This is a genomic window from Zoogloea sp. JDB1, from assembly GCF_056724025.1.
Map to the genome: position 1 here is coordinate 3,960,251 of NZ_CM161496.1, position 453,946 is coordinate 4,414,196.

Consider the following 453,946-nt stretch of genomic DNA (forward strand, 5'->3'; position numbering starts at 1 on the left):
GTACCCGGCGTGGCGCCATAAAAATCGTCCAGCAGGGCCGGACGACTACGGAAATCAATGATCTTCTGGGTCATGGTTCGATAGTTAAGCAGACGAGCATACGCATCGGCCGGCACGCTTTCGAACAGGCAAGGGCCTGTCCCACGCGAGGCTGAATGCGCTGATACAGGGTTGCGTCGACGAGCCGGTACTCACCAGCGGCGTCGACGAGCGATACGTGAGCGTGTGTGCTTCAGGCTGCGCGGGCGTTCTCCGGCGTGGCGGCAGGCCGCCGGCTGATGCCTTCGAACGGTCCGCCGGTCACCGCCTCCGCGGCCTGTGCCAGATGGGCCTTGCCCGGCAACAGCGGGAAAACGAGTTCGGCGAAGCGATAGGCCTCTTCCAGATGCGGATAGCCCGACAGCACGAAGCTCTCGATCCCGAGATCCGCATATTCGAGCAGGCGCGCCGCTACGGTCTGCGGATCGCCCACCAGGGCCGTACCGGCGCCACCGCGCACCAGCCCGACGCCGGCCCACAGGTTGGGGCTCACCTCGAGCTTGTCCCGGTTGCCGCCGTGCAGGGCCGTCATCCGCTGCTGGCCGACGGAGTCATAGGCCGCGTAGTCCTTCAGGCTGGCCGCGATGGTCTCGTCGTCCACATGGCTGATCAGCTGCTCTGCCGCCGCCCAGGCCTCCTCGTTGGTTTCACGCACGATCACGTGCAAACGCACACCGAACTTGACCGTCCGGCCGTGCTTGGCCGCCTTGGCGCGGACGTCGGCGATCTTCTCGGCCACCGCCGCAGGCGGTTCGCCCCAGCTCAGGTAGGCATCGACATGCTTGCCGGCCAGCTCGTGGGCGGCCGGCGAGGAGCCGCCGAAATACACGGGCGGAGTGGGTTTCTGGATCGGCAGGAATTTCTGGCGGGCGTTCTCGACCTTGTGGTACTTGCCTTCGAAATCCACGGTTTCGCCCGACAGCAGTTTGCGCCAGATGGTGAGGAATTCATCGGCCTCCTCGTAGCGCTGGTCGTGATCGAGAAAGATGCCGTCGCCGGCCAGCTCGGCTGCGTTGCCGCCGGCAACCACGTTGATCATCAGACGGCCATTGGTCGCCCGATCCAGGCTGGCGGCAATCCGGGCGGTGGTGGTCGGCAGGGCCGCAGCGGTCCGCACGGCGACCAGGAATTTCAGGCGCTCGGTCAGTGGCGCCAGCGTGGCTGCCGTGATCCACGGATCTTCGCAGCCGCTGCCGACCGGAATCAGGATGCCGTCGTAGCCGAGGTTGTCGGCCGCGACCGCCACCTGCTGCAGATATTTGTGGGTCACCGGGCGGGCACCCTTTGTCGTGCCCAGATAGCGTGTGTCGCCGCCCGAAGGCAGGAACCAGAGAAAGTCGAGGCTCAAGGTCGTACTCCAGGAAATAGGTCGTTGTCGGTGCTGCGCAGTGCCGCCAAGTTATCCGCAGCCCTATTTCCGGGGAACCAATTTATTTTAATTAGCTTAGTCAGAACCGGATATAACAGGTTCTGACACGTCACAACTAAATCTAATAAGCTAATTCGGAAAAATTGGTTCGGATGCAATGAGGCCGTCCCGATAATGGATGAAAGCCGAATCGCCATTGCCGGTGATTCTTCAATTGATTCATTTCGAGGACCGCCCGATGAACCGTTTCAAATCCGCCCGTCGTCACGCTCTGGGTCTCCTTCTGGGCCTGGGCCTGCTGCCCGCCTTCCATGGCGCACAAGCCGCCGAACCCGAGGTGCTGCGTCTCGGCTACCAGAAATACGGCACCCTTGTGCTGCTCAAGGCCCAGGGCTCCCTGGAAAAGCGCCTGGCCCCGCTGGGCGTTTCCGTGAAATGGGTCGAGTTCCCCTCCGGGCCGGCCCTGCTCGAAGCCCTGAATGTCGGCGCCATCGATTTCGGCCAGGCCGGAGAAACACCGCCTATCTTTGCGCAAGCTGCCGGCGCCAATCTCGTCTATGTGGGTAACGAGCCTCCCGAACCCGCCGGCGAAGCCATCGTGGTGACGAAGGATTCCCCGCTCAAGACCGTCGCCGAACTGAAGGGCAAGAAAATTGCGCTCAACAAGGGCTCCAATGTCCATTACCTGCTGGTCAGGGTGCTGGAAAAAGCCGGGCTGCAATACAAGGACGTGGAAACCATCTTTCTGCCCCCGGCCGATGCCCGTGCCGCCTTCGAGCGCGGCAGTGTCGATGCGTGGGTGATCTGGGACCCCTTCCTCGCCGCCGCCGAAAAGCAGATCGGTGCGCGGGTACTGGCCGACGGCAAGGGTGCGGTGAACAACCACGCCTTCTTCCTGGCTTCCCGCCCCTATGCCGAAAAGCACGGCCCGATCCTCACCGCGCTGCTGGACGAACTGGCCAAGAGCGACCAGTGGGCCAGCCAGAACCGCAAGGAAGTCGCCCGCCAGATCGCCCCCCTGCTCGGCCTGGACGTGGCCACCACCGAACTCGCCGTCAATCGCCAGAACTTCGGCGTCAAGCCGATCAGCGACACGGTCGCCGCCGAACAGCAGCGCATTGCCGATACCTTCCATCAGCTGAAGCTGATTCCCAAGCCCGTCCTGGTGAAGGACGCACTGCTGCCCAAGCGCTGAGGCGCACGCCCGCGGACCGACGATCATGAGCACGCACACCGAAAGCCGGCTCTTCAGCCGCGCCGCGCCCTGGCTTCTGCCCGTCCTGCTGCTCGCCGCCTGGCAGACGGCGAGCAGCCAGGGCTGGCTATCCACCCGCATCCTGCCCGCACCGTGGGATGTGTTGAAGGCCTTCGTCACGCTGTCGGAGTCGGGGGAGCTGTGGAACCACATGCGGATCAGCACCTTGCGGGCCCTGTCCGGATTTGCGCTGGGCGGCGGCCTGGGCTTGCTGCTCGGGCTGCTCACCGGCAGCCTGCGTAGCGCCGAAACGCTGCTCGACTCCACATTGCAGATGATCCGCAACATTCCGCCGCTGGCATTGATCCCGCTGGTGATCCTGTGGTTCGGCATCGACGAGGCTGCCAAGCTGTTCCTGGTTTCCCTGGGCGTGTTCTTCCCGATCTACACCAACACCTTCCACGGCATCCACTCGGTGGACAAGGGGCTCATCGAGATGGGGCGCAGCTACGGTCTGTCCCGCTGGCAGCTGTATCGGGAAGTCATCCTGCCCGGCGCCCTCCCGTCGATCCTGGTCGGCGTGCGCTTTTCCCTCGGCTTCATGTGGGTGATCCTGATCGTCGCCGAAACCATCTCGGCCCAGTCCGGTATCGGCTACATGACCATGAATGCCCGCGAGTTCCTGCAGACCGACGTGGTGCTGGTCGGCATCCTGCTATACGCCCTGCTCGGCAAGCTCGCCGACATGCTCGCCCGCGGACTGGAACGCACCAGCCTGCGCTGGCATCCCCGCTATCAGACCCAACACTGAATGAGCGCCATGACCTATCAAGCCCCAACCCTTCCCGCCCTGAAGGCAGTCGCCCCGCAAGGCGGACAGTCCGTCACCATCCGCGGCCTGGAAAAGACCTATGGCGAGCGCAAGGTGTTGCAGCGCCTCGATCTGGGTATCGAGGCCGGCGAGTTCGTGGCCATCGTCGGCCGCAGCGGCTGCGGCAAGAGCACGCTGCTGCGCATCCTCTCCGGCCTGGAATCGCCCACCGCCGGCAGCGTAAGCCTGGACGACGACAAGGCCAATGCCCATGGCGACGTGCGCTTCATGTTCCAGGAGCCCCGGCTGCTGCCGTGGAAATCCGTCATCGCCAACGTGGCCCTCGGGCTCGACAGGCATGCCCGCCCCCAGGCGGAAGAGGCCCTGCGCCACGTCGGCCTTGGAGAACGTGCCGGCGACTGGCCGTCCTCCTTGTCCGGCGGCCAGAAACAGCGGGTGGCGCTGGCCCGCGCCCTGGTCCATGAACCCTCGCTGCTCCTGCTCGACGAGCCCCTCGGGGCCCTCGACGCATTGACGCGCATCGAGATGCAACGCCTCATCGAATCCCTGTGGCAACGCCAGCGCTTTACCGCCGTGCTGGTCACCCACGACGTGGCCGAAGCCGTGGCGCTGGCCGACCGGGTCATCCTGCTCGAGGACGGCCGGGTCGCCCTGGACGAACGGATCGACCTGCCACGCCCGCGCCACCGGGGCGACCCGGCCTTCGCGGCACAGGAGGAAAGGATCCTCGAGCGGGTACTCGGTTCGGAGACGTTTCAACAGGATGCCACCAGCGGCCGCGAAAGCGCGGCCGAGGCCCCCAAACGCCACCTGAGCAGGGTTGCCTGATGAACGGATCCGCACTGAATCCCCGCACACCGCTCGCGCCGCCCGTCCCCCTCTACGAGCAGGTTCGCGAAAGCGTCCGCGGCAACATCCTCAACGGCACGCTGCAGCACCACGCCCGCATTCCGTCCGAAAAGGAGCTGATGACCCTCTTCGGCGTAAGCCGGATCACCGTCCGCCAGGCCCTGGGCGACCTGGAACGGGACGGCATGATCTTCCGCATTCCCGGCAAGGGCTCCTACGTCGCCAAGCCCGAGGAGAAGGCGACCCAGGAATTGGCCCGCCTGCAGGGCTTCGCCGAAGCCATGGCGGAACAAGGCTACTCCGCGCGCAACCGGGTCGTGGGCCTGACCAACCTACCGGCCGACGCACGCATTGCCGATCGCCTGCGCATCCCCGTCGGCGCCCCCGTCACCGAGATCCGCCGCGTGCGCTATCTGGACGACAAGCCGATCTCCTTCGACATCACCTACGTCAAGGAAGAGCTCGGCCGCAGCTTGGCCCGTGAGGACCTCGCCGGCCGGGACCTGTTCCTGATTCTGGAAAAGGACTACGGCCTCCCCCTCGGCCATGCGGAGCAGTCCATCCAGGCGCTGGTCGCCGACGACACGCTGGCGGCCTATCTGGACGTACAAACCGGTTCGCCGGTCCTCCACATCGAGCGGCTGGCGTTCACGCGGGACGGAACGCCTGTCGAATTCGACTATGTGTATTACCGCGGCGACGCCTTCCGCTACCGGCTCCGCATCGACCGGGAACGGCGCTAGATCAGGCGCAGCCCCGCCGGCAAGGCCTCGCCGAAGCTGAGGCGGCTTTCGGCCTCGTCCAGCCGGACGACTTCCCGCAGCATCGTGATCCAGCCCTGCGGTGCGCGGATCGCGGTGAGGCGGCGGATCACCTCTTCGCGCAGCTCATCGGGCAGATCCCGACTGCGGTCGCCGGTCAGGCGGGCGATCTGCGCGGCCGCAAAACCGGCCTGCGGCAGCGCCTTCCAGTCGAGGGCCAGCACGGCCGCCAGCCACTCGGCGCCAATCTCGGGGGGGACCACCTGGTGCGCGCTGCCGTACAGCGACGCGCGAGCGCCGACGCGGCCGAGCGCCCAGCACGCCTGCGCCCTTTCGGCCGGACGCTGCAGACGCTCCATGAGCCACTTGCCGACCTCGATGCGGTGCATCACCGGCACCCCCTCCAGCACCGCCGCCAGACGCACCATATCCTCATAGCTGGCCTGCAGCGGCGCACGGGCACGCCCCTCGGCGGCGGGCTCCAGATGGCCGGCCAGCACCTCCAGCACCTGCAATTGCGCAGCCTCGGGCAGTCCGCCCGCCACGCGGCGCCACAGAGTCCACCAGGCGCTCCAGTTGCGGCCCTCGTTCACGTACTGGATACCCTCGCCGAACAGCGCCCACAGCCGCTCGATACGCCACTCGTCGAGGGCCGCGCCGAGCCCCGGGCGCAGGCAGTAGCCCGCCAGGTTCAGCCACACCCGCTCGTGCTCCGCAGAACGGCGCCGGCGCCGGGCACGCTCGACGAGGGCGTCGAAGAGAGGGCGCAGCAGCGCCGTGTCCCATTCATCCCGCGGGCCGAGCAACCGTTCGAGGCGGATACGCAGCTGGCGCCCCCCTCTCGGGTCGGCATCCTTGCCCTGGCTACCGAAGACCGCGTCGATGAGCGCGATGGCCTCGGCGAGACCTGGAGCAGCCGGCGGAGGGACTTCGGTGGCCTCGCCGCGCAACGCAAAGTCCAGCTTCCAGCGTGGGCGGTCCTCGCCGGTGCCGACACAGTTCATCTCCAGAGTGCCAACCTCTGTCATCGTGGCGGCCAGGCTCACGACCACGCTGCTCTGGCGACTGCCCTGCGACGCGGGCAGCAGCGCGGCAACGGGGGGCAGGTGAATGAAATCCGCCTGGTCCGGATCGACCAGATCGCCGGCCTGCCAGGGACTGTCGCCGCTGGTGGAGACAAGGTGGAAACGCACCGGCCGGCCCAGTTGCAGCGCAAAACGGCGGTCCGGCAATACAACTTCGCGGCCGGATTCCGTACCCCGCGGCAGCACGCAGATCGCGCTCCGCCGCCCGTCCTCCTCCAGCACCAGGAAATAGCTGCGTGCCGAACCGCCACCGATGGCCGGTCCCAGGCCGGTGCGCGCCTCTCGCACCAGAGCGAAGGCGACGGCACCGCGCGCCACTGCCACATCGGGGGCGTCGTTGTGCAGTACACGCGGCGCACTGCCGCGCCAGGCGGTGAGCACGTCCACCAGCCGTCGGCTCAGCGCGTCCGCGCGGAACACGCCACCATTGAGCAATACGGTATCCGGCACCGGGAGCTCACCAGCGGGCAGCGCATCCGGCCCCAGGGCCGCTCGTGCCGCACTCGCATGGCGCTGCAGGAAGGCCGCGAGATGACGGGTGATCGCCGGATCGGCTGGATATGGCAGGCCGAATTCGACGATCGCCGCCCGGCGCCGCTGCGGCGTTTCGTCGGAGCCGCCGACGGGCAGAAAGCCATCGACGACCAGCGCCTCGACCTCCGCGCGGGTCAGCACGACGGAGCGCGCTGCGCCGATCAGCCGGGAGCCCTCGCCGAGCAGGGTCACACTGAGTTGCTCCGGCCCGTCGGCCGCCAGCAATTGTTCCTTGGCTGTCCGGCAGCGCTGCACCAGCTGCGCAAAGCGCGCCGCCGACAGGCGCTCGGTGCCTCCCAGGCGACGCTCGGCAAGATGAGCGAGGGCCAGGTCCATGTTGTCGCCGCCGAGCATCAGATGGTCGCCGACGCCGATGCGGGTCAGCCGCGGCACGCCGCCCTCCCCGCTCTGCCCAACCTCCACCTGGACCAGGGTGAGGTCGGTAGTGCCGCCGCCTACGTCGCAGACCAGCACCAGGCGCGACCCGGCGAGTTCACTGGCGAGTTGCTCCCGGTGACGGAACAACCAGTCATGAAAGGCTGCCTGGGGCTCTTCGACAAGCCGTAGCTGCGGCAGGCCGGCCAGCCGCGCGGCCTCAACGGTAAAGGCGCGGGCACCTTCGTCGAAGGATGCCGGCACCGTGAGCACGATGTCCTGGGCCGCCAGCGGGGCATCCGGAAAACGCGCATCCCAGGCGGCGCGCACATGGGCGAGATAGCTGGCGCTGGCGGCCACCGGGGACACACGCGGCACATCATCGCCGGCCCCCCACGGCAGGATGGGCGCACTGCGGTCGACGCCCGCGTGGGACAGCCAGCTCTTGGCACTGGCCACCAGGCGCCCCGGCACCTGGGCGCCCAGATCGCGGGCATAACTGCCGATGATCGCCGGCAGGCCCTCATCCCCGTCCGGCGCCACCTGCCATGGCAGGCTCAGCGAAGCCGTATCCAGCTCGCCGGGCGCCGGGTGGTAGCGCAGCGAGGGCAGCAGCGGCCGGGCCGCAACCTCGCCGCGGCCGACGAACTGCTCGATGGCCAGCAACTCGATGCGGGTCTCGCCCGGCGCCGCGTAGGCAACGACCGTATTGCTGGTACCGAGGTCGATACCGACGGTGTAGCGGCTCACGGCCTCCCGCTCAGACGCCACCTTCACCGCGCACGTCGAACTGCACTTTCCAGCGCTCATGGCCACCGACTGGCAACGCCTCGAGCTCCAGCGTGCCGGTTTCGGTGATGCGGGCATGCAGTTTCACCCGCACGACCTCGCCGGGCACGCGGCCTTCGGCGGGCAGCGTGGCCTCGATCTCCTCCAGCTCCTGCAATTCGTCCGCTGCCCAAAAGTCCAGCGTGCTGCCGACCTGGTCCTGGCGTCGCACGGAGGAACCGAAGAAGCGGAAGCGCACCGGCTCGCCGACGACCAGGCCGAACTCCTGCTCCGGCAGCGCCGCGTCGGTGCCCTCCTCCATGCCGAAGGGGGCCAGGCACAAGGCCTGTACCGGCGGCTCCATGCCGGGGATTGCCGGCATCGCCGACTCCACCGCCACGTAATAGGCCCGCGCCGTGCCGCCGCGGATACGCACGCCACGCCCGCGCCGGACATAGCCGTAATAGGCGGCACCGCGCGCCACGGCCAGATCGAGGTCGGCCCCGCCGAGCAGGCGGGCGGGCGCCGCGCCTTCCGCAGCCAGCCAGCCGTTGAGGATGTCCAGCACGCGGTCGGCGATGAGCCCGGACTTGAGCACACCACCATTGAAGAGCACCGCGGTCGGGTGCAGGAAGCTCGCGTTGGCCGTCGGCGCATCGGCGAAACCTTCCAGCTCGGCCGTCGCGTCGAGCTGGCGGCCGAGGAAGGCGGCCAGATGGCGCGTGATCGCCGCATCCTGCGCATAGGGCAGGCCCAGCTGGGTCAGCGCGCCACGGGCCCGCGTCTGCGGCCGGTCGGTGGCCGCAACCTGCGGGAAGAAGCCGTTGATCAGGCTGGCCGTCAGTTCGTCACGGGTGAGCTCGGTGCGGATCGAACCGCCAATCAGCCTCGAACCGCGGCTCGGCACGACGATGGGCACGCTTGCCACCGTGGAGTCGGACAGCAGCGTCTCCTTTGCCCCGCGGCAGGCATGAGCCAGCGCCCGCGTCTGCCAGGGGTCGAGCTGGGAGCCCTGGGCGGCAAGCTTGCGTGCGACGCCGTAGGCCAGCGCCAGGTCCATGTTGTCGCCGCCGAGCAGGATGTGCTCGCCCACCGCCACCCGGTGCAGTTCCAGGTTGCCTTCGTGCTCCAGCACGGCGATCAGCGACAGGTCGGTGGTGCCACCGCCCACGTCCACCACCAGGATCAGGTCGCCCTTGCGCACTTCCTTGCGCCATTGCCCGCCGCTCTTCTGAATCCAGCTGTAGAGCGCGGCCTGCGGCTCCTCGAGGAGCGTCATCGGGCCATAGCCTGCTGCCTGCGCCGCCTCGGCAGTGAGCTCGCGGGCCGCCGGGTCGAAAGACGCCGGGATCGTGACAGTCACATCCTGCTCGGCGAAGGGCGCCTCCGGATGGGCCAGGTTCCAGGCGTCGCGCAGATGGGACAGGTAGCGGATCGAGGCGGTGAGCGGCGAAATGCGCGGCACGTCGGCGGAGGCCTCGGCCGGCAGGATCGCCGCCCGGCGGTCCACGCCCGCGTGGCACAGCCAGCTCTTCGCGCTCGACACCAGACGGATCGGCGTGGCGGCGCCGCGGCTGCGCGCAAACTCACCAACCGCGAAGTCCTGGCTGCGCGACCACGGCAGATGGAGATCGCCGTCGGCGAGTTCGTCGGCGTGGGGCAGATAGAGGAAGGACGGCAGCAGCGGGCGTTCATCCACCGTGCCCGGACCGCTGAGCTGCGGAATCGCCAGCACCTGCTGCACGGCCTTCTCGCCGTCACTGGCCTCAATGTCCACGTAGGACAGCGCACAGTGGGTCGTGCCCAGATCGATGCCGATCGTGTAGCGGGCGCTCACAGCTCCACCTCTGCCTGGGCGATGATGGACGTATCGTGGCCGTCGGCCAGGCTGGGCAGGCGGCTCTCGGTGACCCGCCAGCCCCGGTGGCTGAGGCTGCCGGTGAAGGGAGGACGGCCCGCGACATTGCCGGTCAGGCGCACCGCAGCGGCATCGAAGCCTTCGGCCAGCGTGATGCGGCTGCCCTCGCTCTCCTTGCGCACCGGCTCGACCCGGAAGTGCTCGTTCAACACCTTGCGGCAGCCTTCATGCACGACCCGCGCGGCGGCACCGATATCGGCATCGGAATACGCGGCGATATCCTCCTGCACAAAGTCGATGAGGCGCGCATCCCGCTGCAGCAGGCCCAGGAGCTGCTGTGCCGCCTCGTGAGGGGCACGTTGCAGCACCGCGGGGGCCACCGGCGCGGCGGGCGCAACCGGAGCTACGGGAGCAACAGGCGCCGGCTGCGGGGCATGACCATGGCCATCCCGCAGGCCGACGATCCGTGCGGCGAATTCGGGATCGGTCAGTATCGACAGGAAGCTGCCGCAGGCCAGCGCGATGCGACGCGGGAAGGAAAGCGGGGTTTGAGACATGGGAGCACCAGACGGTTGATTTTGTCGCGTCGCAATATAACTCACTCGGGGCCGACGAACGATTCTTCCTCAGCGCCTGGCGCTTCCGCCCCGGTTTGGCTAGCTTTACAGCAGCACCATGCTTTGGCCGTGGTGCGTCCGCAAGGAGTCCGGCATGTCACCCACACGTCCCTCCCCGACCGTCGTCGCGGTGCGCCCCGACAGCGAAGTCCTCACCAGCCAGCGGCTACCCTATTTTGTAGGTATTTCCGGCGCCACGGCCGGCAGTGGCGGCCTGTCCATGCATCTGGTGGTGATTCCGCCGGGCGGCATGTCGGCGCCCCACCTGCACCGCGGCCACGAGACGGCGATCTACGTCCTCGCCGGGCGCGTCGAGACACGCTACGGCCCAGGGCTGCGCGACAGCGTGATCAGCTGCGCCGGCGACTTCCTGTTCATTCCGCCGGACGTGCCCCATCAGGCCATCAACCTCAGCAAGGATGAACCGGCCCGCGCAATCGTCGCCCGCAACGATCCGGCCGAGCAGGACAAGGTCGAGCCTTACGACCCGGCAGAAGCGGCCCCGGCAGAAGCGCCTTGATGGGCCACGGCGAGGGGCCTCAGCCGATCGTCGTAATCCGCGAGGCTCGGAAACTGTAGCGGCACGTCGCTTTCAATTGAGCAGAGGCGGGCCTTCCAGTCGTCCATGATCCCGTTGCGCGCCTCGTCGCTGATGTAGGGAATATGCCAGCCGACGAAGGGCGGCAGCACCTGCAGCCCCGCGTAGCCCAGCGTGCCCTGCAGCAGATGGCGCAGCATGCCGTCCAGCGGGCCGTGGATGCCTTCTGCCCCGAACATGTGTTCCTGGCCGCCCAGCGTGAGGCCGACGAGGGCACGGCGGCCGACCAGCCCGCCGCGGTCGTACACACGCTTGCCGCCATAGACCTGGCCCGACACGAAGACCCGGTCGATCCAGCCCTTCAGCATGGCCGGCGTCGAGAACCAGAAGACCGGGAAGACCAGCACCAGCAAGTCGCACCACAGCAGCTTGTCAAGCTCGGCCTGAATGTCCGCGCTGAGGGTGCCGTTGCCGGCGCCGTGGCGTTGTTCGAGGGCATAGACGCAGTACTCCGGGTTGGCGCGCGCGCCAAAGTCCGCCGCCGAGGCCACCGGCTGGAAGCCCATCGCGTACAGGTCTGACACCTGCACCTCGTGGCCCTGGCGCTGGAATTCCTTGACGGCCGTCGACTTCATCGCCGTGCAGAAGGACTTCGGCTCGGGGTGGGCGTGAACGATGAACACTTTCATGAACGGGCTCCGTTTCTGATCGGTCGGTGGTGATGAATGCGGACGCAGTTTAGAAACCGGACCCCAGTGTGTAGAGTGGCGAAACTGACTATTTCTGTGCGACATCCGCCACTCCATGATCCGTGCCGCCATCCTTGCCTTCGACCAATGCCACGCCTCCAGCGTCGGCGGCTTTGCCGACATCCTGCAGGTCGCCAACGCCCATCTGGTACGCCGGCAAGGCGCGGCAGCGGAACAGTTCGCATGGCAGTTCGTGTCGATTTCGGATCAGCCGGTCGTGGCGAGCAATGGGTTGCCACTGGCAACCCGCAGGCTGGAGCCCGGTGAGCACTACGACCTCGTCTTAGTGCCCAGCCTGCACTACGGCGGGCGGCAGGCCTTTGAGCAGATCCTCGCCGCCCAGGCCGATACCTGCGCCTGGCTGGTCGGCCAGTGGCAGGCCGGCGCATGGATCGCCGCCAACTGCACCGGCACCTTCGTCCTGGCTCAGACCGGCCTGCTCGACGGCAAGGCCGCAACCACCACCTGGTGGCTGGAGCAGCAATTCCGTGCCCGCTACCCGCAGGTGGACCTGCACCTGCGCTCGGTGCTGACCGAAACGGAGCGGCTGATCTGTGCTGGTGCCTCGGCCTCCTACCTGCTTCAGGCCATCCGCGTCATCGAGCGTTTCGTCGGGCCGGCCATTGCTTCGCAGGTGGCCCGCAGCATGCTGATCGACGTCAGCCAGACCAGCCAGGTGCCCTACCTGCCGCTACTGGCCGAACGGCCCCACGCCGATTCGCTGGTGGAGCGTGCGCAGCAGTGGCTGCAGCGCCACATGACGCAGGAACTCCGCATTTCGGCGCTTGCCGCTGCACTGGCGGTCAGCGACCGCACGCTGATCCGGCGCTTCAAGGCCGCCCTGCAGCAAACGCCGTTGGCCTACCTGCAGGATCTCCGCCTCGAAGCCGCCCGCGCCCTGCTCGAAACCGGCGACCTGAGCGTGGACCTCATCGCCGGCGAAGTCGGCTACACCGATACCAGTTCGTTCTCGCGCCTGTTCCGGCAACGCATCGGCATGAGCCCCGGCGCCTACCGCAACCGTTTCCAGATCAACGCAGCACCGTGATGGCTGGCCGCAGCGGAGCCCACGCAACCGAACACGGTTCGTGCTGCCAGGTGTGCGATAGGGCGCATTCCCCGACGGTGTGCAGATACTCATATCGGTGATACTGGTTTCCCGTTTGCCCAGCCGATCCATCGCCCACGCCACCATCCGTATGCCGTCAGCCCAAGGCGCCCTGCCCAGGTTTTCCAGCCACATCTGGCTGACGCTCGGCCTGTTCGTCGTGATGGTGATGACCTTCCTGGTCTACGTGCGCGCCGAGAAGCAGATCGATCACGCCAACGAACTGCGCCACCAGTCCTCTCTGCTCGCCGAGGAACTGCGCCAGTCGTCCGACGACCTGACGCGCATGGTGCGGACCTACATCGTCACCGGCGATCCCCTGTTCAAGGCCCACTACCAGGAGATCCTCGACATCCGCAACGGCCGCCGCGCCCGCCCGGTGGACTACCAGCACATCTATTGGGACCTGGCCCTCGCCGACGACTACCGCCCGCGCCCCGCCGCTGCCGCTGCTGACACTGATGCAGCGGGCCGGCTTCACCGCGGACGAATTCGCCAAGCTGCGCGAAGCCAAGGCCAATTCCGACGCGCTGACGCGTACCGAGTTCGCCGCCATGGCCCTCGTCGAGGCCCGTAGCCCGGACTTCGCGGCCCGGCGCGCAGAGGCCATCCTCATGCTGCACGACGCCGCCTACCACCGCGCCAAGGCCGACATCATGGCGCCCATCGGCGAATTCGAAGCCGTGATGGACCGGCGCACGCTGGACGACGTGCACGCTGCCGAGGCCATCCACATTCGTTCCGCCTTCGGGCTGATGTTCGCGCTGCTCGTCGCGCTGGCCTACAGCGTCCACCGCCGCCAGAAGAAGATCCTGGGCGGATCGGTGCTCGACATCTATGCCGCCATCGCCGACCTTGGCCGGAACGACCAGTCCACCGCCATTCCCCACGTGGAAGGGACGGAAGGCAGCGTTCTCGACCGACTCGCCGACACCCAGGACCGCCTGCTCCAGCTCAGCGCGGAGCACTCCGATTCGGTTCGCGAACAACTGCGCCTCAACCGGGCCCTGCGCCTGCTGAGCGATTGCAACCAGGCCGATCACGCGACGACCCCGATCCTGGCCATGACCGCCAACGCCTTCAACGAAGACCGCCAGCGCTGCCTCGAAGCCGGCATGAACGACCACCTCGGCAAACCCGTCGAACCCACCGCCCTGTTCGCCACGGTACTCCGCTGGCTGTCGACGCCGCGGCGTTGAGGCGGCGAGCCCTGCCCTTCAGCGGCGGACATCAGGATGCCCAGCGCGGAGAAGCACCTGTAGCCCTTCGCGGGCCGCACCACCCCCACCGAATAGAACCCGTTCCCCTGCGATTTGAACCTTTCCTCGCCGGACTTGAACTTCAGCTCCGCGGCATTGAACTCGAGATGCATGGACTTGAACTGTCGGAGCCGCGATTTGAACTCGCGGCCCTCGGATCTGAACCTTCGGGGCTGGGACATGAACATTCGATGCCCAGAGTTGAACCGGTTCAAGTCCGGGCTGAACTGGTTCAACTCCGAAATGAACCGGTTTGACGCAAAGATGAACTCACGATGCTCGGAACATCGTGAGTTCAGATGCGGGAAGCGAGAAATGGACCGAGACGTCCAGCCATGTCAATTATGACGGCTGCAGATCAGTTCTCCTGGCAGGATGCCGCATGATGAAATCATTCGTCAGCTCGACCAGCCACCGAATCAACAAAATTTCATCATCATTTTTATAAAGTTATTTGGTATATTCGCCTGCCAGATAGCAAGCGTATGTACGATGAGACCGATTCATAGGAAACAGGTCGGCTGCCATCAGCCTGAAAGGCTGGCTGAATACCAGATGTGCCCCCCGCAGAGATGAACCATCGGCCCTGCTGGAAAGGTTGAGGAGAACCCGTGAAGCTCTTTTTATTTCTGCTCGCGCTGATTATTTCTACGGGCTTGCCGACATACGCTGCAGCGGAGCAGCCGGCTCAGTATGTGACGCAAATCCTGGAGCCCACCGGCGGCAAGATACTGCGTCCGGTCGACTGGTTCTACTCGGAGCATCATGAGGGAGCCAGCTATACCTGGACCATCTCAAAGGAAGATTCGCGCACCGGTGGGCCATATACGACCGGCGTAAAAATTCAGGCATTCATGGGTGTGAAAGCCATTACCGGCAAGAGCGCCAAAGAATTTATCCTCAACTTTGCGGACGCAAAAAAGAAATCCGTCGAGAAGATTGTCTCAACGTGTGGCGAGAGTATTCAGGGGCTACTTACCCGGATCTGCCTGGAAACCGTAGAGGGACCATACCGGGTCATGTACTCCATGTTCTGGGGTAACGACAACCTGGATCTCGCAATCGTCTCGATATCCGGCACCACCAGAGCACTTTGGGAGACTTATTCGCCAGTCTTCCAGGAAATGTCTGCGATTGAACTGATCGACATGAAACGGTTCAAGCAATCCAATGCGCCGCAAAACCCACTCGATGCAGTATCGGTTTACCTGATTCCCCTCGACGACTTCCCGGAGGACCTTGCCTCGTTGCTGGCCAAGCGGCTTCAACAAGACTTCAATATCCGCGTCAAGGCCTCCCTCCAACTACCCCCGCTCAATCTGACCACGCTACCCGGTACCAATCAATACGTTCTGGAAGATATCCTGTCACTGGGAGCCTCTGCGTCTGCCTCGCTTCCGGAAGCATCGCCAAGCACCTATCGAATATTCCTGACCCTCCGGGATATCAATTCGCGATCGGCGAATTTCCGCTTTCAGTTTTCGGCCCACAACAAGGGCTTGAACAGTTCGGTTATTTCATTGGCACGGCTCCTTGACTACAACAAGGATCAGGCCATGCTTACAGAGCGCGCGTCGACCCGATTATTGAAAATGACGAAACGCGCCATCGGCGAGATGCGATTCGGGTGGCCACGCTCAACCGATCGATCCGACCTCATGTACTCGCCGATCATGAGTCTTGACGATCTCGACAGGCTTGGGCTTGAACACAAGACCGGATCAACTACCGACAAGGCTCTGGCTGTGGAGAGCTACCGAATGCTTGGCGTCACGATGCTGCAGCCCGATCTCGTTCTATCCCAGCGCATATCGGACCCGAAAGTATTGGCAGACTACATTTCCCTGCTCAGCAATACGCTTGGGGAAAACGTGAAATCGCATTCCCCGGCCTCCCCTGCCGGCGGGCACATCGTCGTCGGAATTCGGCCTGGGAAGAAGTCGAAAGTCTGGCTTGCCCTGGAACCCTCTTTGCCAAGGCCTCTTGCGAACAAACTCATCACTGCCGCGCAGTTGCTTCCCCCACCGCAGGTCAAGGGCGGCACCGTTGTGCTCGGCATCAAGGCGAGTTTCTGGGGGGGAGCGGCAGAAGGGATCCAGCCTTATCCTGCTCAGTGGCGCACAATTGCGAAAAAATCCTCGCAGCCTATTGAAGCTGGGAGGCTTGCCGACCTGGCCTGGGGAACGGCCAACGACACCAGATCTCACCATTAGCAGGTTGATGCGGCCCCTGGGGAACGACCGATCCTCCGCCTGTCGTAGCCGTATCCCCTGAAGCCCAGGCACAGCCATGCATCAGTCCAAGCATCGTCGAGCTCGTTTGAGCGCCGTCAGGCCGCAACCTTAGGGAAGGAAAACCGGATCGCGCGGCGGCCAAGCGGGCTTTCGAGGCGATGATGCAGATGGGCACGATCGACATCGCGGCGATCGAGGCGGCACGGCACGGCTGGACCTCCTCCTTGCCGCAACGGGCACCCGGCAGCCCCCGCCTCGACGGCTATCGGGTTGCCGAACGCACGCACTCCATGATCCACGCACAGTGAATCCCGTGGAACCAGACGTAATCCGCGCACGCAAAAGCACCAATCCAAGACGCGGCAACGACGAGCAGATCGCAGCGCCCGCTCTTCCACCAATTGAGGGAATGGCGGCAACACAGCCACGGCACACCGAGGGGGTTGGGCCAATCGGCCAACAGGTGCATCAACCCGCCGATGGCAAAGCCCAGGCCCAGCGGCGCCGGCGTGCTTTTGCCGAGTTGCTCATAGGAATAGAAAAGGAGCGCGATCCAGGCCAGGCCCCAATGCGTCAGGGTCCGGTGGGTGATCCATAAACGGCGCGACCTAGACCACCAGGCCACTTCCAGCCAGTCGGGTGCGGTGCTGCCGATAAAGCCCATCAAAAAGCTCAACGCGCTCCACATCTGATATGGGCCACCCGCGCCGGCGTGGGCGACCACCGCAGCCGCGATTACCGCTGCGGCCCAACCTGTGGCGTGATGCGCTTTGTTTGAAGCCATTGCTCGACGACGTGCATTTCCCGCAAGGGAAAATTGGGGGGTCGTATAGTGGCAGAGTATTGAATAAAAATACAGTTCTGAGCAGTATCGGCATCTTATTGACTGGCAGCCATGCCGGCGCCCAGCGCGTCAGGGAGCGAGCCTTGCGCAAGCAGCCTCGCTCCCCTATAAGAAATGCATGAGCGTCCTTGGGGAGGTTGCCATGAACTCGTGCAAGGTGCGGCGTTGGATCCCGGCAACTCTGTGCAAGGCCATCTTGTGCTTGGCCATCGGTGTGGCCGGCATATCTGCAGCACAGGCGCAACAGCAGACGCCGCCAAAGGCGGCGGAGCTACGGATGTATAAGCCCATCGATGCCAGCAAATTGACGGTCGAGAAGCATGAGGCTTTCAAGGCCAATGTGTTCAGGGGCGTCAGCTTGTCGCCCGAGCAACAGATGACCGTGATCGGGAATCTGGGAAGCCTGGGGTGCACCCCGACGAAAATCATGCAGCAAACCTTGCCGACGCCGCCGGGTCTGACCACCGGGGACGCGTGCCGGAGCAACTATGCCGGTACGCCGCAAGAATTGCGGGCATTGCGCAAGGTGCTCACAGAGCTGATCCGCAGGAACAACGCCGCCGACCTTGCCCCTTTCGAGGCGGGCATTCCGAAGGACTGCCCTTACAAGGAGCTGTATTACTACCTGGACCTGCTGGCCCAGGTCACGGGAGGGGCGTGAGCATGTCGGTGGCGATACGAATGCTCGCTGGTGCATGCTTGTGCTCGGTACTGGTCGGCAACCCGACGACCACCTTGGGGGCGGTCATCGACATCAGTGGTACTGCAAAGAAATACGCGGTCGGGGCTCAGGAAACGAGCACACCGACAATGCCCCAAACCCTGGTGGAACTGGACCAGAAGGACCAGGCGGCCCACATCCAATGGCAACGGGACTACGAGAGGCGCGGCTGGGAATGGCATCTGTTCTCCACGCAACTCCTGTTCTGCATCGTGATGGGTATCGTCGCTTTCGGACTGTGGATCACCTACCTGCAGTTCAAGCGCGACTACACGGGCCGAGCGCATGCCAAAAAGGCGAAAGCTGCCAATGCACAGGCTGGGCAGGCGCCGGCCGCCGAATCCACCAGCGAAGAATCTGCCCCACCCACAACAACGAATTCGACCCTCAAGATCGGGCCCGCAGGCATGGAGATGACGTCGCAGATCGTAGGCCTGCTGGTGCTGGCGCTGTCGGTGGCTTTCTTTTACTTCTATGTAAAAGAGGTCTATCCCATGCGCGAGATCGAACGCGACAAGGTGACGCCTTCCGCATCCACCACCGCGGAACAGTAGAGGACATCGACGAGTCCCTGAATCCCTCCAACACAAGCTCACGCCCTTCCCTCACAATCTCCCGCTTTCAATCTCAAGCGGTAGTCATGCAAGTCATCATCGTAGGCGCCGGCAAGCTGGCGAAGGAGCTGCTCGGCTCGCTGGAGCTGGACACGCGCTACCAGGTCGTTTCGTGGGAAGAACGGGCTTCGGGCGATGGGCAGGCCATCGTGGTCCATGCGGGGTCGGGGCGGGAGTTGGCGGAGGTGAGTGCGTTCTGTGCAGACACGGGGTCGCCGCTGATCGAGCTGTCCACCGGGTCGGACGTCGAGGGCGGCGAGTTCGGGTTTCCGGTGGTGTTGTGCCCCAACACGAACATCCTGATGCTCAAGTTCATGGCGATGCTGGAGGCGTCGGGGCCGCTGTTCCACGGCTACAAGATCGAGCTGGTGGAATCCCACCAGGCATCGAAGACGTCGGTGCCGGGCACGGCGGTGAGCATGGCCCATGCGCTCGGACTGGCGCCGGAGGCGATCCAGTCCGTCCGCAAGCCGTCGGTACAGCACGACACGCTGCACATCCCCGAGAACCAACTCGCCCGCCATGCCTTCCACCGCATCCGCATCGAGGATGGCGCGTGCAGCGTGCAGATGGAGACACGCGTCTATGGGGATACGCCTTACGCCAGCGGCGTGGCGCGCATCGTCGAGGCGGTGCATGCGCATCGGCTGGAGAACCGGGTTTATCCGGTGATGGAGTTCATCACCAAGGGCTGGCTATAGGTGCTTACGGGGATCGCATCACGGCGTTGGGGACGCCGGCCGAAGCGACGTGTGTCGCCAAATCAGGTACCTGGATGCAGAAGAAGTTTGCCCGGTCATTCCACGCCCGCACGGTTCTACCGTCCCTGTTGAAGCATGGAGTATTCGGGTCCAGGCTGAGGCAGTGCAGCACTTCATAGCGACAGCCCATCTTGGGATGAGACGCTCCCTGACAACGCGGGATGCATACGGACGCCTGCGATGAAAAAAGGGGAGCACGATGTGGAAAGCACTGCTGGCCATCACTGCCGCGCTGATCATAGCGGGTTGCGACGACTCCACACCATCAAACCCGACCCACACTGCAACGGCAGCGCCCCAGAAGATGAGGGTTGCCTACACCTACCAACCGCAAAGCACGTTGATCCATGTGGCGGCCGCACGGCGCTATTTCGCTGAAGAGGATCTGGATGTGCAGTTGCAGCAGCATACCCATGGCAAGGCGGCACTGCAGTCGGTTCTGGATGGACAAGCCGACATTGCTACCGTGGCGGAAACGCCGGTGATGTTCAGCATCCTCAGCGGCTCCAGGATCTTCATCCTTGCCAATATCGAGTCGAGCACCCTCAACAACGCCATCGTCGCCAACATGGACGCCGGCATCAAGACGGCGGAAGACCTGAAGGGAAAGCGCATCGGCTACACCGCCGGCACCACCTCCGAATTTTTCCTCGATTCGATGCTCACCGCCAAAGGTCTGGGCAAAGGCGACATACGGGCCGTGGCGCTGAAGCCCGATGAAATGCAACAGGCGATGCTGAACCGGCAAGTCGATGCGGTTTCGACGTGGAACTATCCCCTCACCCAGATCAAGCATCAGTTGGGCACCAGCGGCGTGGTGTTCTATGACCGACAGATCTACACCGAGACTTTCAATATCGCGGCCAAGCAGGACTTCGTAGGCCAGCACGCCGAAGCAGTCAAACGCTTCCTCCGCGCGCTGATCAAGGCAGAGGAGTTTGTCGAGAAATACCCGGCGGACGCGCAGAACATCGTCGCCGCAGCGGCAAAGATCGACACGCAGCTGGTTCGGGAGGTCTGGGACGCCTTCAATTACAAGGTCGTCCTCGACCAGACGCTGCTGCTGACCTTGGAAGATGAAACCCGCTGGGCGCTGAAGAACAAGCTCACCGAACAATCGGACATGCCGGACTATGCGAGCTACGTCTATCTGGACGGACTCCTGGCAGTGAAGCCGGATGCAGTTTTCATCCACAAGTAGGGTCCCATGAGCGTTTCTGCCAAATTAAGGATCCTCTCTGCCCTTGCTGCCGTGGCGCTGCTGGCATTAGGCGGAATTCTTGTTGGTGCATTTCGTGAGTTCAATTTCGCCAAAAGCAATGCGAGGCTGGCCAATGCGCTCAGCGACAACTATTTCCAGCGGGCCACGTTTCGAGACCAGTATTTCCTGTTCCGCGAGGATCACCTGCGGGCCTCATGGGAAAAGAAGAAACGGATCGCCGACGCATTGCTGGACGAGGCTACCGACAAGTTTACGCGGGACAAGGAGAAGCGGCTCCTGGCTCAGTTGCGCAGGAATGCAGACGACGCAACGCAGCTGTTCCATCGGATCGTGCAGAACACGGATGCCATGAAAGCCCCGGGTGCCAACACGCTCATCCTCGATGAGTTCGACAGGCGGCTGTACAGCCAGCTGTTGATGAAGGCCAACGGTCAGCAGAATGCAGCGCTGGCCCTGCAGAACGCGACTGACGAGCGCGTCGAAGCGACCTACCGACGCTTGTCCATCACGGTGATTCTGTTTGCCTTCACGCTCGGCATCGGCTCCATCCTGATCACCCTTTATCTGAGCAAACTATTGCGGGAACGCCTGCTGCCCTTGCACGACGGCGCGCAGAAGATCGCCGACGGGAACCTGGAATACCGGATCGAGGATAGCGGCAGCGATGAGTTTTCCAATCTGGCCCGGTCGTTCAACGGCATGGCCATCAAGATCGGGGCGATGCAGCTGGACCTCGCCAACCGCGCCGAAGCGGCTGAGGCCGCCAATCGTTCCAAGAGCGCCTTTCTCGCCAACATGAGTCATGAGCTGCGGACCCCCATGAACGGCATCATGGGCATGATCGAGCTTGCGACGCACCGCGCCACCGATCCGAAACAGCTCGGCTGGCTCAACAACAGCAAGACATCGGCCAGACACCTGCTGTCGATCATCAACGACATTCTCGATTTCTCGAAGATCGAGGCCGGCAAGCTCACGCTGTCGGAAGACGAGCTGGATGTCCGCGTCCTGCCCTTCAATGTCTGCTCAATGGTCGCCGAGGCGGCCGACGCCAAAGGACTCCAACTCAAGACTGACGTGGCGAGCCTGCCGGCCCGATTGCTGGGTGACTCGACTCGCCTGACTCAGGCGCTGCTCAACCTGGTCGGCAATGCCGTCAAGTTCACCAGAACGGGTTCCGTCACCGTACGCACCCTCCAGGAACACGAGGACGGCGACAGCGTCGTGCTCCGTTTCGAAGTCATCGATACGGGTATCGGCATCTCCCGGGAGACGATGAGTCGATTGTTTACTCCGTTTGAGCAGGCTGACGCATCCACAGTCCGCAGTTTTGGCGGCACGGGCCTCGGTCTGGCGATCACCCGGCGGCTGGCCCAACTGATGGGCGGAGACGCTGGCGTGGAGAGCGTTGTGGATGAAGGCAGCACCTTCTGGCTTACCGTGCGCCTGCGGAAGACGGACGGCGACAGCCCCATATCCGTAGCGACTTCGGAGGCTGCGATGGCCAAGCAGTTGCGGGAGCTCCATGCCGGCACGCGGATATTGGTGGTCGAGGATAACGAAGTGAACCAGATGGTCGCCCAAGCGATGCTCGAAGAGATCGGCCTGGTGTGCGACTTTGCTGACGATGGCGAGATTGCCGTGGCGAAGATTCGCGATGCCCAGCCAGGAACATACGCTTTGGTACTGATGGACATGCAAATGCCCAGGATGGATGGGGTAAGCGCAACAAAGTTCATCCGCCAGCTCGAGGGCGGAAGGGAAATCCCCATCGTCGCCATGACCGCCAATGCATTCAGCGATGATGAGGCGCGGTGCATGGCGGCCGGAATGAATGATTTCGTATCAAAGCCCGTAGCCCCGGACAAGCTCTACGGCGCGCTGCTGAAATGGCTGGCGGTAGTTCCCAGCTGCCGGAGAGCTGGGTCTATCCGGTGAAGGCGTTCATCACGAAGGGCTGATTGTGAGTGCTGCCCTGCCCGCCCTGCAGAGCCGGCTGGATCAAGGGCCCGGAGTCCCGCGACCCAGCCGGAGAAGGCTCAATACGCGTTATCGATCGGCGTCCGCAGCAGCGGCATCGCCGGTAAAGAACGACTCATTCTTGCGGGACACCACCTTGTAGGTTTCGTCCTGGAACAGCCCCTGCACCGTGCTCATCGTCCCTGCCTGGAGGTTGTAGATGGTCACCGGCTTGGCCAGCACCGCCGGCACGGCAGGCACGAAGAAGGTGGGAACGACAGAGGTTCGCCACAGCTTGCCCTCCGAGTCATAGCCGTCCATCAGCACCAGCAGCCAGGTATCCTCGTCGAAGTAGTACTTGCGCTTGGGTACCGCGTGGCGCTTGCCGGAGACGACGGTGGCCTCCACTTCCCAGACGCGGTGCAGCTCCCACCGGAGCTTGTTCGAGTTCAGATGGAATTTGTCGAAGGCTTCGGATTCCTTTGCCGTGACGAGTTCGTTGTTGTTGTACGGGATATACATCTCCCGCTTGCCTACGAGCTTCCACTCGAAACGGTCCGGGTGCCCCATGAAGCCCATGACCTCGTCGAAGTAATTGGCACCCGACGAGACGAAGTCCGGCGTGTCGTAGGCCACTGTAGGCGCCCGGCGGACGCGACGTTGCCCGACGAGATACTGCCAGGCCTGACGCGGGAGCTTGGCGTTGATGCTGTCGCGCAGAACCAGGGATTCACCCGCCTTGAACGGGGGCGCGGTGGTGTTGAAGCGCTGCAGGAAATACTCCCCTGTCCAGTTCTTTGCCGAGCCGTCCTTGTAGTAATAGGGATGCTGGAAGAAGTTATCGGTGCGCGTGGCCATCGTCCGCGCACCGTTCGAGGTCCCGACGATGTTCTTTGAGCCGAATTCGACAGACTCGGGTTCGATGCGGAGGATATAGTTCCAGATCACCTCGATACCGGTCTTGGGAATCGGGAACGGAATGCCGCCGAAGCAGCCTTCCACCGACATCCCTGCGTCTATCGTCTTGCAGCCGGTGGCGTTCCTGGCCGTTCCATCGTAGACGTACTGCGGCGCGACGGCCGTCCGGTGGGTGGGGAAGACATTGACGTGATAACTGTCCGGGTATTTCTTCAGCAGCGCCATGGTGCCTTCGGAAAGCTTGCCCGCGTATTGAGCCATGTTCGATGCAGAGATCTGTACAGCGGGCTTTTCTCCCGGAAACAGATTGACCGGAATGTCGCCGACCCGGGGGCCACTGACCTTGCTGCTCCCGCCGCCGCTCCAGGCAGGGATGCTGCCGTCCTTGTTGCCGGCCTTTTCGCCGCCAAGGGGCGTCAGCGTCGTCTTGAGCTGGGCCGCCTCATCCGCCGAAACGGAGGCGACGGCCAGTTGAAACGGGAACAGTGCGCTGGCTACGGCCAGACAAATCATTGTTTTGCTCTTCATGTTGGGATTCCTCTTTTGGCGGGGATGGGATCAGAAGCTGCGCTGAACCGACAGCGACACGAAATCGCGATCACCATGAAAGTTCTGATAGGAATTGAGGCCGGTCGCCGTGGCGACGGAACCCGCGGAGCCCACGTAATGGGTGTAGTTGAGCCCCAGCTGCCAAGCCTTCTGGTAGACCGCCTTGGCCCCGATGCTCACGCTGCCGCCATGCTCTGCCGGGAACAGCACGCCGTTGACCGACGAGCGCCCCCACAGGCCGTAACTCACGCCAACCGGCAATTGCAGATCCGTCTCAGGCAAGACCTGGAAATACTCCGGCGTGAAGACGAGCTGCAGCGCCCCCGCATCCCGCGTTGCATTGGGGTCGAGCGCCTCGGGGTTGTCGGTGACACGCAGCCGGCGATTGAAGGCGAACTCGCCGATAAAGGACGCGCCGTCCCACAAGGCATTGGCACCCAGCACACTGATTGCCGACAGATTCAGATGCAGTGTGTCGCCTTTCGGGAAACGGGCATTCCGGTCGCCATCTGCAGCGGGATCGTTGATCGGAAAGACAAAGCTGCCCGCTGCAACCAGCGGCATATTGGTCCGGTACGACATTTCCCCCGCCACATTGGTCTCGCCGACGAGGGTGCTGAAGCTCCCACCCACCGTGCGGATGTTCCGCCCATAGACCATGACGTAATCCTGCGGCACGACGCCGCCGGCCCCGGCATTGAAGCGGGCATAGAACTGGGGCAGCTTCTCGTGGAAGGTCGCCGCGTAAAGCCCGAACTCGCTGTCGCCGGCCTTGAAGCGAAGCTGCATGCCCCCCTGCCCCGAATTGCCGGGCTCGATGTCCTTTCCGCGCCTGGCAGGCCCGTAGGGGGTGTAGAGGATTTCTCCACCATCATCCACAAAGTCGGCAAAGCTGAAATAGCTGCCTGCCGCCGGCAGACGCGACTTGCGCCATTCGGGCTGGACGTAGGCGCCAAAGATCACGTCGGGCGTGATCTGGAGCTGCACCGAGACCTGGCCAACGGGCCGGGCCACCTCCTTGAACTGGGAGTTCGGCACGGACAGCGCACGGGCGAGATCCAGCGGCGTCTGGGCACCGGCGATGCCGTTGTTGCCGAAGAAAAGGCTCTCCCCATAAAGCTGTGTGAAACGCCCGGCCTTGACGTTGAGGTTCATCTCCCCCAGCGATTTCTTCGTATAGACGAAGGCGTCCAGCAGTTCGGCGTTGCGTCCCTGGGCAATACGAGTGTGCTTGTTGAATTCGTCGTAGGGCCCGGTCTGGTTCAGGCCGGGGGCATCGGCGGCGCTACGGTCGTTGTGGTGTTGATAGACATCGTCGTACCACCCCGCCGCGCTGATCCGGAAACCGCTGTCGCGCTTATAGCGCACCCCCAGTTCGGAGAGGATATCGACCCGGTTCGAGATGAGCCCCCGCCCGAAATTGCGGTCACCGTCATTCGTATTGACCTGCGGCGTCAATCCGGCGGTACCCGCCGGCGCAACGCTCGAATTGACGCTACGCACGCGCCAGGCCGTGCTGTATTTGAATGTGTTATCCCAAGAAATGGCGAGGTCCGGGGAGTCCGTTTCGATATTGAAGGACAATGCCGGAGCGGACAGGGCCATGCCCGCGGAGGCACAGGCGACCGCCCTTGCCATGAGCTTCATTCGCATGATCACCTTCCCCGCTTAGGCGTGCTCAAGGGCTTGGGAGCTGGACGCGCCCCCTTCGAGAGACGCGACCTCATCGGCGATCACGCTGCGCAAGATCCGGCGGGCCCGTACCGCCCCCACGTCGCTGGTGAGCAGAACCGGGTTCAGGCTCATCAGATCAGCGTTGCCGATCGCCACGTACTGCGCATCGACATAGGGACCGTCCTCGTCCACGAAGGCGTCGTGCATGCCCTTGACCTTGGCGGCGTTGTACTCGGCGTCCTCGACGAGGTGGTTTCTCCGGGTCGCAAAGAAGTAGTGGGTCGTGCCGTCCGTTTCGGGGGTCGTGGTGTGCAGGTCGTACTGCCCCACGCAATGCTCGAGATCCAGGGCCCCGTCGTCCTGGGTGGCGCCGATCTGCAACTGGACCGTGGACGGCGCCATGAATATCACTTCGACAAAATGCCGCGCTTCGGCCATAGGCTCCGGCAGGAACTGGTTCAGGATGAAGATCGGCGGGGTCTGCTTCCATTCCCAGCGGGTCGAAACCGTGCTGTTCGTCTCCCTGATCTGTGGCACCTGGGGCGTCAGTTGCCCGCGGGTCGAGATGATCTCCCCGTGCAGGTGATCGACGTGGCTTAGATCCATTACGTTATCTGTGATCAGCTCGTAATAGGTCTTCCGGTGCATGTAGGTGTAACCCACACCGTTGGGATGCCCTTCGGTCAGCGGGCCGACGTCCGGCAGTTTCGATTCGTCGGCGGGCTCGTCGCCCATCCAGATCCAGATGAAGCCGTAACGCTCGCTCAGCGGAAAGGTGCGGACACGCGCCGCACGGGGGATATGGCCGTTGCCATGGGGGTTGCGATTGCAGGCACCGCTGCAATCGAACTTCAGGCCGTGGTACTTGCAGACCACGTCATCACCGCTGCGCACCCCCATGCTGAGCGGCACGAAGCGGTGGGGGCAGCGATCCAGCAGCGCCACCGGGCTTCCGCCCTGCGTGCGGTAGATCAGCACAGGCGTATTCAGGAGCTTGCGGGCAAACAGGTCTTCCGGCCCCACCTCCGATGACAGGGCCGCTACATACCACGCGTTCTTGAGATACGTGACGCTTCGTGTTGTCTCCATTTTTTTCTCCAGGTGTGAATCCCGGGCGACAGGCCCGGTAATGACATGTGGCGATGAGGCCGCCACGTTTACAAATCGATGAGCAGGCTCGGCGTGTGCGCGCGCGAGCAGCACGGGGTGAAGCAGCGATTGCCGTCCCGTTCGGCCGCGCTGAGGAAGACGTCCCGATGGTCCGGCACGCCATCCAGAACCGGCAGGACGCAGGACCCGCAGATACCCTGCTCGCAGGACAGGGGAACGTCGACGCCGTGATCGAGCAGCGCCTGCGCGGCCGTCGTCTGCGCGCCGACTCGGACCGTGATGCCACGGCGGGCCAGGATGAGCTCGAACTCGCCGCTGCCCGTCAGCGGCGCGGCGGATGCCGAGAAATGTTCGAAATGGACCCGGGCATCGCCCCAGCCCGCCTGATTGGCCGCATCGCGGACGTGGCGGATGAAGCCCTCCGGACCACAGACATACAGATGCGCAGCGTCGTCACGTCCGGAGAGAATCTGGCGGGCCTCGAAGCGGATTTGATCCGGCTCGCTGTCGTAATAAAAGCCGACCAGTCTGGACCAGGGGGACTGCGCCAGGAAGTCCCGGTACGCGGCACGCTCGGGGCTGCGGGCGCAATAGTGGAGCTCGAAGTCGCGGCCCTGGCGGTGTAGTTCGTCCGCCATCGCCAGGATCGGAGTAATGCCGATGCCGCCCGCAAATAGAATGGAGGTGGACGCCGGAACCAGCGGAAACAGATTGCGCGGGTGGCTGATGCCCAGCGTATCGCCGGGCTTGATGTCCCGGTGCACACACGCCGATCCGCCCCGCCCTGCCGGATCGCGAAGAATGGCCACTTCATAGCTGCCGGAGCCGGCATCGGCCCTGCATAAGGAATATTGACGGACCATGCCGTTGGGCAGCGTGATGTCGATGTGCGCCCCCGCCGAGTAGGAAGGCAGCGGCCCGCCATCGACGGGTGCCAGGACAAGACTCAGAACATCTACTGCGGCTTCGCGCGTTTCGAGCACGCGTACAGCGAGCATGGGTTGAGGACTCAACACAGCTGGGGTCTCCTTTGGGATGAAAGTACGTGGGCCACTTCGGGCTCTTGCCTCTCACTTCGCAAACCCCATGCCACAGCATGAAAATCACTTCAGCTTATTGATTAATAAATATTTTTACTTTTATGTCGATGCGGCGCTAAAATTTAATTTTCTGAAAACAAAAATATCTAATTTCGTAAAACAGAAATTACCTGTTTTCGGAATATCGGAGACTCCGCTACATGCCCCATCGAGCAGCTGCCCACCTGCGCTTCATTCCCCACGAGATCGATGACAAGGAGATCTCCAGGCACGTCAAGTTCGACCCGGACAGCGGCCAGATTCTGGTGCTGGATCAGCGCATGCTGCTGATCCACGGCTTCACCCTGGCGGCCTTGCGGCGGGAATTGATGGAGCGCCTCGGTGGCGAGAGCACCCGCGAGCTGTTCACCCGCCTGGGCTACCAGCAAGGCGCAGAGGACGCCCGCCGCCTCCACGCGGCCGAGGACGGGCAGATGGAAAGGACCCTCGCCTACGGCACCCGCTTGCGCGAGATGGAAGGCTTCGTGCGGAACCAGGCCGTCGATCGGGTCCAGTTCAACCAGGAAACCGGGGATTTCTGGAGTGACTACTACTGGGAGTCATCCTGGGAGGCCGAGATACACCGCGCCCAGTTCGGCATCAGCGGCGCACCTGCGTGCTGGATGATGGTCGGCTACGCCACCGGTTTTACAACGGCGCTGATGGGGCGCCCTATCCTGTGGCGCGAGGTTGAGTGCGTGGCGATGGGACACGCCCGCTGCCGGGTCGTGGGTCAGCCCCTGGAGGAATGCGAAGACGCGGAATCCCACCTGAGCTTCCTGCAGGTCGAACACTTCATCTCCACCCCCAGGCGGCGTAGCGCAAAACCTGTTTCCCCAAACCCGCAGAAGGACACCCCTCAGCAACTGCCCGACCTGATCGGTGCGTCGCACAGCTTCAACGAGGTGGCCTACCTGATCAAACGCGTCGCCCCGACCGACGCCACCGTCCTGCTGACGGGCGAGAGCGGCGTCGGCAAGGAGCGCTTCTCCAAGGCTCTGCACGTCCTCGGCCCAAGAGCGGAGAACCCCTTCATCTCCATCAACTGTGCAGCGATTCCCCAGGAACTGGTGGAGGCCGAATTGTTCGGTGTGGAAAAAGGCGCCTTCACCGGCGCCACCGTGTCACGCCCGGGGCGCTTCGAGCGGGCGAGCGGCGGAACGCTGTTTCTCGACGAGATCAGCAGCCTGCCCCTGCATGCGCAGGGAAAACTGCTGCGCGTGATTCAGGAAGGAGAACTCGAACGGGTCGGCGACACCCAGGTCCGCCGGATCGATGTGCGCATCATCGCCGCCACCAACCGCGATCTGCGTAGCGAAGTAGAGGCAGGCCGATTCCGCGAAGACCTCTTTTTCCGGCTGAACGTATTCCCGGTCAAGATTCCCCCTCTGAGGGAACGCCGTGAGGACATTCCGCTGCTGGTGGACACCTTCGTCAAACGCTATTCGGTCAGGTTTGGCAAAACCATCGCCGGCCTCACCCAAAGCGCCGGCGAAAAGCTGTGGGCCTACCACTGGCCGGGCAACATCCGGGAACTGGAGAACATCATCGAGCGCGCGGTTATCCTCGCGGAGAACAACGGGAGCATCGACGTGGAGCATCTCTTCTCCGGCGGCGAGCAGGTGCCCGAGACCGCCCCGCCCCCCTTTCCTTCGGCAAGCGTCACGCTTCCACAAGCCGGCCCTGGAGCATCCCTTTCGGTCCATCAGGCCATCGAACGGATTCTGGACGCGAACATGGCACTTGAAGAAATCGAATCCCTGACGATCGCCGAGGCGCTGCGCCGTACCGACGGAAACCTGTCCGCAGCGGCTCGCCTGCTCAAACTACGGCGTGGCCAGCTGCAGTACCGGGTGGATAAGAGGGCTGGCGAAGGGTGAAGATTCAGCCGTGCTCAGCCAGGAATCATCCCGGCGCACACATCCTGAGTGTGGGTAACGGAAGCAGGTGCGGCTTTGCTGCGCGGCGCGGTAGCCGCCCTGGTCAGCATGAGATCTCCCGCGGTGAATGCGCGTTCGACCAGCGTTGCCAGATGCAGCGAGAAATCCTGAACGCTGGTCTTGCCCTTGACGTGCAGCAGCAGTTGCGTGACCCCGTCCGTTGTCAGGCCCGCGACGACACCTTCGGCATTGATGCGGTAGCTCACGGAGATGCAGCGCGGCCCGGGGATGAGGACTTCGACGCAGGCCACGCCGTCTCGCTCCCCCACCGGGAAATGGAATGCCACGGACTTTGCCTGAAAGACGTATCCCGATGCGGGCGTAATGGCCCCCCCACGCACATAAGCCGGCAATTCCCTGGCCCCAGCGCGACACCGGCAAGAAACCACCACGGGCGCAGGCGTCGGCAACTGGCGCACGGCACGCTGCGCGGCTTCGAACGCATCGTATGCGTGCGCCAAGCGGGCGGGCCGATCAAGACGCGGAGCGGAAACAGAGAAGACTTGCAGGGTGAGTACCTTTTTTTGCGTTTGATTTGTGAGCCTAACTCAGAAACATTTCAGCAAGATGTTCGCAGCTATGCCGCTAGGCTTGCCTGACGGTGTCGTAAAGGCAGTCAGGCAATGCTCATCGCACAAAGTTCCAAGCCTGGATTCCGACATTCCGCTGCTTGCCCGCGTGCCTCCGTCTTCATCATCTGCCAGCGCCAGAACCTGAACCTCCGCGCGAAATCGTCGGGCGGCCCGTTCCCCGACGTCGACCGCCTCCGGGGGCAGTGTTCTGGCCAGGTGGTCTGCATCGTCGCGCCCCGATGCAACGGCGTACATGAACTGAGCGGCCAGCTGTGCGGCGTCGGGGGGCAGCCTGGGGCCTACAGCGATGGCGTCATCCCATTCGCCACGCCGCAGGGCTGCACGCAACCACGCCGGCGTGAGCGGCAGGCCTTGCTGCAGCTCTCCTTGGGCTTCTTCCATCGCGCCCTGCTCATAGAGGGCGATGACACAGGCCGTCTCGCCCTCGTTAAGAGAAGGCAGCGATTGCATAACCGGTTGGCTGCCCCCACAGGAAACCCAGGCAACCGGCCCATCCGGGAAATCCGGCGCGAGGGGAAGCTGGAGCGAGGCACGCAGATTCAACAGCACCGGGACCGCCAAATACTCGGTCGACTGGATCTGCGTCAATGAGCGGGTCTGAAGCGTAGCGGCGGACAACGAAGGTACCCCCAACACGGTGTTTTTGTTGGGGTCAGATGTTGTGCCGATTGGAAGCCGACGAAAATGGAGCAATTACTTGACTTTGCCAAATTCAGCAAAATCCAAACAGAGGCAGGACCAAGGCGGAAGGCCGTGCAGCGCCTTCCGCCGGAGACGCACGTGTGCGACGACATGCACGATCGGGATGATCAACTCCGGATACGGAAACGCCCAACCAGGCCAACCAGATTCGTCGCCTGTTGACGCAGCACGACCGACGCCCGGGAGCAGGTTTCGGCATCACCGCTGTTGCGATTGGTTACGCTATCGATCTCACCGAGACCGATCGACACTTCGGAAAAGCCAGAAGCCTGTTCCTGCGAGGCTCGCGAGATTTCGGACAGCAGGTTGGAAACCTCTGTCGTCGCGTTGACGATCTCACCCAGCGCAGTGGCCGTCGTATCGGCGATGGCCGCGCCACGACGAGTCTTTTCGGCAGAGCCGGAAATCAGGCTGGACGCGCGCTTGGCCGCCTCCGCGCTACGCGTCGCCAGGTTGCGTACCTCGTCGGCGACAACCGCAAAACCGCGCCCGTGTTCTCCGGCGCGGGCGGCTTCGATGGCGGCATTCAGCGCCAGCAGATTGGTCTGCGTCGTGATCTCGTCGATGACGCGGATGATCTCGTTGATGCTGACGCCGGCCTGTTCGATCTCGCCCATTGCCGCGATCATTTCGCCCATGTGCGTGCTGGCAGTCACCGCCGAAGATTGCGCAGCCTTGGAAAGGCTGTCCGCCTGGCCCGCATTGTCGGCGTTGTCCCGCGTTGTGGAGGTCAACTGCTGCATCGCGGCCCCTATCTCAGTCACCGATGACGCGGACCGGGCGGCGCCCGTCGACAGTTCATTGCTGAGATTCGAAACCTGCTCGGCATTGGCGGTGATCTCCCGCGCCCCGTTCTGCAATTGCCCGACGACATCGTTCAGGTTGTCCAGCATCCGCTGCAAGGCCATGCCCAACTGGTCCCGGTCGGAAGCAAGGTCGATCCGGAGATTCAGATCGCCCTGAGAGATTCGTTCGGCGATATCGGCCCGGGCCTGCAAACGTGCTGCCATGTCATTGAGGGCCACGCCCAGACGGCCGACTTCGTCGTCGGAGCGACTCTCGACGCGGCTGGAAAAATCCCCCTGGCGAATAGTGTTGGCCAGTTGTTCGGCCTCACGAACAGGGCGGGCCAGAGAGGCGGCAGCGAACCACAGGAAAGTCGTGCCCCCCACCGCCGCCAGCAGGCCAACCAGCACCTGCCACCCCGTATACGCCCGGGCTTGGGCCGCGAGGTTGTTGTCCAGCGCATAGGCTTCCGCCAGCACCACGTCCTTGCTGACCCGGATCAACACCGCCCACGGCTTGCCGGTACGCCCGAGCTGGATCGGCGCCATCGCCGTGATCAGACCCGTGCTCTCATCGAGGCGCGCATCCGCTTTGCCCGTCTTGATATCGTCCAGCACGGCCGCGATGTCCTTGCCAGGCAGCAACTCCTGCAAGGGCTTGCCGATCATCTCGGGCTTTTCGCTGTCGGCAACGATCAGGCCCATGTTGCTGACAATCAGCACTTCGCCTTTGCCGCTGAACAGCCCACGATCCGCCTGCTGGGACAACTCCTGGACGAAGTTCAGGTTGTAGTCGGTTCCGGCCACACCAACGAACTTGCCATTGACCATGATCGGCACCGACAACGTGGTCAGCCAGACCTGGGTACCCTGGACGATATAGGGAAAGGGATCGAGCACGCTTTCCGTATTGGTGTCCCGCGGGCCGATATACCAGCCTCCTTTCAGGACACCGTTCGGATGCTTGTCCATGGTGTCGTATTCGACCAATGGCTGAACGGCGATATTCCCTTTGGCGTCCCGATTCCAATAGGGCGTGAAACGCCCGGTCCTTTCATTATTACCAGCCTGGCCGGTACGGAACTGCTCATCGTGGCCGTCCAGCGCATTCGGCTCCCAGCAAGAGTATGTGCCGTTGAAATCGGGATTGTTCTTCAGCACGTTCAACAGCACGGCGTTGATCTGATTACGCCCCAGGCTCAAACCGTTTTCTTTTTTTCCCAATTCGAAGACATGGGCCATGGTCCGCGCCGCATCCAGCGCCACGTCGAATTTAGCCTGAATGATACCGGCCTGGGTTCCGGCAACCCCTTTCAGACTGGCAAGCGTGTTCTCCTTTACCAGACCGCTGACCCGTTCGCTGACCAGTTGCTGGGTGTCACTTGACGAATACACGCCGAAGCCAACCGTGGATATCACCGAAACGACCAGACACGCTCCGGCAACCGCAGAAATACGATGCTGAATCGATTTGAACTTGATGGCCATACTTTCCCCTTTGATGCTCCCCTGTACAACGCCATTTCGAAAGTGTCATGGATTTCAGCGGAGCTGCTCCATAACCAGACATTTCTTATGCTCTCGAGCTATTTCGAATAGCTTCAGGCTTATTGTGCAAAGTTGATGCCATGTCAGGCCGGCCATTTGGCAGCGTCAATGGCGGTGTCCCTGATGGTGCGCATCGGGAAAATGGGCGTGGTCATGGACCATTGGTTCATGGCGATGCCGATGGGTATGCCGAGTACCAGGGGGAACCGGCGTATCGTGCACGTGTTGATGGTGGGCATCGTGGATGTGTTCGTGGGAATGTTCCATCGCCTCGTGGGCGTGGATGTGTTCATGCCTTTCGGTCAGATGCAGCCAGATACCGAGCGCCATCAGGGCGCCGGCAGCAAGGAGCGGCAGAGTAACTGGCTCCCCACCCAGTACGGCAAGGACAGCCCCAAAAAACGGGGCGACGGAGAAATACGCGCCAGCCCGGGCGACCCCCAGATGACGCATGCCGATAACGAAAAGAACGAGGCTGATGCCGTAAGCCAGCAACCCCACCACCAAGGCTGCTGAAACTGACCACAGATCCGGCATTCTTGCGCCCAACAATAGCCCCAACCCCAGGTTGACGCTGCCCGCCACGGAGCCCTTGACGGCGGCAATCCAGGTCGCGTCGGCCAGTGCCACCTTGCGCGTCAGATTGTTGTCGACGGCCCAGCACAGGCAGGCTCCAAGAACGGCCAGCGCAGGTAAGGCTCCCGAAAATCGCGCATCACCCGGCCAACTCAGAATGATGGCACCGCCGGCAATCGCAAGCATGCCGAGGGCGATGCGCCGGTCGAAGTTCTCCTTAAAGACCACCCAGGCGAGCAGAGCGGTCAGCACGCCTTCGGCATTGAGCAGCAGCGCGGCCCCCGATGCCGGCATGCCGGTCAGCCCATACATCAGCAGGACCGGCCCGATGCCCCCTCCGGTCAGCACCGCGGCGGCAAACCAGCCGGCTTCCGTCTGCTGGAGTCCGACAGGCTGTGCATGGATCACCAGGCGGTACAAGCTCAAACCGACTCCCGAGCCCAAGTACAACAGCCCCGCAAGCATCCAGGGGCTGGCAGCCTGAAGCAGCCACTTGGCAATGGGTGCGCTGGCGCCAAACAGCAATGCCGCGACGAGTGCGGCAGCAACGCCCGGACTGAAGCGAGAACTCATAGAGGTGGGAACGAACGTAATGGGCAGATTGTGACACGCACTCAAAGCTCGAACATTATGTGTCCCCAAGAACGAATTTGTAGAAATTTCTACAAAAACGTAGAGTTCGATAATGAGCGTATGGATCGCACTCATCACCAGCCTGCCCACCGGAAACGCCACCGCCCGCATGCGGGCCTGGCGCAACCTAAAGGCATCGGGTGCCGCCGTCCTGCGGGATGGGGTCTATCTGATGCCGGAACGCGAGGATTGCCGGGACGCGCTGGACACCGTCGCGACGGATATTCGAGCGGCAGAAGGAACTGCGCTGCTCGTTCGCCTTGAAGAGCCCGACGACGGCAACTTCATCGCCTTGTTCGACCGCAGCACCGACTTCGCCGCACTGCTTGGAGACATCGCGGCTGCACGAAACGGCCTGAGTCCGGACATGGCGAACGACGCCCTGAAGCAGGCCCGCAAGCTGCGCAAGACTTTCGGCAACCTGGCGGCCATCGACTTCTTCCCCGGCGAAGCCCAGAAGCAGGCCGATGAAGCCCTGCAAGAGCTCGAACGACGGGCGGCCTGGGCCCTGTCTCCGGACGAGCCGCATGCTGCCGAGCACCCCATCACCCGCTTGAACATTCAGGACTACCAAGGCCGTCTGTGGGCGACACGCCAGCGGCCATGGGTCGACAGATTGGCCAGCGCCTGGCTGATCCTCCGTTTCATCGACCCGCAGGCCACCATCCTGTGGCTGCCGTCGCCCGGCGACTGCCCGGCCGATGCGCTGGGATTCGACTTCGACGGCGCCACTTTCACCCATGTGGGCGCCCGGGTGAGCTTCGAGGTCCTGCTCGTCAGCTTCGGCCTCGAAACCCCTGCCCTGCTACGCCTCGGCGCCCTGGTGCATTTCCTGGACATCGGCGGCGTGCAGCCACCCGAGGCAGCTGGCATCGAAAGCGCCCTGGCCGGCCTGCGCGACAACATCCGCGATGACGATCAACTCCTCGGGCTCGCCGGCCACCTCTTTGACGGTCTCCTGGCCTCCTTCGAAAAAGATCCGAAACCATGAACACACCCCCGGCAGCCAAACCCGCATCCTTCGACGGAGCACCCACCCAGGTCAGCTTCTGGCAGGCCTTCCTGTTCTGGCTGAAGCTCGGCTTCATCAGCTTCGGCGGCCCTGCGGGGCAGATTGCCATCATGCACCAGGAACTGGTGGAGCGCCGGCGCTGGATTTCGGAACGACGCTTCCTGCATGCGCTCAATTACTGCATGGTGCTCCCCGGCCCGGAAGCGCAGCAGTTGGCCACCTACATCGGCTGGCTGATGCACAGAACCTGGGGCGGCATCGTGGCCGGCTCACTTTTTGTACTGCCATCCCTGTTCATTCTCATCGGCCTGTCGTGGGTATATATCGCCTTCGGCGAGATACCGCTGGTGGCCGGCCTGTTCTACGGCATCAAACCGGCAGTCACCGCCATCGTCATGCAGGCGGCGCACCGCATCGGCTCCCGCGCCCTCAAGAACAAAGTGCTGTGGGCCATTGCCGCCGCGTCGTTTGCGGCCATCTTCGCGCTCAACGTGCCCTTCCCCGCCATCGTGGCCGCGGCGGCAGCGGTCGGCTACTTCGGCGGCCGCATCGCGCCCGACAAATTCACGACCGGCGGCGCACACGGCAAGACCGACAAATCCTTCGGCCAGGCACTCATCGACGACGACACGCCGACGCCCGAGCATGCACGTTTCAGCTGGAGGAAGCTGGCGAACGTCGCCATGGTGGGCAGCCTGTTATGGCTGCTGCCGATGGGCCTGCTCACGGCCACCTACGGCTGGAGCCATACGCTGACGCAGATGGGCTGGTTCTTCACCAAGGCCGCCATGCTGACCTTCGGCGGCGCCTACGCCGTGCTGCCTTACGTGTTTCAGGGCGCCGTCGGCCACTACGGCTGGCTGACGGCGCCACAGATGATCGACGGGCTCGCCCTCGGCGAGACGACACCGGGGCCGCTGATCATGGTCGTCACTTTCGTCGGCTTCGTCGGTGGCTACATGAAGGCGGTGTTCGGCCCGAACAGCCTGTTTCTGGCCGGTGCCATCGCTGCCACGCTGGTCACCTGGTTCACCTTCCTGCCGTCCTTCGCGTTCATCCTGATGGGCGGGCCCTTCATCGAAACAACCCACAACGACCTTAAATTCACGGCGCCGCTGACGGCGATCACCGCCGCGGTGGTGGGCGTCATCCTCAACCTGGCGCTGTTCTTCGGCTACCACGTGCTGTGGCCGAAAGGTTTCGAAGGCGAGTTCGAGTGGATGTCGGCACTCGTCGCCCTCGGGGCCACCATCGCGCTGTTCCGCTTCAAGGCGAACGTGATTCATGTCATTGCCGGGTGCGCGCTCATCGGCCTCCTGCTGAAAACGCTGCTGTGAGCTTGAGGCCTGGATGGCACGGCACTCAGGTCAGATCGAAACGATCCAGGTTCATTACCTTGTTCCAGGCCGCCACAAAGTCACGCACGAACTTGCCCTGTGCGTCACTCTGGGCGTACACCTCGGTCAGCGCCCGCAGCTGTGAGTTGGAGCCGAAGACCAGGTCGACGCGCGTGCCTGTCCATTTGACTTCACCGGTCTTGCGGTCACGGCCCTCGAAGGTGTCGACAGCTTCGGACGCCGGCCTCCACTCGGTGCCCATGTCCACCAGATTGACGAAGAAATCGTTCGTCAGCAGCCCTTCCCGCGCGGTGAAGACGCCATGTCTGGCGCCGCCCACGTTGGCGCCGAGCACGCGCAGGCCGCCGACCAGCACGGTCATTTCCGGCGCGCTGAGTTTCAGCAACTGGGCTTTGTCCACCAGCAAGGTTTCCGACGGCACACGGAAGGCCTGCTTCTGATAGTTGCGGAAACCATCGGCCTGCGGCTCCAGTACCGCAAAGGACTCTGCATCGGTCTGTTCCGCCAGCGCGTCGCCGCGGCCTGGAGTGAACGGCACCTCGATGGAATGCCCAGCAGCCTTGGCAGCGCTCTCGACGGCCGCACAACCGCCCAGCACGATCAGGTCGGCAAGGGAGACCCTCTTGCCGCCGCCCTGCGCACCGTTGAAGCCCTGCTGGATTTCCTCCAGCGTCGCCAGCACCTGGGCGAGCTTCGCCGGTTCATTCACTTCCCAATCCTTCTGTGGGGCTAGGCGGATGCGGGCGCCGTTGGCGCCACCGCGCTTATCGGAGCCACGGAAGGTGGATGCGGAGGCCCAGGCCGTGGACACAAGCTCGGAAATGGACAAGCCCGATGCCAGTACCTTCGCCTTCAGAGCGGCGATATCGGCCGCATCGACGAGCGGGTGACCGACTGCCGGGAGCGGGTCCTGCCAGATCAGGTCTTCGGCGGGCACTTCCGGACCAAGGTAGCGCACCTTCGGCCCCATGTCGCGGTGCGTGAGCTTGAACCAGGCGCGCGCAAAGGCCTCGGCAAAAGCCTGCGGGTCCTTGTGGTAGCGGCGGGCAATCGGCTCGTAGATCGGGTCGAAGCGTAGGGACAAGTCGGCGGTGGTCATCATCGGCCGGTGCTTGATCGACGGGTCGTGGGCATCCGGGATCAGATCCTCATCCTTGACGTCCTTGGCCAGCCATTGCGAGGCACCCGCCGGACTCTTGACGAGTTCCCACTCATAGCCGAACAGCGTATCGAAATAACCGTTGTCCCAGGTGGTGGGATTGGGCTTCCAGGCGCCCTCGATGCCACTGGTAGTCGTGTTGATGCCCTTGCCGCTGCCAAGGCTGTTCTTCCAGCCAAGGCCCATCTGTTCGAGCGGCGCGCCTTCCGGCTCGGGCCCAACGAGTTTCGGATCGCCGGCACCGTGGGCCTTGCCGAAGGTATGACCGCCCGCCACCAGCGCAACGGTCTCCTCATCGTTCATGGCCATGCGGGCGAAGGTCTCGCGCACGTCGCGGCCGGAGGCGACCGGGTCAGGATTGCCGTTGGGGCCTTCCGGATTCACATAGATGAGACCCATCTGGACCGCGGCCAGCGGGTTGGCGAGATCGCGCTCGCCACTGTAGCGCTTGTCGCCCAGCCATTCGGTCTCCGGCCCCCAGTAGATATCCTCTTCCGGCTGCCAGACGTCCACACGGCCTCCGCCAAAGCCGAAGGTCTTGAAGCCCATGGACTCGAGCGCCACGTTGCCGGCCAGGATGATCAGATCGGCCCACGACAGCGCGTTGCCGTATTTCTGCTTGACCGGCCACAGCAGGCGGCGGGCCTTGTCCAGATTGCCATTGTCCGGCCAGCTATTGACCGGCGCGAAGCGCTGATTGCCGGTGCCACCACCGCCCCGCCCGTCGGCAGTACGGTAGGTGCCGGCGCTGTGCCAGGCCATGCGAATGAACAGCCCGCCGTAGTGGCCCCAGTCCGCCGGCCACCAGTCCTGCGAGTCGGTCATCAGCGCGGTCAGGTCCTGCTTGACCGCATTAAGGTCGAGTTTGCCGAAGGCTTCGGCGTAGTTGAAGCCCGGGTCCATCGGGTTCGAGGCCGGGGCGTGCTGATGCAGGATGCCCAGGTTGAGTTGCTTCGGCCACCAATCCCGGTTGGAACGCACTCCTGCGGTCGCCGGGGCGCCGTGCATGCCGGAAAACGGGCACTTTTGTTGTTCGCTCATGATTGTCTCCTCCTCGTCGAAACATTCAAAGGACTTGCAGAACGACAAACACGTTCCGCTTGATGGACAGCTTAGCAGCGGCCCATGGAGATACCATTTGCTTTGCCTTATCCCGGCGATATCCTGCGCCTATCCTCGCAGTGAAGGCCGCGAAAGCGTGATCCGGCGCGCCTCAGCAGCACTCCGCGCCGGTTTCGGGGTGGATGCTCTTGCCCTCGGGGTCGCCATACAGGCGCTGGATATCGTCAATGCTCGACAGACAGGCCAGGAAACTGCGCACCACGTCGGGATCGAAGTGAGTGCCGCTACTGGCCACAATGTGGCCGATGGCCTCCTCCTTGGACCAAGCCTGCTTGTAGGGGCGCTTCGAGATCAAGGCATCGTAAACGTCGCAAATTGCCGCAATGCGCCCCTCCAGCGGAATCTCGCTGCCGCGCAGGCCAATGGGATAGCCAGATCCATCCCACTTCTCGTGGTGCGTCAGTGCAATCCGCCGCGCCATCCCGATCACCTCGGCAGGATGCTCCGGGATGATGTCGCCACCGATCTCCGGGTGCTGGCGCATTACGTCCATCTCGTCGGAGGTCAGCCGGCCCGGCTTCAGCAGGATGCTGTCGGGGACGCCGATCTTGCCCACGTCGTGCAGCGGGCTCGCCACGCGCAGCATCTCGGCCCAACGTTCATCCTTGCCATAAGACAGCGCAACAGCCTCGCACATCCGGCTCATGCGGACGATATGCTCGCCGGTTTCATTGTCTCGGTATTCACCCGCGCGGGCGAGGCTCATGTTCAATTGGTGAGCCATCTCCTCCACGTGGGAGAGCATGGTGTCGTAATAGACGTAGGTGGCGAGCCCCATATCCATGAAAACCACATTGGTCACCGCGTTCATGTAACGCAGGCGCGTCTCGCGGCTGTCGGGTATCGCAGCCTGAACGATACCGGTCAGCTCGCTGAGCACGATGGCGTAGGCACCCATGTAGAGCCGCAGGTCCACGCCAAGCTGATGGTGGGTGCGGCCGATGCGCCGGGCCGCCGATAGATAATCGTCGTCGAAATTACCGGCGAAGACATGCTTTAGCCAGTGATCCTTCTGGCTGCGCCGCGCCCTGACGAGCGTATCCTCATTGCCGAAAGCCCGCGCCGACACACTGCTGGCTTTCAGCCTCGCATACAGCACATCCAGGATTTGATCGATATTGGCCTCGATGAGCGGGAGAAATTCCTTGAGGGTATCCAGCACATCCCCGTCGATCGACAGGAATTCGCACCACTGATCCAGCTTCATTTGCATCGATTAAGCCCACGCAGACCCGCTTATCCAAAAAACGAAAAAATGAAAATTTTATATCGTCAGGGACAGATTCTAATCGCCGTCAGAACACCGGTCGGTTGATAAAAATCAAACGGTGAGGACCCCAAATCCACTACCAAGCCCCATTCCGTTAAATAATTCTCGCTGTGCTTTTCTCCCCAGCAAAATGCACAGAGAGAAGATCCGCGCCAGACAATGCTCGCAGGCTCATCATTATGACAAGAAAAACTGTCTGGCAACGCCCGGCATGCAGAAAGACTCACCTATTGTGAATACGCTCCCCCAATAGCCATGGATGCGGCCTCCCCAACAGCAAATCAGCAAGCACCGAAATGCGCAAACCATGGCCCGCCCAGGTGGATCTCCATGCTAATCTCGCACCGGCTGAAGTAAGGTAAGCGCATGCTCGCGCCCCGACCGAAAACCACATCAAGGCGTGAGAGGCCAGGAAGTACCATGGGTGAAAAGGTTCGTATTGCGATCGTCGATGACAATTCTCCGCAACGCTTCATTCTGAGCAAACTGTTGGGCAATGACTACGCGGTCGAGACCTTCGAAAACGGCGATGCCTTTCTCGCCAGCACTGACGCTTTTGCGGTCGTGCTGCTCGACATCGGCATGCCCGGCCTGGACGGCTACGATACCTGCAGGGCGTTGCGCAAACGGCACGGCAGCGACGCAACGACCGTCATCTTCGTATCCGCCCACGACACCGCGGACGACCGGATTGCAGCCTACGAGGCCGGCGGCGACGATTACATACTGAAGCCGGTTGCGGCCCATGAGTTGCGCCACAAGCTGCACAACATCGTCGCCGGCCAGAAAGCGATCCATGCCCTCGCCCGCCAATCGAGCACCGCAAAAGTCCTGTTCCAGAAAGCCTTCAGCAGGGTCGGAGATCTGAGCACCGTGGTGGACGCCCTGCGCAAGCTCGCAACACTGGGTAGCCATGAAGCCGTTGCCGAGTTGTTCATCCGTATTCTCGGGGCTTGGGATCTGAACGGCGCAGTACGAGTGATCGGCCACGACGGCCCGCTGGATCGCACGACCGATGGCCCGCTGTCACCGCTGGCGGCCTCCGTGCTCGCCACCCGGCGCGACTCGGAACACCTCTTTGAGTTCGGCAGCCGTGCGCTCGTCACCTACCCGCACATCGCCATCCTGATTCATAACCTGCCGACCGACGAGCCTGAACGACGATCAGGCCTGTGCGAACATCTATCTACACTGGCGGAATGCGCCGATCTGCGCCTTCATGACATCGAGGCCCTGAATGGTCAGCCCCTCGAGGCGAACGATGGTCTCCCAAAACTGGCTGAATTCGGCCGTATATTCACGCAGATCGCAGAGCAAAGTCGCGACAATCTGTCCCAAGGGCAGCACCTGCTTGTCGAACCACTGGAAAATCTCGAACGCGCGCTGGACGGCATGAGCCTGACGGACATCCAGCGAGCCTATCTGGACGATTTGTTCCGGGCCGCCCAGGATGATTTTCATCGATATTTCGATCGGGCCACCGACATCGACCTGGAATTCCGGGAAGTCGTGGGGCGCCTGCTGAAGCAGGCAGGCAACAGGGGCTGACCGGCACCTCGAAGGCCGAAAATCGCAGCGGGCGTGGCATCGCACTACTGACCGCAGCCACCAAAATATAGAAAGAACATCCTCCCGTGACACCCGGCAGGGAAACCCTTATCCCATAGCGGGTATATTCATCATGCTCCGGGCGAGCAGGGACAAGCCGGGCTCGCTTGCGCATTCCCAGTAAGGCATATCCCGAATTGTGTCCCATTGCACTACCTCCCAGCATTCACCGGGAATACTATTGGCAGAAAGAAAAGCCGGTCGATTTTTCTCGGATGAATCCAGGAGCCCAGAATCAGTTCCATTTATTTCATTTCGAAAGACCCCGAGAGCATTGGTGAAATAGACAGGCGCTATCTTCTCATCCAGTTCCTGTCCATTTTTCTGCCGGTAGCGCTGATCGTCATCGGGGGCGCCTGGCTGTTGGGACGCTCTTCGGAGCAGGCCGCGGTCACGCCGATCCTTGCCCACGAACAAGAGCATGTATCGGCCGCCCGCCGTCGCCTGGAGGACGACCTCGCTTTTCCCCTGGACCATATCCGCAGTCTGGTGACGGAGACCTCGGTCCGCAATGCCTACCTGTCCCCGTCCAGAGAGACACTCGCAGCAATGCAGGAAGCTTTCATCACGCTGCTGTCGCGCAACCCGGGCTACAGCTCCGTTCGCTGGATTGACCAGGACGGCCAGGAGCGGGTTCGCGTCGACTGGAACGGCGTCGACGGAAGACCCCTGCCGCGAACCCAGCTCCAGAACAAGCGCGACCGCTACTTCTTCAAGGACATCATGGGGATGCGGGACAACCTGGTCTACATCTCCCCCCTCGACCTGTTGATGGAAGGCGCTCACATCGTCGAGCCCTACACACCGACGCTCAGGGTCGGGCAGCGCGTGTTCGACGAGCACGGTAAGGTCCGTGGCTTCCTGCTGATCAATCTTGCCGCACGTAACAACATCGAGACGTTCATCAAGAGCGCAGCTCCGCTCGCCTCCCGCTTGCAGTTGCTCAATAAGGAGGCTATTGGCTGCGAAGCACCGATCCAACGGAGGAATGGGGCTTCGTGCTGAAGCACCCCCACACCTTCGGCACTCGCTATCCCGAGGCCTGGCAGGCCGTCACTGCCGCAGACAAAGGGCAGCAACGCATCGCGGACGATATCTGGACGTGGTCCACCATCGAATTGTCGAAAAGCTACAAGGGCCGCGTCGAAACCCGCAATATCTGGACAGTGATCAGCCGCCTGCCGGACGAGAGCCTCGCTCAGGTGCGCTGGAACGTCTGGTCGCAAATCTCGGTCGGCACCCTCCTCCTCCTGACCCTGTTTGCAGCCGGATGTCGCAGACTGGTCATCTCGAACACCCAGCGTAACGCACTTCACAACGCCGAGCAGATCACCCGTGAAGAAGCCCGGGCCACCCAACTGCTCTACCAGGCTCAGCAGAACTTCCAGGTCGTCTTCGAAGCCAACTCCAACGGCCTCGCGGTGGTGGATGCAAACGGCAGGATCGTCATGGCCAACCGGGAGTTGAGCCGGATATTCGGCTATGCCCATGAGGAATTGATCGGACACCCTCTCAGTCTCCTGATACCGGATGAAAGCCGCGACGTGCATGCATCCTTTCTTGCCGCCTATTTTCGCCACCCGTTCAACCGCAAGATGGGCAAGGGCGATGCCCTTTACGGCAAGCGCAAGAATGCCAGCCTGTTTCCCATTGAAGTCGGTCTGAGTCACTTTCGCGACAACAACCAGGATTTCGCGCTGGCCAATGTGGCCGACTTCACCGAACGCAACCGCGCGGAAGAACTCGAGAAATTCCGCGGTAGCGCACTACAGCTCTTTGTCGAGGGGGCTCCGCTGGAGCAGATCCTTAATGCAATGGTGCTCGGCATCGAGAAGATCGATCCGACCGCCCTGTGCAGCATCCTGCTGATCGGCCCGGGCGGCGGACAGATGCTGCACGCTGCCGTATCCAATCTGCCCACGTTCTACATTAAGACCATTGACGGCATGCCCATCGCCCCCGGTGAAGGCGCCTGCGGCACAGCGGCCCATTCAGGCCAGCGGGTGGTCGTCGAAGATATCCAGACCCACCCGTTCTGGGGCAAATACCGGGTCGTTGCCGCCCAGGCCGGGCTCGCCTCATGCTGGTCGGAACCCATCAAGGATTCGAACCACCAGGTGCTTGGTACGCTGGCCATTTACCACCGTACACAGTCCCTACCGACCGATAACGACATCAAGCTTATCAGCCATGTCGCTACACTGGTTTCCCTGGCGATCGAACGTAAATACGCCGAACTGACGTTGGCCAACTACCGGGACCACCTGGAGAATCTGGTCGAGGAGCGCTCCCGCACCATAAAGAAGCTCAACCAGCAGCTCGAAAGACGGGTTGAGGAAGCCGAGGACGCCAATCGGGCGAAAAGCACCTTCCTCGCCAATATGTCCCATGAGATACGCACCCCGCTGAACGTGATCATCGGCTTCTCTCAACTGCTCAAGAAGCCCATGGCGGGAACCACACACGCAGTCCGGCTCGACGAGATCATCTCTGCGGGGCATCACCTGCTGGCAATCATCAACGACATCCTAGACCTGTCCAAGATCGACGCGGAACAGATACGCCTTCAGAGCCTACCGTTCCGCGTCCCGACGGTCATTGATCACGTCCACAGCATGCTCACCATGCAGGCGGAGGAGAAAGGCCTCAAGCTGTGCATGGAAGTCGGCGATCGCCTGAACGACACTGTCGTCATCGGCGACGCCATGCGGCTTGGACAGATCCTCATCAACTTCATCAACAATGCCATCAAGTTCAGCGACCGGGGAAATATCGTCATTCGCACCCGGCTTGGAGCGCTTCACGATGACATGGTTGAAGTGAGTTTCGAGGTGGAGGACGAGGGTATCGGCATTTCCGATGAACAGCAGACACGCCTCTTCCAGGCCTTCAGCCAGGCAGACGCATCCACATCACGCAAGTACGGTGGAACCGGGCTGGGACTGGTCATCTCGCGCAAGCTCGCGATGCTGATGGGAGGCGACGCGGGAGTGCGCAGCCAGCCCGGCGTGGGCAGCACATTCTGGTTTACGGTCCGGCTATCCCTCGGAGCCCCGGACATGTTGCTCCAGAGCTCCGGGCCGGAGGCGAACGATGCGCCAATACGCACCAACGCACGGGTTCTCCTCGTGGAAGACAACGAACTCAACCAGGATGTGGCCCAGGAAATCCTCGCCGAGTCCGGACTCACTGCTGACATCGCCAACCATGGCGCGGAAGCAGTTGAAATGGTCCGGCTCAAAGCCTACGACCTCATCCTGATGGACATGCAGATGCCCGTCATGGACGGACTGGAGGCCACCCGGCGTATTCGGGCACTGCCGGGTTACGAGACCATCCCGATCATCGCGATGACGGCCAACGCCTTCGAAGAAGACCGCAATCGCTGCAAGGACGCTGGCATGAGCGACTTCGTCTCCAAGCCCGTCGAACCTCCCTTACTTTACCGAACCCTGCTCCACTGGCTGGGCACCGACACCACCATGTCCTCTTCTCCAGACTCCCCTCGCGCAGTAACACCCGCTGAACCCCCTGCCTCGCCCGCTGCAACCAACGAGCCGTCGGCTACCCAGGGACTGGCCGTCATTGCCGTCGAGCGTGGCGCCTTGATGTGGGGAAGCACGGAAAAACACCACCGCTTCCTGCAGAAATTCGTCGACCAGTTCGGCGACTTTGCAACGCGCCTGGACGCGGCGGCAAGCGACACCGACCGGGCCGCGCTCGTACACAAGCTCAGGGGGGCGGCCGCCAACATCGGCCTGGAATGGCTGGCGGATACGGCCCGCACCCTCGAACTGCAGCTCAAGCAGGGGCAGGATTGCGGCGCGACTCTCGAAGCGTTCAGGGAGGCACTGTCCGCGACGCTGGCGCGCATCACGGCCACAGGGGCCGGTGACGAGGCCGCGCCGAGTCATCCACAGTCGACGCCTGCCGTCCTGCAGCCCCTCTTCGAACAAATACGCGTGGCGCTGCAGAGGGACACGCCGGACGATGTGGAACCCCTCCTCGTGCAACTCAAGGCTCAAGTCCCCGAGGAGCCATTGAAGGCACTCACCGACGCTGTGTCCCGCTACGACTTCCGCGGCGCCGAACGAGCACTTTCCGCACTGGCCCAGGCTTGTGGCCTAATCGACGGAGGCCGGTAATGGCAGTCGGCCCGATCCTCGTCGTCGACGACGAACCCCTGAACCTGGACGCCATTCGCGAGGCCCTCAAGGCCAGCTATCGGCTGGTGTTCGCCACCAGCGGCAGCGACGCGCTTATCGCCGCCCGCCGGCACACGCCGTCCCTGATCCTGCTCGACATCCAGATGCCTGGCATGGACGGCTACGAGGTCTGTCAACAACTGAAGGCAGATCCTCAGACCGCTGCCATCCCGATCGTCTTCGTGACCAGCCTGTCGGAAACCCCGGACGAAACGTACGGCTTCCAGGTCGGCGCGGTGGACTACCTCACCAAGCCCATCCACCCGGCGATCGTCCAGGCGCGTGTCGCAAACCAGCTCAACCTGGTGCGAGCCTCCGAACTCGAACAGAGCCATCGGGACGCCATCAGCATGCTCGGCGAAGCCGGGCACTTTAACGATACCGACACCGGCCTGCACATCTGGCGGATGGCGGCCTACGCCCGCGCCATCGCCGCGGCCGCGGGCTGGAGCGATGAGGCCTGCGCGCTGCTGGAACTCGCCGCCCCGATGCACGACACCGGCAAGATCGGCATCCCCGGAACTGTGCTGCGCAAACCCGGCAAACTCGATGCGGATGAATGGGTCGTCATGCGCACCCACACCACCATCGGTCACGAGATCCTCAGCAAGAGCAAGGCACCGGTTTTTCAACTGGCGGCCGAGCTCGCCCTGCGCCACCACGAGAAATGGGACGGCAGCGGCTACCCGGATGGTCTCGCCGGCAGCGCCATTCCCGAATCGGCGCGCATCGTCGCGCTGGCGGACGTTTTCGATGCGCTGACGATGAAACGGCCATACAAGGATGCCTGGCCCGTGGAACGCGTGATAAGGTTCGTCGAAGAAAACTCGGGAACCCATTTCGAGCCACGCCTGATAGAGATATTTACCGCAATCCTCCCGCAGCTTCTGCAAATCAAGGAGACCTGGGACGCACGGGAGAACGCCACGGAAACGCAAACATGAGTGAGGACCTGTTCGACACCGACAGCACACCCCGGGCGCGGGTGATGATCGTCGACGACGACGAAATTTCCGCCAGCCTGCTCGAGAGCCTGCTGGAGGACGAATTCGAGACCTGTACCCTGTCATCAGGTGAAGCCTGCCTCGACCATGTGATCCGCTTCGGCCCCGATGTGGTGTTACTTGATATCCAGATGGACGGCATCGACGGCTACGAGACCTGCCGGCGCCTGCATGCGCTGGAAGAATGGTCCTCCGCCACCGAACAGCCGGTGGTCATCTTCTTCTCCGGCCACGACACCCTGGAGGAACGTCTCAAAGCCTATGAATCGGGTGGCGACGACTTCATCGCCAAGCCGCCGGCGCCGGAGGAGGTATTGAGCAAGGTCCGCGCACTGGTCACGCTGGTGGCCGAGCGCAAGCGCGTGCAGTCCGAAAAGGATTCCATGCAGAAGATGGCCATGTCCTTTCTCACCAATCTGGGTGAGAGCGGCGTGGCGCTGCATTTCCTGCGCAGCGGCCTGGCCTGCACGAATATGGCCGACCTGGCGCGCCTGACGATTGCCGCCCTGCGCGACTACGACCTGGATGCCAACGTGCAACTCGGCGCCCCTGGACGGGCCAAGACTTTCGTCCCGTCAGGGACCGCGACACCGCTGGAGGAATCGGTATTCGAGCAGGTTCGCAAGATGGAACGCATCTTCCAGTTCCGCCGCAAGATCGTCATCAACTACCCGTACGTCTCCATCCTCGTCAATAACTTCCCGATTGAGGACGAAGAGCGCTGCGGGCGCCTGCGCGACCATCTGGCGATCATCGCCGAAGGCTGCGAGGCGAGCATGTTGGCACTTCTGCGCGATACCGAGATACGAACCCGGACGGCCCTGCTGCAGGACACTGCCGCCGGCGTGGAGCACGCCATCGTCACCCTGCGCGAGCAGTACCGGGCCTTGCAGGCGGAAACCCGCCTGAGCCTGCATGACCTCAACCAGTTCTTCGCCAAGGAACTGATGTACCTCGGCCTGTCGGACGTCCAGGAAGAGCAGATGCTGGCCATTCTGTCCCGTGGGATCGAGCAGACGATGACGGCCTTCGACAAGGGGCTGGATTTCGACTCCCAGTTGGGCAGCCTGCTGGCCAACATCCGCGGGGGCGATTCCGCCTCGGACCCGTCCCCCCTTTGAAACTGAGCCCTGCGGACGATCCGTCCGCAGGGCTTGGCCCGCCTTAGAACACGTGGTTCACACCGAGCATATAGCCGCTCGGGTCGTAGCCCGGCTTGGCCACCGTGCCGACCAGGTTGCCGCCGTCCGTCAGGCTGTAGCTGGCGTTGGTCTTGTTGAGCACCTTGCCCCAGGTGCCGTACAGCGTCGTGCTGTCCTGCAGCTTGTACGCGTAGGCAAGCCCCAGCAGGTTGGCGTCGCGGTTCTTGATCGACTTGTCGTCGAGCTGGCTGTAGCTCACGAAGGCCTTGCCACGCCACACCGGGATGCCGGCACTGACGCTCCAGCCTTCGGCCTTCGACAGCGTGGCCGTCACGTTCTCGTAGTTGCCGCCACTGATCCGGCCGGCCACATAGTTGCCATACAACGTGGCGAAGCCCAGGTTGTAGCTGCCGCCGACCTGCCAGCCGCGGCGCTTCGCCAAGCCGGTTTCCTGCGGGCCGGTCGCCGGGGCGACGTAGCTGGCGTTGTCTACGTTCCACGCCGTCACCGTGGCGTTGAGCGGGCCGCCGCTGTAGTACAGGGCCAGGTCGCCGCCGCGGCCGGCCTTGTCGGTGGTCACCGTCGTCGAACCGGCAGCGACCGGCGTCACCATGTTCACGTTGTTCTCGCTACCGCTGCTCAGCGTCAGTTGGCCGGAGAAGCCGGCGACCTTCGGCGAGGCATAGACGAGGGAATTGTTGAGGCGCGTCGGCATGCCGCCGATCACCGGCAGCAAGCCAGCGGAGGAGCCGAAGAAACCGGCGCCCATTGCCGCCGACATCACCGAGGAGGTGTAGGAACCAGCGTACTGGCGGCCCGCCGTCACGGAGCCAAAGCGGGTCGAGAGGCCAGCGTAGATCTGCCGCGAGAAGATCTGGCTGCCGTTGCTGGTCTGCCCGCCGCTGGACACCGCGGTGTTGTTGATGCCCGGCGTGATCGCGCCGGTGCCGACCGAGCCGGTGTCGAACAGCAGGCCGGCTTCCATCAGGTACACCGCCTTGATCTCGTCGCCGAGTTCCTTCTCACCCTTGAAGCCGATCCGCGAGGAGGACATGCCGCCGGAGCCGATGGTGGACTTCTGGCCGAAGCCGCTGTTCACCGTGGACGCGCTGACATCCGCCACGCCGTAGATCGTCAGCGTGCCGGACGGGCCGGTCGGCACACCCATCTGCAGGCCGGCACCGCGGGCCGGGCCGCCGGTCTGGATTTCGGTCTTCTTCTGCTCCTCCTGGTTCTTCATCAGCTGCTGGATCAGCTCGCGCTGTTCGGCCAGCTCGCGCTTGAGCGCGTCGATCTCGCTCTCGGCAAAGGCCGGCGCGGCGGCGCCAGTGCCAAAGGCGGCCAGCAAGAGCAGGCTCAGCGGGCGACGGAGGGTAGCGGGCGTGTTGTTCTGCATGGTCAGTCTCTTCCTTGGTCCGGTGATTAGCCGGGATGGGTTGGCCCCTCTGTGGGGGCTGCATGTCGAGCCGGCAGCAATCGCTACCGGCCCGGTGTTGCTCAGTGACGCGTGCTCGCTCAGGCCCGCATCTGCAGCGGCTGGGCGTTGCGGAAGGCCTCCAGGCGTTCGGCCTGCAGGGCCTTGGCGGCGGCCACGTTCTTCTCCTTCACGTGGCCGTAGCCGCGGATCTCGTCGGGCACGCTGGCCAGGTCCACCGCCGCCGCGTGATTGGCGGCGTCGAGCCGGGCGAGGATGTCGTCGAGCAGCACGATGTAGTCCTCAACGGCCTGACGTTCCTCGCGGCGCTCGGCGCTCTTGCCAAAGATGTCCAGAGCGCCGCCGCGCAGGCTCTTGAAGCGGGACAGCAGGCGGAAGGCCTTCTGCATCCAGGGGCCGTAGACCTTCTTCTGCAGCTCGCCGGTCTTCGGGTCGCGGTCGGCCAGGAGCGGCGGCGCCAGGTGGTACTTCAGCGTGTAGCCGTGCTTGAACTGGGCGTCGAGCTGGGCCAGGAAGGCCGGATCGCTGTGCAGGCGGGCCACCTCGTACTCGTCCTTGTAGGCCATCAGCTTGTAGAGGTAGCGGGCGGCCGCCTCGGCGAGCGCGGTCTGGCCCGGCAGCAGGCGCGATTCGGCACCGCGCACCTTCTTCACCACATCGGCGTAGCGCTTGGCGTAGGCCTCGTCCTGGTAGGCGATCAGCTCGGGGATGCGCACTTCGAGCAGGCGCTTGAGCTCGCCCTGGGCGCCCACCGTGTCGAGGATGACGCGGGCCGTCGGCGTCAGGGCCGGGACGGCACGCAGGGCGATCACCGGGGCATTGCCGCGGGCCACCTCGGCCTCGACGAAGGCCCGATCCACCACCGCCATGCGGCCCCACTTGAAGGCAGCAAGGCTCGTCTCCACGCCGACGCCGGACTGGCGGATCGCCGTTTCGATGGACTCCGCGGCCAGCGGCAGCGTGCCGGCCTGATAGGCCACGCCGACCATGAACAGGTTGGTCGCCATGCTGTCGCCGAACAGGCCCTCGGCCAGCGCCTGCCCGTCGAGGAAGACGTTGTCGGCCTTACGGGTGACGCGGTTCAGACCCGCGGTCAGCCCGGTCACCGCCGGGAAATGCACGTGGCGGTCGGAGACCATGTGGCCGGTCGGCGTCTCGGTGGTGGACACGATGGCGATCGTGCGCTCCGGGTGGCACTTGTCCAGATTCTTCGGATCCGTCGCGTTGAGGATGTCGAAACCCAGGTAAAGATCGGCGCTGCCGTCGGAGATCTTGTTGGCGCCGGCAAAGGGCTGCGCGCTGACCTTGATGTCCGAGATCACCGCCCCGCCCTTCTGGGCCAGGCCGGTCTGGTCGAGGCCGACCACGTGCTTGCCTTCCATCCGTGCGGCGTTGGCGAGGGTCGCCACGACGGTCACTGAGCCGGTGCCGCCGATGCCCATCACATGCACGCCGAAGTCGCCGGTGATCTTGAACTCGGGCTGCGGAAGCTCCCGCTCCAGGGCCGGGATGCGGCCCTTCTTCTTTTTCTTCGGCGCGTCGCCAGCGGCCGGCTCGGGGTTCGGCGTGACCGTCACGAAGGACGGGCAGAAGCCCTTCACGCAGGAGAAATCCTTGTTGCAGGACGACTGGTGGATGCGTGTCTTGCGGCCGAACTCCGTCTCGACCGGCTCCACGCTCATGCAGTTGGACTTCTCACCGCAGTCGCCGCAGCCTTCGCAAACGCGCTCGTTGATGATGGTGACTTCCGCCGGCTCGGCAGCCTTGCCGCGGCTGCGGGCACGGCGCAGCTCGGCGGCGCATTCCTGGTCGTGCAGCAGCACGGTGGTGCCCGGCGTGGCGGCCAGCTCGCGCTGGGCCTCGTCGAGGCGGTCGCGATGCCACACTTCGGTGTGGCCGGGCAGCTGGATGCCGGAGTAATTGGCTGGCTCATCGGTGGTCACGATCACCCGGCGCACGCCATTGGCGAGCAGGTCGGAGACCATCGCCACGACCGGGTGGGCGCCCATGATCTCCTGGCCGCCGGTCATCGAGGTGTGCGCATTGACCAGCAGCTTGAAGGTGATGTTCACACCGGTGGACGCCGCGTACCGGATCGCGAGGCTGCCGGAGTGGGCGTAGGTACCGTCGCCCATGTTCTGGAAGATGTGCTCGGTGCCGGTGAAGGGCGCCATGCCGATCCACTGGGCGCCTTCGCCGCCCATGTGGGTGCCCATCACCACGTTGCGGTCCATCCACATGGCCATGGTGTGGCAGCCGATGCCGGCCGACACGATGCTGCCTTCCGGCGCCACCGTGGAGCTGTTGTGCGGGCAGCCGGAGCAGTACCAGGCGGTACGGTTCATGGTCGGCAGCTTGTTACGCGCATGGATCTCGTCGAGGCGCTTGATCCAGGCTTCTGCCGATTCGATGCGCGCCTTGCGGGACAGGCGCTTGAGCAGCGCGCGGGCGATCACGTCGGACTCGAACTCGCCGTAGTGCGGCAGCAGCTCCTGGCCCTCGTCGTCGAACTTGCCGACGATGCGCGGCGCGTTGGCGCGGCCGTAGAGCACTTCCTTGGCGAACATCTCGAGGAAGGGACGCTTCTCCTCGATGACGAAGATCTCTTCCAGACCCTCGGCGAACTCGCGCACGATGGTCGGTTCCATCGGGAACAGCATGCCCATCTTGAGGATGCGGATGCCGTAGCGGCGCAGGGCCTCGTCGTCCAGGCCCATCTCGAGGAAGGCCTGGCGCACGTCGTTGTAGGTCTTGCCGGCGGTGACGATGCCGAGCCAGGCGTCCTTGTTGTCGAAGACGATGTTGTTGAGCTTGTTGGCGCGAGCGTAGCGGCGTGCCACTTCGAGGCGACGGGTGTACAGGGACTGCTCCATCTCCAGCGCCTCGACACGCACGTTCATCCCCAGGTTCATGTTGGGGAAGAACGGCTTGCCGTCGAAGTTGAGATCGGGCGTCACGAAGTCGAGGCGCGCCGGGTCCACGTTGGCCGTGCCGCTGCCGTCCGCCACGTTGGTGACGATCTTCATGCCGATCCACAGGCCGGACAGGCGGGACATGTTGTAGCCGTGCAGACCCAGGTCGAGGATCTCCTGCACGTTGCCGGGGAACAGGGACGGGATGCCCACGTGGTAGAGCATCGGCTCCGACTGGCTGCACAGGGACGAGCTCTTGCAGCTCGGGTCGTCGCCGGCAATCGCCAGCACGCCGCCGTTCTTGCCGATGCCGGTGTAGTTGGCGTGCTTCAGCGCGTCGCCGCTGCGGTCCACGCCGGGCGCCTTGCCGTACCACATGCCGGTGACGCCATCGAACTTGGGCTTGCCGACGGTGTGCATCATCTGCGTGCCCCACACGGCGGTGGCGGCCAGATCCTCGTTGAGACCGTCGACGAAATGAATGTGGTTGTCGAGGAGCAGCTTCTGCTGCTTGATCAGCGCGGCGTCGAGCATGCCGACCGGCGAACCCCGGTAGCCCGAGATGAACATGCCGGTCTTGAGGCCGCGGCGGGCGTCGGTGCGCACCTGGTCCAGGCTGAGGCGCACCAGCGCGTCGATGCCGCCCAGGTGGATCGTCCCCTCTTCGCGGGTGAAGATGTTCGAAAGGTCTTGCTTGGATGACATGGAAAAGTCCTCTTCCGGTCGCGCCGCCCTCCTCTCTCCATTTCTGCAGGCCGAACGGAAGCCGGCCTCGCTCGCAAGGAGCGTCGCCAGCCGCCGGCATGGGCCGGAATTCAGGAATGGAGGATCAGGTGCAGCGATTTGCTGCCCGGCGGACTCCACGCCGCCGGGCACTGCGGCACTGCTTTAGACGAAGCGCATCGAGACGGAGCCGAGATCCTGGAAGCGCACGTTCACGTGGTCGCCCGGATTCACCGTAATGGCTTCGGTGACGCCGCCGGTCATGATGAAGGTGCCGGCCGGGATCTCCTGGCCGCGGGCGCCCAGGTGGTTGGCGAGCATCGCCACGGCGGTCAGCGGGTGGCCCAGCACTGCGGCGCCGGCGGCCATCGCCTTGATCTCGCCGTTGATCTCCATCACCACGCCGAGGGTGCGCAGGTCGAGGCCTTCCAGGTCGCGCATGGTGTTACCGACCACGAAGCGGGACGACGAGGTGTTGTCGGCGATAACGCTCTTCAGGTCGAACTTGAAGTCGCGGTAGCGGGAGTCGATGACTTCCACCGCCGGCAGCACGAAGTCCACCGCCGCCATCACGGCGCCCACGTGGCAACCGGGGCCCTTCAGCTGGGCCTTGGTGACGATGCAGATCTCGGCCTCGACCTTCGGGTGGATCAGCTCGGCGTGCTTGATGTCGCCGCCGTCCGGGCGGGCCATGTAGTCGGCGACGAAGCCGAACACCGGCACGTCGACACCCATCTGCTTCATCTTGGCGAAGGACGTCAGGCCGCACTTGAGGCCGGCGACCTTGTTGCCGCGGGCTTCCTTGCGGCGGCGGATCTCGTCCTGGATCGCGTAGGCGTCGTCCCAGTCCATATCCGGATGGTCGTCGGTGATTTTGGTGACGTCGCGGGCCTGCAGCTCGGCGCTTTCCAGGTGCTCGGCGAGGGAGAGGATGGTGGCGTGATCGAGTTTCATGGGGGTGTGCTTTCGGAAATCAGATGAAACGGACCGACGTGCCGCCCAGGCCGCCGACGCTGCAGGTAAGGCTGTCGCCGGCCTTGACCGGAACGAGCGGGGATTGGGAGCCGGACAGGATCACCTCGCCGGCCTTCAGCGCGATGCCCAGGCGGCCGAGGGTGTTGGCCAGCCACACCACGGCATTGACCGGCGAGCCCTGCACGGCGGCGCCGGTGGAGGTGCTGATGATCTCGCCGTTCTTCTCGAGGACCATGCCGGCCAGCGCCAGGTCCAGGTCGCGCGGGCTCTTGCGCACGCCACCGAGCACCAGTACGCCGCAGGAGGCGTTGTCGGCGACGGTGTCCTGGATCTTGATCTTCCAGTCGCGGATGCGGGAATCGACGATCTCAAAGCACGGCACCACACATTCAGTGGCGCGCAGCACGTCGGCCGCGGTAACTCCAGGACCCTGCAGGTCGCGCTTGAGGATGAAGGCCACTTCGGCCTCGGCCTTGGGGGCGATCATGGAATCCACCGGGATCGCCTCGCCCTCGTTGTAGATCATGCCGGAGGTCATCTGACCGAAGTCCGGCTGGTCAACCTTGAGCATGTCCATCACCACCTTGCTGGTGACGCCGATCTTCTTGCCGATGATGGTCTCGCCGGCGTCCAGACGGCGCTGGATCATGCGCAGCTGGATCTGGTAGGCGTCTTCGATGGTGATCTCGGGTTCGCGGTCGGTCAGCGGGTCCACCGCGGTGCGGGTGATCAGTGCGTTGTAGAGCTCGTCACCGTATTGCTCGATCTTGTTCTGGTTCATGGAAGGCTTCCGTCAGTCTGTTGGGTATGGGTGCCGGCCCCGGAGGGAGGGGGCCAGGGCCGGCGGGCGCACCATGGGGGCAGTGCGCCGTGGGAGCGGAGTCTGGTCAGTACTTGATCATCACGTTGCGCAGCTCGGTGTAGAACTCCAGCGAGTGCAGGCCGCCTTCACGGCCGATGCCGGACTGCTTGGAGCCGCCGAAAGGCGTGCGCAGGTCGCGCAGGAACCAGCTGTTGATCCAGCACAGGCCAACTTCGATCTGCGTGGCCAGGCGGCTGGCGCGGCTGATGTCCTGGGTGTAGATGGAGGTCGCGAGGCCGTACTTGGTGTCGTTGGCCATGCGCACCGCTTCTTCTTCGGTGTCGAAGGGCTGGATGTGGCAGCACGGTCCGAAGATCTCCTCACGCACGACGGAGGCGGTTTCCGGCAGGCCGGTCCAGATGGTCGGCTCGACCCAGCAGCCGTCCTTCAGCTCGTCCGGCATCAGCGGCACGCCGCCGCCGGTGACGATGGTGGCGCCTTCGGCCTTGGCCTTCTCGTAGTAGGACAGCACCTTCTTCTGGTGCACCTTGCTGACCAGCGGGCCGATCTTGGTGTCCGCGTCGAAGGGAAGGCCCGGCTTCATCGCCTCGGCCTTGGCCTTCAGCGCATTCACGAACTTGTCGAAGATCGGGCGCTCGACATACACGCGCTCGGTGCCCAGGCAGACCTGGCCGCAGTTCTCGAAGACCGAGCGGGTGACGGTGTTCACCGCGTTCTCGAAATCGCAGTCGGCGAACACCACGGCGGCATTCTTGCCGCCCAGTTCCAGCGACACCGGGCGGATGCCGTCGGCGCCGGCCTTCATGATGGCGGTGCCGGTCTTGGTCTCGCCGGTGAAGGTGATGCCGTTCACGTCCGGGTGGGCAGTCAGCAGCGCGCCGGCGGAATCCACGCCGTAGCCATTGACCACGTTGTACACACCGGCGGGCACGCCGACCTTGTTCATCACCTCGCCCAGCAGGGTCGCGGTGGCGGGGGTGACTTCGGAAGGCTTGACGACCACGGTGTTGCCGCAGGCCAGCGCCGGGCCGACCTTCCAGGTCATCAGCAGCAGCGGCAGGTTCCACGGGCTGATCACCGCGATTACGCCGCGCGGCGTGCGCACGCCGTAGCTGCGGGCGGTCTTTCCGTCGGGGGTGCGCATCTCGAAGGACTCGGTGGAGACGTTCTTGATGGTGTCGGTGAAGATCTGGAAGTTGGCCGCGCCACGGGGAATGTCGATGTGGGACGCCAGATGGGCCGGCTTGCCGGTGTCGGCGATCTCGGCCTGCAGGAAGTCATCGAAGCGGTTGTTGATCTCGGCGACGATGCCATCGAGCATCTTGCAGCGCTCGACCACCGACAGCTTGCCCCAGGGGCCGTGCAACGCGGCCTTCGCGGCGGCCACGGCGGCATCCACTTCGGCCTTGCCGGCCTCATGGACCAGGCCGATCAGGGAGTTGTCCACCGGGTTGCGGTTTTCGTAGGTCTTGCCGCTGACGTTGGTGACGTACTCGCCGTTGATGAAGTTCTTGAATTCTTTCATGTCTTTCTCACTGTCTGAGGTCTCGTAGGCCCGGCTGGTCACGGCACCTGGGCGGGCACGGCCCGACGGGAGCTGGACACTTCTTCCGGATAGATCGCTCGGCGGGGGCGCTGTTCTCTGCCTCGGTCGATCGATTGAGTCTAGTTTAGCGAGATTTTATTGAAATCTCGATATTTTTTTATTCTGTTGTTATCCCATGACGACTCCCTCGCGGGCGCCGCCATGGGTAGTGCGCAGATCAGGTGAACACGCTCAGGAAAGCCTCGTTGAGCTTGCGGTCGTGATAGAAGATCGCAGGCCCGAGGGTTTCGTCGTACCAGGTGATGGCCGGCTTGTCCGGGTAGGCAATGTAGCCGCCGGAGAACACCTCGTTGCGGTTGCCGGAGGGATCGAAGAAGTAGATCGTCTCGCCGCGGGTGATGCCGTGGCGGGTCGGCCCGATGTCGATCGAAGTGTGCGTACGGGACAGCACGTCACCGGCGTGGAGCACCTTTTCCCAGCTGCCCAGCTCGAAGGACACGTGGTGCAGCTTGCCCTTCACCGGCTGGCGGATGAAGGCCACGTCGTGGGCCTTGTTGGCGCAGGTCAGGAAAGTGCCGATCATGAAGTCCGGCTGGTTCTTCAGCACCACCTTCTCGGTGATGTAGAAACCGAGCACCTCGGTGAACACCTTCACCGTGCCGTCCAGGTCGTCGCCGTACAGCAAGCAGTGGTCGAAGCGCGACGGGGAGATGCCGACCAGGCCGTCGGGCCACGGGTTCGGGTTGATGTTGGGGCCGTCGGTGCCGCAGTTGTTGCCGATCTGCTCTTTTTCGGCGAACAGCTCCATCACGTGGCCGGTGGGCACCGTGAAGCGGAAGCGCTTGCCGGTCTTGGGATGCTCGCCCGCCTCAATCCAGCCGAGGTCGGAGCACAGGCCGCAGGCTTCCAGGTCGGCGGCCAGCTTGTGGAGGGTGGCGACGGAGTCCACCTTCCAGCCCATGTAGTCCATGCCCGCGTTGTCCGCCTCGCGCAGCACGATGCTGTGGTGGTCGTGCTCGTCCCAGGCCTTGAGGAACACGCGGCCCTGGGCATCGCGCTCCACTTCGATCAGCCCCAGCACGTCCTTGTAGTGCTTGAGCGCGGGTTCCAGCTCCAGCACACGCAGGGAAATGTGGCCGGGGCGCAATACGCCGGTGATTGCCATTTGATTTGTCTCCTGGTTGGGTTGTGGGTTCGGCCCTGCTCCGCTCAGTGGTGGGCGGATGCGGAACGACCGTGGTTGATCATGGAAACGGCCAGCGTGGCGATCACCGCGGGGACCGCGATGGCCATGAAGTTGTGCTGCAGCGGGAGGGACATGCCGACCAGGGTGCCGATGACGATCGGCGCCAGGATCGCGCCGCTGCGGCCAACGCCGGACGCCCAGCCGATGCCGGTGGAGCGCACCGCCATCGGGTAGTACTGGCCGACATAGGCGTAGGTGAGGATCTGCGTGCCGATGGTGGAGGCGCCGGCCAGGCCGACCAGCAGGTACAGCACTTCGGTCGGGACCTTGTAGCCGAGCAGCGTGATGGACACTGCCGCCAGGGCGTAGAAACCGACCAGCACGTGCTTGATGTGGAAGCGGTCGGCCAGCCAGCCGCCGCCGATGGCCCCGATCATCGCGCCGAAGTTGAGCACCAGCACGAAGGTCAGCGCCGAACCGAGGCTGTAGCCGGCGCCGGCCATCAGCTTGGCGAGCCAGGAGCTGAGGGCATACACCATGAACAGGCACATGAAGAAGGCCACCCAGAACATCGTGGTGCTGAAGCCGCGGCCATCCTGGAAGAGCTTGCCGATCGGCGCACCGTGGGCGTGGTGGGCATGGGGCAGCACGAACTCGTCACCGGCGGCCGGCACGTAGGACGGCTCGATGCGCGGCAGGATGCGCTTCACCTCTTCGGCACGGCCATGCTTGACCAGAAAGGCCATCGACTCCGGCAGGGACTTGAGGATCAGCGGGATCAGCAGCACCGGCAGGCCGGCGGCGATGAACACCGATTGCCAGCCGTAGCTCTCGATCAGCCCCTTGCCGAGCAGCGCCGCCAGCATGCCGCCCACCGAGTAGCCGCTGAACATCAGCGTCACCAGCGTGCTGCGCATCTTGCGCGGCGAGTACTCGGTCATCTGGGCGACCACGTTGGGCATCACTCCGCCGATACCCAGCCCCGCCAGGAAGCGGGTGATGCTGAAGCTGACGGGGTCGCTGGCGAAACCTGCCGCGGCAGTAAACACGCTGAACAACAGCATGCAGATCGCGATGGCCCAGCGGCGGCCGATCTTGTCGGCGATGGTGCCGAGGAAGATCGCGCCGAACATCATGCCGAACAGCGCCGAGCTGACCATGAAGCCGGCGTTGGTCGGGGAAACGCCCATCTCCTTCATGATCGACGGCAGCGCGATGCCGGCCACCGCCAGGTCGTAACCGTCGAAGATGATGATGAGGGCGCACCAGAACAGCACGAGGCCATGAAAGCCGCCAAAACGTGCGTGATCGGTGAGCTTGTGTACGTCGATCTGTGCCATGTTGTCTCGCTTATTTAGTTGTTATGAAAAATGGGGAGGGACGAAGCTGCCGGCGTCAGCCGAGGTCGCCACCACCGACCGGCACGACCAGACCGGTGATGTAGGAGGACTCGTCGGAAGCCAGGAAGAGGATCGGGGCCACCTGCTCGTCGATCGTGCCGTAGCGGTGCATCAGGCTCGAATCGATGGTCTGGTCGATGACGCCCTGGTACCAGCGCTGCTCCTGCTCGGTCGGCTGGGCCTGGTTGCGCGGGATGCGGCGCGGCGGTGCCTCGGTGCCGCCGGGGGCGGTGGCGTTGATGCGGATGCCGTCCTTGGTGTGCTCCATGGCGATGGAGGCGGTCAGCGCATTGACGCCGCCCTTGGCTGCGGAATACGGCACGCGATGCACGCCACGGGTGGCGATGGACGACACATTGACGATGACGCCCTTCTTCTGCGCCAGCATCGGCGGCAGCACGGCACGGCAGCACCACAGGGTCGGGAACAGGGAGCGGCGGATCTCCGCCTCGATCTGCGCCTCTTCGTAATGCTCGAAGGGCTTGGCCCAGATCGTGCCGCCGACGTTGTTGATCAGCACATCGACGCGCCCGAAGCGGGTCAGCGCCTCGGCCACCACTGACTCGGCGCCGGCGAAGGTTTCCAGATCGGCCTGGAAGGCAGCAGCCTTGCCGCCGGCCTGGGTAATCTCGGCGACGACCTCGTCCACCAGCGGCGAGCGATCCACCGCCAGCACTGCACCACCTTCGGCAGCCACATTCAGGGCCACGCCGCGGCCGATGCCCTGGGCCGCGCCGGTTACGATGACGACTTTGTCGGTAAAGCGATCGGCCCGGCTCATGCTGCTGCTCCTTCGCTGGAGGCGGAGAACTTCTCGAAGTAGAAGTTGGCCGGGGTCACAGCGGCACTCGTCATCCATTTACGTACGCCTTCGACCATCGGAGGGGGGCCGCAGACGTACACATCGACATTGCCGTCGTTCAGATTGGCAGGCGTCAGGTGATCGGTGACGTAGCCCAGGCGCGGATGGCCGCTGACCGAGTCCACCACACAGGTGACGTAGTCGAAATTGGGCATCGCCGCCTTCAGAGCCTCGAGCGTGTCCAGTTCGACGAGGTCGTCGTTGGTATTGACGCCATAGGCCAGCAGAATAGGCTGGCTGGTCGGGTTGTCCTGCAGCCAGCGCAGCATGGACAGGAAGGGCGCCAGGCCGGTGCCGCCGGCGAGCATCAGGATCGGACGCTGCGCCGGGCGCAGGTAGAAGCTGCCGTAGGGGCCGGTGAAGGTCATCGCGTCGCCGGTATTGGCCTTGCTGCGCATGAAAGTGCTCATCAAGCCGTTCGGGACGTCGCGGATCAGGAAGGACAGCGCGTTGCTGTTAGGCGCGGAGCTGAAGGAATAGGCACGGGTTTCCTGGGTGCCCGGCACGTTCAGATTGACGTATTGGCCTGGCAGGAAGGACAGCGGCTTGTCGGCCTGCAGCGCGAACGACACAGTGGTCGCGGAGTCGCGGTCGATCTTCGACAGCTTGCCGCCGTGGGTAGCCACCTCGGTCTTGCAGGCGGCGGACGAGGCCGGCACGCGGATCACGCAGTCGGATTCCGGGCGCATCTGGCAGGTCAGGATGAAGCCCTGCGCAGCCTCGTCGTCGGTCAGGGCGTCCTCGATGTACACGCCCTGGGTGTAGCGGCCACTTTCGCAGTGGCACTTGCAGGTGCCGCAGGCGCCGTCGCGGCAATCCAGCGGAATGTTGATCTTGGCCCGGTAGGCGGCATCCGCCACCAGCTCGTCGGCTTCGCAGGGAATGATGCGGGTAACCCCGTCTTCGAACTGCAGCGCAATGTTGTAGGTCATGGTGAGCGCCCCTCTGTCGTGGAGTAAAACAAGGGCCCGCCCTCCGGCGGGCCCGGTACATCAGATGTGGTAGATGTCCAGCACGTGGTGGATGTGGTCGTTCTTGAGGACCACGTACTTGCGCTTGATCAGCGGCTTCGGACCAGTCACGTCGAGGGTGTATTCGGACGTACCGAAGTAGGTGTCGACGATCTGGTAGCGGTAGCTATGGGTGGTCCAGTTGAAGCGCAGCCTGATCGTGCTGTCGTCCTGCGAGAGGATCTCCAGGTTGTTGATCGCGTGGCCGGTGCGGGTGTCCGGAATGGTCGCGCTCGAGCGTTCGGTCTCGATGCGGAACACACGGTCTTCCAGGCCCTGCTTGTTGGCGTAGTAGATCAGCGAGACTTCGTTCTGCGGATTGGTGGTCAGCGTGCCGTCGTCATCCCAGGACGGCATCCAGAAATCCACGTCATCGGCGTAAAAGGCCAGCCAGTCGTTCCAGCGGCGTTCGTCGAGGGCACGGGCTTCCTGGTACAGGTAGGTTTGAATGGCTTCGTAGGACAGCATCACTTGTCTCCGTTGTTTTCTTCAGCGTGGATGGCTTTCTTCATGGCTTCGACCCAGTACTTGTGCTGCACGGTGTACAGGCCTTCGTCTTCGGTCTTGACGCCGGACAGTTCCGGCTTGAGGCCGATCGCCTTGGCGTTGTCGTCGGCGCCCTCGACCCAGTGCACCGAACCGCGGGTCATGTCGTTCCACTTCACGGCGCGGGCGTTGAAGCCCTGCTGGCAGGAGCGGAACTCTTCCAGGTCGTCCGGGGTGGCCATGCCGGTGGCGTTGAAGAAGTCCTCGTACTGGCGCAGGCGGCGGGCACGGGCTTCGGGCGCTTCGCCCTTGGGGGCGATGCAGTAGATGGTGGCTTCGGTCTTATCGACGGAGATCGGGCGCAGCACGCGGATCTGCGAGCTGAACTGGTCCATCAGGTACACGTTGGGATACAGGCACAGGTTGCGGGACTTGCTGAGCATCCAGTCGGCCTTGGCTTCGCCGAACTTCTCGACCCACTCATCGCGCTTGGCCCACAGCGGGCGGTCTTCCGGGTTGGCCCAGTTGGTCCACAACACCAGGTGGCCATGTTTGAAGGAATAGGAACCGCCGCCCTTGCGCGCCCAACCGCCGGCGCTCATGGCCTTGATGGTGTCGACCTTGCCGTCGGTGGTACGGCGCCCTTGCGTGGCGGCGTAGTTCCAGTGGGTGGCGGTAACGTGGTAGCCATCGGCGCCGTTTTCGGCCTGCAGCTTCCAGTTGGCGTCGAAGACGTAGGAGCCGGAACCACGCAGCACTTCAATGCCTTCCGGTGCCTGATCCACGATCATGTCGATGATCTTGGCCGCTTCGCCCAGGTGCTCGACCAGCGGCTTGACGTCCGGGTTGATGCTGCCGAACAGGAAGCCACGGTAGTTCTCAAAAGCGCCCAGCTTGACGAGGTCGTGGCTGCCGTTGCAGTTGAAGCTCTCGGGATAGCCGGCGTCCGGGGTCTGGTCCTTCACCTTCAGCAGCTTGCCGGCGTTGTTGAAGGTCCAGCCATGGAACGGGCAGGTGAAGCTCGACTTGTTACCCTTCTTGTGACGGGCCAGTTGGGCGCCGCGGTGCGTGCAGGTGTTGAGCAGCGCGTTCAGATTGCCGGTCTTGTCGCGGGTCAGCACCACCGGCTGACGGCCGACGTAGACGGTCATGTAGTCATTGACGTTGGCGATCTGGCTCTCGTGGGCGAGATAGACCCAGTTGCCCTCGAAGACGTACTTCATCTCGAGCTCGAACCATTCCTCATCGGTGAAGGCAGAGCGATCCAGGCGGTAGATGTGATTGACGGGATCTTCTTCAAGCAAGGCATCGAGCTTGTCGAGACGGGTCTGGGTGTCGTGGCGGATCTGGGTCACGCTGGTCTCCTATTCGCGGTCTGAATCAAAAATCGCCCACGGGCGCTGGTGCAAAACGATTTCTTCGGGCCGAGCCCTGCCCTGCCGCCGACCTGGCAGGTCAACACGCACGAGGGGCAAAAAAGGGCTGCGGTAAAGGCGCCGCCAGATGGCGGCCGGGGGGCGACCGCCTAGGGCGGATCGCGGGGGGAAAGCATCTGCGGCATGGTTCTCGTCTCCATTCGTGGCCTGCTTGTCTGCAAGGCTCTGTCCTGTTCGCCGGACTCCGGATTTGCTCAATTCGTTGGTCGATCGAGCATTCCGTTGAATCAGGCCTTACGGGAGACTTGATAGCGAAAGACGTGCCAGATCCTGAGTCGAGTCATTTGACATAATCCGTGCAACCCAGATCTGGCGCGGGATTTATGTCAATTCTCGAGATTTTTTGGGGAGGCACAGGTATGCTTCGCCAGGCATCGAAGCACCTCAGTAAATGAATCAAATGCTTTAATCCACCCATTAATAATGCACTGCACAATGAATCAATGCATTCACGCCCCTGTCGGCGGCGGGGTCATTCAGAGTTGTTCCCCACCCGCCAACCGGCGTATCTTCGGTATTGCTGACATCGAATCGGCTTCAGGCACGCCACGTGCTACTACCCGCGGCTCTGATTCAGACCTATAAGCATTGAGGAGGGAGACACAATGCACGCCAGAACCCGCAATGCCCGGGAGGTTCGTCCGTGAAATCGGCCAGCCGTCCCCCCGTGATTCCGCAAGGCCATCTGCCGGTCGTGCCGCCCGAACAGGTGGACACCGACAAGCCGCACTTCCCCGAGGTCAACGACCTGATGGGGCGCCTGCACTTCTCCACCAGCGACGGCCGCATCTGGCTGGACGACCAGCGCATGCTGCTGGTCCACGCCAAGGCGCTGGGCATGCTGCGCCGGGACATGATCGAACTGCTGGGCCTCGACGTGGCCCGCGGCTTCATGACCCGCATGGGCTACTACGCCGGCGTCGCCGACGCGCAGCTGGCCCGCAAGGTGCGCCCCAAGACCTCGATCCATGACATGTTCGTGGTCGGCCCGCAGATGCACTGCCTGGAAGGCATCGGTGTGTCGGAAGCGGTGCGCATCGAGTGCGACGTGGAGCGCGGCATCCATTACGGTGAGTTCATCTGGACCAGCCCCGTCGAGGACGAGGAGCACATCCGCCACTTCTCCATCGGCACCGAACCGGCCTGCTGGATGCAGATCGGCTACGCGTCGGGCTTCTCGTCCGAGTTCATGGGTCGCCAGGTGCTCTACCGGGAAGTGGAATGCCAGTCGATGGGCCATCCGGTATGCCGCATCATCGGCAAGCTGGTGGAGGAATGGGGCCCCGAAGCCGCCGAAGACCTGCGCTACATGATGCCGGAGACACTGCAGTTGGGCGTACCGCCGAATGTGGTGCGGCCGGCCTGCTCCATTGGCCAGCCCGGTGCGGAACAGATACCGACCGACATGCCGGTGGGTATGTCTCCGAGCTTCAACTCGGTGATGCACCTGGTCCGCCGCGTCGCGCCAACCCAGGCCACCGTGCTGTTCCTCGGCGAGAGCGGCGTTGGCAAGGAAGTCTTCTCGCGCACCCTGCACCGCCTCAGCTCCCGCGCTGACAAGCCCTTCGTTGCGGTTAACTGTGCGGCGATCCCGGAACAGCTGATCGAATCCGAACTGTTCGGTGTCGAGCGCGGCGCCTACACTGGTGCGCTGCAGAGCCGCCTGGGCCGCTTCGAGCGGGCCGACGGCGGCACTCTGTTCCTCGATGAGATCGGCACCCTCAGCGCCAGTGCCCAGGGCAAGCTGCTGCGCGCCCTGCAGGAAGGCGAGATCGAACGCCTCGGCGACTCCCAGACCCGCAAGGTAGACGTGCGCGTCATCGCCGCAACCAACGTGGACCTGCGCGACGAGGTGAAGGCCGGGCGCTTCCGCGAGGATCTGTTCTTTCGCCTCAATGTCTTCCCGGTGCGCATCACACCGCTGCGCGAGCGCCGCGAGGACATCCCGCTGCTGATGACGCACTTCCTGTCCAAGTTCAACGCCCGCCACAGCCGCCGCCTGACCGGGTTCACGCAGCGGGCGGTGGACGCCATGCTGTCCTACAACTGGCCGGGCAACATCCGCGAGATGGAGAACGTCATCGAGCGCGGCGTGATCCTCGCCCCGGAGGGCGGCGCCATCGACGCCCCCCACCTGTTCACCAGCGGCGAGCGCTTCACCGAGCAGCGCTTCACGATCAACAAGGACGGCAAGCTGGTGGCCATGGACCCGTCAGTGTTCATCACCGAGCTGACCCAGGACCGGGAAGTCGAGCGGGTCAGCCGGCGCGTCAGCAACCTGTTGCTCGACGACCACGACGACTGCGACAAGGTGTCGCTGGACGAGATCGAAACCCTGCTCCTCAAGCGTGCCATCGAGCGGGCCCAGGGTAACGTGGCCGCCGCCGCGCGCCTGCTCGGCATCACCCGGCCGCAGATGGTCTATCGGCTGAAGAGTCGCGGCATCATCAACGAAGGCGAGTAATCCCACCTGCGGCGCGCTCCGCCCGGGAGGCGCCGCTGCAAGCCTGCTGCCGGGCCCTACTCGACTCGGGTCAGCACATGCAGGATCTCACGCTGGGCTGGCCCCAGCACCTCAGCCAGGCTCACCGTATCGAGGGACTTGAAGAAGGCCTCCAGCGCGACGTCGAACACCCCCTTCAAGCGGCAGCGCGAGGTCAACAGGCAGCGGCTGCCTTCGGTGAAACATTCCACCAGCGCCAGATCCACCTCCATCTTGCGCACCACTTCGCCAATCCTGATCTCTGCCGGCGACCGGGCGAGGCGTAGCCCACCGCCCTTGCCGCGGATCCCGTCGACAAAGCCGTTGCGGATCAGCTGATTGACGACCTTCATCAGGTGACTGCGGGAGATTTCGAAGCGCTCGGAGATCTCCTGGATCGTCGGCAAGCGATGCTCGTTGGACGCCAGGAAAATCAGAACGCGCAGGGCGTAATCGGTGTGCTGGGTGATGTGCATGGCCGGCGATCAACTCTGAAACACGCCCGTTCCGGGCATCGATTGCTCGGATTATAGGGGATTCCCTTAAAGATTCATTTTCGTTGACTCTTTTAAAGATGCATTTTAGAGTCAACTTAAATCCTGCACCCAACAACCACGGAGAGACCCGATGAAGCCCCAGCGCAACACGTCCCCGGAACACCCGACACTGGAGCAGGCCTGCGCCGTGATGCGGCGCGCCTACAAGCTCGGCTGGATCAGCACCCGCGACGGCAACATCTCGGTGGCGATGACCGACGGGCGCGGCTTTCTCATGTCGGCCAGCGGTGTCATCAAACACGCGCTGGTGCCGACCCAGTTCGTCTTCATCCCGGCCGACGGCGTATCGGCGGTCGATGCCTATCCCCGTCCGTCCGGCGAACTGGAACTCCATCGCCGCCTGCAGATGTTGCTCGGTGGCCGCAAGCTGACTGTGCTCCACCTGCACCCGACCCACATCGTCGCTGCGCTGTACGCCGGCCACCGCCTCACTGAGTTGTCGGCCGGCTTCCCCGAAGTCACCCGCTATACCCGCGTCGGCCCTGACGTGCCGGCCTTGGCCGCCACCAGCGTGGAACTGGCCGAAGCCTGCGAAGCCGCATTCCAGCCTGCACTGGGCCCGGCGCCGCATATCGTCGGCCTTGATCGCCATGGCGTCGTAGCCGTCGGCCGGACCCCGTGGGAGGCCTTCGAGCACGTGGAACGACTGGAGCACATCTGCCGTATCGCGCTGACCGCCGGCCAGCCGGCCACGGCCATCCATGCCGAGCAGACCCACGCTTACTGATTTCCCTTAACGGGGGCGAACCCCATCGCCCCCTGCAGTTCGACAAAACAATCCCAACAGAGAGGATCCCTTCCCCATGCTGTCCACCACCGCCCGCCCGCTCATCGAGGCGACCGTCCCCGTTCTGTTGGCCAACGGCGAAGCGATCACGCGCCATTTTTATGCTCGCATGTTCAGCCACCACCCGGAGCTGAAGAACCTCTTCAACATGGGTAACCAGGCCAGCGGCAACCAGGCCCAGGCGCTGGCTGGCGCCGTGTATGCATTTGCGAAGCACATGGACAAGCCGGAAATCATCGGCCCCGTGCTCGACCGGATCGCCCACAAGCACGTCAGCCTGGGCATCACGCCGGCGCAGTACACCATCGTCGGCCGCCACCTCATGGCCTCCCTCGGCGAAGTGCTCGGCGCCGCAATCACCCCGGAAATCGCCGCCGCCTGGGACGAGGTCTACTGGCTGATGGCCACCGAGCTGGTAGCCCGCGAAGCCCGCCTGTACCAAGAACGCGACTGGCAGGCCGGTCAGACATGGCCAGTGATGGACGTCGCCCACAAGGAAGTCACCAGTGCCGATACCGTGGCCCTGACGCTGAAGCCCCGCGACGGCGTGGCACTACCGGACTTCGTGCCCGGCCAGTACCTGAGCGTGGCATTGCCGATTCCCGAAGCCGGGCTGACCCAGGTGCGCCAGTACAGCCTGTCCGACGCGCCTGGCAAAGATGGTTGGCGGATCACCGTCAAGCGCGTCGCCGAGGGTGACACCGCCCCGGCCGGCGCGGTATCGAGCCGCATCCACAGCACGATCGAGGTCGGCGACCAGATCCGCGTCGGCCCGCCGGCTGGCGATTTCCGCCTACATGATGACACCCGTCCGGTCGCTCTGATCAGCGCTGGCGTCGGCATCACGCCCATGGTCTCGATGCTGCGCCACCTGTCCGCAACGCAGCCCGAGCGGTCGGTGCTGTTCGCCTACGCCACTGCGGCTGCCGACCGCTATCCCCATCGCGACGAGGTGGAAGCCTGCGTCGACACGCTGGAAGATGCCCGCTACCACCTGTGGCTGGAAGATGCCGGTTCCGACCAACACGCCCAACCCGGCCGCATGAATCTGGAGTCGATTGATCTGCCCGCCGACGGCGACTTCTACCTGTGCGGTCCGCTGCCCTTCATGCAGGAGCAGCGCCGCCAGTTGCTCGGTCAGGGAGTGTCCCGCGAGCGGATCCACTACGAAGTCTTCGGACCCGACCTGTTCGCCGAACTGCAGTAAGTCCCCATGTGACGGGTCCGGCCAGCGCGTGCCGGACCCACCGCAGGCTCAGGACGCCTGGCGCGCCGGCCATTCCAGCCGGTGCAGCACCAGGTAGGCGAAGGAGCCGATGACCACGCCCCAGAAGGCGGAGCCGAGGCCCAGAAAGCTCATCCCCGACGCGGTTGCCAGGAAGGTGATGATCGACGCCTCCCGATGGTCCGCCTCGTTGATCGCGCCCATGATGTTGGCGGTGATCGCGCCGATCAGCGCCAGGCCGGCCAGCATTGCGACGAACTCCTTCGGCAGCACCGCGAACAGGGACACGATGGTCGCACCGCAGCAACCGCCGATCAGGTAGAACACCCCGTTGGAAATCCCCGCTACGTAGCGCTTGGCCGGATCGTCGTGGGCGTCCTTGCCGGTGCACAGCGCCGCGGTGATCGCCGCAATGACGATGGTGATGCCGCCGAAGAAGGCCACGATCAGGGATGCGATGCTGGTGACCGCCAGGATCGGCCGCGCTGGCGTCGAATAGCCCGAACTGCGCAGAATCGCCATGCCCGGCAGGAACTGTCCGGTGATGCTGACCAGCACCAGCGGCAAGGCCAGGCTCAGCGTCGAACTCCCGCTCCACTCCGGCCGAATGAAGGTCGGCGTGGCGAAACTCAGCTGCACCTTGCTCAGATCCGCCCCGCCGATGGCCACGGCCAGCGCGACGCCGAGTAGCAGCACCAACACCATGCAGTAGCGCGGCAGCAGGCGCTTGAGGATCACGTAGGAGGCCACCATGCTGAAGGTCAGCAGTGGCATCGAGCCGGCCGACTTGAACGCGTTGCTGCCGAACTGGAACAGGATGCCGGCCATCATGCCGGCGGCGATGCCCTTCGGCACGTGCTTCAGCAGCCGGTCGAAATAGCCTGTGATACCAATCACGAAGATCACCGCCGCGGCGCTGATGTAGGCGCCCACCGCCTCGTTGAGGGACAGGCCGGGGAACAGCGTCACCAGCAACGCCGTGCCCGGCGCCGACCACGCGGTGACGACCGGCACCTTCAGCGCCCAGCTCAGGAAGATCCCCGACAGCGCGGCGCCGATGGACACTGCCCACACCCACGAGGAAATCATCTCCGGCGACACATGGGCGGACTGGGCGGCCTGGAAGAAGATGATCATCGGCCCCGAATAGGAGATCAGCACCGCCAGGAAGCCCGCCGTGACGGACGAGACCGACCAGTCCTTGCTCAGCATGCTTTTCTCTGCGTCTTGGGAAGATTGATCCACGTCGGCGTCGCCGCCGCGCCAGCCCCGCAACACGCGTTCAGTCATGGCCGGCCACCCCGCGCGGCCGGTACTGGGCTTCGAGACGGGCCACTTCCTCCGCCGTCAGCTCAAGCGAGATGCCGGCCAGCGCGTCCTGCAGGTGATGGGGCTTGGATGCGCCGATGATGGGCGCCGTGATGCCGGCCCGGCTCGCTACCCAGGCAATCGCCACCTGCGCGGCAGGCACGCCGCGCTCCTGTGCGACCGCCTCCACTGCCGCGACGATGGAGTCCTCGGTGACCTGCTGGTCGTACCAGGCGTGGGCCAGGTTGTCGGTATTCGCTCGCGTGGTCTGCGTCTTGCGCGAGCCGGCCAGCAGGCCACGGGCCAGCGGCGACCAAGGCGTGACGGCGATACCCTCCTCCCGGCACAGGGGCAGCATCTCGCGCTCCTCTTCCCGGTAGATCAGGTTGTAGTGGTTCTGCATCGACACGAAGCGGGCCAGGCCGTGGCGCTCCTGGAAACTGAGCATCTTCATGAACTGCCACGCATACATGGACGAGGCACCGATGTAGCGCGCCTTGCCGGCCCGGACGATGTCGTCCAGGGCCTGCAGCGTCTCCTCGACGGGTGTCTCCGGATCGAAACGATGGACGATGTAGAGGTCCACGTAGTCAGTTCCGAGCCGCTTCAGGGACGCATCAATGCTGGCCATGATGTGCTTGCGCGACAGGCCGCGGTCATTCGGCCGCTGGCTCATCGGGTAGAAGACCTTGGTGGCGATCACCATGTCGTCCCGCGACGCGAAATCCCGCAGCGCGCGTCCGAGGATCTCCTCGCTGGCGCCGAGGGAATACATGTCGGCGGTGTCGAAGAAGTTGATGCCCGCGTCGAGCGCCTGGCGGATGAAGCCGCGGCCGGCCTCCTCATCGAGCACCCATTCGCGCCAGCTCGACTTGCCGTAAGTCATGCAGCCCAGGCACAGGGGCGACACCTTGAGGCCGGTGGAGCCGAATCGTACGTAATCCATGCCATGTCTCCTGTTGATGCAATGCGGATCTTGAGGAGGATTATGAGTATTGGCGATGGATTGATAAATGTGCAGTAAACGGCAACACTATTTGCTTTAAACAAACAATCAACCCGCCGTGGACCACCTGCAAGCCATGCGGCTGTACACCCGCATCGTCGAACTGGGTAGTTTCAGTCGCGCCTCGGAACAACTCGACCTGCCGCGGGCATCCGCCACGCAGATCATCAAGCAACTCGAAGCCCACCTCGGTACGCGCCTCTTGCTGCGCACGACCCGTCAGGTCCGCCCGACCCTCGACGGCGACGCCTATTACCAGCGCTGCGTGGCGATACTGGCCGACATCGACGACATGGAAGCCTCCTTCTCCCAAGCCGCCCGCGACCCGCGCGGCCGCCTGAAGGTGGACATGTCCGGCTCCCTGTGCAGATTGGTGCTGATGCCCTCGCTGCCAGAGTTCTGCGCCCGTTATCCGCTGATCAGCCTGGAGATCAGCGTCAGCGACCGGCAGATCGACCTGGTACGGGAAGGGGTGGACTGCGTGCTGCGCATCGGCGAACTGCGCGACTCGAACCTGGTCGCCCGGCCGCTCGGGCGCCTCGAACAGCTCAGCTGCGCCAGCGCCGACTACCTCGCCCGCCATGGCACACCGCGCACGCTGGACGATCTCGAGGCCCACCGAATGGTGGACTACCTGTCCGCCTCGTCCGGCAAGTCCATCCCGCTGGAGTTCACCGAAGGCGCAGCTGTCGTGACCCGCAGCCTGCCTTCCACGGTAGCCGTCAATAACGGCGACGCCTACGTGGCAGCCTGCGAGGCCGGCTTCGGCATCGTCCAGATGCCCCATTACCACGTAACCCGCCAACTTGCTGCCGGTACGTTGGTGGAAGTTCTCCCCAATCATCCTCCACCGTCCCTTCCATTGACCGTCCTTTACCCGCAGAACCGCCAGTTGTCTCCCCGAGTCCGTGTTTTCATCGAGTGGCTGCAGAGTTTGTTTGCAGTGCAGCGAACACGCGCCCCTCAATGATCGTGAAGTTTGTTACGGCTCGTTACATGTATATATTGCGCCGCAACATCAATTTCATTAGTATGAAACCTGTCTCCTCCACCCTCCTCCTTTGGTGTGGATTTAAGCCCGAGCAACCTCCCCGGTTTCTCGGGCTTCTTTTCGTCTGGAGTCAAATATTTTCGCAGCGAACAAAAATCTCTAGACGACTGGTCTAATCCGATCTAGGATTCACCTCCATGAAGCAGCCTTACGCCGATACCCGCCAGCACATCCTCGACACCGCCAGCCATCTGATCGCGGCGAAGGGCTTTTCCTGCGTGGGTCTCAACGAGGTGCTGCAGTCGGCGGAGGTACCGAAGGGCTCCTTCTACCACTACTTCAAGTCCAAAGAGCAGTTCGGCCAAGCTCTGCTGGAAGACTTCTTCACCCGCTACCTGAGCTTCATCGACACCCTGTTCGCCAACTCCGAACTCCCGGCTCGCGAGCGCCTGCTGAGCTACTGGCAGCAATGGCGGGACACCCAGTGCGAGGGCTGCGACGAGCAGAAGTGCATGGTGGTCAAGCTCAGCGCGGAGGTCGCCGACCTGTCCGAGGCCATGCGCCTCACCCTGCGCGACGGCACCGAGCGCATCATCAGCCGCCTGGCGGACTGCATCGCTGCCGGCTCAGCCGATGGCTCCCTGCCTACCCTCGACCCGCTCGATACTGCACGTACGCTGTACCAACTGTGGCTAGGCGCCAGCCTGCTGGCCAAGCTGCATCGCACCGAATGCCCCCTCGAACACGCGATGGGCGCGACAAGAAAGATCCTGTCCCTTTGAACCTTTGTGCAGGTTGCCACTCCGAGACATCATTTACCTAAAAACTAGACGACTGGTCTATTCATACAAAAGGAATATCCATGCTGAACTTCGATTACTTCAATCCGACCCGCATCGTGTTTGGCGAAGGCAGCATTGCCCGCCTTGATGAACTGGTCCCCTCTGACGCCCGCGTGCTGGTGCTGTACGGCGGTGGCAGCGCCGAGCGCAACGGCACCCTGGCCGAGGTGGAAAGCGCCCTGCCCGGCCGTATCGTCAAGCGTTTTGGCGGCATCGAGCCCAATCCGGCCTACGAAACACTGATGGAAGCCGTCGCGCTGATCCGCGCCGAAAAGCTGGATTTCCTGCTGGCCGTCGGCGGCGGCTCGGTGATCGACGGCACCAAGTTCGTCGCCGCCGCCGTCAATTACAGCGCCAGCGACGACCCTTGGCATATCCTCGAAACCTTCGGCGCCCACATCGCAAATGCCTTGCCGATGGGCGCCGTACTGACGCTGCCCGCCACTGGCTCCGAGATGAACAACTTCTCGGTGGTCAGCCGCAAGTCCCTGCACGCCAAACTCCCCTTCGCCAGTCCCCACGTATTCCCGCAGTTCTCGGTCCTCGATCCGGTCAAGACCTACACACTGCCGGCCCGCCAGATCGCCAACGGTGCGGTGGACGCCTTCGTGCACGTGGTCGAGCAGTACCTGACCTACCCAGCCAACGCACCAGTGCAGGACCGCTACGCCGAAGGCCTGCTGCAGACCCTCATCGAAGTCGGCCCCCAGGCCCTGGCCACGCCGCAGGATTACGACGTCCGTGCCAACCTGATGTGGGCCGCCACCCAGGCCCTCAACGGCCTGATCGGTGCCGGCGTGCCGCAGGACTGGGCGACCCACATGATCGGCCACGAGATCACCGCCATGTTCGGCCTCGACCACGCCCAGACCCTCGCCGCCGTTCTGCCGGCCATGCTCGAGCTGCGCCGCGAGGCCAAGCGCGACAAGCTGCTGCAATACGCCGCCCGCGTGTGGAACATTCATTCCGGCGGAGCCGATGAGCGCATCGATACGGCCATCGCCCAGACCCGCGCCTTCTTCGAATCCCTCGGCGTGAAGACCCGCCTTGGCGACTACGGCATCGGCGCCGACGCCGTGCCGCGCCTCGTCGCGCAACTGGAAGCCCATGGCATGACTGCTCTCGGCGAACGCCAGGACGTGGACCTGGCCCTCAGCCGCCGCGTGCTCGAAGCCGCCCTCTGATTCCCCCTCCGACGCCCCCTCAAGCAAGCCCCTCAACGACAAGGAACCCGACCATGACGACCCTTTTCGACCCCATCCGCATCGGCGACATCGAACTCGCCAATCGCATCGTGATGGCACCGCTGACCCGCAATCGCGCCACCGGTGGCGTGCCCAACGAGCTGATGGTGGAGTACTACCGCCAGCGCGCCAGCGCCGGCCTGATCGTCACCGAAGCCAGCCCGATCAGCCCGATGGCCCACGGCTACCTCGACACCCCGGGCATCTACACGCCGGAACAGGTCGCCGGCTGGCGCAAGGTGACCGATGCGGTGCACGCCGCCGGCGGCCGCATCGTGATCCAGCTGTGGCACGTGGGCCGCATCTCCCACACCTCCCTGCTGCCCGACGGCGCCGCGCCGGTGTCTTCCACCGTCCGCCGCGCCGAAACCGTGACCTTCACCCGCGAGGGCTTCGTGCCGGTGTCCACGCCCCGCGCGCTACGCGACGACGAGCTGCCGGGCATCGTCGCCGACTACCGCCACGCCGCCCACTGCGCCGTCGAAGCCGGCTTCGACGGCGTCGAGATCCATGCCGCCAACACCTACCTGCTCGACCAGTTCCTGCGCGACAGCGTAAACGACCGCAGCGGCCCCTACGGCGGCAGCATCCCCAACCGGGCGCGCCTGCTGCTCGAAGTGGTCGACGCGATCAGCGCGGAGATCGGCGCCGCCCGCACCGGCATCCGCCTCAGCCCGCTGATGACCTTCGGCGGCAGCTCGCCGGTGGACAGCAACCCGCAAGCCCTCTACGACTACCTGGTCGCCGAACTGGCGCCGAAGGGCCTGGCCTTCCTGCACATCATCGAGGGCGAAACCGGCGGCGCGCGCGCGCCCGAAGGCGCCCCGGCCTTCGACTACGCCGCCCTGCGCCGCGCCTTCGGCGGCCCGTGGATGGTCAATAACGGCTTCACGCGCAGCAGCGCCTTCGAGGCCGTTGCCAACGGCGACGCCGACCTGATCGCCTACGGCAAAGCCTTCATCAGCAACCCCGACCTGGTCCGCCGCCTGAAGGAAGACGCGCCGCTGAACGAGCTGCGCGCGGACAAGCTGTATGGAGGCGGCGCCGAGGGCTACACGGACTATCCCACGCTGACCAGCTGATCTGTCGCTCCCACGACTTCGCCGGTCTCACCGCTCTGGTTGAGGCCGGCGATGTCATTGGCGGATCCCCGATCTCTTCCAATGGAGCGCTTGCGGGACATGCTGGCCATGCTGCCGGCAGCGTAGCGCCTAGTAGGCGCTTGCCCCTTAATCCTTCAGGCTGCTGAGCAGCTTGGCCTGATCCCTGAAGCCCCCTTGCACCTGGTTCAGGGAGAATTCCAGCCGCAGCACGTTCTCGGCGAACTTGGCGCGCTCCGTATCCATCTCGACGGTGTTGCCGTCCACCGCGCCCTGACCGGGCACCTGGTATTTGAGGGCCAGCGCCTGGGCCATGCGTTCGGTGCGGCCGGGCAGATGCCCCCCGGTGGTGGAGGTCATCTTGAGCTGTGCTACCGGCGGCGTCAGCGCCGCTTGCAGCGCATCGTGCAGGTCCACGTCGCGGGCCTTGAAGTTGGGTGTGTCGGCGTTGGCGATGTTGGAAGCAATCACCTGCTGGCGCTCCGACAAGACGTTGAGCACCCGCTCGTCGTAATCGTCGTCGGTACTGCCCGGCGGCGGCAAAGCCATGTGGTGGGAATCCGTGCGCAGGCCATTCACCGTGGTCCGCTTGATGTTCTGGGACACCAGTTCGGAAAACGAAGAACCCGGCTCGCTGCTGCCCGCCATCTCCTTGCCGGTGATGGGCGTGGCATTGGGCTGCAGCAGGCTCAGCGACGCGGCAGGATTGGTCAGCGTGCTCATAGCGTCACCTTAACACTGCCGCCCCCAATCCAATCTGTGGTGCTGAAGGCTTTTTCACCCCCAATCCTGCACCTGTGTGCGCCGTCGGTGGTCGAAAGCAAGGCTTCCGACCACCGGCTTTCACAATACAAGTACTTCCTTTAGCCTCAGAACACGTGGTTCACACCGAGCATGTAGCCGTTGGGGTCGTAGCCCGGCTTGGCCACGGTGCCGACCAGGTTGCCGCCATCGGTCAGGCTGTAGCTGGCGTTGGCCTTGTTGAGCACCTTGCCCCAGGTGCCGTACAGCGTCGTGCTGTCCTGCAGCTTGTACGCGTAGGCAAGCCCCAGCAGGTTGGCGTCGCGGTTCTTGATCGACTTGTCGTCGAGCTGGCTGTAGCTCACGAAGGCCTTGCCGCGCCACATCGGGATGCCGGCGCTGACGCTCCAGCCTTCGGCTTTGGAGAGGGTCGCCGTCACGTTCTCGTAATTGCCGCCGCTGATGCGGCCATACACGTAGTTGCCGTACAGGGTCGCAAAGCCCAGGTTGTAACTACCGCCCACCTGCCAACCGCGCCGCTTGGCGAGGCCGGTTTCCTGCGGGCCGCTGGCCGGGGCGACGTAGCTGCCGTTATCGAGGTTCCAGGCGGTAAAGGTCGCATTCACCGGGCCACCCGCGTAGTACAGCGCCAAGTCACCGCCGCGGCCGGCCTTGTCGGTGGTGACCGTCGTTGCGCCCGCCGCCGTCGGGGTCACCATGTTCACGTTGTTCTCGCTGCCGCTGCTCAGGGTCAGCTGGCCGGAGAAACCGGCGACCTTCGGCGAGGCATACACCAGCGAGTTGTTGAGCCGCGTCGGCATGCCACCGATCACCGGCAAGAAGCCAGCAGACGAGCCGAAGAAACCCGCCCCCATCGCCGCCGACATCACCGATGAGGTGTAGGAGCCGGCGTACTGGCGACCAGCGGTGACGGTGCCGAAGCGGGTCGAGAGGCCGGCGTAGATCTGCCGCGAGAATATCTGGCTGCCGTTGCTGGTTTGCCCGCCGCTGGACACCGCGGTGTTGTTGATGCCCGGCGTGATGGCGCCGGTGCCAACGGAACCGGTGTCGAACAAAATCCCCGCTTCCATCAGGTAGACCGCCTTCACCTCGTCGCCCAGCTCCTTCTCGCCCTTGAAGCCCAGGCGGGAAGACGTCATGCCGCCGGAGCCGATCGTCGATTTCTGGCCATAACCGCTATTCACCGTGGACGCGCTGACATCCGCCACGCCGTAGATCGTCAAAGTGCCGGACGGGCCGGTCGGCACGCCCATCTGCAGGCCGGCACCGCGGGCCGGGCCACCGGTCTGGATCTCGGTCTTTTTCTGTTCTTCCTGGTTCTTCATCAGCTGCTGGATCAGCTGGCGTTGTTCGGCCAGCTCGCGCCTGAGCGCGTCGATTTCGCTTTCGGCGAAGGCCGGCGCGGCGGCGCCGGAGCCGAATGCGACCAGCAAGAGCAGACTCAGCGGACGGCGGGCGATGGAACGCGGGGCGATGGATGATTGCTTCATGGGTACTCCTCCCTTTTTATGGATCGATGTCCGTGCTTCTTATGGCTTTGGTGCCCGTCCAGACGGACGGGTGAGCTGTGTCGGCTGGGTGACGATGGCGTTTTCAGGGCGCAGCAGTCCTCCTCTCCCTTAGCGGAGAAAAATGGGGTTCAACGGGATTGAAGCGGGCGCGGCTGGCTGGCTGGTCCGGGCTGGCGACGGGAACGGCAGGCCGGCCCCGCCGCCGGATCAGGCCCTCAGCGCTCGTCGAAACTCACCAGCAGATGCTCGCTGGTGACGCGGGACTGGCAGGTGAGCACGAAGCCGGCCGCCACCTCGGCGGGGTCGAGGGTGAAGTTCTTGTCCATCGTCACCTGCCCCTCCACCACCTTAGCCCGGCAGGTGCAGCACACGCCGGCCTTGCAGGAGAAGGGCAGATCGAGGCCGGCGTGCAGGGCCACGTCGAGCACGTGTTCGTCGGGGCTGATCATCAGCTCGTGGCGCTTGCCGTCGAGCACCACCGCCAGCGGAATGGTCCGCTCTGCGGCGCAAACCTCGGCGGTCTTGCTGCGCGTCCCCACCGGATGGGCGCCCGGCGGCAGGCCGACGGTGAAGCGCTCGGTACGCACCCGGTCAGAGGGAACGCCGGCCTCGACCAGGGCCGTCTCGGTGGTGGAGATCATCTCGTCCGGCCCGCAGATGAAGACTTCGTCCATCGACGCCACAGGCAGCAGCGCGGCGATGATGGCGCGCACCTTGTCGCCGTCGATGCGCCCCTGCAGCAGGTCCACCTCCTGGGCCTGGCGGGACAGCACGTGAATCAGCGTGAGGCGGTCCCGGTAGCGGTCCTTGAGATCCTGCAGGGCCTCGTTGAACATCACCGAGGACATGCGCCGGTTGCCATACACCAGCGTGAACTTGCTGTCCGGCTGCTCTTCCAGCGTGGACGCGGCGATGGACAGGATCGGCGTGATGCCCGAGCCGGCGGCGAAGCCCACCCGGTGGATGGCGCGCTTCTTCTTCACCGTGAAGCGGCCATCCGGCGGCATCACCTGGAGGGTGTCACCGGCCTTCAGCGCCTGGGCCGCCCAGTTGGAGAACAGCCCGCCCTCCACCGGCCGGATACCTACCTCCAGCTCGCCGCGGCGGGCCAGCCGGCTGCGCGGGCTGCTGATGGAATAGTTGCGGCGCACGTCCTGCCCGTCGATGGTGGCGCGCAGGGTAAGGAACTGGCCCGGCTCGAAGGCGAAGTCGTCCTTGGCGTCGTCGGGGATGGCGAAGGTGATCGCCACCGCGCCGGCCGCCTCGGGGCTGACGCGCTTGACGGCGAGATCGTGGAAACGGAGTGCTGTCATGATGTTTTAAGCTCCGGAAGCCTGGCTAGGTCGGGCCCGTGAAGAAATCGTGGCGAGCAGGCCTGAGCTTGCGATGAGGCGCAGCGCCGTACGTGATGCACAGCGCGCACCGGAGTCGCAGGATCGGGACGCGCAGCAGATTCATTCATGGGCGTCAGTAGGGCTTGAAGTAATCAAAGGGCTCCTGGCAGTCGAGGCACTTGTAGAGCGCCTTGCAGGCCGTGGAGCCGAACTGGGACGAGACGACGGTGTGGGTCGAGCCGCAGTGCGGGCAGGCTACCGGTTCCGGCGGCGGGCGCCGGCGCACGAACTGCACGACGCTCTCCGCCGGCCGCGTACCACTTGGCGGGGCGATGCCGTAGGCGCGCAGCTTTTCCTTCGCCGCGTCGCTCATCCAGTCGGTGGTCCATGCCGGGGCCAGGCGGGTGACGACCCGGGCCGGGATGCCAGCCTTCTCCAGGCAGGCCCTCACGTCGTCCTCGATCTGCCCCATCGCCGGGCAGCCGGTGTAGGTGGGCGTGATGACCACCTCGACGCCGTCCGCCGTTGCCGTCACGTCCCGCAGGATGCCCAGCTCGCGCAGGGACACCACCGGGATCTCCGGGTCGGTCAGCGGGTCCAGCGTCGCCCAGGTCTGCTCCACCAGCGTGCTCATCGCCCTGCCCTCACCAGGTGGCGCCCGGATGGGCGCGGGCCAGGCCCTGCATCTCGCCGAGCAGGTAGCCCAGGTGCTCCGAGTGGCGGCCCAGCTTGCCTTCCGGCACGTAGCCGCGCACGGTCGGACGGCTCAGCGTGGCTTCCGCCAGGGTCTCGTCCACCAGCGCATTCCAGTCCGCCCGCAGGCTGGCCACATCCACACCGACACCGCTGGCGACGGCTTCCGTCTCCGCCGGACTCGGCAGCCAGAACTCCTCCGTGTAGCGGAACAGGTGGTCCACCGCCGCCTGGGCACGGGCGTGGGATTCGTCAGTGCCGTCGCCGAGGCGCAGCACCCAGTCGGCGGCATGGTGCAGGTGGTAGCGGGCCTCCTTCAGCGACTTGGCGGCGATGGCGGCCAGATCGGCATCGGCGGAGCGCGTCAGGGCATCCCACACCAGCACCATCAGCGCACCGTAGAAGAAGTTGCGCACGATGGTGACGGCGTAGTCCCGGTCCGACGCGGCGTAGCCGACCAACGGCCCATGGTGGGGCAGCTCCAGCAGCGTGTAGTTGCGGAAGCCGGTCTCGTCGCGGAAGTACGCCAGGCTGTCTTCGCTGGCACCGCCGCCCATCCGCGCGGCGGCCAGCTGGTACAGCAGGCGTGCCTGTCCGATGTGGTCCAGGCTCACGTTGGCCAGCGCGATGTCCTCTTCGAGGATCGGCCCGTGGCCGCACCATTCGGCGTTGCGCTGGCCGAGCACCACGGCGTTGTCCGCCAGGTGCAACAGGTAGTCGACAGGCGCGTTCATCACATGTGCCCCACTTCGTCCGGGATCGCGTAGAAGGTCGGATGGCGGTAGATCTTGTCGGCGGCCGGGTCGAACAGTTCGCCCTTGTCGTCCGGGTTGCTGGCGGTGATCGCCGCGGACGGCACCACCCAGATGCTCACGCCCTCCTGGCGGCGGGTATAGACGTCGCGGGCCATGTGCAGCGCCTGGGCCGCGTCGGCCGCGTGCAGGCTGCCGCAGTGCTTGTGTTCGAGGCCCTGCTTGCTGCGGACGAAGACTTCCCACAGGGGCCATTCCTTGAGTGCCGGGGTGTTCATGCTGCCTCCTTGTTCGTGCGTTCCTGTTGTTTGCGGGCGTGGGCCAGGGCGGCGTCGCGCACCCACTGCCCGTCCCGATGGGCCTTCACACGGGTCGCCAGGCGTTCCCGGTTGCAGGGGCCGTCGCCCTCCACGGTGGCCCAGAATTCGGCCCAGTCGATCTGGCCATAGTCGTAGTGCTGGCGGTCCTCGTTCCACTTGAGGTCCGGGTCCGGCAGCGTGACGCCGAGCACCTCGGCCTGAGGCACGGTGGCATCCACGAACTTCTGGCGCAGTTCGTCGTTGCCGATACGCTTGATGCCCCAGCGCTGGCCTTGGGCGCTGTGGGGGCTGTCGGCGTCCGGCGGCCCGAACATCGCCAGGCACTTCCACCACCAGCGGTTCACCGCGTCCTGCACCATCGCCTTCTGGGCGTCTGTGCCCTTCATCATCACCAGCAGCGCTTCGTAGCCCTGGCGCTGGTGGAAGGATTCCTCCTTGCACACGCGCACCATGGCTCGTGCGTAAGGGCCGTAGGAGCAGCGGCACAGGGGGATCTGGTTCATGATCGCGGCGCCGTCCACCAGCCAGCCGATCACCCCCACGTCGGCCCAGCTGAGGGTCGGGTAGTTGAAGATCGAGCTGTACTTGGCCTTGCCGCTGTGCAGCGCGTCGAGCATCTGGTCGCGGCTGGTGCCCAGCGTCTCCGCGGCTGAGTAGAGGTACAGCCCGTGGCCGCCCTCGTCCTGCACCTTGGCGATCAGGATGGCCTTGCGCTTGAGGCTGGGGGCGCGGGAAATCCAGTTGCCTTCCGGCAGCATGCCGACGATCTCGCTGTGGGCGTGCTGGCTGATCTGGCGCACCAGGGTCTTGCGGTAGGCCTCGGGCATCCAGTCCTGGGGCTCGATGCGGCCGTCGGCGTCGATGCGCGCCTCGAAGGCGGCGTCCTGCGCGTCGGGGGTCCGCGAGACGCCCGCCGGTTTGGTGGCGGCGTCGGGTATGTCCATTGCCTGGGTATACATCTGTTCTCTCCTTTACACGGGCCGGTCGGCGCGAGGCTCGCCGGCCCTGGTCTTCAGGGCTTGTCGGGTCCGGCCATCCAGGCCGGGGGACGCTTCTGCAGGAAGGCCGCGAAGCCTTCCCGCGCCTCTTCGGTCGTGCGCTGGCGGGCGATGCGTTGCGCAGTCTCCTCGGCCGTCGCTGCGTCGAGGGGGCGGCCGGCGACTGCCGCAATCAGGGCCTTGGCGGCCCCTTGCGCCAGCGGCCCGCCGGCCAGTAGCGCATCCACCAGGCGGCCGACCGCATCGTCGAGCCGCTCGGTGGGGACCACCTCGTGCACCAGGCCGATGGCCTTGGCCTCGGCGGCCGCAATCCGCTCGGCGGTCTGGAAGTAACGCAGCGTCTGGCGCGGGCCGATGGCCCGCAGCACGTAAGGGCTGATGACCGCCGGGATGATTCCGAACTTCACCTCCGACGTGGAAAACACCGCGTCGTCGGCCGCCACCGCCATGTCGCAGGCCGCCGCCAGGCCAGTGCCGCCGCCCAGCGCCGCGCCCTGCACGCGGGCGATGGTCGGCTTGGACAGCCCGGCCAGCGCCTGCAGCATGGCGGCGAAGCGGCGCGCATCGGCAAGGTTGTCGGCTTCGCCGCGGGTGGCGGCACGCTGCATCCAGTTGAGGTCGGCCCCGGCCGAGAAATGGCGTCCGCGGCCGGCCAGCACCACCACGCGGACGCCAGCATCGGCGTCCAGCTCGACGCAGGCCGCGGCGAGTTCATCGATCAACTGCTCGTCGAAGGCGTTGAACACCTCCGGGCGATTCATCCACAGCGTCGCCAGCGAGCCCCGGCGCTCGATCTGGAGATGCGTGTAAGTGGCGCTCATGACGTGGCCCTCCTTCGTCATCGCTCAGTTGCTCAGCGTCCAGTCGCCGTTGCGCACTTCGAGCATGCGGAACGAGGACAGATCCAGGCCCATGTGGTCACTGGCGGACATGCTGACCTTGCCGCTGGTGCCCACGTAGCCGCGGGTTGCCTCGAGGGCGTCGCGGACCTTGGCCTTATCGGTGGCGCCGGCCCGCTTGATGGCCTCGACGGCGAGCATCAGGCCGTCGTAGGCATAGCCGCCGAAGGTGGACACGTCCTGCTTGTAGCGATCCCGGAAGGCCTTGTCGTAGGCCACGACCACCGGCTTCTGCGGATCGCTGGCGGGCAGCTTGTCCGGCACCAGCTGGGCCGGCGACGGCAGGCGGACGCCCTCCGCGGCCGGGCCGGCGAGCTTCAGAAACTCGTCCGAGGCCACGCCGTGGGACTGGTACAGCGGCAGCGCGATACCGAGCTGACGGTAGTTGCGGGTCACGATGGCCGGCCCCTGACCGAGGCCGAACACGAAGATCGCCTGCACGCCGGGGGCCGCCTTGAGCTTGGTGAGCTGCGGACTCATGTCCGTATCCTTGGGCCCGTAGGTCTCGCTGGCCACCAGGCTGATGCCATACCTGGCGACCACCAGCTCGGCCTCCTTCTTGCCGGATTGGCCGAAGCCGCTGGTCTCGGAGAGCAGCGCAACCCGCGCGATGCCGCGCTTCTTCATGTCCTCGAAGACCTTCTCGGCGGCCATGCGGTCGGTGTGCGGGGTCTTGAAGACGAACTTCTTCACCGGCTCGACGATGACGACCGCGCCGGCCAGGGAGATGAAGGGCGTGCCGGACTTCTCGGCCAGCGGCACCATCGCCATCGTCGCGCCGGTGGTGGTGCCGCCAATCAGCAGGTCCACCTTGTCGTCGTCCAGCAGGCGCTTGGCGAAGCCGTTGGCCTTGTTGGCGTCGCTGCCGTCGTCGTAATGGACCAGTTGCAGCGGCCTGCCGAGCACGCCGCCCTTCCTGTTGATGTCCTCCACATAGAGCTGCAACGTCTTCAGCTCCGGGTCGCCGAGGAAGGCGGCAGGGCCGGTGACCGACAGCACGGAGCCGATGCGGATCGGCTCGGCGGCCTGGGCCGCCAGGCTCGCCAGTGCCACCACCGCGCCGGCGGCGAATTTCCTGAAGATCTTATTCATGGGGTGTCTCCTCCTTCTCCTGCTTATGGTTGTCAGATGCGTTCGATGACCATCGCGATGCCCTGCCCGACCCCGATGCACATGGTGCACAGGGCGTAGCGGCCGCCGCGGCGCTGCAGTTCGTAGAGGGCGGCGGTCACCAGGCGGGCGCCGCTCATGCCCAGCGGGTGGCCCATCGCGATGGCGCCGCCGTTGGGATTGACCCGCGCCTCGTCGTCCGCCAGCCCCAGCTCGCGCAGCACCGCCAGGGACTGGGCGGCGAAGGCTTCGTTGAGTTCGATGAGGTCCATCTGGTCGAGGCGCAGGCCGGTCTGGGCCAGCACCTTGCGCACCGCCGGCACCGGCCCGATGCCCATGACCCGCGGCGCCACGCCGGCGGTGGCCATGCCGACCACCCGCGCCCGCGGCGTCAGACCGTGGCGGGCCGCCGCCGCGCCGGACGCCAGCAGCAGCGCGCAGGCGCCGTCATTGACGCCGGACGCGTTGCCGGCGGTGACGCTCAGCTCGGGGCCATTGACCCCCTTCAGACGGGCTAGAGACTCCAGCGTGGTGTCGGGGCGCGGATGCTCGTCGGCGGCGAACAACAGCGGCTCGCCCTTCCTGCGCGGGATCTCCACCGGCACCAGCTCGTCGGCAAAGCGCCCCGCCTCGTGGGCGGCGGCCCAGCGCTGCTGGGAGCGCAGCGCGAAGGCGTCCTGGTCGGCGCGGGAGATGACGAAATCGGCCGCCACGTTATCGGCGGTCTGCGGCATCGAGTCGGTGCCGTACAGCCGCTGCATCAGCGGATTGACGAAGCGCCAGCCGATGGTGGTGTCGTGGATCGCGGCCTGACGGGAGAAGGCCGCATCGGCCTTGCCCATCACGAAGGGCGCGCGGGACATGCTCTCGACGCCGCCGGCGATCATCAGCGCGGCTTCGCCGGCCTTGATCGAGCGCGCCGCCAGGCCGACCGCATCGAGGCCGGAGCCGCACAGGCGGTTGACCGTCGTACCTGGCACGTCGATGGGCAGCCCGGCCAGCAGGCCGGACATGCGCGCCACGTTGCGGTTGTCCTCGCCGGCCTGGTTGGCGCAGCCGTAGATGATGTCGTCCACCGCCGCCCAGTCCACACCGGGGTTGCGGCGCATCAGGGCCTTGAGGGGCACGGCGCCCAGGTCGTCGGGCCGCACGGCCGCCAGGGTGCCGCCGTAGCGGCCGATAGGGGTGCGGATCGCGTCGCAGATGAAGGCTTCGTTCATGTTGTCGGTCTCCTTCACTGCAGCTTTGGGCGCTGGTCGATAACGCGGCGGGCCTTGCCGGTCTGGGTGCGCGGAATAGTGTCGAAGTCCATCACGTGCACGCGGGTCGAGATGCCGATGATGGTCTTGATGTGGTGGGCCACACTGCGGCTGATCTCCTCGATGGCGCCGCGGCCGACCTTGCCGGTCAGCTCCCGCTGCAGCTCGCAGCGCACCTCCACGTTGTCCAGGTGGCCGTCGCGGGTCAGCACGATCTGGTAATTGCCGGTCAGGCGCGGCTCGCGCAGGATCTGCTCCTCGATCTGGGTCGGGAAGACATTCACGCCGCGCACGATCAGCATGTCGTCGGAACGCCCGACGATCTTGTCCATGCGCCGGAAGGAGCGCGAGGTCGGCTTGAGCAGGCGGGTCAGGTCGCGGGTGCGGTAGCGGATGACCGGGAAACCCTCCTTGGTCAGCGAGGTGAACACCAGTTCACCCTGCTCCCCGTCCGGCAGTACCTCGCCGGTTTCCGGGTCGATGATCTCCGGATAGAAATGGTCCTCCCAAATCACCGGGCCGTCCTTGCTCTCGATGCATTCGCAGGCCACGCCGGGGCCCATGACCTCGGTCAGGCCGTAGATGTCCACCGCGTCGAGCCCCAGCTTGCGCTCGATCTCGGCGCGCATGCCCTGCCCCCACGGCTCGGCGCCGAAGATGCCGACCTTGAGGGAGATCTCCTCCGGCGGGATGCCCAGGCGCTCGAACTCCTCGGCGATCACCAGCGAATAGGACGGGGTGACCATGATGATGTCCGGCCGGAAATCGAGGATCTGCTGGACCTGCTTTTCGGTCTGGCCACCGGACATCGGCACCACGGTGCAGCCGAGGCGCTCGACGCCGTAGTGCGCGCCGAGGCCACCGGTGAACATCCCGTAGCCGTAGGCCACATGGACCATGTCGCCGGGCCGGCCGCCGGCCGCGCGGATGGAGCGGGCGACCAGGTTGGCCCAGTTGTTCAGGTCGTTCCCGGTGTAGCCGACCACCACCGGCTTGCCGGTGGTGCCGCTGGAGGCGTGCAGGCGGCGGATCTGCTTGACCGGCACCGCGAACAGCCCGAAGGGGTAGTTGTCGCGCAGGTCCGACTTGGTCATGAAGGGGAAGCGGCCGAGGTCGGCCAGGGACTTCAGGTCGTCCGGGTGGACGCCCTTCTCGATGCATTTGCGGCGGTACGGCTCCACGTTGTCGTAGGTGTGGCGCACGGACCACTTGAGGCGCTCCAGCTGGAGCGCGGCGATCTCGTCGCGGCTGGCGGTCTCGATCGGGTCGAGCTCGCCGGGTTGGGGCAACTTGGCGGTCACGGGGTGTCTCTCCTCATCCTTTGTTGTCGATCACGTCGCCGGAAATCCGGTAGCTCTTGCCCCGGAACAGGGCGAGGGTCCGGCCCTCGCCGTCGCGCACGGTGACGTCGTAGACGCCGGTGCGGCCGGAGGCAGACTGTTCGACGGCCTCAGCCTGCAGCGTGTCGCCTTCCCGCCCAGGGGCGAGGAAGTCGATATGACACGCGGAGGCGACCGTATTTTTGTTGTAACTGTTGCAGGCGTAGGCGAAAGCGCTGTCGGCCAACGTGAAGATCAGACCGCCGTGGCAGATGCGGTGGCCGTTGAGCATGTCCTCGCGCACCGGCATGGAGATCCGTGCGTAGCCGGGGCGGATCGCCTCGATGCGCATGCCGAGGGCCTGGGTGGCCCGGTCGCGGGACCACATGCTGTCGGCGACGGCCTCGGCCAACGCCTGGGCATCGTCGGAGGTGCGTTCAGTCATGGATCTTCCTTCCGGCCAGCACCCGCTGCTGGATCAGCGGCGAGACCCGGTAGCGGTCTTCGCCGTAGAACTGGGCCAGATTGGCGAGCACTGCGCAGATTGCCGGCAGGCCGGCCAGATCGGCCCAGGCCAGCGGGCCACGGGGATAATTGACGCCGAGACGCATCGCCGCATCGGCGCCGGCCGCGTCGCAGACGCCCTGGTTCACCGCGTCCGCCGCTTCGTTGGCGAGCATTGCGACCGTCCGCATCACCGCCAGCCCCGGCACGTCGCCGAGGCGCGAGACGACGAAGCCCGCCGCCTGCAGCAGGCCTATGGCCGCCCCCAGCGCCGGCGCCCAGCAATTGACCGCAGCGCCGACCGCAATGCGCGTCGCGTTGCGGTAGTCCAGCGCGAGGTCGATCAGCACCAGGTTGGAGATACCGGTTTCCGCCGCCCGCCGGGTCGCGGTGCGGCCGTCGGTGACGAAGACCACCGCCTCGCCGACCGCCGCAATACGCTCGTCGCCAGCCGCGCCCCAGGTGTAGCCGACACCGCGCTCGTGGAGGCGGTCGGCCAGCGCCAGCGCCGCCGGGGATTCTCCGTACAGGGTGATCGCGCCCGGCACGGTCTGGGCGACGGCCTCCTTCGGCTGCGGCCGTTCGGCGCCGTCCCGGTAGTCGTAGAAGCCACGGCCCGTCTTGCGCCCGAGGAAGCCGGCATCCACCAGCTCCTGCTGGATCAGCGATGGCGTGAAGCGCGGGTCGTTATAGAAGGCCGACCACACGGAGCGGGTCACCGCGAAGTTCACGTCGTGGCCGATCAAGTCCATCAGCTCGAAGGGCCCCATGCGGAAGCCGCCGGCGTCCCGCAACAGCGCGTCGAGGGTGGCGCAGTCGGCGCCGCCTTCGCCGAGGATGCGCAGCGCTTCGGCGTAGTACGGCCGGGCGACCCGGTTGACGATGAAACCGGGCGTCGAGCGGGCGTGCACCGGCGTCTTGCCCCAGGCCGCGGCGGTGGCGAACAGGGTTTCGGCGACGGCCGCATCGGTGGCCAGGCCGGAGACGATCTCCACCAGCGCCATCAGCGGCGCCGGGTTGAAGAAATGCAGGCCGGCCAGGCGCTCCGGCCGCTGCAGCGCCGAACCGATGGCGGTCACCGAGATGGACGAGGTGTTGGTGCCGAACAGGCAGTCCGCCGCCACGATGTCTTCCAGGCTGCGGAACAGGCCCTGCTTGGCGCCCAGGTCCTCGACGATGGCCTCGATCACCAGCGCGGCGTCAGCCAGTTCAGCCACGGCTTCTACGGCGATCAGGCGCGCGCCGGCGGCGCCGGCCGCCTCCACGCTGAGGCGGCCCTTGTCGGCGAGCCGTGCGAACTGGGCGCAGATCGCCGACACGGCCTGGGCCGCTGCGCCGGGCCGCTTGTCCACCAGCTTGACGACATGCCCGGCAGCGGCGGCCACCTGGGCGATGCCGGCGCCCATCGCACCGGAACCGACCACGGCGACGACGGCAGAGGGGTTCAAGGCAGCGCTCACGCTCATTCCCCCGTGAACTTCGGCGTGCGCTTTTCCATGAAGGCGGCCACACCCTCGGCGTAGTCCGCGCTCCAGCCCAGTTCGCGCATGAAGCCGCCCTCGAAGGAGAGCTGCTGTTCCAGCGTATGGCCGGGCGCCGCGTGCAGGGCCTGGCGGGTGCGCACCAGCGCCTTGGTGGGCATCGCGGCGAGCTGGGCGGCAAGGCCGTCCACGCGGGCGGCGAACTCCGCGTCGTCGTAGGCGGCCCAGATCAGCCCCCAGTCGGCGGCCTTGTCGGCCGGCAGCTTCTCGGCCAGCAGCGCCAGTCCCATCGCCCGCGCCATACCGACTCGCTGGGGCAGGAACCAGGTGCCGCCGGTGTCGGGCACCAGACCGATCTTGCTGAAGGCCTGCAGGAAGGACGCCGAGCGGGCCGCCACCACCAGGTCGCAGGCCAGCGCCACGCTGGCGCCGGCGCCGGCGGCGATGCCATTCACCGCGGCGATGGTCGGCACACGCAGGTTCTGCAGGCGCAGCACCAGCGGCTTGTAATTGCGCTCGACGACATTGCCGATGTCGGGCATCGCCCCGTCGGCTGTCCTGGCCATGTCCGGGTCGGCCAGATCCTGGCCGGCGCAGAAGGCACGCCCCGCGCCGCTGAGGACCAGCACGCGCACGGCCTTGTCGGCCTGCAGCGCGTCGAGGGCATGCCGCAACTCGGCGTGCATCTCGCCGGTGAAGCTGTTGAGCTTGTCCGGCCGGTTGAGGGTCAGGCGAGCAACGCCCTCCTCCACCGTGTAGAGGATGTTCCGGTATTCCATGTCGGGGCTCCTTCAGGCGTGGTAGCGGCGCTGCACCACGCGGAAGCGGTTGGCGACGAAGGCCGAGTCGGCGTAGGCCGCGTTGGCCGCCGGGTTGCCGCCGGTGCCGTGGTAGTCGGAGAAGGCCGCCGACTGATTGACGAACACGCCGCCGCTCAGGTTGATGGACAGGGCGACCTTGCTGCGCCAGGTGGCTTTGGTCATCGCGTCGAGCACCGCCTGACGCGTCGAATAGACGCCGACCGTCAGCGCGCCGTGGGTGGCGACGACCCGCTCGGACAGCGCGATGGCCGCCGCCGTGTCGGCCGTCTTGACGATGAAGCTGATCGGCCCGAAGCGCTCTTCCATATAGCGCCGCTCGTCGGCCGCGTCGCAGGCCAGCAGCACCGGCGTGCGCACGCGGGCGGCCGGGAAGTCCGGGTTCTCCAGCGTCTTCGAGGCCAGCACGACCTGCCCCAGCTCGCCGCTGTCGGCCAGCGCGATGCGTTCGAGGGTGTCGGAGGACTGGATCGCGCCGAGCACCGCGTGGGCGACTTCCGGCTTGGACAGGAAGCGCTCGACGGCGCGGGCCAGGTCTGCACACACCTCGTCGTAAGTCTTGTGGCCTTCGTCGGTGTCGATGCCGCCAGCCGGGACGAAGATCGCCTGGGAGGTGGTGCACATCTGCCCTGAGTACAGGGACAGCGTGAAAGCCAGGTTGCCGAGCGTCGCCTTATAGGCGTCCGTCGAGTCGATGACGATGTTGTTCACACCGGCCAGCTCCGCATACACCTGGGCCTGGCGGCAGTTGTCGATGAGCCATTGGCCGAACACGTTGCTGCCGGTGAAATCCACCGACTTGATCGCAGGATGGGTCGCCAGCGCCTGGGTAGTGGCGCGCTTGTCGGTGACGCACAGGCTGACCAGGTCGGGGTCGAGGCCGTTCTCGGCCAGCACGGCGCGGATCGCGCGCACGGTGATGGCGGCGGGCAGGATCGCGTTGCTGTGCGGCTTGACGATCACCCCGTTGCCGGTAGCCAGCGCGGCGAACAGGCCCGGATAAGTATTCCAGGTCGGGAAGGTGCCGCAGCCGATCACCAGCGCCACGCCACGCCCGACGATCTCGAAGTGCTTCTTCATCACCAGCGGCGGGTTCTTGCCTTGGGGCTTTTCCCAATGGGCCTCGGCCGGGACGAAGCTCTGCTCGCGCCAGGCGTAGGCGAGCGCTTCGAGGCCGCGGTCCTGCGCATGGGGCGCGCCGGCCTGGAAGGCCATCATCCAGCCCTGCCCGGTGGTCTGCATCACCGCGTGGGCGATCTCGAAGCTCTGCTTGTTGAGGCGGTCGAGAATCTCCAGACAGATGCCGGTCCGGCCCTCGGCGCCGACCGCCTGCCATTCGGTCATGGCGGCCTGTGCGGCCTCGATCAGCGCTTCCGGCGTGCACACCGGGTAAGTCGTGCCCAGGTCGATACCGTAGGGTGAGGTCTCGCCGCCGTGCCAGCCGGTCTGGCCGGGCTGCCCCAGCTCGAAGCACTGCCCCTTGTGGGCCTCGAACGCGCGGCGGCCGTCTTCAGGCGCGGTTTCGCCGTACAGCTTGGGACTGGGCATTTCCGGGTAGGCCGACCAATAGCCCCGGGTGGCGATGGCTGCCAGGGCGCCATCGAGCGTACTGCGATGCTTCTCGAAGAGGGGGTGCGTCATCTTGTGTCTCCGTCGGGTTTGTTCTCCTGATCTAAACGTTACAAATTGAACTGATATAAGTCAATGCTAGGTATCGAATTTTTCTGCTAGAAAGATTCTGAGTTACGTTAAACAGAACTGGTTTCTCTGTTTATTTTTCTTTTATAACATATATTTAGCGAATTTCTTCGACAATCAAAGCCGGCATCTCGTGCAACAAAGCGATTCAATCCGTGCTCATCTTGAGATTTATTTGATACATTTTTATTGACCAAAATTATTTTTATGTATCACCATTAACCCCGCACACCGGATGGTCTTGCCGACCGGGCGCAAACACACCAATCAAACAGGAGGAGCACGATGAGCAATCACAAGGAACGGTTCGCCGACAAGATGGAATTTCCACCGGCCACCCCGCAGCCCAACGTCTATCCGCTGTCATGGCACAGCCATACGAAGAAGTTGCAGGAAGTATGGAAAGCCTCGCTGCGCGAGAACTGGGACCCGGAAAAGCTGCCGTGGGACACGCTGGATCTGGACAGCTACAGCTGGGAGGAGCGCGAAGCCATCGCCTACTGGTGGAGCCTGCTGTCGGTGTTCGACGCCTCCGCACCGCCGGTTTTTGCCGAGGCATTGGTCAAGACCTACGAGGTCCATGAGGAAGACCCGGTGCGCAAGTGCTTCTTCTCGGTGACCCGCGACGAGCAGAACCACGAAATCATGTGCGGGCTGGCGATCACCCGCCTGCTCGGCCACCCGGACCCGCTCACCTACACGCCGAAGACCGAACTCGGCAAACGCCTGCAGAAGAACGTGCACTGGCTGTATTTCAACGGCAGCCGCTACTGGAGCGGCTACAAGCAGGCGGTTCCCAAGTACGACCTCGCCGTGCTGTTCAGCTCATTCCTGATGGGCGAGATCGCCGCCGCCACCATCTTCAAACAGATGTACGAGAACTCCCGCGAGGCGGTGTTCAAAGAGGGCTTCCGCAACATCGGCCGCGACGAAGGCCGCCACATGGCGATCTGCATGGCGGTGATGGAGCGCGACTACCCCGGCCTGGCCCCCGAGACGCGGGCCGTCGTCACCAAGCAGATCCGCGCCGGCTACCTGTTCCTGTCCGCAGTGCTGTTCGAGCCGCCGATGGAGTTCTGGGACCTGCCCGCCGACTTCATCGCCAACCAGCGGGAGGCGGAGGAAGTGGCCCGCGCCGCCGGCTTCGGCATCCCCACCTATGAGGCCAAGCTGCAGAACTGGAAGAGCGCCATGCTCAACCTGAAGGGCGTGCTCGACCGCTACGACATCCCCTTCCCCGCCATTCCCGAGGTCGGGATCTCCGGGCAGGAGATCAGCGACATCGAGATGGAAGACATCATCCCGGTGTTCTGACGGAGAGGCCGCCATGTCCCGCATCATCATGCAAGCATCCGGCCGCTCGGTGGACTGCGCCTACGGCGACACCGTGCTGATGGCCCTCGAAAAGGCCGGCTACGCGCTGCCCAACAACTGCCGCGCCGGCGCCTGTGGCGAATGCAAGGTCAAGGTCGTATCCGGCCAGTTCGATCAGGGCATGGTCCTGGACATGGCCCTCTCCGCCGACGAGCGTCGGCAGGGCTACGGCCTGATGTGCATGGCCAAGCCCCTGTCCGACGAGTTGGCCATCGACTGGGGCAGCGAAGACGCCCGCCCCAAGCTGTTCCCGCCGCGGGAAGATGCGCTTTTCGTTGTCACCGACAAGCACTTGGTCGCTGAACGGGTTGTCGAGCTGCGCCTGCGCCCGGTGGGGCAGCCGATCCGCTACTGGCCCGGCCAGTATGTGACCCTTGGCAACCCGCGCGCCGGCATCCCGGCCCGCGCCTATTCCATCGCCGGCGCGCCGCGTCCGGACGGGGAGATCGTGCTGCAGGTCGCCCGCGCCGACGGTGGCCTGACCAGCGCGTGGGTTCACGACACGCTGGCGGTCGGCGACAGCGTCAAGCTGTCCGGCGCCCACGGTACCTTCATCGGCGATCCGGGCGTGGACACGCCGGTGCTGTGCCTCGCCGCCGGCACCGGCCTCGCGCCGATCCTGGCCCTCACCGAGGCAGCGCTGCGGCGCGGCTTCCGCCGTCCGGTCACGATTCTGTGCTCGGCGCGCACTGAAGCCGACCTGTACGGCCGCGGGCTGATGGTCTGGTGGCGCACCAAGCACCGCAATTTCGATTACGCCTTCACGCTCACCCGCGAAAAACGCGCCGACTACCTGCACGGCCGCATCGACACGGTGCTGCCTGCACGTTTTCCGGACCTGTCGCGGCATACGGTCTTCGCCGCCGGCAGCCCAGCCTTCGTGGACAGCTGTGTCTCTACTGCACGCGCGCTGGGCGCAGCGCCGGAGCGGATCCACAGCGAAGGTTTCTTCGCGCAACAACAGGCGATGGAAGTAGACCTGGCCCCGCTGCTCGCTCTCTGAGTTCCGCGGCCCGGTCTTGCCCGGCGGGCCGCGCTACCCAGACCGGGAGGGAGTCGCTACACTCCCGGGCTTCGCCGCCGATCCACCGCTCCGTCCCGTGCTCCCCCCGATCCAGCAACGCCTCGAAGATTTTCGCCAGCAGGGCCGCGTGCAGGCTGGCTCCCTGATCATCTCCGTATTCGGCGATGCGGTTCTGCCACGGGGTGGCCGCATCTGGCTGGGCAGCCTGATCCGCCTGCTCGAACCCATCGAGCTCAACGAGCGGCTGATCCGCACCTCGGTGTTCCGGCTCGCCAAGGAAGAATGGCTGCGCACCGAACCTTCAGGCCGGCGCACCGACTACCTGCTGACGCCGTCCGGGCAGCGGCGCTTCGAAGAAGCCTCGCGCCACATCTACGCCTCCAACGCGCCTCTGTGGGACCGCCGCTGGCGTCTGATCCTGACGGTCGGCGAACTGACACCGAAGGAGCGCGACCATCTGCGCCGCGCGCTGTTCTGGCAGGGCTTCGGGGCCCTCGGTGGAGATTGCTTCGTGCACCCCGGCGCGGACCTGCCCACCGCCTTCGACGCGCTGATCGCCGAAGGACTGGGCGATGTGCTCGGCAAGCTCAAGCCACTGGTGGCGGCCGACGCCCAGCTCGGCGGCTCGGCCAACGATCACGAGATGGTGCACGGTGCCTGGAACCTGCAGGAGCTGGCCGACATGTACGCCGGCTTCGCCGCCCGCTACCAGCCGGTGCTCGGCCAGCTGCGGGACGGTCAGGACGCGGTGGACGACGAAAGCGCCTTCCTGCTGCGCGTGCTGCTGATCCACGACTACCGGCGCCTGCTGCTGCGCGACCCGGAGCTGCCCGACGTTCTGCTGCCCACCGGCTGGCCGGGGCAACAGGCGCGCATGCTGTGCCGGGAGATCTACCGCCGCCTGCTGACGCCGTCCGAGCGCCACCTGGACCGGCACTTTCAGCTGGCCGACGGCCACACGCCGGAAGCCTCGCCGGCCCTGCTCGAACGCTTCCGCCAGGCCGACCCACTGGCCTGAGCTAACCCCTGGGTGCGCAGCCCGCCCACGGCTGGATCTTGCTCTTGTCATGCAACTCCCCGGCGCGTCTAATACGCGGCTTTTTCATTGGAAGGGCCGCAAACAATGTACTCCTCCACCTTCATCTTCGCGGCGAAGCCTTTCGACGCGGAATTCCACCGTCTCGACGATGCCATCGCCAGCGCCGCCCGGACGATTCCGGGCTACCTCGGCGAGACCACCTGGGAAAATCCGCAAACCGGCCTCGTCTCCAATGTGTACTACTGGGACAGCCTGGAGGCCCTGCAATCCCTGGTCACCCACCCCCTTCACCTGGAAGCCAAAGAGAAGCAGGCACGCTGGCTCGACGGCTACCAGGTCATCGTCTCCCAGGTTCTGCGCACCTATGGAGACGGCCGCCTGGGCGGATTGCCCGGGCCTTTCTGACGGGCCCGTTCACTATTCCTTCTGCCGCAGGGCCACCAGCGGCACCACGTCTGGGATGTGGATGCGCGGGCGGTCCGGCTCGACGGCTGTCAGCGGCGTGGTCTCCACCAGCGTTGCCAGGCAGCGGCGGGTCAGGTCCTGGTAGGTGGCGGTGCCTTCACCCTTCCAGCGGATCTCTTCTTCAGTCAGCGCCCGCACGACCTTGGCCGGCATACCGGCCACCAGCATCCGCGGCGGGATCTCCATGCCGGCCTTGACGAAGGCCGAAGCTGCGACGATGGCCTCTTCACCGATCACCGCGTTGTCCATGATCACCGCGTTCATGCCCACCAGCGCATTGCGCCCGACCCGGCAGCCGTGCAGCACCGCGCCGTGGCCAATGTGGCCGTCCTCCTCAACCACCGTGTCGGTGCCGGGAAAGCCGTGCATCACGCAGGTGTCCTGCAGATTGGCGCCGCGCTCCAGGATCAGCCGGCCAAAATCGCCGCGCAGGCTGGCACAGGGCCCCACGTAGCAGCCGGGGCCGACGATCACGTCGCCGATCAGCACGGCGGAAGGATGCACATAGGCGCTCGGATCGACCACCGGCACGATGCCGTCGATGGCGTAGACTTTCAAGGAATTCACTGCTGTTCTCCTTTTGCGGTTGTTGTGTTACATCTTCATCGATATTTTCGTATTTTTGTAATTATTTCGGCGAACGAACGATGAGCGAAGACCTGGAAGGAAAACACGGCGTGCAGTCCCTTGAGGTGGGCATGAGCATCCTCAGAGCCATGACCACCGGCAAACGCTCAATGATGCTGAAGGACATCGCGGCCGCCGCCGGCATGCCGCCGTCCAAGGCCCACCGCTACCTGGTCAGCCTGATCCGCAGCGGTCTCGTCGAGCAGGACCCGCAGACTTCCCGCTACGACCTCGGCCCCTTCGCGCTGAGTCTCGGACTCGTCGCCCTCGACCGTATCGACCGCATCCGCCTGGGCCTCAACGCAATCACCGACCTGCGCGACGCGGTCAACGAGACCACCGCCCTCGCGGTATGGAGCGACAACGGGCCGGTGGTGGTGCGCTGGGAACGGCCGCGCCGGCCGATCACCGTCAATGTGGTCACCGGCACCACCCTCGGCCTGCTCAGCTCCGCGGTCGGCCAGGTCTTCTGCGCGTGGCTGCCGGAGCGCCAGATCGCGCCACTGATCCAGCGGGAGATTGAAGCCGGCCGCAGCCTGGCCGGCATCGTCAGTATGGACGACGCGCGCCAGCTTCTCGCGGACGTCCGCGCCCGCGGCCTGGCGGTGATCTCCGGCAACTACATCCTGCGCGGCGTCGAGGCCGTCGCGGCGCCGGTCTTCAATTTCAAGAACGAGATTACGCTGGCCATCGTGCTGGTCGCTGTCGAAGGCTCGATGGACCTCGCCGAGCACAGCCCCACCCTCGCTGCGCTACGCGACGCCGCCCACGCCCTGTCCCAGCGCCTCGGCGCCACTTCCTGAACGCTCCCGGGGCCGGGCTACGCCCAGCCCGACCTGCCACAACGGGCAGGAAAGCCCGGGTCGTCCCGGCCTTGCCTTGATGCACCCTCCCTCGGAAACCCGCCTGCCGCCTCGTCGGCAGCTCTTTCGCTCGCCCATTCGAAAATTAGATACATAAATTTTCGTTGACGTTGTTTTTTGTATCACTTCTAATAAACAGAACAAATTACAAAATACAGAACACCGTCAGTGTCCACGCTGGCGCCATCCAATGAGGAGACCCCGATGAACACCCCACCCGCCGCCCACCGACCGGAAGGAGCGAGATGATGCTTGCCCAGTTCCTGCAGTTCCTCTTCTCCGGTATCACCGTCGGTGCCACCTACGCGCTGGCGGCCCTCGGCTTCACGCTGATCTACAACGCCAGCAACGTCATCAACTTCGCCCAGGGCGAATTCATCATGCTGGGCGGCATGCTCGCGGTGTTCTTCGCCCAGTCCGGCCTGCCGCTGCCGGCGGCGATGCTGCTGGCGATCCTGGTGCCGGCCGGCGTCGGCGTGCTGATCGAGAAGCTGGCCATCGAGCCGGTGAAAGGCGCCGAGACGGTGAGCCTGATCATCATCACCATCGGCGCCTCGCTGGTGATCCGCGGGCTGGCGGCGGTCGGCTTCGGCAAGGGCACCTTCAGCCTGCCGGCCTTCTCCGGCGAGACGCCCATCGACGTGCTCGGCGCCACGCTGATGCCCCAGAGCCTGTGGGTCCTGGGCGTCACTGCCGTAGCGGTCGGCGCGCTGTGGTACTTCTTCAACTACAGCCTGGCCGGCAAGGCCATGCTGGCCACCGCCTGCAACCGCGTGGCGGCGCAGCTGGTCGGCATCGACACCAACGGCGTGCTGTTCCTCAGCTTCGCGCTGTCAGCGGGCCTGGGCGCCCTCGGCGGCATCCTCATCGCCCCGCTGACCCTCACCGCCTACGACGTGGGCGTGATGCTGGGCCTCAAGGGCTTCGTCGCGGCGGTGCTGGGCGGCCTCGGAAACGGCCTCGGCGCGGTGGTCGGCGGCCTGCTGGTCGGCCTCATCGAGGCCCTTGGCGCCGGCTACATCTCGTCGGCCTACAAGGACGCGATCCCCTTCGTGCTGATCCTCCTGATCCTTTTCTTCATGCCCCGCGGCCTGTTCGGCGCGCGCCTTACCGAACGGGTGTAAGCCATGCGAACCACTGCCTACTTCGGCCTGCACATCGTCATCGCGATCCTCGCGCTGCTGCCCTTCGTGCTGCCCAACAGCTTCTATCTCGACCTGGCGATTCGCATGGCGATCAACGCGGTGATCGTCCTCGGCCTCAACCTGCTGATCGGCTTCGCCGGGCAGATCAGCCTCGGCCATGCCGGCTTCCTCGGTATCGGGGCCTACGCGTCGGCGGTGCTGCCGACCCATTTCGGCCTGCACCCGCTCCTCGCGATGGGCGCCGGCGCCGCGCTGGCCGGCCTGCTCGCCACGCTGGTGGCGCGCCCGATCTTCCGCCTGAAGGGCAACTACCTGGCGATGGCGACCCTCGGCCTGGGCATCATCCTCAACATCGCCCTGCGCAACGAGGCGGCGTGGACCGGCGGCCCCGACGGCATACCGGTGCCGGCCCTCGGCCTGGCCGGCTTCGAGCTGAGCAGCGACCGCCAGTGGTACTGGCTCGTCGCGGCGCTGCTGGCGGTCAGCGTATGGGCCTCCCTCAACCTCATCGACTCCCCCTTCGGCCGCGCGCTGCGCGCCCTGCACGGCTCCGAGGTGGCGGCCCGTGTAGTGGGCGTGGATGTGGCCCGCTACAAGCTCGCCATCTTCGTGATGTCGGCGGTCTTCGCCAGCCTGATGGGCAGCGTGACGGCCCATTACGTGGGCTTCGTGACGCCCGGCCTGGCCGACTTCTTCCACTCCATCGAGCTGGTGACGATGGTCGTCATCGGCGGCATGGCCTCGGTATATGGCTCCCTCATCGGCGCCGTGCTGCTCACTGCGCTGCCCCAGGCACTAACGGCCTTCGAGGGATGGGAGACGGTGGTGTTCGGCGCGATCCTGATGCTGTGCATGATCTTCCTGCCCCGCGGCCTGGTCCCGACCCTGGCCGCCCGTTTCGGGAGGGCCGCCTGATGCCGCTGCTCGAAGTCTCCGGCCTGTCCATCCACTTCGGCGGCGTGAAGGCCGTGCAGGACGTCAGCTTCAGCATCGACGCCGGCGTGGTGTACGCGGTCATCGGCCCCAACGGCGCCGGCAAGACCACCCTGTTCAACCTGATCACCGGCGTCTACCGACCGACCCACGGCGACATCCGCCTGGACGGCGAGACCATCGCCGGCCGCTCGCCGGAAGCCCTGGCCCGGCGCGGCGTGGCGCGCACCTTCCAGAACCTGCAGGTGTGCATGAACATGAGCGCCCTCGAAAACGTGATGGTCGGCGCCCACCTGCGCCTCGACCGCAACCTGCTCAAGGCCGCGCTGCGCTTTCCCGGCCTCGCCCGGCGGGACACCGAGCTGCGCGACGAAGCCGCCGAACTGATGCGCTTCGTCGGCCTGGCCGACTACCTGTCGGCCCGCGCCGACGCCATGCCCTACGGCGCCCTCAAGCGCCTGGAGATCGCCCGCGCGCTGGCCATGCGGCCGCGCCTGCTGTTCCTCGACGAACCGGCCGCCGGTCTCAACCCCAGCGAAACCCTGGAGGTGGACGCGCTGGTGCGGCGCATCGCCGACGCCGGCGTGACCGTCGTACTGGTCGAGCACGACATGAAGATGGTCATGAACCTGTCCGACCGCATCCTGGTGCTCGACTACGGCCGCCGGCTGGCCGAAGGCAGCGCCGAGGAAGTCCGCCGCAACCCGGACGTGATCGCCGCCTACCTGGGCGCCCACGCCTGAGCCCCCGGAGCCTCACCAATGGAAACCACTCTTTTCAGCCCCGCCGACCTTATGGCCACCTCCCATCCCGCGCCTGTCCCATCAGACCGCCATGCCGCCGGCGGCACCGCGCCACTGCTGCGTGTCGAGGGGCTGACCAGCGCCTACGGCCGCATCCAGGCCCTGAAGGGCATCAGCGTGGAGCTGCGGCGCGGCGAAACCGTGGCCCTGGTCGGCGCCAACGGCGCTGGCAAGACCACCTTCCTGCGCTGCCTGTCCGGCGTGCAGCCAATCAGCGGTGGCCACATCCTCTTCGACGGCGAGGATATCTCGACACTGCGGGCCGACAAGCGCATGCGCCGCGGTATCTGCCAGTCGCCGGAGGGGCGCCAGGTCTTCGGCCCACTGTCCATCGAGGACAACCTGCGCCTCGGCGCCTACACCCAGCCGCGCCAGCAGGTGGCCGGCGACCTGGAGCGGGTCTATGGACTCTTCCCGGTGCTCGCCGAGAAGCGCCGCCTGCCCGCCGGCACCCTGTCCGGCGGGCAGCAGCAGATGCTGGCCATCGGCCGCGCGCTGATGGGCCGCCCGCGCCTGCTGCTGCTCGACGAACCCTCCATGGGCCTCGCGCCGCTGCTGGTGGAAGAGGTCTTCGCCGTGGTCAAGGCCCTCAAGGCCGAAGGCATGAGCATTGTGCTGGCCGAACAGAACGCCTTCGCCGCCCTCGCCCTGGCCGACCGGGGCTATGTGCTGGAAACCGGCAGCGTCGCGCTGAAAGGCAGCGGTGCCGAGCTGATCGGCAACGAGCAGGTACGCAGCGCCTACCTGGGGATGTGAGCAGGCTCCGGGTATCGAGCAGCTTGCTCTCTCGGAAGGCTTGCCCGGTAAGGCAAGCTCGCCCCATGGGGTGAGATCATTTGCCCCACAGGGAGGCTGAAGCAGCCCCGGCACTGCCGGCAACGGTCCCGCCCGCAGCGCCGTTCAGGCTTTAGAACACGTGGTTCACACCGAGCATATAGCCGCTCGGGTCGTAGCCCGGCTTGGCCACCGTGCCGACCAGGTTGCCGCCGTCCGTCAGGCTGTAGCTGGCGTTGGTCTTGTTGAGCACCTTGCCCCAGGTGCCGTACAGCGTCGTGCTGTCCTGCAGCTTGTACGCGTAGGCAAGCCCCAGCAGGTTGGCGTCGCGGTTCTTGATCGACTTGTCGTCGAGCTGGCTGTAGCTCACGAAGGCCTTGCCACGCCACACCGGGATGCCGGCACTGACGCTCCAGCCTTCGGCCTTCGACAGCGTGGCCGTCACGTTCTCGTAGTTGCCGCCACTGATCCGGCCGGCCACATAGTTGCCATACAACGTGGCGAAGCCCAGGTTGTAGCTGCCGCCGACCTGCCAGCCGCGGCGCTTCGCCAAGCCGGTTTCCTGCGGGCCGGTCGCCGGGGCGACGTAGCTGGCGTTGTCTACGTTCCACGCCGTCACCGTGGCGTTGAGCGGGCCGCCGCTGTAGTACAGGGCCAGGTCGCCGCCGCGGCCGGCCTTGTCGGTGGTCACCGTCGTCGAACCGGCAGCGACCGGCGTCACCATGTTCACGTTGTTCTCGCTACCGCTGCTCAGCGTCAGCTGGCCGGAGAAACCGGCGACCTTCGGCGAGGCATACACCAGCGAGTTGTTGAGCCGCGTCGGCATGCCGCCAATGATCGGCAACAGGCCAGCCGACGAGCCGAAGAAACCGGCGCCCATCGCCGCCGACATCACCGACGAGGTGTAGGAGCCGGCGTACTGGCGGCCAGCCGTCACGGTACCGAAACGGGTCGAGAGCCCGGCGTAGATCTGGCGCGAGAATATCTGGCTGCCGTTGCTGGTTTGCCCGCCGCTGGACACCGCGGTGTTGTTGATGCCCGGCGTGATTGCGCCGGTCCCGACGGAACCGGTATCGAAGAGGATGCCCGCCTCCATCAGGTAGACGGCCTTGAGGTCGTCGCCGAGTTCCTTCTCCCCCTTGAAACCCAGGCGGGACGAGGTCATGCCGCCCGAGCCGAAGGTGCTCTTCTGGCCGTAGCCGCTGTTGACGGTAGACGCGCTGACGTCTGCGACGCCGTAGATCGTCAGCGTACCCGACGGGCCGGTCGGCACACCCATCTGCAGGCCGGCACCGCGGGCCGGGCCGCCGGTCTGGATTTCGGTCTTCTTCTGTTCCTGCTGGTTTTTCAGCAGCTGCTGGATCAGCTCGCGCTGGTCGGCCAGCTCGCGCTTGAGCGCGTCGATTTCAGTTTCGGCGAAGGCCGGCGAGACGGCAAACAGGCTGGCGATCAGGCAGGCCAGGCCGCTACGGCGCAAATTTCTGGAAGTCGTGGTCACAGGTGCTCCTCCATCATGTGGATGTTTGTTATGGGTGCTACGGGAAAAATGGGAGGCCCGGCGCCAAAGGCCGGGCGCGCCGTTCAACGGTCCTGGAAGACCGGTTTGCGCTTCTCGGCGAAGGCCGCCATGCCTTCCTTCTGGTCGGCCAGCGCGAAGGTGGCGTGCAGGGTGCGGCGCTCGAAGAGCAGGCCTTCGTTGAGCGGGCTCTCGAAGGCGCGACTGACCGCCTCCTTCATCATCATCAGCACCGGCAGGGAATAGCCGGCGATCACGCGGGCGGTCTCCAGCGCCTCGTCGAGCAGGCGCTCAGTGGGAATCACGCGGGACACCAGGCCGCAGCGCTCGGCCTCCTGGGCGTCCATCATGCGGCCGCTCAGGCACAGGTCCATCGCCTTGGCCTTGCCCACTGCCCGCGGCAGGCGCTGGGTGCCGCCAGCCCCCGGAATGGTGCCGATCTTGATCTCCGGCAGAGCGAAACGCGCGGTTTCGGCCGCCAGCACGATGTCGCACATCATCGCCAGCTCGCAGCCGCCGCCCAGGGCCAGCCCCGACACCGCAGCGATGACCGGCTTGCGGAAGGTCTTGAGGCGCTCCCAGTTACGGGTGATGAAATTGCCCTTGTAGGCGTCCATGTAGTCCATCGCGCGGATCGCCGTGATGTCGGCGCCGGCCGCGAAGGCCTTCTCGGAGCCGGTCAGCACGACGCAGCGGATGTCCTCGTTGGCCTCGAAGAGGTCCAGCGCCGCGCCGAGGGCGTCCATCACCTCGTCGTTCAGCGCGTTGTAAACCTGTGGCCGGCACAGGCGGATCAGGCCGACCTTGCCGAGCACCTCGGCCAGAATGACGTCACTCATGGGGTTCTCCGGTCCGGGTCAGTCGGCGTCGCCAAAGGCCTTGGCGGTGTTTCTGAGCTTGAATTTCTGCAGCTTGCCGCTGGGCGTGCGCGGCAGGTCCTCGACGATCTCGAGACGCTCGGGGAAGTACTGTTTCGCCATCTGCTGGCGCGTGAGATAGGCCGTCATCTCGGCAAAGTCGAAGTGCGCGCCGGGCTTCACCGACACGAAGGCGCACACCCGCTCGCCGAGGCGTTTGTCCGGATAGCCGACGATGGCCACCGCGGCAATCGCCGGGTGCTTGTAGAGCAGGTTCTCGATCTCAACGACGGGAATGTTTTCGCCACCGCGGATCACCACGTCCTTGGTGCGCCCGGTGATGCGGATGTAGCCATCCGCGTCGATAGTCGCCACGTCGCCGGTGTCGAACCAGCCGTCGGCGGACACGCTGTTGAGCTGCGGCCGCTTCAGGTAGCCGCCGAACAGGGACGCGCCGCGCACCAGCAGCGAGCCGCTCTCGCCGGCTGGCAGCGACAGCCCGTTGGCATCCACCACCTTGAGTTCCATGCCCGGCAACGGGCGGCCGTCGGAGATACCGGACATTTCCAGCGCCCGCGCCGGCTCGGTGACGGTCACCGCGCCGTTCTCGGTCATGCCCCACGCGGAGCACAGGCGCATGCCGAGCAGCGCCTGGGCGCGCTCGATCAGCACCGGCGGAATCGGCGCGCCGGCGCAGCAGAACTTGTTGAAGGCCTGCGTGGTGGTGTCGCCCGCGTCCACCGCATTGCACAGGTCGGCGACGAAGGGGGTGGACGCCATGCTGAAGGTCACGCCCTCGTCGCGGACGATCTGCAGCGCCCGCCGGGCATCCCAGATGTCCTGCAGCACGGTGGTCGAGTTGAGGATGATCGGCAGCATCGCCAGGTAGCCGTAGCCGGTCAGGTGGGCCATCGGCGAGGCGCCCAGCACGATGTCGTCGGGCCCCAGCTCCATGCGCTCGATGTAGGCGTGCAGGTTGGAGAACAGGGTGTTGGAGGTGTGCATCACGCCCTTCGGCTCGCCGGTAGTGCCGGAGGTGTACATCAGCAGCAGCACGTCGTCCGGCGCGAGGCCGGGGCCTTGCAGCGGCGGCGTGTCGTCGCACAGCAGGAGCGCGTCGAAGCTATCGGGCCCATCGCCGCCAACCACCACGAGCTGCCGGCTACCGGTGAGGCCACGGGCCATCGCCTCGTAGTCGAAGCCGCGGAACAGCTTGGGCACGACGAAGACCTTGGACTCGCCGAAGCCGAGCATGAAGTTCAGCTCGTGCTGGCGGAAGATCGGCATCAGCGGATTGGCCACCGCGCCGATGCGCACGCAGGCCAGGGACAGGGCGATGAACTCCCAGCAGTTGGGCAGCTGGAAACTCACCACGTCCTGCCGCCCGACGCCCAGCCGGACCAGACCGCGGGCGATGCGGTCGACGCGTGCGTCGAGCTCCCGGTAGCTGAGCCGCTGCGGCGCCTCCCGTTCCGCCGCGTAGGCCACCACCGCCGCCTTGTCCGGGCAGTCCCGCAGCGCGCGCTGCAGATACACGTCCACGGTCTCGTCCCGCCACAGCCCGGCGGCCTTCATCGGCTCCATCCTGGGAGCCAGCAGTACTGGGTCGAACTTCATTTCCGCTCTCCCCGGCCCGCCTGCGGCCTCCCGTGCTGCGCCACGACGACGGCGCTTGGCGCGCCCTTGATCCTCTCCTGCATGTCTCGCTCCTTGAGTGGTGTGTCGCTGTTGTGATCTTGTTGGAACTGTCTGCTGCGCGATGGCGTGCAACGTATCGATACGGCAGATTTAAGTCAACATATTTACTTTTTACAAGATTAAACGACGACTGTTGTTTCGTGCGACGCACAAAGAACGACCTTAAAAAGGCCATATATATGGGATTAAGTCCGTTTTGCTATCGCACATTAATTTTCAATTCGAGAATTTAATCGTCTATTTGTGTAAATATATTGACAGATTGAGCGATGGATTTTTAGAATCCGCCCAGACCCAACAACAAAGGAGACGGAGAAGATGGACTTCAGCCTCAGCGAAGAACAGAAGGCGCTGGTCGAGTCGGCCAGCCGGTTCGCCCGCAATCGCCTGGCGCCCGACTACCGGGCGCGGGAAAAAGCCGAATGTGTCGAGCGGGAGCTCGTCGTGGAAATGGGCGAACTGGGCTTTCTCGGCCCCGAGCTACCGGAACAGTTCGGCGGGCTCGGCGTGGATTGCGTGACCAGCGGCCTACTGCTGGAGCAGATCGCCTACGGCGACTTCAACGTGTCCTACGTCAATCTGCTCACGTCCCTGTGCGGGCAGATCGTCTCCGCCCACGCCAGGCCGGAAGTGGCGAAGGAATGGATGGATCTGGTCGTCACCGGGAAGAAGCTCATCGCCATCGCCCTCACCGAGCCGAGCGCCGGTTCCGACGCCGCCCGCCTCAAGCTGAAGGCGGTGCGCGACGGCAAGGACTTCATCCTCAGCGGCGAGAAGACCTCGATCTCGATGGCCACCCAGGCCGACGTGGCGGTGGTCTTCGCCCGCACCGGCAGCGAGGCCGACAAGGCGCGCGGGATCAGCGCCTTCCTGGTGCCGATGGACCTGCCCGGCGTGTCCCGCACCACCTTCGACGACATCGGCACCCGCCCGGTCGGGCGCGGCTCCATCTTCTTCGACGGCGTGCGCGTGTCGGAAGACATGATGCTCGGCGACGAAGGCCAGGGCTTCATCCAGGTGATGCAGGGTTTCGACTACAGCCGCGCGCTGATCGGCCTGCAGTGCATGGGCGTGGCTCGCGCCTCGCTGGACGAGGCCTGGCGCTACAGCCAGGAACGGGAAGCCTTCGGCAAGCCGATCGGCGAATTCCAGGGGGTCAGTTTCCCGCTGGCCGAGGCGGAAACCTATTACGAAGCCTGCCGCAACCTGTGCCTGCGCACCCTGTGGCTGAAGGACCAGCACCTGCCCCACACCGCCGAAGCGGCGATGTGCAAATGGTGGGCGCCGAAGCTGGCCTGCGAAATCATCCACCAGTGCCTGCTGACCCACGGCCACGGCGGCTACGGCGCCGACTACCACTTCGGCCAGCGCTACCGGGACGTACTCGGCCTGCAGATCGGCGACGGCACCGCGAACATCATGAAGATGATCATCGCGCGCCAGAAGACCGCCCAGTACGCGATGTGAGCGCCCTCGGGCTTAAAGCTGCGACATGTTGCGCTGCAGGAGGTTGATGTAATGGATGAACGCCAGCCGGTCGTCGAAGGAGAAGCCCTTCAAGGCTTCGTCGTAAAAGCTGTGAATGGGATCGGCGAGGGACTTCCACAGCTCGTTGCCCTTCGCACTGAGACGCACCTTGCGCTCGCGCCGGTCTTCGGCGCCGGTGATGCGCTCGATGAGACCGTCCCGTTCGAGGCGGTTGAGCAGGCCGGTGAGGTTCTGGCGACTCACCAGCAGGTAGCGGGACAGCTCATTGACGCTCATCCCTTCGGCCGCCTGCGGACGCGACAGCGCACCCAGCACCGACCACTGCTGGGTCGTCACGCCGAAGTCCTCGAGGGCTTGCGTGCCCTTCGTATGCAGCGTGTTGGCAGCCTGAAAAAGCCGGAAAAACAGGCGGTTGTTGATCTCAATGCCGGCGAGGCTCTTTTCGGTGGTGAGGTCGGTCATCAATGCAGGACGTTGCGGTGGATGCCGCATTGAAGCGCAAAGCAGGACGCAAACGCAACGGGGGCAGCCCCGAAACACAAACACCCAAGACACACACAAAGGAGAACAGCATGCGAGGCATCAAAGGGAAAGTCACCATCGTCACCGGCGGCGCGGGCGGCATCGGCGCCGCGATCTGCCGGCGCTTCGCGGAAGAAGGCGCGTTGGTGGCGATATTCGACATCAACAAGGACGCCGCTGAAACGGTGGTCGCCGACATCCGCGCCAAGGGCGGCAGCGCGGCCGCCTTCGGGGTGGACCTGACCAGCCAGGAATCGGTGGTCGCCGCGGTCAAGGCCGCCGAACAGCAGCTGGGCCCGACCCACATCCTGGTGAACAACGCCGGCTGGGACCACGCCGCCCCCTTCCTGAAGACCGACAAGGCCCTGTGGGACAAGATCGTCGCCGTCAATCTGTACGGCCCGCTCTACATGCACCACGCGGTACTGCCCGGCATGTACGAGCGCGGTGCCGGCAAGGTGGTGAACGTGGCCTCCGACGCGGCCCGCGTCGGCTCCTCCGGCGAAGCGGTGTACGCCTACTGCAAGGGCGGCCTGCTGTCCTACTCCAAGACCATGGCCCGCGAGCTGGCCCGCAAGCAGATCAACGTCAACGTGGTGTGCCCCGGCCCCACCGACACCGCGCTGTTCCGCGACTTCGCCGGCGAAGGCGAACAAGGCGAGAAGCTCAAGGGCGCGCTGGCCAAGGCCATCCCCTTCGGCCGCCTCGGCCAGCCGGAAGACCTGCCCGGCGCGGTGCTGTTCCTCGCCAGCGACGATGCGTCCTTCATCACCGGCCAAGTCATCAGCGTGTCCGGCGGCCTCACGATGGCGGGTTGAGCGCGCCCCAAACCCCACAAAGATACTCAAGGAGACACAACATGGAATACCGCGACATCCTCTACACCAAGGCTGACGGCATTGCGACGATCACCATCAACCGCCCGAAGCAGTTCAACGCCTTCACCGCCAACACCTGCGAGGAGATGATCAACGCCTTCAAGGATGCCGACTACGACCGCAGCATCGGCGTGGTGGTCCTCACCGGCGCCGGCGAAAAGGCCTTCTGCACCGGCGGCGACCAGGGCACCCAGGACGGCGGCTACGGCGGTCGCGGCACCATCGGCCTGCCCATCGAGGAAGTGCAGAGCGCCATCCGCGACTGCAACAAGCCGGTCATCGCCCGCGTCAATGGCTACGCCATCGGCGGCGGCAACGTGCTGGTCACCATCTGCGACCTGGCCATCGCCTCCGACAACGCCCAGCTCGGCCAGGCCGGCCCGCGCGTCGGCTCCGTCGATCCCGGCTTCGGCACCGCCCTGCTCGCCCGCGTCGTCGGCGAGAAGAAGGCCCGCGAAATCTGGTACCTGTGCCGCCGCTACACCGCCCAGGAAGCCCTGCAGATGGGCCTGGTCAACGCCGTGGTGCCCCAGGACCAGCTCGACGCGGAAGTGAAGAAGTGGTGCGACGAGATCGTCGAGAAGAGCCCGACCGCCATCGCTCTGGCCAAGAAGTCCTTCAACGTGGATACCGAAATGATCCGCGGCATGGGCGGCCTGGCCATGCACGCCCTCAAGCTGTACTACGAGACCCCGGAGTCCGCCGAAGGCGGCAACGCCTTCCGCGAGAAGCGCAAGCCCGAGTTCCGCAAGTACGTGCGCTGAGTTTCGTGCGCGGGGGCGCCGTCCGCCCCCGCCGCGAGCGCGCCCCCCAGCTCCCAACCGGACACGCATCATGATCAGAGACCAGGAAACCCTCAATCTGCTGCTCGACACCATTTCCCGCTTCGTGCGGGAACGGTTGATCCCCCACGAGGCCATCGTCGCCGACACCGACCGGATTCCCGATGAACTGATCCAGGAGATGCGCGAACTGGGCCTGTTCGGCCTGTCCATCCCCGAGGAACACGGCGGCATGGGCCTGACAATGGAAGAAGAAGTGCTCGCCACCTTCGAGATCGGCTACACCTCGCCATGCTTCCGCTCGCTGTTCGCCACCAACAACGGCATTGGCGGCCAGGGCATCATCATCGACGGCAGCGACGCCCAGAAGGCCCATTACCTGCCCCGGCTCGCCACCGGGGAGATCATCGGCTCCTTCGCGCTGACCGAGCCCGACAGCGGCTCCGACGCCGCCAGCCTGCGTACCACCGCCGTCCGCGACGGCGACTTCTACGTGCTCAACGGCACCAAGCGCTACATCACCAATGCCCCCGAAGCCGGCATCTTCACGGTGATGGCCCGCACCGACTCCGCCAAAAAGGGCGCCGACGGCATCTCCGCCTTCATCGTCGAAGCGGGCACGCCGGGCCTGTCCCTCGGTCCAATCGACAGGAAGATGGGCCAGAAAGGCGCCCACATCTGCGACGTGATCTTCGAGGACTGCCGCATCCCGGCCGCCAACCTGATCGGCGGCAAGGAAGGCGTCGGCTTCAAGACCGCCATGAAGGTTCTCGACAAGGGCCGCATCAACATCGCCGCGGTATCGGTCGGCGTCGCCCGCCGCATGCTCGACGACGCGCTGCGCTACGCCTGCGAGCGCAAGCAGTTCGGCAAGCCGATCGCCGAATTCCAGCTGGTCCAGGCCATGCTGGCCGACAGCAAGGCCGAGCTCTATGCCGCCCAGTGCATGGTGGTGGACGCCGCCCGCCGCCGCGACCAGGGCCTCGACGTGGGCACCGAAGCGGCCTGCGCCAAGATGTTCGCCTCCGAGATGTGCGGCCGCGTCGCCGACCGGGCGGTGCAGGTCTTCGGCGGTGCCGGCTACCTGGCCGAGTACGGCATCGAGCGCTTCTACCGGGACGTGCGCCTGTTCCGCATCTTCGAAGGCACGACGCAGATCCAGCAGCTGGTGATCGCCCGCAACATGATCCGCGAACACACCTGAGACGTGCCGGCAGCGCCCCGCCCCTTTATCCTTCACGAATAATTCGCTAAATACACAAACTCGAAACGCCGCACACAAGGAAGAGACGATGATGAATTTCAAATGGGACGACCCGCTGCTCCTCGACCTCCAGCTCACCGAAGACGAGCGCATGATCCGCGACACCGCCCAAGCCTATTGCCAGGACAAGCTGGCCCCGCGCGTCCTCGAGGCCTTCCGCAACGAGCACACTGACCTGGCGATCTTCCGCGAGATGGGCGAACTGGGCCTGCTCGGCCCGACGATTCCCGAGGAATACGGCGGCGCCGGCCTCAATTACGTGAGCTACGGCCTGATCGCCCGCGAGGTGGAACGGGTGGATTCCGGCTACCGCTCGATGATGAGCGTGCAGTCATCGCTGGTGATGGTGCCGATCAACGAGTTCGGCAACGAAGCCACCAAGCGCAAGTACCTGCCCAAGCTCGCCACCGGCGAGTGGATCGGCTGCTTCGGCCTCACCGAACCCAACCACGGCTCCGACCCCGGCTCCATGATCACCCGTGCCCGCAAGGTGGATGGCGGCTACAGCCTCACCGGCAGCAAGATGTGGATCACCAACAGCCCGGTGGCCGACGTGTTCGTGGTGTGGGCCAAGGACGACGAAGGCAAAATCCGCGGCTTCGTGCTCGAAAAGGGCTGGAAGGGCCTGTCCGCCCCGGCCATCCACGGCAAGGTCGGCCTGCGCGCGTCGATCACCGGCGAGATCGTCATGGACGAGGTGTTCTGCCCCGAGGAAAACGCATTCCCCGAAGTGCGTGGTCTCAAGGGCCCCTTCACCTGCCTCAACTCGGCCCGCTACGGCATCGCCTGGGGCGCCCTCGGCGCGGCGGAAGACTGCTGGCACCGGGCCCGCCAATACACGCTGGACCGCAAGCAGTTCGGCCGCCCGCTGGCCGCCAACCAGCTGATCCAGAAGAAGCTGGCCGACATGCAGACCGAGATCACCCTCGGCCTGCAGGGTTGCCTGCGCCTGGGCCGCATGAAGGACGAGCACATCGACGCGGTGGAGATCACTTCCATCATGAAGCGCAACTCCTGCGGCAAGGCGCTGGACATCGCCCGCCAGGCCCGCGACATGATGGGCGGCAACGGCATCTCCGACGAGTTCGGCGTGGCCCGCCACCTGGTGAACCTGGAAGTGGTGAACACCTACGAGGGCACCCATGACATCCACGCGCTGATCCTCGGCCGCGCCATCACCGGCATCGCCGCCTTCGCCAACTGACCGGCGCGCCGGCTCACACCGTCTCCACTTGGCCCGCGTCGGCTGACGGCAGGGTGCTGCCCCGCACCCTGCCCCTTTTTTGGAGTTGCCATGTCCTTCGACACCGAAACCTGCTTCGACCGGGTGGCCGAGGCCCGCAAGTCGATCCGTGCCTTCCTGCCCACGCCCGTGGCACGGGAGACCATCGAGGCGATCCTCAAGGTTGCGGCCCGTGCGCCGTCCGGCAACAACATCCAGCCCTGGCGCCTCCACGTCGTCACCGGCGGCCTGCGCCAGCAGCTGGTGGATGAGGTTTGCGCCGCCTTCGATGCGGCCGATGCCAGCCACCAGGCCGAGTATCACTACTACCCGACCCAGTTTTCCGAACCCCACCAGAGCCGCCGCCGCAAGCTCGGCGGCGACCTGTACCGCCTGCTGGACATTCCCCGCGGCGACAAGGCGCGCATGCACGCGCAGACGCGGCGCAACTTCACGTTCTTCGACGCACCGGTCGGCCTGATCCTGACCATCGACCGCCGCCTTGCCCAGGGCAGCTGGATCGACTGCGGCATGCTGCTGCAGAACATCCTCCTCGCCGCCACCGCCCGCGGCCTCGCCACCTGCGCCCAGGCAGCGTGGATCGACTACCACCGCATCATCGGCCGGCTGCTGGAGTTCGATGAGAACGAACAACTCGTCTGCGGCATCGCGCTGGGCTACGCCGATCCCGACGCCCCTGAGAACGGGCTGGAAAGCGAGCGGGCGCCGCTGGAGGAATTCGTGCGCTTCCACAGCTGAAGCTGCGGCAGCACATCAACTGCCCTCCGAATATCTCCCTCCCCGTCGTCGTTGAAGGTCGACGGAACCTTTGCCGGTGAGCCCTCGACAGCTCACCGGCCTTCTTTTTTCATGCAGTGGACTGCGCCTGCGCTCGTTCCTACTCCGCATCCGGCTGGGCGGCCGGCGCGGCGCGCTGGAAGGCATCCAGCGCCATACACTGTTCCACAATGCGCATCACCCTCGGCACATGGTCCAGCCGGCAGGCGAAGCGCCGGGCATTGAAGACCTGAGGCACCAGGCAGCAATCGGCAAGAGTCGGCGCATCGCCGTGGCAGAAGGCGCCGGTGCGTGGATCGTCGAGCAGGCTCTCCACGATGGCCAGCCCCTTCTCGACCCAGTGGCGATACCAGGCGTTCCTGCCCTGCTCTTCCATGCCGAGTTCATCCCGAAGGTAGTTGAGGACGCCCAGGTTATTGAGCGGGTGAATCTCGCAGGCGATGGTCTGCGCGATGGCACGGATACGCGCCCGCTCAAACGCGCAGCCCGGCAACAAGGGCGGCGTCGGGTGAAGCTCGTCCAGGTACTCGATGACCGCCAGGGATTGCGTGACGACGCGGCCATCGTCGACCAGCGCCGGCAGCAGGCCCGCCGGATTCACGGCCAGGTAGGCGTCGCTGCGCTGCTCGCCCCTGACCAGATGCACCGGCACGCTGTCGTAATCCAGCCCCTTGAGATTCAGTGCGATCCGCACCCGGTAGGACGCGGAGCTGCGGAAATAGCTGTAGAGCTGTCGCATGGCGCTCTCCTCCTCAACTCACAGCCGGCAGCACCCGGCCCGTGAGCTCGCCGAAACCGATACGCGCGGCGCCCGGTTTCTCGCACCAGGCACGCATGACGACCGTGTCGCCATCCTCGAGGAAGGTGCGCGCTTCGCCGTTGGGAAGCACGACCGGCCGCTTGCCGCCGCCTGTCAGCTCAAGCAACGAGCCCGCTTCCTCAAGCGTCGGCCCCGACTGCGTGCCGCTGCCCAGCAGGTCGCCGGGCCGCAGGTTGCAGCCGTTGACCGTATGGTGGGCGACCATCTGAGCGAGGGTCCAATAGGCGTGCCGGAAGCTGGTCCGCGACAGGGGCCCGGGCGGCGCACCCGCGTCATGCATCCGGGTCGTCTCGAGCAGCACCTGGAGCTGGATGTCGAAGGCGCCGCTTGCCCGGTTTGCCGCCGACTCCAGATAAGGCAGCGGCTGGGGATCTTCATCCGGCCGTTGCCAAGGCACGCGATACGGCGCCAGCGCTTCCAGCGTAACGACCCACGGTGAGATCGTCGTCGCAAAACTCTTCGACAGGAAAGGGCCCAGCGGTTGGTATTCCCAGGCCTGCAGGTCGCGCGCCGACCAGTCGTTGAGCAGGCACAGGCCGAAGACGTGTTCGTCGGCCGCATCGAGCGGAATGGGTTGCCCGATCTCGTTGCCGCAGCCTATGAAGACCCCGAGTTCCAACTCGTAGTCCAGACGCTGGCTCGGCCCGAAGCGCGGGGTGTCAGCCCCTGCAGGCAGCGTCTGGCCGAGGGGACGGGCGAAAGCCTGCCCGGACACCCCGATAGATGAACTGCGCCCGTGGTAACCGATGGGCACCCACTTATAGTTGGGCAGCAGCGGGTTGTCGGGACGGAACAGCCGGCCGACGCGGGTTGCGTGGTGGATCGACGTGTAGAAATCGGTGTAGTCGCCGATGGTCGCCGGTAGCGTGTATTCGGCTTCGGCCTGTGGTATCAGGCAGTCCCGCAGTACCGGCTCGGCCTCCGAGCCGGCGCGCAGAAGGCGGGAAAGCGCCAGGCGCAGCGCGGACCATTTGGCCGCGCCCAAGGCCATCAAGGGGTTGAGGCTCTCGCCGGTACAGGCCCTGGCCGCTTCGGCCGCCTCGCCGGCAAAGACGCCGCGGGCTCCGGCAGCCGCCAGATCGAAAAGCAGGTCGCCGATGGCCACACCAATGCGCCACGCCTCCGCTGTGCCACTCCGTCGATACGCCGCAAAGGGCAGGTTCTGGATCGGAAAGTCGCCGTTGGCAGCATTCGCCGATGTCACCCAGCTCTGCAGCGCCGGATCATGGGTTTCATTCAGCAGGCTCATGGTCTGGATTCCCGGTGGCGATCAGCTCTCGGTCGCACCGGCCCCGCCACCGGCGTGCAGCCACGCCGCATGCTCAGGCGCCCGCTTCGTCACCGCCCACTCGTCCAGCATGGCCTGCTTCACGTCGTCCAGCTTCTGCAGCATCTCGGGCGTCGCGGTATTGGCCGCCAGCTCCAGGCGATGGCCATTGGGGTCGAAGAAGTAGATGGACTTGAAGAGGGTGTGGTCGATGGGGCCCAGCACGTCGATGCCATCAGCTTCCAGCCTGGCCTTGGTGGCCAGCAGGGTGTCCACCGAATCAACTTCCATCGCCAGATGCTGGACCCAGGCCGGGGTGTTGGGGTCGCGCCCCATCGGCGGCTGGGCCGGCAGTTCGAAGAAGGCCAGGATGCTGCCCTGGCCCGCGTCCAGGAAGACGTGCATGTAGGGGTCGGGCTGCTTGGTGGACGGCACTTCGTTCTCCGCGATGGCCAGTACGAACTTCATGCCCAGGTGCTTTCCGTACCATTCGACGGTCTGCTTGGCATCGATGCAGCGGTAGGCCGCATGGTGAATCCGCTTGATCAGCATTTCATCTACTCCGCAGTCAGTGCGCCACGCCGGAGCTGGTCGCGCTCCAGGGATTCGAACAAGGCCTTGAAGTTGCCTTCGCCGAAGCCTTCGTCGTGCTTGCGCTGGATGAACTCGAAGAACACCGGCCCGAGCAGCGTCTCGGAAAAGATCTGCAGCAGCAGGCGCGTCTCGCCGCCGGATGTGGAGCCGTCGAGCAGGATGCCCCGCGCCTGCAGTTCGGGCACCGGCTCGCCGTGGCCGGGCAAACGTTCCTCCAGCATCGCGTAGTAGATGTCGTTGGGCGCGCTCATCAACGGAATTCCCGCCATCTGCAGTGCATCGACGCTGGCGATGAGGTCGTCGGTGAGGAGCGCCACGTGCTGGATGCCCTCGCCGTTGAACTTCATCAGGAACTCCTCGATCTGGCCAGCGCCCTTGCCCGCCTCCTCGTTGAGGGGAATGCGGATCAGACCATCCGGCGCTGTCATGGCGCGGGACGTAAGGCCGGTGTATTCCCCCTTGATATCGAAGTAGCGGATCTCGCGGAAGTTGAAGAGCTTCTGATAGAAACCGGCCCAGAAGGCCATGCGACCGCGGTAGACGTTATGGGTGAGGTGATCGATATGGGTGAAGCCGTGGCCCTGCGGATGGCGCTCTACTCCGGGCAGGAATTCGAAATCGATGTCGTAGATGGACTTGCCGTCGTCAAAGCGATCGATCAGGTACAGCGGCGCGCCGCCGATACCCTTGATGGCCGGCAGGCGCAGCTCCATCGGCCCGGTGGGAATGTCGATTGGCTGGGCGCCCAGCTCAAGCGCCCGCGCATAAGCCCGATGGGAATCCCGCACGCGGAAGGCCAGCCCGCAGGCCGAGGGGCCGTGCTCGGCGGCGAAATAGCTGGCGATGCTGCCAGGCTCGCGATTGACGATGAGATTGATGTCCCCTTGGCGATACAGCACCACGTCTTTGGAGCGATGCCGCGCGACGAGGGTGAAGCCCATCTTTTCGAACAGGGGCTCGAGCACATTGGGCGTTGGCGACGCGAACTCGACGAATTCAAAGCCCATCAAGCCCATCGGGTTGTCGAACAGATCCGGCATGAGCGCCTCCTTCCCGGTTGCGGGCAAGCCCGGAACGACCGTTCCGGCCTGCCCTTCACGCTCTAGACATCGGCCTTCCGCATAAGCTCCCCGATTTTCTCAATGCCCCTGGCGGGCACCCAACAAGGGAATGAAGCTCAGCACCTGGGCAAGCAGCAGCAACCCGAAGGCGAGCTGCATCGCCAGCGCCGCCTCGAAGCCGCCGGCACGCAGGCTGTCGAACAGGCCGCCCAGGCCCCACTGCACCGCAAAGGCGCCGGCGAACGCCAGCAGGTTGATGCTCGCCGTCGCCCGCCCGGACAACTGCAAGGGAAACAGGCCAGCCACCACACCGTACATCTGCGCGCTGGTCGCCGCGACCGCGCCAAGCGTCGCCCACAAGGCCAGCGTCGGCCCGATGCGCGCGATGATCAGCGCCTCCACCACCATCGTCAGAAACAGCCCGACCTGCATCAGGCGCAGCGGCGTGACGCCCTGGTGCGCCAAGCGGGCCATCAGCGCGCCAATGGAAAGCTGCCCGACCAGCATGCCGATGTTGAGCCAGAACAGGTGGTCGGCGGCATGGGCACGGGTGTAGCCATTGGCGTGCATCAGGTAGGGCACCGCCCACAGCCCCTGCAGCGCCATGAAACCACCGGTGAAGAAGGCCGACTGCCCGGCGTAGCGCCAGAAGGCCGGCGTCTTCAGCACGCGGATCACCCCTTTCAGCGCTAGCTGCAGCCCACCGCCCGCATGGGCCGGCTGTTCCGGCACGCGGAAGAAGATCACCACCGCCCCCACGGCCGCCAGTGCCGCCACTGCCCAGAAGGCACCGCGCCAGCCGATGTAGGGCAGCACGGCGTGCAACGGCACCGACACCGTCACCGCGCCGAGGGCGCCGCTGGACATGATGAAGCCGGTCATCGAAGCCAACCGCTCCCGCGGGAACCACTGCATGAAGGCCTTCAATCCCCCCATCAGGCAGGCGGACACGCCGAGGCCGATCAGGCCGCGCCCGCTGGCCAGTGTCGGCAGATCCTGCCCGGTGGCGAACACCGCCGCCCCCAGCGCGGTAAGCAGCAGCAGGCCCGCCTCGACGCGGCGCGGCCCGTAGCGGTCAAGGGCGATGCCGACCGGGATCTGGGCCAGCCCGAAGGACAGGAAGTAGGTGCTGGTCAGCAGGCCCAGGTCCGCCGCGCTGAGGTTCAGCTCCCGCGTCAGGTCCGGCGAGATCACCGCGTTGACGGTGCGCATCATGTAGGACAGGAAATAGCCCAACGCAAAGGGCAGGAAGACCCGCCCGATCAGGAAGGCCCGCGACGGCGCCGGCAGTTCGCATGCGGCTTCGGCCGTCATAGTCGCGCTCCGATCCGGGCGACACGCGGGCCGGCACAGGGCCGCCGCTTTGCATTCTGCAGCGCCATGTTCAGGCCCGCCCCAGGTCGGCTTTCACCTTGTTCGCCAGCGCCACCAGGCGTGGGCCGATGTCCGCCTCCAGCCGCTCCCGTGGCAGCAGGAAGGCCGGGCCACCGCAGTTAAAGGCCATCGCCCGCTCCCCTTCCACGCCGAGCAGCGGCACGCCCACCGCATGCACGTCCTTCTGCCATTCGCCGGCCGACACACAGAAACCCCGCTCCTCGTAGGAACGGAAGGCCTCCTCGATGCCCGTCTTGACGCGCGGCCAGTTCTCCTCGTCCTTCTGGCGGATGTGGTCCATCAGGTAATCCCGCTCGGACTGCGGCAGGCCGCACAGCAGCGCGCGTCCCATCGCGGTGGTGGCCAGCGGAATGCGCGAGCCCACGTCGAGGCGCAAGGTGACGTTGGCCGTGCTACGGCAGGTCTCGATGTACACCATGTTGAGGCGGTCCCGCGCGCCGATGGACACCGAGGCCTGGGAATACTCGGCCAGTTCCTCCATCGCCGGCCGGGCGATCTGCCGCACGTCCAGGTTGGACAGCAGGGCGTAGCCCAGGGACAGCACGCCGGAGGCCAGCTGGTAGGTGCCGCGGCGCTCCGAATAGGCCAGGTAACCGAGCTTGGTCAGCGTGTGGGTCAGGCGCGATACGGTGGCCTTCGGAATCCCCGCCCGGCGCGCCAGCTCCGCGTTGGTCAGATAAGGCTCGCCGGGCCGGAAGCAGCGCAGCAGCTCCAGCCCCCGCGCCAGAGCATTCACGAACTGGCGGTCCTTGCTCTCTTCGTCGTCGTCGAACTTCTGGGTGTCGTCCATCGCCTTCTGCCGGCTCACAAGAATGAACCCGAGATTCGCACAGCGGAACACTGACGTCAATTTTTTGGAACACGGGTTCGCACAGCAGAACAAACCCCGTTTACAGCCCCTTCGAAACTCGCTAAGGTTTGCTCATGTTCCATTTTTAAATACACGGTTCCGCACAGCGGAACACATATAAATCGGGGATTCGCATGAACGAAGTTGTCGTCGAACGCCCGGCGCCCCATGTGGCCGTGATCCGCATGAACCGCCCGGAAGCCCGCAACGCCCTCAACCAGGCCGTCCGCAGCGGCCTGGCCGAGCACTTCGCAGCCCTCGGCGCCGATCCGGACGTCCGCGCCATCGTCCTCACCGGCGGCGACACCGTCTTCGCCGCCGGCGCCGACCTGCGCGACCTGGCCGACCGGGGCGCCATCGAGATCCTGCTGCGCAACAACCACCTGCTGTGGCAGGCCGTCGCCGACTGCCCGAAACCGGTGATCGCCGCCGTCAACGGCCTCGCCTGGGGCGGCGGCTGCGAGCTGGCGATGCACGCCGACCTGATCGTTGCCGGCGAAAGCGCCTCCTTCTGTCAGCCCGAAGTGAAGGTCGGCGTGATGCCCGGCGCCGGCGGCACCCAGCGCCTGAGCCGCGCGGTCGGCAAGTTCAAGGCCATGAAGATGGTGCTGACCGGCCTGCCGGTATCGGCCCGCGAAGCCGACGCGATGGGCCTCGTCAGCGAGGTGGTGGCGGATGCCGACGTGCAGACCCGCGCGCTGGAACTGGCCGCGCTGATCGCCCGCCGCCCGCCACTGGCCGTCACGCAGATCAAGGAAGTGCTGATCGCCGGCGCCGACGCCGCCCTCGACACCGGCCTGATGCTCGAACGCAAGGCCTTCCAGCTGCTCTTCGCCAGCCGCGACCAGAAGGAAGGCATGCACGCCTTCCTCGACAAGCGCGAACCGCAATTCACGGGGGAATGAGCCCATGAACACCACTACCGAAACCCTCGTGATCGGCATCGTCGGCACCGGCCTGATGGGCCGCGGCATCGCCCAGATCGCCGCCCAGGCCGGCATCACCGTCCGCCTGTTCGACAACCGCGCCGACGCCGCCACCGAAGCCCGCGAGGCCATCGCCGCGACCCTCGGCAAGCTGGCCGACAAGGGCAAGCTCGACGCCGCCGCGCTGGACGCCGCCATCGGCCGCCTGCACGTGGCCGACTCCCTCGCCGGGCTGGCCGGCTGCGGGGTCGTCGTCGAAGCCATCGTCGAGAACCTCGACGCCAAGCGCACGCTGTTCCGCCAGCTTGAAGATGTCGTCGGCGACGACTGCCTGCTCGCCACCAACACCTCGTCCCTGTCGGTGACCGCGATCGCCAGCGCCTGCCGATTACCCGGCCGGGTCGGTGGCTTCCATTTCTTCAGCCCGGTGCCGCTGATGAAGGTGGTCGAGGTGATCGATTCCGAACTCGGCGAAGCCTGGGTCGGCGACACCCTCACTGCCCTCGCCCGGCGCGTCGGCCACCGCCCGATCCGCACCCGCGACACGCCGGGTTTCGTGGTCAACCACGCCGGCCGCGCCTACGGCACCGAAGCCTTGCGTATCCTCGGCGAAGGCATCGCCGAGCCGGCCGCCATCGACCGCATCCTGCGTGCCGCCGGCTTCCGCATGGGGCCTTTCGAGCTGTTCGACATGATCGGGCTGGACGTCTCCCAACCGGTGATGGAGTCCATCTACGACCAGTATTACCAGGAGCCGCGCTACCGCCCGTCGCCGATCACCCGCCAGCGCCTCGCCGCCGGCCTGCTCGGGCGCAAGAGCGGCCGCGGCTTCTACGCCTACGAGGACGGCAAGGCCGTCGTGCCGCCGCTCCCCGCCGCTCCCACTGCCGGCAGCACGCCGATCTGGGTCAGCGCCGGCCCCCCCCTGCTGCGCGAACAAGTGGTGGCAGTTCTGCGTGCGGGCGGCGGCGTCATCGACGCAGGAGAACGGCCGGCAGCCAGCTCGGCCTGCATTGTGATGCCGTTGGGCTGCGATGCGACCACGGCGGCGCTCGACGAACAGCTCGACCCCCGCCGCAGCATCGCCCTCGATCCGATCCTGATCGACCGCCAGCTCACGCTGATGACCACGCCGATCACCGAGCCGGCCAGCCGCGACGCCGTATGGGGCGCCCTCGGCGGTGCCGGCCTGCCGCTGACGGTGATCCACGACAGCGCCGGCTTCGTCGCCCAGCGGGTGCTCGCGATGATCGTCAACATCGGCTGCGACATCGCCCAGCAACGCATCGCCGCGCCGGCCGACATCGACGACGCGGTGACCCTCGGCCTCGGCTACCCGAAAGGCCCGCTGGCCCTCGGCGACAGCCTCGGTGCCGACACCGTGCTGCGCATCCTCGACGGCCTGCACGACTTCTACCGGGACCCCCGCTACCGCCCCAGCCCGTGGCTGCTCCGCCGGGCCCGCCTCGGCGTGTCCCTGCTGACGCCCGAAGTCTGACCCCTGCTCCACCATTCAAGAACATCAAGGACGACAACCATGCTCGACGCCTACATCTACGCCGGTCTGCGCTCCCCGATCACCCGCCACGCCGGCAAGCTCGCCAACGTGCGCCCCGACGACCTCGCCGCCACAGTGATCCGCGAGCTGCTGGCCCGCAGCAGCTTCAAGCCCGAGGACATCGAGGACGTGGTGCTCGGCTGCACCTGCCAGTCCGGCGAAGACGGCCGCAATGTCGGCCGTCACGCGGCGCTGCTCGCCGGACTGCCCGCCAGCGTGCCCGGCCAGGCGGTCAACCGCCTGTGCGGCAGCGGCCTCGCCGCAGTGCTCGACACCGCCCGCGCAGTGAGCTGCGGCGAAGGCCAGCTCTACGTGGCAGGCGGCGTGGAGAGCATGACCCGCGCCCCCTTCGTCGTCGCCAAGTCGGAGTCCGCCTTTGGCCGCGACTTCAAGGTCTTCGACACCACCATCGGCGCCCGCTTCCCCAACCCGAAGCTGATCGAGGCCTACGGCAACGACTCCATGCCCGAAACGGCGGACAACCTGGCCACAGAGTTCGGCATCGGCCGCGAGGAATCCGACCGCTTCGCCGCCGCCTCCCAGGCCAGATATGCCGCCGCCAAAGCCGACCGCTTCTACGAAGGCGAGATCCTGCCGATCGCCGTGCCGACCGGCCGCAAATCGCCGCCGGCAATGGTCTTCGAGGACGAGCATCCCCGTCCCGAGAGCACCTACGACAGCCTGTCCGGCCTAAAGCCGCTGTTCGCCGGCGGCGTGGTGACGGCCGGCAACGCTTCCGGCATCAACGATGGCGCCGCCGCGCTGCTGGTCGGCAACGCGGCCATTGGCGACAAGGCCGGCGTCCGCCCGCTGGCGCGCATCCTGGCAGGCGCAGTCAGCGGCGTGGCGCCGCGCATCATGGGCATCGGCCCGGCCCAGGCGATCCCGAAGGCACTGGAACGCGCCGGCCTGCACCTCGCCGACGTGGATCTCATCGAGATCAACGAAGCCTTCGCCACCCAGGTGCTGGCCTGCCTCAAACTGCTCGGCCTGTCCGCCGACGACCCGCGGGTCAATCCCAACGGCGGCGCCATCGCCATCGGCCACCCCCTCGGCGCCTCCGGAGCGCGCCTGGCCTACAGCGCCGCGCGGGAACTGCACCGGCGTGGCGGGCGCTACGCGGTGGTCAGCCTGTGCATCGGCGTCGGGCAAGGCATCGCGGTGGTGCTGGAGCGGGTCTGAGGCCAGCACCGGGGTCGGTTGCGGCCGAACCCGGAACTCAAGCTCCGGCCCCCCGTGCGTCGAAGGACGGCACGGGGGCTGCACGGACCAAGCTCAGTGATTGTCGCCCGGCGGCGTTTCGGCGGAGGAGTCCCGGGCGCGGAGGCTCCGCGCCTTCCGATAGGCGGGCAACTCGCCAAGCTTCATCCCGGTCGGTGGCGGCCGGTGCTTGCCCTGTCCCACGCGCTGGGATCGGTAGATGCCCGTGTGCCCCGAGAAGAGATAGCTCACCACGCAGGCAATTGCAGCGAACACGCCAATCTCCGAACCGAAGATCTCCATGGCCATCAGCGTCGAGGCGATCGGCGTATTGGCGGCGCCCGCAAAGACCGCGACGAAGCCGATGCCAGCCAGCAGCGCGAAGGGCATGTCGAGCAAGGGCGCCAGCGCATTGCCGAGCGTCGCGCCGATGTAGAACAGCGGCGTCACCTCGCCCCCCTTGAAGCCGCTGCCCAGCGACGCGACCGTGAAGCCCAGCTTGGCGATGAAATCGAGCGGCGACAGGGGATGCTGGAAGGCCTCGACGATCACCGGGATGCCGAGGCCAAGATAACGCTCCGCGCTCAACCACCAGGCGACCGCGGCGATGAGCGCACCGCCGATCAGCGGCCGCAGCGGCGCATAGGCAATGCGCGCCTTCATCCAGCCACCCAGAACGTGGGTCGAATCGGCGAACAGCTTGCCGGCCAGGCCGAAGACCACGCCGGCCAGGATCATCGCCACCAAGCCCCAGGCCGAGAAGGCCGGGATATGGGGAATGACGTAGTGAGTATGCTGGATCCCCCACAGCAGGCCCACCTGCTCGGCGACGATGGCCGACACCACGCAGGCCAGGATCGCGTCGTAATGCAGGCGGCCGATGGCCAGCACCTCCAGCCCGAAGATGGCGCCGGCGAGCGGCGTGCCGAACACCGACGAAAAGCCAGCGCTGATGCCGGCCATCAGGATGATGCGCCGGTCCTCGTGCCGCAGCCGGAACAGCTGCGTGAGCTGATCGGCGAGCGCGCCGCCCATCTGCACCGCAGTCCCTTCCCGCCCCACCGAGGCGCCGAACAGGTGGGACACTACGGTTCCTCCCAGCACCAGCGGCGCCATGCGGAACGGGATGACCTTCTTTGGATCGTGGATCTCGTCGATCAGCAGGTTGTTGCCTGCCTCGACACGCTGCCCGAAACGCAGGTAGAGCCAGCCCACCGCGAAGCCGGCCAGGGGCAGGAAGCCGATCAGCCACGGGTAGCGGATGCGCGTGGCGGTGGCCCATTCCAGCGCGTACAGGAAGAAGGCCGACGCCGTGCCGGCCAGGGCGGCGACGGCGCTGGCCAGCAGGATCCACTTCCCGAGATAGGGAATCAGATCGATCTGTTCGAGTTGCTTGAGTCGTTTCATGCTTGTCCGAGTACGAGTTGGGGAGCTGGACAAGCGAACAGGCGTAAAAAATGCCTGCACCGCCCGGCTTGACCAGGAATCGATGCAGGCATCATCAGCCCCGAGGGCGGTTAAGGAGGAATGCCATCTCCACTGGCCGGATTCTAACCGAGGCACAGGCGGATCCGGAAGAGGCATGAAACATGACGCTACCGCTCACGCCCGGGGCCCTCAAAGCAGAAACCTGAGGGATCAGCCGGCGTACCCGAGCACGGCAAAGAAATGGCAGGTCGTCCCAGCCATCACGAACATATGCCAGATGAAGTGGCCGAACTTGAGGCGAGCGTCGGTCAGGTAGAAGGCCACTCCGCCCGTATAGGCCAGGCCTCCGGCGACCAGCCACGCCAGCCCAGTCTGGGAGACTCTCTCGATCAGTGGCACGGCAGCAATCACCACTAGCCAGCCCATAACCAGGTAGAGCCCCGTAGACAGGTAAGGGTTTGACAGGCGATCGAAGGCCTTCAGCACCAGACCGACAGCCGCCAGTCCCCAAACCAGGCCAAGGAGGGTCCAGCCCCAGGCTCCGTCGAGAACACCCAGGGCAAAGGGTGTGTAGCTTCCGGCAATGAACAAGTAGATCGCACCATGATCCAGCTTGGCCAAACGGCGCTTCGTCCTGTCCTTGTGGGCCGGGATCGCGTGGTAGAGCATTGAGCTGAAGTACAGCATCACCATGGTGACTGCGAAAACACAGGCACCAAATATGTTCGCGGCCCTTCCCTGCTGCGCACTGGCGGCAATCAGATCCGGCGCTGCAGTCAAAGCCAGGATGAAGCCCAGCCCATGGCTGATGCTGTTGGCAGCCTCCTCGGCGGCCGATTGGGGGCGATCACGCATCTTGCCTCTCCCTTGAAGATGAAGCGGCAGCACGCATACCGGCATGGGCGGTTGAGCGGCTGGATGGCAACTTCATCACTATGCGGCGGTTAGCCATGGCCCTCTGTGCGCTGACGCACTCAAATGCACCCAAGGTGCGCTGCCATACAGACATGAAATGGTTGCAGGGCAATGCTCGCTGCAGTCGATCACCCCAGGAAAACATATTCCCGATGAAACATGTTCCCACCACCGAGATTCCCTTGCCAGGCGGCAATCTCGACCGCCTCGCCCACGCTCAGCTCGCCCATCTGACAGGTGGTATCTCGCCCGCAGCACTGGTCATGGCCTTCGAAGACTGGCTCATGCACCTCTCACACAATCCAGCAGAACAGGCCAAGCTCGCCCAGGAGCTTGTCAATGCCTTCATGCAGCTTCCCAACCGTTTGCAGCAGTCCCCCCGCCCACCCGGCACTCTGGGTCTTGATCCATTCCTGCCTGATCGCCGTTTCACCCACCCTGGCTGGCAGACCTGGCCGTTCAATGTGTTGAGCCAGTCCTTCCTGCTCACTGAAGAGTGGTGGAAAAAGGCAACGACCGGCGTGCGCGGCGTATCACCTCATCATGAGAACGTCGTCAACTTCACCGTCAGGCAACTGCTGGACATACTGTCGCCGGCCAATTTCCTGTGGACCAATCCGGAAGTGCTGGAGCGCACCGCTCGAACCGGTGGCGCCAATCTGGTCCAGGGCCTGCGCAATCTTATGGCTGATATACAGCGCCAACAGTCGAAGTCCGGACCACCGGGGGCACAGGCCTCCCGGGTTGGGCGCGAGGTGGCGGTCACACCAGGCCAGGTGATCTTCCGGAACAGCCTGATCGAGCTCATCCAGTATGCCCCTTCCGTTCCGCAAGTGCGGCCCGAGCCGATCCTGATCGTTCCGTCATGGATCATGAAGTACTACATACTCGATCTCTCTCCAGGCAACTCCTTGATCCGTTATTTGGTGGGCCAGGGGTATACGGTGTTCACCATTTCGTGGGCCAATCCTGGCCCCGAAGGTCGTGACCTGGGCATGGATGACTACCTGCACCTGGGGGTGATGGATGCGCTCGATGCGATCACCGCGGTGGTGCCAGGACAAGGGGTCCATGCCACGGGCTATTGCCTGGGCGGCACCCTTCTGGCAATTGCTGCAGCCGCCATGGGACGCGACGGCGACGAGCGCCTGGCCTCGGTGTCGATGCTGGCGGCACAGACCGACTTCACGGAGCCGGGAGAGATGGCTTTGTTCATAGACAACAGCCAGGTCAGCTTCCTGGAAGACATCATGTGGGACCAGGGATACCTGGACACCACTCAGATGGCCGGCGCCTTCCAGCTGCTCAATTCCCGTGATCTCGTGTGGTCGCGACTGCTGAAGGACTACCTGTTGGGCGATCGCCATCCGATGAACGACCTCATGGCGTGGAACGCCGACGGAACCCGCCTGCCCTACCGCATGCACACCGAGTACCTGCGACGCCTGTTCCTCAACAACGATCTGGCCAGCGGCCGCTACCCGGTGGGCACGCAACCTGTGGCGCTGACGGACTTCACCTGTCCGATCTTCTGCGTTGCCACCCTGCGGGACCACGTCGCGCCATGGCGTTCGGTGCACAAACTGCACTTGCTCGCCGACGTCCCCATCACCTTTCTACTCAGTTCAGGTGGTCACAACGTGGGCATCGTCAATCCGCCCGGCGTCCCCGGTCGCAGCTACCAGATTCTCACCCGCCCCCGCGATGGCCGCTATTTCAACCCTGACGCATGGCTCATGGCAGCCCCCACCCACGAGGGCTCCTGGTGGCCGGAATGGATCACATGGCTCAATGCCCATTCAGGCCAGCCCGCCGCACCGCCGTCGATGGGCAACACTGCTGCCGGCCTGTCCTCCTTATGCGCCGCACCCGGCACATATGTTCGGCAAGTTTGATCAGGACTACTCGCCCTGCGGCGGACTCGACTGATCCGTACGGCTCGCTTCGAACAGGAACCATGTACGTCTTTCCGCCTCGTCGATCCACACTTCAATCAGGCTGGCCGTCGCGATATCCCGGTGCTCGACACATAAATCATGCACTTCACGAAAATGTGCAACAAGCATGACGTTGTCCGTGCAGAGTTCGGCCAGCATCTCGAGAGGCTCCACGTACTCGGCATCATTGTCCGAAACCCGCTGCAGGCGGGAAATGTGTCCGATCGATCGCAGCGTATTGCCCCCCAGCTTGCGGGTCCGTTCGGCGATCGGATCGGTCATCGCGTAGAGCTGGTCTGCCTGTTCGTCCAACAAGAGGTGGTAGTCCCGGAAATGAGGACCACTCATGTGCCAGTGGAAATTCTTGGTCTTCAGGTAAATGCTGAACACGTCCGCGAGGATCGCATTCATGGCCCCGGCAATTTCCCGGGTGGCCTTGCCTTTCAGATCGGTGGGCGTTGCGAGCACGACATGAGGTCTTTCCATGAGGGTCTCGGTCTTGATGTCATCGCGCTTGCTCATGCTTTCGTCCTTATCAATGGCGATCCTGTGACCGCAATACCTGCACGGTTCAGTCCTTGCCGTCTCGAATGATGGCGACGCGCTGCCGGCCTACATCATCTCGGCCCGGCGCATGGATGACCTGAACCGCATCCGGAGATGAAGCGAACTGCACCGGATCCATGACCGTCCCCTCCGGCATTGGCTGCACCAAGACATCGTCAACCGAGTGCCTGACGTGATAATCAGGCCTGGCCCGGAGGAATGTCCTGCGGGGTGCCACGGGGTCAAGCTCCTCGCACGGCGGGGTGCATATCGAGATTTCACTCGGTATGCGCTGTTCGATAGACTGGGTCATATGCACCTCTGGCTTAATTCCGTGACCTGCGGTAGTACAGGTCATACGGTGAGGGAACAATGCCCGTGATCCTGTGACATGTCGGTACGCCATCGCACTAACGAGAATGTAAAATTCCCCTTCACGCGGACCGGCACGACAAGAGCCTGCGGGCAGGCAGAAGCGAAGGGGCGAATGGTAGGGCAATGGAAGCCGGTGTGTTCAGCCTTGCCGCAGGCAAGATGTTGCTCGTGCGTCTGCACACGTAGTGCTTATGCGGGCCTTGCGTACTAGACCGAGTACATGGCTTTGCCGTAGTAGGCGTGGATATCCTCAGCCCATGCCGGGTTGGCCATGTCGGGCCATTTGTCTTTGTCGAATCCCGGAGCACGCTCAAGTCGCTCTTTCTCCACGTCAAGCACGAAACGCTTGTTCATGGTGTCAAGGGTCAGGGCCTCCCAAGGTATGGCAAAGAGCTTGTCACCAATGCCAATGAACCCTCCGAAGGAAAGCACCGCATAGGCAATTCGCCCCGTCCGCATATCCAGCATGATCTCCTTCACTTCACCCAGCATCTCGGCCTTGCGGCTATACACATCGTTACCGATCAGCGTGTCGGCTCCCATCAGCGCCGGCCCGGGCCCCTTCCCCGCGTCGTCCCCGATTCCGCCGCTGATATTGGCCTTGTAGATGCCGTAGTGGTCGCGCTCTTCATAGTTCATAACAACCTCCTGATCATTCGCTTGGGGAAGATAGTCAGAACGTCATGCCAAGCCGATGGCGCTCCCGGAACCACGATAGACACCCTGCAAGGCGTCGTCTGTTGGTTAGGGCACACCCGAGACCGGCGGCTCAGGGGGTCTCGGTGCTCTCGGTAGGCACGCCATCACGACCTCGGAATGAGGCTTCCAGGGTTGCTCTGACCCGCTCCCTGTCAACGTCGTTATGGGTGTGGACCACCAGGACTGTATTGCCAGCCTGGATGGCATCGGTCACCAATTCAGAAAAACGCCCCTCCTTGCGGTTAGCCCCGACAGCGGCACCGACAATGCCGCCGATGCCCGCAAACCAGCCGAGCATCGCAAGTGGGGCAACGACCGGGGCGGCAACAAACAGGGTCATGCTGGAGAACACGATGGCGAGGGCGCCAAGGGCGCCAATTCCCGTACCCATCACAGTACCGATGCTGCCATCGACCACCATGTCCTTTAGCACATCGTCGCTGAGCTCTCCTGCTACCGGACTCGGGGCTTCATGAACGATCCGGATATCCACAGCAGGAACTCCCTGCTCCTCAAGCAACTGGCGCACACCCTCAGACTCCTCCCGACTTGGATAAACGGCGGAAAATACATGAGACACCCGTTCAGCAGGGTGCTCGGCAGTACCTTGAGAGGAGGCGCGAGTCATACCCGATTCAATCAGATCACTCATGAGAAACTCCTTGTGAGTATTGGTGAATAGCTGGCGCAGGCGCTACCCGGAGGCCCGGGCAATCAAAGCGGGGAAGGACGCCTTCGGGACCGACCACAACAACCCGTCGGATTTACCAATACCTTCCCAAAGAAATTGTCTTACCGGTGCCGGAAGCTTTCAGTGTGCTGGGGTACATAACCGAAAGAAAGTCCGCCGATGTGCGGACCCGAGATAGTGGCCCCCCCAGCAGGGTTGTCCCGAAACGCCCAGAGATTGCTGCAGGTCTTGACGGGAATATTGCGCCGGATGAGCAGTTCAGCTGCGAGATTGTGGGCACCGCGGCGGCTGCAGGCACAGGCATGGTCAGCGCCACCTTGCACGCCCAGACCCAGTGCCCATGCCTATCGGATGCCCTCAACGAACCAGCTGTTCCAATCCAGCCTTGCCCACCGGTTCTTCGGCCAGCCAAGGAATCAACGCACAGCGGCTTGCCAGCTCGTCGCCCACCCGCCGTACGAAGGGCACTTCGTAGCGACCACGCTGGCACAGCAGCGGGTCGGCGGTGCCACTGGCCAGTAGGGACTGGTTGATGACCCAGGCGTAGGGTGTAATGCCGGCCCGGGCCAGGTCGCCCTGCAGGCGCTCGGCCTCATGCACGGGCGTGGCTTCGGGCAGCGTCACGATCAACACATGGGTGTAGGCGGGGTCACGCAACCGTGGCAGCAACTGGCGTACCGACTCCGGCATGTCGCCCTGGGTGCGCATGACCTCCCGGTGATAGGCCTCGGCAGCGTCGAGCAGCAGGATGGTGTGGCCGGTCGGTGCGGTATCCAGCACCACGAAGCCGTCTTTTCCTTCATCCACGGTGCGCGCAAAGGCGCGGAAGACCGCGATCTCCTCGGTGCACGGCGAACGCAGGTCTTCCTCCAGCATCGCCAGGCCACCGGCGTCGAGACTCTTGCCGGCCTTGGCGAGGACTTCCGCGGTGTAGTCGGCGACTTCCCGGCGTGGGTCGATGCGCGTGACGGACAGACCGGGGATGGCCCCGTCCAGCGTGGCCGCCACGTGGGCCGCCGGGTCGGTGGTGGACAGCACGACCTTGCCGCCCCGCTGCGCGAGCGCCACCGCAATCGCCGCCGCGACCGAGGTCTTGCCAACGCCGCCCTTGCCCATCGTCATCACCACGCCGTGGCCGGAACAGGCCATCTCGTCCACCAGGCCGGCAAGGCCCGGCGGCAGCGCGGTGGCCGGCATGTCGTTCGAGGTGGCGTGCGCTGCCGTTTCGGGATGCGCCATCACGCGCAGCGCGTCGAGGCCGACCGTGCCCTTGGGCAGGAACGGAATCGTGCAGCCGGGCAATGCCGCCAATGTTGCAGGCATGCCGGCGAGCGCATCGGCGGCACGTCGCGACATGGCCGTCGCGATGGCGTCGTCCGACTGGCCGACCGCGAAGAGCCCGTTGATGGCCAGCATCTGGTTGCGGATGCCCAGCTCCGCCAGTTCGCCCCGCGTGCGCTCGGCTTCCCGCAGCGAGGCGGCTTCCGCGCGGCTGACCAGGATCACCGTGGTTTCCGCCGCATTCGACAGCCGTGCCACCGTTGCCGCATACAAGGCTTTCTGCTTTTCGAGTCCGGCCAGCGGGCCGAGGCAGGATGCGCCACCGGTGGACGACGAGATGAACTCATCCCAGGCTGACGGCAGGGTCAGCAGGCGCAGCGTGTGGCCGGTCGGAGCGGTGTCGAAGATGACGTGCTCGAAGTCGGCCGTCGCCGCCGGATCGCCGAGCAGCTTGGAGAACTCGTCGAAGGCGGCGATCTCCACCGTGCACGCGCCGGAGAACTGCTCCTCCATGCTCTGGATGGCCGCCGCCGGCAGGATGCCGCGGTAAGGCGCGACCATCCGCTCCCGATAGGCGTGGGCGGCTGCTTCCGGGTCGATGTTGAGGGCACACAGCCCCGGCGCACCGGGAATGCCCGTCGGCACCTGGCCCAGCTGCACGCCGAGCACCTCGTCCAGATTGGACGCCGGGTCGGTGCTCACGATCAGCACCCGCTTGCCGGCCTCGGCCAGGGCCAGGCCGGTGGCGCAGGACAGGGACGTCTTGCCGACGCCCCCCTTGCCGGTAAAGAACAGGTAACGCGTATCGGTGCGTGGGAGGGCCATGATTTGTCTCCTCCGGTCAGCAGCAGCCTGACTTCGGGTCGCAGCAGCCCCCGGCCGCACTGATCTTGATGCGCGGCTTCTCCTCCGTCTTCAGCACGATGCCAAGCTTCTGCACCAGTTGCTGACGGGACGGATACATGCCGGTGGACACGATGTGACCATCCACCGTGACGATGGGCAGGCGTTCCATCCCAGCTTCCATCTCCTTGAGCACCGCGGGGTTGGCGGCGAAGGCCTGGGGTTCCTGACCAAGGTTATGGCGGGCGACCGTCACACCGTGTTCCTCCACCCACTTCAGGTCCGCGGCGAACTGGGCCAGCACCGGGTCCACATCCACACCGCACACGCCGGTCGAACAGCACATGGCTGGATCGAACACTTCAAGCTTTTTCATGATGGTCTCCTCGGAAAATTCAGCGGGCCTCGTACCAGCCCTTCGATGCATTGACGACTTTCACCACCAGCAGCATCACCGGCACTTCGATCAGCACCCCGACCACGGTGGCCAACGCCGCGCCCGACTCGAAGCCGAACAGGCTGATGGCCGCCGCGACGGCGAGCTCGAAAAAGTTGGACGCGCCGATCAGCGCCGACGGACAGGCCACATTATGCTTCTCTCCCACAGCGCGGTTGAGCCAGTAGGCCAGCGCCGAGTTGAAGAAAACCTGGATGAGGATGGGCACCGCCAGCAGCGCGATGACCAGCGGCTGCTCCAGGATGGCCTTGCCCTGGAAGGCGAACAGCAGCACCAGCGTGGCGAGCAGCGCCGAGATGGACCACGGCCCGATCTTCGCCATCGCCGCGTCGAAGGAGGCCTGCCCCTTCGCCAGCAAGGCCTTGCGCCACAGCTGGGCCAGCGCCACCGGAATCACGATGTAGAGCACCACCGAGGTGAGCAGGGTCGCCCACGGCACGGTGATCGCCGAGATACCGAGCAGCAGGCCGACCAGCGGCGCGAAGGCGAACACCATGATCGTGTCGTTCAGCGCAACCTGCGACAGGGTGAACAGCGGATCGCCGTCCGACAGCTTGCTCCACACGAAGACCATCGCGGTGCACGGCGCCGCGGCCAGCAGGATGAGGCCGGCCACGTAGCTGTCGAGCTGGTCTGCCGGCAGCATCGGGGCAAACAGGTTGCGCACGAACAGCCAGCCCAGCAAGGCCATCGAGAACGGCTTGACCAGCCAGTTCACGAACAGGGTCACGCCAATGCCGCGCACGTGCTGCTTCACTTCGTGCAGCGCACCGAAATCCACCTTTACGAGCATCGGGATGATCATCACCCAGATCAGCAGGCCCACCGGCAGATTCACCTGGGCGACCTCCAGACGGCCGATGGTCTGGAAGACGCCCGGTGCGAACTGGCCGAGCGCGATGCCAGCGACGATGCACAGGAAGACCCACACCGTCAGGTAGCGCTCGAAGAAACCCATCGGCGCGCCGGCGGCGACCTTGGCGGTCATTTCACATTGGGCCGACATGCTTACAGCTCCAGCGCGGTGCGAACGACGGGAACCAACTGCTCACGGATCTCGTCGCGCACCCGGACGAAGCTCTCCAGCGGCTCGCCATGAGGGTCGTGGAAAGGCATGTGCATGCGCGGCACCGGGCGCGGGAAGATCGGACAGCTCTCCTTGGCGTTGTCGCAGACGGTCACCACCAGGTCGATGGGCTCATCCATCACCGCGTCGATGGTCTTCGGATGGAGACCTTCGGTGGGCAGGCCGGCGGCCTTCAATGCGGCAATGGCGCCATCGGCTACCTTGGGCTGCGGCAGGGTGCCGGCGGACAGCGCGCGGACCTGGCCGGCCAGTTCGTGATTGAGGATGGCCTCGGCCATCTGGGAGCGACAGGAGTTGCCTGTGCATAGCACCAGCACGGTCTTCAGTTGGGACATGGTCGTATCTCGGAATGGTCGGGCTTATTCGCCGGTCTTGCGAAGGTCGCCAATGGTGTTCAATTCGTTCTGCAGGGACAGCGCATCGAGCTTGCCGATGGGCAGGCTCGCGAACAGCGCGATGCGGCGATTGAGCAAGCGGAAGGCCATCGACACCGCATGGCGCTTGGCCGCCTCGTCCCCCTCGGCCATGGCCGGATCTTCGATGCCCCAGTGGGCCGTCATCGGCTGGCCCGGCCACACCGGGCAGACCTCACCGGCGGCGTTGTCGCAAACGGTGAAGACGAAATCGAGCTTCGGCGCATCGGCCGTTGCGAACTCGTCCCAGCGCTTGCTGCGCAAGCCCTCGGTGGGCAGGCCTTGCTGCCTGAGCAGGTCGAGCACGTACGGATTCACAGCACCATTAGGATGGCTGCCGGCGCTGTAGGCCTTGAAGCGGCCATTGCCGACATGATTGAGAATCGCCTCGGCCAGGATGCTGCGCGCGGAGTTGCCGGTGCAGAGAAACAGGACGTTCAGGGCACGTTCGGTCACGATGATTCCTTTTCGCAAGAAGAGGTGCTGTCGCCGAGCTTCCTGCGCTTCGCAATGGTGTCGCAGGCGGAGGTTTTGGGCAGGCAGGCCTCGCCCTGACAGCAGTTGCTGGTCAGGAAGGCAATGAGCTCGTCCATCGTCGCGTACTCGGCCGCGTAGCGGATGAAGCGGCTCTCCTTCTGTCCCCGGATAAGCCCCACCCGGGTGAGATGGGACAGGTGAAAGGACAGGGTCGGAGCGGGCAGGCCTAGTTTTTCTCCAATCGCGCTGGGGAACAGCCCCTCCGTGCCCGCTTCCACCAGCAAACGGAAGATGCTCAGACGGGACTCGTGGCCCAAGGCAGCGAGAAGCTCGGCGGCGTTAAGTGTTTCCATATTTCAAATATTATAGAAATATCGAAGCAAGAGTGTGAAGGTTTCATTGCAAGACTCGCGATAGCGATCAAGCCATGTGCGCCTTTGCCAGGCGCTTTGTCACGATTTGGTCATCGCCCAGTTCCAAATGTGAAATGTGCACTCCGTACTGTGCGTGTTTTTTCAAGAAATACGATAAAAATGCCGGAGACACTCATCTCAACCAAGCCATCCCCGTCGACACAGGACCTGACCACGCCTGACGACGCGCCCCGCTCCCCGGGCCGCCAGTTGCTGGAAGATGTCCAGGCGCACCAGCTTCAACTCCGTGCCCTACTTGCAGTCACGCTGGACGAACAGGGCTGCATGTTCCGGATCCAGTCGAAAGAAATGCGCGACAGCTTCCTGCTGGCCTGCTCAGTGATGGGCGATGAGGTCCGCCAACTCGCGCAGGTACTGCATACGCGCCTGCAGGCCAGTCATACGACCTGACCCACCTGCAGTTGCATCAGCACGAGCGGAACGAATGACAGCCGCAGCACGAAGATGGTGACCGGCCAGCGTCACCACCGAAGCGGCCGAGCGGGCTCTGCCGGACATCCGGGCCGGCTTCGATCAAAGCAACACCAAATCCGAGGTCGGCCCTGTAGTCGTCATGGCCGCCTCCTCCCACCAGCTGCTTGAAATCCGGTAACGATGCCGTACTCGCTGGTCGGGAATGAAATCCGTGACCAATGGTCGGTTGACTTGAACTCAAAAAATACGCGTGCATTTTTCAATCCATCTCGCTTGCGAGGTGGTTCAGCCTGACCGTGGAGTGGTGGGCCGTACGAAACCCAGTCATTCACTTCGGAGGGGAGGCCGAAGATCTCGATCACCTTTTCTATGGTGAAGCGTTCATCGACAGCTCGAACCGAGGCCGTGATGTTGAAACGCGGTGAATCTAGCTCAGGGAACCTGAGGAATAGATAGCCTGACCGCAAGCCGGTGTATTGCGTGCGCAGAGGCGAAGCGAGTACCGCATCCTCGAATGCAAGGTCCAGGTCTGGGGGCGGTTTCGGCAATGATGTGAATGCGTAGCTGCCAAAGACGCAAGCCAGAGCTTCGGGACTAAAGGATTCGGGTTGGAGAAAGCTTCCCGCTTTCAGCGCTGTCGCGAGGTGCTGGAGCATCTGGGAGGCCGTTGTGGGGATGCCGTGCTCTTTCGACATGCCGCATCCGGACACCCGCTCGATACGGCTTGGTTCGCCGGTTTGAGAACATGCCGGACTTGACAACAGTCCGACGACCAATGCGCTGGCGACTGCCGTCAGCTTGCCAACTGCGGTTCTATGCACGTTTTCTCCTTGCGATCACGCAGTACGCCCCCGCCTGGGCTCACGCTGAATACCCCTACTTGCGAACTGGTTTTTGATCGGCATCCCACAACCCCCTATTTGTTCCGCCAAATCAATGCCCTGGGGTGCTTTGCGGGGAAAACCCCTTGATTTCCCCCGCTAAAAACACTACTAAATGTAGTATAAAATTTCTTTTAATCGCACTGTTGACTTTTATAAGCACATGATTTTAAACAACTAAAATATTTTGCCGATTTTACGCCTTGGAGTAAGCTATGCGCCGCTTCAGATCATTACCAATAAGCCATCCAAGAGCCATGACCGCCACCACAAAAAACGCCAAAGCCCAGCCCGCATCTGCCGCCACGCTCGAATCGCAGGATATCTCCGGCGAAGTTCTGCTCGAGAAATACGCCAAAGGTAACGAGCAGAGTGTTGGCGACGTGCGCGCTCGTGTCGCCCGTGCGCTGGCCTCCATCGAGGTCGAAGAAAAGCGCGCCTTTTGGGAAGCCAAGTTCCTCGAAGCGCAGGAACGGGGCTTCGTGCCTGCCGGCCGCATCAACTCCGCCGCCGGCACCAACCTCGCTGCCACGCTGATCAACTGCTTCGTGCAGCCGGTCGGCGACTCAATCACCGAATCCGTGGATGGCCGCTGCGGCATCTACACCGCCCTCGCCCAGTCCGCCGAGACCATGCGTCGCGGTGGCGGCGTCGGCTACGACTTCTCCTCCATCCGTCCGAAGGGCGCGATGGTGCGCGGCACCCAGTCCAACGCCTCCGGCCCCGTCTCCTACATGCGCGTCTTCGACCGCTCCTGCGAGACCGTCGAATCCGCCGGTTCCCGCCGCGGCGCCCAGATGGGCGTGCTGCGCTGCGACCACCCGGACATCGAGGAATTCATCCACGCCAAGGACCATGGCGACCTGACCAACTTCAACGTGTCCATCGCCGTGACCGATCTGTTCATGCAGGCCGTGGAAACCGATGGCGACGTGGAGCTGGCCCACAAGGCCGAACCGTCCAACGACATCAAGGACGCCGGCGGCTACAAGCGCGAAGATGGCCTGTGGGTGTACCGCAAGGTGCGCGCTCGCGACCTGTGGGATCAGGTCATGCGCTCCACCTACGATCACGCGGAGCCGGGCATCCTGTTCCTCGATCGCATGAACAAGGACAACAACCTTTACTACTGCGAGACCATCGAGGCCACCAACCCCTGCGCCGAACAGCCCCTGCCCTCCTACGGCTGCTGCTGCCTGGGCTCGATCAACCTGACCCTGTACGTGAAGGACGCCTTCAGCGAGAAGGCCAGCTTCGACTTCGCCGGCTTCGCCAAGACCGTCGAAACCTCCATCCGCATGCTCGACAACGTACTCGAAGCGACCCACTGGCCGCTGGAGCAGCAGCACGCCGAAGCCCAGTCCAAGCGCCGCGTCGGCCTTGGCTTCACCGGCCTCGGCAACGCGCTGGCCATGCTGCGCCTGCGCTACGACACAGACGCCGCCCGCGAGATGGCCACCAAGATCTCCGAATTCATGCGCGACCAAGCCTACCTGGCCTCCGTCGAGCTGGCCAAGGAGCGCGGCGCCTTCCCGCTGTTCAATGCCGACATGTACCTGTCCGGCGGCAACTTCGCATCGCGCCTGCCCAACGAGGTGAAAGACAAGATCCGCAAACACGGCCTGCGCAACTCCCACCTGCTGTCCATCGCCCCCACCGGCACGATCAGCCTGGCCTTCGCCGACAACGCGTCCAATGGCATCGAACCGCCGTTCTCCTACACCTACACCCGCAAGAAGCGGATGGCCGACGGCACCTTCAAGGAATACGCGGTCGAGGACTACGCATGGCGCCTGTACAAGCACCAGGGCGGTGACGTTTCCAAGCTGCCCGAGTACTTCGTGACCGCGCTGGAGATCTCCGCCAAGGCCCACAAGGACATGGTCGCGGCCGTCGCCCCGTACATCGACACCTCCATCTCCAAGACGGTGAACGTCCCCGAGGACTACCCCTACGCGGAGTTCGAGAACCTCTACCTGGAGGCCTGGAAGTCCGGCCTGAAGGGTCTGGCCACCTACCGGCCCAACAGCGTGCTGGGCTCCGTGCTGTCCGTTACGCCGAGCACCGAGCAGAAGCAGCCCCACGATCTGGAAATCTCCGACGACACCAACCGCCGCCTGTCCATCAAGAACCTGCCGGCACCGGTGCTGTCCTCCCTGCGCTGGCCGGGCCGCCCGGACCTGCCGGACGGCAACTCCGCCTGGACCTACATGCTCAACACGCCGCAGGGCAACTTCGCGCTGTTCGTCGGCCACATGGACCCGGTCGAAGACAGCGCGTCCAAGGGCGCCTTCCCGTTCGAAGTATGGGTCAACGGTGCCGACCAGCCCCGTGGCCTGGGCGCCGTCGCCAAGACCCTGTCGATGGACATGCGCGCCAACGACCGCGGCTGGCTCAAGCTCAAGCTCGAAGCCCTGGCCAAGACCGTCGGCGAAAAGTCCTTCGAAATGCGCTTCCCGCCCCATGGCGAACAGAAGCTGATGCCGGGCGTCGTGTCCGCCTTCGCCCAGGTGGTGCGCTACCGCTGCGAAAAGCTGGAAGCCCTCGACGGCGAGCTGCCGACTCCGGTGCTCGACAGTGTGTTCTCCCTGCAGGAACCCAAGACCGGCACCGACGGCACGCTGTCCTGGACCGTCGACATCCAGAACCCGGCCACCGGCGAAGACTTCGTGCTCGGCCTGAAGGAAATCACCCTGCCGGACGGCGTCACCCGCCCCTACTCCATGTGGCTGTCGGGCAACTACCCGCGCGCCCTGGACGGCCTGTCCCGCATCCTGTCCCTCGACATGCGCGTGATGGACCCGGCCTGGATCGGCATGAAGCTGCGCAAGCTGATCGACTACCCGGAACCCCTGGGCGACTTCATGGCCTTCGTGCCCGGCACCCGCCGCCAGCAAAACTGGCCGTCCACCGTGGCCTACCTGGCTGCGCTGATCATCCACCGCTACGCGATGCTGGGCGTGCTCGACGAAGCCGGCTACCCGACCCGCGAGATGGGCATCCTCGAGTCACCCCGCGACGACAACGAGCCCAAGCTGATGCAGGGCGCCCTGTGCAACGAGTGCGGCAACCACTCGGTGATCCGCAAGGACGGCTGCGACTTCTGCACCGCCTGCGGCGCGGTGGGCACCTGCGGCTAAGGTGTGCGTTACGCCATAAGTTGAAAGTCTGCAGCGAAGCCGACTAATTCAGCGGAACATCCTGACTCAGGAAGTTCCGCTTTTCTCTTTTTTGGCGGGCAAAGGGGCTCATTCACATATCTGATGAGCGCCCAACAGACCACGGGCAATAATCGATACCCGATGTAAGCTTGGGAGAACAAGGCATCATGAAGCCGATACTGTTGATAGCGTTCGTCGCGACCTGCACCTTGCTAAGCGGCTGCATCATCGCAGACCCCTACTATGGAGGCCCCGGCCGGGAGGGGCGCGGTGGCTACGGGCACCCGCATGGTGATCGCCGGGATGATGACGGCGGACGCTACGGGAATGACCGTGGCCGTGACCACGACGACGGCCGCGACCGCGATAGAGACCGGGAGCGGGATTACCGTCGAGACTGAACGCCGACTCCGTCCCCAGGAGGGAGTGGCTCGGACAACGGACACAAGACGGACGAACTTCCTGCGTCAACGCAGTGGATTTCGAAACGTTAAGGCATTGGGGCAAACGGCCTCTTACGCAAGGGAGTCAAACGCATGAACAAGATTATCGCGGGTTTCGTAGCTGGTCTGTTTTCTGTTGGCATGGCTTACGCTGAAGCTCCCGCTCAACCGGCCGCAGCAGCCGCTGCAGCACCTGCCGCCTCGGGCTGTGAAGCCAAGGCCGTGAGCAAAGCTGGCAAGCCCCTCGCCGGCGCAGCCAAAGCTGCATTCATGAAGAAGTGCGAGGGCGGCGCAACGACGGCCAAGGCCCCCTCATCCTGTGCGGACAAGGCGGTCGGCAAGAATGGGAAGCCCCTGGCTGGTGCGGCCAAAACCGCATTCATGAAGAAGTGCGAAGCTGACGCCAAGTAAGCCGGCAATAGTCGGCCTGCCAGGACATATATCCGGTCAATGCAGGACACGCCGCTTCCGGCGTGACCTTGACCGGTTGAAGCAGTGAAGCAAGGCCCATCTCCCCCGGGATGGGCCTTTGTCATGCCATCAGTCGGTCGCCGTTGCGGGCGTCATCGCCACGCCGCCTTCCTGCGCCTCCCCGGCGTGCACCAACCGATACAGCAGCGGCAGCACCAGCAGCGTCAGCGCCGTTGAAGACAGGATGCCCCCGATGACCACGGTGGCGAGGGGGCGCTGGACTTCCGCACCGGTGCCAGTGGCGAGGGCCATCGGGATGAAGCCCAGGGACGCCACCAGCGCCGTCATCAGCACGGGACGCAGACGGGTCAGCGCGCCGTCGTGGATTGCCGCATCCAGCGAACGCCCTTCCTCGCGCAAGTTCCGGATGAAGGCGATCATCACCAGGCCGTTGAGCACCGCCACGCCGGACAGGGCGATGAAGCCGACGGCCGCCGAGATCGACAGCGGAATGTCGCGCAGCCACAGTGCCGCGACTCCGCCCGTCAACGCAAACGGGATCCCCGAGAACACCAGCAAGCCGTCCTTCACGTTGCCGAACATCACGAACAGCAGGATGAACACCAGCAGCAACGCCACCGGCACGACGATCTTCAGGCGCCGCGACGCCGACTCCAGTTGCTCGAAGGTGCCGCCCCAGGCCCTCCAGTAGCCGACCGGGATCGGTACCTCCTCCAGCCGCAACTGTGCCTCGGCGACGAAGGAGCCGATGTCGCGTCCGCGCACGTTGGCGCTGACCACCACGCGGCGCTTGCCGTTCTCGCGGCTGATCTGGTTGGGGCCCGGCGCCAGATCGAGGCTCGCCACCTCGCCGAGCGGGATGTAGCTCGTCCGCCCTTCCCCGCTTCCGCGCGGCAGCGCAATCGGCAGACGCTTGAGTGCTTCCGGATCGGACCTCAGCGCATCGGGCAGGCGCACCACGATGTCGAAGCGGCGGTCGCCCTCGAACAGGGTACCCGCCTCCTGGCCGCCGATCGCCGTGGAGACCGCGTCCTGCACGTCGCCGACGTTCAAGCCGTAGCGCGCCGTCTTGTCGCGGTCGATGTTGACGGTCAGCACCGGCAGGCCGGTGGTCTGCTCCACCTTCACCTCGGACGCGCCGGGGATCTCCTCCAGCAGCGCGGCGATCCTCCCCGCCGTCTCGTTCAGCACGTCCATGTCGTCACCGAAGACTTTGATCGCCACGTCGCTGCGCACACCCGAGATCAGCTCATTGAAGCGCAGCTGGATGGGCTGGGAGAACTCGTAGCTGCTCCCCGGCATTTCGGCAGCGACCTTCTGGATCGCCGCCAGCAACGCCTCCCGGCTCCGCCTCGGCTCGGGCCACTGGGACTCGGGCTTGAGCATGATGTAGCCGTCGGAGATGTTCGGCGGCATCGGATCGGAGGCGATCTCCGCCGTGCCGGTGCGCGCGAAGACCCGCTCGACCTCCGGGAACTCGGCCTTCAGCCGCGCCTCCAGCCGCTGCTGCATGTCGACGGACTGGGACAGGCTGGTGCCGGGAATGCGCAGCGCCTGGATCGCCAAGTCCCCTTCGTTAAGGCTGGGCACGAACTCGCTGCCCATGCGCATCACCAGCAGGCCGGACAGCACGATGGTCACCGCGGTCACCGTCAGCACCACCGGCGTGTTGGCCATCACCCGCGCCAGCACCGGCTCGTAGGCCTGCCGCGCGGCGCGCATCAGCCGGTTGTCCTTCTCGGCCACCCGGTCGCCGATGAACAGCGCGACCGCCGCCGGGATGAAGGTCACGGACAGGATCATCGCGCCGATCAACGCCGTGACCACGGTGAAGGCCATCGGATGGAACATCTTTCCCTCGACGCCGGCGAGGGCGGAGATCGGCAGGTAGACCACCATGATGATCAGCTGGCCGAAAAGCAGCGCCCGCCGCGCCTCCTTCGAAGCCGCGAAGACCTCGTGGAGGCGCTCCGTCCGGCGCAACGGCCGGCCGAGGCGCGCCTGCGCATGGGCCAGCCGCCGCACGCAGTTCTCGACGATGACCACCGCGCCGTCGATGATGATCCCGAAATCGAGAGCGCCGAGACTCATCAGGTTGGCGCTGATCCGGTAGCCAACCATGCCCGAGAAGGTGAACAGCATCGACAGCGGGATGACCATCGCAGTGATCAGCGCCGCGCGGATGTTGCCGAGGAAGAGGAACAGGATGGCGATCACCAGGATCGCGCCTTCCAGCAGATTCTGCTTTACCGTGGCGATAGCCTTGTCCACCAGCACCGTACGATCGTACACCGTCACCGCGTGGATGCCCGGCGGCAGGTTGCGGTTGATCTCCGCCATCTTCTGGTCTACCGCGCGGGAGACGGCGCGGCTGTTCTCGCCGATCAGCATGAAGACCGTGCCGAGCACCACCTCGCGGCCGTTGTCGGTCGCCGCCCCAGTGCGCAGTTCGCGGCCGATGGCCACCTCGGCCACGTCGCGGATGCGGATCGGCACCCCCTGCACGTTGCCGAGGATCACGTTGCGGATGTCCCCGACACTGCGCAGCTGGCCGGGCGCGCGGACCAGGTACTGCTCGCCGCGCTTCTCGATGTAGCCGGCGCCGGCATTGCCGTTGTTGCGGTCGAGCGCCGTGACCAGGTCCTGCAGCGTGAGGCCGTAGGAGGCGAGCTTCTCCGGGCTCGGCGCCACCTGATACTCCTTCGCAAAACCGCCGATGGAGTTGATTTCGGTGACGCCTGCCACGTGGCGCAACTGCGGCTTGATGATCCAGTCCTGAATCTCGCGCAGGTCGGTCGGCGTGTAGGCCGTGCCATCCGGCTTGCGGGCGCCCTCCCCGGCCTCCACGGTCCACAGGTAAATTTCCCCCAGCCCCGTCGAGATCGGCCCCATGGCCGGCGTGACGCCTGCCGGCAGCTTCTCCCTGGCCTCCTGGATACGCTGGTTGACCAGCTGCCGCGCGAAGTGGATGTCGGTGCCGTCCTTGAAGATGACCGTCAGCTGCGACAGGCCGTAGCGCGACAGGGAGCGGGTCTGCTCCAGGCCGGGCAGGCCGGCCATCACGGTCTCGACCGGGTAGGTCACCCGCTGCTCGACCTCCAGCGGCGAATAGCCCGGCGCCGCGGTATTGACCTGGACCTGGACGTTGGTGATGTCCGGCACAGCGTCGATGGGCAGGCGCTGGTAGTTGTAGACACCCAGCGCGGCCATGCCCAGGACGGCCAGCAGGACAAGCCAGCGGTGCTCGATGGCGAGGCGGATGATGCGTTCAAACATGGCGTCCTCCTCCCGTCAGTGCGCGTGCTCGGCGCTGCCCTTGCCGAGCTCCGACTTGAGCACGAAGCTGCCTGACGCCGCGTAGGGCGTGCCGGCCTTGAGCCCGCCGATCACCTCGACCCGCTTGCCGTCGGTACGCCCCAGCATCACCGGCTGGACGCGGAAGCCGTCCGCCGTGCGCACGAACACCACCGGTTTGTCGGCTATGGTCTGAACCGCCTCCGCAAGCACGCTCACCGGCACGTCGGCTTCCCCCGACACGACCTCCACATTGACGAACAGCCCCGGCCGCCAGGCCATCTTCGGGTTGTCCAGCGTCACCCGCGCCTTGGCCGTGCGGGTGTCCTGGCCGAGCAGCGCACCGACGTAGGAAATGCGCCCCTCCGCGCGGGAGTCGAGGGCCGTCGCACGCACGATCACCTTCTCGCCGACCCGGACCACGTCCAGGTCTTTGGCCGACACCACGATTTCCGCCCACACGGAGGACAGATCCGACAGCGTGAAGATGCTGGCGTCTTCCTTCACCGCCTCGCCGAGGGCAATGTGCTTTTCCACCACCATCCCGTCGAAGGGCGCGCGGATCTCGTAGCGATTGAGGCTCCCCGCCCCGGCCGCCGGCGCGCCGAGGGCCACCAGCTTCTGCTGGGCATTGGCCACCGCGATCTCGGCCTCGCGCAGCGCCTGCTGGGCGACCAGGTAATCCTGCTCCGCGGAGATCTTCTGCTCCCACAGCTGCTTCTCCCGGAGGTAGGTGGACTTCGCCAGGCCGAGGCGCTTCTGTGCGGTGAGGAGTTCGCTGCGCAGCTCCGACAAGCCAGTGCTGGCGATCACCGCCAGCACCTGCCCACGACGGACGAGTTGGCCAAGGTTGGCGGGCACGCTGTCCACCACGCCGGCCAGCCGCGGCACCACGTGGGCCGTGCGGTCTTCGTTGAAGCGGATCTCGCCGGGCAACTGGCGAGTGCTGCGGATCCGCGCCGGCCCGGCCTGCTCGATGCCGACGCCGGCCGCCTCGATCTGCGCCGTACTCAGGGGGAGCGCTTCCTCGTGCGGCTTGGCTTTGTCATCGTCGGCGTGATGCTCGGCATCACCGTGCCCACCAGGATGAGCGTGGTCGTCGCCGGCCTTTTCACCGTGATGTTCCTTGTCGTCATGACTACGGGTATCGGCATGCGCCCCAGGCTCGCCTGTGGGTATTGCCGGACTACCGGCGAGAATCCATCCGCCGGCTGCGATCCCGCTGAAAAGGATTGCCGCGATGGTGATGGCCTGCTTGCGGGTGATGGTCGATGAACTTGGTTTGAGAGGGTTGTTCACGGTGGACTCCTACGGATGGTCGGCCATCACGGACGACGGTGTAGTGATGGCGCCCAGGACACGCTCTAGTTCGGCAGCGGTGCGATGGGCATCGGAGAGACTTTTCAGGTACTGGGCGCGGGCCTGGAAGAAGGTGCGCTGGGCGTCGAGCACTTCCAGGAAGCTGAACTTGCCGAGCTCGAAGCCCCTGGTTGCAGCGTCGTAGGCGCTACGGGCGCCGGGCACGATCTCCTGCTGCAGCGTCCGGGCCTCGACCAGCAGCGCCTTCAAGCGCTCCTGGTTCTGCGCCGCGTCGGCGCCGAGGCGGAGTTCGGCGGCGCGCAGCTCATCCCGCGCCTTGTCGGTCCGCCGCAGCGCCTCGAGCAGGTTGCCCTGGTTGCGGTCGAAGACCGGAAACGGAATCGACAGGCCGACCACGGCCTGGGTGCGGCCAAGCTCCTCGACCCGCTTGGCGCCAATGCTGACTGTGACGTCGGGGATGCGCTTCGTCCGCTCCAGCTCGGCCAGGGCGGCAAGACGCTCGACCTCGAGGCGCGAGCGCAGCAGCATCGGCGCCGCGTCGAGACGGCGGGCCAGCGCGTCGTCCGGCAACAGCGCGGGCAGGATGTCCATGCGGCCTTCCGCCTGCGTAAAGCGGGGCTGGGCGCTGCCCCAGGTGATCGCCAGCCGCTTGCGGGCCACGCTCAGGTCGGCCTGGGTCTGGTTCAGCTCGACCCGCGCTGACGCTTCGGCAACCCGCGCCTTGGTCTCCTCCACCGGTGACACCTTGCCGGCCGCCACCCGCCGGGACGCGGCCTGCGTCGCGCGCCGGGCCAGCGCGAGGAGATCCTCGGCCTGCTGGAGGCGCTCCTGCGCCATCAGCACCTCGAAGAAGGCGCTGATGGTCGTCGCCCGCACGTCCAGGCGGCGAACAGCCAGATCGGCGGTGGCAACGTCGCGCCCGCGCTCGGCAGAAGCGATCCGCGCGGCGCGCTTGCCGCCCAGCTCCAGCAGCTGGCCGATCTGCACCGTGGTGCTGCGGGTCGCACGATTCTGGGTGTCCTCGACGGATGTCGAGATGTCGGGATTGGGTCGCAGCCCGGCCTGAATGACCGCACCCTCGACGGCACGCAGCTCATTGGCGGCCGCGGACAGTTCGGGGTTCGCCGCCATCGCGAGGTCGAGCGCCATCGCAAGGCTCAAGGGGCCGGTCGGCTCGACAGGATTGGCGCCAGGGCTGGCAATGACAGTGGCCGCTTCGGCAGGCCGGTCGACGTCGGCGTGAGCCGTGCCCGCAAGCACGGCAAGCACGCAGCTCACCGCCAGGGTGATTCGTGTATTGGAATGCATCCGATTCTCCAGTGATGAAAGACACGTGGGGAAATCGGCGGGACACCATCCGGCCGGACGGCGCGCGGCGAAAGCCGCAAGGGGAAACTACGGAAAGGAAGGCCCGCTCCCGCCGATCAGGCGGAAACGGTCCAGTTGGGGCGTTCCGGCAGGTCGCCGGGCGGCGACGCCAATGGATGTGGCGCCCACGGCGGACTCACGACACCCGCCTCGGCGGGAATGGGCTCGAACAGCCCAAGCAATGCGGATGCACAGCCCGCATGGCAGAACGCACAGTCCTCGTCGATACCGGACGGTGCGCTCTTCGAATCCTTGAAGCCACCATCGCCTTGATGCTTGTGCTGGTGGTGGCCGAAATGCTGCGACGGCCCGGACTCGTGCTGGCAATAGGCCGCCGCCACCGACCAAGTGAACTGGAGTGGCAGGAAAACCAGCAGGAAGACGGCGAACCAACGACGCATGGGGGCGGATGGTAGCAGAGGGGGCGCCCGACATGACGAACAAACGCGCTCTGCGCGCCGGAATGTCGTTGAAGTACATCCCGATCGATGCATCGTGGGGCTCTCCTTCTCATCGATCATGACGAAACTCACGCCAGATCACGCTCTCGCCCGATTGCCGTGATAAGCGGCACAGTTCGAGGTGTGCCAGGTGGATAAGCTGCACTCCATCCTGAATCCCGCCGATATGTCCGCGATGCGCTTCTCCTCCTTCAGCAAGCTCTGCTCCGTCCTGACCCTGTCCGCGCTGTCCCTGGCTGCCCAGCAGGCCAACGCCAGCCTGATCACGATGGATACGCGCTATTCGACCAGCTCCGCACTACCGACCGCCGACGACTATCGCACCACCATCGACCAGTTGGCCGCTGCAGCCCCCACCACAGGCTACGGCAGCACCACGCTCGCCTCGTTCGACAACGTGTCGAATCAAAGCGTGTTCGGTGGATCGAGCAGCGACATCGCCTTCCGCTACAACGTCATCTTCAGCTCGGCGAACAGCGGTGCGTGGAATTTCCGCATCGGCCCCGACTTCGGCAATGGCGGCGCCGTCTTCCTCGACGGCACGTTGATGGGCTTCAAGACCAACGACATGTGGTGGAGCGGCTCCTACGCGTCGACCACCCAGGATTTCGAGTTCCTCGCCAACCTGAGTTCCGGCGACCATCTGCTGCAGATCTACGGCCTCGAAAACTGCTGCGACGGCAACCAGCAAGCCCAGTACCTGACGCCTGGCGGCACGGCTTACACGTCCTTCAGCAGCACCGACGGCCACAACCCGAATGCCGTACCGGAGCCGGGCAGCCTGCCGCTGATCCTGGGTGCCGGCCTGGCTCTGGCCGGCTGGCAGCGTCGCTTCCGGCAGCAGCAAGCCTCCACCAAATAAGCCCATGCGCCCAACGGGGCGCAAGGCTTCGTAATCCAACGCAAGAGAGCCCGCATCCGACGGGCTCTCTTGCCGTTTACGGGATGACTGTAGCGGGCACTCATCCGGACGCCCTGGGCGTGCCCTCTGCCGGATTGGCCGCCAGCGAAGCGGCTATCTCCCGCGTCACCTGCATCACCGTCCGGGTAGCGAGCGTCAGCTCCCCGTGGGGCGACATGGCCAGCGCCAGGTATCGGGGCACATCCGGCTCCACCAGCCTGGCCGCCTGCAGGCGGCAGTGCTTCATGGCCGCGGCAATGGCGTAAGGCCCCAGCAGCGCATACGCACTGCCATCCGCCGCGATCTGGGTCTGCAGGCTGAGGCTGTCCGCCTCGGCAACCACGTTCAGGCTTACGCCGTGCTGCACACTCAACTGGTCGAACTGGTCGCGCCAGCTGTTGGGCCGGCAGAACATCACCAGCGGCAGGCCATCCAGCACAGAGAAGGCCACCGTCGAGCCCGCCGTCAGGGGATCGCCGGCCGCACTGACTAGGTAGGTCTGCGCTTCCGACAGGTAGATGTCGCCATTCCTGGCCAGCGGACTGTGGCGGAACAGGATCGCCAGATCCACGTTGCCGTTCTCCAGCCAGGTTTCCAGCTGGGCGCCCTGCCCCTCGCGCACGCTCAGCTGGATCAGCGGATAACGCTCCCGCAGCCGGTAATACAGCGTGCTCACCAGCGGGTGCGCAGTGGATGGAAGGATGCCGATGCGCACCGTGCCGATCGGCTTGCCGGCGGTGGTGCGGATGTCGTTGGAGAGCTGCTCGGTGCTGGTCACCCAGGTGCGCACCTTGGGCAGGATGCGCTGCCCCAATTCGGTCAGCACCACGCCGCGGCCAGTGCGCTGGAACAGGCGTCCGCCGCATTCTTCCTCCAACTCGCCGATCTGCCGGCTCACATGGGGCTGGCTGGTCCGGTAGGCCACCGCCACCTTGCTGAGGCTACCCAGCTCCACCGCGTCGAGAAACAGCTTCCACGCCGAATAGTCCATTTCCGCCCCCGCCAAAATCCATGTCTAATCAGTATAGCTGAAATACAAGAATTGCCTCTTCCGGCATATCAGACCCCTTCCTATACTGCATCCATGCTCGATGACCGACACGGCAAGAGCTTAACAAGTCGTTGAATAAACTGCGCTTTATGGCTAATTGATGGCATCCCGAAAATGCTTTCCGGATTCATCCAAAGCATATGGGCCACGGCCGGCGCAACCGATCGACGACCACTCCACCTATCAAAGAGGAAATACATCATGACCCTGGATCTTCGTGGCCTCGTTCCCGCCCCCGTCACCCCCTTCACCCGCGATGGCGCCGTCGATCACGACGCCATCCAGCGCCTCGGCTCCTGGCTCGGCGGCATTGACGGCGTCAAGGGCCTGGTGGTGCTCGGCCATGCCGGCGAAGGCACCTTCCTGTCCCAGGACGAACAGGCGGCCGTCATCGAGAGCTTCGTGAAATCCACCAACGGCCGCCTGCCGGTGATCGCCGGCATCACGCTGGAAGGCACCGCCGTCGCCGCCGAGGAAGCCAAACGCGCCGTCAAGGCCGGGGCCGCCGCCGGCCTGGTCTACCCATCCCACGGTTGGCTACGCTTCGGCTACCAGAAGGGCGCGCCGCAGGACCGCTACCGCGCCATTTACGAAGAGAGCGGCCTGCCGCTGATCCTCTTCCAGTACCCGGACGCCACCAAGGCCACCTACGACCTGCAGACCCTGCTGGACATCTCCGCCCAGCCCGGCGTCTTCGCGATGAAGAACGGCGTCCGCAACATGCGCCGCTGGGACGTGGAAATCCCCATCATCCGCCGCGAACGCCCGGAGCTGCAGATCCTCACCTGCCACGACGAGTACCTGCTGCACACCATGTTCGACGTGGATGGCGCGCTGGTCGGCTACGGCAACATCGCGCCGGAACTGCTGATCGAGCTGATCAAGGCCGGCAAGGCCAAGGACTACCCGAAGGCCCGCGCGATCCACGATCAGCTGCTGCCGGTCACCCGCAACGTTTATCACCGCGGTTCCCACATGGAAGGCACTGTCGCGCTGAAGCACGCGCTGGTCGCCCGCGGCATCCTGGAGCACGCCACCGTACGCTCCCCGCTGCTGCCGCTGGCCGAAGGCGCCGATGTGGAAATCGCCAACGCGATGCGTGCCGCCGGCATCGTGCGCTGATCCCGGCAGGGATCACAGGCGACGCAGGCCAGCGTCGCCGGGCGGTCGGCAGAGCCGGCCGACTGCCCATCAGGCCAAAGTGTTACCGTAGCCGCCCCCTGGAAAATCCAATCTCCGGGGGCGAGCGCCGAGCACCTATATAAAAAAGAGACTGGAGACAAAATGGACACCAAAGTGGCCGCTTTGGGGGCGGGCATCGCTCCTCCGGCGGATCAGCACCTTGCCGCCAATCAGCAAGGGCGCGCGGCGCAACTGCTCTTCCGCATCGAGAACGTGCCCTTCTGCCGCTGGCACACCAAGGCCCGCGTCATCATGGGCAGTGCGACCTTCTTCGATGCCTTCGACGCGCTCTCGCTGGCCTTCGTGATGCCGGTACTGGTCGGCCTGTGGCACCTCGGCCCGACCGAGATCGGGGTGCTGATCGCGGCCGGCTACCTCGGGCAGGTGATCGGTGCGCTGCTCTTCGGCTGGCTCGCCGAGCGCCGTGGCCGCGTCCCGAGCGCCACCCTGGCGGTCGGCATCATGTCGGTGATGAGCGTCGCCAGCGCCTTCACCGGCAACTTCCAGATGCTCTTCCTCGCCCGCTTCGTCCAGGGCATCGGCGTCGGCGGCGAAGTGCCGGTCGCCGCGGCCTACATCAACGAGCTGTCCCAGGCCCATGGGCGCGGCCGCTTCTTCATCCTCTACGAACTGATCTTTCCGCTGGGCCTCCTCGGCGCCGCGCAGATCGGCGCCTTCGTCGTGCCCCGCTTCGGCTGGGAATACATGTTCCTGATCGGCGGCATCCCCGGCATCCTGATCGCCACACTGATCCTGCGCCTGGCCGAATCGCCGCGCTGGCTGATCGCCAAGGGCCGCCTCGACGAGGCCGAATGCATCATCGAACAGCTGGAAGCCGCCACCCCCAAGCGGAATCTCGACCCGGCACACGACCGCATCGAAGTCGACGCCCGCCTGGCCAACCTGCAGGCCGGCCTGCAGAACCCGCGCAAGGCTTCGTGGAAGGAACTCTTCTCACCGATCTATCGCGGCCGCACGCTGATCGTGTGGGTGTTGTGGGCCAGCAGCTACTTCGTCGCCAACGGCATCAACAACTGGCTGCCCAGCCTCTACAAGACGGTCTATCACCTGCCGCTGCAGGAATCCCTGCACATGGCCTCCATCAGTAACGTGCTGAGCACCTGCGCCGTGCTGGCCTGCGCCTTCCTGATCGACCGGGTCGGCCGCCGCCGCTGGGCGATGGGTTGCTTCGTGTTGAGCGGCGCGCTGCTGGCCACGCTGGGCATCATGGGCGCCGACGATCCCCGCTCGGTGATGCTGCTGGCCTCCTCGGCCTATGCGGTGATGGGCACCACGACGGTCATGCTCTACCTCTACACCCCCGAGATCTACCCTACCCGCATGCGGGCCATCGGCACCGGCCTGGCCACCTCGTGGCTGCGCGCCGCCTCCGCCGCGGCTCCGGCCATCGTCGGCGTGGTGCTGAGCGGACAAGGCGTCGCCGCGGTCTTCCTGATGTTCGCCCTGACCACCGTCGTCGGCCTGATCGCCGCCACCCGCATGATTGAAACCACCAATCGTGCGCTGGAGGAAATCTCTCCTTAAGCCTCCGCGTAAGGACCGCATCGACATCGCGATACATGCGGCCCGCAAGGGTCGCAGGGACGGTATCGCCCTGAAAAAGACAACGACCACCCCGCCGCCACAACGGGGAACACGATCACAGGATTGGATTGGGGACACCATGCAATTCACAACATCCATCGACAGGCGCGCCCGCGCAGTACTCGCCGCCGGCCTTTGCGGCGGCTGCCTGCCGCTTGCCGCCCTGGCCGACGACGACTCCCACGAACTGGAACTCAAGGTTCACGGTGTTTACTGGGCCGACAAGGGGCTGGCCTATCCGAGCGCCAAGACGCCCAAACCACAGCCCGCCGCCTACGAACAGAGCGCACTGGGGCTGGAGCTCAACTACCGCTCGCCCTACTTCCTGGGTGGCGTGGCCGGCTTCGACGCGTCGGTATACAGCGTCAACCGGCTTGGCGACAGCGGCGTGCCGACGACCCAGTTGGTCGAGGTCGGCAACAACGGCCGCCTGGAAAACGGCTACCAGTCTCTCGGCCAGGCCCTGCTCAAGCTCAAGCTCGGCGACAAGGCCGTCGTCAAGCTCGGCCGCCAGTTCCAGGACAGCCTGCTGCTGAAGAGCACCACCAACCGCGCGGTGCCCGACACCTACTCCGGCGTCAGCGCCACGCTGCTGCCGACCGACGGGCTGAAGGTCTACGGCGCCTTGTACGACCAGTACCGCAGCCGTACCACCGGCGAGTTCGTGCATTTCAGGACCGAGGCGAGCGGCCGCAACCGCATCGACTACATCGCCGTCCTCGGCGGCAATTACGTGCGCGGGCCGCTGGAGCTGACCGCCGAATACCTGAACGCCAGGTCCTACCTGGCCAAGAGCGCGCTGATCGCCGCCTACACGATTCCCCTCGGCACCGACCGGGTGAAGCTGTCCGGCGGCTATCTCACGTCCCGCGATTCCGGCTCCCTGTTCGTCTGCGGCGCCGAGAAGGACATGGACTGCGCCGGTAGCGGCCGCATCTCCAACCGGGGCAGCGGCGCCTACCTGGATGCAGCATGGACGATCCGCGACTTCACCATCGGCGGCGCGCTGACCAAGATCAGCGGCTTCTGGATAGAAGACAACTACGCCGTCGATGCGGACCGGACCGGGGCGCTGACCCAGGACCCGGGCACCAATCCCTTCCCGACCCAGGCCGTCGTCGGCCCGGACTTCACGAACCGGGACGAAACCGCCGCCCAGATCCGCGTCGCCTACGACTGGAAAGCCCTGATCCCCGGCTTGAAGACTGCCTACCGCTACGTCCGTGGCACCGGCGCCCGCAGCAGCAATCTGGTCAATGGAGTGGACGGCCGTGAACAATACCGGGAGTTCGACGCCCGCTACGCGCTGCCCTTCGTGAAGAACGTCAGCCTGCGCTACATGTTCATGACCTACGACTCCCAGGCCGACGGGCGCACTACGAGCCAGACCCTCAACGGGCTGACCCGCCAGGACTGGCGCCAGCACCGCTTCTACATCGACTACACATACCGCTTCTGAAGCGGCAGCACTCAGCGAATCCCTGTGCAGTAGCTTGCTCCCCGCCCACCGGCGGGGATTTTTTTGCACGGCAAACGCAGCCGGAAAAATCACCGCTCCACCGCGGCGCCCCCTCGGCACCGGCCACGCTGGACAAGGTCCAGGGTGAATCCTCACTGGCCCTGCGGATACCACAGCACCGCCTGGCGCTGACCGTCCTTTGTCGAACTACCTGCTGCCACCGCTCGCCCGCAGCTATCCACCGCCACCGAAGCGCCCCGCTCATCGCCGGCTGTTCCCCACTGCCAGGCGCGCAGCACTGTGCCGTCGTTGCGAACCTTCAGCAGGAAGAGATCGCTCGCCCCCGCCGGTGCCTTGTCGCCCAGGAAGGAACCCGTCGTCTCGCCGAACAGGAAGAGATTGCCCTGGCTGTCGAGCTTCGCATCGGTGAGCCACTCGGCGCCGTTGGTGCCCAGTTGGGCGCTGGTGATCACCGCGCCGTCCAGCGGATTGATGCGTGCCACGAAGACGTCCGTATTGCCGATACTGACACCGCCGCGGAAGGAGCCCATCACGGTGCCGAGCATCAGCACGCTGCCGTCGGACAGGGGCTTGAGGAAAGCCACGTTGTCCACGCCGGATGTCGTGTAGCGGGCCGTCCATACCGTCGTTCCGTTGGCGTCCAGCTTGCGCACGAAGGCGCCGCGGTTGCTGCCGCTGGTCACCACGCCGCCGATGAATGTCGAGCCATCCGGCGCGACCGCGAGACTCGACGCGTAGTCCTGCTCGTCGCTGTTCGAGCGGTGACTCCAGACCGTCGCAATGGACGAGGCGTCACCAGGCCGGCCGGCCCGCAGTCGGTAAGCAAAAGAATCGGCCCATGCCGCCACGTAATTGGTGGGAATGTAATCGTCGTTGTAGCCGCCGATGTAGAGATCGCTGTCGGACGTGGCCACCAGGCGCCGCGGATGCTGCGGGAACTCGTCCCCGAACTGGGTCACCCCCCAGCCGCCCGACGGACTGCGGGCATCGGTGCTGGCCACGAAGGCGTCGAACTGGCCGCGGTTGGCCGCTCCGGCGAGAACGCCCGTGGTACGGCCCACTGCATACAGGGTGCCCGACGCGGTCAGCGCCAGCGCCTCTACCGTATCCGCGCCCGGCGAATCGAAGCGCGAGCCGCTATCGAACTGGAGATCGCCGGTATTCGACAGCATGCGGACCATGCCACGGGCGTTGCCGGCCGGCTCCAGCGAGGTCTGGCCGATCACGCCGCGGTCGTAGCCGGCGAGCCAGATCCGGTTGCTGCCATCGACCAGCACATCGTTCCATTCGCTGGCGCCGGCATCCGCCGGATGCAATGTCGCCTCGGCGGGCAGCGCGACACAGACCTGGGGGTTCCCGCCGGGCGGCGTGGCGGCACCACCGCCTCCACCTCCGCAGGCGTTCAGGAGGGAGAGGAGCGCGGCGGTCAGGGCCGAGCGGCGGAGTTTCATGTTTGACTGGACCAATTTGAGCCTTCCTTGCGATCTGGGGGAAATCACCAAGGGCGAAGTATTTGGCGGCGGGAACTTGCGGTCTATGACCCACTTAACACCAATGACATACCCGCAAAGTCTTCATGGATATGTCGAAGAGCATTGCCGGCAGGCGAAGCCCGGCGGATTTTTACAAGTCCTTTATCCCGCAGCGCCCCCTTTTTCGAAGCTTTTGATACCGCCCTCCCTAGCATGACGGTGTCGATTCCTTCGATCCGAAAGGGGAACTCATGGATCTCATCTATCTCGCTGCCATCGCCGCCTTCCTGGCCCTGATGGTCGGCATGGCGGTCGGCTGCGACCGCCTGGGAGGCCGCAAATGAACGGCCTTTACATCATTGGCGGCCTCGTCGCCATCGCGCTGCTGATCTATCTCATCGCAGCGCTGCTCAAACCGGAGGACTTCTCATGACCTCCCATGCCTGGCTCCTGCTGGGGCTTTTCCTCGTTGTCCTGCTGCTGGCGGCCAAGCCCCTCGGCATCTACATCGCAAACGCGATGGAGGGCCGCCTGCGCGTCGGGCGCCCCCTCGAAAACTTCGTCTTCCGCCTGTGCGGCGTCCGTGCCGACGAGGAAACCGGCTGGCTGCGCTACGCGCTGGCCCTCCTCGTCTTCAATGCGCTGGGCGTCGTCGCCGTATATGGGCTGCAACGCCTGCAGGCCGTCCTGCCGCTGAATCCCCAGCAGATGGCCGCGGTGACACCGGATTCCGCTTTCAACACCGCGGTGAGCTTCGTCACCAACACCAACTGGCAGGGCTACGGCGGCGAGTCGACGATGGGCTATCTGGTCCAGATGCTCGGCCTCGGCGTGCAGAACTTCCTGTCCGCAGCCACCGGCATCGCCGTCGTCTTCGCGCTGATCCGCGGCATCGCCCGCCACAGCGCCACCACGGTGGGCAACGCGTGGGTCGACCTGACCCGCGCCACGGTCTGGGTGCTGCTGCCGCTGTCCGTGCTGATGGCGCTCTTCCTCGCCGGCCAGGGCGTGATCCAGAACTTCTCGCCCTATCAGGATGTGACGACGGCCGAGACCACCCATTACGACGCGCCCCGCCTCGACGCCTCCGGCCAGCCCTTGAAGGACGACAAGGGCAACGCGCTGACCGATCCCGCCGAAACCCGCGTGCAGACTCTGCCGATGGGGCCGGTCGCCTCCCAGGAAGCGATCAAGATGCTCGGCACCAACGGCGGCGGATTTTTCAACGCCAACTCGGCCCACCCCTACGAGAACCCCACGCCGCTGACCGACTTCGTGCAGATGCTGGCGATCTTCCTGATTCCCGCCGCCCTGTGCATCAGCTTCGGGCGCGTGGTCGGCGACAGTCGCCAGGGCTGGGCCGTACTGGCCGCAATGACGCTGATGTTCGTGCTGGCAGCATGGGCCGCCATGAGCTTCGAGCAGCAGGGCAACCCGCAACTGGCCGCCCTGGGCGTCGATCAGTCGGCCAGCACGCTGCAGGCCGGCGGCAACATGGAAGGCAAGGAAGCCCGCTTCGGCATCGCCGACTCGGCGCTCTTCGCGACCATCACCACCGCCGCCAGCTGCGGCGCGGTGAACGCCATGCACGACTCCTTCACCCCCCTCGGCGGGCTGGTCCCGCTGATCAACATGCAGCTCGGCGAGGTGGTCTTCGGCGGCGTCGGCACAGGGCTCTACGGCATGCTGGTATTCGCCATCCTGGCCGTCTTCATCGCTGGCCTGATGATCGGCCGCACGCCGGAATACCTGGGCAAGAAGATCGAAGCCTACGAGATGAAGATGAGCTCCATCGCCATCCTCGTCACGCCCCTCCTCGTCCTCCTCGGCACCGCGGTGGCGGTGATGGCGGAAGCCGGCCGTGCCGGCATCGCCAACCCCGGCGCCCATGGCTTCTCGGAAATCCTCTATGCACTGACGTCCGCCGCCAACAACAACGGCAGCGCCTTTGCCGGGCTGTCCGCCAACACGCCCTTCTATAACGTGCTGCTGGCCATTGCCATGTGGTTCGGCCGCTTCGGTGTGATCGTGCCGGTACTCGCAATGGCCGGCTCCCTCGCCGCGAAGAAGCGCATCCCCACCGGCGCCGGCACCATGCCGACCCACGGCCCGCTGTTCGTCACCCTGCTGATCGGCACCGTGCTGCTGGTCGGCCTGCTCAACTATGTACCGGCGCTGGCGCTCGGCCCCATCGTCGAGCACCTGATGCTGTGGCTCGGTGCCTGAGCCAAGGAGAAGACCAACATGAGCAAGAAGACCTTCACCCTGTTCGACCCCGCCCTGGCCCTGCCGGCCGTCGGCGAAGCCTTCCGCAAACTGAACCCGGCCGTGCAGTGGCACAACCCGGTGATGTTCGTGGTGTACGTGGGCAGCATCCTGACCACCCTGCTCGCCGCCCAGGCCCTCGTCGGTGACGGCGAAGCGCCCGCCGGCTTCATCGTCGCCGTGGCCCTGTGGCTGTGGTTCACCGTGCTGTTCGCCAATTTCGCAGAAGCGCTGGCCGAAGGCCGCAGCAAGGCCCAGGCCGCGTCCCTGCGCGGGCTCAAGAAGGAAATCTGGGCCAAGAAGCTGATCGAACCCCACTACGGCGGCAAATGGCAGCTCGTCCAGGGCACCGACTTGCGCAAGGGCGACGTGGTCGTCGTCGAGGCCGGCGGCCTGGGCCATTCAGTGATTCCCGCCGATGGCGAGGTGATCGAGGGCGTGGCCTCGGTGGACGAATCGGCCATCACTGGCGAATCCGCGCCGGTGATCCGCGAGTCCGGCGGCGACTTCTCGGCCGTGACCGGCGGCACCCGGGTGCTGTCCGACTGGATCGTGATGCGGGTCACCGCCAACCCCGGCGAGACCTTCGTGGACCGCATGATCGCGATGGTCGAGGGCGCCAAGCGCCAGAAGACCCCCAACGAGATCGCCCTGACCATCCTGCTGGTGGCGCTGACCATCGTCTTCCTCGGCGTCACCGTGACCCTGCTGCCTTTCTCCCTGTTCAGCGTGGACGTGTCCGGCGCCGGCCGTCCGGTCGGCATCACGGTTCTCGTCGCCCTGCTGGTGTGCCTGATCCCGACCACCATCGCCGGTCTGCTGTCGGCCATTGGCGTGGCCGGCATGAGCCGCATGATGCAGGCCAACGTGATCGCCACGTCCGGTCGGGCGGTGGAAGCTGCAGGCGACGTGGATGTGCTGCTGATGGACAAGACCGGCACCATCACCCTCGGCAACCGCCAGGCTTCCGCCTTCCTGCCCGCCGAAGGCGTGGGCGAGGCCGAACTGGCGGACGCCGCCCAGCTCGCCTCCCTTGCGGACGAGACGCCGGAAGGGCGCAGCATCGTGGTGCTTGCCAAGCAGAAGTTCAACCTGCGGGAACGGGACATCCACGCCCTCGACGCGCACTTTGTCCACTTCTCGGCGCAGACCCGCATGAGCGGCGTAGATCTGGGCAACAAGCAGATCCGCAAAGGCGCCGCCGATGCGATCCGCCGCCACGTGGAAGGCCTGGGCGGCCACTTCCCGACCACCGTCGCCGCCCGCGTTGACGAAGTGGCGCGCCGTGGCAGCACGCCGCTGGTGGTCTCCGACGGCAAGCAGGTGCTCGGCGTCATCGAGCTGAAGGACATCGTCAAGGGCGGCATCAAGGAACGCTTCGCCGAGCTGCGCCGGATGGGCATCAAGACCGTGATGGTGACCGGCGACAACCGGGTCACCGCCGCGGCGATCGCCGCCGAAGCCGGCGTGGACGACTTCCTCGCCGAAGCCACGCCGGAAGCCAAGCTGGCCCTGATCCGCCAGTACCAGGCCGAGGGGCGCCTGGTGGCGATGACCGGCGACGGCACCAACGACGCCCCGGCCCTCGCCCAGGCCGACGTGGCCGTGGCCATGAACACCGGCACCCAGGCCGCCAAGGAGGCCGGCAACATGGTCGACCTGGACTCCAACCCGACCAAGCTCATCGAGGTGGTCGAGACCGGCAAGCAGATGCTGATGACCCGCGGCTCGCTGACCACCTTCAGCATCGCCAACGACATCGCCAAGTACTTCGCGATCATCCCGGCGGCCTTCGTCGGCACCTACCCGCAACTGGCCGCCCTCAACGTGATGGGCCTCGCCAGCCCGGCCTCGGCGATCCTGTCGGCGGTGATCTTCAACGCGCTGATCATCGTCTTCCTGATTCCTCTGGCCCTGAAAGGCGTGCCCTACCGCCCCCTCGGCGCCGCCACGCTGCTGCGCCGCAATCTGGCCGTTTATGGCCTCGGCGGCATCCTGGTGCCCTTCGTCGGCATCAAGCTGATCGACGTCCTGCTGGCCGCCAGCGGCCTGGCCTGAACCGGAGAAGAACCATGAAATCCCTGCTGCGCCCCGCCATCAGCCTGTTCGTGCTGCTCAGTGCGCTGACCGGCATCGCCTACCCCCTCGCGGTGACCGGTGTCGCCCGCGTCGCCTTCCCCGAGCAGGCCGCCGGCAGCCTGATCCTGCAGGACGGCAAACCGGTCGGCTCACGCCTGATCGGCCAGAACTTCAGCGACCCGGCCCACTTCTGGGGCCGCCCTTCGGCCACCGCACCCCAGCCCTACAACGCCGCCGCCTCGTCGGGCTCCAACCAGGGCCCCTTGAACCCGGCACTGGCCGACGCGGTGAAGGCCCGCATCGCCGCGCTGCGGGCCGCCGATCCGGCCAACCAGGCACCGATTCCGGCCGATCTGGTCACCGCCTCGGCCAGCGGCCTCGACCCCCACATCAGCCCAGCCGCCGCCGTCTGGCAGGCGGGCCGTGTCGCCAAGGCCCGCGGACTGCCCGAAACGGAAGTCGCGAAGCTCATCGACGCCCACACGGCAGGCCGCCAGTGGGGCGTCTTCGGCGAACCCCGTGTGAACGTACTGGAACTCAACCTCGCCCTCGACGCGCACAAGAACTGACAAGAAAGCCATGACCATGTCACTGCAAGCCAAGACCCTCGCGACTGCCGCCTACCTCTTGCTCGCCGCTGCCGGCCCTGTTGCCGCCCAAGCGGAAGCGGACGGCACCGCAAGTGCCACCGCCCCGCTCACCGCCAACATCGGGCTCGTCTCCAGCTACCGTTTCCGCGGCCTCGATCAGACCTTCGGACACCCAGCGGTCCAGGGCGGCTTCGACTATACCCACCCGTCCGGTTTCTATGCCGGCAACTGGAACTCCAACGTCAGCAGCGGCGCCGGCTATCCCGAAGGCAGCGTCGAGATGGATTTCTACGGCGGCTACAAGACCACCCTCGGTGACTTCGGGGTGGACGTGGGCGGCCTGTATTACTACTACCCCGGCTCACGTCTCGACCATGCCTACGCCGGTGTGAATCAACGGCGCCCCGTCAGCACGGCCAGCGGAAACGTGGATAACGGGGAAATCTACGTGGCCGGCAACTGGCAGTTCCTCACGCTGAAGTATTCCCACGCCCTCACCGACTACTTCGCCATGCCCGGCACCCGCGGCACGGGCTACCTGGACCTGGCGGCATCTTACGATCTGGGCCAGGGCTACGTGCTCGGCGCCCACGTCGGACGCCTTTTCATGCACGGTTTTACATACGCGAACGCGGACGGATCGCGCTATGACGGCAGCTACACCGACTGGCGGCTTGGCATTACCAAGGACATCTCCGGCTGGATCGTCGGCGCCGCCTACGTCGGCAGCAGCGCCGAAGGACGCTGCAGCAAGGGCGAGTTCTATTGCTTCAGCAGCAGCATGGCCAGCGACGGCTCGGCCGGCGGTTCGCGCAGCCGCGATGCCGGCCGCGGCATCGCGATGCTGTCCGTGACCCGCAGCTTCTGAGCAGACGGAGGAACGGACGATCATGCTCTCCCTCTCCGACATCCTGCTCCCGGAAGACATCCTGCTCGATCTGGACGTCACCAGTCCAGCCACGCTGTTCGACGCCATCGGCCAGAACATGCAGCGCTGGCACGGCCTGCCGCGCGTGTCGGTGGCCGAGGTTCTCGGCCTGCGCGAAACACTGGGCTGCACCGCGCTTGGCCAGGGCGTGGCGATTCCCCACGGCCGTCTGGCCGGGCTGCGCCAGACCCATGCCGCCTACGCTCGCCCCCGACGACCGCTCCCATTCAGTGCGCCGGACGGCAAGCCGGTGACGGATTTCATCGTCCTGCTGGTGCCGGAACGGGCCACCGAAGAGCATTTGGGCATTCTTGCCGGTGTCTCCAGTCTGTTCACCGACCCGCGTTTCCGGGAGGCCCTGCATGCCTGCTCCGACCCACATGAAATCCGGGCTCTGTTCCGCGCCTGGCAAGCCGCCGCGGCCTGAACCCTCCACTTTCTCGACGCCCGACACCCTGAAACACTTCTGGTCGAATTGCTGACCCCATTCATCGGCGGCGCCCTCTTATTGCCCGACGCGGCGGCCGATGTTCTTTCCCAGAGCGCGCATTACCTGGCCCCTGCAACAGAAGGAGACGAGAATGAACGTCAATCCCGCTAAGCTGTGCATTGGCGTCGTCGTGAGACATCGCGATTATGCTGTCGCCGCATACGGCACCGACCACAGTGCCGAGAGCATCGACTTTCCAGACTCGCCGCTGGGGCGGGCGGCATTGCGCGTCTTCCTGGCCGGGCAGGAATGTCCGCTATGCCTGGCCATCGCTGGAGACGGCGCCATCAGTGTCGCGCTGGCGATCAGTCCGGCAGCGCACTGCGATGTCTACATACTCGACGCGTCCCCCGAAGCCCATCCCGGACGCCTGGCCTCCTACGCCTCAAGGGCCCTGTGAGCCATGCCTGTGCATGTCTGCCCCGTCTGCGGCGCCCGCCACGTGGTATCGAGCGTGCTGCACCAGCTCGCCTACCGACGCAGCCTGACCTGCTCACCAAGCTGCAAGGCGACATTCGGCCAGCGGGTGCGGCGACGCATCCTGGCGGAAATGGCTGAAAGCGCGGAGCGCCGGCGCGTGTCTGACCACCATCCCGACAGCGAGGACTAGCGTGTTGTTCGTCGAACGGCAGAGAATCGCGATCTCGCGCCCCGGCGCGCCGTTCGTACGAACAAGACCTATAAAAGGAGACGCGATGCTGTCGCAACCGGACCACATGGTCCGCCATTTCCGGGACGTGCTCGTCTGGCCGGTGCAGATCAAGCCGGGCTTCACGGGGGAGAACGTAACCCGCATCCACGAACGGATCACCGGCAGCGGCCACTGGACGCCGGTGGACGACGAATTCACCACCGATCCGGCCGATTTCCAGGAGCGTCATTACAAGGAGTTCGTGGCCTTCCTGCCCTACGTCCAGCGCTTCCTGTACGGAGACGGGCGCTCGGCGACCGGCGACGGTCCCCCCAGCCGCGCAGCGCCGATGGCGGTGTACCGTCGTACCGACGTGACCGGGCTGAAGGTGACCCTACGGCCGGGCGACGCGCCCATCTCGCTACGCATCGCCCATGTGGACCTCTACCTCTTCCTCGATCTCGACGTGGCGGTGCTCAACGTGGAAGTAGCCGCCGACGACCTGCCGCTGGCCACCGCGCTGGAATTGCTGTACCGCTTCGGGCGCGCCTACCCGACCGGCTGGGACGCCAACGGCCAGGGCGTGCACAACGTCCACCGCACCGAGCTCCTCGACCGGGACGGCCGCGTGCTCGCCACCTCCGATTCAGAGAAACGGGAACGCTACTTGCGCTTCGTCTGCGAACACCGCACGCCCTGCGTGGGCGCCCTGTGGGCCTGGCTGCTGCGCCCACTGGTGCAGGATGCCGAGCGCGGTGACGGCGACCTGAGCTACCGGCTGCTAGAGTACTACCGCATGCCGATGATGGCCTACCTGGCCCTCGACGAGCCGCGCAGCCTGAGCCGGGAGGACTTCATCCGCATCGGCTTCGTCGCCAACCTGCCGTCCCGCGACCCAGTGCCGGCCAAAGACCCGGCGGTGATCCGCTTCGAGCGCCTGCACTGCGAGGACCGCTTCTGGACCAACTCCGACGACGGCCCCAACAGCCGCTTCATCTGCACCGGCAACGCGCTGGTGCTGGTGGGCGAAGCCGGCTCCGACTACTTCCGCGATCCCGAGCACGGTTTCCTGGCGCGCTTTCGCCACCAGTACTTCCTGGTCTTCCTGATCGCCCACTTCCATCGTGCGGCTCTGCTGTCCTTTTCCGACGGCCTGGCCGGCGCTGTCAATGAGCTGGACATCCGCGACAACGAATCCGTACGCCGCTTCAAGCGCCGCATCCGCCAATCCTTCGAGGCTTTCCTGCGCTTCACCCACCGCTACTGGTTCCATGAAGTTTCCGAGCAGGGGCTTGTACAGGCCCTGTTCCAGCGCACCACGCGCCTGCTGCGCAACGACGAGCTGTTCGGCCACGTAAAGGACCAGATGCGCGAGATGAGCGCCTACCTCGACAGCGACAGCCAGCGCCGCCAGTCCGGCACCGTGCTGCGCCTGACCGTGGTGACCATCTTCGGTCTGATCGCCACCGTGGTCACCGGCTACTTCGGCATGAACCTGTTCAACTTCCCCGAGGTGCCGGGCACCTACAAAATGGTCCAGCTGGGGCTGGTGAGCGCCAGCACGCTGACCCTGGTGCTGTTCGCGGTGGCCCGCTCCAAGCGTTTGTCTGACTTCCTGGAAGCGCTGTCCGACGAGCGCCTTCCCCGCCAGGCCAAATGGACCGCCCTCGGCCGCGTCTTCAATCGAACGGAACCCTAGCCATGCCTGCCCCCGATGCCACCACCAACCGCCCGGACCCGGACGCCCTGCTGGCCCGCCTGCAGGCCGACGAGGCCCGCGCCCGGCGGGGCCGCCTGAAGATATTCTTCGGCGCCAGCGCCGGGGTCGGCAAGACCTACGCGATGCTGGCCGCCGCACGCCAGCAGCTCATCCAGGACGTCGACGTGGTGATCGGCGTCGTCGAGACCCATGGACGCATGGAAACCGAGGCGATGGCCGACGGCATCGCCCGCATTCCGCCTCGCCAGATTCCCTACCGGGAGCGGGTGCTGCCCGAGTTCGATCTGGACCGGGCGCTGGAGCGCAAGCCCGGCCTGATCCTGGTGGATGAACTGGCCCACGCCAACGTGGCCGGCTCCCGCCATCCCAAGCGCTGGCAGGACGTGGAGGAGCTGCTGGCGGCCGGTATCGACGTGTATTCGACGGTGAACGTCCAGCACCTGGAAAGCCTCAACGACGTGGTCAGCGGCATCACTGGAATCCGCGTATGGGAGACAGTGCCGGACCGGATCTTCGACGAGGCCGACGAGGTCGTGCTGGTGGACCTGCCACCGGACGAACTGCTGCAGCGCCTGCGGGAAGGCAAGGTGTATCTGCCCAACCAGGCGGAACGGGCGATCCGCAACTTCTTCCGCAAGGGCAACCTGCTGGCGCTGCGCGAACTGGCCCTGCGCCGCACCGCCGACCGGGTGGACGAGGACGTCCAGCAGTACCGCCGCGACAAGTTCGTATCGCCGGTCTGGCAGACCCAGGACGCCCTGCTCGCCTGCATCGGTCCGGAAGCTGGCAGCGAGAAGATCGTGCGCAGCGCAGCCCGCCTCGCCGGGCGCCTCGAAGCCCCATGGCATGCGGTATACATCGAGACGCCAGAGCGCCAGCGCCTGCCCGACGCCACCCGTGACCGGACACTGAAAACCCTGAGACTGGCCCAGGACCTGGGTGCCACCACGGCCACCCTCGCCGGTGCCCAAGTGGAAACGGAAGCCGTGCGCTATGCCCGCACCCACAACCTCTCCCGCCTGATGGTCGGCCAGGGCGCGCCACGACGCTGGCGCTTCTGGGAGCACGGCATCGCCGAGCGCATCGGCCGCCTTGCCCCGGACCTGGACGTGATCCAGGTGGCCCGTGCCGGGCACACGCCTCCAGAGACCGGGCGCCCCGCCGCAGAAGGGGGCGCGGAAACTACCGTCGCCTGGCGTGCCTACGCACTGAGTGCCGCAACCTGCGGCCTCGCCGGCCTCATCGCGATGCCGCTCCATGCCCTGGTGGACCTGGCCAACATCGTGATGGTCTTCCTTCTGGCGGTGGTGCTGGTCGCCGTCCGCCTCGGGCGCGGACCGGCCGTGCTGGCGTCTTTCCTGAGCGTGGCGATCTTCGACTTCTTCTTCGTCCCGCCGCGCCTGTCCTTCGCGGTCAGCGACGTCCAGTACCTGATGACCTTCGCCGTGATGCTGGTGGTCGGCCTGGTAATCGGCCAGCTCACCGCCGGCTACAAGCATCAGGCCCACGTGGCCGGCAGCCGCGAGAACCGCATGCGGGCCCTCTACGAGATGTCCCGCGACCTGTCCGGCGCGCTGCTGCCGGAACAAATCGCCGAGATCGGCGAGCGCTTCCTGGTGGCCGAAATGAACGCCCGCGCCGCCTTCCTCCTCGCCGACGAAGAAGACCGCCTGGCGGCGCCTATGTTCGCGTCGGCCGGCCTGCCGGAGATCGACCCCGGCGTCGCCCAGTGGGCCTTCGACCATGCGGAAGCGGCCGGCCAAGGCACCGACACATTGCCCGCCAGCCCTTTGCTCTACCTGCCCCTCAAGGCACCGATGCGCCTGCGTGGCGTGTTGGCCCTTGAACTACGCGATCCGGGCCGCCTTCTGGAGCCCGAGCAGCGTCGCCTGCTGGACACCTTCGCGTCCCTCATCGCCATCGCGCTGGAGCGTGTTCATTATGTGGATGTCGCCCAACACACCACCGTTCAGATGGAATCCGAAAGGTTGCGCAACTCCCTGCTGTCGGCCATCTCCCACGACCTGCGCACCCCACTCAGCGTGCTGATCGGCCTGGCCGACTCCATGTTCCTGACCCAGCCGCCGCCCACCGCAGCCCAGGCCGACATCTCCCGCCAGCTGCGCGAGCAGGCGCTACGCATCAACGCCCAAGTGGACAACCTCCTCGACATGGCCCGCCTGCAGGCCGGCCGCATCCAGCTCAACCGCCAGTGGCAACCACTCGAGGAAGTCGTCGGCAGCGCCGTCAAGACCCTGCGTCCGATCCTCGCCGGGCACCAAGTCCGGGTCGACCTGGACAATGATCTGCCCCTTGTGGAAGTGGACTCCGTACTCATGCAACGGGTGTTCTGCAACCTGCTCGAGAACGCCGCCAAATACACGCCGGCCGGCAGCCAGATCTGGATCCGTGCCCACAAGACGGCGCAACAGACGGAAATCCGCGTCGAAGACGACGGCCCCGGCCTGCCCGCCGGGCGCGAGGAAAGCCTCTTCAAGAAATTCGAACGCGGCGAACAGGAAGGCAGCACGCCGGGTGTCGGCCTCGGCCTGGCGATCTGCCGGGCCATCGTCGATGCCCACGGCGGCAGCATGTACGCTCGCCCGGGCAGCCAGGGCGGCGCCTGCTTCGTGATCACACTACCCGCCGGCACGCCGCCGATCCTCGTCGAGGACGAGGACGACTGCGCCCAATGAGGCATCGAAAGGAAGACCGCCATGCCCGAACCGAGCCCCCGCGTCATCGTCGTCGAAGACGAAGCCCAGCTGCGCCGCTTCGTGCGCCTGGCCCTGGAAACCGAAGGCTGCGAAGTCCATGAGGCCGACGGCGTCAAGCGCGGCCTCATCGAAGCCGGCACCCGCAAGCCGGACCTGCTGATCCTCGACCTGGGCCTGCCGGACGGGGACGGCATCGAGCTGATCCGCGAACTGCGCACCTGGTCAGAGATACCGATCGTCGTACTGTCGGCCCGGACCGCCGAGACCGAGAAGGTCGCCGCCCTCGACGCCGGTGCCGACGACTACCTGACCAAGCCCTTCGGCGCCGCCGAACTGCTGGCCCGCGTACGCGCCCATCTGCGGCGACGCTACAAGTCTGGCAGCACCGGGCAGAGCCAGGTGAGCTTCGGAAGGGTCAAGGTCGACCTGGGCAAGCGCCTCGTCGAGAAGAACGGCGTTCCGGTGCACCTGACCCCGATCGAGTTCCGCCTGCTCGCCTACGTGGTGTCCAACCCGGACTGCGTGCTGACCCACAGGCAACTGCTGAAAGCCGTATGGGGCCCGTCCCATACGGAGGACGCCCACTATGTACGAGTCTATATGGGACATCTGCGCAAGAAGATCGAAGACGACCCCACCGACCCGGACCACATCGTCACCGAACCGGGAGTCGGTTATCGCTTCGTCGTGGAGGCTCCTGCCCGCGATACTTAGCCTGCCGACAGACCGCCAAGCACATGGCCAGTAGTGAAATGGACGATGCCGTTTATTTATACCCGGATTTTATTTACAACTTATTTTAACCCGGGTAATATTAAAAGCGGATCAACTCATCTTGCCCAGCCATGTCCTCATCAAGCCCCACGACCTACACCACCTTCAACGGCCCGCGACGCATCGCCGGTGGCAGCCTTCAGGACAACGCCCTGGCAGCGAAGCGGGCGCTTGAAGCCGCCACGAGCGGCGCCGTGCTTACCTTCGATGACAGCACCGGCCGCCTGGTGGATATCGACTTCCGCGGCAGCGACGCCGACATGCTGGCCCGCCTGACGCAGAGCACCACCCCCGCCGTGACCGAGGCCGAACCGGCCACCGAAACCCGTAGCCGCGGCCGGCCGCGGCTGGGCGTCGTCGCCCGCGAGGTGACGCTGCTGCCCCGTCACTGGGACTGGCTCACGTCCCAGCCTGGCGGTGCGTCGGTCACCTTGCGCAAGCTGGTGGACGAGGCGCGCCGGGCCAGCGCCGGACAGGACGGCCGCCGCCAGGCCCAGGAGCGCGCCTACCACTTCATGTCCGCGCTGGCCGGCGACCTGCCCGGTTTCGAGGAAGCGTCCCGGGCCCTGTTCGCGGATGACCAGCCGGCCTTCCTGCAACGCACCGACGCCTGGCCCGCGGATCTGCGCGACCACGCCCGCCGCCTGGCCTTTGGCGAGGCGGCCTGAACACGGCCGACAAGCCCGTCGACCATCGCGATGGCCGGATGACATATCCGGCCGTGTTTCGACCATTCAAGGAACATCGGCGGGCGAACGTGCTCCAACGCGGAGCCACGCGCTGGAACCCTCTCCGCCACGCGGCTCCGCATGATCACCGCCCCGCAGCCCAGGGCGATCCGTTCCTCAAAACAACCAACAAGACACGCCAGGAATCCTTCATGACACAACAGACCACCCTTGCCCCGACCATCAGCCTCGCCAACGGCGTTGCCATGCCTTTGCTCGGCCTCGGCACCTGGCCGATGAACGACCAGGAAGCCGCCCACACCGTTGCCGAAGCCATCGGCCTGGGCTACCGCCTGATCGACACGGCGGAGAACTACGGCAACGAGACCGGCGTAGGAGAAGGCATCCGCCGCTCGGGCGTGCCCCGCGATGAGCTCTTCCTGACCACCAAGTTCAACCGCCAGTGGCACAGCGTTGCCGGTGCGCGGGAAGCCTGCGAGGCCAGCCTGAAACGGCTGGGCGTCGACTACATCGACCTGCTGCTGATCCACTGGCCCAACCCGGACCAGGAGCGCTACGTGGACGCCTTCCATGGTCTGGTCAAGCTGCTGGAGGCCGGCATGGTCCGCGCCATCGGCACGTCCAACTTCAAGCCTGGCCACCTGCAGCGCCTCTTCGACGCCGGCCTGGTACCCCACCACAACCAGATCCAGCTCGACCCCTATCACCACCGCGACGACCTGCTGGCCATCCATAAGGAACGCGGCATCACCACCGGCGCCTGGCGCCCTCTCGGTTGCGGCAATACGATGCTCGCCGACCCCGTGATCACGGCCATCGCCGAAGCCCACGGCCGCAGCACCGCGCAGATCGTCCTTCGCTGGATCGTCCAGCAGGGCATCGTGACGACGCCCAAGTCCGCCAATCCGACCCGGCTGGCCCAGAACCTCGCGCTGTTCGATTTCACGCTATCGGGCGCCGAGATGGCCGCCCTCGATACCCTGGACCGTCCCGACCCGACAATGCTGAACGCCGACGTCTTCGGGCACTGAAACCCGGGGGCTGCGGCCTCCGCGCTGCCCAGGAACACCCCTGTGCCCGGTCACTGGGCGCAGCAGCCGGAAAGCTGCTAATATATGAAACAGCTACAAATCATATATTAGAGATCCGCACCATGGGCATCGTCAAAATTTCCGAGCAGATGCACGAGAACCTGCGCCTGACGAGCGGCGCGCTGAGCCGCTCCATCAACGCGCAGGCCGAGCACTGGCTCCGTGTCGGCATGCTGGCCGAACTGAACCCCAACCTGCACTACGGCGAGATCTGCCAGTTGCTGATCCAGGCCGAGCAACAAACTGCCGACGCAAACGGCTTGTCCGCCGAAACGGGAGTCGCCGCATGAGAGCCCTGAAACAAGTCCCCATCCGCACCAAGGAAGAAATCGCGCTGGCCCGGCACGCCGGCGGTCTGGCTGCCGACGTGTTGCGGATGATCGGCGAATACGTCAAACCCGGCGTCAGCACCGACGAACTCGATCAGCGCTGCCACGACTACATCGTCAATGAGCTCAAGGCCATCCCGGCCAACGTCGGCTACCACGGCTACCCGAAGACGGTCTGCGCGTCGGTCAACCACGTGATCTGCCACGGCATCCCGTCGGACAAGAAGCTGAAGAACGGCGACATCGTCAACATCGACGTGGCTGTGATCAAGGACGGCTGGTTCGGCGACACCAGCCGCATGTACTACGTCGGCGAGCCCGGCATCCTCGCGCGGCGGCTGGTCCGCACCACCTACGAGGCGATGGTGGCCGGCATCCACCAGGTGCGCCCCGGCGCCACGCTGGGCGACGTCGGCCACGCGATCCAGAGCGTCGCCCACCGGGAAGGCTTCAGCGTCGTACGTGAGTACTGCGGCCACGGCATCGGCGACATCTATCACGACGAGCCGCAGGTGCTGCACTACGGCCGTCCGGGCGAGGGCCTGCGCCTGGAACCTGGCATGGTGTTCACCATCGAGCCGATGATCAACGCCGGCCGCGCCGCCACCCGCCAGTTGCCGGACGGCTGGACGGTCGTCACCAAGGACCGCTCCCTGTCGGCCCAGTGGGAACACATGGTGGCCGTCACCGATACGGGCTTTGAAGTGCTGACCCCGTGGCCGGATGGTTACGGGGACTACCCGGCGATCCTGCCGCCGGCCTGAGCACGTAGACAAGCGCGCAGAAAAAGGCCGGAGCTTATGGCTCCGGCCTTGATCGGTCTGCTCAAACGGCCGCCGGAAGCCCGGCGGCCGTTTCATCTTCAGGCGACAGAACTGCGGATCAGGTGATCGAAGGCGCTGAGAGAGGCCTTGGCGCCTTCGCCCATCGCGATGACGATCTGCTTGTACGGCACCGTGGTGCAGTCGCCGGCCGCAAATACGCCCGGCACCGAGGTCTGGCCCTTGGCATCGACGACGATCTCGCCGCGGTCCGACAGCTCGACCGTGCCCTTCAGCCAGTCGGTGTTCGGGAGCAAGCCGATCTGCACGAAGATGCCTTCGAGCTCCACCTGTTTCTCCTCGCCGCTGACGCGGTCCTTGAAGCGGATGCCGTTCACCTTCTGGCCGTCGCCCGTCACTTCGGTGGTCAGCGCCTGGGTGATCACCGTCACGTTGGGCAGGCTGTTGAGCTTGGTCTGCAGCACCGCGTCGGCACGCAACTGGTCGGCGAACTCGAGCAGGGTCACGTGGGAAACGATCCCGGCCAGGTCGATGGCCGCCTCGACACCGGAGTTGCCGCCGCCGATCACCGCCACGCGCTTGCCCTTGAACAGCGGGCCGTCGCAGTGCGGGCAGAAGCACACACCCTTGGCCTTGTACTCCTTCTCGCCGGGCACGTTCATCTCGCGCCAGCGGGCGCCGGTGGACAGGATCACCGTCTTGCCCTTCAGGGACGCGCCGTTCTCGAGCTGCACCTCAACCACCTTGCCCGGAATCAGCCTGGTGGCGCGCTGCAGGTTCATCACGTCCACCTCGTACTGCTTCACGTGCTGCTCAAGGGCGGCGGCGAGTTTGGGCCCTTCGGTCTCCTTCACGGAGATGAAGTTCTCGATGCCGAGGGTATCCATCACCTGGCCGCCGAAGCGCTCCGCCACCACGCCGGTGCGGATGCCCTTGCGCGCCGCATAGATCGCCGCCGCCGCGCCAGCCGGGCCACCGCCGATCACCAAGACGTCGAAGGCCTCCTTCGCCGCGATTTCCTCAGCCGCACGGGCCGCCGCGCCAGTGTCGAGCTTGGCGACGATCTCCTCGATGGTCATGCGGCCCTGGCCGAATTCCTGGCCATTCAGGAAGACCGTCGGCACGGCCATGATGCGGCGCTCGTTCACCAGGTCCTGGAACAGTGCGCCGTCGATCATCGTGCTGGTCACGCCCGGGTTGAGCACGGCCATCAGGTTGAGGGCCTGCACCACGTCAGGGCAGTTGTGGCAGGACAGGGAGATGAAGGTCTCGAAGTCGAAGCGGCCCGGCAAGGCCTTGATCTGCTCGATCACCGCCGCCTCCACCTTGGGCGGATGGCCGCCGGTCTGCAGCAGCGCAAGGATCAGGGACGTGAACTCGTGTCCCATCGGGATGCCGGCAAAGTGGATGCGCGGTGCCTCGCCCGGCACCGTCACACCGAAGGACGGACGCAGCGCGTGGGTGCCGTCTTCCCGCAGCGTGACCTTGTCCGAGAGTTCCGCGATATCGACGAGCAGACCGCGCAGTTCCTGCGCCTTGGCGCTGTCATCGAGGGAGGCGACCACCTCGATCGGGCGCTGGAGCTTCTCGAGATAGGCCTTGAGCTGGTTCTTGATATTGGCGTCGAGCATGGTCGTGTCCTTTTATGTGAGCTTCGTCCAGGCCCCCATGCCTGAACGGTGGATGGCACATCATATCGATGGCCACTGAATTGCTCCAATTGATTGATGAAATCAATCCGATACTGGTTATCTATCGACTTGAATGCACTCCCCGACACCTGCCTCTCCAGCTGCCCAAGCCTCAATATTTCTGAGCCCCGTTGTTGAAAACCATCATTTTACGAGGGCCCGCGCAAGCCCTAGGATACGGCCACCTGGCATCCAGACGCCCGACACACAAGGATATCGATCCCCTTCCCGCGAGCAGCCCTATGTCGATCCACGGTAGCCACCTCCATTCGCAGCACAGATCCGGCTCAAGCGACACGGCCCCGTCCCGCCTCATCGTCCGGAGCTTCCAGAACGGGCTGCAGCTCCAAACCACCTCAGCTGCTGCCGTGAGCTCACTGCCCTCCCCTTAGGAGAACGCCATGCCTCCCATCCGTGTCGCCGCCCTGACGGCGCTGGCCATGCTTGCCTTTGCCGCCAACTCCCTGCTGTGCCGGCTCGCGCTGCGCGACAGCCACATCGACGCGGCGAGCTTCACGGCGCTACGCATCGGCTCGGGCGCGCTGGTCCTGTGGCTGCTGCTGCGCCTGCGTGGCGGTGGGAAAGGCGCCACCCACGGCAGCTGGCCTTCCGCGCTGGCCCTGTTCGTGTACGCCGCCGGCTTCTCCTTCGCCTATCTCAGCCTGTCTGCCGCCACCGGCGCCCTTTTACTGTTCGGTGCCGTGCAGGCAACGATGATCGGCTACGGCCTGTGGCATAAAGAGCACCTCAAGCGAGTGCAGACCGTCGGCCTGGTACTCGCAGCAGCCGGGCTCGTCGCGCTGGTCCTGCCGGGCCTGTCGGCACCGCCGCTGGTGGGTTCGCTGCTGATGACGCTGGCTGGCGTCGCCTGGGGCATCTATTCCCTGCGCGGCCGTGGCGGCAGCGACCCGGCCGCCAGCACCGCCGGCAACTTCGCGCGGGCCGCACCGATGGCGCTGGGGCTGAGCCTGGTCACGCTGCCCCAGGCGCAGACGGACAGCGCTGGCATCGCCTACGCCCTCGCCTCGGGCGGGCTGGCCTCCGGCATCGGCTACGTGATCTGGTACATGGCGATGCCCCAGCTGCGCGCCGCCAGTGCAGCAAGTGTGCAGCTCAGCGTACCGGTGATCGCCGCGTTGGGCGGCGTGCTGTTCCTTGGCGAGGCGATCACGCCGCGTCTGGTGTATTCGTCCATCGCCATCCTCGGCGGCATTGCGCTGGTCATCAGTGGGCGGCGGCGCTGAACGTCAATACCGCGGCTCCGCTTCGGGCGATAATCGCGGCGACAACACCAACATAGTCCGCGCGGAGCCTCGGAGGGAGGCCGTCATGAACTTCATCACCCCCGCAATTACAGCCAGCCTGCTTTCCGCAGCGCTTGGCTGCTCAGGTATTGCAGCAGCGGCGCCCGCTGCTGCGCCTGCCAGCGATGTACCGACCTCGGTCGCTACCGTCGGCGTCCCCGATTTCTCGCAGATCACCCGGCGCTACGGCCCGGCGGTGGTCAACATCAGCATCAGCGGCATGCGCCAGGTGTCCGTCAGTCCTGATTCGGCGGACTCCCCCGGCGACGACAACGGCGATTCGGTCCAGCAGTTCCTGCGCCGCTTCCAGCAGGAGTTCGGCGGGGCTGGCGCCAGTATGCAGATTCCGGTGCGCGGCCAGGGCTCGGGCTTCATCCTCAGCGAGGACGGGCTGATCCTCACCAACGCCCACGTGATCGCCAACGCCAGCGACGTGGTCGTCAAGCTCACCGACCGGCGCGAATTCCACGCCCGCGTGATCGGCAGCGACCGCAAGACCGACATCGCGGTGCTGAAGATCGACGCCCGCCACCTACCCACCGTCAGCATCGGCAATCCGGCCGATCTGCAGGTGGGCGAATGGGTCCTCGCCATCGGCTCGCCCTACGGCTTCGAGAACAGTGTCAGCGCCGGCGTGGTGAGCGCCAAGGGGCGCTCCCTGCCGGACGGCAGCGGCGTGCCCTTCATCCAGACCGATGCGGCAGTGAACCCAGGCAATTCCGGGGGTCCGCTGTTCAACGCCCGCGGCGAAGTGGTCGGCATCAACTCGCAGATCTACAGCCGCACCGGCGGTTTCCAGGGGCTGAGCTTCGCGATTCCCATCGACCTGGCGCTAAAGATCCAGAAACAGATCGCCGCCACCGGCCACGCCTCCCATGGTTTGCTGGGGGTGACCGTGCAGGAGGTGAACCAGTCCCTGGCAGACGCCTTCCGCCTGCCGGCACCGGCAGGCGCCATCATCCTCGACATCATGCCCGGCAGCCCCGGCGCCAAGGCCGGGCTGCTGCCCAGCGACGTGATCCTCGGCGTGGACGACACACCGATCACAGCAGCCGGCGACGTGCAGACCCTGGTCACCATGGCCCAGCCCGGCCAGCGCCTGCAGTTCGAAGTGTGGCGCGACGGCAAGGCCCATCGCCTGCCGGTGGTCCTTGGCGAGGCCGGCAAGGCAACGGCCAGCCCGCAGCCTGTGCCGGCGCCGGACACCAACACCTTGCACCAGTTCGGTCTGCAGCTGCGCCCATTGCAGGCTGTCGAACACCTGGCCATCGGCTCGGCGACGGGGTTGTTGGTGGAGTCAGCCTCCGGTCCGTCCCGGGCCGCCGGTATGCAGGCCGGCGACGTGGTGCTGTCCATCAACGGCAAGCCGGTCAGCACCTTGGATCAGGCCCGCGCCATCGTCAAGACGCTCACCGGCACCGTGGCACTGCTGGTACAGCGCGGTGGCGAGCGGCAATACGTGACTGTCACCCCGAACACGACGGCCAAGTAAGAAGGACTCATGGCGAGGGCGCGCCTTCCGCGGGCGCCCTCGCCTTTCCGGATTACAGCGCCGGCTGCATGCGCTGCCAGCTGAAGGGGCCGAAGCTGGTCGCCGTCGCGGCGGCCTTGCTGTCGTAGTTCGGGTCGATGCTCAGCTTGAGCCACTCCAGTGGCGTCGTGCTGCCATGCACTACGATGCGATGGAAGTTCGGCACGTTGTAGCCGTTCGGCTGGTTGGCATAGGCATCGTCGGAGCAGGCGACAGCCGCCGCGCCGGAGCTCGGCTCGACGAGGCACGCCGCGCCCTGCGCCAACGGGTTGTCCGAGCGATACACGTGGGAATCCCCGTTGAGCAGCAGCACCGGCTTTCCGAAGGCCTTGGCGCGGGTGGCGATCAGGTCGATGAACTGCTTGTACTGGGCGATGTGGCTGGCGGACTTGCCGTCCGCGTCCCACATGTCAGCCTGCAGCTGGATGACCACCGCGGTGGAATTGTCGCTCACCGCCCGATTGAAGGCGGTATCCAGCCAGCGCTTGTTGGCGGCGGAGCGGTTGGCCACTTCCTGGGCCTGGGCCGGGCTCATGGACGGTGCGCCATACCAGGGATCGGTATCGTTGTTGGAGCCGCCCGGCATGTTGACGGTCACGAACAGCACGCCGGCCTTCTCGAACCACACGTTCTCCACGTAGCTGCTGTCGGTCGGGAAATTGGCGTCGTATTCAAGGGCCTGGGAATGCACGTCCATCGAGCCGCCAAGGGTCTTGCCCGGCTTGGCGAAGAAGATCGAGCGGACCAGGTCCAGGTTGGCGAGCGGATCGCCGCCGGCGTAGCTCAACAGATTGCCACCGGCGTCCACCTTGTAGTCGATCTGGCCGGTGGTCGCGTTGTAGGCGCCGCCCCCCTCCTTGGCCTTGTGGCAGTCGGTCCACTCGTTGTCGCCCGGCGTATAGACCAGCGGGTTCTTCAGGGCCTTCCAATTGGTGGCAATGTTGAGGTCGTAAGCCTGGGTGCAGTACTGGGAGCCGGAGTGAATGTCGCCGACGTGCAGCACCAGCGACACATCGGTGTCGCCATCCAGCGCCTTGAGAAAGGCGGGCAGCGCAGTGGTCTGCGACGTATCCGTCGCCGTCGCGCCGTAAGGCACATCTCCGATCACCGCCACGGTGATCTTGCCCGGCGCATCGCTGCCGCCGCTGCCACCACACCCATACATCGCCAACGCCACCGCCGAACACATGATCGGCCCTACGAATTTCCGCATGATTGTTCTTTCCTGTTCTTGTCGAGTGCCGCCGCCCCCAAACGGGCCGGGGGGAGCGTTGCAAGGTCGCCCCGGCCGCGATGCTGCGACAAACAGATGACAGGACAATGAACCAGAATGGGGAATACGAGCGTCAGCGGCCTCACCTCCAGCACCCGCACGGTATGGCTCAGCGCCGACTGGGACACACAGCGCCGGGCCGCCGCACCCTCACACGCGGTAACCTTCTTCCCGCAGCACCTGACGCACCGCGGGCCGCTCCAGCATGCGCAGATAGTGCTCGCGGCAGTTCGGCGGCAGGTTCATCTTCAGCTTGTCGGCCCAGAACTCCGTGTAGAACAGCGCCGCATCGGCAATCGAGAAGCTGTCGGCGACGAACTCCCGCCCGGCCAGCTCGGCGTCCATCACCGCGAAACCCCGCTCGACGATCTCGCAGCCACGGGCGCGCACCACATCGTGGTCTACCGGGTTAGGGGTGAAGTTGGGCGTCGTGAAGATCCGCGTGAAGCCCTGGCCGTGGATCGTGCCGACCACGTAGTCCATCACCTCCAGCACCCTCACCTCCCCGTCCGCCCCCTCAGGCAGCAGGTTCTTCTTGGGGTACTGACGCGCCAGCCACCAGGCGATCGCCTGGAACTCGGTGATCGGCCTGCCGTCCTTGCGGACCAGCGTCGGGATGGTGGACTTGGGATTGATCGCCACGTAGTCGGGCTCCAGGTGCCCGCCGGCTGGCAGATTGACGATATAGACCTCGAAGACGGCCCCCACTTCTTCGAGCAGGATATGGATGCCGGTCGAACACGAGCCGGGCGTCATGTAGAACTTCATGGACAGAATTCCTCGAGCGGTGGCGCCGTGCCCAGCGTGCGCGGAACACGGCAGAGGCGAGCCTGAAGCAAGAGGGGGGCCACCATCGACCTTCCCCGAGGAAAAAGCCAATCCAGCCCAACGGCTATGTGGGAAAGCCGCCTGGCGCCTGTCGCCATGTCGGATTCATGACAAGAAGATCGCGTACCCCGACGAGGACCGCCGTGGCTACAGCACGGCCTCCAGCCTGCTGGTCGTCCATGAAGGGCGCCGCCGGCCGCTGCTCCCAAGGAAAGGACGAACGGTCGCGGCCAGACCTTCACCGTTCACCGGCGCGTCCACCAGCACGACCGCCTCCGGCAACTGTATGCGGGCCTCGTCCCGGGCGCTGTCCGACGCCACCGACACCACAACCAGCATCGGCTGCTTGCGTGCCCGGCCGAGCAGCGCGTGGGCCATGCGGGCGGCGTCCAGCCCGCCGACACGCCAATCCACGAAGAAGACGTCCGGCGCCATCTCGCCGACCCGAAGCAACCCGTCGTAGGGGCAGTCCGTGGATGTCACCAGGCATTCCGGCAGCAGCTTGCCGAGCAGGCCTTGCAGTGCCTGGCGCTCTTTATCGTCGTCCATGACGAGCAGCATGCCGAACGGCACGGGGGTATGGATGCCGGCGCAGCGCTGCTCAAGCAGCAGCCGGTCGACGGATTCAACCAGGATTCGCCGGTGTCCCCCCGGCGTTTTCCAGGCTTGCAGGCGCCCCTCCTCCACCCAAAGCTGGGCCGTGCGCACACTGATACCAAGAAGATTGGCCGCATCGCGGGTCGAACAGGTCTGGCTCGGAATCGTCTCGGCAATCATTACGCGTCACGTGTCTCATCGGGCATTTGATGGGCGTATTCTAAACGCGTTTTATTAATTTTGTCGATTTAATTGTTTTTTTGCAAAATTTACCAAATACGTCTCATGTGAAAATATTGCACACCTTCTCACGGCGTCCCGGTGTCGAGCAACTTCAGCGCAAAGCCCGTCAACTCCTGATCGGAGCGCGCCCAGGCCTCGCCGTCGAACGGCGTGATCCGGTCGCCATTACGCTTGATGATGCGCCTGCCGTCCGCGCTGAAACGGGCATCCCGCACCCGGTCGGTCTCGCCTTCCAGCGTGCTGAGGGGCGTCTTGCCGCCGTTCCAGGCCCAGACCCGCGCTGCGCCGTCGGCCCCGGTACTCACCAGCAAGGTACCGTCCGGGCTGATGTCCACGCTCATCACCGGCCCGGCATGGGCTGGAATGCCGCTGTGGTCGGCACGCAGCGCCCGCACCTCGTAGCGGCGCAGCCGCCCGTCGGAACCGCCGCTGGCCAGGCGGCGACCGTCCTGGTCGAAGGCCAGCGCAAAGATCGGCCCATCCGCATCGTCGCTCTGGAACAGAACCTGGCCATCGGCGCTGCGTATCAGGCGCAGGCGGCCGTCGGTCAGCCCGAGCGCCAGCAGCGACTCATCCCGGCTGAAGACCGCTGAACGCACGCTCTCGCCCTTGCCCAGCAGGTCACGCAACTGCTCGGGCAGTGAGGTTTCGAACAGCTGCCCACTGGCCAGGCGGAAACTGTATTTGCCGGCGCTGCTGAGAATCAGCCCGTTGCCCGCCGGGGTCAGGAAGTCCAGGCTCTGCAGGCGCCACAGGCGCACAGCCCCGTCGGCACCGGCACTCGCCAGATGCTGGCCATCCGGGGCAAACACCGCAGCACGCACCCCCTGGCTGTGGCCACGGAACTCCCGCGCCCGGAACTCGAAGGGCTCATCCCACACGCGCACAGTGTCGTCCACACCGAAGGACATCAGCCGCATGCCGTCGGTACTGAAGGCGACGCCCAGTGCCCCACCGGCATGGATGCCGTTGAGATGTAGCGGCGGTTTGGGCGGTGGCGCCTCGCCCTCCCCCAGCGTCCACAGGTAGATCTGCCCGTCCGAGCCTGCCACTGCCAGACGCCTGCCGTCCGGACTGTGACGGGCCGCCGTCGGCAACACTGGCGGCTGGCCGGCCGGCACCGGGATCTCCAGCGGGCGGCCGATCACGTGTCCGCGAGTGGTCCACCGGTAGATCTCGCCGTTCGCCACGGCGACCGCCACCTCCCGGCCGTCGCCCGAAAAGCTTGCCGACAGGACCTCGTCCGGATGGGTCAGCGTCGCCAGCAAGGCACCGCTGGCCGCGTTCCACAGGCGGGCCGTGTTGTCGTTGTTGCCAAAGGACAGCACCCGCCCCCCGCCTTCATCGAACACCGCCGACCCCACATTACCGAAGTGCCCGGACAGACGCGTCATCGCGCAGGGCTCGGCCACCGGCATCAGCAGCAATTCCGCCCCGCCCTTGCCGTCTTCGCGAATGCCGACTGCCCGCGTGCCGTCCCGGCTGAGATCGGCATCCACCCATGGGGAACCGCCGTCGCCGCCGCAGTGCATGAGGTCGCGGCCGGCCTCATCCCACACTCTCAGCACGCCGTCCCGCCCGGCGGACAGGAAGCGCCGTCCATCGGCGCTCGCCGCCACCGCCACCACCGGCCCGCCGTGCTTCACCCGCGCCGCCACGGCCAGCGTACGGCGGTTCACCAGGTGCGCTTCCCCATCGTCACCGGCACTCAACACCCAGCGGCCGTCACGGCTGAACACCACGCCGTTGGCCGCCCCCTGGTGGGGCAGCAGCGCTGGGCTCTGCAGGAAGTTGGCGACGGCCAGGCGCAACGTACTGCGCACATTGCGGTCGTCCACGCGGCGCGCCAGATCCAGGGCCGCCGCCAGTGTCTGGCGGCTATCCACGTCTATCCTGTCGGTCAGCTCGGCAGCTTCCCGCCGGGCATCACCGCGGCGCAGCTCCTGGCGCCACAGCCAGGCATTGACGCCGAAGCCCAGCACCAGCACGCAGGCCGCCAACCCTCCCAAGAACCGGCGGCGGCGCAGGAAGTAGCGGTCCACCCACGGCCGGATGATGTCGATGAAGGCATCGTGCTGCAGCTCGTAGCTCACACCACCACTGCCCTCACGGGTCCGCACGATGCGATGCCGCTCCAGCACGCCGAGCACACGCCGGACCCGCGCCGCCCGCACCCGCGCCTGGGCCTGCAGGGCTTCCACTGGATAGGCGATCTTCACGCCGCTGCGCGGCGCCAGCGCCTTGAGGACCTTGGCCGCGTCGTGGAACAGGAAGAAACCGAAGTTGCCGACCACCTCTTCCAGGTAGACCGAGATGATGCCGCCCCGCCCGCCGAGGGCGCGATAATCCTGCAGGCGCAGGCCGTGTCCCCCCGCCGCCCGCGCCACCAGCCACAGGCGGCGGCAGATCAACTGCAGGATCGGCAGCTCGATGCCGCCGTCGAACAACCGCCGTCCGGCGCGGGAGCCGTCACCAGGCATCAGGTCGTCGAGCAGCTGGCTCACCAGCAGCTCGTCGCAGGTGCCGCCGCACTTCAGCGCCGGCGCGCGGATCGCCTCGGCCGCCTGCTCCCGGTTCAGGTGCTCCAGGTGGAAGGTAGAGGCGAACAGGGCCAGCACGTGGTCGCGCAGGCAGGCATCCACGCTGGCCAGGAACTCCTCGCGGAAGGACAGCACCACCCGCACATCGAGGGACGCCCTGAGCAGCGCACCGATGGCCGCCGGCAGCTGCCCCAGTTCGCCCGCATGGCGCTGCAGGTATTCCTCGAACTGGTCGAGGATCAGCACCAGCGTGCGCCCATCGGCCTGCAGGCGTGCCCTGGCGGCCTCCGTCAACTGGGCGGCACCCAGCGTGCGGTCGACCGTCGCAATCGCCTCGGCCACCGTCGCACAGGGATCGGCGCCACACCAGCGGTCCACATAGACCACCTGGGCCTCCTCGGCGGCCAGTTCGGGGATCACCAGCGCGCGCAGCAGCGAAGTCTTGCCGACCCCGGACGGCGCATAGAGCAGCGTCAACGGGTGGGAGAACAGCTTGTTGATGAGCAGCTGGGCGTCCCGCTCGCGGCCGAAGAAGCGGTCCCGCTCGGCCTCGGTATAGGGTTTCAGTCCGACGTAGGGCTCGATGCCGTCGTCGGAAACTGCAGCATGTGGCCCGCGGGACATGGCGCCGTCTCCTACTTGAACTGGCCGAGGGTCTGCACGAAGGCATCGCAGTCGGACTGCAAGCGATCCTCGGCCGCCACCAGTTGGGCCCAGAAGCGCTCCTCTATCGGCGACACCGCGGTGCGCACCGCGTAGCGCCGCCGCGGCCGCACCTGCCCTTCGTTGCTGAAGATGTGCCCGACAAGGCGGTAATGCCACACGTCCAGGTTGTAGCCGAGGAACAGCAGCGCGCTCTTCTGCAGGCGCCGCGAGAAGGCGCTCGGCGGCTTGGTGTGCTCGTTCTCGAGGCGGCCGAGGAAGGTCACGTGGTCGCTCTCGGTGATCACCACCGTGTCGATGCCCGAGCGCGGATCGGCCAGCGCGTTGGCGAACGGGGAACCGACGATCTTGTAGATGATGCGGTCGCCGTGCTCGCCCAGGTCGGACAACAGCCAGTTGTCGGCCAGCTTCACCTCCACACCCGGCGCCTGCCCACCGCGGCGGATCACCAGCAGACGGCCATCCAGCTCGTCGTCCTCGGCGCTGAGGATGTGGGTCACCACCGTGAAGGGCACGCCGGACTGTTCCAGCAGGTTCTCGAAAACCCAGTCATAGCTTGCCGACACGATGATCCACGGGCTCGTCATCGCCGCCAGGAAGCGGTGCGTGCCGGTCAGCACCAGGTTCTGGCTCTGCTCCTGCAGCAGCGCGGTGAGGCGCTTGAGGAAAGCGCCGCGCTCGCCGCCGAAGACCAGCAGCAAGTATTCGGCGGCGGTGGCAAGCGGATAGCGCTCGTCGATGCGCATGCCCGCCTCCAGCCCGGCAGTCTGGATCAGCGCGCTGACCAGCCGGAAGGAACTCAAGGGCCCGCTGCCGAACACCCCGTCGCCCACCAATGGCACCAACCGCCCCTCGTCCAGGCAGCCGCGGATGGCCAGAAAGAACTCCCGGTTGCCACGCAGCGCGGTAGCGGTCGGCGCCGCGGCGGTGCGCCGGGCGATCTCGCCGCGGCTCGAGTTGGTGTTGAAGCCCTTGCTGATCGCTTTCAGGTCGGGTGCCTCGGCGTCGATGCGGGCCTGCACGTAGCGGCAGATCTCGTCCGCGGTGAGAATGCTGTCGCCGTCGTCCGCGTCGAAGGTCGTCACCCCCTGCACAAACCAGCGCACCATGCGCGACACCGCGCTGCCTTTCTCGGCCACGTCCCGGTCCGTCACCGTGCAGCCGGACAGCAGGTACTTGCCCTGTCCCTGGCCCAGGTTGGCCACCAGGATGGAGGGGATGTCCACCTGACCGCTGGCCTCCGGCGTCAGGCTGAAAATGCAGTCGAGCATGATCACCAGCTGGCCGGCGGCGCTCTCGTTGAGGGCACGCTTGGCGATCCACTCCATCGAGATCGCCGTCGCATCCAGGTAGTCGAGCTCCGAATCGTTGGGGCACAGGTAGAGGTCGCCGCGCGCCGACAGCTTGGCGTGGCCGCAGTAGTAGAACAGCACCGTGTCGTTGGGCAGCGCGTCCTTGAAGACCTTCTGCAGGCTCTTCATCAGCGCGGTCTTTTCCGGGTTGAGCAGACACTCGATCTCGAAGTGCGCATCCTCCTTGCCGAGCACGTCGCGCAGCGCATCCACGTTGGCCGACGCGGTGGCCGGCACCGGGAAGCCCGTCGCGTGGGCGTAGGCATCCACACCGACCAGCAAGGCGGAACGGGCGCCGCGCACGCGCTTCTCGATGGGTACCACGAAGTTGTCGCGCAGCAGCGTATCGGCCGGGTCCCCCGCCCAAGTGCGCAGGTCCAGCCATTGGGATTCCGTGAAGCCGAGGGGCACCCCGTCCCCGTCCAGGCAGACCTGCAGCAGCGCACGCCGCTGGGCCGCCCGGCTCGCCTCGGAACGCACGAAGTCGCTGGCCCTCGCCGCGTCGGTCCACAGCACGACAACACAGCGAGCACCGTCGATCTGCTCTTCCAGCTCGCTGCGCCAGGTGCTTGCCGCATCCAGGTCGGCGTCCCACCATACCGAGAAATGCTCGGACAGCACCTTGGCCAGAGCCTCGACCCGTGCCCTGTCGGGATGCGCGTAGCTCAGGAAGATGTCGGCCATGGTCCGCCCCTAGCGCGCCACGCCGGGCACCGCGCCCCACGGGGTGTAGCAGGCGCAGGCCGCCCCGACCGGCATGCCGACCGTCATCGGACAAGGCCCGGCATTGGTGGCGCAGACGGTGGCCATCGGCCGGCGCTGCTGCATCGGAGGCATGGGGCGCAGCGGTGGCTGGGGCAGCGCCTGTTGCTGCTGTGGCGGCACGCCGCACAGGCGGTCGATCTCCAGCGGCGCCACGCCCTCGTTGCGCAACTGGATGCGCTCCCGCGTCGTGCAGTACGCATCGGCCATGCCGGGCAACAGCACCCCGCCGACGAAAGTCATAAGCAAAACGAGCAGATCCCGATGCTTCATGGCGATCACGGCCCCAAACTCGATGCGTCAATTCTTTTTATATGGCGCGCGGGAGCGGAAGTCCAAGGAATACTGCGCTTGGCAGCGCGGCACCCTGCCACCGCAGGGCCCGCAAAGTCGCATCCGGGGAGCCGGGCCTGTCACCGTGACCCGGCGCGGAGCGGGCGGACGAGCTGCGCCGAAGCCGCTCGCCGCCCCAGGCTGCGACGCCGTCAGCGCAGCAGATCCGCGTTGAAAGCGTACGAGAAGCCCAGCGCCACCGCGTTGGCGGAGCTGTGGCCGCCGAGGGTCTGGTTGGCGCCGTTGTCGCCGCGGGAGCGGGCATTGTCGAACAGCGCGTAGAGCTTGGCGTTCTTGTACAGCAGCCAGGTGGCGCCGACGCCGAGGGTGTCCACGCGGGGCTTGTTGCCGTCCGCAATGTCGTAATGCTTGATGTAGTAGGAAAGCAACAGATCCAGCCGCGGATTCGGCGAATAGATCGCACCGACGCTCTTCACCGACGCGTCGGCCGCTGAATACGTGACGTTGGTGTTGGTGGTGTCCTTCACGGTGACGGCCGGCAGGCTGGTGTGGCCCATCGCGGCGCGCAGACTGAGGTCGCCGAAGCGGTAGGCGACTCCGAAGTTGCCGAGGCGGTAGCGGGCGTCCTGATTGGTGAGCAGGTCCACCGGATGCCATTCGGTGTAGGAGCCGCCGACGCTCAGCTTGCCGATATCGTAGGTGGCTCCCAGCGCCGCCTTGGTCCCCATCGAGCCGCTGCCGGCGATGGCGCCGGGGCTGTAACCGGCAATAAGGCGGGCGCCGCCGATGACCGGGCTGGTGTACTTGATCATCGCGTTGTCGCGTGAGTCCAGGTTGTTGGCGACGCCGGCCGAATACTTGCCAGTGGCAGTATTGAGCAGGCCCTGGCCGTAGATCGCGTTACCCAGGCCCCACGCGCCGTAGGCCGAAGACATGAAGAAGTTGGTGAAATTGGACGCTTCGACCTTCACCACCGCGTCCACCGCCACGGTCTGCTGGCGGCCGAGGGTCAGCGTGCCGTAGCGCCCGGCCAGGCCGGCATAGGCCGCCCGGTTGAAGACAACGCCGCTGCCGCTGCCGGCGTTGTAGGCCGATGGGGCGATCTGGCCGCTGGCCGACACCAGGTTGGCGCCGGTGGAGGTCAGCAGCTCAGTGTCCAGTTTGAACAGCGCCGTCAGCCCCTCGTTGAGCTCGGTGGAGCCGGTGAACGCCAGGTTGCTGGTGGCCAGCCCGGCATTGAAGAACTTGGTGGTCTGCCCCTGCGAAGCCGCGTTACCCGGCGCCACGTTGCCCTGACTGCCGAGGGCGGCATCGAGGGTGCCGGACACGCTGAAGCGGAAGCGGCCCGGGCCGCTGGGGGCCTCTCCGCCGCTCGCTACGGCGGCCGGCGCCGGGGCTGCCTTCTGCTCGGCGAGCTGGGTCTGCAAGGCCTGCAACTGCTTGGCCAGGAGGTCTATCTGGGCCTGCAGCTCCTGCTCGCCGGCCGTGGCGTTACCACTACTGCAGGCTGCGGCGACGCCCAGTGCCAGGCAGGTCCGGCGGAAGTGTTCGATCTTGTATTTGTGCATTCTTGTCTCCTCCTTGTGTCGTGTGGATGAAAGGCGGGGGCCGGCTCCGTACCGGCGAAAAGTCGCGAACAAACGCCCCCCTCGCCCGGTCAGGGGCGATGCGGAAATGGATGAGCTTGATTCAGGCCGGCACCGCGAACGGGTGCCGGTTGGGATGCCGCCGGGCATGCCGGCGGCAGTGACAGGCGCTGCGGCTTACTTCAGCTTGCAGCTGCCGTTGGGCGCGGGCACCAGGGCCGTCTCGTAGCGCTTTTCGATGACCGGGCGCGGCTGGCCATCGACGACCTTGACCTGGCCGATGTAGCTCGGCAGCACCAGTTGATTGTCCTCGGCGCGCATGCTGACCTTGCCGTACACGCTGTCGTAGCTCAGCCCACGCAGCGCGGCGGCCACCTCGGCCGGCTTGACGCTGCCGGCCTTGCGCACGCCCTCGAAAATAGCCTGGACGCCGTTGTAGGCCTGGCCTTCGTTCTCGGTGGGCACGCGCTTGTACTTGGCCTTCCAGGCCGCCACGAAGGCCTGGTTGGCCGGCGTGTCGATCTCGGCGCCGTAGCCGATGTTGCCCCACACACCCTTGGTGGCGTCACCGGTGGCCTTGACCACGAAGTCCATGATCGCGGCGTGGCCGATGATGCGCTTGCTGGTCAGCCCGAACTCCTTGGCCTGCTTGGTGAAGGCGATCAGGTCGCGGCCGGCCAGCGCCACCCAGATGCCGTCCACGTTGGGGGCATCCTTGATCTGCGCGATGTAGGGAGCGAAGTCCTTGGTGCCGAGGGGCGGAAACAGGCTGACCGGGACGCTCTTGCCGAGGGACTTGGCTTGCTTGGCGAAGAACTCCGCCGAGTCGCGGCCCCAGGCGTAATCCGCGGCGATGACCGCGAAGTTCTTCTCCTTCACGCCCTTCATCCACTCGGTGAACATCGCCATGTCCATCGCGTCGGAATGGTTGGTGCGGAACATGCGCGGCTTGCAAGCCTCGCCGGTAAGCCGGTCGCCCTTGCTGGCGACAACCACGTACAGCGCGTTCCAGCGCTCCAGGTTCTGGGAGATGGCCTGGGAGATGGACGTGGGAATGGCGCCGATCAGCAGGTTGTTGCCGTCCCGTGCCAGTTTTTCGGCCACGCGGCGGCCGGCCTCCGGTGTGCTTTCGTCGTCGGCGACCTGGACGGCGACCTGCCGCCCGTCCACGCCGCCCTTGCGGTTGGCCTCTTCCGCCGCGAACTGGATGCCGCGCAGCACCTCCTCGCCCTGCTGGGCGAACACGCCGGACACCGAGCTGACCGCGCCGATGCGCAGCGGCTCCTTGTCCACCGCGGCGTGGGCGCCGAGGGGCGCGAGCGCGCCGATGGCGAGGGCGAGGGCGAGGGCGATGCAGGTCTTGCCGAACAGGTTGATGCTCTTCTTCATGGGTGTCTCCTCTGTTGTTGTGCTGGATGTAGTGCGAGGAATACGTGGCCGCTCAGGCGACGACGTGTTCCTTGAGTTCGTGCATCACCGCGGCGTTCACCGGCCCCTGGCCGATCACCGCGCCCTTGGCCATCGCGTAGTAGCGATGGGCCACCCGCTCCACCAGGCTGAGGTTCTGCTCGATGAGCAGCAGCGCGGTACCCAGGTCGGCCACCTGGTTGAAGATGGTCGCCAGCTGGTCGACGATCACCGGCGCGAGGCCTTCGGTTGGCTCGTCGAGGATCACCAGCGACGGGTTCGACATCAGCGCCCGGCCGATCGCCAGCATCTGCTGCTGGCCGCCGGACAGCGCGGTACCCGGCGTATGGGCCCGCTCGCGCAGGATCGGGAACAACTCGTAGATGCGCGGCACGGTCCAGTGCCCCTTGCGCCCGGCGGCGGTGCCGAGGATCAGGTTTTCCTCGACGCTCAGGTTGGCGACGATGCCGCGCCCCTGGGGCACCACCGCCACGCCGAGGCCGGCCGCCACGTAGGGGCGCGGCTTCTTTACGCCGCTGCCGCCGACGGCGATGCTGCCGCCGCGCAGGCTGGCCACCCCGAGCAGGGTGTTCACGCAGGTGGTCTTGCCGACGCCGTTGCGGCCGATCAGCGCGACGCGCTCGCCGGCGGCAATCTCCAGGCTCATGTCGTGCAGGATGTGGGCGGCGCCGTAGAAGGCGTTCACCCGTTCGAACTTCAGCAGCGTGCTCATGCGGCGCTCCCCAGGTAGGCTTCCCGCACACGGGGATGGGCGCGCACCTCGGCCGGCGCGCCGCTGGCGATGACGCGGCCGAGTTCCATCACCGTGACGGCGTTGGAAATGCCGAACACCACGTCCATGTCGTGTTCGACCAGGAGGATCGAGACTTCCCGGCGCCCGGTGAGCACCTTGAGGTGGTGCGCCAGGTCTTCCGACTCCTGCGCCGACAGGCCGGCCATCGGCTCGTCGAGGAGCAGCAGCGAGGGCTGGCCGACCAGCGCCAGGGCCAGGTCGAGGCGGCGTTGCTCGCCGTAGCCGAGGTCGCTGGCGGTCACCTGGGCCATGTCGAGCAGGTCGAGCTGACGCAGCACTTCGCGGGCATCGGCCTCCGGCTTGTCGGCGCCGATCTTCCACGAGGCCAGTTCCACCTGCGCGCCGACCTTCATGCCGTGGAAGATGCTGGTGCGCTGGAAGGAGCGCGACAGGCCGCGGCGGCGGCGCTCCAGGGCGCCGAGGGCGGTGACGTCCTCGCCGCGCAGGCGGACCCGACCGCGGGTCGGCGGGCGCCGCCCGGTGATGGCGTCGATGATGGTGGACTTGCCGGCGCCGTTGGGGCCGATCAGGCCGCGCACCTCGCCGGGCGGGATGCTGATCGACACCCCATCCACCGCCTTGACGCCACCGTAGTGAACCGCCACATCTTCGACTTCGAGGGAAAGCGTTTTCATGTCCGTTCCTTCAACTTGTGGATGACGGCCGCTGCGGCCGGGCGCGCGACGGCCTTGCGCCGGAACAGGCGGGCCAGCGCGCCGCTGATGCCCTGGGGCGCGAAGACGATGACGACGATCAACGCCACGCCGAAGATAGCCAGCCAGTGCTGGGCGAAGTCGCCCACCAGGTCGCGGCTGAGGAAGAACGCGATGGCGCCGAGGGCCGGGCCCCACAGGTAGCGGTAGCCACCGATGATGACCATCATCAGGGCCGTGCCGGAGACGCTCCAGTGCATGCTTTCGGGGGAGATGAAGGCGGTCTGGAAGGCGGACATCAGGCCGGCCAGTGCCGTCACGGTGCCCGACAGGGTGAACACCAGCACCCGTGGCAGCAGGGTCCGGATACCGATGAAGCGGGCCCGCTCCTCGTTGTCGCGGATCGCCTCGGTGGTGGCGCCGAAGCGGCTCGCCATCAGCGCGGCGACGATACCGATGCTCAGCACCAGGCCACTCCACGCGAAATAGAACATCGCGTCCTGGCGGGTCAGCAGCGAGATGTCGAGGCCGAACAGGGTGTCGGGCCACGGGATGTTGATGCCATCCGCCCCACCGGTGAGGCTCCGCGAGCGGGACGCCACCTGGTAGAACATCTGCCCGAGGGCCAGGGTCAGCATGCCGAAGGCGATGCCCGGCACCCGCACCACCACGAAGCCGATCAGGAAGGCGAACAGCGCGATCCCGAAGAAGGCCGCGACCAGCGCCATCTCGGCTGACATCAGCTGGCGCTCCAGCAGGATCGCCACCACGTAGCCGCCCAGCCCGTAGAAGGCCGCGTGGCCGAAGCTGACCATGCCGTTCTGGCGCAGCAGGATGCCGACACCGAGGGCGAAGATCGCGAAGATGGTGGCCTGGGTGAGCAGGGACAACACGGTTTCCGACGTGACGGTGAGTGCCACGACGGCTCCGGCGGCCAGCGCCGCGGCAACCCCGCCGGCGATGCGCCCGTTGGTGAGTTCGCGGTAGCTCATACGCGGTTCCCGGCAAAACCCGCCGGCCTCCACAGCAGGACGCCCATCATCAGCACATAGGGCAGCACCGTGGCGAACTCGGGCAGATAGACCGCGCCGACAGCCTGCACCTGGCCGAGGATCAAGGCCGCGGCGAAAGCACCCGACAAACTGCCGAGGCCGCCGGTGACCACTACCACGAAGGAGTCGATGATCACGTCGCTGCTCATCGACGGCGACAGGGACAGGAAGGGTGCGGCGATGATGCCGGCCAGCCCGGCCAGCGCGGTGCCGACGGCCACCACCAGGCCGCTGAGGCGATCCACGTTGACGCCCTGCATGGAGGTGATGGTCGGCTCGGTACTGGCGGCACGCACGAACAGACCCATCTTCGAGTAGCGCAACCACAGCGTGAGCGCGCCGGCGACGACCAGGCCGAAGAAGATCACCGCGATGCGGTAGGCCGGCACCGACATGCCGAAGAGGTCCACCGAGGCGTTCAGCAGGTCGGGCGCCGGCACCGACAGATTACTCTTGCCCCACACCGTCTGGACGAAGTCCTCGATGACCAGCAGCAGGCCGAAGGTAACCAGGATGACGGTGAGCGGGTCGCGGTCCTGCAGCGGGCGGAAGGCGAAGCGGTCGAGGGCCAGGCCGAGCAGGCCCATCAGCAGCGGCACCGCCACCTGGGCGACCCAGAAGTTGGTATGGGACGCCACCGTGTAGCCCAGGTAGGCGCCGAGCATGTACAGGGAGCCGTGGGCGAAATTCACCACCCGGCGCAACCCGTAGATGAGGGCCAGGCCCGAGGACATTACGACGAGTAACGCCCCATAGACCAGCCCGTTGAAGATGTTGATGCTTAACACGTGTCTCTCCTCCGTGGGATTGATGATTTTTTGCTCCGGGTGGCAGGTGTGCCGGGCACAACAGGCCCCGCCCCGTCCCCGGCATGTTGCGGACGCGGTGTTCTCCTCCTTGGGTTGGAATGAGGATCGGCTCAGGGGCCGAGGGCGTTCTCGGGAGCACCGAAGGCCAGCCAGCCGCCATCGGCGTGCAGCGTGGCACCGGTGACATAGCTGGCCCGCGGCGAGGCGAGGAAGGCGATGACCTCGGCGATCTCCTCCGGGCGCGCCATCCGCCCCAGAGGCGTACGGGCCTCGATGGCCGCCGTATCGAAGGCGCCGCGGCGTTCGAGATCGTCGATCAGCGCGGTACGCACGTAGCCAGGGGCGACCGCATTGACTCTGACCCCACGGCGGGCCCATTCGCAGGCCATCGAGCGGGTCATCGCGGCGACGCCTGCCTTGGCCGCGCCGTAGGCGTTGCGCCCCGGAATGCCAGCCACGGCGGCGATTGAAGCGAGGTTGACGATCGCGCCGCCGCCCTGCTCCACCATCGCCTTGGCCGCGGCACGGCTGAACAGGAAGCTGCCGCGCAGGTTGATGCCGAGCACCCGGTCAAACCCCTCGACGCTCTGCACCAGCGTCGGCACGGTCTGATCGCCGACACCGGCGTTGTTCACCAGCACGTCCACTCGGCCGAAGTGTCCGACAACGGCCTGCAGCACTGCCTCCACGTCGGCCTCGACGGAGACGTCCGCCCGGTAGCCCCGGTGCGCGTTGCCCAGCTCGCCCGCCCGTTGCCGCACGAGGTCCTCCCGCAGATCCACCAGCGCCACCCGGCAGCCGTCGGCGGCCAGCGCCCGCGCGGTGGCCCAGCCGATGCCGTCGGCCGCGCCGGTGACGATGGCGACCCGTTGCAGATCGGTGGCCATGGCTCAGCGCCCCTGCATGGTGGTCAGCGCGGCCCGGCGGATCAGCCGGGTTTCCTGGGCGACGATCAAGTCGGCCGAAGCCGCCAGGTAGGCCGGGAAATCCGGATGGGTGTCCCGCGCCCGGCTGCGGCGCTCGTAGTCCGCCAGGTCCGCATAGGCCCACAGGTGCACGAACTGGTTCTGCGGCCCGACCAGGCTGGTATACGCGCCGACCGGGTTACCGAGGGTCTCAAGCAGGATCGGCATGGCGAGCCGGTCGAAGACCTCCAGGAACTCGTTCATCTTGCGCAGCCTGATGGTGTAGATGCGATGGTCGATGAGCGGCAGCGCGGCCGGATCGAAATGCAGGTTCATGCAGCCCTCCCGGCCTGGTCGGCGATGTGGTTGGCAGTGATGAAGCCGAAGGTCATATTCGGCCCATGGGTGATGCCGGCGCCCGGGTAGTTGCCGCCCATGATGCTGGCCCGGTCGTTGCCGACCGCGTACAGCCCGGCGATGGGCGCGCCATCGCCGCGCAACACCTCGCCGACCACGCTGGTCTTGATGCCGTCGAAGGTGCCCAGGTCGCCCATCAGCACCTTGACGGCAAAGAACGGCCCCTGGCGGATCGGCGCCACGCAGGGATTGGGCTTGTTGTCCGGATCGGCCAGGTAGCGGTTGAAGGCCGTGCTGCCGCGCCCGAAAGCGGGGTCCTCGCCGCGTTCAGCGCCGACGTTGTAGTCGCGCACGGTGGCCTCGAGGCCAGCCGGGTCGATGCCGGCATTGCGCGCCAGTTCGGCCAGCGTGTCGCCCTTGATCAGGTAACCGTTTTTGATGAAACGGCCGATGGGCATCGGCGCCGGCTTGACGAAGCCGAGGCCGTACTTGCCGAGGGTCGGCTTGTCGCAGATCAGCCACATGGCCGTTTCGGACTGCCCGGCGCAGGCGCGGATCAGCGCCGCGCCGACGTCGTGGTAGGACTCGGACTCGTTGGTGAAGCGCTTGCCATTGGCCAGCACGCCGACGATGCCCGGCTTGTAGCGATCCAGCAGGTGCGGGAAGACGCCATATTCGCCATTGCCGTAGGGCACGCGGGAAACCGGCATCCACGCCGAGGTGTCCTTGAAGCGGATGTCCACCGCGGCGCCCGCCGCCTCGGCCATGTTCACGCCGTCGCCGGTGTTTCCGCGCGGCGTCGGCGACAGGTGCTCACCGCCGCACGCCAGGTGCGGATAGGCCTTGGCGATGCGCTTGACGTCGTGCGGGAAGCCGCCACAGGCCAGCACCACGCCTTGCCGCGCGGTGATGCGCCGCTCGCCGCCGGCACCGCCGATCAGCACACCGACGGCCCGCTCCTTGTCCATCAGGATCTGCCGCGCCGGCGAGTCGGTGAGGATCGGGATATTCAGGTCGAGGGCCGACTTGGCCAGCCGCGCCGCCAGCGCATTGCCGCTGGTGACGTTGATGGCGCGGCGGTACAGGGCCAGTTCCTTCATGTGGTTGGCGAGGCGTTTCGCCACGTACACGAAGGACGTGAACGACTTGGTGGCCTGGAAGAAGTGCTTCAGGTCGGCGTTCGACGAGTTGAACATCATCCCCATGAAGGTGATGGTCTTCAGCGGCAGCTTGAGGCGCTCCATGTCCTTGCCGAGGCCGCGGATGTCGAAGGGCGCGGCGAGGATGGAGCGGCCGATATCGACGCCGCCCTTCACCTTCGGGTGATAGTCCGGGTACAGCGTCGGCACGAACTGCATCGCGGTCTCGCGCTCGAAGAACTCGACCATCTGCGGGCCATTGGCGAGGAAGGCGTCGACGGCGGCTTCGTCGTAGTACTGGCCGGTTTCGGCCATCAGGTAGGTCTTGACCGCCTCGCGGGTGTCGCGGGGGTTCTGCTTGCGCCCGTGGGGCCCGAGGGGGATCCACAGCACCCCGCCGGACAGGGCCGTGGTGCCGCCGAAAACGGGCTCCTTCTCGATGACGATGACGTCGAGGCCGCGCTTGCGGGCGGTGATCGCGGTGGCCAGGCCGGCGGCGCCGGAACCGACGACCAGCAGGTCGCAGTCGAGATGTGCGTTCATGCGTCTCTCCTCAGGCGGTCTGGTTGTAGCCGGGGCGCGGCACCATGTCCATCAGCATCGAGGACATGCCGCCATCCACCACCAGCTCGGCGCCGTTGATGTAGGCCGCCCGCGGGCTGGCCAGGTAGAGCACCGCGTCGGCGATGTCCTGCGGCTCGCCGATGCGCCGGCTGGCGGTGACCGCCGCGCGCTTCTGCTCGAAACCGGGCTCCTCGTAGAAACGGGCCGACAGCGGGGTGCGGATCATGCCGGGGCACACCACGTTACTGCGCACGCCGCGCTCGCCCCACTCCACCGCCATCTGGCGCGACAGCAGCAGCACGCCGGCCTTGCTGGCGCTGTAGGCGCCGCTGCGGGTCTGTGGAAAGTGGGCGGCGATGGACGCCACATGGACCACGCTGCCGCCGCCCTGCTCCGCCATCTGCGCCGCAAAGCTGCGGGCACACAGCAGGTAGCCGGTGAGATTGACCGCCAGCACGCGGTTCCAGTCTTCCAGCGACACCGCATCCAGCCCCCCGGCTGAGAGCACGCCGGCGTTGTTGATGAGCACGTCGCACGGACCGAGGGACTCGGCCACCGCCGCCGCCGCCATCGCCACCGCTTCGGCGCTGGACGTGTCGCAGCCCAGGCCGACGGCTTCCGCACCGGCCGCAACGAGACTTTCGGCGACGCCGCGGCAGCCTTCCGCATCCCGGTCGAGCAGTGCGACCTTCGCACCGGCTTCGGCGAGGCTGCGGGCGATGGCCGCACCGATGCCGCTCGCGGCGCCCGTCACGACACAGACTTTTCGATCCAGCCCAAGCCAGTTTGAATTGTGCACCTGCATCATTTCGTGCACTCCCGGCCGGGCATTTCGGAGTGCGACATGTCACTCTTCGGAACGCAACCGGCCTCGACCGGAAGGCCGCAATCAATCATTAATACATTGATTACATTTGAATTTGAGGGTAAACCGGGTTTTGCTATCATCACTCCACCTTATGATTTAATAAATTTTCTTGGTTGGCTGAGTATCGAGGCAAACACCTCCCCGTTGATTCACATTTCCGGCAGAAAACAGGACAAATCGTGCACACCCCAACACGCCGCACTGCGATTCCCAACTACGCCCTGTACGGCGACCAAGCTCAACCGGGCTGGTACGACTCTTACGATTTCGAGTGGATTCCGCAGCGCTCGCGCCCTTACAACTGGCAGATCCAGCCGCACACCCATGACGGCTTCCTGCAGATCCTGTACATGCAGAAGGGACACGGAGAGGTGCTGCTGAACAACACCAAGTGGCAGATGATCGCGCCCTGCCTGGTGGTGGTGCCGGCGCGCACAGTGCATGGCTTCCACTACTCGGCCGATACCGACGGCCCGGTGATCACGGCAGCCCAGAAGCCGCTGGAATCCCTCGCCGGCATGCTGATGCCCGAACTGATCCAGACCATCCGCAGCCCGGCGGTGATCCCACACGCGGAATCGAGCCGCTACGCCGATGGCCTGCTGCCGCTCTTTCTCGCTGCCGAGCGGGAGTTCCATACCCATGCCCAGGGCCACTCCGCCGCCGGCATGTCCCTTCTGACAGCACTGCTGGTACAGATATCCCGCCTGAGCAGTGTCCTCGAACCGGCGCCGGTGGCTGCCCAATCTCGCAAGGCCGCCCAGGTAGAAAAGTTCCGGACCCTGGTAGACCAGAAGTTCCGCAGCCATCAACCGGTATCGGCCTACGCCAGCGCGATGGGCATGACATCTGGCCAGTTGTCGCGTATATGCCGCGAACTGCTCGGTATCTCGGCACTGGACGTGATCAATGCGCGCCTGATCCACGAAGCCCAGCGTGACCTCGTTTACACCCCCAACAGCGTCAAGCAACTGGCGGCCTCCCTGGGCTTCAACGACGAAGCCTATTTCGGCCGCTTCTTCCGCAAACACACAAACATGAGCCCACGGTCCTTCCGCCAACAGGTCCTGCAGCAAATGCGCCAGCAGGATGGGGGTGAGCCGGAAGGAGGGGACGAGTTAGATTGATGTATTCATCGCCTCAACGATGTCTTGGACATCAAGGGTGTTCCGTCCCAGTCGGTTGATAGCGACAACCGCAACGCCGTCTACCGAGGACACGCTGCATGTAGTCTCAAAAGTAAGGTTTTGATCCAAATCAGACGGCACGATGCTGGATCTGCTACAAGCTCTAACGCCAAGTCCCCACAATTCTCTCTGGCAATGGTCACCGATCGCGTCTCCATCCATCGCCGCTAGCGCTGGTTACCGGCAATCGATGAGGGCAATTCAGTTTGACTGAAGTCAAACACCGTCCACGCTGCGCCCTGAAGCCATCGAACCTGCTCTCAAGACGGGCATTGAGGCGCCGATGAAAAACCATCGGTTCATCAAAAAATAGAAAGAAAACTATGAATGCAATTCGCAATGGGTTCGGATCAAGCATTGCGGGCAAGCTCAATGCAGCCCTCACGATCATCATCTCAATCGTCTTCGTTGTCGCAGGTGTCTTACTGACATTCTGGCTCGGCGACAGCCTGGAGCAACGGGGTATCAGGGAACTGCGGCTGACGAACCAGCAGATTACCGACATGATGGGAGCCTATGCCAGCTCCCTTGAGGAGAGCGCCAACCTGTTGGGCGCCTCATTTGCAGCCAGCCTGCCCAAAAGGATGAGTGTTGATTCAATGCATCCTGTCACCTCAGGCGACAAAGCTCTACCGGCCCTCAAGGGAGGGGATGTTGTCTTCAACAACAACTTCTCTCAGGTAGATGAGTTCTCCCGCGTCACAGGCGGTGTAGCAACCCTCTTCGTTCGTGAAGGCGATAACTTCTTCCGTGTGGCCACTTCGGTAAAGAACAAGGAGGGAGAGCGTGTCACGGGCTCCGCTCTGGATGTGAAGCATCCGGCTTACCGACTGCTACTTGACGGCAAGCCTTACGTGGGCAAAGCAACGCTGTTCGGCAAGGACTACATGACGCGCTACCTGCCCATCAACGACGAAGCAGGCAAAGTGATTGGAATCGCTTTTGTGGGCCTGGATCTCACCGAGAGCATCAAGGCCCTCAAGGAAAAGGTGCGGTCAGTGAAAGTGGGCGAAACAGGCTACGCCTTTGTGCTGGACGCCTCGGTCGTACCGGGTATGGCAGTGATTCACCCCGCCGCCGAAGGAAAGAACCTGATGGACGTGAAGGACAAGTACGGAGTGCCTGTCGCCCGTACCCTCATAGAAAAAGGCAACGGTGTCACCCGCTACTGGTGGCAGAACGCAGGAGAGAAGGAGGCGCGAGAAAAGCTCGTTGTGGTCCAGCCCTTCGAAAAATGGGGCTGGTTGGTCGCCACCAGTGCCTATTCGGATGAGTTTGTCTCTGAGGTGCGAGCACTTCAGATTCAGATCGCGATCGCCGCAATCGTCGTGACGGTGATCTTGGTGGCGACGATGATGATCGCCACACGACGCTGGATCACCCACCCGCTGCGCAGTGCCCTTGCCGTGACTCAGCGTGTGGCCGATGGCGATCTGACCCAACACATCCAGGCTGACTCCTCGGATGAAGTGGGCGAGTTGCTCCGCTCCGTTGATGGTATGAGCACTCACCTCCGAGGCATGATCGCAGAAATTGATGCTGGCATCCGCGGGCTGGCCGAAAGTGCTCACAAACTATCGACCGCCTCCGATGCAGTTGCTGCCAGCTCAGGGACACAGAGCCAGTCAGCCACATTAATGGCCAGCGCCGTGGAACAGATGACAGCGAGCATTCAGCAGGTGGCCGAACATGCGCAATCCTGTCGAGGGCTGGCAGAAAACTCGGGGACAGTTTCTGACTCCGGTAGCGAGGTTATCAATCAGGCCATTTCGAGCATGTCCATGATCGCTGATACGGTCAAGAAATCCGCCGGGGCGGTGCTTCATCTGGGTAATGAATCCAAAGAAATCTCGCAGATCGTGAACGTAATCAGGGAAATAGCGGATCAGACCAATCTGCTGGCCTTGAATGCTGCCATCGAAGCAGCACGAGCAGGCGAGGCCGGCCGTGGGTTCGCGGTTGTGGCAGATGAGGTGCGCAAGCTCGCGGAAAGGACCAGCCTGTCGACAACCGAGATCACCCGGATGGTTGACGATATCCAGGCCGGCGCGGAAAAGGCCGTTGAAAGCATGACCAGGGGTGAAGGACAGGTTCAGGAAGGTGTTTCCCTCGCAGCCGAAGCCGGTGGCCGCATTGCGGATATCAAGACCGGAGCAACACAGGTGAGCGATGCAGTGATTGGGATTTCGGACGCGCTGCGCGAACAAAGTGCGGCCAACCGGGAGATTGCCAGAAACGTGGAAACCATTGCGGAGCAAGCTGTGCAGAACCATGTTCAGGCCCGCTCCACCTCCGATGCAGCGCGTGAAATGGAGGCGCTGACAACGCAAATCCGTGCAAGCATTTCCCGATTCAAGACTTGAGCATCCAAGCTGCCAGACGTTGTACCGGTACCAGTCACGTCGGCACTCTTCCAGTTCAACGCGTAACGGTCCGAGATGGTGCGGCGCTGGTTCTCACAGGTTTGATCGTCGGTAGAGACTCGGGCGTAGGCACCAACTTAGACCAACCCATCACCGCCGCCCGTCGGTCCGGACCACTGGCCCCCACAATGCGTGCGATTGGGGGGGCTCCTGATACCGGATGATACGCCCGGAAAACAAATCAAATCTATGGTCAGCCCGATTTTTGCAAGGCAGATGTGCATGACCTATAGTGGGCTTGCTTAAATCTATCCGGGGTCGTGGTAGGCAGCTTGTCTGCCCGCCCCATGATGAGAGCCGCGCCTGGCAAAAAGCCCGCAACCGCGGGCCTTTTCGTGTGTTTCTGATGCTGCTTGATACGGCGTGAACCAGTTGTCTGGCCCCCCGACAGGAATGTGATTTGAATGTTTTGATACTGATTTTTATAATATTTTCTAGATATAAAAACAAATATACCGACAAAAATACCGTCACTTCTGCTCCGTGCCAGCAAAATCCCGCCTCCTGCTCGGCTGGCGGATCTGCCTAGTCCCTCCCCCTGTAAAGCCTTTCCGAGCTATCGCGCAAGTCCACACTGGCTCCAGAAAGCACGACGCCAGCGAGTGCCCAGCGTTGCTTGAAAAACGAGACGTAAACCCGCCTTCATCCTTTCGCTGCACGTTCAATGCGTCCTTTTAGATCTTCCGGCGCGTAGAAGACAAAGGATTGCCCCTGCTTGAACTTATCGAGAAAGCCCAAGGCCTCTAGCTCAAGCAGGTCGGTTCGAGCCGTCTGATAAACCACACCGTGAAACTGCTGATGAGCGCTGACTCGATAGGCCTCGCCGGGATTACGAAGGGCGTGGGTGAGGAGCGTGACCTGCCGGTGGTTGAGTCGTCCGCGAAGAGCCGGGGATCCGGCCAGCAGGCGTTGGGCATCTTTCTGTTCGTTCGTCTTGCGGGCAAGGTAGGCATACAGCGCCTCAATGGACTTACGAATCGTGCCGAGCTGGTGAAGGATGAAGTAAGTGGTGTCCCCTCCATCGGTTTCCGTATGCAGGTAGGCGGTAACGTACTGAGACGGCGCCTGGCGCAGAAACTGGGAGATGGAGAGAAACTCCATCAGCCAGTAGCCGCTTCGAGCCATGGCCCAGTAGAACAGCGCTCGGGCGGTACGACCATTTCCATCCGCAAAAGGGTGGTCGTAGCCGATCATGAAGTGCAGCAGGATGGCTCTCACGACGGGATGTACGAAAGGGGCGCTTCCTTCGTCCGCGTTCGCAAAGGCACACAGGCGCTCCAGGCGTGAAGGCAGTTCAGCCCAGTGCGGGGGATCGTGCAACACTGTGCCTGTCCGGTTATCCACCACCTTCACGTCGTCGCTTTGCCGCAGGCGCCCGGCATCGGCAGGGTCATCCAGCGTGTCTGCAGTCAGCATCCGGTGAAGTTCCAGGATGCGTTCCGGCGTGATCGCTTGATCCCGCAGGCTGCGGATGTGCTCCATCGCAGCGTAGTTGTTAAAGATCATGGCCTCGCTGCGGTCCTTCGGACGACGCCCTTCCAGCAGCATGGCTTCCGCCACCCGCCGGGTGGTCGAAGCTCCCTCAAGCTGGCTGGACGTGATCGCTTCTTCGATCAGGGAGTGCAGCAGGTAGCGTTCGCGGTTCTCATGGATCGGGGCACTGGCCGGCGCCTGAATCTGGCCCGCTGCGTCCCGGTCGATGTGGTGCAAATGGATCTGCACTGCCTCCGGCACGGCAAACCTGAACGACTGCCCCTGACGGTCCAGCAGCGGCAATGGCTTGAGGAGAGGAGTTCGTGCCAGCCAGATCGACAGCCACCATTCCTCCAGGGAAAAGCCTTCTGGCGGGTGCCGGTGCCGAAGCTCATCCCAGTGCAGGTAGCGCCCTGAAGTGGTGGCTTCCTGCAGTTCGATCAGCTGAGCAAGCTTACTGGGTTGAAGCTTTGCCAGAAAACCAGTCGGGTCTGGAGGCGGAAGGGGAATCTTCATGCAGCTACTAATTTATGTATGTTTTAGTAGCTTCTAGTGTATGCGAGGTCCATTGCTTCAGCTAGCAATGAATTACTAATTAATACCTAAATTAGTAGGTTTTGTAAGGTGCTCCATTCTGTTGAAGAGCACTGGATTGTGATTCCAGGTGTCAGAGACACATAAAAAAACAAACAAAATCAGCCGAGTAGCTTTGTCAGCGCAATTCCCGCCACAGTGTTTACTGCTGGGTGCTCAATGATCTTACGCAAAAGTGATCTTGTCTCGGCCTTCTGCTCATCTGTCGCCTGCGAGGCATCTATGGCCTTCGCAAGCTCAGTAATGTGATGTGCAATGTTCTGAGAGTTGTGATCACCGACAATGACACCGGAAGACCCAGTGATAGTCACGTTGTTCTGCACGAATTCCACCTTTAATTGCGAAGCCTGTTCACCTTCAACGACATCAATCCCGAAAGCGTTGATGCTGCCGAATCCGTCGATAATCTTTCCTGAAGTCTCCCGAGCGTGACTGACCCGTGCCTGCCAGTCCAAGAGTCTGTACTGGCCCAGTTGATCAGCCACCGCCAACAGGTCTTCCCGGGGTATCGGAGGAGTAAAGTCCTCCGACTGCGGTGAATATCGCCCGCCGCGTTTGGTCTTCTCGTAAAACTTCGCGAGCACCATCCCTCGCAGTTGTGTGTCTTTCATTAAAAAGCCCCTTAAAAATATGCACTTCTCATTATAAAGTAGGCCGCGCGGATTGTCGGCAATACGCCTCTCCTCAGCGCGTGGCTAGTTCCTGCACTCCGTTCAACTGGTGCGATCTCCACCCGCCAAGGGAGAACTTGGCGGCCGTTCTCACATGCATGCTGGTACGCAGCGTGCGCCGCTGACGCCTATCGGCAATCGCATCTCTACCTCAGACATGGGGGTTGATCGGCCTCGAATGTAGCGCCGCGTTGTAGCAAGGTCCGTGTGTGCAAGGGCAGTCTTGATCTGTTCGTCGGTATACCCCGCCCGAGACGCATCCGTCGCCGCTTTGGCCCGGATGTCCTTCAGCGTTACCCCCTTAACGCCCGCCCGTTCACAGGCGCGCTCAAACAAGCTGCCGATGCCGTGTGCGGTGTAGGGCTGGCCATGTTCCGTATGGAGCACGTACATGGACCTTGTCTTGCGGATGCGCGTGAGCTTGGCGAGCACAGCCTTCACGTCCGTACCGATAGGCACCAGCACTTTGGCTGCGGATGACTTCTCCGTCTTTGTCGGCTTGAACAGAATCCCGTCCTCCTTCACGTCGGACCACTTCAACAGGCGGATCTCCGTTCCCCGCTGATACATGAGGTAAAGCAGGTCCATGTAGCACTGGACCATCTCCCCGGTGCGGGTCGGGCGGCCGTCGCGCCCCACCACGCAGGCGTTGCGGATCGCGACGTATTCCGCGTCTGTGATATAGACGTCCCGCTGTGGCGGCGCCTCTACCGTCACCTCCCGTGACGGGTTGGTATTCATCAGCCCCTTGCGACAACACCAGGCAAAGAACTTGGACAGGTGGCCTCGATAGGCCTGGGCGCTGCGACGACCTTCCCATTGGTTGACAAATGTGGCCACGATGGCGGGTGTGATTTCCGACAGATTAGCCTTGCGGAAAGCCTCCTCGACGACACCCAGCGCCGACATGAGCGCTTTGCCTCCTGTCTCCCAGACCTTCGCCCGTGCCGGGTCGGAGGGCATGTCCTTGGCCCGCCTCTCGCCGATGCTGGTTTTCCACTTGCGAAACCAGATCAGAAAGTCGCCGTCGTCCGGTTCCTCTGTGCGTCTATTGATCAACGCGTCACGTAGCGTACAGGCCTTGATTTCGCCGTCCTCGACGCGGCAGAGCACGTGCCATTTAGTGGCTTTCCCCGTGGTGAGACTCACCAACGGAACGGGAGAGAAGTACTGGTATTTGCCTCTCCGGATGTAGATGCGTAACCCGGCCAGTGTCCGTGAGGTAGCGTGATGGTGGCTCATACCCGTGTGCCGTCCCTCATGATCAGCACAGGCTTACGACTGGCCGGCGCGTCCGGCGTGCCAACAAGTACGCCGAGCTGCTTTTTCACCAAGGCTTCATAGGCGGCTTGGGTGATGATTGGGCCCCGCTCGTCGCAAGGCACGACCGTGCCAAGGTAGTCCTTGAACCACTGCGTCTGGCCTTTGCGCTGCTTACGGCCCGTGATTTCGAAGAGCTGCTGTTGAGATAAACGCATGCGATTACTCCTTCATGGTGGAGACGTTCAGCCCCCTGATTCCAGCGGATAGCCCCCTAGGGCGTACTGTCAAAACTGCCAAAAGCCCCTTAAGACAGTTTTGACAGTTCGATCCAAGGCGTACATGCCCGAAAATTCAAGTCCGTTCAGTGGGGTAGCCCTGCCGGGCATGACTTCGGATTGACGACATACAGCGTTTTCAGCCGGCCGCGGGTCGGCTCCTGCCACTCCTCCAGGTGCCCCAGCTCCACCAGCAGCCCGAGCCCTTCCGCCACGCGCTTGGGGTCCGACAAGCCCGACCAGCAGGCCCGCTGAATGTCCCGCGTGCCAAACCCCTCCCGCGCCAGATCCCCCTTCCTGATCCGCTCCAGTATCCGCCGAGCCGTGTCCGCCTCACTGCCCTGGGCGACCCCGTAACACCGCCGGGCGTGCGTTTCCAGATACACCGCCCAATGCAGCGCCCGGAGCGTCGAGGCAAGGCCCACCGGGCCGCTGTGCCCGTCCCCGAGGTGGAAGGTCAGCGCCAGCGCCGGGACCAGCTTGCGGTACTTGGCGAGGTGAGATTCCAGCGCGGGGTACAGCTCGCCCGAGCGCAGGGCGGCTTCGAAGCCGGTGCGCCAGTCGGTGAAGGCTTCGAGGGCTTCCGGATCGAAGCGCAGGAAGGGCGGGCTGTCCTCGCCTTCCTGCTCGGCGCCGCGGGCCAGGGCATCGAGGCTGTCCAGTTCGTCGAACACGGCGAAGGCCATGTCCTTCGCGGGGCCGTCGGGGTAGCGGTCCACGTTCTGCCAGGTGCCGCCGGTCTCCGGCCACACCAGCAAGCCAAAGCGGGCCAGCATGCCGTCGTCGGAGGCCCCGCCGCGCAGCGTGGCGCGCAGGTATTCCCCGAGGGGGCCGGGCTGGGCACCGCCGATCACGCCCAGGCACACCGCCGGCACGCGTCGATGGCCGCGGCCGATGCGGTCGAAGGTCCAGCCGTCCTTACCGTTCCAGCCAGTCATGAGGAAGGCGCGCAGCTCGGCGGCGTCTTCCCGATCCAGGCCGGCAAGCCAACCGGGCAGCTCGTCGCGAACCACCAGCAGGCCGCGCGGGTTCTCGATGAGCTTCTCGGCGAGGGCTTCCACGGTGGCCGATGCCACCGTGTAGCGGCGCAGGACGGGGGCTTCGTCCGCATCGGGCGTGAGGAAGCTGGCCACGTCCACCAGGGCGTTGGGGTCCTTGCGGAGTGCCCGTGTCGCTTCCGACTTCCGGGCTTCTGCCCGCGCCTTGGCGATTTCGGCTTCGGCGCGCCACTGCCCTTGGGCTTGCGTCCATGCCTCCAGCGCCCGCGCTTCGAGACGCACGATGGGCGCCAGGGCCGCCATCATCGCCGGGCTCTTCATCATGCCGGGGCGCCCGACGATGCAGCCCCACAGGTTGGGAAACTCCTGCCAGTCGCTGCGGGCCTGGGGACGGATGGCGCAGCGCCGGCCGATCAGGTTGCCGGCCGCAGCCACCATCGGCACGGCAACGAAGTCCGGCGGGCACTGCATGCGGTCGGCCACGTCCTGCACCCACGGGCGTAGCCGATCCGGCAGCAGCGCGTAGTCGAACGGGGCGACCGGCGCGAGGCCTTCCGGCAGCGGTAGCGGATCGGGCCAGGAGGCCACCGGCCAGGTGCGGGGATCGCCGAGCGCCGGGGCCAGCGCGGCCCGCTCGTCCAGGCGGGCCAGCTCGTAGGGGGGCGGCGCCTTCATGGCTGTACCTCCTGCCCGTGGGCCTCGCTGACGATGAACTCCGCCGCTGGCGTGCCGCCCGGCCGCAGCAGGATCAAGCGCTTCGGACGGGCCGACACCAGCTCGGCCAGCAGGTGGCGCAGGCGTGCCCCATCCGGGGCCGGTGGCGGCACCACCAGCACGGACAGAGCCGCCAGGTAACGCCAATCGAGGCGGGACGGATGGAAGCCGGGCGGGCAGCAGATCGCCGGCCCCAGACCGGTGACCGGCCCCGCTGTCCAGTGGTCGAGGAAGACCACCACCTGGCGCTGGCTGGGCACCAGATCTCGCGCACGGGCGTCGGCCAGGTCGCGGGCATAGGCCGGCAGGCGTCGGCCTGGGGAGCAGCGCCAGGCGGTGCGCGGGTCAGTGTGCGGTGCCGTCATGGCCGGTCTCCTGACGATACCTGTTCTGTACCGCGGCTATCCAGCTTCGAATGCCTTTCGAGCACGGTAAAGGCGTGTGCTTCGAAGAGCGCAGCACAATCGGCTACAGACGCCCGATCAAAGTCGGTTGAGCTTCTGAGGATGGCGATGATGCTGGCCAGCCCCGAATACTCGGCCACCAGGTCGTTGTACTTCTCGACGATGCTCATTGCACTGCCTTGCATGCAAGGATCACTTGCCCGGCCCTTCTTGTGGCCTGCAGCTGGCTGGCTGAAGGCAAGCGGCCGAGCAAGATTGAGGGCGGAGTATAGGGAGCTCATAGCAGCCCCTTTTCCATGAAACTCAGCGGGCGGGCGGCACCCGCAACGATGAAGTGATCGAGCACTTTCACGTCGATAAGCTCGAGCGCACTGGACAGGCCGCGTGTCAGATTGATATCGGCCTTGCTGGGGGCGGCCTTTCCCGACGGATGGTTGTGCGCCAGGATGACTGCTGCAGCAGACAGTTCCAGCGCACGGCGAACCACTTCGCGTGGATAGACGGCCGTTTCCGTCAGCGTTCCGACGAACATCGGTTCGAAGGAAATGACTTGGTGCTGTGCACTGAGGAAGAGCACACAGAACACCTCCCGCGCCTCTTCAGCCAGTTCTAACTGCAGGAAGTCACGAACTTCACCAGAGAAACCCAAAGCAAATATTGCTTTGCCAAGTCGCCTTTCCAGTACCTTGCGAGCGCGGGCCAGCAGGCGCTCTTCCTTGTCGAGTTCGCTCAGTTGCGGACGCGTACGTGTGATGGGGGATGCGTAGTGGGCAATAACCTCTGTCACCTTGATACGCGGATTCCGCGGCGCGACAGGTGGTGCAACCGTGGCGCGTTGGATGTTCATGCTCAGCCCGTCGGGAGCATTCGGCGTAGCTGGGGCTTTGACTGTGCGGGGGCTCATGCTCCGGCCCTCCTGGCAAACGTCAGGCGGAAGGCCACGGCCGGGCCGGCGAGGCGGCGCAGGGTGCGGTAGAGGGTGAAGCGGGTTCGGGCGCTCATTTGCAAGCCTCCCGCAGTTCGTCGAGGGCCAGCTCGAAGGCGCTGACACGTCCCTCGTAGAAGGCTTTCCCCTGTCCTTCCTCCTTCTTGGCCTGCTGCTGGCTGTCGCGGAGTTGGGCCTCCAGGACGGCGATGGTGCTGCAGAGGTCTGAGGCAGGAGCGGGCCTAGCCCTCAACGCGGCTTCAACGATGGCCTTGGCCATCTCGATCAAATAGCTCGCGCCGTGGATCTGCATGCTGCCCACGTCTTGGGCTACCTGCTCAACGATGCTCAGGGCCGAAGCCAGGAAGCATGATGCGAGGTCAAGGGCATCGTCCAGGGCCACGTCGGGCTGAACGGAAAACAGGGTGTCCCCATTGGGGTTGCAGGAGAAAAACGGATGTTTTGCTGTGATGCGGCTAGAGTCTGTTGACAATCATGCCAGCCATATGACGGCGGCAGTGATTGCGACGAAAGAGGCGAAGCGTTCGGCGAGTTTGTCGTAACGTGTGGCGACGCGGCGAAATTGCTTGATGCGGCAGAAAAAGCGCTCGATCAAGTTGCGATTCTTGTATTGATGACGATCGAAATGGCGTTGGACACGGCGATGGCTGCGCGGCGGGATGACGGCCTCGATGCCTTGATCGGCGAGATGCCGGAGGATGGCATCGGTGTCGTAGGCCTTGTCCGCACTGAGCGACGCGGGCTGTAGCCCCCCCCAGCAGGGGCAGAACCTGTGGGCTGTCGCCGGCTTCGCCGCCGGTTAAACAGAAGCGGGCGAGCGATCCGAGCCCCTCCACCAGGGCGTGAATCTTTGTACTCAATCCGCCGCGGGATCGCCCGAGCGCTTGATCGCCTTTTTTTTGGGTGCGCCGGCTGCATGCTGATGGGCACGCACAATCGTGCTGTCGATGAAGACCTCTTCAAAATCCGCATCCTGGGCCAGCTGGGCGAAAACACGATGCCACACGCCGCTGCGCGACCAGCGCGCAAAGCGCTGATAGACACTATTCCAGGGGCCGAACTGCGGGGGCAGATCGCGCCACGGACTGCCTGTCCGAGCAATCCATAACACCGCCTCAACAAACAGCCGGTTATCTGCCGCCGTGCGCCCTGGATCGCTGGCCTTGCCTGGCAGCAACGCGGCTATCCGCTCAAACTGATCGTCACGCAACCACACACGTACCATCCTGACTCTGCCGAAAAGTCAGGATATGACCACAACTTGCCCGCAGTGAACAGCCCCTCGGCAAGTCATTGAATGTGCACGGCGAATTGACAAGCACACGCCATCGGCATTTGCAGAACAGTAATTGTCAACAGACTCTAGGCGCGGCGTGCTGCTCAGTTGATCTTCAGGTCATGCTGCGGCACTTCCGTGCAAAGGGATGACCTTGGCGCCACTCTTTGCCGCATCCAGCCAATCGGCCCACTGCTGCATCATCTTCCGGCGCTCGGCTAGGTATTCCGCCTGGTGCGAATAGGCGCCGAAGACTTCCTTCCGCTCCCGGTGTGCCAGCTGCCGGTCGATGACTTCCGGTCGCCAGCCCATTTCAAGTAGTGCGCCGGTTGCGGTGGTCCGGAAGCCGGCGCCCGTCACTTCGTCGCCGGCGTATCCCATGGCCCGCAAGGCGCTGTTGATGGTGCCGTCGCTCATGGGGCGCTTCGGGTCGTTGCGGTTTGGGAAAACCAGATCCCGGTGGCCCGTGATGTTCTGCATCTCCCGCAGTACGGCTACCGCCTGGGTGGAAAGAGAGACGGTGTGCTCTTCCTTCATCTTCATGCCCACCAGCCCGCGGGAGCGGTCCCGCTCGGCCGGGACGATCCAGGTGCCGGCATCGAGGTCGATCTCTGCCCAGTGAGCCCCGCGTAGCTCGCCGGGCCGAAGGAAGGTGAGCGCAAGCAGCGTAATGGCGTGCTTCACCATGGCCGTGATACCGGCAGCATCGAGGCGGATGAAGAACTCGTGCATCCCCGTTGAGTGCAGCGCTGGCCGGTGTTTCGTCGATGCCGTCTTCAAAGCCTTGTGCAGACCGTTGACCGGGTTGTTCTCCACCCGCCCGGTGGCAATGGCGTAGAGAAAGATATCGCTGGCCCGCTGGCGGACACGCTTGAGGGTTTCCAGGACGCCGCGGGCTTCGATCTTTTTTAGCGTGGCCAGCATTTCGGCGGCGCTGATTTCGGCAATCGGGCGACGGCCGAGGCTGGGGAAGAGGTCTTGCTCCAGGGACGTGAGCACCTTGGCCGCGTAGGTCTCCACCCATTCGCCTTTCTGCTTCTCGTGCCATTCACGGGCAACGACTTCGAAGGACGAGTCGGCCGCCACCTTGCGGGCGATCTTCTCGGTACGGCGGGCTTCGCTGGGGTCGGTGCCGGCGTCCAGCAGGCGGCGGGCTTCGTCGCGTTTCTGTCGGGCGAGCTTCAGCGGGGTCTCCGGATAGACGCCCAGCGCCAACGTCTTCCGCTTGCCCGCAAAACGGTAGTCCATGCGCCAATACTTGGCACCAGCGGTGGAAATCAGCAGGTACAGGCCCTTCTCATCGCTGAGTTTCAGGGACTTTTCGCCTGCTTTAGCCTGCTTGCACTGGGTATCGTTGAGCATCGCACCTCCCGATTTGACGGTACACAACCTCCATCGCGGTGACGGTATCGAGAAGTACCGACGTGTGTACCGTCAAAATCCGTGCGATGGAACGCAACCGCCTGATACAGGATGATACGCCCGGAAAACAAAAAAGCCCGCAACGGCGGGCCTTTTCGTGTGTTTCTGATGCTGCTTGATACTGCGTGAACCAGTTATCTGGTCCCCCCGACAGGAATCGAACCTGTATCTGGCGCTTAGGAGGCGCCCGTTCTATCCATTGAACTACGGAGAGCGAGGGCGGCATTCTAGCTTGCTGTAGAGCAATACGCCATGCCCACGGGAGCCTGTCGACAAATCAGGCGCCGCCGTCAGTTTCTCGCGTAGGAGAGATGAAACTCCTCGATGCCGTCGAAATGCCGCAACTCCGCAGACAATGCGGCAATCGACATTGCTGAATCCTTGTTGAGGGCCACGGCCACGTAACGCCACTCTTCACAGTCGTTGGAGCGGTGGATCTGGATGGAACCGGCTGCCAATTCATAGCCGCGTGCCTGGGCGATGGAAGACAGTGCCGCCTCGTTGGGATGAAATCCCGCACGAAAACGCAGCACGATGGACACCGCGTGGCGGGAAGGCAGCCATTTTTCCAACCTCGACGCCCACATCATCAACGCGGCGGAGAGCAGCGTCAGCAGGATTGCCGCCGAATAGAAACCGACCCCAACCAGCACGCCGATTGCCGATGAGGACCAGATCGACGCAGCGGTGGTCAGGCCGCTGATGTTGAGGCCTTCCTTCATGATCACGCCGGCGCCAAGGAAACCGACGCCGGACACGATGCCCTGGATGACCCGCGTGGGATCGGGCGGCGCATGACCGATCAGCTCCGTCAGCGCGCTTCCACCGTACCAGGACCCCGGATAGCCGACGATCACCGTGAGAGCGCAGGATGCCATGCAGACCAGTCCATAGGTCCGCATGCCGGCAGCGCGGCCGTGGTAGCTACGCTCGTAGCCCACCAGCAGACCTAGCAGCAGCGCTCCAAGCAAGTTGGAGAAGACGATGAGGTTGACCGCAATCTCTTTCGCCGACCAGTAATGCGCGAACAGATCGACCACGCTCGGCGATGCAGCGTTCATGCCCGCTCGGACGTGAGCAAATGCCCCAACTTACGACGCTTTGTGGACAGGTAGCGCTGGTTCCAGCAGTTATTGCCAACCTCCAGCGGAACACGCTCGACAACCTCGATCCCGACATCGGTCAGTGCGGCGACCTTGCGCGGATTGTTGGTCATCAAGCGCAGGGCGCCAACACCAAGATGCGCCAGCATGGGCTTGCACAGCTCATAGCTGCGCATGTCGGCTGGAAAACCAAGGGCGGTATTGGCCTCGACGGTATCGGCCCCGCCATCCTGCAACTGATAGGCGCGGATCTTGTTGATCAGGCCGATGCCACGGCCTTCCTGGCGGAGATACATGAGCACGCCCCTGCCCGCCTTGGCGATCCGCCGCAGCGCTTCTTCAAGCTGGGCGCCGCAATCGCAGCGCTGGCTGAACAGCGCGTCGCCGGTCAGGCATTCCGAATGGACGCGGGCCAGCACGGGCTCGCCGTTGGCAATGTCGCCCAGGGTCAGGGCAACGTGCTCCTTGTCGGTCCGCTCATCGACGAAACCGTGGAGTTGGAACTTGGCCCACTGCGTGGGTAATTCGCAGGAGCCGACATACGAGAGTTGGGGGGCGATTTCACTCATTCTGGAACGGATCTTGAAACACAGAGGTTGATTCGGCGTACCGATACCCCGCACTGTAACCCCACTCGACGATTTGAAACAGAAGTGTGACGGCAAACCAGTTTTGCAAGGCGCACAACAATGGCGAGCCCGTGATGACGCCGGGTCGCACAGGACCCACGAATGAACAAGGCTTTGACCATCCTTGCAGCGCTGACCCGCGCGGGTATGGCAGCTGACGCCGTTGACGTTACGGCCGACAATCTGCCCCCTCGCTGACCTATCGGCCTAGTCCAAGAGCGGGATGATGGGAGATGAAGCATTCAGTACGGGAAGAATAAAAGCCATCCCATTCGCCCGGCTTCAAGCATCAACGCTGATCCGCTCAAGATTACAGAAATGTAACGTTCAGGACAGCTTCCCGTCGGTGAAGGCTTGTCAGAATGAGCCATCCCTTCAGTTCATCTGGATCAGGCCATCATGAAAACGTCCTTTGGAATCATCTTCGCGGCCCTTCTTTCCGCAGCAACCCTACCGGCCCTCGCGGCCAACGACAAGCCTCAAACGGCCGACGCCCACAACCACGGCGGCCACGCCGCCATGGCCCCGGCGACGCTGACCGAAGGCCTGGTGAAGAAGGTGGACAAGGCCGCCGGGCGCGTGACCCTGTCCCACGGCCCGCTACCGAACGGCATGCCGGCGATGACGATGATGTTCCGCGTGAAAGACCCCGCCTGGCTCGACCAGCTGAAGGCCGGCGACCAGATCCTCTTCGCGGCGGATCAGGTGAACGGCGCGATGACCGTAGTGGAGTTGAAGCGCAAATGAACGTGCAGTCCGGCATCGCCCGATTGCGAGCCACGCCGGACCTGCCCCAGGGATGTTCAGGGAGAAAACAATGAGAACGCGAATGCCATGTCGCGCCAGAAACCTTCTTGCCGTGCTGTTGTGTGCCATCGGCGTGAGCACCCAAGCGCAGGAAGCGCTGATCGGCGCCGATGTGGAGTCCCTGCTCGCCTACGCCCGCGAGCGGAATCCGGACTACGCGGCCATGCGCCATGAGGCCGACGCCGCGGCTGAGCGGGTGATTCCGGCCGGCGCCCTGCCCGACCCGAAATTCCGCACCGAGCTGCGCGACATCACCCGCATGGGTGACCAGAATCCGGCCCTGCTGCCGGCCCAGGTCGGCAGCACGCGCTACCTGCTGATGCAGGACATGCCCTGGCTGGGCAAACGCGACCTCAAGCGGGAGATTGCCGAGCTCGATGCCCGCGGCGCCAGCGGACGGGCCAGCGGCACCTGGGCCGAGCTATCCGCCCGCATCAAGACTGCCTACTCCCAACTCCAGTACGTTTACCGCAACGAGCAGCTGACCCGCGAGATCCTCGACCTGATGGTGCGCCTCGAGAAGATCGCCCAAGTGCGCTACGCCGGTGGCCTGGCCGCCCAGCAGGACGTGATCCGTGCCCAGGTCGAACAGACCGGCATGAAAAGTGAGTTGATCGCGCTGCAGAACGAACACCGGCAACTGCACGCACGGCTCAATGCGCTGCTGGCTCGACCCAGCGCTGCGCCGCTGGCGCAGCCCCAACGTCTGCGCCAGCTGCCAGCAGCCGCTCGGCTCGATCCAGCGACGCTCGAAGAACGCGTGCGGGCGCACAACCCGCAGATCTTTGCCGACGAAGCGCGCATCCGCTCGGCCGAGAAGAACCGCGAACTCACTTACAAGAACCGTTACCCGGACTTCACGCTGGGCATCTCGCCGATCCAGTACCAGGGCGCCGTGCGGGAATGGGAGCTGATGGTCGAGCTGAACCTGCCGCTGCAGCAGGGCTCCCGCCGCGCCCAGGAGAGGGAGTCGGAAGCCATGCTGTCCGCCGCTCAGGCCCGCCGTGACGCAACCGCCAACCAAGTGCTCGGCGAGCTGACGGAGAATCTCTCGGGGCTCGAGTCTGCTCGCCAGACCGAGGCCCTGACCACCACCAGCCTGCTGCCGCAAGCTGAGCTCAGCTTCAAGGCCGCCCTCGCCGGCTACGAGAACGGCAAGGTGGATTTCGCCACGCTGCTCGACGCCCAGCGACAGATCAAGCAGGCCCGCCAGAGCAGCATCAAGGCCCAGGCCGAAGCACAGATGCGCCTTGCAGAAATCGAACGCATTCTCGGAGAAGACCTATGAAAGCTGGCGCAGGCATTGCCGTCGGCCTCGCCGTCGCCCTCGCTGCCGGTGGCGGCTACTGGCTCGGGCAACACCCCTCGGCCGGCACTCAACAGGCCAACAGCCCGGTCGCAGCAGCACCGACGGACGGAGCGAAGAAAGAACGCAAGCTGCTGTACTACCGCAACCCGATGGGTCTGCCGGATACGTCGCCGACGCCCAAGAAGGACCCGATGGGGATGGACTACATCCCGGTCTATGAAGGCGAAGCGGACGACGCGCCGACCGCCGCCGGGACAGTGAAGATCAGCACCGACAAGGTCCAGAAACTCGGCGTACGTACCGAGGCCGCCGAACTGCGCAGCCTTGACCGCACGGTGCGCGCCGCCGGTCGCGTGGAGATCGACGAACGGCGCAGCTTCGCGATCTCGCCCAAGTTCGAAGGCTACGTCGAGCACCTGCACGTGAACGTGACCGGCCAGCCGGTCGCCAAGGGGCAGCCACTGTTCGAGGTCTACAGCCCGGAGCTGGTGTCCGCCCAGCGCGAATACGCCATTGCCGCCCAGGGCGTCGAAGCCCTCAAGGACGCGGGCAGCGAGGCCCGGAGCGGCATGAAGCAGCTGGCCGAATCCAGCCTGCTGCGTCTGCGCAACTGGGACATTTCCGACGAACAGATCCGGGCGCTAGCCAAGTCGGGCGCAACCAAGCGCACGCTCACCTTCCGCTCGCCGGTGGCCGGCATCGTCACCGAAAAGAAAGCCCTGCAAGGCATGCGCTTCATGCCGGGCGAAGCCCTGTACCAGGTCGCCGACCTGTCGTCGGTGTGGGTGGTCGCCGACGTGTTCGAGCAGGACATCGGGCAAGTCCGCAGCGGCAGCGTGGCCAAGGTGCGCATCAATGCCTATCCGGACAAGGTCTTCGAGGGCAAGGTGAGCTATGTCTATCCGACCCTCAACGCCGAGACCCGGACCGTGCCCGTCCGCGTGGAACTCGCCAATCCCGGCCTACTGTTGAAGCCGGCGATGTTCGCGCAGCTGGAGCTGCCGGTCGGCGGCCGGCAGCAGGTCGTGACCGTACCGAACTCGGCGGTCATCGACAGTGGCACGCGTCAGATCGTCATCGTCGCTCACGGTGAAGGCCGTTTCGAGCCGCGGGAGGTGAAGCTGGGCGGGCGTAGCGAGCACCACATCGAAGTGCTCCAAGGCATCAAGGCCGGCGAACAGGTCGTCGTCGCCGCCAACTTCCTGATCGACGCCGAGAGCAACCTGAAAGCGGCCCTGGACGGCTTCGGCCATGCCGACCACGGAGCCAAGCCGGCCGCCACCCCGACCAGCGTCGGCCACCACACGGAAGGCACGGTGGACGGTCTCGATCTCAAGGAGAACACCGTCACCCTCAGCCATGATCCAGTGCCCAGCCTCAAGTGGCCGGCGATGACTATGGACTTCAAGCTGGCCAATCCGGCACTACAGCAGGCGCTCAAGCCCGGCGCACGGGTCAGCTTCGAGTTCGTCGAACGCCAGCCGGGGGAATGGGTGATCACGGCGGTCAAGCCGGCCGGCGCGGCCCCAGCCACAGCCAAGGCTCACGCCGGACACTGACAGGACGCTGCCCAATGCTCGCCAAGCTCATCGACTGGTCGGGGCGCAACCGCTTCCTGATCCTGCTCGCCACGCTGCTCATCGTGCTCGCCGGCGTCTTCGCGGTGCTGCGCACGCCCATCGACGCCCTGCCCGACCTCTCCGACGTGCAGGTCATCGTCTATACCGAATACCCCGGCCAGGCCCCGCAGGTGGTCGAGGACCAGGTCACCTACCCGCTCACCACGGCCATGCTGTCGGTGCCCAAGTCGAAGGTCGTGCGCGGCTTCTCCTTCTTCGGCGCGTCCTTCGTCTACGTGATCTTCGAGGACGGCACCGACATCTACTGGGCCCGCTCGCGGGTCCTCGAATACCTCAACTTCGCCGCTGGCCGCATGCCCAAGGGCGTGACACCGCAGATCGGGCCGGACGCCACCGGCGTCGGCTGGGTTTATCAGTACGCACTGATCGCCAAGGAGAAGACCCTCGCCGAGCTGCGCACAATCCAGGACTGGTATCTGCGCTACCAACTAGCCAAGGCTCACGGCGTCGCCGAGGTGGCCTCCATCGGCGGCTTCGTGCAGACCTACCAGGTCACTGTCGATCCCGTGAAGCTGCGCGCCTATGGCATTCCGCTGATGAAGATCGCCCAGGTTATCCGCGACTCCAACCGGGACGTGGGCGGCCGCGTGGTGGAGATGGCCGAGACCGAGTACATGGTGCGCGGCAAGGGCTATTTGCGCGGCAAGGACGATATCGGCGCGCTGGTGGTCAAGGCCGAGGGCGGCACGCCGGTGCTGGTTCGCGACATCGCCCGCGTTGAGTTGGCGCCGGACGAACGCCGCGGCCTCACAGAGCTGAACGGCGACGGCGAAGTGGTGGCCGGCATCGCGATGGCCCGCTACGGCCAGAACGCGCTGGAGGTCATCCACAACCTGAAGGACAAGATCGCCGAGATCGGGCCCGGCCTTCCGGAGGGCGTGTCGGTGCAGACGCTCTACGACCGCTCCGAGCTGATCCACCGGGCCATCGAAACCCTCAAGAGCACGCTGATCGAGGAGTCGCTGATCGTCGCGCTGGTCTGCGTGGTCTTCCTGCTCCACGTACGCAGCGCGCTGGTGGCGATCCTGATGCTGCCGGTGGGCGTGCTGATGGCTTTCATCGCGATGCGCCTGTTGGGCATGAACTCCAACCTGATGAGCCTGGGCGGCATCGCCATTGCAATCGGCGCGATGATCGACGCCGCCATCGTGATGATCGAGAACGCCCACAAGCACCTGGAGCGCCTGCCGGAAGGCCACACCACCAACGAGCGCTTCGAGGCGATGCTGGCCGCCTGCAAGGAGGTCGGCCCGGCGCTGTTCTTCTCGCTACTGATCATCACCGTCTCCTTCCTACCGGTGTTCACGCTGGAAGGCCAGGAAGGCCGCCTGTTCTCGCCGCTGGCCTACACCAAGACCTTCTCGATGGCCGCTGCGGCGCTACTGTCGGTGACTTTGGTGCCGGTGCTGATGCTGCTGTTCATCCGCGGCAGGATCATGCCGGAGGCGAAGAACCCGGTGAACCGGACGCTGATCTGGCTATATCGGCCGATCATCGCCGCCGTGATGCGCTGGAAGAAGCTGACCATCGCGCTGGCCGTGCTCGCGCTGGTCGTGTCGGTCTATCCGGCGTCCCGCCTGGGCTCCGAGTTCATGCCCACGCTGAACGAGGGCACCCTCCTCTACATGCCCACCTCCCTGCCCGGCATGTCGATGACCAAGGCCGCCGAGCTGATGCAGACCCAGGACAAGATCATCAAGAGCTTCCCGGAGGTAGAGTCGGTGTTCGGCAAGGCCGGCCGCGCCAACACCGCCACCGATCCGGCACCACCCGAGATGTTCGAAACCGTCATCAACCTCAAGCCCCAGTCCGAATGGCGGCCGGGCATGAGCACGGACAAGCTGATCGCCGAGCTCGACAAGGCCCTGCAGTTCCCCGGCGTCGCCAATGCCTGGACGATGCCGATCAAGGCGCGCACCGACATGTTGTCCACGGGCATCCGCACGCCGATCGGCATCAAGGTCTTCGGCAAGGATCTGGGTGAAATGGAGAAGCTCGCCAAGCAGATCGAGGCCGTCGTGAAGACCGTGCCGGGCACCACCAGCGCCTTCGCCGAGCGCATCACCGGCGGGTTCTACCTGGACGTCGAACCGGACCGGGAACAACTGGCCCGCTACGGCCTGGCCGTCGGCGATCTGCAGGACGTCATCGCCAGCGCGCTCGGCGGCGAGATGGTCACCACCACCGTCGAGGGCCGCGAGCGTTTCGGCGTCACCGTGCGCTATCCGCGCGAACTGCGTTCCGATCCCCAGCAGATCGCGAGCCAGGTGCTGGTGCCGACGATGGGCGGCGCGATGGTGCCGCTCGGGCAGCTTGCCCGTGTTGGCATCGCCAAGGGCACGCCGGGCATCCGCACCGAGAACGCGCTGCTGTCCGCCTACATCTACGTGGACATTCGCGACCGGGACATCGGCGGCTACGTGGCCGACGCCAAGAAGGCCGTCGCCGATCAGGTCAAGTTTCCGCCGGGCTATTACGTGAGCTGGAGCGGGCAATTCGAGTACATGGAGCGGGCTGTCGAGAAGATGAAGATCGTCATCCCGATCACGCTGCTGACCATCTTCCTACTGCTCTACCTCAACTTCCGGCGCATCACCGAGACCCTGATCGTCATGCTGTCGGTGCCCTTCGCGCTGGTCGGCGGCGTGTGGCTGATGTGGCTGCTCGGCTACAACCTGTCCGTCGCGGTGGCCGTCGGCTTCATCGCGCTGGCCGGCGTGGCGGCGGAAACCGGCGTGGTGATGCTGATCTACCTGGACCACGCCTGGGAAGGGCTCAAGGCGCGCTGTCGCGAGGAGGGCCGGGCACCCCACGTCGGCGACCTGTACGAAGCGGTGATGGAAGGCGCCGTCGAGCGTGTCCGCCCGAAGATGATGACGGTCGTGGCGATCATGGCCGGTCTGTTGCCGATCATGTGGAGCACCGGTACAGGCTCCGAGGTGATGAGCCGCATTGCCGCACCGATGGTCGGCGGCATGCTCTCCTCCACCGTCCTGACCCTCGCCGTGATTCCGGCCATCTACGCGCTGGTCAAGCAATGGCGGTTGGCACGGGGACTCGAGACCTGAAGGGCGGCGGCCTGAAGCCTTCACGCTTCGGGCCGCCGTTGGAAACACAGTGGAAAAAAACGGCAAAAAGCAAAAGACCTCGAGCGACGGCAAGCCACCCGAGGTCTTTTTTTGCCAAGCACCTGCATCAACCCGACGGACTGATGCAGGAAATGGACAAGCCAATCAGTGCTTCACCACCCCACCGTTGTCCGGGGTTTCCGCCGGAGCGGCAACTGCCACCTCGGCAGCCGGCACATCCGGCAGCGGCTCGGGCTTGCGCTCAAGTGCGTGCTCGAGCACTTGGTCGATCCACTTCACCGGGATGATTTCCAGCGCGTTCTTCACGTTGTCCGGAATGTCGGTGAGGTCCTTGACGTTCTCCTCGGGGATCAGCGCCGTACGGATACCACCGCGAACGGCAGCCAGCAGCTTTTCCTTCAGGCCGCCGATGGGCAGGACTTCGCCACGCAGCGTGATTTCGCCAGTCATCGCCACATCACAACGCACCGGAATGCCGGTCAGCACGGACACCAGACCGGTGCTGATGGCGATACCCGCCGACGGACCGTCCTTCGGAATCGCGCCTTCCGGCAGGTGGATGTGGATGTCGGACTTCTGATAGAAATCCTCCTGGATGCCCAGGGACTTGGAGCGCCGACGCACAACCGACAACGCCGCCTGGATAGACTCCTGCATGACCTCGCCGAGCTTGCCGGTGGTCATGATCTTGCCCTTGCCCGGCAGTGCCACCGCTTCGACGGTCAGCAGTTCGCCACCCACTTCGGTCCAGGCGAGACCGGTAACCTGGCCAACCTGGTTCTCCTTCTCGGCAACGCCGTAGGAGTACTTGCGCACGCCCAGGTACTTGTCGAGGGTCTTGGCATTGACGATCACCTTGGCCTTGCGCTTGCCGAGGACCAGCGCCTTTACGACCTTGCGGCAGACCTTGGACACTTCGCGCTCGAGACCGCGCACACCTGCCTCGCGGGTGTAGAAGCGGACGATGTCGCGGATCGCGTCTTCGGTGACCGACAGTTCCTCGCGCTTGATCCCGTTGTTCTTCATCTGCTTCGGAACAAGGTAGCGCTGGGCGATGTTCACCTTCTCGTCTTCGGTGTAGCCGGACAGACGGATCACCTCCATCCGGTCGAGCAGCGGCGCCGGGATGTTGAGGGTGTTGGCGGTGGCCACGAACATCACGTCCGACAGGTCGTACTCCACTTCGATGTAGTGGTCCACGAAGGTCGAGTTCTGTTCCGGATCGAGCACTTCCAGCAGCGCCGAGGACGGGTCGCCACGGAAATCCTGGCCCATCTTGTCCACTTCGTCGAGCAGGAACAGCGGGTTGCGCACCGCAACCTTGGACATGTTCTGCAGGATCTTGCCCGGCATGGAGCCGATATAGGTCCGGCGGTGGCCACGGATCTCGGCCTCGTCACGGACGCCGCCAAGGCTCATACGCACGAACTTGCGGTTGGTCGCACGGGCCACCGACTGGCCAAGGGAGGTCTTGCCGACGCCCGGGGGGCCGACGAGGCACAGGATCGGCGCCTTCAGCTTGTCGACACGTTGCTGCACGGCAAGATATTCCAGGATGCGTTCCTTGACCTTCTCAAGGCCGTAGTGCTCGGTATCGAGAACCTTCTCGGCCTCGGCCAGATCCTTGCTGATACGCGACTTCTTCTTCCACGGCAGGCCAACGAGGGTCTCGATGTAGTTGCGGACCACAGTCGCCTCGGCGGACATCGGCGACATCAGGCGCAGCTTCTTGAGTTCGGCCTGGGCCTTGGCGGTGGCTTCCTTGGTCATGCCGGAAGCCTTGATCTTCTTCTCCATCTCCTCGAGATCGGCGCCGTCCTCGCCCTCGCCGAGCTCCTTCTGGATGGCCTTGACCTGTTCGTTGAGGTAGTACTCGCGCTGGCTCTTCTCCATCTGGCGCTTGACGCGGCCACGGATGCGCTTTTCGACCTGGAGGATGTCCAGCTCGGTCTCGAGCTGGTTGAGGAGACGTTCGAGACGCTGACCGGCATCGAACATCTCGAGGATTTCCTGCTTCTGCTCGAGCTTCAGCGGCAGATGCGCGGCGATGGTGTCGGCGAGCCGACCCGGCTCCTCGATGCCCGACAGGGAGCTGAGGATTTCCGGCGGAATCTTCTTGTTGAGCTTAACGTACTGGTCGAACTGGCTGATGATCGCCCGGCGCATCGCCTCGACTTCATTGTTCGGCACATCGGCCAGCGGCATCGGCTGGGCCTTGGCAACAAACAGGGTGCGCAGGTCTTCGACGGATACCACGCGGGCACGCTGCACGCCTTCCACCAGCACCTTCACGGTACCGTCGGGCAGCTTGAGCATCTGCAGGATGTTGGCGATACAACCGAGATCGTAGAGGTCTTCCGCCGACGGCTCGTCCTTCGCAGCGGACTTCTGAGCCACCAGCAGGATGCTCTTGCCGGCCTCCATGGCGTTCTCGAGCGCCTTGATGGATTTTGGGCGCCCCACGAACAGCGGGATCACCATGTGGGGAAACACCACTACGTCGCGCAGCGGCAGCAGCGGGAGTTCGATCTGTTCTTCGGGGAGGTCAAGCGTGCTCGACATGATTATTCCTTTAAAGGCACTAAGGCCCCATATGGGGCCCTAGCGACATCAATTCAAGCAGTCCTGCGAAAAACTTCTGCTTGATGTCAGTTGGAGCCGGAGACCTTGGGTTGATCGGCGTACATCAGGATCGGTTTGGCGCTGCCATCGATCATGCCTTCGTCGATCACGACCTTGGAAACATTTTCCATGGAAGGCAGTTCGTACATCGTGTCCAGCAGCGTGGCTTCGAGAATCGAGCGCAGGCCGCGGGCACCCGTCTTACGCTTCAGCGCCTTGCGGGCAATCGCCTGCAGGGCAGCTGGACGCACTTCGAGTTCGACGCCTTCCATCGAAAAGAGTTTCTGATACTGCTTGATCAGCGCGTTCTTCGGTTCGATGAGGATCTGGATCAGCGCATCTTCGTCCAGCTCCTGCAGTGTCGCGACCACCGGCAGACGACCGATCAGTTCGGGGATGAGACCGAACTTGATCAGATCGCCGGGTTCCACTTCACGCAGGGACTCGGACAGATCCTTGTTCTCGCTGCTCTTCACTTCCGCGCCGAAACCGATGCCGACCTTCTCGGTACGGTTGCGGATCACCTTGTCGAGGCCGTCGAAGGCTCCGCCGCAGACGAACAGGATGTTGGTGGTATCCACCTGCACGAAATCCTGGTTCGGATGCTTGCGGCCGCCCTGCGGCGGAACCGACGCGATGGTGCCTTCGATGAGCTTCAGCAGGGCCTGCTGCACGCCTTCACCGGACACGTCGCGGGTGATCGACGGGTTGTCGGATTTGCGCGAGATCTTGTCGATCTCGTCGATGTAGACGATGCCCTGCTGGGCCTTGTCCACTTCGTAGTCGCATTTCTGAAGCAGCTTCTGGATGATGTTCTCGACGTCCTCACCGACATAACCGGCTTCGGTGAGAGTCGTCGCATCCGCCATCACGAAGGGCACATTGAGAAGGCGTGCCAGGGTCTGGGCGAGCAGGGTCTTGCCGGAGCCCGTCGGGCCGACCAGCAGGATGTTGCTCTTCGACAGCTCGACTTCGTCATGGGTCTTCGACAGGTGGCGCAGCCGCTTGTAGTGGTTGTACACCGCCACGGAGAGGATGCGCTTCGCCGAAGCCTGGCCGATCACATACTGGTCGAGGATCGCGCTGATCTCCTTCGGAGACGGCAACTCACCCTTGACACCCTTGGCACCCCCGGTGTCTGCAGTAATCTCATCGCGAATGATGTCGTTGCAGAGCTCGATGCACTCATCGCAGATGAACACGGACGGACCCGCGATCAGCTTGCGGACCTCGTGTTGGCTCTTGCCGCAGAACGAGCAATACAAGAGCTTTTCACCGCTTGTTTTCTTGTCCGCCATTACTGCCCTTTCTCTCTGTACTTGAAGCTAGAAGACCATCAAACCACGTCGTTGCGGCTGGTCAGGACTTTGTCCACCAGGCCGTAGCGGACGGCTTCTTCCGAAGACATGAAATTGTCCCGGTCGGTATCGCGTTCGATCTGCTCGACGGCCTGGCCGGTGTGCTTGGCCAGCATGTCGTTGAGCTTGGCACGCAGGGACAGGATTTCGCGGGCATGGATCTCGATGTCCGACGCCTGCCCCTGGAAACCGCCCAACGGCTGGTGAATCATGATCCGCGAGTTGGGCAGCGAGAAACGCTTGCCCTTCTCGCCAGCCGCCAGCAGGAAGGCACCCATGCTCGCAGCCTGCCCGATGCACAGCGTGCTGACATTGGGCTTGATGAACTGCATGGTGTCGTAGATCGCCATCCCTGCAGTGACCGAACCGCCGGGGGAATTGATGTAGAAGAAGATGTCCTTGTCCGGGTTTTCCGACTCAAGGAACAACAGCTGGGCAACGATCAGGTTGGCCGTTACATCATTGACCGGACCAACCAGAAACACCACCCGCTCCTTGAGAAGACGCGAGTAGATGTCGTACGAGCGCTCGCCGCGACCGCTCTGTTCGACAACCATCGGGATCAGGCCGAGGCCGACCGGGTCCCAGTCAGTACGAGAATTCGGGGGTGTAAAGGGATTCATTTGCCGTTGCCTTCCGCGGAATTAAGCCGCATTACCCATCAAGTCGTCAAAAGAAGTGGCGACATCGGTCGTCTTGGCATTGCTGACGACCCATTCGACCACATTGTCCTCGATCACCAGAGCCTCGGCCTGGGCCAGGCGCTGGGGCTGCGAGTAGTACCAGCTCACGACCTCAGTCGGGTCTTCGTAGCTTGCTGCAAAATCTTCGATCACGGCACGGATCTGCTCGGGCTTGGCGTGCAATTCCTTGCTCTTGACCAGCTCGGACATGATCAGGCCCAGCTTGACGCGACGCACGGCCTGCTCGGCGAACCAGGCGGGCTCGATCGGCAGATCCTTGGTCTTCATGCCGCGGGCTTCGAAATCCTTCTTGGCATTTTCAGCCAGTTGCTGGGACTCCTGCTCGACCAGCGCCTTCGGCACTTCGATCGGGTGGGTGTCGATCAGCACGTTCATCACACGCTCCTTGAGCTTGGCCTGCACGCGGCGCTTCACTTCGCGCTCGAGGTTGGCCTTCACTTCTTCGCGCATCTTGGTCACATCACCGTCGACGATGCCCAGGGTCTTGGCGAATTCGGCATCGACTTCGGGCAACTGGGGCTCTTCGACCTTCTTCAGCGCGACTTCGAACTGCACGGTCTGACCAGCCAGATGGGCAGCGTGGTAATCGGCCGGGAAGGTCATGTCGAAAGTTTTGCTCTCGCCGACGTTCAGACCCAGTACAGCGGTTTCGAAATCCTTGAGCATCTGGCCGCCGCCGATCACGAACGGGAAATCGGTCGCCTTACCGCCGTCGAACTCCACACCGTCCTTGCGGCCAGTGAAGTCCACCGTCACGCGGTCGCCGTCCTGGGCAACACGCTCGACGGGCACGAAAGTGGTGCGCTGCTTGCGCAGCACGTCCAGAGTCTTGTCCACTTCGGCGTCGCCGACCGCCAGTTGGGGACGTTCGACTTCCTGGCCGCTCACGTCACTGATCACGACTTCCGGGTAGACCTCGAAAACGGCGCTGAATTCCAGCACGTCGGTCGCGGTGGACTCCTTCGGCTCGATGCTCGGATAGCCGGCCACGCGCAGGCTCTGGGCGCGGATCTGTTCGCCAAGGGCCTTTTCGACGGCAGCGCCGATGGCCTCGGAGCGGGCCTGCGGGCCATAGGACTGGGCGACCAGACGGTACGGCACCTTGCCCGGACGGAAGCCCGGCATCTTGACGGTACGAGCCATCTGCTTCAGACGCGCCTCGACATCCTTGTCGATTTCGGACAGCGGGACGGACATGTCGATACGGCGCTCGAGCGCGCTCACGGTAACCTGGTTGCTCATGAAAAGATAATTCCCTGATCGTTCTTGACAAAAACGCTCCGCAAGCAGGACAGGCAACACTTAGCAAAACATGTGCCGCTTATCTCTTCCTGCCGGACAGAGTCGTCGGAAAAACCTTTAGTCTAACACAGGCCTTTGCTCCATCCGCAGCCCCCGCGCCAGTGCTTGGCTTTAGGGCGACAGATGTGAAAAACTGCCCCACGCAATGCGGAACTCCATTTATCTTTCTGCTATCACATGGAATGAAATGGCCGTGTCCGTCAGCCTCCACGGCAAGTGCGACTAGCTTCACGAGGTGCTCAAGTATCTGCGTCATCAACCGTATGTCCCGTACATACATGGCGACCCCGGCGCCCCGGTCCGGGTCCGTGCCCCAGGAGACCTTAGATGAGTATCTTTACCAGCTTCCAGGCCCGCTTCGAGTCCGCCAAGGAAGAGGAAATGTCGGTCCAGGAATACCTGGAACTGTGCAAATCCGAACCCGTGGCCTACGCGACGTCCGCCGAGCGCATGCTGCAGGCCATCGGCCAACCGGAGCTCGTCGACACCCGGCTCGATCCACGCCTGTCGCGCATCTTTTCCAACAAGATGATCAAGATCTATCCCGCCTTCCGTGACTTCTACGGAATGGAGGAATCGATAGAGAACATCGTGTCGTATTTCCGACATGCGGCGCAGGGACTGGAGGAAAAGAAACAGATCCTCTACCTCCTCGGCCCCGTCGGCGGTGGCAAGAGCTCCCTGGCCGAGAAGCTGAAGAGCCTGGTGGAAAAGATCCCGTTTTACGCAATCAAGGGTTCGCCGGTGCACGAATCGCCGCTGGGCCTGTTCAGCTCGGTCGAGGATGGGGCGATCCTGGAGGACGACTACGGGATTCCGCGCCGCTACCTCAACACCATCATGAGCCCGTGGGCGGTCAAGCGCCTGCACGAGTTCAACGGCGACATCACCAAGTTCCGCGTCGTCAAGCTGCGTCCCTCGGTGCTGCGCCAGATCGCGGTTGCCAAGACCGAACCGGGCGACGAGAACAACCAGGACATCTCGTCCCTCGTCGGCAAGATCGACATCCGCAAGCTTGAGCAGTACTCCCAGGACGATCCGGACGCCTACTCCTACTCCGGCGGCCTGTGCCTGGCCAACCGGGGCCTGCTCGAATTCGTCGAAATGTTCAAGGCGCCGATCAAGGTGCTGCACCCGCTGCTTACCGCGACCCAGGAAGGCAACTACAAGGGCACCGAAGGCTTCGGCGCAATCCCCTTCGATGGCATCGTGATGGCCCACTCCAACGAGTCCGAGTGGATGGCCTTCCGCAACAACCGCAACAACGAGGCCTTCCTCGACCGCATCTACACCGTGAAGGTGCCGTACTGCCTGCGGATTTCCGACGAGATCCGCATCTACGACAAGCTGCTGGCCCACAGCTCCCTGTCCAACGCCCCCTGCGCCCCGGACACCCTCAAGATGATGGCCCAGTTCGCGGTGCTGTCGCGGCTCAAGGAACCCGAGAACTCGAGCATCTTCTCCAAGATGCGTGTCTACGACGGCGAGAACCTGAAGGACACCGATCCCAAGGCCAAGAGCTACCAGGAATACCGCGACTACGCGGGCGTGGACGAAGGCATGAACGGCCTGTCCACCCGCTTCGCGTTCAAGGTGCTGTCCAAGGTCTTCAACTTCGACCACCGGGAAGTGGCGGCCAATCCGGTACACCTGATGTACGTGCTGGAACAGCAGATCGCCCAGGAACAGTACCCGCCGGAGAACGAAGCCCGCTACCTGGCCTTCATCAAGGAGTTCCTTGCCCCCCGCTACGCCGAGTTCATCGGCAAGGAGATCCAGACCGCCTACCTGGAGAGCTACAGCGAGTACGGCCAGAACATCTTCGACCGCTACGTCACCTACGCCGACTTCTGGATCCAGGATCAGGAATACCGGGACCAGAACACCGGCGAGATCCTCGACCGCAACGCGCTCAACGACGAGCTCGAGAAGATCGAGAAACCGGCAGGCATCAGCAACCCGAAGGACTTCCGCAACGAGGTAGTCAACTTCGTGCTGCGGGCGCGTGCCAAGAACAGCGGCAAGAACCCCAGTTGGACCAGCTACGAGAAGCTGCGCGCCGTCATCGAAAAGAAGATGTTCTCCAACACCGAGGACCTGCTGCCAGTCATCAGCTTCAATGCCAAGGCCAGCGGGGACGAACAGAAGAAGCACCAGAACTTCGTCAATCGCATGATCGAAAAGGGCTACACCGAGAAGCAGGTACGCTTGCTGTGCGAATGGTATTTGCGCGTCCGCAAGTCGTCTTGATCGTCCGCTCGTCGGCGCCCAACCGGGCGGCCGACGGTGAACGCCAACAATTCGGGAGGCTCGAATGGTTCGTATCATCGACCGCCGGTTCGACAGCAAAAACAAGAGTGCTGTAAACCGGCAGCGATTCATGCGCCGCTTCAAGAACCAGATCCGCGAAGCTGTGGCCGACGCAATATCCGGCCGCTCCATCAAGGATCTGGACAACGGCGAGAGTGTCACCATTCCGTCAAAGGACCTGTCTGAGCCACAATTCCATCATGGCCGCGGCGGCATCTGGGAAAACGTCTTCACCGGCAACGACCAGTTCTCATCGGGCGACCAGATCAACCGGCCGCAAGGTGGTGGCGGAGGCGGAACCGGCAAGGGCAAGGCCAGCAAGGACGGCGAAGGCGAGGATGATTTCGTCTTCAATCTGTCGCGCGAGGAATTTCTCGACGTCTTTTTCGACGACCTGGCCTTGCCCAACCTAGTCAAGACCCAGCTTGCCCGCATCCATGAGTACAAGAGCCAGCGCGCCGGCTTCACCAACGACGGCACGCCGGCCAACATCAACGTGGTCCGCTCCCTGCGCGGTGCCCTGGGTCGCCGGCTGGCCCTTGGCTCTCCCTATCGCGGCCAGTTGCGGGAGCTTCAACAGCAACTCGACGAACTGCTCGAGACACGCCCGGAGGATGATCTGGAAGTCCTCAAGCTGAAGGAGGAGATCGGTATCCTGCGCGCCAAGATCGAGGCCATCCCCTTCATCGACACCTTCGACCTGCGCTACAACAACCGGATCAAGGTGCCCAAGCCGACCACCCAGGCCGTGATGTTCTGCATCATGGACGTGTCCGGCTCGATGGACGAGGACAAGAAGGCCACGGCCAAGCGCTTCTTCATGCTGCTCTACCTGTTCCTGACGCGCACCTACGAGCACATCGAAGTGGTGTTCATCCGCCACCACACGATCGCCAAGGAAGTGAACGAGGAAGACTTCTTCCACTCCCGGGAGTCCGGCGGCACAGTCGTCTCCAGCGCGCTCGAGATGATGAAGGACATCCTGCACGCCCGTTACCTGAACGGAGCCTGGAATGTGTACGGCGCCCAGGCCTCGGACGGCGACAACTGGGAGAACGACTCGCCGCACTGTCGCGAACTGCTCGCCGACACCATCCTGCCCTTCGTCCAGTATTTCGCCTACATCGAGATCACCCCGGGTGAGCCGCAGAACCTGTGGCGGGAATACGAAAAACTGATCGGCACCCACGCCAACTTCGCCATGCAGCACATCGAGGGCCTGCCGGACATCTATCCGGTGTTCCGGGAACTTTTCAAGAAGAAACTCGTATGAGCGCGAAAAGACAAAAACGGAAACAGCCCCTGCCCGCCCCCGGCGAATGGACATTCGAACTGATCGAGGCCTACCACGCCGAGATCGACCGTGTGGCCAGGAACTATGGGCTGGACACCTATCCCACCCAGATCGAGCTGATCACTTCCGAGCAGATGATGGACGCCTACTCGTCGGTAGGCATGCCGGTCAATTACCACCACTGGTCCTTCGGCAAGAGCTTCCTGCAGACGGAGAAGAGCTACCGGCGCGGGCAGATGGGACTGGCCTACGAGATCGTCATCAACTCCAACCCCTGCATCGCGTATCTCATGGAAGAAAACACCATGACGATGCAGGCGCTGGTGATCGCCCACGCGGCCTACGGCCACAACAGCTTCTTCAAGGGCAACTACCTTTTCAAGCAGTGGACCAATGCCGACGCGATCATCGACTACCTGATCTTTGCCCGCAATTACCTCACCGAGTGTGAGGAGCGCTACGGCGAGGAGGAGGTCGAACTGCTGCTCGACTCCTGCCACGCGCTGATGAACGTCGGGGTCGACCGCTACAAGCGCCCCGAAAAGCTGTCCCTCAATAAGGAACTGACCCGCCAGCGGGAACGCGCCGAATACCTGCAGAGCCAGGTCAACGACCTGTGGCGGACGCTACCAACGGCCCACGTCAAAACCCAAGCCGTGGAGGAAAGGCGCTTTCCCTCGGAACCCCAGGAGAACCTGCTCTATTTCATAGAGAAGAACGCACCGCTCCTCGAACCCTGGCAGCGCGAAGTGGTGCGCATCGTCCGCAAGGTTGGACAATACTTCTTCCCGCAGCGCCAGACCCAGGTCATGAACGAAGGTTGGGCCACCTACTGGCATTACACCCTCATCAACACGCTGTACGACGAGGGCCTGCTCGCCGACAACTTCATGCTGGAGTTCCTGCACTCCCACACCAACGTCGTTTATCAACCCAGCTACAACGAACCCTGGTATCACGGCCTCAACCCTTACGCGCTGGGCTTTGCGATGTGGCAGGACATCCGCCGGATCTGCGAAAACCCCACCGACGAGGACCACTACTGGTTTCCGGACATCGCCGGCAGCGACTGGCGGGAGACCTTCGACTTCGCGATGCGCAACTTCAAGGACGAGAGCTTCATCGCCCAGTTCCTGTCGCCCAAGGTCATGCGTGATTTCCGCCTGTTCGCTATCCTGGACGACGACAAGGAGTCCAAGCTCAAAGTGTCCGCGATCCACGACGAGGAAGGTTATCGCCGGGTCCGGGAGATTCTGTCCGACAACTACAACCTGGGCAGCCGCGAACCCAACCTGCAGGTCTGGAATGTGGACCTGCGCGGCGACCGCTCACTGACGTTGCGCCACCAGGCCTATCAACGCCGCCCACTCAGTGGCGACGCGGACGAAGTACTGAAACACGTCGCCCGCCTATGGGGCTTCGCAGTGCGCATGGAAGTCGCCCGCGAAGACGGCTCGGTGGAAGTCCTGCACGAGTGCCGCCAGGAAAGGCGCAAGACCGACACCTAAGGCTGGAACGCCCCGGGCACGGCTGGCAAGCCATCCGGCAGTGCCCGGCGCTGGGCAGGATGCACGTACTCTCTACGGGGAACGAGAGGAACACCTTCCAAGCTACCGGGGTCCACCGGCCCAGGGCCGTCCTCCAGTTGGAAGCCGTACGTACCAGGAGCCAGAAAAGAATCGGTATCTGCCCTGGAGATCAGTCGATTCCCGAACTCGGCGGGGAAGATGGCATCGCGCCACGGCAACTGCCCCTCTTGAATACGGCTGCCCGCCTCTCTCAATTGATTTTCGACACACTTCAATCCATTGCAAGTACGGACCAACAAGTTGTTGAAGGTCCTCACCGCGACACGCTCGGGTGTCCACACCTTCAGGAACTCTCCCCCAGCCGGCAGTCCATCCACCAAGGTATTGCTGGAGAGAACGACGCTATTCCGCTCATACGGCAGACCTTCGGCTCCGAGGGCAATCATGCGTTTATTTTCGGTGGCCGCCGACTGCTGAATCAGGTTGCCGATCACTATCGCCACGCCACCATTGGGAAACTCCAGTTCATAGCTCGCTCGCCCTCCGTTCTCGTCGGTCAGCCGGTTGTATTCGATCAGACTGAAACGTGCCCGGCTCTTTAGCAGATGGCCGATCAATCCGTGATGAAAGTAGCTGCCACGGACCTCCAGCCGAGCGATACGCCCTGCGTAAAGCAAGTGACTCAAACGGGGCGTCGCCAGGACACCATGGGAAAACTCCGAGTCCTCGACGATCAGTACCAGGGAATCCCGGTTGGCCGTCAGAATGCCCATTTCGTTATCATCGAACAGGCAGTTACGCACCGTCAGCCGCCCCTGCTCGTGGCGGATACCCGAGCCGTTGAGGTCCGGCACCCGCGCGCCCCTGAAGACGATGTTCTCGATAAGCACATCGGTACCACGAACAACCCAGATACCCTTACCCTCGGCGCTCCGTCCAGCCGCTGCCAGAACCGGGCGACCACCGACACCGCGAATCGTCAGCCGCGCCTGGGGCCACACAGCTACCGCTGCGTCCCCACCGTAGTTCGCCGCAACGATTTCCACAATGTCGCCATCTCTGGCCACTCGCGCGGCCTCGGCGATACTGTGGATGGACTCATTGGGCCCTACCCGCAACGTTGCCGCCCACCCCACTCCACCGACAAGCCACAGCATCGCAGCCAGCACCAACCTCTGCATCACATTCATCGGCGCACTCCCGTCCCGACCCTCAATTGGCCTCCGCCGATTAGAATAGCGAAATGTCCGCCGTAAACTTTCACCAAATCCTCGGCGTTGCCCCTGACGCGACCGCTGCAGAGATCAAGCGCGCCTACAAACGCCTCGCCATGCGCTGGCATCCAGACCGCAATCCAGCGCCTGAAGCCCACGAGGAGTTCCGGCGCGTCCGGGAAGCATTCGAGCGCCTGACGCGCCCAGCGGAGCCCGAGATCGAAGCCGGAGCCGACCACGCTGACGACACGCCCGCTGATCCTGCGCCCGCCAAAGGCGAAGATCGCCGAATGGAAGTCGCCGTTGACCTGCTCGAAGCGGCCCGCGGGGGAACGATCTCGATCACCCTCGACGGCCGTGTCGACTGCGACGACTGTGACGGCAGCGGCCAACGCAACTACGGCCGCACCACCATGTGCTCCCATTGTCACGGCAGCGGCCGGGTGCGCGGCAAGACGGGGCTCAAGCCCTGCCCCTACTGCCACGGCAAGGGCTTTACCACCGATCACCGCTGCCCGAGTTGTGATGGACGGGGCTGGCACCCAGCCGAACGCCAGCTCGCGGTCAGCCTGCCCCCGGCAATGCTTCCAGGCGACGAACTACGCATTGCCGGACAAGGCGGAGCGGCTCCCGAAGGCGGCACGCCGGGCGACCTCTACCTGACAATTCGGGCACATCCCCACGCCCTGTTCCGCCTCGACCGGCACGACATCCACGTCACGGTGCCGGTCAGCATCTTCCGGCTCCTCGCTGGTGGCACCATCGAAGCGCCTGACCTCGACGGCCTACGGGAAGTCCTGCTGCCGGAGATGGCTGGCAAACAGCCGATCCGCGTTCCCCAGGCCGGCTTTCCCGGCCGGGGCCGCAGGCATGCCGGCGACCTCGTGATACACCTCGCCCCCCAATACCCTTGCTTCCTGAGCAAGGAACAAAAAGCCATGCTCGAAATGGCAGAACAGGTTCTTCAGCACCAACTCGAATCCCAGAGCCCTGCGCTCGCCCAGTGGAAAGAGATGCTGAAAAACCATCGCTGACTCATCGCCCCAACCCGAATACCTTTCATGCCTCAGAAACACCCGGAACTCCTCGCGCCGGCCGGCTCGCTGGCCATGCTCGACACCGCCTTCGCATTTGGCGCCGACGCCATTTACGCCGGTCAACCGCGCTACTCCCTGCGCGTGCGCAACAACGACTTCGGCGACCTGCCGGTCCTCGCCGACGGCATCCAGCGCGCCCGCACGCTCGGCAAGCGCTTCTACGTGGTTGCCAACATCTACCCCCACGGCGCCAAGATCAAGACCTTCATCAAGGACATCGCACCGGTCATCGCCCTCAAGCCCGACGCCCTGATCATGTCAGATCCCGGCCTGATCCTGATGGTCCGTGAAAACTTCCCAGACATGCCGATCCACCTGTCGGTTCAGGCCAACACCGTCAATGCCGCCGCCGTGCGCTTCTGGAAGATGGCTGGCATCTCCCGGGTGATCCTGTCCCGCGAACTATCCCTGGACGAGATCGCCAGCATCCGCCAGGACTGTCCCGACACCGAACTGGAGGTCTTCATTCACGGTGCACTGTGCATCGCCTACTCCGGACGCTGCCTGCTGTCGGGCTACTTCAACCATCGGGACCCCAACCAGGGCACCTGCACCAACTCCTGCCGCTGGGACTTCAAGACCCACGAAGCCAAGAGCTGCGGCGCCGGCGATGTCCATCTGCTGGAGGAGCCCCATAAGCGTCCCGGGGAGTACATGCCCATCGAAGAAGACGAACACGGCACCTACATCCTGAACTCCAAGGACTTGCGCGCCATCGAACACGTCCAGCGTCTCACCGAGATCGGCATCGACTCCTTCAAGATCGAGGGCCGCACGAAAAGCCCCTACTACGTTGCACGCACCTGCCAGGCCTATCGCCAGGCTATCGACGACGCCGTCGCCGGCCGCAGCCTCGACCCGGCCTTGCTCGGCCAGCTCGAGGGACTCGCCAACCGCGGCTACACTGACGGCTTCTACCAACGCCACACGCCCCACGAAACCCAGAACTACCTGCGCGGCCACTCGGAGTCGAACCGCAGCATTTACGTCGGCGACGTCATCGGCTACGACAGCGAGCGAGGTCTCGCCGAGGTCGCATCCAAGAACGCCTTCGCAGTCGGCGACCGCCTGGAGCTGATCCACCCGAATGGCAATCGGGAAGTCGGCGTCACCCGCCTCCTGACTGCCAATGGCACCGAGATCCAGCGCGTGCCGGGCAGCGACCACCGGGCTTGGCTACCGCTCCCACCGGACAGTGTCGGCGCTTTCGTCGCCCGCTTTCTGTAAGCCCTCGGCAATCTTGCACAAGACACTGAAATAGTTCAGAATGGTCGGCTTCCGGGTGGCCAAATTCACCACCCACGTACTACACAAAGGACCCGCGATGAAAGCCGATACCCATCCTAACTACACCGAAGTGCAAGTGACCTGCTCCTGCGGCCACGTCTTCATGACCCGTTCCACCATGGGCAAGCCCCAATACCACGTGGAAGTCTGCTCCGCCTGCCATCCGTTCTACACTGGCAAGCAGAAGATCGTTGACACCGCTGGCCGTGTCGAGCGCTTCCGTCAGAAGTACGGTTCCGTTCAGCGCCTGGGCTAATTACCGCGTTTCATAGGTAACTCCCGAAAAAAGGCAGCTGCGGCTGCCTTTTTTTATTGCCTGCAACAAAACCGATCTGCCCGCCCCCATGTCCGACGCCAGCTCACGCTTTTCCCTGCCAACCCCACTGCAAGGATGGTCGTTGCTTGCTCTCCTTGCCATTTACCTGCTGGTTGGCACGACGGGACACCTGCCCTGGCGAGGTGACGACCTCACGCACCTCGGCCCCATCCACGCCATCCTTAGCCGCGGCAACTGGCTCCTGCCGGAGATCGCCGGCGAGATCTACCGGGAAAATCCACCGCTGTACTACTGGCTTGGCGCAGGGCTCGCCAAACTGTTTGGCGGCATACTTCCAGTCCATGACGCTGCACGGCTCGCCAGCAGCGTATTCACGGCAACCACCTTGTACTGGACAGGCCTCGCCGCCCGCCGCATGTACGGCACCAACAGTTTCGCCCCCGCCATCCTGCTTGGACTCGGAGCCCTCGGACTCGTCGTGCATGCCCACGAGACCCAGCCCATCCTGGCCCAGCTCGCCGGCATGACCCTGTGCTACGCGGGCCTGGCTGAACAGACCGAGCGCCCCTGGCGTGCCGCACTCCAGACGGGCGCCGGCAGTGGCATCGCCTTCCTGGCAGGCGGCCTCTCCGGCCTGGTACTCACGACACCGCTGATCCTCCTCAGCCCCGCACTATGCCCTTCCCATCGATGCCGCAATGGCATTCTAGGCACGCTGCTGAGCCTCGGGATCACGGCAACACTCGCAGGCATCTGGCTGGGCGCCGTGGCAATCAACTACCCGGCTGAAATCCCCCTCTGGTGGCGTGACGAATATGCCAGTATCCGCCCCCATCTGGCCAACCTGACCGCTTTCAACAAACTGATCCAGCTACTCGGTTGGTTCTCCTGGCCCCTGTGGCCAATCGCCGGATGGGCTGTGTGGCGCAACCGCCAACAGTTGCGACTGGGCCGCCCTCAATTGACGCTGCCGATACTGGCAAGCATCCTGGCAATCCTGTTCACGGCACTGACCGGCAGCATTCGCCCGGCCAACATGCTGCCCATTTTGCCGCCACTCTGCTTGCTGGCCGCATTTGGCGTAGAGAGCCTCCGACGCGGAGCCGCCAATGCGTTCGACTGGTTTGGCGTCATGACCTTCAGCTTCTTCGGCCTGCTGGTATGGCTGGGATGGAGCGCCCTGCACTTTGGCTGGCCTCCGGGGCTGGCGCGTCAGGTGGCGCGGATTGCGCCCGACTTCCCCGAGGAGTCCATCATCGGCGGCGCTGCAGTTGGCTTCATTCTGAGCGCAGCCCTGCTTGCCTTGCCGATTGTGACCCGTCGCGGCCCGATGCGCGGTGCGACCAATTGGGCGCTAGGGCTGACACTGCTCTGGTGCCTGGCTGTGACCCTCTGGCAACCGTGGTTCGCTTACACCAAGAACTATCAGCCCGTGGCGAACGAACTCGCCAAGGCGCTTGATGGACGCAGCTACAACTGCATCAAGCGCGCCGGCATCGGGGACACTCAACGGGCAGCCCTGGACTACTTCTCGGGTATCCGGACGGTCTCTTACCGAAGCCAGGAACAGTGCGATCTCCTGCTCACCTACGCTACGGCAAACAGCTCGCCGAACATCGCCAAAGATGAGTGGAATCCCATCTGGCAACGCCGCCTAGGAGGTGGGCGCAAGACGGAGATATTCAAGCTCTACCAACGTAACTGAAGCCTGCGGCGTGACTCGCGCCGTGCGCGTCACGCCAATCCGGCAAACGACGAGACACTCACCTGGCGGCACAAAGACGGGGAGTTGGAATAGCACAGCCGCCATTACCCGCCGAGACGGCGCAAGCAACTCACCAGAGGGCTGGCCTTCCAGAAATTACTTCGAGGGAGGCGTCTGAACGAAGATCTCGTCCGACTTGGTCAAACCCAATTCAAAGCGGGCACGCTCTTCCACCGCCTCATAACCGGATTTCAGATCGCGCACTTCAGCCTCGAGGCCGGTATTGCGCTGCTCCAGCTTGCGATTGCCCTCCCGCTGGGCGGCAAGCTGTTGCTCGACCTCCCAGACACGCAGCCAGCCGCCCTTGCCAATCCACAAGGGATACTGCAGGACAACTACCAGAAGAACGAGAACAATGGCTGGCCAGCGCATGGGAGACAAGCCCGGCTGCGTTGCACAGCCGGGCAAGAGAAGGATGATTAACGGGAACGCAGGTTGTAGAACGCGGAGAGACCCGGGTAGAAGGCGGTCTCACCGAGATCTTCCTCGATGCGCAGCAGCTGGTTGTATTTGGAGATACGGTCGGAACGGGACAGGGAGCCGGTCTTGATCTGCATCGCGTTGAGGCCAACGGCGATATCGGCGATCGTGGAGTCCTCGGTCTCGCCGGAACGGTGGGAGATCACCGCGGTGTAGCCAGCACGCTTGGCCATCTCGACCGCAGCGAAGGTCTCGGTCAGCGTGCCGATCTGGTTGATCTTGATGAGGATCGAGTTGGCGATGCCCTTGTCGATGCCTTCCTTCAGGATGCGGGTGTTGGTGACGAAAAGGTCGTCGCCGACGATCTGAACGCGCTTGCCCAGACGATCGGTGAGGGTCTTCCAGCCGGCCCAGTCACCTTCGGCCATGCCGTCTTCAATGGAGATGATCGGGAACTTATCAGCCAGTGTGGCGAGGTAATCGGTGAAGCCTTCGGCGCTGAGGGACAGACCTTCACCCACGAGCTCGTACTTGCCGTTCTTGTAGAACTCGGACGCGGCACAGTCGAGGGCCAGGACGATGTCGCGGCCCGGCTCGTAGCCGGCGTTGGACGTGGCTTCGAGGATCAGGTTGAGGGCTTCTTCGGTACCGGAGACATTGGGGGCAAAACCGCCTTCATCACCAACGGTGGTCGGGTAGCCCTTCTTGTCGGTGATCTTCTTCAGGTGATGGAAGATCTCCGCGCCGGCACGCAGGGCTTCGCGGAAGCTCTTGGCACCAACCGGCATGATCATGCATTCCTGGATGTCCAGGGAGTTGTTGGCGTGAGCGCCGCCGTTGATGACGTTCATCATCGGCACCGGCAGAGACATGCCACCGGAGCCGCCGAAGTAGCGGTACAGGGGCAGGCCAGCCTCTTCTGCAGCGGCCTTGGCCACGGCCATGGAGACAGCCAGCAGTGCATTGGCGCCCAGACGGGACTTGTTGTCGGTGCCGTCGAGGTCGATCAGGGTCTTGTCGATGAAGGCCTGCTCTTCAGCATCAAGGCCGATGAGCGCTTCGGAGATTTCCGTGTTGACGTTTTCGACCGCCTGCAGCACGCCCTTGCCCAGATAGCGATCGGCATCTCCATCGCGCAGCTCGATCGCTTCGCGGGAACCGGTAGAGGCGCCAGACGGAACAGCCGCACGCCCCAGCACGCCGGACTCCAGCAGCACATCGGCTTCTACGGTGGGATTGCCGCGGGAGTCGAGAACTTCACGGGCAATGACATCAACAATGGCGCTCATTAACTTCCTCTCTTATTTACTTTGAATTACTGAATTGAAACCGGTGGCAATGATACCGTCCCGAGCCGGAAAACCGGAAATGACAAAGCAATAATTGCGCTATCAGGCGCGCAGCTCCTCGAAGCCCTGCCCCTTGACGAGCGCGTCGATGCCCTTCAGGGTCGCCAGCAGCGCCTTCATCTTGGGCAGCGGCCAGGCATTCGGGCCATCGGAAAACGCCTTGGCGGGGTCAGGATGGGTTTCCATGAAAAGGCCAGAGATACCAACCGCCACCGCAGCCCGCGCCAGCACCGGCACGAATTCGCGCTGCCCGCCGGAGACGGTGCCCTGCCCGCCGGGCAGTTGCACCGAATGGGTCGCATCGAACACCACCGGACAGCCCGTCTCGCGCATGATCGCCAGCGAGCGCATGTCGGACACCAGATTGTTGTAGCCGAAGGACGCACCACGCTCACAGACCATGATGGTGTCCGCCCCACCATTGGCCTCACGTGCCTTATCGACGACGTTCTTCATGTCGCCAGGCGCCAGGAACTGGCCCTTCTTGATGTTCACCGGCTTGCCGGACGCCGCCACGGCGTGGATAAAATCTGTCTGGCGGCACAGGAAGGCCGGCGTCTGCAACACATCGACGGCGGCGGCCACGTCGGCAACTTCATGTTCGGCATGCACATCGGTGAGCACAGGCACGCCGACCTTCTCGCGAACTTCGGCCAGGATCGCCAAGCCCTTTTCCATCCCCAGCCCCCGGTATGACTTGCCGGAGCTGCGGTTGGCCTTGTCGTAGCTGGACTTGTAGATGAATGGAATTGCCAGTTCGGCACAAACCTCCTTCAACTGGGCCGCCGTTTCCAGTGCCATCTCGCGGGACTCGATGACACAGGGGCCGGCGATCAGGAAGAAGGGTTTGTCGAGACCAACATCGAAGCCGCAGAGTTTCATGTGGCGTCCTTTCAGGCAGCGCTCTGATGAGCCAGCGCAGCCTTCACGAAGGCGGTGAACAGCGGGTGGCCGTTACGCGGGTTGGAGGTGAACTCCGGATGGAACTGACAACCGACGAACCACGGATGCACATCTGAAGGCAATTCGATCATCTCGCACAAATCGGTGCCCGGCGCACGGCCGGCAACGCGCAGGCCCTGCTCTTCAAGCTTGGCGAGCAGTGTGTTGTTGACCTCGTAGCGATGACGGTGACGCTCGGTGACATCGGCATTGCCGTAGATCTCGCGAGCCAGGGAGCCTTCGACAAGATTGCAGACCTGACCGCCCAGGCGCATGGTGCCGCCGAGATCGGAATCCTCGCCACGCTTCTCCACCTTGCCGGATGCGTCCAGCCATTCGGTGATCAGGCCGATGACCGGGTAATCGGTGTGCTTGTCGAACTCCGTACTGTGGGCGCCGTTCATGCCGGCCACGTCACGGGCAAACTCGACGACCGCCAGCTGCATGCCGAGACAGATGCCCAGGTAGGGAACCTTGTTCTCGCGGGCGTAGCGGATCGCGGCGATCTTGCCTTCGGTGCCACGCCGGCCGAAGCCGCCCGGCACGAGGATGGCGTCCATGCTCTTGAGCACGCCACAGCCGTCCTTTTCGATGTCCTCGGAGTCGATGTAATGGATGTTCACCTTGCTGAGGGTATGCATCCCCGCATGGTTGAGCGCCTCGATCAACGACTTGTAGGACTCGGTCAGGTCCACGTACTTGCCCACGAAGGCGACATCGATGCTGTGCTGCGGGTTCTTCAGCGCGTGGATCAGGCGCTCCCACACCGACAGGTCGGCCGCACGGGCCAGGATGCCCAGCTTGTGGCAGACGATCTCGTCGAGCATCTGGTCGTGCAGCATGCCCGGAATGCTGTAGATCGAATCAGCGTCGAGGCACTCGATGACCGCTTCCGGCATCACGTTGCAGAACAGCGCGATCTTGCGGCGCTCGTCGGCCGGCACCGGACGGTCGGCACGGCACAGCAGGATGTCGGGCTGAATGCCGATCTCACGCAGTTCCTTGACGGAGTGCTGGGTCGGCTTGGTCTTCAGCTCGCCGGCCGTCGGGATATAGGGGAGCAGCGTGAGATGGATGAAACAGGTGCCCTGGCGGCCCTCCTCGATGCCCATCTGACGGATGGCTTCGAGGAACGGCAGGGATTCAATGTCGCCGACGGTACCGCCCACTTCGACGATCGCCACGTCGGCACCCTCGGCGCCACGCTTGACGTAGGTCTTGATCTCGTCGGTGATATGGGGGATGACCTGTACGGTCTTGCCGAGATATTCGCCGCGCCGTTCCTTCTTGATTACCGCCTCGTAGATCTGGCCGGTGGTGAAGTTGTTGCGCTTGCTCATCTTGGCGCTGGTGAAGCGCTCGTAGTGGCCCAGATCCAGATCGGTTTCGGCGCCGTCTTCGGTCACGAAGACTTCACCGTGCTGGAAGGGGCTCATCGTGCCCGGGTCAACGTTGATGTAGGGGTCGAGCTTGAGGTGTGTAACCTTGATGCCCCGGGACTCGAGAATCGCCCCAAGAGAGGCGGCGGCGATGCCTTTGCCCAGAGAGGACACGACACCACCGGTAACAAAGACGTATTTGGTCATGACACGGGGGGACTACTGGAAAGGGGAATGATAGCCGATCAGGCCCCTTCTCTTCAATCGGTACCACCGCCCCGCGCCCGGAAACAGGGGGCATAAAGACGTCCGGCGCCCCCTGTTTCCGCCTTGATTTCGCCCCAATCGCTCCTCAATTATCCCGGATGAAATCCTGATTGATCTCCCGGAACTGGGCCGTCGCGCTTCGCTTCAGCCATTCGAAAGCCACCATTTCCCGGCTCACGATCTCCACCCCGTGGGCACGCATGCGCGCCAGCGCCAGTTCCTTGTCTGGCGGCTTGCGGGACCCCACTGCGTCGGCCACGACGAAGACCTCCTTGCCCTGCCAGCGCAGTTCGAGCACCGTCTGCTGGACACAGACATGGGCCTCGGTGCCGACGACGATCACCTGCCGTCGCGCCTCAACCTCCGTCCCGGCGAGACAGCCGTCCGAAACACACGAGAAATGGGTTTTGTCGACGAAATGCGCCCCGTCGAGCACGGCCTTCAAGGGCACTGCCGTAAACCCCAGGCCCGCCGGATATTGCTCCGAAACCACCACCGGCACCCGCAGGCGACGCGCCACACCGGCCAGCCAGATGCAATTGGCGAGGATGGCTTCGCCGTCGTGAATCGCCGGGAGCAGCCGCTCCTGCACATCTACAACCAACAGTACCGATTTGTCCGCGGTCATCAGCATCGCGTCCTCCTCAGGACTGCAGTTCCGGACGATTCCGGAACTGCTCAAGCGCAGCCGGATTGGCCAGGGCTTCGACATTCTTCACCGGGCGGTCATGCACAACCGCCCGCACGGCCAGTTCGACGATCTTGCCGCTCTTGGTGCGCGGAATGTCCTCGACCCGCACAATCCTGGCCGGCACGTGGCGCGGCGTCGTGTTGTCACGGATCGTGCGGCGGATGCGGTCGATCAGCCCATCATCCAGCTCCAGCCCTTCCCGCAGCTTGACGAAGAGCACCACCCGCACGTCGGTCGGATTCTCCAGCGGCCAGTCCTGGCCGATCACCAACGCCTCGACCACTTCGTCGAGCTTCTCGACCTGGCGATAGATCTCCGCCGTACCGATACGCACCCCACCCGGATTGAGGGTGGCATCGGAACGCCCGTAGATGACCAAGCCGTCATGGGCGGTGATCTCGGAATAGTCCCCGTGGCACCACACATTGTCGAAACGCTCGAAGTACGCCGCCTTGTACTTGGCGCCATCCTGGTCGTTCCAGAAGCCCACGGGCATCACCGGGAAAGGTCGGACGCACACCAGTTCGCCCTTCTCGCCACGCACCGGATGGCCGCCGTCGTCGAATACATCCACCGCCATGCCGAGCCCCTTGCACTGGATCTCACCGGGCCACACCGGCAACGCCGGATTCCCGAGAACGAAACAGGAAACGATGTCCGTTCCGCCCGAGATGGAGGACAGACACAGATCTGCCTTGATATCCCGGTACACGTACTCGAAGCCCTCCGGCACCAGAGGACTCCCCGTCGAGAACATTGCCCGCAGGCGGCCCAGGTCGTGGGTTTCCCGCGGCTTGAGGCCGGCCTTGGCAATCCCGTCGATGAACTTCGCCGAGGTGCCGAAATGGGTCATCCCTTCGGCCTGGGCATAGTCGAAGAGAATTGCGCCATTGCCGATCATCGGCGAACCGTCGTACAGCAGTAGGGTTGCGCCAGACGCCAGCCCCGACACCAGCCAGTTCCACATCATCCAGCCACAGGTGGTGAAGTAAAACAGCCTATCGCCGGGCTTCACGTCACCGTGCAGGCGATGCTCCTTGATGTGCTGCAGCAAGACCCCGCCCGCGCAATGGACGATGCACTTGGGAACACCGGTCGTACCCGAGGAATACATGACGAACAACGGGTGCGCAAAGGGCAGGCGTGCAAACGCGATCTCGGTCACCGCCTGAAATGGCTTCACGAAATCCGGCAACAGCCGGGCGTGATGAACATGAGAGATGTCGTGTCTGGCGTGCACGTAAGGCACCACCACCACCCGCCTCACCGACGGTAGGCCTTCGGTGATCGCCGCCAGGCGATCCAGGCAATCCACCACTTTCCCGTTGTAGTAGTAGCCATCAACGGCAATCAACACCTTGGGCTCGATCTGGCCAAAGCGGTCCAACACCCCCTGCACGCCAAAATCCGGCGATGCCGACGAGAAGATCGCGCCGATGCTCGCCGCAGCCAGCATGGCCACCAGGGTTTCCGGCAGATTCGGCATCCATGCCGCGACACGATCCCCTTCAACTACCCCCATTTCCCGCAGCGCCGCGGCAAAACGGGCCACCTGGCGATACAGGTCGGCATGGGTCAGGCGGTTCTTGACCTTGTCTTCGCCCCAGAACACCAGCGCATCGCTCTCATCACGACTGCGCAGCAGGTTCTCGGCGAAGTTGAGGCGCGCCTCAGGAAACCAGCGCGCACCGGGCATCCGCCCCCCCTCTTCCAGCACCACCGTGCTCTTCTCACCGCGCAACTCGCCAAGCTCCCAGACGGAAGTCCAGAATTCTTCGGGCTCGTCGATCGACCAGGCGTGCAAAGCGGCGTAATCGGGGAGTTTTCGTCCCCAGCGCTGCTCGGCGGATTTTGCAAAGACGGTAATGTTGGCAGCGGCGACCCGCGCGGCATCCGGCGCCCACAGCGGGCGATCAGCCGACGTATAGCTCATGATGTCTCTCCTCGTTTTTCTTATGCAGGCCAGATCTGCGTCCAGCCCGTCACGGAACATGCCCGGATCAGCTTACCTTGGCGCGCAGCGCATCCGGAATCGGCACCGACTTGCCAGTACGCGGATCCATCCACACCACCTTGGCGGCGCCCTCCGCATACAACCTGTCCTCGCCCTCGACATATAATTCGTACCAGGTCATCACGCTACTCCGACCTGGCTCGCCAGCGTAGAGGCGCACGACGACGGTTGCCGGATAATTCACCGGCACCAGGAAGGTACAACTGGCATTGATGATGACCGCGCCGGCTTCGGCCTCCGGGCTCACCGCGTAGCCTTCCCCCTCCAGCCATTCGACCCGGGCCTGCTCGAAGTAGCGGAAATAGACGGTGTTGTTCACGTGACCGTAGTAATCCATATCACCCCAGCGCACCGGGATTCGGGTCGTCAGCAACAGCTTGCGCGAAGGGGCTTCTGCGGGGATGTCGGTACTCATGGCTCTTCTGTCTCCGGTTGATTGATTATGGGCTCTAGTGATCCGGGCAGCCAAACCAAGCGGCTCACCGAAATCAGCCGGGTCAATGTAACATACGGCACCGTATGCTGCGAAAGCCCTGTATTTGCTCATTCCGGGATTGCCCGGCGTCTGGCGGGCGAGTTACGCTTCGCGGTTTGCGGTTACACACCACAACAAATCGAACAGCTCTCAGGAGGAGGCAGCAATGGAACGTGATTCCATGGAATTCGACGTGCTGATCGTAGGCGGTGGCCCGGCGGGCTTGTCGGCGGCGATCAGGCTCAAACAACTGGCCGCTGAACGGGGCCAGGACTTTTCGGTGTGCCTGATCGAGAAGGCGGCCGAGATCGGCGCGCACATTCTCTCCGGCGCCGTCATCGATCCGCGCGCCTTGAATGAACTCTTCCCCGACTGGAAGGCGATGGGCGCACCGCTCAACACGCAGGTCTCGGAAGACCGGGTGATCTTCCTGTCGGAGACTGGCGGGCGCCAGCTCCCCAACGGCCTGCTGCCGGATGCCTTCCACAACGAAGGCAACTACATCGTGCGCCTGGGCAACCTGGCCAAGTGGCTCGGCGAGCAGGCCGAAGCGCTGGGGGTCGAGGTCTATCCGGGCTTTGCCGGCGCCGAGCTGCTGTTCGACGACAAGGGCGCGGTGGCCGGCGTGATCACCGGCGACATGGGCATGCTCAAGGACGGCAGCCAGGGGCCCAACTTCCAGCCCGGCATGGAGCTGCGCGCCAAGTACACCTTCTTCGCCGAAGGCTGCCGCGGCCACTTGGGCAAGCAGCTCGAAGCGAAGTACGGGCTACGCGACGGCATCGATCCGCAGACCTACGGCATCGGTCTCAAGGAGCTTTGGGAGATCCCCGCCGGCCAGCATCTGCCGGGCCTCGTCGTGCATACGGCCGGCTGGCCGATGGACACGGCCACCTACGGCGGCGGCTTCTGCTATCACCTTGAGGACAACCTGGTGTCGGTCGGCTACGTGGTCGGCCTCAACTACACCAATCCGTATCTATCGCCCTTCGAGGAATTCCAGCGCTACAAGACGCATCCGGAAATCCGCCAATTCCTCGAAGGCGGCAAGCGCCTTGCCTACGGTGCGCGGGCGATTGCTGCCGGCGGCCTGCAGAGCCAGCCCAAGCTGGTCTTCCCGGGCGGAGCGCTGATCGGTGACGATGCAGGCTTCCTCAACGCGGCACGCATCAAGGGCAGCCATGCGGCGATGAAGTCCGGCATGCTGGCCGCCGAAGCGGCCTTCGAGGCCCTCGCCGCCGGCCGCGCCCAGGACGAACTGAGCGCCTTCCCGAAGAGCTTCAAGGCCAGCTGGCTGCACGCCGAGCTGCACAAGACCCGCAACTTCAAGCCCTACATGAAGAAGGGCCTGTGGCTCGGCTCCTTCCTGTTCGGCGCAGAGCAGAAGCTCTTCGGCGGCAATGTGCCCTGGACGCTGCACAACCACGCGGACCACACGACGCTGCGCCCGGCAGCCGAGTGCCAGCCGATCGCCTATCCCAAGCCGGACGGCAAGCTGAGCTTCGACCGCCTCTCGTCGGTGTTCCTGTCCAACACCAACCACGAGGAAGACGAGCCCTGCCACCTGCAGCTCAAGGACGCCTCTGTGCCGATCGCCATCAACCTAGCCAAGTACGACGCCCCCGAGCAGCGTTACTGCCCGGCCGGCGTATATGAGATCGTGCGCAGCGAGGAGGGCGACAACCCCCACCTGCAGATCAACGCCCAGAACTGCGTCCACTGCAAGACCTGCGACATCAAGGATCCCACCCAGAACATCAACTGGGTCGTCCCGCAGGGCGGCGAAGGGCCCATCTATCAGGGGATGTAAGCCTCCGGCGACTCCTTCGCAAAAACAAGAACGGCCGGTGTTTCGCACCGGCCGTTCTTGTTTTTGCTACGAGAGCTAATCGTATTCGCTCCCACCAATCAGTCGCTTACCCCACCCACTTGCGGGCGTTGCGGAACATCCGCAGCCACGGAGAATCCTCGCCGAGGCCGGCCGGATGCCAGCTCATCTGCACGGTCCGGGCAGTGCGCTCCGGGTGCGGCATCATGATCGTGAAGCGGCCATCCGGCGTGGTCAAGCCGGTAATGCCGGCCGGTGAACCATTCGGATTGAACGGATAACGCTCGGCGATAGCGCCATTGTTGTCCACGTAGCGCAGCGCAACCTTGGCATTGTCCTGGGCGTCGATGCCGGCGAACACCGCCCGACCTTCGCCGTGGGACACGACGATGGGCATGCGGCTGCCAGCCATGCCGGCCAGCAGGATGGACGGACTGTCCTGCACTTCCACCATCACGAAGCGAGCTTCGAACTGCTCGCTGCGGTTGCGTTGGAAGCGCGGCCAGGTCTCGGCACCCGGGACGATCTCGGCCAAGTTGGACATCATCTGGCAGCCGTTGCAGACCCCCAGCGCAAACGTGTCGTCACGCGTGAAGAAAGTTTCGAACTGCTCGCGCAGCACCGGGTTGAACAGGATGGACTTGGCCCAGCCCTGCCCCGCGCCCAGCACGTCGCCGTAGGAGAAGCCGCCACAGGCCGCCAACCCCTTGAAGTCGGACAGATGTACACGGCCAGCCTGCAGGTCGGACATGTGCACATCGAAGGGCGCAAAACCGGCACGCTCGAAAGCCGCCGCCATCTCGGCCTGGGAGTTCACGCCCTGCTCGCGCAGGATCGCGATCTTCGGCCGGGCGCCAGTGGCGATGAACGGCGCAGCGATGTCCTCCGCCGGATCGTAGCTCAGGAAGACGGACAGGCCGGGGTTGGAGGCATCCGCGAGGGCATCGAATTCTTCCTTCGCGCATTCTGCATCGTCACGCAGACGGGCGATCTGGTAGCTGGTCTCGGACCAGGTCTGCAGCAGTTCGGCACGCGGCGCATTGAAGACCAGCTTGGCGTTGCGCCAGAAGCGCAGCTCGTCGCGGTCATTGGGCTCGCCGACGAAGTGATAGCTGAGGCTGGCCGTACGCAGGGCCTCGGTCAGGCGGCTGCGGTCGTCGCGGCGGATCTGGACGACCGCCCCCAGTTCCTCGGCGAACAGGGCCTTGAACAGCATGTCGTTGAAGCGGCCCTTCAAGGAATCCGGCCGCTTGTCGAGGCCATCCACGTCGTTCATGAACTGGTCGTAGGCCACCGTGTCGAGCATCACCGACAGGCCGCACTTGGACGCGAAGGCCATTTCGCACAAGGTGGCAAACAGGCCGCCGTCGGCGCGGTCGTGGTAGGCCAGGATCAGGTCATCCTTGCGCCACTGCTGGATCAACTCGAAGAAAGTCTTCAACTGCGCCGCATCCACGTCCGGCGCATGCTCGGCCACTGAGTTGTAGGCCTGGGCCAGCACGGAGCCGCCGAGACGGTTCTGATTGTTGCCCAGATCGATCAGCAACAGTTCGGTTTCCACGCCTTCCGGGAACTGCAGTTGCGGGGTCAGCGTGCGGCGCACGTCCTGCACCGGAGCGAAACCGGTGACGATCAGCGACAGCGGCGACACGACCTGCTTGTCCTCGCCCTCCTCGTTCCAGGCAGTACGCATGGACAGGGAGTCCTTGCCCACCGGAATCGCCAGACCAGCCTGTTGGCAGAACTGGGACACGGCCTCGACGGTCTTGTACAGCTTGACGTCTTCACCGCGGTGGCCGGCCGCGGCCATCCAGTTGGCGGACAGTTTCACATCACCCAGCGAACGGATGTCCGCCGCAGCGATGTTGGTGATCGCCTCACCGATGGCCATGCGGCCGGAGGCCGGCGCATCAAGGGTCGCCACCGGCGTACGCTCGCCCATCGCGAAAGCTTCGCCGAGGTAGCCGTGGTAGCTCATGGTGGTCACCGCCACGTCGGCGACGGGGATCTGCCACGGGCCGACCATCTGATCACGGGCGGTCATGCCACCGACGGAACGGTCGCCGATGGTGATCAGAAAGTTCTTACCGGCCACCGCCGGCATGCGCAGCACACGCCGGCAAGCATCAGCCAGATCGATGTCCGTCACATCGAAGGGCGGCACGAAGACCTGGCGGCTGGAGACGTTGCGGGTCATCTTCGGCGGCTTGCCGAGAAGAACCTGCATCTCCATATCCACCGGCTTATTCTCGAAGTGACGGTCGGAGACTACCAGATGGCCGTCGTCGGACGCGGCGCCCACCACTGCGAACGGACAGCGCTCGCGTTCGCAGATCGCCTTGAAGACATCAAGGCTTTCCGGGGCGATCGCCAGCACGTAGCGCTCCTGGGATTCGTTGGACCAGATTTCGCGCGGGCTCATGCCCGGCTCTTCGATGTGCACCTCGCGCAGCTCGAAGCGTGCGCCCAGCTCGGCGGAATCCGCCAGTTCGGGGAAGGCGTTGGAGAGACCGCCCGCACCCACGTCGTGGATTGACAGGATCGGGTTGGCCGCGCCCTTCTGCCAGCAGGCGTCGATGACTTCCTGGCAACGGCGTTGGATTTCCGGATTGCCGCGCTGCACGGACGCGAAATCCAGGTCGGCCGTGTTGGTGCCGGTCGCCATCGACGAGGCGGCGCCGCCGCCGAGACCGATGAGCATGCCCGGGCCCCCAAGCTGGATCAGCAGCGTGCCGGGACCGAACTTGATCTTGAAAGACTGCTGGTCCTGGATACAGCCCAGGCCGCCGGCGATCATGATCGGCTTGTGGTAGCCACGCACCTCGTCCTGCACGCTCTGCTGGAAGGTGCGGAAATAGCCGGTCAGGTTGGGACGGCCGAATTCGTTGTTGAACGCGGCGCCGCCCAGGGGGCCTTCGATCATGATGTCCAGCGCCGAGGCGATGCGCTCAGGCTTGCCGTAGGCCTGCTCCCAGGGCTGCTCGAAGCCGGGGATCTCCAGATTCGACACCGAAAAGCCGGTCAGGCCCGCCTTGGGCTTGGAGCCACGGCCGGTCGCGCCCTCGTCGCGGATCTCTCCGCCGGAGCCGGTGGAGGCGCCAGGGAACGGAGAGATCGCCGTCGGGTGGTTATGGGTCTCGACCTTGGCCAGGATATGGGTCAGCTCGTCGTTGTACTTCCAGGCACCAGTCTCGTCCGGGTAGAGTTTGGCAATGGTGGCGCCCTCGATCACCGACGCGTTGTCGGAATAGGCGACGACGGTACCTTCCGGATGCGCCTTGTGGGTCTCGCGGATCATGCCGAACAGCGTCTTGTCCATCGGACGGCCATCGATGACCCAGTCGGCGTTGAAGATCTTGTGGCGGCAGTGCTCCGAGTTCGCCTGGGCGAACATCATCAGTTCGACGTCGGTCGGGTTGCGGCCCATCCGCGTGAAATTCTCGACCAGGTAGTCGATCTCGTCTTCCGACAGGGCCAGGCCCAGCTCGCTGTTGGCGACGACCAGCGCATCGCGGCCGTTCTCGATGATCGCCACGGTCGTCAGCGGCTGCGGCTTGTAATGGTGGAACAGCGCATGGGCCGCATCCACGTTGTCGAGCACGGACTCCGTCATGCGGTCGTGGATGGCCGGCAGCACCGCGTCACGATCGGCAGACGACAGTCCTCCACGCAGATCAAAACTGTAGGCGGCGCCCCGCTCGATACGGACGATCTTGTCGAAACCACACTGGCAAGCGATATCGGTCGCCTTCGAGGACCAAGGCGAAATCGTACCGAGACGCGGAGTTACCAGCACCGGGCTGCCAGCTGGGGTTTCCCCCTCCGGATGGGCGCCAAGCAGATCGACCAGCCGTGCCAGCTCGTCAGCGGCAAGCGGTGCACTGACTTCCACGAAGTACCAGTGTTCGACGGCCAGCCCCTTCAGGCGGGGCAGCGCGCTCTTGACCGATTCGGTCAGGCGGGCAAGACGGGAGCGGGAGACGGCGGGCGCACCGCGCAGCTTGAGAATTTCGGACATGGCAAGGATGGGCGCGAAGTTGAAACCGGCCCGACTGCGGACAAAAATGCCGCGCCGGACACGAAAAGGTCACAGATTATACCCGAGCCCTCTCGAGGCTCCGACCATCCTTCGCACAGGATTCCCCTACCCGCACCGCCAGCCCCCCCAGGGCCCCGTCGGCACGGAGACCGGAGTCGATAAAATTAGTTGCAAATTACAAATGTGAAAATTCATCGCAGATAGGACGTTTGCGTGTAAAAATTCACGTTTTGAAGCCTACGGGCAGTGACCATGCCTTCTCACCGCGCCTCCCATCAGCCCCTGTCTCCACGCCTGTTCTGGGTCATCGCGGCTGGATTCGTGCTGTTCGAAAGCACGCTACTCGGGCTCGCTTATCAATACACCCGCAACCAGCATCGGCTAACCGAGCAGTTAGCCCTCGTTCATCAGGGCAGCGCCGTCGCCTGGCAGATGGTTTCATCGCCTTCAAGTGACGCAGCTTCGAAATCCCGGCAGCTCTGGCTCGACTCCATGCTGCGCGCGCTGGAGAGCGGCGGCAACGTTGTCAGCCTGGAGAACACACTGGCGCAACTTCCTCCCCTGGACAGCCCCAACGCCCGGTTGGCCGCCTCAAGGATCCAGACCCATTGGGACGAGTTCACCCGGCTCAACAGACAAGCGCCCGACAACGTCGCGGCACGCGGTGAACTCGCGGCCATGGCCGCCCCCTTCCATGAACTCTCGAACATCCTGAGTCTGGAGCGCAACGAAGCCTCTCAGACAGCCGCGGTAATGGGCCTGATCGCGGTCGCCGCGGGCATCCTGACCTTCATCACCGCCGGTTCGCTGATGTTGCACCAGATCCTGCGCTTCGCCCGCTCGGGGCAGATGCTGCGCTCGATGATGAACCAGATCGGCGCGGGGGTCTGTATCCTGAGCAGCGGCGGCCGCATTGCCGACGCCAACCGTGCCGCGTGCCGCATGCTCGGCCGCCCGCGCAAGATGCTGCGCGGCAAGCGCCTGGAGGAAATCCTCACCCTCAACGACGGCGTGTGGACCGGCGATCGGCCGGACGGCCTGCCGATCGCCGTCGAGCGCATTCCGGGGCAGATCGACAGCCACAAAGGGCCGCTCAACATCGTCACGCTGCTGGACGTCACCGCCCGCCACCTGACGACGGAATGCCTCCTGCGCCTGGCACACCACGACCCGCTGACCGGCCTTCCCAACCGAGCCTATCTTGAAAAGCGCTTCAAGGACGAACTCGCGGACATCCAGAGCGACATGCTGCTAGGCGTCGCGGTGCTCGACCTGGACGGCTTCAAGCCAGTGAACGACACCTACGGCCACGCCATCGGGGACAGCCTGCTGGTCCAGATCGCCCAGCGCCTGAGTTCCGCGCTGCGGATCAGCGACATGCTTGCACGCACGGGCGGCGACGAGTTCGTCGTGCTGTTCCCAGATGTGGGCGGCCGGGAAAGCCTCGCGCAGCTTGGAGAACGCCTGCTGAGCGTGTTCAACGACCCCTTCCTGATTACTGGCCATCGCATCGCGATGGGCTGCAGCATCGGACTATCCATCGCACCGGACGACGGCACCGACCAGGACAGCCTGCTGCGGGCCGCCGACGCGGCCATGTACCAGGCAAAGCATGCCGGCAAGCGGCGAGTCCGCCTCACCGCAGTGAAGGGCGCCGGGGCTACCCTGCCCGCCGGCCCAAGAAGCAGGGCGATCGGGTAAAATGCCGGGTTTTGCTGAGCCCCCGGTCCCTTGCATTACGACGAGTCCGTCCCCGACGCAATCCCCGCACCAGGCGCCGCCCTGCCACGCAGCTGGCTGATCGCGCCTGCGGCCGCGCTTGCGGTGCTCGCGCTAGCCTGCGTCGTCGCCGGCAACCAATCGCTCTTCATCACGCTCAATTCTGCCGCCAGCGGCGTTTCACCGTCCCTGTGGTCCGCGCTGTCATTGACGGGCTCCGTACTCGGCATGCTGGCCCTGCTGGCCCCGACCCTGAAGACGCGCCCTCGCTGGCTGGCCTCAGCGCTGCTAGCCAGCCCACTGGCCCTGGTTTTCAGTGAAGGCGGCAAACGCATTTTCGACATCATGCGTCCGGCCGGCGTGCTTGAATCCGGCAGTTTCAACCTCATCGGTCAGAAACTGTATGTGTACTCCTTTCCGTCCGGCCATGCGACCACCGCCTTCGTCGTGGCGGCGGCGCTGATCTTTGCGTGGCCCGAGGCCAGCACCCGCATGCGCCTCGCCATTCTTGCCACGGCCGCATTGATCGCCTTTTCCCGCGTTGCAATGGGGGCACACTGGCCGCTGGATGTGCTCGTCGGTGCGTGCGGCGGCTGGCTGATTGGCGCCCTGGGCTGCGTCCTTTCGGCGCACTGGCGCTTCTGGGAGCACCGCAGTGGCGTACGTGCGATGGCCGCCATCGCCCTCGGCAGCAGCCTCGCACTCCTGTTCATCGACCTGGGCTATCCGGCTGTGCACCTGTATCAGATCGGTCTTGCCGCCTGGGGCATCGGTGGCGCAGCCTCGGCCCTCGGCAACGACACGGAGACCCGTTCATGAACGCCAAGCGCCTTATCGCAATTGCCGTATCCATTGGTCTACTGGCCTGGTTGATGGCCGACGGCCGCTGGCGTGGCCTCGGCGACGTGTTCGCGCGCCTCGACATGCCCACACTGATGCTGTGCGCAGGTGGCTTTGGGTTGTCCTATGTCCTTCGCGCGCTGCGGGTGTTCGACGAGTTCCGCGCTCAGGCCGCTGGACGCTTCGGCACCTGCCTGCGCATCGTGCTGATCCACAACGCGATGATCAACGTGGTGCCGTTCCGCGGCGGTGAAGCAGCCTTCCCGCTGTTGCTGCGGCAGAACTTCGGCATCGCTCTGCCCCGCGCCATCGCTTCCCTGTTCTGGTTCCGCCTGCAGGACGCATTCGTCGTGATGGCCCTCGCCGCCTTCGTGTGGCCGGGACTTCCGGTCGCGCTCAAGGCTGCCTGCATCCTCGGCGTAATAACGCTGGCCTGGTGGCTGCCGCGCTGGGCGCGGGCGCCTCACGACTGGGCCAATGGCAAGGCCTTCACCGCCAAGTTGGCCAAGGTGCGCGACGCCTTCGCCGAGAGCACCCGCCACGCCCGCTACGGCTGGGTGTGGACCATCGCCAACTGGACAGTCAAGCTCGCCGCCCAGGCGGCCCTGCTGGCTGCGCTGCTGCCGGCAGCCATCGACGTGGGCGCGGCCGGCGCCCTTGGCGCCGAACTCGCCGCGATCCTGCCTGTGCAAGGCGTGGCCGGCTTCGGCACCTATGAGGCCGGCGCCGCCGCGGCGCTGCTGCCGAGCGGCATCCCTCTCACAGGCGGACTGCAGGTGGCGCTGGCGCTGCACCTCTTCGTCATCGCCTGCTCCGTCACCTCAGGCGCCATCGCCTGGCTCTTCCCGGCCGCAAAGACACCGGAAGCCGCCGCAGCGCCCCGCTCCGACTTACAATCCGCCTCGTCAGCCAACGACGGGGTGAATACCCGATCTGTAAACGAATAAATACTATGACCGCAGCCTCCCAGCTCTCTCCGCTCCCGCCCGCCCAGCCGCAGATCCCGGCCAACCTGCCGCCGCACCGGCTGTCGGTCGTCGTCCCCCTCTACAACGAGGAAGACAACGTGGCGCCGCTGCTCGAGCGCATCCACCTGGCCCTCGGCCCCTATCCCTACCCGTGGGAAGTGGTGATCGTCGATGACGGCAGCTCGGATCGCACCGTGGACAACCTGGAAGCGGCCGCCAAGCATTACGGCCCGCACGTGCGCATCGTCGCGCTGATGCGCAACTTCAAGCAGACCGCGGCGATGCAGGCAGGCCTCGACGCCGCCCGCGGCGACGTGATCGTCACGATGGACGGCGACCTGCAGAACGACCCCATCGACATCCCGCGCATGGTCGGCCGCCTGCTCAACGAGGATCTCGACCTCGTCGCCGGCTGGCGCAAGAACCGCAAGGACGGCATGGTCCTGCGCAAGATCCCGTCGAAGATCGCCAACCGCCTGATCGCCAAGATCACCGGCGTGCACCTGCAGGACTACGGCTGCTCGCTGAAGGCCTTCCGTGCCAGCGCGATCAAGAACGTCCGCCTGTACGGCGAAATGCACCGCTTCATCCCGGCCTGGCTGGCCACCGTGACCACGCCGCGCAAGATCGCCCAGGAAGAGGTCACCCACCACGCGCGCATGTTCGGCCAGTCCAAGTACGGCATCTCGCGGACCTTCCGGGTCATCCTCGACCTGATCTTCGTGTACTTCTTCATGCGCTTCCGCACCCGTCCGGGCCACTTCTTCGGCGGCATCGGCCTGGGCCTGGGCGCGCTGGGCATGGTGATCCTGAGCTACCTGGGTCTACTCAAGCTGTTCACCGGCGCCTCCATCGGCACCCGTCCGCTGCTGTTCGGCGGCTTCTTCCTGGTCATCGCAGGCGTGCAGATGGTCACCTCCGGCGTGCTCGCCGAACTGCTCACCCGCGTCTATTTCGAATCCGGCCAGAGCCAGGCCTATGTAGCGCGGGAAAACGCCGCCCTGCAGGACGACCAAGGTTGGCGTTCGGCCGGCGCCCAGTAAGCGACCATGTCGTCGGCCCTTCACACCGCCGGCGGGCGGCTCGCCGGCACGCCCGTCGGCCGCCTGATCCTGCTGCTGCCTCTGATCGCCTTCCTGCTGCGCCTCGGCGGCGCACCGCTGTTCGATGTGGATGAAGGTGCCTTTTCCGAGGCGACGCGGGAGATGTTCGAACGCCACGACTTCCTGTTCACCTACCTGAACGGCAGTCCACGCTTCGACAAGCCGATCTTCATCTACTGGCTGCAGTCGGTCGGCTACCTGATCTTCGGCGCCAGCGAATGGGCTTTCCGGCTGCCTTCGGCGCTCGCCGCCATCGTGTGGAGCTACGCCACCTATTTCTTCGCCCGCCGACGTGTAGGCGAAGACGCGGCGCTTATTGCGCTGGCCGTCGCCTGCACGGCCCTCGGCCCCTTCGCCATCGGCCGCGCCGCCACGGCCGACGGCCTGCTCAACTGCCTGCTCGCGCTGACCCTGTTCGACGTCTGGCGCCACCTCGAAAGCGGCCAGCGCGCTCCGCTGCTGCGGGCCTTCCTGTGGATGGGCCTGGGCGCCCTGACCAAAGGGCCGGTGGCGCTGATCGTCCCCGGCACAGTCAGCTTCCTGTACTGCGCCAGCCGCGGCGAATGGCTGCGCTGGGCGCGGATGGTCTTCAACCCGCTCGGCTGGCTGATCCTGATAGCCCTCGTCACGCCCTGGTACGCCTACGCGCTGCACCGCCACGGCCAGGACTTCATCGACGGCTTCATCATGAAACACAACGTGCAGCGCTTCTCCGGATCGCTGGAGGGCCATGGCGGCAGCGCCTTCTATTACGTGATCGCGGTGCCGCTGCTGCTGCTGCCGTGGAGCGGTCTGTTCGTCGTCGCCCTCGGCAAGCTCAAGGCCGGACTCGGCGACCCGCTGCAGCGCTTCCTGTGGCTGTGGTTCGGCTTCGTCGTCGCTTTCTTCTCCCTGTCCGGCACCAAGCTGCCCCACTACGTGCTGTACGGCTGCACGCCGCTGTTCATCCTGATCGGCCTGCATGCCGGCACGGCGCGACGGGCCTGGCTGCATCTGCTGGCACCTGGCCTGCTGCTGGCACTGCTGCCGGCGCTTCCTGCGATCTTCGACAAGCTGTCCGCCGGCAAACTGGGTGACGGTTACTACCGGGCCCAGCTCAGCCGGGCACTGGAGGTTGGAGACACCGTCTACCTGGGCCTGACGGCCACCGCCTTCGTCCTGTGGCTGCTCTATGTGCTGTTCTCCAAAACCTCGCTGGCGCAGCGTCTCGCCGTGACAGCCGCACTCCAGGTCGTGCTGCTGGCCGGACTGGTCGTGCCCTTTGCCGGCGAACTGGCCCAGGGACCGGTGAAAGCCGCCGGACTGAAGGCCCACGAGCTGGAGGGCGACGTGATGTTCTGGAACTTCAGCACCGCCCCGAGCTTCAGCGTCTATCGCCAGGCCGTCACCCTCAAGGGCGATCCTCAGCCCGGCCAAGTCGCGCTGACGCGCATCGACCGCCTGCCGCCTGACGTGCCGGTGGACGTCCTGTTCCGCCAAGGCGGCGTAGCCCTCGTCAAGGTGAAGCCATGAGCGAGCGCAGCTATGTCGGCCCGCTGGCGCTCATCGCCGCAGTCCTGACCGTCTACCGTATCTGGGTGATCGGCCACCTGGGCATCGACCTGTACGTGGACGAGGCCTATTACTGGGGCTGGTCGCAGAACCTGGACTGGGGCTATTTCTCCAAGCCGCCGGTGATCGCCGCGCTGATCGCCGGCAGCACAGCCGTGTTCGGCAACGGCCTGATTGCCATCAAGCTGCCGTCCCTGCTGCTCTACCCTGCGACTGCCTTTGCGCTGTACGCTCTGGGCAGCCGGATGTACTCGCCGAAGGTGGGTTTCTGGGCTGGCCTGTCCTTCATGTCCATGCCGCTGGTGGCGGCACTGGGCCTTTTCGTGTCCACCGACGCCCCGCTGCTGCTGTGCTGGACCCTTGCTCTGCTGTTCCTGCTGCGCGCGCTGGACAAAGGCCGCTGGGGTACCTGGCTGGCCTGCGGCGCAGTGATCGGCATCGGCCTGATGTCCAAGTACACGATGGCGGCCTTCCTGCCGTCGGCGCTGCTGCTGATCGCGCTGGACCCGAAACAGCGCCACTGGCTGCTCCGCCCGCAGCCCTGGCTGGCCGTGCTGCTGGCGGTGGCGATCCTGTCGCCCAACCTGTACTGGAACTGGACTCACGACTTCCCCACCTTCCGCCATACCGCGGAGATCACCCGCGTCGGCGGCCACGGGGAGCGCGGCTGGCATCCGGGCCAGCTCGGTGAATTCATAGGCGCCCAGTGGTTGTCCTTCGGTCCGCTGCTCGGCGTGCTGCTGGGCATCGCACTGTTCCGCGGGCGCAGCCTGTGGCGCGATGCTTCCCACCGCACGCTGCTGGTCTTCATTGTGCCGCTGCTGCTGCTCGTCAGCTTGCAGGCCCTGACCGGCCGCGCCAACGGCAACTGGGCCGCGCCGATCTTCGTCGGCGCCTGCCTGCTGGTGCCGGCGGTCTTTCTGCAGCGCGGCCGGCGCTGGCTGATCGCCGGCGTGGCGGCAAACCTTGTCGCCGCGATGCTGGCCTATCACTGGCCGGACATCGCCCGCGCCACCGGCACCGCACTGACTGCCAAGAACGACCCCTACAAGCGCGCGCGGGGCTGGATCCACCTGGCCGACGGCGTCGCGCCGCTGCTGGCAAACCACCCCGGCAGCATCCTCGTCGGCGAAGACCGGGAGCTGATCGCCCATCTGGTGTACCGCCTGCACCCGGCCGAATACGCGGCCTGGAATCCCGACCACCTGCCCATCGACCACTACGAGCTCACCACCACGCTGAAGGGCAAGGAAGGGCGCGACATCCTGTACGTCGGCCGCAAGCCGGAAATCCCGGACATCGCAGCCCACTTCGGCGGCAGCGAACTTCTCGGCAAGGTCGTCGTGCCGGTCCACAAGGATTTCAAGCGCGAGGTCTACGTCTTCCTGCTGAAGGACTTCAAGGGCTACTGAGCGCTACTGCCCCGCACCGGGCTCCACGCCCGGCAGCGCGGCCAGCGGCTCGTCGAGTTGGGCCGCCTCGATCTTCTGGAAGTGGGCGCTGATCTTGCGCGACGATGTCTGCACGTCCGCCACGTCCTCATTGGCCTGGCGGATGTGGGTGGCCAGCTTCTGCATACGCTCGTCGAAGCGGTTGAAGTCCTTCGCCAGCTTGCCGAGGGCGTCCTTGATGACGTGGATCTGCTTGCGCGTCTCCACGTCCTTCAGCACTGCCCGCGCAGTGTTGAGCACCGCCATCAGCGTCGTCGGCGAGACGATCCACACCCGGCGCTGCATCGCGTAGGCCACCACTTCCGGGTGGTAGGCATGAATCTCGGCGAACACCGCCTCCGCCGGCACGAACATCACCGCCCCGTCCGACGTAACCTCCGGCTGGATGTACTTGTCGGCAATCGCATCCACGTGCTTCTTCACGTCGTTGCGGAAAGCCGTCTGGGCCGTACGCCGCTCCAGGTCACCCGCCTCACCGGCAAACATACGGTGGTAGTTTTCCAGCGGAAACTTCGAATCCACCACCACCATCCCGGTGGGCTCAGGCAGGCGCAGCACGCAGTCGGCCCGTGTGCCATTCGGCAGAACGTACTGAAAATCGAAGGATTCCGGCGGCAAGGCGTTGCGCACAAGGGCTTCGAGCTGGACTTCTCCAAAGGCGCCGCGGGAGCGCTTGTCGCCGAGCAACTCCTGCAGGCTGACCACGTTGGTGGTCAGGTCACCGATCTTCTTCTGTGCTTCGTCGATAGTCGCCAGCCGCGCCATCACATTGGTGAAGGTCTCGTTGGTCTTGCGGAAACCCTCGTCTAGGCGCTGGTTCACGTGGCCGCTGATTGCCTCCAGGCTCTCGCCGACAGTACGGTTCATCGCCTCGATGCTGTGGGTCAGCTGCTGGGACGCGCCACTCAGGCCGCGCTGCAGCAGCTCCCGATCCGCGCGAGCGTGCTCGGACAAGGTCTTGAGGGTCTCGGCCATCATCTCCGTGCGCAGCTTCTCCTGCCCACTGGCCACTGCAGACGCCAGTTCGGACAGACGCAGTGCCATCTCTTCCTTCTGCGTACCGAGCTGGGCCACCAGGGCCAGATGGAGCTGCTGGAGCGAATGGCGGGACGCAGCCTGCTCCGCGTCGAGGCGGTCGCGCAGGCGGTCCACTTCGCCTGCCAGCATGTCGATCACGCGGTCGCCCCCGGCCGTCGACGTGGCCTGCAGCTCCCTGACGAACTGCAACTGCTGGTGGCCGAACAGACCTTCCAGGCGGCTATCGAGATGGGCGATCAGCTGCCCGGCGACTTCGTCCTGGGCCCCGTTGAGACGGGTGATCCGCAGGGCCAGCCAGGCGACGACGGACAGGACGGCGAGGAGGAGTACAAACAGTAGCGGCAGCAAGGCAGGAGCGGATTCTGAAGTCATGGCCGGAAGTATACCCGGCCATTCCAGCGTCCTCCCGTCAGCTCAGCGCCCGCAGGCTTGCCAGCGGCGGCTGGGACAGCAGATGCCGCGTGCCGACCCAGCCAGCCAGCGTCACCACCGCGCAGCCGGCAATACCGCCGGCCAGCAGCGGCAGCAGGCTCGGCGCATAGGGCAGCTTGAAGACGAAATGCCCCAGTGCCCAACCGATGCCGGTTGCCCCGGCGCCCGCCAGCACGCCGGCCACCAGCCCGAGCACGGCAAACTCAGCGAGCAGCGCCGCCCGCAGCTGCCCGTTGCGGGCCCCCAGCGTGCGCAGAATGGCCAGCTCCTTCTCCCGCTCGTCGTGGGTGGACTGCAGCGCGCCGAACAGCACAACCACGCCCGCCACCACCGCAAAGCCGAAGACGAACTGCACCGCCGCGATCAGCTGATCGACCATCGCCTGGATCTGGCCGATCACCGCCGCCACGTCGATCACCGTCAGGTTCGGGAAGGCCGCCACCAGGCGGTTCGCGAACTCCAGCTGCCCCGGCGGCAGGTAGAAGCTGGTGATGTAGCTGGCCGGCTGCTGCTCCAGCATGCCCGGCGCGGCGATCACGAAGAAATTCACCCGCATCGAATCCCAGTCCAGCTTGCGCAGGCTGGTGATGCGCGCCTCGCGGCGCACGCCGCCGATCTCGAAGGTCAGCAGATCGCCCATCGCCAGACCGAGGGTCTGGGCCAGCCCCTGCTCAACGGAGAACTGCGGCACACGCTCGTCCCCATGCCAGCGCCCCTCGACGACGCTGTTGCCGGACGGCAGGCGCGAATCGAAGGACAGGTTGAAGTCCCGGTCCACCAGCCGCTTGGCCCGGTCGTCGGCGTAGTCGTCGGGCCCGACCGGGCGGCCATTCACCGCCATCAGGCGCCCGCGGATCATCGGCTGCAACAAGGGCTCAACGCGGCCGTTGTCCTTGAAGAACTGGCGCAGGGCCGGCAGCTGTTCGGGCTGGATGTTGATCACGAAACGATTGGGCGCGTCCACCGGCGTGGTCTGTTTCCAGCTCGACAACAGGTCGCCGCGCACCAGCGTCAGCAGCAACAGGGCCGTCAGCCCCATGCCGAGGGCGAGGGCCTGCACGAGGCTGGCCACCGGCCGCCGCCGCAGGGAAGCCAGGCCGTAACGCCAGCCGCTGCTCGCCACACCACGCACGCGTCCGAGCCCCCCGATCACCGCCCACGCCACGCCGCCATACACCGCGAAGGCCAGTGCGAAACCGCCGACCACCCAGGCGCCGAGCAGCCAGTCCCGTGCGATGCCGACCAGCAGGCCGGCCAACACCAGCGCACCGAGGGCCCAGGCCAGGCCTTCCCGCGCGGCGATGCCGTCCCATTCGCGCCGCAGCACGCGCAGCGTCGGCACCCGCCCAAGCCTGATCAGCGGCGGCAGCGCGAAGCCCAGCAGCAACAGCTGCGACACCGCAAAGCCATGCAGCACCGGCAGCCAGCCCGGCGCCGGCAACGGGAAGCCGACCAGGCTGCCGAGCAGCTCGTTGAGCGCGAACTGCACCGCGAAACCCAGCCCACAGCCGGCCACGCCCGCCGCCAGGCCGAGCAGCGCGAACTCGCCGAGAAACAGGGACAGGAGGCGCACTTGCGTCGCACCGACGCAGCGCATTACCGCGCAACCGTCCAGGTGCCGCTCGACGAAGCGCCGGGTGGACAAGCCCACCGCCACCGCAGCCAGCACCACCGCCAGCATCGCCGCGAAACGCAGAAAACGCTCGGCACGGTCCAGCGTGGTCCTCACCTCGGGCCGCGCGTTCTCCACGTTCTCCAGCGTCTCGCCGCGCCTCAGGCGGGCCCGCGCCCAGGTCTCGAAGGCCTTCACCGGCGCGACCTCCCCGGCTACATGCAGCCGGTAGAAGATCCGGCTGCCCGGCTGGACCAGGCCGCTCGCCGACAGGTCAGCCGCATTCATCACCAGGCGCGGCAACAGGCTGAAGAAATTGGCGCCCCGGTCGGACTCGAAGGACAGCACGGCGCTCATCTTCAGGCGGATCGCCCCCAGTCCGATCATGTCGCCTGGTTTCGCGGAGATGGCACTGGCCAGCCGTTCGTCCAGCCACAACTCTCCGGCGGCGGGAATGCCCGGCGCCGCCCGGTCGGGCTGATTGAGCCCCGGCGCGATGCGCATGGTCCCGCGCAGCGGATGCCCATCCTCGACAGCCTTGACGCCCGCCAGCTGGGCGCCCTCCCCCAGGCTGGCCATGCTGGTGAAGGTGCTGGAGACCACCGTCTTGAGGCCGCGCCGGGTCGCCTCGGCACGGTAGGCAGGATCGAGGGCATGGTCGGACACCAGCACCAGATCCCCACCGAGCAGCTGGTTGGCCTCCCGGGCCAGAGCCTGGGCGACGCGGTCGGTGAAGAAGCCGACGCTGGTAAGGCTGGCCACGGCGATGATCAGCGCCGCCAGCAGCAGCCCCAGTTCGCCGGCGCGCAGGTCGCGCCGGAGCATGCGGAATGACAGGAAGAAGGTATTCATGTGGCTTGAGGCAGGGAAGCGGCAAAAAAATTCCGGCCGGGCGAAAAACCAGGGCCGGAATTCTTCGGATTATCCGCGTGGGTCGATGACAGCCCTCCGCTCAACCCACTTACGCGTCGGACAGCCAGCGCTGCACCAGGCGGACCCAGTAGGCAACGCCGTAGGGAATCGCCTCGTCGTTGAAATCGTAATGGGGATTGTGAAGCGTGCAACCGCCTTCACCGGGCCCGTTGCCAAGCCACACGTAGCAACCGGGCTTCTCCTGCAGGAAGTAGGCGAAATCCTCGGCCCCCATGCTGGGCTTGGGATCCACCGTCACGTTGGCATCGCCGCAGATCTCCTTCGCCACCGCCGCGCAGAACTCAGCCTCCGGCACCGAATTGATCGTCGCCGGGTAGCCGCGCCGGTACTCGAAGCGGATGTCGGCACCAAAGGCTGCGGCGACGCCGGTGCACACTCGCTGCATCGCCTCCTCGACGCGGGCCTCCACCTCGGGCCGGAAGGCCCGCACGGTGCCACATAGCTGCGCCACTTCGGGAATCACGTTGTAGGCGTCGCCGGCATGAAACTGGGTCAGCGACAGCACGGCCGAATCCTGGGGGTCGACGTTGCGCGACACCACCGACTGCAGCGCCTGCACCAGCGCCGCGCCGGTGAGCACCGGGTCGATGCCCTGGTGCGGCATCGCCGCGTGGGCGCCCTGCCCGCGGATCTCGATGTCGAAGCGGTCGGCACAGGCCATCACCGGCCCGCGATGCACGGCAATCTGCCCGACCGGCAGGCCCGGCCAGTTGTGCAGACCGAACACCGCCTCCATCGGGAAACGTTCGAAGAGACCGTCGGCAATCATCGCCGGCGCCCCGCCCTCGCCCTCCTCGGCTGGCTGGAACAGGAAATAGACCGTCCCGTCGAAGTCGGGATTGCGGGTCAGGTAGGCGGCCGCACCCAGCAGCACGGCGGTATGCCCGTCGTGCCCGCACGCATGCATGCGGCCCGGATGGCGGGATTGATGCGTGAAGTCGTTCTTCTCCTGGATCGGCAGCGCGTCCATGTCAGCCCGCAGGCCGATGGCCCGCTGGCTGTTACCGGCCCGCAGCACACCGACCACGCCGGTCTTTCCGATGCCCCTGTGTGTCTCGATGCCCAGCGCCTCCAGGCGCTCGGCGACCAGGGCTGCGGTGCGATGCTCCTCGAAGGCCAGCTCAGGATGGGCGTGGATGTCGCGGCGGAGCGCCGTGATCTCCGGATGGAGTGCCCCCAAATTCTCTAGAAGGTGCATGATGCGTCCCGATGTCCGGCCCAAAGGCCGTGGATCAATCAATGATAGCAGCGGGCTTTGCCCCCGCTCCACCACTCGCCCCCCACCCCAGCGATGAAACTGTTCTACGCCGACCACTTCGTGCTGCCCCTTCCCGAAGGCCACCGCTTCCCGATGGAAAAATACGCCCGCCTGCGGGCGCGCCTGCTCGCCGGCGGTTTGTTCGATGCCGACGACTTCCACGTGCCGGCGGCCGCCAACGACACCGAGATCCTGCGCGCCCACGATGCCCGCTACCTGCAAAGCGTGGCCCGCGGCATGCTGGACAAGGAGGCCCAGCGGCGCATCGGCTTTCCGTGGTCCGAGGCGATGGTCGAACGCTCGCGCCGTTCCGCCGGCGCCACGCTGGCCGCCTGCAGGACCGCCCTCGCAGAGGGCTGCGCCGCCAATCTGGCCGGCGGTACCCACCACGCCTTCCGCGACCGGGGCGAAGGCTTCTGCGTCTTCAACGATGCCGCCATCGCGGCGCTGGCCATGCGCGCCGAGGGCCGTGTCGAGCGGGTCGCCATCGTCGACTGCGACGTGCACCAGGGCAACGGCACCGCGGCGATCCTCGCCAAGCAGCCGGACTGTTTCACCTTCAGCATCCACGGCGCCCTCAACTATCCGTTCGACAAGGAACGCAGCGACCTGGACGTGGACATGCCCGATGGCAGCGGCGATGAAGCCTATCTCGACGCCCTGCGGCCCGCGCTGGCCGAGGTGTTCCGGCGCGCCGACCCGCAGCTGGTCATCTACCTGGCCGGCGCCGACCCTTTCGAGGACGACCGCTTCGGCCGCCTCAGGCTCAGCAAGGCCGGCCTCGCCGCCCGCGACGAGCTGGTGCTCGGCGAATGCCGACGCCGCAGCCTGCCGGTGGCCATCGCGATGGCCGGCGGCTACGCCCGCCAGATCGATGACACCGTGGACATCCACGTCGCCACGGTGAGCACCGCTGCGCACATCTTCCGTGCACGTAAAACAGCATCGCTATAATCGAGAAAACCCCAGCGAGGATTCCCCATGCGTTTCGAAGGCTCCGACAACTACGTCGCCACCCCCGACCTGATGCTGGCCGTCAATGCGGCGATCCGCCTGCAGCGCCCGCTGCTGATCAAGGGCGAGCCCGGCACCGGCAAGACCATGCTCGCCGAAGAGGTCGCCGCCGCCCTCGGCATGCCACTGATGCAGTGGCACATCAAGTCCACCACCAAGGCCCAGCAAGGCCTCTACGAATACGACGCTGTGTCCCGCCTGCGCGACTCCCAGCTCGGTGACGACAAGGTGAAGGACATCGGCAACTACATCGTCAAGGGCACCCTGTGGCAGGCCTTCGAGGCCGACGAACCGACCGTGGTGCTGATTGACGAGATCGACAAGGCCGACATCGAATTCCCCAACGACCTGCTGCGCGAACTCGACCGCATGGAGTTCCATGTCTATGAGACCCGCGAGACGGTCAAAGCACGCCACCGCCCCATCGTCTTCATCACCTCCAACAACGAGAAGGAGCTGCCGGATGCCTTCCTGCGCCGCTGCTTCTTCCACTACATCAAGTTCCCCGACCGGGACACGATGCAGCAGATCGTCAACGTGCACTTCCCCGGCATCAAGCAGGCCCTGCTGAAGGAAGCCCTGGAGGTCTTCTTCGGCCTGCGCGACGTGCCAGGCCTGAAGAAGAAGCCGTCCACATCCGAGCTGATCGACTGGCTCAAGCTGCTGGTGGCCGAAGAGATTCCGGTGGAAGCCCTGCGCTCGCCCGACCAGAAGGCCGCCATCCCGCCGCTGCACGGCGCCCTGCTGAAGAACGAGCAGGACATGCACCTCTTCGAGCGCCTGGTCTACATGGCCCAGCGCAACCGCTGAGCCGGATGCTGCCATGCTCATCGACTTCTTCCTGCACCTCAAAAACCGCAAGCTACCGGTGACGACCAAGGAATTCCTGACCCTGCTCGAAGCCCTCGAAGCCGGCCTGGGCGGGCACCGCATGGAAGACTTCTACTTTCTGGCCCGCGCCAGCCTGGTCAAGGACGAGAGCCAGTACGACCGCTTCGACCAAGCCTTCAGCGAGTACTTCAAGGGCATCGAGACCATCCCCGGCCTGGAAGTGGACCTGCCCGAGGAATGGCTGAAGGCCATGGCGACCAAGCACCTCAGCCCCGAAGAGAAGGCCAGGCTCGAGAAGCTCGGCTGGGACAAGCTGATGGAGGAATTCAAGAAGCGCCTGCAGGAACAGAAGGGGCGCCACCAGGGCGGCTCGAAATGGGTCGGTACCGGCGGCACCTCACCCTTTGGCAACAGCGGCTACAACCCGGAAGGCATCCGCGTCGGCGGCGAATCGGCCGGCAACCGCACGGCCATCAAGGTGTGGGAGCAGCGGGAATACCGCAACCTGGACGACACCGTCGAACTGGGCACCCGCAACATCAAGGTGGCGCTACGCCGCCTGCGCCGCTTCGCCCGCCTCGGCGCGCCGGACGAACTGGACCTGGACGGCACCATCGCCGCCACCGCCCGCAACGCCGGCTACCTGGATCTGCTGATGCGCCCCGAGCGCCACAACGCGGTAAAGGTACTGATCTTCTTCGACGTGGGCGGCTCGATGGACGACCACGTGAAGGTCTGCGAGGAGCTGTTCTCGGCCTGCCGCACCGAGTTCAAGCACCTGGAGTACTTCTACTTCCACAACTGCGTGTACGACCATGTGTGGCGGGACAGCCGTCGACGCCACTCGGAACGCACGCCGACCCTCGACGTGCTCCACAAATACGGCCCGGAATACAAGCTGATCTTCGTCGGCGACGCGACGATGAGCCCTTACGAGATCCTGCAGCCAGGCGGCTCCATCGAATACAGCAACCCGGAACCCGGCGCGACCTGGCTGCGCCGCCTCGCCGATGCCTATCCCGCGGTCGCCTGGCTCAACCCGGAGCCGGAGCGCATGTGGGACTATCGGCAAACCATCGGCATCGTGCGCCAGCTGCTGGGAGAGCGCATGTTCCCCCTCACGCTGGATGGTCTGACGCGAGCCATCACCCATCTGTCGCGGAAGCAATAGACACCACTTCCGCGTATGCCAGGACCAAGCCGGTGTCACGGCGCCCGGTAGTTGTCCTGGGTCAGCAGGTCGATGCCGCAGGGTAGTTGCTCGATCCAGTCGAGGAAGCGATTGACCATCACCTTGCCCTCGAATCGGCAACCATGCTGCGGCACGATCATCTCCACGTCCAGCTGGCGAACCATGTTCACCCAGAAGCGGCAGATCTTGTTGGAGATCATGTAGCGGCGATGGAAGCCGGCCATGGTAATCACATGGTCGTCGAAATCCCGCACCGGCTCGGCGGCCTGATGGTGGTCGACGAGCGAGGCGCCCATATCTCCCGAGAACAGGATCTTGGCCACTGGATCGTAGAACTGGAAGTTGCCTTCCGAATGCATGAAGTGGGCAGGCACCGCCTTGATCTTGCTCTCGCCGAGCGGGATGTTCATGCCTTCGTCGGGGATGCCGAGGATCCGCGCCGAGTAATCCTTGCCGGTGGTGAAGTGCGGTACAAAACGCGTCCACAGACGGGAGATCATCACCTTGCAATGGGTAGACACCATCCACTTGTTGAGGGAAGCGATGATGTCCGGGTCGGCGTGGGTAGCGAAGATGTAGTCCAGCCCCCGCGACGGAAAGAAGCGTTGCATGGACATCAGCAGGCCGTTGTAGGTCATGTTGCCGCCCGGGTCGATCAGCGCACCGTGCTCACCATCGACAATGAGGAACTGGTTGCACTGCACCGCATGGTCGGCTTCCTCGTCCACCAGATCGTAAAAGGCCAGACAGGCATGCTTGCCATTATTGAAGAGTTCGACTGCCATGGGGTGCATTCCGCGTATCAGAAAGATCGATACTTTATCCGAGTCGCCACATGGCGAAAACGTGACAGCAACTTACATTGACCGTCGTCAAAGAAACTTCTCGTCATTCGCACGGCATTGAGGTAGTTTTAGCACTTTCGGATAGTCCAGTCTCCGTCGTGAAACAAGTCATACCCCTACTTTGCGCGACTGTCATCCTGCTCGCACCGGTCGACTACGCGTGGTCCCTCGATACCGGCTTCGCCAGCCGGGCCCCGTCGTCCACCTTGAACAATCAGCAGAACAGCAGCTCGCTGATGGCCCGCAAGAAGCTGCTGGCCATGCGCAAGGGTCCTGGCGCCCAGGCCGGCTTCGGTGGCGTAAATGTGATGAACCGCGAGGGTGTCCGCCCGGAGGACCTGCGTCCCCCATCCGCCACGATGTGCGCCATGCAGGGCATCTCCGGGCATGCCAAGCCCAGCGCCATCTCACGCCAGGAAGCGTCCGGACGGGTCGTTCTGTCCACCGATCCCTCCAGCCTGAACGGGCAGAGTGCCGACATCTACAGCACCTGCGATTCGGCCGGCAAGCGCACCCGTGCCGGCCTCCGACCTGGCAGCGGATCGCTGCTCGTCGACTCGACAGGAGGGCGGATTGACAATACGGCAACGGCCCGCCTGCCCAACGCCAAGACGAAAAGCATCTACGACGCCAGGACCAACATGCTAGTCAGCACCAAGGCAACAAAGGATCGCACTGCCGGTTTCGCCAACCAGCCCGCCAAGTCCACGTCCCTGTTCGACCCGGTCACCGGCGGCATTAAGCCCCCCAAGGTCATGAGCGCGTACAGCGTCTATCAACAGACGCCCTGACAGACAGTATTGGCCCGTCAGCGCCTGACGGGCCAATACCAGCTCGGCACACCCTTGCGCCCCCCTCCCGCCCCCTGACGGCGGCGGCTGCGCAGGTGGCCGTCCACCGCGGCAATCCACGGCGCCAGATGCATGTCGGCGAGTTCGAGATCGACGAACAGCTCGGGCAGCCGGTAGGCGAACCAGCGATAGGCCGCCAGCAGACGCACGGTGGTTTCCGCCTCCTCCAGCGAGGCACGCCGCGGCGACTGGGGCAAGAAATCCAGCGCAATCGTCTTGCCCTTGTTGGCACCGTAAGCCCAGTCACGCCACACGCCGTCGATCGTCTCGTTCTGCGATGCCATCGGCGCCATCGAGAACACGTGCTTCTGATGCAGGCTGAGGTTTTTCATGCGGTCCAGCTGGGCCGCACGGGCCAGTTGCTCCTCCGGGATGTGCGGCGTGAAGAAACCGTCGCCACAGTCTGCATGGAGCAGGAACAGGGACAACAGCGCCTCCAGCCGGCGGTCGCCCGACATTTCGGCGATCTGTTCCAGGTAGGCTGAACCCGCCGTGATCTGGAAGCCCCTCACCTCCAACGGCTCCTGCTGGGCCTTCATGAGGCTGCTCACCACCCGGTGTTCTGCCGGGGTGAGACCCGCCACGACACCCTCCTCGTCATGATGACCGAAGCGCCCGGCGCGACCACCGATCTGCTGAAGCAGGGACGGCGACAGGGTTCCCCGCGACGTGCCATCGTACTTTTGCACGGCGGTGAACACGACGCGCCGGATGGGCAGATTGAGCCCCATGCCGATGGCGTCTGTGGCGACGAGGATATCCGCATCCCCGCCGGCGAAACGGTGCGCCTCCCGCTCCCGCACCTCCGGCGACAGCGCGCCATAGATGCAGGCCACCGATTTTCCGAGGGCCATCAGATCATCGCGCAGATTGAGGGCGTCCCGCCGCGAGAAGACGATGAAGGCGTCACCAGGCTTGGCACGCCGCAGCGCAGCCACCGGATCGTTGCCCAGCGCCTGCCCCACCACCAGCGGATGCTTGCGCTGCTTGCGCCGGACCTCCAGCGGCAGGCCCAGGCGGGCGGCCAGCGCCGTGATGGCCGGCTCCGCCGACAAGGCCCCGACCAGCCACACCTCGCGGGCATTGGCACCGACCACCGCCTGGGTCCACGCCCAGCCGCGATCCGGGTCGTCAAGCATCTGGATCTCGTCGATGACCGCCACCTCCACGGCCGTGGAGGCATCCAGCATCTCGATGGTGGATGCCGTCACGCGGCTGCCCTCGACGATGCGGTGCTCCTCGCCAGTGATCAGGGACGCGCCAACACCGAACTCCTCGTTCAGGCGGGTGAAGGCTTCCAGCGCCAGCAGACGCAGCGGCCCCAGATATACGCCGGACGTGGCTGTCGCCAGGCGCTCGAAGGCGTCGTGGGTTTTGCCAGAATTGGTGGGGCCCAGCACTGCCACCAGCCGGCGCGTGCGCCGGCCAGCCTGGAACGTGGCCGGATAATCGGACAGCTTCAGCGTCCGCCCGATCTGTTCCGCCAGATCGTGGTGGCGTTGCTTGGCGCGCAGATCGTTGAGGGACTGAGCCAGGCCCTTGCCAACCGTGGAAAGATCCAGATCGCCGCCGGACCACAGCTCCTTCAGCTTGCGCAGATTGGCTTGCAGCCCTTCCGCCGCACAGGCATCCAGATAGGCACCGATTTCGATGATCGCTGCTTCGAGCGCGTACTCCAGTTCCGCACCGACTTCCTTGAGCATGGCCTGTTCGAGCGCGTCCCGCACGTCGCCCGGCCGGCGTCGCCAATGGCTTGCCTGGCCCAGGCAGCTCTCGGGCAGATGACCAAAGACCCGGAACGCGTCACCCCGGATACGTATGGTCCGGCCCACGGCCAGCCACACCCGGTTACCGCTAAAGGTGCGGGAGAAGCGCAGGGCTTCCGACTGGCTGGCGGGTGCATGCATAAGAATCCTCTCAACGACGCCATCGGTGCATCCGATGGGCAAAACAACGGGGGGCGCACATCTTATTCGACCGCTCCTTCCCCGGCACGCCCAAATCCACGACCAAGGGGGAAATGTTCCACGGTCCGCCTGCCCGCCCCTGGGTCTGCGCGCTGGAGTAAATCCGCCACTCACGGTAGTGTTGCGCGTTTCCGGCCTCCGCCGGGCATCTTCTTTTACAGGGTAGGCATGTCTTGATGAGCGGTTTGCCACAGCCCCCGCGCCGGAGGCGCCGCGGGACGTCCCTGCCGGCATGGGCCCGGCGCATGCTCGCGCTGTCCTGCGCGGCGCTCACTGCCTGTGCCACCGACCACTTCGATCCGCAGCCCCTGTCTGCTGCCGCGATCGCCGATACTCATGCAGCCCGCGCGCTGAACTCAGCCGACCTGCAGCGCTACCTTTCGCAGCACGGCACAGCCCAGCCGCCGGAGCGCTGGGGGCTGGAGACGTTGACACTGGCGGCCTTCTATTACAACCCGGAACTGGAGGCCGCCCGCGCGCACCTGGCAACGGTGGAGGCCGGCCGTCTCACCGCCGCGCAACGCCCGAACCCAACCCTGCAACTGCCGCTGCAGGGCACGCTCAATCCCCAGGCCGGCACATCCCCCTGGACCCTCGGTTTCGCCCTCGACATTCCCATCGAGACCGGCGGCCGTCGCACTTACCGCATCAATCAGGCGTCGCAACTCAGCGATGCGGCACGCTTCAGTTTCGCGGCCTCTGCGTGGAGCGTACGCAGCCGCCTGCGTTCCGCGCTGCTGAACTTGTGGCACGCGGAAGCCCGCGAGACCCTGCTGCAGCAACAGGCGCTGATCGATCAGGACATCGCAGAACGCTTCGAGCGGCGGCGTGTACTGGGCGACGTTTCTCCCTGGGAAGCCAGTCAGCAACAGCTTGCGCTGATGCGAACCCAGGGCGAACAACTGGCCGCCCGGCGCCAGGCCGACAACGCCCGCGCCGCCGTGGCCACCACCCTGGGCGTTAGCCTGCCTGCGCTCGGCGCGGCAGCGCTGGACCTGTCGGCCTTCGAGCAACCACTCCCGCCCCTGCCCGCTCGCACACCGCAAAGGCACGCGCTGCTGAATCGTGCCGACGTGGCCGCCGCGCTGGCCCAGTTCGAAGCCAGCCAGTCCGCGCTGCAGGTGGAAATTGCCCGCCAGTATCCCAACATCACCCTGGGCCCTGGCTACACCTTTGACCAGAGCGCCCGCCGCCCCGGCTTCACTTTCGGTGGCCTGGAACTACCGCTCTTCAACCGCAACGAGGGGCCCATCGCCGAAGCAAGAGGACGGCGCCGGGAGGCCGAAGCGCGCATCCATCTACTGGAAAGCCAGGCCCTGGTGGAGACTGACGCCGCGATGACCGAATGCCTCGGTGCGCAGGAGAGCCTTCAACAACGGGAAGCCCAGCTCGCCGAACAGACACGCCAGCTTTCGCGCCTGCGCAAGGCCTTCGCCGCCGGCCAGGAGGACCGTCTGGCCGTGGCGCTGGCCGAGCAGCTACAGTTGTCAGCCCGCCAGTCCGCACTCGACGCCCGCCTGCAACTGCAAAGCGCGGTGGGGCGCCTGGAAGACGCCCTGCAACAGCCGCTCGCGACGGCAGCGGACAACAATCACAATCTGAAGTGATGATGCCCAACAAGACCCTCAGACGCACCTCGCTGGTACTCATACCTCTATTGGTGGTGGGACTCAGCGTGGCTGGTTTCCTGCAATCCCGTGCGGAAGAAGGCCGCGAGGCCGAACAGGAGAGCACAGCCGTCCCCTCACGCGTCGCGGTGGAAGATGGCTTCACCGTGCTGACCCTCGACAAGGTCATGCAGGCACACAATGACATCCGAACCGCCGTGCTCGCCCCCGGCGGCACGGGTAGCGGCGCTAGGTTCTACGGCACGGTGGTCGATCTGCAGCCTCTCACCGAACTGGCCAGCCGCCGCGATGCCGCCGCGGCAGATCTGGTGGCGACCAACGCCGCCCTCGGGGCCGCCCGCGCAGAACAGGCCCGCGTCGAAGCCCTATACCAGGACGGCGGCACCGCCTCGCTCAAGGCGCTTGAGACCGCCCGCACCACCGTCACGGCAGCAGACGCCAGATCACACGCGTCCCGGGCAACCCTCGGCAACGTCGAAAGCGCACTGCGCAACCAGTTCGGCACGGTCATCGCTGGTTGGGCCGGCCGCCAGGGAGGCCGCGCGCTCGCGCCCCTGCTGACACGGCGCGAAGCCCTGCTGCGTCTCGTGCCGCCGACGGCCGAGGCGCCGCCGGTGGTCATCATCACCAGCGATGGCATGCCGCCCCTCGAGGCGCGGCATATATCGACCTCTCCACTAGCCGATACTGCCTTCCACGGCCAGGCGCATTTCTATCGCACGACGGCCGACCTGCCCGCCGGCCTGCGCCTGAGCGCCCATGCGCCAGGCGCCGGCGGCGTGCGCATTCCAGGCGACGCCATCGTCTGGTACGGCGGACAGCCATGGGCCTACGTGCGGATTTCCGAGTCTCGTTTCGCGCGACGCCCGGTCGACGCCGGCCAGCCCCGGGACGGCGACTTCATCGTGACGCACATGTTTACTGCCGGTGAGCAGGTCGTCGTACGCGGCGCGCAGCTACTACTGTCCGAGGAGTCGCGGCCGGCGACGGCCGGACAAACGGACAACGACTGACGCCCTCGCCCGTGATGCTGACCGTCCTCATCGATTCCGCCGTCCGCCTGCGTGGCGTGATGGTCGCCCTGGCCTGCCTGCTGCTCGGTTACGGCATCTATGCCCTGAGCCAGTCGCGGCTCGACGTCTTCCCCGAGTTCACACCACCGCTGGTCACCGTGCAGACGGAAGCGCCGGGCCTGTCGGCCGAGCAAGTGGAGCAACTGGTCACCCAGCGCGTCGAGAATGTCCTCGGCGGTGCCAAAGGCCTCGCCTCCATGCGCTCCCAGTCGATCCAGGGCGTCTCCGTCATCACGCTCACCTTCAGCGACTCAACGGATATCTGGCGTGCCCGCCAGCTGGTCAGCGAACAGCTGGCGGCGCTGGCCGGCGAGCTACCGGCGGGTGTGCGCAGCCCGCGGATGACAGCGCTGAGCTCCGCCACCACCCAGGTGCTGGGCATCGGCCTGACGTCCGGCTCCAGATCGCTGATGGAATTGCGCAGCTTTGCCGAGTGGACGCTGAAGCCGCGCCTGCTGGGCCGCCCCGGCGTCTCCGACGTGGGCATCTACGGCGGTGATGTGAAGCAGTACCAGGTTCAGGTGGTGCCGGAGAAACTCGTGCGCCTCGGACTGTCGCTGCAGGATGTGGTGGCTGCCGCGCAGCGCGCGACCGGCGTGCGCGGCGCCGGCGTACTGGACACCGCCAACCAGCGCATCGTCCTCACCACTGAGGCGCAGGCCACCTCGGCGGCGCAGCTGGGCCAGGTTTTGCTGCGGACGCAGAGCGGCAGTGTCGTCCGCCTGGCGGATGTGGCGACGGTCGCAATCGGCAGCGAAGTGCCATTCAGCGGCGCCAACGTACAGGGCCGGCCCGGCGTGATCCTGATGGTCAGCAACCAGTACGGTGCCGACACCGTGTCGGTGACCCGTGAGCTCGACGGGGCGCTGGACAGCCTGCGCCCCGTGCTGGCAGCCCAGGACATCGAACTGCATGCGGACCTGTTCCGGCCCGCCAATTTCATCGTGGCGGCGACGGACCATCTGCGCACGGCTCTGCTGCTCGGTGCCGGCATGGTGGTGCTGGTGCTGTTCCTCTTCCTGTTCAATGCGCGCACTGCCTTCATCTCGGCGACGGCCATTCCCCTGTCGCTGCTGGCGGCCATCGTCGTTCTCCACCACATGGGCGTGGCGCTCAACACCATGACTTTGGGCGGCCTCGCCCTGGCACTGGGCGAGGTTGTGGACGACGCGATCATCGACGTGGAGAACATCTACCGGCGCCTGCGCGAGAACCGGCGCCTGGGCTACCCGCTCACCGCGCGGCAGGTGGTCGTGCGGGCGTCCACCGAGGTGCGCGGCGCGGTGATCTACGCCACCTTCACCGTCGCCGCGGTCTTCCTGCCGGTCCTGAGCCTGACCGGCGTGGCCGGCCGCCTGTTCGCCCCTCTGGCTCTCGCCTACCTGCTGGCCATCCTGTCGTCCCTCGTCGTGGCACTGACGCTGACGCCGGCCCTGTGCTACCTGCTGCTGGCGGCCCGGGACGAAGACGTGGAGGAGCCCCGCCTCTATGTCTGGCTCAAGGCGCATTACGCCCGGCTGCTCATGCATGTCGAGGCGCACTGGCGTACCGTCGTACTCGCCCTGGCCGGCCTGGCGGTGATGGCGCTGGCGACCCTGCCCTTCCTGCGCATGGAGTTCCTGCCGGAATTGCGCGAGGGCCACGTCATCGTGCATATGCGCGCCACGCCCGGCACGTCGCTGCAGGAAGCCCTGCGCATCGGGGCCCAGGTCAGCAAGGCCCTGCTCGAGGTGCCCAACATCCGCAGCGTCGCCCAGCGCGCTGGCCGCACAGCCCGCGGCGTGGATGTGCTGGGCCCGCAGTACAGCGAGTTCGAGGTGGACCTGGCGCCTGGGCTGGACGCAAAGGCCCAGGAGGCGACCCAGGCACGCATGCGGGAGATCCTGGCCCAGTTCGCCGGCCTCAGCTTCACCTCCGAGACCTTCCTCACCGAGCGCATCCAGGAAACCCTGTCCGGCTACACGGCACCCATCATCCTTAACGTTTTCGGCGCGGACCTGGATGTGCTGGATGGCCTGGCCCGGCAGGCCCAGGCCATCCTCGCCGCCGTTCCGGGCGCAAGCGGAGTGACGCAGCAATCACCACCGATGCTGCCCCAGCTGTCGGTTCGCCTGCGCCAGGACCAGCTCGCCCGCTGGGGCTTCGCGCCCCTGGACGTGCTGGAAGCCATCCAGACCGCCTACCAGGGCACCGACGTGGCCCAGGTGTACGAGGGCAACGCAGTCAGCAACGTCACCGTCGTGCTGGCCGCGGCGGCCCGACGCAACCCGGCCGGCGTCGGCGATCTGCCGCTGCGCAACGCGGCGGGAATGACCGTTCCGCTGCGCCGGCTGGCCGACATCCGCGAAACGGAAGGGCGTTACCTGATCCTCCACAGCGGTGGCCAGCGCCTGCAGACGGTCACCGCCCAGGTCGCCGGGCGCACCGTGGAGGAAGTCGTCGCCGACGCCCGGCAGCGCCTGAGCACCCACCTGAAGCTGCCGCGGGGCTACTTCTTCGCCTTTACCGGCGAAGCCCAGGCGCAGGCCCAGGCACGACAGGACCTGCTGGTCGACTTCGGAGTGGCCGCAGTCGTCATTGGCATTCTGGTCTACCTGGCCTTGAGGAGTACGCGCAGCATGCTGCTGGTGATGACCAACCTGCCCTTTGCGCTGGTCGGCGGCCTGGTGCTGGCCTTCGCCACCGGCGGCCTGCTCTCCCTCGGCTCCCTGGTGGGCTTCGTGACGCTGTTCGGCATCACCCTGCGCAACGCCATCATGCTCATCTCCCACTACCAATACCTGGTGCGGGAGGAAGGTCACGCGTGGAATCTGCAAACCGCACTGCTCGGCGCCACCGAACGCCTCGCGCCGATCCTGATGACCGCCTTGGTCACCGGCCTCGGCCTCCTGCCTCTGGCTCTGCAGAGCGGCGAGCCGGGCAACGAAGTTGAGGGACCGATGGCCATCATCATCCTGGGCGGCATCGTCACCTCGACTCTGCTCAATCTGCTGGTGCTGCCAACCCTGGCCTTGCGGTTCGGACGATTCGAGACAGGCGGCGCTCATCGACAGTAGCCGGATTTTCAACTTGAAGCGGACCGTGTGACTCTTCCTAAAAGAACGTTGTCCAGCCACCGTGGAGAAACACAAGAGTCGATCCGCAAGCCGCCATGCTTGAGACTCGAATGCAGAAAAGCAAAAAGCCCTGATTGCTCAGGGCTTTTTGCTTGAAACTGGTCTTGGCGGAGAGTGAGTCCCCCTAAAACCTATTCAAAGAAGCCCAAAGAAATCCAGAACTACAATCTAACTCTTTGTTTTATTGTAAATCACAATCCAAAACCGTCCAAGCCATACCAACAGAAATCAACCCCTCGTGGCATACTGGATGGCATACTAGCCAAGGAGCTTCCCATGGCCACAATCACCGATACCAAAGCCCGAAACATCAAACCCGACGATCCGGCGATCCCTCACGGGAGTATCACCGGCCTCGCTCTACACCCATCGAAAACGAAGGGGCACGGCAAGTGGGTGCTGCGCTACGTCAGCCCCATAAATGGCAAGCGCAGGAACGCTGGCCTGGGCTCCTATCCAGAAGTCAGCATCGCCGAAGCCGGCAAGCGTGCGTCGGCCATGCGGATTGAACTCGCGGACGGAAAAGACCCCCTGGAAGAGAAGGCCAAAATCGAAGAGAAGCCCAAGATCCCTACCTTCAAAGAAGCCGCAGAGATACTCCACCAAGATCTGCTCCCCGGCTGGAAAAACCCCAAGCATGGCCAGCAATGGATCAACACTCTAACCGAGTACGTCTTCCCAAAGCTTGGCGCGAAGTTTCTCCATGAACTTCAACCCGGTGATGTGGCCGACGTCTTGAGGCCGATCTGGCTCACGAAGGCGGAAACGGCCAGTCGGGTGAAGCAGCGCATCCACGCCGTGATGGCCTGGGGCTGGGCGCATGGTCATTGCCAGTCGAACCCTGTCGACGTTGTTGGGCACCTTCTTGCGCAGCAACCCGGCAAAGCCATTCGTACCAAGCATCACCCTGCGATGCCTTGGCGAGACATTCCGGAGTTCGTTCAAACACACCTGAAACCGGGAAAACGTCCTGATGTGACTCGGACATTGCTGGAGTTTCTGATCCTGACGGCCTCCCGATCTGGCGAAGTACGCGGCATGACCTGGGCTGAGGTCGATCGAAAGAATGCGATCTGGACAGTTCCTGGGGAACGGATGAAGGCGAAGGTTCCTCATCGAGTCCCCCTTTCGCCTCGTGCACTGGACATTCTGGAGGGACAAGAAGGTCAACACGAAACCCTGGTTTTTCCGTCACCCCGGGACCAGGTCGAACTCTCCGACATGGCCATCACTTCCCTACTCCGCCGATTGAAGGCTCAGAGCGACACGCCGGGACGGATTGCCACAGCGCACGGCTTTCGATCCAGTTTTCGCGACTGGTGCAGTGAGAAAGGGTACTCCCGTGACCTAGCCGAGCGGTCACTGGCTCACACGATCAAGGACAAGGTTGAGGCTGCATATCACCGCACCGATCTGCTCGAACAACGCAGAGAACTCATGAACACCTGGGCGACCTATATTTCCGGCGCTCCTTCTCTTGCAGCCGTTTTCGCATCTCATCGCCCCATCCAAAAGTGAAGGATCTGAAAGTAGCGGTCATGGTGGACGAGTCGGGAGAACCGAAGTGCTTTGACGCGGACCGATGAGTGATTGATTGCCATGAAGCGATTTATCGAAGGACTGAGCCGAACGCAGGGTAGCCCCTTACCAAACCTGCGCGATGTGCTCACCCGACTACCCCCATGCACAAGACGAACCGGATCTCGGAGCTCACGTCCGGATAGGCCACTTGAAGGGACAAGCTCGACAGCACCTGTTGATCGGTGAGGCTCACTGCCGGATAGACAGATCATGCCAGCCCGCCGCCATAAGCGGCGGGACCGGCCGGCGCCATGGATCATGTACCCGCCATCTGCACCAAGAGCAGCCGCCCCCCGGCCTCGGCGGAAAGAAGAATCTGCGCGCCGTCTTCCAGCAACACCTTCCCGCCAACCGGCACGTCCTTCCGTGCCCGAACGTCGCGCATCTGCTGCATGCGCTCGTTAACCAGGAACCATTCGCCGTTGTGTTTGACGAAGTAGCCCACCCGCTTGGAGTCCTCGGCCGATAGCTTCTCGTTGGGAAAAACCAATCGCGATTCGTGCCAGCGAAACAGGGATTGGCCATCGTAGACCATGATCCGGTGGTTGTCGGGCATGAACTTGCCTTTGGCGTGGGACGAATACAGGTTCAGGACCGGCAGCCTGCCTTTGTGTTGCGTACCGCAGAAAGGGCATTTGGGGGCCACTTTGTTATCAAAGGGATACCACGCTTGCTCGCACTTTGGGTTCTCGCAGCGCTGCAGCAAATCGACCGTCTTCACCAGAGCGGTCTCCCACTCGTCAGCCGTGGGACGCTTGGCAGGATCTTTTAAGCCCTGGATAAAGGCGCGTTCGAATAGCTCGCTCAGGTAGGGGCCGGTGATCGTATAGGGCAGCTTGTCAGTGTCCTTCCACGGCAACTCGGAAGCGCTGGCATTGCTCGCCTTCAGCCGATTGGATAGATCCGTGGGATGCTCAATGAAGAGAGCCTTTTCCCCCATCATCAGATCCTCGTCGCGCTGGGAGTCGCTCGCGTCGTGCACTTTGTCGCCACGCAAGGGGTGGCGATAGAGCAAGTACATGTAGATTAGGACAGCTAGGGCGTGCAGGTCTGTCATCCGCGAGGGGAGTTTCCGATCCGCGTGATTCTTCTCGAGATGGGCCGTTCTTACCACCTCGGGGGCTATGAAGTCCGGTGTCCCGATCACCGCCGGCGGGTGCTTTCCTGGCACCACCAGACCGTCGATGTCGATGAGGCAAGCCTGCCCGCTCACCGGGTCCAGTAGCACATTGTTGTAGCCCAAGTCTGAGTGGGATATTCCGGCCATGTGCATGCGGCGCACGGCGCGGGCCAACTGCACGCACACCCGGATGTAGCGCATCCAGTCGCCCAGCTCACGCGGATCGAGGAACTTTGCCCGATGATTCGGCGTGGCGAACCATTTGCCGATCTTCTCTTTCTTGCGGATGCCAAGCATGTCGTTGTTGCGCGACCCATGCTCAAAGAAGAAACAATCCCTGTAGAAGGGCACCACAACCCCGAGCCGCCCCTCATGCTCGACCACAGAAGTGGGCCAGCAGTAGAGATTCTTTAGGTAGTCCCCGCCCTCCTGATTGAAGATCTTTTCACGGTAGCGCCCAGTGATCTCCAGCAGGCGGTCGCGGCTATCGGGGGTGGCCTTCTCACGGAAGAAGGCCACCACATAGCGGCCGTCCGGGCTGAACATTACATCCTTTACCCCGCCCTGCGCCTTCACTTCATCCACGAACTTCACTGTACTGCCGTCGCTTGCGGTCAGCGTTACTACTTTACTCATCGTCAGCCTTAATAAATGACGGCGATCGTGCGATCGTCATGGTTGCCAGGTGACCAGAAATCGAGCCAGCGGAGGAGGCGATCTTCCGGTGCTTCCCCAACAGGTCCGTTGAGGACAACAGGACTCAACTCGCCCCACAGCGCATCCCACTCGGCCAACTCGCCCAAACGGGCCTCGGTTTCGAACTTCGGATCGGAGACTCCATCGGTCATCAGGATGAAGGCCGTGAAGTCCTCGACCAGCGCAAAGGCCGTGCGCTTGAGAAGGCCGGCTTGGGAGACCTCGTTCTGATCGAGAAACCGGGTCTGGCCGGAGAACTCCCCCGAATCGACCACACCGAGAAGCTGGACCTCCTGGCCGGTGCGATAGACCGCCACGGCGCCATCGCCCACCCAATACGAAGCGCACAGCCATTGATTCTGGACCTTACACGCCACACCGATCAGGAGCGTGGTTGAGAGGTCCTTGACCGCCTCGATGGCGCCGTTTGAGGCCGCAGTCTCATCAAGGATGGCCTTCATCGCGCGGTGCGCCGCGTAGCCCACGGTGGAGTAAAGCGCGTGATGCAGCACAGTGCACAACTGGTCCTTATAGGCGGGCATAGCGGAGGCAAGCTGCTCGGCGGCCAAGAGCACCTTCGCCCCGGCGTCCCCTGAAAGCACATCGCGCAAGTACGCCTCGGCCGTCTGCACCACGATCTTGGAACCGAGTCGGGAGAGCTTCGCACTACCTGCGCCATCGGCGACGACGGCGATGTGCCAATCGCCTTCGGCAATTCGGTGGACCGCAAAGTCGTCATCGCAACAGGTGCCCACATGAGCATGGGAGCGCCCCCGCGTACGGGCCGCGACGATTTTCCTGTGCGGCCCATCTACAAAGGCTGTCGCGCTGTCGGGCTTCCAATGCGGCCCCATTCGGTCGGAGGGAAGATTCTTCCACAGGGATCGTGGGTCCGCATTCACGTAGAACTTGAACGCATCTGTTCGCAAGCAATTAACTGGATCACCCTCGCATCGATACACCACCTTTACTGAGAATTCGCCGTTCTCAGCGGGCGTGCCATGCACAAGATGAGTTCCCCGATCATAGGTCAGCGCCAATGGCGCTGGAAAACTCACGTTCTGAATATGAATGACAGCAGATGAAGGCTCATAAATAAGCGTATGCTCATAAGTTTCATTCTGCTTGGCATTGGGGAGGCGGAAAATTAGCCCGACAATCGGAGGAAGTGCAGTAGGCCGCTCAGGACTTGGGATGGGAGCAGTCACGGATGTAGGCTCAGGAGGAGGAGTAAAGGTGGGTGCGGGAACAATAAAAGAATCTTCAACTAATGACGGTGGAGGTAAATCGCCGACCTTGGCTGGCAAAGGCACACGACTTTCATCCTTACGGAACGGGGGAAGATCGTACCTCACGCAGTTTGCGTCAAGATAACGCCTCCATTCACTCTGGATATCTGACTCGAAGCGCTTGAACAAGCAATGGATTGTCTGCTCGTCGATAAACCGGGATAGAAGATCGAAATGTTCGTTGCGGCGGATATTCAACACTCGCTGGGTATAAGCTTTTCGGGCTTCGCTCATCGTCAGCCTCGGGCTCTAGTCACATCAAAGCTACCTTCATCGAAACCGATCTCGATTTCTCGATTGCAGCCAGGGCAAGTTGCAGTGTCCGTCTCGTTAAAGCAAAAAATTTGGCCGCAACCACACATCACGAAAGCGAATCGTGCGCCGCAATGCGGACAACCAGGCGCACCAATCAGAGCATCGGTGCTGACCGTCTGCTCGAAAACACGATCATCAGAAAGCTCACCAAAGTCTTTCTCCGCAGGATAGACACCGGCAAGGTTGTAGCGCACCGGCCCGCCCTTCCCTTTCAGCCGCTCGTACTTCATGAGGTAAGGCAGTCGGGTCTTCTGGCACTTGCCGTTAAGGATCACGAAATCTTCATCGACTGCTGCGGCCTTGGTGACCGAATCGACCAGCTTCATCACTTCGTTGTCCATCTTGGCCAGATTGACCTTTTGCGGCTCGCCGGCGCCCACGCTGCGGCTTTGCGCGCTCACGCTGGCGCTGATCCACGTGACGAATTTTTTGAAGCCTTCCTCGCTGGCATCTTCCATCCGCATCACGTTCGGCGTAAGCACGGACAGCTCCTCCAATGCGGCGTAAGGTCCGATACCAATGGCGACCAGGTTTGCCCGTTTGGCATAACGCGCCTTCCAGCGCGAGAACGCGACCGTCGTGTCGTCGGTGCTCTTGCCGTCCGTCAGTAAGAACACCATCGGCTTCCAGTCCCCTTTGACCTCTGACGTGGAGGCTTTCACGCTCCGGTCGATCTCGTTCATCACATGCCCCAGGGCGGCGCCGATGGAGGTTCCCGAGCCAAGAGGGAGGCGGGGCGGGTAGAAGGAGATCAGTTCGACCAGGGGCGTGAGCGTCTTGGGCTTGCCGGCGAAGGCGATCACCGACAGATAGGCGGTCTCCAGTGCGTAGGGGTCGGTACGCAGGCTCTTCACCAGCCGCTCCAGCCCCTCCTGCATCGCACGCAGGTTGTCGCCGGCCATGCTCTCGGACACATCGACAACGAGAAAAACGGGTAAGCGGCGCATGGGTCTTCCTTATAGGACGATGTTCAGTTCAGGCGGCGGAGGCGGAAGTTCTACCGCGCTGGTCGCACCACGGCTCTGGCTGCTCTGCGCGAAGGTCGCGGACACCCACTGGAAGAACTGGCTGAAGGAGGCCGCGTCCATCGTGTCCAGGCTCACCACCGTATCGGTGAGGCGCTTCAACTGAACCGGGTCCGCCTTCGGCCCGGCCGCGCACGCGACGATCTTGGCAAAACCGCAGGCCTGAATGCGCGGAATGATCTCGCTGTAGGCCAGGGTGTCCGTAGGCTTGCCGTCCGTGAGGATCACCAGAATCGGCCGCCAATCGCCCTTCTCAGTCGTACTGGACTTACGCACGTCCTGCTGCACACGCTCATAGATGTGTTCCAGCGCGGCCCCCAGGAGCGTCGCACCCGAACGCGGGCAGGTAATCTCGGGCAAGAAAACCTGATCGAGCGGCGTGGGCAACAGAACTTCTTTGATATCCGAGTCAAAGGTCACAATGGACAGGTGCACGCTCTCCAGCGCGTAGGGGTTGCTGCGAAGCGAAGTCAGCAGGGCTTGCAGCCCGGCGTTCACCGCTACGATGGGCTCCCCGTTCATCGAACCGGATGTGTCGATGCATAGATAGGTCAGCAGTCGTCTGGTCATCGTGGCCTCACATGTAGGGCGCGAGGACTTCAACGAAGCTGTCCGCCTCGTGCGGCGTGCCGATGGCGCCGAACTTCCATCCGCTGCCTTCGCGCCGCACTTCCGCAAAGGTCAGGCTCCGGCAGTTAGAGTACGACGCATCTCCGCTGATGTCGAAGCGACACATTTCCGTCCCCTTGGCGTTGACCGCACGGATGAAGGCGTTTTGCACGTTGCCGAAGGACTGCTTGTTCTTCTTGCCCTCGTAGATCTGCACCACGAAGAGGATGCGCTGGTAGCACTGAGGGATCTCATCGAGCTTCACCACGATCTGCTCGTCGTCGCCGTCGCCGTCGCCGGTGCGGTTGTCTCCGGTGAGCCAGATCGCGCCAGAGGGGTGTTTGAGCGAGTTGTAGAAAACCACATCACCCTTGATCAGCGAGTTGTCTTTCCCGAGGCTCTCCACCCTGTCGTTTCCGTTCAGGAGAAAGGCGATCGCATCGAGGTCATAGTCGGGCGCCTTGGCCCCGAAGAGCCCGGCCAGTCCGCCGCGCTTCTGCTCGACCACATCCCAGCCAAGGCCGATGGTGACCCGCGACAGATCGAATCCGCCGTCTTTGCGCAGGCTCACGCCCTCCCCCTTTTTTAGACTCACTCCCATGCTGTGCTCTCCTTACAGTGCGACGTTGATTTCAGGCGGCGGCGGGGGTAGTTCGTCCAGGCCACCAACATCCTTCTTTGTGAGGTCGATCTTCTGGCTCGAAACCGAGATCGAGGACGAAACCCACTTGAAGAACGCCTTGATCGAGTTGGCGTCAGCCGTATCGAGGCGCACGACCTGCTCGGTGATGCGCTTGAGCACGTTGGTATCTGCGCCCGGGCCGGCGGCGCAGGCGATGAAGGAGCCGATCCGAACGGTAGACAGGGCCTTGATCCCGACATCAAGGTCGTCGGTCGGCGCCCCGTCGCTCAACATGAAACAGACTGGTTTCCAGTCCCCCTTGGCCTCCGCGGAACCCTTCTGGACTTCCGCCTCGATGCGCCCGGCCAGGAGCTTGAGGGCCGCCCCCATCGCGGTGGTGCCCCCAGCCTGAATGTCAGGCACTTGGAACTGCACCAACTCGGTGAGCGGACTGACCTGCTGGGCGGTACTACCGAAGGTGATCACCGACAGGAACGCCGTCTCCAGCGCATAGGGGTCCTGGCGCAGGCTCGATACAAGCGTCTGGACACCGGCACGCACCGATTCGATAGCCTCCCCATGCATCGAACCGGATACATCAAGGAGTAAGTAGACAGGTAGGCGGCGCATTCAATTTCTCCGAAAAGTTAAAACAACCAGCGTTTTAGCGCAGTGCAAACAAAACAACACGCATAAGCAAGACGGCATAGATTGCGGCGAGGGCATCATCGAACATTACGCCGAACCCGTTTTTAAGTTTGGCGTCGGCAATTCGAATGGGCCAGGGCTTCAGAATATCGAAGAAGCGGAAGGCCACGAAGGCGGCAACCCATGTCGTCCACGTATGCGGAACGCACATCAGCACCGCCGCAAAGGCCACGATCTCGTCCCAAACGATGCCCCCATGATCGACCACGCCGAGCGCTCTGCCCGCCTCGTCGCAGACCCTACAACCGACAGCGAAAGCCAGTGCCAGCGCGCTTATTGCCATCCATAGGGGCATCCAAAGAAGGGGCAGTACCAGCAGACAGCCCCCCAAGGTGCCGAAAGTTCCGGGCGCTTTTGGTGCCAGCCCGAGTCCCCAGCCTAGCGCGCAGAAGCGCCCCGGCGAGGAAACCAGAAATTTGAAAGTCGGCTGCACCTACCTCTCCTGCTTTGTGATTGGATAAAGTCGGTCTGTATCGTCCGACAAAACAATGCAGATATGCTTTTGCATAAGTGCAATATTGCACATTTATAGAATGAAATATTTCACAAATTACAATGCGCTATTCAATTCCACTACCAGAAACCACTTGTAATATACACCCGGACGCTTTATATAGTCATCAAACCAATTGGGATTGACCGACTGCTACACCGCTGCGCTTACGATTATCGCAATCACAATAAATGCAAGATTGCACTTTTTACGGAGGACTCTCATGAGCCATTTCGGCTTCCCGTTGGAAACCATCGTCATTTTTTTCGCGGTCATCGGCCTGTCGGTCTACCTCGACCTCTTCGCCCACCGGCAATCAAAGGAGATCACCGTCGCGGATGCGGCGAAGTGGTCGGCCTTCTGGATCACCCTCGCGCTCGCCTTCTACGGCTACCTGTGGGTGCGCTTCAGCAAGGAATGGGCGGACATGTACCTCTCAGGCTACGTGCTGGAGAAAAGCCTTTCGGTGGACAACCTGATGGTGTTCATGGCGATCTTCGCCTCCTTCGGAATAAAGGACATCCTCCAGCACCGCATCCTCTACTGGGGGATCATCGGGGCGCTGCTCCTGCGAGCCATCTTCGTGGCTATCGGCACAGGGCTGTTCCTCGCGAGCCCCTGGATCGGCTTCGCCTTTGCGGCCTTCGTGCTTTGGAGCGCGGTCAAGATGCTCCAGTCCGGCGGAGATGATGGGGATGAAATCGAGGACTACTCGAGCCATTGGAGCGTGCGCCTGACCGGCAAGCTCATGCCGATCTACACCAAGCTGCACATGGAGCGCTTCTTCATCCGCCACGATGAAGCGCTCGCCAAGGGCCTGCTCGCCTCCGTGACGCGCAACGGCGCTCTCTACGCCACCCCCGCCTTCCTGTGCCTCATGACCATCGAGACCTCGGATATCGCCTTCGCCTTTGACTCGGTTCCCGCGGTGATCTCGGTGACGCAGGAGCCGCTGCTGGTCTATGCCGCGATGATCTTCGCGATCCTCGGCCTGCGTAGCCTCTACTTCGTGCTCGCAGCACTGACCAGGTACCTCGTTCATCTGGAAAAGGCGGTCATCGCGCTGCTCTTCTTCATCGGCATCAAGATGGCCCTCCAGTCGTGGAACCATGTCATCTCCGACACCGGCATCCACATTTCGGCCGGAATCAGCCTCGGCGTCGTGTTGGCCACCCTCGCGGTAGGCGTGATCGCCTCCCTGCTCTTCCCCGGCAAGGACGAAGAGCCGGCCGGAGAAAGCCCCGAAAGCAAGAACGCCTAATCCCGGCAACCCTCACAAGAAAGGACGGCAGCAATGCCCATTTCGCTTCGCAAGGGCGAGAACGTCTCACTCTCCAAAACCGACCCTTCGCTCAAGCACGTCCTCATCGGCCTGGGCTGGGAAGCCCGTGCCAGCGACGGCGCCGACTTCGACCTCGACGCCAGCCTCTTCATGGTTGGGGCCAACGGCAAGGTCAAGGGCGACGCGTGGTTCGTCTTCTACAACCAGCTGCGCTCGCCCTGCGGGTCGGTCGAGCACACCGGCGACAACCTCACCGGCGAAGGCGAAGGCGACGACGAGGCGATCAAGGTCGCGCTCGATCAAGTGCCCGCTGACATTGAACAGCTCGTGGTCGCGGTGACCATCCACGACGCCGAGGAACGCAAGCAGAACTTCGGCCAAGTCCATGACGCCTTCGTGCGGTTGGTCAATTCCGACAACGATCAGGAAATCCTGCGCTTCGACCTCTCCGAAGACTACTCGACGGAGACCGCGATGGTCTTTGGCGAACTGTACCGGCGCAACGGCGAATGGAAGTTCCGCGCGGTCGGCCAGGGCTACTCCGGTGGGCTCTACACCCTGTGCATGCAGTACGGGGTAAGCGTCAACTAACCCCCATCTCCTCTACCAACACCCGCTTTCAACCGAGAAGGAGCAACACATGGCTATCAGCCTGCAAAAAGGTGGCAACGTCAATCTGAGCAAGGAAGCCCCGCACATGACCAAGATGCTCGTCGGCCTGGGCTGGGATGCCCGTGCGACCGATGGTGCACCGTTCGACCTCGACGCCAGCGCCTTTCTGCTGACTTCTGCCGGCAAGGTCCGCAATGACGCGGATTTCATCTTCTACAACCAGAAGAAATCCACTGATGGCTCGGTCGAGCACACCGGCGACAACCTCACTGGCTCCGGCGATGGCGACGACGAACAGATCATCGTGGACCTGTCCAAGGTGCCCGCCGACATCGAGAAAATCGCCGTGTGCGTGACCATCCACGAAGCCGATTCCCGTCGCCAGAACTTCGGCATGGTCTCGTCGGCCTACGTGCGCTGCATGAACGCGGACGGCAATGCGGAAGTCGCCAAGTACGACCTGTCCGAAGACGCCTCGGTGGAGACCGCGATGATCTTCGGTGAGATCTACCGCAACAGCGGCGACTGGAAGTTCAAGGCCATCGGCCAGGGCTTCCAGGGCGGCCTCGGCCCTCTGGCCCGCAACTTCGGTGTGAACGCCTAACGCGGCGTCTCACCCCACAGGCGCAGCACCTCCGCTGCGCCTGTTTCACCGCACACAACACCGAATTTTTGGCGGGCTTTCGTGCCAGCCGGGGACTGCTCATGCATACGCTCTCGCGCGGCCAGCGCGCAAAACTCTCCGACCTCGCCCTGGACAATCGGATTGCCCTGGAACTCGATCTATCGGGCGCTGGCGGCCTCACCATCGACACCGCCTGCTTCGGCTTGGATGCGGCGCGCAAGCTCGTGGCTGAGCGCTACATGACCTTCTTCAACCAGCCGCGCACCCCCTGTGGCGCGGTCGAGCAAGTCCAGCCCACCATCTTCCGGCTGCAACTGTCCCGGCTCCCCGAGTCGGTCCACGCCCTCAGCTTCACCCTCGCTCTCGATGGCGCCAGTAGCACGATGCACCAGCTCGGCAAGTGTTCGGCCCGTCTGACCGATCCGAGCGGCACCAAGGCGGTATTCGACTTCGACGGGAGCCTCTTCTCCAACGAACGGGCCATCATGCTGTGCGAGATCTACCGCAAGGATCACGTGTGGAGGATCAACCTCGTCGCGCAAGGCTTCGACGGTGGGCTCGATGCCGTAGTCAAGCACTTCGGTGGTGACGTGGCCCAGCCTGTCGCTGCCCCAGCCCACCCTTCTGGCAAGGTTTCCCTCGCCAAAGTGGAACAGGAAGCCCCCAAACTCGTCTCGCTGGTAAAGCAGGCCAAGGTATCTCTCGAGAAGGCCGGGCTTGGCGAACACCGGGCACGGGTGTGCCTGTGCCTCGATATTTCCGGCTCAATGCACCGGCTCTACACGACCGGCATTGTGCAGGCGTTCGCGGAACGCATCCTGGCGCTAGCCTGCCGCTTCGATGACGACGGCGAGATCGACGTCTTCCTGTTCGGGCAGAACGTCCACCACCCCGAGGCCATGACCCTGGCCAATCACCACCAGTACATCGGTTCGATCCACGCGCAGTATGGGCTGGAGGGCGACACGCGCTACGGCAAGGCCATGGAAGCAATCCGGGCCTTCTACTTCGGCGGAGTGCCCGCCAGCAGCCCGGACGGACTCAAGCGAGCCGAAACCCCTGTCTATGTGATGTTCGTCACAGACGGCAGCACTAGCGACCATCCGAAGACCGAGCGCCAACTGAAGGACTCCAGCCGCGAACCGATCTTCTGGCAGTTCATGGGCATCGGAAAGGGCCGGAAATCTAAGAGCCGTTTCCTCGCGGCCTTCGAGGATTCCGATTTCCCCTTCCTCGAAAAGCTCGATGATCTGCCCGGCCGCTATCTGGATAACGCCAACTTTTTCGCCGTCGCCAGTCCTGATGAGCATTCCGACGAAGCCCTCTACGACCTGCTGATGGACGAATACCCGCAGTGGGTCAATGCAGCACGCCAACGCGGACTCTTCGCTTAACCACACATCGGACGCCATGCCTACTTTCACTGTCACCGGGGACATTGACCCCTTCCTCCACGTCTCCCTTCGCCGGGGAGAGTCTATCTATTGCGAGAGCAATGCGATGGTGATGATGGAAGACTCGCTCGATCTGACCGGGCGCATGCAGGGCGGGCTTCTCCAGGCCTTCATGCGTCGGATGGCCAACGGCGAGAGTTTCTTCCAGCAGCAGATCTATGCTGCCCGCGGCGATGGCGACTGCCTACTCTCTCCCGAACTGCCTGGGGGCATGCAGATCCTCGACGTGGGCGCGACCCAATACAACGTCTCGGACGGCGCCTACGTTGCCGCCACCGATGGCGTGCAGCTCGTCGCCCGCTCGCAAGGTATCGGCAACGCCCTTTTCGGCCAGACCGGGGGCTTTTTCATCGGCGCCTCGTCCGGGCACGGCCAGATGGTCGTCTCTGGCTTCGGCTCAATCTTCACTCTCGACGTCACCCCCGGCAAAAGCATGACGATCGACAACGGCCACGTCGTCGCCTGGGACAGCAGCCTGCGCTACGAACTGTCCGCATCCACCAGCCAAAGTGGCGGTCTCCTGGGCAACCTCGTCAATAGCGTCACCAGCGGCGAGGGGCTGGTTCTGAAGTTCTCAGGCAGCGGCAAGGTCGTCATCTGCTCACGCAACCGCGACAGCTACATCGAATACCTCAAGGCCAAGCTTGGCCGTCAGTCCTGAACAACCACCGCAAGGAGCAAGAAATGGGTTTTCTCGATTCCCTCAAGCGCAGCGCCCAAGACCTCACCAAGTCGATGACGGACGAACTGACCAAGTTCCGTTCCAAGGATCTGATGCACGCCATCGTCGCCGGGGGCGCGATGATCGCCTACGCCGATGGCGAAGTCTCGGCCTCCGAGAAGCAAAAGCTCATGGGCTACGTGCATACCTCCGATCAGCTCAAGGTCTTTGAGTCGGACAAGGTGATTGCCGCCTTCAACGACACCCTGGGCAAGTTCGAATTCGACACCCAAATTGGCGCCGGCGAGGCCCTGAAGAAGATCGCCCCCTTCAAGGGCAAGCCCGAAGCCCAACTGATCGTGCGCGTCTGTATGGCCATCGCCAACGCGGACGGCAAGTTCGAGGCGAGCGAACGCAAGGCGCTTGAGCAGATCTGCGGTTGCCTTGCATTGGATGCAAACACATTCTTGTCCTGATCGAAAGAGCGGCGTCGAGTATGTCCAGCTCAAGGCCATCGAAAAGTGGGATGGGAAACTCCCCCCAGTTGCCGGCCAGAGCACTCCCTTCATGAACCTTGGATCGATCTCCAAGTAAGGCACATCACCAACTCATACGACAAGGAGCTTTAACAATGTCCGTCAATCTGCAAAAAGGTCAGAAGATCAGTCTCGAAAAAGAAGCCGGAACCGCCCTCACCTCCGTCGTGATGGGACTCGGCTGGGATGCCGTCAAGAAAAAGGGGTTCTTCAGCTTCGGTGGTGGCGACCAGGAGATCGACCTCGATGCCTCCTGCCTGATGTTCGATGAACAGCGCAACCTACTCGACGTGATTTGGTTCCGCCAACTCAAGAGTCGCGATGGCAGCATCAAGCACACCGGAGACAACCGCACCGGCGCGGGCGAAGGTGACGACGAACAGATCATCGTTAATCTGTCCATGGTGCCGGCCAACGTGAAGTCGCTCGTTTTCACGGTGAATTCCTTTACCGGGCAGGACTTTTCGCAGGTGGAAAACGCCTTCTGCCGCCTGTTCGACCAGACCACCAACAATGAAATCGCCAAGTACAACCTGAGCGTCCAGGGCAACCATAACGCGCAGATCATGGCCAAGGTCTATCGCCACAACGGCGAGTGGAAGATGCACGCGATCGGCGAGAACGGCAACGGGCGCACCTTCCAAGACCTGATGCCGCAAATCCTGCCTCACGTTTGAGCGAAAGGACCGTCGCATGAACGTGTGGTTCAACAAGACCTTTTCATCGCTACACGCCGCCCTGCGGATGATCCGTTCGACGGATGCAGGGCGCGAGTTTTCACTTCTGGTCACGTCGACCAACATTCATGCGGCGGCGGGCCGACAGGCCGACCGCTTTGAGATTGAACCGTCCGAGTTCTCCGAGAACGGCTATATTGCGTGGTGCGTCAATTTCTGTCAGGCCCATGATGTAGACGTCTTCGTCCCGGGCAAGTCGGCAACCGCCATAGCCGAAGCCCATGAACGCTTTGAGGCCGTGGGCACCCGTGTCCTGAGTGCTGCATCGGCGTCGACCCTTCATCTGCTGCACAACAAGACCGCGTTCTACCAGAACGTACACACCGAGGCGGCGCCCGCCCCCGACTGGCACGCCGTCCACAATCTGCTCGAGTTCGACGCCGCCTATGCAGCGGTGAAGGCACGCGATGGCGTCGTATGCATCAAGCCCGCGCAATCGGTCTATGGGATCGGTTTTCGCAAGATCGTCGAGGACCGCTCGGCGTTCGATCTGTTCATCGGCGGAGACGCCTATAAGATCGACCTTGCTTCGTTGCGGACAATGCTCGCGCAGCGGGAGGACCTACCCGAGCTGCTGGTGATGGAATACCTTCCTGGGCACGAGTTCAGCGTCGACTGTCTGGCCGACCAAGGCACACTCAAGGTCGCCGTCGCCCGGCGCAAACCGCTGCATGGAGAGACTGGACAGGTGATCGATCCACGCGAGGACATTCAGCAGGCGTGCTCCCAAATCGCGCGCCAGTTCAACCTCAACGGCTTCATCAACATCCAGTTCCGTGAGGGCCTGCGGGGGCTTCGCGTGCTGGAGGTCAATCCGCGCATGTCCGGGGGCATCGGGATGGCCTGCCTGTCCGGGATCAATCTGCCCTTGCTGGGCCTCGCCGGCTTCGTCCACGGCTACGACAGCATCAAGTTCCCCCGCGTGCATACCGGCGTACGTGTAGCCGAAGCCAACATCGCGGAGGCCATCGCATGAGCGAGCTGAGTGCGCAGCTTCCTGCAGGGCGCATCACCGTGAGCATTGAAGAGAGCGCCTTACCTCCCGATACGCTCTTCACATTTGCCGCCCGGGACAACCCCAAGCGGGCCTTCCTCTTCCTCTCTCATGTGCTTGGCAAACACCTTCCGGTCACGCCCGACATCATGGAGTGCATCCATGACCGTCTTGCCCGAACCATCCCCGCCCTGCCGGCCCCGGTCGTATTCATCGGGATGGCAGAAACGGCCACCTGTCTTGGTCAGGGGGTGTTCGAAGCCTGGACGCGGGCACACCCCGGAACCCCGGCGCTGTACCTGCATTCGACCCGCTACCGGGTGGCCGGTGGAGAAGCAGTCGGGTTTGATGAGCGGCACAGCCATGCGCCCCGGCAGTGGTTCTACCTCCCGGCCGGCGAGCAGGAGGTGATAGCGTTTCGCGCCGCCCGCTCCCTAGTACTGATCGATGACGAGATCAGCACCGGGGCAACCTTTGCCAATCTCGCCAAAGCGTGCGCCCGCCATGCGCCCTACCTTCAGCACACCCACCTTTGCACCATCACAGACTTTTCCGGTGAAGCACGAAGCGAGATCCCGGCGCAGTTCTCTACTCCGCTCACCATCGGCGCCATCCTGCGCGGCAAGTGGTCCTTCGCCGCGTCTGCCGCCCCGGTAGGCGGACAGGCGATCGCCAACGCTCAGGCGCACGTTGCGCCCCTGCTGGCCGACCAAGGCTTTGGTCGGATGGGCACGCGCCAACCGATCCAGCTTTGCGGTGAGGACGTGGCCGCCCTCGCGGCCCCCATTGCCCCCGACGAGCGCGTTCTGGTGCTCGGGACGGGCGAATTCATGCACGCCCCTTTCCTCCTGGCCCGCGCCCTAGCCAGGTGCACCGGCGCAAATGTCAACAGCCATGCCACCACCCGCTCCCCGATCTTGCAATGGGGGCCTATCGAAAAGTCGCTTTGCTTCGAGGACAACTACGGCGAGGGCGTGCGCAACTACCTCTACAACTTTGCGCGCAGCGACTACGACCACGTTTTCCTTTGCCACGAAGCCGGGGCGAGCCACCACCTGCCCCCCCTTGCATCGCTGCTCAACGCATCGCTGCTGTCCTTTCATGCCGGAGGTCGAATTGAGCGATCCGCTGAAGCTGCTATTCACTGATCTGGACGACACCCTTTTCCAGAGCCACCGCAAGCGCACACCCTATGAATCGTGCAAGCCCCTCGCCTTCCTGCGCGGCGGTGCGGCGATCAGCTACGCCAACACCAAAGAGCAAGCCTTCCTTGACTGGTTCCTGCGCGATGCGATCGTGATCCCGGTAACCGCCCGAAACGCCGACGCGTTCTCGCGGGTCGATCTCCCCTTTCCCGCCGAGGCGATCATCAACTACGGCGGCGTGATCCTCGATACGCAGGGCAAGCCGGATGAAGCATGGCTGGAAAAGAGCGCCCGGCAGGCCGACCAGTCCGCGCCCAGCCTCAAGCGCTGGGCCGAGGTGCTGCGCTGCGAATGCGAGCGCCGCAACCTGGATGTATCGGTGCGTGTCATCGAAGACTTCGGCATCGGCTTCTATGTGGTCGCCAAGTCCCGCACGCACGATCTAGCAGTCATCGACAGCCTTGCCGAGTATTGCCAGCATCGGCTCGTCACCCAGAGCAAAAACGGGCTCGAAGAAATCCGCATCCATCACAACGGCAACAACCTGGCCTTGCTGCCGATGTGGCTGGACAAGTGGCCAGCGGTCGCCCGCTTGCAGGAGCGCTATCGGCAGGCCTACCCCCTGGTCGTCACTTTCGGCGCTGGGGACAGTCTGGTGGATATCCCCTTTATGCAGGCCTGCGACTACCTCATCACCCCGAACGGGAGCCAGATCGCCCGCCAACGCCTTGGAGGTGCACGATGATGTTCCACGGAAGCTACCGCCCCTCCGATGTGGAGTTCCTGTTGAAGCCGATCTCGGTCCAACTGGTTCATGACCTGTTCGAGAAGGAAAAGCTGATCCAATCGGGGCAACGCCACTATAGCGAGATGCTCACGCCCGAGAAGCTCCCTTCCAAACAATACCGGGCACTCTTCTACCGCGCCCATGAGCAGAACCGGGAGCGGATGGCCCATGACTGCATGGTGCTCGCCAAGCTGATCCTCCTGCGCACAACCGAGCACCCGACCATCGTTTCCCTCGCCCGCGCCGGCACCCCCGTGGGGACCATCCTCACGCACCTGTTGCGCAACCTGACCGGAAAGGACGTTCGCCACTACTCAGTCTCAATCATCCGTGACCGCGGCATCGACGCCAACGCTCTCGACGCCATCATTGCGCGTGGCGCACGCCCCGAGTCCATCGTGTTCATCGACGGCTGGACCGGTAAGGGCGTCATCACGGAAGAGTTGATCAAGGCGGTGGACGCCTACAACGCCTCGCACAACACACGGATCAAGCCGGACCTCTACGTGCTATCGGATCTCGCCGGCAAGGCACACTGTGCGGCCACTGCTGCGGACTACCTGATCCCCTCGTCCATCCTCAACGCCACGATCTCGGGCCTCGTCTCCCGCTCGATCCTCAACGAGCAGATCGGGCCGAGGGACTTTCACGGCTGTGTGTATTTCGATGAATTCAAAGACCACGACCTCTCGACGTGGTTCGTGGATGAAATCGTGGGCATCGCCCGGACCCTAAAAGATGCCGACCTAAAGCTCCCGAGCGTAACGCGTAAGCCCCGCCACACGGCACAGGCCGAGGCATTTCTGCGCAACGAGATGAAGCGCTATGGGATCACCGACCGCAACCTCATCAAGCCCGGCATTGGCGAAGCGACGCGAGTACTGCTGCGCCGCCACCCCAAGCTTCTGGTGGTGCGCGACGCGCGGGCCGAGGACGTTGCGCATCTGGTGGCCCTTGCCAAAGAGAAGAGCGTGCCTATCCACGTTCGGCCGGGGCTCCCCCTCAAAGCCTTGTCCATCATCAGGAGAGCTCTCGATGCTTGAAGCGACCCAACTCGGCGCAGCACTCTACGTGCCCGCGACCCACCCCGAACTCAAGGCAATTGCCGCCGGCGACAGGCTGCGTGAGGTGAGGACAGTCATCTTCTGCACTGAGGACGCGGTAGCAGAACACGACCTTCCCGGCGCCCTCGACAACCTCGCCGCAGCCCTACCATTGCTCTCGGACAACGGCAGACGGGCGGTGTTCGTGCGGGTCCGCAACTCTGAACTTACGGCTAACGTCTTGGCCCTGCCGGGCATCGAACGGACGGCGGGACTGGTCCTGCCTAAGATCCACGCGGAGAGTCTGGAACGCTACCTTGGGGCGCTCGATACGCCCAGCGGGCGCTCGCTCGCGCTGATGCCGACTATCGAGACCCGCGAAGCTTTCAGCGATCAGGACATGCATGCCCTTCTGCAAGTGCTGGAGCGCGAAGACGTGCGCTCGCGCATTGCGGCCCTGCGTATCGGCGGCAACGACCTGCTGGCCCTACTGCGCATGCGCCGGCCGCGTGGACGAACCATCTATGACACCCCCATCGGACAGGTAATCTCGCGGCTGGCGACCATCTTCATCCCCTCAGGCTTCGCCCTGACCGCTCCGGTGTTCGAGCACATCGATGATGTGGCGACGCTCAAGCGCGAGATCGCGCAGGACCTCAACCACGGCCTCATCGGCAAGACGGCGATCCACCCCACACAAGTGCATCTCATCGAGGACTGCTACAAGGTTGATGAACGCGACCTCGACGCTGCACTACGCATCCTCGATCCGGCCGCCCCCGGCGTCTTCAAGCTTCATCAATCAATGTGCGAACCGGCAACGCACCGGCCCTGGGCGCGCTCCATCATCCACGCAGCCGAGCGCTTCGGTCGGGCCAACGCCGCATAGGAAGAACCATGGGAAATTGCAGCTATTGCGGTCGCCCGGCCGGGATGCTTCGGAGCCAGCATCAGGAGTGCGAAGAGCAGCACCAGCGGGCCGAACAGTGCGTCATCCAGGGGGCGCTCCAATGCGTCACGTCTAGGTTGGACATTGCACGCTTCGCCACCGACAAGAACCTGTACTTCGCCAGCAGAGCCAAGTCTTTCCGCGTCCCTTTCACCAAAATCGTGATCTTCGCTCAGTTCTCTAATGGCATCGGGATCATGCGTGACACGGCCTCGGCCAAGCCGCAGATTTTCGTGACTAGAGATAGCTGGTGCTCCTGTAACCTGATCACGATGCTCGCCCAGCAATGACCGAGATGGACCCCTATCACCACAACCGGGAACTGGTTGGCCTCGTTAAGGCGAGCGGGCTGACGATCATCGAAGTGCTCCACCGTTTCAACGCCCGGCAGGCCCGTCCGCTCGCCAAGAGAACCCTGCAAACCTACCTGGCTGGGGAAAACGCCAAGACCCGCGTCCCTTGCCCGGAAGCGGTGCTGCGACGCATGCAAGCAGTGCTCAAGCGGGTACTGTCTGTGCAGCACTGAAATGGTTTTCGTTTGTGATGAAGGCTGGTTGCCCGCAGAGGATTCTCCACAACTATTTGCCACCTTGGAGGTCGCGGTAGTGACGGAGATTACTCCACGTCCCCCGCACAGATCCGTACATGCGGCACTACCGCATACGGCTCCTGCCTTGAGTCATGATGCAAAGCGTTGATGCGGGTACGGATGGAGCCCCCGTGCCTGCGGGAGGTAGCGCTCGACCAGTCGCCCGAACTGGACCCAAGGCATTCGTCCACGCAGCCCTCGCCGTCGGAGCGCGTGAGCCTGATCCAGTCGGCGCGTCTGCATGGGCATGAGCCCTTTGCCTATCTGAAGGATGTCCTCACCCGCCTACCAACGCAGCCGCAGAGCCGGATCGTGGCGTCGCTGCCGCATCGGTGAAAGCCCGATTCAGTCTGAAGCTCGGGCAAGAGGGGATAACCTGGGGCTTACAACAAGCCAACCACCGAGAAATTCTCGGCACAAGCCCTTGACCTGAACCGTCACCACAACAAAAAAATGAATTACTCAACAAATCTAGAAGTATTTTTTCATATACAAATTTTTCTACCAAATCCCAAAAAGATTCGCAATATAAAAAATGGGGAATCAACTCGCAGAATCAATACATTCATACGTATTTCACGTTTTATGTGATATGCTTTTTTTGTTCAAAGGCAAACTGCAGGCAACTGTAGGACGCAAAGCCACGGGCCCTGATTTTCCTCAGGGCAGCCGGGTTGCCCCCCAGTTCTCTCAGATCGTCATAGTTGGTTGCGCTTTTCCTTTGAGAAACATTACGGTTTCGTAGATCAATATGGAAAAGAAAGACAACGGCACACCTCTTAATACTTTCATTTCTATCATTTCGACCAGCCTGAATTCCGCTGACCGAAATGAATCGATCACGCACGTGTGCCCTACCTTTTAACGCACCGCATCGCGTTTTCTTTTCGTCCATTAATTGGAACAACGCATTCTCATCAACCAACGACAGTCGTTCAGAACAATTGGAAAACAAACGTCATGCAAACTCTTAACGCGAACCTCACCCGGAAGATTGCTGTTCCCACGATCGCAACGCTGATGCTTTTGTCGTCAGTAGCGCATGCCCAGGAATCGGCCAACAACGACCTGGATGCCTGTGTAAAACAAGAGCAGATCGCACTGACCGCCAAGGGCGCAGGTCTCGGTGCAGCCGCTGGTCTGGGAACGGCCCTCTTTTCCAAGAACAAGAAGGATGCTCTCAAGAACGCCGCCATCGGTGCAGTCGTCGGAGGAGCCGCCGGTTTTGCGACGGCATACTTCACGGCCATCGACACGTGCTACAAGAAGAATCCCAGCTGGATCCCCGAATCCAAGATTGAACGGACCAAGTCCTACGCCCAGGTCAAGAAGGACACCAAGTACAAGTCCAGCGAAGGCATCAAGGCACAGGCCACCAAGCTGGAAATGCCCACCAGCGTGCAGGCCGGCACGACCCTGGATATCGCCAGCACCTTCATCGTGCTGACACCCAACGGCGCGGAAACCCCCGTCACCCTGGAGCGCAAACTGTTCGCCATCGTTGATGGCCAGGAAACACCGCTGACCTTTACCGGCAAGGGATCGGAAGAACGCACCGTCGAACCCGGCGAGCACAAAGACACGGCCCACCTGCCGATTCCTTCGGATGCCAAGGCGGGAACCCAGTACCGCTTCGAATTCAGCGTGAGCGCGGGCGGCAAACCCGCCTCCACCCTCAAGGAAACCGTGACCGTCAAGTAAGGCCACGCCGAGGCGCCGCGGGCAGCCACGCCGGCTGCCCACGCCTGCATCCAACCCGCCCGACGCTCAACATGCCCTTCAAGTCATTCCATCGCATCCTGATTTTGCTGGCCCCGCTGCTGCTGAGTGCCTGTGCGGCCAACCAGCTTGCCGGATTTGAAAACGCCTACCAGGGCTATAGCGTTCCCGAAAGCTTCGTCGAACGGATTCGTGGCGAATTTAAGAAGAACGGCTTGCCAAACGCCCAGGTTGTTCGGGACAACGTCGGGCGCATTCGCCTGACCGGCAACTATCGGGACGAAGACGAAGTGGATCGCGCCTTCGTGATCGTGCAGTCGATCGTCGGGCTGAAGTCCACCTCGCCGTTCTATCCGGAAAACATCCAGGAGAAGCGCTGGGAAGCCGATGCGCGCCGTGCGCTGGCCCAGTTCGCCAAGAACAACCGCAATGCCAGCGCCAAGGGCGTCAAACGTGCCTTCATCGTCGGCATCAACACCTTTCGCGACAAACAGTTGCGGGAAATCCTGGGCGAAGACGATGCACGACGCGTAAAGACCGAAGCCGAAAGAGCGGGCTACCAGACCACCGCACTCTTCGGCCCGCAGGCGACCAAGGCCAATATCGAAACCGCCATCGAGCGCCTCAAGCAACAACTCTCGCCTAACGACAGCCTGCTGATCTACGTTTCCAGCCACGGCGACCAACCGATCCCATCGGGGCGGATAAAAGACGCCCGCAAGATGTCCATCGTTGCCTACGACAGCGGAGACCCTAACTTTTCCGGCAACAACGAGACGGCTTACAGGCTCAAGGTGCACGACACCTCGGTGCCAGACACGAAAGTGCAGGAACTGGCCCAGCTGCCGACGCGGCAAACCCGCGTCATTATCGATACCTGCTACAGCGGCGATATCCTGAAGGACATCCCGAACGAATCCCGGGCCTACATCCTGAAGACCAACAACGGTTTTCCCGAACGCGCCGGCATTTCCATAGCCGCTTGGAGCGGCGAAGCCTACAGCTCGAAAGGCATTTTCCTGGCCAACGACGGCGCCTCTCCGTCGCCGAAGACCCCGGAACGCAAGCCGGCCTCGACAGGCCAGGCGTATGACATCAACCGTTACACCATCATCACCGCCACCAGCGATGGCCAGGAGTCCTGGGGCCCGTCGGCGGGCGGCAGCTTCGACAGCCCGGTCACACCGGGCAAGAAGCTCCACGGCTCCTTCTTCACCCAGGCCTTCTTCGATTACCTGGAACAGTACGGCGGTCATCTGGAACCCGCCTTCAGCGCGGCCAGGCAGTTCACCTATGAAAAAGTGGCCCGGATTCCGCCACCGCCCAAATGGAACGGTCCCGTACCGATCCAGCAACTGCCACGTCTCAACCCCCCCCTTCCGGTAGGGGATGTCAGCAGCATCTATGACTAAGTGCTCGACTTTGCGAGCCAGCGGACCAATAACCTTTCTTTTTTCGGAGAGTCCAGCACCATGCGATCTTCCCATCGTGCCCTGTTCCTGATGTTGCTGGCCGGCAGCGCCTGCGCTCAGGAGAGCTATAGCGCCAAATCCCTCTTTTTCGGCGAAGACGACTCCGTCGTTGCCGTGTCCACTGACTCGAAAAACAAGGACAAGGCGTCGCTTGCCAACACTCAGGACAGCGCCAAGAAAACCACCACGAACGTGGCCTACAAGAAACCGACCACGCCGCAGAATATTGGCGCTAGCTACTTCATCCGCCTGAAAAATCCGGATGGCACGACCCGTGACGTGCTGTCCAGCCATAAGTTCAAGAGTGGGGAACGCTTCCAGCTTGGGGTCAAGGTCAATCGCCCCTCTTATGTTGCCATCTTCAACGAAGACCCCAGCGGCAACGTCAAGCAAATCTATCCCCAACCTGGCCACGACAACTTCGTGAATGCCATGGGCGTGGTCTTTCTACCCGCTCAGGGCGCGTTCGAGTTCGATCGGGAACCCGGCATCGAACAACTGCTGGTTCATGTTTCCAAGACCCAAATTCAGGCCGGAATGCCCGAGCGCATCAAGAAGATGCGTCCGGACGTCGTCACCCGCCTTCCCGATGCGGCTCCGCTCATCGCGGGGGCAAGCTGCGCACAGCCTGCCACGCCAGACAAGAGCCCACAGCCCTCAGACGGCCGCGACTATGCATCCAAGGGCATCAATTTCACCGATGCTAGCGCTTGCACCGACAACGCTTCAAAGGGTGACTCCTATGCCTCCAAGGGCATTGCCTTCACCGACGACGATACAAGCGGCGGTGCTGGCGGCACGCAGACGGCATCGTATGTCGTCAAAAAAGCCACGGCCCCCGACACCAGCCTGTACTTGAAGATCAAGCTGGTTCACCAATAAGCAGACCGGGTACGGGTCCGACTCTGCGGGCCCCACTCACCGCCTTGATTCCACAGGAAAGAAACCCATGAGCAACAACCACCTGATCGTCGGCCTTGGTGGCACCGGGGGTAAAGTCATCCGCCATCTGCGCAAGACCATTGAGCGCAGCAGGGATGCCCAGGGCAAGAGCCCATCGGAAGCACGCTTCGAATTCCTTTACATCGACACGTCCGAAGACGAACTCCAAAAGAAGGACGAATGGAAGGTTCTCGGCAAGGAAATCGATCTGGCCCGCAGCCAATACATCATCAACAAGGCCAGCGGTGTCCGCCCGGTACTCGACGACCCGGACTCCTTTCCCGGCTTGAAAGACTGGATCGAGCCGCGCAGCGTATTCGATGTTTTCATGGCAACCACTGCAGGGGCTGCCCAGCGACGCAAGCTCGGTCGATTGGTGTTCGCCCAAAACGCAGCCAGCTTCGTGAAGACCTTTGAGGACCGCCTTTCCGTACTCGAGGCGGGTAGCGGAACCACCGGCGCAGTAATCCACATCGTGTGCGGGCTGGCCGGTGGTACTGGCAGCGGCTCTGTCGTGGATGCCGTCGCCCAGATTCGCCACAAGTGCCCGGATGCAAACCGCTACAACATCCTCATCTACGCGATGTTGCCCGAGAAGAACTCCAAGCGCGTCAAGGATGTGGCCGGTTTCTCCCCTTACTACGCGAATGGTTACGCCGCACTGTCGGAACTCAACGCGCTTGCGGTCGGCAAATACAAACCGACCCATCTGCTCGACGGCTCGCGCCTCGAACATGAGATCTATTTCAACGGCTGCTACCTAATCAACAACATCAACGAGCACAACGTACCGTTTGAAGTGGAATCGGAAGTGCCGCGGATCGTCGGTGAGTTCATCTTCCAGAAGACGATGAACAAGGAATGGGAAGGCCTCGGGCGCGCGGAAAAGGGCGAGAACGATATCAAGAACTTCGAGAGCGAAGAAGATATCGGCAAAGCCCGGGCCAAGCTCTTCCTGTCCTTCGGCATCAAGCGGGTGGTGGTCCCCGAACAGGAAATCAAGGAGTTCCTCGCCTACGGCTTTGCCGAACAGGCCACCCGCCAACTGATGTACAACAACTTCCGGCAGGGTGAAGGCTATGCCGACGAAGCGGTGGAAAAGGATTGGGGTTTCGAGGCCCGCAAGCCCGACACCCAGCAATCCCTGCTTCTCACCGACGCCCACCTGACTCTAGAGACCGGCATTCTTGAAGACGACGCCAAGAACGCGTCGTGGAAGCCTCCTCGCGAATACTGGAAGCAGATCGTCAGCTCGCAGGTGCCCGACATCAAGGCCGACAAGACGGTCGAGGAGACCAACTGGATCCACGTGCTGAATAGCCGGCTTGCCAAGGTCTTCGACGACACCTATCGCACCATGGGTGGCGTGCGTAAGTTCTACGAGGTCAAGGGCAACGCGCGCCTCGAGATGGCTCGTCACATTGGCCGCCACATCGAAAAAGATCTGTTTGCCCGCTGGAAGGCCGGTAACGCCTCGCTGATCCAACTGCGTCAATTCACCGACGGCTTGATTGCAATGCTCAATGAACGGCTGGAGCTGCTGTCTGAACGTGTCGCAAAAAACCCCACGGAGTTGGCCGCTATCCAGCAGCGCATCGCCGAGATGTCGGCCCAGTTCAATAAGGTCGGATTCCTTGGCAAACACCTCACCGACAAACGCGGCGCCCTTTTTTCGGACATCAGCAGCCTGCTGCAGGATCTGTACACGCTGAACACCACCCATCAAGGCCTGAAGTTCGCATGCAGCCTGATTCCCTTCGTCAAGGAACAGCTGACCGGACTGCGCGGCACTATCGACGGCCTGCACCAGCACTTGGCCGCAGCTACCGAAAAGGTGAATCAGGAACGGGCTGCACGCCTTGGAAACGCGGACTCCGTCTATCAGAAACGCATCTTCGACCAGAGTGCCATCGGCAACGTCATGAAGGCCCTGATTGTCGACGAGGCTGCCCAGGCTGCGCGTACCCAGCGGGTCCGCCAGTCCCTCATCGAGTTGGCTGGCACCGATGTAGACGGTTTCGATCAACTCTTGCAGGGCGTTTCGCTGGGCAGCGTGATCTCGACCCTATCCCAAGAATCGGCCCGCATCGTCGAGATGGCCCACGCCGAGATCGCCAAGACCCTCCCTCCGGTCCTGCACGTAAACATTGTTGAGCGGCTGCAAAAAAAATACGACGCCAACCCCAGCGGCCTCAAGGAATTCGTCTCCGGACTCTACGAGGAAGCCGGTGCCATGCTGGTATTCAACAAGACCGAGGTAGATCGCATCGTTGCCAATAACGCGGGGGGTAGCCAAGGCCGCACCCAGACCATCGGCGTATTCCTACCCGAGTGCGAGAACCAGAAGGACTTCCGCAGTACCTTGTCCACGCTGTTCGAGGAGCAAAAGGATCCTGCCTCCGACACCAAGGTGACGGTCGGCAAGCTATCCAATCAGATCGTGATCATGAAGATTGCCTCTCTGATGCCGGCGCGCTTCGTCGAGTCCTTGGGTGAGCTCAAGCGTCACTACGACGGTCTCCTCGGCGACTCCAAGGAAGCCGTACTGCTCCACGGCGAGGGCGATGGCAAGAAACTACCTCCTCTCTTTGCCCGCTCAGCTTCCGAACTCAAGGCCCAGGCCAAGCGCAAGCCCTATGTCCTCATCGCCCACCTGCTTGGCATGGTGAAGGAACGTCAAAACAAGACCAGTGGCCTGATGGAATGGGTATTCACCCATATCGCCAACGGCCTCCCAAAGGTCCAGGTGCTGCAGGGCAAGACATGGCATGACGTACTTGAGGGCGATCACCCCGCTGAAATCCAGACAGCCATCGAAAAGGAAGTCGGGAAACGCATCGACGCAGAATACAAGCACATCGACAAAAAGATCGAATTGCGCGATGCCTATCGGCAGATGGTGCTCACCTGCTTCACCGATGCGGGTGAAGACGACCAGGATCCGGCATTCCTGGCCCTCAGTGCAATGCAGACCCCTCTCCTCGAAATCGTTGGCGCGCCGGCCGAAAGCGACTAACACAGCAGCTCTCGACCGACGCCCAATAGCATCGGTCGAGCCACGCATGAATTCGATACTGTCATACCAAAGAGAACCAATATGCCGAAATATAAATGTATAAGCCTTGGTGACTGCGACAAGGCTAACTCGCTCGAAATCTTCGAACGCGCCCCTGGCGAAGATCTGAAATGCCCGGCCTGCGGCACCCCGCTGCAAATCGTTGAGGCACCCAACGGTGGCGGTGGCGGCGGAATCAAACCGCCACTAATCGTCGCAGCAGTCGCCGCCGTGGCTGCGCTGGCTGGCGGCGGATATTACTTCACGACGGGTCATAACAAGACGCCAGAAGTAGCATCTCCCACTCAGGAGGCCTCGGTGCAGCCCCCTGTCGCAAACCCGGTCCCCAGTGCCGTCGCAGCGACAACAAATTCGGCCGTGACGCCGGGTATCGCGCCCTCCGAAGCCGAAACCAAGGCCCTGCGTCAGGAAAGCCAGGACAAACTCACTTCCGGCGACGCCGCCAGCGCAGAACAAGCCAGCAATAAGGCCGCGTCCAATGAAATGCTCAAGCTGGCCATCGCCAAGATGACCCAAGGCAAGCTTGAGGATGCCGAGAAGGATCTCGTCGCGGCCCGCGAACGTGACCCCAAGCAGCCGCTGGTTTCTTACAACCTAGCGGTGTTGCGCCTCAAGCAACATCGCCCTGATGATGCATTGAAGGAATTTGAAGCCAGTTTCATGGCCGGCTTCAGCCATTTCGACCAGATGGATCAGGATCCCGATCTAGACGGCCTACGCAAAGACCCCCGATTCACTGCGCTTGTCGCTCAATACCGCGCACAATCCAAATGACCCATCGCATTTCCGGACTCATCCCACGCTTCGCCCTGAGCATTTTCATAGCCATTCTTCTGGGAGCATGCAGCGCTGAATCCGACAGCGAGCGCATCCTGGGTCATTGGCGTGCCGAACGTGTTCAACTACAGGGCATCAGTGTGCCGATGGGGCCGGAATTCGTGGTGAATCGCAATGAACTACGATCAATGGATGGAGATATCACCATCCCCATCTCATCGATCAACCCCAGCGGTGATACCGTCACTCTTGAGGCCCCCCTGGGCTTAGGCCTGTCCTTCCGCTTCGAGAACACCAACCGGATATCCTTTGACATGCCGCTAGTCGGCAAAATCTATTACCAACGTGTCGCAGCTGTCGGGCCGGCCCTCGCAGCTCCTGACACTCCAATAGAAAAACCGGCGGTCATTATCCCGCCAGCAGCCCCGAACGCTCCCGTCAGCCTATCGACGAACCAACCCAGCGGATTTTCCAGTTCGCAGCCCATAGTCTCCCAGCCGATTCAATCCCCCCCAGCAGATCAATCGGCAAGTTCGGTGGATTTGATCCGTGAGGCCGAGCGCAAGCTGGCAGCGGACAAGCTGAGCGAGGCTGAGGCTTTGCTGATCCAGGCCCGCAAACAGTACGGCAATGATCCGATGGTGGATTACAACTTTGCCATTTTGCACATGCGCCACGGCGACCCGGACAGTTCCGTACGCAGCCTGCGAGACGCCTTCTTACACGGATTTCGGGGATTTCAATTACTGGATGCATCTCCAGACCTGGCCCCCCTCGGTAACGACCCCCGCTATATGGCACTACTCACGCGCTATCGCTGAATGACAGCCCCTTCCTTGTCAAAGATCCATTTCGCACAATCAAAAACTAACTCGACCGAAAAGGTCTCCATTTCAGCATAGAAGCGCGCCCATTCAGAAAACAGTGCAGCCCCTCAACCGTCACCGATCAATGTGCCGAAGATAGGCGGTCACTGCTACTCGTCACGCCATGCATGCCGCACTATCGTACGTTGCTGGCGAATCCCATCCTGCAACGCATTCCCCGCTTGCACCGCGGCCCCTTGCCTTACCCGTCATAGATAAAATGCATACTCGCTTCAATACACTCCTAGTTGCTGCGGCTCTATCCATCCTGGTATCTCCCACCTTCTCAGCGTCAAATGACCCAGGCTTCAAAGCGTGTCCTCAATTCTTTCCTGGGGCAATTCCCAAGGTTCCCAACGCCGACCGACTGATCGCTCGTGAACTTTGCTTCGATGCCTTTGCTGTACTGCACTCTGGGGTGAGCAAAACGCCCATCTACTCCGTAGAAAAACTCACAGCAGATCAACTTCAGGACGCAAAAGATGAGGTTCGGACCAACAGGTTCTTTGCTGACGCTCGCCTCCGCTCCACCGAACGAGCGACCCTGGAAGACTACAAGGGGTCCGGCTACGACCGTGGCCACATGGCTCCCGCCGGTGACATGCCCACAGCCCAAGCGATGGCTCAATCATTCTCGCTCGCGAACATGATCCCGCAAGCACCAGAAAACAACCGAGGGGTTTGGGCTAAAGCGGTCGAGAAGGCAACTCGCCAGTACGTCATGCGGGCCGGCGGGCCAGTTTACGTGTTCACAGGGCCTGCTTTCGATCAGCAGCCCCAAAAGATCGGTCCTGGGCAAGTCTGGGTCCCGGCACATCTCTATAAACTTGTGTATGACCCGCAGGCCAATCGCGCTTGGGCTTACTGGATCGAGAATCGGGACGATGCTCGCGGCAGTAAGCCGATTTCGTATGAGGAGCTTGTGAAACGCACCGGAATCGAATTACTACCCGGGGCTCAACCTAAAGGCTAGGAAAATATGTCGAAGGCATGCCTGTATATCTTTCGTCTAATTGACTCAAGGCAATTCCGTTCATAGCATTCGGGGATACTCCCCAAAAGGAAGAAAATTATGAAAAAATTCCTGAAGTCGTTCGCTGCCGTCGCGGCAGGCTTTGCAGCCCAGTCCGCCTCAGCCGCCATCCCAAACACTCCGCTTGAACCGAGCAAGAGCCTCGATACCGCATCATCGGCCAGTGCTCAAGGTTCCGAAACAATCGCGGTCCGCACCGATGCTGGTGATGTCTTCAACTTTGTGATGAAACGTTCCGCTGTGACCGGTCAGATGATGGCCTACCATCATTCGCACTCATCACACGCTTCTCACGCCTCCCACAGTTCGCACTACTCCAGCCGTTACTAACTCCAACGGGTAGGCCGAACCGCTGAAGCCGGTCTGCGGGCCGTTTTTTTTTGGACTTCCCTTCCGTGGCTCTACGTCTAGCATTAAACGAAACCGTCTATTCCATTGAAGCTGTCCAGAAGGCGGCCTACCGCTTCATTGATCGGCTGACGATCCTGATCTCGAAGGATGGTGACCAGATTGTGTGCGAGATCAATCAAATTGAGGGCCGGCATCAGGACCTCCAGGCCGTCGTAGACGACTTCAAGCGCGAGCTTCTGGACCAACAACTGCGTGCGCAGATTAAGGCTGAAACCGAGCCCGTGCGAAACCTGATCCTGGCGCTTGCGTTCTCACGGTCTGGACTTCAGGCATGAGCAGGTTTGAACCACTTCAGTACTTTCTTCCCGATCCTGGTCGTTATGAACTACTCCCGTTCCGCTTCGAGTGGATTAATGAACAGGAGGCCGTCATCACCAACGCTGTCGGAGAGTTCTTGTTTATCGACCGTGATCAACTCAATCTACTTGTCAAGCATCAACTCCCTCCTTCAAGTCCAACCTATGGTGAGCTTCGGTCCCGCCAGTTCATCCGCGAACCTGAAGATGTAGCGAGCCTTGAACTTCTCGCAATCAAAACTCGTACGCGTTACGAGCATTTGCGCAACTTCACCAACTTGCACCTTTTCGTCGTGACGCTCCGATGCGATCACAGTTGCCAGTATTGCCAGGTCTCCCGGCAGTCGCAGGACAAAGCGGCCTTTGACATGTCGGTCGAAACCGCTAACCAAGCGCTTGAGTTGGTTTTCAGATCCCCCAATCCAGCGATCAAGATCGAATTTCAAGGGGGCGAACCACTCCTCAATTTCGACCTGATCCGTCATGTGGTCGAGACTGCCGAAGAACGAAACCGCGCGGAAAACCGTAGTCTACAATTCGTCATCGCGACGACTCTTTCTCTCGCGACGGATGAAATTCTAAGTTACTGCCGGGACCACAAGATCTACCTTTCATCGTCACTGGACGGCCCTGAGGATCTCCACAACAAGAATCGTCCTCGGCCCGGTCGCGACAGCTACGCCAAGTTTGTCTCAGGCCTGCGCCGCGCACGGGACATCGTGGGTTACGACTCGGTATCGGCCCTAATGACTACGTCGCCAGCCAGCATGAACCGTGTGAAGGACATCATCGACGAGTACTTAAGGCATGACTTTGACGGCATATTCCTCCGGCACCTCTCGCCCTACGGTTTTGCCGTCAAAACTCGCACCTACCAAGCCTACAACGCCGATCGTTGGCTGGAGTTCTACCGCGAGGGGATGGAGTACATTCTGGAGCTCAACAGGAGGGGAACGCCCTTCGTCGAGCAGTATTCGGTCATCCTTCTGACGAAGATGCTGACCGCGAACGACCCTGGTTTCGTAGACCTGATGAACCCCTCTGGCGCCGGAATCGCCGCAGTCGTCTTCAACTACGACGGAGATGTCTACGCTTCGGATGAGAGTCGGATGCTCCACGAGATGGGTGACTCCACATTCCGGATCGGTAATGTTCACCAAAACACTTACGAGGAGATTTTCACGGCTGATGGGCTTCTGACCGCCCTAGAGGACTCCTTCACGCTATCCGCGCCTATGTGCTCAGATTGTGCCTTCGAGCCGTGGTGCGGGGCAGATCCAGTCTTCCACCACGCAATGTTCGGCGACGCTCTCGGCCGAAAGCCAGAATCAGAATTCTGTAAGCGCACGATGGGCGTAATCCGATACCTTCTGGACAAGATGCGCTCCGACAAGGACGCCAAGGCCATCTTCATGAAGTGGGTAAGCCGATGCTGACGCTCGCCGGCAAAGTGATTGAACTCAGGCAACAGCCTGCCACCACTCAGCGGGTTTTGAGCCTCAGCACCAACCCAAACCTCCCCCCGCCACTCAGGGGTAGAAAAGCGTTTCTCCAGACGACTGCAGCCCCGTTGCCGGAAGGTTTTCAGCACTATCTGACATACGGCGAGCCGCCTTCAGAGTTGCCGGGTGGGGCGGATTGCACGGTGCTTGGGCCGGAGTTCGACTATCTCGACGATGGAGACGTTATCGCGCTGGGAAACGGGCGACTCCGCTCTCTGTTCCGGGCCTCGTCGAAACACAACAGCTTGCTGCTGACTGAGCAGTGCAACAACTATTGTCTGATGTGTTCCCAGCCGCCCAAGCGCATCGATGATCGGTGGCTTCTCGACGAGGCACTGGAGGCTGTTCGTCTGATGCCCAAGGAAACCACATCCCTGGGCATCACAGGTGGTGAGCCGACTCTCTTCGGTGATGGGTTCATTAGTCTGCTGCGTCACATCAAGAACTGGTTACCCCAGGCCTCACTGCATGTGCTCTCGAACGGGCGCAAATTCGCCGACGGTGCTTTTGCTCGGGCCTATGCGGCGGTCGAGCATCCGGACCTAATGATCGGTGTCCCCGTGTACTCAGACGATCCGGCCCTCCATGACTACGTTGTGCAGGCGCGTGGTGCTTACGATGAGACAATTCGGGGCATCCTGAACCTCAAACGCTACGAGCAGAAAGTTGAACTCCGGGTCGTCCTCCATAAGCAAACCTACGCGGGCCTCCCGCGGCTGGCCGAGTTCATCGCTCGGAACTTGCTCTTTGTCGACCACGTAGCCCTAATGGGGCTCGAAATGACGGGCTTCACCCGCGCAAACATCGATGCCCTTTGGATCGATCCGATTGACTACCGGGATCAACTCCGTGACGCGGTGGGGATCCTGCATAGCTACGGTATCCCGGTATCGGTATACAACCAACCGCTCTGCCTAGTGGCCGAGAATGTTGAGCCTTACTACGTCAAATCGATATCTGATTGGAAGAATGAGTTTGCACCTGAATGCGCGCCGTGCATACGAAAGAATGAATGCGGCGGATTGTTCTCGTCGGGAGTCCAGCACGGCTACAGTAAATTCTTAACACCTTTTGGATAGCGGCCGACCTTGTTGAACAATTGGGCTACGGGCGTGATTGCTGCAGCCCCAGACGGATTTCCGCCACAGCCACCGTTACCGGGCGCCTGGATCAGCGTAATCGTCAATATTGCGCTGACGATCGTACAGGTGCTTGCCGGCCTCCTCTCCGGCTCTCAAGGCCTGATTGCCGACGGCGTGCACTCCCTGTCCGATCTGATTGCTGACTTCGTCGTTCTGCTGGCAGTGCACCACAGCAAGAAGGAGCCTGACGCGGATCACCACTACGGACATCAGCGTTACGAGAATGCCGCCTCCCTGGTTCTGGGCGGCCTGCTACTCGCGGTCGGCGTCGGGATGGTGCTGTCGGCGGTACATAAACTGCAGACGCCCGAGTCTATTCCCACCGTGCATCTGCTTGCGCTTTGGGTGGCACTCGCCGCACTGATCGCCAAGGAGCTGCTGTTCCGTTACATGCTGAGCGTTGCCAAGCGCGTGCGTTCAAGCATGCTAGTCGCCAACGCCTGGCACGCCCGCTCCGACGCAGCCTCATCCCTGGTGGTGGGGATCGGCATCGCCGGCAATCTGCTGGGTTTTGCGCTGCTTGATCCGATCGCCGCCCTGGTAGTCGGATGCATGGTCAGCAAGATGGGATGGAGCTTCATGTGGGATGCCTTGCATGACCTTACGGACCGGGCCGCCGACGAAGAGCAAATTGCCGCGATCTCAACGGAGCTTCTGGCCGCCCCCGGCGTTCTGGGGTTCCATGAACTGAGAACACGCAAGACGGGCGACATGATCCTGGCCGACGTCCATCTGGAAATCAACGGGAACCTCACCGTTACAGAAGGGCATGATATTGCCAAGCAAGCTCGTATCAACGTGATGGCCAAACACCCGGTGTTATACCTACTTGTTCACGTTGACCCTGTCATTTCGAGCTCTACGCTCTGTTACGCGACGTCACCACAGCACTCGACTGCGACGCCGCCTCAACCTGTGGGGAAATGAAGCGAGAAGCACGTACCGCCCGCAGGCAGATTGCGGACCGTGATGTGCCCCCCGTGGAGGTTCATTATCTCGCGGGAAATGGATAGCCCGAGACCGGTTCCGCCAGCGCCGGTCTGCGTCCGGCTCGACAGGTTAAAGCTTTCGAAAATGCTCTCCAGTTCATCGTCGGGAATTCCCGGCCCCTGATCGACGACATCGAGCCGATAACTCTCGGGCTGCTCCGTGGTTTCTCTGTGCTCGATAACCAGACTGAGCACAATTTCCGAGTTCAGCGGCGAGAACTTGAGGGCATTCCCCAAGATATTTGCGAGCACCTGACCGATGCGCTGGGCATCGGCGCGAAGCGGCAGCGGGACATCTGGTCGGTCCAGACGGACCACGATATTGCGGTGGTTCGCCGTATCAGCAAAAGAGTCACGGACCGTGGCGATCAAATCGCCGAGATCTGCATGCCCGATATCGAGCACGATGCGCCCTGTATCGAGGCGCGACAGGTTCAGCAAATCATCCACGAGCTGGGAAAGCTTGACCGTACTTTCATGGATGCGAGCGAAATAGCTGCCGAGCTTGTGCCGATCGGCATCGGAATGCCGCTGGAAGCCCAACTGGGCAAAGGCCATGATGGCGTGCAGCGGCGTGCGCAACTCGTGGGACATCCGCATCAGGAAATCGCTCTTGGCCCGGTTGGCGCGCTCGGCCTCCTGCTTGGCCAATCGCAAGTCGCGGGTGCGCTCCTCGACCATCGTGAACAGCCGGTCGCGATGTTGTCGCAATTCGGCGGCGGCGCGGCGTTCATGCTGGCTCAAGGCAGCCAGCACGTCGCTGGTGAATCCCACGCCCTGCAATTCGCCCTCACAGACAACAACGAAACTCTCCGGCTGCACCCCCGGCTTTTCGCCGACCAGTCGGTCGGCAATCTCCTGGATCGGGGCCGCGGCATCGATAACCATCGGGGCATCGTCCATGACCTTGGTACAGCGTTTCTTGCCATAGACCTCCCAGTGGAAGCGGCCGGCAATCTGCACCATGAAGCTCTGCCGATTGATCAGCCCGATCAGCATCCCATCAGCGAGGACAGGGAGGCACTGAATGTGCGGATGAGCTTCGAAGATCTCGAAAACTTCAACGTTGCGGGTCGCCGAATCAATGAAGAGGACCGTGTGGCACAGGTCTGCAGCGGTACGCGCCATCGAGCCCGCTGCCTGGACAAGGGATGCTTTGCCAGAAAAAGTGCTTCTATAAGCCGCGGATGCACAACGCGAAGGAGCTGCGAGATATGGAGCCGCCTAGCCGGTGAAGGATTCGAACTCGACGACACTTCGGGTCATCATCACCGGCAGCCGGGCCTCCCTCAGGCGGGCCAGCAGCAGGCCAGCCTGGTCGGCATCCATGAGCAGCTCGACGACGACGGTCTTGTCCATCAGGGACTCCATGAGGTCGTCGTCGTGATGCCCGTCGGTACGGAAGCCGGCGATAGCGCGAAAAGCGCTGCCGTTCAGCACGCCCAGTTCGGCGGACTGCTCAAGCAGCCACTCGTAAGCCAGCTTCTTGTCGTGCCGGTGGTTTTCGTGGATGTAGAAACGCAGGCAGTGGCGTTGCATGGGCACGGACTGGACTCCCGCCGAATTGGGAGTGGGGTCGTCCTGCCGGCATTCACATGGCAGGACCGGCATTTGCGGCGGGCTATAGGGCTTGAGCAGACTGAGGATCCACATGCACCCAAAGCTAACCTGGTTTGGCTACGGGAATTTTACAGAGTGGCCGCTTCCCAGTTGTTTCAACTTACGAAAATGGCCGCAACCTCACCCCTCTAGGGTCTGCGTAAGCGACTGGCGTCAGTAGCCTCGAATTCCTTGCGTGAGCCCTCTAACAAGTACCGAAAAAGCAGCACTTTCCTATCGCGCTGCATGCCTAGAAACTCCAGCAACTCGACCAGCCAACCGCTGAATTAGGGTTGGCTGTCTTGTTGCTAAAACATTAGCCTGCGCGATTGGCCTGAGTATTATCAGAGCCACAACGCGGACATGTCGCCGCATCCGCCTGACGGTCATTTTCATGACCAGCTTCCCACTCGTGCCCACAATCTTCACAAACATGGTTGTATTGACGCATACGTCTCTCCTTTTAAAAGCAAAAAATCTGAGCCCTACTTCACTTCCTTCGGATAGTTGGGCCCGACAACAATGCAACGCTTCATTTTTTGATTGGCCCAGATTTGGATCGAGCCGCTAAAAGTCACCTTCTTGCCATCCAACGGCATCAAGCGCTCTTCGTCTTTGTCGTCATACTTGACGCAAACAGCTTCTTTGCCAGATTGGATCCAATACTGCATTGTCGCGTACATCAACGTTCCACTTACGGTACCGTTTTCGGTTGCGATCAGCTTAGGCGCACCTCCAGCTTGAGCAGACATACCTGCAACAGCAAGGGCCGTTGCGACAATAAAACGACGAATCACCTTCATTTCACCCTCGAAAAGTAATCAGACATTTGAATTCTTCCACCTTCGCAAAGATGTAGGAATGCTGGGTTAGACAACCTCACCAAACGGCCCTACTTCTTATGCTTATTCAGTTCTTTTTCTTGAGCAGAGATAACGGCAGGCAAGACCTCACCAAATGCAAACTTTGTTACGTTGAACAAACCTTTGCCAACGATTTTTAAGCCAGCGATGCTCTTATCAGCGGCACTCGCACCATATCTGAGCTCATCGAGCTCGCCTGAAACGCTGAGATACTTTTTTTCACCATCTTCTTCGCTCATCACGCCTCCTATTTTCCGAAAAAATCAGCCCGACAATCAACTGAGCTTATCAAGCTCGCGCTTGATTTCTTTCTCTTTCTTGTCGGCTTCACGAATTTTGGCAAGCAAAGACTCATGCTCCTTTTTCAGCCGAGTCTTTTCCTCTAAGCCGTAGGAGTTATCGATATCGCGCCGCAGTGCTGTTTCCTTATCGACGAGCCTGTCGTACTCCTGCATAGCGGCTACATGCTTTCTAGCCAAATCGTCTCGCGTGCTGCTCATGCTTCACTTCTCCAATAGCCAACACCCTGTCATTCAAGCTACCAACCACACCTAACGGCAACCCTGCTCGCTTGCAAGTACGACCAGCAATGCAGTCTGCACAGCACGACGCAAACCGTCCTTGGGGAAAGGACAGGCAAGCAGCATGTACCCACGTCATGTCGAGCATCGCATATCGATTGGTATTTTTCAACAACCAAATGGTTGTCTTTGTTTGGCGCCGTTCTCGCAGACTTTCGGAATGGCACGCAACCCAGACAATCAGGCCTTCGCGGCACGACTGAAGCAGGCGCTCAAACGGGGACCCAGGAAGATCGAATCCCCCTCTGAACTCGCGCTGCAGTTCAACTTAAGCCATCCAGGTAGTCAGATCACAAACCAGGCCGCTCAGAAATGGCTCGCGGGGCTCAGCAAGCCCGCCCCTGACAAGATCAGTACCTTGGCCACGATGCTGAACGTATCCGCGCAATGGTTGCGCTATGGCATCCCAGAAGCTCAGCCCACCGCCAACGCAGGCGGGAGCATCACCGCAGCAGATCTACGTCTGGAGACGCTTACCCCTAGCGATCTGAAACTTCTTCAGCGCTACCGCTCGTTGTCTGAGCACCAAAAGAACCTAATCGCTGAGCTTATAGAACAGTTGGCCCTAGATCGCGAAATGTGGATTACGAAAGGAAGCCAATAACTACGCACGGCCCTCACTTGGCAATCTTGAGAGCTCTTTGCGAGCCAAAACGAAGGACTCTCCGAAAGGAGTTTTCTATTACTAAAAAAACAATCAATCAACAAAGCGTGAGCGGCTCACTCTCCTCGCCAGACCAGACAGAAAATGTCAAACGGATTCGATTTCAACTGCTATATAGAAGATAAAGTAGACTACGAAAACACTCGCGAACCCCGCAAAAGCATCCTTAACAAGGAAATTATCGAAGAAAGCTTTCTCTTCTCGAAAGAAACGCTTCAAGAGGAGATCAATCGGATAAAAGATAGAATTCTTGAAGAATACGCAGAAGAAATTTCCGCCACCGACATCGCGGGACTCACGAGCACTCACGACAGCATCTCACGCGAAACCGCCACTCAAACTCTCTACAATCTTGTTGTAAATGGCAAATACACCTCACTATTAGAAATAATTTCAAATGCATCGTGGTGCATTGAAAGAGCGCAAGACGCGCTAAACGATGGCAAAACAAAGGACGCTCAAGAATTTACAGCATACGCATCTCAACTCTTAGAGTCGCCTCTCCCTGACGAAGCGTCCCCCAAAATCGTCAAGGCAAACCCATTTCTACAACGATGTGCCGAGGCGTTATTTATTCTTGAGTACACGGCCGAGACTTTTTTTAAGCTGCGCGCGCCATCCGAAGACTACATAGCCCTGTACAACGCGGCTCTGGAGAGATACCGCAAGGACACGAATGGCGACCTTTACTCCGACATTCATTCCGACGGCTTTTCTGCGCCACCACTGGAAAGAACTTTTCCTATAAAAAGGGGACTTTCCAACCTCCTATTCATTAGGTTTCTAATTATAGATTACTTAAACCTCAAGCAGCCCCATGAGGTTACGTACAACCTATTATTAGTCCCCATTTTTATTCGCCAAACATTCATTGCACCACCTAACGACGGCTCACCTCAGGCAAGAGGGAGAAGAGGTGCCATAGCAAGGATAGAGACCTTGAATGCGATCAAGGCGGAGCTCAAGGCAAGAGTCCTTGGCGTCATGCAAGCGCCTGAACATGCAGCTCACTGGAAATCCAAGGAAAACGCCTGTGAGTTTTTGGCGAAACACCTACTTCCAAGTCAGAGCGAAAAGGCCCAGGACAAGCTTTCCGGTCAAATCAATCGTTTATTCAAGTCTGACGAAGATATCAAAAAACTCTACAAGTCACTGAACGAAAACCTGAAATCCACACAAAAGCGCAAGTAGGCATTCCTCGGCAAGAGCACTTACAAAGCCACCTCTTCCGGCATGGTTGATTCCGCACGCTTTGAATCGCCCCGGGTTTCGCGGAGGCCATTTGGTTTAAGTCAGGCCATGACAGCCTGAGCGGTTTGACTGCGGTGATAGTTTGCCTCAGCTTCAGCCGGCGGCATGTAGCCAATAGGGGCGAGCAGCCGATGATGGTTGAACCAGGCCACCCACTCGAGGGTTGCCAGTTCCACCGCTTCAGCACTTTTCCATGGGCCACGGCGATGGATCAACTCTGCTTTGTAGAGTCCGTTGATCGTCTCGGCCAAGGCGTTATCGTAGCTGTCCCCCTTGCTGCCAACCGACGTCTCGATGCCCGCCTCGGCGAGTCGCTCGGTGTAGCGGATGGACACGTATTGCGACCCTCTATCCGAATGATGGATCAGGGCATCCCGCTGGGGCTGGCGTGCCCATAAGGCTTGCTCCAGTGCGTCCAGCACGAACTCGGTGTGCATGGAGCGGCTGACGCGCCAGCCGACGATGTAGCGGGCAAACACATCGACGACGAAGGCGACGTACACGAATCCCTGCCAGGTCGAGACATACGTGAAGTCGGAGACCCAGAGCTGATTCGGGCGCTCGGCCACGAACTGCCGATTGACCCGGTCCAGCGGACAAGGCACAGCGGGATCCGCGCGAGTCGTGCGGACGGCGCTTCCACGCCGGGCGCCGACAAGTCCCTCGGCCCGCATCAGACGTTCGACGGTGCAGCGAGCCACCTCGATGCCTTCCCGCTGCAACTGCCGCCACACCTTGCGCACGCCATACACCCGCAGATTGGCCTGCCAGACCCGCTGGATATCCCCGATCAAGCGTTCGTCGCGCAGCGCCCGGGCGCTACGCAGATCAGGGTTGCGCCGACGTGCCGCCCGGCGTCGATACGCCGACGGGGCAACCTGCAAGACCTTGCAGATCGGCTCGACCCCGAGACGCTCCCGGTGCATGTCGATGAAGTCGTGGGTCACTTGTTGCGGCGGTCGAGCTCCGCCTGCGCGAAATATGCGCTAGCCAGGCGCAGGATCTCGTTGGCCCGTTTCAGCTCCCGAACCTCCCGCTCCAGTTCCTTGATCCGTGCGGTCTCGGCACTGCTGACCCCGTCCCGCTGTCCGGTATCCCGCTCGTGCTGCCGAACCCAGGCGTGCAGTGTCTGGGCCGTGCAACCGATCTTCGCTGCAATCGACTGGATCGCTGCCCATTGCGACGGGTGCTCACTGCGCTGCTCGAACACCATCCGCACTGAACGCTCACGTACTTCCGGGGCGTATTTCGTTGTCTTTTTCATGGCTCCATCTTCTCAAGAGTAGGAGCCTCCGCGAAACCCGGGGCGATTCACTTCTCTTTAAGCCTTGGCATCCCTCCCCGGTTGTAAGAGCGACGTCCATCAGGCATCACAAGCTTCAGGATAACGTCGACCTTCGTCAGATAGATGGCTACCTTATCCTTCAGAATCGCCCTGGGCTCGATGTCGCCTCTATTAATTCGTCCAATTCCGCAAGCCTTATAGGCCCCTTTATTGGCATTACAGTTCCAGTACACGCCCTTGCCGTTGGTGATCACCTTTTTCCAGTACTCACCGATCTCCATCGCGATCGTGACGTCCTGCTGACGCTTTGAACCATCAAAAAGCAGGAGCAGGTGATAGTGGAACCCTTTATCGAGGCCATACTCGAGCTTCCAAGCGTATCCCACCATATTTTTAAAAATCCGGTTGCAGCGCCGATTATTAAAGAGGCGCTCCCGGCAGGTAATCGCTTCCTCAAACGTAACGGGACTCTTCAATCCACTTGGCCAACGATGATCCTTGCCGAAACCGAGATCAAGTCGAATCACAATAAGTCTGGAGTGCTTTTCAAACAGCCTATCTATGTATCGACATAGACCCAGATAGTTTTCGTTCGGTACTCTCCGGAAGAGACTCACACGGCTCTTGAACGCCCGGCTATGAAGCCGAGTACGAATACGTTTCACGCAAACGCTCAATGCACGACACCATGCTTCGAGTGCACCAGGCTCACTCGCTTTCACCGACTGGGCCAAATCATCCAGCCTGGCTGCCTTCACGCACTCCTCGAAGAGCTCAAAATGCGGAGTGAACGCATGCTGCTCGAAATGACGCTTGATCTCCCCGATGTCGTAATTCAGCGCTGCAATGAACCGCTCCCCCAGAGGAAACTTTTTCAAGTAGAGCCCTCCCCTCTTTCTCTCCTCCAACGCAAACAGAGCATGTTCTGACGCTCCGATATCTTTCATCAGGCGTTCTATCTGGGACAACTCCGTCATCAAATCATACTCGACAGTCAAAGCTACCTTTGTCTCGCCTTGACTCTCGAAATACGTAACAGTGCTTTCGATCAGAGCACGTTCAATTTCATTGCGTTCTTCCTCTTGGTCTATCTCCGTCTTTTTCGCCATTCATCTTTCCTTCCCTGACAGGCAATCCATTCATTTTAAGACTCTTCTCACGCCTCCTTTCATGTGAACGAGCTCATATTCTCTCTTATTTATTTTCACTCCTTTCTCTTCATTAGTTTCGATTATATAAATACCAACACTTCTACTCTTTGCAAATCCCCATTTCGATGCGGAAATAAGTTAAACACCCCCTCTACCTTCAGACCATTTATAAAAAACACTTATACAAAGTTAACGTAGCTAATAGCCAATTCAGCCCATACGTTTTCTCAGCCTGGCCATTACTCTCGCTGACTGACGCTCGCGAGAATCCAGGCGTCGATTTCGGATTCGAGCCATCCCACGGCCTGCAGGCCGATTTTGAAAGGCCGTGGAAATGTCCGGTCGTATCGAGGTGAGTTTGGGTTCAAGCGGTCATACACCGTTGACCGAGCCAGTCCTGTTCGCGACACAACGGTCTTCAACCTCACCACCTTCGGCCTCGTTTCAGCGCTCGGAATCATGCCGTCCTCCTCAAGTTTGATCACGGGTGCAGGGTAGGAGGAACTGCGTCAGACGTGAATTCGCGTTGGCCAGTATTTTTTTACTGGCCAAACGCTCTTGACAGAAAAGAAAAACAAAGGCAAGGAAGTTTATGCACAGATTCATTGGGTGTAATTGGGTGTAGCGGGAGGCACAGAATGCGTCGTGCCCATGGCAAGGCAGGCGTCAGAGCGCGCAACAAGGCAGGCTCCCCTCCCGCGCAAGACTTCGCCGACACGACATCGAGCCATGTAGAGCGGCACGCGGCGCCGAACCGACGCTGACAGATGGGGCATAAGACAGGTTGACTCTCCCGCCCCCGCCCCATAAGCCAATCTCTCCCCGCCCCCCTCTACCGACGGCACTGCGTCAGCACGTTTCCCACATCGGATGCCTCCGAAGGTCCACAGGAGAAGTGGCGTCCCAGTGCCCGCTCAGCCACACCGGTATTAAAAGTTGGCTCTTTTAAATGAAAAGTTAGCTCTCCAGATGTCTGCCGAGCGGGGGTCGAATCCCCACTCGGTGGCTAACCCAGGCGCCACGTACTACTCAAATAATGGTGTGCATGCAGTAAATTTTTACCAAGGCACCGCCATGAGTGCCTTCCTTCCCCAGTGGCTCAGGGATGCCTGGCAGCCCGATTCAAATTAATTTCAGTCACATATCACTCCAGTGAGCTAGCGGAGATACCAACGATCAAGCCCTCTCGGACGCCTCACCTGACAGGGGTGCCGGGACGGGTTGTATGCCGCACTGCCGGTCTCTCATCTGCTCATTCCTTCCTGCCCGAGCCCCTCCCGGCTCGGGCTTTTTTCATTCCGGAGATGATCATGCCTTCTGTGACTGAATCGCCGATCCCTGCCTCGCCACTCTTCGATCTCGGCGAAATCTGCTGTACCCCTGGCGCCCAAGCCTTGCTCAAGGCGCACAACCTGCACCCCATCCGCTTCATTGCCCGCCATCTGCACGGGGACTGGGGTGATCTCGATGCGGAGGATGTGGCGGCCAATCAGCAAGCATTGATCAACCACACCCGACCGCTGTCCGCCTATCCCTTGCCGAATGGCGAGCGCCTGTGGGTGATCACCGAAGCCGACCGGCGCATCACGACGCTGCTGCGTCCCGATGAGTACTGAACGCCCCCTGGTTGCACTGCCTTTCTTCTTCTCACCGTTTCTTCAAGGAGTTCGTCATGTCTATTCACTGTCCTCATTGCCAATCCTCCCGTATCGCCCCCCGAGATCGGGCCAAGAAAGCCGGCAGCGTCATCGGCACAGCCAGTGGTGCTGCCACGGGTGCGGCTGGTGCGCTGAGCGGTGCCGAGATCGGTGGCACGGTTGGCGCCGTCGGTGGGCCTGTCGGCATCGCCCTAGGCGGGCTTTTTGGCGCGCTACTCGGCGGCTTGATCGGCGGCGCCACGGGCGGGATTGCCGGCGCCCGGGTCGGGGAGGCTGTCGATGAGCACGTGCTGGATAACTATCAGTGCCTCGACTGCGGCCACACCTTCAGCCAGCGGCGCTAGTTCGCCTTCGCTTCACCTTCCTGGCGCTTCCCCTCCGCACAGCACTTCGGCTGTTGCTCCCCTTTGTCCTGACGTGCCCTGGCGGGCTTTGCCCCGCGGCCTGATCACGTCCCCAGCTTTTGAAAGGCATCACCATGGCTCACCTTATCGAAAACATGGCCTACGTCGGCGAGGCTCCCTGGCATCAACTCGGCAATGCCCTGCCGCCCCAGCAACCACTGGAGGTGTGGGCTGACAAAGCCGGCATGAACTGGCAGATCCTCGAAACACCGGTCTGCTACCTGGCCGAGAAGGCCGGCAGCCTCGGCTCGATCAAAACCTTCGCCGATCAGAAGGTGCTGTACCGCAGCGACACGCATCAGCCGCTGTCGGTGGTCAGTGACCGCTATCAGGTCGTCCAGCCCCGGGAGGTGCTGGAGTTCTATCGGGATCTGGTGGAGATCTCGGGGTATGAACTGGAAACAGCCGGCGTACTCAAGGAAGGCCGGAAGTTCTGGGCCTTGGCCCGGACCGGCAAGGAGACGGTCCTCAAGGGCAACGATCTCGTGATGGGCTATCTGCTCCTCGCTACCTCCTGCGACGGCACCCTCGCCACGACAGCGACGCCAACGACCGTGCGGGTCGTCTGCAACAACACGCTGACCGTGGCGCTGAACGGTGCGAGCGCCGCGATCAAGGTGCCCCATCGCACCAGCTTCGATGCCCAGGCAGTCAAACAGCAGTTGGGCGTCGCGGTCTCCCAGTGGGATGCCTTTATGTACCGCATGAAGACCTTGTCCGAACGGAAGGTGAAGAGCCATGAGGCGATGAACTACTTCCTGCGGGTGCTGTGCAACAGCGACTCGATTCAGGACTCGGGTCGGGGTCTCGTCAACGAGCGGGCGCTCAAGAAGGTCCAGGCCATGTATGGCGGCGATGGTCACGGCGCGGAGCTGGATGCCGCCAAAGGCACGGCCTGGGGTTTGCTCAATGCGGTCACCGAGTTTGTCGATCACGAACGACGGGCGCGCAATGACGCCTATCGCCTCGACAGCGCGTGGTTCGGTCAGGGCGCGGTGCTCAAACAGCGTGCGCTCGATGAAGCCCTGGCCTTGGCGGCCTGAATCCGGCTCGGTTTCGTTTCTCCTCCCCAGTTTTCGCCCTATCTCCCCTCCCCGCCCGGTGTGTGCCGGCCGGGGATTTCTTTCGTCTTCGTTTTAGTGAAAGGAGCCGTCATGACGGCCGTTGCCCCTTCGCTTGAGGTTCGCCCCGTGAAAAAGGCGCTCAAGCTCGTCAAGACCCGGGAGCTGTCCCGGGAGGCCTGGCTGGATGTGCGCAAGCGCGGGATCGGCAGTTCAGATGCCGCTGCCGCGGTGGGACTCAGTCCCTACAAATCGCCGCTGGAGCTCTGGCTCGAGAAAACCGGCCGGGATGCCGCTCTCCCCAAGGCTGATCCCCACGACGAAGCCTCCCCGATGTACTGGGGAACCCTGCTGGAACCCATCGTCGCCACCCACTACAGCCGGCGCACCGGCCACAAGGTGCGGAGGGTAAATGCAGTCCTGCAGCATCCCGACGCCCCATGGATGCTCGCCAACATCGACCGGGAGGTGATTGGCGCGCCAGAGGTGCAGATCCTGGAGTGCAAGACCGCCGGTATTCACGGCTCCTTCCACTGGAAGGACGGGGTGCCGGAGTACGTGCAGTTGCAGGTGATGCACCAGCTCGCGGTGACCAGCAAGCAGGCTGCGGATGTGGCAGTGCTGCTCGGTGGCCAGGAGCTACAGATCCATCGCATCGAGCGGGACGGGGAGCTGATCGACAAACTGATCACACTGGAGGCAGCGTTCTGGCGTTACGTGGAGACGGACACCCCGCCCCCGGCGGATGGGTCTGAGTCGGCAGAGCGTGCCTTGCGCTGCCTGTACCCGTTCGATTCGGGTCGCATCCTGGACTTTTCCGAGGATCGGCCGATGTCGGCGCTGTTCTCCGACCTGGTGAATGTACGGCTGAGTCTCGCCCGGGACGCCGACGTGGAGTCGCAACTGAAGCAACAGATCCAGGAGCGCATGGGCGATGCGACACGGGCGCTCTTCGAGACGGGGGAAGTAAGCTGGAAGCGGAGCAAAGACAGCAGCGTGCTCGATGTCTCCGCCCTCACCCGCGACTACCCGGAACTCAGCGGACAGTACGTCAAAACCAAGCCCGGTGTTCGGCGCTTCGTCGTCACCGCCTGACGGGACGGCATAGCGGCCATGCCCACAGGCATGGCCGTCACAGAGGAATTTCGGCCTGATGGCCCACACGGAAAGGAACAATGATGATCAAGGGACTGGCATTGACGCCACCGGTGATCGGCCGGATCACGATCGGCAAGGTGGTGGAGAAAGGCGGCAAGCGGCTACCGGAGAAGGATGACGAGTTCACGCTCACCAGCCAGGTGCAGGCACGGGACGGGTGGATTCATCATCCGCTGGACGAGAGCCTGCGGGCCAGCGCGGGAACAGCCAAGTTGCGGGCGATTCCGGTGCGGTTGCTGTTCGATGAGGTGGATCTCAACCTGCGGGCGAACTACAGCCTGTTCGACCGGGCGAGCGGACGGCCGGTGTGTGTCGGGAATGGGGAGACCTGCAAGCGGGCGACCGCCAGCGGCATTCAGGGCCTGCCCTGCCCGACGCCGCAGGGCTGTGAGTTCGGCCAGGGAATCTGCAAGCCCTACGGGCGCCTCAATGTGCGGATCGGGGAGGACGATGAGTTGGGGAGCTTCGTGTTCCGGACGACAGGCTTCAACAGCATCCGAACCTTGGCCGCACGGCTCACCTACTTCTTTGCGTTGTCGGGCGGGATGTTGTCGTGCCTGCCGCTGGAGTTGCGGCTGCGGGGGAAGTCCACGACGCAGTCGCATCGAGCACCGATCTACTACGTGGATCTGACGGTGCGGTCAGGGATGACGCTGGCGGAAGCCTTGGCCGAAGGGAAAGCGGAGCGGGCACGACGCAGGGAAGCGGGGTTTGATCAGGCGGCGCTGGATCTGGCGGCGCGGGTGGGGTTTGCGAATGGGGCGTTCGAGGAACTCGACGAGGACGGAACGGCGGTGGTCGAAGAGTTCTATCCGGAAATCGGCGCAGCCGGTTCGGAGGCTAGCGCGGACACAGTTCCGGCGGACATGCCGGTCAATCCCTTGCGGAATCGACTGGATCGTCGCTTGAACGAAGGACGGCATTCCGCCCAAGGTCGCGTAGGGAGCAATTAACCTTCTGTGCCCTCGCCGCATGGGTTACCAACCGGTCACCGGGGCGGCTGGGGTGCCGTTACCGACTGGCGTGGCTCCACGGCGCCAGACGCCTCTTCGCGTGGAGCATCGCTGACCAGCACCCCATTCAGCGAATACCAGTTCGGGATGCCCAGTTGGCGGTTGCGTTGCTGGGCCTCTCGCACCGCCGCGTTTCCAATCCGGATCAACTCGGCCGACCAGTGTTCATGCGGTGCTGTCTTCATCGTCGCCCTGCTACAAGAAAGACTGAAAGATCGTCGTAGATCACCCTGCGATCCTACTCGGCCTCAGTGCTCACGGTTCGCTCCAACTACGGGCTGCCACCCCTGATTTTTTTTGTTGCCGTTGAGCTTGCTGGCTATAGGAGCGATCAGTTCAGCAAAACGAAGCAACGTGGCAGGTGCCGACCGAGCCGGGACACCGAACCCACCGCTTCGCGAGGTCAGGTCGTCAGATTACACCGGAGCGAGCCTGCTCCCTAAGCGGGTATGAGCGCAGGAGTCAGAACTTTATCCAGCCCTGTCCAACGATGATCAACCGAAGCCAGCCTGCCATGGCATACCAGATGGCACACCACCGAACGACAAAAACAAAAAAGCCCTTGAAAATCAAGGGCTTTTCTGAGTTTCTTGGCGGAGAGTGAGGGATTCGAACCCTCGATGCAAGTTTTAGCTCGCATGCTCCCTTAGCAGGGGAGTGCCTTCGACCTCTCGGCCAACTCTCCCGTCAAGAGCTGCGCATTGTAGACATGCTGCAGCTCTTTGTCAAATCAAGATTACGCTTGATCGAGGCCGAAAGCGCGGTGCAGCACGCGGACAGCCAGTTCGAGGTACTTTTCGTCGATGACGACGGAAATCTTGATCTCGGAGGTGGAGATCATCTGAATGTTGATGCCTTCCTCGGCCAGCGTGCGGAACATGCGCGACGCGACGCCCGGGTGGGAGCGCATGCCGACGCCGACGATGGACACCTTGGCCATCGTGCGGTCGCCTTGGATCTCACGAGCGCCGATGTGGCCCTGGACCTGCTCGAGGATCTTGTTGGTCTTATCGAAATCACCACGGCTGACAGTGAAGGAGAAATCGGTGGTGCCGTCATGGCCGACATTCTGGATGATCATGTCCACATCGACATTGGCATCCGCCACCGGGCCGAGGATCTGGTAGGCGATGCCCGGCTTGTCCGGCACGCCCTGCACGGTGATCTTGGCTTCGTCGCGATTGAAAGCAATGCCGGAGATGATCGGCTGTTCCATGTTCTTGTCTTCCTCAACGGTAATCAGGGTGCCCTCACCTTCCTCCTGGAAGCTGGAGAGAACACGAAGCTTCACTTTGTACTTGCCGGCAAATTCCACGGAGCGGATCTGCAGCACCTTGGAACCCAGGCTGGCCATTTCCAGCATCTCTTCGAAGGTGATGGTGTCCAGCTTGCGGGCTTCCGGCACGACGCGCGGGTCGGTGGTGTACACGCCGTCCACGTCGGTGTAGATCTGGCATTCATCGGCCTGAATAGCCGCCGCCAGCGCAACGCCGGTGGTGTCGGAACCGCCACGACCCAGCGTAGTAATGTTGCCGGCTTCGTCCACACCCTGGAAACCCGCCACGACCACGACAGCACCGGCATCCAGATCGCGGCGGATGTTGTCGCCGTCGATGTCAAGAATGCGCGCCTTGGTGTAGGAGTCGTCGGTCAGGATGCGCACCTGGCCGCCGGTGTAGCTACGTGCCTTGATGCCCAGTTCTTCGAGCGCCATGCACAGCAGGCCGATGGTGACCTGCTCGCCGGTGGAGATCACCACGTCGAGCTCGCGGGGGCTGGGATTCGTGCTGACCTCCTTGGCCAGCGCGATCAGGCGATTGGTCTCGCCGCTCATCGCGGACAGGACGATCACCAGCTGGTGTCCCTGGGCTTGGAACTTCGCGACCCGCTTGGCCACGTTCTTGATCCGCTCGGGGTTGCCGACGGAAGTGCCGCCATATTTCTGAACTATGAGCGCCATCTTGACTTCTAAGAAGATGAGGATATGGGAAACCCGTGATCTTAACGGATATCGCTGCGACGTGCAGCCCCACTGATTTTTCCGTAACGATGTGTGCCATGTCACGAAAAATTGCTGTGGAAAACCCTAGTCCATGCAAATATGGCGTTGTATGTGTTGCGAGTAGTGATCTATACTTTCCGACATATAACGAAAGTTATATCAGACAGCAGCTAGTCTGTTGTAAAGACTGACAGAGTGAACAACCCCTTGAGGATGGCAAAATGAAGACCACTGAAAAAGTTGATGTGCGCGAAATCCGCCGTAAGCTCGGTTTGAACCAGTCCCAGTTCTGGTCCAAGATCGGCGTTACCCAAAGCGGCGGCTCCCGCTACGAAAGCGGCCGCAACATTCCGCGCCCCGTACAAGCCCTGCTTCGCCTGGTTCATATCGAACAGGTGGACATCAGCAAGATCAAGAAGGATGACGTCGAAGTGGTGGAATACCTGAAGTCCACCAACCCTGAGCTGTTCAAGACGCTGAAGAAGGAAGCCCGCGCCAAGAAGAAAGAGCGCGTCGCTCACTGAGCAGGTACGAGCCTCAAGGGCTGACTGTCACGGCCAGCCCTTTCTGCCTCAGCCTGCCGGCGATCGATTCGAGTTCGTCGGCACTGAGCTGCTGAAGGTGAATTGCCTCAGGCTGAAAGGACTGACGGGCAAGGCCATATAGCAACACTCCCTTCAGGGAAGCCAAGCCCGCCTGCTCCAGCACCTCCATATAGCTGTCTACAAATTCCGCGGAAGGCACCTTGCCATCCCAGCGGAACATGCAAGTCTGCGCCCATGTCGGGCATAACGACGCACACAGTGCCAGCCTCCGTGCATGCGATTCAGGTCGAATGCTGACGCCGTTGATGCGCGCAATATCAGCCTGCGTGCCCGCATCCAGCTTGAACCACACCTCCCCGCCCGCCTCTGCGAGCAGGCGAAGCCCTGCCTGAACATCGGGCTTGTCCACCTGGCTGCCATTGGTGATCAGGCGTATCGGCACATGCGCCAGCCCGGCTTCGTTGCGGATGCGTACGACCTGCCTGACAATATTCGAGAAGGTCGCACAGCTCGTCGGCTCCCCATTGCCCGAGAACGCGATGTCGCGAATCACGCGTGCGTCCTCCGGCACGTGCTCGGCCATGAACTGGCCGTGAACCAATTCATTAAGGAAACCCGTCAGCTCACGCGCCAGCAGCGCTTCGTCGATCTCGGGCGCCGCACCGCGCACCAGACCGGGAACCTGGCAATAGGCGCAGTGCCAGTTGCAGGCACTGTTTGGATTCAGATTGATACCCACCGACACGCCCCGCGCCCGCCGGGACACGACCGGATAGACGTAGGTCATGTCGATGTAGCTGCGGTTGTGATCCGTCACGGTCAGCATCTGCTGCCTGGTGTTCATGGCACTATCCGGCTCCAAAAACGAGGCGCGTATAATACGGGACCTTTTTTGTTTACCCGGTGCTCCCCATGCGTATCACGCGCCGCCTGGAATTCGACGCGGGCCACCGCATCCCCGACCACGCCAGCCAATGCCGTCACCTGCACGGCCATCGTTATGGACTGGAGATCACCCTCTCCGGCGACATCATCCAGGCCGCCGGCACCCCGGTTAACGGCATGGTGATGGACTTTGCCGACGTGAAGGCCATCGCCAAGCAATACGTGGTGGACGTTTGGGATCACGCCTTCCTGGCCTATCGCCACGACACTGCAGTGGTGGACTTCCTGCAGAGCATGCCCGGCCACAAGACCGTCATTCTCGACGTGGTGCCGACTGCCGAGAACCTGGCCGCAGAAGCCTTCCGCATTCTCGATCCGCTCTATCGGGACAGTTACGGCAACCACCTGCGCCTCGAGCGCGTGCGCCTGTTCGAAACGCCCAACTGCTGGGCCGACGCACTGCGCTCAGAGTAAGCCCAGGCATGGCGGCGCCAGGCAGCGCCGCCATGCCCGACTCCGGCTAGACGATCCGCACCGCCAGGCTGCCGACGCCTTCCACGCCCGCCTCGATGAGGTCACCAGCCACGACCGGGCCAACGCCTTCCGGCGTGCCTGTAAAAATCAGATCGCCCGGCTCCAGCCGGAAATACGTGGACAGATTGGAGATGATCTCCGCCATCGACCAGATCATGTCCGACACATCACCGCGCTGACGGGACTCGCCGTTCACGTTCAGCCACACCTCGCCCTTGCCGGGATGGCCCACAACGGACGCGGGCACCAGCGGAGAAACGGGCGCCGCCTGGTCGAAAGCCTTGCCAAGCTCCCACGGACGCCCCTTGTCACGCAGCGCAAACTGCAGATCGCGGCGCGTCATGTCGAGACCGCTTCCGTAGCCCCACACGTGGGACAAGGCCTCGTCCACGGGAATATCAACCCCACCCTTGCCGATCGCCACGACGAGTTCGATCTCATGATGGAGGTTTGTCGTCGCCTGCGGATAAGGCAGCTCGAACGTTGTCCCCTGCGCCACAGGCACCACCGCGTCTGCCGGCTTGCAAAAGAAGAACGGCGGCTCCCGCGTCGGGTCCGAGCCCATTTCACGGGCATGGGCGGCGTAGTTGCGCCCGACGCAATACACCCGGCGCACCGGGAAAAAGGCATCCTTGCCAACCACCGGCACAGCCACCACGGGCGGCGGAACAATTACGAAATCCATCCAGTCAATCCTTTCCATGTGTTCATGTTGTCCGCATCGGATCACGATGCCGGACCGTATTCGGGGGCGCGGTAACCGGTTACCACCCGCAGCCCGTATTCCATCGCCACACTTCCTGCACCACACCCACAACCGAGGAGACTGGCATGCCCAAGAAAATCCTGATGATCTGCGGCGACTTCTGTGAAGACTACGAAACCATGGTGCCGTTCCAGGCCCTGCTCGCCGTCGGCCACACCGTGCACGCCGTATGCCCCGACAAGAAGGCGGGCGACACTATCGCCACCGCCATTCACGACTTCGAAGGCGACCAGACCTACACCGAGAAACGGGGCCATAATTTTGCCCTGAACGCGACCTTTGCCGACATTCGCGCCGAAGATTACGACGCGCTGGTGGTGCCGGGCGGGCGCGGGCCAGAATACCTGCGCATGTATCCGGCCGTAGTCGAAGCGGTCCGCCACTTCTTCACCGCCAACAAACCGGTTGCCGCCATCTGCCACGGCGCCCAGTTGCTGGCCGGCGCCCGCGTGCTCGAAGGTCGAACCTGTTCCGCCTACCCGGCCTGCCGGGCTGAAGTCGAACTGGCCGGCGGCACCTATGCCGACATCCCGGTGGACCAGGCCGTCACCGACGGCAACCTGGTCTCGGCTCCGGCCTGGCCGGCCCATCCGGCCTGGATCGCCCAGTTCCTGACGGTACTCGGCACGCGGATCAGCCACTGAGCCATCCCCTTCGGCACGACGCCCCCACCCGGCCTAGAATGGCCTGGCGGGGGTGTTCCCGTTAACGGAGTCATCGCAGCATGTGCCAGATCTTCATCAACGCCGACCCCGACCTGTACGCCGGCCGCAGCCGCTCGATCCGCCTGCACGGCGTCGCCACCAGCCTGCGCCTGGAAAACCTGTTCTGGAACGTACTGGAAGAGATCGGCGAACGGGACGGCCTCAGCGTTCCGCAACTGGTCGGCAAGCTGTACGACGAACTCATCGCAAGCGGCCGGCTCGACGAGCACGCGAACTTCAGCTCCTTCCTGCGTGTCTCCTGCATGCGTTACCTGCAGCTGCAGCTCAGCGGACGCATCCCCACCGACGCCGGCGTGCCGATGCGCGCGCTGGACGCCGACTGGGTCCTGGCTGACGAACGGCGGCCTTCCGCCTGAAAGAACCGCGAGATGATCGACCTTTATTACTGGACCACGCCCAACGGCCACAAAATCACCCTTTTCCTGGAAGAGAGTGGCCTGCCTTACCGGATCCATCCGGTCAACATCGGCAAGGGAGAGCAATTCCAGCCGGACTTCCTGCACATCGCCCCCAACAACCGCATTCCCGCCATCGTCGACACCACGCCGGCGGATGGCGGCGCGCAGATCTCCATCTTCGAGTCCGGCGCCATCCTGCTGTACCTGGCCGAAAAGACCGGCCAGTTCCTGTCGTCCGACACCCGCACCCGCATCACCACGCTGCAATGGCTGTTCTGGCAGATGGGCGGCCTCGGGCCGATGGCCGGGCAGAACCACCACTTCGTGCAGTACGCCCCACAGCCGATTCCCTACGCCATCGAACGCTACGTCAAGGAAACCGCCCGCCTCTACGCCGTCCTCGACAAGCAACTGCAAGGCCGCGACTTCATCGCCGGCACCAACTATTCGATCGCCGACATGGCCTGCTATCCGTGGATTGTCCCGCACGAACGCCAGGGCCAGCGCCTGGAGGATTTTCCCAACCTGCAGCGCTGGTTCGAGGCCATCCAGCAGCGCCCGGCCACCATCCGCGCCTACGCGCTCGCCGAAGGCATCAACAAGGCACCGACGGTGGACGACGAATCGAGGAAGATTCTTTTCGGTCAGGATGCTAAAACCGTAAACAAAGCGTGATGGGGCGACGGCACGGCCGGGTGCGCTTCCGGTAAAATCGCGGTTTCCTCTGAAGCCGCTTCTTTTTTCCGGGCCCAAGACCGCTTCACCCATCACCCGGCCCGCGTCCCGCTCCCATGACCGCTTCCATCGAACGCTTCGACCAGCTCGACCTCCAGGCCCCGATTCTCGAGGCCCTGGCCGAGATCGGCTACGAAACCCCCTCCCCCATCCAGGCGGCCTGCATCCCGCATCTGCTCGCCGGCCATGACATCCTCGGCGAGGCCCAGACCGGCACCGGCAAGACGGCCGCCTTCGCGCTGCCCGCCCTCGACCGTGTCGACATCAACAAGCGCAGCCCGCAAGTGCTGGTGCTCGCCCCCACCCGCGAATTGGCCATCCAGGTGGCCGAAGCCTTCCAGCGCTACGCCAGCAAGATGCCGGGCTTCCACGTGCTGCCGATCTACGGCGGCCAGAGCATGGTCGTCCAGCTCCGCCAGTTGCAGCGCGGCGCCCACGTGGTGGTTGGCACGCCCGGCCGAGTGATGGACCACATCGAGCGCAAGAGCCTTAACCTCGATGGCCTGACCACACTGGTCCTCGACGAAGCCGACGAAATGCTGCGCATGGGCTTCATCGACGACGTGGAGTGGATCCTCGAACACATCCCCGCCGAGCGTCAGACCGCCCTGTTCTCGGCCACGATGCCGGACGCTATCCGCCGGGTTGCCCACCGCTACCTGCGCGAGCCGAAGGAAGTGAAGATCAAGGCGGCCACCGCCACCGTTTCCACGATCCGCCAGCGCTTCCTGCAGATCGCCGGCGCCCATAAGCTCGACGCGCTGACCCGCATCCTTGAAGTCGAGGACGACTTCGACGCCGCCATCGTCTTCGTGCGTACCAAGACCGCCACCGTCGAACTGGCCGAAAAGCTGGAAGCCCGTGGTTATGCCGCCGCCTGCCTCAATGGCGACATGACCCAGCAGCTGCGCGAGCGGGTCATCGAACAGCTCAAGAACGAGACCCTCGACATCGTCGTCGCCACCGACGTGGCCGCCCGCGGCATCGACGTGCCACGTGTCAGCCACGTCATCAACTACGACATTCCCTACGACACCGAAGCCTACGTGCACCGCATCGGCCGTACCGGCCGTGCCGGCCGTGCCGGCAACGCGATCCTCTTCGTCGCCCCGCGGGAAAACCACCTGCTGCGCCAGATCGAGCGCGCCACCCGTCAGCCGATCGAGCTGCTCAAGCTGCCGAGCCGCGAAGCCGTCGCCGACAAGCGCGTCGCAGCCTTCCGGCAACAGGTTTCCGAAGTGCTGGAATCCGAAGACCTGAACTTCTTCCTCGACGTGATCGCCGGCATGGAAGAGAAGCACGACGCCAGCATCCACGAGATCGCCGCCGCGCTGGCCTTCCTGGCCCAGAAGGACCGTCCGCTGCAGATGCCCGACACCGGCCGGCCCGACATCGCCCAGCTCGCCGCCGGCAAGCCCGAGCCCCGCGCACCGCGCGACGCCCGCGAGCCGCGCGAGAACCGCGGCCAGATCCTCGAGCGCCGCCGCGATTTCGCCGAAGGCCGCCTGGCCCGTTACCGCATCGATGTGGGCCGCGAACACATGGCATCGCCGAAGGACATCGTCGGCGCCATCGCCAACGAAGCCGGCATCGAAAGCCGCTTCATCGGCCAGATCAATCTCTTCGAGGACTACAGCACGGTCGAACTGCCGGCCGATCTGCCCAACGAGGTCGTCCAGATTCTGCGCCGCGCACGAGTCCGTCAGCAGCCGCTAAACCTCCGCCTGGCCAGCCCCGAAGAAGCCAGCCGCGAACGTGGCCGCCCGGGCCCCGGTGGCCGTGGAGCACCACCGAAGAAGCCCTTCCGCAAGGAAGGCTTCAACCGTGACGGCGGCAACTTCAATCGCGAAGGTGGCGGTTTCAAGCCGCGCAAGCCGAAACCCTGATGCAATCCATCAGCATTTTCACCACCTGATCGATCACGGACGCCGCCACCACTCCGAACGCTTTGACAGGCTGGCATCCGTTGCATTCGCCCCACACTTCCACAAAGCCCCCTTCGTGAAGCAGCTAAGCGTCTGATAAAATGTAAAGTTACCGTCATCACCTGGTAACAATTACACATGTTCGGACGCCTGCTGCCCCAAGAGGGGCGCTTTTTTGAACTCTTCAACAGCCACGCGGAACAGATCGTCCGCGGCGGTGAAGCCCTTGTCGCGCTGATGCAGGATCTGGACGGCGCGGAACAACACATCGCCAACATCGAGGCGATCGAGCAAGCCGCAGACAAGATCACCCACGAAACCATCGCCCAGCTCCACAAGAGCTTCATCACGCCGCTGGACCGCGACGAGATCCACGGCCTCATCAATGCGATGGACGACATTCTCGACACTGTCCAGGACGTCGCCGAGTGCACCACGCTCTACCATATCCAGCGCATCACCCCGGAAGCCCTGCAACTGGCCAATGTCAGTCTGTCCTGTTGCACGCGGGTCAAGATTGTCGTCGGCCTGATCGCCAACATGGACAACGCCAGCGCGATCCTGCAGACCTGTCAGGAAATCGACCGCCTCGAAACCGACGCCGACCGCATCATGCGCGGCGCCATGTCCAAGCTCTTCCGTGACGAGCGCGACGCGCTTCAGGTCATGAAGCTCAAGGCCATCTACGAGCAGCTCGAATCCATCACCGATCGCTGCGAGGACGTCGCCAAGATCGTCGAAGGCATCGTGCTCGAAAACGCCTGAGCGCATCCATGGAACACGTACAGATCGGCCTGTGGGTCATTGCCGGGCTCGTGGTCGTCGCCCTGCTTTTCGACTTCATGAATGGCTTTCACGACGCTGCGAACGCCATCGCCACCGTCGTTTCCACCGGCGTGCTCAAGCCCCATCAGGCCGTGGCCTGGGCCGCCACCTTCAACTTCATCGCCTTGTTCGTCTTCCAGCTGAAGGTGGCCAGCACCGTCGGCAAGGGCATCATCGAGCCCTCGGCGGTGGACCACTACCTGATCTTCGGGGCCCTCGTCGGCGCCATCGCCTGGAACATCGTCACCTGGTACTACGGCATTCCGTCGAGTTCCTCCCACGCCCTCATCGGCGGCATCGTCGGCGCAGCGATTGCCAAGGCCGGCAACACCGGCACGCTGATCGGTGCAGGCATCTGGAAAACGGTCGCCTTCATCATCCTCTCGCCACTGTTCGGTTACGTGCTTGGCTCGCTGATCCTCGTCATCGTTGCCTGGGTGTGCCGCAACAAGACCCAGCGCCGGGTGGACAAATGGTTCCGGCGGCTGCAACTCCTGTCGGCAGGCCTGTACAGCCTCGGACACGGCGGTAACGACGCACAGAAGACAGTCGGCATCATCTGGATGCTGCTGATCGCCGCCGGCGTGACCGCCCAGGGTGATCCGGTCCCGATGTGGGTCGTCGTGCTGTGCTACATGGCCATCGGCCTCGGCACCCTGTTCGGCGGCTGGCGCATCGTCAAGACCATGGGGCAGCGCATCACCAAGCTCAAGCCGGTGGGTGGTTTCTGTGCCGAAACAGGCGGTGCAATCACCCTGTTCATTGCCACTGCACTGGGCGTCCCGGTCTCCACGACCCACACCATCACCGGCGCCATCGTCGGCGTTGGCTCGGTGCGCCGCACAGCAGCCGTGCGCTGGGGGATTGCCGGCAGCATCGTCTGGGCCTGGATCCTGACCATTCCCTGCTCGGCGATCATTGCCGCCGGCGGCTACTGGCTCGGTCGCGGCCTGCTGTAAGCAACGCAACTTGACGTCCGCGAGGAGAAGTCCGATCCTCGCGGCCTCAATCCGCCTGGCCCCGTTCAGTTCATGCCCGCTCCCACCCTGAAGCAGCAAAAGACCTTTGCCGTCGTCCGCATCGTCGGCGGCTTCGCCGCTGCCACCGTCCTCGGCTATTCCTTCATCACCAACGTACTGGCCGGCCAACCCGCCGAAGGCCCGGTTCTGCTGACTGGCGTCATGGCGTTGCTGGGCCTCGGCTACGCGGCCTACTACACCCGCAGCCTGGGGCGCATCGCCGAAGCGGAAAAGCAGCACGATCAATCGTGATCCGCTCGCCAGCCCTGCTGGGAGGGCTGCTGACCAGCCTCGCCCTGCTCGCCGGCTGCGCCACCGGCAACGCCCCCGTCGAATCCCGTCCCTCTCCCCGGCTTCCTCCACCGGTAGAGCCCACCCTGCCCGCACGCCCTTTGCCAACGCCGGACGCCCCCCGCCCGACCCCGCAAGCCGTGCCGGCAGCACCGCCAGTAGCGCCTCCGATAGCACAGAAGCCGCCTCCGATCGCTGCCCCTGTCGCCTACCTTGGTGAACGTGAAGGGCGAGCGCTGGTGGCCCGCTTCATTCCGCCGGGAGCCAAGGATCGCGACGGCTGGGCGGCCGACATCTTCACAGCCTTTTCGACACTACGCGTTCCCCCTACGCCGGATAACATCTGCGCCGCCATCGCCGTCATCGAACAGGAGTCCAGCTTCCAGGCCGATCCCGCAGTGCCCGGCCTGTCACAGATCGTGTGGAAGGAGATCGACAGCCGGCGGGAACGCCTGCACCTGCCCAAATTGCTGGTGGACACCGCCTTCCTGAAGACATCTCCAGACGGACGCAGCTACAAGGCACGGGTCGATGCGCTGCGCACAGAGAAGCAGATGAACGCCCTCTTCGAGGACATGATCTCCGAGTTGCCCAATGGCAAGTCCCTGCTCGGCGGCTACAACCCGGTACGCACCGGCGGCCCGATGCAGGTCAGTGTGGCCTTCGCCGAGGAGCAGATCAGGGAAAAGCCTTACCCCTACCCACGGCCGGGCAGCGTGCGCTCCGAAGTGTTCACGCGCCGGGGCGGCGTCTATTTCGGCGTCGCGATCCTGCTCGACTATCCGGCGCCCTACAACAAGCTCCTGTACCGCTTCGCGGACTTCAATGCGGGGCGCTACAGCAGCCGCAACGTCGCGTTCCAGAACGCCGTGGTCCGCCTCAGCAGCCAGCCTATGGCGCTGGACGGTGACCTGCTGCGCTACGTGGATGGCACCCCATCATCGGAGCCGAGCACCACGCTGACTGCATTGCACTCCATTGCGGGACGCCTCGGCATGTCCCGCACGGACATTGCGCGCGACCTGCGCCTCGAGAAGATCTGGCAGTTCGCACAGACACCGCTCTACACCAAGGTCTTTGCCCTCGCCGAGGCCGCGGGCGCCCGCCTGCCGCGGGAGATGCTGCCGCAGATCGACCTCAAGAGCCCGAAGATTCAGCGCAAGCTGACCACCGCTTGGTTCGCCGAACGCGTGGACGGCCGCCATCGCACTTGTCTGGGACGCAATCTTTCGGCGCTGCCCTGAGCGCACGTCACTCAAACCTTCCTTGATCCGGCCCATACGGAAAAGTACGGGCCGGCTTTACAATCGAGTACAGCCTGGGCCACGGGAGCGTGGTCTAATCTGGACTAAAACGATTACCAAGGGAGAAAAGTCAATGAGTTTCCAGGAGCAATACGCAGCCAAGCGAACCACCGCCGCAGAAGCAATCCGTCACGTTCACAATGGCGACACCGTCATCGTGCCGACCGCCGTTGCAGAGCCGCCCGCGCTGCTCGGCGCCCTGTCCGAACACCGTCGCGACTTCCGCGATGTGAAGGTGTCGCAGATCCTGTCGGTACGCAAGTTCGGCTACCTCGATCCGAGCACTGCCGAGCACGTCCGCCATGTGGCCTATTTCTTCAGCGGTGCCACCCGCCCTGGCTTCCGCGAAGGTGTCGTGGACTTCACACCCAGCTACTTCTCCGAAATGCCGCAGCTGATCGATCGCGGCCTGATGCCGGCGGAAGTCGTGTTCACGCAGGTCTCGCCGATGGACCAGCACGGCTATTTCTCGCTGGGCATCGCCGCCGACTACACGATGGCTGCGATCCGCAAGGCGCGGGTAGTGATCGTCGAAGTAAATCCGAACGTGCCCTATACCTTCGGCAACTGCCATATCCACATTTCCCAGATCACCGCCCTCGTCGAAAACGAGGAGCCCATCCTCGAAGTCGGCCTGCCGACCATCGGACCGGTGCAGGAAGCCATCGGCAAGTACGTGGCGGATCTCATCGACGACGGCTCCACTCTGCAGATCGGCTATGGCGGCATTCCCGACGCGGTGGTGATGCAGCTGACCCACAAGCACGATCTGGGCATCCACACCGAGATGATCGGTGACGGCATCCTGACCCTCATCGAAGCCGGCGCAGTCACCAATCGCCGCAAGAACTACCTGCCCAACAAGATGGTCGCGACCTTCGCGCTCGGCTCAAAGAAGCTCTATAGCTGGATGGACCGCAACCCGATGTTCGAGATGCATCCGGTGGACTTCACCAACGATCCCTACCTGGCCGGCCAGAACAATAATCTCGTCGCCATCAACGCAACGCTGGAAATCGACTTCCTTGGCCAGTGCGGCTCCGAGAGCCTGGGCCCGATCCCCTACTCCGGCACCGGCGGCCAATCCGACTTCGTCCGAGCAGCCAACCGCTCGAACGGCGGCAAAGCCTTCATCGTGCTGCCGTCCACCGCCAAGGACGGCGCAATTTCCCGCATCGTGCCGACCCTCACGCCGGGCACCCATGTATCCACCAGCAAGAACGACATCAACTACGTGGTCACCGAATACGGCGTCGCCCAGCTCCGCGGCAAGACCGCCAAGCAGCGGGCCCAGGCCCTGATCGGTATCTCACACCCGGACTTCCGTGAAGAACTGACCGCCGCTGCCCGGAAGATGCATCTGCTGTAAACAAGAAATGCCGTTCCGGCCTTGGGCGGGAACGGCATTTGCCGCAAACTCTCAGGGCTGCAAGCGCTGGCCGCATCACGCGACCGGCCGTTGCAGCCCTATGCATTCGTGCTCAGGGAATCTCGTACTCCAGTTCAAACTTGGCTCCGTCATCCAGGCCCAGCACTTCAACCAGATAAGGCATCACCTTCTTCAGCGTTTCCGGCAGCGTCCACGGCGGATTGATGATGAACAGGCCGCTGCCGTGCATGCCGAAGCCGTCTTCCGACGGTTTCTGAACATCCAGGCTCACGTTCAACCAGCTGGTGATCGGCAGGCGCTTGAGCCTGTCGGCCAGTTCCCGTGACTGCATCGACTGCAGCTTCGGGTACCACACCACGTAGGTGCCGGTCGCAAAGCGACGCAGGCTCTCCTTCAGCATCGAAATCACCGTCCGGTAGTCGGTCTTCACCTCGTACGGCGGATCGATCAGGACCAGCGCGCGGCGGCTCGGCGGCGGCAGGAAGGCGTTGATGCCGGTGAAGCCGTCCTGCTCGAGGATCAGCGCCTTGCTCCCAGAGCTCTCGAAAGTCTGCTGCAACAATCGGTTATCGGCCGGATGCAGTTCGAACAGCCGCATGCGGTCATCCGGCCGCAGGATCGCCGCAGCACAGCACGGGGAGCCGGGGTACAGACGCAGACGGCCGTCCGTGTTCAGATCACGCACGACCTTCAGGTATTCCCGCAGCTCCTTCGGCACATCTTTGCGGCCGAGGAGGCGCGCAACACCCTCTTCATATTCCGCATTCTTGCGTGCAAACGCCTCCTCAAGGGAATAGCAGCCGGCACCGGCATGGGTGTCGATGTACCAGTAAGGCTTGTCCTTCTGGTTGAAGTACTCCAGCAACTGGACGAGCACGAAGTGCTTGAGCACGTCGGCGTGGTTGCCTGCGTGGAAGGCATGGCGGTAACTCAGCATGGCGGATGCACCCGGCAACGGGAACGAAAGATCAGGGGCGCGATGTTAACACCTCGCCCGCCCTGCCGCCTCTCCAACGATCACTCCGGCGCGTCGTATTTGCGGCGCGAACCCCGGAAACGCTCGACCGGATATTTGACGGCGTTCTTGACCAGCTTGGCACGGGCTGCAGCGTCCAGATCGATGCCGGCCCGATCCGCGATCAGCAGTAAGTACAGCAGCACGTCCGCACATTCGTCCTCCAGCGCCTCCCGGCCCTGCAGATCGAGCGGCAATGCGGCAATCTCGTCGTCGGTCTTCCATTGCGCCAACTCCAGCAACTCGCCGGCCTCCAGGTTGAGGGACACGATCAGATTGCGCAGGGAATGAAACTGGGACCAATCCCGTTCATCCCGAAACGCCAACACCAGCCGTGTCAGTTCATCCAGCTCCGTCATTCCCATCCTTCCATCAGGAAAACACCAAGGCAGCACTGCGGTGACCGACATTTTTCAAGGCCGGACAGACATTTTTGGCAATTTTCCAACGCATTTCCGCAAGAATGCTAAGCCCTTATTTCGGCTCGGGAAATGTATCAAAATGCTACGTTTTCCCCTTGCGCTGGACCGTCACCCTGTTATTATGGCGCGCTCTTCGGCCGGCCATTCGGCGGCACGGCCGAAACTCAACTAAAACAGGAAAACACATGCCGATTTACCGCCTCGGAGAGCGCGCTCCACAACTGGAGGAGGGGGTCTGGATCGCGGACAACGCCACCGTCATCGGTGACGTGCATCTCGGCCCCAATGTCAACGTGTGGTTCGGCGCGATTCTGCGCGGCGACAACGACCCGATCAGCGTCGGCGAAAACACCAACATCCAGGATGGTGCCGTTCTTCACACCGACGACGGTGTGCCGCTCGATATCGCGCGCGACGTCACTATTGGCCACAAGGCCATGCTCCACGGTTGTACGGTCGGAGAAGGCACGTTGATCGGCATCAATGCGGTCGTCCTCAACCGGGCCGTGATCGGCAAACACTGTCTGATCGGTGCCAATTCGCTGATCCCGGAGGGCAAGGTCATACCCGATCGGTCGCTGGTCTGCGGCTCGCCCGGACGGATCATTCGCGAACTTACCGACCATGAAATCGGGCGCCTCAAGGCGAGCGCCGACGGCTACGTGAAAAACGCGCTCCGATACCAGGCCGAGCTGTTCGAACTCAAAGACGAGTGAATCTGGGCAGCGAGCCCATGATTTGCTCAGAACAACGTGAGCATGACCGGCTGGTGGTCTGACGCTGCAGTGGCCTGATTGACGGCTACCGAGTCGATCTTGTCCACCAGATCGGTGCTGACGAAGAAGAAGTCGCAGCAATAGGGCCGATCCGGCCACTCCGCCCCGTTGAGGCCGACTGAGCACAAATGCGGGATGTCGCCGTAGCAGGCGGGCCATGCGTCAGCCCATTCAGGGCCCGCTTGGCCCTTCAGCGTCATGCGGTAATACGCCTGGCTACCTGGTTCACAATTGAAGTCACCGCAGATGATGGCCGACAGCGGGCGTGGCCAACTGCGGAACGGGGAATCCTCATCGGCCGCCTCACCCTGCGGCTGCCCGGCCACGCTTTCCCGCACCTCACGGATCTCGGCCTGCAACTCGCGCAGTGCGTCGATCTGCGCTGAACGCTGCACCGCGGAGTAATACTCCAGATGCGTGTTCAAGACCCGGATCGGCCCCGCTGGCCCGGATACAACAACTTCCAGGCATACCCGCGGCATGCTCGGCACACCGGCATTCGGCGGGCGTGGCAGACTGTGGCGAAACACCTGCCCCACGGGCAAGCGGGACAAGGTCAAGTTACCGAAAAGGTTACGGCCTCCAGCGCCGTCCGGCACATCCACGCCGGCGGCGAAATGCGCGCTGTAACCCGGAAATGCGGCAGCCAGCACTGCAACCTGATCCACTGGCGTCTGCCCCTGCAGGGCCGCGAAGCCCACGGCCACCTCTTGCAGACACAGCACGTCAAACTCACCCAGCATGCGGATCGCCGCAATACTGCGGACAAGGTCCACCTCGCCATCGGCGCCCCGTCCCCACTGAATGTTCCAGCTCAGTAACTTCATATCTACAAAAATTCTTTTAAATACAATGATATTTTTTCAATGAGCAGGTATGGGGTGCACACAAGGGTGCACGTTTTATCTCATCAAGCCCTTGCACCTGCGTATCGCTCATCTTCAGGAGCCACTCACTTGTTCGACTACGCCTAGGAAGACCTGGCGCACGCCTTATCAGTGCGGACATCACCCACTGCTCAGCTCAAGGAAAAAGTCTATAGGGAAAGGAAAATGTCGAGGCGGCACCACTTCACGGCACATGAACAGTCACGTAACTGATCGTGACTGCATCCTCTCAGTAACGAGGAGGATGTCACATGAAATCAGACGCAGAACGTCAAGCCACGTACCAAGCTCGGCTTCGGAATAATGGAAAGGCTCGCCTACATTGCTGGATTGCAGCCGACACCCGGACCATCCTTCGAGAGATCGCACAAGAGCACGGTCGTTCCATTGGCGATGTGATCGATCTCGGCATGCTTCTGGCGCGGCGACACCTTAAAGCCCCTGCTCAACCTATGCGGTGTAGTCGGGCGGTCATCATCAAAGCCAGTCCGCCGCCAGCACCTCTCTGCGCCTCGCCAAGCGTCAGCGCACACGAACCAAGTACGCCGCCTGACGTTGCATCGCCACTCGGGAATGTGACCGATCGTACAGATGTCCGCATCCGAACCGCCGCTTTCATTGCGGAGTCGTGAGCATGGTGCCAGTCGAATATCGGACTCTCATTCTTGGCCAACAGCATTTCGATTGCACAGTCCTAAGAGCCACGTTGTCCACCGCATCGTGTGCAGACAGATTCACCAGGGCGAACCGGGCCCGGGATGCCATTGAGGGAAGGTACGCGGCGTGCAAGCGTTGCCCAGTGGGTGCCGCTCATGCCCGGCTCCACGCTGAGCCCGAAGTCGAGCCTGTGCAACCCGCACCGCTGGATGAAAAGGCCTGCGTGCGATGCGGTCGAACCGATTTGCGTCTGATCGTGTCGACGCAGCTCTGCGTCTCCTGCTCGAATCGCGACGCCGAAAATCGGCGGGGCCGTAACGCCAGGGGCAATCCGCTGCGGGACTATCGCCCCCCAACGCTCCGGCGTGTTGGAATTATCGACGACAATGGTCGGCGGACCTGGCGCCTGTTCGATGGAGTTGATGAACACGAGGCCATTGCTCGTGCAATCCGCGCCGGCTACCGCGTTCACGGCGATCAGCCCGGAAACACCCGATGGAACACGGAGCGCGGCGCATTCGAGTACCACGACGCCGCCGGCCGGGTCTTGCTCCAGACTGAGATAGACGGCCACCTCGAATACATCGCCGTGGACTTCCTTCGCGCCGGGGAGGAGCCCGCCCCCGTCGTTGCCGCGGCGAGCCTCATCCATCCCGACGCGGCAACATCCTGGCTAGAGCTGAGCAGGGATACGGGCAAACTCGCCAAGGATTGGCGGTATTGTGAGTTCGCCTGCTCAGGGTGTGGCGGCCAAGGACTCATTCAGGCTCGGCAGCGTGGCGGTATGACGGAAACGCGCTGCACGGCGTGCGGGTGCTGAGTCCCCAAACACGTCAGCAGCCCAAGATGGCCCGCCGAACCTCCGCCGGCAGTGGCTTGCCTTCGTGCACCATGCGCTCGGCGTCGAGCGCTGCGTGGCCCGAAAGCCGACCACGGGACACTGCATCGGACAAGCCGCCCAACAACTCGCGGTCGTCCGGAATGTGCTTCTGGCGCGAAGCCACAGTGGCGGCCTTCGAGCTTTTGGAAGCACGCTTGGCCACCGGTAGCGTAACCGCTTTGGCCACGATCAGCCTTGGCTCATTCGCCCTCTGCGCCATGCGGCCCAAAGCACTAAAAATTTCGTCGTCTGTCACCGCGTAAGGCTTGCCCGTACGCCAATCGATATTCGGATCATCAAACACGGATTACTCCTTCGCCCTCAAGGCCGTAGTAGAAAGAGCCTGGGCATCAGAGCAATTTGGACGCCCAGGCAAATGGTCGCGCGGAGCAAACACGCGACCGGAGCAAACTATTCATGTGCGCCCTCGGCCGGATGCATCATGACGGCGCAGAACTGCAGCAGCCCGGCGAGAACGGCGTCGTCGGTTCGAGCCACATCGAACGCCCGCTCCAGAAGATCGCCTCCGCGCTTCTCCAAGAGCCTCGCGAGACGGTCGGCAACAGGCACCCTCGGGTTGCCATGCGGATTACCCGCGTTCCCGATAACGAACCTGCCGCGAGTATCTCGCCCGGATCTGTTCAATACGCTTGCGCTCATCGCTCTCCCCCTTGCGTCGGCGGGCTCCTGAGGGTGTCCGCGTACTATCTCAAAGCGCCCCGCGGAATCCGGGGACCAGTTGCCCGGTCACGGCGCGGCGCATCTCAGGCGAGGCTTGATATTCACCCCAAGGCGAGCCCCGGCCGGCAGCCCTGCCGAGTTCGACCATAGTTCGCCAGGCGTCCACGAAAATGGCCTCGGCGCGCAGGACATGCTCGCGGGCTGCAGAAAACGCGGCTTGCTTGCGATGGTGTTCGAGCTGCACTTCTGCATGGCTCAAAGATGCGCGCGCCGCCGGGCGCCGGTCTTCGCTGGCAGCGGCAGACTTGGCCTCGTTGTGCAGCGTTTCGAGGGACTCAATGTCGGCGGCGAGCAATCCCAGTTCAGCCGCATCGCCATCTCGCTCGTCACCGGATAAGCGGCGACGCTTGACCTCTTCGACGACTCGCTTCTTTTCGTTCAGCCGAGACAGGAGGCCCGCCGCCTTCTCCCCATAGGGCCGGTAATCGGCTTCAGCCCGCTCCAAGGCGACACGGCAGCGTGAAACCGCGCGTGCAGCAGCGTCGATTGCCGGATCGGAAGCGACAAGCTGCGTCGGTTGCCCAGTAAGTTTAGCGAGGCCTGACACTTCGACGCTGGCGGTAACGGCTGCTTGCGTCTTCTCTACAAGTTCGGCGGCGGCAAGCTCAACGGCTACCGCTTCATCACGGTCGGCCGCCGCGCGCTGCTCCATGGCTGTACGTTCAGCGTCAGCAATCGATTGCTCCAAGCGAGCCACGTCGGCGCGGATGCTCATCGTGTCCTTTCCGGCGCTGAGAGCAGCAATCAGTGCTGTGCGGGCAGCCGAGAGTTGGGTGTTGATGATCTCAAGCGTGTTCATTTTTTAGAATTCCGTACTCAAAGTTCGATCGCGGGCATGCTGGCCAGCACGTTGTCGAAGTCGTCGACGAGGCCACTCGCGGTTACGCGATCGCGGTACAACCGGAACAGGTGCAGACAAAGGTCTCGCCAATAAGCAAATTTCTGCGACTTCACGCGCAGGGCCTCAGGCACGGACACGCCGTTGAGGTGGCGCGATGCTGCGTCGTTGAGATCCAGAAATCCGTTCAACGACGCAATGATGTCCATGTGAGACAGCAAGACGCTGTACTGCTCGTTGACCGTATTCCGGGCTACGCGCTCCGCGTTGGTCAATTGGTCGAGCTTTGCGTACTCGACTTGAATCTGATCCTTCAGGCTCTGGCCCACTTTCGGCTGCTCCAGTTATGATGTTGGCGTCAGACGGCAAGCCGTCAGGACACCGACAGTCTCCGGTCACGACGTCCGGAGCGGATAGGCGGGAGAAGGTGGAGGTCACGATGGCAAACGGGATTGTGGACAAGCCGATCAGCAAGCGAGCCCCGGTACACGCTTGCCAGGCAGAGCTTCTTGCTTTGTTGGCAAGGGAGTTGATGGACGCTTACGCCCAGAGGCCACAAATAGGGCTCCCTGACTGGTTCCAGCTACCGGAGTACCGGCGCTTTGTCCTCGGAGCCTACGCAGCCGGCTTCGTTTGTACCGACTTAGCTCCGATGAAAGAATTTGAAGTTATCTCCACGCATCCGCGGGATTATCTGGCCCCCGCCGGGTTCGCCAGACTGCGACATTGGATTCACACCTTGCTACGGGCGGAACGCTGGGCAGATGGCCTCTCGTCGCCAATCCGCGAGGCTATCGTAAGCGGGGCGCTTGAGGTCGTTTCCGAGCGTCTAGCAAATGATGGAAGCCTAAAACACCAGGAAGAACTTGTGGACGAGGCTGACTAAGAATTTTCGTTATTGGAGCAACCATGAAAATCTTCAGAAAAACATTTACGGCCATAGTGTTGGTCTCAATATCATTGCCGTCAGCAGCCTATACAGTCGATACCAGCAGGTATTTTGCGTACCTGGAAAAACCTGGGCGTGTCCACAATGGCGTCAGGGTTCCTACTAAGTTGATGCTCCTTTCAAAGCAAAAATGCTCTGCTAAAGGCGCCCCAAACACGGCAATGCTCGGTGCCATTGTCTATTTAGACAGAGGCGGATTTGTGGGAGAAACACCGGCATGTTGGTACCAAGAAGCGTGGCGCGGAGATGACGTTGTTGTTTTGTGCACGACTCTTGGAAATGAGATGGATAGTGGAGCAGCTTCTTGTCAGTTTGTCTCGCCATCTCGCTTCATGAATGTCAGCTCATTGCCGAACTCTGCTGATTTTGCGATGACGGTAGAACCAACTGGCAAAGCTAAGGAACTTGTCGACCGCTTCGTTGCTTCAAACACGAAATGCCGAAGTAGTCCTGATGCTTCTCAAGCCTGCGACCAGCGCGAGGCAACCATGAGAGAACTGCGTAATCTCGGCTGGTGCTGGGGGCCCGAGGATGCCCCCGGCTACGAGAAGCGCTGGATTAAGTGCAAGTAGGGAGCTTGGTTAAGCGATTACTGGGTCAGGCTCCGTCGGCTAGCAAACCAACTTCGCTAGGCTGATCGAGCACTTGGCCAGCTTCGCCGTCTCGGCAATCGAGTTGCCAGCAACTCGCAGGACACGGATCAGTTCATGCTTGTCGCCATCAGCCTTGCGGCCGGTCTATGCCCCCTTCTTTTTGGCCACCTCAATCCCCTGTGCCTGCCACTCGCACTGCGTCTCATAGTTGGGCAGCGCCAGCTTGAGCTGCATGTCCTGCACGGCCTCAAGCACCACCTTGGCAACGCCCGCCGCCGCCAGTTCGGACAGATCGACCACTCTTGGCACCGCCCAGCGGGCGCCGCTGGCCTCAAGGACCGCGCACCGGTCGCACCATGATCGCAGCAGCGCTGGCAGGATGGCCGCCTCTGCAGCGCGGGTGAGCTCGCCGTATTGCCCGCACGCTGGCGCCGCCGTAGGGGCTGCAGTGCAGGCGGCGGATCGGTGACGGGTGAGACAGGCGCGCCAGGCGGTAGGTCGCGCAATCAGCGATCGATAAGCGCCAGCGCCTCAGCGTACCGGCGGAACTCAGGATCGCCGCAACCATGGCTTTCCAGCACAGCCAGTGCGAGCGCCAAGGCATTTCCCTTCAGCTTCGCAAAGTGCGCCTCAAGGTCCATCTGCCAGCGCTCGGGGTTATGCAGATGACGCACCAGGTCTGCGACGTGCTTCGCGCGCAGGATCTCTGACCTTCGGGTCACGAAAACGGACTTCGCCATGGACTGGCTCCGGGTGGTTGATCGTCAACGCAGTGTAGACTCCGATCACTCAGCCCCGCTCGATGACCAAAGTTACGCTGGCCTGCCCCTCGCCGGCATCCAGCCCCCAAGCGCGCGCCTCGCCCCTCTGCACGAGGTCAAGCGCACGGCCGACGTCGACGGCCATCTTCGCCTTCGCTGCGTCTCGGCCACGCACAGCCTCTGCCACCAGGCCGCGAACAATGCCCCACTCTTGGCGGTGTTTTGTAAGGATTGCGGCACGCTGATCGACGGCGGACTCGGTACGCAGCGCAGCAGTCACTGCTTGGCGCTCATCCTCACTGGCCTGCGGACCAAGATCGGTGACAGCAGTCTTGATCTTGTCGGCGACCGCACGCGCCTGGGCAGTGATCTCCGGGCCTGTCAGCTTCGACCAGCCACCATCAGCAGCGGCCCAGCGCTTCACGGTACGGCCTGACACACCCAGTTCTGCCCCGATCTGATCGAAGGTCGACGGCGTTGCTTCGTACATTTCTCGCGCTGCAGCGCGGATCGCGGCGGGGTCCGGCTGGGCGGCTTGGGTGCTCTCGGTCATGGTGGTGACAGGGTAGTGTCACGCGCGCCAGGTCGGTGACAGCCAGCAGGCCGAGGCCCATCCAGCAAGTGACGGGTGTGACACCGAGCAGCAGGAGGGCGTGCCAAGAGGTGACTGGCACTTGCCGACCTGAATGATCGAAATGATCCTTTTCACCCCTTTTCATAAAACTTTCCTTGTCTTCGTTTCTAGGGGACTTTTCCAAAACAGCGAAAAAGGATCATAAGGATCATTCTTTGCCCAAGAAAAAGGCCGGGAGACCCGGCCTGACTGGAGTTTCACCTTTAAAGCTTCGGTTTGAGCGCGATCCCTTGGAACTCTGGACCGCTGGCCTTCCGCTCGCTGACAAGACCTCGTTCGCGTAACCGCCGTCCGAGTGCAATTGCCGAGCACGGGCGCAAGCCGTTTGCTTCGGCCCACTCGCAGTAGTCCCCGTACAGCAATTTGCTGGGGCACTTGCACCCGGCGGCGGCAGAGCCAGAATCGACGCGTTCAGCCAGCCACTGCCCGACCAGATCCTGCTCTTCGCGGTAATCCTTCGTCTGAGCAGCGACAACACTTGGCACGTCCGCGAGCCCTCGGCGCTGCCACTGAAGGCAGCCGTCCAGCATCCAGGCAAGGATATGCGGCGCTTCCGCCTTGAGCTTGTCCAGCAGGGCCGGGTCTCGATCATCGGGCCCAAAGGTTCGGCTGAATGGCACCAGACGGATGCGGCGCCAAATGCCGTTGTCGGTTCCGCGAATCACTGGCCGGTGGTTGCCGAGCATAAGCAGCTTAAATGCCGGTGCGAACTGCACAGGACGGCCGTACAGCGGTCTGGCGCTGATAGTGTCACCGGCAACCAGTGACTTCACTAGCGACTCGGCAAGCGCCTGCCCATCCTCGGTTTCCGAACTCATCGCGAGGCGGCAGCCGATCAGGTCGGCTAGGTCTGGGGTTGCGCCCCCGGCTTGGCGCTTGGACTCGCACAGCGTTTCAACCGGCACGCTTCGCCCATAGTCGCCGAGTACGTGACGCAAGGTTTCCGCGAAGATGCTTTTCCCGTTGGCTCCGTGCCCAAAACAGAAGAGCATGATCTGCTCCCGGGTGCTGCCGGAAAGCAGGTAGCCGCACCAGCGGTGCAGCCAGTCAATCAGCGCGTAGTCACCGCCGAAAACTTGGTCGAGGAACTGAAGCCAGCGCGCAGCCTTTTCCGCTTCTCCAATCCCGGCAACGCGCAAGGATTTTGTGACGAGATCGGATGGTTCCGCCGGCCGGACGTTGCCTGTCGTCAGGTCGATCACTTCTCGTGCGTTGTTCAGCCCGGCAAGCATTGGGTCGCTGTCGACCACAGCCAACGGTAGGCGCACTTCACTACGATCGGAAAGCAGGCGCACCGCGGCATCTACCACCTTCGCGGTTTGGCTCTTACGAGCCCATTTCGCGAAGTGCTCGGCGTCCATGAAGTCGAACGCCGCCCCCTCATTGTAGATCCGATTCGGCAGATCGGCCGCAGTCGCCCGAACGGCCGCCCCATCAATATCCCATTGCCAGGCACCGTCACGCCACACCAACCACGCCTTCGCTTCAGGGACAAAGCGCAGGCGCTCCCCGTGCATGTCCAGCAGGCGGAGCGCGTTACCTATCTCGGAGAGGGGGCGGGTGCATTCCGTGCCGTCGCGCACATCGGCGGCGACAAGTGCGGGTGGGGTGAAGGCAACAGGAACCGTTCCTAGTGCTTGCGTCTCAGTGCCCACGTCCGCCACCTTGTCATCGGCCGGCTGCACGGCGAGGGGCGAAATCGCTTCCGGCACAGTCACATGTTGAGCGAAAAAGTCAGCCATCGGCAGTGCCGCTGACTTGGTGTGTAGCAGTAGATTGAAACCGTCTGGCAATGGATCAGCAAGGTCCCAGCCATCAGGAACGCCGACCGGCGGCACAATGAACTTGACCGAGTTGGCTACTCCATTCAGCTTACCGGCGATCTCAACCATGCAGACCGTTCCAGGCTGCTCAATGAACGGCATGAGCTGGCCGGCCTTCGGGTGAGTGTCAACGTAGGGCTTCTGGTCAGCATCCGGCCACAGGCCGACATTGCGGCCGGCGAGAGGCGTCCAGTCAACATGCTTCACCGCCTTACCGCCACCTGGCCAGGACACTGTGACCAGCTTGTCGCGAGTGATTCCAAGCCCCTCGAATAACGCCTGTCCGGCCTCGCATGCTTTCTCTCCTTCGATTACGATAACCTGCGCCTTCGGGTGCGCCGTCACCTTTTCCAGCCCATATAGCGGCCGAGGCTTGGCGAAGGAAAGCCACTTCCAGCGCATCTCCCCGGTGTGCGTGTTGATGGCGTAGCTCTGGGGGATCAGATCCTTCCCACTGCCCGGGAGCTCGAACCGGCAAACGTAGCCGAGCAGGTTGCCGTCTGCATCCCGGTAGGCCCAGCGCCTACTAGCATTGAGCGCTTCCCAGCCATCACCATTTCGGCGATGAAAGACGCTGGGCGGCTCGCCGGCACTCGCCGGCACCGGCGTGATGGGCTTCCATACTTCTTCCGCCGGCGTCCGATCGACCTGGCGCTTGTGAGGCTCTGCGCCGCTGGCGCGATGATTGCCGACGATGCTCTGCACCGCCTCGTGGAAAGGAATGCCCTCGTGCTCCATGACGAAGTCGATTGCATCGCCGTGGGCGCCGCAGCCGAAGCAGTGGAAAATCCCCTTCGCCTCGCTGACAGTGAAGGATGGCGATTTTTCGGAGTGGAATGGGCAGCGCGCCAGGTGGTCTTTCCCGGCCTTCTTCAGATCGACGTATTTCGAGATCGTGCCGACGATGTCGGCTTTGGCCAGCTCGATAGAGGCGTCAGGAATCCGCCCGTGCTGAATAGTGGCGAGGCTCATGCTGCCACCTCAAACCGAGCCAGTCGCTCCCCCATGTAACCCAGTTCAGCGACCAATTCCAGGAGGGTCAGTCGCTTCTGGTTTTTTGGCCCCCCCTCTGGCTGCCAAAGAAAACACTGCCCGTCCGGCGAGATCAGAATTTGCGGCGCTTCTCGATCATGGGGGCGGGCCTTGCCATCGATCGAGCAGAGCTTGACTCGCTGCCAACCTGGCTCAACTTGGCTTGCCGGTCAACCAAGTCCGTCCTCATAGCACACCGTGACTCGCTCCGCGATCAGAAACACCCCTTGATTAGCGAGGAGTGCATCGACACCGTTGAATTTAGCGAGGTGAACGACGTACTCCGCCCAGGTATTCGTCCAACGCTCGCCTGCGATCTCATCGCGATGAAGACTGCGGAAGCCCAGCGGCGTGCGTTCAGCCACGTACAGCGCGGCGTCGACGATAGCCAGCACGGCTTGACCAAAAAAAATCGGCTTGATATTGTTCATCCTGAAGTCCTCAACGATTTCACCTTCGCCCGCCAGAGCGAAACCATCATCGAATGCCGGCCTGCCAGCCGGCATTTGTCTTTCTGTCACTTGACGCATACGGCCTCCCGCGTTTGCAGCATCGAAAGCAGCACGGATTCCGGCCAGCCGACCACCCTTGTGGATACCTTGAGCGCCCGCTGGAGATCACCACGGCGGACCATGTTGTCCAGCGTTGTGGTGCTGACACCAAGCCTTGACGCCATTTCGGCGCGTCTCACCAGACGTTCGTTTTTCGCGTTCATTTGAGCTCCTTTGCTCGTTGGGATAACGGGGCAAATCGTGCCATCACGACCAACCGAAGCGTCTTGGTTTGGGCGAGCGCCGGCCCCTCAGACGGGCGATCCGGCAATGTGCGTGCGGGGTCACCACGGCCAAGGTGGTCACTGATCGTTTTCTGGGAGAGAGCAACCTCAGGCGCTGAGGTTTGCGAGGGCTTGCCGGAGAGCCCCAACCTGCCACGCGGTGGTGCCAGCAGTGAGCTTCACAGGCTGAGGCAGCTTCCCGGATTTGGCGTATCGCCAAACCGAAGCCGCTGAGCAGTCAAGCAGGCCTTGAACTACAGGTAGCCTGACGAAGGCGGAATTGGGGAGTTGATCGAATCGTGCAAGGGCGGTGGGAATTCGCCCGTCAGAGGGTGTATTGCGAGGACGACCACGCCGACGTGGCTCCGGCTCTCCATCGTCAGCCTCTCCCTCTTCGTCACCTGCAGTGGAATCCGGTGCGCCAACAGAGGGGCCACCTGCGGCCGTGTCATCTCCGACAGCAGCACCTACTCCGCCAACATTCTCGCCAAGGACGGCAAGCGAGGCGCCGCGGATGTAGCTTCCCCGGCGCGGCTCAAGAGCTTTAAGCGCAAGCTCGAAGTAACCACCATGCCCACAATCGCTCAGAAGTAGCGTTTTCATTTTTCGTATCACCCTACACAAGTCCGTATCCGGACGACGCAAAATGACTGTATCACGGCACCAAACAATTGAAAATACTACGTTTTTTTATAACAGCAGGCATATACATGCCTTGCAAGCTGATCATCTAACTTCAATCGCCCCAGCAATTTCAGGACTTTTTCAGTGTCGCGGCAAACTCGACAATGGCGTCGGGCGCAGGTTTTGGGCGCAAAGTTGCATGGGCAGCCTGTTATGAATTTTTCAGGACAAACCTAGCGGACTTATCAATTCAGCAGATGACCCCCACTACTGCGCGAGTACAATCTTTCGTTCATGCAGCGGGATCACGTCTGCGCCGCCGGCTTCAAGCTGCATCAGCAAGGCCGCCCACTTTTCCAGAGCATTTTTCCGCTCTGAAAAGTAGTCCCCTTTGTCATACACAGCAAGAATTCCGCCAAGGGCGTGATTCAGGCACTTCTCAGCAACATGCGGCAAGACACCGAGTTCCGAAAGCTGGGTACGAGCAGTACGGCGCAGGTCGTGGACGGTGAAATGCTCGACCCCCGGCATGTTGGGTTTCAACTTGCTTAGTGCTTCGTTAAGTGTCGAATCGCTTACATGTTGGAGATTGCGACTATCCCGCCGACGCGCAGGGAATACGTATTCAGAGCCACACGCAAGCACCTGAGCTGCGCGCAGACATTCGAGCGCCATGGATGGCAACGGAATCGCCATGTCCGCGTCTGTCTTGGTGCGATCTTTCGGGAGGTGCCAAACGGCAGTAGCTTCATCGAACTCGCTCCACCTTGCCCGGAGCAGCTCGTTCTTCCGCACACACAGGAGCAACAAGAGCTTCACTGCAAGCTGATTCGCCAACCCAAAGGATTCGGTCTTGCGCATGGCGTCAAACAACACGACCAGTTCCGACCTGGACAGAACACGCTCACGGGCCCTCTCCTTACCTCCTGCATCCCCAACATCGAACGGTGCAGCGGGGTTGAAGTCGCACAATTGACGCTTTACGGCGAAATTGAAGATCCGCTTTGACCAACGCAATGCCTCATTCGTAATTGAAGGGGCACCGCGCTTCTTGACCTTACGCAGCATTTGATCGATGTCGGACGGCTTGACTGCGCCGACCTCAAGCTTTCCGATGTGAGGCGTAACGTCATTGGCGATGCGCTGACGGACGACTTCAGGACGCTTCCACTTGCCGTCTATCTGACTCCCCAGATAGTCCTCAATCAACATCGCAACCGTGACTTTGCGCTTCTCTGCCTCGATGGCCGCCAGAGCATCGGCCTTGCGCTCCTGCTTCTCAGCAGCAACATCGTGTCCGAGCTTCACCCGAGCAGCAAGCAAGCCTGCCTCCTTTCTCGCCTTTGCGAGAGGCAGACTCTTGTACGCCCCCATGATGAGCTGACGCTGCTTACCTGCCAACCGGTACCGGAACAACCAGATCGGCGACGCATCCGTCTCGCGGAACCTCAGGTACAGCCCATCGCCATCGCCCCTCTGCTCGAAGTGCTCATCAGATCTGATCCAGCTCTTGATTCCGATGTCTGTCAGCTTTCCCATGGCGCCCTCTCTTCTATCGGGGTGCACATGAGGGTGCACACAAAATCCGTGATGAGATGCTACACGCTGAGACAGCTCTAAACAACAAAACCCAGTTCTGGCGCGGCTTTCGGAGTAAGTCTGCAATTGGTAGATTCAGGCTGAAACACTACTGAATGTTCCAGCTCAATACCTTCATCGAAAGACCTGTTCTCCATGATTTCCGACCCGCAACCAGCACATATCCCGAATCGGTTTTCGCAGAATAGCAAAGCTGTCGTCGCACCTCCCTCCATATCCTCGCGGCTCCGTGCTCAAATCCCGCAAAGCGTTCAGGTGGCTGATCAAAACGGGATTTTTGTCACGCTCGGAACCGCCCCGAAAATTGGCCCCACACCTAAAGTGAGACCGACAGATGCCGTTAAGCTTTTGGACTTCGCCTATTCCATCGAACCTATGAGCACCCCCCAGGAACTAGTTGCCTGCGTCGAGAAGCTTGCGAGCCTGCCCGCGATCTACCACCGCATCCGGGATATCCTCGACGACCCCGACAGCTCGGTCCAGCAACTGGCTGAAACGGTATCCAGCGATCCGGCCATCACTGCCCGGGTGCTGCGTATCGTTAACAGCGCCTTGTACGGATTCCCAGGCAAGATCGAGACAGTGGTCCGAGCGGTCAACCTGATGGGCATGCAGCAGATTCACGACCTCATCCTGAGTACTGCCGTCATCTCCGCCTTATCGTCGATCCAGCCGCCGCAGCTACCCTTGATGCGCTTCTGGAAAGGCTGCGTGTTCCGCGGTCTGGCCGCCCGTTCTGCTGCTCAACGGCTCGGCGTCGGCGATCCGGAACGCCTGTTCATCGAAGGCCTGCTCGCGGATATTGGCCATCTGGTGATGTATCAGGCCGTCCCCGACCTCTGCCGGACAGCGCTTGAGAAGGCGCAGAGCAGCGGCCTTCCTCTCCACGAGACGGAGCAGTCCATCATCGGTTGCAACCATGCCGAAGTCGGCGCGGCGCTGGCCTCAGCCTGGAGCCTGCCTCCCAGCTTCGCGACCGTCATCGGAGCGCAGTTGATGCCGGCCCTCGGTGGCTCGCACTCCACCGAAGCTGCGCTGCTGCATGTGGCGAACCAGATCCAGGCAACCGACGAGTTCGACGAGCCTGACCAGATCGCACTCGGTCTGCTGGACCCCGTCGCCATTGCGCGGCTGGACATAGATGCATCACAACTCGCCGCGGTCCGGGCTCAGGCCCGGAGCGAATCACCGGCGGTTATCGCCCTCTTCTTCCCGACTCAGCCCTGAGCCCACTTCAGACCGGCCTGAAAGCGGTTTCGAGGGCGTCGCCGACCCTGACCTGCCCTCGCAATACAAGGGTTGTGGTCGGTTTCGTGCGCCCGTAGCGACGGCCAGCCGGCGGCGACTATCGTGCTCTGCGTCAGCGCTGTCAGAACTCCGCGTGGACGCGCACCGCGAAGAAGTTGGCCGGCCCCCGGTCGGCGTTGTAGCCCGGATTCCACATGCGCTGGGCGTCTGCCGTCACGTAGAGGCTCTTCCACACGTTGAAGCTGTAGTACGCCTCGACGATCTGTTCCGGCTGGTAGTTGAGGCCACCATCGCCGAGGAAGAAGGACAGGCCTCCTGCCTCCAGGTAGCGACGGCGATCCAGGGACAGGGCGTTGCGGGCATAGCCGACCCCGACCGTATCCGCTGCACGCCCCCAACGGTTGCCCTTCAAGGACAAGCCGGTGCCGATCGAGCTGTCGGTTTCGGTGAACGCGAAGGTCTCGCTGCGCCCATCGGCCTTCATCGCACGCAGGAAGAAACCCAGGTCGGCGGAGATCGCCTGCTCCAGGTTAACGCCCAGGCCGAACTTGATCTGATCGCCATGGCGCACGGCCAGGATCGCCTGCGGGTCCGCATCCGGATTGGCGCGCAGATATGCCAGCGCATCGTCGAAACGGGCCAGCCGGGCCCGGTTGCGCCAGGCCAGCACGCGCAGCTTGCCGGGCTGCCCGTACAGCGTATGGGCGCGCTCCACCTCGATCTGGTCGCCATAATGCTTGCCGATACGCGAATCGATGGGAAGCATGTTGGGTTCCTGCGGCCCGGTCATCCGGCCGATGCGCACCGCCCAGTCATCCTGGTACCACTCGAGCGTGTAACCCCAGCCGAAACCCCGCGCGTCGGCAGCATAATCGTAGGCCAGTGGCGCCATGAACGCCGCGTTCATGAAATGGACACGGGGATCCTTGGCATAGACGTTGTCGTCGAACACATCGAGCAACGAGAAATTACCGACCGTCAGCACCACGCGGTTCTTGTCCACGAAGCCCGCCATCTGGTTCAGGTCGGCGTCCTGATGCTCCTGCTCGCCGCCCAGCCCCCAGGTCTGGCGCAGGAACAGGCGTTGACGGTAGGACTTCGGACGGGAGCCGGCGGTCCGCGTCAATTCTCCGTTGGTGAAGGCTGCTGTCCCCTCAAGATTGGAAAACGGCCGCCCCTGAGTTTCCTCACCGTTGAAGTACAGCTCGCCGCCGGTCCATGGACGGAAGCCCAGAAAGGCGGTGGCGGTCGCCGTGTAGCTCTTGTCGTGGTCGGCTGTCAGACTGTTGCGGCCGCTATAGTCGGCATTGAAGGCCGGCTTGTTCTGCCACACGTAGGTCGTCTGAAAACGGGCGGTCCACGCCTCGGTGTCGGCGGATTCGGCGTAGGCCTGGGCAGGCAACACGCTGGCGAGAACCGCAGCAGCCATGACGGCCAAAGGCCAGTGAGCCCCACGCTTGGGGGTGGCAAACAGTTGAAAAGACATGGGGCAAGGTCCGGCAAGCACGTGAAGCCGGGCAGAACCCGGCGCTGTGGAATGAAGGGTCGGCGGATTGTATGACTGTAATGTTACGGTTCATGGAGCCGGCACAAAGGGCCGGCTCCAGCGGAATTCAGTCCATCAGATGACCAAGAATGGGGTTGAGCATGGCCGCGCCGAGGCATTTGCTGCGCTCGCCACTCCAGCCGCTCAGGCCGTCCGGCAGGTTCGCGTTGTCCTTGAATGGCATCTCCAGGGTCAGGGACACGCAGCCGAAACGGTGGGCCACCCATTTCGAGGCCAGGCTCAGCAACTCGTCCTTGAAACGCCCGCTGAGATAGCCGTGCTCGGTCTGAAAGTCCGGGCTCGCCGCCTGGAAACGCTCGACGAAGCGCGCCTGGCGGGCCTTCTGCTCATCCGAGAACCCCGGCACCTCCTCGGCGGTGGAGAAGAACACATAGGGCAGCGCTTCGTCCCCATGGATGTCGAGGAACAGTTCGACGCCGCTCGCCTCCATCGCCTGGCGCACCAGCAGCACCTCAGGGCTGCGCTCGGCACTCGGCTCGCGCCACTCCCGGTTGAGGTTGGCCCCGGCCGCGTTGGTGCGCAGGTTGCCCCGGATCGCCCCATCCGGATTCATGTTCGGCACGATGTATAGCACCGCATGTTCGCGAATGCGGCGTGCAACCGGATCTGCTGCGTCGAGCAGACGCTCCAGCAGGCCTTCGACGAACCACTCGGCCATGCTCTCGCCCGGATGTTGACGCGCGATGATCCACAGCGGCCGCTTGCCCGGCGCAGCACGGCCGGCGGTGACCAGGTCCAGGTCGCGCCCATCCACCGTCGCCCCCAGGTTGCTCACCGACGCAAACGGCGACATCTCGACCCGCCCCAGAAGGTCCAGATGACGCTCGTGCGAGTACGGCTCGAAGTAGGCGTAGTAGACGCTGTTGCGCTCCGGCGTGTGCTCGACGATCAGTTGCCCGTTCTCATAGCGGGTCGAGCTGATGCGGAACCAGTGGCGGCGGTCGTAGGACGCCACGCAGCGGTACTCCGGCCAACCGTCCGGGTAGGCGGCGTCAGCGGCGTTCTCGAAGACCATCCGCACACCCTGCCCAGCCGCGCCGTGCAGGCGGAAATGGAACCACTGGCGGAAGGCCCCTTCGCCAGTCACCCCCTGGTCGGCGCGCAGGCGCAGGCGGATATCGTCGGGACGCTCCACGGACCGCACCTCGATGGCGCCGGAGTCGAAGTTGCTGCTGATTCTGAGGGTCATGGCGGGATCAGGTCAGGAATTGGGTCACCGCGTACAGGGCCAGGCCGATGAGGCCACCGACGAAGGTGCCGTTGAGACGGATGAACTGCAGGTCGCGGCCTACGCTGACTTCGATCTCGCGCACGAGATCCTCGTCATTCCAGGCCCGCACGGTGCTAGCGATATGGCCGGCCAGGCCCGTGCGCAGCTCCGGAGCCAGGCTTTCCACGGTCTTCTCCAGGTGCTCGTTCAGGGAGTCCCGCAGCGCCTCGTTGGCCGCCAGGCTGGTGCCGAGCGCCCCCGCTGCCGACGCGATGCGCTGGCGGATCATCGAGTCCGCGCTGGCCATGTCACGCCCCAGCCAGGCACGCAGCTCACCCCACAACTCCTGCAGATACGTACCCACTGCCGGATGGGCGAGGAACTCCCGCTTCATCTGGTCCACCTGGGCCCGGAAGGTCTCGTCGCTCTTGAGGCGCTCGACGTAACGGGTCACCACTTCGTCAAAGGCCGCCCGGCGCGGATGCTCGGGATTGGTGGCGATATCATCGAGCAGGCCATGCACGCCGGCGACGATTCCCGTCGCCACCTTGTCGCCGAGTTCAGTCGGATCGATACCGACGAAGCCGAGGGTGGCGACCACCTTCGGATATTCCCGCGCCGCCACATCCAGGATCATGCCGGCGAAACTGTGGCGCACGCCCGGCTCGTCCAGCCACTGGGCCAGCTTGTGGATGCTCTCGTCGAGCAGGGCCTGGTGGCGCCCGCCCTGGGTCAGCGCATCGAGAATGCCGCCCATGCTGTCGGCCATATCCAGGCTGCCCGCCCGCCGCCGCAGTGCATGCAGCGCCAGCCGCCGGACGCGCGGATCGTCCATAAAGTCCAGCGACTCGGCCACCACCACCACCAGTCGCTCGGCGAAGATGGTCGCGTTCTTCGGGTCCTTCAGCCAGCCGGCCAGCCGCTCGGCAGGATTGGCGCTACGCAGACGGGCCACAAGCGACGCGGTATCGAGGAACTTGTCGCGGATGAACTCAGCGATGTTGTCAGCCAGGCGCGCCTTGTTGCGCGGCAGGATCGCCGTATGTGGAATGGGCAGTCCGAGCGGATGACGGAACAAGGCCACCACCGCAAACCAGTCCGCCAGCGCGCCAATGGTTGCCGCCTCGGCGAACGCCGCCACCCACGGCCAGCCCTGATGCCGGGCCAGTACGAACAAGGCTGCGACGGCGATCAGCGCCGCCACAGCCACACCCTTCATCCGCGCCAGTTGCGCGATTTTCTGCGGATTCGCCACAGCTGCCTCCGTCAGTCCTGGCGCCGCCGGAAGACCCAGCGGTCGGCGTCGGAAGCCTCGGCGGCGAAGGCATAGCCATCGAGGTCGAAGTCCTTCAACTGCTCCACCTCCTCGACCCGGTGGGTAACCGCATACCGGGCCATCAGGCCGCGGGCGCGCTTGGCGTAGAAGCTGATGATCTTGTAGCGCCCGCCCTTCCAGTCCTCGAAGCCGATGTTGAGCAGGCGCCCCTTCAGCTGGGCCGGCTTGACCGACTTGAAATACTCTTCAGAGGCCAGATTGACCAGCACCGGCTCATGCCCCACCGCCTCGTCCCGCGCCAGCAGGCGGTTGAGCGCCTCAGTCTGAGTCATGCCCCAGAAGGCGTACAGATCCTTGCCGCGCCCATTCTTGAAGCGGGTGCCCATCTCCAGACGATAGGGCTGCATCAGGTCCAACGGTTTCAGCAGTCCGTAGAGACCCGACAATATGCGCAGATGCGCTTGGGCATAATCCAGGTCGGCCTCGTCGAGGCTGCGCGCATCGAGCCCATCGTAGACGTCACCATTGAAGGCCAGCACTGCCGGTTTTGCATTGGCCGGCGTGAAAGGCTGCGACCACTCGGCGTAGCGGGCCACATTGAGCGCCGCCAGCTGGTCGGACAGATCCATCAGCTTGGCTACCTCCGCATGGGAGAGCTCACGGAGGCCGGTAATCAACTCGGCCGCGTCATCAAGGTAATCGGGTTCGGTGAAGCGCGGAGTGGTGGGCGGCGTCTCGTAGTCGAGCGCCTTGGCGGGGGACAGCACGAAAATCATGGGGGCGACCCGGATTCTGAAATGCCGCGATTCTACTGCCTGCGGGCCTCATTTCGGGCGCGACATCCGCTGTGGCGCGGCCTGCCGATCCGACGCTCAGGGCAAGGGCTCCAGATGCGTCGTGACTTCAATGCCAGGCAAGGCCTTGCCGAGTTCCGCCTCGATCTCGTCGAGCAGCGCATGCCCCTGCCGGACGCTCCACTCTCCCGGCACCAGCACCACCACCTGCAGGAAGGACGAAGCCCCGGCACGGCGCGTACGCAGGCCCTGGAAAGCCACGCCTCGGCAGTGAAAGGATTCGAGCACGCCAGTGGCGCGCTCCACCGCGGCGCGATCCATACTGCGATCCATCAGCCCGTCCACAGACTCCCTGAGCAGGTGCCAGGCTTCCAGCGTGATGTGCAGGCCGACGGCGATGGCGATCAGCGGATCGAGCATCAGCCAGCCGGTCAGCGCGACCAGCGCGACGCCGGCGATCACACCGACGGACGTCCAAACGTCGGTCATCAGGTGACGGGAATCCGCCCGTAGAGCGATCGAGTCGAAACGCTCGCCAGCCCGGCCGAGGATGCGCGCCACGACGAAATTGATGAAGGTCGCCGCAGCCGACCAGGCCAGCCCCCAGCCGGCCGACTCGAGCGGAGCGGGGTAAATCAGGCGCTCCACGCCGGCCCAGATGATCGCCACCGCAGCACCGAGGATCAGGATGCCCTCGAAGCCGCTGGAGAAATACTCCGCCTTGCCGTGCCCGAAGGGATGGCGCCGGTCCGGGGGATCCCGTGTGACGAGGATCATCCACAGCGCGAAGGTGGCGCCCGCCAGATTGACGAAGGATTCCAGTGCGTCGGACAGCAGGCCCACCGAGCCGGTCAGCCACCAGGCCAGCGTCTTCAGACCAATCGTCGCCACCGCTGCGGCGATCGACAACCATGCGAAGTGATGCCTCTCGAGACCGCCGTTGTCGATCACGCGTCAGCCACGCTCCACGTCGGTGACGCCCTTGACCTCCCGGATCAGCGTGACGGCCCGCTGGATCTGGTGCACGCCCTGCACCTCCAGCGTGAAGCGCATGCGCGCCGCGCCCTTCCGGCTGAGAGTATTCACGGCGATCACGTTGAGCTTTTCCCGTGACAACACTTCAGATATGTCGCGCAGCAGCCCCTGCCGGTCCATCGCGTGGACCAGCACGTCCACCGGGAAGACTGCCGCCTCCTTGGAGACATTGGCCGCCTCACCCCACTGGGCGCTGATCAGGCGCTCGGGATGCTGGCGCACCAGTTCCTGGAAATCCCGGCACTCGACGCGGTGAATGGACACGCCACGCCCGCGGGTCACATAACCCTGGATCGCGTCCGGCGGCGCCGGCTTGCAGCAGCGTCCGAGGGACGTCATCAGCTTGCCGACCCCGACGATCAGGATGGTGTCGCTGGCATCGCCGGAATGGCTCTGGCCGATGATCACTTCCGGCGTTTCCGGCAGGACCTCCAGGGAATCGGCACCGCGCAGCGCCACCTGGATCGCCCGCGGCCCGACCTCGCCCCGGCCAGCGGCGATGAACAGCGCCTCCGGATTCTTGAAGCCCAGCCGCGTGGCCAGATCCTCGAGATTGACCTGCCCGTGCCCTTCCCGTTGAATCTCCTTGGTCAGCACGCTGCGGCCTCGGACCAGCAGTTCCTCTTCCTCCAGGGCACTGAAGTACTGCTTGATCTTCTGGCGCGCCCGCGGCGTGGCCACGTAGTTCTGCTGCAGATTGAGCCAGTCGCGGGACGGTCCGCCCTCCTTGGTGGACATGATCTCCACCGTCTGGCCGTTTTCCAGCGGCGTGTTGAGGGTGACCAGTTGGCCGTTGACCTTGGCGCCGCGGCAACGGTGGCCAAGGTCGGTATGCACGCGGTAAGCGAAATCGATCGGCGTCGCCCCGCGCGGCAAGTCGATCACCCGCCCCTGCGGCGTCAGCGCGTAGATCGTGTCGTCCAGCGAGGCCCGCTTGAACTGCTCCAGCCAGTCCGCCGAATCGGTCACCTCGTCGCGCCACGACAACAGGCTGCGCAGCAAGGCGATCTTCTCATCGTACTCACCGGTCAACGCGCCGGAGCCTTCCTTGTAGCGCCAGTGGGCGGCCACGCCGAGCTCAGCATGGTTGTGCATCGCGTGGGTACGGATCTGCACCTCCAGCGCGCGCCCGTCGCCGGCATACACAGCGGTATGCAGCGACTGGTAGTTATTGCCCTTGGGCATCGAGATGTAGTCGTCGAACTCCTTGGGGATCGGCGTCCAGATCTGGTGCACGATGCCCAGCACCGCGTAGCAGTCCTTCACCTCGTCCACCAGCACACGCAATGCGCGCACGTCGTAGATCTGCGAGAAGTCCAGGCGCTTGGCGCGCATCTTGTTGTAGATGCTGTAGATATGCTTGGGCCGGCCGTACACCTCGGCCTTGACGCCGATGGCCTCCACCTCGCTCTTCAGCCGGGCGACCGCATCGACGATGAATTGCTCGCGCTCCACGCGGCGCTCGTCGAGCATGCGCGCGATGCGCTTGTAGGTTTCCGGCTCCAGGAAGCGAAAGGACAAGTCTTCCAGTTCCCACTTGAGCTGCCAGATACCCAGCCGGTTGGCCAGCGGTGCGTAGATGTCGAGGCTCTCGCGGGCGATGGATTCGCGGATCTTGCCCGGGTGGTCGGTGAAGTAGCGCAGCGTCTGCGTGCGCGACGACACCCGCAACAACACCACGCGGATATCCTCCACCATCGCCAGCAGCATCTTGCGCAGCACCTCGCTCTGGGCGCGGATCTCGGGAGCACTGGCGGTGGACGTCATGCGCGTGATGACGCGCAGCCCGTTGAGCTTGCGCAGGCCATCCACCAGCCTCGCAACGCTCTCCCCGAAGCGGGCGGCAATCTGTTCGCCCGAATGGTCAAGCACGTCGCCGAGCGCGAAGCACAGCGCCGCCGTACGGGTATCCGCGTCGAGACGCAGGGAGGCGACGATCAGCGCGGAGCCGAGGGCGTGCTGCCAGATGGGTTCGTTGGTGCCGAGAGTACGCTCCCCATAGAGCGGCTGGACCCACTCAAGGGCAAGGCCCACGCGAGCAGCATCATCCGGGCCGAGTCCCTCGCACAATAATTCGACCGCGGAGAACGCGGACACGGATTGAGATATCGAATGTGTAACGGCAACCATGCCGACATTATCCTATAGGCTGACGACGCAAAGCTTGATCTTCATCGTATTCGGGTGACCGACGACACGCCGGTACGGCCTTGCCACGACACCGGCCCCTTCGACAGACATCGACCCGCCATGTTCTCCGCCTTCCGCCGCTGGCGCCGCCAGCGCGCCGCCGACCGCATGCAGGTGGCTCCCGCGCAATGGGAGCGCATCGAGCAGACCCTGCCCTTCCTCGATTTCCTGCCTGCCCCAGACCGCCCGCGCCTGCGCCGCCTAGCCCTCGAATTCCTGGCCGACAAGCAGATCCACGGCGCCGAGGGCATGAACGTCACCGACGACATGCTGCTGTCCATCGCGCTACAGGCCTGCCTGCCGATCCTCCATATCGGCCTCGACGCCTACGCCGACTGGGTCGGCGTCGTGGTCTATCCGGGCGACTTCATCATCCCGCGCAGCGTCGTGGACGAAGACGGCATCGTCCATGAATACGACGACGAGGTGCTCGGCGAAGCCTGGGAAGGCGGACCCGTGCTGCTCTCCTGGTTCGACAGCGAAGCGCAGCCCGCGGGCATCAACGTGGTGATCCACGAATTCGCCCACAAACTGGACATGGGCAATGGCGAAGTGGACGGCTACCCGGCCCTGCCCGTCGGCATGTCCGCCACCAACTGGGCGGCCGCTTTTCAGCCCGCTTTCGATGACTTCTGCAGGCGCGTGGACGGTGGCGAAGACACCCTGCTGGACCCCTACGGCGCCGAGCATCCGGCCGAGTTTTTCGCCGTCATGAGCGAGGCCTTCTTCGAGACGCCGGGGCTCCTGAAATCCGAATACCCCGCTGTTTACGCGCAACTTTCCATGTTCTACCGGCAGAACCCGGCGGCCCGCGAAACGCCATCGCAATAAAACCGACAGCATTCCTGAAACAAAACTTTGAAGTCCCCGACTCCGCTGTCTACAGTGGGTAGGCCGCCTCGGCATTCCTTACCAAGTGTGGAGAGCAATTCATGGCTATTACCTGGATTCTGGTCGCCAATGCGAGTCTTGCCCGCCTGTATGCCAACCTTGGACCCAAGCAGGGCCTGCAGCTCGTGAAGGAAATCGCCCACCCCGCCAGCCGCATGAAGAATTCCGACCTGTCATCCGACCGCGCTGGACAGATGCAGGCCTCCATCAGCGGACATGGCTCCCGGGAACAGCAGACGCCCCCAAAAGAGAACGCCGCCCGCAGTTTTGCCCAGAAGCTCGCCAAAGAACTCTATCTCGGTCGCAGCCGCAACCTGTTCGGACGCGCCATCGTCATAGCACCACCGTCATTCATGGGCATGCTCAATTCCGTTCTCGACCGACCGACGGCCCAATTGATCACCGACCGCTTCGAGAAGGATTACACCAAGACGCCAGAACCGGCACTCCGCGATCATCTGGAGGGCTGCCTGTTCGTCTGAACCACCTTCGAGTTGTACCGCTCCTCTGACCTCCCAGCGCGCCCATTCGGGTTAGCGCACTTTCAGGCGGCCGCGATACCCATCGTTGCCGCCTGATTTCTGTCCACGCGGGATGATCCGCTCAGTCCAGCGCCCACGCGGCAACCCGCTGATAGTCCGCACCATGCGGTGCAAGGCAGGACTCCATCAGCGCCCACTCGGCAAGCTCCCACTCCAGCGGCTCGAAAACCGCCGGCACATAAGGCGTGTGCGCTTTGCGCAGCAGGGTCATATGCGGCACGAAGGGCGGCCCACTGGCAGGCAGGCCGATTGCCGCCACTTCCCGGCGGATGTCAGCCGCCAATTGCAGCAAGGCCGGCGGCGGCACCGCACATCCCGCCCACAGGATATGGTTGTGGGCCCAGTGGCCGACCATATCCAGCCGCATGCGGAAGCGCGGCACGCGGATCTGCCCCAGCACATTCAGGAGCGCCGGCAGGCGATCCTCCGCCACCGCCCCGATGAAGGCCAGCGTGAGATGCAGGGTCTCCCGCCGCATGATCCGCCCACCGCATTCCCGGCGGGCCTCGCCCGCCAGTTGATGCAGGCGCTCGGCCAGTGCCAGCTCGGGCCACAGGGCCAGGAAGAGCCGGCGGCTTTGTTCAGCCATCCACGCGGGCCAGCAGCGCCACCGCCTGAGCGGCGATACCTTCACCACGGCCAGTGAAGCCGAGCTTCTCGGTGGTCTTGCCCTTGACGTTGATGACGGCGGGCTCGACGCCCAGGTCTGCTGCGATGTTGGCGATCATCGCCGGCACGTGGGGCAGGATTTTCGGCGCACGGGCGATCACCGTCGCATCCACGTTGATGGTCTGCCAGCCGGCCGCCCGCGCGGCGGCGGCGGCCTCACGCAGCAGCACGCGGGAGTCCGCCCCTTCGAAGCGCGGATCGGTGTCGGGAAAATGCCGGCCGATATCGCCCAGGCCGGCCGCACCAAGGATCGCGTCGGTGATCGTGTGCAGCAGCACGTCGGCGTCGGAATGGCCGAGCAGGCCACGGGCGAACGGAATCGTCACGCCGCCGATGATCAGCGGACGGCCGGGAACCAAGGCATGGACATCGAAGCCCTGCCCGATGCGAAACGGAACATTCATCTCTATGACTCCCGGTGTTGCAGGATCCACTCGGCCAGATGCAGGTCGAGGGGGAAGGTCACCTTCAGGTTGGTCGGATCGCCGCGCACCAGGCGCGGCTTGAGTCCCATCGCCTCGATGGCGCTGGCTTCGTCTGTGACGTGACGGGCATTTTCCAGCGCACGCTTGAGCATCACATAACGGAACATCTGCGGCGTCTGAGCCTGCCACAGCCCATCCCGCGGCACGGTGGCGGCAATGCGGTGCAGGCTGTCCTCCCGCTTCAGCGTGTCAGCCACCGGCACCGCCAGGATGCCGCCCACCTCGTCATGGATCAGCTCGCGCACCAGATTCTCGATATGCCAGGGCGCCAGGCAAGGCCGCGCCGCGTCATGGACGAGAACCCAGTCGGATTCGGACGTATCATCGGCAATAGCGCGCAGGCCGTTAAGCACGCTGTCCGCCCGGGATGCCCCGCCACAGAACAGGGGCACCAAGCGGTCGCCGAAGGGGCTCCAGTCATGACGGTCCCATTCCTGATCACCCACCGAAAGGACTACATAGACCCGATCGATCACCGGCGATGCGCACAGCACCGCCAGGGTGTGTCGGATCAGAGGCTCGCCGAGCAGGGAAAGATATTGTTTGGGCTGTTCGCCGCCCATCCGGCTGCCGCTTCCGGCCGCCGGCACCATCGCAAAACAACGGGTCGTAGGATTTCGCATCGCGCGATTCTACTCAATGTCGCCCACGATCCTGCCGCTGATTAAGCCATACGCCTTTTCGGAGAACCCATCATGCTGTTCTCACAACCCTTCGACACCCGCGAACTGGAAGCACTGGCCCTCGCCACTGCGATCGGCCTGCTGATGGGCCTGGAACGGGAACGCCGCCCGTCGGCCCTTGCCGGCGTACGCACCTTCGGCCTCACCGGGCTGCTCGGCGCACTGGCCGGGCTCCTCACCGAACAGCTATCCGAGCCTGCACTTCTGGTCGGCGGCTTCGTGCTGGTCGCCGCCACGATCATCGCCGCCAACTACCGCCAGCCCGAACCCAACGACCCCGGCACCACCTCCGTCGTGGCCTTGCTGGTCTGCTACTGCCTGGGCGCACTGGTCTGGCTGGGGCACGGGCGACTGGCGGTCATGGCGGCTGTCGGCTCGACGATGCTGCTCTACTTCAAATCCGAACTGCGCGGCGTCGCCGCCCGCCTGACCAGCCAGGACTGGCGCTCGATCCTGCAGTTCTCGGTGCTGTCGCTGATCGTGCTACCGATCCTGCCGGACCGGGGCTTCGGCCCCTACGAGGCGATCAACCCCCATCAGGTATGGCTGATGATCGTGCTGATCTCAGGCGTCAGCCTCACCGGCTACGCCGCACTGCGCCTGGTGGGCGCCCGTTACGGCGCACCGCTGCTCGGCCTGCTCGGCGGTCTCGTCTCCAGCACTGCCACGACAATGGTCTTCTCCCGCCATGCACGGGAGAACCCGGCCATGGCGCCGACGGCCAAGCTGGTCATCCTGCTCGCCAACCTGATCATGGTCGTGCGGGTTCTGGCGATCGCCGGGGCGCTGTCGCCGGACATCACCCCGCTGCTGCTGACCGGTTGCGTGCTGGCGGTGCTCGTCGGCAGCGTTGTCATCGCCTTCGACTGGCACAAGCTGGTCAGCAAGGACAGCCTGCCGGTGCCGGAAACCCGCAACCCGACCGAACTGCGCGCAGCCATGGGCTTCGGCCTGCTGTACGCGATCGTGCTGCTATGCGCCGCCTGGCTATCGGACATCGCCGGCCAGGGCGGCCTCTACCTGCTGGCCTTCGCCTCGGGCCTGACCGATGTGGACGCCATCACCCTGTCGACGCTGCGTCTACTCAATCTGGGCAAACTCGAATTGATGCCATCTGCGATCGCCATCCTGCTGGCGATGCTCGCCAATCTGGCCTTCAAGTCGGGGCTGGCCTTTGCCCTCGGCGGTCAGGCCCTCGGCCGGCGCGTCGTCGGTGGCATGCTGGTCGTCGGCGCCGGGCTGGGCGCCGGGATCGGTTGGTTGCTCCACACCTCCCTATAATGGAATCGGACAAGCCTGTCGCATTGAAGGAAATCATGGCTCACGCATCCCAACGTCTGCCGGCGGTCGCCGGCATGTTCTACCCAGCGGATCCCCACAGCCTGCATGCGCAGGTCGCGGGTTTCCTGTCGTCGTCGATCCCCGCCGAAGTCGTCGAAGCCCCGAAGGCGCTGGTCGTCCCCCACGCCGGTTACATCTACTCCGGTGCAGTGGCGGCGAGCGCCTACAGCGAACTCGTGCAGCGCCGCGACGTGATCCGCCGCGTGCTGATCCTCTGCCCGACGCACCGCGTGGCGGTACGCGGCATGGCCATCCCGGCGGCCCAGACCTTCCTCACGCCGCTGGGTGCCGTGTCGGTGGACCGGGAAGCCTGGCTGCAGGCCCGGGAGCTGCCCGGCGTGGTCGTGGATGACCGCCCCCACGCGGACGAGCACGCGATTGAAGTCCAGCTGCCCTTCCTGCAGAGCACACTGGATCATTTCGAGATCCTGCCCATCGCCGTCGGCGACATCGAACCACAGCGGGTGGCGAGCCTGCTGGAAACTCTGTGGGGCGGCCCGGAAACCCTGATCGTCATCAGCTCCGACCTGTCCCACTACCACCCTTACCGCCAGGCCCAGCTGCGCGACAAGGCCACCATCGCCCAGATCCGCCAACTCGACGCCCGCCTGGAAAGTGAACAGGCCTGCGGCGCCGACGCCATCAACGGCCTGCTCCTCGCCGCCTTCCGCCACCACCTGACGCCCCACGTGCTCGACCTGCGCAACTCGGGCGACACCGCCGGCGACCGTGACCACGTGGTCGGCTACGCATCGATCGCCTTCTCCGAGGACCGCCAGCATGCCCACCACTGACACCCTCGGCCCGGTGCTGCTGGCCCAGGCTCGCAAGGCGATTGCCGACGCCCTTGGGCAGTCCGCCCCGCCGCCGCCCGAGCACCCGCAACTGAAGGAACGGGGCGCCAGCTTCGTCACTCTGACGATTGATGGAGAGTTGCGCGGCTGTATCGGCAGCCTCAACGCCCACCGCGCCCTTGGCGAGGACGTACGTGAGAATGCAGTGGCCGCCGCGCTGCGTGATCCACGCTTTCCACCGCTGTCAGCAGCGGAATTCGAGCGGGTCAGCATCGAGGTTTCCCTGCTCAGCGAACCGGACTTCATGGAGTTCCGTGACGAAGCGGACGCCCTTGCACAGTTGGTACCTGGCCGCGACGGCGTGATCTTTTTCAACGGCTGCCAGAAAGCCACTTTCCTTCCCCAGGTGTGGGATCAACTGCCCGATCCCCCCGACTTCATGGCGGCGCTCAAGCGCAAAGCCCGCCTGCCAGCCGACTTCTGGGGCCCCAACGTGATGCTGGCCCGCTACGAGGTCCGCAAATGGCACGAGGGCAGCGAAACGGAGTAGATCATGTCCGACCATCCGGCCCGTTACTGGCACCCCATCGACGGTGGCCGCATCCAGTGCGACCTGTGCCCACGGGACTGCCGCCTACACGAAGGCCAGCGCGGCGCCTGCTTCGTGCGCCAGATGGTGCACGGCAAGATGGTGCTGACCACCTACGGACGCAGTTCCGGCTTCTGCATCGACCCCATCGAGAAGAAGCCACTGAATCACTTCTACCCGGGCTCCAGCGTGTTCTCCTTCGGCACCGCTGGGTGCAACCTGGCCTGCAAGTTCTGCCAGAACTGGGATATTTCCAAGAGCCGCGACATGGACCGGCTGATGGACGCCGCGTCGCCGGACGACATCGCCCTTGCCGCGGCCAGCCACGGCTGCCGCAGTGTGGCCTTCACCTACAACGATCCTGTGATCTTCGCCGAATACGCGATGGACACCGCCGAGGCCTGCCACGCCCGCGGCCTGGCCACCGTCGCCGTGACGGCCGGCTACATCAGCCCAGATGCCCGCCGCGACTTCTACGCGGTAATGGACGCGGCCAACGTGGACCTGAAGGGCTTCACCGAAGACTTCTATGTGCATCAGACCGGCGCCCATCTTGCACCCGTGCTCGACACCCTGCTCTACCTGCACCACGAGACGCAAGTTTGGGTGGAGATCACGACACTGCTGATCCCCGGTCTCAACGACAGCGACGAGGAAATCACCGCCCTGTCGAAATGGGTCGCCGCAGAACTCGGCCCGGACGTACCCCTGCACTTCACCGCCTTCCACCCGGACTACAAGCTGGACCAGCTTCCACCGACGCCGCCGACCACCCTCCGGCGCGCCCGCCAGATAGCCCGGGATGCCGGCCTGCACTACGTCTACACCGGCAATGTGTATGATCCGGAAGGCGGGGCCACCTACTGTCCGGGCTGCGGGCAGGCCGTCATCGAGCGGGACTGGTACGCAATCCTGGCCTACCGGCTCGACGCGCAGGGCGCCTGCACGGCCTGCGGACACCGACTGGCCGGCCGTTTTGGCGAATTCCACGGTGCTTTCGGCCCGCGCCGTGTCCCAGTGCACATTCACGCCCAATAGGGCGTGCCGCGCCCTTGCCGGGCGCCCGGCAGCGTGCCATCGTTGAGCGAAAAACCCGCGCTGCGCCGCCATGATGAAACTGCGTCAAACCCCGCTGAGCATCGCTGCCGGTCCTATCTGGCTCGAAGCCCTGCTCGCCCATTCCCCGGATGCCGAGGGGCTGGTCCTCATCGCCCAGAACTCGGTCGGCAATCACCGCGAGTCCCGTGAAGCCCATTTCGCCAAACGCCTGCAGGAGGCCGGCTTTGCCACGTTGATCTTCGACCTGCTGACCCATTACGAGGAAACCCGCGACCCGGACACCCGCTACAACGCGCCGCTCCTCGGCCAGCGCATCAACCTGATCTTCGAGTGGCTACGCCACCAGCCGCCGCTCGCCACGCTCTCTGTCGGCCTGGTCGCCAGCGGTACGGGCAGCGCCGCCGCGGTACGCGCGGTATCGAAGGAGCCCATGGTCGTCGATGCGCTGGTTCTGCGCGGTGGCCGCCCCGGCCTTGCCGGCATTTCACCACTGCGTCAGATCGTCTGCCCGACACGTTTCGTGGTTGGGGAAAAAGACACGGGCTTGCCGGCCTTACGCCAAGCGTTCGATCTGCTCAGCTGTACCAAGGACTGGCACGCCCTGGCCGGCACCGACGAGGATTTCCGCCAGCCCGGCGCACTGGATGACGCTGCGACGAAGGCCGCGGACTGGTTCCACCATCACCTCATCCAACAGCCCGCCAGGGTAGACACCCACAAGCCCGAAGCCGGTTAGCGCTGGCGCACCATGGCCTGGTGTGGCAGGCCCGCCTCCTCGTAAACATCACCCTCTGGCACGAAGCCGAAACGGGCATAAAAACCCAGCGCGTGGGTCTGCGCGCTGAGCACCAGCCGGCGCATGCCACGCCGCTCGGCCTCGTCGATCAAAGCCTGCAGAAGGACCGCGCCCACACCGTGCCCGCGCCAGTCGGCAAGCACCGCCATACGCCCGATGTGGCCGTCGGGCAGCAAGCGTCCGGTGCCCACCGGCTCGTCGCCAATCAAAGCCAGCGCATGGCAGGACACGGCATCGAATTCGTCGAGCTCCATGTCCGCCGGCACCTTCTGCTCGTCCACGAAAACCCGAAAGCGGATCGGCGTCGCCTGGGCAGCAAACTCGGGCCACTCGCCGAGCTGGACAGTGATGACAGGCCGGGTATTCATTCTTGGATGTCCACCGGCGTGCCAGCCGGAACCAGGTCGAACAGTTCCGCCACATCGCAATTGCGCATGCGCACGCAGCCGATGGACAAGGGCACACCCATCGGCTCGGTATCCGGTGTGCCGTGGATGTAGATGTAGCGCTGCATCGAATCCACCGTGCCGAGACGGTTCCGCCCCGGCTCCAGCCCCGATAGCCACAGGATCCGGGTGAGGATCCAGTCCCGCTCCGGCGTCGCTGCCGCCAGTTCGGGCGACCAGACCTCGCCGGTCGGGCGACGGCCGCGAAAGGCCGCTCCGAGCGGTGCTCCGGCGCCTATGCGCGCGCGGATCACATGGCGCCCGCGCGGCGTGCGGTAGCTGCCCTTCTCCTCACCGGCGCCGTTCTTCGCGGTAGATACCGAATAGCGACGGATGCACGCCCCGTCGTCACCGAACAGGGACAGCGTCTGGCTGGAAATATCAACACGAATCCGCATGGGCTCACCCTGCCACGACACGCTTGCGCCGGGCCGCAAAAAAACTCGACAACAGGCCACCGCACTCCTCCGCCAGCACGCCGCCCTCGATCGCAGCGTGATGGTTTAGGCGTGCCTCCGCGAACAGATCGATTACGCTGCCGGCAACCCCGGTCTTCGGATCCCGCGCCCCGAAAACCACCCGACCGATCCGCGCATGCATGATGGCACCGGCACACATGGCGCAGGGTTCAAGCGTGACGTACAGCGTGCAGCCCGGCAGACGGTAGTTGCCGAGACGCGCGGCAGCATCCCGCAGGGCCATCACCTCGGCATGGGAGGTGGGGTCGTGACGGAGGATGGGTTGATTAAAGCCACGCCCGACCACCTGTCCGTCGGGGCCGACGATCAACGCGCCGACTGGGACTTCGCCGCAACGGCCGGCATCCTCAGCCAGTTCGATCGCCATGCGCATAAAAGCGCTGTCCTGCTCGGGAAGGATGAGAGGCATGTTCAAGAAATCAAGGATTCAATCGGACCTAAAGCCGGGATTTTAAAACAGCATCGTGGAAAGCCTCAGCAAAACCGCACATCGCCCCCGTTTGGGAAGCTCGCTATGACGGAAGGCCATTGGGAAACCGCTTTCCTCGCGCTCTTCCATGTCTTGATGAGCGATCTGGTGGTTTTCGGTAACCTGTCGGGGACGCTGCAGCCCTGGGCCATTGCAGGAACAAGCCTGTTGTTGTTCTTCGCAGCCCGCCGATACCTGACACAACAGGCGGAGGTGGCCGCACCCACCGTTGCGGCGAGACCGGCCATCGCGGCAGACATGCATGTCGAAGCCCACCTCGCCGATGCGCTCACCCAGCGCGCGCCCCGTGAATACCTGGCCAAGCCCCTGCGCTACGTCACGCTCATGAGCCTGGTCACCGACAAATAACCGGCTGGCCCGAGGAAGAAGCACGCAGACGGCCTATATCCGAATCCTGCCCCTCATCCGCGCGGCAAACGACACAAGCACCGAATACCCGGCCCGGCGGGTCATGCGTGAAGGCGGCAAGGTGACGCTCCCTCAAGGCACCTTGCTCGTCGACCGCCGCGGCCGGCAACGCCCCATCGCCGACAGCGGCGCGCCCACAAGGCGCCGGTCGGTGTCGGTACGGATCTCACCGAACGCAAATTCGCCGAGCCTGCAGTCAAGCGCTTCAACACCAGACTGGAACGAGACGTCGCGGAACGGACCTCCGAACTGAGCACCGTACTGGCCGAACTCGAATCCTTCAGCTACTCGGTATCCCACGATTTGTGCCCCCCACTGCAGGCGATCGAGGGATACAGCATCACCATCGGCACCGACTATGCGGACAGACTCGCCACCGTCGCACGCAGCACCCACGGCATGGCGGCAAGGTGCGAGCCGAGGGAGAAACAGGCCACGGAGACGCTATCTATTTCGCCCTCGACACAGGCTCTTCGCCGGACTGAAGGCGTGCCAAGTACCTGACAGCCCCGGCCACTCAGGTCAATGAAATTCGCCCTTTGGTCGAGCTCCCATCAACATGGCCACGATCCTGTTCGGCAAGCTCTCTATCTCTGCGTTATATACCTTGACCGCTTCGACGTACCGGAACTCAGCGGTATCGATACGCCCACCGGCCTCTTCCATCTGCGCCTGAAGGTCACGGAAATTGGCATCGGCCTTTAGGGCGGGGTAGTTTTCGGACACGACCAGCAATCTGCCGACGGCCCGCGACAATTCCAGATTGCCCTTGGCAAAGTTAATCAGCACATCCTGGTCTTCCAGGGATTCAGGTGTCGCAGGCATGTGCTCAACCGTTGCATCGCGTGCTTTTGACACACGGTTCAGTGTCTCCCGCTCGTTGGGGGCCTGGGTCTGCACCGCCTGAATCAGGTTCGGCACCTGATCCAGGCGTCGCCGGCTGATCGCTATGAGCTCGGAGGCCGTCGCCAGCACTTGCTCGTCGCCGGCCTGAATCTGGTGATATCCGCAACCGCTCATCAGAGTTGCCGCCAGCAGCAGAAATACAGCCCGTCGGGTCTGCATCAAGAACACCTTCTGAAAATGCTGCGAGTGGCGCCATTATGCCTACCCTCGCACACAGCCCGGACACCGATTGTTAAATCGGTCGCGCTACTTCGTCGGCCGCCTTCAAACCGAGCATGGTCCGCCGTGCAAAGCACAGATCCTCCCAGGCCTTTGCCTTGTCAGGGAGGTTCCGCAGCAGATAAGCTGGGTGATAAGTCACGATCACCGGTATGGAGCCGTAGGAGAACAGTTTGCCGCGCGCCGCGCCGATCTTGATTTCCTGGTTGAGCAGCGCCTGCGCCGCTGGACGGCCGAGGGCCACGATCAGGCGCGGGCGGATCAGTTCGATCTGGCGTTGCAGATATGGGAAACACGCCGACAGCTCTGCGGTATCCGGCGTCCGGTTATGGGGCGGCCGGCATTTCACCGCATTGCCGATGTAGACGTCCTCCCCCCGCTTGAGGTCGATCGAAGCGAGCATGTTGTCGAGCAGGCGCCCTGCCTGGCCAACGAAAGGCTCGCCACGCTCATCCTCTTCAGCCCCCGGCCCTTCACCGACAAACAACCAGTCCGCCTTCCGGTCACCGACGCCAGGCACAGCCTGCTTGCGTTGAACGGCACAAGCCGCAGGCATCGCAACTGCGGATGCGTGCCTCCAGTTCGTCCCAGTCCAGATCGCCGACACGCACGGGTGCTGCTGGCGTATCAGCTGGCGGCCTGCGCTCCTGCTCTGGCGCCTTCATCGCGGCAGACAGCATGCTGCGGAGGGGCTGGGGCTGGGTCGGCATCATGGCAGGCAGACTCTCCAGCACGGCAGGCTGCAACACTGGCGCCGTGCCGGCTTCCTCGTGCTCATCGGACGCACTGCGGAGTCGCCACAGGGGTGCCAACCCCATCTCCCGCAAGATGCCGTTTCTGCGCAAGTTCATCGCTGCGCGCTCACAGGCGGGACCTCATCACCAACGCATCCTCACGCCCAGACGCAGCCGGGTAATAACCCTTGCGGCGACCGATGGTTTCGAAGCCGGCACGTTGATAGAGGGCCAGCGCCGCAGTATTGGATGGACGCACCTCGAGGAACATCTGACGGGCGCCGTCCTGACGGGCCACATCGCCGAGATGCTCCAGCAAGCGACGCCCCAACCCCTGGCGCTGACGCTCGGCCTGGACGCTGATGTTGAGGATATGAGCTTCGTCGAGCACCATCATCAGCACCGCATAACCTACGCGTTCCACCCCGTCGCGCATAGTCCAGCAGCTGTAACCGGAACGCATGGAGTCGGAGAAATTACCGACCGTCCAGGGATAGGGATACAGGCGCGCATCCAGCATCGCGACCCATTCCAGGTCGGAATCCTGCATCGGCGCGAAATTCAGTCCAACAAGCGTCACGCCCGCCCTCCGCTGGCGAGACGCTCGGCGGTGGTCATGGCCACCTTGTCGCGCACATACAAGGGGGCCGCCAGGGCCGGATCGATCGCCTCCCCTTTGGCAAAGCGCACCGCGGCCAGGCACGCCACGCTGGCAGCCCTAGGGATCGGCGACGGGTCGAAGCCGGTGAGGCGCTCACCAAGGGCAGGAACGAGTGCTGCTTCGTATGCGCCGAAAGCGGAGCCGAAACCGAACCAATTCCCCTCCGCCGGCAACGCCACCGTAGCGGGAACCGCGCAGGCCGGCGCGGTCTGTTCGACCAGCACACCATCGATACGCCGATAGGCGGCAAAGTAAACCTCGGACATCCGCGCATCCGCGGCAACGAAAATAGCCGTTTGATCACACTGATCCGCCAAGGCCTCCAGGGTGCACACCGGCACCACCGGCTTTCCGGCTCCGAGTGCCAGTCCCTGCGCCACACCACAAGCCAGTCGCAAACCCGTGAACGCGCCCGGCCCCACGCCAAAGGCGATCGCATCGAGATCCGCCAAGCCGACGGCGGCTTCCTTCAGGAGTTCGCGCACTTCGGGAAGAATGGTCTCCGAATGGCCGGGACGGCCGGCCACGGGACGTTCGATAAGGCGTTCTCCGTCGAGCAGTGCGACGGAGCCATATTCGGTGGAAGTTTCGATGGCGAGGATCTTCATAGGAGGCGCATTCTACCGCCCTCCGCCCCCGGAAGCAGTGTTGAAGACGCTGGCCGTTGCTCTCGGTCAGTCCGGACGACGATGCCGGTCGCCGTAGACATCCCGGCCCGCATCGTGAACATCGCGGCGCAACTGGCGTCGCTCCTCGGGAGACCAGCGGCGGGGATTACGATTCTCGTCAACGTCCTGACGCCGTATAGGCTCCGCAGAAAAGGCCGGCATTTCCCGCCCCTGCCGGTCTTGCGGAGCCGCATACTGGCGCAGGAAAGGTCCCAGACGCTCGTTACCCTGGGCTGCGGCGGCCCCCGTGGCCAGCAGCCCCACCAGCAACAACCCCAGCGTCAGGCGCGAGCCTCGGCCAGACTTGTTCTGCAAAGTGGTTTCATTGCACATGGCGCTTATCCTAACCCGGCCGCAATCATTCAGGCATCTCCGGGAAGCGGGCCGATTTGATTCTGGCAGGCCAGGCCACCCGAGGTGCGACGCTTTGTAAGGGAATGTTAGGTCTGTGACTCCACTTACGTTTCTTTACCCACGTCTTTCGTTGTCCCGCTAGCCGACCTGCACACGAGCGGCTAGCATTCAACCCATGGAAAAAGAGAGCTTTCGCATCCTCGTCGTCGACGACGACCTTCGCCTGCGCGACCTACTGAAACGTTACCTTGGCGAACAGGGCTTCAACGTCAAGACCGTTGCCGACGCAGCGCAGATGGACCGCGCGCTGCTGCGCGAACACTTCGATCTGATGGTGCTCGACCTCATGCTCCCGGGAGAGGACGGCCTGTCCATCTGTCGGCGCCTGCGCGGCACCAACAACGGCATTCCGATCGTGATGCTCACCGCCAAGGGCGATGATGTGGACCGCATCGTCGGCCTGGAAATGGGTGCCGACGACTATCTGCCCAAGCCCTTCAACCCGCGCGAGCTGGTGGCCCGTATCAACGCTGTGCTGCGCCGCCAGCCGCAGACGCCCCCCGGCGCACCGGCTGCCGACGACGAGGACGTGCGTTTCGGCCAGATCGTCGTTCAGCTCGGCACCCGCATGCTGATCCGCAACGGCGAGGAAACGCTACTCACTACCGGTGAATTCGCGCTGCTCAAGGTGCTTTTGCAGCATCCCCGCCAGCCCCTCTCGCGGGATCGCCTGATGGAACTGGCTCGCGGCCGCGAGTACGACGTTTTCGACCGCTCCATCGACGTGCAGATCTCCCGCCTACGCAAGCTCATCGAGGAAGACCCCGGCAAACCCCGCTACATCCAGACCGTATGGGGTTTCGGCTACGTCTTCGTGCCGGACGGCAACAAGCATTCCCAGTGAGACAGGGAGCGCACGCTCCTGCCCGTCCGTCGCACCATGGCACCAACCCGCTACCGCGCCCTGCTCCACGCCGCCCCCCGCACGCTGCTGTGGCGCATCTTCCTGGTGGTGGCGGCACTGATGCTGGCCTCCGTTGCGGTGTGGTCGGCGATCTTCAGCCACTTTGACCAGGCCAGCCGAGCGCGCCAGACCGCCCAGACGGTCATCAGCATCATCAACCTGACCCGTACCGCCCTCCTCAACGCCGACCCGGCGCGGCGCAAAGACCTGCTGCTTGATCTGGCGACCCTGGAAGGCATCCGCATCTACCCCGCAGAAGCCCAGGACAAGGTGCAGCCACTGGAGGACACAGCGATCATGCGGATGGTCATCACCGACGTCCGTAAACAACTCGGCGTGGAAACCCGCTTTGCGTCCGCCTGGGAAGGTCTGACGGGATTCTGGGTCAGCTTCAGGCTGGACGACGACCCACCATCCGAAAGCATGGAGTTCTGGGTCATGCTGCCCAGCGAACGGATCATCCGCCCCCACGCACTAGAGTGGATGTGGTGGGGCGCCGCAGCCCTATGCCTCGCCACGCTGGGGGCCTACATGATCGTCTCGCGCCTCAGCCTGCCTCTCAAGGCCATGGCGACCGCGGCACGTACCGTCGGCCGTGGCGAGGTTCCACCGCAACTCAGCGAAAGCGGCCCTACCGAGTTGTCAGATCTGGCCCACGCTTTCAACCAGATGTCCCATGACCTGCAACAACTCGATGCAGACCGGGCCCTCATCCTGGCCGGCGTGTCCCACGATCTGCGTACGCCGCTGGCACGTCTGCGCCTGGGCATCGAAATGTGCGGCGCCGATCCGGCCGACATCGACGCGATGGTCTCCGACATTGAGGACATGGACCGCATCATCGGCCAGTTCCTGGAGTTCTCGAAACTGGACGGCGGTGAAACATTGACGATGCTCGATCTCTCCGAACTGGCTGCCGAACTGGTCACTTTGTATGCCCGCCGCGGCTACACGCTGGAACTCCGCAGCATCGGGCACGTCACCGCAGCAGCGCGGCCACAGGCCCTGCGGCGTGCAATAACGAACCTGATCGAGAACGCACTGCGCTATGCAGGTGCGCCCCCCGAATTGGAAATCGGCTCAGACCAGGGCCGGCCGACGATCCGCGTGCTCGATCGTGGTCCGGGCATTCCGGAAGCCGATATCGAACGCGTCAAACGCCCATTCACCCGCCTCGAATCCGCCCGTAGCAACACCAAGGGATCGGGGCTCGGCTTGGCTATCGTCGACCGCATCGTCCGGGGCCAGAACGGTGAATTCCGCCTGACGCCTCGACAGGGCGGCGGGCTGACGGCGAGCATTCATCTGCGAGCCACAACAAAAGCCTGAGTTGAAGCTAGAATCGATGCTATCCCGTTCTGTTGGCGCCACACCCATGATCCTGTTCCGCCAGTTCTTCGATCCGAGCAGTTGCACGCTCAGCTATCTCCTGGCCGACCCAGTGACCGGCGATGCGGTCATCATCGACTCGGTCAAGGAGCATGTCGGGGCCTACATCAGTTTTCTGCAGGAGCAGGAACTCCAGCTGGTCTGGATTATGGAAACCCATGTGCATGCAGACCATATCACCGGCTCGGCCGGTCTGCGGGAAGTAAGCGGCGCCCGCAGCATCATCAGCACCAGTGGTGGCGTTGGCTGCGCCGATCGCACGGTTGGCGACGGCGACACCATCGTCTTCGGCAACGAAGTCATCCGCGTCATTCCCACACCGGGGCATACGCCGGGCTGTGTCACCTACCACTGGCGCGACCGGCTTTTCACGGGTGATGCCTTGATGATCGGCGGCTGCGGCCGCACCGACTTTCAGGGTGGCGACGCAGGCCAGTTGTACGACAGCATCACAGAACGTCTGTTCACCTTCCCGGAAGAAACCCTGATCTATCCCGGCCACGATTACCGAGGCGCACGGGTATCCAGTGTCGGCCAGGAAAAAGGCTGCAATCCGCGTCTGGCCGGACGCAACCGACAAGAATTCATTGATCTGATGGCCAGTCTCGGTCTTCCCCCGCCACGCATGATGGATGAAGCCTTACCTGCCAACCTGCGTTGCGGGCATCCTGGAGAGCTGGACATCCATGGCGCTTGAACCTCTGACCCCCTACACCGAACTCGGCGGCGAAGAAACCATCCGCCGCCTCGTCCATCGGTTCTACGAACTCATGGACACCCTGCCTGAAGCATGGGATGTCCGCCAGATGCACCCTGAGGATCTGTCCGGTTCAGAAGAAAAACTCTTCAAGTACCTCACTGGCTGGCTCGGCGGACCGCCGCTCTACGAGCAGGAATTCGGCCACCCCCGCCTGCGCGCGCGCCACCTGCCCTTTGCAATCGCCAGCCGGGAACGTGATCAGTGGCTGATGTGCATGGAAACCGCTTTCGACGAATGCCTCCCCCAAGGTCCGTTGAGAGATAAGTTATGGGCTGCCATCCTCGGACTCGCCGATCACATGCGCAACCGCGTCGACATCGGCTGACAGACAAGCTACTGACAGCCTTCCCCGCCTTGCTTCCCTGATTTCCGAACTGATGAAATTTCTTTTCGACCTGTTTCCGATCATCCTCTTCTTCATTGCCTACAAGTTTGCCGGCATCTTTGCTGCTACGGCAGTCGCTATCGCCGCCACCGTGGCGCAGATAGGATGGGTTTGGTTCCGCCACCGCAAAGTGGACACCATGTTGTGGGTCAGTCTCGTGATCGTCACCCTCTTCGGAGGCGCCACACTGTTCTTCCAGAACCCGACCTTCATCAAGTGGAAGCCGACCGTGCTGTACTGGTTCTTTGCCGGCTCCCTACTGTTCTCCGCACAATTTCTTGGCAAGAACCTGATCCGCGGCCTGCTCGAGGCCCAGATGAAACTGCCCGACCCGCTGTGGGGCCGGCTCAACCTGGCCTGGGCCGCATTCTTTGGTGTGATGGGCGTCGTCAATCTGTTCGTCGCCTACAACTTTTCCGAAGACACCTGGGTCAACTTCAAGCTTTTCGGCGGCATGGGCCTGATGCTCGTGTTCGTGCTGGCCCAGGGAATGCTGCTGTCCCGTTACATCGAAGAGGAACCCAAATAATGTTGTATGCCCTGATCGGCGAAGACGCCCCCAACTCCCTCGACAAGCGCATGGCTGTGCGCGCCGAGCATCTGGCACGCCTTCAGGCCCTGCAGGCGGAAGGCCGCCTCGTGCTGGCCGGCCCCTGTCCGGCGGTTGATTCCCCCGACCCCGGCCCAGCCGGCTTCACCGGCAGCGTGATTGTCGCCGAATTCCCCTCGCTGGCCGACGCTGAAGTCTGGGCCGCTACCGACCCCTACGCCACGACCGGCGTCTTCGTGCGATGCACCGTCAAGCCCTTCAAGAAGGTCCTGCCATGAGCGTCATGGACGAGATCCGCCAACGCCTTGCCGTGCTGGCGCCCTCCGCCATCGAGCTGATCGATGACAGCCATCTGCACGCCGGCCATGCGGGTGCGCGTTCCGGCGGCGGGCACTACCGCCTCGCCATCGTGTCAGCAGCTTTCAGTGGCAAAAACACGGTTGCCCGCCACCGCCTGATTTACGACACACTCGGCGACCTGATGCGCCGGGAAATCCATGCCTTGGCCATACAGGCCAGGACGCCCGACGAAAGTTGAATTTCAACCCGCTCCACCAGCAAGGAAAACTGATGAAGATCATCCCGAGCCGCCTGGCTCTGTCCCTCATCGCAGCCACCATCGCGATTCCCGCCTTTGCCCAAAACGTGGCAACGGTCAACGGCACGGCCATTCCCCAGGCACGCGCCGACGTGATGATCTCCGAGCAGAAGTCCCAGGGTGCGCCCGACTCCGAGCAACTGCGCAACGCCGTCAAGGAAGAGCTCGTCCGCCGCGAAGTGCTCGCCCAGGAAGCCCGCAAAAAGGGTTTCGAGAAGTCCGCAGCCGTACAAGCGCAGGTCGAACTGGCCCGCCAGGCCGTGCTGATTCGCGCCTACCTGCAAGACTTCGTGAAGAGTCATCCGGTCACCGATGGCGAAGTGAAGGCCGAATACGACAAGATCAAGTCCCAGCTGGGCGACAAGGAATACAAGGCACGCCACATCCTCGTCGAGAAGGAAGACGAGGCCAAGGCCATCATCGCCAAGCTCGAAAAGGGTGAAAAATTCGAGGATCTGGCCAAACAGTCCAAGGACCCCGGCTCCAAGGACAAGGGCGGCGATCTTGGTTGGGCCAACCCCGCTGGCTTCGTCAAGCCCTTCTCCGACGCCCTGACCAAACTTGAAAAGGGTAAATTCACCACCACCCCGGTGAAGACGAATTTTGGTTATCACGTCATCAAGCTGGAAGATAGCCGCGCGCTGAAGGCGCCGACCTTCGATGAAGTGAAGGGACAGATCAAGCAACGCCTCGAGCAACAACGCGTGGAGCACCACATTGCCGAACTGCGCAGCAAGGCGACGATCAAGTAATACCCACCATGCTGACACCAAAAAGCCGACGGTTTCCCGTCGGCTTTTTGTTTGTATTTCGTCCTGACGCCCCGGCTTGCCGTAAGCAACTGGCCCGGATGCCCTCCGCCAAGGATGGCAACACCCGGGCCAGGCCGGAAACGTTGATCAGGCGCCGAAGGGATGGCGCTTCAGGATCGTCTCGTCACGCTCGGGACCGGTGGAGATCACATCGATGGAGATTTCGCAGATCTCCTCAATGCGGTGCAGATAGGCGCGCGCTTCAGGCGGCAGCGCATCCCAGGTGCGCGCACCGAAGGTCGTGCCGCTCCAGCCCGGCAGCGTCTCGAGGATGGGCTCGCAACGAACCACCTCTTCGGCGCCCATCGGCAGTAGATCCACGCGCTTGCCGTCGAGCATGTAGCCGGTGCACAGCTTGAGTTCCGTCAGGCCGTCCAGCACGTCCAGCTTGGTGATGCACAGGCCGGAAACGCCGTTGATGATGATGGAACGCTTCAGCGCAGCCAGATCCAGCCAGCCGCAACGGCGCTTGCGCCCGGTCACGGTACCGAATTCACGGCCCACGGTGGACATCTGGTAACCCGGCGTGCCGGTGGTCTCGAAGTCCAGTTCGGTCGGGAACGGACCGCCGCCGACACGCGTACAGTAGGCCTTGGTGATGCCCAGCACGTAGTGCAGACGGCCAGGGCCAACGCCGCTGCCCGCCGCCGCCTGCCCCGCCACACAGTTGCTGGAGGTCACGAAGGGATAGGTGCCATGGTCGATGTCCAGCAGCGTGCCCTGCGCACCTTCGAACAGCAGGTTGCCGCCGGACTTGTTGATCGCGTAGAGGTCAGCGGACACGTCGGTAACCATCGGGCGGATCTCTTCTGCATCGGCCAAAGCCTGGTCGTAAACGGTCTGAAAATCCACCGGGTCGGCGCCCAGATACTGGGTCAGCACGAAATTGTGATAGTCCAGGTTTTCCTTCAGCTTCTCGGCGAAGCGCTCCGGATGGAACAGGTCGTATACGCGCAACGCGCGGCGGGCGACCTTGTCTTCGTAGGTCGGGCCGATGCCCTTGCCCGTGGTGCCGATCTTGTCACCAGCGCTCTTCTTCGCTTCGCGGGCACGATCCAGCGCCGAGTGGTAACCGAGGATGATCGGGCAGCCCGGGCTGATCTTAAGACGCTCACGCACCTTGATGCCGCCCGCTTCCAGACCACGCACCTCAGCCAGCAGGTGGTGGATATCCAGCACCACGCCATTCCCGATGAAGCACTGCACACCTTCACGCACGATGCCGGACGGCACGAGGTTCAGCTTGTACTCGGTGGTGCCGACGACCAGCGTGTGACCGGCATTGTGGCCGCCCTGGAAACGGACAACCCCCTGGGCCTGATCGGTCAGCCAGTCGACGATCTTGCCCTTGCCTTCGTCACCCCACTGGGTGCCAACAACCACAACGTTCTTTGCCATCTCTTTACTCTCCCTGAAGCGGTTCAACCTGCCAGGCACCGCCCCGCAGAACCAGACGCCGGTCACACCCGGCCTCGCGCCACGTGCCGTCATGGCCGGGCAATTCAATCACTACGCTTTCACCGTTGTCGCGCAAGGCAGCGATGGCCGCCTGCAGCTGCGGGTTCCGCCCGCCCGGAGCCAGAACAGCCCCCGGCAACACGGGGTCGGCAACCTGCGCCGCAAGCTCGCGCAAATCCAGGCTGAAACCGGTAGCCGGACGACCACGGCCAAAAGCGCGGCCGACACTGTCGTAACGCCCGCCGAGGGCAAGCGCGACAGGCGACTTACCGCCGTAAGCCGCGAAGACCACTCCGCTGTGGTAATGGTAGCCACGGAGATCGGCCAGATCGAAACTGATGGGCAGACCTTCCAACTCATCGGCCAGCCACTGGAGATCGCTCAGCGCCGCGTCGATCTCAGTGTCGGCCGGCAGGATTTCGCGGGCACGCGCGAGCACTTCGGCGCCCCCATACAGAGTCGGCAGGGCCAGCAAGGCTTCGCGGACATCGTCGGCGACACCACTCAGCAGATCGCGCAAACCCGGCAGATCCTTAGCCTGCAGGCAATCGAACAACGGCTCTTCCCGCTCCGCACCGATACCGGCCTTGGTCACCAACGCCTTGAAAAGGCCCACATGACCGAGATCGATGCGCGACGTACCCACACTGGCAGCCTGCAGCGCTTCGGCAAGCAGACGGATCACTTCCGCGTCAGCTTCAAGACCGGTGTGGCCGTAGATCTCGGCACCCAGCTGGAGCGGCTCACGGGTCGCCGTCAGCGACGACGGCACCGCGTGCGCGACACTGCCGCAATAAGACAGACGGGCAACGCCCTTCCGGTTTAGCAGGTGCGCATCGATGCGCGCGACCTGAGGCGTAATGTCGGCCCGCACCCCCATCGTACGACCAGAAAGCTGGTCAACGAGCTTGAGGGTCTTCAGCTGAAGGTCCTGACCAGCACCGGTCAACAGGGATTCCAGATATTCGAGCAGGGGTGGAGCAACGAGCTGATAGCCATTGAGACGGAAGGCGTCGAGCAGACGACGGCGCAGATCTTCCAACTTGGCCGCTTCGGCGGGCAAAGCGTCCTGGATATATTCGGGTAGAACCCAACGCAACATGGGGTAGCGCCTTACGAAAAAACGAATAGAACAACGAGGCCCAGCAGCATCGAGCCGAGGCCGACAAAACGGATCTGCCCGTCCGCCATGCGGACCAGACGGGCGAAAGTCTCCCTCCACAGGGCTGGCGCGACAAAGGGCACAACGCCTTCAAGCACCAGCATCAGCGCGAAGGCGAGGATGAGGGAACGCCCCATTATTATTACTTCTTGCTCTTCCCGGGCTCGCTGCTGGCAGCAGCGGCCCGCCCACCTGGACTCTTGAGATACTTGAAGAACTCGGAGTTCGGTTCGACGACCACCACATCCGACTTGCTCTTGAAGCTGTTCCGGTAAGCCTCGAGGCTGCGGTAGAAGGCAAAGAACTCGGGACTCTGACCAAAAGCCTGCGCATAGATCGCGGAAGCCTTGGCATCACCCTCACCCTTGACCTTCTGCGCATCGCGGTAGGCTTCGGCGATGATCACTTCCCGTTGCTTGTCCGCGTCGGCCTTGATTTTCTCCGCCTCGGCGCCACCTTGGGAACGCAGTTCGTTAGCCACCCGCTTCCGCTCCGCCTCCATGCGACGATAAACAGACTCGGAAACCTCTACCGGCAAGTCTACGCGCTTGAGGCGGACATCGACGATCTGCACGCCGATCTTGCGGGCATCGAGGTCGGCCTTCACGCGCATCTCGTCCATGATCTTCTCCCTCTCACCGGAAACGACCTCATGCACAGTGCGCTTGCCGAACTCTTCGCGCAGACCGGCGTTAACCGTCTGTTCGAGGCGCGTGCGGGCCCGCGTCTCATCGCCACCAACCGAAACATAGTAGAGCTTCGGGTCGACAATGCGCCACTTCACGAATAGGTCAACCAGGACGTTCTTCTTTTCCGACGTGATAAAACGCTCTGGCTCGGAGGTATCCATCGTCAGGATGCGCTTGTCAAAATAGCGGACGTTCTGGATCAGGGGGATCTTGAAATGCAGGCCCGGCTCGCTGATCTGCCCCTTCACCTCGCCGAGTTGGAAGACCAACGCATGTTGGCGTTGATCGACCGTAAACAAGGACATGGACAACACGGCCACACCGAACAGGGCCGCACCGAAAATCAATGGCAGTCGTTCACGCATCAGCGCTCTCCCCGCTCACGGTTACGAGTAGCCTCACGGGTGCGGGACTCTCCCAACAAAGCATCGGCACGCGGGGGAGCAATATTGCTCTCGGTCGTCGGTGAGGACACTGGACGACTGCTCTGCACCGGCTCGGCCGCCGGCGTAGCCGCCGGCACTGTCGTCTGCTGGATCAGCTTGTCCAGCGGCAAATACAGCAGATTCCCACTGCTGCGGGCATCCACCATGACCTTGGAGGTGTTGGAGAAGATCTGCTGCATGGTATCGATGTACATGCGTTGACGCGTGACTTCTGGCGCCTTCGCATATTCGGTGTAAACCTGCTTGAAGCGCGACGCATCACCTTCGGCTTGGGCTACGACCCGCCCCTTGTAGGCGTCCGCCTCCTCGATGAGACGGGAGGCGGCACCACGGGCACGCGGAATCACGTCGTTGGCATAGGCCTGACCTTCGTTCTTCTGGCGCTCGCGATCCTGGCCGGCCTTCACCGCATCGTCGAAGGCCGCTTGGACCTGCTCCGGCGGCTGGGCATTCTGCATCGTCACTTTGCTGACCTGGATACCGGTCGAATAGCGATCGAGGATGTCCTGAGTCAGCTTCTGGGCGCTGGCGGCAACCTGTTCGCGGCCTTCATAGAGCACGAAATCCATCTTGCTCTTGCCGACGATCTCGCGCACCGCGGTCTCCGCGGCCTGGATCACCGAATCATCGGAGTTTCGGTTGTTAAACAGATACTGCTGCGGATCCTTCAGAATGTACTGCACCGCGAACTGGATGTTCACGATGTTCTCATCGTCCGTCAGCATCAGGGCTTCCTTGAGCACCTTGTTACGCTCAGAACCGCGGTAGCCGATCTCGACCGTGCGCACACCGGTCAGGTTGACCAGTTCATGGGTCTGGATAGGGTAAGGCAGGCGCCAGCGCAGGCCTGGCTCCGTGGCTTCCTGGAAGCGGCCGAATTGCAGCACGATACCGCGCTGGCTCGCATCGACAATGTAGAAGCCGCTGGCCAGCCACACAACGACTGCAAAAGCCGCGATCAGGCCGATGCCACCGCCGAACTGACGCATGTTGAAATCGGGATTGCGATTGCCCCCGTCTCCGCCCGATCCACTGCCACGGCCGGAGTCACGCCCGAACATGCCGGACAGGCGCCTGTTAAAGTCGCGCCAGAGTTCCTCCAGATCGGGAGGTCCCTGGTTTCCATCGCCACCGCCGCGGTTGTCGCCGCCGCGGTTACCCCATTTGGGATCGTTGAGAGACATGAGAATGCCTGTGATCACGGTAAAAATCCGCTCCGGGAAGGTGATGGGAAGGATTCTTCAGATTGAACCCTGAGTTTCCGACGTGGCAGCCAATGACGCCTTGTGAGCAAGTGCGATATCGGACAGCACCTGCCTCAGCAAATCGAGCCCCTCACCCGTCCTGGCGCTAAGCAAAACGCGCGAGATATTACCACACGCATCCCGCTGGACCTCCGGACTGGCCAGAGTCGCGTCGATCTTGTTCCAGATCTGGATCTGGGGGAGGCTACCGGCACCGATTTCCTCAAGCACCGCATTGACCGCCGCAATCTGCCCTTCCCTGTCCTCACTCGAGGAATCCACAACGTGCAGCAGAACGTCAGCTGCGACTGTTTCCTCGAGCGTGGCGTGGAAAGCCGCGACGAGGGAATGGGGAAGATCGCGAATGAATCCGACCGTGTCCGAGAGCACTATGTTCCCAGCATCCCCAAGAAAAAGTCGTCGTGACGTGGTGTCCAGCGTGGCGAACAGCTGATCTGCCGCGTAAGCACCAGCCTTGGTCAGCGCATTGAACAGTGTGGACTTGCCTGCGTTGGTATATCCCACCAGAGACACGGTCAGCACGTCACGGCGCTCTCGCGCACGGCGACGCACACCCCGTTGACGCTCCAGCTGGGTCAGGCGGGACTTAAGCAACTTCACGCGCTCACCGAGCAGGCGGCGGTCGGTTTCAAGCTGCTTCTCGCCGGGCCCGCGCAGGCCGATACCGCCCTTCTGACGCTCCAGGTGAGTCCACCCCCTGACCAGCCGCGTGGAAAGGTGCTGCAACTGGGCCAGTTCGACCTGCAGCTTGCCCTCGTGGCTCTTGGCACGTAACGCAAAGATGTCGAGAATCAATGCCGATCGATCGATGACGCGGCGCTCCAGCACGCGCTCGAGATTGCGCTGCTGTGCCGCCGAAATGTCATGATTGAAAATGACGATGTCGGCGTCGTTGAGCTGCGCGGCCATCCGGATCTCTTCGGCTTTGCCCTTGCCGATGTAGAGCGCCGGATCAGGAGCCTGTCTACGGCACTGGACGATACCGACCACGCAGGCGCCGGCACTGCCGGCCAACAGGCCGATTTCGGACAAGCGCTCCTCAATACTGCCCTGACCGAAATCGACCTGTATCAGGAGCGCGCGGGTTCCCGCGGAAGGTCGGTCAAACACACGGAAACCCGGATCGGAGTAGGCCGCACGGCGGCCGGAAGGTCACGGAACTCAGCTCGCTGCCTCGTTCTGTTCCTGCTGGATGTTGACGGGACGGGCCGGCACGACGGTGGAAATGGCGTGCTTATAGACCATCTGGGTCACCGTGTTCTTCAGGAGAACAACGTATTGGTCGAAAGACTCGACCTGCCCCTGCAGCTTGATACCGTTCACGAGATAGATCGAAACGGGGACGTGTTCACGACGCAGGGCGTTGAGAAATGGATCTTGCAGGAGTTGCCCCTTATTGCTCATGTCATAACCTCTATGGTTTTAGTTTGGAATAATTATAGAGCCTTTTGCTGCACCGCCGCATCAGGCAGGCATCGGCTCGCAGGTGTGGAGAACAGGTTACTCAGTCTTTATTCGCGTAGGGGTTGTGCGATGACTTGAATTGTATCCGCAATGGCGTCCCCTGCAATTTGAACGCTTCCTGGAAAGTCCGCTCCAGGTAGCGGATGTAAGACGCCGACACGTCATCCAGGGCACTGCCGTGAATCACGATCACCGGGGGATTCATGCCACCTTGGTGCGCATAGCGCATCTTCGGACGGAACCCGCCGTGCCTTGGCGGCTGTTGGCGCAGCACGGCGTCGAGCAACAGACGCGTCAGTTTGGGCGTGGACAACTTGGTCATCGCCGCCTCGTAGGCGCCATCGACGCACTTGAGCATCGGCACGATGCCTTGCCCCTTCAAAGCCGAGACATACAGGAAACGCGCAAACCCAAGGAAGGGCAGCTTGCGGGCGATATCTTCCTTGACCCGCTGACGACGGTAGTCGTCGATGGCATCCCATTTGTTGACGGCGACCACCAGCGCACGGCCGGCTTCGACGACAAAACCGCCGATATGGGCATCCTGCTCGGAAATCTCCTGACTGGCGTCGAGTACAAGCACCACCACATTGGACTGCTCAACAGCCTGCAGGGTCTTGATGACCGAGAACTTCTCGACAGCCTCGAAAACCTTGCCGCGCTTGCGCAGGCCTGCCGTGTCGATGAGGGTGTACTTCCGGCCATTGCGCTCGAACGGCACCTCGATCGCATCCCGCGTGGTGCCGGGCATGTCAAAGGCGATGACACGCTCTTCGCCGATCAACGTATTGACCAGTGTGGACTTACCCACATTAGGACGACCGACGATGGCTACGCGCGGCCCTTTACTGGCCTCCTCGTCATCCTCCGTATCCACCGGGAAGTTCTCAAGGATCAGTTCCATCAGCGCATTGACGTTGTCGCCATGGGCCGAGGAAATGCACAGAGGGTCACCGAGGCCGAGCGCATGGAATTCAGCCGATACCATCGAGCGGTTCATGCCCTCCGCCTTGTTGACGACCAGAAAGGTCGGGCGGCCGGCCCGGCGCAGCCGGGTGGCGATCTGCTCGTCGTGGGGCGTCAGGCCGGCACGGGCATCCACCATGAACAGCAACGCATCGGCTTCGGCAATGGCCTGCTCCGCCTGCTTGGCCATTTCGTGGACGATGCCTTCCTTCGCCACCGGATCGAAACCCGCGGTATCGACAACAAGGAACTCCCGTTCAGCAGCACGGCCGAGGCCGTAGCGACGGTCACGGGTCAGGCCCGGAAAATCCGCCACCAGCGCATCGCGGGTCTTGGTCAGGCGGTTGAACAAGGTCAACTTACCCACATTGGGGCGTCCAACCAGGACAAGGGTGGGTTTCACGCTTCAGCGACTCCGTTATTGCACGCCGAGGGCGTAGATTGTGCCATTCTGGGTTTGCACCACGACCTCGCCACCCGCACGCTGCAGATCGGCGGCAATGGCGCTGGACACGATTCGGGCACGACCGACCAGCGCTCCGTCCTCACGGCGCAGCAGGTGGACATCACCGAAACCATCGCCGACGATCACATATGCACCGACAACACGCGGCCGCCCCGGAGAACGCCCGACAAGTTGGTCCTGCTTCCAGGCACTTGCGCCATTGGTGACGTCGAGGGCATGCACCGCGCCCTTTTCGTCGGTCACGAAGACATGGCGGTCATCAAGTTCGAGACCACGGGAACTGGACAGGTCGCGCGTCCACAGCGTGGAGCCATTGGACATGTCAAAGCAGGCGACCCGCCCCTGATAAGCCACCGCGCAAGTCGCACGGGCACTCATCACCGGCAGGCTGGTGATGTCCGCCACGCGCTCAAGCTCCGTGGCCCCGCGCGGAATGGCGACGGTACCTTCCCACATCAGGGAGCCGTTGGCCACGTTCACCGCAGCCAGCTTGCCGCCGGGGAAGCCCGCCAGGATCAGCTTGTCATCCAACACCACGCCAGCCGAACTACGCAAGGCCAGCGCCGGAGTTGCCCGCAGGTACACCCAGCGCTGCTTGCCGGTGCTTGGCTCGAGGCCGAACAAGCGGCTGTCGGCACTCCGTACGACGACGATACTGTCCGAAACAGCAGGCGCTGCAAGCACCTCGGCATTGACCTTCGCTTTCCAGCGGACTTGGCCGGTGGCACCATCCAATGCGATCACGTCGCCCTTCGGCGAGGCAACCAGAACAAGCTGCCCGTCGCTGCCAACCCCGCCCGACACAGTGACGCCCACGTCGGTTTTCCAGGCGGTCTTCCCGCCCTGGAGCTTCACGACCTTGCCGTCACGCCCGGCGGCAAATACCACATCGCCGGACAACGCGGGTTGCAGCACGAAGGGCCCTGAATCGCCGACGCTCGCCCGCCAGACCTCGGCAGTACGAACCGGATTGCTCAGGGGCTTGAGCGCCGGCAGCTTGCCGTCACCCGATGCAAAGGGGTTCCATGTGGAGCATGCGGCCAGACTCAGGGACGCCAGAACCGCGACAAAACCCGGACGAAGCCTGTTCATTGAGCACCCCCGAGCGCATCCAGCTTGGCCTGGGCAATCTCGCGCAGGGTCGCAGCCTCAACCTTGGACGCCGCGCCAAGCGCGTCCACCGCAGCCTTGTAGGCGGTGCGAGCCTCCGCCGGCTTTCCTTGGGCGACCAGGATGTCTCCCTTCAGATCGGCATATCGGGCGGCCAGGTTTTCGTCGGGCACGGAACTCAGCTGAGCCAAGGCTTCGTCGTATGCCTTGTCATCCAGCAAAACGGTAGCAAGGCGCAGCTTCGCCAAGCCCCGCAGCGCAGGGTCGTTGGCCTTTTCGGCAGCCCAGGACAGTGGCACCCGAGCGTTCTTCAGATCGCCCGCCTCCACCTGAGCCTTGGCGGACAACAGGGCCGCAAGGTCGGCGTAGGCCGTACCGCTGTACTTCTCGATCAGCGTGCCAGCGGCCTCACGGGCCTTCTGGGCATTGTGTTCGGCAGCCGCCTGTTGGACAGCCTCGTACAGCGTAGCTGCTTCCGCACTCTGCTTGCCGACGTACCAGTTCCAGCCCTGCCAAATCACCGATGCCAGCGCGGCGACGATCGCCAGCGCCGTCACGAACTTGCCGTATTGTTCCCACCAGCCCTTAATCTGGGAAAGCTGTTCTTGTTCTTCGAGGTCAAATGCTGCCATCGTCTTCTTCCGATTCGATTAGGCGATCCGCCAGGGTTTCGGGGAGCACTTCCATGGGAACACGAAGCTGTTCGCCACCGTCGCGCAAGGGCTTGAGACTGACTTCACCAACCGCGGCCTCGTCATCGCCGATCACTACGGCAAATGGCGCACCGGACGCATCGGCCCGTTTCATCTGGGACTTGAAGCTGCCGCCACCGCAATGCTGGGTCACGGAGAAACCGGTGCCACGCAGCATCTCGGAAACCCGGAAAGCGGCGCGCTGGGCCGCCTCGCCGGCGTGGACGAGGTAGACGTCGGGCACGACGCGCTCTGCCTGGCCGCCACTCTCCTGCCACAAGGCGAGCAGACGCTCGACACCCATAGCAAAACCCGCCGCCGGCGCCGGCTTGCCGCCCAGCTGGGCGACGAGACCATCGTAACGGCCACCCGCGCAGATAGTGCCCTGGGCACCGAGCCGGGTCGTGACCCACTCGAAAACGGTGCGGTTGTAGTAGTCCAGCCCCCGCACCAGCCGATGGTTGATGCGATAAGGCAGCCCGGCATCCTTCAGCACGGCCTGGACGCCCTCGAAGTGCTTGATCGACTCCTCGCCGAGGAAATCGGCCAGCTTGGGCGCGCCTTCCACGATGTCCTGCAGATCCGGATTCTTGGTGTCGAGGATACGGAGCGGATTGGTGTACAGACGGCGCTTGCCGTCTTCATCCAGCCGGGCCTGGTGCTGTTCCAGGTAGATGATCAGTGCCGCCCGGTGGGCCGCCCGCTCCTCGCTGCTACCGAGTGAGTTGATCTCCAGCTTGACATCGTCGAGACCAAGGTCGTCCCACAGCCGCGCGCACATCAGGATGTGCTCCGCGTCGATATCCGGTCCCTCGAAGCCCAGCGCCTCGACACCGACCTGGTGGAACTGGCGATAGCGCCCCTTCTGGGGACGCTCGTGGCGGAACATCGGACCGTGGTAATACAGTCGGCGCGGCTGGCTGAACAGCAGATTGTGCTGGATCGCCGCCCTCACGCAGGACGCAGTGCCTTCCGGTCGCAGGGTGAGATGCTCGCCATTGAGGGCGTCTTCGAAGGAATACATTTCCTTCTCGACGATGTCCGTGACCTCGCCGATGGCCCGCTTGAACAGCGGGGTCGGCTCGACCAGCGGCATGCGGATCGGGCGATAGCCGTAGCTATGCAGCCAGTTGCGGACGATTTCTTCGAATTGTTCCCAGATTTCTGCTTCGTCGGGCAGGATGTCGTTCATCCCGCGCACGGCCTGGAGGGTCTTGCTCATGATTCCTTTTGTTTTTCTGTAACGCGCGGATCAGGCCGCGGCGCCCTTGCGGGGATAAGTGCGGGCCACATAGTGCTCGATGATGGCCTTGAATTCATTGGCGATGTTGTCGCCCCGGAGGGTAAGGGTCTTCACCCCGTCCTCGAACACCGGCGCCGCCGGCGACTCGCCGGTGCCCGGCAGGGAAATGCCGATATTCGCATGCTTGCTCTCACCCGGGCCATTCACGATACAGCCCATTACCGCCAGACTCATGTTCTCGACGCCATCGTACTGATCGCGCCAGATCGGCATGTTGTCGCGCACGAAGGACTGCACATCGGACGCCAGTTCCTGGAACAGGGTGCTGGTGGTGCGGCCGCAACCCGGACAGGCGGTGACCATCGGGGTGAAGGCGCGCAGGCCCATCGTCTGCAGGATCTCCTGCGCGACGATAACTTCCTGGGTCCGGCTACCATTGGGCTCTGGTGTCAGGGACACCCGGATCGTGTCGCCGATGCCTTCCTGCAGCAGCACGGCCAGGGCAGCCGTCGATGCCACGATGCCCTTCGAGCCCATGCCGGCTTCCGTCAAGCCCAGGTGCAGCGGGTAATCGCACTTGGCAGCCATGTCGCGGTAAACGGCGATCAGGTCCTGCACGCTGCTGACCTTGGCGGACAGGATGATTTTGTTGCCGGCCAGCCCGTACTCCTCGGCCTTCGCTGCGGACTCCAGCGCCGACGTGACCAGTGCCTCGCGCATCACCGCACCGGCGTCCCGCGGCACGGCACGCTTGGCGTTCTCATCCATGATGCGCGCCAGCACGGACTGGTCGAGGCTGCCCCAGTTGACGCCGATCCGCACCGGCTTGTCGTACTTGCAGGCCATTTCGACGATGGATGCGAACTGGGTATCGCGCTTGGCGCCCTGCCCCACGTTGCCCGGATTGATGCGCAGCTTGTCGAGCGCTTCCGCGCAGGCCGGATTGTCGGCCAGCAGCTTGTGGCCGTTGTAGTGGAAATCACCGACCAGCGGAACGTCGAGGTTCATGGCCAGCAACTTCTCGCGGATCTTCGGCACGGCCTTGGCTGCTTCGTCGTTATTGACGGTGATCCGGACGAGCTCGGAACCGGCACGCGCCAGTTGGGCCACCTGCATCGTGGTCGCGAAATCGTCGGCGGTGTCCGTATTGGTCATCGACTGCACGACGACGGGTGCCCCAGAGCCAATCGACACATGGCCGACGCGAACCTGGCGGGTCTGACGACGGGCGCAAGCGCGCCCTGAAAGTAGTAGATCCATAAATGCGCCTGATTATTCGAGCTTGAGACGAGCCACCGTCACCTTGGTGTCGTGAGTCAGATCCACGGGCGCACCATTGCGCTGCAACTTGACATAACGGGCATTGCCCACCACCAGGGAAAACGGAGCATTGCCGCTCACTTCACGGCGTACGCCGGCCTTGCCCAATTGGGACAACAGAATCTTGCCGTTTCGATCCTTCACCTCGACCCACGCATCCTGAGAAAACTCGAAAACGAGCTGATCGGCTCCACTCTCCCCAGCCGGCTTGACTGGCTTGGCCGGCGTAGCTTCCACAGCTTTCTCAGCCGGGGGCTGCGACGGGGTGGTGGGGGTTGGAACCACGACTGCTGGGGCCTGAGCAACAGGTGCTACAACCGGCGCAACACCTTCGCGGGACTCTGCGCCAGGAGGCGGCACGACCTGAGACGTGGCGGTTTCGGAGGGCTGGACGGGCGCGGGAGGCACCACAGCCGGCAGCGCATTCTGCGCCTGAGGTGCCGGCGCCCCCTGCTCCCCTTCCGTGGTCACGGACGGCACCTGCACCGTCACGTCATCCACCGCCTTCTTCTGCGTATCGAAATACCAACCGGCTACAACCACGCCAAACAGGCCCGCAGCTGCCAGTACACCAGGCAGAATGGATTTCCGGAAGCGACCACGCCCCACCTGCGGGATGTCTCCGTGGGCGTTCGAAGCGGGCGTCAGCTCCACTGACGCCCCATCGCCGGGTCGATCCACATGGGCCAACAGGGGCGCCACATCCAGCTTCAACAGGCGTGCGTAATTGCGCAGGAAGCCCCGGGTGAAGGCGGGGCCGGGCAGATCGTCAAAACGCCCAGCCTCCAGCGCATCAACTTGCCGAACGTTGAGTTTCAGCGCATTCGCCACTTCGGCGAGGCTGAAACCTTGCGCCTCGCGAGCAAGACGCAAGGTTTCTCCCACGGAGATGTCAGTCACAACCGGTGCTGCCGAAGACGGAAGTGCATGAGGATCTGTCACTGGTACTGCCCTTGCAAGAAAGCCTGATACTCTGGCGACTCCGGGAAACGGCGCCGCAACTGCTGGACGAAGCCCGCCTCGGCAGTCCTGTTCCCCAGCCGGCGTTCGATGCGGATCGCCAGCCACAGACTCTCCGCAGTCGGCTCTCCCCCCTGATTCAACACAGCAAGGTAATGCTTCGACGCCTCATAAGCTCCGCGCCGGTATGTAATTTCGGCCAGATGAAACAAGGCCTGCATGTTGCCGTTATCCGCCTCCAGCGCGCGTTGAAACAGCTGCTCGGCGGCGGCATCATTCTTCAGCCGGAGCTGACACAGGCCAGCGTTGGCATACGCCCGGGTTGGCGTCTGGTAGTACGGGTTGCGTGCTGCCCTGGTGAGCAACTCCAGCCCTGAAGTCTCATTGCCAGTGGAACACAGGAACCAGCCATAGCTGTTCATGATCTCCGGGTCACCGGGGGCCAGCCGCATCGCGTACTCGAAGTTGCTCGCTGCGATCTGGTTCTCCTGAAGGAACATGTGCACCATGCCCATCAACTGGAAGGCCGGCGCATAACCCGAATCGTAGTTGGTTGCGGCTCGCGCTTCGTCAAGTGCGACACCATACCGGCCAACCTGAAAATAAGCCTGCCCCAGCTCGACGTGGATCTTGGCCTTGCGCCGGGCATCCGTAGTCGCCGGCTGATCGATCACCGGGCGCTCGAGCTTGTCCGTTTCAGCAGACGGCAAGGGTGCGACGCACCCGCTGAGCAAGAGCGTCAACAATCCCAACGCACACCAGCTACGCATCAGGAGCGCACCTCCACGACCGGTACAACTCGGGTGGCCGTCCGGCGCGTCTTGTCCTTGACCTGCCCGGCCAGTTGCCCACAGGCCGCATCCACGTCATCGCCACGGGTCTTGCGGGTGGTCGTCACGATGCCCGCATTGATGAGGATCTCGGCAAATTGTTTGATCCGCGGCGCAGGGGAACGATCAAAACCCGAGTTAGGGAACGGATTGAAAGGAATCAGGTTGAACTTGCACGGCACATCGCGGGTCAGCGCGATTAATTCCCTGGCATGGGCATCGGAATCATTTACGCCATCGAGCATGACATACTCGAAGGTGATGAAGTCCCGTGGCGCCTTTTCCAGGTAGCGTCGACAGGCGGCCATCAGTTCGCGCAGCGGGTACTTCTGGTTGATCGGCACCAACCTGTCGCGCAGTGCATCATTGGACGCATGCAGCGACACCGCCAGCGCGGTCGGGCAGGCGTCGCGCAGTCGATCCATGGCCGGCACGATGCCGGAGGTGGACACGGTGACACGCCGCCGGGAAAGTCCGTAGGCATTGTCGTCGAGCATCAGCTTGAGCGCCGAGACGACATTGTCGAAATTGGCGAGGGGCTCGCCCATACCCATCATCACGACGTTGCTGATGACCCGCTCGCCGTCGCCGTTGGCGCCCAGCATGCGGTTGGCCAGCCACAACTGGCCGATGATCTCGGCGGCCGTGAGATTGCGGTTGAAGCCCTGTTTACCGGTCGAGCAGAACGCGCAGTCGAGGGCACATCCTGCCTGCGACGAGATGCACAGGGTCCCGCGGTTGGTCTCGGGAATGAATACCGTTTCCACCGCATTGCTGTTGCCCACGTCGAGCAGCCACTTGCGCGTACCGTCCGTTGAAACGCTGTCGCGCACCGGCACGGGGGGCATGACGCAGGCCGTCGCTGCGAGCTTGGCCCGCAGCGACTTGGCGACGTCGGTCATCTGCTCGAAGTCGGTTTCTCCGAAACGATGGACCCAACGGAGCACCTGCTTGGCGCGAAACGGCTTCTCACCCTGCTGGACGAACCATTCGGTGAGGGCTTCGGCATCGAAATCGAGAAGATTGACCACGTGTATTTCCATCCAGACCAGCGGGACGGACGAGTTCCGCCCCGCTGGTAGAGATCATCAACGGCTGTAAACGTTCATGCCCGGGAAGAAGAAGGCGACTTCCACGGCAGCGGTTTCAGGAGCGTCGGAGCCATGCACAGCGTTGGCATCGATGGACTCGGCAAAGTCGGCGCGGATGGTGCCGGGAGCAGCCTTCTTCGGGTCGGTGGCACCCATCAACTCACGGTTCTTGGCGATGGCGTCCTCACCTTCCAGGGCCTGGATCATCACGGGGCCGGAGGTCATGAAGGAGACCAGATCCTTGAAGAAGGGGCGCTCTTTGTGAACAGCGTAGAACTCGCCGGCTTCACGCTCGGACAGATAGGCCAGCTTGGCGGCAACGATCTTGAGGCCGGCGGCTTCGAAACGGGCGTAGATCTGGCCGATCACGTTCTTGGCGACGGCATCGGGCTTGATGATGGAGAGGGTGCGTTCAATAGCCATGTTGCTAGCTCCAGTGAGACAAAGGATGGTCGAAAAACCGAAAGCTTGGAATTTTAGCAGGTTGGTGCGTCAATTCGGCTTTTTTCGGCTCACAGAGCAGAACAGGAGCGAAAGGGAAGACGGCGCGGAGCGGCAGACAGGCCGGGGGGCGAAAAAAAAGGGTGCGCATCGCGCACCCCCAACCCCAACAGAGAGACTTCAGCCTGGACCATGATCCAGGAGGCGCCCGGTATTACTTGTTGTTTGCGCCTTGAACTTGGGACGAAGTATGAAAGAACTCTGCAGAAGCAGTCTTGACCTGCGTCAAAAACCCTTCACATGGAGGGGTGACTTGAACCGTAAAATCATGCCCCTTCCTTGTCCTTGTCGACAGACCCACGCGGCGCCGGCTGCGGCGTATCGTCGTCACTGACAACCCGGTAACCCGGCCCCTCGAGATCGTCGAACTGACCGCTGCGAACGGACCACCAGAAGATCATCCCGATCAGGAAGACGAGCAGCACGGACATAGGAATCAGCAGGTACAGGCTTTCCATGGCACAAAGGCTTTCAGTTGGCCTTTCGCCGTTGAAGGCGAAGGGCATTCAAGACGACGAACAAGGAACTGGCGGACATGCCGATGCCAGCCATCCAGGGTGTCACAAGGCCGGACATGGCCAGTGGTACCGCAGTGAAATTGTAGGCGAAGGACCACCACAGGTTCTGCCGGATGATGCGCAGCGCCCGCCGCGAGAGCCCGACGCCGTCTGCCAGCGCGCCCAGGCGCGCGCCGAGCAGCACGATGTCCGCCTGGTTGCGGGCCAGGTCCGTGCCGCCGCCCATGGCGATCGACACCTGGGCCTGGGCCAGTACCGGCGCGTCGTTCACGCCGTCGCCAACCATTGCCACCACCACACCGCCGTGCTGCAGCCGGGCCAGTTCGGCATGCTTGTCCTCCGGCGTCATGCCGCCCACCGCGCGGGAAACACCCAGGCGCGTGCCGAGTTCGACAACCGTGGCCGGCGTGTCTCCGCTGAAGATCGACAGGTCGACCCCCTTGCCGCGCAGGGCCTCGAAGGTGGCAGGGCAATCCTCCCGCAGTCCATCACTGAGCGCAAAGCCCGCAATCCAGCCGGTCGATGAACCCAGGGCCACTACGGTTCGGCCCGAACGCTCGTCCTCCAGCAAGGCCGCCGGAATCGGTGTACCCGTCAGTTCGGCCACGAAGCCTGGGCGGCCGATCCGATGGACCACGCCGGCAAGCTCGCCGGCCACCCCCTGTCCGGTCCTGGCCTCGATGGCCGCAACAGCTGCGCCCGGAGCCGTCGCAGCCGCCAGCCGGATGGCCGTCGCCACAGCATGCTCCGAGCCCTGCTCCAGCCCCGCCGCCACGGCCAGTGCTTCTTGTTCGGACAGCCCGCCGAGCAGACGTACCTGCTCGACCCGCATCGCCCCATAAGTCAGGGTGCCCGTCTTGTCGAAGACGAAATGCTGCGCCTTTGCCAGTGCCTCGACCGCGTGGCCACGTGTCACCAGCACCCCCATGCGCGCCAACGCGTCGGTCGCTACCGTCAGTGCCACCGGGGTGGCCAGGGACAGCGCGCACGGGCAGCTGACCACCAGCACCGACACGAAGACCCACAGCGCCCGATCCGGATCGAACCACCACCAGCCGGCCGCGGTGAGCGTCGCCAGGACCAGCAACACGATGATGAACCAGGCCGCCACCTGGTCGGCCTGCTGCACCACCCGCGGCTTCTCGGCCGATGCGCGTTCCATCAGCTGGCGGATCGCCGCCAGGCGGGTATGTTCGCCGGTGTGGGTGACGCGCACGCACAGCGGACTGGTGACGTTGATGCTGCCCCCCGTCACCTCATTGCCGGGCACCTTGGGCACCGGCCTGCTCTCACCGGTCAGCAGCGCCTCATTAGCTTCGCTGCGCCCCTCGACGACGACGCCGTCCGCCGGCACCGCTTCGCCTGGCTTGACGCGGATCACATCCCCCGTCAACAGCTGGGATACCGGAACCTTCTCACCATCCGGAGACGGGTAGACCGGCAGGCGCTCGGCGAAGGCCGGCAAGGCCTTGCCCATCTCCTCGACGCCGCGCACCGCCTTCTGGCGCGCCAGCATTTCCACGTAGCGGCCGCACAGCAGGAAGAAGACGAACATCGTCACCGAATCGAAATACACCTCACCCTTGCCGGTCACCGTCGCCCAGCAACTGGCCAGGAAGGCCGCCCCTACCCCCAGCGCAACCGGCACATCCATGCCCAGCCGGCGCAGGCGGATGTCGCGGATCGCGTGGCTGAAGAACGGCGCGGCGGAATACAGCACGACGGGCGCGGTCAGGATCAGGCTCGCCCAGCGCATCAGCTGCTCGATGTCTGCGGTCATGTCGCCCGGATCGGCGATGTACACCGGGAAGGCATACATCATGACCTGCATCATGCCGAAGCCGGCCACGAACAAGCGCCACAGGGCGGAGCGGCGCTCCCTCTGGGAAATCTGCTCGGAGCGCGCCGCATCATAGGGATAGGCGCGGTAGCCGATCGCGTGAATGGCCGCCAGAATATCGGACAGCTTGATGCGCCGCTCATCCCAGCGCACGCGTGCACGGCGCGTCGCATAGTTGATATCCACCGCCGTCACGCCGGGCTGGTGAGCCACGTGCTGCTCGTTCAGCCAGATGCAGGCTGCGCAGGTGATGCCTTCGAGGATCAGCGCCGCCTCGCGCTCGTGCTCGCCGATGGGCTTGACGAAGCCCTGCTGGAAATCCGGGTGGTCGAACAGCCCAAGGTCCTTCAGCTCGTCGGGCATCGCCTCGCGGGCCTGCTCGGGCATCGCGTCACGGCGCTTGTAGTAATCGACGAGGCCGCTGCTGACGATGGACTCGGCCACCGCCTGGCAGCCGGTACAGCACATGTGGTGCTGAACGCCCTCTATATCGACGGGGAGATCTACATCTGCGGGAATGGGGAGCCCGCAGTGGTAGCAATCATGCTCGGGCAAAACAGGGGAAGGGGACGACAACGAAGGCCTCGCACAGGACTCGCCGGCGACCGGACAGTGGCCACCAGGAAACACGCCTTTTAACACAAAGCAGCCCCCCGCGGCGAACCGCCCCTCCCCGAACGGCAGCTGGGCAGGCTACAGCCGCGACGGATCGAAACCGGTTTCCCGGTAGATCGAGCGGATCAGGTCGCTGCCGATGCGGGCCTCCATCTTCTGATGGACCGGCAGCATGGCTTTCTTGAAGGCCAGGCGCTCTTCCTTGTTGGGCACATAGACCTGCACCTTGCCGCTCTTCCTGATCGCCTCCAGCGCCTTGTCGTTCTCTTCCTTGGCGATCCGGTTGGCGTAGACCGTCGCTTCCCGCATCGCCTGCTCGAGCTGGCCCCGTACATCGGCGGGCAGGCCGTCCCAGAAGCGCTTGTTGGCGATGACCGCATAGCCGAGGTAGCCGTGATTGGTTACCGTCAGGTACTTCTGCACCTCGTGCATCTTCTGGGTGTAGGTATTCGAATGGGGATTCTCGGTACCGTCGACAACGCCGGTCTTCAGACCCTGGTACACCTCCGAGAAAGCCATCACCTGCGGCAGGCCGCCAACGGCGCGGATCTCTTCTTCCAGCACCTTCGACGACTGGATGCGCAGCTTCTTGCCGCGCAGGTCGGCCGGCGTCCGGATCGGTGTGTTCGCGGAGAAGGACTTGAAGCCGTTGTCCCAGTACGCCAGGCCAACGATGCCCTTCGATTCAAGCTTCTTCAGGATGCTCGCTCCCACCGGCCCCTGGGTCACCCGGTGCAGGTCGGCATAGTCGTCGAAGATGTAGGGCAGGTCGAAGACCTCAAACTCCTTCACCCCCAGCGGGCCGAACTTGGCCAGGGACGGCGCCAGCATCTGAACAACGCCCAGCTGCAGGGCTTCGAGTTCTTCCTTATCCTTGTACAGCGTGCTGTTCGGATAGACCTCCACCTTGACCTTGCCGCGGGTCAGCTCTTCCGCACGCTTCTTGAAATACTCGGAGGCCTTGCCCTTTGGGGTGTCCGCCGCCACCACGTGGCTGAACTTGATCACAATGGGCGCCTGGGCGGTGGCCATCGCGCACATCCCCATGGCGAGCAGGCCGAACAGCAGGCTAAGCAAACGCATTCGAATCTCCATCATCGGCAGTCGAGGCGGCATGGTACATGAGCCGCAATTCCGGCAGACTGCATTGCCGCAATGTTGAAGACAGCACCAACAGACTCAATTGTGGTCATCCGCAGTGTGGAAACATCGAATGGCTCAAAACCGCCAGTCCGGCGATAACCAGAAATCCTCCCGTTCGTGATTCTCAACCCCTTGCCCCCGTCGAATTCAGCCCCTCCTCCGCCGAGCTGGTACTGGAGCCTGCCTTATGCCGCCGTGGCCCTGTTCATTGCCACGATGGCGGCATTGCTGTGGCTGACCCACCGCCAGGACGCCGAAGAACAGCGCGCCACGCTGATCAACGACGTGCTGTGGATGGAGCAGAACCTGTCCTTCCAGTTCGAGCGCAATGACGCGCAGCTGACCCAGCTCGGCCCCGCTTTGCTCACCAACGGCCGGCCGAATGCCACCGCGGAGGCCCGCATCAAACAGGCTCTCGACCCGGAAAGCGGCCTGATCCGCGTGCTGTGGCTGGATTCCAACGGACACATCAAGGGCTCCGAGCCCCCCTATACCGACAGCCATTTGGTGGGTGAAGCATCGGGCACCTTTCCGTCCTCATCCGCTTATCGCCTGGCCCGCTCCCTCGGCCGGCCGGTGTATAGCGACGCGTACGCCGTCCTCGACAATCAAATCCAGTTCGAGGCCCATGTCCCAATTTTCGACGGCGGCCGCTACCTGGGCTCAGTGGTCGGTGTCTATTCGCTCAACAACATGCTCGGCCACCAGATTCCTTGGTGGTTCTCCGAACGCTACCGGGTGTCCATCAGCAACAACCTGGGCACCGAAATCGCCGCTAAATCCAAGGTCTCCCCTCTGTCCAGCCTCAACTACGAGATTCCGTTCGAGCCGCCCGGCCATGGACTGACGGTCAACGTTACCGCCTACAAGAGCGAGGTGCGCTGGATTCCGTTGCTGCTGATGGGCTCCCTCGGCGTACTCGGCGCTGCCATCGTGTGGAGCCTGTGGCAACTGCGCCGCCACATGAAACGCCGCCAGCAGGCGGAGCTGGCCCTCAGCGCCGAACACGCCTTCCGCAAGGCAATGGAGGACTCCCTCAACACTGGCATGCGTGCCCGCGATCTGAGTGGCAAGATCACCTACGTGAATCCGGCCTTCTGCCGCATGGTCGGCTGGAACGCCGATGAGCTTGTTGGCCTGATGCCCCCGATGCCTTACTGGGCTCCGGAAGCCTTGGAACGCACCCGCGCCGTGCACGAACTGGTGCTGGGCGGCAATGCGCCGCCCCAGGGCATGGAGATTCGCCTGATGCGCCGCAACGGCGAACGCTTCGACGCCCTGCTCATTGAAGCACCGCTGATCGACTCCAACGGCAAGCACATCGGCTGGATGGGCTCTGTGGTGGATGTCACCGAACAGAAGCGCGCCCAGGAACTCGCCCGCCAGCAGCAAGAGCGCCTGCAGGCCACCGCCCGCCTCGTCACCATGGGCGAGATGGCCTCGACCCTCGCCCACGAACTCAACCAACCGCTGGCCGCGATCTCCAGCTACAACACCGGCTGCCTGAACATGCTCGGCAACGGCGACCTGCCGAAGAAAGAGCTGACGACCATCCTCGAAAAGATCGGCAAGCAGGCCCAGCGGGCCGGGCAGATCATCCGGCGGGTGCATACCTTCGTGCGGCGCAGCGAGCCCAAGTTCGAACCGGTGGACGTGAACACTATCCTGCGGGAAGCCGTCGGGCTGGTGGAGCCCGACGCCGACCGGCGCGGCGTCCTCATCGAGCTGGAACTGGAGGACAACCTGCCCTGCGTCGAAGCGGACCCGGTGATGATCGAACAGGTTGCCGTCAACCTGATCCGCAACGGCATGGACGCGATGGCGGACAATCCGCGCGAAACCCGCCGCCTGCTGATCCGGACCCAGCGCCAGAACGGCACGCTGGTCTGCGATGTGACCGACCGGGGCGCCGGCATCCCGCCGGAGGTCGCCGAAAAGCTGTTCGCCCCGTTCTTCACGACCAAGGCCGAGGGCATGGGCATCGGGCTCAACATCTGCCGCTCGATCGCCGAACTCCACCGGGGCCGCCTGAACTTCGAGAAGAACCCAGGCGGTGGTACGATTTTCCACTTCTCCCTGCCGATCCCGTCATGAGCACGCCCCTCGCCCACATTGTCGACGACGACGAAGCCATCCGCGACGCCCTCACCTGGTTGTTCCGGACCCGTGAAGTGGCCAGTGCCGAATGGAGCTCCGCCGAGGAATTCCTGGCCGCCTGGCAGCCGGACTGGCGCGGCTGCATCGTGCTGGACATCCGCATGCGGGAAATGAGCGGCCTGGAGTGTTTCGACGTACTGCAAGAGCAGGGCAATACCCTGCCGGTCATCTTCCTGACCGGCCACGGCGACGTACCGATGGCGGTCGGTGCACTGAAGAAAGGTGCTTTCGATTTCCTCGAGAAGCCGTTCGAAGACAACGCGCTGGTGGACGTGGTCATCCGCGCGCTGGCCAAGGAGGCCAAACGCCAGGCCAGCCAGGCGAGCCAGGCTTCGGTTGCAAACCATCTGGCCCTGCTTACCCCGCGGGAGCAGGAAGTCATGAATCTCGTCTTGGCCGGCAAGTTCAACAAGGTCATTGCCGACGAATTGAACATCTCGATGCGCACCGTCGAAGTGCACCGGGCGCGCGTTTTCGAAAAGATGGGGGTGCGATCCGCCGTCGAGCTGGCCCAATTGCTGGCGCCGAGCCGTGAAAAAGGGTCCGGCAGCTCAGGGGAACACTGACCAGCGCGGCAGAATGCCCGCCGCCCCCGGCGGACAAGCAAATTCAGCAGCGACGCCAACCCCGGCGATCCACGCCAGGCGCTCACCTACCCACAACATCGGAACCGAGTCCCGCAGCCAGGGGGGAATGCCTGCTTCCTGCCAAAGGTTTTTCAGGCTCCGGGAAGGTCCGCCCGCACTAAGACGCATTCGCGCGCCCGTCGTCCTGCACCCGACCCGGCACGACCCCGCCATCACCAGATCAAGCGCCAGCCCCTGCCCGGACACGGCACTGAAATCCAGTACGCCGCCAGCCCACGGCAAGGCGGCTTCGCCACACCACGGGCGGAAGTCGGCCACTTCCGTCGGTACGGACGCCGCCTCCAGCCACCAGCGCTGCCGATAGACGCATACCGCGATGCCACCCAACAGGATTCTCGAACCGGACGCAGCGGCCCCCTCCCGGAACTGTCGCTCCGCGTCCCGCAGCCGCGCCTCGTCAGGCATTGGCGTACCCGCCTTGACCAGCAGGCGGCGCAGCAGATTGCGCAAACGGGCTGAGGACAAGTCCAGCGCAGGTGTTCGCAGCATCTGCATGCATCCCGGAATGCGCAGCTTCTCGACGTCGCTGGCTGCCAGTTCTTCCAGCAGCCCTTCCGCCTCACCGGCCAGCCGCCCCAAGCGGGCGAGATTGGCCGACGCGCCGGCGAAACGTCCATTCAGTTGCGGCAGGATTTCCTTGCGCAGGAAATTGCGGGAAAACGCCGTATCGGTGTTGCTGGGATCATCCACCCAGCGCAGGCCATGCCGCTCCGCATACGCATGCAGCGCAGAGCGTGGAACGTCCAGCAGCGGGCGCCAGATTCGGCCACCCGCACCGACATGGACGAAATCGCTCATGCCCGCCAGGCCCTTGACGCCGCTACCGCGCAACGCCCGGAAAAGAACGGTCTCGGCCTGGTCATCCCGGTGGTGGGCCAGGGCCAGCACACCGCCGCCCAGGCCATCCAGCAGCGCAGCCCGGCGCACTTCCCGCGCGGCCGCCTCCAGCCCGCCCGAATGCGCCCGATCCACCTGGACCTCACGAACCGCCAGCGGCACCGAAAGGGGTGCGCACAGCTCGGCGCAGATGTCGCCCCACACTTCGGAGCCCGCCACCAAGCCGTGGCGGACATGGACGGCGCTCACCTCGATCCCGAGCTCACCCTGCAAACCGGCAAGCACATGCGTCAGCACGGAAGAGTCGAGGCCACCGCTCAACCCGACCCGAACCGGGCCGGGTACGAGGGAGAGTTGCCGCCAGCTCGCGGCAACCCGGGCTGCAAGCTCAGTCGACGGCAATTTCCTTGAACTTGCCGTAACTCATCAGGCGCTCGAAACGGCGCTCGAGCAGCTCCGACGGCGACAGCTCGGACACCTGGCGCAGCGCGTCCTGCAGCGCCCGCTTGAGGTTCTGCGCCATCGCCCGATGGTCGCGGTGAGCGCCGCCCACCGGCTCGTTCACCACCTTGTCGATGAGCCCCAAGGACTTGAGGCGCGATGCGGTGATGCCCATCGTCTCGGCCGCATCCGGCGCACGATCGGCGCTCTTCCACAGGATGGACGCACAACCTTCCGGCGAGATGACCGAATAGGTGGAGTACTGCAGCATCAGCAACTGATCACCGACCGCAATGGCCAGCGCGCCGCCCGAGCCGCCTTCGCCGATGATCGTGCAGATCAGCGGAACCTTGAGTTCCGCCATCACCAGCAGGTTGTGGCCGATGGCTTCCGACTGGCCGCGCTCCTCCGCGTCGATGCCGGGATAGGCGCCCGGCGTGTCAACGAAGGTGAACACCGGCAGACCGAACTTCTCGGCCAGCTTCATCAGGCGCATCGCCTTGCGATAACCCTCGGGGCGCGGCATGCCGAAGTTGCGGAACAGTTTTTCCTTGGTGTCGCGGCCCTTCTGATGGCCGATCACCATGCAGGACTGGCCGTTGAAACGGGCCAGGCCGCCAACGATCGCCTTATCGTCGGCAAAGCTGCGATCACCGTGCAGTTCTTCAAAATCGGTGAAGATGTGCTGCACGTAGTCAAACGTATATGGACGCTGGGGATGGCGCGCCACCAGCGCGCTCTGCCAAGGCGTCAGCTTGGCGTAGATATCCTTGGTCAGGCCGTGGTTCTTCTGCTCCAGGCGGGCGATCTCCTCGGAGATATCCACCGCCGAATCGTCCTGCACAAAGCGTAGTTCTTCGATCTTCGCCTCAAGCTCTGCAATAGGCTGCTCAAAATCTAGGAACGTTGTTTTCATCCGGTCGAACTCATAGAAATTTTTGCCATTTTACCCTATCGCCCCCCCAGGCGGGCGCCAGCCCCTGCTGCAGCCCTGTTTTTGCTACAAAAATCGCATTGCTGCACAGCGCAATAAGCCGCTAACATCGCCCCCTCTTCTGTCCGCCCATCCCCCAAAAATGGCTTCGATGAACCTTCTCCGCGCTCTCGTCACGGTCAGCGGAATGACCCTGCTGTCGCGGATCCTGGGTTTCGTGCGCGATTTCGTGCAGGCCCGCGCCTTTGGCGCAGGCATAGAGATGGATGCTTTCGTCGTCGCCTTCCGTCTGCCCAACCTACTGCGCCGCATGTTCGCAGAAGGCGCCTTCTCCCAGGCCTTCGTGCCCATCCTGGCGGAATACAAAAACAAGCGCGGCCCAGACGAAACCCATCGACTGATCAATCACGTGGCCAGCGCGCTGGGCCTCGTCGTACTGATCGTCTCGATCCTGGGTGCGCTGGCCTCACCGGCCATCATCTACGCCACCGCCCCCGGCTTCTCGGAAAACGTGGAGAAGTTCGAGCTGACCGTCCAGCTCACCCGCATCACCTTCCCCTACATCTTCTTCATGTCGCTGGTGGCCCTTGCCGGCGGCGTACTCAATACCTGGAGCCGCTTCGCGATCCCGGCCTTCACGCCGGTGCTGCTGAACCTGTCCTTCATCTTCATGGCGCTGTTCGCCGCCCCCTACTTCCACCCACCGATCCTGGTGCTCGGCTGGGCCGTCTTCATCGGCGGACTCGCCCAGGTCGTGTTGCAGCTGCGCCCACTGGCCAAAATCGGCATGCTGCCGCGCTTCTCACTGGACTTTTCCGACCCCGGCGTACGACGCATCCTCAAGCTGATGGCACCGGCGATCCTTGGCGTGTCGGTCAGCCAGATCTCGCTGCTGATCAACACGGTCTTCGCGTCCTTCCTGCCGAGCGGCAGCGTGTCCTGGCTGTATTACGCAGACCGCCTGATGGAATTCCCGTCCGGCATGCTCGGCGTGGCGCTGGGCACCATCCTGCTGCCCAGCCTGTCGAAGATGCATGCCGACGAAAAGCCGGCCGAATTCTCCGCACTGCTGGACTGGGGCCTGCGCCTGACCCTGCTGCTGACACTCCCCGCGGCTGTCGGCCTCGCATTGCTGGCCGTACCGCTGATCAGCACGCTGTTCCACCATGGAGCCTTCAGTGCCAACGACGTCCTGCAGACGCGGACCGCACTGGTCGCCTACAGCCTCGGGCTGACCGGGCTGATCCTCGTCAAGGTACTCGCCCCCGCCTTCTATTCCCGCCAGGACGTCCGCACGCCGGTGCGTATCGGCGTCATGTCGCTGATCATCACCCAGTTGATGAACCTGATCTTCATTGGCCCCTTCCAGCATGCCGGCCTGGCCCTGTCCATCGGTCTGGCCTCCTGCTTCAACGCCACTCTGCTTTACCGCGGCCTGCGCGCCCGCGAAATCTATAGCCCCCAGCCGGGCTGGGGTGCCTTCGGCGCCAAACTGTCCATCGCGTTGTTGGTCCTCGCTACCGGCATCTACTTCACCGCCGGACCCGACAGCCTGTGGCTGCATGCCAGCAGCCTCGAGCGGGTTATCCGCCTATCGGCGCTGATCTGCGGCGGTATCTCCGTGTATTTCGCCGTCCTGTTCGCCCTCGGCTTCCGGCTGACCGATTTCCGTCGGCGCAGCGCGACCTGAGTACGAACCTGGCTACAATCGTCCACACCATTCCGGGAGCCGAACGAAGATGAAGATACACAGCGACAGTTTTACCGATGGCAGCATGATTCCGGGCCAGTTCGCCTTCTGCGTGCCCGCAACGGAAGGGCACGTCAGCCTCAGCACCAACCGCAATCCACATCTCGCCTGGAGCGATGCGCCCACCGGCACCCGCTCCTTCGTGCTGATCTGCCATGACCCGGATGTCCCGAGCTGCGGCGACGATGTGAATCAGGAAGGGCGCTCCGTACCAGCCGACCTGCCCCGCGTGGACTTCTTCCACTGGGCCCTGATCGACCTGCCGGTCTCAGTCACCCACATTGCCGAAGGCGCGCACTCCAGCGCCGTCACACCCAACGGCAAGCCCGGTCCGGACCTGCCCGACGGCAGCCGCCATGGCGTCAACGACTACACCGGCTGGTTCGCCAGCGACGAGCAGATGAAGGGCAACTACTTCGGCTACGACGGCCCCTGCCCGCCGTGGAACGACTCCATCCGGCACCACTACGTCTTCACGGTGTACGCGCTGGACATTCCGCACCTGCCCGTCGAAGGCATCTTCAGCGGACAACAGGTGCGTGACGCCATCGCCGGGCACATCCTCGACCAGGCCAGCCTCACCGGCACCTACAGCCTCAACCCCGCAATCCCGGCCTGATCCACCCGTGCGGCCTCCCATCGAGGGGGGCGCCGCCCCGGGCCGGGCCGGATCAAACCTCGTAAGCAGGTAGACTCGCCGCCATCAAGGGCAGATTCAGGTGCAAGTGCAGGTAATCGGGCAAGCCGTTCCTGAACGGCGGCCAGTCCTCACCGGCAATCAACGGGCTGCACCAGGTCTTGAACGCCTCGGTCACGCCGAAGCCGTCCACCGCGATAAACTCCGGCGGCAGGGTACGCTCCAGATTGGCCACCTGCTCGAAGGGCTGCAGATTGGTCCGCCAGCGATAGGGCCGGTCCAGCACCCGATCGATACCGACAACACCCCGCTCGCCGGCCAGCGCCCGCCGTACAGCCGCCTTGCCAACGGCAAAAGCCTGGGCCGTATCCGTACGCGACGCCAGGTGTCGCGCAGAGCGTTGCAGATAATCGGCCAGCGCGTAATGCACCTTGTAACCAAGGCAGGAATGGATGCGCTCCGCCACCACTTCCCCAGCCCCGCCCAACTGGACGTAGCCCTTCTGATTGCGATCGAGCATGGCCAGGATCTGTCCGTCCGGGCCACGAATACCCTCAGCCACGACGATCGCGCAGGCACCGATGCGCTCGACGATCTCCTTCACTCGAGCCAGGAAGGCTGCTTCATCGAAGGGCACCTCGGGCAGCAGAATCAGATGCGGCGCCGCATCCTCCTCTTCCGCCGCCAGCGCGCAGGCCCCTGCCAACCAACCGGCGTTGCGCCCCATGACCTCCAGCACGAAGGCGCGCCCAGCGCCGGTCGTCATCGCGGCGAGATCGAGTCCGACTTCCCGGATCGAAGTTGCCAGATACTTGGCCGCCGAACCGTACCCCGGACAACAGTCGGTCAACACGATGTCGTTATCGACCGTCTTCGGCACCCCTACCACGGTCAGGGGATAGCCGCGCAGGTCTGCCGCAACCTGGATCTGGCGGCAGGTTTCCATCGACCCGTTGCCGCCGTTGTAGAGAAAGAAAGCGACATCATGGGCCGCCAGCACATCGAACAAGCGGTCGTACTGGGCCGGATTGCGCTCCAGCACATCCAGGTCGAATCGGCAGGACCCGAAAGCACCGCCCGGCGTCGCGCGCAGGCGGGCCAGGTCGGCATCGGACAAGGCCGCCGTGTCCAACAAGGTTTCCCGCAACACGCCCAGGATGCCGTTGCGGGCGGCCAACACACGGCCAACCGCATTGCCGGCCTGGCGTGCGGTCGCAATCACACCGGCCGCCGATGCATTGATGACCGCAGTCACGCCGCCCGATTGCGCATAGAGCAGATTCTTCGCCATCCAGGTCCCTTCCCCCAAACTACACCGCCAAAAAACAAAGGCCGGCTTGAAGCCGGCCCTTTGCGAGTGCGAACTGGGCGCTTACTTCAGCGCTTCGAAGGCACGCTCGCGGATTTCCTCGACCTTGCCGAGGCCGCCGATCTTGCGGTACTGGGGCGCGTTCGCGTCACCCTTGGCCGCCCAATCGGAATAATAGGCGACCAGCGGCTTGGTCTGGGCGTGGTACACGTCGAGACGCTTCTTGACGGTTTCTTCCTTGTCGTCGTCGCGCTGAATCAGCGGCTCGCCGGTCTCGTCGTCCTTGCCTTCCACCTTGGGCGGGTTGAACTTGACGTGATAGGTACGGCCGGACGCCACGTGCACGCGGCGACCGGACATGCGGCCGATGATTTCTTCATCGGGCACGTCGATCTCGAGCACGAAATCGATGGGCACGCCGGCAGCCTTCATGGCTTCGGCCTGCGGAATGGTGCGAGGGAAGCCGTCGAACATGTAGCCGGACTGGCAGTCGGCTTCCTTCAGGCGGTCCTTCACCAGACCGATGATGATGTCGTCGGACACGAGACCGCCGGCATCCATGACCTTCTTGGCTTCAATGCCCAGCGGGGTGCCGGCCTTGACGGCCGCACGCAGCATGTCGCCGGTGGAAATCTGCGGAATGCCGAACTTTTCCTTGATGTAATTGGCTTGGGTACCCTTGCCGGCGCCCGGCGGTCCCAACAGAATCAGACGCATGTCTTTCCCTCCTCTGGTTATTGTCGATACGACATGGGATTGCGAAACTATCGCGAAACTTCCGCAAGGTCAAACGCCTGGCGGACACGTTCAAGATCTTCGGCGGTATCCACTCCGGCGGGCGGAGCCTGGTCCAACACCATGACCCGGATGAGGAAACCGTGGGCCATTGCCCGCAGTTGTTCGAGGGCTTCCCACTGCTCCAGCGGAGACGGAGTCAGGGTGGAATAGCGCTTCAGGAAGCTGGCCCGATAGGCATACAGGCCGATGTGGCGATAGGCCGGCAAACCGACAGGCAGCACGCCGCGCGCTTCCGCAAAGGCATCCCGCGCCCAGGGAATCGGCGCCCGGGAAAAATAGAGCGCACGGTTCCGCGCATCGAGCACAACCTTCACCACGTTCGGATTGAAGAATTCTTCCGCCGAACCCAACGGATGGCAGGCGGTGGCGATGGCGGCCTCGGTGTCACCGGCCAAGCACTCGGCGACACGGCCGATCAGCCCCGCCGGAATCAGCGGCTCGTCACCCTGTACATTGACGACGATATCATCGTCACCCCACCCCAGTTGCGTTGCCACCTCGGCAAGGCGATCGGTGCCCGACGGATGCCAGGCATCGGTGATGACGACCTTGCCGCCAGCCTGTTCGACCACCGCAGCGATGCCTTCATGATCGGTGGCCACCCACACTTCATCGGCACCCGCTTCCAGAGCACGATCGAGGACACGCAAGACCATCGGCTTGCCGGCAATGTCGAGCAGCGGCTTGCCCGGCAGCCGGCTGCTCGCGTAGCGGGCGGGAATAACGATACGAAAACCCATGTCAGCGGGACTGGGCGATTTCTTCGTCGGTCAGCGGCCGCGCTTCTTCCTCCAGCATCACCGGGATGCCATCGCGAATCGGGTAAGCCAGGCGGGCGCTGATGCTCCACAACTCTTGCTTGTCCTTGTGGAAGTCGAGCGGACCTTTGGTAATCGGGCACACCAGGATTTCAAGCAGTCGGGGGTCCATCGAGCTTCTCCACAATCAGTTCCGCCGCGCCCGGCGCAACTTGCGCGCGGACCGGCCACACCCAGCTGTCGGCCGGGGCGAAAGGCGCGCATTTTACCGCATCCTTCTCGGTCATCAGAAGCACATCGCCATCGGAAATTCCGAGATCGGCCGCAGTGAACACGTGATGGTCGGGAAATGGGCGCCGCAGGATGCTCAAGCCCAGCCCTTCGAGCTGGCTGAAGAAGCGCTCCGGCCGTCCGATGCCTGCCATCGCATGGATCCGGCGGCCACGGAAGGCGGCCGCCTCGCAACGCTCTTCACGCCGCCCGAGCCGCTCGAACAGCGAACCGGCCAGCCCGAACTGGAACACCGGCACCGGGCGGACCTTTGCGGACAAGCCTTCCGACAAGGCGCCGTGGGCCAGCACCAGCCCGGCTTCGCGCACTCGCCCCAGGCCTTCCCGTAGAGGCCCGGCCGGCAGACGCAGGCAATTTCCGAGTGTGGCTTCGTCCACCACCACCACTTCCAGATCCCGTGCCAGACGGTAATGCTGGAGGCCATCGTCGGCAATCAGCACATTTACATCCGGATGAGCCTGAAGCAAGGCCTGCCCTGCCGCCGGGCGATCACGCCCGACAAAGACTGGACATCCCGAACGGGACGCCATCATCACTGGCTCGTCGCCGAAACGGGCTGGATCGCCATCGATAGGCACCGCGGCCACGCCTTCGACCGTCCCGCCGTAACCACGGCTGACAATGCCCGGCTTGAAACCCCGGCTGCGCAAGAGCTCCACCAGCCACAGCACGACGGGTGTCTTGCCGCTCCCGCCGACGGCCACATTGCCGACGACGACGACCCGCACCGGCAAGCGGACCGACTTCAGGACGCCCAACGCAAAGAGCCGGCGACGCAGGCCGGCCAGCAATGCAAACAGCAGGGAAAGAGGAAAGAGGCTCCATGCGAGCGCCCCTCGGCTCTGCCAGAATCCGGGGGCGCTACGAGGCATGGATTACCGCAGACTCAGCGCTGAGCAGCCTGAGTGGCGAAGGAAATGTGAATCAGCCCGGCCTGCTGCGCCGCCTGCATCACATCGATGACGCGCTGGTGGACCGCCTTCGCATCCGCGTTGATGATGACCACCGGATCCTTGGCATTGACAGGCGCCACGGCACGCAGCGCGGCGGCAATGGCGGCTACGTCGGTGCCACTGACTGGACGCTTGTTGACAACCACCTCACCGCCGGCGGTGACGGCCACGTTGATCTCAACCGGCTTGTCGTCGCTGACCTGGGCATCCGCGGTGGGCAGGTTGATCTCCAGCCCGGCAAAACGCGAATAGGTCGTGGTGAGCATCAGAAAGATGATGATCACCAGCAGCACATCAATCATCGGAATCAGGTTGATTTCCGGCTCCTCGCGGGAGCGGCCACGACTGAAGTTCATGGCCGGTGCCTCAGCGACGCTCGCCGTGGATCAGTTCGACGAGACGGATGGCCTGCTGCTCCATCTCGATCACCAGGCCATCGACGGTGGCGCGGAAATGGCGCCAGAAGATCATGCTCGGAATCGCGATAACCAGGCCGAACCCGGTGTTGTAGAGCGCGATGGAGATACCGTGGGCCAGTTGCTGGGGATTGGAGCCGCCGGGAGCCTGGGAGCCGAAGATCTCGATCATGCCGACGACCGTGCCGAACAGGCCCATCAACGGGCTGATCGATGCGATGGTGCCAAGGGTGGTCAGGAAACGCTCCAGATCGTGGGTTACCGCGCGACCGGTCTCCTCGATGGACTCCTTCATCACATCACGCGGGCTGCGCACGTTGCGCAGACCTGCGGCCAGAACACGCCCCAGAGGGGAGCTGAGCGCCACGCGGTTCAGCATCTCCGGCGTCACGCCGCTCTGACGCATTTCGGCGACGACTTTGTCCACCAGGCCATCGGGCAGGATTTTGCTGCGACGCAGCGTGATGAGCCGCTCAATGATCAAGGCCACGGCCACGATCGAAGCAAACAACAAGGGCCAGATCGGCCAGCCGGCAGCTTGAAGAATGGCGAACACGCGAACGCTCCTGAGAATCGGACGAAGCCCATGACTCTAACCTGCCCCAGGTTGCAGAGCAACACATGGAGCGTGTCAGACAATCCACAAATTCTGTGGATAACTTTGTGGATTGATGCCAAGGGCGGGCGCTAAACCCGTAGTTTGTAAGGGTTTTTAGTGGTCGGGTCAAAAATGAGGCGACATACACATATGTTATAAATCAATCACTTACAAGTTTATCGGCAAGTCAAGGGCCTGAACTGGATTTTTTTGCCCCGCCATGGGCGGGATGTGGATTCCGTTAGAATCCGCCCCCATGAACACCCCGCAAACCAGCACCAAAGTCAACTCCGGCGAAGTCGTTTCCGTGTCCTGGCTCAACCGCGCGGCCCGCGAAGCGCTGGAAGGCAGCTTCCCGCTACTGTGGGTCGCCGGCGAGGTTTCGACCCTCACCCGCGCCGCCTCCGGGCATGTGTACTTCACCCTCAAGGACGACCAAACACAGGTGCGTTGCACCATGTGGCGCAACCGCGCGCAGTTGCTCGGCTTCCGCCTGGAGCACGGCATGCGCGTCGAAGTACGGGCCCTGGTGACGCTGTTCGAAGCCCGCGGGGATTACCAGCTGAATGTCGAATCCATTCGCCAGGCCGGCATCGGTAATCTCTATGAGGCCTTCCTGCGTCTGAAAGCACGCCTGGAGGCGGAAGGTTTGTTCGACCTGGCGGGCAAGCGTCCGCTGCCACGCTTTCCGCAAGGTATTGCAGTCGTCACGTCTCCCCAGGCCGCCGCGTGGCGCGACGTGACGGCCGCACTGGCGCGCCGGGCGCCACACGTTCGGCTCAGCCTGTATCCAAGTCTGGTCCAGGGGGCCGACGCGCCCGCCCAGATCGTCGCAGCCATCCGCCAGGCCGGCCTCCGCGCCCGGCAGGACGGCAACGACGTGCTTTTGCTGGTACGCGGCGGCGGCAGCCTGGAAGACCTCGCGGCCTTCAACGACGAAAGCGTCGCCCGGGCCGTTCGCGCGTGCCCCTTGCCGGTGGTGGTCGGCGTCGGCCACGAGACCGACGTGAGCATTGCAGACTTCGCCGCCGACCTGCGTGCGGCCACGCCGACCGCGGCAGCCGAGCTGGTCAGCGCCGGCTATGTGGAAGCACGGGATGGACTGGAACAATTGGCGCACCGCCTCAAGCGGGCGATGGAGCGGCGCATGGAGAACGCCGCCCAGCGCCTCGACCGGGCCGCCGCGCGCCTGATCCACCCCCGCCAGCGCCTGTACGCCAGCCGGCTGCAGCTGGAAAATCTGCAGCAACGCCTGCAGGCCCGCATCACCCGGCAGATTGCGGCCCAACGGACGCGGGTCACCACACTAGAACTGCGCCTGGCCGCCCGCAGGCCCGATCTGGCCAGCCGGCAACAGAAGCTGAACATGCTAGAGCAAGGACTGCAGCGCGCCATGCACAAGTTGCTAGCCGACCGACGAATGCAACTCAACACCCTGAACCAACACCTTGCCCACCTCGATCCCCGCGGCGTCCTGTCCCGCGGCTACAGCATCACGCGGGACGCCTCGGGGCAGATCGTTCGCTCCGTCAAGGGGCTGGTACCAGGAGATCGCATCAGCGTCGAACTCCACGACGGCGTCGTAGATGCAAAGGTAGACAAGCATTCCGGCTAGTTGCGGTGCAAAATAGCGGATGGAACCGGCGACCGGATGAGGTACGCCGAGGCCGATTGTGCAGAGAATCCAATCCCGACTAGAATAGTCGGACAATTTCCTACACCCCGGAGAAACAAATGGCTCATACCCTGCCCGAACTGCCCTACGCCAAGAACGCCCTGGTGCCCCACATTTCCGAAGAAACCTTCGAATACCACTACGGCAAGCACCACCAAGCCTATGTGACCAACCTGAACAACCTCATCCCGGGCACCGAGTACGAAAACCTGTCCGTCGAAGAGACCTTCCTGAAGGCCCCTGCCGGCGGCATCTACAACAACGCAGCCCAGGTCTGGAACCACACCTTCTTCTGGAGCTCCCTTAAGCCGAACGGCGGCGGCGCTCCGGCTGGCGCGCTGGCTGACGCCATCAACGCCAAGTGGGGCTCCTTCGACGAGTTCAAGAAGGCCTTCCAGGCTTCCGCCGTCGGCAACTTCGGTTCCGGCTGGACCTGGCTGGTCAAGAAGGCCGACGGCTCCGTCAACATCGTCAACACCGGCGCCGCCGGCAACCCGCTGAAGAGCGGCGAAGGCAAGCCCCTGCTGACCATCGACGTGTGGGAACACGCCTACTACATCGATTACCGCAATGCCCGTCCCAAGTTCGTGGAAACCTTCCTGAACAGCTTGGCCAACTGGGACTTCGCTGCCGCCAACTTCGCCTGATCGCGAAGCGGCTGCAGCCACCGGGAGCCTGGTGACCTGATAGGTCGCCGCTCCCGGAACAGCCCCGACACCGGCTCACGCCGTGTCGGGGCTGTTCTTTTTGAGCACGTATTGAAGCGTGGAAGTGTGGCTTGTTGAGATAACTGAATTTATATACAGTTATTTCATGCCCCAACAGGATCCTCCCGCTTTTGCAGAGCTCTGTGCCCGCTCCAACTTCAGCTTCCAGACCGGCGCCTCCCACCCGGAGGAGCTTGTCGAACAGGCCGCGGCCCTCGGCTATACCGCGCTGGCGCTGGCCGACGAATGCTCCATGGCCGGCGTCGTGCGGGCTTACGCTGCCTGGCAGGCGCGCAAGGAACGGCTGCAGCTGATCGTCGGCACCCGCATCCAGCTCGAGGACGGCCCGCAGCTCGTGCTGCTCGCCGAGAACCGGCAGGGTTACGGCCAGCTGTGCCGCCTCATCAGTCACGGCCGGCTAGCAATGGAGAAGGGGCAGTACCAGCTGCACCGGCACGATCTGAACGGCGACTTCGGCCACTGCCTGGCCCTGCTGATTCCGCCGGACGCCGTCTCCACCACACTCACGGACGAAGCCGGCTGGCTGGCCGCCCTTTTCCCTGGCAGGGCCTGGATCGCCGCCCTCCTCCCGATGGGCGCCGACGACCGCCGCCGACAGGCGTGGATCAGCGCATCAGCACACGCCGCCGGCATCCCGGTCGCCAGCACCTGCGCACCTCTGATGCACCACCCGTCGCGCCAGCCCGTGGCCGATGTGTTGAGTGCACTGCGCCATCATTGCAGCCTCGACGAGGCCGGCTACCGGCTAGTCGCCAATGCCGAACTCCACCTGCAGAGCCGCCAGCGCCTCGCCCACCGCCACCCACCGGAGTGGCTGGCCGAGACGCTGCGTATCGCCGCCCGCTGCGAATGCCCACTTGGCGAACTCGGTTACGAATATCCAGAAGAAATCGTGCCTGCCGGCACAACGGCAGGCTCCCATCTACGCACCTTGGTGAACGCCGGCTTGCAGCGCCGCTACCCGCCTGCCGCGCACGGTCGGGATCGGGTTCCGGCCGACATCCGCGCCCAGGCCGACAAGGAGCTCGCGCTGATCATCGATCTCAAATACGAGGCCTTCTTCCTTACCGTTGAGGACATCGTCCGCTTCGCCCGTAGCAAGAAGATCCTGTGTCAGGGCCGCGGTTCGGCGGCCAACTCGGTGGTGTGCTACGCGCTGGGCATCACCGCGGTCACGCCGGAGGACGGGCATCTGCTCTTCGAGCGCTTCGTGTCGAAGGAGCGCCGGGAACCGCCCGACATCGACGTGGACTTCGAACACGACCGGCGCGAGGAGATCATCCAGTACATCTACGAAAAATATGGCCGGGACCGGGCCGCCCTGACCGCCACTGTAATCCGCTACCGTCCCCGCAGCGCCCTCCGTGATGCGGGCCGTGCCCTCGGCTTTGATCTCGGCCAACTGGAACAGCTCAGCCGCCGCCTGGCCTGGTGGGACGGCAGCCAGGTAGCTCCGGAGCGCCTGCGCGAAGCCGGCCTCGATCCGGACGCACCGCGTACTCAACGGCTGCTCGAACTCGCCAATACGCTCGTCGGCTTTCCCCGTCACCTGTCCCAGCACGTGGGGGGCTTCGTGATTTCCCGCGGACCGCTTGCCGAACTGGTCCCGGTCGAAAACGCCGCCATGACCGAACGCACAGTCATTCAGTGGGACAAGGACGACCTGGAAACCCTCGGGCTGCTGAAAGTGGACGTGCTGGCCCTCGGCATGCTGTCGGCGATCCGCCGCAGCCTGGACCTCATCTCCCGCTGGCGCGGCCGCCCCTTCACGGTGGCCGACATCCCGCGGGAGCAGGCCCCCGTCTACGACATGCTGTGCGAAGCCGACGCCATGGGCGTCTTCCAAGTGGAGTCCCGGGCCCAGCTGAGCATGCTGCCCCGCCTGAGGCCCCGTACCTACTACGACCTGGTCGTCGAGGTGGCCATCGTCCGCCCGGGGCCAATCCAGGGCGGCATGGTCCATCCCTACCTGCAGGCGCGGGAAAAGGTCGCCCGCCAGGAGCCCATCGACTATCCGCGGGAGGAGATCGAACCGGTTCTGTCCCGTACCTACGGTGTGCCGATCTTCCAGGAACAGGTCATGCAGCTGGCGATGGTCGCCGCCGGCTTCAGCCCCGGCGACGCCGACCAACTGCGTCGTTCCATGGGCGCCTGGGGACGCCAGGGCGACCTGCAGCACTACCAGGAGCGCCTGACGGCCGGCATGCTTGATCGCGATTACCCACGGGAATTCGCCGAGGCGCTGTGCCGGCAGATCCAGGGCTTTGGCAGCTATGGCTTCCCGGAATCCCACGCGGCCAGCTTCGCACTACTGGTCTATGTTTCCGCCTGGCTCAAACGGTTTGAGCCAGCAGCCTTCCTGTGCGGCCTCCTCAACAGCCAGCCGATGGGCTTCTACGGGCCGTCCCAGCTGATCCAGGATGCCCGTCGCCACCATGTCGAAGTCCGGCCGGCCGATGTCGGCGCCAGCGAGTGGGAGTGCACGCAGGAAGCCTCCAGCAGTGCCCCGGACATCCCCGCCGCCCGCCTCGGTCTGCGCCTCGTCAAGGGCTTCAATGCCGCCGCCGCAGAACGCATCGTCGCCACCAGGCAGGACGGTGCCTTTCTGTCGGTGGACGACCTCACGCGCCGGGCCGGACTCGATCCCGAAGAGCTCCGCGCGTTGGCATCCGCCGGCGCCCTCGCCAGCCTGGCCGGCCACCGGCGCCAGGCCTGGTGGGCCGCCAGCGGCGCCCAGGCAGCTCCCGGCCTGCTCCACCAGGTGCCGCTGGCCGACGACAGCCTCGCCCTGCCCGCCCCCAGCGAAACCCAGGATCTGATCGCCGACTATGCGCGCCTGGGTTTCAGCCTGGGGCGGCATCCACTGCTCTTCCTGCGCCCCCGCTTACGGGCCGAACGCTTCCTGACCGCGACAGAGATTTCCAACTGCCCGGACCGCAAGCTGGCCCGGGCAATTGGCATCGTCACCTGCCGCCAGCGTCCGGGCACGGCCAAGGGCACGATGTTCGTCACCCTCGAAGACGAAACCGGCTGGATCAACGTCATCGTCCGGCCCGAACTCCTTGAGGCCGAAAGACGCATCCTGCTGGGCACCAGCCTGCTTGGCGTCTATGGACAGATCGCCCGCCAGGGCAAGGTGGTGCACCTGCACGCCAAAAGGGTCGTAGACCGCTCTGCGCTGCTTGGACAGTTGGCCCCCAAGAGCCGGGACTTTCATTGAATCCCATCGCCTTTTCGCGGTCTCATTCAAACGAAGATTCCACCTCGCCCGGAGTGCCCATGCGTTTCCGCCCCCTGTCCGTAGTGACATTTCTCGTACCCTGCATGCTCCTCCTGACGGGCTGCGCGACCAGCACCATCAAGTCCAGCTGGCGGGACACCAGCGTGCCCGCCGTCACTCCACGCAAGATTGCCGTCTTCGTCTCCGTGAAGGACGACGAAAACCTGCGCATGATGGCCGAGAACCGGATCGTCCAGCGCATGCCCAGGAGCCTGCAGGCCACTGCCGGACATCTGCTCGATCTCGAACCCCGGCCCGAGACCGACAGCGTTCGTCGACACCTGATCGAAGGCGGATTCGACAGCGCCCTCATCGCCCGCCTGGTGTCCGTGGACAAGACACAGACCGTCGTTCCCCCGCAGACCCAGTTCGGACCCGACCCCTTCTTCTGGCGGATGGGGCCTTACTATCGGCCCTACTACAACCCCTTCTTCACCTACTACCCTTACACCCACGAAACCCCGGGCTACACCGTCGACACCACCCGCGTCGTCGTCGAGACCCTGCTGTACCGCCTGCCGGATGCCAAGCCGGTATGGTCGGCAGTCAGCGAATCCATCAATCCGGAATCGTCCATCCGCCTCGTGGACGAACTGATCGACCTGCTCGGCAAGCGCCTCAGGGACGAAGGGCTGCTACCGCCAGACTGAGAGCGAGCCACTTTTTTCTTCCTGAGCAGCACAAAACACCCCTATTCAGGTCAGGGGCATTGACCATTTCGGGTTCCAGCCTTAACATAGGATTCATTCTCATTTGCGAATGAATCCTGTTTTACATTCGCAAACGCAAGCCAGCCAAGCGATTAGACCCGCCCAGCCAGCCAGCGAAGAGGACACAGCCTGCCCGGCCATCAGGCCGCCCAGGTCACTGCCGACGCCGACTGACTGGAGCCCTTCGATGCACCGCCTCGCCCGGATTACCCTATCCCTATCCATGACCCTGCTGCTTGTGGCCTGTGGTGGAGGCGGAGGAGGAAGCAGCGGGGGAAGCGGCACAGACACCGCAACGAGCAACCTGTCCGCAGCCGCCCAACTCGGCGAAAAGCTGTTCAACGACCCGATCCTGTCGAGCACCGGCGCCATGTCCTGCGCCACCTGCCACGTCAAGGCCAACCACTACGCTGCCACCGACAGCCGCTCGGTGCCCGCCGGTGCGGATGCCGGCCACGAAGCCGGGCGTCAGGCCCCGTCGCTCAAGTACCTCAAATTCAATACGGCCTTCTACTTCGCCAAGGACGGCACACCGACCGGTGGCTTCACCTGGGACGGCCGCGCCAACACCCTAGGCGATCAGGCTTCGGGCCCCCTCCTCAACCCGAACGAGATGGCCAACACCAGCGCCGACGACGTGGTCGCCAAACTCAAGCGCTCCACCAATGCCGCGGAATTCATGAAGGTCTTTGGCAGCGACATCTTCAGCCGCCCCGCCGACGCCTTCGCCCGCCTGCAATACGCGCTCCAGCAGTACCAGCTGGAAGACGCCGATTTCGCCCCGTTCAGCAGCAAGTTCGACCTGTGGCTCGCCGGCAAGGCCCAGCTCACCGACGCGGAGATGCGCGGCTGGGCCCTATTCAACGACCCGAACAAGGGCAACTGCACAGCCTGCCACGTCGGCACCTCTGCGGACGGCCATCCCCCGCTGTTCACCGACTTCACCTATGACACGCTCGGCGTGCCGCGCAACATGGACATCAACGCCAACGCCGATGCCAGCTACTACGACCTCGGCCTGTGCGGCCCGGTGCGCACCGATCTGTCCGCCCGCACCGACCTGTGCGGCGCCTTCCGGGTGCCAACCCTGCGCAACATCGCCAAGACCGGCCCTTACTTCCACAACGGCGCCATCAAGACCCTCACCGACGCGGTTCGCTTCTACGTCCGTCGCGACACCAACCCCGAGGAGTGGTACCCCACCGACACCAGTGGCACGGTGCAGAAGTTCAACGACCTACCCGCTGCCTACCGCAAGAACGTGAATACCGTCGAGGTGCCGTACAACCGGAAGCCCGGCGACTCCCCTGCCCTCACCGAGAGCGAGATTGCCGACCTGGTGACCTTCCTGAACACCCTGACCGACGGCTACGCTCCCTGAGCCCATACCGACTTCCACATTGACGCCTGCTTGCTGATTCCGGAGAAACGATGATGAAGAGCACCCCGATCTGTCTGGCCCTCGCGGCCCTGTTTGCCACCGGCAGCGCTCATGCCGCAACCGACACCGAGCTGATGGCCAGGCTCGAACGCCTCGCGGCCGAACTCGAAGCCGTCAAGGCTGAGCTGAAGACCGTCAAGGCCCAGGCAACGGCCAACCAGGCTCCAGTTGCAGCCGCCACCGCCTCTGCGGCTCCGGTTCCAGTTGCCGTCCCGAGCCCCGCCGCGGCACCTGCGCAGGCCTACCAGGCGCCCCTGGCCGTCAGCAGCTCCAGCGGCCAGACCAGCTTCTTCGGTTACGGCGAAGTCAATTACAACCGCCCCTTCCGCGATCAGAGCAACACCCAGATGGACGTCCGTCGCGCTGTGCTCGGCGTGACTCACCAGGCTTCCGAGCGCACCCGCATCGTCGCCGAATTCGAGTTCGAGCACGCCATCGCCTCCTCCTCCGATCAAGGCGAGGCCGAAGTCGAACAGCTCTATGTCGAGCACCGTCTCAATGACAACGTCGGCCTGAAGGGCGGCCTGTTCCTGATCCCCCTCGGCTTCATGAACCTCAGCCACGAGCCGACCTCCTACTACGGCGTGGAACGCAACTTCGTCGAAACGGCCATCATCCCAACCACCTGGCGCGAGGTCGGCATGTCCGCCTTCGGCGTGACCGATGCCGGACTGCGCTGGGACGTCGGCCTCACCAGCGGCTTCGACCTCAACAAGTGGGACGGCACCAGCACCGAGGGCAAGGAGTCGCCCCTCGGGGCCCTGCACCAGGAAGGCCAGCTCGCCAAGGCCAACAACCTGTCGGCCTACGGCGCCGTCAGCTGGCGCGGCACCCCCGGCCTGGACGTGGGCGCCGGCGTATTCTCGGGCAAGGTCTCCCACAAGAACACCGCTGCGGACAGCACCAAGGCCGGCCTCTACGCTCCCGATGCCCGCGTGACCCTGTGGGACGCCCACGCGCGCTGGACGCCCGGCAAGTGGGATCTGTCCGCCCTGTACGCCCGCGGCACCATCACCGACACCAGCGAGTTCAACCTGCAATTCGCCGGCGGCACCCTGGTGCCCAAGTCCTTCTACGGCTGGTACACCCAGGCTGCCTACAAACTGTGGGAAGGCGGCGAATACCGTCTGAGCCCTTTCGCGCGCTACGAGGTGTTCAACACGGCAGCCAACTACGCGGCCATGCCGGCGGGCCTGGAGACCGACTCCCAGCGTGACGAGAAGGTCGTGACCCTCGGCGCCAACCTGCGTGTCGGCGACAACGTGGTGCTGAAGGCCGACGTGCAGCGCTTCCAGCTGGAGCGCACCCGCGATCGCCTGAACCTGGGCATCGGCTATCAGTTCTGATCCGGAGACGAACGCGGTATCCTCCCACCCTGCCCGGCGGCTCTCCCCGACCCGCCGGGTTTTGTGCTTTCAACGAAGGAACAATGATGAGCAAGTCCTGTGACAGCTGGAGCACGGTCTCCCTCGTCAGCCTGGCCAGCGCCGGCCTGAGCGCCCTCTGCCCCCCCGCCGTCGAGGCGGCCCAGTACATGAGCGTCGAGCAGGCCGAAAAGGCGGCCTTTCCCGACGCCGACCGTTTCGATGCGCGTACGCTGCGCCTGACGCCCGAACAACTCCACAGCCTCGACGCCGTGGCCAGCGTGCGCCAGCGCGGGGAAGTCCGGCAGATCGATGCCTGGGCGGGCAACAAGCTGCTCGGCACGCTCTACGTGGACGATGTGCTGGGCAAGGTCGAATGGGTCACCTACGCGGTGGCGATCGGTGCCGATGGCGCCGTCCGTTCCCTGGAGATTCTCGAGTACCGCGAGACCCACGGCTACGAGGTCCGCATGCCGAGCTGGCGCAAGCAGTTCGCCGGTCGCCGCCTGGAGACACCCTTCCATTTCGGTGACGACATCAAGAACATCAGCGGCGCCACCCTGTCCTGCTCCCACCTTACCGCTGGTGTTCAGCGCCTTCTGGCATTGCACGCCCAGCTCGCCAAATCTCGATGAGCACCTGCACCTTGCGACGGATCCGTCCGTGGCTGGGGACTTATGTACATATCGACGTAACGGCGGCGAATGACCGCGTCGCCGAAACGGCGCTGCACGCTGCATTCGAGGAAATCGCGGCCGTTCACCAGGCAATGAGCTTCCACTCGCCGGACAGCGACGTATCTCGGCTGAACCGGGAAGCCCATCTGCACCCCGTGGCCGTGAGCGCCGGCACCCAGGCCGTGCTCCTTGCAGCCCGCCGCTTCGCACAGCTGTCCAGCGGTCTCTTCGACCCGACGATCGCCCCGGCACTGGTGCAGCGCGGGATGCTGCCCAGCCCCGCGGCACCCGATGCCGACAAGGAAGCGGGCTGGGAAGACATCGAGATCGACGAAGGCGGCAGCGTGCGCTTCCGGCGCCCCCTATGGATCGACTTGGGCGGCATCGCCAAGGGCTACGCCGTGGACCGGGCGATCGACGCCCTGGAACGCCTCAGCGTGCAAAATGCCTGCGTGAATGCCGGTGGCGACCTCCGCCATTTCAGCCGCCAGGGACAACGCCATCCGCTGGCGGTCCGGCATCCGGACGATGCATCCCGGTCCGTTCCTCTCGGCCACATTGCAAACAAGGCGGTTGCCAGTTCGGGCAACTTCCTTCTCGGGTGCCGCGGCGGTCAAATGGACGCGTCGCCCATTGTTCATCCCTGCCACGGCGTTGCACAATCCCGCCCGCGCAGTGTGACGGTGATTGCCGGTACCTGCTGTGAGGCCGACGCGCTGACCAAGATCGTCAGCCTGCTTGGCCGGGCTGCCAGCCCCCTGCTGGCCGAACTCGGCGCCAGCGCCGCCATCATCGAGGCACCGGATACCCTCCAGGCCAGCCCCGGCTTCTGGTCGGCGCTGGGCCATGGCGCCCCCTTAGGACGACAGCCTCTTCATGCATGAACATCCGCACTCACGGCCCCGCAAATCCGTCCGCCCCGGGCGCCGACAACGCCATGCCGTCCACCTGAGCACCATGCTGCTGCTTGGGAGCGGCATCGCCTGGATGCTGGCCCACTACCTGCTGCCGTTGCCGGAAGATGCCGCCCGCCATCCCGTTGAACCCTGGGCGATGCGCGTACATGGCGCCGCAGCCATGCTCGGACTGGCCGTGCTGGGCAGCATCTGGACGACCCACGTACAGCCCGCTTGGCACCGGGGCACCCATCGACTATCGGGTGGCAGCCTGTTCCTGCTGTGGGCCGTCCTTATTCTTAGTGGCTACGGCTTGTACTACCTTGCCGATGAATCGCAACGAGCGACAAGCAGCTGGATCCATATGAGTAGCGGAATGCTTCTGCCCTTCGGCCTGCTGCTGCACATCATTCAAGCCGTCAGGGCACGCAAGCGCCCGGTTTGAGCAGCTCCAGCTCAACTTCCATCAGCCGCGGCCTGCTCGTGCCGACGGTAGTGCACGACGGCGGGCGTGACAAGCGCAACCCCCAACACCACAACGAGGATTAAAGGCCATAGGACGGGGGTATTCCACTCCGCACGCTTTCGCTCCCTGGCCTCCACATCAATACGCTGGTACTTCAGCGTATTGCGGATGATTTTTCCGGGCTTCCGGTTGTAGACCCAGCCGTGCTGCAGCGTGTAGGCCTTTTCGTAAAAGCCCCAGACCCAGGGCGCGTCATGCTGCAGGATGGCCAGCATGCGCTCGATGATGGCGGTGCGCTCAGGGCCGTCCGGCATTGCCTTCATGCGATCGAACAGACGATCGTATTCTGGGTTCTCGTAATTCGACGCATTCTCCCCCTGGCTCTTGACCTTACCCTGGGCACCATGGAGCAGGAACAGGAAGTTCTCCGGATCGGGATAATCAGCGTTCCACCCCCAATAGAAGAGTTGGGCGTTGCCCTTGCGGATCTTGTCCTGGAAGCGGTTGTAATCGGTCGCCCTGACCACCAGTTGGATATCCAGTTTCTCCAGTTGCTTGGAGAGCCAGTCGACGGAGGACTTGTCTCCCAGGCCGGTACCGGTGGTGTCGAGGTTGATCACCAGCGGTTCGCCAGTCTTCTCATCCCGCCCACCCGGATACCCCGCCTCGACAAGCAGGCGGCGAGCCTCATCCACAGACTTGCGGCTGGGTTTGCCATCGACCCAGTCATAGACATACGGGTTGATCCCGGCCTTGCCCTCCCGATACCCCGAAATGCCCGGTGGAATCGGATGCATGGCTGGCAAGCCACGTCCATTCAGGAATACGGAGATGAACTCCTCTTGGTCGATGGCGATCGACAGGGCTAGCCGAAGCTTGCGGGCCCGTTCGCCATTGCCGCCCACAACCGGGTCGAGCATGTTGAAGCCCATGTACATCACGCTCGGTGCCACCGATGTATTGAGCTTGATGCCCTTGGCCGCCATCTCGTCGGACAAGGTCACATCGCCTTGCCCCCCCATCTGTACCGCCTGATCGAAGTTGTCCGACGAGACGCCGGATGCATCGTAGTAGCCCTGCAGGAATTTGTTCCAGTACGGGATGCTCTCTTTCTCCCGAGTAAACACCACCTTATCGACGAACGGCATCACCTTGCCACAGTCGGCGAGCAAGCCCGCCTCTCGATCCCCCCGCTCTCCATCGCAGGGATAGGTCTCCCCATGGAAATTCGGATTTCGAGCCAACACCATGCGCGCATTGGGATTGTTCTCCAACAACATGTAAGGCCCGGTTCCAACCGGCCACCAATCCAGCGTCAGATTACGTTCCGCCATACCAGGCTGGGAGAAGAATCGATCGGCTTCATATGGAAGCGGTGCAAAGAAACTCATGGCCAGCCAGTAAGGAAACTGAGGGTATGTTCCCTTGATGCTGATCCGATAGGTGTAACGATCAACCACCTCGATGCCGCTCAAAGGGTAGCGGCGCAGATCGATCCATCCCCCTGGCGGAGAAATCCGACCCGCCTTCTCATCGGCCAGCAGACGCGCCTGCAGATCCTTCAGACCAATAATGTAATCGCTCATCAACTCGAGCACTGGTGAATGCAGGCGAGGGTGAGCCAGACGCTTGATCTGATACACGAAATCATCAGCGGTCAGCTCACGCGTACCTGTCTCCGGAAAATCACCGAGCCCACGCTTCTCTGCAAGGTCCTGTTCCCGCAGCCGCCAATAAACAGGCTCGCCCTTCGCGTCCACTGCAAAAGCCGGGTGAGGCTGGTAGCGAATCCCAGGCCGGATGTGAATCTCGTACTCGCTGCGCGCAATCCTGGCCGGATCGCTGCCCTTTGGCAAAAGATGTCCCTCCACATCGTATTCGCGAAGCACCGGCATCTGTGCGGCAGCCATCGGCTCCAACTGGAAGGGGCGCTTCAAATAGTGGTACTGCAGCGGCGGCTCGTAGATCTGGCTCAGGAAAATCGCCTCGTCTTCACTGTAGGACTGCACTGGGTCCAGATGCTTGGGACGCTGCGTGAACGCCGTGTAGAGGATGTTCTGCCCTCGCTCCGCCGCAGGGTACGGGTCGTTCCATACCTGGCCACAACCCACACTCACGAGAGCGAATAAGACCAGACAGAAATGAGAAATTGTCGTACGCATGGCACTAAGTCTAACGGATACCCCCTCGGTCCGCGGCAACGCACGTGCGGGAAGCATCCGTTATAATCGAGAGGTTATTCACTGGAGACACCTTACATGGGCTTTCTCGCCGGCAAACGCATTCTCATCACCGGATTGCTGTCCAACCGCTCGATTTCCTACGGGATCGCCAAAGCCATGCACCGGGAAGGTGCCGAACTTGCGTTTACCTATCAGAACGAACGCTTCGTCGAACGGGTTTCCAAGATGGCTGCCGAGTTTGGCAGCTCAATGGTTTATCCCTGCGATGTGCAGAACGACGACGAAATTGCCAAGTTGTTCGCCGACCTCGGCGCGCAATGGGACGGCCTGGACGGCCTCGTTCACTCCATCGCCTTCGCACCCAGTGAAGCCCTAGAGGGAGATTTCTTGGACAACGCCAGCCGCGAGGCCTTCCGGATCTCCCAGGAAGTCAGCGCCTACAGCTTTCCGGCACTGGCCAAGGCCGCCCGACCGTTGATGAAAGGACGCAATGGGTCGCTGCTCACCCTGTCCTATCTGGGCGCAGTACGCACCATGCCCAACTACAACATCATGGGTCTGGCCAAAGCCAGCCTCGAGGCAGCAGTTCGCTACATGGCCGTAAGCCTCGGACCTGAAGGTACGCGCGTCAATGCCATTTCCGCAGGCCCGATCAAGACGCTTGCAGCCTCCGGTATCGGTAGTTTCGGAAAGCTGCTGGCCTTCAATGAACGCAACGCGCCGCTGCGCCGCAACGTGACCATCGAAGAAGTTGGCAACGTCGCCGCATTCCTGTGCTCGGACTTGGCAAGCGGCGTCACCGGGGAAATCATGTACGTGGATGGTGGCTTCAACACCACGGCTTTGGGGAATCCAGACCAAGGCTGATCGCCACCGGTAGAAACAAAAAAGCCCTTGTTAAACAAGGGCTTTTTTTATTTCTACCGCACGGACATCCGATTACTTCTCTTTCGCCGGCTCCAGCGCTGCCATGTTGATCTTCACGTCATAACGCTTGCGCAGGGCAGCAACGTACGCAGAGAAGTCCTGCTCAGCCAGGATCCGCGAATATTGCTGACGCAAGGCATCAAGACGCGGGTCACTCTCAGCCAAGGTTGGGCGACTGACCTTCTCGATGCGGAAGATGGTATATCCAGCCCCCGGCACCTGAGCTCCAACGTAACTCGGGAGCTTGTCTACCGGAGCACGGAACACCGCTCTTACAGCATCCGGCGGCAAGTCCTGAGCGCCCCGCAGCAAAGCGTGGGACGCCCCCCACGCCAGTTCAAGCGAGTCGCCCTTAACGAGTTTGGCAAGCTTGGCAGCACCATCTGCCTCCGCCAGCTTGCTGGCCTCCTCGTTGATGAGCACCTTGGCGATATCGGCCTTCACCTCTTCAAACGGGCGAATGGACGACGGCTTGAACTCCAGTACCCGGGCAGCCACCATGGCTCCGCTGCCAACATCAACGGCTTCCGTGTTGCGCTTGTTCTTGATGCTATCTTCGGAAAAGAGTGCCGCGGCAAGCTTAGGATTATCAAACGGCGGCGCCACCTTGCCTTCCCGCGCGAACCAGTCGGTAGTACGGATCTGCAGCTTGAACTTCTCGGCTGCCGGCTTGAGACTATCCGCCTGCTCATAGACCGTATTGCTGAACCCATCGACCAACTCGGCAAACTTCTTCGCAGCCTCCGTGCGCTTGAGCTCCGTCGCGATCTCGCTTTTGACCTCGTCAAAGGCGCGCAACTTCTCTGCCTTCACGCCAGTCAGCCGAATGATGTGAAAACCGAAATCCGACTGCACGACACCCGACACATCGCCTTCCTTGGCCAGCGCAAAAACCGCCTCCTCAAGGGGCTTGAGCATTGCACCGCGGGCGAAATAGCCGAGATCTCCACCCTTATCCGCCGACCCCGGATCCTGGGAATTCTCCTTGGCCAGCTTCGCAAACTCTACGGGGCTCGCCTTGACCTGCTTGAGCAACCCTTCCGCTTTGTCTTTGGCTGCCTTCAAGGCGGCTTGGCCAGCTGCTTTATCGGCCTTAATCAGAATGTGACTCGCACGACGCTCCTCGCTTTGACGGAAACGCTCGGGATGGGCGTCATACTCTTTACGGAGATCTGCATCACTGGGAAGCAACTGGGAGGCCAGTTCGTCCTGATTGAGAACAAGGTACTCAGCCCGGACTTGGGCCGGCACTTCAAAACGCTTCCGGTTCGCTTCGTAGAACTTACGCTCGGCATCCTCGGGGAGCTTAACTGATGCTGCATAATCTGCAGCCCCCAGTCGCACCTCGCTAATCTGACGCTCCTCCTGCTGAACAGAGTAGACACCCTCAGCAGACTTGTGCGACACGAGGACACCTTCGGCCACGACACCGATCACCTGTTGCAAGGCCAGATCCTGACGCAAACGCGCCTCAAACACAGCCTGCGTCATCCCCTGTGCCTTCAGCACAGCCTCATAGCGAGGCAGGGAAAACTGCCCGTTATCCTGAAAGGCGGCAATCGATGTAATAGTGTCACGAACACGTTGATCCGATACCATCACATGCTTCTTGGCCAAATCAAGCGCCAGCAGACGCTGATTCACCAGGTTATCCAGTACGGCACGACGCGCCTCCGCCGTCTCCATCATCGCCGGATTGAAATTAGCCCCCAGAGCCGCACGCATGCGCTCCTGCTGCTCATGAAGCGCCTGCTGGAACTCAGCCTGGCCGATGGCTGAGCCCCCAACGGTTGCAAGCTCGCCACCACCGCTCATGTTGCGAACATAGGAATCCACCCCCCAAAAAGCGAAGGGCAACGTAATTAGGAGCAGAAAAACCTGAACGATCTTCTTGTTGTTGCGTACAGCATCAAACATGCGGGGTCCTTAGTTACTACGCTTATTGGCAAGCGACTCTCGGCTGGAGAATACAAAAAAGGCGAACCTCAGTTCGCCCTTTTTCTCGCCTTACATTCGTGTGATCGCCGTTTGAGCGAATACGGCAGGGAACGAGGAGCATGCCAGCCCAACGTTCAATCAAACCGTAGCCACTGCATGACTGGCCGAGTCTACATGCAGGAATCGTAGGGGACAAGGCCCAATGAATGGTGAAGACAAAAAAGAAAAAGGCCACTTATCGTGACCTTTTTTCATATGAAAACCTTGATTTTGTTGGCGGAGTGGACGGGACTCGAACCCGCGACCCCCGGCGTGACAGGCCGGTATTCTAACCAACTGAACTACCACTCCATTTCGATTCCAGCCATCAAGTGACTGGTGGGTGCTGACGGGGTCGAACCGCCGACATTCGCCTTGTAAGGGCGACGCTCTACCAACTGAGCTAAGCACCCGGACATCGAAGACTTCTCGAAATCAAGAGGGAGTCATTGTAGTGCATCTTTCAATGCTTTACCAGGCCTAAATTTAGGAATTCTTGCCGATCCAATCTTGATCGCGGCACCTGTCCGCGGATTTCTGCCACTTCGTGCGGCACGCTCCCCTACGTGGAAGGTCCCAAAACCCACCAGGGTTACCGTCCCACCCTTTTTCAAGGTTTGCTTGACTGCACCAATAGCAGCATCCAACGCTCGCCCCGCAGCAGCTTTCGAAATGTCGGCACCAACAGCGATTTGGTCGATCAGTTCGGATTTGTTCATACAAGCCCCCTCGTTATCAGACAAACAAACAGGAAACCCCGACGACAAATGCTGGCGCAATATTGCGAGACCGCGGATGCGCACAGAGATTGATTCTATATAGCGCGCTAAAAATCAGGATGTCAAGACAAGAGCCATGAAGACACCATCAGTAATGCTCAGCTCCCATCTCGGAAATACAAAAGACCGCGCAAGCGCGGTCTTTTGCATACATACGTTGCTCTGCAATGCATGCCCTTCTAGGGGCATGCCGCACATCAATCGATATGTTTAAGCTGCAGCAACAGCACCCATCGCCTTGATGGAGGCGGACAGGCGGCTCTTGTGACGAGCGGCCTTGTTCTTGTGGATGATTTTCTTGTCAGCGATGCTGTCGATGGTACGCTGGGAAACCACAAAAACTTGCTGAGCCACTTGCTTGTCACCAGCCACGACTGCCTTGCGAACAGCCTTAATAGCGGTGCGCAGACGCGAACGCAGGCTCATGTTGAGGGCGCGGGCCTTGACTGCTTGACGGGCGCGCTTACGGGCTTGTGCCGAGTTGGCCATCTTTGAGTAATCCTAAAATAAATGCATTAAAGGCGGGATTCTAATGGCAAGCGTGTTCTTCTTGCAAGGCCTTTCGAACCTTTCCCAAAACGAAAATGCCCCGCACGTTCCCGTGCGGGGCATTAAAACTACCTGAAAACTCAGATGCGCTCGAAGATCGTTGCGATACCCTGCCCGCCGCCGATACACATGGTCACCAGCGCATAACGGCCGCCGATGCGCTCAAGTTCGTACAGAGCCTTGGTCGCGATGAAGGCGCCGGAGCACCCAACCGGGTGGCCCAGGGCGATCGCCCCACCGTTCGGGTTCGTCTTCGCCGGGTCCAGACCAAGAACCTTCGAGACCGCCAGAGCTTGCGCGGCGAACGCTTCGTTCGACTCGATGACATCCATCTGGTCTAGGGACAGGCCAGCCTTCTTGAGTGCAAGACGCGAGGCCGGGATCGGACCTTCGCCCATGACGTCGTTCGGCACGCCAGCAACCGCGTAGGACACGAGGCGTGCGATCGGCTTGTAACCCGCATTGACCGCCGTGGAACCATCAGCCAGCACAAAGAACGCAGCACCGTCGTTGATGCCGGACGCGTTGCCGGCAGTCACCGTACCGTCCTTCTTGAACGCCGGCTTCATCTTGGCCAGGGACTCCATCGTCGTCCCACGCTTGACATGCTCGTCGGTATCGAAGACGACCTCGCCCTTACGGGTTTGCTTGACGATCGGGACGATCTGCGACTTGAAGCGACCTTCATCGATCGCCAGCGCAGCGCGGCGCTGGGACTCGACGGCAAACGCGTCCTGCTCTTCACGGCTGATACCGTGCTTGGCAGCCAGGTTCTCGGCGGTGATACCCATGTGGCCAACGCCAAACGGATCGGTCAGGACCGCGACCATGCTGTCGATAGCCTTGGTGTCGCCCATGCGTGCGCCCGAACGCAGCGCCGGCATCAGGTAGGCAGCCTTGGACATGACCTCGACGCCGCCACCAACGCCATAATCAGCATCGCCGAGCAGGATGTTCTGAGCAGTAGTGACGATCCCCTGCAGACCCGATGAACACAGACGGCCAACCTGCATCGCGACCGACTCCATCGGCAAGCCTGCCTGAATGGAAGCCACTCGAGGCACGTAAGCGTAACGGGAATCAGTAGGCATGCAGTTGCCCACGGTGACATAGTTGATCAACTGAGGATCCACGCCCGATCGGACAACCGACTCCTTCATCACGATGCCGGCCAAATCGCTCGAATCGAATTCTGCCAGCGCACCCCCAAAGGCACCAATAGCAGAACGTACTGCACTCAAAACCACCACTTCACGATTAGCCATGTGAACTCCTCCTCAGAATTGCTACGGTTAATTACCAACCCATCCGGCAACACCCAACAGCGCCAACACAAGACACAGCAGCACCAGCGTACGCCAGATCAGGCCGATAGTACTTTGCATAAAATCGGCGTCAGCTTCATCTCCGACACCCATTTCCGGACGCTCCAACACGTCTCCGGACTCGTGTACCGGCATCCCCAGACGTACCCCCAGAGCCCCTCCACCACTTGCGAGAAGGATGCCGGAAGTCTTGTCTTTCCACTGCGAAGCCTGGGCCCGCCAACAATACACACCATCCTCGAAATCGCCGACGATCGAGAAAGCGATCGCGGTCAGCCGCACCGGCAGCCAGTCAAGAATAGCGAAAATTTTGCGCGAGAAGTCTCCGAAGTCACCAAATTCGTCCGATTGCTCCCGGCTTCCCCACGCCTCATGGAAGAAATGCGCAAGTCGATAAAAGACAGCGCCGCTGGGGCCCGGCATCAAGATGAACCAGAAGGCTACCGCAAAAACATTACGGTGCGACGCAACCAGCGCTTCTTCGATTGCCAACCTTGCCACTTCGCTGGAGCTCGCACCATCATGACTACGCCCCCGCCACTCGGTGATCAGCCGCCTTGCCTGAGGAAGTTCCCCCATGCGCAGCGCCAACTGAATATCAGTAAAAAAATGGCTGACCTGACGGAACCCCATCGTCAGGTAAAGCACCAGCACATTGAAGGCAAAAGCCAATACAGGATGCACATGCCAAAGGATGAAATACATCAATGCCGAACTGAAGCAGGCGATAGTAATCGCCACCCACCACGCAACAGCGCCATGGCGTGCCTCACCGTCGTTGAAACGATCCTCGAGAAAACGGGCAAAAACGCCTAGGGGGGCCTTTACGAAACGCTCCACGGGGAGCGGACGAAGTTGCTCCAGGAGCAAGGCGGCAATCAGCGAAAACAGGGTCATGCGGCGGGGGGCTTTGATGGGCCCTCATGGTTCAAGCCTATAAGATATGGGCCACGATACCACCAAACTGACACAACACAAACGGAGAGGCTCATCTGAACAGGAAACGGTAAAGACTGACGAGCATTCCCGCAGTAGCCCCCCAAATGAAGTAGTCACCATAGGGCATCGCATAATATTCACGGCGAACACCGCGCACTTCGGTCGAATGCAGGCGATGATTTGTGTCATCCAGCAAGAATGCTAGCGGGACCTCGAAGGCCTCGGCAACTTCAAAGGCATCCAGCGCCAGATCCAGCGGAGGACTCACGAGCCCCACCACCGGCGTAACGTCGAAGCCCGTCCCGGTCCGGTACTGAGGCAGGCATCCAAGCAATTCCACCTTTTCGCGAACAAGGCCGATTTCTTCCTCAGTTTCCCGCAGAGCCGTATCGACCGGCGATGTATCGTGCGCCTCGACACGGCCACCGGGAAAGCTGACCTGGCCAGGATGGTGGTGAAGGTGATCAGCGCGACGCGTCAGCAAGACCGTCGGCTCCCGTTCGCGCAGGATGATGGGAACCAGCACCGCCGCCGGCGTCATCACGCCCCCCGCACCACTCTCCTCCACCGACACATCCTGCACGGCCCCTTCTGCAAAACAGGCACGCAGCCACTCGACCGAAGCAATTTTCGACAAATCGGGAGCCATCATCACAGAAACCGTCATCAATAACGTTGCCGCAACTGGAGACTGGGACCATCGTGCCGCATCTCCATGCGACTGAGGAAACTCATGCCAAGCAGCGCAAAGGGCATATCCGTCCCTTGCACGATACCGTCCACGTTGCGCAGGACGACATCGCCGACACGCACCGAATCCAGCTTGACCTTCCAGGCCTGCGCAACACCGTTGGCAGTCTGCATCATGACGGGTTCAGCCCTGCTGACATCGATGCCCGCCCTCGACGCATCCCCGCGCCCCAAGGATACATAGGTTGCACCCGTATCAACCACAAAACGGATTGCAGAACCATTGACAGAGCCCGGCACATGAAACTGTCCCCGGCTGTCCGCCTGAACAGTCACTGCAGCACGCCGTCCATCGCCACCAAGGTTCAAGGCCTGCTGCCCGACGATCAGTCGCTGGCGATGTCCATCCACCTCTACCACGGCACCATCGGCATCCACCGCGATGACCCTGACGCCCTCCTGCGTCGTGGCCCCGACAGACAGCGCACGGGGGCTCCCACCATTGACAACCACCAGGACCTTACCGGGGAAAACACCGGCCAATGCAACTTCCGTGGCGTCCGCTGGGATCGCTAGGCAGATCAAGAACACGCCGCTACACTGCAGCCAACGATCAATCAAGAGCGTCTTCATGAAACCAGTAGCAATCATTCGACATAGCAGAACGGAGGGACCAGGTCATTTTGCCACATTCCTGGATCGCCACTCCGTCCCATGGCAACTGTTCCGCATTGATGCTGGTGATGTTGCGCCAACACCGTCACTTACGGATGAATTCTCCGGCCTCTGTCTGATGGGTGGCCCTATGAGCGTGAATGATGATCTGCCGTGGATTCCACCACTGCTCGCATTCATCCGGAGCATGATCGACGCCGACCTCCCAGTGATTGGACACTGCCTGGGGGGACAATTGATCAGCAAGGCTCTGGGCGGGATTGTTACCCGCAATCCGGTCAAGGAGATCGGCTGGGGCCTCGTGAACGCCGTCGCCGGACCACAGGCATCCAGCTGGCTGGGTGACATGCAGCAGTTCGAGAGCTTCCACTGGCACGGGGAAACATTCTCGATCCCACCAGGCGGAACACGCATCCTTGCAAGCGCAGCCTGTCCCAACCAAGCTTACGTGGTGAGAGAAAAACACCTGGGCATGCAGTGCCACGTGGAGATGACCGCCGAGATGATTCACGACTGGTGCCAGAGCGGTGCAGAGGAGATCGCCGCCAGCCTTTCCCCTGCGACGGTTCAGACACCTGAGCAGATGGCTGAAAACCTTGACCACCGCCTGGCAACCTTGAACCGAGCTGCCGAGCAGTTGTATTCACGGTGGATCCAGGGGCTCAAGACAGGCACCTGAGGCAGCTCAGGCAAATAAAAACCGGCCGTAGGGCCGGTTTTTACTCATGGCGTCTCACACAAACGTATCGACCGTTCGCCCCACCGTAGCAGCAGGGTCTGCAGCCGCAGCAGGCTTGGGAAGCGCCTCCAGCAGTTGCGTCGCACTCTGCTGTTGCATGTCGAGAGCCTTGCGCAGCATGAGGATGGAGGTCGCATCCTGCGCCTGCACCTGTGACGTAGACGCCAGTGCGGAGATGCTCATCGCTCAGTCCCGGAAGTTACCGTACTGCAGAGGATAATCCGTCACATCCTTACGGACCAGGGTAATACACTCCTGCAGGACGTCCCGCTTCGCCCCGCTGACACGGACAGCCTCGCCCTGAATACTGGCCTGGACCTTGAGCTTGCTGTCCTTGAGCAGCTTGACGATCTTCTTGGATTGCTCCTGCTCGATACCGACCCGAACGGTGAGCTCCTGCTTGACCTTGTTGCCGCCGACCTTCTGAATGTCACCGTGCTTGAGGCAGCGCACGTCAATCTTCTTGGCCGTCATCTCGGGCAACAGGATCGCCAGCATCTGCTCCAACTGGAAATTACTGTCACCGTGCAGAACCAGGAGCTTCTCCTGCTGCTCTACGCGGGCGTCCGTGCCCTTGAAGTCGTAGCGGCCGGAGATCTTGCGATTCGCCCCTTCGACAGCGTTCTTCAGGGCAACCATGTCGACCTCGGACGTGATGTCGAAAGATGGCATGGACGCCTCCCTATCAGCCGAAGTAACAGACGTAGTGATAGGGCTCGCCGCTCACTTCGATGTCAAAGCTGGAATTGCCCGGCACATTGAAGCTCTCACCTGCCGCGGAGACCTTCCATTCGGTCTCGCCCTTGAGGCGATAGCGACAGGAACCGGCCACCGTCTCCATCACCTCCGGCTCGCCGGTGTTGAAGGTCAGGCTGGCAGGCAGGATCACGCCGACAGTCTTCTTGCTGCCATCGGCAAAGATGACCGTGTGGCTGACGCACTTGCCGTCAAAATAAACATTTGCCTTCTTGACGACGGCAACTCCATCGAACTGAGCGGACTGAGTCATATCTCTACCTTCACAAATTTATTCAATGCCTAACAGCTTCTGGATGATGCCCTTGGCCATGAAGCCGATGAAACCCACACCCAGCCCCACGAACATCCAGATCGCGCCGTATTTTCCCGCCTTCGACTCCCAGGCAAGATGGCCGATGATGAAAATCATGTAGGCAATCAAGCCGCCCACACACACCTTGAGGGAAATATCCTCAAACTGAGTTACGGTCAGACCGAATATCAGTGGGGCATTAGGGTCCATTTCTTTCGATCAGCCCCGCTTCGCCTTGGCGTTCGCAGCGATCCGCATGCGTAGTGCGTTGAGACGGATGAAGCCGTGAGCATCCTTCTGGTTGTAGGCCCCCTGATCATCCTCGAAGGTTGCGATCGTCGGGTCAAACAGGGAGTCAGTCTTGGAGTCGCGGGCGACAACGATCACATTGCCCTTGTAGAGCTTGATACGAACCCAGCCATTGACGGTCTGCTGGGTGTGGTCGATCAACGCCTGCATGGCCTGACGCTCGGGACTCCACCAATAGCCGGTGTAGATCAGACTGGCGTAGCGGGCCAGCAGATCGTCCTTCAGGTGGGCGACCTCACGATCCAGCGTGATGGACTCGATGGCGCGATGGGCACGCAGCAGAATGGTCCCGCCCGGGGTTTCGTAGCAACCACGGGACTTCATGCCCACGTAGCGGTTCTCGACCAAATCCAGACGGCCGATGCCATGCTTGCCGCCCAGCTCATTAAGCTTGGCAAGCAGTTCATGCGCCTTCATGCGGGTGCCGTTAATGGCAACCAGATCACCCTTCTCGAATTCGAGATCCACATACTCGGCAGCGTCGGGAGCAGCCTCCGGCGACACCGTCCAGCGCCACATGGACTCCTCGGCCTCGGCGGCCGGATTCTCCAGGTGGCGGCCTTCGAAAGAGATGTGCAACAGGTTGGCATCCATGGAGTACGGGGAGCCGCCCTGCTTGTGCTTCATCTCGATGGGGATCCCGTTCTTCTCGGCATAGGCCAACAGCTTCTCGCGGGACAGCAGATCCCATTCGCGCCACGGTGCGATGACCTTCACGTTCGGCATCAGGGCGTAATAACCCAACTCGAAACGCACCTGGTCGTTACCCTTGCCGGTGGCGCCGTGGGAAACCGCATCAGCCCCGGTCTGGCGGGCGATCTCGATCTGGCGCTTGGCGATGAGCGGACGCGCGATCGAGGTGCCGAGCAGGTATTCGCCTTCGTAGATCGCATTGCAGCGGAACATCGGGAACACGAAGTCGCGCACGAACTCTTCGCGTAGATCGTCTATGAAGATGTTCTCGGGCTTGATGCCAAACTGCAGCGCTTTGGCGCGCGCGGGCTCAAGCTCTTCACCCTGACCAAGATCGGCCGTGAAGGTGACCACTTCGCACTGGTAGGTGTCCTGCAGCCACTTGAGGATTACCGATGTATCCAGCCCGCCCGAGTAGGCAAGCACAACCTTCTTTACGTCGCTCATGTCCCGCTTTCCGAATATGAGTAATTGAGTCTTAACCGCTTCCGACCGCGCTACGCGCAGTCACCCTCGATCTTTCCGATCAGGAGGTATTCCATCAAGGCCTTCTGTACATGCAGGCGATTTTCCGCCTCGTCCCAGACGACGGACTGGGGTCCGTCGATGACCTCTGCGGACACTTCTTCGCCACGATGAGCCGGCAGGCAGTGCATGAACAGGGCGCCAGGATTAGCCACCTTCATCATGTCCTCATCCACCTGCCAGTCAGCGAAGTCGCGCATCCGCTCTTCGTTCTCTGCCTCGAAACCCATGCTCGTCCACACGTCCGTGGTCACCAGGTCGGCACCGCGGCAGGCGTCCATCGGGTCGTCGAAGTGCGCATAGTGATCCGTGCCATACAAACCAGCCCGCTCCGGTTCGACTTCATACCCCGGCGGCGTGGACACACGGACATGGAAATCCAGCACTTCGGCCGCCTGCAACCAGGTGTTGCAGACGTTGTTCGAATCCCCGACCCAGGCCACCGTCTTACCCTTGATCGAACCACGATGCTCGATGAAGGTGTAGATGTCTGCCAGGATCTGGCAGGGATGGTATTCGTTGGTGAGCCCGTTAATCACCGGCACCCGCGAATACTCCGCAAAACGCTCGATGATGGACTGCTCGAAGGTACGGATCATAACGATATCGCTCATGCGCGAAATCACCTGCGCCGCATCCTCCACCGGCTCACCGCGCCCCAACTGGGAATCCCGCGTGTTCAGGTAGATCGCCGATCCGCCGAGCTGCTGCATCCCAGCCTCAAAGGACAGTCGCGTCCGCGTGCTAGCTTTTTCGAAGATCATCACCAGCGTTCTGTCAAACAGCGGATGATGAGGCTCGTAACGCTTGAAACGCTCCTTGATCCAGCGAGTGCGGGAAAAAAGATAGTCGTATTCGGCGCGGGAAAAGTCGTTGAACTGTAAGTAATGTCTCGGTGCGTTCATGGCACTCGTTCTTCGTTATTGTGCTGCTAGAAATCCCTTGATGAGCGGCGCCAACCCCTCCACCAACGTCGCGGCCTCCCGTTCGCTGAAATTCAACGACGGTAACAGACGCACAACCTTGTCGGCGGTGACATTGATCAGATAACCCGCTTCAAGAGCCTGCCCCACGAGTGCGCTGCAGGGACGATCGAGCTCGATACCGATCATGAGACCGGCCCCCCGGATTTCAAGTACGCCGGGAACACCCTTGAGAGCCTCACTGAAGGCGTCACAAATATGACGCCCAACCCGCTCAGCATTTCCAAGCAGATCGTCTTCGTCGATAACAGATAAAGTGGTCAGCGCCGCAGCACACGCCAGCGGATTTCCACCAAATGTGGACCCGTGATTACCGGGCTGAAAAACACTCGCGGCGCGTCCGGAAGCCAAGCACGCGCCGACCGGAACGCCAGAGCCAAGCCCCTTTGCAAGGGACATCACATCCGGCTTCACACTTGCATTCTGATGACCGAACCACTTGCCGGTCCGCCCGACGCCGCATTGCACCTCGTCAAACATCAGCAACAGCCCACGCTCATCGCACAGCGTGCGCAAGGCCTTCAAATAATCATGCTGAGCGACATGAATACCACCTTCACCCTGAACGGGCTCAAGCAGAATTGCCACCACGTCAGTCCGGCCTTCGAGGCTCCGCTCCACTGCGGCCAGATCATCAAAGGGAACCCGCAAGAACCCCTCTACCAGCGGCTCGAAACCGACCTGCACCTTCTTGTTGCCTGTGGCGGACAGCGTAGCAAGCGTACGGCCATGGAAGGAATGCTCCATGACGATGATCACGGGCTCAGCAACACCGTGCTTGTACCCATAAAGCCGAGCCAGCTTTATGGCTGCCTCATTGGCCTCACAGCCAGAATTGCAAAAGAACACCTCGTCCATGCCCGACAGCTCGGCCAACTTGTCGGACAACGCCTCCTGTAAAGGGATCACGTACAGATTCGAGGTGTGAATGACACGAGACGCCTGCTCGGCGATGGCCTTAACCAACCGGGGGTGGTTGTGCCCCAGAGTCAACACGGCGATTCCGGACAGAGCATCGAGATAACGTTTGCCGGATAGATCAAACAACCAAGACCCCTCCCCGTGGCTGAATGCCACCGGAAGCCGTCCGTACGTGTTCATCAGGTGAGACATGAAGCAACCTTGTCGATGTTCGCCACTCATTGACGCAGACAACCGCGTCGGAGCCAGAAAGGCGAAACGGCGACTTTCGCCGCCGTCGAATAAAGAAAACCGCTCAAGGATTCTAAGTGATATCCGTCTTGTTGTACAGGAACACGGCCGCAGCCTATCGGCGCCCCACCAACATTTGGCACGTGCCTCAGCAAACCGGCCGACTAACGCTCATCGAGACAGCTCATCTGCCACGGGAGGCGCAACCTCCTCTTCAACCGAACCAGACTCCGTCGATACAGCAGACTTCCGTGGCAAGGCCTGCCACTTTCCAACCTTTTCCAGCTTTTGCCTCAACCCCGGCAACTGATAGCCCATGCCATACGCTGCGTGCGCCGCTGTCAATGCCTCATCATACCGCCCAAGGGCAAACCACCCGAGGCCAAGGTTGTATTGTGCATTGGGATTATCCGGCGGCACTGACGCCTGAGCCGCTGTAAGCTGCGCGTCGGCACCTTTCTTATCTCCAGCCTCTGTCAGCCATACACCATAGAGCAGATGAACCACCCCGTCATTCGGAGCAAACCTGAGTGCCAAATCGAAGTAGCACTCTATCGAACGCTCCATTCCAAGCGGCTTATGAGTCCTATCCCTCTTTGCCAACCTAACGAGCGCTGCGAGGGCTCGGTGGTGATTTGGAAAATGGCTTAATACGTAGGCCAAATCCGGGCCGACAGTCGCGGCAGTCACCCCTCGCACCAGAGCCTCCACCTGTGGCGAGAAATGGTACTTCTCCACGACATGCAACACATCATTAGCCGGAGGCGTCCGATAATCGAATGGACCGGTCATCGGGGGCTCCAAAGGTAAACAGCCCCAGTTGTCTTCTGCAAAGGCTACCCCAGGAAACACACCGAGCACCGCCAAGCCTACCGCCAAGGTCAAACAGCTTCCGAGCCTAGTCTTTCTCATACGCCCCCACATTTCAATAAGCCCCTGGTTCAACCCGCATCACATCAAATCGCCCCCATGACTGGCGGAGTAAGTTGCTGTGCATTGACATGCAGAAAATTCTGGGCCAATCGAAGCGAAAAACGTGTCGGGGTACGCTCCCACGGCGTAAAGCGAGGCAATTCAAATCGATCGCTTTCCTTACCGATAGAGCCCCTCGACGTGGTAAAGGCCGCCTCGTAACCCGCGCGTCTAATAATCCGCACGTCCCGCGCCAAGTAATCCACCCCTGGCTTTCCGTTAGGGTAAGCAAAGAAACGCGGCGGCTCCCCCAAAATCTGCGTCAGATGCGCCCGATTCAACACGACTTCGTTTTCTGCAGCCTGATCATCGAGAACAGCCAAGATAGGGTGATTCATCGTATGGCCGCCAATTTCCATCCCCCCATCTCGCAGAGCGCGCAGTTGCTCCGATGACATCATCAGATCAACGGGTCTATCAACCTGGGTTTCCGAGATCAATCTCACCAATGCCTCTTCACGCGCCTGCAAGGACAGATATTTGACCTTGAGCAAGACTTCGTTCGTTACGCTCCTCCGCCGAGGTAGATCGGCGATGTTTACCCTCCCCAGACCAAGCCATTCCAGATCGATCTCGTCCAGCTGCGTGCGCCTCAGGGACTCAATGACCAGATCATTGAACATTACGCCACCATCCAGATAGCCGCTGGCAATAAAAAATGCCGCCTCCAGGCCATGTTTGCGCAAAATCGGGTATGCAACAGTGAAGTTATCCGCATAGCCGTCATCAAAGGTAATAACCAATGCCCGCGGGGGCAACCGCCCATCCCGCCACAAGGCAATCGCCTCTCCTAACGGCAACACATTAAAACGCCTGACCAAGATGCTCAAAAGCTCATCAAATTTCTCGGCGTAGACTTCCGATGGATAAAATGGATCCTGCACCGGAAAGACCCGATGAAAGATCAATGCGCTGAGCCGGGTAGCTTGCCCACGAAACAAAGACGCGACACCATCGCAGACAAGGGGTAAGACGGAAATGGACACTCAGCTAGACCTCTTCAGCAAAACATCGGCATTAGCGAAATATGGTTGAAACATCACGCCTGACTTTCCCTGCCAGCCATGGTGAATACAAGCAGACCGTAAAACGGAACCACCACTCCACTCATCGTCTAACGCTTGACGTGACTCACAACATACCGGCTCTTTCCCGATTTCTCAGGTGGAATCTCGGGCACTTCTGAGATATCCACTTGCACAGCCCCTCCTAACCTAGCGGCGAAGTCACGACGGATACGCTGACGCTCAGGTTCCCTGAAACGCTCGTCGACGACCACCAGAACTTCCGTTCGTTCAATGCTGTGCTGAACGATCTTGAAACGCTGAACCCCAGGCAAGTCACGTACAGTGTAGATCAGAGCCAGGGCATGGATGACTGTCCCGTCAGCTGCGACCACAAAATCAGTGGTGCGCCCCTGGACTTGGGACAACACCGGCAATCGCACTCCGCAGCCACACACTTGACTGCCCATCACGGCCACATCGCCGGTGCGATAGCGAACAAAAGGAAAACCCCGCGTGGCCGTGTGGGTAACCACAATCTCACCAGCCGTGCCAGCTTCGACCGGACGCCCCTCTGAATCAATGATCTCCACAATAATGTCTTCGGCCGACAGATGAAGACTGCCATGCGAACACTGATGAGCGATAAAACCCGCATCGCGTGAGCCATACCCGTTTGCCACCGGGCAGCCGAACACTTCAGTGATGGACTTCTTCTGGTGATCGTAGAGCATCTCGGAAGTGACAAAAGCCACCTTGATCCCCAGATCATTCATTGGAATTCCCCATGACCGAGCCTTCTCGGCAATATGGGCGAAGGCCGACGGATAGCCGAAAAGCATGCGCGGCCGCAACGAACGAATGGTCGCCAGCATGTCGCGAACCTTGTCATCCGACATTTCAAATGCCGGTAGCAGCGTAGTCCGCAAGATACGGTCCCGCACAGCCCTCACGCGATCCTGGGCCCCCAACTCGATGGGGGACCCCCACAACACGACCTCTGGATCGCCGATATCCACTCCCCACCACCGGGTAGCCCGCCACTTGGCGGCAATATCATGGCTCTTGCGCTCTTTACCTACGTAGAAAATCAGCGGCTCTCCGCTGGATCCCCCGGTGTTAAAACGCATCAGACCGGTCGCATCGTCGGCGTGTAGAATTTCGGCATTCTCGCGAATCACCGGCTTGGTCATGAACGGCAGCCGCTTCAGATCCTCGACACCACGGCACGCAGCTGGATCGAAGCGCAGTTCCTTGAATTGCTGCCGAAAGTAAGGAACATGGGTTCCGATATCGATCAGAAAACTACGAAGACGCTGTGCCTGAATCGCCAGTATCTGCTCCAGCGGCAGATACTGGCTCCTTTCCAACTCATGCAGAGATTGCACCGAAGTATGGGACTTCAGTTTTTCATGAAGCGGGAAGATCACTCCCGAACACAAACGTGTGTACAAACCCATTTCCATCATTCCTTGGCAAGCATGGCTTCGTGGTAGGCCGCAAGCCACTTTTCACGGATCACAGGCCATGCGTACTGTTCGACTTCTTCACGAGCAGCAGCGGCCAGCCGCTGTGCCTTCTCTCCATCAAGCAAGAGCTCCAGCATTGCTTCGGCCATACGCTCAGGTGAACGAGCGGGAATCAGCAACGCTGTGCGCCCATGTTCGGCAATAAAAGGCACCCCACCAACATCCGTCGACACCACAGGGACGCCACTTGCGAAAGCCTCCAGAATGGATATCGGCATATTGTCGACCGTACTGGGATTCAACATCAAATCCGCAGAAGCATATAGGATTGGGATTTTCTCATTGTCAATACGACCAGCAAAAGTCACAGCAGCCGAGATTCCTAAATCACGAGCCATGCCCTCTAGGCGCCTCCTCTCCGGACCACTCCCAGCAATGGTCAAAGTCGCCCCAGGAATGCGCTCCAATACTTGAGCAAACGCCATCAAAACTGTTGGAATGTCATAGATCGGCTCGAGATTACGCGTCACTACAATGTGAGGACTCTGAAGCCCGAGAGCACGCCGCACCGCAAAGCGCTGCAGATTGATGATGTTGGGCACAATGCGGGACTCGAAGCCGAAGCGCCGGAAACATCCTTCGAGAAAAGCTGAAGGCACCACCAGCGCACTGGCACTACGCAACGTACGATGAACAAAGCGTGGTGCCGCAGCAAAGAACGACTCAGCCTCTCCCCCTCGATAATTAACGACTACGGAGGCCCCTCGTAAGTTCGCAATCCAGATAGCCGGCGCCGCGAACAGATGCCAGGACCATCCCGAATTGGCCAGCACATGCATTACGTCACTACGTCCCGCAGCCCGCCACAAGGCAAATAAATACGGCAGCAAACGCGCTCCAGCCCTTAACACAGGAATTCGCCCAATCCAGGCTGGCCTATAAGGCGCATTAGTACGCACCAATTCCACTTGGGCCCCCTCCCCTTCCATCAGCCCAAGCAACTGCTTGCACTGATTCGCCATGCCACCGGAAGGCGGCGGAAGCGGACCCACTATGGTCAGACGCAGCCCCGAATATCGATCACCATCCATGACTGTAATTCACACTCAGCATCTTCAAAGGGGGAGTAGCAACGACATCCCATAGAAATACGGCCCAACCAGCCGCAACGGGTCTAGCGCTGACACTGATTAAAACGCGTGACACATCGCTCAATGACATCATCAAGACGCTCCATCGCACGTGACCAGGTGTGTCGAGCAAGCACTCTGTCACGGCCCGCGTGGCTCAAGCGTTGGCGCTCGCCCGGACTTGAGAGAATCTGAAGGATCGCCGAGACATACTCTGAAGGCGTATCGGCCACCAAGAAATGGACATCCTTTTCCGCATCCACCCCCCCGGCGGCGATGGAGCTGGTCACCACCGGCACCCCCATGGCCATGGCCTCCAAGATCTTGTTCTGCGTACCACGAGCTATATTGAGCGGAGCAACGGTCAGCGCTGAGCGCCACACAAACGGCCGTACATCAGGCACAGACCCCGTCACCGTGACCCCAGGCAAGTCCCCAAGCTTGCGCACCCCTGCCGAGGGCTCGGCCCCGACGATGAATAGCTGAAGCTTGGAACGCTTTGCCTGCAGCAGAGGAAGGGTGTTCTGGCAGAAAGTGCGCATACACTCTTCGTTCGGGTAGTAATCCATCCGCCCAATGAAACTGATGATGTTCTCATCGTACTCGTCCTTGGACGGAAAAAAGAAATCGGTATCCACACCATTTGGAAACCAGTCCGACAGCACTCCAGTATTGAAGCTGTCAAGGGTTCGCTGCTCAGCAACGGTTGCGACCGTCCCGAGGTCGAACTTGCGGGCGATTCGCTTCTCTGCGTTGAGAATCTTGCGACCCTCTAACCAGTACCCGGCGGACACCGGAAAGGGTCTGTAACGCACATACTCCAACCACTTCTGGGAATCCATGTCGCAGTAGTCGAGCAATTTAGGAATGTGGCTCACGTTCTCTACATAGCGTGCGACAGACGAGCAATGAACAATGATCAGATCCCACGACTTCTCTTCAAGAAGCCTATCAATACGACGCTGCAAATCGGACGAATAGAAATAGGCTTCCGAGGCGGAGCCTGGCGTGAATAGACTGCTCACCATGCGCAATACCTGCACGGGGCTTTTCACGACGACCATGTCGAATCCGTCGCAGAAGGGAGCGATCCCCTTCCCCTCCTTCACCTCGTCCTCGGAACGAGCCAAGGAACAGACTGTCACGCTATGCCCCTGTTCCGACAAATGGCGGATCATGTGGAAGGCCCGGACTTTTGCCCCGCCAACAGGGGGATACGGGAAACGATGGCAAATGAAGAGGATATTCATGCGTGGTAGTACTTGACGGCGACGAGTCTATTCAGACCCTCAGTGCGACAGGGAACGTCCGTGAGCTGCTAACGCACGGTCGTAGACATCCACATAGCGCTCAACACTTCCCTTCCAAGTTCGCTCGACCTCGACAAAATAACGAGCCTGGGTACGAATCCTCGGCCACACGTCGCGCTTGCACAATATTTCTTCGATCGATGCTGCCAGAGCCTGTTCATCGCCTGCCTTGAACAGGAAACCGGTCTCACCATGACGCACCAGTTCCTTGTGCCCACCTACGTCAGATGCCACAAACATTCGCCCCTGAGCCATCGCCTCAAGGGGCTTCAGCGGCGTCACCAACTCCGTCAAGCGAATGGGAATGCGCGGATAGGCAAGCACGTCGATCAGATCGTAGTAGTTCTGGACGTCCGCATGAGGCACACGCCCCGTGAATACAACCCTATCAGCGATACCAAGAGCCGCCACCTGGGCTTTCAGGTTGGCGTCCTGAGGCCCTCCGCCCACTAGCAACACACGTAAATTGGGTCGTTGTGCAAGCAATCTGGCCGCAGCGGACACCAGCAAGTCCAGGCCCTCATAACCATAAAAGGAGCCGACAAACCCTACAACGATCATGCCTTCCAGCCCCAACTGCTGACGCAGCGCAAGATCCGCATCACCACGCAACTGGAAGGAATCAACGTCAACGGCATTGGGAATCACGGTAATCTTATCCGGAGCGATACCCCGCGCCGAGATATCCTTGCGTAGCCCTTCACAAATGGTGGTCACTTGGTCAGCTCGCCGCAATGCGTAGGTTTCCAACGCACGGGTCAGCCGATAACGCAGGCTACCCTCGGACGTCGTGCCATGATCTACCGCAGCATCCTCCCAGAAAGCACGCACTTCGTAGACCACAGGAATCCCATGCTTCTTCCCCACTCGCAGGGCTGGCAGCGCATTCAACACTGGAGAATGGGCATGCAGGATGTCCGGGCGGATTTCACGCACCAACTCGTCGAGACGCCGGGCGGTCAGACGCATCTGGCTGAGCAGCCCCTCGTTCCCTTGGTTCGGTGTACGGTGGAATACCCAACCTCCTGCCACTTCCGATCCACCTTCGCTGAGCCCCTGCTTGGGCGTAGTCAGATGAAAGGTCTCCCAGCCGCGCAGACCTTGTTGCTTGAGGATGGAAGCAGTGCGAAAAGTGTAGCCACTGTGCAGCGGCAAGGAATGGTCCAGGATATGAAGAATACGGGTCATGCCGCCGCCCCTTCTTTACCGACCAAAGGCGTGGCGCTCCTCATGCTGTTGCGAACAAAAGCTTCGAACATCAAGATGGTCCAGATCGTCGAACTGTAATCACGAGCACCTGATTGGTGGGCGTCAACCACGTGGCGGAGATATTTGTCGTTGAAGAGGCCCGTATTTCGCAGCACATCGCCGAACAGGGCGCTCTCCACCCTTTCCTTGAGCGGACCACGGAACCACCGAGCCAATGGCACGGCAAAACCCATCTTCGGACGGTAGAGCACGTCATTTGGCAACATCGGCTCCATGGCCTTCTTGAACAGGAACTTCCCTTCCTGCCCCTTGATCTTCAGATGGGTAGGCAGACTGGCGAGCCACTCCACGAGCGGGTGATCCATCAACGGCTCCCGCACCTCAAGCGAATGAGCCATGCTGGCCCGGTCGACCTTGGTGTTGATGTCGCCAACCAGATATGTCTTGATATCCAGATACTGCACCAGGGCCAGCGCATCGTCGGTACCGGCGTTGGCCGCATGTCGCCGGAACACTTCGACGGCGTTATAGCCGGCAAGTTGGTTGCGGAAAGTCTGAGAGAAAAGCTGACGACGCATGTCATCACGCAGAATGGAGACCGAATGGAAATACGCCTGAACTGAATCCCGCGCCAATGCCTGAAAAGTGGTCTTCGCACGAAACACCCGAGGAGCCCAGTCAGCCTTGGGGTACAGACGGCCCAGTAGGCCAAAAACCGGCTTGCGCACCGAATGGGGCAGACCACCTCGCATTTTCTCTTCCATCATGTGGAAGCGATAACGCCGGTACCCCCCCATGTTCTCGTCCCCCCCATCTCCGGAAAGGGCAACCGTCACGTGTTTGCGTGCCAGTTGGCAGACCCGGTAGGTTGGAATCGCCGAACTGTCGGCATAGGGCTCGTCATAGAGGGCGGCCAGCGTATCGATCAGATCGAAATCATCTGACTTCACGGTTTCCAGACGATGGTTGGTGTGGTAGCGGTCAGCCACCATCTGTGCAAACGCCGACTCGTTAAAGGCCGGATCGTCGAATCCGATCGAACAGGTATTCACAGGTTCGCTGGAAATCCCGGCCATCGTCGCAACAACGGCACTGGAGTCGACACCACCGGAAAGAAATGCACCCAACGGCACTTCGGAAATCATGCGCAAGCGCACTGACTCCCGGAGACGATCAGTCAGTTCGGCGGCAGCATCCGGGAGACTCAGGTGATTGTCGAGCGTAAAGCGTACATCCCAGTATGGCTTAGCTTCAGGAATCGTTTGCCCATGGCGAACAGTCAGGGAGAAGCCCGGGTCGAGCTTGCGCGCGCCCTTGAAGATAGTTCTCGGCTCCGCCACATAACCAAGCGCAAAGTACTCTTCTACGGCTAGCGGATCCATGGTTCTGTCAAGCCCTGGATGCTGCATCAGAACCTTCAACTCAGAACCGAACAACAGCGTGCCATCGGTCAGCACTGCGTAATACATAGGCTTGACGCCCATCCGATCCCGGGCCATGAAGAAGGTCTGACGGTTTCGATCCCAGAGTGCAAATGCAAACATGCCGCGGAATCTCTTGACGCATTCCTCACCCCAAGCCTCCCAGGCATGGACGATGACCTCCGTATCGCTACGAGTATGGAAGCGATGCCCCAACGCCGTCAGTTCGGGAATCAACTCCTGGAAATTGTAGATCTCCCCATTAAAGACTACGACAACCGAACCGTCTTCATTGAACAGCGGCTGCTGACCGGTCGAGATGTCAATGATGGACAGACGTCGATGAGCAAAAGCAATACCCGGCTCGAAGTGATACCCCCCCTCGTCAGGCCCCCGGTGCTGCTGAATGTCGTTCATGCGCTGAATGAGATCTCGCGCAAACGTCTGCTTGCCTCTCGTATCGAAGAGCCCGGCTATACCGCACATAGTTCTCTTACCTGTTGTCCATCAAGCCGGTACAAGACCGCATCTCAATGCCTATTGAATGGTTCCGCCGGGGCGGCATTCTACCCTCAGTCACAATGATATTTGAAAATGCGGAGAGCATTCTCGACTCAAATTGCCAAAACAATGCCCATGCTTCATTTCGGCGCATCAAGTGCGACCAAGGCATCGATCAGACTCCTGCCATTGTCACGTCGAAACGCTTCCAACTGCTCGTCCGCCCCTCTTCCATCAGAAGCACTTGCCCAGACGGCTACATAAGCTGACGTATCAGGCCGCCCTTCCAGCTTTATCAGTGCAAGCAAAGCCTTAGCTACGTAGTCATTCGTCACCAAACGACCATCGATCCAATATCCCGACAACACCGTGATTGATCTACCCCGCCCGGCCAACACCGAGTGCAACCAGGAACCACTCCCCCAATCCGGCCCTCGCATCTCAGCCACCCGGCTCCAGTTCTCGTCCGAGGGCTGCAGCAACTGGTTCGAGGTATTCACCAGTTCCCTGCCATTTCCCTGCTGTGCATAGACAGCGACATAGACGGAGACCCGGTTCTGGCCATCCGTAAAATGCCGCAACACTTGCCGTTGAAATCCCTGAAATGACGGCTTGAAATCAACCGACGGACCTGCCGCAACTTCCTCCCATCCACCCGTCAAACGCAGGACGTGAGTATCAGGCAACGACTGAAGCGGTGTAGCACCGGGATGCTCCAGCACGTCGAGGAGCAGCGGCCAGACGGCTACCGCAACGGCGAGCGGAGCTACACGTAGCGCCAACGCAGAGCCCCCCAACTTCTCCGTACTGAGGGACTGAGAGTCCGCCGGCACTGCGACTCCAGGCGCAAGATCCTCGCGCCAGCGCCCTCCAATCCAGAACATCAACATGATCACAATGCCGAAGAACAACCATCCATAAAGGATATGATCAACCCCAGTGGCTATAGCGTTGTCACTCAAGTAGCCAAGCATCACTATCATGTACGCGCGCAGCCAATTGGCCACGATGGGTACGACAACCGCGCAGGCGACAAAAAGCAGCCGTCTCTGCAAGCTTCGATAACTGAGGTACGCATAAAGCGTCCCCACCATGAGGGACGCTATCAGGTAGCGCACGCCACTACAGGCTTCAACTACTGACCAGCGTCCATTAGGCACCACGAAATGCAGCCCCTCCTGATAGACGGGAACGCCAGACATCCGCACCGCTGCGACCGTAAATAGCGCGGTGTACTTCATCATGGTCGGAAGCAGGAACTCCCCGATCGGCACACCAAAGAAAAGAAACAGGATCGGGAAAGCCAGTACCCGCGCCAGATCCAGGCCAAGAACCCCAATCAGACTGAAAATGAGCAGCAAGGCCAACGCAACATGAGTCACGGAGGCGACACTGGAGAGTTCCCCCAAAAGCCACATCGTCCCTGCAACTACAATAAACAGCGACATGGCCCAGCACGGGCGCACGCTCTTCCCAACCAGTCGATCACCACTCCGCCAGACCAGCCAAGCAAATATTGGCAAGACAAGCAGTCCATGTGCAAAAGTCTCCGAGCGCCACCAGATATTGAGAATCTCTGCCGCTGTGTCGTGATACCACACGATGACCCACGCGAACACGGCGCCCAGTGCAATGAGAACCTGCCGAACCGAAGTGTTCATCAGGCTTCTCCCCAACGCACCCGCTGGACAGAAAACTTCATGAAATCCATATCCCTAACCCAGATTGCGGACCAAAACGGGCCCCAACCAATTAGCCACCCCAAGGGGAAGGCGCTTCCATAGCGCGATAAAGGCTCGATACTTGGGATTCATGGGATTATTCTGTGGAACAGAGTCCCGCTTGAAAAGGCGGTACTCGTAGGACAGTGGCACGGGCTCAAACCCCCAGTTTTTCTTGAAGTGATAGGGCCCCGTTCCAACCTTGCTACGCCCATAGTCAAAAATACGGCATCCGCGCAAAGCAGCGTGACGCATCAACTCCCAATACTTGAAATCATTAGCGGCCAGATCGCGCGCAGCAACATCGTCTCCGGCGTAGTAAGGCAGAATCTCGTCACGAAAATAGAAGGTAAGCACGGAAGAGAGCGGTTTTCCATCATCGGTGGTCACTGTCATGATGTCGCAATCCTTACCGAAAACCTGTAGCAAGGCCTCAAAGAACTTCTTGGGCAACGCCGGAGTACCGTGCCTCAGCACATTATCGGAATACAGGGCAAAAAAACGATCTGCAGAATCGTCAACAGCGCTACGCAGCCCGTTCTTGATTCCCTTGCGCACCATGGCTCTCTGCTTGCGCGGAATGGCCTGCATGTTCGCCTCATCGTCTGCCTGAATTTCCTTGCGGAAAGTCACATACAAATCCTGCCTGGGCCACTCAGAATGACGTTCATGGAGATTCCTATACTCCAGATGCTGGACGCCAACCTTTTGCGCCAGTTCCTCGGCAGCAGCCTCCAGGGCGTACACTGCCTCCGCGTCATTGCCCGCCACCCCCCCATAGACAGCGAAAGGCAACGATGTGAGTGCATGACCAAATAAAGCGCTCTTTACTTCGACCAAAGGAAGGACGGCAACAATTTCTCTACCGCGCTCTGCCAACCAATAGTGTGTTCGATGCCGGAAAATCCTCTGCATCAGATCCCGCCATTCGATTCTATGGAAGAAAGTCGCATCGGGACTGGCAAACACAAATTCGTTCCAGCGCGCTGCATCGCTATCCACAAAGGGACGGACAATCACATCAGACATTGCAGAACCTTAAACAGTAGGCTTGGCCAGCGGGAGAAACACTTCATCCATCCGCCCCCAAGCAAAATCCCGCAAGAGACGCTGCAGACGTGCTTCAGTACGCGAGAGGTTAACGTAATGCCGGAAACGGGTCTTGGCACTCGCCTGCGACACGACTGGCTGCCCAGGGTCAATCTCCCATGGATGGAAATAAAAGATTGCCGGTTTGCCGTCAGTTTCATTCACTTTCCGAATTCCCCAGGAGGAAACGGAATAAGGCAGAAGCCGAAAATAGCCCCCACCACCTACCGGCCAGTTACGCCCAAAACCACGCACAGTACTGATCGGGATCTCGATGAGCCCTCTGCCAACCACATAAGGGAAGCGAGGCGCATCTGGCACTCCGTAATGATCGTGCTTCACGGGATAGACGCTTGAACTATAACTATATCCCGCCTCTTCAATGCAGGCATGCGCCCATGGATTAGACTGACCGATGGAAAAACTCGGAGCGCGATAACCGCTTACCTGGCAATTCGCGATATCCTCCAACACCACCTTAGCTAACTTGATATCTGCTAGGAAGGCCTCGGGAGTCTGCGCACTGGCCCTCTCGTGGCCATATCCATGACTCGCCAGTTCATGGCCCTCCGCTGTAATCTGACGAATTAGCTTCGGGTAGCGTTCGGCGATCCAGCCCAATGTAAAGAAAGTCGCTCTAGCGCCTTCCTCCTGCAGGAGTTCCAGAATCCGCTGAACGTTCCGCTCCACTCGGCAGGGAGTATTGTCCCAAACATCCTTTGGAAAATGCGGAGCCAAGGCTGACACCTGAAAATAATCTTCAACATCGATGGTCAACGCGTTTCGAACAGAACGTTCGCTGAAACTCTTCATTGTGAGCCTGTATCACTTTCCGGCCCGGAAGCCTCCCGTGCAGTTCCGATCAACTGAGAAAGCGCATTCAATGTTACCGACAAGGTCCGCTCCAATAGCGCGATACGCTCCTCGATACGCGCGGCGTCATAACCCGGACCAATCTCTGCCAACGCCCGCGCGGCCTGAGGATTAGCCAGGATTGCCTGCAGATCCACACCGGCAGTCATAAATCCCGCCACCTGTCGTGAGAAATCAACCGAACCGGAGCCACTCTCGGGAACTACCTGTTCTTCACGCATCTCGGCCACTGTCTGCTCGACGATTTCACCTGAGATTCGCCGCTCCTCCCCAAGAAAAGCGGCCAGCATAATCCTGTCACACAGCGCATTGATACGACGTGGTATTCCCCCGCTATACTTGAAAATCCCTGCCATTGCCTCCGCATCGAAAGCAGGATTTCCCTTCCAACCGACACAAGTCAGCCGGTGTTCTACGTACGCCTGCGTCTCCTGCAAATCAAGGGGCCCCAGATGATAGGAGGCAATGACCCGCTGGCGAAGCTGGATCATTTCCGGACTCTGCATGATCTTTCGGAACTCAGGCTGTCCGACCAAGAAACTTTGCAACAATGCGTGGTCTTCCAACTGGAAATTGGAGAGCATGCGCAGTTCTTCCACCGCTCGCGGCGTGAGATTCTGCGCCTCATCCACAATCAACAGTGCACGCTTTCCCTTCGCTGTCGTGGAAACCAGAAAAGACTCGATCGCCAGCAGCAGTTCGCTCTTGGAGAGGTTTCTGCTCGGAATACCGAAAGAAGCGGCAACCAGCCGAAGGATGTCGTCCGCATCGATCTGAGTACTTACAAGGTTCGCCGCAATAATCTTGCCCGGATTCAGCTTTTCCAACAGGCTCCGCACCAAAAGGGTCTTACCCGCCCCAACTTCACCCGTTATGACTATAAAACCCTCATTTTGATGAAGCCCATATTCCAGATAGGCCATTGCCCGGCGGTGACCACGACTGCCGTAAAAGAAACTTGGATCGGGATTAAGTTGAAAGGGCTTTCCCTTGAGACCGAAATGGGCTTCGTACATATACAGAATCAGAACGTAATAAAGACGGAGCCAACAGCGGCATTCTCACTATAGTTACTGGCGCCCTCACCCCGAACATTCCGAAGAGTCAGAATACCATTTGCCCTTCTGCCCAATCTGGAAACGAGGTCCGTAGATACACGGCGCATACGCACAGTTGGATCAAGCCCCACATTAGTTGTGTCACGAGAACTATTGGTGACGGCCAGACTCGCATTAGCAGACATATCCGCCGTCAACTTGTGACTGAGCACGACTGACGCACTGTTCTCCCTGATACGACTTGCATTTTGAAAATCGCCGCCAACTGCGGAAAAAGACTGCTCGGAAAAGCTATTTCTTTCTGAATGAAAAGCAGAAAAAAACAAGGTATTACGTATCCCGAGAAGACTCATCTCAATACCCAAACGTCGATCCAGGAACAGTCCATTCGATAACACGGCCTGACTGATACCGATGTTTTGTGGCAGGCCCTGGGCCGTAATGAACTGACGAACAAACGCATCGCGCTCTACAACATTTGGATGGCTGCTTTGCATCAAGGACATCAGGAGATCATAAGTGCTAATGGCCGAAAACGCCGCCAGTGACTGGCTCGTCGAGTTGACATCCTTCGAATACACGAGCTTAGCTGTATACCTCGGACCGCGATGTTCGGCAGAAATCTGAAATCCGGGACCAAAAAAACGATCCTCCCAAAGCACCGACAACTTGGTTACTGGACTTGGCGTCCAGTCGGCTCCTGCACCGTATATGCTGGAACGTTTCGTATCAGCGGTGAGAATATTATTACCTTCAACACCCCCGATAAGCCTTAATTGAAGCTGCGGCGTCGTTTTCAATTGACCAGTGAAACGGACGATCTGCTGCTTCAAGTCCCGCGCCCCTGACGTGGACATGACACTATCCGACCCAGCCAGCGACCAGCCAATATTTCCAAACGCCGCTGGATCACCGACATTGAAAGAGAGCGCGTTGTTCCTGCTTGACTTGAACCCACCCCCCGAGCTCGTAGTCTCACCAAGCAAGTACCGAATTTCGGCACTTCCTGCATCTCCAAAGCGCTCCATAAAGGTTGGCGCCACCGAGAAATTACGAACCTCACCAATATTGCTGGTCCCTGTGACCGAATCGGCAGCTTGAGGGGCAAATACAGATAAGGTCTCCCGGGTGACAGATGCATTCAAATCAATGAAGCCATGCTGCCTCCATGCCTCTACACGACCGGCGCCGCGCATTGTCAGATAGCTTTGATTGCGACTCGGATCTTCGCCGTAAAAGGTTCCATTAAACGCCGCCTGCAAATTGCCCTGTATGGCACCGGTTCCGGAACTGACGCTCACCGTCGGACTGACTTGCGTGATGAAATCCGAACGGGCCTCCGATCTCTTGGACAACATGACGTTGTCAGTGAAAGTCTCGGTCAATGCAACGGAGGGGACAACACTCAACGGGGAGCGCGACATATCTGAATCGGCGCCTCTTGCGCCAATGGCCACGGGAAGCTGTTGCGCATGCGCCAGCCCACCGACGGAACCAGCCAGAACTGTCAGACAACACGGAAAGATTGACAACTTGCGCATCGATTGACGACGAAATCTCACGTCTTATCCTTCGACCCATGTCCATAACCATAACCATAGCCATAGCCGTAGCCGTAGCCGTAGCCATAGGAATCACTCCCGGCATGCTGTGTTTTATTCAACAACATCAAACGTACCGGGCAAGCATCGATCGTCGCCAATGCCTGCGTAACTGCAGCTCGAGTTGTCTTGTGTGCTTCAACCACCATGACGATCTGCCCCATATGGGTGGCAAGTACCCGGGACTCCGTAGTCACCAACAGCGGCGGAGAATCAAAAACAATAATTCGATCTGAGTAACGCTCCGCCAGCTCCGCCAAAAGGCTAATCATCGCATCGCTAGCCAGAAACTCGGTTGCCCGAGGATGAGGCGTCCCTGCAGGCAGGAGGCTCAATTTTTCAATATTGGTCCTGAGCAAAACGTCACCAAGTTTGACATCACTCGACGTCATTACGTCCATCAACCCCTTTCGAGGCGGCAAACCGAGTACGTTCAGAACTGACGGCCTTGACACATCCGCGTCGATCAGCAACACGGTATGATCGAGCTCCATCGCCATGCTGATCGCAAGATTGATCGAACTGAAGCTCTTGCCCTCGCCCGGCAGCGAGCTGGTCACCATGATCAAATTCGCATTCTTGACTTCTGCAGCCCCTTTGCCCTGCACGTTTCGCAACAGAGGACGTTTGATGATCCGGAATTCGTCGCCAATCAACGAGCGCGGCGCATTCGGAGTCACGATTCCGAGCGAAGTCAATCGGTCGAGATCGATTTCTACATAACGGTCACTCGCACTGTTAGTGCTGGTTGCCGGAGCGGAATCTGCTGACTGGGGCGTTGTATTCGGCATCTCCTCCGACGGAGCAGCCAGTACAGCCGGAGCCGGCTCTGCTCCCGCCTCATTCAGGATCTCGGTTTGAGGTACATCGCTCGCACCGGCTTTTTGCAGCTGCTCAAGCCGTTCAACAGCCTTCTCGATAATGCTCATGTTTTACCTCAACCCATCCTGGTCAATATCAGGGAGACGGTCATCGCACCAAACAGGCAGACAAGTCCCCCTACTGCACACAGGAATGCGATCTTTCCACGGCGCTGCTTGCGCAAGAATTCAGAATCGGCCAGCCTGCTCACCGATCCAAGCACTGCTAATCCAGTTACCTCCCGCAGAGCGGAACTGTCAGCAAAAGTCGGGCGAATCTGACTCATCAGGAAAGTCACTACGGCCCCCAGCAATAAAGCAGCTCCACCGCCGGCTGGCATCAACAGCAAGCGATTGGGCGCCGTTGGTTTGCTCGGAACAGTAGGTGGATCAATCAGACGAAAATCAGCCACGCCAGACGTTGCCCCCATTTCCACCGCCATCGCAGCCGACTCACGCCGGGCAACCAAAGCATCGTAATTGCGCTTATTGATGTCGTAGTCCCGGTTGAGCTGAGTGAATTCAGCCTCAAGTTGCGGCAACATCCGGGAGGATGCCGTCAACGCCTGAACCCGGCTCTCATATTCCGCCACCCGAGCCTTGAGCGAAGCAACATTGGCTTCTGCCTCTGCCAGCGACATCTTCAGTTGCTGGTACACAGGATTCGCATTTACGGAAGGCACGTGTGCCCCGCCGCTTGTCGCCGCCGCTTTACGACGCGCCTGAACCTCGCTGGCCTTTTGGGCCTCCAGGCTTTCAATCATCTTACGGGCGCCAATAACGTCAGGATGCTGCTCCGTATAGCGCTGAAGCAGGGAGTCCAGATTTTTCTTCAATACTTCGATACGCCCGTCCAACTCCGGAACGGATATGGAGGATAAGGTTGAGCTGGATGGATTTTCCGGCAAAAAGACGGGCTCTTCACCGGTAATCTGGCGCTTCAGGGCATCTCTTGAATTCTCTGCTTCACGCAACGCCAGCCGCGCCTGATTGAGCTGCTCGTTAACTTCACTCATTCTCCCGAAATAGTCACGCCCACCACCGCCTACGCTGTTCAGATTTCGTAGCTTATATTCCTTCAGACGGTTTTCCGCCTCTTCGAGCTTCTGCTCATAGCTCTTGATTTGCTCTTCAATAAATTTCCGAGCTGTGTCGGAATCCCTCCGCTTATCACCCAGACCAGATTCAACAAACATGGAAACGAGCGATTGCACCACACGCTTGGCACGCTCCGCATCGGTATCGGTGTAAGCCAGCGTATATAGGTTATCCTGGCCCGCGATGCGGATCTCCAAGGACTTCGTAACCTTTGCTATCAGATTCTCACGCTCCTCCTTGCTCTTCACAGCCAGATCAAGGTCGGCCATGCGGATTAATTTCTCCACATTGGGACGACTGATCAGCGTCCGGCTTAGGATAACGATTTGCTGGTCGATGTTAGGCTGCACTGCCAAACCGGACATCAGCGGCTTGAGGATGGATTGCGTATCAACGTATACGCGGGCCGATGACTCGTAGCGATCAGGCAGCATGTAGACCGTTGCAGCCGCAATGGGGCCAACGATCCAAGCCACGGCCAACCCCCACCAGCGGTATAGCCACATACTGCGCAGGACGCTCGACAACTGTCGGAGAATGTCTTCCATTAGGAATTTCCGAAAACTGCCCCGGTATATCCCAGGGCGACATCAAGAGAAGAATCAGAACCAGCTTTGAGGAATGATCAACACGTCGCCCGGCTTCATTTCCACATTGGCTGATACATCGCCACGCTTGATGAGATCTTTCAGACGAACCGTGTACTGTTTGTTACCCTCAGTGGTTCGCAGCAATGTCGCATGATTGCCGTCCGCAAAGTCGGTGATACCGCCGACCGCTATCATCACATCCAGCAAGGACATTTGCTGGCGGTATGGCAGAGTCTGAGGTTTGGTGGCTTCGCCTAGTACGCGGATCTGCTCGGAGTATGGGCCGACAAAATTCCCCACGATCACAGTGACAACAGGATCACGGATGTACTTCGCCAACGCCTTCTCGATCTCTCGGGCCAACGCCGTCGAATCCCGACCGGAAGCGGGTAGATCTTCAACCAGCGGAGTGGTGATCTTGCCATCGGGGCGAACGGGAACCGACATCGACAACTCGGGGTTACGCCACACGACGATGTTCAACGAATCACCAGGGCCAATCAGGTAATTGTAGTCACTCGTTGCTGCCGTCGCCGGTGCAGGCGGGTAGGTTGTGGCACACCCCACCAAACCCGCGGCGACACAAGTCAGCACAGTCATCGTGAAAACACGTTTCATAAGGTCCATCCCCTTAGTTCGGCCAACCCACAGCCGTCGAATGATAACAATCGGATATTACGGCAGCCTGCTGAGCGCCCCCGGAGAAAAACATCACGCCAACGGGAAAAGGCCCAGGAGTCAAGGCGCCAACCATCCCAAAGACATTAATTCAAGCAAACGTCCTACGAAACGACCGAGCATTTCAAAAATACCAGCGCGCTTCGGTGTAAACCCGATCCTGATGATCATATCGGCCAAACACTCCCTGCGGTTTGCCACCGAAAACATCAGCGCCAAACGTAAGCCTCCAACTCTTGGATGCCGACCAAGTCACCTTCGGACGGAACATGTAATCCGTGCGATTGAGCATGGAAACCAATAATGCCTCAGCCTCCCACGCCCTGTTGAGCTTGGTGTTGAGCAGCACGCTGACCCCATCCTCAGTACGTTCGAGCCCAGTGAACGGATCGTGATTGAGCATGCGACGGGCGAAATACTGGAGATTCACCCGCCCATCATTGAACGCTGGGATGTCAACGCCTACAACATAATCGACCGTATTTTGAGCCGTGAGACCAAACGGAGCCGCCGGATTGTAGCTATTGAATTTCCGCCCTCTAGTCTGGACGACTTCGCTCTTCAGCACAAAATCGCCAAAGTCCTTGGCCAGGGTTCCACCGGCCTGGCTGATACGCTCATGGCGGGGCTCGAACTCGTTCGCTCCAACCATGTAGAAGGTTTGTGCCACATCTTCACTACGATAGTAGAAGCCCGACAGATCCCAGCCGCCAACCAGACGGGACAGCCGCCCCCCCCAGTTGGTGTTGCCCATCGATGAATCCGGCTTTACCTCGCCACGAACATTCACCCCTTTCGGCAAGGGATAGAATTCGGCACCGGGCTTACCGATCTTGTCGTAACTGGGTACAGGAATCCAGATCAGCTCTGCATGCGTATCCCCAAAATAGTATTCAGCGCGGGCCGCCCACTGGGGAATCCGGAGTTGTTCGAAGTCCGGCAGGTAGAAGGTCCGTAAATCACGCGCAGAGACGACATCAGCGAAGAACAAACCGACCATTTCCCCCCACACAATTTGCTGACGGCCAATCCGGAAATCCACATCACCGGCGGAAAAGTCTACGAAGGTTTCCCGGAAATTGAACTCGTATTGCTGGTCCCGCCTGACCGCATCCGGATAGAAACCAGAGTCGATCCCGAAAACCGCATCCGCATCGGCCCGGCCGGAGATCTTCCATTTGAAAACATCTCCTCCCCCCTGTGCCGTCAGCTCGGCACGCCCCCGCGCCATCGACCAGTGCTCCGGCTTCGCATACGTTCGCGCCAGATCGAACTGTAGATGGCCACTCGTCTGAACCGGCTTGGAGTCCTCAAGCTCATCGACACCGAGATCCGGCTCCGCCGCAAGTGCATACCCTCCAGCAAACAGCCAAGCCAACGCCAGCCCGAAGCCGCCAAGTTTCAAAGTGAAGCGCATCACTTTCCCCTTGTTCTCTCGTCTCAAATGAATCAAATATCAGGGTCGTCACCAGGCGTGCGACGGTCCTGCACGAAGATCCACGCGCCGTCCCGCTTCAAGCCGAGCGCCGTGATTTTCCCGTCCTCCATGCGCACCAGACGGTCAGCTCGATTCATCACCCGCTTGTCGTGGGTCGAGAAGACAAATGTCGTGCCCGAATTCTGGTTGATGTCACGCATCAAATTGAGGATGCTTTCCCCGGTTCTACGGTCTAGGTTGGCGGTGGGCTCATCCGCCAGCACGACCCGCGAGTTCGTAACCAGTGCCCGCGCAATCGCCACACGCTGACGCTGCCCGCCAGACAACTGATTGGGCCGATGACGGGCATACTTGCTGAGACCCACCATCGAGAGGTAACGGGCAACCCGCTCCTGTCGTTCTTCCTTCGAGACCTCCGACATCTGCAACAAGGGGTACTCGACATTCTCCTCGGCGGAAAGAACTGGCAGCAGGTTAAAGGTCTGAAAAATAAAGCCGATGGTTCTGGCCCGGACTCCAGCAAGTTCGTCGGGAGTCTGGCCGGAGACATCCTTACCTTCGATTTCCACCGAACCTTTGCTTGGCGTATCGATACATCCCATGATATTCAGAAGCGTGGACTTCCCGCTGCCCGAAGGACCTGCAATCGCCATGAACACACCAGGCTCAACGGTCAGCGACACCCCCTCTAGAGCGGTAACCTCCTGCTCACCGAGTTGATATACCTTGCTTACGTTGTCAACACGAATAATTGGCATCGGTGCGCGAGTCTATGTTGTTTGCTTTTCAAGGATAACATTATGAGCCTTAAATTTTGCCTTCCTCGCGCGCTAGCGCGCTTTGCAAGCCTCGCGCTTGCGGCTTCAGCCCTTGTTGGCAGCGGAATATCCCATGCTGATGACACAGATCTCGCCCGCAGCGTCGTTGCCAAGGCGGATGAGGTACGCTTCCCCCGCGACGGCTTCCAGGTCGTAATCGACATCAACTCCAGCAGCCCTGGAGAACAGGCGGAAGAGCGGAAGTACCGGATCCTATCGAAAGGCAACGAAAACACCATCGTCCAGACCCTGGAGCCTGCCAGCGACAAGGGCCAGGCCATGCTGATGCGCGGGCGCGATCTCTGGGTCTTCATGCCGAACGTCTCTCAACCGGTGCGACTATCCCTGGCCCAACGCTTGACCGGCCAGGTTGCGAACGGGGACTTGGCTCGTGCCAACTTCGCGGGCGACTACGAGCCCAAGCTACTGAGGACCGACACCATTGACGGAGAGAAGATGTACGTGTTCGAACTCACCGCCGTCGACCGGGGCGTCACGTATGCAAAAGTCTTGTACTGGGTACGCCAAAACAACAACTGGCCCCATCGGGCGGAGTTCTACTCCCTATCCGACCGCCTGCTGAAGGTTTGTCGCTACGAAAAGTTCCAGTCCCTGGGCGGACGCGTGCGCCCCACCCAGCTGACCATGGAGGATGCGCTCAAGAAGGGGGATGTCTCGGTGCTGCGCTACACGCAGATGGCACCAAAGGATCTGCCTGACCGGGTGTTCACCAAACAATACATGGACAAGCTCAACCGAGTGGACTGAACTCAGGCCAGATTGTCGGACAGGCCCGATGGGTAATCCGACAATTCATCCAGCACTTGCTCCACAGCCGTTTCCAGCGCCTCCAAGGACAGCGGCTGTGACGCCAACGCCCATCGGCGGAAAACACCGCTCACACGGGCATCGACCCCCTCACAATCCACGCCGAGAAGCTTGACACCAACCGGCACGCGGCGAGCCAGCCGTGCCAGCAAGGTCTGCTCCTCAAGGCCAGAAAGGGCCAAGGGCAAGGCCTCCACATCACTCCACCCCATCCTGCCGAAACCCGCAATGAAGCGAACTTTGATCGGCTCCAGCCGGTAGAACCGGAAATCCCCAAGCGCGAGATAACCCGCAGACTCGGGGCTGTAGCGAAGAAAGCGGCTACGTTCTGCCTCATCCAACTCCAACATCTCCAGCCGCCCGAGCAGGGTCATGCGCGCCTGCTGAAGCGGCCCTCCCCCGCCATCCGCAACCAGCAGGCTGACTCGCGGATCGGATAGCACGTTGCGCGTATGCTCAGCCAAACCACTCAGCAGGAAGAGCGGACGACACTCCCCATCCAAAACATAGGGGAGCAAGGTCACATAGGGATAGCCCGGCTCGGCTACCGAGTGGGAACCGAGAGCCCCACTGCTGCACTGCCGCAGTAGACGCCGGGCCTCCTGATAGCCGATCTTCATGCTCAGGCCACGATACGCTGACGGCGCGCCTCGAACAAGCAGAGGCCGCTGGCGACGGACACGTTCAGGCTCTCGACGGTGCCGTACATCGGAATGCTCACCAGTTCGTCGCAGGTGTCCCGGGTCAGGCGCCGCAGGCCGTCCCCTTCTGCGCCGAGAACCCAGGCGATGGAACCCTTTTGGTCCACGGTGTGGATGGATTTCTCGGCCTCGCCGGCCGCCCCCAGCACCCAGACGCCAGCCTCCTGCATCTCTCTCAAGGCTCTCGCCAGATTGGTGACAGTGATGTAGGGCACCGTGTCGGCGGCGCCGCTGGCCACTTTCACGGCAGTGGCGTTGAGGCCGACGGCCTTGTCCTTCGGTGCTATGACCGCATGGGCCCCCGCGGCATCGGCAACCCGCAGGCAGGCGCCGAGATTGTGGGGGTCCTGGATTCCATCGAGCACCAGCAGCAGCGCCGGCTCGGTCAGGCCATCGAGCACATCGGGCAGCTTGAGCTCCTTGCGGCGGGAGTCGATACGGGCCACAACCCCTTGGTGTCGCCGGGTACCCACCATTTTGTCGAGGCGCTCGCCTTCCGACGGGATGACCCGCGTGCCAAGCTGCTGGGCATGGCGCAACAGATCCCGCGCGCGGGCGTCGCTGCGCTGCGCGTCGGTAAAGATTTCGAAAATACCCTCGGGGTCATGGCGGAGTTTGGCCAGCACCGCATGAAAACCGTAGATAAGGCGGGAATTGGACTGATCAGACACGAACTTTCGCTTTCTTCTTGGCGCCGCCGACTGCGCTCTTGCGCGGCTTGGCGGCCTTGGTCGTCTTGGCAGACTTGCTTGCCTTGGTCTTGCGGGGCTTTGGCGGAGCGGACTCCGCCTTGCGGCTCCCGGTTTTCTTCTTCGCAGCGACGGGCACAGGTGACTCCGCAGACGAGGGAGCGGCATCCTCGACGATCCGCCGACGCGGCGCGGCCGGCGCTTCCGCGGCTGCAGCCCGCTCCTTCTCCGTCTTGCCGCCCCTCTCGGTCGCCCGCTGCGGCCCCTGGATCAGACGGAAGTCGATCTTGCTCGCCTCCATATTGACCCGCACCAACTGCACACGCACCCGGTCCGACAGCCGATACCGTTCGCCGGTCCGCTCTCCAACCAGCGCATGCTGCGCATCGTCAAAATGGAAGTAGTCACTCCCCAGATCGGAGATATGCACGAGACCTTCGACAAAAACATCGTCGAGGGCAACGAAGAGGCCGAAAGGTACCACCGCCGATACGCTACCGTCGAACTCCTCGCCGATGCGGTCCTGCATGTAGTAGCACTTGAGCCAGTTTTCGACATCCCGGTCCGCTTCGTCCGCGCGCCTTTCGGTCATCGAACAATGCAGACCGATCTCGTCCCAGACGCCGCTCTCCTGGGCCGGCGTGTATTGCTCACCCGCCAGTACCGCCTTGATCGCCCGGTGAACAAGCAAGTCCGGATAGCGGCGGATCGGCGACGTGAAATGGGTGTAGGCTTCGTAGGCAAGCCCGAAGTGCCCCACATTATCCGGGCTGTACACGGCCTGACGCAGGGAGCGCAGCATCACCGTCTGCAGCAACTGCAGATCCGGACGATCCTGGATCTTTTCGAGCAGTTTGGCGTAATCCGACGCACGGGGCTCCTCGCCGCCACCCAGCTGCAGACCGAACTCACCCAGGAAATCCCGCAACTTCGCCAGCTTTTCCGGCGTCGGCCCTTCGTGCACCCGGTACAGGGCCGGATGCTCATGGGTGCTCAGGAATTCCGACGCACAAACGTTAGCGGCCAGCATGCACTCTTCAATCAGGCGGTGCGCATCGTTACGACTCTCCGGCACGATCTTCTCGATCTTGCCGTTGTCGTCGAAGATCATCCGGGTTTCCTGGGTCTCGAAGTCAATCGCACCTCGCTTGGCCCTCGCCTTCAACAGCACGCGGAACAGCTTGTCCAGGTTCTGCAGGTGGGGCAGCAGTTCGCCGACGCTGTCGATCGCCGCCGCATCCTGCTCGTACAGCGCTGCAGCAACCTGATTGTAGGTCAGACGTGCTTTTGAGAACATCACGGCCGGGTAAAAGCGATACTGCTTGATCGCCCCGGTCTGGGAGATCGCCATGTCGCACACCATACACAGGCGCTCCACCTGCGGATTGAGCGAACAGAGGCCATTGGACAACTTCTCCGGCAGCATCGGGATCACCCGCCGCGGGAAGTAGACGGAATTGCCACGCTCGTAGGCCTCGCCATCCAAGGCCGAACCCACCTTCACATAGTGGGACACGTCGGCAATCGCCACGACGAGGCGGAAACCACGCCCCTGCTTCTCGCAGTAGACGGCATCGTCGAAGTCCCGCGCCGTCTCCCCGTCGATGGTCACCAAGGGCAACGCCGTGAGGTCTTCCCTGCCCTTCCAGTCCATCTTGCGAACCTTGTCTGGCAGGCGTCGGGTCTGCTCCTTGGCCTCCTTGGAGAACTCGAAGGGCAGCTCGTGCTTGCGCAG

At 63.1% G+C, this 453,946-nt stretch carries 415 protein-coding genes, 4 tRNA genes, 3 pseudogenes, 2 riboswitches and 1 other annotated feature (2 of these 425 cut by a window edge); of the genes and pseudogenes, 181 read left to right on the plus strand and 241 right to left on the minus strand.

From position 1 onward, the window contains the following. Positions 1–74, minus strand: the 5' portion of a protein-coding gene (locus AC1PPK_RS17905; protein WP_481114367.1) for an amidohydrolase family protein. 775 nt of this gene lie to the left of the window's left edge; only the first 74 of its 849 coding nucleotides appear in the window; the start codon lies at positions 72–74; its stop codon lies beyond the left edge, outside the window. A gap of 158 nt (positions 75–232) precedes the next feature. After that, positions 233–1,387, minus strand: a complete 1,155-nt coding sequence (ssuD, locus tag AC1PPK_RS17910) for an FMNH2-dependent alkanesulfonate monooxygenase (protein WP_481114368.1) — start codon at positions 1,385–1,387, stop codon at positions 233–235. A 259-nt stretch (positions 1,388–1,646) separates the two neighbouring features. Here ssuD and AC1PPK_RS17915 point away from each other — a divergent pair, with 259 nt between their 5' ends. From AC1PPK_RS17915 to AC1PPK_RS17930, 4 genes are read left to right on the plus strand one after another with little or no spacing between them, the layout of a single operon-like run. Continuing rightward, positions 1,647–2,603, plus strand: a complete 957-nt coding sequence (locus AC1PPK_RS17915; protein WP_481114369.1) for a sulfonate ABC transporter substrate-binding protein — start codon at positions 1,647–1,649, stop codon at positions 2,601–2,603. A 25-nt stretch (positions 2,604–2,628) separates the two neighbouring features. Then, positions 2,629–3,414 carry an aliphatic sulfonate ABC transporter permease SsuC gene (gene ssuC, locus AC1PPK_RS17920; RefSeq protein WP_481114370.1) on the plus strand — a complete coding sequence of 262 codons (786 nt, stop codon included), beginning with the start codon at positions 2,629–2,631 and terminating at the stop codon, positions 3,412–3,414. Positions 3,415–3,423: 9 nt separating this feature from the next. Then, a complete protein-coding gene (locus tag AC1PPK_RS17925; RefSeq protein WP_481114371.1) occupies positions 3,424–4,263 on the plus strand; it encodes an ATP-binding cassette domain-containing protein in 840 nt (279 codons plus the stop codon). Beyond that, positions 4,263–5,027 (plus strand): GntR family transcriptional regulator, encoded by a 765-nt coding sequence (locus AC1PPK_RS17930; RefSeq protein ID WP_481114372.1) that lies wholly within the window; start codon positions 4,263–4,265, stop codon positions 5,025–5,027. The genes AC1PPK_RS17925 and AC1PPK_RS17930 overlap by 1 nt, the downstream gene beginning before the upstream one ends. Here AC1PPK_RS17930 and AC1PPK_RS17935 read toward each other — a convergent pair. From AC1PPK_RS17935 to AC1PPK_RS17945, 3 genes are read right to left on the minus strand one after another with little or no spacing between them, the layout of a single operon-like run. Next, entirely contained in the window at positions 5,024–7,789 is a 2,766-nt protein-coding gene (locus AC1PPK_RS17935; protein ID WP_481114373.1) for an Hsp70 family protein, read from the minus strand. The two genes, AC1PPK_RS17930 and AC1PPK_RS17935, sit on opposite strands and share 4 nt — an antisense overlap. Positions 7,790–7,799: 10 nt before the next feature. Next, complete coding sequence (locus AC1PPK_RS17940) at positions 7,800–9,644, minus strand: Hsp70 family protein (RefSeq protein WP_481114374.1); 1,845 nt, start codon at positions 9,642–9,644, stop codon at positions 7,800–7,802. After that, positions 9,641–10,222: a DUF2760 domain-containing protein gene (locus AC1PPK_RS17945; RefSeq protein ID WP_481114375.1), complete on the minus strand. Its 582-nt coding sequence runs from the start codon at positions 10,220–10,222 to the stop codon at positions 9,641–9,643. Before AC1PPK_RS17945 ends, AC1PPK_RS17940 begins: the two co-directional genes overlap by 4 nt. A 154-nt stretch (positions 10,223–10,376) precedes the next feature. Between AC1PPK_RS17945 and AC1PPK_RS17950 the strand changes: the two genes are divergently transcribed. After that, positions 10,377–10,802, plus strand: coding sequence for a cupin domain-containing protein (locus tag AC1PPK_RS17950; protein WP_481114376.1), 426 nt, complete (start codon positions 10,377–10,379; stop codon positions 10,800–10,802). On the opposite strand, the gene AC1PPK_RS17955 is transcribed toward AC1PPK_RS17950, so the two are convergent. Then, positions 10,763–11,509 carry an NAD(P)H-dependent oxidoreductase gene (locus AC1PPK_RS17955; protein ID WP_481114377.1) on the minus strand — a complete coding sequence of 249 codons (747 nt, stop codon included), beginning with the start codon at positions 11,507–11,509 and terminating at the stop codon, positions 10,763–10,765. The genes AC1PPK_RS17950 and AC1PPK_RS17955 overlap by 40 nt on opposite strands. Positions 11,510–11,624: 115 nt before the next feature. Here AC1PPK_RS17955 and AC1PPK_RS17960 point away from each other — a divergent pair, with 115 nt between their 5' ends. The 4 genes from AC1PPK_RS17960 (at position 11,625) to AC1PPK_RS17975 (ending at position 16,149) form a co-directional block, all read left to right on the plus strand. Beyond that, positions 11,625–12,617 carry a GlxA family transcriptional regulator gene (locus AC1PPK_RS17960; RefSeq protein ID WP_481114378.1) on the plus strand — a complete coding sequence of 331 codons (993 nt, stop codon included), beginning with the start codon at positions 11,625–11,627 and terminating at the stop codon, positions 12,615–12,617. Positions 12,618–12,732: 115 nt separating this feature from the next. Next, on the plus strand, positions 12,733–13,254 hold the full coding sequence (locus tag AC1PPK_RS17965; RefSeq protein ID WP_481114379.1) for a hypothetical protein: 522 nt from the start codon (positions 12,733–12,735) through the stop codon (positions 13,252–13,254). Beyond that, positions 13,139–13,876 carry a response regulator gene (locus tag AC1PPK_RS17970; protein WP_481114380.1) on the plus strand — a complete coding sequence of 246 codons (738 nt, stop codon included), beginning with the start codon at positions 13,139–13,141 and terminating at the stop codon, positions 13,874–13,876. Before AC1PPK_RS17965 ends, AC1PPK_RS17970 begins: the two co-directional genes overlap by 116 nt. A 671-nt stretch (positions 13,877–14,547) precedes the next feature. Then, entirely contained in the window at positions 14,548–16,149 is a 1,602-nt protein-coding gene (locus tag AC1PPK_RS17975) for a hypothetical protein (protein WP_481114381.1), read from the plus strand. Positions 16,150–16,432: 283 nt separating this feature from the next. Here AC1PPK_RS17975 and AC1PPK_RS17980 read toward each other — a convergent pair whose 3' ends face one another. Then, positions 16,433–16,954 carry a metal-dependent hydrolase gene (locus AC1PPK_RS17980; protein WP_481114382.1) on the minus strand — a complete coding sequence of 174 codons (522 nt, stop codon included), beginning with the start codon at positions 16,952–16,954 and terminating at the stop codon, positions 16,433–16,435. A gap of 202 nt (positions 16,955–17,156) precedes the next feature. Here AC1PPK_RS17980 and AC1PPK_RS17985 point away from each other — a divergent pair, with 202 nt between their 5' ends. From AC1PPK_RS17985 to AC1PPK_RS18005, 5 genes are all read left to right on the plus strand, one after another. Then, the gene (locus AC1PPK_RS17985) at positions 17,157–17,675 is read left to right on the plus strand and encodes a hypothetical protein (RefSeq protein ID WP_481114383.1); all 519 of its coding nucleotides are present in this window, start codon (positions 17,157–17,159) and stop codon (positions 17,673–17,675) included. Then, positions 17,672–18,289, plus strand: coding sequence for a hypothetical protein (locus AC1PPK_RS17990; protein ID WP_481114384.1), 618 nt, complete (start codon positions 17,672–17,674; stop codon positions 18,287–18,289). Before AC1PPK_RS17985 ends, AC1PPK_RS17990 begins: the two co-directional genes overlap by 4 nt. A gap of 86 nt (positions 18,290–18,375) precedes the next feature. Further along, entirely contained in the window at positions 18,376–19,050 is a 675-nt protein-coding gene (locus AC1PPK_RS17995; RefSeq protein WP_481114385.1) for a dihydrodipicolinate reductase, read from the plus strand. 259 nt (positions 19,051–19,309) lie between these two features. Then, positions 19,310–20,311, plus strand: a complete 1,002-nt coding sequence (locus AC1PPK_RS18000; protein WP_481114386.1) for an ABC transporter substrate-binding protein — start codon at positions 19,310–19,312, stop codon at positions 20,309–20,311. A gap of 6 nt (positions 20,312–20,317) precedes the next feature. Then, on the plus strand, positions 20,318–22,270 hold the full coding sequence (locus tag AC1PPK_RS18005) for a hybrid sensor histidine kinase/response regulator (RefSeq protein ID WP_481114387.1): 1,953 nt from the start codon (positions 20,318–20,320) through the stop codon (positions 22,268–22,270). Between the two features lie 111 nt (positions 22,271–22,381). On the opposite strand, the gene AC1PPK_RS18010 is transcribed toward AC1PPK_RS18005, so the two are convergent. The 4 genes from AC1PPK_RS18010 to AC1PPK_RS18025 all read right to left on the minus strand — a co-directional run bounded on the left by AC1PPK_RS18010 (position 22,382) and on the right by AC1PPK_RS18025 (position 27,540). Then, positions 22,382–23,737, minus strand: coding sequence for a DUF1329 domain-containing protein (locus AC1PPK_RS18010; protein WP_481114388.1), 1,356 nt, complete (start codon positions 23,735–23,737; stop codon positions 22,382–22,384). 30 nt (positions 23,738–23,767) lie between these two features. After that, positions 23,768–25,405 (minus strand): DUF1302 domain-containing protein, encoded by a 1,638-nt coding sequence (locus tag AC1PPK_RS18015; RefSeq protein ID WP_481118234.1) that lies wholly within the window; start codon positions 25,403–25,405, stop codon positions 23,768–23,770. A gap of 21 nt (positions 25,406–25,426) precedes the next feature. Beyond that, a complete protein-coding gene (locus tag AC1PPK_RS18020) occupies positions 25,427–26,521 on the minus strand; it encodes a Rieske 2Fe-2S domain-containing protein (protein WP_481114389.1) in 1,095 nt (364 codons plus the stop codon). Positions 26,522–26,589: 68 nt separating this feature from the next. Continuing rightward, on the minus strand, positions 26,590–27,540 hold the full coding sequence (locus AC1PPK_RS18025; protein WP_481114390.1) for a PDR/VanB family oxidoreductase: 951 nt from the start codon (positions 27,538–27,540) through the stop codon (positions 26,590–26,592). Between the two features lie 242 nt (positions 27,541–27,782). Between AC1PPK_RS18025 and AC1PPK_RS18030 the strand changes: the two genes are divergently transcribed. Next, positions 27,783–29,501 carry a sigma 54-interacting transcriptional regulator gene (locus AC1PPK_RS18030; RefSeq protein WP_481114391.1) on the plus strand — a complete coding sequence of 573 codons (1,719 nt, stop codon included), beginning with the start codon at positions 27,783–27,785 and terminating at the stop codon, positions 29,499–29,501. Positions 29,502–29,515: 14 nt separating this feature from the next. Here the strand turns inward: AC1PPK_RS18030 and AC1PPK_RS18035 are convergent, their stop codons facing one another. The 4 genes from AC1PPK_RS18035 to AC1PPK_RS18050 form a co-directional block, all read right to left on the minus strand. Then, the gene (locus tag AC1PPK_RS18035; RefSeq protein WP_481114392.1) at positions 29,516–29,848 is read right to left on the minus strand and encodes a hypothetical protein; all 333 of its coding nucleotides are present in this window, start codon (positions 29,846–29,848) and stop codon (positions 29,516–29,518) included. A 261-nt stretch (positions 29,849–30,109) separates the two neighbouring features. After that, positions 30,110–30,742 carry a hypothetical protein gene (locus AC1PPK_RS18040; RefSeq protein WP_481114393.1) on the minus strand — a complete coding sequence of 211 codons (633 nt, stop codon included), beginning with the start codon at positions 30,740–30,742 and terminating at the stop codon, positions 30,110–30,112. Between the two features lie 221 nt (positions 30,743–30,963). Further along, positions 30,964–33,129: a methyl-accepting chemotaxis protein gene (locus tag AC1PPK_RS18045; RefSeq protein WP_481114394.1), complete on the minus strand. Its 2,166-nt coding sequence runs from the start codon at positions 33,127–33,129 to the stop codon at positions 30,964–30,966. 165 nt (positions 33,130–33,294) lie between these two features. Then, positions 33,295–34,473 (minus strand): DMT family transporter, encoded by a 1,179-nt coding sequence (locus AC1PPK_RS18050; protein ID WP_481114395.1) that lies wholly within the window; start codon positions 34,471–34,473, stop codon positions 33,295–33,297. Between AC1PPK_RS18050 and AC1PPK_RS18055 the strand changes: the two genes are divergently transcribed. Both AC1PPK_RS18055 and chrA read left to right on the plus strand, forming a co-directional pair. Continuing rightward, the gene (locus tag AC1PPK_RS18055) at positions 34,451–35,389 is read left to right on the plus strand and encodes a chromate resistance protein ChrB domain-containing protein (protein ID WP_481114396.1); all 939 of its coding nucleotides are present in this window, start codon (positions 34,451–34,453) and stop codon (positions 35,387–35,389) included. The two genes, AC1PPK_RS18050 and AC1PPK_RS18055, sit on opposite strands and share 23 nt — an antisense overlap. Beyond that, a complete protein-coding gene (chrA, locus tag AC1PPK_RS18060) occupies positions 35,386–36,747 on the plus strand; it encodes a chromate efflux transporter (protein WP_481114397.1) in 1,362 nt (453 codons plus the stop codon). Before AC1PPK_RS18055 ends, chrA begins: the two co-directional genes overlap by 4 nt. 25 nt (positions 36,748–36,772) lie before the next feature. Here chrA and katG read toward each other — a convergent pair whose 3' ends face one another. Both katG and AC1PPK_RS18070 read right to left on the minus strand, forming a co-directional pair. Beyond that, entirely contained in the window at positions 36,773–38,968 is a 2,196-nt protein-coding gene (gene katG / locus AC1PPK_RS18065; RefSeq protein ID WP_481114398.1) for a catalase/peroxidase HPI, read from the minus strand. Between the two features lie 172 nt (positions 38,969–39,140). Beyond that, entirely contained in the window at positions 39,141–40,262 is a 1,122-nt protein-coding gene (locus AC1PPK_RS18070; RefSeq protein WP_481114399.1) for an HD domain-containing phosphohydrolase, read from the minus strand. 477 nt (positions 40,263–40,739) lie between these two features. Between AC1PPK_RS18070 and AC1PPK_RS18075 the strand changes: the two genes are divergently transcribed. From AC1PPK_RS18075 to AC1PPK_RS18095, 5 genes are all read left to right on the plus strand, one after another. Further along, positions 40,740–41,867, plus strand: coding sequence for a response regulator (locus tag AC1PPK_RS18075; protein WP_481114400.1), 1,128 nt, complete (start codon positions 40,740–40,742; stop codon positions 41,865–41,867). Between the two features lie 423 nt (positions 41,868–42,290). Further along, the gene (locus AC1PPK_RS18080) at positions 42,291–42,932 is read left to right on the plus strand and encodes a PDC sensor domain-containing protein (protein ID WP_481114401.1); all 642 of its coding nucleotides are present in this window, start codon (positions 42,291–42,293) and stop codon (positions 42,930–42,932) included. After that, positions 42,926–46,072, plus strand: a complete 3,147-nt coding sequence (locus AC1PPK_RS18085) for an ATP-binding protein (protein ID WP_481114402.1) — start codon at positions 42,926–42,928, stop codon at positions 46,070–46,072. The genes AC1PPK_RS18080 and AC1PPK_RS18085 overlap by 7 nt, the downstream gene beginning before the upstream one ends. Continuing rightward, entirely contained in the window at positions 46,072–47,076 is a 1,005-nt protein-coding gene (locus tag AC1PPK_RS18090; protein WP_481114403.1) for a response regulator, read from the plus strand. The genes AC1PPK_RS18085 and AC1PPK_RS18090 overlap by 1 nt, the downstream gene beginning before the upstream one ends. Continuing rightward, entirely contained in the window at positions 47,073–48,257 is a 1,185-nt protein-coding gene (locus AC1PPK_RS18095) for a response regulator (RefSeq protein ID WP_481114404.1), read from the plus strand. The genes AC1PPK_RS18090 and AC1PPK_RS18095 overlap by 4 nt, the downstream gene beginning before the upstream one ends. Before the next feature lie 43 nt (positions 48,258–48,300). Here AC1PPK_RS18095 and AC1PPK_RS18100 read toward each other — a convergent pair whose 3' ends face one another. The 11 genes from AC1PPK_RS18100 to benA all read right to left on the minus strand — a co-directional run bounded on the left by AC1PPK_RS18100 (position 48,301) and on the right by benA (position 62,991). Beyond that, entirely contained in the window at positions 48,301–49,674 is a 1,374-nt protein-coding gene (locus tag AC1PPK_RS18100) for a porin (protein ID WP_481114405.1), read from the minus strand. Positions 49,675–49,793: 119 nt separating this feature from the next. After that, positions 49,794–53,330: an indolepyruvate ferredoxin oxidoreductase family protein gene (locus tag AC1PPK_RS18105; RefSeq protein ID WP_481114406.1), complete on the minus strand. Its 3,537-nt coding sequence runs from the start codon at positions 53,328–53,330 to the stop codon at positions 49,794–49,796. 183 nt (positions 53,331–53,513) lie between these two features. Further along, entirely contained in the window at positions 53,514–54,302 is a 789-nt protein-coding gene (gene dmpH / locus AC1PPK_RS18110) for a 2-oxo-3-hexenedioate decarboxylase (RefSeq protein WP_481114407.1), read from the minus strand. A 19-nt stretch (positions 54,303–54,321) separates the two neighbouring features. After that, complete coding sequence (gene dmpE, locus AC1PPK_RS18115) at positions 54,322–55,104, minus strand: 2-oxopent-4-enoate hydratase (protein ID WP_481114408.1); 783 nt, start codon at positions 55,102–55,104, stop codon at positions 54,322–54,324. 106 nt (positions 55,105–55,210) lie between these two features. Then, a complete protein-coding gene (locus AC1PPK_RS18120) occupies positions 55,211–56,671 on the minus strand; it encodes a 2-hydroxymuconic semialdehyde dehydrogenase (RefSeq protein WP_481114409.1) in 1,461 nt (486 codons plus the stop codon). Positions 56,672–56,909: 238 nt separating this feature from the next. Then, the gene (locus AC1PPK_RS18125) at positions 56,910–57,857 is read right to left on the minus strand and encodes a catechol 2,3-dioxygenase (RefSeq protein WP_481114410.1); all 948 of its coding nucleotides are present in this window, start codon (positions 57,855–57,857) and stop codon (positions 56,910–56,912) included. A gap of 44 nt (positions 57,858–57,901) precedes the next feature. After that, on the minus strand, positions 57,902–59,218 hold the full coding sequence (locus AC1PPK_RS18130; RefSeq protein WP_481114411.1) for an MFS transporter: 1,317 nt from the start codon (positions 59,216–59,218) through the stop codon (positions 57,902–57,904). 55 nt (positions 59,219–59,273) lie between these two features. Further along, on the minus strand, positions 59,274–60,059 hold the full coding sequence (gene benD / locus AC1PPK_RS18135) for a benzoate diol dehydrogenase BenD (protein ID WP_481114412.1): 786 nt from the start codon (positions 60,057–60,059) through the stop codon (positions 59,274–59,276). After that, on the minus strand, positions 60,056–61,072 hold the full coding sequence (benC, locus tag AC1PPK_RS18140; RefSeq protein WP_481114413.1) for a benzoate 1,2-dioxygenase electron transfer component BenC: 1,017 nt from the start codon (positions 61,070–61,072) through the stop codon (positions 60,056–60,058). Before benC ends, benD begins: the two co-directional genes overlap by 4 nt. A gap of 60 nt (positions 61,073–61,132) precedes the next feature. Next, positions 61,133–61,618: a benzoate 1,2-dioxygenase small subunit gene (benB, locus tag AC1PPK_RS18145; protein ID WP_481114414.1), complete on the minus strand. Its 486-nt coding sequence runs from the start codon at positions 61,616–61,618 to the stop codon at positions 61,133–61,135. Beyond that, positions 61,618–62,991, minus strand: coding sequence for a benzoate 1,2-dioxygenase large subunit (benA, locus tag AC1PPK_RS18150; protein WP_481114415.1), 1,374 nt, complete (start codon positions 62,989–62,991; stop codon positions 61,618–61,620). The genes benB and benA overlap by 1 nt, the downstream gene beginning before the upstream one ends. Positions 62,992–63,715: 724 nt before the next feature. On the opposite strand from benA, the gene AC1PPK_RS18155 reads away from it, so the two are divergent. Continuing rightward, positions 63,716–65,536 carry a sigma 54-interacting transcriptional regulator gene (locus AC1PPK_RS18155; protein WP_481114416.1) on the plus strand — a complete coding sequence of 607 codons (1,821 nt, stop codon included), beginning with the start codon at positions 63,716–63,718 and terminating at the stop codon, positions 65,534–65,536. Between the two features lie 56 nt (positions 65,537–65,592). Here the strand turns inward: AC1PPK_RS18155 and AC1PPK_RS18160 are convergent, their stop codons facing one another. Further along, the gene (locus AC1PPK_RS18160) at positions 65,593–66,030 is read right to left on the minus strand and encodes an RrF2 family transcriptional regulator (RefSeq protein ID WP_481114417.1); all 438 of its coding nucleotides are present in this window, start codon (positions 66,028–66,030) and stop codon (positions 65,593–65,595) included. Positions 66,031–66,181: 151 nt separating this feature from the next. On the opposite strand from AC1PPK_RS18160, the gene AC1PPK_RS18165 reads away from it, so the two are divergent. Together AC1PPK_RS18165 and AC1PPK_RS18170 are read left to right on the plus strand one after the other, a co-directional pair. Next, a complete protein-coding gene (locus AC1PPK_RS18165; protein WP_481114418.1) occupies positions 66,182–66,838 on the plus strand; it encodes a class II aldolase/adducin family protein in 657 nt (218 codons plus the stop codon). A gap of 76 nt (positions 66,839–66,914) precedes the next feature. Continuing rightward, entirely contained in the window at positions 66,915–68,105 is a 1,191-nt protein-coding gene (locus AC1PPK_RS18170; protein ID WP_481114419.1) for a globin domain-containing protein, read from the plus strand. 48 nt (positions 68,106–68,153) lie between these two features. On the opposite strand, the gene AC1PPK_RS18175 is transcribed toward AC1PPK_RS18170, so the two are convergent. Next, a complete protein-coding gene (locus AC1PPK_RS18175) occupies positions 68,154–69,413 on the minus strand; it encodes a benzoate/H(+) symporter BenE family transporter (protein WP_481114420.1) in 1,260 nt (419 codons plus the stop codon). Continuing rightward, the gene (locus tag AC1PPK_RS18180; protein ID WP_481114421.1) at positions 69,406–70,377 is read right to left on the minus strand and encodes an aldo/keto reductase; all 972 of its coding nucleotides are present in this window, start codon (positions 70,375–70,377) and stop codon (positions 69,406–69,408) included. The genes AC1PPK_RS18175 and AC1PPK_RS18180 overlap by 8 nt, the downstream gene beginning before the upstream one ends. A gap of 118 nt (positions 70,378–70,495) precedes the next feature. On the opposite strand from AC1PPK_RS18180, the gene AC1PPK_RS18185 reads away from it, so the two are divergent. From AC1PPK_RS18185 to AC1PPK_RS18200, 4 genes are all read left to right on the plus strand, one after another. Next, positions 70,496–71,407, plus strand: a complete 912-nt coding sequence (locus AC1PPK_RS18185) for a LysR family transcriptional regulator (RefSeq protein WP_481114422.1) — start codon at positions 70,496–70,498, stop codon at positions 71,405–71,407. Positions 71,408–71,625: 218 nt separating this feature from the next. Then, positions 71,626–72,210 (plus strand): TetR/AcrR family transcriptional regulator, encoded by a 585-nt coding sequence (locus AC1PPK_RS18190; protein ID WP_481114423.1) that lies wholly within the window; start codon positions 71,626–71,628, stop codon positions 72,208–72,210. Between the two features lie 80 nt (positions 72,211–72,290). Next, complete coding sequence (locus AC1PPK_RS18195) at positions 72,291–73,454, plus strand: iron-containing alcohol dehydrogenase (RefSeq protein ID WP_481114424.1); 1,164 nt, start codon at positions 72,291–72,293, stop codon at positions 73,452–73,454. Positions 73,455–73,507: 53 nt separating this feature from the next. Beyond that, a complete protein-coding gene (locus AC1PPK_RS18200) occupies positions 73,508–74,596 on the plus strand; it encodes an alkene reductase (RefSeq protein WP_481114425.1) in 1,089 nt (362 codons plus the stop codon). Between the two features lie 147 nt (positions 74,597–74,743). Here the strand turns inward: AC1PPK_RS18200 and flgB are convergent, their stop codons facing one another. From flgB to paaN, 15 genes are all read right to left on the minus strand, one after another. After that, the gene (gene flgB, locus AC1PPK_RS18205; RefSeq protein WP_481114426.1) at positions 74,744–75,337 is read right to left on the minus strand and encodes a flagellar basal body rod protein FlgB; all 594 of its coding nucleotides are present in this window, start codon (positions 75,335–75,337) and stop codon (positions 74,744–74,746) included. A gap of 146 nt (positions 75,338–75,483) precedes the next feature. Continuing rightward, positions 75,484–76,866: a porin gene (locus AC1PPK_RS18210; protein WP_481114427.1), complete on the minus strand. Its 1,383-nt coding sequence runs from the start codon at positions 76,864–76,866 to the stop codon at positions 75,484–75,486. Between the two features lie 236 nt (positions 76,867–77,102). Continuing rightward, a complete protein-coding gene (paaE, locus tag AC1PPK_RS18215; RefSeq protein ID WP_481114428.1) occupies positions 77,103–78,200 on the minus strand; it encodes a 1,2-phenylacetyl-CoA epoxidase subunit PaaE in 1,098 nt (365 codons plus the stop codon). Positions 78,201–78,354: 154 nt separating this feature from the next. Continuing rightward, positions 78,355–78,855, minus strand: coding sequence for a 1,2-phenylacetyl-CoA epoxidase subunit PaaD (paaD, locus tag AC1PPK_RS18220; RefSeq protein WP_481114429.1), 501 nt, complete (start codon positions 78,853–78,855; stop codon positions 78,355–78,357). Positions 78,856–78,865: 10 nt separating this feature from the next. After that, positions 78,866–79,648, minus strand: coding sequence for a 1,2-phenylacetyl-CoA epoxidase subunit PaaC (paaC, locus tag AC1PPK_RS18225; RefSeq protein ID WP_481114430.1), 783 nt, complete (start codon positions 79,646–79,648; stop codon positions 78,866–78,868). Further along, complete coding sequence (gene paaB / locus AC1PPK_RS18230; protein WP_481114431.1) at positions 79,648–79,944, minus strand: 1,2-phenylacetyl-CoA epoxidase subunit PaaB; 297 nt, start codon at positions 79,942–79,944, stop codon at positions 79,648–79,650. The genes paaC and paaB overlap by 1 nt, the downstream gene beginning before the upstream one ends. Further along, positions 79,941–80,945 (minus strand): 1,2-phenylacetyl-CoA epoxidase subunit PaaA, encoded by a 1,005-nt coding sequence (gene paaA, locus AC1PPK_RS18235; protein WP_481114432.1) that lies wholly within the window; start codon positions 80,943–80,945, stop codon positions 79,941–79,943. Before paaA ends, paaB begins: the two co-directional genes overlap by 4 nt. Positions 80,946–80,998: 53 nt before the next feature. Then, the gene (locus AC1PPK_RS18240) at positions 80,999–81,805 is read right to left on the minus strand and encodes an enoyl-CoA hydratase-related protein (protein ID WP_481114433.1); all 807 of its coding nucleotides are present in this window, start codon (positions 81,803–81,805) and stop codon (positions 80,999–81,001) included. A 24-nt stretch (positions 81,806–81,829) separates the two neighbouring features. Next, positions 81,830–82,975, minus strand: a complete 1,146-nt coding sequence (locus AC1PPK_RS18245) for an ABC transporter substrate-binding protein (protein WP_481114434.1) — start codon at positions 82,973–82,975, stop codon at positions 81,830–81,832. 32 nt (positions 82,976–83,007) lie between these two features. Then, positions 83,008–84,213 carry a 3-oxoadipyl-CoA thiolase gene (gene pcaF, locus AC1PPK_RS18250; RefSeq protein ID WP_481114435.1) on the minus strand — a complete coding sequence of 402 codons (1,206 nt, stop codon included), beginning with the start codon at positions 84,211–84,213 and terminating at the stop codon, positions 83,008–83,010. Positions 84,214–84,227: 14 nt separating this feature from the next. Beyond that, entirely contained in the window at positions 84,228–85,553 is a 1,326-nt protein-coding gene (gene paaK, locus AC1PPK_RS18255) for a phenylacetate--CoA ligase PaaK (protein ID WP_481114436.1), read from the minus strand. A gap of 13 nt (positions 85,554–85,566) precedes the next feature. Beyond that, complete coding sequence (gene paaI, locus AC1PPK_RS18260; RefSeq protein WP_481114437.1) at positions 85,567–86,016, minus strand: hydroxyphenylacetyl-CoA thioesterase PaaI; 450 nt, start codon at positions 86,014–86,016, stop codon at positions 85,567–85,569. Next, a complete protein-coding gene (paaH, locus tag AC1PPK_RS18265) occupies positions 86,009–87,535 on the minus strand; it encodes a 3-hydroxyacyl-CoA dehydrogenase PaaH (protein ID WP_481114438.1) in 1,527 nt (508 codons plus the stop codon). Before paaH ends, paaI begins: the two co-directional genes overlap by 8 nt. Positions 87,536–87,537: 2 nt before the next feature. Next, positions 87,538–88,335, minus strand: a complete 798-nt coding sequence (paaG, locus tag AC1PPK_RS18270; protein WP_481114439.1) for a 2-(1,2-epoxy-1,2-dihydrophenyl)acetyl-CoA isomerase PaaG — start codon at positions 88,333–88,335, stop codon at positions 87,538–87,540. Between the two features lie 12 nt (positions 88,336–88,347). Continuing rightward, positions 88,348–90,015, minus strand: a complete 1,668-nt coding sequence (paaN, locus tag AC1PPK_RS18275) for a phenylacetic acid degradation protein PaaN (protein ID WP_481114440.1) — start codon at positions 90,013–90,015, stop codon at positions 88,348–88,350. Positions 90,016–90,357: 342 nt separating this feature from the next. Here paaN and AC1PPK_RS18280 point away from each other — a divergent pair, with 342 nt between their 5' ends. From AC1PPK_RS18280 to AC1PPK_RS18295, 4 genes are all read left to right on the plus strand, one after another. Further along, positions 90,358–91,386, plus strand: a complete 1,029-nt coding sequence (locus tag AC1PPK_RS18280) for a hypothetical protein (protein ID WP_481114441.1) — start codon at positions 90,358–90,360, stop codon at positions 91,384–91,386. 13 nt (positions 91,387–91,399) lie between these two features. Then, positions 91,400–92,449: a 2Fe-2S iron-sulfur cluster-binding protein gene (locus AC1PPK_RS18285; RefSeq protein WP_481114442.1), complete on the plus strand. Its 1,050-nt coding sequence runs from the start codon at positions 91,400–91,402 to the stop codon at positions 92,447–92,449. 97 nt (positions 92,450–92,546) lie between these two features. After that, a complete protein-coding gene (gene paaX / locus AC1PPK_RS18290; RefSeq protein ID WP_481114443.1) occupies positions 92,547–93,488 on the plus strand; it encodes a phenylacetic acid degradation operon negative regulatory protein PaaX in 942 nt (313 codons plus the stop codon). Between the two features lie 105 nt (positions 93,489–93,593). Further along, positions 93,594–93,914 carry an antibiotic biosynthesis monooxygenase family protein gene (locus AC1PPK_RS18295; protein ID WP_481114444.1) on the plus strand — a complete coding sequence of 107 codons (321 nt, stop codon included), beginning with the start codon at positions 93,594–93,596 and terminating at the stop codon, positions 93,912–93,914. A gap of 12 nt (positions 93,915–93,926) precedes the next feature. Here AC1PPK_RS18295 and paaY read toward each other — a convergent pair whose 3' ends face one another. After that, the gene (gene paaY / locus AC1PPK_RS18300; RefSeq protein ID WP_481114445.1) at positions 93,927–94,541 is read right to left on the minus strand and encodes a phenylacetic acid degradation protein PaaY; all 615 of its coding nucleotides are present in this window, start codon (positions 94,539–94,541) and stop codon (positions 93,927–93,929) included. A gap of 80 nt (positions 94,542–94,621) precedes the next feature. Here paaY and AC1PPK_RS18305 point away from each other — a divergent pair, with 80 nt between their 5' ends. From AC1PPK_RS18305 to AC1PPK_RS18325, 5 genes are all read left to right on the plus strand, one after another. Then, complete coding sequence (locus AC1PPK_RS18305) at positions 94,622–95,404, plus strand: IclR family transcriptional regulator (protein WP_481114446.1); 783 nt, start codon at positions 94,622–94,624, stop codon at positions 95,402–95,404. A gap of 305 nt (positions 95,405–95,709) precedes the next feature. Next, positions 95,710–96,588 carry a branched-chain amino acid ABC transporter permease gene (locus AC1PPK_RS18310; RefSeq protein WP_481114447.1) on the plus strand — a complete coding sequence of 293 codons (879 nt, stop codon included), beginning with the start codon at positions 95,710–95,712 and terminating at the stop codon, positions 96,586–96,588. Between the two features lie 3 nt (positions 96,589–96,591). Next, complete coding sequence (locus AC1PPK_RS18315; RefSeq protein WP_481114448.1) at positions 96,592–97,524, plus strand: branched-chain amino acid ABC transporter permease; 933 nt, start codon at positions 96,592–96,594, stop codon at positions 97,522–97,524. Then, positions 97,524–98,285 (plus strand): ABC transporter ATP-binding protein, encoded by a 762-nt coding sequence (locus AC1PPK_RS18320; protein WP_481114449.1) that lies wholly within the window; start codon positions 97,524–97,526, stop codon positions 98,283–98,285. The genes AC1PPK_RS18315 and AC1PPK_RS18320 overlap by 1 nt, the downstream gene beginning before the upstream one ends. A gap of 18 nt (positions 98,286–98,303) precedes the next feature. Further along, positions 98,304–99,101 carry an ABC transporter ATP-binding protein gene (locus AC1PPK_RS18325; protein WP_481114450.1) on the plus strand — a complete coding sequence of 266 codons (798 nt, stop codon included), beginning with the start codon at positions 98,304–98,306 and terminating at the stop codon, positions 99,099–99,101. Positions 99,102–99,252: 151 nt separating this feature from the next. Here AC1PPK_RS18325 and AC1PPK_RS18330 read toward each other — a convergent pair whose 3' ends face one another. The 3 genes from AC1PPK_RS18330 to aliA form a co-directional block, all read right to left on the minus strand. After that, positions 99,253–100,617: a porin gene (locus AC1PPK_RS18330; RefSeq protein ID WP_481114451.1), complete on the minus strand. Its 1,365-nt coding sequence runs from the start codon at positions 100,615–100,617 to the stop codon at positions 99,253–99,255. Between the two features lie 83 nt (positions 100,618–100,700). Beyond that, entirely contained in the window at positions 100,701–101,474 is a 774-nt protein-coding gene (locus AC1PPK_RS18335; protein ID WP_481114452.1) for an enoyl-CoA hydratase, read from the minus strand. Positions 101,475–101,492: 18 nt separating this feature from the next. Further along, the gene (aliA, locus tag AC1PPK_RS18340; protein ID WP_481114453.1) at positions 101,493–103,109 is read right to left on the minus strand and encodes a cyclohexanecarboxylate-CoA ligase; all 1,617 of its coding nucleotides are present in this window, start codon (positions 103,107–103,109) and stop codon (positions 101,493–101,495) included. A 399-nt stretch (positions 103,110–103,508) separates the two neighbouring features. Here aliA and aliB point away from each other — a divergent pair, with 399 nt between their 5' ends. Continuing rightward, complete coding sequence (aliB, locus tag AC1PPK_RS18345; protein ID WP_481114454.1) at positions 103,509–104,657, plus strand: cyclohexanecarboxyl-CoA dehydrogenase; 1,149 nt, start codon at positions 103,509–103,511, stop codon at positions 104,655–104,657. A gap of 12 nt (positions 104,658–104,669) precedes the next feature. Here the strand turns inward: aliB and AC1PPK_RS18350 are convergent, their stop codons facing one another. Beyond that, positions 104,670–105,140: a MarR family winged helix-turn-helix transcriptional regulator gene (locus AC1PPK_RS18350; RefSeq protein ID WP_481114455.1), complete on the minus strand. Its 471-nt coding sequence runs from the start codon at positions 105,138–105,140 to the stop codon at positions 104,670–104,672. A gap of 110 nt (positions 105,141–105,250) precedes the next feature. Here AC1PPK_RS18350 and badH point away from each other — a divergent pair, with 110 nt between their 5' ends. The 5 genes from badH (at position 105,251) to AC1PPK_RS18375 (ending at position 110,105) form a co-directional block, all read left to right on the plus strand. Next, entirely contained in the window at positions 105,251–106,018 is a 768-nt protein-coding gene (badH, locus tag AC1PPK_RS18355; RefSeq protein ID WP_481114456.1) for a 2-hydroxycyclohexanecarboxyl-CoA dehydrogenase, read from the plus strand. A gap of 41 nt (positions 106,019–106,059) precedes the next feature. After that, the gene (gene badI / locus AC1PPK_RS18360; protein WP_481114457.1) at positions 106,060–106,842 is read left to right on the plus strand and encodes a 2-ketocyclohexanecarboxyl-CoA hydrolase; all 783 of its coding nucleotides are present in this window, start codon (positions 106,060–106,062) and stop codon (positions 106,840–106,842) included. A 70-nt stretch (positions 106,843–106,912) separates the two neighbouring features. After that, positions 106,913–108,064, plus strand: coding sequence for an acyl-CoA dehydrogenase family protein (locus tag AC1PPK_RS18365; protein WP_481114458.1), 1,152 nt, complete (start codon positions 106,913–106,915; stop codon positions 108,062–108,064). Between the two features lie 88 nt (positions 108,065–108,152). Next, the gene (locus AC1PPK_RS18370; protein ID WP_481114459.1) at positions 108,153–109,328 is read left to right on the plus strand and encodes an acyl-CoA dehydrogenase; all 1,176 of its coding nucleotides are present in this window, start codon (positions 108,153–108,155) and stop codon (positions 109,326–109,328) included. Between the two features lie 90 nt (positions 109,329–109,418). Further along, positions 109,419–110,105: a nitroreductase gene (locus AC1PPK_RS18375; RefSeq protein ID WP_481114460.1), complete on the plus strand. Its 687-nt coding sequence runs from the start codon at positions 109,419–109,421 to the stop codon at positions 110,103–110,105. 139 nt (positions 110,106–110,244) lie between these two features. Here the strand turns inward: AC1PPK_RS18375 and maiA are convergent, their stop codons facing one another. The 6 genes from maiA to AC1PPK_RS18405 all read right to left on the minus strand — a co-directional run bounded on the left by maiA (position 110,245) and on the right by AC1PPK_RS18405 (position 116,071). Beyond that, positions 110,245–110,883, minus strand: a complete 639-nt coding sequence (gene maiA / locus AC1PPK_RS18380; RefSeq protein WP_481114461.1) for a maleylacetoacetate isomerase — start codon at positions 110,881–110,883, stop codon at positions 110,245–110,247. Positions 110,884–110,896: 13 nt separating this feature from the next. Then, positions 110,897–112,213: a fumarylacetoacetase gene (gene fahA, locus AC1PPK_RS18385; RefSeq protein ID WP_481114462.1), complete on the minus strand. Its 1,317-nt coding sequence runs from the start codon at positions 112,211–112,213 to the stop codon at positions 110,897–110,899. 21 nt (positions 112,214–112,234) lie between these two features. Then, the gene (locus tag AC1PPK_RS18390; protein ID WP_481114463.1) at positions 112,235–112,783 is read right to left on the minus strand and encodes a VOC family protein; all 549 of its coding nucleotides are present in this window, start codon (positions 112,781–112,783) and stop codon (positions 112,235–112,237) included. A 5-nt stretch (positions 112,784–112,788) separates the two neighbouring features. Then, positions 112,789–113,865: a 4-hydroxyphenylpyruvate dioxygenase gene (gene hppD, locus AC1PPK_RS18395; RefSeq protein WP_481114464.1), complete on the minus strand. Its 1,077-nt coding sequence runs from the start codon at positions 113,863–113,865 to the stop codon at positions 112,789–112,791. A 99-nt stretch (positions 113,866–113,964) separates the two neighbouring features. Then, positions 113,965–115,200, minus strand: coding sequence for an MFS transporter (locus tag AC1PPK_RS18400; RefSeq protein WP_481114465.1), 1,236 nt, complete (start codon positions 115,198–115,200; stop codon positions 113,965–113,967). 70 nt (positions 115,201–115,270) lie between these two features. Then, positions 115,271–116,071, minus strand: a complete 801-nt coding sequence (locus AC1PPK_RS18405; protein ID WP_481114466.1) for an IclR family transcriptional regulator — start codon at positions 116,069–116,071, stop codon at positions 115,271–115,273. Positions 116,072–116,265: 194 nt separating this feature from the next. On the opposite strand from AC1PPK_RS18405, the gene AC1PPK_RS18410 reads away from it, so the two are divergent. From AC1PPK_RS18410 to AC1PPK_RS18420, 3 genes are read left to right on the plus strand one after another with little or no spacing between them, the layout of a single operon-like run. Continuing rightward, positions 116,266–117,036 (plus strand): enoyl-CoA hydratase, encoded by a 771-nt coding sequence (locus tag AC1PPK_RS18410; RefSeq protein WP_481114467.1) that lies wholly within the window; start codon positions 116,266–116,268, stop codon positions 117,034–117,036. 4 nt (positions 117,037–117,040) lie between these two features. Beyond that, positions 117,041–118,555 carry a 3-hydroxyacyl-CoA dehydrogenase gene (locus tag AC1PPK_RS18415; RefSeq protein WP_481114468.1) on the plus strand — a complete coding sequence of 505 codons (1,515 nt, stop codon included), beginning with the start codon at positions 117,041–117,043 and terminating at the stop codon, positions 118,553–118,555. A gap of 39 nt (positions 118,556–118,594) precedes the next feature. Next, a complete protein-coding gene (locus AC1PPK_RS18420; protein ID WP_481114469.1) occupies positions 118,595–119,797 on the plus strand; it encodes a 3-oxoadipyl-CoA thiolase in 1,203 nt (400 codons plus the stop codon). 93 nt (positions 119,798–119,890) lie between these two features. On the opposite strand, the gene AC1PPK_RS18425 is transcribed toward AC1PPK_RS18420, so the two are convergent. Both AC1PPK_RS18425 and trhA read right to left on the minus strand, forming a co-directional pair. After that, positions 119,891–121,222: a voltage-gated chloride channel family protein gene (locus AC1PPK_RS18425; RefSeq protein WP_481114470.1), complete on the minus strand. Its 1,332-nt coding sequence runs from the start codon at positions 121,220–121,222 to the stop codon at positions 119,891–119,893. Positions 121,223–121,300: 78 nt separating this feature from the next. Then, positions 121,301–121,362, minus strand: a riboswitch (Fluoride riboswitch). A gap of 91 nt (positions 121,363–121,453) precedes the next feature. Then, positions 121,454–122,098 (minus strand): PAQR family membrane homeostasis protein TrhA, encoded by a 645-nt coding sequence (trhA, locus tag AC1PPK_RS18430; RefSeq protein ID WP_481114471.1) that lies wholly within the window; start codon positions 122,096–122,098, stop codon positions 121,454–121,456. Between the two features lie 152 nt (positions 122,099–122,250). Between trhA and AC1PPK_RS18435 the strand changes: the two genes are divergently transcribed. Then, positions 122,251–124,053, plus strand: a complete 1,803-nt coding sequence (locus AC1PPK_RS18435; RefSeq protein ID WP_481114472.1) for a PHA/PHB synthase family protein — start codon at positions 122,251–122,253, stop codon at positions 124,051–124,053. Positions 124,054–124,059: 6 nt separating this feature from the next. Here AC1PPK_RS18435 and AC1PPK_RS18440 read toward each other — a convergent pair whose 3' ends face one another. The 9 genes from AC1PPK_RS18440 to AC1PPK_RS18480 all read right to left on the minus strand — a co-directional run bounded on the left by AC1PPK_RS18440 (position 124,060) and on the right by AC1PPK_RS18480 (position 131,317). Continuing rightward, positions 124,060–124,617, minus strand: a complete 558-nt coding sequence (locus tag AC1PPK_RS18440) for a Dps family protein (RefSeq protein ID WP_481114473.1) — start codon at positions 124,615–124,617, stop codon at positions 124,060–124,062. A gap of 606 nt (positions 124,618–125,223) precedes the next feature. Then, positions 125,224–125,655 (minus strand): PRC-barrel domain-containing protein, encoded by a 432-nt coding sequence (locus AC1PPK_RS18445; RefSeq protein WP_481114474.1) that lies wholly within the window; start codon positions 125,653–125,655, stop codon positions 125,224–125,226. Between the two features lie 130 nt (positions 125,656–125,785). Beyond that, positions 125,786–126,367 (minus strand): hypothetical protein, encoded by a 582-nt coding sequence (locus tag AC1PPK_RS18450; RefSeq protein WP_481114475.1) that lies wholly within the window; start codon positions 126,365–126,367, stop codon positions 125,786–125,788. A gap of 396 nt (positions 126,368–126,763) precedes the next feature. After that, a complete protein-coding gene (gene arsA / locus AC1PPK_RS18455) occupies positions 126,764–128,512 on the minus strand; it encodes an arsenical pump-driving ATPase (protein WP_481114476.1) in 1,749 nt (582 codons plus the stop codon). Positions 128,513–128,528: 16 nt separating this feature from the next. After that, the gene (gene arsD / locus AC1PPK_RS18460; protein ID WP_481114477.1) at positions 128,529–128,906 is read right to left on the minus strand and encodes an arsenite efflux transporter metallochaperone ArsD; all 378 of its coding nucleotides are present in this window, start codon (positions 128,904–128,906) and stop codon (positions 128,529–128,531) included. A 19-nt stretch (positions 128,907–128,925) separates the two neighbouring features. Beyond that, positions 128,926–129,993 carry an ACR3 family arsenite efflux transporter gene (arsB, locus tag AC1PPK_RS18465; protein WP_481114478.1) on the minus strand — a complete coding sequence of 356 codons (1,068 nt, stop codon included), beginning with the start codon at positions 129,991–129,993 and terminating at the stop codon, positions 128,926–128,928. Between the two features lie 2 nt (positions 129,994–129,995). Further along, a complete protein-coding gene (locus AC1PPK_RS18470) occupies positions 129,996–130,409 on the minus strand; it encodes an arsenate reductase ArsC (protein ID WP_481114479.1) in 414 nt (137 codons plus the stop codon). A gap of 24 nt (positions 130,410–130,433) precedes the next feature. After that, positions 130,434–130,943 carry an arsenate reductase ArsC gene (locus tag AC1PPK_RS18475; RefSeq protein ID WP_481114480.1) on the minus strand — a complete coding sequence of 170 codons (510 nt, stop codon included), beginning with the start codon at positions 130,941–130,943 and terminating at the stop codon, positions 130,434–130,436. Further along, entirely contained in the window at positions 130,940–131,317 is a 378-nt protein-coding gene (locus AC1PPK_RS18480) for an ArsR/SmtB family transcription factor (RefSeq protein ID WP_481114481.1), read from the minus strand. The genes AC1PPK_RS18475 and AC1PPK_RS18480 overlap by 4 nt, the downstream gene beginning before the upstream one ends. Positions 131,318–131,497: 180 nt before the next feature. On the opposite strand from AC1PPK_RS18480, the gene AC1PPK_RS18485 reads away from it, so the two are divergent. Continuing rightward, on the plus strand, positions 131,498–131,788 hold the full coding sequence (locus AC1PPK_RS18485) for a hypothetical protein (protein WP_481114482.1): 291 nt from the start codon (positions 131,498–131,500) through the stop codon (positions 131,786–131,788). Between the two features lie 161 nt (positions 131,789–131,949). Here the strand turns inward: AC1PPK_RS18485 and AC1PPK_RS18490 are convergent, their stop codons facing one another. Continuing rightward, on the minus strand, positions 131,950–132,633 hold the full coding sequence (locus AC1PPK_RS18490) for a hypothetical protein (protein ID WP_481114483.1): 684 nt from the start codon (positions 132,631–132,633) through the stop codon (positions 131,950–131,952). A gap of 317 nt (positions 132,634–132,950) precedes the next feature. Here AC1PPK_RS18490 and AC1PPK_RS18495 point away from each other — a divergent pair, with 317 nt between their 5' ends. Both AC1PPK_RS18495 and AC1PPK_RS18500 read left to right on the plus strand, forming a co-directional pair. After that, a complete protein-coding gene (locus AC1PPK_RS18495; RefSeq protein WP_481114484.1) occupies positions 132,951–135,833 on the plus strand; it encodes an adenosylcobalamin-dependent ribonucleoside-diphosphate reductase in 2,883 nt (960 codons plus the stop codon). A 557-nt stretch (positions 135,834–136,390) separates the two neighbouring features. Continuing rightward, positions 136,391–136,708, plus strand: coding sequence for a hypothetical protein (locus tag AC1PPK_RS18500; protein WP_481114485.1), 318 nt, complete (start codon positions 136,391–136,393; stop codon positions 136,706–136,708). Positions 136,709–136,837: 129 nt separating this feature from the next. Here AC1PPK_RS18500 and AC1PPK_RS18505 read toward each other — a convergent pair whose 3' ends face one another. From AC1PPK_RS18505 to czcI, 4 genes are all read right to left on the minus strand, one after another. Then, positions 136,838–140,005 (minus strand): CusA/CzcA family heavy metal efflux RND transporter, encoded by a 3,168-nt coding sequence (locus AC1PPK_RS18505; RefSeq protein ID WP_481114486.1) that lies wholly within the window; start codon positions 140,003–140,005, stop codon positions 136,838–136,840. 15 nt (positions 140,006–140,020) lie between these two features. Then, on the minus strand, positions 140,021–141,322 hold the full coding sequence (locus AC1PPK_RS18510) for an efflux RND transporter periplasmic adaptor subunit (RefSeq protein ID WP_481114487.1): 1,302 nt from the start codon (positions 141,320–141,322) through the stop codon (positions 140,021–140,023). A gap of 9 nt (positions 141,323–141,331) precedes the next feature. Next, positions 141,332–142,651, minus strand: a complete 1,320-nt coding sequence (locus AC1PPK_RS18515; RefSeq protein WP_481114488.1) for a TolC family protein — start codon at positions 142,649–142,651, stop codon at positions 141,332–141,334. Between the two features lie 116 nt (positions 142,652–142,767). Further along, positions 142,768–143,112, minus strand: coding sequence for a cation efflux protein, CzcI family (czcI, locus tag AC1PPK_RS18520; protein WP_481114489.1), 345 nt, complete (start codon positions 143,110–143,112; stop codon positions 142,768–142,770). A 190-nt stretch (positions 143,113–143,302) separates the two neighbouring features. Here czcI and AC1PPK_RS18525 point away from each other — a divergent pair, with 190 nt between their 5' ends. Then, complete coding sequence (locus AC1PPK_RS18525) at positions 143,303–144,034, plus strand: CCXG family PEP-CTERM protein (RefSeq protein ID WP_481114490.1); 732 nt, start codon at positions 143,303–143,305, stop codon at positions 144,032–144,034. A gap of 100 nt (positions 144,035–144,134) precedes the next feature. On the opposite strand, the gene AC1PPK_RS18530 is transcribed toward AC1PPK_RS18525, so the two are convergent. After that, the gene (locus tag AC1PPK_RS18530; protein ID WP_481114491.1) at positions 144,135–145,064 is read right to left on the minus strand and encodes a LysR family transcriptional regulator; all 930 of its coding nucleotides are present in this window, start codon (positions 145,062–145,064) and stop codon (positions 144,135–144,137) included. Positions 145,065–145,325: 261 nt separating this feature from the next. On the opposite strand from AC1PPK_RS18530, the gene AC1PPK_RS18535 reads away from it, so the two are divergent. The 3 genes from AC1PPK_RS18535 to AC1PPK_RS18545 all read left to right on the plus strand — a co-directional run bounded on the left by AC1PPK_RS18535 (position 145,326) and on the right by AC1PPK_RS18545 (position 149,370). After that, positions 145,326–146,246, plus strand: a complete 921-nt coding sequence (locus AC1PPK_RS18535) for a dihydrodipicolinate synthase family protein (protein ID WP_481114492.1) — start codon at positions 145,326–145,328, stop codon at positions 146,244–146,246. A gap of 162 nt (positions 146,247–146,408) precedes the next feature. Beyond that, positions 146,409–147,851, plus strand: a complete 1,443-nt coding sequence (locus tag AC1PPK_RS18540; RefSeq protein WP_481114493.1) for an MFS transporter — start codon at positions 146,409–146,411, stop codon at positions 147,849–147,851. 139 nt (positions 147,852–147,990) lie between these two features. Beyond that, positions 147,991–149,370 (plus strand): OprD family outer membrane porin, encoded by a 1,380-nt coding sequence (locus tag AC1PPK_RS18545; RefSeq protein WP_481114494.1) that lies wholly within the window; start codon positions 147,991–147,993, stop codon positions 149,368–149,370. Between the two features lie 152 nt (positions 149,371–149,522). Here the strand turns inward: AC1PPK_RS18545 and AC1PPK_RS18550 are convergent, their stop codons facing one another. Next, positions 149,523–150,842, minus strand: coding sequence for a hypothetical protein (locus AC1PPK_RS18550; RefSeq protein WP_481114495.1), 1,320 nt, complete (start codon positions 150,840–150,842; stop codon positions 149,523–149,525). 361 nt (positions 150,843–151,203) lie between these two features. Here AC1PPK_RS18550 and kdpF point away from each other — a divergent pair, with 361 nt between their 5' ends. The 15 genes from kdpF (at position 151,204) to map (ending at position 165,930) form a co-directional block, all read left to right on the plus strand. Beyond that, positions 151,204–151,296, plus strand: a complete 93-nt coding sequence (kdpF, locus tag AC1PPK_RS18555) for a K(+)-transporting ATPase subunit F (RefSeq protein WP_481114496.1) — start codon at positions 151,204–151,206, stop codon at positions 151,294–151,296. Continuing rightward, positions 151,293–153,089 carry a potassium-transporting ATPase subunit KdpA gene (gene kdpA / locus AC1PPK_RS18560; RefSeq protein ID WP_481114497.1) on the plus strand — a complete coding sequence of 599 codons (1,797 nt, stop codon included), beginning with the start codon at positions 151,293–151,295 and terminating at the stop codon, positions 153,087–153,089. Before kdpF ends, kdpA begins: the two co-directional genes overlap by 4 nt. An 18-nt stretch (positions 153,090–153,107) precedes the next feature. Continuing rightward, positions 153,108–155,186 carry a potassium-transporting ATPase subunit KdpB gene (gene kdpB, locus AC1PPK_RS18565; protein ID WP_481114498.1) on the plus strand — a complete coding sequence of 693 codons (2,079 nt, stop codon included), beginning with the start codon at positions 153,108–153,110 and terminating at the stop codon, positions 155,184–155,186. A gap of 14 nt (positions 155,187–155,200) precedes the next feature. Further along, complete coding sequence (gene kdpC / locus AC1PPK_RS18570; RefSeq protein WP_481114499.1) at positions 155,201–155,776, plus strand: potassium-transporting ATPase subunit KdpC; 576 nt, start codon at positions 155,201–155,203, stop codon at positions 155,774–155,776. 10 nt (positions 155,777–155,786) lie between these two features. After that, positions 155,787–156,665, plus strand: a complete 879-nt coding sequence (locus tag AC1PPK_RS18575; protein ID WP_481114500.1) for a TorF family putative porin — start codon at positions 155,787–155,789, stop codon at positions 156,663–156,665. A gap of 22 nt (positions 156,666–156,687) precedes the next feature. Beyond that, entirely contained in the window at positions 156,688–157,152 is a 465-nt protein-coding gene (locus AC1PPK_RS18580) for a PTS sugar transporter subunit IIA (RefSeq protein ID WP_481114501.1), read from the plus strand. A 154-nt stretch (positions 157,153–157,306) separates the two neighbouring features. Further along, positions 157,307–157,615: a hypothetical protein gene (locus AC1PPK_RS18585; RefSeq protein ID WP_481114502.1), complete on the plus strand. Its 309-nt coding sequence runs from the start codon at positions 157,307–157,309 to the stop codon at positions 157,613–157,615. 3 nt (positions 157,616–157,618) lie between these two features. Beyond that, complete coding sequence (locus AC1PPK_RS18590; protein ID WP_481114503.1) at positions 157,619–157,825, plus strand: hypothetical protein; 207 nt, start codon at positions 157,619–157,621, stop codon at positions 157,823–157,825. An 85-nt stretch (positions 157,826–157,910) separates the two neighbouring features. Continuing rightward, positions 157,911–159,545 carry a CorA family divalent cation transporter gene (locus tag AC1PPK_RS18595; RefSeq protein ID WP_481114504.1) on the plus strand — a complete coding sequence of 545 codons (1,635 nt, stop codon included), beginning with the start codon at positions 157,911–157,913 and terminating at the stop codon, positions 159,543–159,545. 2 nt (positions 159,546–159,547) lie between these two features. Further along, entirely contained in the window at positions 159,548–162,262 is a 2,715-nt protein-coding gene (gene kdpD, locus AC1PPK_RS18600; protein ID WP_481114505.1) for a two-component system sensor histidine kinase KdpD, read from the plus strand. Between the two features lie 21 nt (positions 162,263–162,283). Beyond that, positions 162,284–162,997, plus strand: coding sequence for a two-component system response regulator KdpE (kdpE, locus tag AC1PPK_RS18605; protein ID WP_481114506.1), 714 nt, complete (start codon positions 162,284–162,286; stop codon positions 162,995–162,997). A gap of 131 nt (positions 162,998–163,128) precedes the next feature. Further along, positions 163,129–163,725, plus strand: a complete 597-nt coding sequence (locus AC1PPK_RS18610; RefSeq protein WP_481114507.1) for a DUF2239 family protein — start codon at positions 163,129–163,131, stop codon at positions 163,723–163,725. Positions 163,726–163,937: 212 nt separating this feature from the next. Further along, positions 163,938–164,777, plus strand: a complete 840-nt coding sequence (locus AC1PPK_RS18615; RefSeq protein WP_481114508.1) for an aldo/keto reductase — start codon at positions 163,938–163,940, stop codon at positions 164,775–164,777. A gap of 122 nt (positions 164,778–164,899) precedes the next feature. Beyond that, complete coding sequence (locus AC1PPK_RS18620; RefSeq protein WP_481114509.1) at positions 164,900–165,127, plus strand: ParD-like family protein; 228 nt, start codon at positions 164,900–164,902, stop codon at positions 165,125–165,127. After that, positions 165,124–165,930, plus strand: coding sequence for a type I methionyl aminopeptidase (gene map, locus AC1PPK_RS18625; protein ID WP_481114510.1), 807 nt, complete (start codon positions 165,124–165,126; stop codon positions 165,928–165,930). The genes AC1PPK_RS18620 and map overlap by 4 nt, the downstream gene beginning before the upstream one ends. 98 nt (positions 165,931–166,028) lie before the next feature. On the opposite strand, the gene ahpF is transcribed toward map, so the two are convergent. Then, complete coding sequence (ahpF, locus tag AC1PPK_RS18630; protein ID WP_481114511.1) at positions 166,029–167,579, minus strand: alkyl hydroperoxide reductase subunit F; 1,551 nt, start codon at positions 167,577–167,579, stop codon at positions 166,029–166,031. A gap of 461 nt (positions 167,580–168,040) precedes the next feature. Between ahpF and AC1PPK_RS18635 the strand changes: the two genes are divergently transcribed. After that, positions 168,041–168,883, plus strand: coding sequence for a DMT family transporter (locus AC1PPK_RS18635; protein WP_481114512.1), 843 nt, complete (start codon positions 168,041–168,043; stop codon positions 168,881–168,883). Between the two features lie 85 nt (positions 168,884–168,968). After that, the gene (locus AC1PPK_RS18640; protein ID WP_481114513.1) at positions 168,969–170,435 is read left to right on the plus strand and encodes a Do family serine endopeptidase; all 1,467 of its coding nucleotides are present in this window, start codon (positions 168,969–168,971) and stop codon (positions 170,433–170,435) included. 52 nt (positions 170,436–170,487) lie between these two features. Here the strand turns inward: AC1PPK_RS18640 and AC1PPK_RS18645 are convergent, their stop codons facing one another. The 16 genes from AC1PPK_RS18645 to AC1PPK_RS18720 form a co-directional block, all read right to left on the minus strand. Continuing rightward, positions 170,488–171,687 (minus strand): metallophosphoesterase, encoded by a 1,200-nt coding sequence (locus AC1PPK_RS18645; protein WP_481114514.1) that lies wholly within the window; start codon positions 171,685–171,687, stop codon positions 170,488–170,490. A gap of 210 nt (positions 171,688–171,897) precedes the next feature. After that, the gene (locus AC1PPK_RS18650) at positions 171,898–172,515 is read right to left on the minus strand and encodes a glutathione S-transferase family protein (RefSeq protein WP_481114515.1); all 618 of its coding nucleotides are present in this window, start codon (positions 172,513–172,515) and stop codon (positions 171,898–171,900) included. Positions 172,516–172,722: 207 nt separating this feature from the next. Further along, positions 172,723–173,352, minus strand: coding sequence for a helix-turn-helix domain-containing protein (locus tag AC1PPK_RS18655; RefSeq protein WP_481114516.1), 630 nt, complete (start codon positions 173,350–173,352; stop codon positions 172,723–172,725). Between the two features lie 128 nt (positions 173,353–173,480). Next, positions 173,481–176,579 carry an nSTAND1 domain-containing NTPase gene (locus tag AC1PPK_RS18660; RefSeq protein ID WP_481114517.1) on the minus strand — a complete coding sequence of 1,033 codons (3,099 nt, stop codon included), beginning with the start codon at positions 176,577–176,579 and terminating at the stop codon, positions 173,481–173,483. A gap of 11 nt (positions 176,580–176,590) precedes the next feature. Next, a complete protein-coding gene (locus tag AC1PPK_RS18665; RefSeq protein WP_481114518.1) occupies positions 176,591–178,654 on the minus strand; it encodes a TIR domain-containing protein in 2,064 nt (687 codons plus the stop codon). A 9-nt stretch (positions 178,655–178,663) separates the two neighbouring features. Further along, entirely contained in the window at positions 178,664–179,014 is a 351-nt protein-coding gene (locus AC1PPK_RS18670; protein ID WP_481114519.1) for a hypothetical protein, read from the minus strand. Between the two features lie 203 nt (positions 179,015–179,217). Beyond that, complete coding sequence (locus AC1PPK_RS18675) at positions 179,218–180,594, minus strand: porin (protein ID WP_481114520.1); 1,377 nt, start codon at positions 180,592–180,594, stop codon at positions 179,218–179,220. Between the two features lie 195 nt (positions 180,595–180,789). Continuing rightward, positions 180,790–182,001, minus strand: a complete 1,212-nt coding sequence (locus tag AC1PPK_RS18680) for an ABC transporter substrate-binding protein (protein WP_481114521.1) — start codon at positions 181,999–182,001, stop codon at positions 180,790–180,792. Positions 182,002–182,053: 52 nt separating this feature from the next. Next, on the minus strand, positions 182,054–182,752 hold the full coding sequence (locus AC1PPK_RS18685; RefSeq protein WP_481114522.1) for an ABC transporter ATP-binding protein: 699 nt from the start codon (positions 182,750–182,752) through the stop codon (positions 182,054–182,056). Further along, complete coding sequence (locus AC1PPK_RS18690; RefSeq protein ID WP_481114523.1) at positions 182,749–183,468, minus strand: ABC transporter ATP-binding protein; 720 nt, start codon at positions 183,466–183,468, stop codon at positions 182,749–182,751. Before AC1PPK_RS18690 ends, AC1PPK_RS18685 begins: the two co-directional genes overlap by 4 nt. After that, positions 183,465–184,478, minus strand: a complete 1,014-nt coding sequence (locus AC1PPK_RS18695; RefSeq protein ID WP_481114524.1) for a branched-chain amino acid ABC transporter permease — start codon at positions 184,476–184,478, stop codon at positions 183,465–183,467. Before AC1PPK_RS18695 ends, AC1PPK_RS18690 begins: the two co-directional genes overlap by 4 nt. Continuing rightward, the gene (locus AC1PPK_RS18700; RefSeq protein ID WP_481114525.1) at positions 184,475–185,326 is read right to left on the minus strand and encodes a branched-chain amino acid ABC transporter permease; all 852 of its coding nucleotides are present in this window, start codon (positions 185,324–185,326) and stop codon (positions 184,475–184,477) included. The genes AC1PPK_RS18695 and AC1PPK_RS18700 overlap by 4 nt, the downstream gene beginning before the upstream one ends. A gap of 131 nt (positions 185,327–185,457) precedes the next feature. Further along, on the minus strand, positions 185,458–186,234 hold the full coding sequence (locus tag AC1PPK_RS18705; protein ID WP_481114526.1) for an SDR family NAD(P)-dependent oxidoreductase: 777 nt from the start codon (positions 186,232–186,234) through the stop codon (positions 185,458–185,460). 3 nt (positions 186,235–186,237) lie between these two features. Continuing rightward, positions 186,238–186,588: an NIPSNAP family protein gene (locus tag AC1PPK_RS18710; protein WP_481114527.1), complete on the minus strand. Its 351-nt coding sequence runs from the start codon at positions 186,586–186,588 to the stop codon at positions 186,238–186,240. Then, a complete protein-coding gene (locus AC1PPK_RS18715; RefSeq protein ID WP_481114528.1) occupies positions 186,585–188,291 on the minus strand; it encodes an FAD-dependent oxidoreductase in 1,707 nt (568 codons plus the stop codon). The genes AC1PPK_RS18710 and AC1PPK_RS18715 overlap by 4 nt, the downstream gene beginning before the upstream one ends. Before the next feature lie 10 nt (positions 188,292–188,301). Continuing rightward, the gene (locus AC1PPK_RS18720; protein ID WP_481114529.1) at positions 188,302–189,120 is read right to left on the minus strand and encodes an SDR family NAD(P)-dependent oxidoreductase; all 819 of its coding nucleotides are present in this window, start codon (positions 189,118–189,120) and stop codon (positions 188,302–188,304) included. 239 nt (positions 189,121–189,359) lie between these two features. Between AC1PPK_RS18720 and AC1PPK_RS18725 the strand changes: the two genes are divergently transcribed. Together AC1PPK_RS18725 and AC1PPK_RS18730 are read left to right on the plus strand one after the other, a co-directional pair. Further along, the gene (locus AC1PPK_RS18725; RefSeq protein ID WP_481114530.1) at positions 189,360–190,307 is read left to right on the plus strand and encodes a helix-turn-helix domain-containing protein; all 948 of its coding nucleotides are present in this window, start codon (positions 189,360–189,362) and stop codon (positions 190,305–190,307) included. A 383-nt stretch (positions 190,308–190,690) separates the two neighbouring features. Beyond that, positions 190,691–192,730, plus strand: coding sequence for a methyl-accepting chemotaxis protein (locus AC1PPK_RS18730; RefSeq protein ID WP_481114531.1), 2,040 nt, complete (start codon positions 190,691–190,693; stop codon positions 192,728–192,730). Between the two features lie 702 nt (positions 192,731–193,432). Here the strand turns inward: AC1PPK_RS18730 and AC1PPK_RS18735 are convergent. From AC1PPK_RS18735 to ribA, 14 genes and pseudogenes are all read right to left on the minus strand, one after another. Beyond that, complete coding sequence (locus AC1PPK_RS18735) at positions 193,433–194,779, minus strand: Fic family protein (protein WP_481114532.1); 1,347 nt, start codon at positions 194,777–194,779, stop codon at positions 193,433–193,435. A gap of 179 nt (positions 194,780–194,958) precedes the next feature. After that, positions 194,959–195,468 carry a hypothetical protein gene (locus AC1PPK_RS18740; protein WP_481114533.1) on the minus strand — a complete coding sequence of 170 codons (510 nt, stop codon included), beginning with the start codon at positions 195,466–195,468 and terminating at the stop codon, positions 194,959–194,961. Between the two features lie 150 nt (positions 195,469–195,618). Next, positions 195,619–196,770 (minus strand): tyrosine-type recombinase/integrase, encoded by a 1,152-nt coding sequence (locus AC1PPK_RS18745; protein WP_481114534.1) that lies wholly within the window; start codon positions 196,768–196,770, stop codon positions 195,619–195,621. Beyond that, positions 196,767–197,006, minus strand: coding sequence for a hypothetical protein (locus AC1PPK_RS18750; protein ID WP_481114535.1), 240 nt, complete (start codon positions 197,004–197,006; stop codon positions 196,767–196,769). The genes AC1PPK_RS18745 and AC1PPK_RS18750 overlap by 4 nt, the downstream gene beginning before the upstream one ends. Before the next feature lie 146 nt (positions 197,007–197,152). Continuing rightward, entirely contained in the window at positions 197,153–198,739 is a 1,587-nt protein-coding gene (locus AC1PPK_RS18755; protein WP_481114536.1) for a YfjI family protein, read from the minus strand. Further along, positions 198,736–199,143 carry a hypothetical protein gene (locus AC1PPK_RS18760; RefSeq protein WP_481114537.1) on the minus strand — a complete coding sequence of 136 codons (408 nt, stop codon included), beginning with the start codon at positions 199,141–199,143 and terminating at the stop codon, positions 198,736–198,738. Before AC1PPK_RS18760 ends, AC1PPK_RS18755 begins: the two co-directional genes overlap by 4 nt. After that, positions 199,140–199,352: a hypothetical protein gene (locus AC1PPK_RS18765; RefSeq protein ID WP_481114538.1), complete on the minus strand. Its 213-nt coding sequence runs from the start codon at positions 199,350–199,352 to the stop codon at positions 199,140–199,142. Before AC1PPK_RS18765 ends, AC1PPK_RS18760 begins: the two co-directional genes overlap by 4 nt. A gap of 107 nt (positions 199,353–199,459) precedes the next feature. After that, positions 199,460–200,029, minus strand: coding sequence for a RadC family protein (radC, locus tag AC1PPK_RS18770; protein WP_481114539.1), 570 nt, complete (start codon positions 200,027–200,029; stop codon positions 199,460–199,462). A gap of 151 nt (positions 200,030–200,180) precedes the next feature. Continuing rightward, positions 200,181–200,600, minus strand: coding sequence for a DUF3077 domain-containing protein (locus AC1PPK_RS18775; protein ID WP_481114540.1), 420 nt, complete (start codon positions 200,598–200,600; stop codon positions 200,181–200,183). Continuing rightward, positions 200,601–201,353: pseudogene (locus AC1PPK_RS18780) on the minus strand (IS5 family transposase). A gap of 171 nt (positions 201,354–201,524) precedes the next feature. Beyond that, positions 201,525–202,766, minus strand: a complete 1,242-nt coding sequence (locus tag AC1PPK_RS18785) for a tyrosine-type recombinase/integrase (protein ID WP_481114541.1) — start codon at positions 202,764–202,766, stop codon at positions 201,525–201,527. Positions 202,767–202,965: 199 nt separating this feature from the next. Then, positions 202,966–203,040 (minus strand) — tRNA-Arg (locus AC1PPK_RS18790). A gap of 76 nt (positions 203,041–203,116) precedes the next feature. After that, positions 203,117–203,887 (minus strand): MgtC/SapB family protein, encoded by a 771-nt coding sequence (locus AC1PPK_RS18795; protein WP_481114542.1) that lies wholly within the window; start codon positions 203,885–203,887, stop codon positions 203,117–203,119. Beyond that, entirely contained in the window at positions 203,884–204,498 is a 615-nt protein-coding gene (ribA, locus tag AC1PPK_RS18800; RefSeq protein ID WP_481114543.1) for a GTP cyclohydrolase II, read from the minus strand. Before ribA ends, AC1PPK_RS18795 begins: the two co-directional genes overlap by 4 nt. 459 nt (positions 204,499–204,957) lie before the next feature. Between ribA and AC1PPK_RS18805 the strand changes: the two genes are divergently transcribed. The 4 genes from AC1PPK_RS18805 to AC1PPK_RS18820 all read left to right on the plus strand — a co-directional run bounded on the left by AC1PPK_RS18805 (position 204,958) and on the right by AC1PPK_RS18820 (position 211,382). Beyond that, a complete protein-coding gene (locus AC1PPK_RS18805) occupies positions 204,958–205,305 on the plus strand; it encodes a copper-binding protein (RefSeq protein ID WP_481114544.1) in 348 nt (115 codons plus the stop codon). Positions 205,306–205,438: 133 nt separating this feature from the next. Continuing rightward, positions 205,439–206,653, plus strand: a complete 1,215-nt coding sequence (locus tag AC1PPK_RS18810) for a TolC family protein (RefSeq protein WP_481114545.1) — start codon at positions 205,439–205,441, stop codon at positions 206,651–206,653. Next, positions 206,650–208,233: an efflux RND transporter periplasmic adaptor subunit gene (locus tag AC1PPK_RS18815; RefSeq protein WP_481114546.1), complete on the plus strand. Its 1,584-nt coding sequence runs from the start codon at positions 206,650–206,652 to the stop codon at positions 208,231–208,233. Before AC1PPK_RS18810 ends, AC1PPK_RS18815 begins: the two co-directional genes overlap by 4 nt. A 14-nt stretch (positions 208,234–208,247) precedes the next feature. After that, positions 208,248–211,382 (plus strand): efflux RND transporter permease subunit, encoded by a 3,135-nt coding sequence (locus tag AC1PPK_RS18820; RefSeq protein ID WP_481114547.1) that lies wholly within the window; start codon positions 208,248–208,250, stop codon positions 211,380–211,382. A 165-nt stretch (positions 211,383–211,547) separates the two neighbouring features. Here the strand turns inward: AC1PPK_RS18820 and lon are convergent, their stop codons facing one another. The 4 genes from lon to tig all read right to left on the minus strand — a co-directional run bounded on the left by lon (position 211,548) and on the right by tig (position 217,329). Beyond that, positions 211,548–213,965 (minus strand): endopeptidase La, encoded by a 2,418-nt coding sequence (gene lon / locus AC1PPK_RS18825; protein WP_481114548.1) that lies wholly within the window; start codon positions 213,963–213,965, stop codon positions 211,548–211,550. 86 nt (positions 213,966–214,051) lie between these two features. Beyond that, positions 214,052–215,323, minus strand: coding sequence for an ATP-dependent Clp protease ATP-binding subunit ClpX (clpX, locus tag AC1PPK_RS18830; protein WP_481114549.1), 1,272 nt, complete (start codon positions 215,321–215,323; stop codon positions 214,052–214,054). Positions 215,324–215,361: 38 nt separating this feature from the next. After that, positions 215,362–216,006: an ATP-dependent Clp endopeptidase proteolytic subunit ClpP gene (clpP, locus tag AC1PPK_RS18835; RefSeq protein WP_481114550.1), complete on the minus strand. Its 645-nt coding sequence runs from the start codon at positions 216,004–216,006 to the stop codon at positions 215,362–215,364. A gap of 21 nt (positions 216,007–216,027) precedes the next feature. Continuing rightward, positions 216,028–217,329, minus strand: a complete 1,302-nt coding sequence (gene tig, locus AC1PPK_RS18840; RefSeq protein WP_481114551.1) for a trigger factor — start codon at positions 217,327–217,329, stop codon at positions 216,028–216,030. A 387-nt stretch (positions 217,330–217,716) separates the two neighbouring features. Between tig and AC1PPK_RS18845 the strand changes: the two genes are divergently transcribed. The 3 genes from AC1PPK_RS18845 to AC1PPK_RS18855 all read left to right on the plus strand — a co-directional run bounded on the left by AC1PPK_RS18845 (position 217,717) and on the right by AC1PPK_RS18855 (position 222,501). Next, positions 217,717–219,639: a PrkA family serine protein kinase gene (locus AC1PPK_RS18845; protein ID WP_481114552.1), complete on the plus strand. Its 1,923-nt coding sequence runs from the start codon at positions 217,717–217,719 to the stop codon at positions 219,637–219,639. A 64-nt stretch (positions 219,640–219,703) separates the two neighbouring features. Beyond that, the gene (locus AC1PPK_RS18850) at positions 219,704–220,972 is read left to right on the plus strand and encodes a YeaH/YhbH family protein (protein WP_481114553.1); all 1,269 of its coding nucleotides are present in this window, start codon (positions 219,704–219,706) and stop codon (positions 220,970–220,972) included. Beyond that, on the plus strand, positions 220,969–222,501 hold the full coding sequence (locus tag AC1PPK_RS18855) for a SpoVR family protein (protein WP_481114554.1): 1,533 nt from the start codon (positions 220,969–220,971) through the stop codon (positions 222,499–222,501). Before AC1PPK_RS18850 ends, AC1PPK_RS18855 begins: the two co-directional genes overlap by 4 nt. Here AC1PPK_RS18855 and AC1PPK_RS18860 read toward each other — a convergent pair. Beyond that, on the minus strand, positions 222,498–223,712 hold the full coding sequence (locus tag AC1PPK_RS18860) for a right-handed parallel beta-helix repeat-containing protein (RefSeq protein ID WP_481114555.1): 1,215 nt from the start codon (positions 223,710–223,712) through the stop codon (positions 222,498–222,500). The two genes, AC1PPK_RS18855 and AC1PPK_RS18860, sit on opposite strands and share 4 nt — an antisense overlap. A 53-nt stretch (positions 223,713–223,765) precedes the next feature. Here AC1PPK_RS18860 and AC1PPK_RS18865 point away from each other — a divergent pair, with 53 nt between their 5' ends. From AC1PPK_RS18865 to AC1PPK_RS18880, 4 genes are all read left to right on the plus strand, one after another. Further along, a complete protein-coding gene (locus AC1PPK_RS18865; RefSeq protein ID WP_481114556.1) occupies positions 223,766–224,770 on the plus strand; it encodes a DnaJ C-terminal domain-containing protein in 1,005 nt (334 codons plus the stop codon). A gap of 27 nt (positions 224,771–224,797) precedes the next feature. After that, complete coding sequence (locus AC1PPK_RS18870; RefSeq protein ID WP_481114557.1) at positions 224,798–226,060, plus strand: peptidase U32 family protein; 1,263 nt, start codon at positions 224,798–224,800, stop codon at positions 226,058–226,060. A gap of 97 nt (positions 226,061–226,157) precedes the next feature. Further along, a complete protein-coding gene (gene rpmE, locus AC1PPK_RS18875) occupies positions 226,158–226,376 on the plus strand; it encodes a 50S ribosomal protein L31 (protein ID WP_481114558.1) in 219 nt (72 codons plus the stop codon). Between the two features lie 88 nt (positions 226,377–226,464). Then, a complete protein-coding gene (locus AC1PPK_RS18880; protein WP_481114559.1) occupies positions 226,465–228,102 on the plus strand; it encodes an ArnT family glycosyltransferase in 1,638 nt (545 codons plus the stop codon). Positions 228,103–228,258: 156 nt separating this feature from the next. On the opposite strand, the gene ftsB is transcribed toward AC1PPK_RS18880, so the two are convergent. From ftsB to AC1PPK_RS18915, 7 genes are all read right to left on the minus strand, one after another. Next, complete coding sequence (ftsB, locus tag AC1PPK_RS18885) at positions 228,259–228,534, minus strand: cell division protein FtsB (protein ID WP_481114560.1); 276 nt, start codon at positions 228,532–228,534, stop codon at positions 228,259–228,261. Positions 228,535–228,581: 47 nt separating this feature from the next. Then, on the minus strand, positions 228,582–229,871 hold the full coding sequence (gene eno / locus AC1PPK_RS18890) for a phosphopyruvate hydratase (RefSeq protein ID WP_481114561.1): 1,290 nt from the start codon (positions 229,869–229,871) through the stop codon (positions 228,582–228,584). A 102-nt stretch (positions 229,872–229,973) separates the two neighbouring features. Next, positions 229,974–230,813, minus strand: coding sequence for a 3-deoxy-8-phosphooctulonate synthase (kdsA, locus tag AC1PPK_RS18895; protein WP_481114562.1), 840 nt, complete (start codon positions 230,811–230,813; stop codon positions 229,974–229,976). 11 nt (positions 230,814–230,824) lie between these two features. Next, positions 230,825–232,459, minus strand: a complete 1,635-nt coding sequence (locus AC1PPK_RS18900) for a CTP synthase (protein ID WP_481114563.1) — start codon at positions 232,457–232,459, stop codon at positions 230,825–230,827. A gap of 145 nt (positions 232,460–232,604) precedes the next feature. After that, positions 232,605–233,153, minus strand: coding sequence for a hydrolase (locus AC1PPK_RS18905; protein ID WP_481114564.1), 549 nt, complete (start codon positions 233,151–233,153; stop codon positions 232,605–232,607). A gap of 10 nt (positions 233,154–233,163) precedes the next feature. Beyond that, complete coding sequence (locus AC1PPK_RS18910; RefSeq protein ID WP_481114565.1) at positions 233,164–235,143, minus strand: acetoacetate--CoA ligase; 1,980 nt, start codon at positions 235,141–235,143, stop codon at positions 233,164–233,166. A 67-nt stretch (positions 235,144–235,210) separates the two neighbouring features. Beyond that, the gene (locus AC1PPK_RS18915; protein WP_481114566.1) at positions 235,211–235,639 is read right to left on the minus strand and encodes an acyl-CoA thioesterase; all 429 of its coding nucleotides are present in this window, start codon (positions 235,637–235,639) and stop codon (positions 235,211–235,213) included. A 226-nt stretch (positions 235,640–235,865) separates the two neighbouring features. Between AC1PPK_RS18915 and AC1PPK_RS18920 the strand changes: the two genes are divergently transcribed. Next, positions 235,866–237,509, plus strand: coding sequence for an electron transfer flavoprotein-ubiquinone oxidoreductase (locus AC1PPK_RS18920; RefSeq protein ID WP_481114567.1), 1,644 nt, complete (start codon positions 235,866–235,868; stop codon positions 237,507–237,509). Between the two features lie 106 nt (positions 237,510–237,615). On the opposite strand, the gene purL is transcribed toward AC1PPK_RS18920, so the two are convergent. Beyond that, positions 237,616–241,545 (minus strand): phosphoribosylformylglycinamidine synthase, encoded by a 3,930-nt coding sequence (gene purL, locus AC1PPK_RS18925; RefSeq protein ID WP_481114568.1) that lies wholly within the window; start codon positions 241,543–241,545, stop codon positions 237,616–237,618. A 273-nt stretch (positions 241,546–241,818) separates the two neighbouring features. On the opposite strand from purL, the gene AC1PPK_RS18930 reads away from it, so the two are divergent. The 6 genes from AC1PPK_RS18930 to AC1PPK_RS18955 are packed head-to-tail and all read left to right on the plus strand — an operon-like array spanning position 241,819 to position 249,159. Beyond that, complete coding sequence (locus AC1PPK_RS18930; RefSeq protein WP_481114569.1) at positions 241,819–243,267, plus strand: diguanylate cyclase domain-containing protein; 1,449 nt, start codon at positions 241,819–241,821, stop codon at positions 243,265–243,267. A 30-nt stretch (positions 243,268–243,297) separates the two neighbouring features. After that, the gene (locus AC1PPK_RS18935) at positions 243,298–244,104 is read left to right on the plus strand and encodes a phosphatase PAP2 family protein (RefSeq protein ID WP_481114570.1); all 807 of its coding nucleotides are present in this window, start codon (positions 243,298–243,300) and stop codon (positions 244,102–244,104) included. Further along, positions 244,101–245,072: a lysylphosphatidylglycerol synthase transmembrane domain-containing protein gene (locus AC1PPK_RS18940; protein ID WP_481114571.1), complete on the plus strand. Its 972-nt coding sequence runs from the start codon at positions 244,101–244,103 to the stop codon at positions 245,070–245,072. The genes AC1PPK_RS18935 and AC1PPK_RS18940 overlap by 4 nt, the downstream gene beginning before the upstream one ends. 5 nt (positions 245,073–245,077) lie before the next feature. After that, positions 245,078–246,136 (plus strand): glycosyltransferase family 2 protein, encoded by a 1,059-nt coding sequence (locus tag AC1PPK_RS18945; protein ID WP_481114572.1) that lies wholly within the window; start codon positions 245,078–245,080, stop codon positions 246,134–246,136. Positions 246,137–246,142: 6 nt separating this feature from the next. After that, a complete protein-coding gene (locus tag AC1PPK_RS18950) occupies positions 246,143–247,708 on the plus strand; it encodes an ArnT family glycosyltransferase (RefSeq protein ID WP_481114573.1) in 1,566 nt (521 codons plus the stop codon). Continuing rightward, entirely contained in the window at positions 247,705–249,159 is a 1,455-nt protein-coding gene (locus AC1PPK_RS18955; RefSeq protein ID WP_481114574.1) for an ArnT family glycosyltransferase, read from the plus strand. The genes AC1PPK_RS18950 and AC1PPK_RS18955 overlap by 4 nt, the downstream gene beginning before the upstream one ends. A 3-nt stretch (positions 249,160–249,162) precedes the next feature. Here AC1PPK_RS18955 and AC1PPK_RS18960 read toward each other — a convergent pair whose 3' ends face one another. The 3 genes from AC1PPK_RS18960 to AC1PPK_RS18970 form a co-directional block, all read right to left on the minus strand. Next, on the minus strand, positions 249,163–250,608 hold the full coding sequence (locus AC1PPK_RS18960) for a DNA recombination protein RmuC (protein ID WP_481114575.1): 1,446 nt from the start codon (positions 250,606–250,608) through the stop codon (positions 249,163–249,165). Positions 250,609–250,645: 37 nt separating this feature from the next. Then, positions 250,646–253,132 (minus strand): ABC transporter permease, encoded by a 2,487-nt coding sequence (locus AC1PPK_RS18965; RefSeq protein ID WP_481114576.1) that lies wholly within the window; start codon positions 253,130–253,132, stop codon positions 250,646–250,648. A 109-nt stretch (positions 253,133–253,241) separates the two neighbouring features. Then, positions 253,242–254,411: a M20 aminoacylase family protein gene (locus tag AC1PPK_RS18970; protein ID WP_481114577.1), complete on the minus strand. Its 1,170-nt coding sequence runs from the start codon at positions 254,409–254,411 to the stop codon at positions 253,242–253,244. A gap of 93 nt (positions 254,412–254,504) precedes the next feature. Here AC1PPK_RS18970 and AC1PPK_RS18975 point away from each other — a divergent pair, with 93 nt between their 5' ends. From AC1PPK_RS18975 to AC1PPK_RS18985, 3 genes are read left to right on the plus strand one after another with little or no spacing between them, the layout of a single operon-like run. Then, positions 254,505–255,425 carry a histone deacetylase family protein gene (locus AC1PPK_RS18975; protein WP_481114578.1) on the plus strand — a complete coding sequence of 307 codons (921 nt, stop codon included), beginning with the start codon at positions 254,505–254,507 and terminating at the stop codon, positions 255,423–255,425. 27 nt (positions 255,426–255,452) lie between these two features. Further along, positions 255,453–256,295: an AAA family ATPase gene (locus AC1PPK_RS18980; protein WP_481114579.1), complete on the plus strand. Its 843-nt coding sequence runs from the start codon at positions 255,453–255,455 to the stop codon at positions 256,293–256,295. A gap of 13 nt (positions 256,296–256,308) precedes the next feature. Next, positions 256,309–257,487 (plus strand): vWA domain-containing protein, encoded by a 1,179-nt coding sequence (locus tag AC1PPK_RS18985; protein WP_481114580.1) that lies wholly within the window; start codon positions 256,309–256,311, stop codon positions 257,485–257,487. A gap of 35 nt (positions 257,488–257,522) precedes the next feature. Here AC1PPK_RS18985 and AC1PPK_RS18990 read toward each other — a convergent pair whose 3' ends face one another. Then, complete coding sequence (locus AC1PPK_RS18990) at positions 257,523–258,293, minus strand: oxygen-binding di-iron domain-containing protein (RefSeq protein WP_481114581.1); 771 nt, start codon at positions 258,291–258,293, stop codon at positions 257,523–257,525. Positions 258,294–258,451: 158 nt separating this feature from the next. Between AC1PPK_RS18990 and AC1PPK_RS18995 the strand changes: the two genes are divergently transcribed. Continuing rightward, positions 258,452–259,144, plus strand: coding sequence for a hypothetical protein (locus tag AC1PPK_RS18995; protein ID WP_481114582.1), 693 nt, complete (start codon positions 258,452–258,454; stop codon positions 259,142–259,144). 17 nt (positions 259,145–259,161) lie between these two features. Here the strand turns inward: AC1PPK_RS18995 and AC1PPK_RS19000 are convergent, their stop codons facing one another. Continuing rightward, the gene (locus AC1PPK_RS19000; RefSeq protein WP_481114583.1) at positions 259,162–261,111 is read right to left on the minus strand and encodes a helicase-related protein; all 1,950 of its coding nucleotides are present in this window, start codon (positions 261,109–261,111) and stop codon (positions 259,162–259,164) included. 305 nt (positions 261,112–261,416) lie between these two features. Here AC1PPK_RS19000 and AC1PPK_RS19005 point away from each other — a divergent pair, with 305 nt between their 5' ends. From AC1PPK_RS19005 to AC1PPK_RS19020, 4 genes are all read left to right on the plus strand, one after another. After that, complete coding sequence (locus AC1PPK_RS19005; RefSeq protein WP_481114584.1) at positions 261,417–262,778, plus strand: TolC family protein; 1,362 nt, start codon at positions 261,417–261,419, stop codon at positions 262,776–262,778. After that, on the plus strand, positions 262,778–263,812 hold the full coding sequence (locus AC1PPK_RS19010; RefSeq protein ID WP_481114585.1) for an efflux RND transporter periplasmic adaptor subunit: 1,035 nt from the start codon (positions 262,778–262,780) through the stop codon (positions 263,810–263,812). Before AC1PPK_RS19005 ends, AC1PPK_RS19010 begins: the two co-directional genes overlap by 1 nt. A gap of 14 nt (positions 263,813–263,826) precedes the next feature. Continuing rightward, on the plus strand, positions 263,827–266,928 hold the full coding sequence (locus AC1PPK_RS19015) for an efflux RND transporter permease subunit (RefSeq protein WP_481118235.1): 3,102 nt from the start codon (positions 263,827–263,829) through the stop codon (positions 266,926–266,928). 336 nt (positions 266,929–267,264) lie between these two features. Beyond that, positions 267,265–268,506 carry a tyrosine-type recombinase/integrase gene (locus AC1PPK_RS19020; protein WP_481114586.1) on the plus strand — a complete coding sequence of 414 codons (1,242 nt, stop codon included), beginning with the start codon at positions 267,265–267,267 and terminating at the stop codon, positions 268,504–268,506. A gap of 319 nt (positions 268,507–268,825) precedes the next feature. On the opposite strand, the gene AC1PPK_RS19025 is transcribed toward AC1PPK_RS19020, so the two are convergent. The 7 genes from AC1PPK_RS19025 to AC1PPK_RS19055 are packed head-to-tail and all read right to left on the minus strand — an operon-like array spanning position 268,826 to position 275,386. Beyond that, positions 268,826–270,325, minus strand: coding sequence for a protein kinase domain-containing protein (locus AC1PPK_RS19025; protein ID WP_481114587.1), 1,500 nt, complete (start codon positions 270,323–270,325; stop codon positions 268,826–268,828). A gap of 8 nt (positions 270,326–270,333) precedes the next feature. Then, on the minus strand, positions 270,334–271,908 hold the full coding sequence (locus AC1PPK_RS19030; RefSeq protein ID WP_481114588.1) for a PP2C family serine/threonine-protein phosphatase: 1,575 nt from the start codon (positions 271,906–271,908) through the stop codon (positions 270,334–270,336). A 2-nt stretch (positions 271,909–271,910) separates the two neighbouring features. Continuing rightward, positions 271,911–272,936, minus strand: coding sequence for a TerY-C metal binding domain-containing protein (locus AC1PPK_RS19035; RefSeq protein ID WP_481114589.1), 1,026 nt, complete (start codon positions 272,934–272,936; stop codon positions 271,911–271,913). Positions 272,937–272,945: 9 nt separating this feature from the next. Continuing rightward, positions 272,946–273,584: a vWA domain-containing protein gene (locus tag AC1PPK_RS19040; protein ID WP_481114590.1), complete on the minus strand. Its 639-nt coding sequence runs from the start codon at positions 273,582–273,584 to the stop codon at positions 272,946–272,948. A 7-nt stretch (positions 273,585–273,591) separates the two neighbouring features. Continuing rightward, positions 273,592–274,224 carry a TerD family protein gene (locus AC1PPK_RS19045; protein WP_481114591.1) on the minus strand — a complete coding sequence of 211 codons (633 nt, stop codon included), beginning with the start codon at positions 274,222–274,224 and terminating at the stop codon, positions 273,592–273,594. Positions 274,225–274,236: 12 nt separating this feature from the next. Beyond that, positions 274,237–274,875 (minus strand): vWA domain-containing protein, encoded by a 639-nt coding sequence (locus AC1PPK_RS19050; protein WP_481114592.1) that lies wholly within the window; start codon positions 274,873–274,875, stop codon positions 274,237–274,239. Between the two features lie 34 nt (positions 274,876–274,909). Continuing rightward, positions 274,910–275,386 (minus strand): phosphatidylglycerophosphatase A family protein, encoded by a 477-nt coding sequence (locus AC1PPK_RS19055; RefSeq protein WP_481114593.1) that lies wholly within the window; start codon positions 275,384–275,386, stop codon positions 274,910–274,912. Positions 275,387–275,669: 283 nt separating this feature from the next. Between AC1PPK_RS19055 and AC1PPK_RS19060 the strand changes: the two genes are divergently transcribed. The 27 genes and pseudogenes from AC1PPK_RS19060 to AC1PPK_RS19190 all read left to right on the plus strand — a co-directional run bounded on the left by AC1PPK_RS19060 (position 275,670) and on the right by AC1PPK_RS19190 (position 301,023). Continuing rightward, a complete protein-coding gene (locus AC1PPK_RS19060; protein WP_481114594.1) occupies positions 275,670–276,707 on the plus strand; it encodes a TerC family protein in 1,038 nt (345 codons plus the stop codon). Between the two features lie 33 nt (positions 276,708–276,740). Further along, positions 276,741–277,319, plus strand: coding sequence for a TerD family protein (locus AC1PPK_RS19065; RefSeq protein ID WP_481114595.1), 579 nt, complete (start codon positions 276,741–276,743; stop codon positions 277,317–277,319). Between the two features lie 49 nt (positions 277,320–277,368). Then, positions 277,369–277,944: a TerD family protein gene (locus AC1PPK_RS19070; protein ID WP_481114596.1), complete on the plus strand. Its 576-nt coding sequence runs from the start codon at positions 277,369–277,371 to the stop codon at positions 277,942–277,944. A gap of 101 nt (positions 277,945–278,045) precedes the next feature. Next, positions 278,046–279,359 carry a VWA domain-containing protein gene (locus tag AC1PPK_RS19075; protein WP_481114597.1) on the plus strand — a complete coding sequence of 438 codons (1,314 nt, stop codon included), beginning with the start codon at positions 278,046–278,048 and terminating at the stop codon, positions 279,357–279,359. Between the two features lie 16 nt (positions 279,360–279,375). After that, the gene (locus tag AC1PPK_RS19080; RefSeq protein ID WP_481114598.1) at positions 279,376–280,080 is read left to right on the plus strand and encodes a TIGR00266 family protein; all 705 of its coding nucleotides are present in this window, start codon (positions 279,376–279,378) and stop codon (positions 280,078–280,080) included. Between the two features lie 23 nt (positions 280,081–280,103). Then, entirely contained in the window at positions 280,104–280,556 is a 453-nt protein-coding gene (locus AC1PPK_RS19085) for a tellurite resistance TerB family protein (RefSeq protein WP_481114599.1), read from the plus strand. 155 nt (positions 280,557–280,711) lie between these two features. Continuing rightward, positions 280,712–281,293, plus strand: a complete 582-nt coding sequence (locus tag AC1PPK_RS19090; protein WP_481114600.1) for a TerD family protein — start codon at positions 280,712–280,714, stop codon at positions 281,291–281,293. 16 nt (positions 281,294–281,309) lie between these two features. After that, positions 281,310–282,329 (plus strand): ATP-grasp domain-containing protein, encoded by a 1,020-nt coding sequence (locus AC1PPK_RS19095; protein WP_481114601.1) that lies wholly within the window; start codon positions 281,310–281,312, stop codon positions 282,327–282,329. Continuing rightward, positions 282,326–283,495 (plus strand): phosphoribosyltransferase domain-containing protein, encoded by a 1,170-nt coding sequence (locus AC1PPK_RS19100; RefSeq protein WP_481114602.1) that lies wholly within the window; start codon positions 282,326–282,328, stop codon positions 283,493–283,495. Before AC1PPK_RS19095 ends, AC1PPK_RS19100 begins: the two co-directional genes overlap by 4 nt. Next, on the plus strand, positions 283,464–284,237 hold the full coding sequence (locus AC1PPK_RS19105) for a hypothetical protein (protein WP_481114603.1): 774 nt from the start codon (positions 283,464–283,466) through the stop codon (positions 284,235–284,237). Before AC1PPK_RS19100 ends, AC1PPK_RS19105 begins: the two co-directional genes overlap by 32 nt. After that, positions 284,234–285,322, plus strand: a complete 1,089-nt coding sequence (locus tag AC1PPK_RS19110; RefSeq protein WP_481114604.1) for a cysteine protease StiP family protein — start codon at positions 284,234–284,236, stop codon at positions 285,320–285,322. Before AC1PPK_RS19105 ends, AC1PPK_RS19110 begins: the two co-directional genes overlap by 4 nt. After that, positions 285,315–286,211, plus strand: a complete 897-nt coding sequence (locus tag AC1PPK_RS19115; RefSeq protein ID WP_481114605.1) for an HpcH/HpaI aldolase/citrate lyase family protein — start codon at positions 285,315–285,317, stop codon at positions 286,209–286,211. Before AC1PPK_RS19110 ends, AC1PPK_RS19115 begins: the two co-directional genes overlap by 8 nt. Positions 286,212–286,219: 8 nt before the next feature. Further along, positions 286,220–286,561: a hypothetical protein gene (locus tag AC1PPK_RS19120; RefSeq protein WP_481114606.1), complete on the plus strand. Its 342-nt coding sequence runs from the start codon at positions 286,220–286,222 to the stop codon at positions 286,559–286,561. Beyond that, positions 286,558–286,797, plus strand: a complete 240-nt coding sequence (locus AC1PPK_RS19125) for a hypothetical protein (RefSeq protein ID WP_481114607.1) — start codon at positions 286,558–286,560, stop codon at positions 286,795–286,797. Before AC1PPK_RS19120 ends, AC1PPK_RS19125 begins: the two co-directional genes overlap by 4 nt. A gap of 276 nt (positions 286,798–287,073) precedes the next feature. After that, positions 287,074–287,196 (plus strand): annotated as a pseudogene (locus AC1PPK_RS19130) (transposase domain-containing protein); the annotation flags it as partial. A 264-nt stretch (positions 287,197–287,460) separates the two neighbouring features. Beyond that, positions 287,461–287,542: riboswitch (cyclic di-GMP riboswitch) on the plus strand. Positions 287,543–287,880: 338 nt separating this feature from the next. Further along, a complete protein-coding gene (locus AC1PPK_RS19135) occupies positions 287,881–288,561 on the plus strand; it encodes a hypothetical protein (RefSeq protein WP_481114608.1) in 681 nt (226 codons plus the stop codon). A gap of 71 nt (positions 288,562–288,632) precedes the next feature. Further along, on the plus strand, positions 288,633–289,991 hold the full coding sequence (locus AC1PPK_RS19140; protein WP_481114609.1) for a caspase family protein: 1,359 nt from the start codon (positions 288,633–288,635) through the stop codon (positions 289,989–289,991). Positions 289,992–290,051: 60 nt separating this feature from the next. Continuing rightward, positions 290,052–290,933: a DUF4384 domain-containing protein gene (locus AC1PPK_RS19145; RefSeq protein ID WP_481114610.1), complete on the plus strand. Its 882-nt coding sequence runs from the start codon at positions 290,052–290,054 to the stop codon at positions 290,931–290,933. Between the two features lie 67 nt (positions 290,934–291,000). After that, the gene (locus AC1PPK_RS19150; protein WP_481114611.1) at positions 291,001–294,009 is read left to right on the plus strand and encodes a tubulin-like doman-containing protein; all 3,009 of its coding nucleotides are present in this window, start codon (positions 291,001–291,003) and stop codon (positions 294,007–294,009) included. An 81-nt stretch (positions 294,010–294,090) separates the two neighbouring features. Continuing rightward, positions 294,091–294,843: a tetratricopeptide repeat protein gene (locus tag AC1PPK_RS19155; protein WP_481114612.1), complete on the plus strand. Its 753-nt coding sequence runs from the start codon at positions 294,091–294,093 to the stop codon at positions 294,841–294,843. Beyond that, positions 294,840–295,667, plus strand: coding sequence for a tetratricopeptide repeat protein (locus AC1PPK_RS19160; RefSeq protein WP_481114613.1), 828 nt, complete (start codon positions 294,840–294,842; stop codon positions 295,665–295,667). Before AC1PPK_RS19155 ends, AC1PPK_RS19160 begins: the two co-directional genes overlap by 4 nt. Positions 295,668–295,932: 265 nt before the next feature. Continuing rightward, positions 295,933–296,685, plus strand: coding sequence for a DNA/RNA non-specific endonuclease (locus AC1PPK_RS19165; RefSeq protein WP_481114614.1), 753 nt, complete (start codon positions 295,933–295,935; stop codon positions 296,683–296,685). 99 nt (positions 296,686–296,784) lie between these two features. Then, entirely contained in the window at positions 296,785–297,075 is a 291-nt protein-coding gene (gene hxsA2 / locus AC1PPK_RS19170) for a His-Xaa-Ser repeat protein HxsA2 (RefSeq protein ID WP_481114615.1), read from the plus strand. A 65-nt stretch (positions 297,076–297,140) separates the two neighbouring features. Continuing rightward, positions 297,141–297,431: a His-Xaa-Ser system protein HxsD gene (gene hxsD, locus AC1PPK_RS19175; RefSeq protein ID WP_481114616.1), complete on the plus strand. Its 291-nt coding sequence runs from the start codon at positions 297,141–297,143 to the stop codon at positions 297,429–297,431. Then, entirely contained in the window at positions 297,428–298,888 is a 1,461-nt protein-coding gene (gene hxsB, locus AC1PPK_RS19180) for a His-Xaa-Ser system radical SAM maturase HxsB (RefSeq protein WP_481114617.1), read from the plus strand. The genes hxsD and hxsB overlap by 4 nt, the downstream gene beginning before the upstream one ends. Then, the gene (gene hxsC / locus AC1PPK_RS19185; RefSeq protein ID WP_481114618.1) at positions 298,882–300,033 is read left to right on the plus strand and encodes a His-Xaa-Ser system radical SAM maturase HxsC; all 1,152 of its coding nucleotides are present in this window, start codon (positions 298,882–298,884) and stop codon (positions 300,031–300,033) included. The genes hxsB and hxsC overlap by 7 nt, the downstream gene beginning before the upstream one ends. A 33-nt stretch (positions 300,034–300,066) precedes the next feature. Further along, positions 300,067–301,023 (plus strand): cation diffusion facilitator family transporter, encoded by a 957-nt coding sequence (locus tag AC1PPK_RS19190; protein ID WP_481114619.1) that lies wholly within the window; start codon positions 300,067–300,069, stop codon positions 301,021–301,023. Here AC1PPK_RS19190 and AC1PPK_RS19195 read toward each other — a convergent pair. The 6 genes from AC1PPK_RS19195 to AC1PPK_RS19220 form a co-directional block, all read right to left on the minus strand. Then, positions 301,005–302,213, minus strand: coding sequence for an ATP-binding protein (locus AC1PPK_RS19195; protein ID WP_481114620.1), 1,209 nt, complete (start codon positions 302,211–302,213; stop codon positions 301,005–301,007). The two genes, AC1PPK_RS19190 and AC1PPK_RS19195, sit on opposite strands and share 19 nt — an antisense overlap. A gap of 96 nt (positions 302,214–302,309) precedes the next feature. Beyond that, positions 302,310–302,624, minus strand: coding sequence for a DUF190 domain-containing protein (locus AC1PPK_RS19200; RefSeq protein ID WP_481118236.1), 315 nt, complete (start codon positions 302,622–302,624; stop codon positions 302,310–302,312). Between the two features lie 376 nt (positions 302,625–303,000). Then, positions 303,001–303,135, minus strand: coding sequence for an FmdB family zinc ribbon protein (locus tag AC1PPK_RS19205; protein WP_481114621.1), 135 nt, complete (start codon positions 303,133–303,135; stop codon positions 303,001–303,003). Positions 303,136–303,169: 34 nt separating this feature from the next. Continuing rightward, the gene (locus AC1PPK_RS19210) at positions 303,170–303,487 is read right to left on the minus strand and encodes a hypothetical protein (protein ID WP_481114622.1); all 318 of its coding nucleotides are present in this window, start codon (positions 303,485–303,487) and stop codon (positions 303,170–303,172) included. Positions 303,488–303,576: 89 nt separating this feature from the next. Next, on the minus strand, positions 303,577–303,786 hold the full coding sequence (locus tag AC1PPK_RS19215) for a hypothetical protein (protein WP_481114623.1): 210 nt from the start codon (positions 303,784–303,786) through the stop codon (positions 303,577–303,579). 36 nt (positions 303,787–303,822) lie between these two features. Then, positions 303,823–304,047 (minus strand): hypothetical protein, encoded by a 225-nt coding sequence (locus AC1PPK_RS19220; protein WP_481114624.1) that lies wholly within the window; start codon positions 304,045–304,047, stop codon positions 303,823–303,825. A 145-nt stretch (positions 304,048–304,192) separates the two neighbouring features. Here AC1PPK_RS19220 and AC1PPK_RS19225 point away from each other — a divergent pair, with 145 nt between their 5' ends. Further along, positions 304,193–304,732 (plus strand): hypothetical protein, encoded by a 540-nt coding sequence (locus AC1PPK_RS19225; RefSeq protein ID WP_481114625.1) that lies wholly within the window; start codon positions 304,193–304,195, stop codon positions 304,730–304,732. 144 nt (positions 304,733–304,876) lie between these two features. Continuing rightward, positions 304,877–305,983: a hypothetical protein gene (locus tag AC1PPK_RS19230; RefSeq protein WP_481114626.1), complete on the plus strand. Its 1,107-nt coding sequence runs from the start codon at positions 304,877–304,879 to the stop codon at positions 305,981–305,983. 101 nt (positions 305,984–306,084) lie between these two features. Here AC1PPK_RS19230 and AC1PPK_RS19235 read toward each other — a convergent pair. The 3 genes from AC1PPK_RS19235 to AC1PPK_RS19245 form a co-directional block, all read right to left on the minus strand. Further along, positions 306,085–307,307, minus strand: a protein-coding gene (locus AC1PPK_RS19235) for an IS3 family transposase (RefSeq protein WP_481113787.1) whose coding sequence is annotated in 2 segments (ribosomal slippage) — positions 306,085–307,025 and positions 307,025–307,307 — 1,224 coding nt in all. Because the reading frame shifts where the segments join, the coding sequence is not laid out codon by codon here. Next, positions 306,913–307,029: a sequence feature (AL1L pseudoknot), on the minus strand. (Overlaps the previous gene by 117 nt.) 47 nt (positions 307,308–307,354) lie before the next feature. Beyond that, on the minus strand, positions 307,355–308,437 hold the full coding sequence (locus AC1PPK_RS19240) for a YagK/YfjJ domain-containing protein (RefSeq protein ID WP_481114627.1): 1,083 nt from the start codon (positions 308,435–308,437) through the stop codon (positions 307,355–307,357). 281 nt (positions 308,438–308,718) lie between these two features. Next, complete coding sequence (locus AC1PPK_RS19245) at positions 308,719–308,940, minus strand: AlpA family phage regulatory protein (protein ID WP_481114628.1); 222 nt, start codon at positions 308,938–308,940, stop codon at positions 308,719–308,721. A gap of 849 nt (positions 308,941–309,789) precedes the next feature. On the opposite strand from AC1PPK_RS19245, the gene AC1PPK_RS19250 reads away from it, so the two are divergent. The 5 genes from AC1PPK_RS19250 to AC1PPK_RS19270 all read left to right on the plus strand — a co-directional run bounded on the left by AC1PPK_RS19250 (position 309,790) and on the right by AC1PPK_RS19270 (position 313,713). Beyond that, the gene (locus AC1PPK_RS19250; RefSeq protein ID WP_481114629.1) at positions 309,790–310,095 is read left to right on the plus strand and encodes a hypothetical protein; all 306 of its coding nucleotides are present in this window, start codon (positions 309,790–309,792) and stop codon (positions 310,093–310,095) included. A gap of 56 nt (positions 310,096–310,151) precedes the next feature. Next, a complete protein-coding gene (locus AC1PPK_RS19255) occupies positions 310,152–310,481 on the plus strand; it encodes a hypothetical protein (RefSeq protein WP_481114630.1) in 330 nt (109 codons plus the stop codon). A gap of 134 nt (positions 310,482–310,615) precedes the next feature. Further along, the gene (locus AC1PPK_RS19260; protein WP_481114631.1) at positions 310,616–311,584 is read left to right on the plus strand and encodes a DUF932 domain-containing protein; all 969 of its coding nucleotides are present in this window, start codon (positions 310,616–310,618) and stop codon (positions 311,582–311,584) included. 111 nt (positions 311,585–311,695) lie between these two features. Next, positions 311,696–312,697 (plus strand): YqaJ viral recombinase family nuclease, encoded by a 1,002-nt coding sequence (locus AC1PPK_RS19265; RefSeq protein WP_481114632.1) that lies wholly within the window; start codon positions 311,696–311,698, stop codon positions 312,695–312,697. Positions 312,698–312,777: 80 nt separating this feature from the next. After that, complete coding sequence (locus AC1PPK_RS19270) at positions 312,778–313,713, plus strand: recombination directionality factor (protein ID WP_481114633.1); 936 nt, start codon at positions 312,778–312,780, stop codon at positions 313,711–313,713. A gap of 35 nt (positions 313,714–313,748) precedes the next feature. Here AC1PPK_RS19270 and AC1PPK_RS19275 read toward each other — a convergent pair whose 3' ends face one another. From AC1PPK_RS19275 to AC1PPK_RS19285, 3 genes are all read right to left on the minus strand, one after another. Beyond that, positions 313,749–313,958, minus strand: a complete 210-nt coding sequence (locus AC1PPK_RS19275; protein WP_481114634.1) for a hypothetical protein — start codon at positions 313,956–313,958, stop codon at positions 313,749–313,751. A gap of 406 nt (positions 313,959–314,364) precedes the next feature. Further along, a tRNA-Ser gene (locus AC1PPK_RS19280) sits at positions 314,365–314,458 on the minus strand. A 51-nt stretch (positions 314,459–314,509) separates the two neighbouring features. After that, positions 314,510–315,733 carry an aspartate kinase gene (locus AC1PPK_RS19285; RefSeq protein ID WP_481114635.1) on the minus strand — a complete coding sequence of 408 codons (1,224 nt, stop codon included), beginning with the start codon at positions 315,731–315,733 and terminating at the stop codon, positions 314,510–314,512. Positions 315,734–315,996: 263 nt separating this feature from the next. Between AC1PPK_RS19285 and AC1PPK_RS19290 the strand changes: the two genes are divergently transcribed. Next, on the plus strand, positions 315,997–316,299 hold the full coding sequence (locus AC1PPK_RS19290) for a helix-turn-helix domain-containing protein (RefSeq protein WP_481114636.1): 303 nt from the start codon (positions 315,997–315,999) through the stop codon (positions 316,297–316,299). A 13-nt stretch (positions 316,300–316,312) separates the two neighbouring features. On the opposite strand, the gene AC1PPK_RS19295 is transcribed toward AC1PPK_RS19290, so the two are convergent. Then, positions 316,313–317,164 carry a radical SAM protein gene (locus AC1PPK_RS19295; RefSeq protein WP_481114637.1) on the minus strand — a complete coding sequence of 284 codons (852 nt, stop codon included), beginning with the start codon at positions 317,162–317,164 and terminating at the stop codon, positions 316,313–316,315. A gap of 68 nt (positions 317,165–317,232) precedes the next feature. Here AC1PPK_RS19295 and queD point away from each other — a divergent pair, with 68 nt between their 5' ends. Continuing rightward, complete coding sequence (gene queD, locus AC1PPK_RS19300) at positions 317,233–317,679, plus strand: 6-carboxytetrahydropterin synthase QueD (RefSeq protein WP_481114638.1); 447 nt, start codon at positions 317,233–317,235, stop codon at positions 317,677–317,679. A 46-nt stretch (positions 317,680–317,725) separates the two neighbouring features. Here the strand turns inward: queD and AC1PPK_RS19305 are convergent, their stop codons facing one another. Further along, positions 317,726–318,424: a fumarylacetoacetate hydrolase family protein gene (locus AC1PPK_RS19305; RefSeq protein WP_481114639.1), complete on the minus strand. Its 699-nt coding sequence runs from the start codon at positions 318,422–318,424 to the stop codon at positions 317,726–317,728. 146 nt (positions 318,425–318,570) lie between these two features. Between AC1PPK_RS19305 and AC1PPK_RS19310 the strand changes: the two genes are divergently transcribed. From AC1PPK_RS19310 to AC1PPK_RS19350, 9 genes are all read left to right on the plus strand, one after another. Then, positions 318,571–319,149 carry a DJ-1/PfpI family protein gene (locus tag AC1PPK_RS19310; RefSeq protein WP_374483422.1) on the plus strand — a complete coding sequence of 193 codons (579 nt, stop codon included), beginning with the start codon at positions 318,571–318,573 and terminating at the stop codon, positions 319,147–319,149. An 80-nt stretch (positions 319,150–319,229) separates the two neighbouring features. Next, positions 319,230–319,586, plus strand: coding sequence for a ribbon-helix-helix domain-containing protein (locus tag AC1PPK_RS19315; protein WP_481114640.1), 357 nt, complete (start codon positions 319,230–319,232; stop codon positions 319,584–319,586). A gap of 12 nt (positions 319,587–319,598) precedes the next feature. Beyond that, the gene (locus AC1PPK_RS19320; RefSeq protein WP_481114641.1) at positions 319,599–320,303 is read left to right on the plus strand and encodes a glutathione binding-like protein; all 705 of its coding nucleotides are present in this window, start codon (positions 319,599–319,601) and stop codon (positions 320,301–320,303) included. A 116-nt stretch (positions 320,304–320,419) separates the two neighbouring features. After that, complete coding sequence (locus AC1PPK_RS19325; protein ID WP_481114642.1) at positions 320,420–322,249, plus strand: DEAD/DEAH box helicase; 1,830 nt, start codon at positions 320,420–320,422, stop codon at positions 322,247–322,249. A gap of 177 nt (positions 322,250–322,426) precedes the next feature. Continuing rightward, positions 322,427–323,053 (plus strand): DUF47 domain-containing protein, encoded by a 627-nt coding sequence (locus AC1PPK_RS19330; RefSeq protein ID WP_079434981.1) that lies wholly within the window; start codon positions 322,427–322,429, stop codon positions 323,051–323,053. A gap of 8 nt (positions 323,054–323,061) precedes the next feature. Beyond that, positions 323,062–324,072 carry an inorganic phosphate transporter gene (locus tag AC1PPK_RS19335; protein WP_481114643.1) on the plus strand — a complete coding sequence of 337 codons (1,011 nt, stop codon included), beginning with the start codon at positions 323,062–323,064 and terminating at the stop codon, positions 324,070–324,072. Between the two features lie 72 nt (positions 324,073–324,144). After that, positions 324,145–324,384, plus strand: coding sequence for a hypothetical protein (locus AC1PPK_RS19340; protein WP_481114644.1), 240 nt, complete (start codon positions 324,145–324,147; stop codon positions 324,382–324,384). Further along, positions 324,381–325,667 carry a DUF1615 domain-containing protein gene (locus AC1PPK_RS19345; RefSeq protein ID WP_481114645.1) on the plus strand — a complete coding sequence of 429 codons (1,287 nt, stop codon included), beginning with the start codon at positions 324,381–324,383 and terminating at the stop codon, positions 325,665–325,667. Before AC1PPK_RS19340 ends, AC1PPK_RS19345 begins: the two co-directional genes overlap by 4 nt. Before the next feature lie 133 nt (positions 325,668–325,800). After that, positions 325,801–327,096: an acetyl-CoA hydrolase/transferase family protein gene (locus tag AC1PPK_RS19350; protein ID WP_481114646.1), complete on the plus strand. Its 1,296-nt coding sequence runs from the start codon at positions 325,801–325,803 to the stop codon at positions 327,094–327,096. A 112-nt stretch (positions 327,097–327,208) separates the two neighbouring features. Here the strand turns inward: AC1PPK_RS19350 and AC1PPK_RS19355 are convergent, their stop codons facing one another. After that, the gene (locus AC1PPK_RS19355) at positions 327,209–328,054 is read right to left on the minus strand and encodes a 23S rRNA (adenine(2030)-N(6))-methyltransferase RlmJ (RefSeq protein WP_481114647.1); all 846 of its coding nucleotides are present in this window, start codon (positions 328,052–328,054) and stop codon (positions 327,209–327,211) included. An 80-nt stretch (positions 328,055–328,134) separates the two neighbouring features. Further along, positions 328,135–328,491, minus strand: coding sequence for a nucleotide pyrophosphohydrolase (locus tag AC1PPK_RS19360; protein ID WP_481114648.1), 357 nt, complete (start codon positions 328,489–328,491; stop codon positions 328,135–328,137). Between the two features lie 248 nt (positions 328,492–328,739). On the opposite strand from AC1PPK_RS19360, the gene AC1PPK_RS19365 reads away from it, so the two are divergent. Beyond that, positions 328,740–329,270, plus strand: coding sequence for a gamma carbonic anhydrase family protein (locus tag AC1PPK_RS19365; protein ID WP_481114649.1), 531 nt, complete (start codon positions 328,740–328,742; stop codon positions 329,268–329,270). A 26-nt stretch (positions 329,271–329,296) separates the two neighbouring features. Here the strand turns inward: AC1PPK_RS19365 and AC1PPK_RS19370 are convergent, their stop codons facing one another. The 5 genes from AC1PPK_RS19370 to AC1PPK_RS19390 form a co-directional block, all read right to left on the minus strand. Beyond that, complete coding sequence (locus AC1PPK_RS19370) at positions 329,297–330,157, minus strand: endonuclease/exonuclease/phosphatase family protein (protein WP_481114650.1); 861 nt, start codon at positions 330,155–330,157, stop codon at positions 329,297–329,299. A gap of 754 nt (positions 330,158–330,911) precedes the next feature. Then, the gene (locus AC1PPK_RS19375; protein WP_481114651.1) at positions 330,912–331,526 is read right to left on the minus strand and encodes a hypothetical protein; all 615 of its coding nucleotides are present in this window, start codon (positions 331,524–331,526) and stop codon (positions 330,912–330,914) included. A gap of 181 nt (positions 331,527–331,707) precedes the next feature. After that, positions 331,708–332,058 (minus strand): hypothetical protein, encoded by a 351-nt coding sequence (locus AC1PPK_RS19380; RefSeq protein WP_481114652.1) that lies wholly within the window; start codon positions 332,056–332,058, stop codon positions 331,708–331,710. 405 nt (positions 332,059–332,463) lie between these two features. Beyond that, positions 332,464–333,294, minus strand: a complete 831-nt coding sequence (locus AC1PPK_RS19385) for a hypothetical protein (protein ID WP_481114653.1) — start codon at positions 333,292–333,294, stop codon at positions 332,464–332,466. A 17-nt stretch (positions 333,295–333,311) separates the two neighbouring features. Continuing rightward, positions 333,312–333,662, minus strand: a complete 351-nt coding sequence (locus tag AC1PPK_RS19390) for a hypothetical protein (protein WP_481114654.1) — start codon at positions 333,660–333,662, stop codon at positions 333,312–333,314. Positions 333,663–333,772: 110 nt separating this feature from the next. Between AC1PPK_RS19390 and AC1PPK_RS19395 the strand changes: the two genes are divergently transcribed. Next, positions 333,773–334,219 carry a hypothetical protein gene (locus AC1PPK_RS19395; RefSeq protein WP_481114655.1) on the plus strand — a complete coding sequence of 149 codons (447 nt, stop codon included), beginning with the start codon at positions 333,773–333,775 and terminating at the stop codon, positions 334,217–334,219. Between the two features lie 23 nt (positions 334,220–334,242). Next, positions 334,243–334,854: a hypothetical protein gene (locus AC1PPK_RS19400; protein WP_481114656.1), complete on the plus strand. Its 612-nt coding sequence runs from the start codon at positions 334,243–334,245 to the stop codon at positions 334,852–334,854. Positions 334,855–335,019: 165 nt separating this feature from the next. On the opposite strand, the gene AC1PPK_RS19405 is transcribed toward AC1PPK_RS19400, so the two are convergent. The 7 genes from AC1PPK_RS19405 to AC1PPK_RS19435 all read right to left on the minus strand — a co-directional run bounded on the left by AC1PPK_RS19405 (position 335,020) and on the right by AC1PPK_RS19435 (position 342,063). Next, positions 335,020–335,175, minus strand: a complete 156-nt coding sequence (locus AC1PPK_RS19405; protein ID WP_481114657.1) for a hypothetical protein — start codon at positions 335,173–335,175, stop codon at positions 335,020–335,022. Positions 335,176–335,381: 206 nt separating this feature from the next. Further along, complete coding sequence (locus AC1PPK_RS19410; protein WP_481114658.1) at positions 335,382–335,615, minus strand: hypothetical protein; 234 nt, start codon at positions 335,613–335,615, stop codon at positions 335,382–335,384. Positions 335,616–335,664: 49 nt separating this feature from the next. Next, a complete protein-coding gene (locus tag AC1PPK_RS19415; RefSeq protein WP_481114659.1) occupies positions 335,665–336,189 on the minus strand; it encodes a hypothetical protein in 525 nt (174 codons plus the stop codon). A 284-nt stretch (positions 336,190–336,473) separates the two neighbouring features. Next, the gene (locus AC1PPK_RS19420; protein WP_481114660.1) at positions 336,474–339,065 is read right to left on the minus strand and encodes a DNA primase family protein; all 2,592 of its coding nucleotides are present in this window, start codon (positions 339,063–339,065) and stop codon (positions 336,474–336,476) included. A 230-nt stretch (positions 339,066–339,295) separates the two neighbouring features. Beyond that, positions 339,296–339,655 carry a hypothetical protein gene (locus AC1PPK_RS19425; RefSeq protein ID WP_481114661.1) on the minus strand — a complete coding sequence of 120 codons (360 nt, stop codon included), beginning with the start codon at positions 339,653–339,655 and terminating at the stop codon, positions 339,296–339,298. Beyond that, the gene (locus tag AC1PPK_RS19430; RefSeq protein ID WP_481114662.1) at positions 339,643–339,840 is read right to left on the minus strand and encodes a helix-turn-helix transcriptional regulator; all 198 of its coding nucleotides are present in this window, start codon (positions 339,838–339,840) and stop codon (positions 339,643–339,645) included. Before AC1PPK_RS19430 ends, AC1PPK_RS19425 begins: the two co-directional genes overlap by 13 nt. Before the next feature lie 951 nt (positions 339,841–340,791). After that, positions 340,792–342,063 carry a tyrosine-type recombinase/integrase gene (locus AC1PPK_RS19435; protein ID WP_481114663.1) on the minus strand — a complete coding sequence of 424 codons (1,272 nt, stop codon included), beginning with the start codon at positions 342,061–342,063 and terminating at the stop codon, positions 340,792–340,794. Between the two features lie 195 nt (positions 342,064–342,258). Between AC1PPK_RS19435 and AC1PPK_RS19440 the strand changes: the two genes are divergently transcribed. Continuing rightward, positions 342,259–343,350, plus strand: coding sequence for an HDOD domain-containing protein (locus AC1PPK_RS19440; protein WP_481114664.1), 1,092 nt, complete (start codon positions 342,259–342,261; stop codon positions 343,348–343,350). Positions 343,351–343,492: 142 nt separating this feature from the next. On the opposite strand, the gene AC1PPK_RS19445 is transcribed toward AC1PPK_RS19440, so the two are convergent. The 6 genes from AC1PPK_RS19445 to AC1PPK_RS19470 form a co-directional block, all read right to left on the minus strand. Then, positions 343,493–344,857, minus strand: coding sequence for a carbohydrate porin (locus AC1PPK_RS19445; RefSeq protein ID WP_481114665.1), 1,365 nt, complete (start codon positions 344,855–344,857; stop codon positions 343,493–343,495). Between the two features lie 127 nt (positions 344,858–344,984). Beyond that, positions 344,985–346,127, minus strand: coding sequence for a M14 family metallopeptidase (locus tag AC1PPK_RS19450; protein WP_481114666.1), 1,143 nt, complete (start codon positions 346,125–346,127; stop codon positions 344,985–344,987). A gap of 7 nt (positions 346,128–346,134) precedes the next feature. Next, entirely contained in the window at positions 346,135–347,403 is a 1,269-nt protein-coding gene (locus AC1PPK_RS19455) for a DUF445 domain-containing protein (RefSeq protein WP_481114667.1), read from the minus strand. An 11-nt stretch (positions 347,404–347,414) separates the two neighbouring features. Then, positions 347,415–348,200, minus strand: a complete 786-nt coding sequence (gene yaaA, locus AC1PPK_RS19460; protein WP_481114668.1) for a peroxide stress protein YaaA — start codon at positions 348,198–348,200, stop codon at positions 347,415–347,417. A gap of 96 nt (positions 348,201–348,296) precedes the next feature. Continuing rightward, positions 348,297–349,169: a cation diffusion facilitator family transporter gene (locus AC1PPK_RS19465; protein ID WP_481114669.1), complete on the minus strand. Its 873-nt coding sequence runs from the start codon at positions 349,167–349,169 to the stop codon at positions 348,297–348,299. 3 nt (positions 349,170–349,172) lie between these two features. Further along, positions 349,173–351,383: a RelA/SpoT family protein gene (locus AC1PPK_RS19470; protein WP_481114670.1), complete on the minus strand. Its 2,211-nt coding sequence runs from the start codon at positions 351,381–351,383 to the stop codon at positions 349,173–349,175. A 120-nt stretch (positions 351,384–351,503) separates the two neighbouring features. Between AC1PPK_RS19470 and AC1PPK_RS19475 the strand changes: the two genes are divergently transcribed. Beyond that, complete coding sequence (locus tag AC1PPK_RS19475; RefSeq protein ID WP_481114671.1) at positions 351,504–352,274, plus strand: M90 family metallopeptidase; 771 nt, start codon at positions 351,504–351,506, stop codon at positions 352,272–352,274. 101 nt (positions 352,275–352,375) lie between these two features. Next, positions 352,376–352,816 (plus strand): host attachment protein, encoded by a 441-nt coding sequence (locus AC1PPK_RS19480; RefSeq protein WP_481114672.1) that lies wholly within the window; start codon positions 352,376–352,378, stop codon positions 352,814–352,816. Positions 352,817–352,937: 121 nt separating this feature from the next. On the opposite strand, the gene thpR is transcribed toward AC1PPK_RS19480, so the two are convergent. Genes thpR through ispD form a run of 3 tightly spaced genes read right to left on the minus strand, consistent with a single transcriptional unit; the run spans position 352,938 to position 354,653 of the window. After that, positions 352,938–353,465, minus strand: coding sequence for an RNA 2',3'-cyclic phosphodiesterase (gene thpR / locus AC1PPK_RS19485; RefSeq protein ID WP_481114673.1), 528 nt, complete (start codon positions 353,463–353,465; stop codon positions 352,938–352,940). Beyond that, positions 353,458–353,949, minus strand: a complete 492-nt coding sequence (ispF, locus tag AC1PPK_RS19490) for a 2-C-methyl-D-erythritol 2,4-cyclodiphosphate synthase (protein ID WP_079434963.1) — start codon at positions 353,947–353,949, stop codon at positions 353,458–353,460. The genes thpR and ispF overlap by 8 nt, the downstream gene beginning before the upstream one ends. A gap of 2 nt (positions 353,950–353,951) precedes the next feature. Further along, the gene (ispD, locus tag AC1PPK_RS19495) at positions 353,952–354,653 is read right to left on the minus strand and encodes a 2-C-methyl-D-erythritol 4-phosphate cytidylyltransferase (RefSeq protein WP_481114674.1); all 702 of its coding nucleotides are present in this window, start codon (positions 354,651–354,653) and stop codon (positions 353,952–353,954) included. A gap of 72 nt (positions 354,654–354,725) precedes the next feature. Between ispD and AC1PPK_RS19500 the strand changes: the two genes are divergently transcribed. From AC1PPK_RS19500 to AC1PPK_RS19520, 5 genes are all read left to right on the plus strand, one after another. Further along, complete coding sequence (locus AC1PPK_RS19500; RefSeq protein ID WP_481114675.1) at positions 354,726–355,994, plus strand: MgtC/SapB family protein; 1,269 nt, start codon at positions 354,726–354,728, stop codon at positions 355,992–355,994. A gap of 35 nt (positions 355,995–356,029) precedes the next feature. Next, complete coding sequence (gene amrB / locus AC1PPK_RS19505) at positions 356,030–356,848, plus strand: AmmeMemoRadiSam system protein B (RefSeq protein WP_481114676.1); 819 nt, start codon at positions 356,030–356,032, stop codon at positions 356,846–356,848. Beyond that, on the plus strand, positions 356,835–357,398 hold the full coding sequence (amrA, locus tag AC1PPK_RS19510; protein WP_481114677.1) for an AmmeMemoRadiSam system protein A: 564 nt from the start codon (positions 356,835–356,837) through the stop codon (positions 357,396–357,398). Before amrB ends, amrA begins: the two co-directional genes overlap by 14 nt. Positions 357,399–357,401: 3 nt before the next feature. Next, positions 357,402–358,475, plus strand: coding sequence for an AmmeMemoRadiSam system radical SAM enzyme (gene amrS, locus AC1PPK_RS19515; RefSeq protein ID WP_481114678.1), 1,074 nt, complete (start codon positions 357,402–357,404; stop codon positions 358,473–358,475). 70 nt (positions 358,476–358,545) lie between these two features. After that, entirely contained in the window at positions 358,546–359,232 is a 687-nt protein-coding gene (locus AC1PPK_RS19520) for a dienelactone hydrolase family protein (RefSeq protein WP_481114679.1), read from the plus strand. Here AC1PPK_RS19520 and AC1PPK_RS19525 read toward each other — a convergent pair. From AC1PPK_RS19525 to tadA, 3 genes are read right to left on the minus strand one after another with little or no spacing between them, the layout of a single operon-like run. After that, complete coding sequence (locus AC1PPK_RS19525) at positions 359,229–359,660, minus strand: GNAT family N-acetyltransferase (protein ID WP_481114680.1); 432 nt, start codon at positions 359,658–359,660, stop codon at positions 359,229–359,231. The two genes, AC1PPK_RS19520 and AC1PPK_RS19525, sit on opposite strands and share 4 nt — an antisense overlap. Beyond that, positions 359,657–360,136: a L,D-transpeptidase family protein gene (locus AC1PPK_RS19530; protein WP_481114681.1), complete on the minus strand. Its 480-nt coding sequence runs from the start codon at positions 360,134–360,136 to the stop codon at positions 359,657–359,659. Before AC1PPK_RS19530 ends, AC1PPK_RS19525 begins: the two co-directional genes overlap by 4 nt. A gap of 4 nt (positions 360,137–360,140) precedes the next feature. Then, positions 360,141–360,626 (minus strand): tRNA adenosine(34) deaminase TadA, encoded by a 486-nt coding sequence (tadA, locus tag AC1PPK_RS19535; RefSeq protein WP_481114682.1) that lies wholly within the window; start codon positions 360,624–360,626, stop codon positions 360,141–360,143. Positions 360,627–360,731: 105 nt separating this feature from the next. Here tadA and AC1PPK_RS19540 point away from each other — a divergent pair, with 105 nt between their 5' ends. Continuing rightward, positions 360,732–361,055 (plus strand): hypothetical protein, encoded by a 324-nt coding sequence (locus tag AC1PPK_RS19540; protein WP_481114683.1) that lies wholly within the window; start codon positions 360,732–360,734, stop codon positions 361,053–361,055. 582 nt (positions 361,056–361,637) lie between these two features. Here AC1PPK_RS19540 and AC1PPK_RS19545 read toward each other — a convergent pair. The 5 genes and pseudogenes from AC1PPK_RS19545 to AC1PPK_RS19565 form a co-directional block, all read right to left on the minus strand. After that, the gene (locus AC1PPK_RS19545) at positions 361,638–362,180 is read right to left on the minus strand and encodes a LemA family protein (protein ID WP_481118237.1); all 543 of its coding nucleotides are present in this window, start codon (positions 362,178–362,180) and stop codon (positions 361,638–361,640) included. A gap of 73 nt (positions 362,181–362,253) precedes the next feature. Further along, positions 362,254–363,091 (minus strand): annotated as a pseudogene (locus AC1PPK_RS19550) (uracil-DNA glycosylase). A gap of 10 nt (positions 363,092–363,101) precedes the next feature. Next, positions 363,102–363,554, minus strand: a complete 453-nt coding sequence (rimI, locus tag AC1PPK_RS19555; protein ID WP_481114684.1) for a ribosomal protein S18-alanine N-acetyltransferase — start codon at positions 363,552–363,554, stop codon at positions 363,102–363,104. Further along, positions 363,551–364,243, minus strand: a complete 693-nt coding sequence (tsaB, locus tag AC1PPK_RS19560; protein WP_481114685.1) for a tRNA (adenosine(37)-N6)-threonylcarbamoyltransferase complex dimerization subunit type 1 TsaB — start codon at positions 364,241–364,243, stop codon at positions 363,551–363,553. Before tsaB ends, rimI begins: the two co-directional genes overlap by 4 nt. Before the next feature lie 66 nt (positions 364,244–364,309). Next, on the minus strand, positions 364,310–364,636 hold the full coding sequence (locus tag AC1PPK_RS19565; protein WP_481114686.1) for a hypothetical protein: 327 nt from the start codon (positions 364,634–364,636) through the stop codon (positions 364,310–364,312). 196 nt (positions 364,637–364,832) lie between these two features. Here AC1PPK_RS19565 and ompR point away from each other — a divergent pair, with 196 nt between their 5' ends. From ompR to AC1PPK_RS19605, 8 genes are read left to right on the plus strand one after another with little or no spacing between them, the layout of a single operon-like run. Beyond that, a complete protein-coding gene (gene ompR, locus AC1PPK_RS19570) occupies positions 364,833–365,561 on the plus strand; it encodes an osmolarity response regulator transcription factor OmpR (protein WP_481114687.1) in 729 nt (242 codons plus the stop codon). A 36-nt stretch (positions 365,562–365,597) separates the two neighbouring features. Beyond that, positions 365,598–366,950 (plus strand): sensor histidine kinase, encoded by a 1,353-nt coding sequence (locus AC1PPK_RS19575; protein WP_481114688.1) that lies wholly within the window; start codon positions 365,598–365,600, stop codon positions 366,948–366,950. A gap of 46 nt (positions 366,951–366,996) precedes the next feature. After that, a complete protein-coding gene (locus AC1PPK_RS19580; protein ID WP_481114689.1) occupies positions 366,997–367,707 on the plus strand; it encodes an MBL fold metallo-hydrolase in 711 nt (236 codons plus the stop codon). After that, on the plus strand, positions 367,697–368,095 hold the full coding sequence (locus tag AC1PPK_RS19585) for a group II truncated hemoglobin (protein ID WP_481114690.1): 399 nt from the start codon (positions 367,697–367,699) through the stop codon (positions 368,093–368,095). Before AC1PPK_RS19580 ends, AC1PPK_RS19585 begins: the two co-directional genes overlap by 11 nt. Before the next feature lie 52 nt (positions 368,096–368,147). Beyond that, positions 368,148–368,684: a septation protein A gene (locus AC1PPK_RS19590; RefSeq protein ID WP_481114691.1), complete on the plus strand. Its 537-nt coding sequence runs from the start codon at positions 368,148–368,150 to the stop codon at positions 368,682–368,684. Further along, complete coding sequence (locus AC1PPK_RS19595; RefSeq protein ID WP_481114692.1) at positions 368,684–368,983, plus strand: YciI family protein; 300 nt, start codon at positions 368,684–368,686, stop codon at positions 368,981–368,983. The genes AC1PPK_RS19590 and AC1PPK_RS19595 overlap by 1 nt, the downstream gene beginning before the upstream one ends. After that, a complete protein-coding gene (locus AC1PPK_RS19600; RefSeq protein WP_481114693.1) occupies positions 368,980–369,243 on the plus strand; it encodes a BolA family protein in 264 nt (87 codons plus the stop codon). The genes AC1PPK_RS19595 and AC1PPK_RS19600 overlap by 4 nt, the downstream gene beginning before the upstream one ends. A 32-nt stretch (positions 369,244–369,275) precedes the next feature. After that, a complete protein-coding gene (locus AC1PPK_RS19605) occupies positions 369,276–370,055 on the plus strand; it encodes a peptidylprolyl isomerase (protein WP_481114694.1) in 780 nt (259 codons plus the stop codon). 147 nt (positions 370,056–370,202) lie between these two features. Here AC1PPK_RS19605 and AC1PPK_RS19610 read toward each other — a convergent pair whose 3' ends face one another. The 19 genes from AC1PPK_RS19610 to AC1PPK_RS19700 form a co-directional block, all read right to left on the minus strand. Next, the gene (locus tag AC1PPK_RS19610; protein ID WP_481114695.1) at positions 370,203–371,513 is read right to left on the minus strand and encodes an adenylosuccinate synthase; all 1,311 of its coding nucleotides are present in this window, start codon (positions 371,511–371,513) and stop codon (positions 370,203–370,205) included. Positions 371,514–371,517: 4 nt separating this feature from the next. Then, complete coding sequence (locus AC1PPK_RS19615) at positions 371,518–372,672, minus strand: ATP phosphoribosyltransferase regulatory subunit (RefSeq protein ID WP_481118238.1); 1,155 nt, start codon at positions 372,670–372,672, stop codon at positions 371,518–371,520. A 14-nt stretch (positions 372,673–372,686) separates the two neighbouring features. After that, positions 372,687–372,872 carry a DUF2065 domain-containing protein gene (locus AC1PPK_RS19620; protein WP_481114696.1) on the minus strand — a complete coding sequence of 62 codons (186 nt, stop codon included), beginning with the start codon at positions 372,870–372,872 and terminating at the stop codon, positions 372,687–372,689. Positions 372,873–372,877: 5 nt separating this feature from the next. Further along, positions 372,878–373,789 (minus strand): protease modulator HflC, encoded by a 912-nt coding sequence (gene hflC / locus AC1PPK_RS19625; RefSeq protein ID WP_481114697.1) that lies wholly within the window; start codon positions 373,787–373,789, stop codon positions 372,878–372,880. Further along, positions 373,789–375,054, minus strand: a complete 1,266-nt coding sequence (gene hflK / locus AC1PPK_RS19630; protein WP_481114698.1) for an FtsH protease activity modulator HflK — start codon at positions 375,052–375,054, stop codon at positions 373,789–373,791. The genes hflC and hflK overlap by 1 nt, the downstream gene beginning before the upstream one ends. Before the next feature lie 57 nt (positions 375,055–375,111). Further along, entirely contained in the window at positions 375,112–376,245 is a 1,134-nt protein-coding gene (gene hflX, locus AC1PPK_RS19635) for a GTPase HflX (RefSeq protein ID WP_481114699.1), read from the minus strand. Positions 376,246–376,296: 51 nt separating this feature from the next. Further along, positions 376,297–376,539, minus strand: coding sequence for an RNA chaperone Hfq (gene hfq, locus AC1PPK_RS19640; protein WP_079434940.1), 243 nt, complete (start codon positions 376,537–376,539; stop codon positions 376,297–376,299). Between the two features lie 100 nt (positions 376,540–376,639). Continuing rightward, positions 376,640–377,968, minus strand: coding sequence for a ribosome biogenesis GTPase Der (gene der / locus AC1PPK_RS19645; RefSeq protein WP_481114700.1), 1,329 nt, complete (start codon positions 377,966–377,968; stop codon positions 376,640–376,642). A 15-nt stretch (positions 377,969–377,983) separates the two neighbouring features. Next, on the minus strand, positions 377,984–379,123 hold the full coding sequence (gene bamB, locus AC1PPK_RS19650) for an outer membrane protein assembly factor BamB (RefSeq protein ID WP_481114701.1): 1,140 nt from the start codon (positions 379,121–379,123) through the stop codon (positions 377,984–377,986). Further along, positions 379,120–379,773: a YfgM family protein gene (locus AC1PPK_RS19655; RefSeq protein ID WP_481114702.1), complete on the minus strand. Its 654-nt coding sequence runs from the start codon at positions 379,771–379,773 to the stop codon at positions 379,120–379,122. The genes bamB and AC1PPK_RS19655 overlap by 4 nt, the downstream gene beginning before the upstream one ends. After that, a complete protein-coding gene (gene hisS / locus AC1PPK_RS19660) occupies positions 379,760–381,055 on the minus strand; it encodes a histidine--tRNA ligase (protein ID WP_481114703.1) in 1,296 nt (431 codons plus the stop codon). The genes AC1PPK_RS19655 and hisS overlap by 14 nt, the downstream gene beginning before the upstream one ends. Positions 381,056–381,085: 30 nt before the next feature. Continuing rightward, a complete protein-coding gene (gene ispG / locus AC1PPK_RS19665; RefSeq protein WP_481114704.1) occupies positions 381,086–382,336 on the minus strand; it encodes a flavodoxin-dependent (E)-4-hydroxy-3-methylbut-2-enyl-diphosphate synthase in 1,251 nt (416 codons plus the stop codon). Positions 382,337–382,348: 12 nt separating this feature from the next. Further along, the gene (locus tag AC1PPK_RS19670; protein ID WP_481114705.1) at positions 382,349–383,269 is read right to left on the minus strand and encodes a RodZ domain-containing protein; all 921 of its coding nucleotides are present in this window, start codon (positions 383,267–383,269) and stop codon (positions 382,349–382,351) included. Between the two features lie 65 nt (positions 383,270–383,334). Further along, the gene (gene pilW / locus AC1PPK_RS19675; protein WP_481114706.1) at positions 383,335–384,126 is read right to left on the minus strand and encodes a type IV pilus biogenesis/stability protein PilW; all 792 of its coding nucleotides are present in this window, start codon (positions 384,124–384,126) and stop codon (positions 383,335–383,337) included. Next, positions 384,126–385,229, minus strand: coding sequence for a dual-specificity RNA methyltransferase RlmN (rlmN, locus tag AC1PPK_RS19680; RefSeq protein WP_481114707.1), 1,104 nt, complete (start codon positions 385,227–385,229; stop codon positions 384,126–384,128). Before rlmN ends, pilW begins: the two co-directional genes overlap by 1 nt. A gap of 45 nt (positions 385,230–385,274) precedes the next feature. Next, positions 385,275–385,700 carry a nucleoside-diphosphate kinase gene (gene ndk, locus AC1PPK_RS19685; RefSeq protein ID WP_481114708.1) on the minus strand — a complete coding sequence of 142 codons (426 nt, stop codon included), beginning with the start codon at positions 385,698–385,700 and terminating at the stop codon, positions 385,275–385,277. Between the two features lie 344 nt (positions 385,701–386,044). Next, the gene (gene ccoS, locus AC1PPK_RS19690) at positions 386,045–386,236 is read right to left on the minus strand and encodes a cbb3-type cytochrome oxidase assembly protein CcoS (RefSeq protein ID WP_481118239.1); all 192 of its coding nucleotides are present in this window, start codon (positions 386,234–386,236) and stop codon (positions 386,045–386,047) included. Between the two features lie 13 nt (positions 386,237–386,249). After that, positions 386,250–388,691 carry a heavy metal translocating P-type ATPase gene (locus AC1PPK_RS19695; RefSeq protein WP_481118240.1) on the minus strand — a complete coding sequence of 814 codons (2,442 nt, stop codon included), beginning with the start codon at positions 388,689–388,691 and terminating at the stop codon, positions 386,250–386,252. Positions 388,692–388,829: 138 nt separating this feature from the next. Next, positions 388,830–389,834: a TRAP transporter substrate-binding protein gene (locus AC1PPK_RS19700; RefSeq protein ID WP_481114709.1), complete on the minus strand. Its 1,005-nt coding sequence runs from the start codon at positions 389,832–389,834 to the stop codon at positions 388,830–388,832. 177 nt (positions 389,835–390,011) lie between these two features. Here AC1PPK_RS19700 and AC1PPK_RS19705 point away from each other — a divergent pair, with 177 nt between their 5' ends. Both AC1PPK_RS19705 and AC1PPK_RS19710 read left to right on the plus strand, forming a co-directional pair. Beyond that, positions 390,012–391,988, plus strand: a complete 1,977-nt coding sequence (locus tag AC1PPK_RS19705; protein ID WP_481114710.1) for a PAS domain S-box protein — start codon at positions 390,012–390,014, stop codon at positions 391,986–391,988. Further along, a complete protein-coding gene (locus AC1PPK_RS19710) occupies positions 391,985–392,617 on the plus strand; it encodes a response regulator transcription factor (protein WP_481114711.1) in 633 nt (210 codons plus the stop codon). Before AC1PPK_RS19705 ends, AC1PPK_RS19710 begins: the two co-directional genes overlap by 4 nt. Here AC1PPK_RS19710 and tilS read toward each other — a convergent pair. Together tilS and AC1PPK_RS19720 are read right to left on the minus strand one after the other, a co-directional pair. Then, the gene (gene tilS, locus AC1PPK_RS19715) at positions 392,603–393,937 is read right to left on the minus strand and encodes a tRNA lysidine(34) synthetase TilS (RefSeq protein ID WP_481114712.1); all 1,335 of its coding nucleotides are present in this window, start codon (positions 393,935–393,937) and stop codon (positions 392,603–392,605) included. The two genes, AC1PPK_RS19710 and tilS, sit on opposite strands and share 15 nt — an antisense overlap. Further along, positions 393,924–394,892: an acetyl-CoA carboxylase carboxyltransferase subunit alpha gene (locus tag AC1PPK_RS19720; protein WP_481114713.1), complete on the minus strand. Its 969-nt coding sequence runs from the start codon at positions 394,890–394,892 to the stop codon at positions 393,924–393,926. The genes tilS and AC1PPK_RS19720 overlap by 14 nt, the downstream gene beginning before the upstream one ends. A gap of 169 nt (positions 394,893–395,061) precedes the next feature. On the opposite strand from AC1PPK_RS19720, the gene murJ reads away from it, so the two are divergent. After that, positions 395,062–396,600 carry a murein biosynthesis integral membrane protein MurJ gene (gene murJ / locus AC1PPK_RS19725; protein ID WP_481114714.1) on the plus strand — a complete coding sequence of 513 codons (1,539 nt, stop codon included), beginning with the start codon at positions 395,062–395,064 and terminating at the stop codon, positions 396,598–396,600. Positions 396,601–396,649: 49 nt separating this feature from the next. Beyond that, positions 396,650–397,279 carry a YbhB/YbcL family Raf kinase inhibitor-like protein gene (locus AC1PPK_RS19730; protein ID WP_481114715.1) on the plus strand — a complete coding sequence of 210 codons (630 nt, stop codon included), beginning with the start codon at positions 396,650–396,652 and terminating at the stop codon, positions 397,277–397,279. A 52-nt stretch (positions 397,280–397,331) separates the two neighbouring features. Here AC1PPK_RS19730 and AC1PPK_RS19735 read toward each other — a convergent pair whose 3' ends face one another. From AC1PPK_RS19735 to AC1PPK_RS19765, 7 genes are all read right to left on the minus strand, one after another. Beyond that, a complete protein-coding gene (locus AC1PPK_RS19735) occupies positions 397,332–398,588 on the minus strand; it encodes a 6-phosphofructokinase (protein WP_481114716.1) in 1,257 nt (418 codons plus the stop codon). Between the two features lie 81 nt (positions 398,589–398,669). Further along, positions 398,670–399,323, minus strand: a complete 654-nt coding sequence (gene adk, locus AC1PPK_RS19740) for an adenylate kinase (RefSeq protein ID WP_374483284.1) — start codon at positions 399,321–399,323, stop codon at positions 398,670–398,672. Positions 399,324–399,370: 47 nt separating this feature from the next. Beyond that, positions 399,371–400,144, minus strand: coding sequence for a 3-deoxy-manno-octulosonate cytidylyltransferase (gene kdsB, locus AC1PPK_RS19745; RefSeq protein ID WP_481114717.1), 774 nt, complete (start codon positions 400,142–400,144; stop codon positions 399,371–399,373). A 1-nt stretch (position 400,145) separates the two neighbouring features. Beyond that, positions 400,146–400,334, minus strand: a complete 189-nt coding sequence (locus AC1PPK_RS19750) for a Trm112 family protein (RefSeq protein ID WP_481114718.1) — start codon at positions 400,332–400,334, stop codon at positions 400,146–400,148. Next, complete coding sequence (lpxK, locus tag AC1PPK_RS19755) at positions 400,315–401,325, minus strand: tetraacyldisaccharide 4'-kinase (RefSeq protein WP_481114719.1); 1,011 nt, start codon at positions 401,323–401,325, stop codon at positions 400,315–400,317. The genes AC1PPK_RS19750 and lpxK overlap by 20 nt, the downstream gene beginning before the upstream one ends. Positions 401,326–401,339: 14 nt before the next feature. Continuing rightward, a complete protein-coding gene (locus AC1PPK_RS19760) occupies positions 401,340–401,762 on the minus strand; it encodes an ExbD/TolR family protein (RefSeq protein WP_481114720.1) in 423 nt (140 codons plus the stop codon). A 10-nt stretch (positions 401,763–401,772) separates the two neighbouring features. Further along, positions 401,773–402,378: a MotA/TolQ/ExbB proton channel family protein gene (locus tag AC1PPK_RS19765; protein WP_481114721.1), complete on the minus strand. Its 606-nt coding sequence runs from the start codon at positions 402,376–402,378 to the stop codon at positions 401,773–401,775. Between the two features lie 298 nt (positions 402,379–402,676). Here AC1PPK_RS19765 and xseA point away from each other — a divergent pair, with 298 nt between their 5' ends. From xseA to AC1PPK_RS19810, 9 genes are all read left to right on the plus strand, one after another. After that, on the plus strand, positions 402,677–404,035 hold the full coding sequence (gene xseA, locus AC1PPK_RS19770) for an exodeoxyribonuclease VII large subunit (RefSeq protein WP_481114722.1): 1,359 nt from the start codon (positions 402,677–402,679) through the stop codon (positions 404,033–404,035). Between the two features lie 119 nt (positions 404,036–404,154). Beyond that, positions 404,155–404,742: a superoxide dismutase gene (locus AC1PPK_RS19775; protein ID WP_481114723.1), complete on the plus strand. Its 588-nt coding sequence runs from the start codon at positions 404,155–404,157 to the stop codon at positions 404,740–404,742. Between the two features lie 166 nt (positions 404,743–404,908). Continuing rightward, positions 404,909–408,043: an error-prone DNA polymerase gene (locus AC1PPK_RS19780; protein WP_481114724.1), complete on the plus strand. Its 3,135-nt coding sequence runs from the start codon at positions 404,909–404,911 to the stop codon at positions 408,041–408,043. Positions 408,044–408,102: 59 nt separating this feature from the next. Then, the gene (locus tag AC1PPK_RS19785; RefSeq protein WP_481114725.1) at positions 408,103–408,753 is read left to right on the plus strand and encodes a DUF4136 domain-containing protein; all 651 of its coding nucleotides are present in this window, start codon (positions 408,103–408,105) and stop codon (positions 408,751–408,753) included. Between the two features lie 247 nt (positions 408,754–409,000). After that, the gene (locus AC1PPK_RS19790; RefSeq protein ID WP_481114726.1) at positions 409,001–410,194 is read left to right on the plus strand and encodes a cytochrome-c peroxidase; all 1,194 of its coding nucleotides are present in this window, start codon (positions 409,001–409,003) and stop codon (positions 410,192–410,194) included. Between the two features lie 50 nt (positions 410,195–410,244). Beyond that, positions 410,245–411,600 carry a porin gene (locus AC1PPK_RS19795; RefSeq protein ID WP_481114727.1) on the plus strand — a complete coding sequence of 452 codons (1,356 nt, stop codon included), beginning with the start codon at positions 410,245–410,247 and terminating at the stop codon, positions 411,598–411,600. 86 nt (positions 411,601–411,686) lie between these two features. Beyond that, positions 411,687–412,253: an FMN-binding protein gene (locus tag AC1PPK_RS19800; RefSeq protein ID WP_481114728.1), complete on the plus strand. Its 567-nt coding sequence runs from the start codon at positions 411,687–411,689 to the stop codon at positions 412,251–412,253. Continuing rightward, positions 412,250–413,179, plus strand: coding sequence for an FAD:protein FMN transferase (locus AC1PPK_RS19805; RefSeq protein ID WP_481114729.1), 930 nt, complete (start codon positions 412,250–412,252; stop codon positions 413,177–413,179). Before AC1PPK_RS19800 ends, AC1PPK_RS19805 begins: the two co-directional genes overlap by 4 nt. Before the next feature lie 73 nt (positions 413,180–413,252). Beyond that, on the plus strand, positions 413,253–413,636 hold the full coding sequence (locus AC1PPK_RS19810; protein ID WP_481114730.1) for a hypothetical protein: 384 nt from the start codon (positions 413,253–413,255) through the stop codon (positions 413,634–413,636). Between the two features lie 11 nt (positions 413,637–413,647). On the opposite strand, the gene AC1PPK_RS19815 is transcribed toward AC1PPK_RS19810, so the two are convergent. Next, positions 413,648–415,819 (minus strand): ABC transporter substrate-binding protein, encoded by a 2,172-nt coding sequence (locus tag AC1PPK_RS19815; RefSeq protein ID WP_481114731.1) that lies wholly within the window; start codon positions 415,817–415,819, stop codon positions 413,648–413,650. Positions 415,820–415,915: 96 nt separating this feature from the next. On the opposite strand from AC1PPK_RS19815, the gene fabI reads away from it, so the two are divergent. Further along, positions 415,916–416,707 (plus strand): enoyl-ACP reductase FabI, encoded by a 792-nt coding sequence (fabI, locus tag AC1PPK_RS19820; RefSeq protein WP_481114732.1) that lies wholly within the window; start codon positions 415,916–415,918, stop codon positions 416,705–416,707. A gap of 72 nt (positions 416,708–416,779) precedes the next feature. On the opposite strand, the gene AC1PPK_RS19825 is transcribed toward fabI, so the two are convergent. From AC1PPK_RS19825 to AC1PPK_RS19865, 9 genes are all read right to left on the minus strand, one after another. After that, positions 416,780–418,684: a SurA N-terminal domain-containing protein gene (locus tag AC1PPK_RS19825; RefSeq protein WP_481114733.1), complete on the minus strand. Its 1,905-nt coding sequence runs from the start codon at positions 418,682–418,684 to the stop codon at positions 416,780–416,782. 295 nt (positions 418,685–418,979) lie between these two features. Continuing rightward, positions 418,980–419,056 (minus strand) — tRNA-Asp (locus AC1PPK_RS19830). A gap of 25 nt (positions 419,057–419,081) precedes the next feature. Next, positions 419,082–419,157 (minus strand) — tRNA-Val (locus tag AC1PPK_RS19835). Between the two features lie 33 nt (positions 419,158–419,190). Then, complete coding sequence (locus AC1PPK_RS19840) at positions 419,191–419,463, minus strand: HU family DNA-binding protein (RefSeq protein ID WP_481114734.1); 273 nt, start codon at positions 419,461–419,463, stop codon at positions 419,191–419,193. Positions 419,464–419,733: 270 nt separating this feature from the next. Continuing rightward, on the minus strand, positions 419,734–420,012 hold the full coding sequence (gene rpsT / locus AC1PPK_RS19845) for a 30S ribosomal protein S20 (RefSeq protein ID WP_481114735.1): 279 nt from the start codon (positions 420,010–420,012) through the stop codon (positions 419,734–419,736). Between the two features lie 140 nt (positions 420,013–420,152). Continuing rightward, positions 420,153–421,337: an acetyl-CoA C-acyltransferase family protein gene (locus tag AC1PPK_RS19850; protein WP_481114736.1), complete on the minus strand. Its 1,185-nt coding sequence runs from the start codon at positions 421,335–421,337 to the stop codon at positions 420,153–420,155. Between the two features lie 27 nt (positions 421,338–421,364). Beyond that, positions 421,365–422,294: a CobD/CbiB family protein gene (locus tag AC1PPK_RS19855; protein WP_481114737.1), complete on the minus strand. Its 930-nt coding sequence runs from the start codon at positions 422,292–422,294 to the stop codon at positions 421,365–421,367. Between the two features lie 91 nt (positions 422,295–422,385). After that, a complete protein-coding gene (locus tag AC1PPK_RS19860; RefSeq protein ID WP_481114738.1) occupies positions 422,386–423,003 on the minus strand; it encodes a CoA pyrophosphatase in 618 nt (205 codons plus the stop codon). Further along, positions 423,003–423,659 carry a retropepsin-like aspartic protease family protein gene (locus AC1PPK_RS19865; protein WP_481114739.1) on the minus strand — a complete coding sequence of 219 codons (657 nt, stop codon included), beginning with the start codon at positions 423,657–423,659 and terminating at the stop codon, positions 423,003–423,005. The genes AC1PPK_RS19860 and AC1PPK_RS19865 overlap by 1 nt, the downstream gene beginning before the upstream one ends. On the opposite strand from AC1PPK_RS19865, the gene AC1PPK_RS19870 reads away from it, so the two are divergent. Further along, complete coding sequence (locus AC1PPK_RS19870; protein ID WP_481114740.1) at positions 423,658–424,380, plus strand: type 1 glutamine amidotransferase; 723 nt, start codon at positions 423,658–423,660, stop codon at positions 424,378–424,380. The genes AC1PPK_RS19865 and AC1PPK_RS19870 overlap by 2 nt on opposite strands. A gap of 54 nt (positions 424,381–424,434) precedes the next feature. On the opposite strand, the gene AC1PPK_RS19875 is transcribed toward AC1PPK_RS19870, so the two are convergent. The 24 genes from AC1PPK_RS19875 to AC1PPK_RS19990 form a co-directional block, all read right to left on the minus strand. Beyond that, positions 424,435–424,623 (minus strand): putative motility protein, encoded by a 189-nt coding sequence (locus AC1PPK_RS19875; protein ID WP_481114741.1) that lies wholly within the window; start codon positions 424,621–424,623, stop codon positions 424,435–424,437. A gap of 3 nt (positions 424,624–424,626) precedes the next feature. Further along, on the minus strand, positions 424,627–425,112 hold the full coding sequence (locus tag AC1PPK_RS19880; protein ID WP_481114742.1) for a YajQ family cyclic di-GMP-binding protein: 486 nt from the start codon (positions 425,110–425,112) through the stop codon (positions 424,627–424,629). Positions 425,113–425,125: 13 nt separating this feature from the next. Then, positions 425,126–425,449 carry a pyrimidine/purine nucleoside phosphorylase gene (gene ppnP, locus AC1PPK_RS19885; RefSeq protein WP_481114743.1) on the minus strand — a complete coding sequence of 108 codons (324 nt, stop codon included), beginning with the start codon at positions 425,447–425,449 and terminating at the stop codon, positions 425,126–425,128. 18 nt (positions 425,450–425,467) lie between these two features. Beyond that, positions 425,468–425,701 (minus strand): DUF2788 domain-containing protein, encoded by a 234-nt coding sequence (locus tag AC1PPK_RS19890; RefSeq protein ID WP_481114744.1) that lies wholly within the window; start codon positions 425,699–425,701, stop codon positions 425,468–425,470. Between the two features lie 9 nt (positions 425,702–425,710). After that, on the minus strand, positions 425,711–426,940 hold the full coding sequence (locus AC1PPK_RS19895) for an argininosuccinate synthase (RefSeq protein WP_481114745.1): 1,230 nt from the start codon (positions 426,938–426,940) through the stop codon (positions 425,711–425,713). Positions 426,941–426,990: 50 nt separating this feature from the next. Further along, positions 426,991–427,923, minus strand: a complete 933-nt coding sequence (gene argF / locus AC1PPK_RS19900) for an ornithine carbamoyltransferase (protein WP_481114746.1) — start codon at positions 427,921–427,923, stop codon at positions 426,991–426,993. A gap of 15 nt (positions 427,924–427,938) precedes the next feature. Continuing rightward, positions 427,939–429,114 carry an acetylornithine/succinylornithine family transaminase gene (locus AC1PPK_RS19905; RefSeq protein ID WP_481114747.1) on the minus strand — a complete coding sequence of 392 codons (1,176 nt, stop codon included), beginning with the start codon at positions 429,112–429,114 and terminating at the stop codon, positions 427,939–427,941. 210 nt (positions 429,115–429,324) lie between these two features. Further along, complete coding sequence (locus AC1PPK_RS19910) at positions 429,325–429,945, minus strand: tetratricopeptide repeat protein (protein ID WP_481114748.1); 621 nt, start codon at positions 429,943–429,945, stop codon at positions 429,325–429,327. Positions 429,946–430,109: 164 nt separating this feature from the next. Continuing rightward, a complete protein-coding gene (locus AC1PPK_RS19915; RefSeq protein ID WP_481114749.1) occupies positions 430,110–431,111 on the minus strand; it encodes a polysaccharide deacetylase family protein in 1,002 nt (333 codons plus the stop codon). Between the two features lie 128 nt (positions 431,112–431,239). Then, positions 431,240–432,589, minus strand: coding sequence for a phenylacetate--CoA ligase family protein (locus AC1PPK_RS19920; RefSeq protein ID WP_481114750.1), 1,350 nt, complete (start codon positions 432,587–432,589; stop codon positions 431,240–431,242). Positions 432,590–432,594: 5 nt separating this feature from the next. After that, positions 432,595–433,689 (minus strand): glycosyltransferase family 4 protein, encoded by a 1,095-nt coding sequence (locus AC1PPK_RS19925; RefSeq protein ID WP_481114751.1) that lies wholly within the window; start codon positions 433,687–433,689, stop codon positions 432,595–432,597. An 83-nt stretch (positions 433,690–433,772) separates the two neighbouring features. Beyond that, positions 433,773–434,978: a TIGR03087 family PEP-CTERM/XrtA system glycosyltransferase gene (locus tag AC1PPK_RS19930; protein WP_481114752.1), complete on the minus strand. Its 1,206-nt coding sequence runs from the start codon at positions 434,976–434,978 to the stop codon at positions 433,773–433,775. 39 nt (positions 434,979–435,017) lie between these two features. After that, positions 435,018–436,226 (minus strand): TIGR04063 family PEP-CTERM/XrtA system glycosyltransferase, encoded by a 1,209-nt coding sequence (locus tag AC1PPK_RS19935; protein ID WP_481114753.1) that lies wholly within the window; start codon positions 436,224–436,226, stop codon positions 435,018–435,020. After that, complete coding sequence (locus AC1PPK_RS19940) at positions 436,223–438,154, minus strand: XrtA/PEP-CTERM system amidotransferase (protein WP_481114754.1); 1,932 nt, start codon at positions 438,152–438,154, stop codon at positions 436,223–436,225. The genes AC1PPK_RS19935 and AC1PPK_RS19940 overlap by 4 nt, the downstream gene beginning before the upstream one ends. 155 nt (positions 438,155–438,309) lie before the next feature. After that, complete coding sequence (gene xrtA / locus AC1PPK_RS19945; RefSeq protein WP_481114755.1) at positions 438,310–439,830, minus strand: exosortase A; 1,521 nt, start codon at positions 439,828–439,830, stop codon at positions 438,310–438,312. A 54-nt stretch (positions 439,831–439,884) separates the two neighbouring features. Continuing rightward, positions 439,885–440,919: a FemAB family XrtA/PEP-CTERM system-associated protein gene (locus AC1PPK_RS19950; RefSeq protein ID WP_481114756.1), complete on the minus strand. Its 1,035-nt coding sequence runs from the start codon at positions 440,917–440,919 to the stop codon at positions 439,885–439,887. 9 nt (positions 440,920–440,928) lie between these two features. Then, complete coding sequence (locus AC1PPK_RS19955; protein ID WP_481114757.1) at positions 440,929–441,792, minus strand: XrtA system polysaccharide deacetylase; 864 nt, start codon at positions 441,790–441,792, stop codon at positions 440,929–440,931. Then, positions 441,789–442,868 (minus strand): XrtA/PEP-CTERM system-associated ATPase, encoded by a 1,080-nt coding sequence (locus tag AC1PPK_RS19960; protein ID WP_481114758.1) that lies wholly within the window; start codon positions 442,866–442,868, stop codon positions 441,789–441,791. Before AC1PPK_RS19960 ends, AC1PPK_RS19955 begins: the two co-directional genes overlap by 4 nt. 8 nt (positions 442,869–442,876) lie before the next feature. Next, positions 442,877–444,472, minus strand: a complete 1,596-nt coding sequence (locus AC1PPK_RS19965) for a TIGR03016 family PEP-CTERM system-associated outer membrane protein (protein ID WP_481114759.1) — start codon at positions 444,470–444,472, stop codon at positions 442,877–442,879. Beyond that, positions 444,469–445,440, minus strand: coding sequence for an XrtA-associated tyrosine autokinase (locus AC1PPK_RS19970; RefSeq protein WP_481114760.1), 972 nt, complete (start codon positions 445,438–445,440; stop codon positions 444,469–444,471). The genes AC1PPK_RS19965 and AC1PPK_RS19970 overlap by 4 nt, the downstream gene beginning before the upstream one ends. A gap of 8 nt (positions 445,441–445,448) precedes the next feature. Further along, positions 445,449–447,017: an XrtA system polysaccharide chain length determinant gene (locus AC1PPK_RS19975; protein WP_481114761.1), complete on the minus strand. Its 1,569-nt coding sequence runs from the start codon at positions 447,015–447,017 to the stop codon at positions 445,449–445,451. A gap of 54 nt (positions 447,018–447,071) precedes the next feature. Further along, the gene (locus AC1PPK_RS19980; protein ID WP_481114762.1) at positions 447,072–447,677 is read right to left on the minus strand and encodes an XrtA/PEP-CTERM system exopolysaccharide export protein; all 606 of its coding nucleotides are present in this window, start codon (positions 447,675–447,677) and stop codon (positions 447,072–447,074) included. A gap of 184 nt (positions 447,678–447,861) precedes the next feature. Further along, positions 447,862–449,154, minus strand: a complete 1,293-nt coding sequence (locus AC1PPK_RS19985) for a DUF1302 family protein (protein ID WP_481114763.1) — start codon at positions 449,152–449,154, stop codon at positions 447,862–447,864. Between the two features lie 32 nt (positions 449,155–449,186). Further along, a complete protein-coding gene (locus tag AC1PPK_RS19990; RefSeq protein ID WP_481114764.1) occupies positions 449,187–449,933 on the minus strand; it encodes an ABC transporter ATP-binding protein in 747 nt (248 codons plus the stop codon). A gap of 42 nt (positions 449,934–449,975) precedes the next feature. Between AC1PPK_RS19990 and AC1PPK_RS19995 the strand changes: the two genes are divergently transcribed. Beyond that, the gene (locus AC1PPK_RS19995; RefSeq protein ID WP_481114765.1) at positions 449,976–450,761 is read left to right on the plus strand and encodes an outer membrane lipoprotein-sorting protein; all 786 of its coding nucleotides are present in this window, start codon (positions 449,976–449,978) and stop codon (positions 450,759–450,761) included. A gap of 2 nt (positions 450,762–450,763) precedes the next feature. Here the strand turns inward: AC1PPK_RS19995 and AC1PPK_RS20000 are convergent, their stop codons facing one another. The 3 genes in view from AC1PPK_RS20000 to rnr are tightly spaced (at most 2 nt apart) and all read right to left on the minus strand, a layout consistent with a single transcriptional unit that may run on beyond the window. Further along, positions 450,764–451,441 carry a HugZ family pyridoxamine 5'-phosphate oxidase gene (locus AC1PPK_RS20000; protein ID WP_481114766.1) on the minus strand — a complete coding sequence of 226 codons (678 nt, stop codon included), beginning with the start codon at positions 451,439–451,441 and terminating at the stop codon, positions 450,764–450,766. Between the two features lie 2 nt (positions 451,442–451,443). Continuing rightward, positions 451,444–452,193, minus strand: a complete 750-nt coding sequence (gene rlmB / locus AC1PPK_RS20005) for a 23S rRNA (guanosine(2251)-2'-O)-methyltransferase RlmB (RefSeq protein ID WP_481114767.1) — start codon at positions 452,191–452,193, stop codon at positions 451,444–451,446. Continuing rightward, positions 452,186–453,946, minus strand: partial view of a ribonuclease R gene (gene rnr, locus AC1PPK_RS20010; protein WP_481114768.1) — the 3' portion only. 606 nt of this gene lie beyond the right edge of the window; only the last 1,761 of its 2,367 coding nucleotides appear in the window; its start codon lies off the right edge, out of view; the stop codon is at positions 452,186–452,188. The genes rlmB and rnr overlap by 8 nt, the downstream gene beginning before the upstream one ends.

What these genes read in the sequence shown, in the direction of transcription:
- AC1PPK_RS19325 (WP_481114642.1), top strand. Translation starts at nt 320,420, where the DNA reads ATGACCGCTTCCATCGAACGCTTCGACCAGCTCGACCTCCAGGCCCCG.
- AC1PPK_RS19360 (WP_481114648.1), bottom strand. Translation starts at nt 328,491, where the DNA reads ATGACGGAGCTGGATGAACTGACACGGCTGGTGTTGGCGTTTCGGGAT.
- AC1PPK_RS19370 (WP_481114650.1), bottom strand. Translation starts at nt 330,157, where the DNA reads ATGAAGTTACTGAGCTGGAACATTCAGTGGGGACGGGGCGCCGATGGC.
- AC1PPK_RS18760 (WP_481114537.1), bottom strand. Translation starts at nt 199,143, where the DNA reads ATGACGGCACCGCACACTGACCCGCGCACCGCCTGGCGCTGCTCCCCA.
- kdpC (WP_481114499.1), top strand. Translation starts at nt 155,201, where the DNA reads ATGAAATCCCTGCTGCGCCCCGCCATCAGCCTGTTCGTGCTGCTCAGT.
- AC1PPK_RS19980 (WP_481114762.1), bottom strand. Translation starts at nt 447,677, where the DNA reads ATGAAACGTGTTTTCACGATGACTGTGCTGACTTGTGTCGCCGCGGGT.
- AC1PPK_RS19240 (WP_481114627.1), bottom strand. Translation starts at nt 308,437, where the DNA reads ATGGCGAAAAAGACGGAGATAGACCAAGAGGAAGAACGCAATGAAATT.
- AC1PPK_RS19230 (WP_481114626.1), top strand. Translation starts at nt 304,877, where the DNA reads ATGTCAAACGGATTCGATTTCAACTGCTATATAGAAGATAAAGTAGAC.
- AC1PPK_RS19450 (WP_481114666.1), bottom strand. Translation starts at nt 346,127, where the DNA reads ATGACCCTCAGAATCAGCAGCAACTTCGACTCCGGCGCCATCGAGGTG.
- AC1PPK_RS18880 (WP_481114559.1), top strand. Translation starts at nt 226,465, where the DNA reads ATGTCCGACGCCAGCTCACGCTTTTCCCTGCCAACCCCACTGCAAGGA.
- AC1PPK_RS19815 (WP_481114731.1), bottom strand. Translation starts at nt 415,819, where the DNA reads ATGCGTACGACAATTTCTCATTTCTGTCTGGTCTTATTCGCTCTCGTG.
- AC1PPK_RS19155 (WP_481114612.1), top strand. Translation starts at nt 294,091, where the DNA reads ATGCCGAAATATAAATGTATAAGCCTTGGTGACTGCGACAAGGCTAAC.
- rlmN (WP_481114707.1), bottom strand. Translation starts at nt 385,229, where the DNA reads ATGGAAATACACGTGGTCAATCTTCTCGATTTCGATGCCGAAGCCCTC.
- AC1PPK_RS17980 (WP_481114382.1), bottom strand. Translation starts at nt 16,954, where the DNA reads ATGGCTTCAAACAAAGCGCATCACGCCACAGGTTGGGCCGCAGCGGTA.
- murJ (WP_481114714.1), top strand. Translation starts at nt 395,062, where the DNA reads ATGAACCTTCTCCGCGCTCTCGTCACGGTCAGCGGAATGACCCTGCTG.
- AC1PPK_RS19440 (WP_481114664.1), top strand. Translation starts at nt 342,259, where the DNA reads ATGATTTCCGACCCGCAACCAGCACATATCCCGAATCGGTTTTCGCAG.
- AC1PPK_RS19880 (WP_481114742.1), bottom strand. Translation starts at nt 425,112, where the DNA reads ATGCCATCTTTCGACATCACGTCCGAGGTCGACATGGTTGCCCTGAAG.
- AC1PPK_RS18200 (WP_481114425.1), top strand. Translation starts at nt 73,508, where the DNA reads ATGACGACCCTTTTCGACCCCATCCGCATCGGCGACATCGAACTCGCC.
- ribA (WP_481114543.1), bottom strand. Translation starts at nt 204,498, where the DNA reads ATGAGTGAAATCGCCCCCCAACTCTCGTATGTCGGCTCCTGCGAATTA.
- AC1PPK_RS19865 (WP_481114739.1), bottom strand. Translation starts at nt 423,659, where the DNA reads ATGAAGACGCTCTTGATTGATCGTTGGCTGCAGTGTAGCGGCGTGTTC.
- AC1PPK_RS18930 (WP_481114569.1), top strand. Translation starts at nt 241,819, where the DNA reads ATGCCTTCTCACCGCGCCTCCCATCAGCCCCTGTCTCCACGCCTGTTC.
- AC1PPK_RS17995 (WP_481114385.1), top strand. Translation starts at nt 18,376, where the DNA reads ATGCAAGTCATCATCGTAGGCGCCGGCAAGCTGGCGAAGGAGCTGCTC.
- AC1PPK_RS18950 (WP_481114573.1), top strand. Translation starts at nt 246,143, where the DNA reads ATGTCGTCGGCCCTTCACACCGCCGGCGGGCGGCTCGCCGGCACGCCC.
- AC1PPK_RS19070 (WP_481114596.1), top strand. Translation starts at nt 277,369, where the DNA reads ATGGCTATCAGCCTGCAAAAAGGTGGCAACGTCAATCTGAGCAAGGAA.
- xrtA (WP_481114755.1), bottom strand. Translation starts at nt 439,830, where the DNA reads ATGAACACTTCGGTTCGGCAGGTTCTCATTGCACTGGGCGCCGTGTTC.
- AC1PPK_RS18585 (WP_481114502.1), top strand. Translation starts at nt 157,307, where the DNA reads ATGAACGTCAATCCCGCTAAGCTGTGCATTGGCGTCGTCGTGAGACAT.
- AC1PPK_RS19840 (WP_481114734.1), bottom strand. Translation starts at nt 419,463, where the DNA reads ATGAACAAATCCGAACTGATCGACCAAATCGCTGTTGGTGCCGACATT.
- AC1PPK_RS19245 (WP_481114628.1), bottom strand. Translation starts at nt 308,940, where the DNA reads ATGATTCCGAGCGCTGAAACGAGGCCGAAGGTGGTGAGGTTGAAGACC.
- AC1PPK_RS18905 (WP_481114564.1), bottom strand. Translation starts at nt 233,153, where the DNA reads ATGCTGATGACCGCGGACAAATCGGTACTGTTGGTTGTAGATGTGCAG.
- AC1PPK_RS18530 (WP_481114491.1), bottom strand. Translation starts at nt 145,064, where the DNA reads ATGGACTATTCGGCGTGGAAGCTGTTTCTCGACGCGGTGGAGCTGGGT.
- AC1PPK_RS19165 (WP_481114614.1), top strand. Translation starts at nt 295,933, where the DNA reads ATGCATACTCGCTTCAATACACTCCTAGTTGCTGCGGCTCTATCCATC.
- AC1PPK_RS17915 (WP_481114369.1), top strand. Translation starts at nt 1,647, where the DNA reads ATGAACCGTTTCAAATCCGCCCGTCGTCACGCTCTGGGTCTCCTTCTG.
- queD (WP_481114638.1), top strand. Translation starts at nt 317,233, where the DNA reads ATGCGTATCACGCGCCGCCTGGAATTCGACGCGGGCCACCGCATCCCC.
- AC1PPK_RS18595 (WP_481114504.1), top strand. Translation starts at nt 157,911, where the DNA reads ATGCTGTCGCAACCGGACCACATGGTCCGCCATTTCCGGGACGTGCTC.
- AC1PPK_RS18175 (WP_481114420.1), bottom strand. Translation starts at nt 69,413, where the DNA reads ATGACTGAACGCGTGTTGCGGGGCTGGCGCGGCGGCGACGCCGACGTG.
- AC1PPK_RS18645 (WP_481114514.1), bottom strand. Translation starts at nt 171,687, where the DNA reads ATGCGGAAATTCGTAGGGCCGATCATGTGTTCGGCGGTGGCGTTGGCG.
- AC1PPK_RS19025 (WP_481114587.1), bottom strand. Translation starts at nt 270,325, where the DNA reads ATGAGTAAAGTAGTAACGCTGACCGCAAGCGACGGCAGTACAGTGAAG.
- AC1PPK_RS19920 (WP_481114750.1), bottom strand. Translation starts at nt 432,589, where the DNA reads ATGGGTTTGTACACACGTTTGTGTTCGGGAGTGATCTTCCCGCTTCAT.
- benC (WP_481114413.1), bottom strand. Translation starts at nt 61,072, where the DNA reads ATGACCTACAACATTGCGCTGCAGTTCGAAGACGGGGTTACCCGCATC.
- AC1PPK_RS18400 (WP_481114465.1), bottom strand. Translation starts at nt 115,200, where the DNA reads ATGACGGCCGAAGCCGCATGCGAACTGCCGGCGCCGTCGCGGGCCTTC.
- AC1PPK_RS19620 (WP_481114696.1), bottom strand. Translation starts at nt 372,872, where the DNA reads ATGGGGCGTTCCCTCATCCTCGCCTTCGCGCTGATGCTGGTGCTTGAA.
- AC1PPK_RS18305 (WP_481114446.1), top strand. Translation starts at nt 94,622, where the DNA reads ATGAGCGAAGACCTGGAAGGAAAACACGGCGTGCAGTCCCTTGAGGTG.
- AC1PPK_RS18100 (WP_481114405.1), bottom strand. Translation starts at nt 49,674, where the DNA reads ATGCAGAACAACACGCCCGCTACCCTCCGTCGCCCGCTGAGCCTGCTC.
- AC1PPK_RS18190 (WP_481114423.1), top strand. Translation starts at nt 71,626, where the DNA reads ATGAAGCAGCCTTACGCCGATACCCGCCAGCACATCCTCGACACCGCC.
- AC1PPK_RS18635 (WP_481114512.1), top strand. Translation starts at nt 168,041, where the DNA reads ATGCCTCCCATCCGTGTCGCCGCCCTGACGGCGCTGGCCATGCTTGCC.
- lon (WP_481114548.1), bottom strand. Translation starts at nt 213,965, where the DNA reads ATGTCGAGCACGCTTGACCTCCCCGAAGAACAGATCGAACTCCCGCTG.
- AC1PPK_RS19150 (WP_481114611.1), top strand. Translation starts at nt 291,001, where the DNA reads ATGAGCAACAACCACCTGATCGTCGGCCTTGGTGGCACCGGGGGTAAA.
- AC1PPK_RS17945 (WP_481114375.1), bottom strand. Translation starts at nt 10,222, where the DNA reads ATGTCTCAAACCCCGCTTTCCTTCCCGCGTCGCATCGCGCTGGCCTGC.
- dmpE (WP_481114408.1), bottom strand. Translation starts at nt 55,104, where the DNA reads ATGAACCAGAACAAGATCGAGCAATACGGTGACGAGCTCTACAACGCA.
- AC1PPK_RS19140 (WP_481114609.1), top strand. Translation starts at nt 288,633, where the DNA reads ATGCCCTTCAAGTCATTCCATCGCATCCTGATTTTGCTGGCCCCGCTG.
- AC1PPK_RS19210 (WP_481114622.1), bottom strand. Translation starts at nt 303,487, where the DNA reads ATGAAGGTGATTCGTCGTTTTATTGTCGCAACGGCCCTTGCTGTTGCA.
- AC1PPK_RS18450 (WP_481114475.1), bottom strand. Translation starts at nt 126,367, where the DNA reads ATGAGTGATCTGATTGAATCGGGTATGACTCGCGCCTCCTCTCAAGGT.
- AC1PPK_RS18665 (WP_481114518.1), bottom strand. Translation starts at nt 178,654, where the DNA reads ATGGCCGACATCTTCCTGAGCTACGCGCATCCCGACAGGGCACGGGTC.
- clpX (WP_481114549.1), bottom strand. Translation starts at nt 215,323, where the DNA reads ATGGCGGACAAGAAAACAAGCGGTGAAAAGCTCTTGTATTGCTCGTTC.
- AC1PPK_RS18735 (WP_481114532.1), bottom strand. Translation starts at nt 194,779, where the DNA reads ATGAAGATTCCCCTTCCGCCTCCAGACCCGACTGGTTTTCTGGCAAAG.
- hflK (WP_481114698.1), bottom strand. Translation starts at nt 375,054, where the DNA reads ATGTCTCTCAACGATCCCAAATGGGGTAACCGCGGCGGCGACAACCGC.
- AC1PPK_RS18420 (WP_481114469.1), top strand. Translation starts at nt 118,595, where the DNA reads ATGCTCGACGCCTACATCTACGCCGGTCTGCGCTCCCCGATCACCCGC.
- AC1PPK_RS19040 (WP_481114590.1), bottom strand. Translation starts at nt 273,584, where the DNA reads ATGACCAGACGACTGCTGACCTATCTATGCATCGACACATCCGGTTCG.
- AC1PPK_RS18030 (WP_481114391.1), top strand. Translation starts at nt 27,783, where the DNA reads ATGCCCCATCGAGCAGCTGCCCACCTGCGCTTCATTCCCCACGAGATC.
- AC1PPK_RS18415 (WP_481114468.1), top strand. Translation starts at nt 117,041, where the DNA reads ATGAACACCACTACCGAAACCCTCGTGATCGGCATCGTCGGCACCGGC.
- AC1PPK_RS18495 (WP_481114484.1), top strand. Translation starts at nt 132,951, where the DNA reads ATGACCGCCACCACAAAAAACGCCAAAGCCCAGCCCGCATCTGCCGCC.
- ispG (WP_481114704.1), bottom strand. Translation starts at nt 382,336, where the DNA reads ATGGATCTACTACTTTCAGGGCGCGCTTGCGCCCGTCGTCAGACCCGC.
- chrA (WP_481114397.1), top strand. Translation starts at nt 35,386, where the DNA reads ATGAACACACCCCCGGCAGCCAAACCCGCATCCTTCGACGGAGCACCC.
- AC1PPK_RS17955 (WP_481114377.1), bottom strand. Translation starts at nt 11,509, where the DNA reads ATGAAAGTGTTCATCGTTCACGCCCACCCCGAGCCGAAGTCCTTCTGC.
- AC1PPK_RS18955 (WP_481114574.1), top strand. Translation starts at nt 247,705, where the DNA reads ATGAGCGAGCGCAGCTATGTCGGCCCGCTGGCGCTCATCGCCGCAGTC.
- AC1PPK_RS19095 (WP_481114601.1), top strand. Translation starts at nt 281,310, where the DNA reads ATGAACGTGTGGTTCAACAAGACCTTTTCATCGCTACACGCCGCCCTG.
- AC1PPK_RS19045 (WP_481114591.1), bottom strand. Translation starts at nt 274,224, where the DNA reads ATGGGAGTGAGTCTAAAAAAGGGGGAGGGCGTGAGCCTGCGCAAAGAC.
- AC1PPK_RS18805 (WP_481114544.1), top strand. Translation starts at nt 204,958, where the DNA reads ATGAAAACGTCCTTTGGAATCATCTTCGCGGCCCTTCTTTCCGCAGCA.
- AC1PPK_RS19340 (WP_481114644.1), top strand. Translation starts at nt 324,145, where the DNA reads ATGCCCGCTCCCACCCTGAAGCAGCAAAAGACCTTTGCCGTCGTCCGC.
- AC1PPK_RS19075 (WP_481114597.1), top strand. Translation starts at nt 278,046, where the DNA reads ATGCATACGCTCTCGCGCGGCCAGCGCGCAAAACTCTCCGACCTCGCC.
- AC1PPK_RS17930 (WP_481114372.1), top strand. Translation starts at nt 4,263, where the DNA reads ATGAACGGATCCGCACTGAATCCCCGCACACCGCTCGCGCCGCCCGTC.
- AC1PPK_RS18480 (WP_481114481.1), bottom strand. Translation starts at nt 131,317, where the DNA reads ATGGAAACACTTAACGCCGCCGAGCTTCTCGCTGCCTTGGGCCACGAG.
- AC1PPK_RS19285 (WP_481114635.1), bottom strand. Translation starts at nt 315,733, where the DNA reads ATGGCGCTCATAGTTCAGAAATATGGCGGCACTTCCGTCGGCAACCCC.
- AC1PPK_RS18970 (WP_481114577.1), bottom strand. Translation starts at nt 254,411, where the DNA reads ATGCACCTTCTAGAGAATTTGGGGGCACTCCATCCGGAGATCACGGCG.
- AC1PPK_RS18575 (WP_481114500.1), top strand. Translation starts at nt 155,787, where the DNA reads ATGACCATGTCACTGCAAGCCAAGACCCTCGCGACTGCCGCCTACCTC.
- badI (WP_481114457.1), top strand. Translation starts at nt 106,060, where the DNA reads ATGGAATACCGCGACATCCTCTACACCAAGGCTGACGGCATTGCGACG.
- AC1PPK_RS19110 (WP_481114604.1), top strand. Translation starts at nt 284,234, where the DNA reads ATGATGTTCCACGGAAGCTACCGCCCCTCCGATGTGGAGTTCCTGTTG.
- AC1PPK_RS19145 (WP_481114610.1), top strand. Translation starts at nt 290,052, where the DNA reads ATGCGATCTTCCCATCGTGCCCTGTTCCTGATGTTGCTGGCCGGCAGC.
- AC1PPK_RS19125 (WP_481114607.1), top strand. Translation starts at nt 286,558, where the DNA reads ATGACCGAGATGGACCCCTATCACCACAACCGGGAACTGGTTGGCCTC.
- AC1PPK_RS19000 (WP_481114583.1), bottom strand. Translation starts at nt 261,111, where the DNA reads ATGCATGCACCCGCCAGCCAGTCGGAAGCCCTGCGCTTCTCCCGCACC.
- AC1PPK_RS19250 (WP_481114629.1), top strand. Translation starts at nt 309,790, where the DNA reads ATGCCTTCTGTGACTGAATCGCCGATCCCTGCCTCGCCACTCTTCGAT.
- AC1PPK_RS19120 (WP_481114606.1), top strand. Translation starts at nt 286,220, where the DNA reads ATGGGAAATTGCAGCTATTGCGGTCGCCCGGCCGGGATGCTTCGGAGC.
- trhA (WP_481114471.1), bottom strand. Translation starts at nt 122,098, where the DNA reads ATGCGTGATCGCCCCCAATCGGCCGCCGAGGAGGCTGCCAACAGCATC.
- AC1PPK_RS18120 (WP_481114409.1), bottom strand. Translation starts at nt 56,671, where the DNA reads ATGAAAGAATTCAAGAACTTCATCAACGGCGAGTACGTCACCAACGTC.
- AC1PPK_RS18720 (WP_481114529.1), bottom strand. Translation starts at nt 189,120, where the DNA reads ATGATGCAGGTGCACAATTCAAACTGGCTTGGGCTGGATCGAAAAGTC.
- AC1PPK_RS18650 (WP_481114515.1), bottom strand. Translation starts at nt 172,515, where the DNA reads ATGAAGTTCTACATGACGCCCGGCTCGTGTTCGACCGGCATCCATATC.
- AC1PPK_RS18020 (WP_481114389.1), bottom strand. Translation starts at nt 26,521, where the DNA reads ATGGAGACAACACGAAGCGTCACGTATCTCAAGAACGCGTGGTATGTA.
- kdsB (WP_481114717.1), bottom strand. Translation starts at nt 400,144, where the DNA reads ATGGGTTTTCGTATCGTTATTCCCGCCCGCTACGCGAGCAGCCGGCTG.
- AC1PPK_RS18550 (WP_481114495.1), bottom strand. Translation starts at nt 150,842, where the DNA reads ATGAAACTCCGCCGCTCGGCCCTGACCGCCGCGCTCCTCTCCCTCCTG.
- AC1PPK_RS18515 (WP_481114488.1), bottom strand. Translation starts at nt 142,651, where the DNA reads ATGCATTCCAATACACGAATCACCCTGGCGGTGAGCTGCGTGCTTGCC.
- AC1PPK_RS19890 (WP_481114744.1), bottom strand. Translation starts at nt 425,701, where the DNA reads ATGGACCCTAATGCCCCACTGATATTCGGTCTGACCGTAACTCAGTTT.
- AC1PPK_RS18730 (WP_481114531.1), top strand. Translation starts at nt 190,691, where the DNA reads ATGAATGCAATTCGCAATGGGTTCGGATCAAGCATTGCGGGCAAGCTC.
- AC1PPK_RS19870 (WP_481114740.1), top strand. Translation starts at nt 423,658, where the DNA reads ATGAAACCAGTAGCAATCATTCGACATAGCAGAACGGAGGGACCAGGT.
- AC1PPK_RS18740 (WP_481114533.1), bottom strand. Translation starts at nt 195,468, where the DNA reads ATGAAAGACACACAACTGCGAGGGATGGTGCTCGCGAAGTTTTACGAG.
- flgB (WP_481114426.1), bottom strand. Translation starts at nt 75,337, where the DNA reads ATGAGCACGCTGACCAATCCTGCCGCGTCGCTGAGCCTGCTGCAGCCC.
- AC1PPK_RS18425 (WP_481114470.1), bottom strand. Translation starts at nt 121,222, where the DNA reads ATGAAACGACTCAAGCAACTCGAACAGATCGATCTGATTCCCTATCTC.
- clpP (WP_481114550.1), bottom strand. Translation starts at nt 216,006, where the DNA reads ATGAATCCCTTTACACCCCCGAATTCTCGTACTGACTGGGACCCGGTC.
- ftsB (WP_481114560.1), bottom strand. Translation starts at nt 228,534, where the DNA reads ATGCGCTGGCCAGCCATTGTTCTCGTTCTTCTGGTAGTTGTCCTGCAG.
- AC1PPK_RS18980 (WP_481114579.1), top strand. Translation starts at nt 255,453, where the DNA reads ATGCGTTTCGAAGGCTCCGACAACTACGTCGCCACCCCCGACCTGATG.
- AC1PPK_RS19720 (WP_481114713.1), bottom strand. Translation starts at nt 394,892, where the DNA reads ATGAAAACAACGTTCCTAGATTTTGAGCAGCCTATTGCAGAGCTTGAG.
- AC1PPK_RS18710 (WP_481114527.1), bottom strand. Translation starts at nt 186,588, where the DNA reads ATGAACCTGCATTTCGATCCGGCCGCGCTGCCGCTCATCGACCATCGC.
- AC1PPK_RS18105 (WP_481114406.1), bottom strand. Translation starts at nt 53,330, where the DNA reads ATGTCATCCAAGCAAGACCTTTCGAACATCTTCACCCGCGAAGAGGGG.
- AC1PPK_RS18025 (WP_481114390.1), bottom strand. Translation starts at nt 27,540, where the DNA reads ATGCTCGCTGTACGCGTGCTCGAAACGCGCGAAGCCGCAGTAGATGTT.
- AC1PPK_RS19975 (WP_481114761.1), bottom strand. Translation starts at nt 447,017, where the DNA reads ATGGAAGACATTCTCCGACAGTTGTCGAGCGTCCTGCGCAGTATGTGG.
- amrA (WP_481114677.1), top strand. Translation starts at nt 356,835, where the DNA reads ATGCCCACCACTGACACCCTCGGCCCGGTGCTGCTGGCCCAGGCTCGC.
- maiA (WP_481114461.1), bottom strand. Translation starts at nt 110,883, where the DNA reads ATGCGACAGCTCTACAGCTATTTCCGCAGCTCCGCGTCCTACCGGGTG.
- AC1PPK_RS18680 (WP_481114521.1), bottom strand. Translation starts at nt 182,001, where the DNA reads ATGAAGAAGAGCATCAACCTGTTCGGCAAGACCTGCATCGCCCTCGCC.
- AC1PPK_RS18860 (WP_481114555.1), bottom strand. Translation starts at nt 223,712, where the DNA reads ATGAATGTGATGCAGAGGTTGGTGCTGGCTGCGATGCTGTGGCTTGTC.
- AC1PPK_RS18390 (WP_481114463.1), bottom strand. Translation starts at nt 112,783, where the DNA reads ATGCTGATCAAGCGGATTCACCATGCGGCCTACCGCTGCATCGATGCC.
- fabI (WP_481114732.1), top strand. Translation starts at nt 415,916, where the DNA reads ATGGGCTTTCTCGCCGGCAAACGCATTCTCATCACCGGATTGCTGTCC.
- AC1PPK_RS19520 (WP_481114679.1), top strand. Translation starts at nt 358,546, where the DNA reads ATGATGAAACTGCGTCAAACCCCGCTGAGCATCGCTGCCGGTCCTATC.
- AC1PPK_RS18985 (WP_481114580.1), top strand. Translation starts at nt 256,309, where the DNA reads ATGCTCATCGACTTCTTCCTGCACCTCAAAAACCGCAAGCTACCGGTG.
- AC1PPK_RS18915 (WP_481114566.1), bottom strand. Translation starts at nt 235,639, where the DNA reads ATGAGTACCGACATCCCCGCAGAAGCCCCTTCGCGCAAGCTGTTGCTG.
- eno (WP_481114561.1), bottom strand. Translation starts at nt 229,871, where the DNA reads ATGAGCGCCATTGTTGATGTCATTGCCCGTGAAGTTCTCGACTCCCGC.
- AC1PPK_RS18910 (WP_481114565.1), bottom strand. Translation starts at nt 235,143, where the DNA reads ATGAGCTATACGTCGGCTGATCGCCCGCTGTGGGCGCCGGATGCCGCG.
- AC1PPK_RS19270 (WP_481114633.1), top strand. Translation starts at nt 312,778, where the DNA reads ATGATGATCAAGGGACTGGCATTGACGCCACCGGTGATCGGCCGGATC.
- AC1PPK_RS19910 (WP_481114748.1), bottom strand. Translation starts at nt 429,945, where the DNA reads ATGACCGGTCCATTCGATTATCGGACGCCTCCGGCTAATGATGTGTTG.
- AC1PPK_RS19775 (WP_481114723.1), top strand. Translation starts at nt 404,155, where the DNA reads ATGGCTCATACCCTGCCCGAACTGCCCTACGCCAAGAACGCCCTGGTG.
- yaaA (WP_481114668.1), bottom strand. Translation starts at nt 348,200, where the DNA reads ATGATTTTCGTGCTGTCCCCCGCCAAGGCGCTCGACTACGAGACGCCG.
- AC1PPK_RS18655 (WP_481114516.1), bottom strand. Translation starts at nt 173,352, where the DNA reads ATGATTGCCGAGACGATTCCGAGCCAGACCTGTTCGACCCGCGATGCG.
- pcaF (WP_481114435.1), bottom strand. Translation starts at nt 84,213, where the DNA reads ATGAACGAAGCCTTCATCTGCGACGCGATCCGCACCCCTATCGGCCGC.
- lpxK (WP_481114719.1), bottom strand. Translation starts at nt 401,325, where the DNA reads ATGCCTCGTAGCGCCCCCGGATTCTGGCAGAGCCGAGGGGCGCTCGCA.
- AC1PPK_RS18435 (WP_481114472.1), top strand. Translation starts at nt 122,251, where the DNA reads ATGAAATGGTTGCAGGGCAATGCTCGCTGCAGTCGATCACCCCAGGAA.
- kdpB (WP_481114498.1), top strand. Translation starts at nt 153,108, where the DNA reads ATGAGCAAGAAGACCTTCACCCTGTTCGACCCCGCCCTGGCCCTGCCG.
- AC1PPK_RS19545 (WP_481118237.1), bottom strand. Translation starts at nt 362,180, where the DNA reads ATGCAGACCCGACGGGCTGTATTTCTGCTGCTGGCGGCAACTCTGATG.
- hxsA2 (WP_481114615.1), top strand. Translation starts at nt 296,785, where the DNA reads ATGAAAAAATTCCTGAAGTCGTTCGCTGCCGTCGCGGCAGGCTTTGCA.
- AC1PPK_RS18965 (WP_481114576.1), bottom strand. Translation starts at nt 253,132, where the DNA reads ATGAATACCTTCTTCCTGTCATTCCGCATGCTCCGGCGCGACCTGCGC.
- paaG (WP_481114439.1), bottom strand. Translation starts at nt 88,335, where the DNA reads ATGGAATACCGGAACATCCTCTACACGGTGGAGGAGGGCGTTGCTCGC.
- AC1PPK_RS18580 (WP_481114501.1), top strand. Translation starts at nt 156,688, where the DNA reads ATGCTCTCCCTCTCCGACATCCTGCTCCCGGAAGACATCCTGCTCGAT.
- AC1PPK_RS19935 (WP_481114753.1), bottom strand. Translation starts at nt 436,226, where the DNA reads ATGACCCGTATTCTTCATATCCTGGACCATTCCTTGCCGCTGCACAGT.
- AC1PPK_RS18900 (WP_481114563.1), bottom strand. Translation starts at nt 232,459, where the DNA reads ATGACCAAATACGTCTTTGTTACCGGTGGTGTCGTGTCCTCTCTGGGC.
- AC1PPK_RS19430 (WP_481114662.1), bottom strand. Translation starts at nt 339,840, where the DNA reads ATGAACGCGAAAAACGAACGTCTGGTGAGACGCGCCGAAATGGCGTCA.
- AC1PPK_RS18335 (WP_481114452.1), bottom strand. Translation starts at nt 101,474, where the DNA reads ATGAGTGACGTCATTCTGGCCGAGGTGCTCGGCAAGGTCGGCCTGATC.
- AC1PPK_RS18990 (WP_481114581.1), bottom strand. Translation starts at nt 258,293, where the DNA reads ATGGCAGTCGAACTCTTCAATAATGGCAAGCATGCCTGTCTGGCCTTT.
- AC1PPK_RS18090 (WP_481114403.1), top strand. Translation starts at nt 46,072, where the DNA reads ATGGCAGTCGGCCCGATCCTCGTCGTCGACGACGAACCCCTGAACCTG.
- AC1PPK_RS19100 (WP_481114602.1), top strand. Translation starts at nt 282,326, where the DNA reads ATGAGCGAGCTGAGTGCGCAGCTTCCTGCAGGGCGCATCACCGTGAGC.
- paaI (WP_481114437.1), bottom strand. Translation starts at nt 86,016, where the DNA reads ATGACTGAACGCACCTCCGACGATGCCCAGGCGTTGGCCGAGGCCGTC.
- AC1PPK_RS18410 (WP_481114467.1), top strand. Translation starts at nt 116,266, where the DNA reads ATGAACGAAGTTGTCGTCGAACGCCCGGCGCCCCATGTGGCCGTGATC.
- bamB (WP_481114701.1), bottom strand. Translation starts at nt 379,123, where the DNA reads ATGAACAGGCTTCGTCCGGGTTTTGTCGCGGTTCTGGCGTCCCTGAGT.
- AC1PPK_RS19480 (WP_481114672.1), top strand. Translation starts at nt 352,376, where the DNA reads ATGGCTATTACCTGGATTCTGGTCGCCAATGCGAGTCTTGCCCGCCTG.
- paaC (WP_481114430.1), bottom strand. Translation starts at nt 79,648, where the DNA reads ATGAACGCGCCTGTCGACTACCTGTTGCACCTGGCGGACAACGCCGTG.
- AC1PPK_RS18960 (WP_481114575.1), bottom strand. Translation starts at nt 250,608, where the DNA reads ATGACTTCAGAATCCGCTCCTGCCTTGCTGCCGCTACTGTTTGTACTC.
- AC1PPK_RS18765 (WP_481114538.1), bottom strand. Translation starts at nt 199,352, where the DNA reads ATGAGCATCGTCGAGAAGTACAACGACCTGGTGGCCGAGTATTCGGGG.
- AC1PPK_RS19320 (WP_481114641.1), top strand. Translation starts at nt 319,599, where the DNA reads ATGATCGACCTTTATTACTGGACCACGCCCAACGGCCACAAAATCACC.
- ccoS (WP_481118239.1), bottom strand. Translation starts at nt 386,236, where the DNA reads ATGGAAAGCCTGTACCTGCTGATTCCTATGTCCGTGCTGCTCGTCTTC.
- AC1PPK_RS19565 (WP_481114686.1), bottom strand. Translation starts at nt 364,636, where the DNA reads ATGTGCAATGAAACCACTTTGCAGAACAAGTCTGGCCGAGGCTCGCGC.
- AC1PPK_RS19810 (WP_481114730.1), top strand. Translation starts at nt 413,253, where the DNA reads ATGCTGCTGCTTGGGAGCGGCATCGCCTGGATGCTGGCCCACTACCTG.
- AC1PPK_RS19525 (WP_481114680.1), bottom strand. Translation starts at nt 359,660, where the DNA reads ATGAATACCCGGCCTGTCATCACTGTCCAGCTCGGCGAGTGGCCCGAG.
- arsD (WP_481114477.1), bottom strand. Translation starts at nt 128,906, where the DNA reads ATGAAAAAGCTTGAAGTGTTCGATCCAGCCATGTGCTGTTCGACCGGC.
- AC1PPK_RS18210 (WP_481114427.1), bottom strand. Translation starts at nt 76,866, where the DNA reads ATGAAGCAATCATCCATCGCCCCGCGTTCCATCGCCCGCCGTCCGCTG.
- ppnP (WP_481114743.1), bottom strand. Translation starts at nt 425,449, where the DNA reads ATGACTCAGTCCGCTCAGTTCGATGGAGTTGCCGTCGTCAAGAAGGCA.
- AC1PPK_RS18695 (WP_481114524.1), bottom strand. Translation starts at nt 184,478, where the DNA reads ATGAGCTACCGCGAACTCACCAACGGGCGCATCGCCGGCGGGGTTGCC.
- AC1PPK_RS18795 (WP_481114542.1), bottom strand. Translation starts at nt 203,887, where the DNA reads ATGAACGCTGCATCGCCGAGCGTGGTCGATCTGTTCGCGCATTACTGG.
- AC1PPK_RS19600 (WP_481114693.1), top strand. Translation starts at nt 368,980, where the DNA reads ATGAGCGTCATGGACGAGATCCGCCAACGCCTTGCCGTGCTGGCGCCC.
- hfq (WP_079434940.1), bottom strand. Translation starts at nt 376,539, where the DNA reads ATGAGCAATAAGGGGCAACTCCTGCAAGATCCATTTCTCAACGCCCTG.
- AC1PPK_RS19970 (WP_481114760.1), bottom strand. Translation starts at nt 445,440, where the DNA reads ATGAGCATTATCGAGAAGGCTGTTGAACGGCTTGAGCAGCTGCAAAAA.
- AC1PPK_RS19940 (WP_481114754.1), bottom strand. Translation starts at nt 438,154, where the DNA reads ATGTGCGGTATAGCCGGGCTCTTCGATACGAGAGGCAAGCAGACGTTT.
- AC1PPK_RS18750 (WP_481114535.1), bottom strand. Translation starts at nt 197,006, where the DNA reads ATGCGTTTATCTCAACAGCAGCTCTTCGAAATCACGGGCCGTAAGCAG.
- AC1PPK_RS19035 (WP_481114589.1), bottom strand. Translation starts at nt 272,936, where the DNA reads ATGCGCCGCTTACCCGTTTTTCTCGTTGTCGATGTGTCCGAGAGCATG.
- AC1PPK_RS19955 (WP_481114757.1), bottom strand. Translation starts at nt 441,792, where the DNA reads ATGAAGAGTTTCAGCGAACGTTCTGTTCGAAACGCGTTGACCATCGAT.
- AC1PPK_RS18365 (WP_481114458.1), top strand. Translation starts at nt 106,913, where the DNA reads ATGATCAGAGACCAGGAAACCCTCAATCTGCTGCTCGACACCATTTCC.
- kdpA (WP_481114497.1), top strand. Translation starts at nt 151,293, where the DNA reads ATGACCTCCCATGCCTGGCTCCTGCTGGGGCTTTTCCTCGTTGTCCTG.
- AC1PPK_RS19060 (WP_481114594.1), top strand. Translation starts at nt 275,670, where the DNA reads ATGAGCCATTTCGGCTTCCCGTTGGAAACCATCGTCATTTTTTTCGCG.
- AC1PPK_RS19425 (WP_481114661.1), bottom strand. Translation starts at nt 339,655, where the DNA reads ATGCGTCAAGTGACAGAAAGACAAATGCCGGCTGGCAGGCCGGCATTC.
- AC1PPK_RS19310 (WP_374483422.1), top strand. Translation starts at nt 318,571, where the DNA reads ATGCCCAAGAAAATCCTGATGATCTGCGGCGACTTCTGTGAAGACTAC.
- AC1PPK_RS17960 (WP_481114378.1), top strand. Translation starts at nt 11,625, where the DNA reads ATGATCCGTGCCGCCATCCTTGCCTTCGACCAATGCCACGCCTCCAGC.
- AC1PPK_RS19800 (WP_481114728.1), top strand. Translation starts at nt 411,687, where the DNA reads ATGAGCAAGTCCTGTGACAGCTGGAGCACGGTCTCCCTCGTCAGCCTG.
- hflC (WP_481114697.1), bottom strand. Translation starts at nt 373,789, where the DNA reads ATGCGTGAACGACTGCCATTGATTTTCGGTGCGGCCCTGTTCGGTGTG.
- AC1PPK_RS18940 (WP_481114571.1), top strand. Translation starts at nt 244,101, where the DNA reads ATGAACGCCAAGCGCCTTATCGCAATTGCCGTATCCATTGGTCTACTG.
- AC1PPK_RS18745 (WP_481114534.1), bottom strand. Translation starts at nt 196,770, where the DNA reads ATGAGCCACCATCACGCTACCTCACGGACACTGGCCGGGTTACGCATC.
- AC1PPK_RS19090 (WP_481114600.1), top strand. Translation starts at nt 280,712, where the DNA reads ATGTCCGTCAATCTGCAAAAAGGTCAGAAGATCAGTCTCGAAAAAGAA.
- AC1PPK_RS19115 (WP_481114605.1), top strand. Translation starts at nt 285,315, where the DNA reads ATGCTTGAAGCGACCCAACTCGGCGCAGCACTCTACGTGCCCGCGACC.
- AC1PPK_RS19530 (WP_481114681.1), bottom strand. Translation starts at nt 360,136, where the DNA reads ATGCGGATTCGTGTTGATATTTCCAGCCAGACGCTGTCCCTGTTCGGT.
- AC1PPK_RS19860 (WP_481114738.1), bottom strand. Translation starts at nt 423,003, where the DNA reads ATGACGGTTTCTGTGATGATGGCTCCCGATTTGTCGAAAATTGCTTCG.
- AC1PPK_RS18320 (WP_481114449.1), top strand. Translation starts at nt 97,524, where the DNA reads ATGCCGCTGCTCGAAGTCTCCGGCCTGTCCATCCACTTCGGCGGCGTG.
- AC1PPK_RS18005 (WP_481114387.1), top strand. Translation starts at nt 20,318, where the DNA reads ATGAGCGTTTCTGCCAAATTAAGGATCCTCTCTGCCCTTGCTGCCGTG.
- AC1PPK_RS18870 (WP_481114557.1), top strand. Translation starts at nt 224,798, where the DNA reads ATGCCTCAGAAACACCCGGAACTCCTCGCGCCGGCCGGCTCGCTGGCC.
- ispD (WP_481114674.1), bottom strand. Translation starts at nt 354,653, where the DNA reads ATGCGAAATCCTACGACCCGTTGTTTTGCGATGGTGCCGGCGGCCGGA.
- AC1PPK_RS19475 (WP_481114671.1), top strand. Translation starts at nt 351,504, where the DNA reads ATGTTCTCCGCCTTCCGCCGCTGGCGCCGCCAGCGCGCCGCCGACCGC.
- AC1PPK_RS19500 (WP_481114675.1), top strand. Translation starts at nt 354,726, where the DNA reads ATGCTGTTCTCACAACCCTTCGACACCCGCGAACTGGAAGCACTGGCC.
- AC1PPK_RS19580 (WP_481114689.1), top strand. Translation starts at nt 366,997, where the DNA reads ATGATCCTGTTCCGCCAGTTCTTCGATCCGAGCAGTTGCACGCTCAGC.
- AC1PPK_RS18010 (WP_481114388.1), bottom strand. Translation starts at nt 23,737, where the DNA reads ATGAAGAGCAAAACAATGATTTGTCTGGCCGTAGCCAGCGCACTGTTC.
- AC1PPK_RS19005 (WP_481114584.1), top strand. Translation starts at nt 261,417, where the DNA reads ATGCTCGCGCTGTCCTGCGCGGCGCTCACTGCCTGTGCCACCGACCAC.
- AC1PPK_RS19260 (WP_481114631.1), top strand. Translation starts at nt 310,616, where the DNA reads ATGGCTCACCTTATCGAAAACATGGCCTACGTCGGCGAGGCTCCCTGG.
- AC1PPK_RS19995 (WP_481114765.1), top strand. Translation starts at nt 449,976, where the DNA reads ATGAGCCTTAAATTTTGCCTTCCTCGCGCGCTAGCGCGCTTTGCAAGC.
- AC1PPK_RS19905 (WP_481114747.1), bottom strand. Translation starts at nt 429,114, where the DNA reads ATGTCTCACCTGATGAACACGTACGGACGGCTTCCGGTGGCATTCAGC.
- adk (WP_374483284.1), bottom strand. Translation starts at nt 399,323, where the DNA reads ATGCGTCTGATTCTGTTGGGACCGCCGGGCGCCGGCAAGGGTACCCAA.
- AC1PPK_RS19710 (WP_481114711.1), top strand. Translation starts at nt 391,985, where the DNA reads ATGAGCACGCCCCTCGCCCACATTGTCGACGACGACGAAGCCATCCGC.
- AC1PPK_RS18945 (WP_481114572.1), top strand. Translation starts at nt 245,078, where the DNA reads ATGACCGCAGCCTCCCAGCTCTCTCCGCTCCCGCCCGCCCAGCCGCAG.
- AC1PPK_RS18285 (WP_481114442.1), top strand. Translation starts at nt 91,400, where the DNA reads ATGTCCCGCATCATCATGCAAGCATCCGGCCGCTCGGTGGACTGCGCC.
- AC1PPK_RS18375 (WP_481114460.1), top strand. Translation starts at nt 109,419, where the DNA reads ATGTCCTTCGACACCGAAACCTGCTTCGACCGGGTGGCCGAGGCCCGC.
- AC1PPK_RS18195 (WP_481114424.1), top strand. Translation starts at nt 72,291, where the DNA reads ATGCTGAACTTCGATTACTTCAATCCGACCCGCATCGTGTTTGGCGAA.
- AC1PPK_RS18865 (WP_481114556.1), top strand. Translation starts at nt 223,766, where the DNA reads ATGTCCGCCGTAAACTTTCACCAAATCCTCGGCGTTGCCCCTGACGCG.
- ompR (WP_481114687.1), top strand. Translation starts at nt 364,833, where the DNA reads ATGGAAAAAGAGAGCTTTCGCATCCTCGTCGTCGACGACGACCTTCGC.
- tsaB (WP_481114685.1), bottom strand. Translation starts at nt 364,243, where the DNA reads ATGAAGATCCTCGCCATCGAAACTTCCACCGAATATGGCTCCGTCGCA.
- AC1PPK_RS19930 (WP_481114752.1), bottom strand. Translation starts at nt 434,978, where the DNA reads ATGAATATCCTCTTCATTTGCCATCGTTTCCCGTATCCCCCTGTTGGC.
- kdsA (WP_481114562.1), bottom strand. Translation starts at nt 230,813, where the DNA reads ATGAAACTCTGCGGCTTCGATGTTGGTCTCGACAAACCCTTCTTCCTG.
- AC1PPK_RS19895 (WP_481114745.1), bottom strand. Translation starts at nt 426,940, where the DNA reads ATGAGCGACGTAAAGAAGGTTGTGCTTGCCTACTCGGGCGGGCTGGAT.
- AC1PPK_RS18615 (WP_481114508.1), top strand. Translation starts at nt 163,938, where the DNA reads ATGACACAACAGACCACCCTTGCCCCGACCATCAGCCTCGCCAACGGC.
- AC1PPK_RS18920 (WP_481114567.1), top strand. Translation starts at nt 235,866, where the DNA reads ATGGAACGTGATTCCATGGAATTCGACGTGCTGATCGTAGGCGGTGGC.
- AC1PPK_RS18245 (WP_481114434.1), bottom strand. Translation starts at nt 82,975, where the DNA reads ATGAATAAGATCTTCAGGAAATTCGCCGCCGGCGCGGTGGTGGCACTG.
- AC1PPK_RS18350 (WP_481114455.1), bottom strand. Translation starts at nt 105,140, where the DNA reads ATGACCGACCTCACCACCGAAAAGAGCCTCGCCGGCATTGAGATCAAC.
- hisS (WP_481114703.1), bottom strand. Translation starts at nt 381,055, where the DNA reads ATGAGCAAGACCCTCCAGGCCGTGCGCGGGATGAACGACATCCTGCCC.
- AC1PPK_RS18310 (WP_481114447.1), top strand. Translation starts at nt 95,710, where the DNA reads ATGATGCTTGCCCAGTTCCTGCAGTTCCTCTTCTCCGGTATCACCGTC.
- AC1PPK_RS18055 (WP_481114396.1), top strand. Translation starts at nt 34,451, where the DNA reads ATGAGCGTATGGATCGCACTCATCACCAGCCTGCCCACCGGAAACGCC.
- AC1PPK_RS19985 (WP_481114763.1), bottom strand. Translation starts at nt 449,154, where the DNA reads ATGCGCTTCACTTTGAAACTTGGCGGCTTCGGGCTGGCGTTGGCTTGG.
- AC1PPK_RS18280 (WP_481114441.1), top strand. Translation starts at nt 90,358, where the DNA reads ATGAGCAATCACAAGGAACGGTTCGCCGACAAGATGGAATTTCCACCG.
- AC1PPK_RS19315 (WP_481114640.1), top strand. Translation starts at nt 319,230, where the DNA reads ATGTGCCAGATCTTCATCAACGCCGACCCCGACCTGTACGCCGGCCGC.
- tig (WP_481114551.1), bottom strand. Translation starts at nt 217,329, where the DNA reads ATGAGCAACCAGGTTACCGTGAGCGCGCTCGAGCGCCGTATCGACATG.
- fahA (WP_481114462.1), bottom strand. Translation starts at nt 112,213, where the DNA reads ATGAGCCTGCTGAATGAAACCCATGATCCGGCGCTGCAGAGCTGGGTG.
- AC1PPK_RS18445 (WP_481114474.1), bottom strand. Translation starts at nt 125,655, where the DNA reads ATGAACTATGAAGAGCGCGACCACTACGGCATCTACAAGGCCAATATC.
- hxsB (WP_481114617.1), top strand. Translation starts at nt 297,428, where the DNA reads ATGAGCAGGTTTGAACCACTTCAGTACTTTCTTCCCGATCCTGGTCGT.
- AC1PPK_RS19295 (WP_481114637.1), bottom strand. Translation starts at nt 317,164, where the DNA reads ATGAACACCAGGCAGCAGATGCTGACCGTGACGGATCACAACCGCAGC.
- xseA (WP_481114722.1), top strand. Translation starts at nt 402,677, where the DNA reads ATGAACACCCCGCAAACCAGCACCAAAGTCAACTCCGGCGAAGTCGTT.
- AC1PPK_RS19220 (WP_481114624.1), bottom strand. Translation starts at nt 304,047, where the DNA reads ATGAGCAGCACGCGAGACGATTTGGCTAGAAAGCATGTAGCCGCTATG.
- AC1PPK_RS18535 (WP_481114492.1), top strand. Translation starts at nt 145,326, where the DNA reads ATGACCCTGGATCTTCGTGGCCTCGTTCCCGCCCCCGTCACCCCCTTC.
- AC1PPK_RS18095 (WP_481114404.1), top strand. Translation starts at nt 47,073, where the DNA reads ATGAGTGAGGACCTGTTCGACACCGACAGCACACCCCGGGCGCGGGTG.
- AC1PPK_RS19780 (WP_481114724.1), top strand. Translation starts at nt 404,909, where the DNA reads ATGCCCCAACAGGATCCTCCCGCTTTTGCAGAGCTCTGTGCCCGCTCC.
- AC1PPK_RS17950 (WP_481114376.1), top strand. Translation starts at nt 10,377, where the DNA reads ATGTCACCCACACGTCCCTCCCCGACCGTCGTCGCGGTGCGCCCCGAC.
- AC1PPK_RS19195 (WP_481114620.1), bottom strand. Translation starts at nt 302,213, where the DNA reads ATGGCGCGTACCGCTGCAGACCTGTGCCACACGGTCCTCTTCATTGAT.
- badH (WP_481114456.1), top strand. Translation starts at nt 105,251, where the DNA reads ATGCGAGGCATCAAAGGGAAAGTCACCATCGTCACCGGCGGCGCGGGC.
- AC1PPK_RS18000 (WP_481114386.1), top strand. Translation starts at nt 19,310, where the DNA reads ATGTGGAAAGCACTGCTGGCCATCACTGCCGCGCTGATCATAGCGGGT.
- AC1PPK_RS18125 (WP_481114410.1), bottom strand. Translation starts at nt 57,857, where the DNA reads ATGGCAATCACCGGCGTATTGCGCCCCGGCCACATTTCCCTGCGTGTG.
- AC1PPK_RS19950 (WP_481114756.1), bottom strand. Translation starts at nt 440,919, where the DNA reads ATGTCTGATGTGATTGTCCGTCCCTTTGTGGATAGCGATGCAGCGCGC.
- AC1PPK_RS19420 (WP_481114660.1), bottom strand. Translation starts at nt 339,065, where the DNA reads ATGAGCCTCGCCACTATTCAGCACGGGCGGATTCCTGACGCCTCTATC.
- radC (WP_481114539.1), bottom strand. Translation starts at nt 200,029, where the DNA reads ATGAACATCCAACGCGCCACGGTTGCACCACCTGTCGCGCCGCGGAAT.
- AC1PPK_RS19445 (WP_481114665.1), bottom strand. Translation starts at nt 344,857, where the DNA reads ATGTCTTTTCAACTGTTTGCCACCCCCAAGCGTGGGGCTCACTGGCCT.
- AC1PPK_RS18845 (WP_481114552.1), top strand. Translation starts at nt 217,717, where the DNA reads ATGAGTATCTTTACCAGCTTCCAGGCCCGCTTCGAGTCCGCCAAGGAA.
- AC1PPK_RS19010 (WP_481114585.1), top strand. Translation starts at nt 262,778, where the DNA reads ATGATGCCCAACAAGACCCTCAGACGCACCTCGCTGGTACTCATACCT.
- AC1PPK_RS19225 (WP_481114625.1), top strand. Translation starts at nt 304,193, where the DNA reads ATGTACCCACGTCATGTCGAGCATCGCATATCGATTGGTATTTTTCAA.
- AC1PPK_RS19875 (WP_481114741.1), bottom strand. Translation starts at nt 424,623, where the DNA reads ATGAGCATCTCCGCACTGGCGTCTACGTCACAGGTGCAGGCGCAGGAT.
- AC1PPK_RS18370 (WP_481114459.1), top strand. Translation starts at nt 108,153, where the DNA reads ATGATGAATTTCAAATGGGACGACCCGCTGCTCCTCGACCTCCAGCTC.
- AC1PPK_RS19785 (WP_481114725.1), top strand. Translation starts at nt 408,103, where the DNA reads ATGCGTTTCCGCCCCCTGTCCGTAGTGACATTTCTCGTACCCTGCATG.
- AC1PPK_RS18545 (WP_481114494.1), top strand. Translation starts at nt 147,991, where the DNA reads ATGCAATTCACAACATCCATCGACAGGCGCGCCCGCGCAGTACTCGCC.
- AC1PPK_RS19135 (WP_481114608.1), top strand. Translation starts at nt 287,881, where the DNA reads ATGCTTTTGTCGTCAGTAGCGCATGCCCAGGAATCGGCCAACAACGAC.
- AC1PPK_RS19435 (WP_481114663.1), bottom strand. Translation starts at nt 342,063, where the DNA reads ATGGGAAAGCTGACAGACATCGGAATCAAGAGCTGGATCAGATCTGAT.
- AC1PPK_RS19305 (WP_481114639.1), bottom strand. Translation starts at nt 318,424, where the DNA reads ATGGATTTCGTAATTGTTCCGCCGCCCGTGGTGGCTGTGCCGGTGGTT.
- hxsC (WP_481114618.1), top strand. Translation starts at nt 298,882, where the DNA reads ATGCTGACGCTCGCCGGCAAAGTGATTGAACTCAGGCAACAGCCTGCC.
- amrS (WP_481114678.1), top strand. Translation starts at nt 357,402, where the DNA reads ATGTCCGACCATCCGGCCCGTTACTGGCACCCCATCGACGGTGGCCGC.
- tadA (WP_481114682.1), bottom strand. Translation starts at nt 360,626, where the DNA reads ATGCCTCTCATCCTTCCCGAGCAGGACAGCGCTTTTATGCGCATGGCG.
- benB (WP_481114414.1), bottom strand. Translation starts at nt 61,618, where the DNA reads ATGCTGTCCTACGAAGCCATTCAAACCTACCTGTACCAGGAAGCCCGT.
- katG (WP_481114398.1), bottom strand. Translation starts at nt 38,968, where the DNA reads ATGAGCGAACAACAAAAGTGCCCGTTTTCCGGCATGCACGGCGCCCCG.
- ahpF (WP_481114511.1), bottom strand. Translation starts at nt 167,579, where the DNA reads ATGCTCGACGCCAATATCAAGAACCAGCTCAAGGCCTATCTCGAGAAG.
- AC1PPK_RS18540 (WP_481114493.1), top strand. Translation starts at nt 146,409, where the DNA reads ATGGACACCAAAGTGGCCGCTTTGGGGGCGGGCATCGCTCCTCCGGCG.
- AC1PPK_RS17985 (WP_481114383.1), top strand. Translation starts at nt 17,157, where the DNA reads ATGAACTCGTGCAAGGTGCGGCGTTGGATCCCGGCAACTCTGTGCAAG.
- AC1PPK_RS19085 (WP_481114599.1), top strand. Translation starts at nt 280,104, where the DNA reads ATGGGTTTTCTCGATTCCCTCAAGCGCAGCGCCCAAGACCTCACCAAG.
- AC1PPK_RS19960 (WP_481114758.1), bottom strand. Translation starts at nt 442,868, where the DNA reads ATGTACGAAGCCCATTTCGGTCTCAAGGGAAAGCCCTTTCAACTTAAT.
- AC1PPK_RS18620 (WP_481114509.1), top strand. Translation starts at nt 164,900, where the DNA reads ATGGGCATCGTCAAAATTTCCGAGCAGATGCACGAGAACCTGCGCCTG.
- AC1PPK_RS18045 (WP_481114394.1), bottom strand. Translation starts at nt 33,129, where the DNA reads ATGGCCATCAAGTTCAAATCGATTCAGCATCGTATTTCTGCGGTTGCC.
- pilW (WP_481114706.1), bottom strand. Translation starts at nt 384,126, where the DNA reads ATGCGTAGCTGGTGTGCGTTGGGATTGTTGACGCTCTTGCTCAGCGGG.
- AC1PPK_RS18405 (WP_481114466.1), bottom strand. Translation starts at nt 116,071, where the DNA reads ATGGACGACACCCAGAAGTTCGACGACGACGAAGAGAGCAAGGACCGC.
- AC1PPK_RS18170 (WP_481114419.1), top strand. Translation starts at nt 66,915, where the DNA reads ATGCTGTCCACCACCGCCCGCCCGCTCATCGAGGCGACCGTCCCCGTT.
- kdpE (WP_481114506.1), top strand. Translation starts at nt 162,284, where the DNA reads ATGCCCGAACCGAGCCCCCGCGTCATCGTCGTCGAAGACGAAGCCCAG.
- AC1PPK_RS19415 (WP_481114659.1), bottom strand. Translation starts at nt 336,189, where the DNA reads ATGACCGAGAGCACCCAAGCCGCCCAGCCGGACCCCGCCGCGATCCGC.
- AC1PPK_RS18240 (WP_481114433.1), bottom strand. Translation starts at nt 81,805, where the DNA reads ATGAGCGCCACTTACACGCATCTCCAGATCGAGCGCCGGGGCTCGCTG.
- czcI (WP_481114489.1), bottom strand. Translation starts at nt 143,112, where the DNA reads ATGCGTCGTTGGTTCGCCGTCTTCCTGCTGGTTTTCCTGCCACTCCAG.
- AC1PPK_RS19575 (WP_481114688.1), top strand. Translation starts at nt 365,598, where the DNA reads ATGGCACCAACCCGCTACCGCGCCCTGCTCCACGCCGCCCCCCGCACG.
- paaE (WP_481114428.1), bottom strand. Translation starts at nt 78,200, where the DNA reads ATGACAGCACTCCGTTTCCACGATCTCGCCGTCAAGCGCGTCAGCCCC.
- AC1PPK_RS19850 (WP_481114736.1), bottom strand. Translation starts at nt 421,337, where the DNA reads ATGGCTAATCGTGAAGTGGTGGTTTTGAGTGCAGTACGTTCTGCTATT.
- AC1PPK_RS19825 (WP_481114733.1), bottom strand. Translation starts at nt 418,684, where the DNA reads ATGTTTGATGCTGTACGCAACAACAAGAAGATCGTTCAGGTTTTTCTG.
- AC1PPK_RS18440 (WP_481114473.1), bottom strand. Translation starts at nt 124,617, where the DNA reads ATGAGCAAGCGCGATGACATCAAGACCGAGACCCTCATGGAAAGACCT.
- AC1PPK_RS19290 (WP_481114636.1), top strand. Translation starts at nt 315,997, where the DNA reads ATGAAGACCACTGAAAAAGTTGATGTGCGCGAAATCCGCCGTAAGCTC.
- paaB (WP_481114431.1), bottom strand. Translation starts at nt 79,944, where the DNA reads ATGAACACCCCGGCACTCAAGGAATGGCCCCTGTGGGAAGTCTTCGTC.
- AC1PPK_RS18785 (WP_481114541.1), bottom strand. Translation starts at nt 202,766, where the DNA reads ATGCTCAACGATACCCAGTGCAAGCAGGCTAAAGCAGGCGAAAAGTCC.
- ssuC (WP_481114370.1), top strand. Translation starts at nt 2,629, where the DNA reads ATGAGCACGCACACCGAAAGCCGGCTCTTCAGCCGCGCCGCGCCCTGG.
- AC1PPK_RS18975 (WP_481114578.1), top strand. Translation starts at nt 254,505, where the DNA reads ATGAAACTGTTCTACGCCGACCACTTCGTGCTGCCCCTTCCCGAAGGC.
- AC1PPK_RS18755 (WP_481114536.1), bottom strand. Translation starts at nt 198,739, where the DNA reads ATGAAGGCGCCGCCCCCCTACGAGCTGGCCCGCCTGGACGAGCGGGCC.
- AC1PPK_RS19585 (WP_481114690.1), top strand. Translation starts at nt 367,697, where the DNA reads ATGGCGCTTGAACCTCTGACCCCCTACACCGAACTCGGCGGCGAAGAA.
- AC1PPK_RS19735 (WP_481114716.1), bottom strand. Translation starts at nt 398,588, where the DNA reads ATGGCGAAGAATCTGCTCTATGCGCAATCGGGCGGCGTGACTGCGGTC.
- AC1PPK_RS18590 (WP_481114503.1), top strand. Translation starts at nt 157,619, where the DNA reads ATGCCTGTGCATGTCTGCCCCGTCTGCGGCGCCCGCCACGTGGTATCG.
- AC1PPK_RS19760 (WP_481114720.1), bottom strand. Translation starts at nt 401,762, where the DNA reads ATGAACTTCAGTCGTGGCCGCTCCCGCGAGGAGCCGGAAATCAACCTG.
- AC1PPK_RS18855 (WP_481114554.1), top strand. Translation starts at nt 220,969, where the DNA reads ATGAGCGCGAAAAGACAAAAACGGAAACAGCCCCTGCCCGCCCCCGGC.
- AC1PPK_RS18500 (WP_481114485.1), top strand. Translation starts at nt 136,391, where the DNA reads ATGAACAAGATTATCGCGGGTTTCGTAGCTGGTCTGTTTTCTGTTGGC.
- AC1PPK_RS19590 (WP_481114691.1), top strand. Translation starts at nt 368,148, where the DNA reads ATGAAATTTCTTTTCGACCTGTTTCCGATCATCCTCTTCTTCATTGCC.
- paaN (WP_481114440.1), bottom strand. Translation starts at nt 90,015, where the DNA reads ATGACGCACCCCCTCTTCGAGAAGCATCGCAGTACGCTCGATGGCGCC.
- AC1PPK_RS19215 (WP_481114623.1), bottom strand. Translation starts at nt 303,786, where the DNA reads ATGAGCGAAGAAGATGGTGAAAAAAAGTATCTCAGCGTTTCAGGCGAG.
- AC1PPK_RS18050 (WP_481114395.1), bottom strand. Translation starts at nt 34,473, where the DNA reads ATGAGTGCGATCCATACGCTCATTATCGAACTCTACGTTTTTGTAGAA.
- AC1PPK_RS18820 (WP_481114547.1), top strand. Translation starts at nt 208,248, where the DNA reads ATGCTCGCCAAGCTCATCGACTGGTCGGGGCGCAACCGCTTCCTGATC.
- AC1PPK_RS19335 (WP_481114643.1), top strand. Translation starts at nt 323,062, where the DNA reads ATGGAACACGTACAGATCGGCCTGTGGGTCATTGCCGGGCTCGTGGTC.
- AC1PPK_RS19610 (WP_481114695.1), bottom strand. Translation starts at nt 371,513, where the DNA reads ATGGCAAAGAACGTTGTGGTTGTTGGCACCCAGTGGGGTGACGAAGGC.
- AC1PPK_RS18640 (WP_481114513.1), top strand. Translation starts at nt 168,969, where the DNA reads ATGAACTTCATCACCCCCGCAATTACAGCCAGCCTGCTTTCCGCAGCG.
- AC1PPK_RS18690 (WP_481114523.1), bottom strand. Translation starts at nt 183,468, where the DNA reads ATGAAAACGCTTTCCCTCGAAGTCGAAGATGTGGCGGTTCACTACGGT.
- AC1PPK_RS18470 (WP_481114479.1), bottom strand. Translation starts at nt 130,409, where the DNA reads ATGTCCCAACTGAAGACCGTGCTGGTGCTATGCACAGGCAACTCCTGT.
- AC1PPK_RS18165 (WP_481114418.1), top strand. Translation starts at nt 66,182, where the DNA reads ATGAAGCCCCAGCGCAACACGTCCCCGGAACACCCGACACTGGAGCAG.
- AC1PPK_RS19855 (WP_481114737.1), bottom strand. Translation starts at nt 422,294, where the DNA reads ATGACCCTGTTTTCGCTGATTGCCGCCTTGCTCCTGGAGCAACTTCGT.
- benD (WP_481114412.1), bottom strand. Translation starts at nt 60,059, where the DNA reads ATGAGCCGGGCCGATCGCTTTACCGACAAAGTCGTCATCGTAACCGGC.
- AC1PPK_RS19030 (WP_481114588.1), bottom strand. Translation starts at nt 271,908, where the DNA reads ATGAGCGAAGCCCGAAAAGCTTATACCCAGCGAGTGTTGAATATCCGC.
- AC1PPK_RS19700 (WP_481114709.1), bottom strand. Translation starts at nt 389,834, where the DNA reads ATGCGTTTGCTTAGCCTGCTGTTCGGCCTGCTCGCCATGGGGATGTGC.
- aliB (WP_481114454.1), top strand. Translation starts at nt 103,509, where the DNA reads ATGGACTTCAGCCTCAGCGAAGAACAGAAGGCGCTGGTCGAGTCGGCC.
- AC1PPK_RS19015 (WP_481118235.1), top strand. Translation starts at nt 263,827, where the DNA reads ATGCTGACCGTCCTCATCGATTCCGCCGTCCGCCTGCGTGGCGTGATG.
- AC1PPK_RS17970 (WP_481114380.1), top strand. Translation starts at nt 13,139, where the DNA reads ATGCAGCGGGCCGGCTTCACCGCGGACGAATTCGCCAAGCTGCGCGAA.
- AC1PPK_RS19080 (WP_481114598.1), top strand. Translation starts at nt 279,376, where the DNA reads ATGCCTACTTTCACTGTCACCGGGGACATTGACCCCTTCCTCCACGTC.
- thpR (WP_481114673.1), bottom strand. Translation starts at nt 353,465, where the DNA reads ATGGCTGAACAAAGCCGCCGGCTCTTCCTGGCCCTGTGGCCCGAGCTG.
- AC1PPK_RS19410 (WP_481114658.1), bottom strand. Translation starts at nt 335,615, where the DNA reads ATGGCGAAGTCCGTTTTCGTGACCCGAAGGTCAGAGATCCTGCGCGCG.
- AC1PPK_RS19205 (WP_481114621.1), bottom strand. Translation starts at nt 303,135, where the DNA reads ATGCGTCAATACAACCATGTTTGTGAAGATTGTGGGCACGAGTGGGAA.
- AC1PPK_RS18015 (WP_481118234.1), bottom strand. Translation starts at nt 25,405, where the DNA reads ATGAAGCTCATGGCAAGGGCGGTCGCCTGTGCCTCCGCGGGCATGGCC.
- purL (WP_481114568.1), bottom strand. Translation starts at nt 241,545, where the DNA reads ATGTCCGAAATTCTCAAGCTGCGCGGTGCGCCCGCCGTCTCCCGCTCC.
- kdpF (WP_481114496.1), top strand. Translation starts at nt 151,204, where the DNA reads ATGAACGGCCTTTACATCATTGGCGGCCTCGTCGCCATCGCGCTGCTG.
- AC1PPK_RS18485 (WP_481114482.1), top strand. Translation starts at nt 131,498, where the DNA reads ATGCCGGAGACACTCATCTCAACCAAGCCATCCCCGTCGACACAGGAC.
- AC1PPK_RS18675 (WP_481114520.1), bottom strand. Translation starts at nt 180,594, where the DNA reads ATGCACAAATACAAGATCGAACACTTCCGCCGGACCTGCCTGGCACTG.
- amrB (WP_481114676.1), top strand. Translation starts at nt 356,030, where the DNA reads ATGGCTCACGCATCCCAACGTCTGCCGGCGGTCGCCGGCATGTTCTAC.
- AC1PPK_RS19050 (WP_481114592.1), bottom strand. Translation starts at nt 274,875, where the DNA reads ATGCGCCGCCTACCTGTCTACTTACTCCTTGATGTATCCGGTTCGATG.
- AC1PPK_RS18610 (WP_481114507.1), top strand. Translation starts at nt 163,129, where the DNA reads ATGTCCTCATCAAGCCCCACGACCTACACCACCTTCAACGGCCCGCGA.
- AC1PPK_RS19330 (WP_079434981.1), top strand. Translation starts at nt 322,427, where the DNA reads ATGTTCGGACGCCTGCTGCCCCAAGAGGGGCGCTTTTTTGAACTCTTC.
- AC1PPK_RS18685 (WP_481114522.1), bottom strand. Translation starts at nt 182,752, where the DNA reads ATGAGCACGCTGCTGAAGTTCGAACGGGTGAACGCCTTCTACGGCGCC.
- ispF (WP_079434963.1), bottom strand. Translation starts at nt 353,949, where the DNA reads ATGAATGTTCCGTTTCGCATCGGGCAGGGCTTCGATGTCCATGCCTTG.
- AC1PPK_RS19805 (WP_481114729.1), top strand. Translation starts at nt 412,250, where the DNA reads ATGAGCACCTGCACCTTGCGACGGATCCGTCCGTGGCTGGGGACTTAT.
- AC1PPK_RS19395 (WP_481114655.1), top strand. Translation starts at nt 333,773, where the DNA reads ATGGCAAACGGGATTGTGGACAAGCCGATCAGCAAGCGAGCCCCGGTA.
- AC1PPK_RS18160 (WP_481114417.1), bottom strand. Translation starts at nt 66,030, where the DNA reads ATGCACATCACCCAGCACACCGATTACGCCCTGCGCGTTCTGATTTTC.
- AC1PPK_RS19385 (WP_481114653.1), bottom strand. Translation starts at nt 333,294, where the DNA reads ATGAACACGCTTGAGATCATCAACACCCAACTCTCGGCTGCCCGCACA.
- AC1PPK_RS19255 (WP_481114630.1), top strand. Translation starts at nt 310,152, where the DNA reads ATGTCTATTCACTGTCCTCATTGCCAATCCTCCCGTATCGCCCCCCGA.
- AC1PPK_RS18070 (WP_481114399.1), bottom strand. Translation starts at nt 40,262, where the DNA reads ATGCAAATGAAGCTGGATCAGTGGTGCGAATTCCTGTCGATCGACGGG.
- argF (WP_481114746.1), bottom strand. Translation starts at nt 427,923, where the DNA reads ATGAACGCACCGAGACATTACTTACAGTTCAACGACTTTTCCCGCGCC.
- AC1PPK_RS19265 (WP_481114632.1), top strand. Translation starts at nt 311,696, where the DNA reads ATGACGGCCGTTGCCCCTTCGCTTGAGGTTCGCCCCGTGAAAAAGGCG.
- map (WP_481114510.1), top strand. Translation starts at nt 165,124, where the DNA reads ATGAGAGCCCTGAAACAAGTCCCCATCCGCACCAAGGAAGAAATCGCG.
- AC1PPK_RS19275 (WP_481114634.1), bottom strand. Translation starts at nt 313,958, where the DNA reads ATGAAGACAGCACCGCATGAACACTGGTCGGCCGAGTTGATCCGGATT.
- AC1PPK_RS18295 (WP_481114444.1), top strand. Translation starts at nt 93,594, where the DNA reads ATGTACTCCTCCACCTTCATCTTCGCGGCGAAGCCTTTCGACGCGGAA.
- ndk (WP_481114708.1), bottom strand. Translation starts at nt 385,700, where the DNA reads ATGGCTATTGAACGCACCCTCTCCATCATCAAGCCCGATGCCGTCGCC.
- kdpD (WP_481114505.1), top strand. Translation starts at nt 159,548, where the DNA reads ATGCCTGCCCCCGATGCCACCACCAACCGCCCGGACCCGGACGCCCTG.
- AC1PPK_RS19990 (WP_481114764.1), bottom strand. Translation starts at nt 449,933, where the DNA reads ATGCCAATTATTCGTGTTGACAACGTAAGCAAGGTATATCAACTCGGT.
- rpmE (WP_481114558.1), top strand. Translation starts at nt 226,158, where the DNA reads ATGAAAGCCGATACCCATCCTAACTACACCGAAGTGCAAGTGACCTGC.
- rpsT (WP_481114735.1), bottom strand. Translation starts at nt 420,012, where the DNA reads ATGGCCAACTCGGCACAAGCCCGTAAGCGCGCCCGTCAAGCAGTCAAG.
- AC1PPK_RS19375 (WP_481114651.1), bottom strand. Translation starts at nt 331,526, where the DNA reads ATGGATGAGGCTCGCCGCGGCAACGACGGGGGCGGGCTCCTCCCCGGC.
- AC1PPK_RS18815 (WP_481114546.1), top strand. Translation starts at nt 206,650, where the DNA reads ATGAAAGCTGGCGCAGGCATTGCCGTCGGCCTCGCCGTCGCCCTCGCT.
- AC1PPK_RS18660 (WP_481114517.1), bottom strand. Translation starts at nt 176,579, where the DNA reads ATGTCCCGCGGGCCACATGCTGCAGTTTCCGACGACGGCATCGAGCCC.
- AC1PPK_RS19200 (WP_481118236.1), bottom strand. Translation starts at nt 302,624, where the DNA reads ATGCAACGCCACTGCCTGCGTTTCTACATCCACGAAAACCACCGGCAC.
- AC1PPK_RS18505 (WP_481114486.1), bottom strand. Translation starts at nt 140,005, where the DNA reads ATGTTTGAACGCATCATCCGCCTCGCCATCGAGCACCGCTGGCTTGTC.
- AC1PPK_RS17925 (WP_481114371.1), top strand. Translation starts at nt 3,424, where the DNA reads ATGACCTATCAAGCCCCAACCCTTCCCGCCCTGAAGGCAGTCGCCCCG.
- AC1PPK_RS19925 (WP_481114751.1), bottom strand. Translation starts at nt 433,689, where the DNA reads ATGGATGGTGATCGATATTCGGGGCTGCGTCTGACCATAGTGGGTCCG.
- AC1PPK_RS18315 (WP_481114448.1), top strand. Translation starts at nt 96,592, where the DNA reads ATGCGAACCACTGCCTACTTCGGCCTGCACATCGTCATCGCGATCCTC.
- AC1PPK_RS19540 (WP_481114683.1), top strand. Translation starts at nt 360,732, where the DNA reads ATGACGGAAGGCCATTGGGAAACCGCTTTCCTCGCGCTCTTCCATGTC.
- AC1PPK_RS19730 (WP_481114715.1), top strand. Translation starts at nt 396,650, where the DNA reads ATGAAGATACACAGCGACAGTTTTACCGATGGCAGCATGATTCCGGGC.
- dmpH (WP_481114407.1), bottom strand. Translation starts at nt 54,302, where the DNA reads ATGAAACTCGATCACGCCACCATCCTCTCCCTCGCCGAGCACCTGGAA.
- AC1PPK_RS19605 (WP_481114694.1), top strand. Translation starts at nt 369,276, where the DNA reads ATGAAGATCATCCCGAGCCGCCTGGCTCTGTCCCTCATCGCAGCCACC.
- AC1PPK_RS19655 (WP_481114702.1), bottom strand. Translation starts at nt 379,773, where the DNA reads ATGGCAGCATTTGACCTCGAAGAACAAGAACAGCTTTCCCAGATTAAG.
- arsB (WP_481114478.1), bottom strand. Translation starts at nt 129,993, where the DNA reads ATGTCGGCCCAATGTGAAATGACCGCCAAGGTCGCCGCCGGCGCGCCG.
- AC1PPK_RS19595 (WP_481114692.1), top strand. Translation starts at nt 368,684, where the DNA reads ATGTTGTATGCCCTGATCGGCGAAGACGCCCCCAACTCCCTCGACAAG.
- AC1PPK_RS19355 (WP_481114647.1), bottom strand. Translation starts at nt 328,054, where the DNA reads ATGCTGAGTTACCGCCATGCCTTCCACGCAGGCAACCACGCCGACGTG.
- AC1PPK_RS19790 (WP_481114726.1), top strand. Translation starts at nt 409,001, where the DNA reads ATGCACCGCCTCGCCCGGATTACCCTATCCCTATCCATGACCCTGCTG.
- AC1PPK_RS19750 (WP_481114718.1), bottom strand. Translation starts at nt 400,334, where the DNA reads ATGGACCCCCGACTGCTTGAAATCCTGGTGTGCCCGATTACCAAAGGT.
- AC1PPK_RS19350 (WP_481114646.1), top strand. Translation starts at nt 325,801, where the DNA reads ATGAGTTTCCAGGAGCAATACGCAGCCAAGCGAACCACCGCCGCAGAA.
- AC1PPK_RS18850 (WP_481114553.1), top strand. Translation starts at nt 219,704, where the DNA reads ATGGTTCGTATCATCGACCGCCGGTTCGACAGCAAAAACAAGAGTGCT.
- hppD (WP_481114464.1), bottom strand. Translation starts at nt 113,865, where the DNA reads ATGCCGGATCTGTTCGACAACCCGATGGGCTTGATGGGCTTTGAATTC.
- AC1PPK_RS18705 (WP_481114526.1), bottom strand. Translation starts at nt 186,234, where the DNA reads ATGGCCACCGATCTGCAACGGGTCGCCATCGTCACCGGCGCGGCCGAC.
- AC1PPK_RS19470 (WP_481114670.1), bottom strand. Translation starts at nt 351,383, where the DNA reads ATGGTTGCCGTTACACATTCGATATCTCAATCCGTGTCCGCGTTCTCC.
- paaA (WP_481114432.1), bottom strand. Translation starts at nt 80,945, where the DNA reads ATGTATACCCAGGCAATGGACATACCCGACGCCGCCACCAAACCGGCG.
- paaD (WP_481114429.1), bottom strand. Translation starts at nt 78,855, where the DNA reads ATGAGCACGCTGGTGGAGCAGACCTGGGCGACGCTGGACCCGCTGACC.
- AC1PPK_RS19365 (WP_481114649.1), top strand. Translation starts at nt 328,740, where the DNA reads ATGCCGATTTACCGCCTCGGAGAGCGCGCTCCACAACTGGAGGAGGGG.
- AC1PPK_RS20000 (WP_481114766.1), bottom strand. Translation starts at nt 451,441, where the DNA reads ATGAAGATCGGCTATCAGGAGGCCCGGCGTCTACTGCGGCAGTGCAGC.
- AC1PPK_RS18325 (WP_481114450.1), top strand. Translation starts at nt 98,304, where the DNA reads ATGGAAACCACTCTTTTCAGCCCCGCCGACCTTATGGCCACCTCCCAT.
- AC1PPK_RS18715 (WP_481114528.1), bottom strand. Translation starts at nt 188,291, where the DNA reads ATGAACGCACATCTCGACTGCGACCTGCTGGTCGTCGGTTCCGGCGCC.
- AC1PPK_RS19160 (WP_481114613.1), top strand. Translation starts at nt 294,840, where the DNA reads ATGACCCATCGCATTTCCGGACTCATCCCACGCTTCGCCCTGAGCATT.
- AC1PPK_RS18130 (WP_481114411.1), bottom strand. Translation starts at nt 59,218, where the DNA reads ATGGCACAGATCGACGTACACAAGCTCACCGATCACGCACGTTTTGGC.
- AC1PPK_RS19400 (WP_481114656.1), top strand. Translation starts at nt 334,243, where the DNA reads ATGAAAATCTTCAGAAAAACATTTACGGCCATAGTGTTGGTCTCAATA.
- AC1PPK_RS19065 (WP_481114595.1), top strand. Translation starts at nt 276,741, where the DNA reads ATGCCCATTTCGCTTCGCAAGGGCGAGAACGTCTCACTCTCCAAAACC.
- AC1PPK_RS18180 (WP_481114421.1), bottom strand. Translation starts at nt 70,377, where the DNA reads ATGGATTACGTACGATTCGGCTCCACCGGCCTCAAGGTGTCGCCCCTG.
- aliA (WP_481114453.1), bottom strand. Translation starts at nt 103,109, where the DNA reads ATGAAGTTCGACCCAGTACTGCTGGCTCCCAGGATGGAGCCGATGAAG.
- arsA (WP_481114476.1), bottom strand. Translation starts at nt 128,512, where the DNA reads ATGGCCCTCCCACGCACCGATACGCGTTACCTGTTCTTTACCGGCAAG.
- AC1PPK_RS18075 (WP_481114400.1), top strand. Translation starts at nt 40,740, where the DNA reads ATGGGTGAAAAGGTTCGTATTGCGATCGTCGATGACAATTCTCCGCAA.
- AC1PPK_RS19020 (WP_481114586.1), top strand. Translation starts at nt 267,265, where the DNA reads ATGGCCACAATCACCGATACCAAAGCCCGAAACATCAAACCCGACGAT.
- AC1PPK_RS19795 (WP_481114727.1), top strand. Translation starts at nt 410,245, where the DNA reads ATGATGAAGAGCACCCCGATCTGTCTGGCCCTCGCGGCCCTGTTTGCC.